This is a genomic window from Asticcacaulis excentricus CB 48 (genome assembly GCF_000175215.2).
GTDB classification, from domain to species: Bacteria; Pseudomonadota; Alphaproteobacteria; order Caulobacterales; family Caulobacteraceae; genus Asticcacaulis; species Asticcacaulis excentricus.
Map to the genome: position 1 here is coordinate 2026208 of NC_014816.1, position 461373 is coordinate 2487580.

The following is a 461373-nucleotide window of genomic DNA, read 5'->3' on the forward strand; positions in this document are numbered from 1 at the left end:
GCCCGTAGCCGTCTGGGCCAAGGCGGGCAGGGCAAAGCCCATCACCGCAACGCCCAGCGCCATCACAGAGACGCCCGCCGACAGGCGCGCGAATTTCGATTGTTTCATAACTGTCTCCCTCATGTCCCGCCGGGGCCCCTCCTTGAGCCGCAGGCGTTTGGCACTATGCCGGGGATGGCAAACCGCGCACCCCGTGCGTCCGGTCAGGTTCGCGTCACCGGCCTGATTGAGCCTCTCATCGCACCTTGTGACCGTTCTATGCGATCAACACTGCGACTACGGCTGGCTTTTGCGTTTCCCTGCCTGAGCACAGGTCTGGATTATGATTGAGGCCACCCGAAAGGATGTGCCCCAACGGCCCAGACTCTGATGATAGCGTTATCATAAATCATATGATTGCCTAATATTATATGACAAGAAAACACGGTAATACAGAAACCATTGTATAAACGTCACAGTTGCAAAACGTAACGTCGTTTTTTATTCCTGATTTCAAAGAATAAATCGCCCTCCAATAACCAGACAATCATAAATGGATTCAATATATTGATTTATTGCGTTTTTATTTTATGATTCGCCTTATTGCTCGGTGAAACAGAAGCGCAACCTATGCGTATTTTCTCATATGAAACACGACGTAGTCCCGTTATCGCCCCTGGAAAAGCGTTGTTTTACCCATTTTATGTCTGAGTTATTTACGCTTTTCTTTCCGCTCCGATAAGGGCCGGCGTTTTCACAATCACATGGCGCAATAGAGCGAGCGGCACACACATTGAGAGGCGACCCAGAAGTCAAACGGTGCAAGGCGTCTGACAACTGTGTCAAACCACGGCAGTTTGTTACTCAAAATGTGACTTGACCCAGGCGACAGAACACGACTTTGGTCTGCACGAACCCAAGACGCGCGGTTTCGGGGGAACAAGAGCCCGCCCAGAGCCTTCCCAATGCCACACGATACGCGCGGATGTTAAAGCCTTCTGACCGAAATACACCTTTCGGATAGATATAAGGCGTTACAAAAGACGACAGCCTTAAGGCGGCGCATCCGAGCCGGCGAAGGCCTGACGTCCCTGTTCCAAGAAGAGTTGGTCCTTTGAAAATACTTCGTCGCCGCCGCACCAAACTGGTCGCCACCCTCGGCCCCGCCTCGTCCAATGCCGACATGCTGGCTCAACTGTTTCAGGCCGGAGCCGACGTCTTCCGCCTCAACTTCTCGCACGGTAGCCACGAAGACCACGGCCGCAATATTGACCTGATCCGTGATCTGGAGGCCAAGACCGGTCGTCCGATCGGCATTCTGGCCGATGTGCAGGGTCCGAAGCTGCGGGTCGGTCGTTTCATGGGCGGCGCTATTGTGTTGACGCCGGGGCAGACCTTCCGCCTCGACCTTAACCCGACCCCCGGCGACCTGATGCGCGCCAATCTGCCGCATCCGGAAATCATCGGGGCGGCGCAGATCGGTTCGCACCTACTGCTCGATGACGGCAAGCTGAAGCTGCGCGTCACCCATGTGCGCGAAGACCATCTGGAAACCGTGGTCGTTACCGGTGGCCGGTTGTCGGATCGCAAGGGCGTCAACGTACCTGACGTGGTTTTGCCGATCCCGGCCCTGACCGAAAAAGACCGCGCCGATATGGAATTCGCCCTGCAACGTGGCGTCGAATACATCGGCCTCAGCTTCGTGCAGCGCCCCGAAGACGTGATCGAGGCCAAGGCCATCATCAATGGCCGCGCCTGGGTGCTCTCCAAGCTCGAAAAGCCGCAGGCGCTTGATAATCTCGAAGAAATTCTCGCCCTCAGCGACGCCGTCATGGTGGCGCGCGGCGACCTCGGCGTAGAACTGCCACCTGAAGAGGTGCCGCTGGCGCAAAAACGCATCATCAAAGCCGCCCGCGCGTTGGGCAAGCCAGTAATCGTCGCCACCCAAATGCTGGAATCCATGATCTCGGCCCCCACCCCCACCCGCGCCGAAGCCTCAGACGTGGCCACGGCCGTCTATGACGGCGCCGACGCGGTCATGCTTTCGGCGGAAACCGCGGCGGGTCAGTATCCGGTCGAAGCCGTGACGATCATGGATCGTATCGTCGGGCGCGTCGAGAAAGACGGCGACTGGCGCGTTCAGACAGATCGCCGACGTCCGGAAACGGAGAAGACCGTGTCGGGGGCCATCGCCGCGGCTGCGCGTCAGGTGGCGCAAACCATCGAAGCCTCGGCCATCGTCGCCCTGACCAATTCGTCGAACACCGCGCTGCGCGTGGCACGTGAGCGTCCGACGGCACCGATTCTAGGCCTGACCCCCAATCTGGAAACGGCGCGTCGCCTCGCCCTCACCTGGGGCGTGCACGCCAAGACCGCACCGGTGACGCACTCCATGTCGGAAACCGTGCAGGTGGCCAGTCAGATCGCCCGCACCGAGGGCATTTCAGAACCCGGTCAGGACATCGTCATCGTCGCCGGTATGCCGTTCGGCAAGTCAGGGTCGACCAACGCCCTGCGCGTCGCCAAGGTGACCCGCTCGGCCATGACCGAACCGGAATTCGAAGGCTGATAGCCGTTGGGACGTTCGAAAGCCAAAGCCCGGCAGGATCACCTGCCGGGCTTTGTTATTTCAGCTTTGTGCGGAACATCATGGGCAGTAACTCGGCCAGAGTGACCGTCTGAACCACTCCCGTCTCATCGCACAAATGGATTCGCGCCGAGCCATCGGAAAACTCCGCCAATTTCTGCCGGCAACCGCCACAGGGCGGGCAGGCATTTTTTTTGGGGGCGAAGATGGCGATTTCCGCCACCTCCTTTGCGCCGCCCATGATCATCTGGGCCAAGGCCGACGTCTCGGCGCACCATCCCTGCGGAAAGGAAAGGTTTTCGACATTGGTACCGCTGAAGATACGCCCGTCCGGCGTGCGAATAGCCGCACCGACGGGAAAACCGGAATAGGGGGAATGGCTGAGGGCCGCTGCGGCTTTCGCCGCATCAAACAGATCGTGAGACAAGTCTGGCTCCGTTTATGGGCGTAGAGCTTGCCGCAATAGGAAGCGCAGTGCCAGACATTTCTTCTCATCCCCACGCTTTAGCGTGGAGATGACACATGACGCAAAGCAGGCTGAGGAGGAGTGTACCATCAAGATTTTGAGCACGTTTCAGGGTTCGGGGGTCGCCGCCCTCCGCCTCGACGCGCTACGTTTGATAGGCACCTCCCCACGCTAACGCAAAGGGAGGAGGAAAGCTAACTACTCAATATACTCCGGGGCGTCGATGCGCTTGCCCAGCAACATAGCGTCGGCCACGATACGCAGCGGCGAAAAGTCGGCGTCGGACTGACTCGCGCGGACCAGCTTCTCGAAGTGCGCATAGAGGCCGGGATATTCAGCCTCCTTTTCTTTCATGATCTCCTTCCCGTCGATGGAAAGGCCCGTGCCGCCCATGCTCAGTTCCAGCTTTTCGCCCTTTTCGGACTCAACGAAGATCGACCAGGTCTGGATGCCGGTTTGCAGGAAGTCGTAATCGGCGCGAATGGCGACGCCGCTTTCAGTCGTCAAGTCCATCTCAACCTGAATGGGGGCCTCGCAATTGACCGGAATGTGCAGGTCAGCTTTTTTGACGATGACCTTTTCCGGCACGATGCGCGTTAGGATAGACAGCGAGTTGATGCCCGGATCGAAGACGCCCATACCGCCGGCTTCGAAGATCCACTTCTGACCCGGATGCCACTGACGCACATTTTCCTTCCACACTACGTGGATGGATTTGATCTTGCGTCCGGCGATCCATTCGCGGGTCGTTTCCACCGCGGGCGCATAGCGCGAATGCCAGCTGGCCAGCACCGTCACGCCCTTGGCGCGCGCCAGATCGGCAATGGCCTCTGCCTCGCCCAGCGTGGCCGCAGGGGGTTTTTCAAGGAAAACGTGCTTGCCCGCCGCGATGACCTGCCTGGCGATCTTATGCCGGATTTGCGGCGGGGTGCAGATGGCCACGGCCTCGATCTCCGGGTGGGCCGCCAGCATGTCTTCCAGCGAATCGTAAGCGGTCACGCCGTCCGGGCGGGCATTAGGCGAACACCCGGCCACCAGCTCCAGCGCGGGATTGGCGCGGATTGACGGTATGTGCTGATCAACGGCGATCTTGCCAAGCCCCACCAGACCTATCTTCAGCGGCTTGACCTTTTTTTTCCCGAACATGGACGCTTCCCTAAATTTACTTGGGCGGTTTCGTTATCATGGCCGAAACGCTTTCGGCAATATTTATATGATAATTTAAACCATTACCCGGACAATTGTTGACAACGCCCATATCACGCCTGCCTGCTCTGTCAAAGGCCCAGCTTTTGTGCAGCGTAAAGGGCGCAGCATTTCATATTTGACAACTGACTTCATATGTGGTGCCTTGCGGCCAAGACTCCCGGCCGCCATGATCCGGGTATAATGGGAAAGAAACGCACATGATCTCCGAAACTGCGCCGGGCCGGGGCCTGAAAAGCCTGTGGCCGTTGATTCTGATTACCAGCCTGTTCTTTTTCTGGGGTGTGGCAAACAACCTCAACGACGTGCTGATTCCCCAGTTCAAAAAGGCGTTTGTGCTGACCGACCTGCAATCGGGTCTGGTGCAATCGGCCTTCTACATGGGCTATTTCCTTCTGGCCCTGCCCGCCGCCTTTGTAATGCGCAAGCTGGGCTACAAGACCGCCGTAGTCGTAGGTCTGCTGCTTTACGCCGCCGGGGCCTTCATTTTCTATCCCGCGGCCGACAATCACCAATATAGCTGGTTCCTTGGCGGGCTTTTCGTCATCGCCTCTGGTCTGGCCTTTCTTGAAACCTCCGCCAATCCACTGATTACCGTTCTAGGTTCGCCGGACAAGGCGGCCTTCCGCCTCAATTTGGCTCAGAGCTTCAACCCGCTGGGCGCTCTGTCCGGTATCTTCATCGGTCAGCATTTCATCCTGTCGGGTATCGAACACGATGAAAACGCGCTCGCCGCCATGACCGATACCGCGCGTCAGGCCTTCTACATTTCCGAAGTCAAGGCGGTTCAAGGACCGTATCTGGTCATTGGCTGCGTCGTGCTATTGTGGGCGCTGCTGGTCTTTCTGTCTAAATTCCCGGCTGCAGCCACGCAAAACGCCCACGAAGACAGTGGCGAAGAGGTTGGCTTTTTCCAGTCGGTCGTCCAGTTGCTCAAGCGCCCGCGCTTCATGTTCGGCGTCATGGCGCAGTTCTTCTATGTCGGTGCACAGGTCGGTATCTGGAGCTATATGATCCGCTATGCGCAGGCCGAAATGGGCCTGACCGACAAGGTGGCAGCGACCTATCTCTACTACACCCTGATCGCCTTTGCCGTCGGCCGCTTTATAGGCACAGGCCTGATGACCAAGGTACGTCCGACGCTCATTCTGGGCCTGTTTGCGCTCGTCAATATCGGCCTGATGCTGTTTGCCGTCGTCAGCGGCGGTGAAAACGGCTTGTGGGCGCTGGTGGCCTCCAGCTTCTTCATGTCGATCATGTTCCCCACAATCTTCGCCACATCGGTCACCGGACTTGGCAACCTGACCAAGACCGGATCGTCACTACTGGTAATGAGCATTGTCGGCGGAGCTGTCCTTACGGCGGTGATGGGCTTCATCTCCGACCACAGCCATATTCGGACGGCCTTTATCGTGACAGCGGCATGCTTCGCGGTGATCGCCCTTTACGCCTTCCGCGCGCCGAAGGACGCCACGGGCCCCGTTCAGATGACCGGTCACTAAGATGTCCTCGGTCATCGACGCCCATTTTCACCTGTGGCAGGTCGGGCGCCACGGCTTTGAATGGCCGACCCCCGACCTGACGGCCATCTATCGCGACTTTGCCTCATCGGATTTGTGCGCAGCGGCGGGAGGGGCGTTGCACGGCGCGGTTGTGGTGCAGTCGCAGCCGTCAGATGCCGATACGCAGTGGCTGCTCCGCCTCGCCGAAACCGATCCGCTAATTATGGGGGTTGTCGGCTGGACCGACCTGTCGGCCCCGGACGCGGCCGCACGGGTAGACGGACTGGCCCTCCAACCCAAACTCAAGGGCCTGCGCCCCATGTTGCAGGGCTTGCCCGATGACAACTGGATCTTGCGCCCGGACGTCGCCCCGGCACTGTCGGCCATGCAGACCGCGGGGCTGGTCTTTGATGCGTTAGTCTTTACGCGCCACCTGCCTGCCATAGAAGCGGTGGCCCAGCGTTATCCGGATTTGCGCATCGTCATCGACCACGCCGCCAAACCCCCGATCGCCACGACCCAGACGCAGCCCGAAGCAACGCGCGAATGGACCCAGACAATGACCGCCATCGCACGTCAACCAAATGTGGTGTGCAAACTGTCGGGCCTGTTTACGGAGATGCACATTGATCAGCCCCTCCACGAGGCGGCTCCCTATGTTGCGCATCTGCTGACCGTCTTTGGCCCGCAGCGCCTGCTTTTCGGCTCTGACTGGCCTGTGGTGCGCCTTAATGGCGACTGGCAAAAGTGGAGACACTGGCTTGAGGACCAATTAAATCCATTGACGTCGTCAGAGCGTCAGGCCATCTTTTTCACTAATGCAAAAAGAATTTATGACCTACAGGGGGTCCAATGATCAGCGAAGATACCCGTCACAGCGACGGTGAAAAAGCTATGAAATACCGGGCACCGGCCCTTGAAAAAGGGCTCGACGTGCTGGAGCTTCTGGCCGCTAACAAACGGCCCATGACCTTGTCACAGATTTCGCACCGGCTTGACCGCTCGGTCTCAGAACTGTTCCGCATGGTGCAGGTTCTGGAAAATCGCGGCTATGTGGCGCAATCGCAAAAAGGCGATGGCCTGGAACTGACCAATAAGCTTTTCTCGCTGGGTATGAGCCGTGGCCCCAGCCAGAACCTGCTGGCCTCGGCCCTACCGCTTATGCAAGCCCTGTCTGAACAGGTGCGTCAGTCCGTGCACCTGGCCATCGCCTCTGACGATCACATGGTGGTCATTGCCCGCATCGAAGCGCCCGGCGATCTCGGCTTTTCGGTGCGCGTCGGCTATCAACGGCAACTGGTGCAATCGACCTCTGGCCTCGTTCTCTATGCGTTTCAGCCGCCGAAGCTGAAGGAGCAAATGAAGCACATGCTGCGCGGCACGGCGACGCCGCAAGAGTGGCAATTGTTCGAAACCGTGGCCGAACGCGCCCTGCATCAGGGCTATGTCCAGGCCAAGAGCGATTTCGTCGATGGCGTGCTCGACGTCTCTTGCCCTGTGATGAACGACACCACAGTCATCGCCGCGATGACCATTCCCTGGTTAAAGACCCACGGCTGCCTGAGCCTCGAAGACACGGTCGCGCGGCTGAAAGGCACGGCGGCGGCACTATCGCGCACGCTGGGCGGATAGGCGTTTCGCCCGATTTGAAAACCGACAGCGCGCTGATTTCATGAGCGAAAAGGAAAATGCGCATGGTCGGCGCAATCGCGTCTCAAGCCTCTTGCATCGGCGCTATCTCGGCTATACATGCTTTTTTATAAGCGATAATCATTTTTAAAAATGAACAGGGATGCACTGTGCTGATCAGCGATCTCCATACCATAGGCCGGACACAGGTCCGGGTCAGCGCGCTGGGTTTCGGCGCGGCGGCAATCGGTAACCTGTATCGCCCGGTCGATGACGCCACAGCTGAAGCGACGCTTAAGGCCGTAACAGACGGCGGCATTGGCTATATCGACACCGCTCCGCGCTACGGGCACGGCCTGTCCGAGCGCCGCCTTGCGGAGCTGAGCGCCGACGCAACCCTGTCCACCAAGGTGGGGCGGGTCCTGACCCCCATCCCCGCCCCGCCGCCCGGCACCGAACGCCACGGCTTTGTCGATGGCGACCCATTCGATGAACACTTCGACTACAGCTATGACGGTGTGATGCGGTCGTTTGAGGACAGTCAGAAGCGGCTGAAGCGCGAACGCATCGACATGCTGCTGGTCCACGATCTGGGGGTGGAAACCCACGGCAGTGACCATGCCCGACATCTCGCCACTTTTCTGAACGACGGTTTGCGCGCCCTGCACGAACTGAAAGCGCAGGGCCTGACTCAGGCCATCGGTCTGGGCGTCAATGAGACAGCCATCTGCGATCTGGTTATCGCCGAAGCCGAAATCGACGTCTTAATGCTTGCCGGGCGCTATACGCTTTTGGAACAGACGCCGCTGGACGGCCTGTTTGAACGCTGCGCGGCGCGTGGCGTCTCAGTGCTGGCAGCCGCCCCGTTTAATTCGGGCCTGCTGGCGGGAGGCGCGCACTTCAACTACGAGGCCCCGCCGACGGACATCATGACCCGCGTGCGCGATATCGAGGCCGTCTGCACCCGCCACAATGTGCCGCTGGCCGCCGCTGCGCTTCAGTTCCCCGGCTTTCATCCGGTCATAGCGAGTACTGTCGTCGGCATGGCCCGTCCGCAGCAGGTGGCCCGCAACATCGACCTGTTCAGCCATCCTATCCCTGCTGAGTTGTGGCACGACCTGAAAGCCGTCGGGCTGCTGCGCGCTGATGCGCCAGCGGGTGATGTTTCGCAAGCGTAAGAGTTCGAGTGTCCATGTCCCTGCCCTCTCCCCTGATTTTATTGCACCCTTCTGACAATGTAGCGGTGTGCCGCGCGGCGATTACGGCAGGCAGTGTGGTGACGGTGGGGGCCGAGGCTTTGCTGATTACCGAACCCATCGAGGTGGGGCATAAAGTCGCCGTACGTGATCTGAACGCCGGGGACAAGATATTCAAATACGGCGCGCCGATCGGCTCGATGACCAAAGACACGCCCAAGGGTGGCCACGTCCACATGCACAATATGAAAAGCGATTACATCTCGTCCCACACCCGTGAAGCCTCCGGAGGCGCACATGCTTAAGGGCTATCTGCGTCCGGATGGCCGAAAGGGCATCCGCAATGTCATCGCTGTGGCCTATTTGGTCGAATGCGCTCACCATGTGGCGCGCCAAATCGTCACGAAGTCCGACAACAGCGAAGTGCATCTGATCGGCTTTCCAGGCTGCTATCCCAACGACTACGCCTTCAAGGTGATGTCGGCGGTGACGACGCATCCCAATGTCGGCGGTGTTCTACTGATCTCTTTGGGCTGCGAGAGCTTCAACCGTGAGCGCCTGAAGGCCGCCATCGAGGCGTCAGGTCGGCCGTGCGAAACCCTGGTCATCCAGCAATCAGGCGGTACGCTTTCGACCATTCAGAAGGGTCTTGAGGCCGTGGCCCGGCTGCAGGCCGTGGCCGCGCAGACCCAGGTGGTTGAGATGGCGGTGTCGGAGCTGGTGATCGGCACCATCTGCGGCGGCTCAGACGGTACGTCAGGCATCACCGCCAATCCGGCGGTCGGGCGCGCCTTCGACTGGCTTGGGGCGCAAGGGGCGGCCTGTGTGTTCGAAGAAACCGGCGAACTGGTCGGCTGCGAAACCATCATGGCCAGTCGCGCCGTCACGCCGGAACTGGGGGCTGAACTCGAAGCCTGCGTGCAGAAGGCCGAGGCCTATTACACCGTCATGGGCTTTGGTTCGTTTGCCCCGGGAAATGCCGAAGGCGGACTGACCACGCAGGAAGAAAAGTCGATGGGGGCGTATTCCAAGTCGGGGTCGGCGCCCATCTGCGGCATCCTAAAGCCCGGTGATCTGCCGCCGACGGGTGGGCTCTACCTGCTTGATGTGGTACCGGATGGAGAGCCTCGTTTCGGCTTCCCAAATATCTCGGATAATGCGGAAATCGTCGAACTGATCGCCTGCGGCGCGCACGTGACCCTGTTCACCACGGGCCGCGGCTCAGTGGTGGGTTCGGCCATTTCGCCCGTGATTAAGGTCTGCGCCAATCCGGACACCTATCGCAAGCTGAGCGAGGATATGGATATCGACGCTGGCAAGATCATGGAAGGTCGCGCCACGCTGGATGAGGTCGGACAAGAGATTATCGACGCCGTGCTGGCCGTTGCCCGTGGCGCACCCACAAAATCCGAAGCCATGGGCCATCAGGAGTTTATCCTGACCTATAAGGCCTTCGACCCGCTGGGCCCAGCCTGCCTGCCGCTGCGCCGGGCGTAACACAACTGTACCTCCCCAGTTTGCTGGGAAGGGGATGATTTCAAGAGACCGCATCATGTCACGACTTTCCGGAAAAACCGCATTGATCACCGCTGCAGGGCAAGGCATTGGCCGCGCCACCGTCGAGGCCTATGTGCGCGAAGGGGCCACCGTCATCGCCGCAGACATCAACGAGGCCAGCCTCAGCGAACTGTCGGCGCTTGACCATGTCATCGCGCGCAAGCTTGACGTCACCGACGCCGAAGCGGTCAAGGCCATCGCCGCTGAGTTCCCGAATATCGACATCCTTTATAACTGCGCCGGCTTCGTCCACGCCGGGACCATTCTCGATTGCGACGAACAGGACTGGGCCTTTTCCAACAGCCTGAACGTCACGGCGCAATACCGCCTGATCCGCGCCGTCCTGCCCAACATGATCGCACGCGGGGGGGGCTCCATCATCAACATGTCGTCGATCGCCTCGTCGGTCAAAGGCATCCCCAACCGCTTCGCCTACTGCGCCACTAAGGCGGCCGTGATCGGCCTGACCAAGTCGGTGGCGGCGGACTTCGTTGCGCAAGGTATCCGCTGCAACGCCATATGTCCCGGCACGGTGGAGACGCCGTCACTGCTGCAACGCCTGCACGACACGGGCGATTTTGAGCAGGCCTATAAGGACTTCACCGCACGCCAGGCCATGGGCCGCTTCGGCAAGCCGGAAGAACTGGCAGCCCTGGCCGTCTATCTGGGTTCGGATGAATCTAAGTTCACAACCGGCCGCGCTCACATCATCGACGGAGGCTGGGTGATGTAACCCCCCTCACGCTTCCACGACGGACCATAGAAGCGTGGATTGCCTGGGTGGATTGCCTGGACGAACAAACGCGGGCTCGAAGCCGTTCTTCGCCCGCATTTGACATTTTAGGGCGTTGCGTTTCTCTTCTAAGAAAAGAGACGTAAAGGAGGAACCCCATGCGCCTCATCTTAGCCACTGCGCTGATCATCCTGCCCTCGTTCGCCCTCGGAGCCCCACCCATGGTCATTATCGACGAAAAGGATACGCTCGTCGAAGAGGCCCCGCCGCACGGCCGCATCGGCATGTCTACCGCCTATCGCATCAGCGACAAGGCCCCGCAGCGCAGTATGGAGTTCCGCAAGCGAAGCCTTCACAAAGGCGCGGCCATCGGTATCCACCCCATCGGCCACGATGAGGTCTATTACGTCGTCTCGGGCACCGGGATTGTGGAATCGGACGGCGTGACCCATACCCTGACCGAGGGTATGACGGCCTATCTCTACGAAGGGGCAAAGGTCGGAATCAAACAGGTGGGCGATGAGCCGCTGACCCTGATCATTTCGTATCCGTTGAAAGCCCGCACAAAATAGGCCTACCCGTGCAGGCTTACGTCCATCCAGATTAGCGCCACTTCGCCGGGCTTGAGGCAGCGCAAGCCGGAATTGGCATGGTGGAAGGGATCCGGCATATGGTTGACCGGCTCGGCGCAGAAAAAGTCCTGACCCGGCGGGACGTAGACGTGCAGCCAGTGACAATCCGGTGAAGCGCGCAAGGTCAGGACGGGCATGCTGTCTTCATAAATATCGGCACGCCCGGCAAAGCCCGTATGGCAGTGGTCGATCAGCCCGGTGTCACTGACAAAATCGCCCTTCGTCCAGTCCTTGCGCCACACGCCTGCGTACCATTCGGTCGGCAGGCAGTCCATATCGGCGATCCACACCCCATCGACGGGCGCCTTGAGCCGCGTCTGAGAGGTGCGGTTGAAATAGGGGTGAAAGCCCAGCCCCGCCGGCATGGCGGTTTGGCTGAGGTTCTTGACACTTAGCCAGACGCGCAGGCCCGCCGGGCGCAGTTCGAACACCTGCCGCGCCTCATAGGTCCACGGCCACTCGTCCGGCTGATGACGATAAGTCATAACCGCACGCGACGCCGACTGCTCCGTCACGCTCCAGCGCGCAAGCCAGCCCTGACCGTGCAGAGTATGCGGATGGTCGCCCAGATTGGGGGCCATCTTCACCTTCTGCGTGCCGATGGAGAAGCTGCCGTTACGGATGCGATTGCAAAACGGCACCAGCGGAAACGACGCCGTTTCCAGCACCCCACGCGGGTCTTCAGGTGTCGGGCGCATATAGTGACGGCCCTTATAGCTCAAAGCGCCGATAGATCCGCCCAGATCCGGATGCAGCACCAGCGTGGTGTCGCGTGCCGTGAGGGTCAGCGTTGAAAGAGCGATCATGTGGCATTTCCATATTTTTGTTTTTCAGACGCAAACGGCGGAGCCTGATCGAAGCTCCGCCGTTCTTTACACTGATACGTTATATTACGACTTCTTCCACAGGCTTTCAATCGCCTCGAGGGTCCGGCCTTTGGTTTCCGGCACGAACTTCCACACGAAGACCGCCGCCAGCACCGAAAAGGCCGCATAGACGTAATAGTTGAGGCCGTGGTTGAAGGTGGCGTTCAGCGCGCTGTCGCCATCAATCACCTTGAACGACCAGGTGACGATGTAGTTCGAAATCCACTGAGCTGCGACGGCGATGGCCATCGCCTTGCCCTTGATGGAGTTAGGGAACATTTCGGCCAGCAGCACCCACACGACCGGGCCCCACGACAGGGCAAAACCGGCAATGTAAAGCATAGCCGCGTACAGCAGCAGCGTGCCTTCCTGCTTTTGCTGGAACAGGATGCCGAGCGCGGCCATCGACACAGCCATAACCAGGGCGCCGAGGATCAGCAGCGGCTTGCGGCCCCAGTGATCGACGGTGAAAGTCGCCACCAGCGTGAACACCACATTGGCGGCACCGACGAGAACGGTCTGGAACAGGGCCTGATCCGTGCCCGAACCGATGTTTTTGAACATCAGCGGGGCGTAATAGAGCACGGCGTTGATACCGACGAACTGCTGAAACACCGATAGCAGCACACCGACCACGACGACACCGACACCAAACGAGAACAGCTTGCCAGAATGTTCGCTGAGCGAGCCGCGGATTTCGTCCATGGTCGCCTGCGCCTCCTGCGGATCGTTCAGCTCGCTGAGCAGCTTGCGCGCCTTGTCTTCCTTCTGCTTCATCACGTACCAGCGCGGCGTATCCGGCATGATGAAAGCGGCAAGGAAGAACAGGGCCGCCGGAATACCGGCCGAAGCCAGCATGTAGCGCCAGCCCGTGGACAGCACCCACTCATCGGTGCCGGATTCCGCGATCTTCAGGTTGACGAAATAGACCAGCAGCATACCGCCGACGATGGCGATTTGCTGGAAGGTAATCAGCAGGCCCCGTTGTTTTGCCGGAGCGATTTCCGCAATGTAGAGCGGCGAAATCAACGATGCCATGCCGATGGCGACTCCGCCGATAAATCGGTAGATCATGAACGGCGTAAGGCCTTCAACGCCCAGACCACCGATCGGGGCTAAACCCAGTTCCGGAAAGCCCGACAGAATCGACGAGGCGAAGAACAGAAACGCGGCAATCAGCATCCCGGCGCGACGGCCGAGCGAGGTGGACAGCGGCCCAGCAATCAGCGAGCCCAGTACGCAGCCCAGAAGCGCAATGCCTATCGCCGTACCGGCCAGAGAATTGCGTGCCACCTCGGTGAGGTCAGTGCGCGGCGTGACGAAGTTATGGACGATGGCTTCTTCCGCGCCGGAAATCACGGCAGTGTCGTAGCCGAAAAGGAGCCCGCCCAGAGCTGCGCCGATGGCGAGCCCCATGACCAGCCCCATATTCACTTTTCCAAGTGATGAGGACATTCAATTTTCCCTTCCCTGTGTGCAATCGGAGGATTGCAGACGTTTGACGCCTTCCGCTCTCTGGTCCCTATGTATCGTTGGTGGTCGGGCGCGGCGGATAGACGCAATGAAACTTAACCGCGCGCAGCGAGTCGTAAAGTCCGCTCTCTCAAAAAGTGAGACAGGGTCTTCGCTCACCGCGTTGCGGGCGTGGTTAATGTGCCTTAAATTTTTAGTCTGGCAAGTAAAAAGCTGATAGCGCTACCATTTGCGGGCCGAATTCTACCGCAAAAATGCTGCGCAATATCTCTCCTCCCTGTCGCGCAGCAACAGGGAGAAGAATATGACTAGTGATTATGCCGCGGCATCTTGTCGGCGATCTTGGTGTATTTCAGCGCCGGTTCCATCACCGCACCCGTGTGCAGCTGCCCCACGGTCTGGCGATAGATTTCCTGCCACATGGTCATGGACTCCGGATAGGCCGGGATGCCGTCGGACTTGCGCTTTTCGATCTCTTCGGCGGAGACAAGCATGTCGCAGGCGCCGGTGTTGATGTCGATGCGGATAGTGTCGCCGGTGCGCAGCCAGGCCAGGCCGCCACCTACCGCGCTTTCGGGTGAGGCATTGAGGATGGAGGGCGAATCCGCCGTCCCCGATTGACGCCCGTCGCCGATGGTAGGCAGCGAGGTGATGCCCTTTTTCAGCAGCGCGTCGGGCGGCTGCATATTGACCACTTCGGCCGACCCCGGCCAGCCGACCGGGCCGGAGCCGCGGATGACCAGAATGCAGTGCTCGTCGATATTCAGCGCCGGGTCATTGATGCGCTCGTGATAGTCTGTCGAGCCATCAAAGACGATGGCGCGGCCTTCGAACACGCCTTCGCGGCCCGGTTCGGACAAGTAGCGCTGACGGAATTCTGGCGAAATGACGCTCGTCTTCATGATGGCGAAGTCGAACAGATTGCCTTTGAGCACCAGGAAGCCCGCCCGCTCCATCAGCGGCTCGGCTACGGTGCGGATCATCTCGCGGTCGCGGGTTTCGCGGCCTTCGACATTTTCGGCAATCGTCTTGCCGGTAATCGTCGCCGCCGTGCCGTCCAGCATACCGGCCTTCAAAAGCTCGACATGGATAGCCGGGACGCCACCCGCACGATGGAATCGCTCACCCAGATACTTGCCCGCCGGTTGCATGTTGAGGATCAGCGGGATGTCATAGGCCGCCATCCAGTCCTCCGGCGTCAGCTCAACCCCGGCGTGGCGCGCCATGGCCACGATATGCGGCTGGGCATTGGTCGATCCGCCCAACGCCGCCACAGCCGCGATGGCGTTGAGGAAGGAGGCCTTGGTTAGGATTTTCGATGGCTTGAGGTCCTCATAGGCCATCTCGACGATGCGGCGGCCCGTCTCATAGGCCATCTGCCCGCGCTCCCGATAAGGCGCCGGAATAGCCGAGCAGCCGGGCAGCGACAGGCCCATGGTTTCGGCCACAGCATTCATGGTCGAGGCCGTGCCCATAGTGTTGCAGTGTCCGGCCGACGGGGCCGAGGCGCAGGCGGCTTCGAGGAATTCATCTTCGGTGATTTCACCGGCGGCAAGCTTGCGCCTTGAGCGCCAGATGACCGTGCCGGAGCCGACCAGATCGCCGTCGTGCCAGCCGTCCAGCATCGGCCCGCCCGACAGCACAATAGCCGGAATATCAACGGCGGTGGCGGCCATAATACCCGCCGGCGTGGTTTTGTCGCAGCCGGTCGTTAGCACGACCGCGTCGAGCGGATAGCCATGCAGGATTTCCACAAGCGTCATGAAGCTGAGGTTGCGATCAACAGCAGCTGTCGGACGACGGCAGTTTTCAAAGATGGGGTGGCAGGGAAACTCCATGCAGATGCCGCCCGCATCGCGGATGCCTTCACGTACGCGCTGGGCCAGATCGACGTGGATGCGGTTACACGGGCTGAGGTCCGACCCCGACTGCGCAATGCCGATAATTGGGCGTCCCGACCGCAGTTCCTGCGGCGTGATACCATAGTTCATGAAGCGCTCTAGATATAGAGCTGCCATGTCGATATGGCCGGGGGCTTCGAACCATTCCTGCGAACGGAAACGGCCATTGGGGGTCGCGGGTTTACGGCTCATGGATTGCCCTCAGAGAAAATTAATTTCGTTTTGCGGCTGACCCGCGACGTCGCTGCGGAAGCTGAATAGACCACCCGCCAGCGGTTGCGATTTCAGATCATCGGCGCTTAAGCCCTTCGCCGCCGTCGTCGCATAGACGGTTTTGAGGTCACGGCCGCCAAAAGCGATTTTGGTGACGTTCGACACCGGCAGATTGACCTTACGGATCAGAGTACCATCCGGCGCATAGACATGCACGCCCCAGCCGAAGAACAGCCCGACCCACACCTGTCCTTCGCTATCGACGATCGGGCCGTCCATATAGCCTTCGCCGTGCTCACCGGTTTTGCCGTCACGATCCAGTTGCGCGAACAAGCGCTTGTTATGAATGTCGCCGTGGTCGTCGAGATCGAAAGCGTAGATGTGCTTTTTCAGCGTGTCGTTGTGATAGAGGGTCTGGCCATCCGGGCTGACCGCCGGGCCATTGGTGATGACGTAGTCGTTGTCCATGACCCTCAGACCCCGCGCATCATAACGGTAGAGGCGACCGGTGGGTTTTTCTTCGTCATCGTCCATCGACCCAAACCACAGGCGGCCTTTGGCATCAACAAAGCCGTCATTGAGACGGTTGGTAGGCAGGCCCGGCTCGACGTGGCTCAGCAGGGTAAAGGTGCCAGCTTTGGGGTCGAAATCGTAAAGGCCCGTCTTACAGCCGACGACAAAACCGCCGCGGTTTTTGGGGGCGAGGAAGCCTGGTTCGGACGGGGCTAGGAAGGACTGATGCGAACCGATGTCGGGATCGTAGCGGTGGACACGCTTTTGTTTAATATCTACAAACCACAGGGCGTGATCGCGCGCCGACCATACCGGGCCTTCGCCCAGCGTGGCCTTGAGGTCGAAAACACAGGTCGGTTGGAACAGTTGAATCATGGGTATCCTCCGACAGAGAGTGAGGCCCCCTCCCCCACCACCATTTGCTATCGCAAACGGGCCCCTCCCCGCCCAAAGGGGCAGGGAGAAATAAACGAATCAAACTACCGAAACCGCCACGGTGAGGCTTATCGCCAGCCGGCGTCAATCCAGTAGCCGTGGCCGGTGCACAGGGCGGCGTCGTCAGAGGCGAGGAACAGGGCCAGAGAGGCCACGTGCTGCGGCTCGATACGGCCATCGAGGCATTGAGCATCAACAATCTGCTTCTCGCCTTCGGGCGTATACCACTTCATCTGGCGCGGCGTTTTGACATTGCCGGGGATGATGGTGGTGACGCGGATATTGTCGCGGCCCAGCTCACGGGCCAGAGCGCGCGTCATGCCTTCGATACCGGCCTTGGCCGTTTCATAGAGAGTGAGGTCGGGCAGGCCGAGGTGCCAGGAGATCGAGCCGAAATTGATGATGGCCCCGCCACCCGCAGCCTTCATGCCCGGCGCAATGGCACGGGTGACCATCAGCATGTGCTTGAGGTTGACACCGATATTCTTGTCGAAAAATTCCGACGTGATTTCCGCCAGCGAATGACGGTCGTCGCGCGCCGCATTGTTGAGCAGGATCGTCACCGGTCCGTCGGCCTGAATGGTGGCCAGCACTTTTTCCAACGCTGGCGTATCGGTTAGATCGCACCGATGAAACACAGGCGCGACGCCCAGCACCCCAGTGTCTATGGTGGCGGAGACTTCATCGACGAGGTCGATGAAGTGCACCCGGGCACCCTGATTGACGAAGGCCTTGACCAGCCCTCCGCCTATACCCGACCCCCCGCCGGTGATGAGAACCTTACGCCCTTTCAGGCTCGGATAGATGGCAGACGACATGTATTCAGAACTTTCTACAAACAAACAGCGAGGGACATCCCTGAACCTCGTTACAGGCGGTATTCAGGATAGGAATGGGTTATGCCGCGTCAGCCTTGGCCGTCTCGACCTTCAGCAGGCCACGCGAGACGAGGTTCTGCATCAGGGCGACGATACCGAAGGTCCAGGCGCGCGCGTCTTTTGAAGTGGTGACACGGTTTTCAAGCGTACCGAGCTTGGGGGAAGTGACGGTGACAACGTCCCCGACCTTGTGCGTGAAGCCACGACCCGGCGTGTCACGATCCTGCGTCGGTGCAAACAAAGTGCCCAGCATCAGAACGAAACCGTCGGGATAGTGGTGCTCGCTCAGCGCCTGACGGATCAACTCCAGCGGATCACGGCTGATTTGATCCATCGAGGAGCGGCCTTCCAGCACATAGCCTTCCGGGCCGTCGATGCGCAGATCAAGCACAGCTGAACGCACATCATCAATCGTAAAGCCTTCGTCGAACAGGCGGATGAACGGACCCAGCGCACACGAAGCGTTGTTATCCTTGGCTTTGCCGAGCAGCAGAGCGGAGCGGCCTTCGAAGCAGCGAAGATTTACGTCGTTACCCAGGGTGGCCCCCAGCGCGCGGCCCTTCGGATCGACAACCATCACCACTTCAGGTTCCGGATTGTTCCACGTCGAGTCGGAACGCACGCCGACCTCTTCGCCCCAGCCCACCGACGACAGGACCGGCGACTTGGTAAAGACTTCGGCATCCGGGCCGATGGCAACTTCGAGATATTGCGACCACAGGCCGTCGGCGATCAACGCCTCTTTCAGCTTCGCCGCGGCTTCAGTGCCCGGCACGACCGAGCGGATGTCGCCGCCGACACGCGCCGCCAGGTCATCGCGGATGGCCTGAGCTCTGTTGTAATCGCCGCGCGCCCGTTCTTCGATAACGCGCTCGACCGCGGACACGGCAAAGGTCACGCCCGCCGCCTTGACCACCTGAAGGTCGATGGGCGACAGCAGCGTAGATTTCCCTTCCCACGCTTTCTGGAAGGCGAAGTCTTCCAGCTTGCCAAGGCTCTTACCACCAGCGGGGACGCCTTTTTCCGGCCAGTTCGCCAGAAGTTGAGCCACGGTAGGGGCCACAGCGCTCATGTCGAACACCTCTCCCCCCTTGACCAGAACCGGGGTCGGGCCTTCGGGCAGAAGGATGCGGCCCACCAGCGTGGCATCACGCCAATCTACCGGAAGCATGGCGGCGGGGAGGGAATCGGTCATGATGACGCACCTTTGCTTTACGAATCGTCCGGACAGCCGGAAAGAAGGGACTCTGCTCAACCTGTAGCGTCCGGCCGCTAACCACCGGACTTTTTTATATTTTTTCCACACGACCTCGCACGTAACCAAGGCTACGCGGTTAAGCTGTTATGATACCGCTACCATTTCCAGCAGAAGTAGGCACTTGTCAAGAGGCGACACCCTTCGGGTCACATTTTTCGATCCTCAGTCAGTCGCATCTTCGCCAGGCGCCGAAGAGGACTGCCGCTCAATAATCGCGAAGTCACGGATTTCATGCACAGGCGCATAGGGCTGACCCGAACGGCGCGTGCGAATCTGCTCCAGCAGCATCTTCAGCCCCAGCGATGCCATGTCAGAAATCGGCTGACGCACGGTGGTCAGTTCCGGCCACACGGACGAGGCCATAGACGTATCGTCAAAGCCCACAATGGTCACGTCCTTCGGCACCTCAAGACCCAGCCGGTGGGCTGAAGCCACGGCACCAGCGGCCATATCGTCATTGGAAGCAAACAGGGCGGTCGGGCGCTCATCGCGCATCAGCAGGCTCTCGGCGGCATCGAAGCCAGAGCGATAGGTAAAATAGCCCTGCCCGATCAGCTTGTCTTCCGGGGTCAGCCCAGCCTTAGTCAGGGCCGCCATATAGCCCTCATGCCGCAACTGGCTGTAGTAGGAGTTGGGGTTGCCCTTGATAAAGCCGATGCGGCGGTGGCCCAGCGCGATCAGGCGCTGCGTCATGGCGAAGGCCGCCTTGAAATCGTCGATGGATACGCTGGCCGCATCCGGCGACGGGCGCGACGTCGCCACGCCGACAAAAGGCAGGCCCATCTCGCGCAGGGCTTTGGCCACGCGGGTGGAATCGGACAGGGGCGGCGGCAGAACCACGCCATCGACGCCCAACGACTTCAGCTTGTCCAGCACATCGGCCACGCCCTCGGGGCCTTCGCAGCTTTCGATTATGAGCTGACAGCCGCTTTGAGAACTTTGGTGCAGGATGCCCAGAAGCAATTCCGACAGAAAGGACATAGACGGGTTGGAATAGATCAGGGCGATACGCGACGAATCCTGAGAGGCTAAGGAGCGCGCCGCCATGTTCGGCGAGTAATTCAAAGCCTCTATGGCTTCTGCTACCTTTTTGCGCGTTTCTTCGCGGACGTTCTTTTCACCGTTGATGACGCGCGACACGGTCATCGGCGAAACGCCGACGTGCCGGGCCACATCATGGATGGTGACGATGTTGCCGCCGCGACGACTAACCTTACGCGCCAATGCTTTACCCCTTGAGTGCCGCGCCACAGGACGCTGAATCGAATACAATCGTACAATTGTCGCACGCCAATGCGACAAAGGTAAAGAGGGACAGGCGCTTCGTTTTTATTAGCAAAATAAATTCTCACTTGAAAAAAAGTAAGCGCTGTCATAAGCCTGATCAACGACCTCGACCGCAAAAAAAAAGCGAGGCGAACAGGGAAGACAGCCAGATGACCGCCACGAATCTGACAGGTAATGGCGACTCGGTCGCAGAGACCGACGCCGGAGCCACGATGATAATTTACAGCAAAAATCCAGTGGAGACCGCCCGATGAAACTGACATCCCTGCGCCTGACCGCCGGTCTGCTGGCCCTGACGCTGCCCCTGACGACCCCACTGACGGCTGAAGCCGCGCCGCGCTTTGCCGCCATCTTTGGCGACCACGCCGTCTTGCAAAGAGAGGCCCCGGTGCGGGTTTGGGGCTTTGCCGACAAGGGCGAAACGGTCACTCTACGTATCGCCGGTCAGACGGCGACCGCGACGGCGGACACTTCGGGCCGCTGGGAGGCGACCCTGGCCCCCCTGCCCGCCGGTGGACCTTACGAACTGAGCCTATCGGGAGGCGCAACGCTGAGAGACGTTCTGGTGGGTGACGTGTTCCTGTGTTCAGGGCAGTCAAACATGGAATTCACCACCAAATACGCTACCAATGCCTATAACGAGATCCTCAACTCGGCCAATGACCGCATCCGCTTCGTCACGGTTGAAAAAGACGCGCAACCCGCCGGCCCGCTGAGCGACCTGCCGAAATCACCGGCGTGGCGCGCGGTCGGACCGGAAACGACCGGCGACAGCTCGGCTGTCTGCTACTACATGTCGAAGACGCTGGCGGCGAAAACCGGTGTGCCCATCGGTATGATCCATTCGTCGTGGGGTGGCACCATGATCCAGTCGTGGCTGAGCCAGTCAACCCTGCGTCAGCTGAAAAGCTACGATACCGGCCTTGAGACGCTGAAACTCTATGCCCGCGACCCGCAGGCGGCGCAAAAGGGCTGGCAAAAGGTGACACAAGCTTGGTGGGACACGCACGAACCGCAGGCCGCCGAAAAGCGCCAGTGGGCGACCACCGCCTATGATGACGGCGACTGGAAGACCATGGACACGACGCGCTTCTGGGAAGAGTCGGGCGACCCGGCCCTTGCGGGCTTTGACGGCGTGGTATGGTATCGCACCGAAGTCACTCTGACCGCAGCGCAGGCCAAATCGGCCGCCACGCTGGTCCTGGGGGCGGTGGACGATGCCGATACCACCTTCATCAACGGTCAGGTCATAGGCTCAAGCGAAGGGTGGAACACGCCGCGGCGCTATGAGATTCCCAAGGGCGTGCTGAAGGCCGGACGCAATGTCATCGCTCTGCGCGCCGTCGATACGGGCGGCGGCGGTGGCCTGTGGGGCGACCCCAAGCCGCGCGGCCTTTTCCTGAGCGATGGCAAAATTATTCAAATTCCGGAAACATGGAAATATAGGATTTCCACACCTATGTCGGGGCTCAGCGACGTGCCGACCACACCGTGGCTGCCCACCTCCGGGCTGGCGACCCTTTATAATGGCATGATCGCGCCGATCGCGCCCTACACGCTCAAGGGTGTCGCCTGGTATCAAGGCGAAGCCAATGCCAGCAATGCCAGGGAGTATAGCCGCTTGCTGCCCGCTTTGTTTGCCGACTGGCGCACCAGCTTCCGCCAACCCAACCTGCCCATCGTCGTCGTGCAACTGGCCAATTTCGGGCCGGTGGTGAACGGCCCGGGCCCGTCGCAATGGGCGGAGCTACGCGAATCCCAGCGCCTCAGCGTCAAGGCCGACGCGAACACCGCTCTGGTCGTCAGCCTCGATGTCGGCGACCGCACCGACATCCACCCGACGCAGAAAAAGGTGGTGGGCGAGCGCGTGGCACTAGGGATGCGCAAGGCCGCCTATGGCGAAGCGGTCTCCCTGTCGCCCGAACCCGTCTCGGCCACGCGCCGCGGCACGGATGTGGTGATCCGGTTCCGCGACACGGGGGGCAAGCTCCTCACCTATTCGTCGGATCAGGCCATTGGCTTTGAAACCTGCGACGGCGCTTGCCGGTTTGTAAGCGCGACGGTCGAAGGCGATGCGGTGGTGCTTAAAGGTGCGGCGACGGCAAAGCAGGTGCGCTATGGCTGGGCCGACTCGCCCTATGTCAATCTCTACAGCGCCAGCGACCTGCCCGTCGCGCCCTTCCAGATCGATATCCAATAATACCAACGGCCGAAGAGGCTGACCGCATCCGGCCGTTGAATACTCGAGGCTGTCTCATATGTGTTTGTGACATGAGACAGTCTCGAATGGAATACCAAGAGTCATTTTCAATGACCCTTGGTATAACCCGCCTTCCCCGCAAAAAGGACTCCCATGCGCCCTACCCGCCGTCAGATGCTTGGTTCCGCCGCGGCCCTCAGCGGTGCCGCCCTCTCCCCCGCTACGCAGGCCGCGACGGCCCCGTTCAAGGCCAGTTGGGAGTCGCTGGGCGACGCCTATCAGACGCCGGACTGGTTTAAGGACGCCAAGCTGGGCCTGTGGTCACACTGGGGGCCGCAGTGCGTGCCGGAGGCGGGCGACTGGTACGGACGGCAGATGTATATGCAGGGCAATCCCTATTACGACCTGCATGTGCAACGCTATGGCCATCCAGCGCATCATGGCTTTATGGAGATCATCAACGACTGGAAGATCACGGATTGGGACCCGGAGGGTCAGATCGCCCTGTATAAGGCCGCCGGGGCCAAATACTTCGTGTCGATGGCCAATCACCACGACAATCTGGATATGTTCGATTCGAAGTTCCACAAATGGAACACGCTGAGCGTTGGCCCGAAGATGGATATTGTCGGCCGCTGGGCGAAGGTGGCGCGCGCCGCCGGTCTGCGCTTTGGCGTCTCCAACCACGCGGCCCACGCCTGGCACTGGTGGCAGACGGCCTATGGCTACGATCCGGAAGGGCCGATGCGCGGCGTGCGCTATGACGCAGCGCGCCTTTCTAAGTCCGATGGCAAGGGCAAATGGTGGGACGGCCTCGATCCGCAGGAGCTTTATACCGGCCCGGTCAAGGACATGGTGCCGCCGGACGGCCTGACGTCGATCAAGGCGATGAACGATTTTCACGATCAGCATTCGGGTCAGTGGCTGGAGACGTCGCCTAACGCCTGGTATGCCAGACAGTGGTTGCTGCGTCAGAACGATCTCGTCGATAGGTACCGGCCTGACTTTGTCTATTTCGACAATTACGGACTGCCGTTGGAACAGGCGGGGCTCGATGCCACGGCCTATTTCTACAACCAGAACCGCAAATGGAACGGCGGCAAGCTGGAGGCCGTCGTCACCGGCAAGAAGCTGGACGCCAGACAGAAACGCGCCATCGTCGATGATGTCGAGCGCGGCTTTTCCGATAGTCTGCGCGCCGAATACTGGCAGACCTGCACCTGCATCGGCAACTGGCACTATGACCGCGGACTTTATGAGCGCAATGGCTATAAAACCGCCAAGGACGTCATCCAGCGCCTCGGCGATATCGTCGCCAAGAACGGCAATATGCTGCTGTCGATCCCACAGCGCGGCAACGGGGCCATTGACGAAAAGGAAGTCAAGATCCTTCAGGACATGGCGGCGTGGATGAGGGTGAATGGTGAGGCCATATTTGGCACCCGCGTCTGGACGATCTACGGCGAAGGCCCGGCCCGCTTTGCCGAAGGAATGCAGAACGAGCACGCGCAGAAGGGCTTTAGCCACGAAGACATCCGCTACACCACTAAGGGCGAGGTGCTCTACGCGCTGGGGCAGGACTGGCCCAACAGCGGTTATATGAACCTGACGGCCATGGCGCAGGGGTCAGCCCAGCGCAAGGGTACGGTCGAGCGCGTCGAACTGCTGGGCCATGGTCAGCCGCTGGCGTTCGGCCTGTCGATCAACGGGCTGAATGTGAAGTTGCCCGACGCGCGCCCGACCTTTACGCCAGTACTGAAAATCATGGGGTCGGGGATCGTATAAAGCCCATTGAGCCGACAAAGGCTCCGGGCCTTCGCTTGCTTCCACTGGCCACTTTCGCTAGGGTGATCGCGTCGGCAACCGACCGTAAGCGTGTAACGTCAAGCAACGCACCTCACCCCCCGTCAGTGGACGGGGCCTGATCATAGGTGCCCTGTGCTGACGTTTTTTCCCGAAAGAGACACTATGCTGTTTCCACGCTTACCGGCGCGCTATGGCGCGTTCGCCCTGCCCTTTATCCTGTCGATCATCATGACCTTTGTGGTGTCGCTGATCTCGACTCTGGCGGCCGTGGGGTTTTCCGGGGGCTTTGTCTGCCACTGGCTGCCCGCCTGGGGCCTTTCGTGGCTGATCGCCTTCCCCACACTACTGATGGTGCTGCCTCTGGTCGGGCGCATCGTAAGGCTGGTGGTCGCCGAGTCATAGCAAGGCTGTCTCGTATCCAAGCGGGTTGCGAAAAAGGAAATCTTTCGCGACCCGATCATAACCGCGCACGGTAAGTGGTTATTTCTTGACCGGTGACAAGGTGCCCTTGGCAAAACCCGCCGTGGCCGCTGGCTCGATCTTCACCTTTGCCGCCTTCGGCTTGCGGATTTCCTTGTTGGATTTTTTCTGTCCTTTAGCCATGGTCGGTGTCCTTATGATTATGGTTATTGAGGATATTGAAAGACGAGCTGGCTGGTCTGTGTATCATAGATGCGCGCCTGCGTCGCCCCGTGCCAGCGGCTGTGGGCCGGCAGGTGGGCCTTGGCGTGGTCGATGGCCAGATTGAGGTCCGATCCCCACGGCACCGAGGTCACTTCGGCATCTTCGGCATTGAGGAAAAAAATTCGATACATCAAGGCTCTCCCGTAAGCGCGTCTCACAAGGGCCAAACCTTGTGGTTCGGATGCGCGTCGAAGGTTGAGGTAACGTTTCAACAGGGTCGAAACGGCACCGGGCGATCCCCCGCCGGAAAAGATCGAGACCTATCGCCGCCAAATAAAGCCGCAATGAGGCGAAATCCGGCTTTTCCACGACAGAGTCCGATTATGTTACCAAGCCTTACATGCGCCGCGCGCAATCGTGACCGCCTGAGGGTAATTCGTCATTGACCCGGCGGGACCAAATCCCTATGTGTGCGGCCGTTTACCCGCAGCCTTGCCCGCCTCTGGCCTTCCTATAGGAGTATTTGACCATGACTGATCTTCTTCCCGGTGTGACGGGGGTTCTGGTTCTGGCCGATGGCACCGTGTTTCAGGGTCTGGGGTGCGGCGCGACCGGCGATGCGTTGGGCGAAGTCTGCTTCAATACGGCCATGACCGGCTATCAGGAAATCCTCACCGATCCGTCCTATATGGATCAGATCGTCGCCTTCACCTTCCCGCACGTTGGCAATGTCGGCGTCAATCCGGAAGATGTTGAGCAACTGGGCGATGATCCGCGCCGGGCCGCCAAGGGCGCGATCTTCCGCGACCTGCCGACGCCGCCCGCCAACTGGCGCTCAACCCTCAACTTCGATGCGTGGATGGCGTCGCGCGGTGTGGTGGGCCTTGCCGGGATCGACACGCGCGCGCTGACAAAGCGCATCCGCGAAAAAGGTATGCCGCACGGCGTAATCGCTCACAACCCCGAAGGTCGGTTCGACATCCCCGCCCTGACGCAAAAGGCCGCCGAGTGGGCGGGCCTTGTCGGGCTGGATCTGGCCAAGGACGCCACCTCGACGCAGGCGGCGCAATGGACCTCCGATCTGTGGAAGTGGTCCGAAGGCCATAAGGACGGTCAGAAGGCGGACTTCAACGTCGTCGTCATCGACTATGGTGTGAAGCAGAACATCCTGCGCGCCCTGATCAGCGTCGGCGCGGCGGTCAAGATCGTCCCGGCCCAGACCCCGGCCGAAGAGATTCTGGCCATGAAGCCCGATGGCGTGCTACTGTCCAACGGTCCGGGCGACCCGGCCGCCACCGGGGCCTATGCTGTGCCGCAGATTCAAAAACTGGTTGCCGCCGGTCTGCCGGTGTTCGGCATCTGCCTCGGCCATCAGATGCTGGCTCTGGCGCTGGGGGCGAAGACGCTGAAGATGGAACAGGGCCACCACGGCGCCAACCACCCGGTGAAGGACCTGACCACCAACAAGGTCGAGATCGTTTCGATGAACCACGGCTTTGCGGTCGATCGCGATAGCCTGCCCACCGGTGTGGTCGAAACCCACGTCTCGCTGTTTGACGGCACCAACTGCGGTATCGCTCTGGATGGCAAGCCGGTCTTCAGCGTCCAGCATCACCCCGAAGCCTCGCCCGGCCCGGTCGATTCACTGTACCTGTTTGAACGTTTTGCGCACTATATGCGCGACGCCAAGGTGGCGGCGTAATCGCTTGGACGTTTTTGAGCGAAAACTGCAAAGACTGTGCATCTCCGAAGATCATCACGAACGGAATGGTCTTGCGATTGAGCTTCTGGATGCAAGTCTTGTGGATGCTGCTAAAGCGTCTCGCCTATTGGCCACATTGTTCAAAACAATTGCCTCCTGTGCCTTTCAGCAGGTGGGCACTCTGGTTTGGTGTGCAAGCCACTTTGATTGTTCTGAATACAAAGCGGAATTGAACCAAATCGTTTTGCATGGTGGGTTCGAGGCGTCTGAAACGGCGCAGCAAATTATTGAAAATCAAAACTTGCATCCCCGTCCTTAAGGCACTAAAGCACCCGCTTAGCCTGAAAACATAACAGAGCCCACAAGGGTTCATTTTCCACCGGACAGACGTCGTACGACGTTTGCCCGAAACTTTGCGCGCGACAAGACCTGAAGCCAGACCGGAAGAAAGACAGACATGCCCAAACGTACAGATATCAAGTCCATCCTGATCATCGGCGCGGGGCCCATTGTCATCGGTCAGGCCTGTGAGTTCGACTATTCCGGCGTGCAGGCCTGTAAGGCCCTGCGTCAGGAAGGCTACCGCATCATTCTGGTCAATTCCAATCCGGCCACCATCATGACCGATCCGGACGTGGCCGATGCGACCTATATCGAGCCGATCACCCCGGAATTTGTCGAAAAGATTATCGCCAAGGAGCGCCCGGACGCCCTTCTGCCCACCATGGGCGGTCAGACGGCGCTGAACACCGCGCTGGCGCTGGAAAACAATGGCGTGCTGGCCAAATACAATGTCGAAATGATCGGTGCCAAGGCCGAGGTCATCGACAAGGCTGAAGACCGTCAGAAGTTCCGCGACGCCATGGACAAGCTGGGCCTTGAGTCAGCCAAATCTGCTGTCGCCCACAGCTGGGAAGAGGCGGTTGAGGCGCTAAAGACTATTGGTGGCCTGCCCGCCGTCATTCGTCCGTCGTTTACGCTGGCCGGGACCGGCGGCGGCATCGCCTACAATCAGGAAGAGTTCCGCGACATCGTCACGCGCGGCCTCGACCTCAGCCCCACCACCGAAGTACTGATCGAAGAGTCGATCGTCGGCTGGAAGGAATACGAGATGGAAGTCGTCCGCGACAAGGCGGACAACTGCATCATCGTCTGCTCCATCGAAAACGTCGATCCGATGGGCGTGCATACGGGCGATTCAATCACGGTTGCCCCGGCGCTCACCCTGACCGACAAGGAATATCAGATCATGCGTTCGGCCTCTCTGGCCGTGCTGCGTGAAATCGGCGTCGAAACCGGCGGCTCGAACGTGCAGTTCGCGCTGAACCCCGCCGATGGCCGCATGATCGTCATTGAAATGAACCCGCGCGTGTCGCGCTCCTCGGCTCTGGCGTCGAAGGCCACCGGCTTCCCCATTGCCAAGATCGCCGCCAAGCTGGCCGTCGGTTACACTCTGGATGAACTGACCAACGACATCACCAAGGTGACGCCCGCCTCGTTCGAGCCGTCGATTGATTACGTCGTCACCAAGATCCCGCGCTTCGCCTTTGAGAAGTATCCGGGCTCTGAGCCGCTGCTCGGCACCTCGATGAAGTCGGTCGGCGAAGTCATGGCCATCGGCCGCACCTTTGCCGAGTCGGTGCAAAAGGCCCTGCGCGGTCTGGAAACCGGCCTGTCGGGCTTTGATGAGGTCGAAATCCCCGGCGTCGCCGGTGCGACCAGCGTCCACGCCATCAAGGAAGCCGTGGTGCGCGAACTGGGACGTCCGACGCCGGACCGTCTGCGCGTCATCGCTCAGGCCTTCCGCCACGGCCTCAGCGTCGAAGAGATCAACACGGCCTGTCACTATGAGCCGTGGTTCCTGCGTCAGATCGAAACCATCGTCGCCGAAGAAGCCAAGATCGGTGCCCTGGGCCTGCCCAAGACCGCGCATGAGCTGCGCAAGCTGAAAGCCATGGGCTTCTCCGACGTGCGTCTGGCCAAGCTGACCGGCACGAAGGAAAAAGACGTGCGCGCCGCCCGTCGCGGCCTCAATGTGCGTCCCGTGTTCAAACGGATCGACACCTGCGCCGCCGAATTCGCCTCTTCGACCGCCTACATGTATTCGACCTACGAATCGGGCGCTCTGGGTCAGGTGCCGGAATGCGAAGCCGCGCCCTCAGACCGCAAGAAGGCCATCATCCTCGGCGGGGGTCCGAACCGCATCGGGCAAGGCATTGAGTTCGACTACTGCTGCTGCCACGCGGCCTTTGCCTATAAGGACATGGGCCTTGAGGCCATCATGGTCAACTGCAACCCGGAGACGGTCTCCACCGACTACGACACCTCCGACCGCCTTTATTTCGAGCCGCTTACAGCCGAAGACGTTTTAGAACTGATCAGCGTCGAACAGTCGAACGGTACACTGGCCGGTGTAGTGGTGCAGTTCGGTGGCCAGACGCCGCTGAAACTGGCGCAGGCGCTAGAAGACGAAGGCATCCCCATCCTCGGCACCTCTCCCGATGCCATTGATCTGGCCGAAGACCGCGAGCGCTTCCAGCAATTGCTGAAAGAGATCAACCTGACGCAGCCGGTCAATGCTATCGCCCGCACGCCGGAAGAAGCGTTCAAGGCGGCGCATGAGGTCGGCTACCCCATCGTCATCCGCCCGTCCTACGTACTGGGTGGCCGCGCCATGGAAATCATCCGCGACGACGAACAACTGACCCGCTATGTGCGCGAAGCTGTGCAGGTGTCGGGCGACTCACCGGTTCTGATCGACCAGTACTTAAGCGCCGCCATCGAAGTCGATGCCGATGCGCTGTCTGATGAAACTGGCGTGTTTGTCGCGGGCATCATGGAGCATATCGAAGAGGCCGGCGTGCACTCCGGCGACTCGGCCTGCGCACTGCCGCCCTTCTCGCTGAAGCCGGAAACGGTCAAGGAGCTTGAGCGTCAGACGATCGAACTGGCGAAGGCACTGAAGGTCAAGGGGCTAATGAACGTGCAGTTCGCTATCCTGAACCCCTATACTGACCCGAAGATTTACGTGCTGGAGGTCAATCCGCGCGCCTCGCGCACCGTGCCGTTCGTCGCCAAGACGCTGGGCAAGCCGCTGGCAGGGATCGCCGCCAAGGTCATGGCCGGTCAGTCCCTGTCGTCCTTCGGCCTGACGCCGCGCGATTACCGACACGTGGCAGTCAAGGAAGCGGTCTTCCCCTTCGCGCGCTTTGCTAATGTCGATACGGTGCTTGGGCCTGAGATGCGTTCGACCGGTGAGGTCATGGGCCTTGACTGGGTACGCGACGGTGAAGAGATGATCGACGCCTTTGCCCGCGCCTTTGCCAAGTCGCAGCTGGGCGGCGGCACCAGACTACCAACGTCGGGCAAGGTGTTTGTCTCGCTGAAGGATCAGGACAAGCCGGTGATCGTTGAAGCCATACGCACCCTGCTCAGCCTCGGCTTCGAGGTGTGCGGCACGGCGGGCACGGCGGACTATCTGTCGGCGCAGGGCGTAAAGATCGACACCATCAAGAAGGTGCTTGAAGGCCGTCCGAATGTGCTGGACGCCATCAAGAATGGCGAGATCGCGCTGGTCTTCAACACCACCGAAGGCAAGCAGGCCCTGCTCGACTCCTTCTCGATCCGCCGCACGACTCTGATGATGAAGATCCCCTACTACACAACGGCGAATGGCGCTGTTGCCGCGGTGCGAGCCATCGCGTCAGGACTCAAAGGCGAGCTAGACGTTCGCTCCATTCAGGAATATGCGTAACGAACAAAGCCCGCCGGAAACGGCGGGCTTTTTTACTTAGACGGTATAAGCTCTTACCCCGCTTCGTCGATCAGGCGGCGCATGGCGTCCAGATAATCGACAAAGGCCGCGCGGCCCGCCTCGGTCAAGGTGATGGTCGTGACCGGCTTCTTGCCGACAAAGGCCTTGTCCACCGTGACATAGTTCGCCTCTTCCAGCTTACGCACCTGCACCGACAGATTGCCGTCCGTGGATTGCGTTTTCGCTTTGAGTGTCGTGAAGTCCGCCGACCCGGCCGTAGAAAGATAGGCCATGATGCCCAGCCTCAGACGGCCATGAATAACGTCGTCGATACGCTCAATATTGAACTCATCCGGCATGTCTCAGCCCTCCGATGAGCGCATCAGGACAAGGCCCGGAATGGTGGCAATAAGGGTCAGGGTGATGGCATAGCCCAGCATCTGGAGCGGCTGACCGCCGACAAAGGCAAGAAATGGCGCGGCGGCAAAGCTCAGCAGGCCCACGCCCGCCATCCACTTTCGGCCCGACAGGACCGAGACGACCCACCAGCCGACGCCATAGAGGATAACGATTGCCGGCGCGATCAACGGCTGCATCTGTTCCATGGCCTTCATACCGACTGCCGCCGCCGTTAAGGTAACGAACAGGGCGAAGATGGCAAAGCCGACGCCCGACCAAACCGAACCGATGGCGCGGTTCATGGCATTGCCCACGCCATAGCGGCGTTTAGACGCGGTGATAGAGGCGATACACAGGACGGCGTAGATGGCCGCTGCCGCCCCCCAGTTCAGGGCCAGAAACCACGGGTTGGGAACGGTCAGAACGCCGTCCATTACCAGATACTGTACAACGGCCGCCGCCGAAAAACAGATGCCGGCCCAAAAGAGCGCACCGCCGTTCATGACCGGGGCGCGCCCGCCATCCAGAGCCAGAGACTTAAGATAGTCGATGTCGCTTTTGAGTGTGTTAGAGTCCATAGGTTTTGCCCCTCCATAAGGCAGCGTTTGATGTCGTCATGGCCCTCTGTCTGAGCGGCCTGAGTTTGTTATGAATGAAGTACTTTATTTTGTAAAGTGCTTTATGCGCACCCGGCATTACATTTTTGTAAGATTTTCGTCCGGGCTTGCCAAAGAGACTAAAGCCGGGGTTAGTTTCAGACAAAACCAACCACGGGAAACCCTCCACATGTCAAACTCGTCCTTGTCGCGTCAGGCCTTGCGCATGGCCGCCTCGCTGCTCATCTTGGGAGCCATGCCCCTCACTTCGCAGGCCCAGATGACCAATATCACCACCGTCGCCAAATCCACTCCGGCCAATCCCGCCAGCCTGACACCAGACGCCGCCGATCCGCGCCAGTATCTGGAAGAGGTCGAGGGCGAGAAGTCGCTTACCTGGGTCAAGGCGCAGAACGAACGCAGCCTGAAAAGCCTGATGGCCGATCCGCGCTTTGCGCAGTACGAAGCCGATGTGCTGAAGATCGTCGAAGCCACCGACCGCATACCATCGCCGGGCTTCGCCAATGGCGGCTTCATCGACAATTTCTGGCAGGACAAGGACCATGTGCGCGGCATCTGGCGCCGCACGGACAAAGCCTCGTATCTGGCGGGAACGCCCAAGTGGGACATTCTGCTGGACTTCGACGCTCTGGCCGAGGCAGAAGGCCAGAACTGGGTCTATAAAGGTGCGTCGTGCCTGCCCCCGCAAAACACCCGCTGCCTGATCAGCCTGTCGAACGGCGGCAAGGACGCCGTGACTGTGCGCGAATACGACCTAACGACCAAGAGCTTTGTCGAGGGCGGCTTCACCCTGCCCGAAGGCAAGCAGATCGTCACATGGAAGGACAAGGACACCCTCTATGTCGCCCGCGAATGGACGCCTGGCGAAGTCACGCCGTCGGGATATGCCTTCGTCACCAAGGTGCTCAAGCGCGGTCAGAACCTCGATCAGGCGGTGGAAATCCATCGCGGTGAAAAGGCCGATATGATGGCCTATCGCACCGTACTGCGCGACATCGACGGCAACTACGTCATGGACTATGCCGAGCGCCGCCCCAGCTTCTTTGAGACAGACACGACCTGGTTCACCGAGGCCGGCGAGGTGAAACTGCCACTGCCGCTGACCTCGGAAATGAACGCCTACTACAAGGGTCAGGCTGTCTTCTCGCTGAAGGACGACTGGACTAGCGCTAGGGGCACTAAATACCCCTCCGGCGCAGTGATCGCCTTTGACTTGAAAGCCGCGCTTAAAGACCCGAAAAACGTCGAGCCCTCGGTCATCTTTGCGCCGAACGATCATCAGAGTGTCTCCGGCATCGGTCAGACGAAGAACCATCTGGTGCTGTCGATCCTGTCCAACGTCACCGGTCAGGTGCAGTCGGTCAGCCTCATCAATGGCCAGTGGGTGCTGAAATCGCTGCCATTGCCGGAGAATTCGTCGCTCAGCCTCGGCTCGACCGATGACGAGTCGGATCAGTTGTTCGCCTGGTCCACGGGCTATCTGCAACCCTCGACGCTTTACATCGCCGACGCCGACAAGACCACGGTGACCAAGCTGAAGGCCAGCCCGGAACGCTTCAATGCCGAGGGGCTGAAGGTCGAACAGCACTGGGCCACCTCGAAAGATGGCACCAAGGTCCCCTACTTCGTGGTGATGAAAAAGGACACCAAGCTGGACGGCAATACGCCAACCCTGCTCTATGCCTATGGCGGCTTTGAAATCTCGCTGACACCGTCCTATTCAGGGGCGATTGGCAAGCTGTGGCTGGAAAAGGGCGGCGCCTATGTGCTGGCCAATATCCGAGGCGGCGGGGAGTTCGGGCCGAAGTGGCACGAGGCGGGCCTCAAGACCAAGCGTCAGGTTATCTATGACGATTTTCAGGCCGTGGCAGAAGACCTGATCAAGAGCAAAATCACCTCGCCGCGTCGTCTGGGTATCATGGGTGGCTCAAACGGCGGGCTGCTGATGGGCGTGCAGCTGACGCAGCGCCCGGACCTGTGGAATGCCGTGGTGGTGCAGGTGCCGTTACTCGATATGCTGCGCTATCACACCCTGCTGGCCGGAGCCTCTTGGCAGGGCGAATATGGCCGTCCGGACGTGCCGGAAGAGGCCGCCTTCCTAAAGGCCATCTCGCCCTATCATAATCTGAAGGCCGGGGTGAAATATCCGGAGCCCTTCTTCGTTACCTCGACCAAGGATGACCGCGTGCATCCGGGCCACGCTCGCAAGATGGCCGCGTTGATGGGGGATATGGGCCTGCCATTCCTTTATTACGAAAACACCGACGGCGGCCACTCCGCTGCGGCCAATCTCAAGGAGACGGCCAAGCGGAACGCGCTGGAATATACCTATCTGGCGCAAAAGCTGATGGACTAAACCCAAACCCCCTCTTCCCGTCGGAAGAGGGGGTTTTTTCTTCCCCTTCATTAATCTTCGATAAGGGGCGATCTGATCGTTTCCTTACGCGCGGGCTGATACCTCCGAAGGACCACTGAAAGAGGATCACCCCCATGCGCAAGATCGCCACCGTCGTCGCCCTGATGGCACTCACCGCCGCCTCTCTGTCGGCCTGTTCCAAGCCTGAAGCCCAGCAGGCCGTCGAAGAAGTGCAGGAAACCACCTCCGAAATCGCCACCGACGCCAAGGACGCCATGTCGTCGGCCGCCGCTGATTTCGCCGTCTCAGACCCGATCAGCTACACCTGCGCACTGGGCACAAAGCTGTCGGTCGTATTTTCCGATGACAAGGCCGATGTGACGGTGCTGTCCGACAACAACCGCAAACTCACCCTGCTTAAAACCTCCTCCGGCGACGGCACCCTCTATCAGACCGAAGGCTACAGCCTGCACACCAAAGGCAATGACGCCAACTGGGGGTCTGCGGACGAAGCCTGTACCAAGGGGTAAATCCCTTTGACGGGGCGGCATTCTGGAAATAGTTTCCATTTATGGCACGATCTCCTGATCCCACCCCGTCCCGCCCGCGCGGTCGCCCGCGCGAAGACCGGCTAAAGCCCGACGCCCCGGCAACCAATCAGACGCTGGAAAAGGCGCTGGGCCTGTTGAAAGTTCTGTCCGCCCACGATGGGATGAGCCTGACCGAACTGTCGCGTGAGGCAGGACTGGCCGCCTCGACGGCGCACCGGCTTCTGGCCACCTTGTCGGCGCACGATCTGGTCAGTTGGGATGAGCCATCGCAGAAATGGTCAATCGGCATTGAGGCCTTGCGCATCGGTATGGCCTTTCAGCGCCGAAACCGCATCCTCACGGCTGGTAGGCCAGAAATGCTGCGCCTGATGGAGGCGACGGGCGAGACGGTCAATCTAGCCATGCTCGACGGTTTCGAAGTGGTGTTCGTGGCGCAGGTCGAATGCGAAGCGCCCATCCGCGCCTTCTTCCGCATCGGCGACCGTCGCTCGGCGCATGCGTCGGGCATCGGCAAAGCCCTGCTGGCGCAGCGTGATGATCGCGCTCTGGAGGCCCTGCTGAAACGCCGTGAGTTGCCGCAATACACGGCCAAGACTCTGATTACCCCCGAAGCCCTGTGTGCCGATCTGAGTGCCATCCGGATGCGCGGCTGGTCGCTGGACGACGAAGAAGCGCATATCGGGATGCGCTGCGTCGCCGCTCCGGTGTTCAACGAATATGGGGAAGCGCGCGCCGGGATCTCATTGTCCGGCCCGGCCTTACGCCTCAACGATGAACGCCTGCCGCAACTGGCACAGCAGGTGCGCGAAACCGCCGCGCGCATAACCGAGCGGATCGGCGGGCACCTGTTGAGCCCCGTTTCCCGATAACGGACGGACACGGGACGCTATGCTCGTTCCACCACACGTTTCGCCGCTTGTCGCCGGGCGTGCAGGATGAACTCCGTATAGCCATTGGGCTGTCTGGCTCCGTCAAAGCACAGGTCGCAGGCGGCCTTGAACGCCTCGCCGACATAGTCCGGCGCCATCGGGCGATAGGCCGCATCACCCGCATTTTGCGCATCGACGACCATGGCCATGTGTTTCAGGCGCTCCAAGACCTGCGCCTCGGACACCCAGCCGTGCCGCAGCCAGTTGGCCACGTGCTGGCTGGAGATGCGCAAGGTGGCGCGGTCTTCCATCAAGCCGACATCATGGATATCCGGCACCTTGGAACAGCCCACGCCCTGATCAACCCAGCGCACCACGTAGCCGAGAATGCCCTGCAAATTATTGTCCAGTTCTTCAGCAATCTCTTCGGGGTTATAGGTTCGCGTCGCCAGTGGCGGCGTCAGGATATCATCAACCAAGGCGCGCGGCCGCACTCGCAACTGCGCCTGAACGGCGGCCACATCGACTCGGTGATAGTGCAGGGCGTGCAGGGTGGCCGCAGTGGGTGACGGCACCCAGGCGGTCGAGGCCCCGGCGTTCAGATGGCCGATCTTTTGGGTCATCATATCCGCCATCATATCCGGCGCCGCCCACATGCCCTTACCGATCTGGGCATGGCCGGGCAGACCGGCGATCAGCCCGCAATCGACATTGGAGTCCTCATAGGCCTTGATCCAGATGGCCCCCTTGATCTCGCCCTTGCGCAGGACCGGACCGGCCTCCATCGAGGTATGGATTTCATCGCCCGTGCGGTCAAGGAAGCCCGTATTGATGAAGAAAACGCGGTCCTTGGCGGCGGCGATACAGGCCCTGAGATTGACGCTGGTACGGCGCTCTTCGTCCATGATGCCGATCTTCAGAGTGCGTTCGGGCAGGCCCACGGCGCGCTCGGTGAAGGCGAAGGTTTCCACCGCAAAACCCACCTCGTCCGGCCCGTGCATCTTCGGCTTGACGATATAGGCTGAGCCCGTGCGGCTATTGCGGCCGGCGTCGTGGTGCGCGATGAGGGCGGTGATCATTAGGTCGATCAAACCCTCCGGCACGGCCTGACCTTTATGGCGCACCATATCGCTGTACATATGCAGGCCGACATTGCGCGCCAGCATGAGACTACGCCCATGCAGGGCGAAGGCCTGACCGTCGGGGGCCTTGTAGGTGCGGTCGGGATTGAGGCGGCGCGTGTGCACCTGACCGCCTTTGTGGAACTGCTCGCTGAGGTCGCCACGCGTCAGGCCCAGCCAGTTGCGATAGAGGCCGACCTTGTCCGCGGCATCGACGGCAGCGACGCTGTCTTCCATGTCCATAATGGCGGACAAGGCCGCTTCGAGCACGACGTCGGCGACGCCGGCCGCATCGGCCACCGGGCTGTGGCGGTCAATACGGATATCGATATGCAGGCCATTGTGGCGCAACAGGATCGACTGTGGCGCGTCGGGCGGGCCGCTGAAACCGACGAACTGTGACGGGTCTTTCAGCGGCGCGCCATTGGCCCGCAACTGTCCGTCCACCACCGCATAGGCCGAGACCTCGGCGTGGCTTAAGTCGTCCAGCGGCACGAATTCATCGAGATAGGCCTTGGCCGCAGCCTGCACCGCGGCACCGCGCGTGGCGTCATAGCCGCCCGGCGCTGGAACCAGCCCCAGCACATCCGTGCCATAGAGGGCGTCGTAAAGGCTGCCCCAACGGGCATTGGCGGCGTTCAGCGCATAGCGGGCATTGGACACCGGCACGACCAGTTGCGGCCCGCTCAGGCACGCAATCTCCTCATCGACATCCGCCGTCGTGACGGTGAACGCCGCCGGTTCGGGCCGCAGATAACCGATCTCGCTCAAAAAGGCCTTATAGGCCACCGGCTCAAAGGCGTGGCTGCGGTGCCAGTTGTCGATTTGTGTCTGCAAGGCGTCGCGCTTCGCCAGAAGGGCGGCATTGCGCGGGCCAAAGTCGCGGATAAGCCCCGCCAGCCCGTCCCAAAACGCCGCCTCGGCCACGCCAGAGCCCGGCAGGGCCTCTTCGCGGACAAAGCGCCACAGGATGTCATCAACCTCGATACCGGAGACGGGGGTGTAGGCCATAACGGTTTCCTTCCTTAAGTGCTGTCAGGATAACCGCTCATGAACCAGCGGGTCAATTTTTCCGGAAATTATTTCCAAAATCTATTTTAATTGTAAATATATGAATTTTAATGAGAAATAATTTCCATTTTCCGTACTATGCGCCGCGCGTATTTACATAAAGCGCAAACAACGACTGCCCCGCCGTCATAAACAGGCGGTTCCGGGCCCGTCCGCCAAACACCAGATTGGCGCAGCGATTGGGCAGGTGGATATGGCCGATCACTGTGCCGTCCGGCGCAAAGACGCGCACACCATTCAGGCCCGGGCCGCCGCCCCAGCCGCACCACAGATTGCCGTCTTCGTCGCAGCGAAAGCCATCCGGCTGACCAGGCGCGCACTCGACAAACACCCGCCCGTTCGTAAGGCCGTCGCCCACCACCTCGAACACCCAGATGCGTTTGGGCTCCGCCGACTGCGCGATGTAGCAAAGCCGCTCATCCGGCGAAAAACAGATGCCGTTGGGCCGGTCGATGGCGTCGGTCACGACACTTAAGCCAGCCTCCGTCCAGCGATAGACGTTCGTCGGCAGTTCCGGTTCAGCGCGATGACCTTCGTAATCGCCCAAAATACCAAACGGGGGATCGGTGAACCACACCGAGCCATCGCTTTTGACCGTGACATCATTGGGCGAGTTGAGGCGCTTGCCCTTATACTGGCTGGCCAACGTTGTGATCGTGCCGTCATATTCGGTGCGGGTGACACTGCGCGTGCCATGCTGACACGAAATCAGCCGCCCCTGCCGGTCGCGCGTGTTGCCATTACCGAAGTCGGATGGCTTGCGGAAGATCGACACCACGCCCGTCTCTTCGTCCCAGCGCAGAATGCGGTCATTGGGGATGTCGCTCCACAGCAGATAGCGCCCGTCGCCGAACCACACCGGCCCTTCGCCCCAACGGGTGCCTTCATAGAGCCGCTCCACCGCCGCCAGCGAAAGACGATATGTATCGAACCGCGGATCGAGGCTTTCAACGGACGGATCTGGATAAATCTCTGACGGCTGCCACATGCGATGTCTCCGGTTTCCCTCTGGCTACACCGGAGGCACCGTGAAAGGCAAATGCGATTATTCATAATACAATTTGCTTGCTCATTGCTCAATTTCAGTCATTACTAACCAAAAAGACGCAACGCCCCGACGGCACAGGCGCGATACTCCGTAAAACGACACAGGCCGGAAAACGGCGGGCGAAACAGGGAAACAACATGCTGAAACGATATGTCGCGGCTGTGGCCGCGCTGATGCTGGCTTCATCGGGCGCAATGGCTGGTGAAACCGTCAATTTCGATGCGGGCTGGACCTTCGCCAAAGGCGATATCGAAGGCGCGGAAAGCGTGGCCGGAGGGACCGCCGACTGGAAGCCCGTCACTTTGCCGCACGACTGGGCCATTGCCGGACCGTTTGATCAGAATGCCGCCTCAACGGGCTCAGGCGGCTGGTTGCCGACCGGTGTGGCCTGGTATCGCAAAAGCTTTGCCGTGACGCCTGATCTGAAGGGCAAGCGCGTCTTCATTGAACTGGGCGGCGTTATGGAACGCGGCGGCGTGTGGATCAACGGCATGCACGTCGGCCATCGCCCCAACGGCTATTCCAGCGTGCGCTATGAGATTACCGACCACCTGAGGGACGGCGATAATGTCATCGCCGTGCGCGCAGACACCTCTGCGCAGCCGGCGTCGCGCTGGTACGCCGGGGGCGGCATCTATCGTCACGTCAAACTCATCGTCACCGGCGACATCCATGTCGATGGCTGGGGCACCTATGTCACAACGCCCAAAATCGACGCCGCGTCGGCTACGGTGAAGGTCGAAAGCGCGATTCGCAATCAATCGAAGACCGACCGCACGGCGCATCTGGAAATTACCCTCACCGGCTCGGATGGTAAACCCGCCGGGACCTTCAAAGGCGCCGTGCAGACCCTTCCCGCCGGACGCGTCACCAAGCTGAATGCCGAAGGGGCGCTTGCACAGCCGAAACTGTGGGATCTCGGTCAGGGGAACCTCTACACCGCCGAGGTCAAGGTAGTGGCCGATACGGGCGAGGTGCTGGAAACCGATCGTTCGACCTTTGGCGTGCGCACAATCGAATTCCGCGCTGATACCGGCTTCTGGCTCAATGGCCGCAATATCAAGCTGAAAGGGACGGCAATCCATGCCGATGGCGGGGCCTTTGGCATGGCCGTGCCGCTGAGCTTCTATGAGCGCCGGTTGCGCGGCCTTCAGGCGCTGGGTGTCAATGCCATCCGCACGGCCCACCACCCGTTCTCACCGGAATTCCTCGACCTGTGTGACCGCCTCGGCATCGTGGTGATGAATGAGGCCTTCGATATGTGGACGGTGGCCAAAAGCCCGAAGGACTACCACCTGTTCTTTACCGACTGGTCGTCACTGGATGCCCGCGATTTCGCCAAACGCGACCGCAACCATCCGTCGGTCATTATCTGGTCCATCGGCAATGAAATTCACGACACGCCCTATCCGGTCGTCGCCAAGTCGATCCTGACGCGCCTGCAAAACATCTTCCATGAAGAAGACCCGTCGCGTCCGGTAACCATGGCCCTGTTCCGCCCCAACACCACCGGCGACTATAAGAACGGGCTCGCCGACCTGCTGGACGTCGTGGGGCAGAACTATCGTGAGAACGAGCTGATTCAGGCACACAAGGACAAACCGACGCGCAAGATCATCGGCACGGAAAACTCCAAAAACCGATCCTCCTGGGTGCCGGTGCGCGACTACGCTCCCTATGCCGGCATGTTCTTGTGGACCGGGGCGGACTATCTGGGTGAAGCCGACCGCGCCGGGTGGCCATTCATCTCCAACCCGTCAGGGCTGGTGGACCGCACGGATGTAGTGAAGCCCATCGGCTGGGAACGCGCCTCGTGGTGGGCGGAAACACCCGTGGTCAGGATCGGGCGCCGCGTCACCGAAGTGATCGACACCTCGGAATTGCCGACCATGGTGGGCGTCGCCATGCCTCAGCCTAAGGGGCCGGGCGTGCTCAATGACTGGACGCCGCAGGAGAACGGCCCGCACAGTGAAAAGGTCGAAATCGTCGCCAATACGCCGATGGTCGAGCTGTTCCTCAACGGGAAATCACTGGGCAAAAAACCAAAGAATGCCGACGACAGCGCCATCAGATACGACGTCCCCTTCGCCCCCGGCACGATCCGCGTGGTGGGCTATGATACCGCCGGTAAGGTCGTGGCACAGGATGAGCTGAAAACCGCCTCCGCACCCGTCGCGGTCCGTTTGACGGCCGAACAGGCCGCGCTAAAACCGGGCTTTGATCATGTGGGCTTTGTCCGGGCCGAGGTGGTGGACAAAAACGGCGTGCGCGTGCCAGATGCGGCCCAGACCCTGAGTGTGACCGTCGAAGGCGCTGGGCAACTGGCGGCGTTCGACAATGGCTCGCCTACCGACTCAACCATCTTCTCGTCCACCACCCGAAAGGCGTGGAACGGCCGGGCGCTGGTTATGGTGCGCGCCACCGGCACAAAGGGCAAAATCCGCGTCACGGTCTCCGGCGAGGGCCTGAAACCCGCCACGGTGACGTTGGATGCGAAAGAGTAGATGCGTATCTCCCCTTCACCTCAGCCCTCTCCCAGACGAGAGCGCGGGCACAGGACATTCTTGATGCGCAAACTCGCTTTGACCACTACCCTCCTCGCCCTGGCCCTGCCTTCACTGGCCTTGCCTTCACTGGCCCTGCCCGCGATGGCCCAAGAGTCCTTCCCGGTAACGGTGAGAGTTGATGCCAGCAGAACCACCGGTCCGCTCAAGCCCGTCTGGCGCTTTTTCGGGGCGGATGAGCCCAACTACGCCACCATGAAGGACGGGCAGAAACTGCTGGACCATCTGGGTGCGCTGAAACCCCAACAGGTCTATTTTCGTGCTCATAACCTGCTGAATACCGGCGATGGTACCCCGGCCTTCAAATGGGGCTCCACCAACGCCTATACCGAGGATAAGGACGGCAAGCCGGTCTATAACTGGATGATCACGGACATGATCATCGACTCCTATCTTCAGCGCGGGGTGCGGCCTTATCTCCAGATCGGTTTTATGCCTGAGGCCCTGTCGTCAGCCCCCGAAGGTACACCCTATCGCCATGCCTGGCGGCCGGGATTTCGCTATGAGCTGATCGAAGGGGGCTGGAACTATCCGCCGAAGGACTATGCCAAGTGGGAGGAGCTGGTCTATCAGTGGACGAAACACAATATCGAACGCTATGGCCGCGACGAAGTCCTGACGTGGTATTTCGAGGTGTGGAACGAACCCAACGGTCCCTCCTACTGGAAGGGCACGCCGGAAGAATTTTACAAGACGCACGACTACGCCATTGCGGGCGTTAAACGCGCCCTGCCCGAAGCCCGCGTCGGCGGTCCGGATGTGGCGGGCTCAGGCGGGGCCTTTATGGACGGGTTTTTAAAACACGTCGTGTCCGGCACCAACTACGCCACAGGTCAGACCGGCACGCCAACCGACTTCCTCGCCTTCCACGCCAAAGGCCAACCGACTTTCATCGGTGATGCTAAGGAAGGGGGCCACGTCCGCATGGGGATGCACAGTCAGCTCAAGGCCGTCGAAAACGGCTTCAAAAAGATCGCGGCGGTTCCGGAACTCAAAAACACGCCCATCGTGATCGGCGAAAGCGATCCCGAAGGCTGCGCCGCCTGCCCGGGCAAGGCCAATGGCTATCGTAACGGCACCATGTATTCCAGCTATACGGCGGCCTCCTTTGCCCGCATCTGGGAGTTATCCGAGCGGCATCAGGTCAATCTGGAAGGCGTCCTGACCTGGGCCTTCACCTTTGAGGATCAGCCATGGTTCGCCGGGTATAGGCAACTGGCCACCAATGGCATCGACCTGCCTGTGCTCAATGTCTTCCGCATGTATGCGAAGCTTGGGCCGGAGCAGCTCAGCGCCACCTCTTCGGCGCAGGTGCCTCTCGACGAAATGATCGCCAGCGTCACGCAGAAAAACGATGTCGGCGTCATGGCGACGCGCGACGCTCAACGCGTCGCGGTGTTGCTGTGGCATTATAATGACGATGACCTGAAAGGGCCGGATGCGCAGATCGCCCTGAGCTTGAACGGCCTTGGCAAGGCAGCTTCTCGTAAGGTCACTCAATACCGCGTCGATGCGAACACGGCCAATGCCTATACGACCTGGCAAAAAATGGGCGCACCCCCGTCACCGGATCAGGATCAATATAAACAGCTCGAAGCCGCGTCCGTCATGCACCCGCAAGCCTTGCCACCTCTGACGGTCGCAAAAGGACAAGCCACCTTGAACCTGTCGCTGATGCGTCAGGGCGTAACCCTACTGATTATTGAATAGACATATGACCATGCTCAATGACCTCAAAGGCAAATCCGTACTCATCACCGGCGCATCGTCTGGCATAGGCGCTGCCGTCGCCATGGGCTTTGCCGAATGCGGCGCAGCGGTGGCCATCCATTACGCCTCGAATGCCGAAGGGGCGCAGGCCGTGGCCGACGCCATCACCGCGGCGGGCGGCACAGCGGTGATTGTGCAGGCCGATCTGACCGACCCGAAAACGGCCAAAGGTATGGTCGAAGATGCCGCGCAGAAACTGGGCAAGCTCGACATCCTCGTCAACAATGCCGGCAGCCTGTGCGGCCGCCGCCCGTTCATGGAAATCGACGACGCGCTCTATGACACGGTAATGAACCTCAATGTGCGCGCGGTAATCAATGCCTCTCAGGCCGCGGTGCCGCTGATCGAACAGCAGGGCGGCGGCGCTATTATCAATGTCGGCTCGATCGCCGGCAATGATGGCGGCGGGCCAGGGTCAGGCCACTATGCCTGCGCCAAGGCCTATGTGCACAATCTGACGCGGCACATGGCACGCGATCTCGCCAAACGCGGCATCCGCGTCAACGCGATCGCGCCCGGCGTTATCGGCACCCCCTTCCACGCGGCAACGCCGGCCGAGCGTATGGAGGCAATGAAGAACGCCACGCAATTGGGGCGCATCGGCACGCCGGAGGATTGTGTGGGGACGGTGCTCTATCTGGCCTCCGATCGCTTAAGCGGCTACGTCACCGGTCAGATCGTGCACATCAATGGCGGGCAGTATATGCCTTAGGCCGTCATACACCATTGCCTCCTTATGCTGGTTTTTCGATCATGGGCGCCTTCTCTGGTAAGGAGCCTGCCCATGACCGACGACTTTCCCCCGCACAGCTTTGAGGACGGCGCGCGCGTCGAACACGCCGAAAAGGGCCTCGGCACGGTTAGCCATGACCCCACCGATGACGACCTGATCGTCCCACCCGGCGAAGCCCGCAAAAGCGGCTCCGACATGGTGCACGTGGTGTGGGACGACGAACGGTTTCCGGTCGGCAAGGTCACAGCCTCGGAACTGCAAAAAGTGCCCGATGCCACCGCCGCCATCTCGACGGGGATGTAATGCCGTCTCTCTGCTGGCAGGGAGGTGTAGATTATGAACCCAAAGACTTAAGCGCCAGAGCTTCGATTTCCGATTGAGACAGGCCCTCAAGCGTTACCGCCGGGCGCTTGGTCAGGTGTCCATTCTGGATATAGATGACATGCCCTGTCAGGCGCGCCACCTCCAGCGGGTCGTGGCTGACATAAAAGACCGGAACACGCTCGGCCACGTCGCGGATCAGCGGCACGATCTCAGCCCGCGCCGCCTGATCTAGGCTAGACAGCGGCTCATCCATCAGCAACAGCTCCGGCCCGGACAGCAGGGCCCGCGCCATGGCCACGCGCTGACGCTCGCCGCCCGACAGCCGTTCGACCTGACGCGGCAGCAGCGCGCCGATGCGTAACAGATCGACAATCCCGGGTTTATCGACGGCTTTCGGACTGCGCTTAAGGGCAAAATCGAGATTGCCCTCGACCGACAGGTGGCTGAACAGCGACGGCTCCTGAAACACATAGCCGACGGCGCGTTTGTGCACCGGCACAAAGCGATCCGCGTCCTGCCACACGGCGTCGCCCACCTTCACGCGCCCACTCAGGCGCTCCAGCCCGGCCATGGCGCGCAGCAGCGTCGTCTTACCCGACCCAGACGGCCCCATCAGCGCTGTAAGCCCTGCCCCGGCCTCAAAGCGCACAGACAGCGACAGATCACCCACCGTTCCGCTGAGATCGACCTGAATCATGGTCTGACCCCCGCCGAGCGCGCGCCGAAGCGCCGGTCGATGACCAGCATGATCATCAGGGCCACGAACGAGAAGGCCAGCAGTCCGCCGGAGATCAGGTGCGCTTCGGCAAAGTTAAGCTGTTCGACCGCCTGAAAGATGCGGATGGAGACGACCTCGGTTTGCCCCGGAATAGCCCCGCCGATCATCAGCACCACCCCGAATTCGCCGATGGTGTGCGCAAAGACCAGAAGCCCCGCCGTCACATAGCCGCGTCGCGCCTGGGGCAAGGCCACCGACCAGAAGGCATCCCAGGGTGAGGCGCGCAAGGTAGCGGCGACCTCCAGCGGACGCGGCCCCATGGCCTCAAACGCATTGCGGATGGGCTGCACCGCAAAGGGCAGCGAATAGACAAGCGACCCGATGACAAGGCCGGTAAAGGTGAACGCCAGTGTCCGGACACCGACGGGCTGTAACACCGCCATCAGTGGACTGTGTGGCCCCAGCGCGATCAGCAGGTAAAAGCCCAGCACCGTCGGCGGTAGGACGATGGGCAATGCCACCACGGCGGCCACCGTGTCGCGGAACCATCCCGTCCCTTTGGCCAGCCACCACGCCAGCGGCGTCGCCAGAAGCAACAGCAACGGCGTGGTCACGGCGGCCAGCAACAAGGTGACGCGGACGGCCTCCCACATGGGTTCAGCGGACCTCGTAGCCGTGCGAACGGATGATCTTCACGGCCTCCGGCGAGCGCAGAAAGGCCATATAGGCTCTCGCGGCGGGGTTGCTCGCGCCGACGCCCACCAGCACGGCCTGCTGATCAATGGGGGTATAGAGGTTGGCCGGCACCCGCCACGTCGATCCCCCCTTCCCCTGCACCTGCGACAGGGCGACAAAGCCCAGTTCCGCCGCCCCCGTGGCGACAAAAGTATAGGTCTGGGCAATATTGCCGCCCTTGACGATCCTGGCTTTCAGACGGTCATAGAGGCCAAGCCGGGTCAGGGTCTCAACCGCCGCCACGCCGTAGGGTGCGGCGGCCGGATCGGCAATAGCCAGCTTTTCAAACGTGCCGTTGCTGAGGACCGCACCCTTCGCGTCCACCCGTTTATCGGCGCTCCACAAGACCAGCTTGCCATAGGCATAGACAAAGCGGGTGCCTTTGACGGTCAAGCCCTCGGCCTCAAGGCGCACAGGGCGTTCGGCATCGGCGCTGAGGAAGACATCGAAGGGCGCGCCGTTCTTTATTTGCGCGTAAAACTGACCCGAAGCCCCGAAGCTTTGGGTGACGGTGTGGCCGGTCTTCTTCTCAAAGGCGCCAGCGATCAGTCTGGCTGTGTCGGTGAAGTTGGCGGCGACCGCGACCCGCACCTCTTCGGCCTGCGCCAGTGCCGGCACGACAAACAGCGCAAGGGCGATCAGCAGAAGACGACGAAGGGTTTGCATGATGTCATGCTGGCATGGGGAGAAAAATTTAGCCACGAAAAATACGAAAAGTCACAAACGGAAAATAGCCCTGCGGGCATAGGCGCTCCCACACGCGCATCGTTCGCGACTTTTCGTGTTTTTTAGGGGCTAACCCCTACGGGTGCTTCAACCCCACACCGAGGCTTTCCAACACATCCCAATAGGTCGGGAAGGTCTTAGACACGCATTTCGGATTGTCGATTACTACGCCCGACATCATCAGCCCGGCCAGCGAAAAGCACATGGCGATGCGGTGGTCATTGTGCGTGTCGATCACGGCCTTCGTCGTCGCCCCGCTCAGCGCCGGATCGGCGTGGACGATCAGGTCGTCCCCCTCTTCGTGAGCCAGACCGGCGCGTAAGGCGTTCAGCCCGTCGCACACAGCGCTCACCCGGTCGCATTCCTTAACGCGCAGATTAGCGATACCAACAAAACGCACAGGCGTCTGGTTAAATGCCGCCAGCACAGCCAGCGTTGGCACAGCGTCCTGTATCTGCGAGCCGTCAATAATCGCCGGCATGTTCGGCCAACTCATGATGATGTCACGCGCCTTGGCGTCGGGCTGGGTCAGGGCCGCTGTGTCCATCTGAAAGTCGATCTTACCGCCCGTTAGCACCTCGGCTGCCCACAGATAGGTGCAGGAGGAGGCGTCCGGTTCGATGGGGTAGTCTGCCGCCACATAGCCGGTTCGTTCCACGCGCCACACGCCGTCCGACGGCTGCGACACCTTCGCGCCAAAGGCCTGCATAACGCCCAGAGTCAAATCGATATAGCCGCGCCCGCCGATGCCGTGATCGCCACGCAGCCTCACTTCAACCGCCGTCTCGCCGCAGGCCGCCAACATCAGAAGCGCCGACACGTACTGGCTCGACAAACCCGCGTCGATGTCTACGACGTCTCCGGAAAAGCCACCGCGCGCCTTTACCGTCACCGGCGGGCACCCGGTTGGGGCCGACACCTTGACCCCCAGCCGCGTCAGGGCCTCAACCAGCGGCTGGATAGGCCGTTTGCGCATGTGTGCGTCGCCGTCGATCACCACAGCTCCGTCGGCCAGCGCCACCGCTGCCGTCAGAAAGCGCGTCGCCGTGCCCGCATTGCCGAGAAACAGCGGCTCGGCGGGGGCCTTCAGCTTGCCCGAAGAGCGCAAGGTCACGGTTGTGGCATCAAGGGTTTCGATCTCTACCCCCATCTGTTTCAGCGCCGTGGCCATATGCACCGTATCGTCGCTGGTCAGCACCCCCGATAGCGTGCTTTCCCCTTTGGCCAGCGCCGCCACCAGAAAGGCGCGGTTCGTGAGGGATTTAGACCCCGGCACCACCACAGCGCCGGTGATCGGCCCGGTGACCGGCACGATTTCAAGCTGAGGGAAGGCGTCGATATTCATGAAGGGGCTCCGTGATACAGGCGCTTCCTAAACACTGAGAGGGCGTTCGTAAAGGGTGCAGCCATCTGCCGCAGTCCGCGCAGTCGCTTGTTTTTATTGCATCTGAAACCGTTTGCTTGTCCCCTGAGATCACCCTTGCGGACAAAACCGTTGTCAGAACGTTTTCAATTGCGTAAGAGCCACTTTATAATCATTCTCACTTGCAAGTCTGACCCGCGTTCCCGATATGAAACTGAGCGATCTGCCTCTGCATAGCGCCGCCATCGTGGTCGATGTCGCCGATCTCGGTGCCGATGACCGCGTCGGCCGTCGGCTGCGCGAACTGGGTTTTGTCGCCGATGAGCCGGTGAAGGTCGTGGCCAAAGGCCCGTTCGGGGCCGAACCCCTGCTGATCCAGATTGGCTTTACCCGTTTCGCGCTGCGCCGCGCCGAAGCCGACCGGGTTCAGGTGCGTACAGCGTAAGGAGCGCGTTCTGAGATGTCCGGACTGTTGATCGCGCTTGTTGGGAACCCCAATTGCGGCAAGACTGCCCTGTTCAACCAGCTCACCGGCGCGCGCCAGAAGGTCGCCAACTTCGCCGGTGTGACGGTCGAACGCAAGGAAGGCAGTTTCACCGCGCCCTCTGGCCGCACGATCAAGGTGCTGGACCTGCCCGGCGCCTACAGCCTCGATGCGCTGGGCCCTGACGAAATCATCACCCGCGACGTCTGTATGGGCAAGGTGGCCGAGGTCGGCGCGCCTGATGTGATCGTATGCGTGGTGGATGCTACCAATCTGCGCCTCAACCTGCGCTTTGTGCTGGAAATCCGCAAGCTGGGCCGCCCCATGGTGCTGGCGCTCAACATGATGGACGCGGCGCACAAACGCGGCATCCAAATTGATCAGAACACGCTTCAGGCCCTGCTGGGCATACCGGTCATCCAGACCGTGGCCATTGCCGGGGGCGGTGCCAAACACCTGATCGAACATATCGACACGCAGTCGATCAAACCTCCAAAGATCGCTACGACAGAGCGCGACGTGCACCTTGAGGTACGCGACATCCTCAACGCCGCCGTCACCATGCCGAGCTTTACGGCCAAGATCGACGACCAACTGGATGGCGTCCTGCTTAATCCGGTGTTTGGCCTGCCCATCCTTGCCCTTTTGATGTTCGTGGTGTTTCAGGCTGTGTTTGCCTGGGCAACGCCGCTGATGGACGGGATTGAGGGCCTGTTCGGCTGGGCCGCTGAAATGGTGCGCGCCCAAATGCCCGAAGGCCTGCTGCAGAGCTTCATCGCCGACGCCATGATCAGTGGGGTGGGCTCGGTGCTGGTCTTCCTGCCGCAGATCCTGATCCTGTTCTTCTTTATTCTGGTGCTCGAAGAGTCGGGCTACCTGCCGCGCGCCGCCTTCCTACTCGATACACTGATGGCACGGGCCGGCCTGACCGGGCGGGCCTTTATCCCGCTGCTGTCGTCGTTTGCCTGCGCCATTCCGGGCGTGATGGCCACGCGCTCGATCCACGATATCCGCGACCGCCTGACCACCATCATGATCGCGCCGCTGATGACCTGCTCGGCGCGACTGCCGGTCTACACTCTGTTGATCGCCGCCTTCATACCTGAGCGTCAGGTGTGGGGTGTCCTAAGCTTTCAGGGCCTTGTGTTGTTCGGGCTATATATCGCCGGTATCCTTTCGGCCCTGATCGTCGCCTGGGTGATGAAATTGCTGCGCACGGACAAGAGCCCCGCCATGCTGCTGATGGAACTCCCCTCCTATCGCCTGCCCAATCCGCGCAATCTGGCGCTGGGCCTGTGGGAGCGCGCCGGCATTTTCATGCGCCGGATCACCGGCGTCATTTTCGCTGCCAATACGCTGTTGTGGGTGCTGGCCACCTTCCCGCGCGCTCCCGCCAATGCCACGCAGCCGGCGATTGACTATTCCTTCGCTGGCATGATCGGCCACGCCATCGAGCCCATCTTCCGCCCCATCGGCTTTACGTGGGAAATCTGTATTGCCCTCATCCCCGGCATGGCCGCCCGCGAAGTGGCCGTTTCGGCGCTGGGGACGGTCTATGCCATTTCCGGCTCCGAAGACGCCGTGGCCAATCAGTTGCAGGCCACCGTCACGGCGCAATGGTCGCTGGCCACCGGCTTCTCGCTGCTGGCCTGGTACATATTCGCGCCGCAGTGCCTTTCGACGCTTGCCGTTATCCGCCGCGAAACCAATTCGTGGAAGTTCGTCGGCCTGACGACGGGCTACCTGTTCGCTCTGGCCTATCTGGCCTCGTTCCTGACCTACAGCGTAACGCGGATGGTGACGGGATGAGCTACGACCTGATCCAGACCCTGATCGTTGCGGCCATTGTGGCCGTGGCGGCCGCCATGATGGCGCGCCGCCTGTTCCCAAAAACCGCTGAGGCCGTGGCCCGCCGTCTGGGGCGAAAGACTGCTAGCAAACCGGTCACCGGGTGCGACTCCGGCTGCGCATCGTGCAATGGCTGCAAGACGCTGAGATTCGATTTACCCCCTAAAAGCTAAACACTCCCGGATTTTGGGCAAAAAAAAGCCGCGCATTGCGGCGCGGCTTAAAGTTTACAGGGAGGAAACGCCCAGGAAGGGCAATCAGCGCAGCGCGCTGAACATCTTCAATTTAGTTTGCGATGCAGCAAAACGCAAGGCCTTATCCAGAAAGCCTCTTCAACAAAAGTTACAAACGCAATGGGGTTTGTGAATGCAACGCAGCACAGATGGTCGATAGCGCATTCTTACAAATGAGCAGACAATCGGCACTGTGGTTTTCCGTCGCAGGGCGCATGCTGACAGCCTTTATACAGGAGCCCTGTCATGACCCATTCTGAAGACCCGTTGCACGCGCGCGGCGATGCGCTAACCCGCAACGGCCCTGAAGGTCCCGGCAATCTGCCTCGCCGTAGCCTGCCGTGGGGCATTGTCGCCGTTGTGATCGTCCTGATCGGCTTTGTCATCGCCTTAACCGCTACCAACCGCGACAGCCCAACCGCAAAGGGTCCGGATGCCGCCTATGACGCCAATCGCTTGGATAAGACGGGTACCGACGAACCTAACCCGCAGACAACCAGATAAAGCGCGCCACAAACAGCCCGGCCAGCACAAGCAGCAGCCAGTCGCCGGGCCGCGCCTGACCGCGTAGCAGCTTGATCACCGCATAGGCCGTGATGCCGAAGGCCAGGCCGTTGGCGATAGAAAAGGTAAGCGGAATCCCAATCAGAATAAGGAAAGCCGGAACAGACACACCGGCGTCGTCCCAGTCGATCTCCTTCAGCGGGGCCATCATCAGCGCGCCGACTATGATCAGGGCCGGTGCCGTGGCCGCTGCTGGGATGAACTGCGCGTACGGCGCAAAGAACAGCGCCACAAGGAAGAGCAAACCCGTCACCACCGCCGTCAGACCCGTGCGACCGCCTTCGGCCACACCCGCCGCGCTTTCGATATAGCTGGTGACGGTCGAGGTGCCCATCACCGCCCCGGCCATCGAGGCAATCGAATCCGTGAACAGGATCTTATTGAGGCGCGGAATGGTGCCGTCCGGCTGCATCAGCCCGGCGCGCTTGGAGACGCCGACCAGCGTGCCGACATTGTCGAACAGATCGACAAACAGAAACACAAAAATGATTTCGAGGATGCCGAAGCCCGTCTTGCCGATATCGAGGGCCGCCGGAATATCCAGTGCAAAGGCCGTAGCGGTCAGCGCCTTGAGGTCATAGGGCGTCGGCTGATAGGTCACCTGCCCCAAGCCCCACGCCGCTGCGGTGGTTGCCAGTATGCCTATCAGCACCGCCCCCTTGATGCGCCAGGCGCTCAGCACCGCGATGATCAGCAGCCCCAGTAGCGCCAGTGCCGGGGCGGGCGTCTTGAGGTCACCCAGGGCCACGGTGGTGGCCGGGTTAGCGACGATAATGCCCGCCTCTTTCAGGCCGATAAAGGCGATAAACAGGCCTATGCCGCCCGCTACGGCGGCAAACAACGGCTTAGGGATGGCGTTGACGATCATCTGCCGCACCCCGCCGAGCGTCAGCAACAGGAAACACACGCCTGACAGGAAGACGCAGCCCAGCGCCGTCTGCCACGCCAGCCCCATCCCCTTGACCACGGTGAAGGTGAAATAGGCGTTGAGCCCCATGCCCGGCGCCATGGCCAGCGGATAATTGGCCACTAGCCCCATGAGGATAGAGGCAAAGGCCGCCGACGCGCAGGTCGCCGCCGCCACCGCCGCCAGCGGCATCCCCGTCTGCGAGAGGATGGCCGGATTGACCAGGACGATATAGGCCATGGTCAGGAAGGTGGTGAAACCGGCCATGACCTCCGTCCGCACCGTGGTGCCCTGCGCGCTCAGGCCAAAATATTTGTCGAGAATGCCCATATCGTCCCCACTCCTTAAGTTCCTCCCCTGATTTCAGCGGAGGTGTGAACACGCAAGCGCCTTACGGCCCTTATTTTGGCGGCAAGGCGCGGATAAACCGGCACACGACTGTGGCTGAATTTTCCGAAGCGAGCGCCATGAAGGTCGCCATCTGGTTGGCGTGTTCGTCGCCGCCCGCCAGATCGGACAGGCTGCGGAAGACAATGAACGGCACGTCATTGGCAAAGGCCACCTGCCCCACGGCCGCGCTTTCCATATCAGCCACGCGGGCATTAAACGCGCGGTGCAGATAGTCGCGGTAATCGGCATTGTCGACAAAGGCCGGCGACGAAACCGCGTCCCCACCCACATGTAATTGCGGCCTGTGATCGAGGCAGCGGCCGTCCGCGGTGCAGTGGGTGAGTTCGGTCTGTTCAAGTTTAGCGGCAACCGCCAGCATGGCCGGATCAGCTTCGAACCATACCTTTGGCGACGGTGCGTGCTTGGCGCTGCCTACCACCACCGAATTGGGGATGATCATGCCATAGGCTTCCATGCCGTCGGGGGCCCAGGTCAGCCAGTCCGGCTTGACAAAGCCTTTCGCGGTCTGGCGTCCCATGATGGTTTCCAGCGACTGCGCCCAGCGCGCCGGCGCCACCACATCGCCGATCTTCAGGGACGGGTCGATGCCCCCGGCTATGCCCGAAAAGACGATGCGTTCGACGTGGAAGCGGTCAATAAGAAGTTGCGTATTCATCGCCGCATTGACCATAGACATGCTCGACATGGTCAGCACCACCGGCTTGTCCTCCAGCGTGCCGGTGACGAATTTCATGCCATTGAGACTGTAGCTTTGGGCGTCTTTCAACCGTCCGATCAGGGCCTGCCACTCCGGCTCAAAAGCCGAGATAACGCCGATGCGCGGGGTTTTATCCAGGTAGGTCGCCGCCTGCGCCGTCATCGTCATCATTACGCTCATCACCATCGCCAGACAGAGGCCCCAGAACCGCATACGTCACCTCTTCGCAAATGCGAAAAGCTAACGCGCGACGACGAGAGGTGCAATCGAAATTACGGCACATCCAGTTTAATGGCATCGTACATCACCTGACCCGGTGCGGCTGTGCCGGGGGCCTGATCGTCATCAGCAGCGGCGCTGTCGGCGGCCTTGATCAGAGCCGGATCAAACACCTGCCCATCAGCATGGCGCAAGGTCAGGTCATTCTCGGCTTTCAGCAGAGACGCATCGAAGGTGAAGGTCACGAGGTTGTAATTCTGATCCTGCACGCCACCGCGATAGCCGGCTGTGCCGGTCTTAGGCAGGCGGATGGCCCCGATCTCCTGACCGTTAAGGGCCACACGGACATCGGTAAGTTTACCCTTTGCCGGTTGCGCCGAGGCGATGCCGATCGTCAACTTCCCCTCCCCGGCTTGCGGCGTTGCATTGAAGCGCAGATGCCAGGCCGGATTTCTCATATACCAGGACCAGTGCGCATAGTTCCAGTCGCGCGCGGCGAGGCTGCGCCCGATGGTGAAATCGACATCGTTGGGAAATTGCTGCGGATAGAGGCTAAACATCTGATAACCGCGCGCTTCGTCGCCATTGCGGAACTCCGCCGCCTGACGATCAAACGTCCCCAACTGCCACAGGGTCTTGCCGTGCGATTCCTTCTCCCAGAAGATCGTGCCTGTGTCCTGCTCACCGGCGCGGATGGTCACGGTGCGACCGCTCAGGTCGCGGGGCTGATCCGCCCCGGTGACGCTCAGCGCATAGGTGCCGGGCGCAATGCCTTCGATGCGAAACTGCCCGTCGGCATACACCTCACCCCAGTAATTATAGCCCTTGCCGCTGTCGGACCAGGCCCCACCAGGGTCAGACAGGACAACCCGGCTCTTGCCCGCCGCCGCCCCGTTCAGGCGCACTTCCCCGCTCAGCGTGCCGCGCGTTCGGGCGTATTCGGGCACACTGACGAAATCATAGGGCCACTGCGCTTTTTCGGCCGCCAATTGCCGGTCGATATCGAACCAAAGGCGGCCCGGCGTTGTCGCCTGATTGGCATAGATTAGGAAGGGGCCATAGACCTTGGACCACGCCTCCCCGGCCTGCACGTCCACCGACTTTGCGCCGAAATGCGAGGATTGCAGCACGCGCAAAAGCACATCGTCATGCACGGTCTGCCCCTGCTTGATCGGGCCTCCATTGTGATATTCCGGCGACGGCTCGATCATCCAGATGCCGCGCGACTTACCCGGTTCGACGGACAAGGTGCCATAGGCCGGGACATCGCCCCAATAGACCGAGTTGAGATACTTGGTCTTCACCGTCCCGTCGGCCAGCCGGAAGGTGGCGTCCATCAACTTCTGCGTCACCTCGGCGCGCGGAATGCGGATTAGCTTGTCGCGCGCGATGCTCCAGGCATTGAACACCTGCGGCGAGGTGCGAAAGACAAAGCGCGTCTGCCACAAACGCGCGGCGGGAAGATCGGCTGGGTGGCGGAAGACGACATAGGCATAGAGTCCTGGCAGGCCGTCCTTCATCACATAGTGGCGCTCGGCCCTGAACGGAAAATGTTCGGTCGGGCCGCTGCTGATCTTCACATCAGCCAGTGTCGCCGTCGCCGTGACCAGCTCGACAGACGTATCGGCGGGTGAAGGGCGGTAATAGCCCTTCTTAGGTGGCGGCGTAGCCGTCGTGCCCAGTGCCTCGGCATTGGCGTCCCAGTAGAGTTTCTGCCCGCTCTGGATCAGATCGGTCGGGGTGCCTCGCAGGTCCCTGAACGACACCACGTCGCCATTGGCGTCGATCACCGCTTCGATCAGACCATTATTGAGCGACAGCCGCCCGTCGGCGCGGATCGCCATCACCTCAGCCGCCGCGGGCAAGGCGCCCAGCAGAAGAAGCACCGGCAGGACGGTTTTGAGAGCCTTCGATTTCACGGTATCTTCCCTGAGCGTGTGTTTATCGATCATCAAACGTCACGAACGCTCAGATTCCGTTGCATCGCCTTGGTGGAAAACAAAAAAAGCGCCCTTTAGAGGGTAATACGGTTCACTTAAGAATCATTCCGTAAAATATATGAGCCAGGATGGTGATTCGTTCATCATTCTGGCTTTACTTTTATGCGCGCTCGCATTGGACATCATGTTGATTTAACGGCTCTTTCCCGCTCGGTCGATGTGGATTGGATCTCGCAGGCCTTAGCGGCGACAGGCAAGGCGAGTGTACGTCGCCGTAAACTTCCTGCGGAGCAAGTGGTGTGGCTGGTGATAGCGCTCGCTCTTTATCGCCATCAGTCGATTGCGGATGTGGCTGCCCATCTTAGCCTTGCTTTGCCCGACGAGGTGAATCCCGATATTGCCAAGAGTGCCCTGACCCAGGCCCGGCAACGCCTGGGTCAGGCCCCTTTGGCACAGCTCTTTGCCATATGTGCCGCCTGCTGGGACGAGCGGCATCAAAACGGTCGAGCCTGGCGCGGACTTACGCGTTACGCCGTGGATGGAAGCACGTTGCGGACGTCCGACAGCGAGGAGAACCGTGCACATTTTGGCGCTCAAAGCTACACGTCGGGCGTTGTTGCCAGTTATCCGCAGTTACGCCTGCTGACGTTGACTGCCCTTGCCACGCACCTGGTGCGCGACGCGGTGTTTGGCGCCTACGATACAAACGAGATGCTCTACGCTAAGTCCCTTGTTGACCAGGTGCCGGACCATTCCCTAACGGTCTTCGACAAGGGGTTCTTTAGTGCTAGTCTTTTGCTGCGGTTGCAGACCCAAGGCACGCAGCGCCATTGGTTGATCCCGGCCAAAGCAAACTGCGTGTGGGAGCGCCTGGATCAAACCCCGGGTGACTATCGGGTGCGTATGAAGGTGTCACCGCAGGCCCGCCAGGCTGAACCGGGATTACCTGCCTCATGGGAGGCCAGGGCGATCGAGACGACCACGCGACATGGCAAAAAGCGCATCCTGCTGACATCCCTGATGGATACCAAGGCCTATCCGGCCAAGGACATCGTCCATCAGTACGAGGAACGCTGGCGTATCGAAACCAGCTATCGCGAACTCAAGCAGGAGCTTCTTGGCAGTGAACTTACCCTGCGGAGCGGAACCCCCGAAACCGTCTGCCAAGAGGTCTGGGGGGCATTGCTGGCCTACAATCTGGTCCGATTGGAAATGGCCGAAATCGCCGTCGAAGCCGAAGTTCCGCCAACTCAGCTCAGCTTTACGGCCACATTGCATTATCTGCGTCAGGAGTGGGGATGGATGGCGATCGAAGCGCCTGGAAAAATCCCAGCACATCTCGTCAGGCTGCGAAACAGACTCGGCGATTTGTTGCTCTCAACAAAACGGGGGCGATCATGCCCCCGTGTCGTCAAAACTCTGCCCAGAAAATACGACCAGAGAACTGTATCCGCCCTTAAGTGAACCGCATTACCCTTTAGAGGGCGCTTTTTCCAGGTTTCTCTCTGTGGCCTACCACAGCAAGCCATAGAGGGCGACGAGCACGATCACCACGCCGATCGCCAGTATGTTGAACGCTGTGGAGGTCTTAAAGCTGACCCCTTCCAGCGTAAGGGTCGAGACCGGCTTCTTGTTCGGCACGATCAGCGACACCAACACGCACAGGGCCAGAGACGCCAGAAAGACATAGCCAACGCGGTCCATGAAAGGCACATCGGGTAGCACGTATTTAGCGATGGTCGAAAGGATGACCGAGGCGGCCACAGCGACAAAGGCCCCGGCGGTCGAACAGCGCTTCCAGAACATGCCCAACGCGAAGATGACCACGATGCCTGGCGTGAAAAAGCCGGTGAACTCCTGAATGAACTGGAAGGCCTGATCGGTCTTGCCCAGCAGCGGCTGCGCCACCGCCATGGCCACGATCACCGACACCACTGAAGCGATACGGCCAATCGTCACCAGCTTCTGATCCGGAATGTCCTTTTTCAGGGGAGCCACCACATCGAGCGTGAAGATGGTCGAGATCGAATTGATCTTCGAGGCCAACGAGGCGATGATCGCTGCCACCAGCGCCGCAAAGACGAGACCCAGAAGGCCGCTGGGCAGAAGCTGCATCATGGCCGGATAGGCGTGGTCGGCCTTTTCGATATTGGGCGCGAGGATAAGGGCGGCTAGGCCCGGAAACACCACGATCACTGGCATCAGCAGCTTGAGATAGGCGGCGAAGGCAATGCCCTTTTGGGCCTCATTAAGCGACTTGGCCGCCAGCGCGCGCTGGATGATATACTGATTGAAGCCCCAGTAGGAGATGTTCATGATCCACAGGCCGCCGACCAGAACGGCGATACCGGGCAGGTCCTTATAGAAGGGAGAGTCCTTCGAGAGGATCATGTCGAAATGCTCAGGGAAGCGCGTGTAGAGGGTGTGCAGACCGCCCATAACACCAGCGTCACCGCCGATTTTCGAGAACGAAATATAGACGATGATCAGACCACCAAGGATAAGTAGGGCCACTTGCACGATGTCGGTCAAGGCCACGGCCTTCAGCCCGCCATTGATCTGATAGGCAAGGGCGAAAATCCCGATGGCCACGATGGCGTAGATGGGCTCAACGCCGGTGACGCCCGAAATCGCCGTCGCCCCCAGCCATAGGATCGAGGTCAGGTTAACAAAAACGTAGAGCACCAGCCAGAAAACGGCCATCAGGTACTTCACACTGGGGCCGAACCTTTGTTCAAGGAAGCCCGGCATGGTCATGACGCCGTTCTTGATAAAAACGGGCAGGAAGTATTTCCCGACGATGATCAGGGTGATGGCCGCCATCCACTCATAGGAGGCGATAGCCAGACCGATGCGGAAACCAGACCCTGACATGCCGATGATCTGTTCGGCCGAGATGTTGGCGGCGATAAGTGACGCGCCGATGGCCCACCACGGCAACTGATTGCCGGCGAGGAAGTAGCCCTTGGAGGTCAAAGCCTCGCTGGACTTGCGACGCGACACTACCTGCGCCAGAATAAAAATGCCGACGATATAGGCCAGCAGGATATAGAGATCGACGTCCGCCAGTATGTTGGTGGCGGGCAGGAAACCTGAAAGCATGAACGCCCCCTGTGTGTTTTTGCGGCATCTGTTGCGCAGCAATTGTCACACAATTAACCGAAATTTAGAATTTGGCAATGTGCAATCGTCAGCAAGACGACTGAGTGCGTTGATGGATCACAACACGGAGACTCCCATGCTGCGCCTTACTTTTGCGGTGGCCCTGTGCGGCCTGAGCCTGAGCGCCCTGCCCGCCCGCTCCGAGCTACCGAAGGCAGACCGGCCAATACGAGTGCTGATCATCAGCGGCGGATGCTGCCATGACTATCCGCAACAGCGTGAGATACTGGAAACCGGGCTCAAGGCGCGGCTGAAGGTTGAGGTCTCACACCTCTATTACGACCCTAAACCCGGCGAACAGGCCACGCGCCCGAAACTGCCGATCTTCACCAACCCGGAGTATGGCGCCGGCTATGATGTGATTGTACACAATGAATGCGCCGCGGACGAAAGCGACCCGTCGGTAGTGGAAGCGGTTCTGGCGCCGCACCGCAAAGGGATACCGGGCGTCAACCTGCACTGCGCCATGCACTCCTACCGCTCCGGGACGTGGCAGACGCCGGTCCGCGCAGGCGACGCCAATGCCCGCTGGTTCGAGTATGTGGGCATCCAGTCATCCGGGCACGGGCCGCAATCCCCCATTACCCTGAGTGTCGTCGATAAGGCCCATCCGATCACCAAAGACCTGAAGGGATGGACGACGACAAAGGACGAGCTTTACAACAACCTCACCCGCTTCGATGTCACACCGTTGATCACCGGTGTTCAGCCCGAAGCCGTGACGCCAGAAGAACGAAGCCTGCATTACACGGTGGCCTGGACGCACCATTATGGACCGCAAAAGGTCCGCGTCTTTTCAACGACGCTGGCCCACAACGAAGCCAATATGCGCGAAGACGCCTATCTCGATCTGGTGGCGCACGGTGTGGCCTGGGCCACCGGGCATCTCGGGCCTGACGGGCAGGTAGATAAAACATACGCGGTGGAGTGAGCCCCACCGCGTATGGCTTTTACGTCTGTCGGCCCGGCCTATTTCGGGCAGACAGCATCGCCTTCGTTGGAAGCCAGCTTGACCGCCGTGTAGGTCAGTTTCAGCGGCTTTTCTGAACGCAGCGCAAACGGCATGCCGATCTGGGCCATGTTCTGACCGATAGCGGCGAAGCAGTTCAGCTTGACCTTCAGCGTATGGAACTGACCGTCGGCTTTCAGGAGGCTTGCGACATCCATTTCCTGGAAGACGAAGCGGTCACGGCCCAGCGCCAGCAGCACTGGACCCGTCGGGGCCGCATCGAGCTTATAGGTGATGGAGATGGCCAGTTCGCCCGTCGATTGACGGCTGAGGTCGATCACGTCACTGGCGAAATAGGCCTCGCCCTTGCCCTGCCCCGTAAAGGTCAGAAGGCGGCCGTTTTCCTGAGCCCCGGCGTCAACCGTGGCCTGAGTGACCACGCCCTTCGGGGACCTGATCGTGCCGTGATCGCCCGCCACCGCGCCATCAGCGTCGGCGAGGTAGAACTTCCACGGCGCGCGCACGCGACCAGCATTGAAGTAGGTATCGACATTAACGACACCGACGTCCTTCAGACCGGAGTCTTCGGACAGCGGCAGCAGGTCGCCCTTTTCGGCATAGGTCAAGCCGTAGCCATAGGCAAACAGCGGGTCATAGCCCGGCGTGTTGAGGTTCAGCGGCTGCTGATTGGCGAATTTCGGCCACGAGAAGCTGAGCTTGCCCTTGAAGTCGTTGCGCGCCTTGCCCGCCTTGTCGCCGATCAGCACATCAGCCACACCGCCGCCTTCGCTGCCCGGCAGGAAGGCCGCCACAAAAGAGTCAGAAGCGTTGATCTCCGGGTTCACCCACATCGGACGGCCCGACAGGAAGACGGTGACGACCGGAATACCCGCGGCCTTCAGCTTTTTGATGAGGGCCAGATCCTTGCGCTCACCCGACTGATAGTCGAGGTTCGGGCGGTCGCCCTGGAATTCGGCATAGGGGTCTTCGCCGATCACCACGATGGCGACGTCGGGCTTCTTGCCCTTGAACGTGCCATCTACCGACAAGGTGGCCTTGCCGCCCGACGCCTTGACCGCGTCGCTGATGCCGCCAAAAATTGACTGACCGTTGGGGAAGTCAGAATTGGCATTGCCCGTGCCTTGCCAGGTGATGGTCCAGCCGCCCGACTGCTTGCCGATATTGTCGGCCCCGTCACCGGCGACCAGCACGTTCGCGCCGCCCTTCACTGGCAGCAGCGAGCCATTGTTTTTCAGCAGGACCAGAGACTCACGCACGGCCTGACGCGCCACGGCGCGGTTCTCGGCCTTGCCCAGATTCTCCCAGCGACCGGCCATTGGGCGATCCTTGGGCGCGCCCAGCGTAAACAGGCCGCCCTTGATCTTGGCGCGCAGGATGCGGCGCACGGCGTCGTTCAGGCGGTCTTCGGAGATTTCGCCGGACTTCACCTGAGCCAGCGTGTTCTCATAAATGCCCTTCCACGAATCCGGGGCCATGAACATGTCGATCCCGGCATTGAAGGCCTGCGGGCACGAAGTGGTGGTGCAGCCCGGCACCTGACCCTGTGCGTTCCAGTCGGAGACGACGAAGCCGTTAAAGCCCATGCGGTGTTTCAGCACGTCGGTCAGCAGGTACTTGCTGCCAGTCAGCTTCTCACCGTTCCACGACGAGAATGAGGCCATAACCGACAGGGCTCCGGCTTCAATCGACGGCGGATAGCCGGCATTGTGGATGTTAGCCAGTTCCTCTTCGCTGATCTGGGCATCGCCCTGATCCTTGCCGTTCAGCGTGCCACCGTCACCCAAAAAGTGCTTGGCCGAAGCCATGATGTGTCCGGGCTTTATGCCCTCATCACCGCCCGTATCACCTTGCAGGCCTTCAACGACCTTACCGGCATAGGCCGCGACATCGGCGGGGTTTTCTGAATAGGATTCATAGGCGCGGCCCCAGCGCTTGTCCCGCGACACGGCGACCGTCGGGGCAAAGGTCCAGTCCACGCCCGCCAGCGACATTTCATAGGCGGTGACGCGGGCAATATCCTTCATCAGCTGCGGGTTGCGCGTGGCCCCCAGACCGACATTGTGCGGGAAAATGATAGCGCCGACGAGGTTCGAATGGCCGTGAACGGCGTCAATCCCGAACAGCAGCGGAATCTTGCTCTTCGACGGATATTCCAGCGAGGCGCGCCAGTAGGCGTCGGCCAGATCGAGCCATTGTTGCGGCGTCGCGCGCTCATTACCGCCGGGGGCCGAGTTGCCACCAGCCAGAATCGAGCCCAGCGGGTATTTTTTGAGGTCTTCCGGCTTGATGGCCGAAATATCGGCCTGCACGGTCTGACCGACCTTTTCCTCCAAAGTCATGTCGGCCATGAGGGCGTCGATCTTCGCTTCGACATCAGCATCGATCAGGCCCGCATCCTTCGTCGTCGGCCATACGGGGTTAACCTCAACGGCGGCGGGCTTCGCCACCTCGGCCGGCGTAGCCGCCAAGGGTGTTGGCTCAGCCTTGCCCTTGCTTTCGATAATGGTGACGCAGCCCGAAGTCGCCAGGGCCGTCAGCAAAAGGCCTGCGGACACGCTGGCTTTCAGCGCGCCCTTCATGGATTTGCGCATGTCTTCTCTTCCTTCTTCCCGCGGCGTTTCGTTTGCCGGTCTTATTTGTATATCGGGCCCGAAAGCGCGCAACTGTCGCTTTGAGCGTCCCACTTAATGACAGCGCTATCAGAGAGCGTCAAGCCGCGAGACAGGGCCAAAGGCACGTCTGACGTCTGTGAAAACGATTTTCCCGCCTCCTATGTCAAAATCAGCCACACCTTTAAATCATTGACGTAGTGCAGGTTTTGCGATGATTTTTCACGCCTGCGCAGAAATTTCGCTACCCTTATCGCCATCATCGTCAAAAACGCGCTTGACAGCGCTGTCAGATTGTCGCAATTTTGCGTGACCCGTTGGTGCTCCTTTTTGAGCGGTCCCTCCGACCGTTCAAATCTGAGTTTAAAATTCTGGCTGAGCGCGGCTTCTTTCCCTTTTTCACGGCCACGCGTCCGCAGAATTTTAAATCGTCATCTGGATTTGGCATTATTCAGATGGCAATGTCCTTACACCCGGCAGCCCGGTTTATCCGGTCTGCCGGTTTTTTTTGCTTGTAATCGCCTCACGATGCGCGCAAAAGTTGAGAAGACGTTGCACCAAGAGTCATTTTTAATGGTCCTTGATTTGTCCGGGGGATGAGGATGAAACGGGCTTTTCTGAAACTTTGTGCCATCGGCTTGATGGCATTGGCCGTGGCGGTGCCCGCAATGGCCCAGACGGCCGAAGACCGTGCCCTAGCCCTGGCCGCCCAGCCGCCACAGGACCTCGATACCTATTACAACCTCAAGGCTGAGATTGGCGACGACCAGACGAGAACTGTCCTTACGGCCCTCACCGCCCTCGCCCACAAAGAAGCTAACCTACATGTGGGAGACGTCATTTCTGGCTGTCGCCTGCCCCAATGGAATGCACCTGTTTCGGCCGGTCTGCTGCTGGCCCTATCGGCTTCGGATCAGACGACGTGGATCCTCTACCGCGATCAGGCTTCAAAACGTCTCAACGCGTGGGATCGCATCTGGAGCTTGCTGCAAAAGCAGGAAAAGACAGAGGCCGATTTCGATTCCGTGGCCGGTCAGATAGCCGCCAGTCAGCATGAGCAGACGGAAAAAGGCCGCACACTTTCTCAACGCGTTGCGCGCGATCAGTTCAACCGCCTGTCCATGCAGATCACGTCGAAAAAACGCCTGTGGGCTGAAGGCGCTGCCGAGCCTGTGCAGCTTTATCTAAGTGCGATAGTGTATGAGCACACCTGTACTGCGGATATCGACAATACGGCGTGGCTGAAGGCGCAATTGGCAGAATCAGGCTGGTTCCGCATATCGGTTTACGGCCCAAATGCGGACAAAAATGCATGGCTTTTGGTTCAACACGCTGACCACGATGTCGCGTTCCAGAAGCAGGTTCTGAGCCTGCTGGAGCCTTTGATCCCACTCAAGGAAACCTTACCCAGCAACTATGCCTACCTCTATGACCGCGTCGCCATCGCCGAAAAGAGGGCTCAGCGCTATGGCACGCAAGGCCGCTGCATAGGTGATAAAAAATGGAAGGCGTTTGAGGTTGAAAATCCAGATCAGCTCGATGCCCGCCGGGCTTCGGTAGGACTTATGCCTCAGGCTGAGTATGAGGCGATTTTCACCTTCTGCACCCTGGCCATGGTCCCTCCTTCTGAGACATAACCCGGCTTACGCCTTACGGACCGATTGCCGTTCGATCAGGGCAAAGGGCAGCAGGCGATCCGGGGCCTGCGGCGCGCATTCTCCCTCTTCGCCTTCCTGACGCGTCAGCAGGATATCGGCGGCGGCGTAAGCCAGTGCTTCAACCGGCTGGCGGATAGTGGTGACATGCGGCCACACCAGCATGGCGCCAGGCACATCGTCGAAGCCGGTAATTGAAACATCCTCCGGGATGCGGATACCGACCTGCTGGGCCGAGGCCATCACACCAAACGCCATATAGTCGTTGGACGAAAACACCGCCGTCGGACGCGTTTTTTCAGCAAACAGCGCACGCCCAGCCTCAACGCCCGATTCGTAGGAGAAGTAGCCCTGTTTGACCCATTCCGGGCGCGGCTCGATCTGGCTTTCGCGCAGAGCCCGCACAAAGCCCTCATAACGCTGATGGCTGCCGCCGTGTTCCGGGTGGCCGCGGATAAAGCCGATATCCTTGTGGCCCATCGCGATCAGGTGGCGCGTCATCTCATAGGCGGCTTGGGTCTCATCCATACGCACGCAGGGCGAACGGCCCGGATTGAGGAAGGGAGACACGCGCACATAGGGGACACCCGCTGCTTCGATGGCGTGCAGAACCACCGCCATATCGCACAGGGGCGGCGTCAGGATGACCCCGTCGAGGCGGATGGTGGCCAGAAGGCTGGAAATCTTTGACACCAGATCTGGCGCGTGGCTGTCCTGCGGCTCGATCAGCAAGTGGTAGCCCTGCTCTCGTGCCCGCGTGATGACGCCGCGCTGCATGTCGGTGATATAAGCCGCGTTCGGGTTGTCGTAGAACAGGCCGATCAGGAAGCTGCGCGCCCCGGCAAGCGAACGGGCCAGAAGGTTCGGACGATAATGAAGAAGCGTGGCGGCTTCCTGAACCTTGTCGCGCGTTTCGGGGCGCACATTGGGCTCGTTATTCATTACGCGCGAGACGGTCTTGATCGACACACCCGCCAGTCGCGCCACATCATTAATGGTCGAGGTGCCGCCGGCCCCCGGCACACCGCGGTCCCTGGGCGTTCTCATGCCCCCATCCCCGCGATGCGACAAATATTCTGAGCGGCCAATCCCCGGATTCCCTTTTTGTGTCGTTTTGGTCTGACCAAAGAAGAACGGCGCAGGCCCCGTTGTCAAGGACGCTGCGCCGCAAAAACTCTATGGTAGCGGTAACTTAACCCGGACCTGGCTTCGTGCCTGTCCTGAGGCCTGACCTCAGCCAGCAAACTTTTGCACGGCTTCGGCGGCCAGTTTGGAAATTTCGCCCCATTGACCTTCTTTCATCGCTTTTTCCGGGGCGACCCATGAGCCACCGACGCACAGGACGTTATCCAGCGCCAAAAAATCGGCGGCGTTGTTCAGACCGATGCCGCCCGTTGGGCAGAACTTGATCTGTGGCAGCGGGCCGCCGATGCCTTTCAGCATGGGCACACCGCCCGCCGGGACGGCCGGGAAGAATTTAAGGCGCTCAAAGCCCCATTCCAGCGCCTTCATCACTTCGGAAGCCGTCGAAACGCCCGGGAGCAGCGGTAGCGAATCCTGTTTGGCCAGAGTCTTTGTCAAGCCCGGCGACACGCCGAACTTGGCCCCGGCCTCGGCGGCCTTTTCGGCGTCCTTTGGCGTCAGCAGCGTGCCCGCGCCGACAATGGCATCCGGGCGCTCCTTGGCGATCAGCTTGATGGCGTCCAGCGCACAATCCGTGCGCAGAGTGATCTCCAGCACCTTGATGCCACCGGCCATAAGGGCGTCGGCCAGAGGCAGGGCCATCTCGATATCCGGAATGACCATCACCGGGAGGACGGGGCCCGTGGTCATGATGGTGTGAACGTCGAGCGGCTTGGTCATGGCGTATCCTTATTGTAATCCGCTCCCCGGCTACGCAGGGAGCTTGTTCAGGCGCACTAAGCGATTATTTCGGCGTCCGTCAAGGCGTTGGCCGCCCCGATAAGGGCCGCGCATTCGTGGGTGATGATGCGCGACGGAATCGCCTCCACATAGGAGACCAGCGGGGCCTTAGCCTCCATACGAGCGCGGAAGCGCGCTTCGTCGATGTATTTGGCCAGCTTGGGCGCGATACCACCGGCGATAAAAAGGCCCGCCGTTGCACCGTGGCACAGGCTGAGGTCGCCCGCCACCGAGGCCAGTATATCCAGGAAGGTTTCGACCGTGTAGCGCGAGCCCTGCGCGTCGGGACCATCGAGGTGGGTGATCTGCGCGGGCGTCAGCTCCAGCGTCGGCTCACCGCGCACATTGGTAACGGCCTTGTAGAGATTGACGAGACCAGGGCCTGACAACACCATTTCAATAGTTACGCGCCCGTGCTTCTTCGACAGGAAGCGGTGGAGTTCGCGCTCGAAATCATTGACCGGAGCCCAAGACGCGTGCCCGCTTTCGGTCGAGAGGCAGTAGGGACCATAGGGCCCGCCCACCAGCACCGAAGCGCCGAAACCGGTGCCCGCGCCCATCACGGCGTGAACGTTGCCCTTGCCTTCGCGCACCGGCCCGATGCGGCGGGTGTCTTCGTCCTGAAGATGCGGCAGGGCATAGGCTAGACCGGCATAGTCATTGATCAGGCGCACCTTGCGCGCCGAGGTGTGGCGCGCAAGCTCGGTTTCCGTCACCAGCCAGTCGAGATTAGTGAACTTGATGGCCCCGTCATTGACCGGCCCGGCTACGGCAATGACCGAAAAATCGAGGTCGGGACGCCCGCTCAGACCACCGAAATAGTCGTCGATGACGGCGTAGAGGTCCTTGTAGCCATCCGTATGGAAGCTCTTGAACTCCGTCAGCTTCGTCTGACCCCCGCCCCGTTCGGCAATGGCAAAGCGCGCATTGGTCCCGCCGATATCACCGACAAGGCCCCTGAACACCTGTGACGAAGCAGAAAAGGTGGTCTGATTATCGAAAAGCGCCGTCATAATACCTTACCAGAAAACGGAGCCGCCTGATACGGCTTCGCCGACCAGACGCCTGAACGGCGCGAACAGCTCACGCCCCAGACCGTCGGCATCCGCCGGTCGGGGTGCGCTTTCCCGCGCCATCAATTGCGCTTCATCACCTATGAAGCTCAGGTTCCCGTTTTCACAGTCCACGCGCACAATGTCCCCTGACCGTAGTTTTGAGATCGGTCCGCCGTCAACGGCTTCTGGGGTCAAATGGATGGCCGAAGACACCTTACCACTGGCCCCCGACATGCGTCCATCCGAGACAAGGGCCACCTTGCGGCCCTGATCCAGCATGGCCGACAGGGAGGGAGTCAGGCTGTGCAGCTCAGGCATACCGTTGGCTTTTGGCCCCTGAAAGCGCACAACGCAAACAAAATCGCCTTCCGGGAGCCTATTTTCCTTGAAGGCCTTTAAAAAATCGTCCTGATCGTCAAAAACCGCGCAGGGCCCCTCGACGACGCGGTGTTCCGGCTTGACCGCAGAAATCTTGGTCACCGCCACGCCGAGATTGCCGCGCAGTTCGCGCAGGCCGCCTTCGGGCGAGAACGGGTTGGTTACCGGTCGCAGGATATCGAGATCGAGCGATTCGGCGGGGGCATCGACCCACACCAGTTGCCCGTCGCGCAAGGTCGGCTCCTGACCATAGGCGGCCAGACCCGGCCCCCAGATCGTGTTGACATCGGCGTGCAGCAGACCGGCCGACAGCAGTTCCTTGATCACAAAACCGATACCGCCAGCCGCGTGGAAGTGGTTTACATCGGCCGAGCCGTTGGGATAAACGCGCGCCAGCAGCGGCACGACGCCCGACAGGTCGTTCATGTCTTCCGGCTTCAGGATAATCCCCGCCGCGCGCGCCATGGCCGGCAGGTGCAGGGCGTGGTTGGTGGAGCCACCCGTGGCCAGAAGCCCGACTACGCCGTTTACGATGGCGCGTTCATCGATCACATCAGCCATATAGGCGGGTGCCTCACCCAGTGCCGAGGCCTTTGCAGCGCGCTCAACCGCCGCACGCGTCAGGGCGTCACGTAATTCTCCGCGCGGCGGTACAAAGGCCGCGCCCGGCACGTGCAGACCCATGATTTCCATCAGCATCTGGTTGGAATTGGCCGTGCCGTAGAAGGTGCAGGTGCCTTCGGAGTGATAGGAGGCCATTTCGGCGGCAAGCAACGCGTCGCGCCCAACCTCCCCCTTGGCATAGGCAGTGCGAATCTTGGCCTTTTCCGGATTGGGCAGGCCCGACGGCATGGGGCCCGACGGCACAAAGATCACCGGCAGGTGGCCGAACGCCAGCGCCCCCATGACCAGGCCCGGCACGATCTTATCGCAGATGCCTAGCATCAGGGCAGAGTCAAACGCGTCATGGCTGAGCGCGATGACCGTGCCCATGGCGATGACATCGCGCGAAAACAGGCTCAGCTCCATGCCCGGCTTGCCTTGCGTGACGCCGTCACACATGGCGGGGACGCCGCCGGCCACCTGAGACGTGGCGCCGACATGACGGGCATAGTCGAGGATCTTTTCCGGATAGCGGTAATAGGGGGCGTGCGCCGACAACATGTCGTTATAGGCGGTTACCACGCCGATATTGGGCACCTTATCGAGCGCCAGAGCCAGCTTGTCCGTCTCGGTCATCGGGGCGGCGACGTGGGCATAATTGGCGCAGGACAGCTTCTTGCGGCGCGGCTCACGCGACTTGTAACGTTCGACGCGGGCCAGATATTCGGCGCGCGTGGCCTTGGAACGCGCGATGATGCGGTCGGTGACGGACTTGAGAACGGGATGAAGCTCGGCGGTCATGTTATCTTTTCGCTGTTGAAGGCCGGCCGTTACGGACACCAGACGATGTCAACGGGCACGGGGCATTGGGCGAGGAAGGCACCGATGGGCGCGGTGTCTGGGTTGGGATTGGCGATGGCGGCCATGAGCGCGTCGCGCTTTTCTTGACCGGTGATATACAGCACGATCCGGCGAGAGCGGTTGAGGGCCTTCACGGTCAATGTGATGCGCGGCAGTTTTGGCTCTGCGCCGCCGCTGGCCGGGGCAACCGGCAGGACCAGCGCCTCCGTGTCATACACGGTCGCATTGATTGCATGGCCGGGGAAAATTGAGGCGTAGTGCTTGTCGGGCCCCATGCCCAGCAGGGTCAGATCGAATTCCGGCGCGTTACCGTCATTAAAGCCGCACAGCAAGGTTTCGGCCTGTTGCGCACAAAGGCCCGCGTCGCTCAGATCACGGATCAGGGTGTCAAAGCGCATCCCTTTGACGATCACCGCAGCAGCAGCCTCGGCCATCATCTTCGTATTGGAGGCCGCGTCATCGACCGGTACAAAGCGCTCATCTACCTGAGACAGGGTCACTTTATCCCACGGCAGGTCAAGTGTCGCGAGCTGCTGATAGACGGGCTTGGGCGTGCCGCCCCCTGCCCCGATCCATAGGGCCTGACCGCGCTCGGAAATAGCGGCAGAGAGAGCCTCGGCAATTGCCGCCAAAACGGCGGCTTCGGCCTCGGCCGCGCTGTCGAAGGTGCGCAATCTGTGAATGCCCAAGGCCTCAGTCATTCCACACCCGATGGTCGCGGTCGAGCAGCATATAGGCGCTCATCGGACCATTGGTCCCGGCGGGGTAAATTTGCGGCTTGGGATAGGCTTCGGCCCACGCCGCCGAAATACCATCGACCCACGCCCAGGCCGCTTCGACCTCATCGCGGCGCACGAAGGCGGCATTGTTGCCGTTCAGTGCATCGAGGATCAGGCGTTCATAGGCGATGCGACGGCGCGGCGGCTTATCACCATTGCCATCAAAGGCATTGGACAGCGACAGGGACAGATCGAGCGGTTGCAGCTGCATGCCATCGGCGCTAAGACCCGGCGCCTTGTTCATTACCGTCAGCTTTATGTCTTCGTCCGGTTGCAGGCGGATAACCAGCCGGTTGGGCTGCGCCGCAGAGCCAAAGATCGAATGCGGCACCGGACGGAACTGGATCACCACCTCGGTGGTACGCGACGGCAGGGTCTTGCCCGTGCGCAGATAGAAGGGCGTCCCAGCCCAGCGCCAGTTGGCGATTTCGGCCTTGATGGCGACATAGGTTTCGGTGTTAGAGGGCGAGCCCTTTTCGGCCTCATAACCCGCCACCTGCTTCCCTTCGGCAAAGCCCGGACCGTACTGACCGCGCGCCGTCACATCGCGCACATTATCCGCCGTGATCGGTTTCAGCGAACGCAGCACCTTGACCTTTTCATCGCGCAGCGCATCGGCGTTGAAGTTGGACGGCGGCTCCATGGCCAGCAGGCAGACCAGTTGCAAAAGGTGGTTCTGCACCATATCGCGCAGCGCCCCATAATCGTCGTAATAGCCCAGACGATCACCCGTGCCGACGGTTTCCGAAACGCTCACCTGCACGTGGTCGATCGACTGAGCGTTCCACAAAGGCTCAAACACCGTATTGGCAAAGCGCAGCGCCAGCAGGTTCTGCACCGTCTCCTTGCCGAGATAGTGGTCAATGCGGAAAGTGCGCGCTTCGTCAAAGGCGTGGGCAACTGAATCGTTGATCACCTTCGAGGAGGCCAGATCACGCCCCAGCGGCTTTTCGATTATGACGCGGTTGGGGCTCTTGCTTAGGCCCGCGCTTTCCAGATGCTCACAGATCGGCTTGAACAGCGACGGCGACACGGAGAGGAAATAGACGACTTCAAGCGCATCAGGCTCACCCAGTTCGGCCTTCAGCTTAGCGCCCCACTGCGGATCGGAGGCATCAAGCGCGATATGGCTGAGGCGCGGCAGGAACTGATCGAGTGTCGTGGCTTCGAGATCGGCCCCGATGCGTTTTTGCACGGCGGAACTGACGCGCTCAAGGAAGGCCGGGCGGTCCACCGCCTCACGCGCCACCGAAATGATGCGCAGGTCCTTATCCAGGAAGCCGTCCTGATCCAGCATGGCCAGGGACGGCCACAACATACGCAGCGCCAGATCACCGGTGCCGCCGACGAGGACGAAGACGGGTTTACGATTCGCAGAAGAAGTCGATAAGCTCACGATAGGGTTCCTGGGTCTTGGCGAGGTGACGTCGGGCCTTTTTAGCAGGCGGCTTATTACGCAAACGTCACAGCGCGTCAAAAAAATTTGACAGCGCTGTCATAACGCGCGTCCGCCTGCGGGTCAAGCTGGTAATTCGCTCTGCATCTGTATATAGAGGCCGGGCCCGCGTCTCAAGGTATTAAATTGGTATTATCGCGATGCGAAGCCTGTATACCCTACCCGGTATTGCGCAGGGCCGAGGCGATGCCGTTGACCGTCAATTGCATGGCCAGCTTAACCAACTTGTGCTTGTTGCCTTCGCGGCGCTTTTTCAAAAGCTTGACTTGCATGCGGTTGAGCGTCTGAAGCAGGGCGTGCGAGCGTTCAATAGAGCCGCGCAACTGCTCATGGGTAGACAGAAGCGTGCCCGCCTTGCGGATGCGTTTGGCCAGCGCAGTCATCTCCTCGTGCTCCTGACGGATAGTGGCGAAGATGCGCTGCGCCTCGACCGGATCGGAGGCCATTCCGGCGTAAAGCGACGCCATCTCCATATCCGACTTGGCCAGTGCCATCTCCATATTGGCCAGGAACACCTCGAAGAAGTCCCATTCGTTGCACATGTCGATCAGAGTTTGGTCATCGACCCCCAGCGCCTTGACCGCCGCGTTGAAACCATAGAACCCCGGCAGGACCATGCGCGACTGCGACCATGAAAAGACCCACGGAATGGCGCGAAGGTCTTCGATCTTGCCCGATTTGGTGCGCGAAGCCGGGCGCGAGCCGATCTTGAGGTCGGAAATCTCCGAGATCGGCGTAACGGAGCGGAAGAAATCGAGGAAGTGAGGATCGTCATAGACCAGGGCACGATAGGCGTCGAATGAGGCCTTGCACAACTGATTCATAAGCGGGCCATACTTCGCTTCGGCCTCGGACTCTTTGATGTGATGCGCGTCGCGCTCCTTGACCGGCAGGGAGGCGAGGAAGACCGCCGCCGAGAAGGAATCGAGTGTCTTGCCGGCCGTTGTTTTGTTGCCGAACTTACGTGCAATCATTTCGCCCTGTTCGGTGACGCGGATCTGACCGCCGACCGTGCCTTCGGGCTGAGCCATGATGGCATTGAAGGACGGGCCGCCGCCACGACCGACCGAACCGCCGCGACCGTGGAACAGACGCAGCGCCACGCCCTTCTGATTGCATACAGCCTTGATGGCAGACGAGGCCTTGTGCAGGCTCCAGCGCGAGGCCGTATATCCGCCATCCTTGTTGGAGTCCGAATAGCCGAGCATGACCTCCTGCACCGCCGGACGCCCCATTAGCGAGCGCATCGCCGGCAGCCCCAGCCAGCGCTTCATGATGTCGGGTGCGGCCTCAAGGTCTTCGATGGTTTCAAACAAAGGCGACACGCGGATCATGGTGTGTGGCGACGGCCCGCCATAGACCAAACCAGCCTGTTTCAGCAGCACCAGCGGCTCAAGGATGTCCGACACCGACTTGGCCATCGACACCACATAGGCTCCGATGGCGTCCGGCCCAAAGGTGCGGATGACTTCGGCCGCCGCGTCAATGATGCGCAGTTCGCGGCGCGTCTCATCGGAGTATTTGGCAAAAGGCCAGCGCAGCAGCCGGTCGTTTGTCAGCTCCGCCACCAACGCCGACACGCGCTCGTTTTCCGACAGCGAGCTGTAGTCAAGTAGTTCCGACGACTGGGCGAACAGTTCGGCAATCACGCGCTCATGCACCGCGGAGTTTTGCCGCATGTCTAGCGACAACAGGTGGAAGCCGCACGAACGGGCAATCTGGATGGTGCTTTTCAGCGTCCGCCCTACCAGCCGCTTGCCGCCATATTCGATTAGCGAATCGCGGATGATCAGCAGATCGCGCACAAAGTTTTCCGATGTCTCATAGGCACCGGCCAACGGCGACGCCAGCGGATGCGGCAGTTTGAGAATGGCCTGCCAGGTCGAAGCCAGCCGCGTCTTGATAAACGTGAGAGCGCGACGATAGGGCTCGTCGACGCGGTGCACATTGGTATCGGACGATTTGCGCGCCAGCTCCAGTAGCGCATCAGTAACCGGCGCCAGTTCTTCAGACAGGGTCAGTTCGATATCGAGCTTGTCCAACTGCTGGAAATAGAAGTCGAGTACCAGCTTCGCCTGATTGTGGAAGGCGTAGTTCATGGTGGTGTCATCGACGTGCGGGTGGCCGTCGCGGTCGCCGCCGATCCACGAGCCGAGTTTCAGCACGTTGGGCAGTTCGCCTTCCAGCTCGATCTCGCGGTTCCAGTCGCCATAAAGCTCTACCAGCGCCGGCAGGATGGCGCGACGCACGGCCCCTAGAGAGTTTTGAATCTCATCGGCGACTGTGATGCGCTCCGGGCGGTTGAGGCGCGTATTGAAGAGCAGCGCCACCGCGCGGAAAAGGTCCTCTTCCAGCGCCTTGCGCTCCGAGGCGCGGGTCGTGCGCTCATAGGCCGACAGGAATTGGGTAATGTCGTATTCGCGCTCCACCACCGAGGCACGGCGCATTTCTGTCGGGTGCGCCGTAAACACAGGCGAGGCCAGAATGCCGTTGAGCGTTTCTTCGATCTCGGCCTGCGAGTGCCCCTTGGCGCGCGCCTGCTGCACGGCATTAGCCAAAGTGATGGCCTCCTGCGTCCCCGGAAATGTCTCGACGCGCTTGAGATTGGCCACGTCCTCGGACAGGACGGTCAGGGTGGACAGGCAGGTCAGGACGCGCGCCGCGTGGGCGGCCTCAGATTCGCTTAAATCATCGACATCGGCGTTGTCGGCACGCAGCGCCTCGATCTTCGACAACACAGTGCCGCGCCCGAAACTGTTGACGGCATCAGTCAGAAACCCCTCCAACATGGCGGTGTTCTGCTTCACGTGATCGATCATAGCGTCGGTCATCGGCGGGCCTCTTTTTAAGTCTATCGGTGCAGCCTGAGGCGTGTGCGGGAACCGGGCGGGTCTGAGCGGGCCGGTTGGCGGCATCGGCTCAAGGCAGGCAAGGCTGAGGACACACAAAACCTACCGCAGACGGCAGACCTCAGGCAGGAATTTCTCCACCCTAGCGCAAAATTTGTGCGCCGCAAGAGGCTTTAGGCGCAGAATTTTGCACCGCGATAATATGACGAATAATTACAAAAGCTTGCCATGCAACCCCGCAACAAGAAAATTAAATGTCTGACAAGATTAAGGAAAAATCCGTTTAGTTTGAAACATATACCGTATCCGAAGATAGCGGTAACAATTATCTGACCATTTCATTCATCGCCTGTGCCGCCTGAAACGACTGACCGATGCGCCAGGCCTTTTCACGCAGCGCCTCGGCGCGCACAGTGTCGAACACCTCAGCCGTCGTATCCGCCCACAGGTCAAGCCAGCGGTCAAAATGCTGATGTTTAAGCGGCAGGGCCAGATGTTTGGGCAAGGGCCGCCCCTTGAAGACCGGCATGTCCGGGCGCGGGCCGTTCATCACCATACTCCAGAAGGCGGTCAGCATATCGAAGTGCGCCGGCCAGTCGTCAACGGCGGCTTCAAACACAGGCCCCAGAAGGGCGTCCCTACGCGCCCGCTCATAGAAGCGTTCGACGAGATTACGCAGGTCAGCGGTGGCAAAAGTCGGCTCGCTCATACTCATCTCTTAACACGTCTTAACCCCACTCCCTCACCAATTGCTAAAGCCTGTGGGTTAGGGTCGGGTCTGGCGCTTAAGCGGTTAACACCCGCAACGCCTTCACGCCATGTGACAAATCACCCGCGTACAGTTTGCGTCAAAGGAAACAAGATGGCCAAAGCTGTTTTCCATCGAAATCAACGTGTTTATGTCGAGCCCGTCGGCACCTGGGCCATGATCGAACAGGTGAAGCCGGTATGGGTCGCGGGCTTTGAGGAACCAATTCGCGTCACCTATGACTGTGGTCTGGGGCGCGATTTCCGCGCCGAGGAGCTGACGGCGGAAACTGAGATCGAAGCGGCACCAGGCGCAGCACCGGGGAATACGCCCTGGCGGCTGATGCGGGCGCGTAACCGCGTGCAGGCCGCCGAAGATTGCGTCCACCATCCCTATCCGGGCACCTATCCCGTAGTCGTCACCGACCCCAATGACTGGGGCGGCTGGCGCGTGCCAGGGGCCGAATACGATCGCGATCCGGCTTTGATCGAAATGCAGGCGCGTCTGATTACCGCGGCCCCGCGGTTTTTCAATCTGGCCCGCGAACTGAGCGACTATGTGAAAAGCAACGACACCCCGGCCTTGCCGGAGCCCCTGCTGCGTATCACACGGCGCTTTGAGCAACTGCGCCGCGTGATTGAAACGCCGCCGCCCGACGCTCAGACACGCCCAATTGAGCCGCAGCCTGAACCGGAAATCAGCGCCACCGCAGCGGAGTAGTCGAGCGCAGTCGGAAAAGTGCGCAACCGTTTTGACTTTGCTGAATTCCGTTTCGGATCAAATGCGCGACTAAAACCAGTTCCAATCCGTTGCCTACCGAAAATTGGGTAGGAGAGGATTGGTTTTTTGCAAGACTATGCAAAGATGGACGGCTAGTCTGTTGCCGACCTGTTTGCTTTGCGAGACGCCGCGCGCATGTACCGTACCGATATCGCCCGCCCCATCCGTTTGACCGATTACCGCGCGCCGGATTTTGCCATACCTGAAACGCAGCTGGAATTTGATCTGCACCCTACGCAGACGCGGGTGCGGGCCACCTATCGCATCGAACGGCGCGGCGTGGCCGAGGCGCCGCTGGTCCTTCTGGGTGAGCGGCTGACCCTCAAAGCGCTGCGTCTGGAAGGCGTTGAGCTGACGCCCGACGCCTATACGCTGTCACCGGAATGTCTGACCGTCCCTGGCGTGCCCGACCGCTTCACGCTGGAGGTCGAGGTCGAGATCAATCCGCAGGAGAACAAGACGCTGGAAGGGCTATACATGTCCTCCGGACGGTACTTCACGCAGTGCGAAGCCGAAGGCTTTCGCAAGGTTGTCTATTTCCCTGATCGCCCGGACGTGCTGTCGAAATATACGGTCCGTCTACGCGCCCCGAAGGCCGGTTTCCCGCGCCTTCTGTCCAATGGCAATCTGATCGACAGCGGCGAAGAGGCAGACGCTCACTTCGCCGTCTGGGAAGACCCCTTCCCCAAGCCGGCCTATCTCTTCGCGCTGGTCGCCGGTGAACTGGACGTGCTCGAAGATCGCTTTGTCACCGTGTCGGGCCGCACGGTGGCGCTAAAGATCTTTGTCGATCCGGGCATGAGTGCGCGCGCCGCCTACGCCATGGACGCGCTGAAGCGCTCGATGAAGTGGGACGAAGAGACCTATGGCCGGGAATACGACCTTGACCTGTTCATGATCGTCGCCGTGCGCGATTTCAATTTCGGGGCGATGGAGAACAAGGGGCTCAACATCTTCAACGCCTCGCTGTTGCTGGCCGATGCACAAACGGCCACCGATCTCGACTATGAGCGCATCGAAAGCGTTGTGGCCCACGAATATTTCCACAACTGGTCCGGCAACCGCGTCACCTGTCGCGACTGGTTCCAACTGTGCCTAAAGGAAGGCCTGACCGTCTTCCGCGATCAGAGCTTCTCAGGCGATCAGCGCGGCCACGCGGTGCAACGCATCAAGGACGTCAAGATGCTAAGGGCGCGGCAGTTTCCGGAAGACGCTGGGCCCCTGGCCCATCCGGTGCGCCCGGCCGCCTATCTGAAGATCGACAACTTCTACACCGCCACAATTTATGAAAAAGGTGCGGAAATCGTCGGCATGTTGAAGACGGTCGTGGGCGCGGACACCTATCGCCGCGCGCTCGACCACTATTTCGACACCAACGACGGCACAGCGGCGACGTTGGAAGACTTTCTGCGAAGCTTCGAGGCTGTCACAGGGAAAGACTTTTCGCCCTGGCTGAAATGGTACACACAAGCGGGCACGCCGACGCTCAGCATCGAAGCGACTTATGACGCTACGGCGCAGCGCCTGACCCTCGATGTGTCGCAGATAACGCCCCCTACCCCGTCACAGGCACACAAGGCCCCGGTGCCGATCCCCGTACGGCTAGGCCTGCTTTCCGAGGCCGGTGCACCGATGCGTTTCTTGCACGCCGGCGAGAGCGTGACCGACGCCCTGTTCCTCTTGAGCGAGGTGCAGGCGCAATGGGTGCTGGAAGCCGTGACGCATACGCCGGTGATCTCGGCCCTGCGCGGCTTCTCCGCCCCGGTCAAGCTGAGGTTGGCCGAGCCTGAAGCGCACCGTTTTGCCCGCTTCCGTGGTGACCCGGACCCGTTTAACCGCTGGGAGGCGGCCCAAAGCCTCGCCAAAGCCCTGATCCTCGATCCGCAAGGCGAGGCGTGCGCCTATGCTGAGGCCCTGCGCGCCACCTTGAGCGATCCGACGCTTGATTCAGCGTTCAAGGCGCTGATCAGTGGCCTGCCGACCGAGATGGACCTGGCCCAGAGCCTGACGCCGGTCGATCCTTCCTTCATTCATGCCCGGCGCAACGCCTTCAAGGCCGAACTGGCGGCAGCGTTGAAATCGGATGCCGAAGCCCTCTATGCGGCTCTGCCCGCCGAACCGACCTTCAGTCCGGACGCCGCTTCGGCGGGCTGCCGCGCACTGCGAAACGTCCTGCTTGACCTGATCGTCGCCGCCGGAGCCCCTTCGGCAACCGCTATTGCCGAGAATCACTTTCGTAACGCCGGCAACATGACCGATCAGATGGCCGGTCTGTCGGCCCTGTCGCAGATCCACGGCGCGGCATATCAGGACGCGTTGGACGACTTTTATGCGCGCTTCAAGAGCGAGCCGCTGGTGCTCGACAAATGGTTCGCAGTGCAGGCCTCCTGCGCCCACCCCGAAACCCTGACGCGCGTACGTTACCTTGTCACGCACTCGGATTTTGATCGTAAAGTGCCCAACCGCTGGCGCTCCGTGGTACAAGCCTTCGCCGTTAATAATCCAGCCATTTTCCACGACATATCCGGTGAAGGCTACGCCTTTATAGCCGATGAGGTTCTTAGAGTGGACCGCTTCAACCCGATGACTGCGGCACGCCTGATCGAAGCCTTTGGCGGCTTCAAGCGCTATGCCGAGCCGCACCGGAGCCTGATGAAGGCGGCGCTGGAGCGGATTGTCGGCACCGAGGGCCTGTCGAAAAACGTTGGCGAACTGGCCGGAAAAGCGCTGGCGGGGTAGCGCCGCCCCGTTCCCTTCACTCAAAGACGAGCGTTCGCTTAACCTGTTGACAAACTTTAAGGTTTAAAACCCACCCCAGAGGTCGCTCAAACGGCCTCCGCTTTGGTATGTGCGTAAGGGAGCCAAAAGTGGCGGGACTTGAGCGCGTGCGGTTCATGGTGGTGGATGACAACACCCACATGATCCACATTGTGAAAACGATTTTGCGCGGGTTCGGTGCCACTCAGGTATTTGAGGCGCGCGATGCCGGTGATGCGTTTCAGCGCCTGCGCAATGACGCCATCGACATCGTCATCGTCGATTTCATGATGGAAGTGCTGGACGGGGTAGAATTCGTCCACATGGTGCGCAATTCGTCGGACAGCCCCAATCGCTACGTCCCAATTATCATGCTCACGGCACATTCAGAACGCTCACGCGTCACCGCGGCCCGCGATGCCGGGGTCAACGAATTTTGCGCCAAGCCGGTGACGGCGCTGGAACTGTACCGCAAGGTCGCCGCCGTAATCGACAAGCCGCGCCCCTTTATCAAGACCGCCAGCTATTTCGGTCCGGATCGCCGCCGCCGTCAGGACGCCAAGTATCAAGGCAAGGAACGCCGCGAGGGCTGGAGCGAGGATCACAAGCCGCCGGCCAAGGACGCTGCCCCCCCTGCTGACGAAAGCGCCGCGGGATAACGGATTTGCAGCAGGGACTTTTTGCCCACAGCGCAGTGAGGCCGCCCCCTTTTTAAGAACCGCAAGACTCTCGACAAAGGGTTAACGCGACGTTTACCCTTTCAGTAGTACCCGAATCAAATCCGGTCGCCGCCTGTCCTCCCCTTCCCGGATATCCTTACGCGCATGAAGCTTTTCTCGCCACAACCCAGCCGAAGCGGAGCCACAGACGGCCTGCGCATCCGGCTGGGTGGGGCTCAAGGTGGCGGCTCGCTCAAATCCAGCCTGCTGACGCAGGTCAGCCCACGTATGCCCCTGTGGATGCGCATCGGCGGGCTCAGCCTAGCGCTGGGCCTGATGCTGTTTGCGGCCATTTCTTCGGCACGTTTGCAAAACGATCTCTCGTCCGGTCAGGCGGCGCGCGATGCCGCCGCCTATGGGCAGGCCCGGCTGAACGCGCTCAGGGCCGACAAAGCCGTGTCCGTCGCCCGCGTCGCAATGGACGGGGCGCTATCGATCTATCAGTCACAGCCGGGGGCGGCCCAAAGTGGGGTACAAAAGGCGCTTGAAGCCTCTGGTGGCGCCGTGGCCTCGCTGGCCCTCGTTGATGCCGAAGGGCGCATCATTGCGCGCGCCGGTCAGGATGAAAACAGCCTGCTGAGCGAGGCGGCGAGGGTCGAAGACAAGGGTTTTGCGGCTCTCGCGCTCGGCTCGCGCCTGACGCGCACGGCGCGCGCCTATCTGGTGCGCACACCCGCTCCCGGCCGCGTGCGCGCCGTCGCGCGCCTCAACAATCCGCTGCGAGACGCCGAAAACACGCGCGACAACCAGATTGTACTGATCAATGCCGCCGGCGACATCCTTAGCGCCTCAGACGAGCGGCTGACGGGACTGAATATCCGCAAAGCCCTGACCGTCACGCCGGAACAGATCCGAGACAATGCCAACAGCGCGCGTATCAGCCAAGGCACGCTGGAAGAAAAGGGCTTTGTCCGCATCGCGGCCGTGCGCGAGGGCGAAAACGGCCTGACTACGCTTTATGTCGAGCCGTCGAACGCCGCGGCGGCACGCAACTGGCTGACGACCGCGACGCTGTTTATCGGGCCTCTGATCATCGGTGCGCTTTTCGGGATGCTGCTGATCGTGCAAAGCCGGCGTAACTCCGAAGCGGCGCGTCAGTATGAGGCCAAGGAGACGAGGTACCGGCTCGCCGTCGAAGCGGCGCGCTGCGGTATCTGGGAATGGGACCTCGAAAGCGATCAGGTCTTCATGTCCGAAGTCACCGGCGTCATGTTCGGCTGGGGCGGCAGCGGCGTGGCGACGACCAACGAAGTCCTGCTGCGTATCGCCCCCGAACACAGAGAAACGGTGCGCAAGGCCTTGCTTAACGCGCGCGGCCATGGCGCGCTTGATGTGTCCTTCCGCGTGCCGGGCGATAACGGGCGCGCGATCTGGATTGATGCACGCGGTCAGGCGACCGGCCCGCGCGGCCCGGCGGGCTTTACGCGCCTATCGGGCGTGGCGCTCGACGTCTCCGAGGAACGCGCGGCTCAGTCGCGCGCTCAGCGCGCCGAAGCGCGTCTGACCGGGGCTATCAACTCGGTGTCGGATGCCTTCGTCCTGTGGGATCGTCGCGGCCGGCTGGTGATGTGGAATGCCGTGTTTGGCCGCACCTTCAGCATCGACCCTCGCTTCCTCAAGGCGGGCACGTCGCGCGAACTGATCGAAAAGGTCATGGCCATCGCCATCCGCCGTCAGGAGCCGGTGATTGACGGCCGCGAAGGCGTGGTGGAAGCCGAACTGAACGACGGGCGCTGGATACAGATTTCCGAGAGCCGGACGCTGGAAGGCGGCACGGTTGTCACCGGGGCGGACATCACCGCCATCAAGGTTCAGGAGGAGATGAGCCGGCGCAACGAGGAACAGCTTCAGGCCATGGTCGATAAGCTTGAACAAAGCCGCCGCATCCAGACCGACCTTGCCAAAAAGTATGAAATGGCCAAGATTCGTGCCGAACAGGCCAATCACGCTAAGTCGGAATTCTTGGCCAATATGAGCCACGAACTGCGCACGCCGTTGAACGCGATTAACGGCTTCTCCGAGATCATGGCAGGCGAAATGTTCGGGCCTTTGGGCCATGCGCGCTATAAGGAATATGCGGGCGATATCCTCAGCTCCGGTCAGCATCTGCTGGCCCTGATCAACGACATTCTCGACATGTCGAAAATCGAGGCGGGCAAGATGACGCTGCGTTTTGAACCCGTCTCCGTCGAAGAGGTTGTGGACGACACGCTGCGTTTGGTACGGCAGCGGGCGGAAAAGGCGGGGCTAAAAATGCGCGTGCACCTGCCGCAACTTCCAGATATTCAGGCCGATTATCGCGCGTTGAAACAGATACTGCTAAACATCCTGACAAACGCCATCAAGTTCACGCCGTCGGGCGGCACCATCACTGTGTCGGCGGTCCCGACGGACAGCTTCATGCACCTCTACGTCGCCGACACCGGCATCGGCATTGCCCCAAAGGACATGGAGCGTCTGGCCCGCCCGTTCGAGCAGATCGAAAACCAGTTCTCGCGCACCAAGGAAGGTACCGGCCTCGGCCTCGCCCTCACCAAGTCGCTGATCGAGATGCACTCGGGCCGTCTGGAAGTCGATTCCACCGTCGGTCAGGGCACCACGGTCAGCGTCATCCTGCCTCTGACCCAGACCAGCCCCGGAGCCAGCGCCGACGACACGCCGGATACCTCGGACACGTCTGGTCAGATCGCCGCCGCCTAAGATGGCCAAGCTCTGGTCCCCCTTCTGCCGGCTGTGACGGACCGGCGCACCCTGTGGGGCATAGGCTGCGGAGTCATCGCCGGCGCCTTATGGGGCCTTGTGTTTCTCACTCCCGAACTGGCGGCGGGCTTTACACCGTTGCAACTTTCGGCCGGACGCTACGTCGCCTATGGCGTGATCGCTGCGGTTCTGATCGCCCCGCGCTGGAAACAGGTCTGCAGGCAAGTGGACGCTAAAGGCTGGTTCGCTCTGATCCGTCTCAGCCTGCTCGGCAATATCCTCTACTATATCTGTCTGGCGCAGGCCGTGCAGTCGGGCGGCGTCGCCATGACCACCCTGATCATCGGTCTCTTGCCGGTCAGTGTGGCGGTATTGGGCCGTCACGACAACGGCTCGGTGCCCTTGCAGCGGCTGGCCCTGCCGCTGGCGCTCGGCATCGCCGGTATCGTCTGCACCGTCTGGGGTAATGTGGGGGGCACTTCGGGTTCTCTATTCAGCGTTGTCTGCGCTTTCGGTGCGCTGATCGCCTGGACGCTCTACGCCGTGGACAACAGCCGCTGGCTGAGCCGCCTCGATACGGTGTCATCGCAGGACTGGAGCCTGCTGACCGGTCTGGTCACCGGGGCATTGGCGCTGAGTCTGGCCGTGCCCGCTTTCCTGCTGTCTCCGGGTACGCATTCAGGCGCTCAGTGGGGAGGCTTCGCCGGGCTGATGGCGGGGGTGGCGCTGCTGTGTTCGGTGATCGGCAATGCCTTCTGGAACCGCGCTGCCCGACTGCTGCCCCTGACGCTGATGGGGCAGATGATCCTGTTCGAGACGCTTTTTGCCCTGCTTTACGGCTTCCTGTGGGAAGGTCGCTGGCCGAACCTGATGGAAGTCACCGCCATCGCCCTTCTGTGCGCCAGCGTGCTGACTTGCGCCGTCGCTCACCGGCGACACGGCTCAGCGTGACACCGAAGCCGCGGCGGCCTTAGCCTTTTCTTCCTTTCGCACATCGGACAGGGCCTTAGATCGCGCGCGGAATGGCGTCTTGATCAGGGATTCAGCCACCCTGGCCCGCTCCTCGGGTGGTAACTGGATCAGTAGCGAAATAACCGCCGTTTCGATCTTGTCCTTGGCAGAGGCCTCAGCGCGGCGCGCCTTGGTGATTTCCGCTTGAATTGCCACCGGGTCAGGCTTCGGTTGCAACATCAGCTCCGCCGCTGATTTGCGATAGGAGCGGCTCTGATCCATATCGCCTTCACCGGCCAGCGCCGCATCAGTCAGAATCTGGCGCGCCTTTTCCTGATTGGCCGGGCTCAAGCCCTCGATCATGTGCAAAAGCGCAGGAGATGAGCGGTCCGGCTTAGGGCGGAAGTGCTTGGACGCAATCACACCTACGCCAATTAGCGAGCCAAGCAAAAACACGTTGAGTGCCAGCGACACGCCCAGCCATGTGCGGGCGGTGGGCCGCTTTTTCGAGGACGCGGGCGGAGCGGTCTCAGGCATTACCAGTTATCCACCTCGGCCAGACTGGCCGAAGCGAGCACCGCTTCGGCGCGCGCTTCGGAAAGGGTCATCAGCCCGATATTGACACCAAAAACAATCCCTGCCGCACAGGCGGCGGCCAGACCGATACCCCCGGCCAGCCAGCGCCGACGACGCGGCCGCGCCGCAAACGGGGCCGGACGAGCCGTGAGCCCCGCCGGCATCATTCGGGCCAGAACCTCCCATTGCAGGGCCACGGAAGGTTCAACCTCATCGGCTGACGACAGCCAGCTATCCAGCGTCCGCGCTTCAGCCAGCACGCGGCGCGCCACTTCCGGGTGCTGCTGCATAAACAACAAGGCGGCGGCGCGCTCGTCTTGCGGCCAGCGCTGGGGTTCGGCCCCATAAGCATCCACAATCGCTTCGAAGCGTTCGGATGTGATCTGAATGTGCATCATAACGCTCCTTTCCTAACTCTTGTTGCCTTGAATTACTTTTAACACCGGCCTACCGCTGGCCGCTGATCCGCCGATCAGGTCGCCGCGCGCCTCGCTCAGCTTCCCCTTGAGTTGCCGCCGTCCGCGCGACAGCAGGCTTTCCAGCGCCTCGACCGAAATCTCCATCAGGGCCGCCGCTTCGATATTGGACAGTTCCTGATAGTAGCAGAGAACGATGGCCACCCGCTGCCGCTCGGGAAGGGTCGCCAGCGCGGCTTCAACCGTCTGGCTCATCTGCTGCTGATCAAGCCTCCGCGCCGGATTGGCTGAAGGGTCGGCCAGTTCGATCTCAGTATGATCCACCGTGTCGCGCCGGCGCCGCAGCCGGTCGTAGCACAGATTGACCGCCACCTTGTGCAGCCAGGTATCAACGCGCGCCCGACCCGGCACCCACAACGGGGCCTGCTTCCAAAGACGCAGCAGGGCCTCCTGCGCCACGTCTTCAGCCTCGGCGGAATCATTGAGCAGGCGCCGCGCGAGCAACAAGACGCGCGGTAGTTTGCGGGCAACAAGGGACTGAGTGGCCGCAGCGTCTCCGCGCGCCACGGCTGCAATATGCGCCTCATCCGGGTCAAAGCCCGTCGTCATGACCTGTCCTGTCCCGCGTTCTTTTGGGCGACGGTGCTCCGCCTCAGGCGTCACATTACTCATAAGCGGGGCCTTTACGCAACAAGGGTTTGGGCAACCGTTTGCGGCCTTATGACCGACCCGTTTGCTAAAGCCTTTTACGCGGTGCGGCGTATAATCCGTCGCTTGTTACGGCCTGCCTTACCTAATCCCTTGGGGTGACCACGGTTTCAAACGCGTTGCGGGCGCGCTTGCGCAGGTCTTTCAGCTTCTTCTCCAGCGTATCGAGACGGCGTGTATGTACGGCCCGAGCCAGCTTGCGCTGAAACGCTTCCGGTTCTTTCGAAGGGTCGTCATTGGCATCCAGCGACACGCGCATTACCTGCGCCAGACTTTGCTGCACACGCCAGGCGGCGCTAAGCGCTTCTATGTCTTCTGCGCTCGCCAGACCAGCGCGTTGCATGGCCTGAAGCGCGGCAATGGTGCCGACGCGCAGCGGCCCACCATTGGCGGCGTGCACCAGCTGCAGATACTGAGCGGCGAATTCGCAATCGACCTGGCCACCTACAGCCAGCTTGAAATCCCAAAAGTTTTTGGCCGGGCGCTCCCTCTCCATGAGGGCGCGCATATTGAGCACGTCCAGCGCCGTGCGCGCTTCAGAGCGCGTGGCGCGCAGAATCGTTTCGAGTTTCAGCCGCACCAAATCGGCAAAGTCCTCAGATGTCGCCCACACGACGCGGGCACGCGTGAGGGCCTGAAACTCCCAGGTGTCCGCTTCCTTGGTATAGTAATTCTCAAATGCCGCCAGCGACACGGCCACCGGCCCCTTAGCTCCGGTGGGACGAAGCTTCATATCGATTTCGTACAGCAAACCTTCAGGGGTGGGGGCCGACAGGGCGGCGATCAGGCGCTGCGTAAAGCGGCCGAAGAAGGTTTCCGCGCCCCAGCCCTTGATCGACGACATTTCCGACGGATCATCGGGCAGATAGACGGTCATCAAATCAAGGTCGGACCGCGCCGTCATCTCCTGCCCGCCCAGCTTGCCTAGCGCCAGAATGGCCACTTGCCCCGACAGCTTTCCGCCGAGCCGCCGCACTTCCTCCAGCGCCAGCGGCGACAGGTGGATAATGCAGGCATCAGCCAGACGGGCATAGGCCGCGCCCGCGGCTTCGGTCGTCAGGCGGCCATTGAGAATTTGCATGCCGATGCGGAACTGCTGCTCGCGGCAAATACGGCGCAGGGCGTTCATGACGTTTTCCAGCGCGTTTTCCGGGCCAGGCGGCACGCGCTCGACCTCCGCCATGATCAGGCGGTCAAGTTCTTCACCCAGCGGGTCGAAGAAACCGGCGTCCAGCATGGCGTCGAAAATGGTTGGATGGCGAGACAAAAGCTGGGCCAGACGCGGGCTGAAGCCCATGATCTCGACAATTGCCTTAAACAGCTTGGGGTTGGCGAGAAACAGAGACTGAATCTGCACCCCGGCGCTGAGGCCCGAAAAGAACACGGCAAAGCGCGTAAAGGCTATGTCGGGCGCTCCCGTCTCGTTCACCGCCTCCAGCAGGCGCGGCACCAGACGCGTAAACAGTTCGCGGCCGCGAGGTGTGCGCGTTGCTGGAATGCGCCCGTGGTGCCAGCCGCGGATGGTGGCCGAAATCTGCTCCGGGTGCTCAAAGCCCAGGCGGGCCAGCGTCTTCAGCGTTTCCGGATCGTCCTCGACGCCGGTGAACACGAGACTGCCAAAGGACGAGGACAGGTCTTCGGAATCGGAGAACAGCTCGCCATAGTGGCCATTGACCAGACGCAGGGTGCGCGACACAGCCAGATCAAAGCGACTGAGGTTGGTAAAGCCGCACATGGCGGCGACGCGCATCCGCTCGTCCTCGGCTTCTGGCAAGGTGTGGGTCTGCTCATCGGCGATCATCTGCACGCGATGTTCCCAGTCGCGTAGGCGCACATAGGCCTGTTTCAGCTCCTTGGCCACCGCGGGGGCCAGATGCCCGGCACGGCGCAGGGCATCGAGCGCATCCAGCGTGCGGCGCGAGCGCAAGGACGGGTCGCGGCCGCCAAGGATCAGTTGCTGCGTCTGAACAAAAAACTCGATTTCGCGGATACCGCCAACGCCCAGCTTGAGATTGGCCCCGGCGGGATCTAGGCGCTCATCGACCTTATAGGTATGGATCTGGCGCTTGATCGACTGGATGTCGGCAATGGCCGGATAGTCGAGGCTGCGCCGCCAGATAAACGGTGACAGGGCCTGCATGAAGGCCTTGGCCTCGATCATGTCTCCGGCGATGGGTCGGGCCTTGATAAAGGCCGCACGCTCCCAGTTCTGCCCCACCGTTTCATAATAGTTCAAGGCGAAGGGCACACTGACCACGGTGGGTGTGGAGGACGGATCCGGACGCAGGCGCAGATCGACGCGGAAGACGTAGCCGTCGCCGGTGCGCTCACTGAGGATGTTTGATACGCGGCGGGCCAGCCGATCGACAAAGACCTGCGCCTCTACGCCTTCTTTCAGGGGCAGGGCGTCCAGCTCGGCGAAGAAGGTGATATCGATATCTGACGAATAGTTCAGTTCGCCCGCCCCGTGCTTGCCCATGGCCAGCACAAACAGGCCCGGCATGGGACCGCGTTCGCCCTTGATGTCATAGTCGATCAGGCGGCCCCGGTCGAGTTCTTCGCGCACAGCTAGGGCGATCCCGGCATGTGTCACGGCGTCGGCAAAGCGCGTCAGGGCGGCGGTGACGTGATCGAGCTTCCACACATCGCCCAGATCGGCCAGGGCCGTCAGCAGGTGGGCATCGGCTTTCAAGTGACGCAGCACGCGCTTGGCGGCATCGACATCAAGGGTTTCGACCGTATCGGCCTGATCGGCCAGCGCCTCGGTGGCCAGCAGGATGGCCTTTAGCCGCGCTTCGGGCGGCGACATCAAAGTCTCGCGCAGGCGCTGCGGTTCACGCCGCATCAGCCCGGCCAGATAGGGCGAGGCCCCCAACACCGGCATCAGGGCCGGACCGGCGCGTTGCAGCAGGTCGGGCCAGCCTTCAGCCTCGGCAACTTCAGCAATCGCCTCATAGGCGTACAGCGCCGCGCCGTCGTTGAGCACCGGCCCGCAGGGATGCAAACGATCCACCAGCGAGGAGAAAAGAATATCCGCCATGCCCCTCTGTTAGGCGAATCGAAGCGCAGACACAAGGGTGGCCTTGGGTTTCGCTCCGTGCAAACGGTTTAGGTTCGCGTGCGCAGCTAGAGAGTGGGGGCGTTAACTGGCCTTTAATCCCATCTCTTTCGGTTCATGAAAACGGGAAGAATATAAAATAAGAAATCAAGGCCAATACAGTCGAGATTTTCAAATTAACGCGTTATAAAGCGTGCCGCGTTATTACCATACAATCTGCCCTTATCGAAAGTACCGCGTCCATGTCCTTTGCCCAGTCTATCCTGATGCCGAAGAAAATCCTCATCGCCGGATGGGTGATGATCATAACGCTTTGGGTCGCCATCGCCGTCGAGCGATTTACGGACGTTGAGACCCTGCCCTTTGTGCGCACGGTCTTCATCTATCTTGTGCTTGATTACATGTGGTCGACCTTCTACCGGCAATGGCGCGGTGGAAAGGCCTGAGGCCTGATCTTAAGGTTTCAAGCCGTCGATAAAGGCTGCAAGGTTAGCGGCGTGTCCACGGCCTTCAAAAACAGGCCACGGCGTGTCCGGCGCGATCCCACGGCCTTCGGGCATCTCGCCCTGCGGGGTGGTATAAAGTTCGCCCGAAAGGGAAAACCCCCACCCTTTGCCTAGCGGCTTTTCGATCTGGTCTGACAGGGCGCCGCGCGTGGTGCGCCCTACAAGCTGTGCCTGAGGCAGTGCCCGCATGGCCAGGGCGAAGATTTCCCCGGCACTGACCGTGATGTCGCTCGTCACCACATAGACCGGGCCAGTAAAGCGCACCCGTGGCGACGGCTGGATCACCACCGAAGTGGTAGTCGTTGTCCGCCCATCCCGCCAGGGGCGTTTCTGATAGGCAAGACGCGGCTGATCGTAAAAGCGTGCAGCAATGGTCCGGCTGACGGAATCGTAGCCACCGCGATTATTGGACACATCGACAACGACAGCTCGCGCCCCCTGAAAAGCCGTCAGAGCTTCGTCCAGAATAGCCTCAAGCGCCTGAGTATCAGACGGATCGGCCTTAACATCAAACGCCCCCATGGTGACTATGTTCAGATAGCCGACGCCATCGCGCACACCCCAGAAGATGCGGTTATTTCCTACATGCTGCCCCTTCCCGCGCAACAGACCGGACAGTATCCCTTCGCGATAGGCGGCCAGCCACATCTTTTGCGCAGCCCCGTCACCCACATCCGTCAGGGTTAGGGCCTCACCCGTAGCCAGATCGCTTTCTACACCGCCGACCACGCCGTGCAGTTCGCTGTGGGGGTCGTTGAGCCTTATGAAGATGCGGCTGAGCGCTCCCCATAGGGCGTCATCTGTGTCGATGACCGGATAGGCCCGCCGAACTTCGGCCACCAGGGCCTCAGGGTCGATGTGCCGCGCCGCGAAACCCGCATAGTGCTGACGCAGAGTTGCAACCGCAAAATCAAACCGTTGGGCGGGCGTCAGCTCTTGATGACACGCCGCGGGTACGCCGGATGCCCCCTCGAACAGGTAGGGGGTCCCGCCAGGTGCCTCAGCAAACACAGCCGCGGCCATGGGAGCTTTGATGGGCGACCACACGGCGAACCCTTCGGCCTGTGCCTCGGCGTCGCGAGCATCGGGCAGGCACAGCCCGCCGGCCTCATGATAGAGGCTGATCCCATCGCGGCGAATCTCGACCAACAGGCCATAGTCGCGCGATCGCCACACGCCGGTCACATCGGCGAAATACCCCGCGGCGTCGCGCGTCGGACGCTCTTGCGCCTCAGCGATGACCGGCACCAAGAACAGACAGAGCAGACCCAAAGCTTTGCGCATATTTCCTATCTCCTACCCCACGGGCGGCAGGATCAGGGCCGTGCGCAGGCCCGGCCCCTGATCGCCATAGATGCCTGGGCCTTCGTCGATACTCAGGCGGCCCTTATGCGCCACGGCCACGGCCTCGACCATAGATAGACCTAACCCCACACCCGGCAGGGAGCGAGAATTCTCCAGACGCACAAAGCGTTGGGTGATGCGCGCGCGGTCGGCCTCGGGGACGCCCTGCCCTGTATCGGTGACGGAAAACTCGATCTCACGCCGTGAATTGTGCCGCAGCCGCAGGGTAATACCGCCGGTCTGGGTGTATTTGATGGCGTTATCGAGTAGGTTGGCCATGGCCTGGGCCAGAAAGTCGCGATTGCCATAGGCTTTCACACCGGGCTCGATCTCGGCGGTGAATTCCAGCCCTTTGTCCTCGGCCAGAATTTCAAACAGCTCCCGCATGTCGTCGGTCAGCGCCGAAGCGTCAAACAGCTTCTGGTCAGGGGCCTGCCCCGCCGCCTGAAGCCGCGAGATGGAAAACACCGTCTGGAAGGTGCGCAGCAATTGATCGGTTTCGGCCAGCGCGCGCTCAATCACCTCCGGGGCTTGCGACGGGTCTTTCTCCACATCGTAAAGCGACACTTCGAGCTTAGAGCGCAGGCGCGACAAAGGCGTTCTCAGATCATGGGCAATGGCGTCGCCGGCGTATTTGAGATTGCCCATGGTCTTTTCCATGCGGTCCAGCGTCTCATTGACGCGTTCGGCCAGAGCGTCAAATTCATCCCCCGAATTGCGCAGCTTGGCCCGCGCCTTAAGGTCGCCCTCCTTGACCAGATCAAAGACCTGCATCAGCCCCTGCACCGAGCGCGACACTTCGTTATTAATGATCATGCCGGCAAACAGCCCCAGAACGATGACCAGCACGCCGCCCCCCCACAGGGCCTTAAAACCCATGTCGAAGCCCTTTTCCGACCAAGAAGTGTCCATGCCGACATAGAGGGATAGGCCCGGCTCCAGCGTCACCACCTGCCCACGATAGGCGTAGGACTTGCGCTTGCCTGCCGGATCAGTCAGGCGATAATTGATCTGAAAAGCGCGCTCATCGCCGCCGACATATCGGGCTTTTTCGCGGATATGGTCAAAGACCTGCGGTGACACTTCGGTCGTAGCGCGGCGGTTTTCGGCAAGGATCTCGCCATCTTCGCGATAGACGATCTTAACGAAAAACCACTCAGTTATGTCTTCTTGGCTCAGCGTTTCAACAACGGCCTCTTCGCCCTTTTCGCGATATACCTCCTCCAGATAGTCGACGCGCGATTTCACCTGCGCGTCGGACACGGCCTTGGTCTCGGCCGACGAGGCAATGTAAATATAGGCAAAGATCAGCACCGCCACAAAGGAATAGACGGTGATGAACATCAGGGTCAGACGGAACGGCGTCTGCCTGAACATGGTGGCTTTCAGCGAAAAGCGCGCGAGGTTGGGAAGAGCGATCACGACCTGTTTTCAGGGCTTGGGTTTTTAGGGCTTTAGCTGATAGCCTTCGCCGCGCACCGTATGCAGCATAGCGCGGTCAAAGCCCTTATCCAGCTTGGCGCGCAGACGCGAAATATGTACGTCGATGACATTGGTCTGCGGGTCGAAATGATAGGCCCAGACCTTTTCAAGCAGCATCGTGCGCGTGACGCTTTGGCCCACATGGCGCATCAGGAATTCCAAAAGCTGAAACTCGCGGGGTTGCAGGTCGATTTCTGAATTGCCGCGCTTCACCACGCGGCTGATCAGGTTCATTTCAAGATCGCCAACGCGCAGGGTGGTTTCCACGGCGCCCGTGTCCTTGCGCCGTAAAAGCGCCTCAAGCCGCGCCACGAGTTCAACCAGCGCATAAGGCTTGACCAGATAATCATCCGCCCCGGCCTTCAGGCCATAGACGCGGTCTTCGAGTTCGCCCAAAGCGCTGAGAAACAGCACCGGCACGTCCATCCCTTCCGAACGCGCGATTTCCAGCATCGACACGCCATCTAGGCCCGGCATCATACGATCCAGCACGACCACGTCGAATTCGCCTTCGCGCAGCGCTTTTAGCCCCGCCTCACCGTCGTGAGTTACGACCGACTCAAAGCCCTGTTCGGACAGACCCTTTTGCATGGTCAGGGCCGCTTCGACATCGTCTTCGACTATCAATACCTTGGTCATGTGCTAAATGCCCCGCGCAACCGTGTGTTTGTCATTAGTAAAGCGCGCCGCCGATCCTGTGAAGGGGCTGCGGTGTTAAAATGCTGTCATGTAACGCCGACGACGCAAGGCCCAATTTCCGACTTTATTGCAGCGCACAAAAGGGGTAAATACCTCTGGCGGCCTATGCACAAATGCGCTTAATATCAGACAAAAGCGCAGATGACAGGGGATACCGAGACCATGACCAAAGCCGACTCACCGTTTGAACAAGGCCTGAAAATGATGGGCACGCAGCAACAACTGGCGGCGCGCAGTCTGGTCAATCTGATTGGCATGATTTCAGCCTCTTCCCACCGCTATGCGCAAGAAACCACGGCCTTTACGCGCGACGCTTTATCGCTGATGCAGCAAGCGGCCCAGACGCGCGATCCGGCCGAACTGCGCGAGCTTCAGAGCCAGTGGGCCAAGACCTGCGTTAAGTACGGTCAGAACCAGACCCGCGCCACTATGAGCTTTGTGGAACAATGCGGCCTTCAGGCGCTGAATGCCTCGGCACCGCAAGGCGACGACCTTCCCCCCAAAGAGTCCGGGGCAGAATCCCAACCAAAATAGGAGTATCTCCATGCTGACTGGCAAAACCGCCCTCGTAACCGGCTCGACGTCGGGTATCGGACTGGCCATCGCGCGAAAGTTGGCCTCAAAGGGCGCAAAGGTGATGCTGAACGGTATGGGGGATGCCGCCGAAATCGAAAAGCTGCGCGCCGAAATGGCGGCCGAATTCGGCGTCGAGGTGGCCTTTAATAGCGCAGACCTGACCAAGGTCGAAGGCATCGAGGCTCTGATCGCGGACACGACGCAAAAGCTGGGGGACCTGGACATTCTGGTCAACAATGCCGGCATTCAGCACGTCTCCCCCATCGAAGACTTCCCAGTCGACAAGTGGAACATGATCATCGCGCTGAACCTGTCGGCGGCATTCCACACCACGCGCCTAAGTTTTAAGGGCATGAAAGATCGCGGCTGGGGCCGGATCATCAACATCGCCTCGGCGCACGCCCTCGTCGCCTCGCCATTCAAGGCGGCCTATGTGGCGGCCAAGCATGGCATTGCCGGCTTGACCAAAACGATTGCCCTCGAAGGGGCTGAACACGGCGTGACCTGCAACGCCATCTGCCCCGGGTACGTACTGACGCCGCTGGTCGAAAAGCAGATCCCGGATACCGCAAAGGCGCGCGGACTTACAGAGGAACAGGTGATCAAGGACGTGCTGCTGGCGGCCCAGCCGTCCAAAAAGTTTGTCGAAACCGATGACATCGCCGAACTTGTCGTCTTCCTGTCTTCGGACGCCGCCAAGGCAATCACCGGCGCGTTGCAATCCATCGACGGTGGCTGGACGGCAGCATAGGTAATAACGGAAAACGCTTCTGAACCGCGCCGATCTGAATAGCCAAAAATCGTAGCTTCCACCTCCCCTTGGCGGGAGGTGGACCTAATTCGGAGCAGATGGCGCTGGGGTAGTTTATCCGTATGTCTGCCCGTAAGCGGTTGCAATGCCGCAAGACCTATCACCCGTGGCGCAGGCTCATGCCGGAAGTAATATCATAAAAACTCATCACCCTCAGTCATTACTACAAGCGAAGGCATTACTCCGCCGGGACCTCGGACTCCAGCGCCTTGGCCAGTTGATCGCGGGCCGCATCCGCAGCCTTTTGGCGCTCCCACATGCCGAAATAGAGACCTTTGAGCTTCATCAGTTCGGCGTGGTTACCGCGTTCGGCCACCAGCCCATCCTTGAGCACCAGAATCTCATCAGCCCCCACGACGGTCGAAAGCCGGTGCGCAATGACCAGGGTCGTACGGTTCTGCGACACCTCATCCAGCGCCGCCTGAATTTCGCGCTCTGTGTGCGTGTCGAGCGCCGAAGTCGCCTCATCGAGAATCAGAATCGGTGGTGATTTCAACAGCGTGCGCGCAATGGCCACGCGCTGCTTTTCACCGCCAGACAGCTTCAGCCCACGTTCGCCCACCTCAGTATCATAGCCCTGCGGCAGCGAGGCAATGAAGGCCGAAATCTGCGCCTGTTCGGCGGCGGCCTCGACCTCTTCGCGTGAGGCACCGTTGCGGCCATAGCCGATATTGTAGGCGATGGTGTCGTTAAACAGCACCGTGTCCTGCGGCACCATACCTATGGCGCGACGCAAGGAGGCCTGATTGATGTGGCGGATGTCCTGCCCGTCGATTTCGATGGAACCACCCTTCACGTCATAAAAGCGGAATAGCAGGCGTGAAATCGTTGATTTCCCCGCGCCGGATGGGCCAACAATGGCCACGGTCTTGCCCGCAGGCACCTCAAACGACACGCCCTTGAGGATCGGGCGGTCAGCGTCGTAAGAAAAGACCACGTCTTTGAAGGCCACAGCCCCCTGCCCCACCTTGAGATCAGGCGCGCCCGGCGTATCAATAACCTCCTGCGGTTCATCCAGCAGCTTGAACATAGCTTCCATGTCGATCAGGCCGGTGGAAATTTCGCGGTACAGCGTACCGATGAAGTTCAGCGGAATGGCTAATTGCATCATAAATGCGTTGACCAACACGAAGTGGCCCAGCGACTTGGTACCGTTCATCACCTCATAGGCCGACATTAGCATCACAATCGTCATACCGATGGTGAAGATCACCGCCTGCCCGATATTGAGCCAGGCCAGAGAGGTATAGGTCTTGATCGCCGCCTTCTCATAGGCCGCAGTGGCGCGGTCATACCGGCTGCGCTCAAGCTGTTCGTTGCCAAAATATTTGACGGTTTCAAAGTTGAGCAGCGAGTCCACCGCCTTCGACATCGAATCGGAATCGGCCTCGTTCATCTCCTTGCGGATAGCGATCCGCATGTTGGAGGCGACGATGGAGAACCACACATAGACGACGACCGTCGCGGCGACCACCGCCACATAGATCAGGTCGAACTGCCACCCTAGCGCTCCGGCAGTCAGGACGAATTCCACCACCGTCGGGATGCCGACCATCATGGTCAGGCGGATTATGGTTTCAATGCCCATCTTCCCGCGCTCGATGACCCGCGACAGGCCTCCGGTGCGGCGTTGCAGATGGAAACGCAGCGACAGATTGTGCAGGTGATTAAAGGCGCGGTTTGACAGGCCGCGCACCGCGTGCTGCCCCACGCCGGCAAACATGGCGTCGCGGATATTGTTGAACACCTGCGACATCATCCTCGCCACGCCGTAGGCCAGCACCATGATGACCGGCGACACCAGCACCAGTGTCAGCAGATCGGTCTTGCCGCCTGCCGCCCCCGGCGTGAAGGCGTTGGTCGCCCATTTGTAGGCAAAGGGCGTCGCAATGGTCAGAAGCTTGCCCACCAGCATGGCCAGAAGCGCCCACAGCACCTGCACCTTAAGGTCAGCCCGGCCCTCCGGCCACAGATACGGTTTGAGGAAGGCGAGCGTATCGGAGGCCTTGCCTTTCGGCTTGGGCATGGGGGCGGGCGCGTTCATCAGGCTAAGGGACTCGGTTTTCGGTGGAGCAAAGGATTGCGCATATATAGGTCCGGACCGGTACAAAATCCAACCAAGGACGGGATTTATTTTACAATCAAAATTGATCGTATATGATCAAGGACAATCAACACATTCTCTCGCCCATAACTACGAGAGGGATAAGAGGACACCCCAAATGCTACGTCGTACCCTGATCGCTGTTGCTTTGCTGTTTTCGACGCCAGCCATGGCGGCAGAAAAACCCATCGATACCCGCCCGGTGCGCGTCATTCTCGTCGGTGACTCGACGATGACGGACAAGTCGGGCTACGGCAAAGGCTTCTGCGCGCAGTTCAAACCCGACGTGGTCTGTGTCAACGCGGCGCGCGGTGGGCGCTCGTCCAAGAGCTATCGCGTCGAAGGCCTGTGGGACAAGATCATCGCGCAACTGAACGACGGCACGGCGTCGAAGACCTATGTGCTGATCCAATTCGGGCATAATGACGGCTCATCCAGACCGGAACGCCACACCGACCTTGAAACCGAGTTCGGCCCCAATATGCGCGGCTATGTACTGGACGTGAAGAAAGCGGGTGCGGTTCCGGTGCTGGTCACCCCCTTGACGCAGCGTCATTTTAAGAATGGCCAGTTGCAAAATGACCTGTTGCGCTGGGCGCAGGTGACGCGCCTGATCGCGCGCACCACCGACACGACCCTCATCGACCTCTATGCCGAAGGTCAGGCAAAGGTGCAGGCAATGGGGGCGGTTGAATCGCTCAGCCTTGCCGGTCAGCCGGTGCCGCAAAACGTGCTGGACGCTGCGCCGTCTGGCACCACCGTCCCGGCTAAATTCACCGACGCCTCCCAGGGTCAGGGTTCAGCACAGGCGTTTGACTACACCCACCTCGGCCCCAAGGGCTCAGACTATTTCGGGCAGATGGTCGTCGATCTTTGGGTTAAAGCCGACCCCAAGGTGACGGCGCTGGTGAAGTAGCGAAAGAGAGCGCCTCCTCTGAAATCGGGGGAGAAATTTAAACCTCACACACGCCGTCATTACACGCCGGCCCGGCCTTGACCTCTGGCGGCAGATCGTCCCAAGCGCGGTTCAGCACTTGCGTGAAACCGGCCACCGGCTGGGCGCCGGACACGGCATAACGGTCATTAATGACGAAAAACGGCACTCCCTGCACGCCTCGCACCGTGATAAATTCCTGTTCCTCCTGCACCGCATCTGAATAACGGTCTGTTTTCAGGAACGCCTCAGTTTCCGCCGCATCAAGACCTATCTCAACGGCCAGCGCCACCAGAGTCGTCTCATCAAAAAGGGATTGGGTTTCGGCAAAATAGGCGCGATAGAGCCGCTCAACCGCCTCGGCCCCCAGCCCCTTGTCCTGCGCGAATTTTACCAGTCGATGGGCCTTTAGAGTATCGCCGTAAAACGTACCATTGAGCTTCATAGATAGCCCGGCAGCCGCCGCCATCTGCTCAACGCGCGCCTGATTCTGCTCGGCCTGAGCCGCGGTCAGCCCGTACTTCTGTTGCAGCATCTGCCCAACGGGCGCGATAGCCGCGTCCGGTCCCAGACGAAAGGCGTGGTGGCGCACCGTCACCTGATCCTTTCCCGCAAAGCCTTCCAGCGCCTGCTCAAAGTGACGCTTGCCGATCCAGCAGAAGGGGCAGATCAGATCGGACCAGATATCAACGGTAATCGGGCTTGGGGACACGGACATAAGACCTCGCTTTCGTCATCGCATATCGGTCTTTCCGCGCCCCCGCGCAAGCAGGGACGAAAAGGTAACTATTGCGCCAGCAGGAAACCCAGCGGAATTTCCACCCGTGCACGCCAATCGGCTTCGTTGTGAGTAGTCCCTTCGAACACCGAACTGCGCCAGTTGCGCCCTTCAACCCAGCCATAGCGCGGCAGAACCGCCTCCATCTTCAGGCTATAGGGCCGGTAGTTGGCATCGAGATCGCGCGTGCCATGGTCCATATAGAGCCGCTGCCGCTTCGGGTCGAAATGCGCCGCGCGGAACCACGCCTCCCACGCTTGCGTCGTGGCCGCCGCCGCCGAATCGCGTGCTTCCGGCGTGGTCGGTGGAGCCATCAGAGGCCAGTGGATCGACACGCAGGCCGCGCGTCCGAACACCTGCGGGTATTCGCCAAGCGCATAGAGCGAGATCAGCCCGCCCATGCTGGAGCCCATAATGCTGGTATGGGCGGCATCGGGCTGCGTGCGATAGGCACGGTCGATAAAGGGTTTCACCTCTTCGACCAGAAACCGCAAGTAGTCGTCGGCCTTGAGCTGACCCTTAGCCGTGTCTGCCACCCTCGCCTGCATATCGGCGGGCAGATGGGCCGCCACCTTCTTCGGGAAGTAGTCGGCATAGCGCGTGGGCGAATTCCAAACCCCAACAACGATCGCCTTCTGGCGCATGCCGCTGAGGGCCTCGTCTATGCCCCACTCCTGGCCGCCATAGGCGGTAGACGTCTCAAACAGGTTTTGCCCGTCGTGCATATAGATGACCGGCAGGCGCGGCCCATTGGAGTCGTAGCCTTCGGGCACCCACACCCAAACATGACGCGCGCTGACAAAACGCGACGGGAAGGCCTCGTATTTGTCGAGCCGGCCATGCGGCACGTCTGAGGTTGCGCTGACGCTGTGCGTCGGGACAGGATCCGCGGCTCCAGCTCCCACTGGTAGAGCGAGAATCAGGGCGGTTAAAACCATGATAGGAGCGCGCATGCTTACAGCGCCTTGAAACGGATGGCCTGACCGCCGCCGGGCGCCAGTTTCAACGTCAGGCGGTCTTTGGAGGTCACCTTGCGCTTTTCGATCTGCATCGAATGGCGGGCGTCGGTGCGGTAATCGGCATCCTCGCCGTCGCGGTAAATTTGCGCCTCGTAGGTCTTACCAGGCGTCAGGAAATCGAGCGCGATGTCGAGGCTACGCGCCTCTTCGTCCGTCACTGCCCCCAGATACCAGTCGCGGCTGTTCTTATCGAGGCGTACCAGCGTGGCATAGTCACCCGGTTCCCCGCTCAGCATCTTTGTGTCGGCCCAGTCTGTCGGCACGTCCTTAATGAACTGAAACGCCGGCATTTCCTTCTCGTAGTTTTCAATCAGATCGGCGGCCATATGTATCGGCGAATAAAGCACGACATAGAGAGCCAGCTGCTTGGCCTTGGTCGAATAGATCGGCTTGCCATTGCCCTGAAGGCTGAGGACGCCCGGAGTAAAGTCCATGGGGCCGGACAACATACGGGTGAAGACCAGATTCGCCTCGTGTTCCGGCGGGTTGGGCGGATTGCCCCAGGCGTTATATTCCATGCCGCGCTGTCCTTCGCGGGACACCCAGTTGGGGTAGGTGCGGCGCAGGCCCGTATCCTTGATCGGCTCATGCGTATTGATGGCGATGTGGTACCTGGCCGCCGTTTCGGTCACCTTCTGGAAGTGGCGCACCATGTCCTGCGAGTCGTTCCAGGTGTAGTAGGGTTTGCCGTCAGAGCCCATCACCTTCGCCCCCCCGCATCGGCGACATAGCCGGTCTTCACCGCATCGACTCCGTTTTGCTGATAGAGGGAAAAGCCTGCATCCATCTGCGGTTCGTAATGCGCCGCATTGCCGCCCGTTTCATGGTGGCCAACAATATGCACGCCCTTCTTTTTGGCATAGGCAGACAACGCGGGAAGGTCGAAATCGGGATAAGCCTCAGTAAAGCTGAACAGGTGGCCGGTGGCGAACCAGTCTTCCCAGCCCGTGTTCCACCCTTCGACCAGCACGCCGCGGAAGCCGTGCTTGGCCGCAAAATCGATATATTTTTTGGTGTATTCGGTCGTTGCCCCGTGCTTCGGCCCGGCCTCCCAGGTTTTGGTGCCGAGGTGCATGTCCCACCAGATACCAACATATTTGAACGGCTTGACCCAACTCACATCGCCCAGTTTGTTCGGCTCATTGAGGTTGAGCAGGATGTGCGAGTGATAAAGGTCCGGCGCATTATCGGTGATGATCACCATGCGCCAAGGCGTCGGAAACGGCGCGTCGCGCACCACATTTGGCCCGATGGACGACGGCGCCAGTCGCGTCTTCAGGCGCTGCCCATCGACGCGACGCATCCAGATGGCCGCATAGTCGATCAGAGCCGCTTCATGGAAGCTCATGTAAAGGCCGGAGTCGGTCTTCAGCGTCATCGGCGTTTGAGCCTCTGACACTTCGGCCAGCGGCGTCTTCTGGATGATATATTCTTCGCGATTCCACTCGCCGGCAACGTTCCAGTAGGCGGTCGCCTGGTCGCTAACGGCAAACTCGGTGAGTTCGTCGGTGATTTTCAGCGTTTTCAGTTGCGGTTGATCGGGGAATTCGTAGCGGAAGCCAAAGCCGTCATCGAACAGGCGGAACACCACCGTCATACGGCGATTGTCGTACTTTGCCTGCACCACATCGACACGCAGCTCGGTGTGGGTATCACGGATGGTCTTCCATTCGCCCCACGGCTGCTCCCACGTCTCGTCAAAGGCCGAGGTAGCGGTCTTTTCCACCGTGAAATTACGGTCCAGCTTGGGCTGATCAGCCAAGATGAAGCCTAGCCGAGACGGAGCGATGATCTCATGGCCCTTGCGGGATACGGCGTAGGACAACCGCCCGTCATTGTCGAGCAAGACCTTGACCGATAGGACCTTACTGGGTGACTCAGCGGTGGCTATGACCGCCAGCCCCGTGGCCTGACTATAGGCCTCATCGAGCGTTTCGGCGGCGGCCACGGCGGGCGGGGCCCAGCCAATCGTTGCGGTCGTAGCGGTAAGCGTCATGGCAAGCCCCATCAAAACTGGCATACCGAGGCTAAATCGCTTTGCGCGAACTGTCATCGTCTGTCTCCCTGTGTTTTGTCGCTGTTGTTGTTTGTTCTTTGGTTAGCACACCGACCTGGTAGCGGCGCGTGCATACGTATTCAGAACGCCTCCGCTCGCGTTGAATACGTATTCAGATTGCCGCTCTGCGCCCCAAGACCTAGTTTCCAGTCAAACGATTTTGCAGGGATAACCAAAGAACGACTCCCCCCTGATACCCCTTCTGCCCGTGGCAACGCGGCGGAACCGCCATTTCAGCCCTGGAATGGTTTCTTCTCAAACCTGACCTTATGACCCCGCTGCGCGTCTCCCGTCGCACGGGGTTATTTTTTTGCTATCCGCCACAGCTTTCGCGGACAATCAGCCGGGTAGGCACGCGCACCGGCTCCACAGGCTCATTGGCGATCATGCGATCCAGTGCATCGACGAGCGCCCGCGCCGCCGCCGTTGTATCCTGTCGCACGGTAGAAAGCGCCGGGGTGGTGCAGGCCGCCGCCCACAGGTCATCAAAGCCGATCACCGACACGTCCTGCGGCACGCGCCTTCCCTGTTTCTGCAGGACCTGCATGGCCCCGATGGCCGGCAGGTCCGCCGTGGCAAACACCGCATCAAAATTTGCCCCGCGAGCTATCAGCCCTGCCACCGCCGCTGCTCCGTCTTCGCGCGAGATAAAGCAGTCGGCCAGCAGGTCATCGTCTATGCTCAGGCCGTTTTCGCGCAGCGCCCGCGCATAGCCGTCATAACGGTCGCGAAACTCCGGATGGCTGGATGAGGCCTCACCAAGGAAGGCAATACGGCGCCGCCCTAGCCTGATCAGGTGCGACACGGCCTCATAGGCGCCCTGCGCGTTATCCGAGCCAACACTGTGCCCGGCCCCCGGCTGCACCAGCCCCCAGACGACCCACGGTTCGCCGATGTCACTTAAACCCTCTGCCTTGCGCACATAGTCGTCGTAGTCTTTATAGCCCAGCAGGATCAGACCATCGGCACGCCGCGCAAAGCCATAGTCATTGCTCCAGCTTGCGCTTTGCTGTTGCAGTGAGGTCAGGACGTCATAGCCCTTCTGTCCGGCATATTTGAGGATCGCTCCCAGCAGCGGCACGAAGAACGGGTTAATAGGATTGTCCTGATCAAGGTCTTCGGAAATCAGTACGGCAATGGTGTTGATCTTCTTTGAGCGCAGTTTGCGCGCATTGACATCGACCGTGTAGTTGAGCTGTTGCGCCGCCTCGAAGACGCGTCGGCGCACCTCTTCGGAGACCGCCGGCGACTGGCTGAGCGCGCGCGAGACTGTGGCCTGCGAAACGCCGGCCAGCGCCGCTATGTCAAAGGATGTTGGCCGTTTAACCCCCACGCGGAGCCTCCCTTTTTTGCGCAGCATAACCCGCTTCGGGAGCGACGGCTATTCCCTAATATAGAGGGTCTTCTCTGCCCCTTCGATCGTACTGCCGTCGGTGCGCGTGGCGCGTAGAGACAGGGTGTGCGCTCCCGGTTTCAAACCCGCCTTATCCAGCTTGAAATCAAATTGCAGCTTCGGCCAGTTAGGGTCATAGCGCAGGGCGTCGGGCGTTTTGAAACCTTCCGGATCAAGCCCGTAATGGCCCTGTGTCACCGGCTTGCCATCGATCAGTATATCGACGCGTGTCACGCCTTGCACATCGGCGGCGATACCAAAATAGTTGGTCTGCGCGTTGGCCTCTAGGAACTGCCCGCGCGGAGGCTGGGCTATATAGAGTTCCGGCAAAAGAGCGCACGGCGCAGGTGGCGACGTCACAGCGTCCTTGCGTAGGCGTCCGGTATAAAACGCCACCACATTGCGCCCCGGCGGCAGCTCGATGCGCTTATAAAGCATCAGGTCGTCAAAGCGCTGACAGAGGTCACGCCGGAAGCTCAACTCCTCCGGCTGATGGTAGAGATAGCTGGGATCGGGCAGGACCAGCACCACACCCTTGCCCGCCTTCGCCTTGATCAGGTCGCGTTGCCCGAGCCCCCAGGTCTGACGCGCCGTGCCAAAGCGCGAAAAGCCGTCATAAGGCTCGCCAAGCGTATAAAAGGTGCGCGACGGTCTGTTGGGAAACTCTAGGCGCACCGCCGGGACGTGACCCGACACGGCGACGGCGACTTCGGGGCCAAACTGCTGCCGCGCCACCGCCTCAGCCTCGATCAGAGTTGGGTGCAGCACGGTCCAGTCTTCGTTGCGCATGAAGTTTATTTGCTTCCACTGCCACGGCAGCTTTTCGGTATGCGCCCAGGCGTATTCATAGACGGTGATGCCGATACCGACGCCCAACGCCAGAACCGGACCCAGCGCCAGCACGCCTTGTCGCAGACGGCGTGCGCCCATCGTTTTGGCCTGATCGACGAAGCTGATCAGCACGCCAGGCAGGCCTACCACCAGCGGCACATAGGCCAGGAACGGCCAGTGCGGCATGATCTGCGCATTGGCGGGCGACTGGACGAAATAGAAGGCGAAGATAAACACGCCGACGATACCCAGCAGCGCCAACGGCTTGCGCCAGTGATCCCAGCACATCGTTTTCGCCGCAAAGATTAGGCCAACAAAAAAGACCGGTGTGACCAGCCCGACCTGCTGATTGAGAAAGGCGGTCATTAGCTTCAGTTCCGGCCGCCACACCGGGCGGTTGGTGACATGAAAAGCGATGGCGGGCCAGTCGTTGAAGACGTTGTACAGCAAAGACGGTAAAAGCCCCAGCGCAGCCACGGCGCCAGTCGCCCAGAACTTGGGCCGCGTCCACAACTGCCGCCCAGCCGTCGTCAGAAGGGCAAACAGCACAATCCCCGCGCCAGGGAACAGGAAGCGAAAGTGGACAAACAGGCCTAGTGCCCCGCACAGGCCCGTCAAAAGCCACCACTTCCACTCATCCGTCTTGAAAGCGCGCAGAAGGCAGCCCAGCATCAGGGCCAGCAGAAGTTGCAACAGCCCTTCCGGATAGAAGATGGTGCCCGACATCGACAGCGGCGGGATCAGCAGCGACAGTATAGCGGCCCACATAGCCTGACGCGCCGGGACGACCGGTTTGGCCATAAACCAGATGGCAAACGGAATGGCAGTGGCGATCAGTAGTGACAGCACCCGCAGCGGCAGGACCTCCATGCCGAAGACGAGCGTAACGGGCCGCGACAGCAGCGGAAAACCGGCAGGAATATCGGGATAGCCTAGTTCCGGGTAGAGGCCGGACACGGCGAAGTGCCCCTCTTCCCAGATGACATTGGCTGTCATCGCGATATAGAGCTTCCACACAAAGAGCACCGCGCCGATGATCAGCCCAACGCGCAACAGCGTGCGATCGTCGCCAAACAGGGGCTTTTGCGGCCCCAAGGCTTCCGGTCCCTGTCCGATCTCATACAACTGGGTCATGCGCGGCCTCCCTTCCCTCTTCTATAGCGGGGTTTAAGGTGGAGGCAATGCGGGAAAGCCACCCCACCCAGGTTCGCTACGCTCGCTGTCCCCTCCTCGCTGGTGAGGATGGGGTGGCTTTGCAGTACAACTGCCCGCCAAAGCATGTTAAGCCGCCATACCGTTACATCTGCATCGAGTTTCCCCATGCTTTCCGTCCTCGATATGTTCAAGATCGGCATTGGCCCGTCCTCCTCGCACACGGTCGGGCCGATGCGCATTACGCGCCGCGCCCTGATCGAGGCGAAGGCGGCGGGGGTGCTTGAGCAGGCGGCGCGGGTGCGGGTGGAGCTTCAGGGCTCACTGGCCCTGACCGGAATTGGTCACGGCTCGGACAAGGCCGCAGTGCTCGGGCTGCTGGGCGCCGAACCGGATCAGGTCGATCCCGACTGGGCCGATGCCACCTATGAAGCGCTGAAAACCGCCTCAGAGATTTCGCTGTTTGGCGGCCAGACAATTGGCTTTGATTATCGCCGCGATATCGACTTTCGCGGCGACATCACGCCGCGCCTGCATCCCAATGGCATGAGCGTGCGCCTGTATGATTCGGCGGGTGCGGAAGTGTTTGAGCGCACTCTCTATTCGACCGGCGGGGGCTTTATCGCCTCGGCGGCGCAACTATCGGCTCCGGCGCAAAACGACCGCATCAGCGTGGGTCAAAAGGCGGCCCTGCCTTTTACGTCGGGGGCAGAATTGCTGCACATATGTGCGCAGCACACTCTCAATATCTATGACGTGGTGCTGGCCAACGAAGATGCCCGTCGCCCACGCGCCGAAACCGATGCCGGGCTAAAACGCATCTGGGAGGTGATGGATTCAGGCATCAACCGCGGCCTGAAAACCAGTGGTATCCTGCCGGGTGGACTGAGCGTGCAGCGCCGGGCCCCACGCCTTTTTGAGACACTAAAAACCGAAGCGCACAATCAAGAATCCGAGCGCCTGTTCGACTGGTTGAACGTGTTTGCCATGGCCATCAACGAGGAGAATGCCGCGGGCGGGCGCGTCGTGACCGCTCCCACCAATGGCGCGGCGGGCATTATCCCGGCCCTGATCCGCTATTATTGCGCCTTTGATGGCTGGAGCGAGGCCGATACGCGCTCGGACGGCAGGATCGGGCGTTTTCTGCTCACCGCCGCGGGTATCGGCATGATCTATAAGCAGCGTGCCTCGCTGTCTGGAGCCGAGATGGGCTGTCAGGGCGAAGTCGGCGTCGCCTGTTCGATGGGCGCGGCGGGCCTCAGCGCCGTCTGGGGCGGCAGCGCGCCGCAGATCGAGCACGCCGCCGAAATCGGCATGGAGCACAATCTGGGCCTGACCTGCGATCCGGTCGGCGGTCTGGTGCAAATCCCATGCATTGAGCGCAACGCCATCGGCGCGGTGAAAGCCGCCAATGCCGCGCGCCTGTCCTTGCGCGACGAAGGGCCGCACAAGGTGACGCTGGATCAGGTGATCGAAACCATGCGCCAGACCGGCCTCGACATGTCGTCGAAGTATAAGGAAACCTCGCAGGGCGGCCTGGCCGTCAATGTGGTGGAGTGTTAAAGCGATATGTCGAGAATCGCGAGCAGATATAGACGGAATATTTATAAAAAACAATAATTTATATAGAAGACGCACAACTCAATCTGGCGAGGCACTTGGACAAAACATCGTTCGATATGAAGCCTTGTAATGCGCTCGCCTTAGCGATTTTACGCCTTCACATTTTTAGGAACGCGCCGAGTTTGCGAGGCGGAGGGGTATCTTCACGGGGTGTACCGCACCGTCATACTCGCTTCCCTCGCTGCCACCGCCCGACGTCGTAGGATGGAGGAAAGTTTAAACTGGCCGACCCTAATTTTTGACGGGCATCCGCTTGAGGCACTCATTCAGACGTTGCGTCAGGGTGTCGCTGTCCACCTTGCCAATCGTGGTCTTGACGGCAGGGGTCGCAACCGCCGCGAAGACAAAGCGTTCAGTGTGACCTTCGGCGATCTTGATGGCGGCATCGGCTTCACTAAGCGACTTTTTGGCAGCCTCCAGCCCTTCGGTCGAAAGGTTGGGTGAGCGTTCAACACGCACAAGCAGACTGTCCATAATCTCGTACTGACGATCGCGCAGCACCTCGGCAATCGCGCGGCACTCGCTGGCTTCGGCGGCACTAAGCGGCTTTATGTCCATCACAGGTACCGGCGATTGAGGGGCAGTCTGCGCCGCAGCGACGCCCATCAGCAGCCCCGTCAGTCCCATCCCTATCGCGGCCGCGTGACGCACAAGGCTCATGAAACTCCCCGCTGAATAAAGGGTGCCGATAGCATCGGCGCGCGGCTCAATTATGGCACAGAGATATAGCCGCTGTCGATCAGCCAGTCCGACAAGCGCGCGGGCCAGTCTTTGATTGCGCGCAGGTTCGAGCGCTCACCCATATTGAAGGCATGACCGCCGGCGGCCAATATGTGCGTTTCCACCGGCACCTGCGGCCACGCCGCATAGAGTTGCGAGAGGCGGTCAAGGACCGCCACCGGCCCGTGATCATCGTGCGCCGTTAGGAAGAAGGCCGGGGGGGGTGCCGTCTCAAAGCGCACCGGCACGCCTAAAGGCCCTGGATAGACCTCGATGATAAAGTCCGGACGTGCACTCAGCCGATCCACCGGATCGGCCGCCGTCGCAACCCCCTCAAAGTCCGCAAAAGCCGTCATGTGGACCAGCTCGCCCCCGGCGGAAAAAGCCATTACACCAATGCGTTTGATGCCGTATTCGGCGGCGTGGGCGCGCACCCAGCGCACGGCGCGCCTCAGGTCTGCGGCGCCGTGAGTGGCGATGTCATAATCAGCTTTCGGATTGTCGCTTTCACGCCCCAGGCGGTACTTCAGGGCAAAAGCCGTCACGCCCTGCGCCTGAAGGAAGCGCGACGGTTTCAGCCCTTCAGAGTTGAAGACGAGGTTTTCGTGACCGCCGCCAGGCAGGACGATTATGGCCGTGCCGCTGTTTCGGGCGGGGTCGGGGCGAAACACGGTCACGGACGGATTATTGACGCCCCGCACCCACCAGTCGCCGGATTTTTCAGGCACATCGCGCAAGGCCTCAAAGCCCGGCGCGCCCTTGTCCCACAGGGGCGTAACGACGCCCGCCTCGGGGGCAATGGTCTGCGCCAGCGCGGGCGACAGGCTCAGCACCGAAACGGCGAATGCCAGACTATTGGCGAGAAAACAGGCGCGCATGATCATCCTCCCTTATGTTTGGAAGGAGCATAAAGCGATGTGCGAAAATGTGTATCCGGTTTTTTACAACGCCGTCGTCGCGGCGGCTTCGACCGTGTAATCCGCTGCCACGCGAAGCTCACGCAACGGGCGCACAATATCGATCGACTGCTGATAAAGCGGATGCTCCTTGTAGGCCCGCAAGGCCGTCACATCGGAAAATTCTCCGTAAACCACGACTTCGATATCGTTGCCGAGTTGATCGACCTTTTCATTAAAGGCGACCTCAAGCTTCTGGGCGTGCGGGATCTGCGTAAGCAGGGACAGGCCCTGACGGATGCGGTCGCGGTCGGCGCTATCCTTGCAACTGAACATGACGATGTGACGCAGCATCGGGGCAATCCGTACAAAATGTAACCGCCGCCCCTCTTAAAGCGTCAGGCGGCTCAGTCAACCGTCATGAGGGAAAATGCCTGGCTTAAGCGTGCTTATGGCCGCGGCGATGCAGGCGCGAATTGAGATAATGCGCTCCGGCGACAAATACCGCACCGATAATGCTGATAAGGGTTTCATGCGCGGCCACCACAGGCACAAAGGCCGCCGCCGCCAGAAGCCCAAGACCGGTAACGGCCAAAGCGGCCACAAGCGGCTTTTTCCAGCCGCCCGTGCGATGCAGCGCCCAGATGCTTAGCGGCGCGGCCAGCAGGATCAGCAGCTGATGCACCAGATGCTCACCCGCCACCTGTCCCAGCACCGGCAGGGCCGCCACCGCAAACGGCAGAAGCAGACAGTGCGCCAGACACAGGCCCGACAGGCCAATGGCAGTGGCATCCATCCACGAGTTTGGCTTAGGGTCGGGCGCGGTGGTCATAGGGGACGGGGGCTTCGCAGCTTGTGAGCGAGATCGGGCTTCAGACATATGTTATACCGTAACTCTTTGCAAGGGGCGAGACAAAAGATAGCCACCCACATATGTTACTTTATAACATTTTAACAAGCCCGTTTCGCGATTATTTTTCCCACTCGAGATGCACGACCTTGTAGCCATTGGCTTTCAGCGCCTTAAGCATCTGCGGGAGTGCCGCTGCGGTGCTATCTTGACCGTCGTGCATTAGAATAATGCCGCCCCCCTTGGCCTTCAGGCGTTCCAGCAGGCGCGCCGTGAGAATATCCGGCGTCTGATCCGCGAGCCAGTCGTCAATGCCCAAATCGACCGACATCACCGTGATTGTCTGGGCCTTCAGCGTCTCCATCAGGGTCGGGCTTTCAGCCAGAAACGGAAAGCGATAGGCCGGGGCGGCGTGTCCAAAGGTCGCGGCGTAGATGTCCTGTGTTGTTTTCAGATCGCTCAGTTGCGCTTCGGGGCTCAGCTGCGTCATGTTGAGGTGCGTCAGGCTGTGCATGGCCGTCGAATGGCCGCCCGCCGCCACCTTACGCGCCAGATCGGGGTGTTTGGCCATATTGTCGCCGACCATAAAAAATGTCGCTTTAACGCACTGTTCGGCCAGCGCCTTGAGCACCGGCGGTGTGGATTCGGCGCGCGGCCCGTCATCAAAGGTCAGCACCACCTCGCCCGGCTGCAAGGCCAAGGCCACGTGCTGCGCCGTTCCGTAGGCGGCCCCTTCGCGCTTTAGAACCAGCGTCCGCGACGTCCCCAGAGCGTCCGGCGCACAGGCCAGCGCCGTCACCGGCACACAAGCGAGGCTCACACAGGCCGCGACAAGAAGCGAACGAATCATGCAACACACTCCCCAAAGATGATCCGGAGGGACAAACCCGCACGGTCTTATTTGCAGCCATATTGCCTGCATAATCGACCGCTGGAAAGCCGTTACCGCTATCAAATTAAAAAGAGGATACGCCAAGGATGAGCCCCCCCCGCGCCCTGATCTTCGCCCTGCTGGCCTGTCTTGGCCTTGGTCTGGCCCTGCCCGCTGCCGCACAGATCCACGCCACGGCCTCGCTAGATACGGGCTGGCGCTTTCTGAAGGCGGATGCCCAAGGCGCCGAAGCCGCCGCCTTTGACGACAGCGCGTGGCGCGTGGCCACCTTGCCCCACACGGCCAATGCCGGTGATGGCGAAGACGGCCCGACGGCGGGTAAAAGCGACTTTTACCGCGGCACGATGTGGTATCGCAAAGCCATCGAACTGAAAGCCCTCCCCGCCACGAAGCGGCTCTATCTGCAATTTGACGGCGCGGCACTTGTCAGCGACGTGTTTGTCAACGGCAGGTATGTCGGGCGGCACGAAGGCGGTTACGCCACATTCCGTTTCGATGTTTCGCCTTACGTCACCGCTGGGCGCAATGTGATTGCCGTGCGTGTGTCAAACGCCGTCTGGCCGCACATCGCGCCGCCAGGCGGGGACTTTACCGTGTATGGCGGGCTCTATCGCGGTGTGTCCCTGATCGAAGCGCGCGAGGCCGGGTTTGACTGGCTCGATCACGGCTCACCCGCCGTCGCGGTCACCACTCCCACCGTGTCCCCCCAAGGCGCGACCCTGAGGATCCGCGTCGGCCTGCGCAACGGCCGCGCTCACGCGACGCGCTTGATCGTGCAAACGCGCATTTTCGACGCGTCGGGCACCCCGGTCTTAAGCGTTTCCAAAGCCGTTAATGTCGCCGCCAACGGCACGGCCATAGCGGACCTGAAAGGCGAACTGCGCGCACCGCGCCTGTGGAACGGGCGAAAAGACCCCTACCTATATTCCGCAGTGACCGAAATCAGCGACGACCGCGCCACGCTCGACCGTAATTCGGTCGCCTTTGGCATACGTTCTGTTCGTTTCGATGCGCAGAAGGGGCTTTTGCTCAATGGTCAGCCCTATGACGTCAATGGCGTCAACCTGCACGCCAGCCGCGCCGGCAAGGGCGGAGCGATTACCCCTTCTGATATCGTGGAAGACTTCAACCTGATCGACGAGATGGGGGCGACGGCGGTGCGGCTGGTGCACTATCCGCACGCCGAAATGGCCTATGAGGAGGCCGACCGGCGCGGACTTCTGGTCCTCACCGAGATTCCCCTGGTCGGCCACCTGCCAATGGTGACCGAAGCCATACGCGCCAATGCGGCGCAGCAGTTGCGCGAACTGATCCGGCAGAACATCAACCATCCCTCAGTGATCGCCTGGGGGCTTGGCAACGAACTGCACGGCGAAACCACGGCCATAGCCGGCCTGTTCCGCGAACTGAATACCGTGGCCAAGGCCGAAGACCCGACGCGGGCAACCATCTACGCCCATTGCTGCGTCGCCGACGACGATGCCCGCGCCCTCGTCACGGATCAGCTCGGCTTCAACCGCTATTTTGGCTGGTATCCGGAACAGAAGGGCACGATGGGCGACTGGGCCGACGCGTATCACAAGCGCTTCCCGACCAAGCCCTTCGCCGTCACCGAGTATGGCGCAGGTGGCAGCGTCGCGCATCAGGACGATACCCCCGGCGCGGTCGTTCCCGCCTCCGGTTGGCATCCGGAACAGTATCAGACGCTGTATCACGAAACCAACTGGGCCATGCTAAAGGCCCGCCCCTTCATCTGGGGCCGTTTCGTGTGGCAGATGTTCGACGCGGCTTCAGACGGGCGCAACGAAGGCGAGCAGTCGGGCATAAACGACAAGGGCCTCGTCACCTATGACCGCAAGACGCGCAAGGACGCCTTCTGGTTCTACAAGGCGCAGTGGTCTAAGGCCCCGGTGGTTTATATCACGTCGCGCCGCTTCAACCAGCGCTCTGAGCCGCGCGCGGATGTGAAGATCTACACCAACCAGCCGCAGATCACCCTGTCGGTTAATGGCGCGAAACTGGCGACACAAAACGCCGTCAATGGGGTCGTGATCTTCAAAAGCGTGCCACTCAACCCCGGCGTCAATACGATACAGGCCGAAAACGGCGCCTATTACGACCGCGTGCGCTGGGCTTATTCAACGTCGTTGGAAACCCTTATCCCCACACCCTGACATTGAATACACTTTGCATTTGCCACAATGGCGATTAAGCAAGCGGTATACCAAAAAAGGATAATCGCATCGTGTCGCCCCGCCCCCGCCTTCAGGATATTGCCCGCATCGCCGGCGTGTCGGTGGCCACCGTGTCGCGCGCTCTGTCCGATTCGCCGTCGGTCAACCGCGTCACTAAGCGGCGCATCTGGTCTATTGCGCGCGAGCACAACTACTTCGGCGATGCCGAAGCGCCGGTGCCGATGTCCGGTGCCAATGCTACCATCGCCATCGTCATCCCGCCGCCGCACGGGCGCGAGGGGCGATTCTCTGACCCCTTCTATCTCGAAATGATCTCCGATGTCGGTGAAGCGGCGCGCGACATGGGCTGCGACCTCCTGCTGTCGCACCTAACCCCAAAAAATCAGCACGATCTGACGTCACTAATGCACAATATTCGTGCCGACGGTGTGATCTTTCTGGGGCAATCCTATCTGCACGAACGCTTCAACCACCTGATGAAGTCGCACCGCAACTTTATCGTCTGGGGAGCGGAGATTGCCGGCCAGACCTATTGCAGCGTGGGTTCGGATAATCTGCACGGCGGGGCGCGCGCCACGGCGCATCTGGCGCGGCTGGGGCGGCGACGCATCGCCTATCTGGGAGATGTCGGCGAAGCCCAGGAAATGAAACAGCGCTATCAGGGCTATCTCAACGCCCTGAACGCCGCCGGGCTCGACTTCGACCCGCAACTGATTGTGCCCTGTCACTTCGAGATGGAGTCGGCGCAGGCCGCCGTCACCCACCTGCTTTATAAGGGCATAGAATTTGACGGCATCTTTGCCGCCTCAGACATCATTGCCCTGGGGGCCATCAAGGGGCTGACACGCGGCGGTCGCAGCGTGCCGCAGGACGTCTCGGTCGTCGGCTACGACAATATTCAGCTCGCCGCCTATGCCCACCCCATGCTGACCACTATTTCACAGGAGCTGGCGCGCGCCGGCCGCCTGATGGTGTCGAAGCTTCTGGGGTCGCTCAATGAAGGTGAAATGCTGTCTGAGCGCCTTTCGACCGAGCTGGTCGTGCGCGAATCCTGCGGCGGGTAAAACCCTCAGATTGACGCAGAGGCAGATGTTAGCGCTATCGTAAAATTTGCAAAATTCTGTAATTTTTTGCATTAATATGCAAAAATAATACCCCTGATACTGAATATGTTTTCGGTGCAATTAGCTCGCAAATGCGAAAAAACGCGGGAAAATCCGTCCTATTGTCGCACAATTGCGCGTAAAACGTTACATCAGAGCCACAAACAGCCTCAAAGCGTACAGGAAATCCGGCGCAATATTTTCACTCAGTTGCAAAAACATTAACTCCGTGTCATAGACCCCGAACACGGCCCAACAGAGGCTGGCTATTGAGAAGATACAGGGACCAGAGTGTTGCCACGCGAACCAGAAGAGTTTGCGATCAATAAGAGACAGTCAGGAAGGCTCTACATCATGAAAACCGGACACGGCACTTTCCGCCGCGCCACCTTGCTCTGCAGCGGAGCGGGCATCGCGCTCGTCACCTCGCTGGCCCTGTCGGCGCCCGTCATGGCGCAGGACACCGCCGCGAAACAGGGTGACGATGGCGTCACCGAGGTGGTCGTCACAGGTATCCGTCGCGGTATCCAAGACGCCATTTCCGCCAAGCGTAACTCGACCTCCATCGTCGAAGCCGTCTCGGCCGAAGATATCGGCAAGCTGCCGGATCAGTCGATCGCCGAATCCATCGCCCGCCTGCCCGGCATCGCGGCGCAGCGCACCAATGGCCGCGCCCAGTCGCTCAGCGTGCGCGGTCTGGGGCCGGACTTCACCGTCACCACGCTCAATGGCCGCGAACAGGTTTCGACCAATGACGGGCGTGGCGTGGAATTCGACCAGTATCCGTCCGAACTGATCTCTCAGGTTCTGGTTTATAAGACGCCGAACGCCTCCATGCCGACGCAAGGCATCGCCGGTACCGCCGATCTGCGCACCGTGCGCCCGCTGTCGTTCGGCAAGCAGGTCGTTGCGCTCAACTATCGCCGCGAACAGAACTCCAATGACGCCTTTATCGGCGGGTCGAGCAATACCGGCAATCGCTACGCGGTCACCTATATCGACCAGTTCTTCAACAAGACTTTGGGTGTGGCCATCGGCTACGCCTCGACCTCTTCGCCGTCGCAACTGCAAAAGTGGGAAGCCTGGGGCTATACGCGTAACTTCTACGGCACCGGCAACACCATCATCGACGGCGCCAAGCCCGAAGTCGCCTCGTCCAACCTTGATCGCGACGGCCTGATGGCCGTGCTGGAATGGAAGCCGAACGACCGTCTGCACATGACCGTCGATGCCTACCATTCGGAATTCAACGAGACGCAACTGCGTTCGCGCATCGAGTTCCCGCTGTTCAATCCGGCCAACAACTCAGGCTCGTCCGCCTGCCCGACGGGCTGCGCCGGGGCCGCCGTGCCGCCGGGCTGGGACGGTCAGACGCGTCTCGTCTCCTACACCGCCTCTAATGGTCTGGTGAACAGCGCCACCTTCTCCGGCATCAAGACGGTGCTTGGCAACTACGTCACGCAGCGTGAAGCCACGCTCGACAATATCGGCTGGAACACCCGCTATCGCCTCAGCGACAACTGGCTACTCGAAGCCGACCTGTCGCACGCCAAGGTCGATCGCACGGACCTGATTCTGGAAACCACCGCCGGTACGGGCCTTGATGGTTCCGGCGCGCTCGACACCGTGACCATCAAGCAGTCGGGTCAGCAAGGGGCCACCATTACCTCGGCGCTCGACTACACCAACTACGGCACCATCTTCCTGACCGACCCGCGCGGCTGGGGCGGCGGTACGCAGGCCGGCTATCTGAAGAATCCGACCATTGTGGACGAACTGGACATCATCCGTCTGGCCGCCACTCGCACCTTCGACAACAATCCGCTGTTCTCGAAAGTGTCATTCGGCATCAACCGGACGGAGCGCTCGAAGTCTAAGGTCGGCAACGAAGGCACGCTCACACTGTCAAAGGCTGCCACGCCGGTCCCGATGTCGATGGCCGTACCGGAACAGTATCGTCGCGGCACCACGGCGCTTGATTTCATCGGCATCAAGGGCATGATCTCCTACGACGCGCTCGGTATGTACAATGGCGGCGTTTATACCTTCCGCCGCAACGTTGCGGCCAATGCCATCAAGAACACCTGGGCGGTCGATGAAACCGTCACCACCATGTACGTCATGGCCGACATCAATACCGAGCTCTTGGGCAAGCCGCTTTTGGGCAATATCGGTGTCCAGCAGCAGCACGCCGAACAGACGGCGACCTCCATCTATACCGGCGGCACTGTTTCACCGGATAATGGCCAGGTCATCACCGGCGGCACCGACTATAATGACGTCCTACCCAGCCTGAACCTGAGCTGGGAAATCTTCGACAACACGCAACTGCGCTTCGCTGCGGCTAAGACGCTGTCGCGTCCGAAGATGGAAGACATGTCGGCGGGCTTCAGCTACGACACCTGCCGCAATCCGTGCGCCACGGTTACGGGCACGGGCGGCACCACGAACTACTACTGGACGGCCAATGGCGGCAACCCGGCGCTTGAACCATGGCGGGCGACTTCTTACGACCTGTCGATCGAAAAATACTTCGGTCGCAAGGGCTATGTCGCGTTGGCCCTGTTCAAGAAGGACCTGACCTCCTACGTCTTCGACGCGCGCACCACCTATGACTTCAGCGACACAACGAAGTTTGCGGTCAATCCGAACCAGCTGGGGGCCGGCCTGCCGGCGCACCCGGCCCAGACCAACCGCGTGGGCATTTATTCGACCAAGCTGAACGGCGACGGCGGTTATATCCGCGGTCTCGAATTCTCGGCCTCCATCCCGGGTGAACTGATCACGCCATGGCTGGACGGGTTCGGGGTGATCTACAGCTTCACCAAGAACGAGTCGGAGATCAAGCCAAACGGCACGACGGCCATCCCCATCCCCGGCCTGTCGGAGAAGGTGGAAAACACCACCGTCTATTATGAAAAGTACGGCTTCTCGGCCCGCGTCTCGCAGCGCAAGCGCGATGACTTCCTGGGCGAAGTGCCCGACTATCAGAACAATGCCGAACTGGTCATGGTGAAAGGCGAATCGATCGTCGATGCGCAGCTCTCCTACACCTTCCAGAGCGGGCCGTTGAAGGATCTCAGCATCCTGCTGCAAGGCAACAACCTTACCAACGAGCCGTTCATGACCTACTACTCGACCCCGGCCGAAGTGCGTAAGTACGAGGACTACGGTTCGAGCTACATCATCGGTATCAACTACAAGTTCTGATCGCTCAGAACATTTCCCCGGTCGGAGCGCAAACGCTCTGACCGGAGAGTGGACACCCGCTTCGGCGGGTGTTTTGTTTTAACTCTTCCGCATTCGCTGCCATTTTCCGGGAACAGGCATGGTCGATACAGTTCAGCGCATCGTTATCGCCGGCGGCGGCACGGCCGGTTGGATGACCGCCGCCGCCCTGTCCCAGATCATGGGGGAACAGCTTAGCCTTACTCTGATCGAGTCTGAAGAGATCGGCTCGGTCGGCGTCGGCGAAGCGACCATTCCGATGATCGCGCACTTCAACGCTCTTCTGCGCCTCGACGAAAACGACTTCCTGCGCGAAACCAAGGGAACGATCAAGCTGGGCATCGCCTTTGAAGGCTGGCGGCACGAAGGCCACAGCTATATGCATGCCTTTGGCACACTGGGGCGTGATCTGGGCTCGGTGCCGTTTCATCACTACTGGCTTCAGGCGCATCTTGAGGGGCAGGACGACGATCTTTGGGCCTATTCACTGAACGAACGCGCCGCCTATGCCAACCGCTTCGCACCGCTGAACCAGATCCCCAATACGCCCCTGCCCGGCATACCCTATGCCTATCATTTCGATGCCTCGCTTTACGCCCTTTATCTACGCCGACTGGCCGAAGCGAAGGGGGCGCGCCGCATCGAAGGGCGCATCCGCGACATTGCCCTGCACGCCGAAACGGGCCACGTGACGCGCCTCAGCCTTGAGGATGGCCAACAGGTCGAGGGCGATTTGTTTATCGACTGTTCCGGCTTCCGCGGTCTGCTGATCGAAGGGGCACTGAAAACCGGCTTCGAAAGCTGGAAACATCTGCTGCCGTGCGACCGGGCCTACGCCGTGCCGTGCGAAAGCGTTTCTCCACTCACCCCTTATACCCGCTCCATCGCCCGCGAGGCCGGCTGGCAATGGCGCATCCCGCTTCAGCATCGCACCGGCAACGGCTACGTCTTCTGCAGCGACCATATCTCAGAGGACGAGGCCGCTACCCGCCTTTTGTCGCGCCTGGATGGCCAGGCGCTGGCTGATCCGCGCCTCATTCGCTTTGAAACCGGACGGCGGCGACTTCAGTGGAACGGCAATGTCATTGCGCTCGGCCTGTCATCGGGCTTTATCGAGCCGCTGGAGTCGACCTCCATCCACCTCATTCAGTCGGGTATAGCGCGCCTGATCACCCTCTTCCCGCATCGCGGTTTCGACCCGGCTGTGGTGGGCGAATATAACCGCCAGAGCGCGCTGGAGTTTGAGCTGATCCGCGACTTTATCGTCCTGCACTACCACGCCAATGAGCGGCACGGCGAAGCCTTCTGGGATCAGGTGCGCCACATGCCTATCCCCGAGGCGCTGGCGCACAAGATGGCGCTGTTCCGCGCCTGCGGCCTCATTCAGCCCAACCCAAACGACCTGTTTCAGCTTCCTGCCTGGCTTCAGGTCATGGTCGGGCAAAATGTCTGCCCCGCTGCCGCGCACCCCTTCGTCGCTGCCGTGCCCAATGCTGCGCGTCAAGACTATCTGGCCAATCTGCGGACCATCATTGGGCGGACGGCAGATGGCCTGCCGACGCATGACGCCTATATCGCCCAGCATTGCTGCGCTGTGTAATTTGCTACCTGCGCCTTAAGGACTGTTACGGACGCACACATTTAATTTTTATTTTCGGAACGCTACCCATAAGGTCATAGTAAATGCGGGGCCTGATGCTCCATTGCCTGCTGAGAGACGCCTTATGATCGAAAAGAAGAACACCATTCTTGTAGTCGATGACGAAGACGAAATCCGCAAGATGCTGAACATCTTCCTCGATGTCGCCGATTTCAAGGTCGTCGAGAGCGAGAACGGTAAGCAGGCCATCCGCCTGTCGGCTTCGGTCAAGCCTGACCTGATCCTGCTCGACCTAGGTCTGCCTGATATCGATGGCAAGGAGGTCATTCAGACCATCCGTCAGTGGTCGAACGTGCCGATCATTGTGCTGACCGCGCGCTCGGAAGACATGGACGCCGCACCGGCTCTCAATCTGGGTGCCGACGACTACGTCACCAAGCCGTTTTCGGCCGAAGTCCTGTTGGCGCGCATCAATGCTAACTTGCGCAAGTCGGTCGTGCGCGAAGTGGGTGAACCCGATGTGGTTAATGGCCCGATCCGCATGGACCTTGTACGCCATGAAGTGTTTATTGACGAAAAGAAGGTTCCTTTCACGCCGAAGGAATACGACCTGCTGCGCTTTTTCCTCGTCAACCGCGGCCGCATGCTGACGCACAAGCAGATCCTCAAGGAGGTCTGGGGTCCGGCTCACGTGGACGACACCCAGTATCTGCGCGTCTATATTGGTCAGGTGCGCGAAAAGCTGGAGACCAAGCCGGGGCTGTCGAAGTCCATCGTCTCGGAATCCGGTATCGGTTACCGCATGGAGATCGTCGCCGAAACCGCGGCCTGATCACCCCCGGATCAGGTCCCCAGGGTCGATTCCCCCGATCGCCCTTCGGCCCCTTCCTGCGAAGAAACGGCGGCCCCCGTCCCCAGGGGCCGCCGTTTGTTATTTGGACATGTTAAGCCGAACGCAGCGGCCTATCCGCGCGTCTTATAACGCTGCCATTTCCCACAGACACCAGCGCCCCGCCATCGCGTCCGCACGCCAGCGCCCTATACTCCCCGGCATGACCTCAAACTCTGCGGTCTGCGCCTTGGGCGTCAGCCATTGCGCCAGCGTCATCGTCATATTGACACCCAACAGCCCCCTTTGGTTCTGGTAAAGACGTATTTCAACGGCGACTATCTAAGGCCTTATCTGGCGCTTACGGACGCAGACTTTAGCTCGTTTTGTATCCTTACGCGTTCAGCGCGATGCTGATCTCAGCAACAAACATCCCTATGGAGGATTTCCAATGCTGAGATGGGTCATCACCTTCTTCATTCTGGCGGTTGTGGCCGCCCTGTTCGGCTTTACTGGCCTAGCCGGTACCTTTGCCGATATCGCCAAGTTCATCGCCGTCGTTTTTGTGGTGCTGTTTATCGCTGGCCTCGTCTACAGCGCGCTGACCGGACGTCGCTCAAGCCCTCCGATGTGAAGCCGTTGAATCCATGACATAAAGCCCCGCCCTCACCGGTGGGGTTTTTTACGCTCGGATTACCAAAAGTGGGAAGCGGTTTCGGGAAACACATGCCACACCACCAAAGAATCAAGACGCAAGGAAGGCTGCCGTCGCCTGCATAGTTTCCCTGGCATAGAGGATGCGGCGGTGGCCCAGTCCAGGCAGGGGATGAAGGGTCACGTGGTCCCCGGCCGCGGCAAAGCTTTCGGCGCTGAGGAACAGCACCTCCTGATCCTCCGGCGCGTGCAGAACCAGTGTCGGCAGCGGATGGGCCTTAAGGATCGCGTCGCCCATAAAGGCTTCGACCGGATGGCCGGTCAGGCGCTTCACATGGTCTTTGAGATACACGGTGGCCTCTGGTGACAGGTCGTGGCGGCGCGCAAAGGTATCGAAAACCCGCGGCATAGAACAGGGGGCGGCGATCAGCACCAGCCGCCCGTAGTGAAGCGGCGGCAGATCGCCGACCAGCTCCGACAAACCGGCAAACGCCACCGCGCCCCCAAACGAATGGGCGACCACGCCGTGCCACGGCCCGGTAACGGCATGCAGTGCGTGCAGAGCCGCCACCCCCAGCGCTACGTGCAGGCGCTCACCGTCGGAGCGCCCATGCCCCGGAAAATCGAGCGCCACCACGTCGAAGCCTTCGCTAACCAGCGCCTCGACAAAGAACGTCATCACCGCCGCCTGGCCGGTCCAGCCGTGCAGCAGCACCACCGTCCCGCGACCGTTTCCGGCAAAGCGATAGGCCTGAAGCTCGCCGCCTTGAAACGGAATGCGCAGCGACTCAGCGGCACTCAGACGCTCCGCCACCCGCACCATCCCCTTTTGCGCAGCCTCGGTCAGCGGTTCCGGCGTGCAGAACAGCTCAAACAGAAGGTCGGCTTGCGCCTTGGGCGATTGCGTCGCGGCATCCGGTTGCACAGTCATCGATCACAGCCTATTCTGTTCAAGATTGAACCATAATTAGTTCATAGTTGAACAAATCGCAAGGACGGAAATGACGCAAGACACCCCGGCCCCGACCGGCCAAATGCCGTGGGAGCTGCCGCGTTTTCGCAACTGGATCGCGGTGGCGCGCGCCCATCAGATCGTCGAACGCACGCTCAATGCCAGGCTGGCCCCGCATGGGGTGCGCATCGCCCACCACGATATTCTGGCCAATATCTATCGTTTTGCCGGTCTAACGCAGAACGAACTGGCGCAGCGGCTGCTGGTTGGGCGCTCCAATCTATCGATGCTGCTGCCAGAGCTGGAAAAGCGCGGCCTCATCGAACGGCGCAGCGATGCGGCGGACAAGCGCGTGCGGCGGCTGTGGCTGACCGAGGCGGGACGCGCTCTGACCGAACAAACATTGGCCGTGCAGGCGGGCGTGGTGAGCGATATGATGACAATCCTCAGCGACGCTGAATGTCAGGCGCTGGGCGACTATATGCGCCGCATCACGGCGGGTATGGCGCAGTGGTCCGAACCGGATCGCACTTAAACCAGCACCGCCGTTTTCAGAAGACGATCCGCCAGGTCGAGCAACTGCCTGCCCTCAAACGGCTTGGCGATACCGGCATCGGCCCCGACACGACCGGTCGCGTTCAGCGCATCGGTTTCACTGAGCTGTCCATCCAGACCTGCCGACATGGCGATCACAGGCACGGCGGGCCAGGTCCGTTTGATATAGCTCATGCCCTTGATGCCGCCCATGCCGGGCATGAAGACGTCACAGACCACAAGATCGACGTGGGCGATATCGACATCGCGGAAGGCCGCCTCCATCGATTCAGCATCCGACACACGAAAGCCGCCAAATTCCAGCGCGCCGCGGATAAAGCTGCGCAAGGTCCGGCTGTCGTCGATCACCAGCACGTGCTTTTTTCGTGTGCGGGTACTCAGATCCTTGAACGCGGTTTGAAATATACGCCTCACGTCACCTTCGCCGAACGGCTTGCGCAGGATGAAGTCAGCGCGCGCCTGACGCGCTTTGCTCAGGGTTTCTTCGATGCTTTCCTGCGATGACCCCGCCGTCATCAAGATAATCGGGGCCGTTCCGCTGCGTTTACGAAAGGCTTCTATATGCGCCAGCCCATTCGTAGTCCCGACAAAGATGTCCATGAACAGCGCCTGCACCGAAAACGAGCTAAGCGCGTCATAACCTTCGCGGAAGGTCGGAAAATGGATGTGGCTCCAGCCGGGTTGCGCCGAAATCAATCGGCCGATCATCTGCGCCTGCACGGCGCTGTCCTCGATAATGAGCGCGGTCGAATGGGTCATGCGGTCCTGAGACGATCCTTTGTCTGGCGGGGAGGCCCTTTGGTACGCCACCGGCTGCGGCGGCAATACTGAACTCTGCGGTTCGCATTGTCTTTTAAAGGGGGCTTGTTAAGCCTTGGTAACCAAAACCGCGAACGTTCATAACCAAACGATCAGCGTTATTTCTCCCCTCCGGTCGAGGCCAGCTGCACCGGCACGTAGAGGCTAAACACCGCACCGGTTTCGGGGTGGTTGCGCACCTCGATACGCCCACCCAGAAGCGTCATAATCAGCTCGGCAATCGACAGGCCCAGACCTGTCCCGGCATTCTGCTGATCCTGCTTTTGCAGGCGCGTATATTTGTTGAAAATGGCGCGCATCTTGTCAGGCGGGATGCCCGGCCCGTGGTCGCGCACGTGCACAAAGGCCTCTTCGCCCGATGCCCCATAGTCGATATCGACCACCGGGGCCTTGCCCGTATGTTTCAGGGCGTTCTCAATAATCAGGCCAACCACGCGCGACAACAGCACCGTATCCGTGTGAAAGGCCTCGGCGCCGCCCAGATCATGCAGGCGAATTTCGCCCTTGTCTTTCAATGGCCCCAGCCGCGTGATAGAATCGCGGATCAGCGGCGTCAGATTGGCCGCTTCCTCGCGCGCCTGGACGGCGCGGCTTTCCAGCTTGGCCATGTCAAGGATGTTGGTGATAAACTTGTCAAGGCGATAGGCTTCGGACAGGGCGGACGTAATCAGCGAGCGCCGCTTCTCTTCCGACAGCTTGGCTTCAAGCAGGGTATAGACCTCCAGCGAGCCGATAATGGTCGCCAGCGGGGTTTTCAGATCGTGGGATACGGCGGATAACATCTGACGGTACAGCGCTTCCTTGAGTTGGGTTTCCTGCGACGGATCAAGCCCCGGAGCCGGTTCTGCCTTGTCCACGCTGACCTCTGTATCCATAACCAACCCCAAATGGGTGTCTGCGGTCAGAGACATATCTTATTCCGGGACACAAGGCCAAACGAAACACCCCATTGGGTCATTTAAAATACCCATCAGGGAGAAGAGATTACTGGGTTTGCGTGAATTGCAAGCGTAGCGCGTGTTGCAGCCGGGTGATTCGTCGCAGCGCGCGATTCAATTCATCGATAAGCCGGCCCTGATCCGGCGTCGCCACCTGACCACCCTCGCCTTCCAGCCGCAGATAGTCGTCAAGCTGCGCCGCCAGATGCACGCGGGCATCCTCCAGTACGGCCATGCCGATTTCACCCAGTTGTCGCGCGGCCTCAAGTCCTTCGGCATAGCGTGTCGCCCAGGCGTTGAGCCGCGAGATCTGCGCTTTCACATCGCTTTTGAGGTGCACCGTTTCCACCCCGCTCAGCAAGTCCTGAAGATCGTGCCTAAGGTGCTGGGCGTCTTCGATATCGAGGGTGAAATCCACCGGCACAGACAGCGTCTTTTCGGCCTCTGACGCGGGGTCAGGGGCCTCATCGGTCTGCGCCATCGCGGGCGGATCAGCCGGGCGGGCGGAACTCAGGGTGGGATCGCGTTCGACTGGGTCGGACATGGTTATCTCCTTGTCCCGAAACCCTAATCCGACGTCCGCAAGGGCGCAGTGCGGAGCCGCCACCCGCCTATAAAGGGACAGTAAAGAGCCCTACGCCAGGGTCATTCCCCGTAGTTTTTGCGCCAACAGTCCCGGCTGGATCGGCTTTGACAGATAGTCATCCATACCCGCTTCGATGCAGCGCTCACGGTCCCCGGCCAGAGCGTGTGCCGTCACGCCGATAATGCGATACCGGAAACCTCTTGCCGGCTCCAGTTCGCGGATACGCCGCGTGGTTTCAAAGCCGTCCATTTCGTGCATCTGCACGTCCATCAGAATGGCGTGGTAGGGGGTGTCATTATCCTTCAGCAGGGCCAGTGCCTCAATGCCGGACTCCGCCGCCTCCGCCTCATAGCCCATCTCTTCCAGCATCAAGGTGGCCACTAAAACGTTCGGCGCATAGTCTTCGACGATAAGTACCCGTGGCCGCTCACCCGGCCCCGGAGACGGCACAGGCGGGCGATCATCATCGGCCAGCGCCATTACCGCCACCGGCAGGCTGAGGCGCACGCTAAACAGCGACCCGCGCCCCTCTTCGCTCTCCACTGCAATCTCACCGCCCATCACCTCAACCAACGCCCGCGCAATTGACAAGCCAAGACCCGATCCGCCAAAGCGCCGGGTGATCGAGGCGTCGGCCTGAGTGAACTTGTCAAAGATCTGGCTGCGCTTGGCTTCGGGAATACCGATACCGGTGTCGCGTACCGCTAAACATAAATCGACCCGGTCACCGCGCGCTTGGGCCTCACCGATCAGTTCGATCTCGCCGCGCGCTGTAAATTTGAGCGCGTTGGAAATCAGGTTCATGACGATCTGCTGCAAGCGCGTGCGGTCGCCGCGCACCGTCACGCCTTGCGTATGGTCGGTGAGGGCAAAATCCAGCCCCTTGCGCTCAATATCCTGCGCAAACATCATCTTAAGGTCTTCCATCACATCTGCCGGACGGAAGGCGGTGGACTCCAGATCGATCTTATTATCTTCAATTCTGGAAATATCGAGAAGATCATTGATCAGCCGCAACAGAAGCTGCGCGTTGGTGCGCAGCGTCTCTACAATGCGGTACTGATCGTCATTGAGCGGTGATTTGATGAGAATATCCGAAAGGCCCGTCACCACGTTGAGCGGCGTTCGAATCTCATGGCTCATCGTGGCCAGAAAGTCAGTCTTGGCCTGCGACGCCGCCTCGGCACGCTCCTTGGCCGCCTGAAGCTCCTGCCGCTGGCGTTCGTTCTCGCGCAGCAGGCGTTCTTTGGTAAAAGCCGCCTGCATAACGGCAGGCAAAAGATCGAGATAGGCCTGATTGATATCCTTCACCGCATAGTCAGCCGCCCCCAGCTCCATAGCCTCCAGCGCGATGGCTTCGTCACCGCCGGCGGTGAGGATAATGACCGGCGTCGTGACCTCGCGCGCCTTCAGGGCCTTCAGCGTCTCAAGGCCATTCATACCCGGTAGGTTGTAATCGAGTAGGATCAGGTCAAACTCCCGCTGCGCGATCACCTCAAGCCCCACCTCGGCTGTGACGGCCAAATCGACCTCAAGGCTATGGCGGCGAAAACGTTTTTGCAGCAGGCGACCCAACGCCTCATCGTCCTCAATATACAGGATGCGGGTCAGGGCGGGGGAAGACATCGGCATCTTATTTCACCACGGTGTTGGGAACCTTCACCACCGCAAGCATCAGTCCCAGCTTGCGGATGGCGTCGGAGAAATTGTCGTATTCGACCGGCTTGGTGATATAGACATTGCAGCCCATCTCATAGCAGCGATCGATCTCGCGAGGATTGTCGGTCGTGGTCAGTACGATCACAGGTATGGCGCGCGTGGACGGATCGCCCTTGAGGCGGCGTAGAATCTCGTAGCCGTCGATATGCGGGATGTTAAGGTCAAGCAGCACCAGGGTCCGTTCATGGCGTTCGGCGGTCTGGGCCGCGCTGAGGTGCTCGCCGAAGAAGTAGTCGATGGCTGCAGCACCGTCTTCGAAATGGCGCACAGGATTGCCAATCCCGGCGCGCTCCAGATTCTTGCGGATCAGACGCGCGTGACCGGCATCGTCTTCGATCATGACCAGGGTGAACTGATCGTCAAAGGCAGGGACCATCATGGGTTCAGGCTTCCATCGCAATATCGGTTGCAGGGCGTGCCGCTTGGCTCAGGCGCGGGCGTTTGGGCAGGCGCACATGAAAGCGCGTCCCTTCATCAATTTTCGAGTCGAACCAGATGTCACCGGACAGGCGCCGCAGCGTCGCCTTGACATAGGCCATGCCGAGCCCCAGCCCGCCGACCTCGGTCGTATTGCGGGCTCGGCGGAAGATCTCAAATACCTTCGGCTTGTCGATATCGGCGATGCCACGGCCATTATCCGAAACGGTGAAGATAAAATCGTGCAGCGTCTCACGCACAGATACGTCTATCTTTCCGGTAACATCCGGCCTCAGATATTTAACGGCATTATCGAGCAGATTGCCGAAAATCTGTTCCAGCGCCACGGGGTCGCTCATAATCTCCGGTAAGGGGTCACAGCTTATCCCGATCCCCTTCTGCGTAATGTCATACCCCAGCGCGCCGACACATTTATCGAATATAGTCTGAGTGTTAACGGGCTCGATCGAATAGACACGCTTACCGATGCGCGACAGGTCAAGGATGGCGCGCGTCAGGCTGTCCATGCGCTCGACACCTTTAGCGATAAAACTCAGCGACTCCGGCACGTCCTCATTCAGGGCCAGATCAAGCGTCTTTTGATGCTCTGGTGCAAAGTCCTTCTGATAGGGGGTGATGGCATTGGTCACCTCCTTCATGGATATTTCGAGTTCCTTGGAAAAGCCCTTCAGATTGACCAGAGGCGCACGCAGGTCGTGCGAGGTGATGTAGGTGAAGGTTTCCAGATCGGCGTAGAGCTGACGCAACTCCTCTTCGCGCTGCTTCTGTTCGGTAATATCTGCGTGGGTGCCGATCATGCTCTTGATGCCGCTGAAATCGGCCCCCGTGCCGACGCCGCGAGACAAAATCCAGCGATAGCTGCCGTCCTTGTGCCGCATGCGGAAGATGCTGCGATAAGTGGCATCCGTGCCCTCCATATAGCGGCGCAGATCGGCGTCAGCCGCGTCGCGGTCGTCCGGGTGGATCATGTCGCGCAACACCTCCCAACGGTTTTCCACCTCGTCCGGCGCATAGCCTAGCATCGCCTTGTAGGCGGCCGAACAATAGACATCACCGCTGACAAAATTCACCTCAAACAGGCCGTCGTTGATGCCTTCGGTGACCTCGCGATAGCGCTGCATGACGGCCTCCTGCTCGGCCAGACGATTGCGGAAGTCGGCCTCCAGATTGAGGATCGTCACCGTCCCCAGCAGCATGACCCCGATCAGCAGGATGCTCCCGATGACCAGCGTAAAGAGAAAATCAGAACGCGCCTTTACCACCTCCGCCGCCTGAAGCCGCACCTCGACCAGACGCCGCACATTGGTGGTCTCCAGCGCGCGGCGCACGTGCGCCATGTCGCGCACCTGTCGTTCAAACGCCTCGCGCGTCAGCGCCGCCCCTCGTCCCAGCCGGCGGTTTTCGACCTGATCGTCGAAGGTCTTGCGCAATGCGCGAATATTGTCGAGCCACAAATAGATGTCGCGCGCCGCCTGCGGATCATGACGCAACACCAAGGTGCGATAGGCCGACAGATCACGCTCAAGCATATCGCGCGCCGTACGGTAGCTGGTGAGCGTCGCCTCCTCGCCGGACACCAGATAGGCGTGGACCCCTGTTTGCATGTCGAGCAGATCGACCAGGACGACCCGGCTTTGACGAATGGCCTCGTATTCAAACAAGGAGTGTCGGTTCTGGTCCTGGATGCGGTTGTAATGGGCATAGACAATGAACGAAAAGGCCACCGTCGCGACCGACAGCAGGACAAACAGCACCAGATAGTACCGTCGCTGCCGCAGCAGCTTTTGCCACATCATGCCCTTTGCCCCATCCCGCCCAATTTAATTCAGAAACGCAAACGCAGGCCCTGAAGCCCTGCGGCATCAGAACCTGCGAAACTCGGAAATGTCCAGCCTAAGAGCCGGCCTAATTCTTGGCGTCCTTGGCGGCGTCGGAGACGGCTTCGCCCCCGGCCTGAACGTCCTTGCCGGCACCCTCAATGGTGTTACAGGCCGACAGGGCCGGAACGGCTGCCAGCGCAACGCCGGCAATTACGATCATCTTGGCGATCTTGTTGGTCATGTGCTTAGTCCTTTTCAAATGCCCCATCTTGTGCAGAGCTTGCCGCCACACCGGTAATGGGTCCATGCCGTCGACAGAGGCATGAATAAATAAATCATAAGAAAAATCAGAGGGCCGTCTTACGACGACTTGATTTTCCACTCTTTAGGCCGTCGCGAAACGCACGCCACACCGACACGGCCCCTGCGGCAGTGCGCGTCACCACGCCCTGCACCTCGCGCTCACCTGGCAGGTTCGAGGTCTCGCTGATCAGATGCTCAAGCGTCCCCTGCACGGCGCGCCGGGCGCGGCCGATGGCCACCAGCAGGACAAGGCCCACGGCGATGACCAGTGCGGCAACAATGCCGCCCGCGACCGGCGGGGTAACCCCTAGCGCCTGCAAACCGTGAAAGGCCAGGAGCAGCAAGACCGAAAGCCCGAGGGCCAGCGCCACCAGCGTAAACACCATCAGTCCGACCAACACGCCCAGCGCGCTTAGAAAGGCCAGGGCCTGCGACCGCACCTGGCGAAAGCGCTGACGCACAAAAAACAGTTCCGCCACACGTAACAGCACAGACATTGGCAACCCTTTCACAACCGATACAAAAAAGGGCGAAGCCGCTGTGGACCTCGCCCTTGAAATCTGCAGACGAAACGCGGATCAGCGCTTGAGCATCATGCCGATCAGAACACCAGCGCCGAGCGCCAGAAGGCCCGTACGTACCGGGTTTTCGTGCACCTCCTTGTTGAGGCGGCCACTGGCCTTGTTCAGATGACCTTGCGCATCGTCGAAGATATGACGCAGCTTCGCGCCGGCTTCGTTGGCGCGCGAAGACAGGTCATCGGCCACGTGGCGCGCGGTCTTTTCAACGCCATCTACGGTGCGATCGGCTTCCGAACGGACGTCGTGTTCTGCCAGAACCTTGGTAACTCCGGCGGCGGCTTTGGTGGCGGGGGACAGCATAAATCTCTCCTTTGAGGGCGTGCGGTATGGGGGAGGAATGGGGGTCACATCCACACGGACCGCGGGGCGGGGGGGGATGTCTGACACGGATGGCCGTCTGAGACAGCATTCAAACGAGGATGGGGGGGGGTATCTCGTTTTCGTCCGTGTCGTGGTCCGTGTGGATGTGATGACCAAACCCTATCGGCGCGGCTTTAAGGATGCGATGCCTATGGCTGAAAGCAAAAATAAGGGGCGGATAAAGGCGCCTTTCCTGATTTTTTACTTACGCGCAACCCCTTGCAAACCCGGCGAAAACTGACGCGGCTCGGGCGCAGGGTGAGGACAAGGTTGTGGCGCTTAAATGGTTCCGCGACCTTCCCTACCCCGCTTCATCAAGGAGATTAGACATGGGCGATATCAAAGGCTCGATTAAGGAAACCGCCGGCGGCGTCGAAGAGGAACTGGGCGAAGCCCTGAAAAACGACAAGATGGCCGAAGACGGTCGCAAGTTGCGCAACGAAGGCCGCATCGAGCAGGGCAAGATGCCCAAGGTGAACCCGGTCGGCTCCGAAAAGCCTTAAGCCATTCTGACGTCAGACCGCTAGCAACGCAAAACCGCCCTGATCTGCAAAGATCAGGGCGGTTTTTCTTTTATCCCTCCTTGCGCAAATGCAAGGAGCTGTAAGACAGCTCTTACAAGCGCATCACTTTCGCTGTGCTGGCCAGAGGCTCGGTGGTTTTGAGCGGGTTTCTGAGCGGGTGGACGAAGGGGCGGGCATCGATTTCGAACACGTCGCCTGTTTGCGTCTTCACACCGTCGGCAAAGCTCGCTGTGGCCGTGCCAAAGCAGTGCACGTGCACATCGCCCGGCACGCGGAACAGCTCGTACTTGAAGTGGTGGTGTTCCAGATTCTCAAACGTGTGGGACATATTGTCCTCACCGGAGATGAACGGCTTTTCCCAGATCACTTCGTTGCCGCGCACGATCTTCGACGTGCCTTCCACGTGGCTCGGCAGGTCGCCGGTCAGAATCTCGACACCCAGAGACGCCGGGCGCAGCTTGGAGTGGGCCAGCCACAGATAGTTCTGCTTCTCGGTCACGTGGTCGGAGAACTCATTGGCCAGCGCAAAGCCAATGCGATAGGGCTGTGCATCCTCACCGATGACGTAGATACCGGCCATTTCCGGCTCCTCACCGCCGTCTTCGGCAAAGCCCGGCGACACCAGCTCCGCGCCCGGCCCGACCAGTGCGTAACCATTGCCCTTATAGAACCATTCCGGCTGAGCTCCGGCGGTGCCCGATGCCGGCTTGCCACCCTTCACGCCCATCAGGAACATGCGCATCGAGTCGGTCAGATTTTCTTCGCCACCTGCGTCTTTGGCCTTGGCGTGCATCTTGTCGCGGCCCTCAGCGGAGCCCAGGTGCGTCAGACCCGTCCCGGTCAGGTGCAGGTGCGCCGGGTCCGGATGGTCAATCGGGGCCAGCACGCGCCCTTCGGACAGGGCCAGCGCGATATCGACCGCCTCGCCGAGGCCCTGCTGCGCCACCTGATCAGCAATAGAGCGTTTGGCCGCAATAGCGGCCTTGGCCAGCTCATAGGTCGTGGTCACGCCCACAATAACCTTAGCCGAACCGTCATCCTCGGCAGCGGCCACGCCGCGCGTCCCGTGGGCATCGACAAACTGGATCAGGCGAAGGGTCATGGATCACTCCCAACAAATATTGCTCTTAAAACTCAGACAATTGATTGTGACTTAGGCCCGCCTTTGCGGTTTGTCAAATCGTGTTTATGATCATACGAAGATTCTCGTACACTCGTCTCTGCGCGAGCAGGGAAACGGAGGATTAGAGCGCAATCCGAAAAAGTGCCATAAAAGCGTCTTGGCACTTTTCGCAAAAATTGCGCTACCCAACAGAAACTTAGAGCATTCGGCGGCTCAACTGAACCGATGAATGCTCTAGACAGGGACCTGCATGACCGATACCCGACCTGCCGCGACGTTTGACCGCTCTGCGGCTACCGAAAGTTCCGCTTACGGCGTGCATTTCCAAGGCCGCCTGCACGGGGCGCTGGCCCACCGGCTGGGGGTGGACATCCTCAAGGGCGTCTATAAGCCTGGCGAGGTCCTGCCCAATGAGATCGACTCGTCCTCCACCCTAGACATCTCGCGCTCGGCCTATCGTGAGGCCATCCGCATTCTGGCGGCCAAGGGCATGGTCGAAAGCCGCCCCAAGGCCGGGACGCGCGTCACGGCGCGTCGTCGCTGGAACGTGCTCGATCCGGAAGTGCTGGGCTGGATGTTCGAGACCGAGCCGTCGGAGGACTTCATTAAGGGCCTGTTTGAGCTGCGTCTGATCACCGAACCGGCGGCGGCCGAGCTGGCGGCGCTGCGCCGCACGGACGAGCACCTGCGCCTGATGGACAGGGCACTCGACCTGATGGAGGCCGAGACCCTGGCCACCGAAGCCGGGCGCAAGGCCGATCTCGACTTCCACGACGCGCTGATGCACGCCACGCATAACGAAGCCCTCGCCTCACTCAGTCATTCGATCGGGGCGGCGGTCGCCTGGTCCACGCGCTTCAAACAGCGCCATCAGGCCCTGACCCGCGACCCCATCCCCGACCACCGCCGCGTGTTTGACGCCATCAAACGTCAGGACTCAGGGGCGGCCAGATGGTGCATGGAATCGCTCATCCGCATGGCCCTCGACGACACCCAGCGCTCCATGCAGACCCAGTACCTCGAACCGAGGGGGTAAGGGATTTAGCCACGAAAAGCGCCAGGCAACACAAAATCGCAGGCGGATGACGCGGCGCGAAACGCCCCAAAATCAACCTGCCACAAGGGTTAATTGCCCTTTGGCCAAGGCAGGTCCAACACCGCCTTTGGTCCGTTTCGTGTTTTTCGTAGCCAGTTCTGTCTATTCAGCCTTAGCCTTGACCAAGGGTGAGGTCGCTTCCAGCAGGCCATTTTCGCGCGCCACCAGAGTGGGGATCAGGATCTGACCCGTTACATTGGTCGCCGTGCGCACCATATCAATAATGCGGTCGATGGCCGCCAGTAGCGCAATCCCTTCAAGCGGCAGGCCCGCCGTAGAAAGCGTCAGGGTCAGCATGACCGTCGCCACGCCCGGTACGCCGGCGGTGGCCAGCGACCCCAGCATGGCTGTCAGGGCGATAATCACATAGTGGCTCTGGGTCAGCTCGATATGAAAGTAGTTGGCCACAAAGATCGAAGCGATGGCCGGATAGATGGCCCCACAGCCGTCCATCTTCATATTGGCCCCCAGCGGCACGGCAAAGCCCGCATAGGCCGGATTAAGCTTCAGCTTTTCGATGGCGGCATTGAGCGACACCGGCAGGGTGCCCAGCGACGAGCAGGTAAAAAAGGCCGTTTGCTGCGCTTCAAACACCCCCTTGTAAAACGACACGACGCGCAGGCCATGCAGCTTAAGCAGGATGGGATAGACGACAAACACGTGGATCACGCAGGCCAGATAGATGGCCCCGATGAAGCTCAGAAGCGGCGTCAGGCTCTCAAGTCCATAAGACCCGACCACAGAGGCAATCAGGCCAAACACGCCAAACGGCGTTAGTTGTATCACCCAGCGCGTCAGCTTGAACATCAGTTGGCTGCCCTGAGAGACGAGGGTTTTGAGCTCGCTCGCGCGGTCGCCTAGGGCACTGAGGCCCGCGCCTACAAACAGGGCAACAAAGACCACGCTCAGGACCTGACCTTCGGCAAAGGCTTTGAAAATATTGGTTGGCACAATGCCGATCAGCACGTCCTGCACCGGTGGAATGACCTTGGGCTTGACGTCGGCCAGCGGCAGGCCGCTCAGGCCGCGGCCCGGCTCGATCAGATGGCCGATGGCAAAGCCCAGCGATACGGCCAGACCCGCGGTGATGATGAACCATACGATCGTTACCACCCCCAGTCGCACGGCCTTACCGCCGCCGCCCTCGCCCAGTGCCCCCTCTCCTAGTCGCGAAATAGAGGCCGCGATCGTGAAGAAAACCAGCGGCACAACCAGCATCTTGATCAGGTTAACAAACAGGTCGCCGATAGGCTCAACCCATGGCACGGCCTGCTGACCGAAGGCCACCCCCACCCCGGTCCCCAGCGCAAAAGCCACCAGAACGCGCAACCAGAAGGGAATTTTGGACATGTCGAGCCTCATAAATAGACGCACGAAGATAGGCCGAAACGGGGACGGTGCAAGCGAGGAAAAGTAACGGCTGAAATTAGGTGGCGTTTCCCCTCACCAACCCTCTCCCTCAAGGAAGGGGGGTTACAGCAACGGGGTGACCAGAAGCGCGGTGAACAGCAAAAGACCCAGCGACAGCCAGCGGTAATTTTTGTACCACGGCACGCCTTTCAGCGCGGCGCTTTCGCGATCCCAGACGGCGCGGGTGAAGACGAGCGCGCTCACCGAATCGTTCGGAGCCGGGCGCAACAGGCTGCCGGTAATCAAGGCGCCGGCGCTGACCATGAAGATGACAAACGCCGCCACCAGAAAATGCAGTGGCAAGATACCGACGATCTCTATACTTACAAACAGCCCCAGGCTGAGCGTCGTGCCGACTATCAGTGCACAGGCCGCGCCATAGGCATTGGCGCGCTTCCAGAACAGCCCCATCAGGAACAGGGTCGCCACCGGCGGCACGAAATAGGCAAGCATGGCCTGAAGATAGTTCCACAGCGTGTCCTGAATGGCCCCCAACATGGGCAGCCACAAAATCGACAGGGCCATAACGCTGAGGATGGCCAGCCGCCCGGCCAGCAGCAACCGCGCCTCCGAGGTGTGTGGACGAAGCGCTTTAAGGAAGTCGAGCGTCACCAGTGTCGCCGCCGCATTGTAGTTGGAGGCCAGAGACGACAGGATGGTGACCAGAAACACCCCGGCGACGAGCCCCACCACACCCGCCGGCAACAGGCTGAAGGCCAGGGCGAAAAAGGTCTGATCCGGGGCTTCCAGCGCGGGGAACAGCAGCGGTGCGCACAGACCAGGCACGACCAGCAGCCCCAAAGTCGTCAGCTTCAACCCACCGGCAAACAGGCTGCCCCAGCGGCCATGATCGAGCGATTTGGCCGCCAGCACCTTCTGCACCATGTACTGATTGGTGCACCAGAAATAAAAGCCGATGAGCGGCAGACCGGTGACCAGGCCCGTCCAAGGCAGCACATCATCCGTAGCCGGACGAACCAGATGCAGCCGTAAGGCGTCGGCGTGGGCGACCACTGCCTGCCAGCCGCCGACAGCCTTCAGCGCGAGGACGCTGATGACCGCACAGACGCCGATCAGGAAGAGCGCCTGCACCGTGTCAGTGATCAGCACGGCGCGCAAGCCGCCGGCGACGAGGAACAGTCCCGCGCAGAGCGAAAGGAGCGCGCCCACCTCAAACAGGCTCAACGCCGGAAAGAGCAGCCGGAACAACAGGCTGCCCGCAAACAGCAGTCCTGCCGTATCGACGAACGTCATCAAGGCGATAGACAGCCCCGACACATAGGTGCGTGCAAAGCGGCCATAGCGTTTTTCAAGGAACTCCGGGACCGTGAAGACGCCGGAGGACAGATAGGTCGGCAGCACGACGGCACAGAACAGGGTAAGGACCAGCACCGCCACCCAGTCGTAATTATAGACGCTGATCCCATGCGCGTAAGCCGAGCCGGGCACCCCGATCAGGGCCGAAGACGACAGGGTAGCGGCGTAGAGCGTGAAGCCCACTACTGGCCAACGCGCCTGACCCGCCGCCAGAAACTGCTGCTTCAGCGTAGTGATCTTCAGCCGCGACAGAAGCGCCAGCGCCACCAGCCCCAGCACATAGGCCGCCGCCACGCCAATATCGATGCTGTTGAGGTGAAACTGAGTCACGGCCCGCCCTTTTTTAGAAAGTTTAGTCCATGCTGAGACAAAGAGGTATCCACTTCCGTGCCGGACGCAAAAAAATGCAATCCGGCTTTGCGTCATCCAACAGGCGCAGGGACATCGGATCGGGTGTAAGTTAGGCACTTAAAAAAGCCGGTCAGCAGGGCTGACCGGTGGAAGAGGCGGATGGGCTGTGCGTACGACCTCAGCCCCGTGCGGGCAGAAACCTCGGATTTCGCAGCAAAGCCGCGGAGATCAGTGAGACCAGCACCCCGACCGGGAAGATTTCGGCGAAGGTCATGGGCAGGCGATAGAGCGGGTCGGCATATTGCGTGGCAAAGGCCGCCATATCCTTTGTCAGGCGGGCCAGTTCAGCGGCGCTGGCCCCGGCGGCGCGTTTTTGAGCGATCACCTCGCGGCCATAATCAGCGGCAAAGTCAATGCCCGACACCGCCAGAGCCGCTTCCCACGACAGCACGTAGATCACCCCGGCAACCAGACTAATGGCTAGTCCCATGCCAAAGGCCGGCCAGAAGCGGATGACCCCGCCGCCTTCGACATCCCGGCGGCGCTTGATGGCGACAAACACCGCCGAAAGGGCAATCAGCATGGTCGTATAGCCAATGGCCATGCCCCAGGGCATCGGCGGATGGCCTTTCAGACCGACGGTCATCAGAAACAGGGGCACGCCGACGATCAGACCGGCTATGCCGCCAAAGACAAAAATGGTGCGCAACATGCAACAGCTCTCCTGTGAATGGATCCACTGATCTGAGGCGGTTCAGCGGCTTTGCACAATCGCCCAAAAGGATGATTTCGGGTGATCTGTCCGTTTGTTTTACTCAATCAGCCCGAGTTCGCGCGCTTTGCGTACCGCGTCGGTCCGCCGCGTCGCCTGTAGCTTGTCATAAAGGCGCGCCACGTGGGTTTTGACGGTGTGGGGTGATACGGAGAGCTTGCGGGCGATCTCCTTGTTCGATTGTCCGGCCGCCAGTTCGTGGAGCACCGTCAGCTCGCGCGCGCTGATGCCCAGCGCCGTCTGGGCCTGCGGGTTGCCGTTGAAGGGTTGGGTCGGGAGTGCCCGGAACAGCCGGTTGCCCACAAACACGCCCAGCGCCAAAAAGCCAGCCGCCACCAAACCGATATAGAGCGTCTGGGGTGCCCGGCGCACAAGCGACTGATAGTCGAGCCATTGCAGGCCGACCGCCCCCAGCGCCAGCAGGGCTCCATAGAGCATCACACGTTTCCACATAGCCGTGTTCTATCACGATTTCAACGAGGAGCGAAGTCTGGGGTGAGCGAGTCGCGAGGAACAAGGCGACAAGGGTGGACCCTCCCGGTAGTCGCCCCGCCATTGCCTCCGCATCGGCGGTCCGATCACCGCCTTCGGCGGCTCGTGCGGTCCCGTTGCTGGCGCTACGTTCCAAAAAGCCGCAGAGGTATGAAATAGCTGAATACGTATTCACGTCCGGGGCGGGTTTCGCCAGGGGCGGCGGCACTGTACCAATAGGGAAAGAGTGTAAAAACGCACCGCCGCAGAGGTCCTCTTCTGCCGCCAACGGTGCGTGTTCAGGGAGTGACCTTATGTCCAAGCGCCTCATCGCATCGGTAAGCCTGTGCGCCCTTCTGGCCGCCGCTGCCGCCGCTGCCGCCGCTGCACAAGACAGCGAAAAGCCGAGCAATACCGCCCACACACCCAATCAGGTCGTCTCAACCGACGCCACGGATGGTCCCGCTGAGGCCTCGCCTTGGGCGGCGGCGACCAAGCAGGGCATCGGTGCGTCCTATGAGGCCTACAAGAACCTGCAGTATAGCGACAAGGCCACCACCGGCACGGTGTCGAAGGTGTGGTTTTCGCTGGCCAACGGCGTGGTGTCGGAAACCATGTATGGCCTGATCCACGAAGCGCAGATCCGCGACCTGTCACTGGTCATTGCGGGCGACGGCTGGGTGGCATCGGAAGCCGCCGACACGGTGTCACACATCGACTATCTGCATAAGGACAAGGCAGGGCGCCCGCTGTCGCCCGCCTATCGCCTGACCAATACGGACAAGCTGGGCCGCTTTGTGGTCATCAAGGACGTTTTCACCGACCCGGACCATCAAACCCTGATGCTGCGCGTCACGGTCAAGGCGCTGAAAGGCACTGTGACGCCCTATGTCGTGCTGGATCCCTCGGTCAACAACACCTCTGGTGATGATCAGGGCGATGCCTCAAAGACCGCCCTGCGTGCCTTTGACGGCCACCACGCCCTGTCTCTGCGCGCTTCGGTGCCCTATGAGGCTGCCAGCATCGGCTTTACGGGCAAGGATGCACTGATTGGTCTTTTAAAAGACGGCAAGCTGGGCGCGTTGAACGCCACTATCAATGAAAAAGGCAATATCCGTGCCGTCGCGGCCTTCAATCCGGTGAGCACCTCGTCGACCTTTGAGCTGGCGCTCGGCTTTGGCAAGGATGTCGCCGCCGCGGATAAGGAAGCCGCCGCGACACTAAAGGCCGGCTACGCCACGGTGCTGGCGCGCTACAACGGTCAGGGCAAGGCAGTCGGCTGGGAAGACTATCTCGCCTCGCTGAGCGAATTGCCCCGCCTGACGGCCCAATCGACCGACAATGGAAAGCTGCTCTACGCCTCGGCCCTGATGCTCAAGGTGCAGGAAGATCGCACCTATGCCGGGGCGCTGATTGCCTCCCTGTCGAACCCATGGGGCGAAACCGTCTTCGCTAAGCAGTCGGCGACCGGCTATAAGGCCGTTTGGCCGCGCGACTTCTATCAGGTGGCGATGGCGATGGCGGCACTGGGGGACAAACAAACGCCGCTGGCCGCCTATCATTACCTGCCGAAGGTGCAGGTTGGACCCAACACACCGGGAAATAAGGGCGACGGCGGCTGGTTCCTGCAAAAGGCGCACGTCGATGGCACGCCGGAATGGGTGGGCGTGCAGCTCGATCAGACGGCCATGCCGATCATGCTCGGCTGGAACCTCAATCACCGCGGCCTGATGAGCGACGCCGATCTGAAGGCTTCGTGGACGTCGATGCTCAAGCCCGCCGCCACCTTCCTCAAGGATGGCGGTACAACGCATATCGGCTGGAACAACGCCAAAATCACCCCTCCCTATACGCAGCAGGAGCGCTGGGAAGAACAGGAGGGCTATTCGCCCTCCACCACCGCCGCCATTGTGGCCGGGTTGATCGCCGCTTCTGACATCGCTGCGCGCTCTGGCGACACCGATATGGCCGAAAAACTGAAGGCCAGCGCCGCGGATATTTCTGCGATGATCGAGGCCCGCATGGTGACCACCACCGGCGCCATCAAGGGCGGCAAGGACACCTACTATATGCGTCTGTCGCGCTCGGACGACGCCAATAATCCGGGCGTGCAGGACGAACGCAATGGCCGCAAGGGGATGCGGGGCGACCTCATTCTCGATGGGGGCTTCCTGGAGCTGGTGCGCTATGGCGTGCGCCGCGCCGATGACGCCAACATCGTCCGCTCACTGACTTTCCTTGATGATGAGACACTGCCGGAGAACCTGCGCGTCAAGTACAGCTTCCGTTTCAAGGGCGTCGAAGGCGCCTTCCCCGGCTTCCGTCGTTATGGCAATGACGGCTATGGCGAAGACGAGACGACAGGTGCCAATTATGGCGTGCTGGGCGGCTCGACCCCGGGGCAGCGCGGCCGCGTGTGGCCCTTCTTCACCGGCGAACGCGGCCACTACGAACTGGCCCGCGCGGCGCTGAAAAACGGCGGTGTGACGAATACGGACAAAACGCGCATTCGTGCCACATACGTGCGCGGTATGGAGCTGTTTGCCAATGAAGGCCTGATGCTGCCAGAACAGGTATGGGACGGCGTCGGCGTCAAGCCGGCGGGTTATGAGACGGGCGAAGGCACTAACTCGGCCACGCCTCTGGCCTGGACCCACGCGGAATATGTGAAACTGCTGCGCTCTCTGGCCGATGGTCAGGTGTGGGACCGCAACCCGCTGACAGCAGAGACGTTTGCAAAGTAATGAAGTCCGAAAGTTGAACCGCTCTTTCTCCTCCCTACGCCCCCGGCGTGGGGAGGTGGCATTTGGGGGGGCGGCGAATGGTGACGCGGGGGCAACGGACTGCACGCGCTCCTCTGGCCTTGGTTATCAAGCCAGCGAGCCGCGACAGATAGCGCTCTTGATCTGCCTGGGCTCGCCCCCTAAGACCTGCGCATGGAAATCACCTTATTTCAGGCCATTGGAGGTGCGAACGGCGTCTCAGCCCTGTGCCGCCGCTTCTATCATCTGATGGACACCCTGCCCGAAGCCGCGCGCTGCCGGGCCATCCACCCTGCCGACCTGTCAGGCAGCGAGGCAAAATTCTACGACTACCTGACCGGCTATCTGGGCGGGCCGCCAGTCTACGTCGAAAAGCACGGTCATCCGCGTCTGCGCTCGCGCCACTTCGGTGCAGAGATCGGCCCGCTTGAGCGCGACGAATGGCTATTGTGTTTCAACCGCGCCCTGGACGAGACCATCGCTAATCCGCGCTTACGCGACCTTATCCGCGAACCCGTCGAACGGCTGGCCTTCCACATGCAGAACAAGGCATAGAAAAACCCGGCTCCTCACGTCAACGGCCGAAAATGCTGAGGGCATCCGGCCGTCGATAACTCGGGGCTGTCTTGTATGTATCAGCGACTTGAGACACTTATGAAAAAGAATACCCAGAGTCATTTGAAATGACTCTGGGTATGCGCCAGTTTACGTGTTCAGGTCGCTGTCTGGACGTTACTTGAGGCTTAGCGGCAATGGCACATTGCGGCCACTGCGGTTGACCAGCAGCAGGATCGAGGGCCGGTTGGCGGCCTTCATATCCACGACGATCTTGTCGAAGTCGGCACGGTTGGCCACGGGCAGGTTGTTGGCGCGCACAATGACGTCGCCGGCCTTCAGGCCCTTTTTGGCCGCATCCGAAGTCGGCTCAATCGCCGTAACTACCAGACCACTCACATCGGCTTCGATACCATAGGTCTTGCGCGAGGCCGGGTCGAGCGGCTTGACGCTCAGGCCCAGCACCGGGGCGCCGGTTTCCGGCGTCGTGGCCCCGCCATTGAGCACCTTGTTCAGTTCGTCTTCGCCAGGGCGAAGGGCCGCGACAATGGTCAGCTTGACCATCTTGCCATTACGGAACACCTCGATTTCGACCTTTTCGCCGGGGCGCACGTCGGCCACGTTGCGGGTCAGGTCGGTATTGAGCTTGACCGTCTTGCCATTGACCTTCTTGACGATGTCGCCGACTTGGACGCCACCCTTGGCCGCCGGGCCGTCCTTGGTGACGTCGGCGATATAGGCACCGTCCTTATCCGGCAGGCTCAGGCTTTCGACATATTCATCCGTGACGGGAAGTATCTGCACGCCGATATAGCCGCGCTCGACTTTACCGCCCGCCATCAGCTTGCGCGCAATAGCCGAAGCCGTGTCGGCCGGAATGGCAAAGCCGACGCCGGCATTGCCGCCCGACGGCGTGATGATGGCCGAGTTAACGCCAATGACGCGCCCGTTGAGGTCAAAGGTCGGGCCGCCGGAATTGCCGCGGTTAATGGCGGCGTCAATTTGCATGTAATCGACATAGCCCTGCGCGCCGTCCGGACGCCCAAAGGCCGAGACAATGCCCGCCGTCGCCGTACCCGACAGACCAAACGGGTTGCCCACAGCGATCACCCAGTCACCGACGCGCGGACGCTGATCGGTTTCAAACTGCACAAAGGGGAAGTTCTTGCCTTCGACCTTGAGCACGGCCAGATCGGTGGCCGGGTCGCGGCCGATCACCTTGGCGGTCAGCTTCTGTTCGTTGGTCAGGACGACGGTGATTTCGTCAGCCCCTTCGATGACGTGGTTGTTGGTGACCACATAGCCGTCGGCTGTGATGAAAAAGCCCGAACCGGCCCCGCGCACTTCGCGCTCATTGCCCTCCCCTTCGCCTTCGTCCTGCGAAGGTGGCTCGAAGCCAGGGATGATCAGGCCGTTGGGCACTTTCACCTTGCCCTTGGTCTCGATCGAGACAACAGCGGGCGATACCCGCTCGATGATGTCGGCAAACGACATGGGCGCGCCCGCAGGCGGCTTCACCGGGGTTACGGCCGCTGTCTTGATCAGGGTCGATCCGTCATAGCCGCCCAGTCCGGACACCGCCGCACCCGCCACCGCTGCGCCGAGCATGAGGCCACCGGCCACGCCCGCCACCAGGCCCTTGTTCTTCTTTATCGAGTTAAGCACGTTCCCCATGGGTCTTCGTCCTGATTATACGCTGTTACGGTCAACATAGGCATTTTGAAGCCGCAAGCCAGTGTTTTCACGCGGGCTTACCATCTTTTAATCCGTCTCAGAGCCGTTACGGCCCTCAGATTTTTGTTTGTCGCGTACGAGAGCCAAAACGGAGTTCGGCGAGGCCAAAACCGTTTCACACTTTTCGGAATGCCCTTGAATGCAACCAAAGCGGTGCGGCAAAATCGTGGCTTAGATCCCGCCTTATTTGTGACTATCAGCGTCACGGTTCAAAAGCGCGTCCAGTCGTGCCTGTTCTTCGGCACTTAGGCCGGGGGCATCTGGCTCAGCTTCGTTTGCGCTTTTGCGGCTGCCTGTGGCGAGAAAGATCGCTCCGCCGACCAGCAGCACTGCCACCGGCAGGCCCCAAAGCAGGCCGGTCGCCAGTGAAAAACGCGGTCGGAACAGCACATAGTCGCCATAGCGAGCGCGCAATATGTCACGGATATCGCTGTCGCTTTTACCCTCTGAGATATGAGCGCGGATGTCGCGGCGCATATCAGCGGCGATATCGGCCCCGGAATCGGCAATCGACTCATTCTGACAGACGACGCAACGCACTTCGCGATAAAGCGCGCGGGCGCGCTCATCCTGTTTCTTGTCCGACAGGGTTTCACCAGGTAGAACGGCCCCGGCCACCTGCGAAAACGCGAACAAGGTGATGAAGAGGGCCCGAATGGAACTTCCCAGGACCGGTTTATAGTGAGAACGCCTCATCCCTTTTTGCCCCGATTGGCTAGCCCCAGCCGCAGGCGACGGTCACACAGCGACAAAACCCCGCCTATGGCCATCAGCAGCGGCCCGAAGAAGATCAGCCTCGCCCAAGGATTATAAAGCGCGCGCACCTGCCAGCCATCGGGGGACGGTTCGCCCAGCACAAAATAGAGATCGTTCAGCGGCTGGAAACACAGGGCGACCTCGGTCGTCACGGTTGATGAAGCCGGATAGAATCGGCGCTCCGGCAGGGCTTGACATACGGACTTGCCACCGCGACGGACATTGAGGACACCGCGTTCTGCCTCATAGTTCGGCCCGACCACGCTCTTGATATCGCTCAGGCGCACCTCATAGGCTCCCACGCGCAACGCCCCACCAACGCGCAAATGATCAACGGCGCTGAGTTTCGCCTGGGTTTCGACCACCGCCCCCATCACGAATAGGCCGAGCCCCACATGCGCGAGCACCATGCCATGCGTCGCCAGCGGCAGGGCGCTAAAGCGACGCAGGCTCTCAGAAAACGGCACCTTCAGAAGGTGCGTTCGCTCCTGCAAAACCCGCCACGAGCCGAGGATGACCCAGCCCCCCAAAAGGAAGCCAGTACCGATGGAGAGGACCTTTTTCGCCTCGCCGTTGCCCATCAGTACCGCGCCCAGTACGGCCAGAAACAGCGAGATCCCGCCCGCCAGGGCCAGCCTCTGACCCACAGCCTTGAGGTCCCCGCGCTTCCACGCCATCAGGCTGGCCAAGGGCAGGATGAGCATTGCCACCGACATGGCCGGCACAAAGCTAAGATTATAGTAGGGCGTGCCAACCGAAATCGTCTTGCCTGTCAGGGCTTCCATCAGCAGCGGGTAAAGCGTCCCCAGACAGACGGTGGAAAGCGCCACGAAGACCAGCAGGTTATTGAGCACGAGGGTCGATTCGCGGCTGACCGGCGAAAAGACCCCTCCGGAACTCAGCGTCGCGGCGCGGAACACATAGAGGGCAAACCCGGCCCCGGCGGTAATGAAGAGGATGGCCAGCAGCAGGATGCCGCGCTGCGGATCGACGGCGAAGGCGTGCACGCTGGTCAGAACGCCGGAGCGCACCAGAAATGCCCCCAGCATGGAGAAGGTAAAGGCCAAAAGCGCCAGAAACACAGTCCAGGATTTCAGCGCGTCGCGCTTTTCCAGCACAATGGCCGAATGCAGCAAGGCGGTCGCCGCCAGCCAGGGCATGAAGGAGGCGTTTTCCACCGGGTCCCAGAACCACCAGCCACCCCAGCCGAGCTCATAATAGGCCCAGAACGAGCCCAGCGCGATGCCGAGCGTCAGAAACACCCAAGCCACAAGTGTCCAGGGCCGAACCCACCGCGCCCATTCGCGCCCGATACGCCCTTCGATCAGCGCGGCCACAGCAAAGGCGAACACTACCGAAAACCCGACATAGCCGAGATAAAGCAGCGGCGGGTGAAACGCCAGGGCCGGGTCCTGAAGCATCGGGTTGAGCGATTGCCCCTCATAGGGAGCGGGGTCAAGACGGGCCAGCGGATTCGAAGAAAACAGCGTGAAACCGCAGAACAGCGCCCCCAGAAGCCCCTGCACCCCCAGCACCTTATGTCGCAGGCCGGACGGCAAACCTTGCCCGAATAAGGTGACCAGCGCGCCGTAGCTGATCAGCACCATGCACCACAATAGCATCGAGCCTTCATGGCTGCCCCAGGCACCTGAGATCTTATAAAGCAGCGGTTTTAGCGTGTGCGAATGCTTGGCGACGTTGGAGACTGAAAAATCAGATGTGACAAAGGCGTGGAGCAGGGCCGCAAAGGCGAGCACGCATGCTACGGCAGCGGCCAGCGACAGGCCTTCGCTCCAGCGCGCCATGCCGCGCAGGGGACGCCACGCCGCACCCGCCACACTCAGCGCCTGAGCCAGCGACAGGAGGAAGGCCAGCCCGAGACTGAAGGTGCCCAGTTCCGCGATCATTTCGCCTCACCGAAGGGTTTGGAATCGGGTTTGTCGGCGCTTTCCGGCCGCCACTCGCCTTGCTCTTTGATCGCCTTGACGACTTCCCGGGGTAAATAATTCTCGTCATGTTTTGCGAGCACGGTTTTGGCCTCGAAAACGTCGGCGCTGACACGCTGCCCTTCGCAGACCACGCCCTGCCCTTCGCGGAATAGGTCAGGCAGGTCGCCCTTGAAGCGCACGGTCATTTCGGCCTTCTGGTCGCGCACCACGAACGTCACTTCGCCGCCGGCGCCCTTGACAATGCTGCCCGCCTTAACGAGGCCGCCAAGGCGCATCGTTCGGTGAAGCTCGGCCTTCGCCTCGTAGGCCTGCGCCGGGGTGTAGAAATAGACGACCTGATCCCTCATGGCGAACAAGGCAAGCGCCACACCGGCTATCAGGATCGGCGCGGCGATGAGAAAGATCATCAGACGCCGACGCGCCTTCATGGATTTGGGAAGGAGGCTCATGATAATCTCCGGCTAGCCCCTTTTACGGGGAGAGCGGCGCGGTAAGAGGCTGGTGATGGGCCACTCCAAAACCCTACCCTGCGAGCGCAGTCCCCCTTCCTGTCCGCCGGGAGGTATAGGTGTGACGTGTTCCTCATTGCGCCCCCACCGGCTGGTCGGCCCTTTGCACGATATCGCGTGCAATGGCGGGACGATCCGAATACAGACGATCCAAGGTCGCAAGTACCTGCTTTTCGCCTTCGACATTTTTCAGCACCCGATAGGAACGCAGTAAACGCGCCCAGCCGTCGGGATCTTCGGGATTTTTAGCGAGCCGCGCCTCAAGGCCCGCCACCATACCAGCGATCTGCGTCTGAACCGTCGCCGCTGTCTGCGCCGAGCGATCAAGCGCGGCCAGTTCAGCCGCCACGGTCTTCTGACGTCCATCATCGGCAGCCAGCTTCGACTGCACCACGCCATAGAGCCGCCGCGCCTCTTCATAGCGGCCATCACTGCTGAGGATACGCGCCGAGTAATAGAGCGCCGTGAGTTCGTCACCGTCGCGAGTCAGGGCCTCGGCAAAGGCGGCGCGCGCCTCCCCATTGCTTTGCCCCTTGTTGAGAAGCGTCAGCGCCTCGCCCAGATTGGACCAGCCAACCGCGGCTTCGGGAGCCAGTTGCGTCACGCGTTTGAAAGCCTGCGCCGCCTCGTAATAATCACCCGCCACGACCTGGGTCTGCCCCAGTTGCAGCCAGAAGGCCGGCTTGTCGCCATACTTGCCCGCCAACTGTTGAAGCGCGACCGCTGCGGGCTTCGCCTCCAGCGTTTCCGGGGCGGAGTTGAGCGTCTCAACCCACCCTTTGACGCGCGCCGCATAGGGCTGATCCGGCAAGTCGGGCTTGCCTAAGAAAACCGATAGGCCAATCGCCGCCACGGCGATTGCGACGGCCCCAATAAAACCGATGCGCGGATCGACGGCTGCCACTTCACCTGTCTCTTCGACGCGCAAAAGCGCGCGGGCCGCTTCGGTTTTTTCTTCCTGGGCCAAGGTCGCGTCGACGTAGCCTGACGCGACGCGACGATCCAGATCGGCGACAAAGGCTTCGTAGCGGCCCCGCGCCTGATCCAATGCACTTTCCGGCCTGCGGCGCAGCCATGCGACCACCAGCCCCAGAAGGGTGGCGCACAACAGTGCAGCGGCAAGCGAGAACAGCAGCATACTCGTCAGGGGCGGCGGGTTGACCGGAACGGACGCACCGGGAGTGTGTCATAAGCCCGTTTTCGTGCGCTTAGGCAACCGTTTTTGGTGCCCGGAACACGTCGGCAGCCGCGACACGACGTCGCGCAAGGTTGGCCTTGTTTTCTCCCAAAAGCCCCTCCATCAGGGCAATCACGCGCTCAAAGCAGTCCATCACCGCCTGCGCGTCAAACGGATCATCGCCCACCGCGACGCCGAGCACGACGGTGAAATATGCGTCCATCTGAATTTCGGCCGCTTCAACGGTTTTATTGAGCAGGCTGAGATAACCGCCCTGTGCGGCGGCCGGACGAACCTGATTTATAAAGGCTACGGTTTGCAGCGCGGCTTCGGCCTGAGCCGGTTTCGGCCCGCTATAGTCGGGCACCTCACGCGTTGCCCGGCCAAAAATGCGCTCGGTCTTCAGCGGCAGGGCCTGCGCGATTACCTTTTCCACGCCTTTCAGACGCTCTTCCACCAACCCATTTATGGTCTGGTTGATCGCCATGACGCGCTTGCCCCATGGCCCGTCTCGCGTCAGTTCGATCGATTTTTGCAAACTGCTTATGAGACTCAGGCACTGAGCAACCCACCCCCCGGCCTCGCCCAGCAACGACGGGTCACGCCGCCGCATAAGCCCCGAAAACACCTTCACCCGCTCCTCGGCGGCGAGAAGCACCCGCTCCCCAAAGCTCGCCAGTTCGGACTCGCTCAGGAAGCGGTCATTTGCGCCATCGGAGACAACAGCGACAAATTTGAGCACAAGCGTCGCGTCATCCATATTGGCCAGAAGGGCTTCAAGGAAACGCACCCCGCCTTCCCCGTCCGCCGTCTTTCCCGATGCATCCTTAAACATCAGCCGAATGGCCGCCGCCTTATCTGCGTCAATACGCCCCATCCACTCCGGCAACCGCGCCAGTGCTTCGCGCAACAGACGGTGCAGGTCGAGATAGGCCGCAAACTCCTCAAGCTCGTCTTGGTCCTCACCCGCCGGCAACACCGTCTCAGGTCGCTCACGCAGAATAACCGCCGCGGCATTGATCAGATGAAAAAAGGGAACGGGTACGGGCTCGCCGTTTCGGTGGCTGTGCAGACTGCGTCGCGCATCCGCCACTAAGGCGGGCTCTTCGCGCTCCAACGCTCTCCACAGACGATCAAGGAGCCACTGCGGAAAGATAACGCCTTCCATACCGTCTTCACGCGCCAAAAACAGAGGCACGAATGGGCGAAAGACCTGTTCTTTGAGGAGATGCGAGTCAAGCTGACTTGCCACGAGGTCGCGCACTGCGCTCAAAACGGCATCATTAGTCAGGCTCAGACTGGTATTCAATTGACGGAGAATGTGTACAGGCAAGGTTTTCACCAGCCCGCTGACCGCGCTCAGCCGTTTCTCCGATAACCCGCTCATATTTGACTGCCATATTGAAAGCCAGCGAAGTATGAAAGGCGCGTGGTTAATATTTTCTGACCCAAAACGATGTTATTCAGCCTATAAAATTTGCTGGAAGGATAACAACGCATTTCAGGCCACCCATCCCTGACCGGTCGAAGCTTAAGCGTCCACCATAGGCGCGCACGAGTTCATCAACAATCGACAGGCCCAACCCCGAACCGGGCGCCGATTCGTCGAGCCGTGCCCCGCGTTTGAGGACTTCCTCATAGCGTTCGGGCGGCATCCCCGGCCCGTCGTCCTCGATCAGCAAAGTCATACCGCTCGCCTCGTCTTCCAGCGTCGCCGTGACGCGTACGCGTCGCTGACACCAGATGCAGGCATTTTCCATCAGATTGCCGGCGATTTCCTGAAAATCCTGCTTTTCGCCCCGAAAGGCCAAATCTTCGGGCGCGCGCCAGTCGATGGTCACGCCCTTGTCGCGGAACACCTGCTCCAACATGACCGCCAGTTCATCCAGCACCGGCTCAACCGGCGTGCGTTCGCCCATGTTTTGAGCGCGCGCGGCGGCCCGTGCACGGCGCAGATGGTGATCGACTTGCGCGCGCATCAGGGCGGTCTGCTTACGGATGGTGTCAGCCAGAGGCGCCGTATCATCACCTGCCGAGGTGAGCAGCACCGACAGCGGCGTCTTGAGTGCGTGGGCCAGATTGCCGACGTGGGTGCGCTGACGCTCGACCACGTCCTGCCCGTATTCTAGCAAACCGTTGACCTCGTCGGTGACCGGTTTGATTTCAGCCGGATAGGTGTTGAGGAGCCGCGTCTGCTTACCTTTGCGGATATCGTGCAGTTCGTCGGTCAGGGCGAACAAAGGCCTAAGCCCGATGCGCACCTGAAGATAGATAGCGATCAGCGAGCCCAGCGCCAGCACGATAAGCGCCCCGCCGGTGATCATGGCGAACTGCCCTACATTGCGATCGACCTCCGAGCGGTCTTCAGCGGCCATAAACACAAGATTGCGCCCCTGAATACGCAGATAAACCGTGGCCTGCCGTAACGGCTGATCCCGCGGGCCCGTGGCATTATAATACTGAAGCTGCCCCGTCGTCTTGTCGAGCGTCCTGGGCATTTGCAGCACGCGCTCGGCCAGCGAGCCCGACTTATAGACGGCCATCACGCGGTCTTGTGTATCCAGCTCAACGATCTGCCAGTAGAGGCCGGAATAGATGTCGTCGGTACGGATGATATAGAGTTCAGGGATGCGGATGCGCCCGTCTTTGTCGAATTCGGTGTGCGTATAAAGGTTGCGCACAATGTCCGAAATACCCGCCTGAAAGCGCGTCACTGAGGTGTAATTGAAGAAGGCGGTAAGGCCTGCCGAAATCAGGATCAGCGAAAAGATGAACCAGATGGCGGCCAGCCGGATCAGCCGCCCGGCCAGAGACCCGCGCCCGGAAATCAGTACGCGGATGAAGCGTTTCAGATGGGTCAGGACGGCTGTCAAATCGCTTCCTAATTATGCCTGCCCCGTGAAGTGGGGTCTAGCGCCACGAGCGTAACGCTTTGCCAGCGATCGGCCCTCACAAACGGCCTCAGCTAGGGGAGACAATCTAAATCTGGCTGACTTCATCGTGCAGCGGCTTGAGGCGATATCCGAGCCCGCGCACGGTCTCGATGCGCTCAGTACCTATCTTCTTGCGCAGACGGCCCATAAACACTTCGATGGTGTTGGAATCGCGGTCAAAGTCCTGATCATAGAGGTGTTCAACCAGCTCAGTACGCGAAATGACGCGGCTCTGGTGCAGCATCATATAATGCAGCAGACGATATTCCAGAGAGGTCAGGCGCAGGGGCTCACCGTTCACCGAAGCGCGCGCGGCGCGCGGATCAAGGCGCACCCCGCCACAGACGAGAAGCGGTTGCGCATGACCGGCGGCGCGGCGGACCAATGCGCGCAAACGCGCCAGCAATTCCTCGGTATGAAAGGGCTTCGTCAGATAATCGTCGGCTCCAGCGTCAAAACCGGACACCTTGTCAGACCATGCACCCCGCGCCGTGAGGATCAAAACCGGCGTTGCTTTGCCATCGCGACGCCATCTTTCAAGCACCGACACGCCATCAATCTTAGGCAGGCCCAAGTCAAGGATCACGCAGTCGTATGGCTCGGTATCGCCCAGAAAGTGGGCTTCTTCACCGTCGGGGGCATGATCGACCACATAGCCGGCATCCTGAAGTGAGGCCTTGAGCTGACGCGACAGGTCGGGATCATCTTCAGCAAGCAGAATGCGCATTACATCTTACTCATAGAGCGGTTGGCGAGATCGACGCGATAGGTCACGATGTTCGGACCGATCTGCACCTTAATGACAAAGGTCGAAGGGCCGGTCTGATTGCCGGAAACGTAGCGTCCGCCGGTGCGCTGCTCGACCAGCGTAATCGCGTCGTCGATGGAATAGCGCTGCTGCACAGTCAGTCGCTCGGGTTCATCGAAGCGTGGTCGCGCTTCGGGTCTCAGCGTCGTCTGGCGGACCTCTTCATGCGCCTGCGGCCAGCCAAAAGGGGCACGTTCGCGCGCTTCGGCGGCGAGTGGCAAGCCGATGAGCAGCAAGGCGGAAAGGGTCAGGATCGGTTTCATAGTCACTTTGTACAATTCCCGACCTGAACCTTATCTGAACAGGGCGCTAAGGAAAGCTTAAAATCGTCATTCCTCCGCTCCCACACAGCGCGGGTGGTGGCGATACTCTACTTTTTCTTCATCGCTGGATGGGTGGGCGTGTACGGGGATTGCTTTCGCCAGTCTTCGGTATAGGCGACAAAGTCGGGATCGACCTCGTCGGGCAAGGCGAGCACCAGACGCGCGAACAGGTCGCCACGCGCCCCGGTCTTGGCGTCATAACCCCCACGGCCTTTCAGACGCAGAATACCGCCAGAATTAGAGCCCTTGGCAATCGTTACATTGACCGGGCCGTCTGGCGTCGGGGCCTGCACCTTGCCGCCCAGTACAGCGTCGGGTATCGATACGTAGAGATCCATGTGCAGGTCATTGCCCTCAACACGGAACACACTGTGCGGCTTTAGGGACAATTCCACCAGCGCATCGCCATGAGGTCCGCGCCCATTGGGCGACGCAGCGCCCTGCCCTTTCAGACGCAGTGTCTGACCGTCCTTAGCCCCCTTCGGTATCGTCACGTCCAGTGTGCGGCCATCGGTGAGTTGCACGCGGCGTGTATTTCCAGCGATGGTATCCATCAGGTCGATATCGAGCTTTATCCGCAGATCGCTGCCCTTCTGAGCCTGCGAGCCGAACCCGCCACCCGGACCAAAGCCGGCACGCCGTCCGGCGCCTGAGCCAAAGATATCGAAAATGTCGTCGAGATCCACGCCGTCAAAAGACCCGCGCGCCCCGCCGCCATAGCCCTGCGACGCCCCGCCACCGAACCCTCCACCGCCAAAGCCGCCGCGATAGGTTTCACGTCCGTCGGCATCCATCTGACCCGCATCGAATTTCTTGCGCTTTTCCGGGTCTTTCAGCAGGTCAAAGGCGGCCGACACGCGCTTGAAGCGATCCTCTGCAGCCTTGTTATTGGGGTTGCGGTCCGGGTGCAGTTCCTTGGCCAGCTTGCGAAAAGCCTTCTGGATATCTTCCGCGCTGGCGCTACGCGCCACACCAAGCTCTGAATAGGGATCACCTGCCACGAAATGGAACCTCCGCCTGTCTCCACCCCTTCGTACCTCCCTGACTTGCTCGGGAGGGGAACCGTATGAATCGCGTTAGCGCGAGATACGGTGGGATGGCTCGACAGCTCAACTCAAATAATCGCTTAGCCGTTGGCGAAGGATGCGTCACAAGTCAAGTCGATAAAGACATCTCCAGCGCCAGGCCAGCACGGGATGTAGGGTCTTTGCGCACGATTTCAACCTGTCGAAAGCCGTCACAACCGATTCTGAAGCCCGCGGCCAGGTGGAGGCGTCACAGGTGAACGTGCCGTGCTCTGTCACCTCCCTTTTGATGCGTAGGTTTCCCTCGTAGATGCGCAAGCGATAGGCCTCAGCTCACATCGATCCCTCGTCGAGGCGCCCACCCGAATTGCGGTCAAGACCGTACCTCGAGGTCGTCAGGGCACGGTTTTAGCGTCGGATTCAATCCCCAACGTCGTGTTCGAAGCCGCCGACGCGGGCGCGCCTGCCAGGCCATGCGGGCGTGACAATCTCTCCTCGGCTGGCGAGGAAGGGACGAGATATAAAAATCAGAGCAGGATGAGCGTTTATAAAATCCTGACAATGAAATGGCATTCGGGGTATGCCTAATTTACAGGCAACCTGTGAAAAGCTGTCACAATACTATGCTAGCCTTTGTATTGTTCGAAGAGCGATGCGACGGCGTTCAGCATCACCTGTTTTTTTAAGCCTACTTTACCCATTTTCAAAACCGGGCCGCGGGCAACTGCGGCCCTCTTAATTTCTATTACGCTGCGGATGGCAATCTGGATGCAGGCCGCGGCTTAAAACCTCACCACGCAAAGCACCTGAAACACGGGCCAAAGACGCGCCAATTACGGGGCAAATACGGGCACAGGCCTGCAGCTCAGGCGCTACCTTGGGGATGCCGGTCGGATGGCCACGGACAACACTGAACCCATCGGGCCCATAACAGGCACCGGGGCACACAAACAGGCGAGCCATGTTGCGCATGAGACAGAGGTGTTGCGGGCCCTGCGGCAAAGCTGGCCAGACCCAAAGCGTGAAACCGGGTAGAGGCTGGTCGCCAGTGTGTCGATAGGCGCGATAGGGCTCTCATTGCAGGCGTTGAACCGCGAAAATGGCGCACGTCCGATTGCGGATCTGCTGCCGGTGACCTTCGCCGCACCCGAGGCAGAAATCTAAACCCTATTCACCCTTATTCGACATATCTTCAAGAAGGTCGAACGCGGCAAAGTCGAGCGCGTCTTCAGGCTCTTCGAGCGCGGTTTCGGAAATCGTCTGTCCCCGAACAGACACGCCGCGACGGTGGACCTCTTCGCGGTCGCCACAAACGAGATAGTGCCAGGCGGGCAGGTCTTTGCGCTCATGGAGTCGGCGATAGGCACATGAGGCAGGCATCCATTCCAGAGCTTCGATATTGTGCGGCGTCAGCTTGATGCAGTCGGGAACGTATTTATGTCGCTCAGCGTAATTGGAGCAGGCGCAGGTGCCCGTATCAAAAAGGCGGCAATGGACGCGTGTGGGGATGATTTCACCCGTATCCTCATCCTCGAGCCTTATCAGACAGCACAGACCACAGCCGTCGCATAGCGACTCCCATTCGGGAACGGTCATTTGGTAAAGGGTCTTGGTCTGCCAGAACGGTTGGGTCATTACGTACTTACACTGGGGGTTTACCACTGGGGGTTTACCTCCTCTGCCGACCCCCTTGTGCCCCATTCAGGGGAAAAGGACGCCCCTCTCCATCAAGGAAAAGGGCTGGGCGAGGAAGAGCTTTGTGCGCATTATCCTATATCTACCCGCTTTGCAAAGAACACCGAAACGGCTACATCCGCCAAATGAATGCACGCGCCCCCCTGCTCGCCCTGAAAGACGTTCGCCTGATGGACGGCCTAAATCCGCTATTTGACGGTGTCGATCTCGCGCTGGAGCCGCGCGTGCGGGCGTGTCTGGTTGGGCGCAATGGTGCGGGCAAATCGACCCTGATGCGCCTGATGGCCGGACTGATTGAGGCCGATTCGGGTGAGCGCGTCGTTATGCAGGGTATGCGCTACGCTTATGTACTGCAGGAGCCGCACCCTGTCGGAGATACCGTGCTCGACTGGGTCACCTCGGACGGTGCAGAACACTACACCGCAGAGGCCGAACTTTACACCTTCGGTCTCGACCCGGCGACCAAATGCGCCTCGCTATCGGGCGGAGAAAAACGCCGGGCCGCTCTGGCCAAGGCGTTTGCCGAAGACCCGGACCTGATTTTCCTCGATGAGCCGACCAACCACCTCGATATCTTCGCCATTGAAGCCCTCGAAGATCAGTTGCGTCAGTTCAAAGGCGCGGCCCTGATCGTCAGCCACGACCGCACCTTTCTGGAGCGGGTGACCCAGCGGTGCTACTGGCTGCACGACCGGCGCATTATGCGGCTTGACTCGGGATATGCTTCATTCGAGCCATGGTCAGAAAAGATCATGGAAGAGCAGGCGGAATCACTGCGCCGTCTGGAAAAGGCGATTGAGCGCGAAACCTACACATTTTATCGCTCGATCACCGCGCGGCGCACCCGAAACGAAGGCCGCGCGGCGAGGCTTCAAGCGATGCGCGCTGAAAAGATGGAACGTACCAAAGCCTTGCCACGTCAACTCGAGATGAGCATCGATTCCGGCGGAACGTCGGGCAAGCTTGTGGCCGAACTGAAAAACATCTCCAAGGGATTTGGCGACAAGGAACTGCTGAAGGGCTTCTCTACGCGCATTTTGCGCGGTGACCGGCTGGCCATTGTCGGGCCAAATGGGGCCGGCAAATCAACCCTCGTCAAGCTGCTGATCGGGCAGATTACCCCGGATGAGGGCGAGATCCGTCTTGGAACGGCCCTGGAAGTCGCCTATCTCGATCAGGGGCGCGATACGCTGAAAGGCGACGAAACGCTATGGGACGCGCTGGCAAATTCGGGCTCGGATCAAATCATGGTGCAAGGTCAGCCTCGCCACGTCGCAGCGTATGCCAAGGACTTTCTGTTCCGCGAAAACCAGTTGCGTCAGCCGGTAAAATCGCTGTCGGGCGGTGAGCGCAATCGCCTGCAACTGGCTCGCGCCCTCGCCTCAGCGACCAACCTTCTGGTGCTCGATGAACCGACAAACGACCTCGATATGGACACGCTGGACCTGCTTGAAGAGATGCTGGCCGACTATGACGGCACGCTGATACTGGTCAGCCACGACCGCGACTTTATCGACCGTCTGGCCACCTCGACGCTGGCCTTGAATGGCAAGGGCAAGGCGGTGGAAACGCCCGGCGGCTGGCAGGACTTCCTCAGGCAAAATCCGGACTTTTTCGAACAGCTGAGCCACAAGGCGCCGGCGACAAAGACGGTGGCCAAATCCGCTACAACCGCTGCATCTGCGACTCGGATGCCGGCCAAAAAGCTCAGCTATAAGGATCAGAAGCGCCTCGAAGACCTCGACAAGCTGATGCCGCAATGGCAGGCCGAAATCAAAAAGCTGGAGGCGGCGCTGAACGATCCCAACCTTTATGCCAAAGACCCCAAACGCTTCGAGGCCACCATGAAGGCGCTGGAAAAGGCGCGGGTCGATCTCGAAAACGGCGAAATGGAATGGCTTGAGCTCGAGGAAAAGAAAGAGGCGCTGGGATCGTGAATGCAACGTGCGTTTCGGTCTGAGATCGAGAGCCGGGCGAAAGTCCATTTCAGGAATGATACCCGATCAAATATCAGCCCTGTGCCCGGTTAAATCCGGCGTTGGCCAACCGTCTCAGTCAAGGGCATACGGTCCTTAGATTCACACCGCCAGGGTAAAAGATACCGCAAACCTCGTAATATCCGCGTTCCATTAGGGCAATGTTAAGCGGCAAAGCTTAGGTTAAGGCCGTTGCAACCCTACCGGAACCCGCGCGCCTGATGACCCGCACCCGTCGAATCCGTCTGTCTGCCCCGTCTCAGGCTCTTGTGGGCGTGGCCCTTTTGAGCCTGAGCGTCCAGGTGCCTGCCCTGGCCCAGACCCAGACCCAGACTCAGGCCCAGGCTCAGTCGCGGCCCTACCTCGACTGGCCCGGCAAGCGCGCGCCTCAAGCCGTGGCGTCACCCGCGGTTCCTGAAACCGCACCCGCCACGCCGCTGGAACGCGCCCTGCCCAATGTCGCCACTGGTCAGTCGGGCTTTGACATCCCGCCGTCACCCTATGGGCAGGTTGGCAACCCCTATCGCCACGAACTGAACTGGCGCGGTAAGACAGCCCCGGTCAATGCGAAGGCCGAAGCGTCTCAGACGGCCCCGAAAACCGCGCCGAAAACCGCACCGAAAACCGAGCTAGCGTCCAACTGGACGCCAGTACCGCAATCGCGCTTTGACGCCCCGCACCGCGCGGCGGCCGCACCGGTCACACCGCCGGCTCAGCCCTTTCCCCAAGAGGTCGAGGCCGCCCCGCTACCCTTACCCAAGAGGCCCGTAGCGAATCCGGTGCCTCTGCCGCAGCCCAAGCCTCCTGTCGTCAGCGCCGAAACCATCGCGCGTGAAACCGCGCCAGTAGCCAAGGCGCAACCGGTTCCGACCCCGCCCCTTCAGACCCAGGCGGCCGCCCCGGCGCCGGCCCCCATAGAGCCGCAGGTTCAGCCGCAGCTGCGCCCCGACGGCGCTTACCGTCTGCCCGCCAACAGCAAATATGCCGGTCGCGTGTCTCCGGAGCTGGAGGGCCGCCCGACGGCCGCCGCACAGGCCACTACGCCCGTAGCGCAAAAACCGGGCGCTCTGAAAGCGCAGGCCCAAACCGCTCCGCAACCCACTGCTGCGGCCGAAACGGCCAAAACAGCCAAGACTCCTGCGGCTAAAGCTTCCGCGCCAAAGCCTGCGGCAAAAGCCGCAGACACCAAAACCGCGCAAGCCAAGCCGGCGGACGTCAAAACCGCTACCGCACCGGCGGCAACGGCCCCTCTGGCTCAGGCCGCCGAGCAGGAATCGGCCGAGCCTTACACACCTTTTGTACCGGGCAGCCGCGCCACCACGGCGTCGCAGGCCCCGCGCTTCTATTCGCTTCACCGCGCCTATGGCTATGAGCCTGATCCGGCCCCGCACACCGGTGGTGATCTGGCCATAGACCCCAATGCCGTCCAGACCCCCGCCCAGGAGACGGCGTCCGAAGGGACCAGCAGCGCGCAAAAAACCAATACGCCTCCCGCCAAAGACAAGACGCTTTAAGGCTCGCCCATGTCCTCGCCCCTGAAAAACCTGATTGATCTGGCCAAGGAACCCTCTTCGGAGAAGCGCCGCGAACTGCTGCGTCAGGTCACCACCGTCTTCATGGCCCACCCGGACCAGATCGAAGGGCCTGAGATGGCGCTCTATGACGAGGTGATGAGCCAGTTATCGTCGGAAATGGAAACCGTTGTGCGCGCCGAAATCGCGCGCAAGCTGGCCGATGCCAAGGTCGCCCCGCTGGGACTGCTGCGCCGTCTGGCCTCCGACGATATCGAAGTGGCCGAGGCTATTCTCGTCCGCTCAAAAGCCCTGACCGAGAGCGACCTGATCCACGTCGTTTCGACCAAGGGCCAAGACCACCTGCGCGCCGTCTCACGCCGTGAAGAGGTGCCGGAATCGGTGTCGGGCGTCATCGTCGATCGCGGTGACGACACCACGGTCAACACGCTTCTGCGCAACGACGGGGCCCGCCTGTCGCGTGCCACCAACGAAGTGGTTGTTCAGCGCGCCCAGACCAGCCCCGCCCTGCACGAGGCCATCGTCAACCGCAAGGACTTCCCTATCGACCTGATGAACGACATGTATTTTGTCGTCGAAGCCCGCCTGCGCGAACGCATCATGCAGGAAAACGCCCGGGTTGATCCGGCAGTGCTGGAACAGGCCCTTTCGAAGTCGCGTAATACGGTGGCCATTGCCCACGGCTCCTTCCCGCCCGACTATGAAAAGATCATGGCTGAGGTGGACACACTCTATAATAATCAGAAACTCACCCCGGCCCTGCTGGCCCGGTATATGCGCGATCCAAACCCGACCTGGTTCCTCTGCGCCCTGGCCATTATGGCCGATATCGACTTCCTGACGGCGAGGCACGTGGTGGACAAGCGCGAACTGGACGCGCTGGCCATCGCCTGTAAGGCGGCGGATCTCGAAAAGTCACTGTTCCTGACCTATGCCATGATCATGCTGGCCGCACAGGACAATGCCATGGGCAAGGCCGCGGAATACGGCAAGCTCTATGAGCAACTCCCGCGCGACACAGCGCTTCGGACCATCCGCTTCTGGCGCATGCGCCGCGCCGAAGGCCACGCGGCTTAATGAACAATTATACCTCCCCAATGTCTCGGGGAGGGAGACAGCACGAAGCGGCGCTCCCATGCTGTGATGGGGGGAAACCGCCTGACTGTTTGATACTGCGCCTTACGCCTGCGCCCGCACGCGGTTGAGGTTTTCCATCGCGGCTTCGGCCAGCGACTTAAGACCGTGTTCGCTGAAAATCTCGTACGCGGCCTCAAGCGCATAGGCGGCTTCGGCGCGGTCCAGCATGAAGCCGGTAATGTCGCCGCGGGCCACGTAGAGACGTCCCAAATTGGTCTGAAGTATGGCCCAGCCGACCGGGTCTTCGCCCGGCTTGACCTGACGCAGTTGCGCCTTGAACGCCGCTTCAGCGTCGTCGAGCGACAGGAGATCGCCCTTCAGCTCGGCCCGGCGCGCCAGACAAGCGGCGCGGTTATTGACGATCTGCGCACGGACAGACAGGGGTTTGGCCAACGCCTTCGACAGAGCCAGATCAAACGCTGCCACCGCCTGTTCAGCCAGCCGATCTTCCTGAGTGAGTTCCGACAGAGCCTGTAGAGCCAGAGCCCGAAAGTGCGTCTGCGCCACCCAGTCAAGGGGCGTGTGTTCATAGGTAACCACCTCTTCCTGAGGCGTCAGAAGCGCGATGCCTTCGCTGATCATCTGCGGCTGCCCGTCGATCTGCCCTGCCCACACGTGGGCCAGCGCCAGACGCTGCGTCACCCGCACAAAGGTCACCGGCTCATAATCGGCATCAAGCCGTGCCAGCAGCGCCGTCAGGTCATTGATCACCGCCGTCATCAGCCGGCTGTCGTGACGATCCAGCCCGACCAGCATCAGCAGATCCGCGCGTTCCAGCCGCGCATCGGCGGCACTGATCTTGTCCTTTGCGGCCTTGGTCTGGCGCACCAGCGCATCGAAACGCTCGATGGCGCGGTCGATATGGGCCATGGCCACAAGCGCCGGTTCAAGGTCTTCGCCTATGCCTTGCCGCACGGCCAGACGCGCCGCCAGACGCCCTTCGGTCAGGGTGAAAGCCGCCAACAAGGGCGCATCGCCGCCAATGGCGCCGCGCCCGGTGGCCACCAGCGTTTCGGCCGAAGCCAGCAGTTCGGCGGTTTCAAACAAATCATAGCCCAAAAGGCAGATTTCTGCCTGCGCCAGCGCGGCACTTGCGGCCTCGCTAAGGGTCTTCGCGGCCTTGCCTGCCGCTTCCGCCGCCGTAGTGGCCTTGCTGAGCGCCAGTGTGTCGCCGGTTCGCCGCGCGTATTCGCGCCACACCAGTGCCGATTCAAGATAGGGCTCAAAGCGGCTGCGCGTCGAAACGCGCCCGCCTTCGACATCCAGGCCGCGCCCCTGCGTGATCAGCAGTTCGAGCGTCATCAGCTCATAAAGGCTCACATCGGGCTCATAACGCCCGCTCTGCCCCATTATGCGCCTCAGTTCACGGCCAAATTCAAACATGAAAAATACCCTGCGGCACAGGTCACGAAAATCGTCCCAGAACGGAACGTCCGGCCCTTGCCTCTGGGCTGTCTTGCAACTGTGTTGCCGCGGTCTTGCGCCCCATCACTGCGGCGGCGCAAGCCCCGTCACATAGCGCTCAAACGCCTGGCCCATCGCCCTCAGGTGGTCCGGTAAGGCATGGCGCGGGCGAAACAGCGCCACGGTGCGGTGGTGGGTAAAGCCGTGCAGTGTCGTGGTCACCACCCCTTGCGCCGTATGGCTGTTAGGCACAACGGTGGCCCCAATGCCCGCCGCCACCATGCGCAGCGCCCGCTCGTCATTCGCCGTGCGATAGGCCAGAGGCGGACGCACATTGCGGTCGGTGAAATAGCGGCTGGTTTCCGATAAAACCTCACAGCGCGAGCGCACGATCATCGGCTGATCCGCCAGGTCTTCGCCTCGCACCTGTGCCGCCCCGGCCAATGCATGATCGGCCGGCAGGGCCAGCACATAGGGCTCATTATATAAAGGCACCGAACTGTCGTCTTCGACGCGGCGGATCGACAGGGCATAATCTATCCCCCGCTCGTCAAAGCGGTTGAGTATTTCCTGCTCGGTGCCTTCAAACAGGTCGAAACGTCCGCCCGTCTCATCGGACAGGCTTGCGTCACGAAAGCCCTTCAGCAGCCCCGCTACCCAGACGCCGGACAGAGTTTGCAACACGCCAATGCGCAGCACGCGCGCCTGCTCGGTTTGCGCCAGCTCGGCCAGCGCCACATTGCATTCGTGCAAAATAGTCTTGGCGCGCGGCAAAAAGCGCGTCCCCGCCGTGGTCAGAAACACCCGCTTATTGTTGCGGATAAACAAGGTGACGCCGAGCTGTTCCTCAAGGCGCTTGATCCCCGATGAGAGCGAGGGCTGAGTGATCAGGCAGGCTTCAGCCGCGCGGGTAAAGGAACCCGTTTCGACTACGGCCAGAAAATAGCGAAGAAGATAGGGTTCCATTTGATCTCCCTCCTCCAATGGAGCGCAGCGTACGGGGCAGGTGTCGCGCCAGCGCAGCGCGATGAGACGGAAGGGGCAGAGGCTGAAAACGCCCCCCTCCACTGCTTCGCGGTCTCCCTCTGCCGCGGCTCAGGGGCGCACATGAATAGACATCATCTATTCATTACATTTTTATTATCAATTTTTCCAATGATCAAGAGCGGTGTAGGTTTCCCTTAAAGGAAACGTCCCATGCGCCTCACCAGCCAGATCGACACGAACAGCGCCGATTTCACCGCTAATCGCACCCATATGCAGGGGCTGGTCGATGATCTGCGCGCCCTGACCGCGCGCATTGCCGAGGGTGGCTCACAAAGCGCACGGCAAAAGCATGTGTCCCGCGGGAAATTACTGCCGCGTCAGCGTGTCGATGCCCTACTCGACCCCGGCTCGCCATTTCTGGAGCTGTCGGCGCTGGCCGCGCACGGCGTCTACGAGGACGAGGTGCCCGCCGCCGGGATCATCACCGGTATAGGCCGGATTGAGAACACCGAATGCGTGGTGGTGTGTAATGACGCCACGGTAAAGGGCGGCACCTATTATCCGCTGACGGTCAAAAAGCACCTGCGGGCGCAGGAGGTGGCGCAGATGAACCACCTGCCTTGTGTCTATCTGGTGGACTCCGGTGGGGCCAACCTGCCCAATCAGGACGAGGTCTTTCCCGACAAAGACGATTTCGGCCGCATCTTCTTCAATCAGGCGCAGATGTCGGCCAAAGGCATACCTCAGATCGCCGTGGTGATGGGCTCTTGCACCGCCGGCGGAGCCTATGTGCCGGCGATGTCGGATGAAAGCATTATTGTGCGCCGTCAGGGGACCATTTTTCTGGGTGGCCCGCCGCTGGTCAAGGCGGCAACCGGCGAAGTCGTCTCAGCCGAAGACTTGGGCGGTGGCGATGTCCATGCGCGTGTGTCCGGCGTGGTCGATCATCTGGCCACTAATGACGCCGAAGCCCTTCAGATGGCGCGACGCATTGTGCGCAATCTCAATCGTACAAAACCGACATCGCAGAAGGTGCGTGAGAGCGTTGAGCCGCTCTATGAAGCGCACGAGCTTTACGGCCTGATCCCTGTCGATAAGCGCATCCCGATTGATGTGCGCGAAATCATAGCGCGCATAGTCGATGGGTCGGAATTTGATGAGTTCAAGGCGCTCTACGGTGAAACGCTCGTGTGCGGGTTTGCCCATCTTTATGGCCATCCAGTCGGCATTGTCGCCAACAATGGTGTGCTGTTTTCCGAAAGCGCTCAAAAGGGCGCGCACTTTGTAGAACTGTGCTGTCAGCGCAATATTCCACTTGTTTTCCTGCAAAATATTACCGGCTTCATGGTGGGTCGCAAGTACGAAAACGAAGGCATTGCGCGGCACGGCGCCAAGATGGTGACGGCGGTGGCCTGCGCCAATGTGCCCAAGCTGACGCTCGTTTTCGGCGGCTCCTACGGGGCCGGCAATTACGGCATGTGCGGTCGCGCCTTCGACCCGCGCTTCCTGTGGATGTGGCCGAATGCGCGTATCTCAGTCATGGGCGGCGAACAGGCGGCCAATGTGCTGGCCACCGTGCGCCGCGATGGCATCGAGGCGAAGGGCGGCTCCTGGAGCGCGGATGACGAGGCCGCATTTAAGGCCCCTCTCCTGGAAACTTACGAGGCGCAGGGGCATCCCTATTACGCCTCAGCGCGCCTATGGGACGACGGCGTGATCGACCCGGCGGATACGCGCCGCGTACTGGGTCTGGGCCTTTCGGCGGCGCTCAATGCGCCCATAGAGCCGACGCGGTTCGGCGTGTTCAGGATGTAAGCCATGTCCACACTGAAACTCGACATCGCCGCCAATGGCATAGCGCGCCTGACCCTCAACCGGCCCGACAGGCATAACGCTTTTGATGAGGCGATGATTGGCGACCTGACCAGGACCTTTACGACGCTGGGGGCAAATCCCGCCGTGCGCCTCGTGGTGCTCAATGGCGCGGGCGAAAGCTTCTGCGCCGGGGGAGACCTCCACTGGATGCAGCGCGCTGCGCAGAAGACCGAGGTCGAAAACGAGGCGGATGCTTTTGCGCTAGCACGCATGCTACATACCCTCAACGCCTGTCCGAAACCGGTGATTGGCCTGATCCACGGCGCGTGTTTTGGCGGCGGTGTCGGCTTGGCGGCGGCCTGCGATATGGTGGTTGCGGCCCCCGATGCGCGCTTTGGCCTAACTGAGGTACGACTGGGCCTGATTCCGGCGGCCATTTCGCCGTTTGTGGTGGCGAAGATCGGCGCGTCGGCGGCGCGACGCTACTTTCTCACCGGAGAGCGTTTCAGCGCCGAAGAAGCCCGCCGTATCGGTCTGGTGCATGAGGTCAAGGCCGGGCTCGATGCCGCCGCCGCACCGTTGATTGACGGCCTGTTGGCCAGCGGGCCAGAGGCCCTGGCTGATGCCAAGGCCCTGATCTCAGACGTGTCCGGCCGCGCCGTCGATGAGGATCTGCTGCGCCTGACGGCCCGCCGCATCGCTGCTCGCCGCGCCTCCGATGAAGGCCGCGAAGGCATCGCTGCCTTTCTGGAAAAGCGCATGCCGGGATGGGTAAGATGATGTTCCGCAAACTGCTCATCGCCAATCGCGGCGAAATCGCCTGCCGCATCATCCGCACGTGTCAACGCCTCGGCATCAAGACCGTCGCCGTCTATTCCGAAGCCGATGCCAAGGCCCTGTTTGTGCGTCAAGCCGACGAGGCGCACCTGATCGGCCCGGCTCCTGCCGCGCAAAGCTATCTGCGCGGCGACGTGATCATTGAAGTCGCCAGACGCACGGGCGCCGAGGCCATCCATCCGGGCTATGGCTTCCTATCGGAAAACGCTGAGTTTGCGGAAGCCTGCGCCGCCGCCGGGATCGTCTTTGTCGGCCCGACGCCAGAAGCTATTCGGGCCATGGCATTGAAAGGCGCGGCCAAGGCGCTCATGGAGGGCGCTGGCGTGCCCGTCACTCCCGGCTATCATGCAGAGGCGCAGGACGAGACGATCCTGCTCACGGCCGCGCGTGAGATCGGCTTCCCCGTCCTGATCAAGGCCGTGGCCGGCGGCGGCGGCAAGGGTATGCGTCGCGTCGACAATGAATCTGATTTTCCAGAACTCTTGAAATCTTGTCAAGGCGAAGGGCAAAGCGCGTTTGGCGATCCGCGCGTCCTGATCGAAAAATACATTGAAGTGCCGCGTCATATCGAGATTCAGTTGTTTGCCGACAGCCACGGCAACGCCCTTCACCTTTATGAACGCGACTGTTCGCTGCAACGGCGCCATCAGAAGGTGATCGAAGAGGCCCCGGCGCCCGGTCTGCCCGAAGCTATGCGTCAGGCTATGGGTAAAGCGGCGGTCACAGCCGCCAAGGCCATTGGCTATCGCGGTGCGGGCACGATTGAGTTTATCGTCGATGTCTCCAAAGGCATCGCGCAAGCGGCCTTTTACTTCATGGAGATGAACACCCGACTTCAGGTCGAACACCCGGTGACAGAGGCCATTACGGGTCTTGACCTCGTCGAATGGCAGTTGCGCGTCGCCGCCGGCGAAGCCCTGCCCCTGACACAGGCTCAGGTGCCGCTCAACGGCCACGCCATCGAAGCGCGTCTCTATGCCGAAGACCCCGAACACGACTTTATGCCGTCCACCGGCACGCTGAACCGTCTCGTCTTTCCGTCCGGGGTTCGCGCCGATTCCGCCGTGGCTCAAGGCGATACGGTCAGCGTCTTTTATGACCCGATGATCAGCAAGCTAATCGTGCATGGCAAGGATCGTGCGGCAGCGCTTGACGCGCTTCGTACCGCCCTGATCCACACCCGCGCCGAGGGGCTGAAGACCAATCTGGCTTTCCTGCGGCGCATCGCCTCCGATCCGGATTTCCGCGCCGGGCAAATCGATACGGGCTTTATCGGCCGCCATGTCGAGCGCCTGACCGCGCCGTGGCCAGATTTGGGGCCGCAGTACGATTTGCTCACCGCTGCGCCCCCAACGCCGTGGCACGATGCGACCGGATTCCGGCTCAACCTCCCCCCCGCGTCGCCGGTCGATGTGCGCCACCTCACGGACGCTCTGGACGAGGCACATGAGGCTTCTGAGGTCCTCGCGCCCATGCCGGGACTGGTTGTCGCGGTACACATCAAAGAGGGCGAAACGGTTGAGAAAAACCAGCCGCTGATCGTGCTGGAGGCCATGAAGATTCAACTGACGCTTAAGGCCCCGCGCGCCGGTGTGGTGACAGGCTTAAGCACCACCACAGGCGAACAGGTCATCGAAAAAGCCGTGTTGCTGAACGTGACATAACCCCCTCACCCGGCGCTTGGCGCCATCCTCTCTCAAGGAGAGGAACTAAAAATGACCTCTCTGCCCCTTCTCCCTTGGGAGAGGACCGGGGCAAGGGGGCAGAGCCACAGGAAACGACCATGACCGATTTTCCGCATCTGCAATTCGCCCACGGCGACGACATCGACGCCCTGCGCGACACGGTAGCGAAGTTCGCCGCCGCCGAAATCGCGCCGCACGCCGCCGAAATTGACCGCACGGATCAGTTTCCTATGCCCCTGTGGCGCAAGATGGGGGATTTGGGCATTCTGGGCCTGACCGCGCCCGACATGTATGGCGGGGCGGAAATGGGCTATCTGGCGCACACCATCGCCATGGAAGAGATCAGCCGCGCCTCAGCCTCGGTCGGCCTGTCCTATGGTGCGCATTCCAACCTCTGCGTCAATCAGATCGTTCGCAACGGCAATGAGGCGCAAAAGGCGCGATACCTGCCGCGCCTGATCAATGGCGAGCACGTCGGCGCTTTAGCCATGTCGGAACCGGGAGCCGGTTCAGACGTCATGTCGATGAAGCTGCGCGCCGAAAAGCGCGGCGAGCATTATGTGCTCAACGGGTCCAAAATGTGGATCACGAACGGGCCGGACGCCGATGTACTGGTCGTTTATGCGCGCACGGCAGAAGGCTCAAAGGGCGTCACCGCCTTCCTGATCGAGAAAGATTTTGCGGGCTTTTCGGTGGCGCAAAAGCTCGACAAGCTAGGGATGCGCGGTTCGCATACAGGCGAACTCGTCTTCGCCGACTGCGAGGTACCCGAAGAGAATGTTTTGAGCACCGAAGGCCGGGGCGCGGCGGTGCTGATGTCGGGTCTCGACTATGAGCGCGTGGTTCTTTCCGGTGGACCTTTGGGCATCATGCGCGCCTGCCTCAACGCGGTTATACCCTATGTGCATGAGCGTCAGCAGTTCGGCGCGCCGATTGGCACGTTTCAGCTGATGCAGGGCAAGATTGCCGATATGTACGCCACCTGGGGGGCCTGCCGCGCCTATGTCTATGCCGTGGCGGCCGCCTGCGACCGCGGCGAGACGACGCGCAAGGACGCTGCCGCCTGCATCCTCTATGCGGCGGAAAAGGCGACTTGGATGGCCGGTGAAGCTATCCAGTGTCTGGGCGGCAATGGCTATGTCAATGAGTACCCGACCGGGCGGCTGTGGCGCGACGCCAAGCTGTACGAAATCGGTGCGGGCACAAGCGAAATCCGGCGTATGCTGATCGGACGCGAACTGTTCGAGGAAACGAAGTGACCCGCCCCAGCCACGTCACCCTCTACGAAGTCGGGCCTCGCGATGGCCTCCAGGCCGAGGCGCAGATCGTCCCGGCCACAACCAAGATCGCCCTGATCGACCGCCTGTCACAAACGGGTCTGCGCTTTATCGAAGCCACCAGTTTTGTCTCACCGAAATGGGTGCCGCAGATGGCCGATGCCGCTGAGGTCATGGCCGGGATCACCCGCGCGCGCCACCTGACCTATCCGGTGCTGACGCCCAATCTCAAAGGCTATGAGGCGGCGCGGGCAGCAGGGGCGCAAAGCGTCGCTGTTTTTGCCGCGGCATCCGAAACTTTCAGCCAGAAAAACATCAATGCCAGCATAGCTGAAAGCCTTGAGCGCTTTGCCCCGGTCGCCGCGCGCGCGCGCGAAGACGGCGTCCGCTTACGCGGTTATGTGTCGTGTGCCATCGCCTGCCCCTACGAAGGCCCGATTGCCCCCGAAGCCGTCGCCGAGGTGACGCAAAGCCTGATCGACATGGGCTGCTACGAGGTGTCACTGGGCGACACCATCGGGCGCGGTACTCCGGGCGATACGCAGCGCCTTCTGGAGGTCGTGTTAAAGCGCGTGGAAGCTACGAAGCTGGCGGTGCATTTTCACGACACCTGGGGGCAAGCTCTGGCCAATATTCTCGTGTCCCTCGACTATGGCATAGCCACGATTGATGCCTCGGTCGGAGGGCTGGGTGGTTGCCCCTACGCACCCGGGGCCAGCGGTAATGTGGCAACAGAAGATGTGCTCTACATGCTCAACGGGCTTAGCATAGAGACAGGCGTCGATCTCGAAAAGGTCATCGACACAGCGTGGTTTATCTCCGACGCGCTGGGCCGCCCGCCGAAGTCCAGGACCGCGGTGGCGCGCGGCCGCTGATCAGTTTCCGGCCACCTTCATGTGGCGACCAAAGACCTGCGTCCAGTAGAAATAATAGGGAACGTGCGCCTGACCCACCGGCTGGTCCTGCGTGTCGTGGACATAGCCGACCCCCATCTCCTCATAGCCGCAATTGAGGATATTGGCGCGGTGGCCTGGGCTGGTCATCCATTCCTCAAACACCCGATCAGCCGTCTTCTGACCGGCCGCGACATTCTCACCCAAAAGCGTATAGACATAGCCGGTGGCATGCACCCGGTCCTTTAACTTTATACCGTCGTCCGTGTAGTGATAGACGTAGTTTTTCTCGGACATGGAAACGCTTTGACGCTGAGCCGCCTGCATGAGCTGATCGCTGAGACGCAAGGGGCCGCAGCCGTTTTCGGCGCGCACATGATTGACCCGTTCGAGCAGGATGGCCGCCTGATCCTGCATCTCTTCACTGATGTCGTAATGCGGTGCGTCTGGCACCAGCGCGGCACTGAGGTCAGGAGCCTTAACCACCGTATTGACGCGGCGATAGGTCATGCCGGTGGTCCCGGCCTGTGGCGACGGCGAACTCAGCAAGGCGTCAACCGCCGCTTCAGCGGTGGCATCCAGCCGCTGAATCTTCTCGTCCGCCACACCTGCGCCCGCAAACAGCGCCGACGCCACAACGGATAAAACCACTGCCCGCATAGCCATCCCCGACTTAGCTTCAGGCGGACATCTTGTGGCCTCAAATGTAAACTTTCCGGTAAGAAACGGGCTTAAGCGGGGTTAGTCATAAAGCTCGCGCGACAGGGGCGCAAACAGGGCTTCGACGCTTCGGGCGCTGACGCAACCGATGGATTGCGGCAGCCAGTGCGGTGAGTGGTCCTTGTCCTCTAAGACCGCGCGCACGCCCTCAAGGAAGTCGTGGCTCTGGCAGAGGCGCGAGGCGATGCGGAACTCCATCTCCATCACCTGCTCAAAGGTCTCCAGACGGCGGCCTTCGCGCAGATGGCGCAGCGTCACACTCATCGAAAACGGCGAGCGAGTGGCCAGCACCTCGCCCTGATGCTGCGCCCAGTCGGAGTCCTCCAGCTTCAGCGCAATGGCGATATCGGCGAGCGTCGCCTTGCCGAAGATGCGGTTGATGACTTCCAGGTGCTCTGTGTAGGACGGTTCACCCACGGGCCGGTCATAGCGGTGCAGGATGTTGTCGATATCCCCTCCGGCCAGAAGCTCCGCCTTCAAAGCGGGCAGGTCAGCGGCCGCCACATGGTGGGTGCTGATCTGCGCCGCGCGCACATCAGTCCCTTTGAGCCGCTCACCCGTCAGGGCCAGCCAGGTGCCGGTTTCCCCCACCATGCGGGGCAGGAACCAGCCACCACCGACATCCGGGAACAGCCCAATGCCGGTTTCGGGCATGGCAAACAGGGTGTTTTCGGTCGAGACGCGATGCGAGCCGTGCACGCTGATGCCGACGCCACCGCCCATGGTCACACCGTCAATCAGGGCGACAAAGGGCTTGGGGAAACGTTTGATCAGCGTATTGAGACGGTATTCGGTGCGGAAGAATTCGCGCGCCGCTTCGCCGTCTGCGCGGCCTGAGCGTGCCGCTGCACGGACATCGCCACCGGCGCAAAAGGCACGCCCGCTATGGTCCAGAACGACGTAGCGAACACGGTCATCGGCAGCCCACTGGCTAAGCGTGTGCGCCATGTCGCGGCACATGGCGGTGGTCAGGGCATTGAGAGCCTGCGGCCGGTTAAGCGTCAGCCGTCCGACCCCGTTTTCCACCTGAGCCAGAACGGGTTTTTCCTCAACACCGAGCGCGTCCATAGGCCTTCCTTTCGCGTTTTCCTGTGCATTTTGCTGCACCTCATTGGGTGCAGCATTTTTTGTCAGATAACCACGGAATCAGCGGATTGGGAACTGTATAAAACCGCCTCCCCCGATTTTAGGGGAAGCGCTTTTGACGTTACGCCCTCACCATTTTCGCTTTGGCCAGCGTGTCAGCTACGTCGCCGGTAAGGCGCTTTTCACCCTGGGCACGGGCAAAGATATCGGCCAGACGCGGGCCGATGGCTTCGATCTGCGCGTCGATGCCGGCGCGATCAACGCCACCATTATATTCCGCCGACACGGCAATAATGCCGCCGGCATTGATCACGTAGTCCGGCGCGTAGAGAATGCCGCGACGGGCCAGAACCGCGCCGACTTCCGGCACCGACAACTGGTTGTTGGCGGCCCCGGCAACTACGGCGGCGGTCATGCGTTCGGCTACGTCAGGGGTGATGATAGACCCCAGCGCGCAAGGCGCAATCACATCGGCGTCGCTCAGCAGGATGTCTGCGACATTGCCCATTTCCGCGCCGAAGCGGTCGACCATTTCAACCACGCGCGTGGTGTGAATGTCCGCCACGATCAGCTTTGCACCGCGCGCGTGCAGTTCCTGACACAGGTAGCCGCCGACATGGCCTAGCCCTTGAACCGCGATACGCACGCCTTCCAAGCTGTCGCGCCCCAGACGCGCCTGTACCGCCGCTTCTATGCCAATAGCCACGCCGCGCGCCGTAAACGGCGACGGGTCACCACCCACCGAACCCTCTGTGGCCAGGCCGGACACATACTTCGTCTGACGCGCAACGACCATCATGTCTGACACGCCGACACCGACGTCTTCGGCAGTGATATACTGCCCACCCAGCGCTTCGACCGCGCGACCGAAAGCCGTGAAAATCTGCTCGCGGTTTTCCGGTGCGACAGGGCCCATGATAACCGCCTTGCCGCCGCCAAACGGCAACTCAGCCATAGCGTTCTTATAGCTCATGCCGCGCGATAGGCGCAGTGCGTCGGTGCGCGCCGCCGCCGCATCGTCATAGGTCCAAAGACGGCAACCACCCGCTGCCGGCCCCCGCGCCGTCGAATGGACCGCGATGATGGCGCGCAGGCCGGTTTCGGGATCGTTGACATCGACGACCTTTTCATGCGCGTCATATGAAGGCGTATCAAACATGGGCGGGTTCCTTTTGTGAGAGAGGCGTAGAGACGGTTTTAACCGCGTCGATTTGCGTCAGAAGCGCGGCCTTGCGTGTCTGTGCCGCTTCGACCGAGGCGGCCTTAACGTGGCCAAAACCGCGGATGTCTTCGGGAAGGCGGGCCAGTGCCACAACCAGCTCCAGCGTATGCGGGGAGAGCTTCGCCACGAGTTCCGGGATCAGGCGCAAATAGTCATCGCGCAGACGCCGTTCCATGCGCCGTTCCTCTGTATGACCGAACGGATCGAACAGGCTGCCGCGCAAGCCTTTCAGCCCTTTCAGGACGCCAAAGGCGCTGAAGACCCAGCCGCCGAATTTCATCTTGCGCGGTTCCCCGGTAACTGGGTCCTTGCGCGCCAGCAGTGGCGGAGCGAGATATACAGCTATTTTTCCGGTATTATCGAATTGACTCTCGAGCCGCTGACGGAAGGCCGGATCGCTGTAGAGGCGTGCCACCTCGTATTCGTCCTTATAGGCCATCAGCTTATACGCGTTGCGCGCTACGGCCTCCAAAAAGGCGGGCGATCCTGCCTTGCGTGCCTGTTCGACCGCGGCGGCATATTGCGCCGCGTATGCCGCGTCCTGGTAGGCGCTCAGATCGGCGATCCGCCGCGTGATAAAAGCTTCGACATCGAACGGCGCCTCAGCTTTCGGTGGCGCAATGCGGCCCAGATAAAGCGCACGCCCCAGCGCAAAGGCCTTATGGTTATTCGCTTTTTCAGCCCCATTAAGGTCGATGGCGCGTTCAATCGCCTGACGGCTCAGCGGCACGGCCCCGGCCTGCCAGGCGGCTCCCAGGAGGATCATATGTCCATAGACGGCATCGCCCAGCAGCCGCCGCGCCACACCCCCGGCATCCAGCGGCTCACAGCGTTTAGACGCCTTGCGTAAGCGTCCCATCAGGCCGCCCTTATCAAACACGATATCGCGGTTCAGCGTGAAGGCTGCCGTCGAGGTCAGGGCCGAATTGACAAAGCTCAGGGTACGTTCCGGGCTAACCAGAGGCAGGGCCGTCTTTCCGGTGGCCTGCACCATATCGGCGGCCAGAAGCACATCGGCTTCCCCGGCGCTGATGCGCGGCGCGGGCAACCGCTGGCCTTGCGCCACGATGCGCACATGGGCATCGACGCCGCCGCCGCGTTGCGCGAGGCCTGTCTGATCCGCTACCGACACTTCGAAGCCATCGATATGCGCCGCCATCCCCAGCATGGCGGACAGCGAGGTGACGCCCAAACCGCCGATTCCCGCCAGCAGGATATTGACCGGGCGCGCCGTAGGAGGGGGCGGCGTCAGTTCAGGCAGGTCGGCGATTAACGAAGTGATATCCGGCGCAGCGGCTTTTTTAAGCGCTGCCCCTTCGACCGCGACAAACGACGGGCAGAAGCCTTTGACGCAGGACGTGTCGATATTACACGCCGACTGGTCGATTTCGCGCTTACGCCCCAGTTCGGTTTCCAGTGGGTTGATGGCGACGCAGTTCGACTTAGCCTGACAATCGCCGCAACCTTCGCACACGGCCGGATTAATGAAGATACGGGCGGCGGGCTTTGGAGCCGTGCCGCGTTTGCGGCGGCGGCGCAGTTCGGTGGCACAGGCCTGATCATAGATCAGCACCGATACCCCCTTATGGGTGCGCAGGTCCATCTGCACGGCTTCCAGATCATCGCGGTGGGCATAGGTTGTCCCAGACGGCATTTCGCCTTCCCAGCGCTCTGGATCATTAGAGACCAACGCAATGCGCTCCACGCCCTCGGCGCGCACCTGTTGGGCCACCTTGACGGGGGTAAGTTGCCCATCGACCGACTGCCCGCCCGTCATGGCCACCACGTCGTTATAAAGGATCTTGTAGGTGATATTGACCCCGGCGGCGATGGCCTGGCGGATGGCCAAAAGTCCCGAATGGAAGTAGGTGCCGTCGCCCAGATTGGTGAAGACGTGACCTTCGTCGGTGAAGGGCGCCTGCCCCATCCAGGTTACGCCTTCGCCGCCCATATGGGTGCAGATTTCTGTACGGCGCGGCATGAAGGTCGCCATATAATGACAGCCGATCCCAGCCAGACCGCGCGATCCTTCGGGCACGACGGTCGATCCATTGTGCGGGCATCCGGCGCAAAAGAACGGCGCGCGGATATGGTCGGGCTTGAGCGCGTCCTTCGTCGTCAAGCGGGCGCGGAAGCCTTCGGCGCGCTCGTGGCGTTGAGCGTTACGCGCCGCTTCCGGCAGCAGGTCGTAGAGCGCCAGGGCCACCTGTAGCGTATCCAGTTCCAGAACATCGGAGATCAGCGGCTCACCACTCAGACCGCGCTTGCCGAGGATCAGGGGGCGACGGCCATCGGGTAGGGCATAAAGCGCCGAGCGCAGCTGCGGCTCAATCACTTCGCGCCGTTCCTCGACCACCAGCAGCTTTTCTAGGCCTGCCGCAAAGGCGCGCGCCCCTTGCGCATCCAGCGGCCAGACCATGCCGACCTTCCATACGCTAAGGCCGATGTCGCGCGCTTCGGCCTCATTGATACCGAGAAGCTCGAGCGCCTCCATCACCTGCGTAAAGGCCTTGCCCGCCGTGGCGATACCGATGCGCGGGCGCTCATGGGGCCAGACCACCGTGTCGAAGCCATTCAGCCGCGCAAAGGCCGAAGCGGCAGGCAGGCGATAGTGGCGGTGACGCGCTTCTTTTTCGGCGGGGGTGTCCTTGGCCCTTATGTGCAGACCATCGGCCGGCAGGTCGATCACCGGGTTGCGCGTATCGAAACGGTCGCTGAGATCAACGGCCGCCGAAGCATCCATCAGATCAGAAATCGTCTTCAGCGCCACCCAACCGCCATAGAAGCGCGACAGGGCGAGGCCCTTGACGCCGTATTCCAAAACCTCGGCGATGGTGGCTGGGCTAAGCACCGGAATTTCGGCGTCGATAAAGGCCAGTTCCGACTGGTTGGGCAGGGTCGAGGACTTGCAGGCGTGGTCATCGCCGACCACGGCCAAAACGCCGCCCAAGGGCGTCGTTCCGGCCATATTGGCGTGTTTGAGCACGTCGCCTGAGCGGTCCACGCCCGGCCCCTTGCCGTACCAGATGCCAAACACACCGTCATAGCGCGCGCCTTCAAACAATGGCACGTGCTGCGTGCCCCATACGGCGGTGGCCCCCAGGTCTTCGTTGATGGCCGGCTGCACGACGATGTTCAGCGGATCAAGCAGCGATTTGGCCTGCTGCAATTGCTGATCGTAATTGCCGAGCGGCGAGCCGCGATAGCCGGAAATAAACCCCGCTGTGCTGAGCCCGGCGCGCCGGTCTCTGCGCGCGATCATCAGCGGGAGCCGCACCAGCGCCTGAACCCCGCTCATAAAAGCGCGGCCCTCTTCGAGGACGTACTTGTCGCTTAGACTGACCTCAGCCGTTACCTTTGGCATCCTCGCTCCTGCTAACAAATTCTCGTTTGACGGAATTTTTTTGCAGGATGGCACGAAATCAGGAGAATGAATTTTCGAATTTCGTGTTATTAAAGGCATAGACAAAATGACATTCCGTTGCGGCGCTTTGCCGCAGAATGGGATGCCTTCTACAGATGGAATGCCCATGTCACGCAGTTCTGAAGGCCGTGGCCTTGACGATACCGACCGCAAAATCCTTCGATTGCTGCGCAGCAATTGTCGGCTGACAACGCAGGAAATCGCCGATCAGGTAGGCCTGTCCCCCACCCCTTGCTGGTCGCGCATCAAACGGATGGAGGAAAACGGCGTCATCACAGGCTATGTCGCCCTGCTGGATCCGGAACAGGTAGGTAAGCCCGATACGGTCATCGTCGAAATCAATATCGAATCGCACGACGATGAACGTATCGAAGCCTTTTCACGCTATGTGCTGAACCTACCCGAAGTGACCGACGCCTATCTTACGACAGGTGAGTACGATTATGTGCTTATCGCGGCGGTCGATGGGACGGAGGGCTATGAGCAGTTTTTGCGAAAGAAGCTGCTGAAATTTCCCGGCATCCGCCACACGCGCTCGACCTTCTGCCTTCGCCGCCTGAAACGCGAACCGTCACCGGCGGTCGGATAAGCCCGCAAACATAGGGCGTGATCTGCACCGTCTGGGCGTTACAGAGCGCCAGAAAATCCGGGGCCTAGACCGGTGTAAAACGGGTGCGATGGCTTAAAGAGCGCACACAGTGGTGCCCTCACAGCTCCTAAAAACCCGTCTTCAAAGATGCCGCACAAGCCTATATGGAGCGTTTTCAAAGGTCGTATTTACGAAGAAGGGGCTCTCCAACCCTCTGCGCAACTGTTTTCAGAAGCCAAAACGGCGCTCGACGTACCGCTTCGAGGTGACGGAAATAATAGGCCGTATATTCCATTTCCGCGCTGGCCCCTCGGTTTCGCTTAAACTGGGTCGCGCCGGAGGAGAGGTTGAACTGCAGTCCGCGTTCTAATGCAAAGCGGGTCGCACTGTGAAAACTCAGTCTGTAAAGCCCAAGGCTCTGAGGCAAGGCGGTATTATAGCCCAAGATCGGAGCTGTCGCGTAACGCCCGAAGTTATAAACCCCGCAAAAACCCTGGATAACGGCTGCCTTATCGCGCAGCACCCGGTAGTGGATCAGCCCAATCTTGTGGGTGAGCCGGAAAAAAGCTTCTGAAAAGGAAGGGTTTAGGGCGGAGTATTTTTCCAGATAGAGCATTTGATAGAGGTAAGCGAGCCGTCTTGCGTCCTCTGGAGTCATCTCCACAAGGCCTTCATGGAGAAAATCACCTTTCTGCCACAGAGCTTCGTCGCGCCTTAAGTCTCTGCGCTGCGAAAATGCCTCTTGAAGATCGTCTATCAAAAACACTTGACGGCTGGGCAGCAGTTGCCACCCTGCCGCCTCAAGTGCACGCAAAAGCGGGCCTTCGTGACGCCCGTTCAAAGACCTCATGGCAAGAAAATGGTTCGGAAATGTCGCAACGAGGCGATCGGTCTGATTTTGCACAATCGCCGCGTCAAGCCCGATCGGCAGGGTTGTCGATAACATCCAATTGTTCACATGGACGATCCGGTCCGCCGCACTCAGTGAAAGGGCCGCGCCCACGCCCCGGACGATGCCGCGCAACACTGGCGCCAGGCGCTGGTCGGGAAAATGGTCAAGCTCCTCAAGCGTATAGTCGACATAAGCCACACTTGGTGAACAGACAAAGGTTCTGCCCGCAGCGCCGTCATTTATCGTCATGGGCACGTGATGCTGCCCCCAATCGAAGAGGGTGACGGAGGTCTCTAGATTGCGAATAAGGGGGGCCACCCCCGATACATTAAAGCCGGCAACATAGTCTCGTGCCAATTGATTGAGGGCATCTATATCTAGCACGCCCTCAAAACCCCGGCCCGTACGCGGTAGATGATAGACTTGTCACGCGAAGACAGTTCACGCGAAAGGGTTTCATCGATCATAACCCGGTCAGACTGCGGCGGCATGACGTTCAGGAACAGGCGTTCGCAAAAACGCGCATCGGGTAGGGCTACGTGCACTATCCCCTTCCAGCTGTCCCCGTAGACGGACAGATCGCAGTAAGACCCGAAATCAGATAGGGAGAAGCCATCAAAGCGGCCGACATTTAGATTTGGCAAGTCTGCAAGTCCGCCTGTTACGAGCCGAATTCGCTCAAGTCGGCCGCGGACCTTTTCGTAGGTGTCTTCTCGCAGGTGAACGGGTAATGGGCCGCGGGCGCTGTGGCGTCCTTTAAGGGCAAGTGTAGCGATATCACTTTCCCGAAATAGAAAGCTTTGGGAGGCCTTGCGAAAATCGGCGTCAATGCGGGCACTGACCTCACGCGCATCAGGAAGAAAGGCGGCGGCGGGTTCGCGCATTGCCAAGCGCCAGACGAGATCTCGGCCGATTGCCTCGAGCTTTGACCAGGCGGCCGATGATTGAAAATGCTGGTCAAAGAGACGCGACTGGTCCTCAATCGATGGCGCCCGCATCAGGGCCGAAACGGCGCCGATGCGACAGCTAAGAAAGCGCGCATTCCATCGTAAAAGTCGCTCCCAAAGGCCGTAGTGCCAGACCCCGCCCGAAATAGCCCGTTTTTGACCGTCAAAGAAGTGCCTCGCCTGTGGCGTCAAATTTAAAGACAGACGCCTATAGGTATCCAGTCGACCAGAGCACGGCGCCATACCCAGAAAAGCAAGACAAGCGCCCCGATCCAGGCTGCGCATGGCCGCTATCTTGAGCTCGAGAAGATGGTTTTGAGCGGCGTTCAGGTCGAGGGCGACAATCTCCCTGGCGTCTTCAGCGAGGAGATCCAGAACCCGCGTGCCGGTTCCGGTCAGGCAGAGTATGCGCTGACAGCCGCGCAGCGCCATAAGCTCGGTCTCGCCGTCTTCATTGGTGGAAGTGAAGTTGAGCGTTGCGATGTCTTCCCCCTCCGTTAAGCTCACGAAACGAGACGAATGGGCACGTCGAAACGGCCTTTGTTTGCGTAAGCCTTCACACAAGGGCTAATGGCGCTATACCACTTTAGCAAGAGGTAAAAAATGAGGGCTGAAGCGATAGTGGCGGTGGGCCAGGCCTATCTGAGAGCCCGCTGGCGTGCGCTCACATTGCGTAACCGAAAATCCCTAAAGGCTTATCATGAGCGTGAGCTTCATCGATTGACCCGGCAAGCCAGTCGCGAGCTCAGCTTCTACACTCCTTATTCTGGTGCCGATTTCAGCACCTTTCCTGTCATTGACAAGAAGGTCCTACTTGAGAACTTTTCAAGGTTAAACCGAGGGGGGTTAAGCCTTGAAAGCGTGCGCGAGGCACTGGCGCACGGTGAGGAGAGACTGGCGGGGCGCATTATTGGCATGAGCACCGGGACATCAGGTAACCGGGGCTACTACGTAATCACTGAACGCGAGCGCTTTACATGGCTAGGCACCATTCTCGCCAAGGCCTTGCCTTATGCCTTATGGCGAAGCCACCGCGTCGCTCTGGCACTTCCGGCCTTATCTGACCTCTACCGCGCAGCGAGTATCGGAAGCCGTATTCAGCTGCGCTTCTTCGACCTTGCGCTTGGGCCCGAAAGCTGGATGGACGCACTGACGGCCTTCGCGCCGGACACCCTCGTCGCGCCACCTAAGGTTTTACGCTTCTTGGCTGAGCAAGGAAGGCTTAAAGCTCCTCGCCTGTTTTCCAGCGCTGAAGTCCTTGACGATATTGACAAGCGGATCATCGAAGACGCGACAGGTTTTCGGGTGCGCCAGATCTATATGGCAACAGAAGGGCTTTTTGCCGTGAGCTGTCCTTTCGGCACACTTCATCTGGCTGAGGATGTGGTCCATTTTGAGTTCGAGCGATCCATCACCGACAGCGCACTCGTTAGTCCCATTGTCACCGACTTTACACGCCGCGAACAGGGGATGATTCGGTATCGTATGAATGATCTGTTTGAACTCGATCACGGTAGATGCCCCTGCCAGAGTGCGTTTCAGGCGGTTTTGCGCATAGACGGACGATGCGACGATGCGTTTCTTCTGGCAGACCGCTCGGGCGGACGCCAACTCGTTTCACCTGACGTTTTGCGCAATGCGATTGTCCGTTCAGACCCGACCATAGACGATTTTCGCCTGATCCAGACTGGACCGGAGGATGTTGTCTTGCAGCTGTCAGACGCTATAGCGGCAACGGCGGCAAGAAAGGCCGTCTTAGAAGTTGAGACGATGTTAAAAAGGCGCGGACTGACGGCGAACATCACGGTCAGGCACGGCATTGTGGCTGATTACACGCGTAAACTCAGGCGCGTTCGCAGAGACTGGCGCGCTTGAAATTATGCCTGCCCAAACAACCGGAACGTTCTGATGCCCTGTGGCAGGGGCTTTGCGTTCAGGCCGTGTGAGATCAGTGTTCCGAACATGTCAACAGGACCTTGATGGTAGTCTGCCCCCCCGAAACGGGAGAGTTGATGGCTTTGAAGAGACAGCATTGCAAGGTCTTGAGATAACACTTTGCGATGAAAGGCGATGATCCCCAGGCGTTTGAGGAAGGCCGGCAACACGCCCCGACGGGTGGAAAACGCCGCGAATGGCCGGGTGGTCTTGGCATCGACGGGACTGAAGACCACGCTAATTGAGGCCTGAAGACCCTGATTATCTTCAAATCCGATCTGAACCTGTGTGGGCGGCCGGTATCGCCCCCAAGACAGGCTTCGCCTGCCCTCGGTTACCCGCTGAAGGAGGGTCATTGCCTGGTGAGGCTCGGTGTACCGCGCGACGGCTTCAGAAGGTTCGACGTGCAGTTCGACGTCAACCGGGCAGGCCCGGGTGGCTCTGCGAACGAGCCCCGGATGGAGAAAGTAGGCGTGAACAGGATCGAGTAGGTTTTCAATCGCATCGTCCACCGCACCTGTTGAAGGCGGCAAATGCCACCAGAAGGTGTCAAATGTCGGATCGCCGATGACGTCAGGCAGGCCGTGGAAGGGCGCCTCTTCGTCCATCAGACACGTCCAGACGATACCGGCGTGTTCTTGAACCGAAAAGGATCTGGCCGAAGCGTTTGCCGTCAGATTTGAACCGGCAACATAGCGACAGCGCCCGCCGGCGTCGAAACGCCAGCCATGGTAAGGACACTCGATCTGCGACTCCACGACCCGCCCGGCCGATAAGGGGGCATTTCGATGGGGACAGCGATCCTCCAGAACCGCGACACCGCCCCCCGTTTCAAAGACGACGAGAGGCCGCCCCATCAAAACAACGGCGAAAGGCGCCTTCTTGATTTCGCACCGATAAGCAATCGGATGCCAGGATCGCGCAAGCGCCAATGGCCATGAGGTTTGGCTCACTTTTGCACCTGTCGGGCGACGACAAAGCTGTAAAACCAAGCGCCGTCTTGACGGAAAAGCACGTCCTCAAGCGCTTCATCGAGCGTGAATCCGAATTCCCCGGGCAGACCCGCCCCTGTCTTATTGAAAAACTTGCGCTCGCAGACAACAGCCCCACATCGCAGCGTCCTGGCGAGTTCCCGCCAAACCGCGCGCTGCTCGTTTTCATCACAATAAGAGGCGTAATCAGACAGGGAGGCCCCGTCGAGGGATGCCGTTGGCGCAGATGTAAGGAAGCTCCTGAGGTCTGTCGTTTGCAAAGTCAGACGTTCGATACGCTGCGCTATCAGTGCGTGACCTTTCTGCGTCAGATAGGGAGGTAGGATGTCTGGATGATAGGCACCGTTAAAAACCAACCAGGCAAAGGGAAGCTCAGGAATGTGAAGATTTTTTGCCAAATGCTCGAATCGGGCACGGGCGTAGCCGGTCATGTCGAAATCGTCGGGGACATATGAAATCCCGGGCTCGCGCAATATGTGACGCCAGAGCCCCCGAAGCGCGATAACCCGGAGTAGCAAACGCCACTGCCAGTTATCCCACCTTGTCTCCCACAACAGCGCCTGCGTTGTCAGATCGTGCGTATGCAAAAGCTCATCGGCGAGTGCGCGCCGTCGCGATCCGGCCCATTGTCGAAAGCGACGAAGAAAGCTTTCCCATCTACCACAATAAAGAAGGCCGCCCGCAGCCTGGTTCCGGTTCGCACGCCAGAAGCGTTCGGTATCTGAAGAAACGTGTCTTAGGGCTTCGTCTAAAAGCGCACTCCTGTGTTCATCCTGGCGAAGGCCCGTCAAACGGCAGAAGGCGTCATAATCGAAGTGTTTGTAAGCGACGGCGTAAATCTCCGCCAAGGCGGTCTGAGCGGGATTTTGATCAATCGATATAACTTCGCTCGGGTCTGCCAGCAGAAGTTCGAACGCCCTGGAACCGCTAGCGGTCAGGGTCAGAATTTTCTTCCCCTCAGGCTTTAGAGCGCCGATCTCGCTTTGCGCATCTTCGTTCGACGCTGAATACCAGATGGTTGATTGATCAAGTGCGCTGGCCGTCATGTTCGGAAAATCCGGCTCTCAGAGGCCCGTTCGGGGCAGTGGCAGGGCGTCAGACGCAGTTCGCGGTTGCGGGTATGAAGGCGGTGAAGGGCCGTGAGGGTATTGCGAGCTTTGAGGGTCTCTCCAAGCCAGTTTGTCGCAATGGCCGGCGGCGGTCTGTTCTCGCGGATAGCCTGCAATGACCAGGCCGCATCGGCCACAAGAAAGTGAAAACCGTAGTTTGAGTCCTTCAATGCCAGACCCCAGTGTCCCGGGCAGTGCCCAGGCAGCTCAATCGCGATTAACGATCCATCACCGAGGAGATCCTTTCCAGTGTCAAAGGGTTCATAATCGGGCGGCAGAGCCACGTCTTTAGCCTCTTCGAAGAAACGTGCGCGACTGTCGAAATCGGAGGGAAGCAAAGACGGGAGCAGACCGCGTCGGGTGGCGGCCAGTCGGCCATGACGGCGAAGGTCAGTCAGCCCTGCGCGCGCGCAATGAAGGGCGGCTTTTGGAAAAGCGTGCAAACCGGCTATGTGATCGCCGTGGAAATGGGAAACAATGACGTGCTTTACATCCTCTGGCTTGTAGCCGAGGGCCCGGCATTGACTGGCGGCATCGGCGCCTTCGGGCAGGTCAACCGGGGTTGCATAGCGGTAAAGCCGCTCCGGAAAAGCCTTCGTTGCGCGCAGAAACGCGGGATCATATCCGGTATCGAACAGAATAGGACCTTCGTCAGGATGAATGAGCAGCATCGCCAGGGCATGAAAGTCGACTGGCTTTAATGTGCCCTTAATCAGCGTCATAGCCTGAGGATGGCGACAACTGCCTGTCAAAAGAGGAACGGTTTTAATCCACCGCATAGGAGCGCTCCTCTAATGCCCAGTCGACAGCTTCAAATACTCCGTAGTTAGGTGCCCAGTGCAGAACATGGGCGGCACGCGAAAGGTCGAAGGTCTGGGAATAACCTAGCACCATCGCCGAATATCGGGTCAGCTTTGGTTCGACCTCTACGTCCCTAAGCTTTGCCACCCGCTCCATCAGGCCTGCGACCCGCAGGGCTAAGATGGACGGCACAGGCAATAGCCGCACTTTCTTATTCATCTTTTGAAAAACGTAACGGACAAAGCTTTTTAACGGAACGGGATGCCCCCCTGAGATATTAAAGACCTGTCCGCTCGCCTGACCGGCGCAGGCTTCGGCGGCAAGCAGGGCGGAGGTAACGTCTCGGGCATCCGTCGGTTCAATAAGGGCGTTGCCCCATCCAGGCAGCGGCAGAAAGCCACTTTTGGCAGCTTGAAGGAGCCTCGGTAGCAAGACGCCATCGTAAGGACTGATGATTGCGCGCGGCCGCAGCGCAACGGTTTGGAAGTCGAGGGCCGCTGAGGCGAGCACAGCCCGTTCCGCGGCGAGCTTCGTTTGCGCATAGGCATTGACAGGTTTCAAGGGCACCGCGCTGTCCTCTTTCAATCCGATCTGGTGCTTCGCGCTTGTATAGATTGAGGGGCTGGAGGTGAATATGAAGCGGCGGCACTGCGCCTGACGCGCCGCCGCCAGAAGACGCTTTGTGGCCGTTATATTGGCCGCAACGAAATCGTTATGGTTGCCCCAGGGCGACGACAATGCGGCCAGGTGGAAGACCGTATCGGCCCCTGCGACAAGCCCCGAAAGATCATCTTCTGCAAGATCGGCGCGGACAAAGCGCGCACCTTTGCGTTCAAGTAAAGCCCCTGTCTCTTTATTGCGCCCGGTGGCAATGACGCTGCGGCCTTGCGCAAGCAGGACTGAGGTGAGGACCTGTCCAAGTCCACCCGTAGCCCCTGTCACCACTGCAACATTGGCTACCATCGGATCACAGCACCGCCCAGGGAGACACCGGCAGAACTGCCGATAATCAGCGAAATCTCCCCCGGCTTCAGGCGACCTTGGCGCCGGGCATGGTCGAGGGTGAAAGGTAGGCTCGTGGCTATCAAATTCCCAACATCGGCAAAGACATCAATGGTACGCTCGCGTGGTAGACCGGTCGATTTAATGAGATGATCAAGGGCGGCGCGGCTCGCCTGGTGAGGAATAACGCAGTCCACGTCTTTGATCGAAACGCCTGAGCCTTCAAAAAGGGTTTGCAGAAACGGCCGAAAAAGACGAGCTGTCGTCGTAAAAAGCGCAGGTCCTTTCATCTTGAAGCGGGCTTTTGATCTGAAGGCGTCAATATCTTCGTCGAGCCGCACGCGGGTACCGCCCGCTTCCAACTGACAAAAATCAGCGGCATCGGAATAGGTGTTGAAGCCGTATGCCAAACGCTGATGGTCACCGCCGGCTTCAAGCGCTATGGCGGCCGCGCCATCGCCGAACAGGACCGACGCCTCCGGATCTGAATAATCGAGGGCAGCGCTCGCGATATCGGCACTAACGATTAAGACCCTGCGCCAATCTCCAAGCGCAAAGCCGGCAAGCGCTCTATCGAAAGCGATCAGGAACGATAGGCAGGTGGCATTAACATCGAAAGCGGCGATACCGCTCGCCCCGAGTCCGAGCGCGCGTTGTACGAGTACGGCCGTACCCGGTATGGGCTGCTCCATAACACCGCACGCCGATATGATCACGTCTAAGGATTCGGGCGCCCAACCGGCGTCATTCAAGGCGACGCGCGCGGCTTGCGCCGCCATCCAGCTTGAGGTTTCCTCCGCCGAAGCGCGATGCCTTTGGTTTACGCCAAAGCGCCTGGCGACCTGTCCGTCTTGAAGACCAACCAACGCGTCATATTGCGCCGCCGACAGCGTTTCCTTTGGAAGATAAGCTCCCGTGCCGGCAATCGCAAATCGACGTTCCACGACCCCGTTAGCCCCCCGAGCGTGACGTTAAATACGGTATTACTGTCCGGAATTTGGCGAACAGGACTGCAGTTTGGACAATGTTCAGATAAAAGTAAACAGAGTTTGCCGAGCTGATGGCGCTCATTCACAGAAGCGAAGAGCGGCGCTTCAACGCGACGCTCAATCCCTCAAAATGTAGTCTGAGGGTTTCGGCATCATACGACAAAACCGGTCGGAGGTTGGTCCCTCATTTGCGATGATCATAGACCTCGCAGTATGTCAGACCCGAGGACGGCGAAGGGGTCAGGGACTTTCTAAACGGTGCGAAAATGACCTATGTCACGCGGCCTATTCGCCCCGCGACACCTGATCCAGAGTTTTCGCAGGCGTGATGGCCTGTGGATCGATCAGGCAGTGAAGGATGGCCGGTTTGCCCGACGCACGCGCCCGTTCAAAGGCCGGGGCAAAATCCGCCGTAGTGTGTACGGTTTCGCCATGTCCGCCAAAGGCCTTGGCGTATGCGGCAAAGTCAGGGTTCTTCAGCTCCGTCCCGATCGGGCGGTGCGGATATTCACGCTCCTGATGCATCCGGATCGTGCCCCACATGCCATTATCGATGACGATAATGATCAACGGAATGCCGTATTGCACCGCTGTGGCGAACTCATTGCCGTTCATCAGGAAACAGCCGTCGCCGGCAAAGGTCACTACCGGCGCATCGGGGCACTGCCGCTTGGCCATGATGCCCGCCGGAACCGAATAGCCAACGCTGCCCGAGGTCGGCGCCACCTGCGTGAAGGGCCGCTCATGCCGCCAGTAGCGATGCACCCAGATGGCGTAATTGCCTGCCCCGTTGGTGATGATGGTCTCTGGTGGCAGGTGTTCACGCAGCCACACCATAACCTCGCCATATTGAAAATCGCCAGGGATAGGCGAAGGCGTAGTGGTCCATTTCAGCCAGTCCTGATGCGCCGCCGCACCTCTTATGATCTGAACCGGCGGGGCTTCGCTGATCCCCGACAGCGTCTTCGCAAACTGATCCGGCGTGCTGACGATCCCCAGAGCGGGTTGATAGACCCGCCCGATTTCCTCGGCCTCCGGAAAAACATGCACCAGGGTTTGCTGGCCGATCAGCGTGTAGCCATTCGATGGCACCTCGGCCATGCGTGCGCCCAAAAGGATCAGAAGATCGGCGTCCTTCACCCGCTGCGACAGGGCCGGATTCTGCCCGAAGCCCAGATCACCCGCATAGCAGGGGTGATGCGCCGCAAACAGCGACGTTCGGCGAAACTCGGTCGCCACGGGGATGTCGTAGCGCGCGGCAAATTCGGCCACCGCGATGCAGCCTTCAGCGGTCCAGCGCGATCCGCCTAGGATCATCATCGGGCGCTCGGCCGCCTCTACCGCTTGCACAAACGCCGCCATATCCGCGCGTGTCGGCGCGGCCGCAACGGCTGCAACCGGCGGCGCATCGGCGACCTCGACCACCTCGGTCAGAATGTCTTCGGGCAGAGAAACCACCACCGGACCGGGGCGACCCTGCATGGCCACGCGAAAGGCGCGGGCGACGATCTCCGGGATGCGTTTGGGGTCGGAAATTTCAACCACCCATTTGGCGATGCCGCCAAAGGCCGCCACGTAATCCAGTTCCTGAAACGCGCCGCGCCCCAAAAAGGCGCGTTCGACCTGCCCCACAAAGAGGATCATCGGTGTTGAGTCATGCTGCGCAATATGAACGCCATGCGCGGCGTTGGTCGCTCCCGGCCCGCGCGTCACAAAGCAGATGCCAGGCCTCCCCGTCAGCTTGCCATAGGCTTCTGCCATCATCGCCGCCCCGCCTTCATGACGGCAGATCAACACGTCGATATCGGCGTCATACATCGCATCCAGTGCCGCCAGATAAGACTCCCCCGGCACGCAGGTCAGACGCTCCACGCCATTGCGCTTCAGTTGATCGACCAAGATCTGTCCGCCGGTTCTCATACTTTGTCCTCAAGTTTCGGCGAAGCCGTTTGCGCCGTCATCCGTACCCCGTCAATCACGATGGGCGAAGCGACGCCCGGCACGCCGTCGATTTCAATACGCATCCCGCGATGAACGATCTGAGGGTCGTTAAAGACGTCTTCGATGCGGTTTATCGGACCCGCCGGGACGCCCGCGCCTTCCAGCGCTGTCAGCAACCCGCTACGAGTTAGACTGCGCATAAACGGGTCCAGTTCGGCCACCAGTTGATGCCGCGCCGCCACCCGTCCGGCATTGGTCGCATAGGCGGGGTTTTGCGCAACATAATCCGCCTCCAGCACCTCACACAGACGCAGAAACTGGTGGTCATTGCCCACTGCCACGATGACGTGACCGTCCTTCACCGCAAAGACCTGATAGGGCGCGATATTGGGGTGGGCATTGCCGAGCCGCGTCGGGGACACGCCCGATGCCAGATAGTTCATACCCTGATTGGCCAGCATGGAAGTGGCCACATCAAACAGTGCCATGTCGATATGACACCCCCTCCCCGTTGCGTCGCGCTGCCGCAAGGCCGCCAGAACAGCGGTTGACGTATAAACGCCAGTGAAAAGGTCAACGACGGCCACGCCCACTTTTTGCGGCTCGCCGTCGGGGTCGCCGGTAATATCCATCAGCCCCGACATGCCCTGCAGAATGTAGTCGTAGCCGGCACGCTGTGCATAAGGCCCGTCCTGCCCGAAGCCGGTGATCGACACATAGACCAGGCGCGGATTGACGGCTTGGAGGCTTTCGTAATCAAGGCCGTATTGTCGCAAGCCCCCGACCTTGAAATTCTCGATCAGCACGTCGCAGTCTCGCGCCAGATCAAGGATAGCGGCCTGCCCCTCAGGCTTGGCCATGTCGATGGCCAGCGAGGCTTTGCCGCGATTGCAGGCGTGAAAATAGGCCGCAGCCTCGCCGATAAAGGGCGGGCCCCAGCCGCGCGTATCATCCCCGGTGCCGGGGCGTTCGACCTTGACCACAGTAGCGCCCAGATCGGCCAGCACCTGACCGGCCCAGGGCCCGGCCAGAATACGCGCCAGTTCGAGGACTTTCAGCCCGGCAAGGGGTTTGGCGGCCAGACTCACGCGGCACACTTCGGTGCGTGGGTTTTGAGAGCGCGGGCCACTATCAAAGCATCTCGCTTGAGGTTTGTGTGGATGGGGCGGTGGGAGGTCTTCATCGGATCAAAAAAACGCCTGCAAACCTGTCTGCGCCCGTCCAAGGATCAGGGCGTGCACATCGTGGGTGCCCTCATAGGTATTCACCGTCTCAAGGTTCTGCGCATGACGCATGACGTGGTACTCTTCGTGTATTCCGTTACCACCGTGCATATCGCGCGCCATCCGTGCGATATCGAGCGCCTTGCCACAGTTATTGCGTTTAATCAGGCTGATCATTTCCGGTTGCACCTGCCCGGCATCGAACAATTGCCCGACTCGCAAGGAGGCCTGAAGGCCGAGCGTGATCTCGGTCTGCATGTCGGCCAGCTTCTTCTGGAACAGTTGGGTCTGCGCCAGAGGCCGCCCGAACTGCTGCCGGTCGAGGCCATACTGCCGTGCGCGATGCCAGCAGTCTTCGGCCGCCCCCATCACGCCCCAGCTGATGCCGTAGCGCGCACGGTTAAGGCAGCCGAAAGGCCCTTTCAACCCCTCGACATTCGGCAGAAGGGCGTCTTCACCCACCAGGACATTATCCATCACGATCTCGCCGGTGATGGAGGCACGTAAGGACAGCTTGCCGTGGATTTTGGGGGCGCTGAGCCCGCTCATCCCCTTATCCAGCACGAAGCCACGGATAATGCCATCGAGCTTTGCCCACACAACGAACACATCGGCAATCGGCGAATTGGAGATCCACATCTTGGTGCCGTTGAGGACATAACCGTCTGCGGCCCTGCGCGCGGTAGTGCGCATCGAGGCCGGATCGGAACCGGCATCGGGCTCAGTCAGACCGAAGCAGCCGATCCATTCGCCAGAAGCGAGCTTCGGCAGATATTTTTGACGTTGTGCCTCTGAGCCATAGGCGTAGATGGGATACATGACCAGAGAGGATTGAACGCTCATCATAGAGCGATAGCCAGAGTCTACGCGCTCCACTTCCCGCGCGATCAGACCATAGGCGACGTAGGAGGCACCCGCCCCGCCATACGGCTCCGGCAAGGTGGCGCCAAGCAGACCGCGCTCACCCATTTCGCGGAAAATGGCCGGGTCGGTCTGCTCGTCGGCATAGGCTCTCAGCACACGTGGCAAAAGCTGCGATTGCGCATAGTCGTGCGCTGCGTCGCGGATCAGGCGTTCCTCGTCGGACAGTTGCGCATCGAGAAGGAATGGATCGGACCAGTCAAACTTAGACATCGAACGTCACCCCCTGGGCCAGAGGCAAGCTGCGGCCATAGTTAATAGTGTTGGTGGCGCGCCGCATATAGGCCTTCCAGGAATCCGAGCCCGATTCGCGCCCGCCACCGGTTTCTTTTTCACCGCCGAAGGCACCGCCGATTTCAGCGCCGGACGGCCCGATATTGACATTGGCGATGCCGCAATCCGAGCCGGCGGCGGAGACAAACAGCTCGGCTTCGCGGATGTCATTGGTGAAGATCGAAGACGACAGTCCCGCGCCGACGGCGTTTTGCATGGCGATCGCGTCTTCTATATTTCCATACTTCATGATGTAAAGAATTGGCGCGAAGGTTTCACGCAACACCGGCCCCGCATGAGCGTCCATTTCGACAATGGCGGGACGGACATAGTAGCTGTCCTTGCCGTTCACATCGACCCGCGCCCCGCCGGTGACCTTTCCGCCGACGCTGCGCGCCTCGTCGAGAGCCCTCTCAAACAGAGCAAAGGCATGCGCGTCGATCAGCGGCCCAATCAGCGTGCCCTCTTCCAACGGATGCCCGACCTTCACCGAAGCATAGGCCTGCTTCAGCCGGGGCACGAAGGTGTCGTAAAGGCTTTCGTGCACGAACAGGCGACGCAGGGTGGTGCAGCGCTGCCCCGCCGTGCCCATGGCCGCAAAGGCCACGCCGCGAAGAGCCAGATCGAGGTCCGCCGACGGCGCGATAATGGCGGCATTATTGCCCCCCAGCTCCAGCAGGGCGCGCGCAAAGCGAGCGGCCAGCTTTGGGCCGACGGCGCGGCCCATGGCCGTTGAGCCGGTTGCCGAGACCAGCGGCACCTTCTCGTGCTCGACCAGCGCTTCACCGACCTCTTTACCGCCGATGATAAGCGCCGACAGGCCTTCGGGCATGGCATGACCCGCGGCCTTATAGGCGGCGACGGCGCGGTCAAACAGGGCATGGGTGGCCAGCGCCGTCAGAGGCGTCTTTTCCGACGGCTTCCACACAATGGCGTCGCCGCACACCAACGCCAGACAGGCGTTCCACGCCCAGACGGCAACCGGGAAGTTGAAGGCAGAAATGATACCGACCACGCCAAGCGGGTGCCAGGTCTCCATCATACGGTGTTCGGCGCGCTCGGTGGCGATAGTCAGGCCGTACAGTTGCCGCGACAGGCCGACTGCGAAGTCGCAGATATCGATCATTTCCTGCACTTCGCCGAGGCCTTCGGACGTGACCTTACCGGCCTCAATCGACACCAGCTTGCCCAGCGCGTCCTTGTGCGCACGTAGCTCTTCGCCGAACAGGCGCACCAGTTCGCCGCGCTTGGGCGCCGGGATCAGGCGCCATTTGAGAAACGCTTCGTGCGCGGTGTCGATGTGTGCTTTCGCCTGATCAACCGGGGTTTCGACCACTTCCCCGATCAGCTCGCCGGTATTGGGCGAATGGACCTTTAGTGTCCCGCCTGTGTGGCCTCCGGTCACGCCCAGAGATTCAAGCAAAATACGTGTATCCGCGCTCATCTGTCTTCCCTTTTCATCCGCCCATAACTCCGGGGCGGATGTTCAAAACCTGTGTTCCACGGCGTGTAGCACCGCCGCACCCGCCTCGTAATAAACCTCTTTGGCCGTCCGGTGCTTCGCCTCTTGAGGCGTTGTCACCGGCAGCGGCAAATCGTCTTCAGATAACTTCCCCAGCACGTGCTCGGCCAGAATCCGCCCCATAACTGTGCCCGGCGCGATACCACGGCCATTATAGCCCGACACGCCGACCACCCCATCTGCGAAGCGATGGAAGCGCGGCAGGTTGTCCTCGGTCATGCCGATATAGCCGTACCATTCGTGTTCGAAACCGATGCCTCTGAGCGCCGGAAACAACCGCGTCATAGCGCGTTGCCCCCAGCCGCTATGCACGCCCTGAGCCGGCCCGCGCAAAGCCCCGACGCTGCCGAAGACGAGCCTTCCGGCGGCATCCATTCTAAAGGAGGATAGAACCTCGGCCGTGTCCCAGGCCCCGTGCCCTTCCGGCAAAATGTGGCGCAAAATATTTTCTGGCAAGGGCGTCGTGGCGCAGTTGAAATAGGGCAGATATACCTGCTCCTTACGGATGATCTCCCACGGCCCCTTGGTGTAGGCATCGGTCGCCATGATCACTCTGGGCGCGGTCACCGAGCCGCCGGTCGTCGTCACTCGCCACTGATCATTGGCCGCCGCGATCTGTTCCACAGGGCTTTCACAGCGGATGTCGACGCCAGCCGCCACCGCCGCCGTGGCGAGACCACGCACATAGGCAAGGGGTTGAATCACTCCGGCGCGTCGATCGAGGAGCGCCATCGGATAGGCGTCCGTGCCGACCATCCGCCGCGTTTCGGCCGCATCCAGCAACTGCACATCGGCTCCGCGTCCCTGCCACTGCTGTGCCCGGTCACGCAGTTCGCGCACCCCCGCCTCACCCACGGCGCAATGCAGCGTCCCTTCGCGGCGCAATTCGCAAGGAATGGCGTGTTTATCGACGCGCGCGAATACCTCCGCCGGGCCATTACCGAGCACCTGCAACAGTCGCTCGCCATGCACCGGCCCCAGCACCTTGGGCAGTTCATCGGGCATCACCCACATGCCGGCATTGACCAGCCCGACATTGCGCCCGGCCCCGCCAAAGCCAATCTCACGTGCCTCGATCACTACCACTTTCGCACCGGCTTCGGCGAGGGTCAGAGCCGCTGACAGGCCGGTATAGCCCGCCCCCACCACGGCAACATCGGCACGCAGATCACCGCTCAGCGCCACGGTCGCCGGCGCGGCGGGGGCCGTGGCAGCCCATAATCCGTGGGTAAGGGGCTCAAGCGCAGGGGCCAAAGTTCATTCTCTTGCGTAATGGATAAACCGGTTGTACCGTGCCTTAGGGGCCTCAACAAGGGTCATTTTGACAAGAACTCATTCCGAAATAGAATATGCTTTCACCTCGCCGCTTTCTCCCCTCTCTATCGCTTCTGGCCGCGTTCGAAGCCACGGCGCGGCTAGGTTCGGTCACCGCTGCTGCTCGCGAATTGAACCTGACCCAAAGCGCTGTAAGCCGTCAGATCGCTGCGCTGGAGGCGCAGTTGGAGGTCGAACTGTTCCACCGTGAACGCCAGACGGTACGCCTGACTGCGGGCGGTGAGGCCTATGCGCGTGAAGTGCGCGAAGCGTTGAAAATCATCTCATCGGCGTCCTTATCCCTCCGGGCCAATCCTCACGGCGGGACGCTCAAACTGGCCATCCTGCCAACCTTCGGCACGCGCTGGCTGGCCCCGCGCCTACCTGATTTTTTGCGCAACAATTCGGGCATCCAGGTCAATCTGATCACACGCATCGGTGTCTTCGATTTCCGTAGCGAAGGGCTCGATGCCGCCATCCATTTCGGCCGCCCCGGCTGGCCCGGCGCGGAAAGTGCGCTTTTGCGCCCGGAAGTGGTGATCCCGGCCTGCGCCCCGGAGCTTAAGGCGCAATATGGCTTTGCCGAACCCGCCGATCTGCGTCAGGCGCCTTTACTGCACCTGACCTCGCGCCCCGACGCTTGGGAAAACTGGCTTGAGGCACACAGCGCTCCCTCCGACCACGTCCACGGTATGTTGTTCGATCAGTTCGCAACCCTAGCTCAGGTGGCGCGCTCTGGTCTTGGTGTCGCGCTATTGCCCCAGTTTCTGGCCGAAGAAGAGTTTGCCTCCGGCTCGCTGGTGCCGGCGCTGGAGGCCCCGTTAAGCACCGGCGAAGCCTACCACCTCGTCTGGCCCGCTGAGCGCAGCAATCACCCGCCGCTCAAGGCCTTCCGTGACTGGCTGCTAAAAGAGACGGCGACTTACAGATAAGGAAACCCCATGCGCCTGATTAACGCCGACGAACTCAGAACAGCCCTACCCTATGAGCGGTTGGTGCGTGCGCTACCCGAGCGGTTGTTAGCGGGGGCAATGACACCGCAACGTCCGGTCTTCGATCTGGGGCACGCCGCTTCTTTGTTACTGATGCCGGCGTGGTCATCAAACCTCGGTGGGGTAAAGATCGTGCATGTGACCCCTGAAAACGCGATGCGGCGCCTACCCTGCGTGGCGGCTTCTTATCTCATCTTTGATGGTGAAACCCACCGACACCTCGCGTTGATTGACGGCGAAGAACTGACTGCCCGGCGCACAGCCGCCGTTGCCGCCGTTGCCATGAACCGGCTGGCAAAACCTGACGCGGCCCGCTTACTCCTGATCGGGTCGGGTCGGATTGCCTCAGAGATACCTTTCGCCTTCCGCGCGGTCCGTAACCTCAAAAGCGTGTCGGTCTTCAGCCCCACGCGAGACAATGCCGAAACGCTTGTCCTGCGCCTGATTGATGCCGGGTTCGACGCAATAGTGTGTGAAGATATTGCACAACAGATCCGATACAGTGACCTCATTGCCTGCGCGACCCTAAGTCAGACGCCGTGGATTGAGGGGCGTTACCTTAGCGACCAGCATATCTCTTTGATTGGCGGGTTTACGCCTGACATGCGCGAAGCCGATAAAGACACGCTGCGCCGCGCCAGGGTTTACATTGATACAGAAGCGGCCCTTGGGACCGCAGGTGATCTTGAAGGGCTGAGTGGGGATCAGGTCGCAGGACAGTTGCGCGATCTTTGCGACCCTATGTTTAAGGTCGATGAAGGACTGAGTGTTTTCAAGAGCGTGGGTGAGGCGGCTCAGGACCTTGCTACAGCGCAGGTGCTGTTTGATAGCCTCAACGGGTAAACAACAGACCCGAGTGAAGAAAGGGCTTTTCAGCGCTCAATTGCCCGCATAGTCTTAAGAAAACTTGGGAGATCGCCATGGGCATTCTGGCCAGCCTCTTTAAATCCAGAAGCTCAGAGATACATGATCTGCCTGACCGGCGCCTCATGACGCAAGCCTACCTGCCGGCATTTGCAGCCCTCAAGGGCGATCTTCTTTTCATTGGATGCCGAGGATATAACCGGGGCTATTACCGCCAGCTGGAGCAACAGGGCGCGCGCGCCTGGACGACGGACATTGATCCGCGCTCAGCACGCTTTGGACACCGTCAACGCCATCGCACCGGCGATATCTGTGAAGCGCAAATGTTGTTTCCTGATCTCGTGTTTGACGGCGTGATCTGTAATGGCGTTCTGGGCTATGGCGTGAATGCGCGCGATCAGCAGGTCAGGGCGATTGACGCGCTTGCCGCCATTCTGAAGCCTGGAGGTCACCTTTTAATCGGGTGGAATACCGATAAGATTGAGGACCCTATTGAGGCCGGGCTATTAGAGAAGGATTTTTTACCGGCACCCTTTGCTGGTCACGGCCCGCGGGTCACGTTTAAAGAGGTCACGCACGTTTATGACCACCTGGTCCGCCGAGGGTGAGCGAGCCTTTAAGCGCCAGGCTGAGCAGGCGTTGAAAAGTCTTTGAGGAATGAGACGGCCCTCTGCGCGGCACCTGACGCGGAAAAGATGGCTCGGTTGTCGGATTTCAAAACAGATAGCCACTGGCCTATATAGCGGACATGGTCGGGTCTGGGCGTGGTTGAAAGACCGAAATCGGCGCATAAAAAAGCGGCCCCGAGCTCGGCCACAAGTTCTTCCATAGCATAGGCGTGGTCTCCAAACTGGCGCCCAAACTGCCGGGCGAGACGCGTCTGATGACCGCTCCAGTGGGTGAGCTCGTGCAAGAGGGTGGCGTACCAGGCCTGCGACACGGTCTGGGTGTCAGTCCCAAAGAAGCGGTCCTGATCTGGCATCGCAATAAAATCGGCGGCAGGGGAGAAGAAGGCGTCTTCGCCGCCGATATGTACCCGCGCGCCGGTGGCCTCGATAAAACGGTCAAGATCTTCCCGGCGCGCAAGACTTTGCGGCGTCTGGTGCTTATCCGGTGTCAAAAGGCCGTCAACCTGAGCTTCGTTGAAAACAAAGGCCGAGCGCGCAACAAAAGCACTCCGGCTGCGCAAAACCTCTCGCTCATCACCTTCAGAGCCCTCGTCTCGTGCAAGCATTTTAAAGAAAACAATCTGTGTGGCTTTCTCCCCTTTACGCACCTGAGCCCTTTGCTTTTGCCATTGGCGATAGGTTCCCCAGCGACCTTTAGTGAAGCCCCGGCGGTCGGCCGCGACCCACAAGGCAATGAGATTGATGCCACGGTAGGAAAGCCCGCTCTCCACGTTTTGAGGCGCAAGCACCGACGACCCGCTGCGATGCCAGGGCAGATGGAAGTCTTCGTTACCCGCACCAGCCTCAATAGCCAGAACAATCTGACGCGTAATCTGTGAATGAATATCGGAGGCGTCTGACAGCGATGATGACATGGGTCGATCTCGGTTCAGGCCGGCAAGGGCCTTCGTTTTCTAACAAAGCAAAGCTTTTACGGAGGTTTACAGATACGCAGCCTACGCGGAGAATAGAGCCCCAGGGTGGCAATGACAGAAATACCACTTAACCGCGCATTTGTAAATGCCGCAACCCCCTGGAGGCCGCCCTGCGCAGGTGCCCACAGCTTTACCCTTACACTGCCACGGAGGAGAGACCGGCGGCATGCCGTCTGGCCATACGAAAGTGCGTCTTGGCGATCATTGCGTGCACCTAGCCGCACCTGTAGACACGGCGCTTCAATGGCCACAATGGAGTTGCTCGTTTACCTAGGGCCTTCAGCGCACCCCTAGGAAACCCAACGCCTTCCTCGTGAATTAGCGCCTACCGACAACTTTTAGGCTAAACAAACCTTTCTTTTGATAACTTAAAGACTATCAAATTTATTGTTTTTAATAGCTTTTGGATTATCGAAGATGTATGATTTGATAATCTTTGCATTATAGCAGTATGGACCAAACATGCATCCTGACATGCGCATCCTTGGCCGGAGTGCACTCGACCGCCGCTTACAAGCGGTGGACGTTGACGCTTTCAAGGTGCCCGGTAGCTGGGCGCGCGCCATCCGTGAAGTGTTGGGCATGACCACGCGCCAGATGGCGCAGCGCCTCGGTGTGTCGCAGCCGCGCGTCGTCGCGATGGAAAAGGCCGAAGAAAACAAATCCATCACGCTTGAATCGTTAGAGCGCGCGGCAAGAGCGCTTGACTGTGAGCTGGTCTATGCCTTCGTGCCCCGCCAGCCTCTGGAGCAGATGGTGCAGGAACACGCACTGAACGCGGCAGCGCGGAAGCTCAAGCCCACCAGCCACACCATGGCGCTTGAAGCGCAGTCGCTTCCGAGCCGGATGCATCAAGAGCAAATTCAGCGCCTTGCCGCAGAAATGATCGCCAAAGGCGACAACACGATTTGGGAGGTTGAATGAGTGACCCGCTGTTCGAGCAGGATGATGCGGCAACGCCACTCACGCGCGAAGAGCGGGACGATTTAATTCCATCCTACATCACCCAGCGTTCCGAACTGAACGAGGCGGAACAAGCAAACATCTTCGACGCGGAGCAATGGGCCTTCAAACGTATTCGCAACGTGCTCGATGAGATGTTCCTCAAATCACTCCACAAGCGCATGCTGGGTAAGGTCTGGCGCTGGGCCGGGAAAATCCGGCAGACCGAGCGCAACATCGGCGTCGAACCGTACCGCATCGAAATGGAGCTGGCGCAGCTCGTCGGCGATGTCCGGTACTGGGTCGAATACAACACCTTCCCGCCGGATGAAATCGCCGCGCGCTTTCATCATCGTTTGGTGTTCATCCACCCGTTTCCCAACGGCAACGGTCGTCACGCGCGCCTCGCCACCGATCTTCTGTTGCATGCGCTTGGCCGTGAGCGCTTCACCTGGGGGCGTGTCAATCTCGTCAACGCGAGCGACACGCGTCGGCTCTACATCGCCGCCTTGCGTGCAGCGGACAACCACGACATGGAGCCGTTGCTGCAGTTTGTCAGGTCCTAGACCAGCAAGATATTTGAACCACGCAATCGCCTGATTTGGCATGCTGGGAGCGCACACCCTCACGCCGCTAACCGCGAAGGCTGTCCATGGCCGCTGGTTCATCGTTTCCGATATGTCTATCGCTGTTGCTAAGGGCTGAACTACCTGCCGATGCCGTTATCGCTCGCATGCTACGCTGCGGCACAGCTAGGGTGTCATCATTTGCAGGGCGATAGTCAGACGGCTGTATGAAGTGAGAGGCCCGATCAACGCGCAAAAACCGTCGGAGAACCTGGAAATCCGTGTCGGTCGAATCTCTAAATTTTTCTACACAGAACCTACACAGGCCAAAATCGTGAAAAATAATCTTTATTTTTCAGAAACTTAAAAGAATCCAAATATATGGAGCGGGTGAAGGGAATCGAACCCTCGTATTCAGCTTGGGAAGCTGCTGCTCTACCATTGAGCTACACCCGCGTCTGAGGCGGCAAGGCCAGCGCCAAAAATCCTTTCCCAAAAAGTGTGCAGAACTTTTTGGAAGCCGTAAGGCCTTTCGACGTCCCGCTCTAATGCCTCAGCGTGCCCGTCTCTGTCAACACGAACCCTACCCCGTCGCCATTTGCTCCACAGGGCGGCCATGCGACTCAATGTGCGCAGGGGATAAATAGCCAGCACTCTGAAATCTGTGGATCACATTTGTGGAAAGGCGTACTTTTCCACAACGAAACACTAAATATAGATTGCTGTGGACATCCCCCAACAGGCGAAACACTAGATATTGCGGTTTTTAACTTTTTGTTTACGATTAGCGGTATGGAGGCCGGTTTTATCGTAATCGGCGAATCCATATCTAGTACTGAGGCTTGACGGGCGCGCCCGTCATTTAGGGGACGGAGGCTTGACCATGAGCTGGACAGACGAACGGGTCGAAACGCTGAAAAAGCTATGGCAGGAAGGCCACTCCGCCAGTCAGATCGCCAAGACCCTTGGCGGCGTAACGCGCAATGCCGTTATCGGTAAAGTACACCGTCTCGGCCTGTCGGGTCGTGCGGCGCCCTCGCAACCGGCCCGTCCGCTTTATAAGCCCGCCAAGCCGCCGCGTCCCGCCGCCCAGGCACAGCCCGCGCCGCAACCCGCCCCGCGCCGTGTGTCGGTCGAACCTGCCACGCGCCCCGCGGTACAGGTGCCTGCCGTGCCGGTGATTGAAGGTCCGGGTACCGCTACGGTCCTGACACTCGGCTCCAAGATGTGCAAGTGGCCGATCGGTGATCCGTCATCTGACGAATTCACCTTCTGCGGCCGCCGCGCCGCCGACGGCATTCCCTACTGCGTCGAACATTCGCGCGTCGCCTACCAGCCGCAGCAAAAGAAGAAGAAGGACACCGGCACCGAACTGTCGCGGTCGCTACGCCGCTACCTCTAAGGGGCGACCTTTAAATTTTACGCGGCCCGCTTCCCCCGGAGGCGGGCCTTTTTCGTTTCTGTGCCTATCGCCCTTCCCCCACTCTCCGCTTGCTGTTAGCCTTAGACCATGACGACGATTTATGATGTGTCCCGCATGGCCGGCGTTTCGGCAAAGACTGTGTCGCGGGTGCTCAATGAGCCCGACCGGGTCAGGCCTGAAACGCGCGCTCAGGTGCAGGCGGCCATGAAGGCGCTTGAGTACACCCCCAATGCCTCAGCGCGGCAGTTGCGCCTAGGCGGGGCCAGCTCGCTTGGACTGCTGCTCGAAGACCCGGTTTCGGGCTATCTCAGCCGCTTTCACCACGCGCTTTTGACCGCCTGTATGGAGGCTGGGAAGCACATCAGCGTCGAATTGTTCGACATGCAGCCCGGCTGGGCCGAACGGCTGGATCGCTTCCTCGACGAAGGGCGGGTGCGCGACCTCATCCTGTTGCCGCCGCTTTGTGATTTTGCACCGCTAAAGGCGCATCTGCGCCAACGAGAAGCGCGCGCCGTGCTGATCGCCCCATCGGTCTTCGATCCGCATTTTCCCTCGGTAGTTATGGACGACCGCGCTGCCGCGCGTGAGGTGATTGAGCATCTGTTTGCTCTGGGTCATCGACGCATCGGCCACATTAGCGGCCACCCGGACCATTCGGCAGCCATCCTGCGCCGTCAGGGCCTCTTTGAAGCCTACGACGCCGCGGGCCTGTCGCGCCCGGAGCCGGAGCTAATGGTCGCTGGAGATTTTCAGTTCCGCAAAGGGGTCGAAGCCGCCGAAGCGCTGTTGTCCCTGCCCCAGCCGCCGACAGCGATCTTCGCCGCCAATGACGAAACGGCGGCGGCGGTTAGCGTGGCGGCCCACAAACGCGGTTTGAGCATCCCCGGCGACTTGTCGGTCATAGGCTTTGACGACGCCCCGATCGCCGCCGCCGTGTGGCCCGCACTGACCACCATCGCTCAGCCCTATCTCGACATGTCGCGCCGCGTCGTGCAGGCGCTCGATAACTGGGATGCCAATTTTAGCAGCGGCACAGCGGCGACTTACATGACGGCTCACAGCCTGATCGTGCGCGACTCCGCCGGCGAGGCCCCGAGATAACAGGACTTCATTACGCAAGGTTAACTGGACTCAGGTGGCTATTTCTCGTTTGATGTAATTGTAAGACAATTCGAGAAATCACGAACCAATGGCTTTCAGCTGCGAAAACCCTCTAGGACTGGAAGGGATCGCCTTTGTGGAATTCGCCACCCCTAAGGCGGAGGAGCAGGCCGGTACCTTCGAGCGCCTCGGGTTTGTCGAAACCGCGCGGCACGGCTGGCAAAACGTCGGGCTGTATGTTCAGGGCGCCATCCGATTTGTGCTCAATGCCGAACCGTCTGGCTACGCCGCCGCCTTTGCGGCGCAACACGGGCCGCGCGTATGCGGCATGGGCCTGCGCGTTCGCGATGCTCAACGCGCCAGACGACTGGTCCTGCAAAATGGGGGCGAAGCGGTCGAAGGCCTCACAACTCCGTTCGCCGAAGACGTCCCGGCTCTGAAGGGCGTAGGTGGCACTCTGATCTACCTGATCGACGACACGCACCTGAGCGCGCACGTGTTCGACGGCTGGCGCGCCTTACACAGGCCGCCCGTGGTGCAGGTCCACGGCGCCGGCCTGATCGGCGTCGACCACCTGAATTACGCCCTGCGCAAGGGACAGATGCAGACCTGGGCCGATTTTTACGTGCGGGTGCTGGGCTTTGAATCGCAGCGCTATCTCGACCTCGACGCCCACGCCACGGGCATGGAGACACAGGCCCTGATCTGCCCGCAGGGCCCCATCCGGATCCCGCTGAACGAGAGCCGCTCGGCCTACAGCGCCACCGAGGCCTTTCTGGAGGCACACGGTGGCGAAGGGGTGCAGCACATTGCGCTGGAAACCTTCGATATTCACGCGACGGTCGAAGCCCTCTGCGCCCGCGGCGTGCGTTTTCAGGCCGTGCCCGAGCCCTATTACGACCTGATCGCCGCGCGGGTCCCGCACCATGAAGAGGATGTCGCGCGGCTGCGCCAGAACGGCGTACTGATCGACGGCAATGCCCGCCGCGAAGGTATTTTGCTACAGGCGTTCTGCGAAACGGGCGTCGGTCAGCTCTTTTTTGAGATCATCCAGCGCAAAGGCCACACGGGCTTTGGCGGCGGAAATGTGCAGGCCCTGATGGAGGCCGCGGGGCTGGATCAGATACGCAAGGGGTTGCTACGGGTTTAGGCGGCGGTTGATCCGATAGCGGCAAATATGAGCATCTTTGGCCCGCACAATCCGATGATTTCTGACGAACACCGCCGCGAGGACAAAGTGTCAAATCGCCTCCACGGCGGACACTTGGGGCGGGATCAAGATATCCAGATAACAAACATTGTCGACCGTCCTAAAGCCCGATTTAGGATGCGCAAAACGTCTACAACTCTATCTGTATCCAGACTGAGCGACTTGTTTTGGGCCATCAGGTGTCGCCGCTTACCGGCCCCAGTGTCTCTCACCCTTGCGATATCTGATCAACTCGACGATCTGCGGTGAACGGCGCCATATGGCCTGATATTCCGCCCGCAGGGTGAGTGATTGAGGCATTGGGGAAGCGCCGTAGGGCAGAGCCCAAGGAAGGTAAAGGGAAGACTGCTCTACCGCCCGGTCAAGGCAGATGATGGCTTTATCCGGCTGACCTGTATGCCCGTATTCAACCCCCAGAACAAAAAGCCTGTCGCCAACGCTTTTGCCAAATCCATCGGAGGCCAGTTTTGGGTTGTCGAGGAAGGCGCGCTCGCCATCAAGTATCTTGTGAAACTCCGAGGGCCTACCTTCGAGGGCATCTGCCGCATAATCCATGCGCCGCAAGAAACCGGCGACGGCTTCGGGTGGTTTGTTGTGCCAAAGGTCGTGCCGCACATGGCGCGTCAATTGACGCAGAGGCCGTGCATCTTCCTGAGCTAGCAACATGAGGTAATATTCACGCAGGACGAAGACATTGCCACGGTCGTGATCGATAAGACGAGCATAGATCTTTGCCGCGTCCGTCTTTCGACCCGCACAGTGCATCAGTCGTGGAACGGCCAGTTGCCGCCAAACATCGTCAGGTGCCAACGCCGCCGACAGACGCGCGAATTTAAGGCCTTCACCGCAACGGTTCATCAAACCGAGATAATAGGTGTACCAAAGGTTGCCATCGCGTGAATTGGGATCGATAGCCACGGACCGTATCAGCAGCCGTTCGCTATCGTCCCATCTCTGGCGCTCCATCATATCGCGGCCCGCAGCGGCCAGCACCTCAGGATTGTCCGGATCAGAGGTGACTGCGCGGGTCACAAAGCTCAAGGCTCGTTGCTGGCGTTCGGCAAACTCTGACCGATTTTCACCAGGACGCGGATAGAGCGGTAAGGCATCCACTTCATACTTTAGCATCAGCGCGCCGGCTGATTGCGGCTCTATCGCCAGCGCACGCGTTGCGTGGGAATCCACTTCGGCCATCAATTGATCAAAGCGCGGCCAGTTACGGTTGTGCCGGGCGTCGTGCGCCTGAGAGAGAGCGCGCTTCCCCTCATTTATCTGCGTCGCCACTTCGACCGGAGGCGGGTCTCCAGTTGACCTTGGGCCCACCACGCGCTGCCCAAGAACGACTGCCATATACCTCGCAGTGGCCGCAACCGCACGCTCAGGTGCGGTGGGTTCGCTCATCAAGGCCTGATCGAAACGGGCGCTCCAGATCTGGGTGTGTGAACGCGTTTCGCTAAGCGTAAGTTCGATGTTCGGCGAGGCTTGCGTGCCGCTAACATAACCCGACAGTATGTAGTCGGCGCCTTCTGATCCTTTGGTCTTCGCGACCAGTTTCAGGCCGCGCATTTGCGACAAGGTATGGGTAAGCTGAGACCTTAGTCTTTCGGGCGGCAGCGCGGCGGGTCCATCCGCGCGAATATCAGCAATGGCAAGACTAAAGCCTTTCTGAACAAGCGGTCTCTGCGTCGTGCTCCACCAGAGCATGATGGCAAGAACCAACGCCGCAGCGGCCCCTGCACCGAGTAGCCATAGCTTATTTATGGATGAGCGATGTCCCGCGGGCGTGGGGGGGGCAGCCGTTATCGTCTCTTCCGGCGCCGTCTCAGGTTCCAGGATCTCGAGGCGATATCCCACTTTTCGCACAGTCCGAATATGGAAATCGCCACTATCGCGGCCCAGTTGGCGAAGACGGGATAGGACGCGGTTAATGGCATCTTCGCTCACGGCTCTGCCGTCCCAGCAGGCCTTTACCAAATCGTCGCGTGAAACGACCTGCCCATGATGCAAGCCAAGTAAAGCCAAGACGCGCATGACCTGCGGCTCAATGACCCAAACCTTCGTCTCGCGGGTGACCTCACAAGCGGCCGGTTTCACCCGCAGCCGGCCAATGTTCAGATCGGTCAGTTGGGCGAGCGGGCGGGACATAAGGGAGGAGGATGGCTTTCACGGAGAAGGCGGCAAGCCTAACAGGCTTTTGCACTCGAGAAAATCAGGTTTTCATCAGGTTCAGGTCCTGTTTCGGTTCATCCTTTCGACGCATACCTGTCATGAACACAACAGGAGCCTCCTCATGTCGTCTGCCTCTATAACGCTTCCGAAAGTGCCGGCGTCAAATGACCGCCGGTTTTTTCTCGGCATGGCTGTTCTGCTGGCGCTCACGGTTTTCATAGGGTTTGGCCTGAACGCAGCGCGTTACAATTTCAACACCAGCATCTTTCCGGCTCATGTGCACTTACACGCGGCAATTTTTGTAAGCTGGATTGTGCTTTACCTGCTGCAGAATGCGCTTGTCGCGGCAGATAAAGTGCCCCTTCACCGTAAGCTCGGAGTTATCGGCGCCGGTTTAGCGGTCTTAATGACAGGCTATGGGATTTTCACGACAATCGCCTGCCTTCAGCGTGGTGCTGTACCGCCATTCTTTCCACCCAGCGTGTTCCTGCTCATTGATGGTTTGGGGGTGCTTGTCTTTTTGGGTCTTGTTACCGCGGCAATCCTATTGCGCAGTTCCCCGGACTGGCATAAGCGCCTGATGCTAGGCGCTACCATACTCGTTATATCGCCGGCCTTTGGACGGGCCCTGCCCATGCCACTGCTCGGGCCCCTGGCCTCCTGGGCAGTGTTCGGCTGCATGGTCTTGTATGTTGCCTTTGGCATGATCCATGACATCCAACAAAGAAGGCGGGTTCATCCAGCCTATCTGGTTTTGATCCTTGTGTTTACGGCGCTCCAACTCGCCATTGGCTTACTTGCCTTCTCACCGCCGGTCCTTGAGGTTACCCAGAGTCTCATGGCGGCTTGATTTGAATGCATTTGGGTCCTGAAACCAGGGTATAAATTGGAAAATTCCAGTTTTAAATGGCGTCGATTTCCGGCGAGCCTGTCAATTTCAAAGGCATGATCGCACCCTTTCAGCGTATCGTGAGTTTGTAGGTGCCCTTGTTTAAAAGAGGTGCGATATTGCCGTCTATTTTTCCAATGCGGGTGAGGCCTGATGAGTACTCATAGGCCGCATAGAAAAACGCCAGATTTCCCCACGGTGCAAAATAACAAAGGTCACCCGGAGCCTCTTGCGCAAAGGGCACATTGCCCGTTGTTGGCAGCCTCTGCGGCAATCTTATGATCTTTTCGTTGTGTGCATAATCTTCGATCGTGAGGCTGAGCGGCAATAATTTCATCAGTGCCCGAGACGTCGGATTATCTATCAGGGTTACGGAGATCATTTGCCCATTAAAGGCGAATACGATTTTGTCAGGCCGCCGCCTATCGGTCGCCAGGGATGACGAAGCAAATGAAGTCGCCCCGGCCAGCGCGGTTAAAAGGGTGCGTCGTTTGATGTCTTCTTTTCTCTTCATCAGTTATCTCAGTCTTCTGAAGGTAATGCGAGGTATTCGGCGTCCGTTACCTTTTCCATCCACGTGACGGGCGTGCCATCGCACGCCTCCTGAATAGCGACGTGGCTCATGGCTGTGGTCGCTGTTGCCCCGTGCCAGTGCCTTTTCCCGCAGGGACAGGATACGACGTCTCCGGCATAGATTTCGACACGAGGGCCACCTTCGCATTGCGTCCAGCCAGCCCCTGTAAGGATCACCAGATTCTGCCCCATGGGATGGGTGTGCCAGGCCGTCCGGGCGCCGGGTTCAAAGGTAACAAGGGCCGCAGAGACATTTGAACCCGACTGAGCCGGGAACAAAGGATCAATGCGCACCTGCCCGGTAAAGTAGTCCGCCGGGCCCGGCTGTGACGGCTGTGAACCGGCTCTGCGTATGACCTGGACAGCGCCGGATGATTTGCTATGTTCTGAGGTCATGAAAAGGGTCCGTATCAGGCGCGCACAGGCGCGCGTTGAACACGCAAAAGGAAGACAACCGGCGAGAGGAGAAGGAAGGCGGCGGCAACCGTAAAGGTCCAGCCATATCCGAGATGGTCATAAATCACCCCCCCGACGGATGCCCCCAGGGTGATGGCAAGTTGAATGACGGCAACCATCAGACCTCCAGCGGGTTCGGCGTCTTTGGGAAAGGCCTGGCTCAGCCACGACCACCACGCGACCGGCAGGATAGTGCTGATTAGCCCCCAGATAATGAGCATTAGGGCTGCCCAGAGCGGCGCCATGCCGAAACACACCAGACCCAGAGCGAGAACCGCCATAGCGGTCGGTGCGACCACAAGCGTAGACCGCACTTTTCCGGTGAGACGTGATGCAAACAAGGCATTGCCCGCCAGCCCAGCCAGCCCCATCAGCAATAGGATGGTCGATAGAGCGGGAACACTGGCCCGCGTCACGGTCTCGAGAAACGGACGCACGTAGGTGAACAGGGTGAATTGCCCCATGAAGAGAAAGGCGACAGCGATCATGCCGTTTTTGGCCTGCGGCAGGGAAAGAATGCCAATCGCGGATTTCGACTTTTTGGCGTTTTGTTCGGGCAAACGCGGCAAACGCAACCCCTGCCAGATGATGGTAACGGCGGCACAGGGCACGACCAAAAAGAACGCGCCACGCCAGCCGACATACTGCCCCAGAAAGCTCCCAAGTGGCGCGGCAATGGTTGTTGCGAGCGCATTGCCCCCATTCAGGAGTGACAAGGCTTTCGGGACGTCCTTTTGTGGCACCAGTCGCATAACCGTCGCTGCCGACATCGACCAGAAGCCGCCAATCACTATGCCAAGACACGCACGACCGGCCATCAAAACTGTATAGTTGGGAGCCAGTGTAACGAGAAGGCCTGCCACCGCCATCAGAAGCGTCAAGGCCAGCAAGACAGACTTGCGGTCCACGCCGCGCGTCAGCGTTGAAATAGAGAGGCTGGTGATGACCGCAAACAGGCCGGAAATCGCAATGGCCTGCCCTGCCGCCCCTTCAGTCAGATGTAGGTCGCGGGCTAATGGACTAAGCAGGCTGACAGGCATGAACTCGGACGCAATCAACGTGCCGACACACAGAGTCATCGCCCAAACGCCACTCCAGTGCGCCTTGTCGGAGGGGTTATCACGCGTCTCGGCATCGGATGGCGTCAGATCAAACATGCTTCCTCCTCAGAGCGGCAAGGAATGCACCGCCTAAGAAGAATAGCCATCAGAGCCCTGGTCCATAACCCATAGGTCATTTCATGAGGCGATGAACACGGCTCACCGCGCACGACTACAGTCCGAGAGGCTTCACCTCACGGATAAGGTCAATCAGCAAACGCAAACCATTGGGAAGATGGCGGCGTCCGGAATAGTAGATGTGGAAACCCTCGCCAGTGGGAGACCAATCGTGAAGAACGGTCTTGAGACGTCCGTCTTCGATGAATGGCCTTACGCAAGGTTCAGGAAGATAGGCGAGTGCAGTTCCGCCAAGGGCCAGCGCAATGGCAAACTGAGTGTCATCTATCGTTACCGCCCCCGGAACGTCGAGGGAGATCGCCTCACCGGCCTGCTCGAACTCCCAGCGGTAAAGGGTATCATCACCCAGTCTTACCCGAAGGCACCGGTGGGCTTTCAGATCCTGCGGATGTTGCGGCACACCGTACGTGTTTAGGTACTCGGGTGATCCAACAATGCGCCAGCCTATGTCTGCCGACAGACGCCGGGCGATCATGTCTTCCGGGACAGTGCCCCCGTAGCGGATGCCCGCGTCGAAGCCCTCACCAATAACGTCGAGCATGTGATTGGAAACCGAGACATCGACCTCGACATCTGGGTAGAGATCGACAAAAACAGGCAAGACGGGCGCCAGTAGCAGGGACGCGGCATGTTCAAGGACATTCAGCCGGATACGCCCGGCAGGGGCTGCCCGGAAGCGATTGAGGGAATCAACGGCACCGCTGATCTCCGCGAAGGGACCGTTGAGAGCATTATATAGCTCTTCGCCGGCTGCGGTCAGGGTAACACTGCGGTTTGTGCGGTTGAGCAGTCTCACGCCGAGCCTGGCCTCAAGCCCTTTCAACGCATGGCTGAGCGCCGAGGCGCTGACGCCCTGCTCAAGACCGGCTCGCCGGAAGTTGCGGTGCCGGGCGATCGCCAGAAAGTGACTAAAGTCGGCAAGGTCAGAGCGGTTTACAGGCATGACGAGACTATGTCGGCTCTCTTATCTCTGCGCAACGGTATTGAACCAAGCTCACCGACCCGGATCAGTTCATAGACTGTTCCCACTCGCCTCGGGTATCGAGATTGGCACTGGCGGCCAATATCTCCAGTCGAGCCATCTCCTCAGGTGTGAGTTGAAGCTTTGAGGCTTTGGCGGCGTCCTCTACGTGCGAAGCTCTGGTGACGCCGATGATAGGAAGGGTGTGTTTAGCGATAGCCCAGGCGATGGCGACCTGTGCCACTGACGCAGCGTGCCCCTGCCCTATTTGATGCAGAGCCGAAATCAGAGGTTCCAACTGCGGTAGGATGGGATTGTACCTGTCGCCGCGGCCACTGCCGGCAGGCATCGGGGTCGCTGCCGTGTATCGCCCCGTCAGGGCCCCCTGTTCCAGCACCATGTAGGCGAAGAACGCAATGTCATTATTCTGGCAATAATCCAAAATCCCTGCCTTCTCCGAAGAACGGTAGAGAAGACTGTAATGGTTTTGTACCGCCGACAGGCGGACACCATGTTTCGCCAGCGTTTCATTAACCCGCTGAATGTCTTGCAGATTATGATTAGAGACACCGAGATGTTTCACCTTGCCTCTTTTCAAAAGCGGCACGAAATACTCGGTCCAGGTGTTCACCGCCGTCGGGTTATGGATCCAGTAATAGTCCACATAATCCGTCCCAAGTCGCGCAAGGCTTTGATCCAGCATGTCGGCGACGGGATTGTCGCCGCCCCCCGCCAACTGGGGTGTAAACTTAGTAGACAGGAGGTACTGGTGGCGAGGGTACGCACGCAGGCACTCCCCTAGCAGGGTTTCTGAGGAACCCATGCCGTAAACGGCCGCCGTGTCCCAAAGCGTCAGGCCCGCGGCCATGGCAGCGTTAAACACCACGCGGAGGCCTTGCGGATCGAGGTGGTTTCCGAAAACCTGATCCCCGCCCGCGAATCCAGCCCCCCAGGACCATGTGCCGAGCGCAATTTTAGGGGTGGTCATATCCGATACTCCTGAAACAGACAAAAGGGAGGTGCGATGATCAAGCGCCGGCATCTTGCGCATCAAATACAGATTTCGCCGCCTCGGCCGCCTGAATGGCGTAACCCCAGCCCCCATAGAAGGCGGTATGCGCCAGCATCTCACCCACTTCGGTGCGCGTCACGCCCTGCGTCAGGGCGCGGGTCAGATAGACCGGGAAAAACGCCGACTGCCCCAATGCCGCCAATAGGGCCACGGTCGCCAGTGCGCGATCTCTGGGTTCCAGAGCCGGACGGTGCCACAGATTGGCGTACAAAAGGTCATTGGTGAAATGCTGCAAAGCCTCTGAGGCGGGTGCTATATGGGCCGCAATATAGGCCGCGCGCAAGGCGTCATCTGGCACAGCGACCTCGGTCGGCAGGCGTGCCTCTTCCACCGTTGGCAGGTCTTCAACGGCAACGCCGCGTTCATCAAAAATGCCCTTCAGCACCCCCGCCGCGGCAAAAGCATTTGGCCAGCCGGCGTAAAAGGCCGTGTGCGTGACCAACTCGGAAAACTCCGCCGACGTCACACCGCTATCAAGGGCTTTGTTGAAGTAATAGGGATAGGCGTTCTGAGCGTTACGCGCCATTAGCGTTACGACCGTTGCGATGGCCCGATCGCGTGCGGACAGGCCGGGTCGGTGCCAGAGTTCATCGACGATCCTATCCTGTGTAAAGGGGACCAGGACGGGGGCGGCGCCGCGAAGCATGTTGAAAAGGGGGGCCGTATCTTCGGGATTTGGATTGGTCATGAGATAATCTGCCATCTAACGGGGCTATTCAGAGTGCGTCAGTGTGCGCTGGTGAGAAGTTGGCGGGTAATTTCCGCGACACGCGCGCCGAGATAGGCGGCGGTTTCAAGATCGCTTTTGATCGGCGACAGTTCAGGAGACTCGTCATTCGACTGGGCCATAGCTCCCAGCCATCCACCAACGCGGTTTCTCTCCTCCGGCCCCTTGCCCGGAAACAGATCGAGACCGACCCAGATCATGCCGTGCTGCGCCGCAAACAGCGCCATCGTGATCAGAGAGTTGAGCTTGTCTCCGTGCATGGCTCCAGAATTGGTGAAGCCTGCGGCCACCTTGTTGCGCCACTTTTGCGGCAACCACGCCGTCCGCGTGGACTGCTCCATAACCGCCTTGAAGCGGGCACTTACCGAGCCATTGTAGGTAGGCGAGCCGAAAATGATGGCGTCTGACGCCTCCAGGGCCTCCCAGTCGATGTCCCCGTCGGCAATGGCAAAGAGCCTGGCCTTTACGCCTTTGACACTCTCGACCCCGGCAGCCGCGGCCTCGGCCTGTTTGGCTGTATGTCCAAAACCGCTATCAAATAAAATCGCGACCTGCATTGGCTTGATCCTGTTGCGACCTCTCCCCATCACCGATGAGGGGAGGTTGTCTTTTGTTGTCCTCAGGCCTGATTAACCTGTTCAAAGCGATACAGGGCATGTTACTGTAGAATATTGGTATTCGTTTCGGACAATTAATCACATCAATGTATCCATTTTGGATACAACGGAATGAGACATGAGAGACAATCTGGATGGGGTAGCGGTCTTCGTAGAGGTCGTGGACGCCGGCGGCTTCGCGCGGGCTGCCGAAAGGCTGGCACTAACGCGCTCAGCCGTGGGCAAGACAATTGCCCGCCTAGAGTCGCGCCTTGGAGTGCGGTTGTTCCAGCGAACCACTCGCACCCAAAACCTCACTGACGAGGGACATATCTTCTACGAGCGCTGTGTGCGGGCTATCACCGAGCTGAAGACAGCGGAGCAGATGCTGGAGTCCGGGCGACGCGAGGTGAGCGGGCGATTGAAAATTTCGCTGCCCGCCCTGTTCGGCCGCCATTGTGTCCAACAAGTCCTGCTCGACTTTGCGGCAAAACACCCGTCTCTTGAGCTTGATCTGAGCTTCAGTGATAAAGTGGTCGATATCATTGGGGACGGATACGACCTGGCAGTTCGCAACGGCAAGCTCGGTGATTCAGCGGGTCTGATGGCGCGCAAACTCTTAAGCCAGCCGAAGGTCGTCTGCGCCTCCCCGGCCTATCTTAAAGCTTTTGGTCGCCCGACGGACATCCCATCACTAACCGGTCACGAAGCTTTGCTTTACATCAGAAACGGCCAGATATTTCCGTGGTTATTAAACGACGGTATGGGCTCAACAGTTCAGGCTGAGGTGAAAGGGCGCCTGCGTTTTGACAGTCAGGAAAGTATCACTGATGCGGCTGTTCTTGGGTTTGGGATCGCTTGGCTACCCTACTGGCTCGTCAAAACCCAGATCGCGCGCGGGGACCTCATTTCGCTGCTGGAGCCCTTCGCGTCCACCCCGATAGACACTTATGCGGTATGGCCCAAAGCCACGCATCTGCCCCTGCGGCTGAGAGCGGTCATCGATACTCTGGCTGCCGAACTGCCACAGACAGTAGGACCGTATCCGAGCGCCGGCATCGCTTCCTGAAACGGCGTCCACCTCCCGGTTGGGTTGCGGACGCCGGTGATAGTTCAGGCGAGGTTCTGGCGGAAGAAGGCTTCCATCTTATCAAAGGGTATAATCGCCGTCTGATCGTAAAGGTCGACGTGGGTGGCGCCCTTAATGATCATAAGTTCCTTGGGCTCTGAGGCTGCCGCATAGGCCGTCTCTGCGAAGTAGCGGGAGTGCGCCTTTTCACCATGAATAAACAGGATGGGACGAGGCGATATCTCCTTGATGTAGCTCAGGATGGGCATATTCATGAATGACAGCGGATTGGTGATCGTCCATGACCCATTGGAGTTTACTGAACGAGGGTGGAAACCACGCGGTGTCTTGTAATAATCGTGATAGTCCACGAGGAACTGTGGCTCCCCACCCTTCAGTTCGTTCATCGGCGGACCATAGACCGGCGCACCTTTTTCGGCATCGACCCAGCGCTGATTGCTCAGAGCCTTGAGATTGCTCGTTCGCTGTTCAAGGGTGACGCTGTCATTATACCCCTTCGACATGACGCGGGTCATATCGTACATGGTGCTGGCGACGACCGCCTTGACCCGCTTATCGACGGCTACGGCATTGAGGGCCATGCCCCCCCACCCGCAAATACCGATTACCCCGATGCGGTTGCGGTCAACGGCAGGCACAAGCCCCAAATAGTCAATCGCGGCACTGACATCCTCGCTGTTGATATCCGGCGAGGCGACGTTGCGAGGTTCGCCGCCGCTTTCGCCCGTATAGCTACCGTCAAAAGCCAGGGTTATGAAGCCGCGTTCAGCCATGGTCTGGGCGTAAAGGCCAGATGACTGCTCCTTGACCGCGCCAAACGGCCCGCAGACGGCCAGTGCTGCGGTTTTGCCCTTTAAATCCGAAGGTGTGTAGAGATCACCAGCAAGCGTAATGCCATAGCGGTTTTTAAATCTGACCTTCTGATGGGCGACTTTAGCGCTCTTTGGGAACACCTTATCCCAGCTATCCGATGAGGTTTGGGCCTGAGTTTGGGATGATCCTGCGGATACCGCCACCCCGGCGGCCAACGCCGCACCTGTGGCCTTTAAAATCGAACGCCTTTGAACGGCCAGATTACTGGGGATCTGCCGATCCGCCGTGTGTTTATTAGACATATCTTCCTCCTGACAAGACCTGCGTCCACCGTCATATTCCGAGCGGTAAGCGCCATGGATCTGATCCGCGGGCGTCAGTTGACGGCTACCGGCGGCTCCGATGAGGAAAATAGGCCTGAGTTTAGTGACGGATAAGACGGGTAGGATTTAACGAAGCGTTGAGCGATATTCATCGCACCAGATTGGCAGATTGCCTTTCGAATGGGCCAGATCTAGTCTGTTCCCTTCAAAATAAACCGCAATTTGCGGCACCTACGGCCGCCTAGAATTCACGAGTGTATACCCGTCTTTAGGATCACCTCACTGCGCCTATGATCTTGGTCTGCCGAATTTGCGATCATGCGTTCTTGCGCGATATCCATTTTTAATATTCTACGTCCAAGCCCCCGGCTATCTAGACGTCTGGCGCGTTCTAAATGCCCGTCGCGATCTCCCGGCTTGGCTTCAAGAGTCGAAGACTGGCCACAGTAGCTAATCCAGCGAGATACGAACCACCGGGAATCCAAAACAAGGATTATGGGACAGGAAATGCCTTGGTGCATATGTCCTTTTTTATTATCGAGATCAAACCTTCGAGTGGTTCGCCAACGGCTGGACGTTTGCGCGCGGAACCGAAATTGAGTGACGGTCAATGCCCCACCCCTGAACGCCCAATGTAGATGCAGTTCGGATGGTTAACGACGCAACCGAACGTTTTCTCGCGCATCTAACGCCGCTCCCGGAAGCCGAAGTTAAGATTTGATTGGAGCGCAGCCTCTGCACAAGAGGCCGCGCTCGCTTTCAGCCCTTCACGCAAACGACCTGCTTCAGGGTATGGACGATTTCGACGTGGTCGGCCTGGGCCTGCATGACCGCGTCGATGTCCTTGTAGGCCGCAGGCGTTTCGTCGATCACGTCGGCGTCCTTACGGCATTCCACTCCCGCTGTGGCACGGGCATGGTCCTCCAATGTGAACCGCCGCTTGGCTTCCGCGCGGGACATGGCCCGCCCGGCACCGTGCGAACACGAACACAGGGATTGGGCCATCGCCTCACCAGCTATGCCACGCACGATAAAGGATCGCGCCCCCATCGAGCCCGGTATAATGCCAAGTGTTTCCGGCGTAATACGCACGGCGCCCTTACGGGTCACCAATACGTCCGACCCGAAGTGTCGCTCGTGTGCCACATAGTTGTGATGACAGTTCACGGCTTCACAGTCGCAGGTGAAACGCTTGGGCACAGAGACCGAAAGCGCCTCCAGAGCTGCCGTCATCATCAGTTCGCGGTTGGTCCGGGCAAAGCGCTGGGCCCAGGAGACGGCACCCATGTAGTCGCCAAACAGTTCCGAGCCCTCCGCCAGATAAGCAAGATCCTCGTCAGGCAGGTTGATGAACCAGCGCTTCATCTCGTGCTTGGCGCGCTCAATGAAGTACGATCCGATTCGGTTGCCGATGCCTCGTGAGCCGGAGTGCAGCATGATCCAGACAGCCTCGTTTTCATCAATACAGACCTCCACAAAGTGGTTGCCTGTACCCAAGGTTCCGAGGTGGTTCTGTGCCCGATGCGCGGCTTGAGACATCTTCGGGTGCTTCTCGACGATCATTTTAAGCTCGTCTGAAAGCTTTGAGAATTCCGCATTGGCCGAAGCTGGCGCTTCACCCCACGCGCCCCGATCGTTCACACCGCCGTTGTCGGTGCGCCCGTGCGGAATGCGCGCCTCAATCGCTGAACGCAGACCCGACAGGTTGTCGGGCAAATCAGACGCTTTAAGTGTGGTTCGAACCGCCATCATGCCGCAGCCCAGATCAACCCCGACCGCTGCCGGAATGATCGCGCCCTTGGTGGGAATGACCGAGCCGATGGTCGCGCCCATGCCCCAGTGAACGTCAGGCATAATGGCCACGTGTTTGTGGATGAATGGCATGGCGGCGATGTTATCGAGCTGCGTGCGCGCCTGATCTTCAACGGCCACGCCGTCAATCCACGCCTTAATGAGGCCTCCACGGGCCCCTTGGAATACTCGCATAGGGATAACCCCCTCTCCGGGGGCCTTGCCCCCTATTTTTTTGGATCGATGAGACCGGCGATTTCGTAGGGTCTCTCGCCGGTCAGTTCGTAAAGTTTAAGCCAGGCCCGTACCGCCGCAGCGACCGGGCCAGGGACCGGGAGGCCGGCAAACCAGCGGGAAACCGACGATCGATCGACATTGAGCGCCTCAGATAGACGCGACTGCCAGCCGCGCTCCCCAAAGAGCAGAATTGCCGCGATCCTCAGTTCCTCCGCTGTCATGGACTTAAGCTCCTTTCACGAGCTGTTCTTGCTCGCGAATATAGCTCAACACATTTTCGGAGAACCCGTCGATGTGTGTCCACGTGCCGCCATATCCGACACCGTTGCGGTAGGAAGCCACATTGATCATGTAGGCCTGCTTTGCCACGGGTTGTGGAACGCGGTCGGCGCTTTGTTCGTCGGTGATGACGATCAGCCGGTCGTGCTTAATGCCGTTGATTGTCGTCACCGCCTTACCCAGTTCCGTCCCAGCGTAAGACTGCGATCGAAGGATCGCATCGACGCCGGCCATACCGCGCCGGGGCGGAACTTCGACCACGCTATTCGAGAAGGTGAAGACCCGCACCTCGCCCGGAATGATGGCCGCCAGCGTTGCCGCCGCATCCATCCGGGTGAGGTCCGACTTCGCCGACAGACGGCCACCCATCGAACCTGAAACGTCCACCAGCACGATCGTCCGGCCCGCAAACACAGGTTGCTCAAGGATCGTCTCACTCAGCGCCTGATCGAGCCAGGGCTCGAACCGGGGGGCCGCCCGCGCCGCCGCTACATAGCGGAACGGCAGAACGCGCTCAGCGCCCTTTCGCGCAAGAATGGCCGCCTTGACGAGCTCCTCATCAACGCCCGCCTGATCCATGTTGCGAAGGTTACGCAACAGGGCGAGATACCCGAGCTTTCGTTCGGTTAGAAGGCGCGTGAAGGTCTCAGCCTTATCCGCACCACCTGACAGTGCCACCTCCCACGTATCGGGAGACGACAAAGTCCCGGCAGCCAGATGCTTCCAAAGGTCAGCCTGAATCTCGTCCTTCGGCTTGGCGTGTATAAGGAACAAAACGTCTCTCAGACGCACCGGCCCCGCACGGTCGTACTTCGCCAGTGCATAGGCGTCGAACTTCGTGAAGGCGCGGGAAAGCCCGAGCTTCATTTGTTTCGACAGCGGCTTTTTGCCGTCCCGCCAGTAGATAGCGACCAGTTCTGACAACTCGTCGGCCCGTTGAATCACCCGCTCAATCGCAGGAGCTACCAACGGACCGCCCGTCTTGATCAATGCGCAGAGCAGAATCAACGGCGCGTGACGCAGCTTCATCTGTTCGCGGGCCTCAATGGCCATAGCGGCAACGATTTGCGGTTCGACCTCAAGCGCCAGCGTATAGATACGCTCGGCTATGCTTTCTCCGTCTTCGTAGAACTCGCCTTCCCACAACAGGCAAGACAACACCGACCGGCGCAGCCTCTGCTCTGCCGATAAAATCGCGGCGGGAGCCCCTTCATGCGTGATGCGGGGGCGCTTTTGGAAAATGTTCAGTCTCATGACCGCACCTTCTCTGCATCGTTTAACGTTGGGCGCAGAGCATGGATCATCAGACCGGATGTCTGACGGGCGCTGCGCGGGATGGCACTGGGGTTGGGGCGACAGGTTCGCTGCGATATAAAGACGCGTAACCACGGTAGAACGCCCGCGGCTGCTATCGATGGGCATTCAGGGGAACAGGCGAGAACGTCAGCCCCTCAGCCGGAAAACCGGCGTCGGGATTGGGGAGTTGAACCCCGGCCTTGCGGCCTTCACCAGATCGAAGAAGACGTTGCTCTACGCCACCTGAATTTATCGTCCGGATGGTTCCCTTATCGGGCCTGTCTGGACGATGACGCGGTTACTAATGCAACTTGTTGCGCTATGCAACAAGAAAATTCAATTTTTGAATCCAGCCTTCCGGGAATGGTCGGTTCCGGTTGGGAGGCGCTTCCGCCGGACCTTGCCTCGTCCGGGCTGTTCCGGCTTGCCAGTTTGCACTGACATCCGGGGCCGCCTTGTCCCTGTGGTGGCTAGCGAAGAAGCCGGAGCCTGCGCCACGGAAAGCTGAACTCGATTTGCCGGGGAAAGACTGCGACCGCACCATTTCAAGGCGATGTAGACGATCGCTGCGCCACCGGCGGCAAGGGAAATAGCGATGACGCATCAGCGGCAGAAACAAGGTCTGCCGCAGCGTGACAGGCTGCGATGAACGCGTCATCTACACCACTTGCATAGACTTACAGGGAACAGACGAAAGCGAAAGTCTATTGCTCTACCCACTGAGCTACGAAGCATGCTTCGGCCGGACTCGAACCGACGACCCACAGATTACCGAAGGAACCGCTTTCTACACCACCATAAGATCGTTACCTAAGCAACGATGCGCGTTCTTATCGCCGCGCGTTGCACGGCGCAACAAAAAAGGCAGCGCTTGAGGTGGGAGACCGATTGATGTGACATAAGCGCCACGCAGTGCACTTTCTTTGACACTTGTTACAGCGATGAGGTGGCTATTTTCAGTCTGTCAAAGTTGCCGATCGCGGTCCTGATCCTACCGCTGCTCGGTCTGAGTTCACTGGCCCGCAACAATGCCCGGTCAGTGCTCATCCATCGCGGTGTGATTATCATCGCCGCAGCCATCCTTTCGGGATGATTTTTGCGTGAAAAATCAACAAATCATCCCGTTCGGGATTATTTCAATTTCTAAAGCCGGATTCAGAGAAAAACATCCCGATCGGGTCGTTAAGCAAAAAGAAAAGGGAGCCACTACTTGACGCTCATGGAGAGATTTGTCCGCACAATTTGCGGAGAATAATCCTTGCTTGTGCGGAGAATATCCCACACAATCTCCGCAAGGAGCGCGGAGAAATGGACTATATTCACAAACAGGATAGCTGGCCAGCCTTTCGCTGGAACCCTGAGATGCTCGCGGGTCAACTCGCGTCCGTGCGCCATAACCAGGGCAGGCTCGTAGGCCGCATGGAAGGACTGCGCTTCAATCTGCGCGAAGAAGCGGTTCTCACGACGCTCACCGAGGACGTCCTGAAGTCGAGCGAAATTGAGGGTGAACGTCTCGACAAAGAACAGGTTCGATCTTCGATTGCCAGACGTCTCGGAATGGATATAGGCGCTTTAGCTCCGGTTGACCGTAACGTCGAAGGCGTCGTTGAAATGATGCTGGATGCCACACAGCATTATGCCACCCCGCTGACCGCCGAACGACTATTCGCGTGGCATGCGGCCCTGTTTCCGACGGGTCGAAGCGGCATGACGAAGATCGTTGTCGGGGCATGGCGTGACGGCACATCGGGCCCGATGCAGGTCGTTTCTGGCCCGATTGGACGTGAGCGAATCCACTTCGAAGCCCCGGATGCACAAAGGCTGGATGAGGAGATGAAGGCCTTCCTGAAATGGTTCGAAGGGGGCGCGGACCTCGATCCGGTTCTTCGCGCCGCTATTGCCCATTTGTGGTTCATCACTATCCACCCGTTTGAAGACGGAAATGGACGGATCGCCCGCGCCGTAGCGGATATGGCCTTAGCCCGGTCCGAAAGGAGCGCACAGCGGTTCTACAGCATGTCAGCACAAATCCAAGCCGAACGCGGCGCCTACTACGACCGGCTGGAAAGTACGCAAAAGGGCGACCTTGATATAAGCGACTGGATCGGGTGGTTTCTGGCTTGCCTCGATCGCGCGTTCGCGGGGGCCGAAGCCACGCTGGCGTCGGTTGTTACGAAAGCCCGGTTCTGGGAGACGCATCAGGTGAACGCGCTCAATGGCCGCCAACGCCTGATGCTGACCCGCCTCCTCGATGGATTCGAAGGCAAGCTGACATCCTCAAAGTGGGCGCTGATCGCCAAGTGCTCTCAGGACACGGCAAGCCGCGACATCGAAGACCTGATCAAACGCCACATCCTCGTCAGGGATGCATCAGGTGGCCGTAGCACAAGCTATTCTCTGGTATCAGAGTGAGGGCGTGGGCAACGGGTGTTGTCGAATAGGGTCTATCGCGTCCAAAGGAGATCAGGTTGGTCAAGCGAAATGACACCTGTCTGGCTTACTGGCTTCGGCTTTGGCCCAAACATTGGTTTCACGATGCAGGCCTCGTCCTCACCTTAGATGGCGACGTCTCCGCAAAGAAAACGCAAAAGATCGTCCCTCAATATCAGCCTACGCCCGCCGATCTTGATAGACTTGAGCGATCCGTCAGCCATGCGCTCGTACAGGAATGACCGCCCAAGGCCGCTAGCCTTGACGGCCTCGTCAATGCGGTAGGCGAGCTTCTGCGTGTTTTGAGTAATTGTCGCCGTCATCTCGCGCCCCCCCTTCGGGCTGCCTTTGGCGCGCTGCAATTTCTAGCCAGTGCCTCCATTTCGATTGTCAGTTCATCGTCAGGGTAAAGATGGTGTCGGGGTTTCATGGGCCTGCGCGTCTGCTGGTGTTCAGGAGGATTGGCTTGGACAGCCGGCAGGTTTTGGCTGCCAGGCATCAGGGCGCGTCTCCTCCAAAGAGTAAGCGCCATGATGCCATCACTGAAGTGCAGGCCTCATAGCTCCATTGCCGTCGGCAGATGCGGTCTTGCCGCATCCTTCACACGGACGGACGATTGTCCGGCGCGACTGGGGTGGAGATTTAACCCGGCGTCACGCCAAAAAGGGCACTCAGGACGCCACTACGCCCACCCTTCGTCTACCGGAGTTCCTTTGCCTGAAGACGAATGTTTATTGGATTTATGTGCGCAGCTGGATTGGATTTGGGCGTTACAGCACCGTTCCCGGCATATGGTTTCAAATGACACAAATTGCAGTTGAAAAATTATTCTTTGCTGAACCTGCGGCGACCACAACTTTGGGTATTTTTTGAATGAATTAGGGCCGGGCGTCTCGAGCTAAATCCGAGGCTTTTCGGCATTTTCAAGGCCCGTTTAATCGGTGGGGCAGGAATGGCCCCTCCACGGAAGACATTATATAATATACCAAAATCAGCAGGTCGGAAGATTTGTTGCAATAAATAAACTTAAATACACTTTTGAAATAAATAAATACTGAAACAATTTGCAATGAATAATACGTGTGATTTTATAGACACTTATCTTAAAATGCAATCACGTATAATTAGTTCCAAAGTTGACGATCCAATGAATTTTATGCGTCATTAATATTAAGGCTACGAATTCCGGTCGTAAGCCGAAAAACATGCATAAAAATTGGAGAACTATTTTGCGAAAGAATGACATAAAGGCGGTTTTGCTTTTGTCCACGACGGTTAGCGGACTGTCGGGCATGAGCATCGCGTCCACAGCAATGGCGCAAACAGCAGGCGAAGAGGCTGCCGTGGAGGTTGTCGTCACTGGCTCGCGCATCAAAAAGCCGAACCTGCAATCCTCCAGTCCGATCACCACGATCAGTGCGGCCGACATCAAGGCGTCGGGTGCGACCCGCGTCGAAGATATGGTCAATACCCTGCCTTCCGTCTTCGCGGCCGACGGCGCGATGCAGTCGAACGGCGCGTCGGGTACCGCAACGGTGAACCTTCGCGGTCTGGGGACGTCACGCACACTGGTGCTGCTGAACGGCAGCCGTATGGCGCCTGGAAGCCCCGTCCAGCCCGCCGCCGACCTGAACCAGATTCCCGCGGCCCTGATCGAGCGCGTTGATATTCTGACCGGCGGCGCGTCTGCCGTTTACGGGTCCGACGCCATGGCCGGCGTCGTGAACTTCGTGATGAAGAAGAAGTTTGAAGGGGTGCGCCTCGACCTCAATACGAGCTTCTATCAGCACCATAATGACAGCGATTACGCCTCGGTCGTGTCCAATCGTGGCTTCGCTTTGCCGGAAAGCAATGTGGTGGACGGCAAGGCGACCGACGTTACCCTGGTGGCCGGCGTCAATAGCGAGAGCGGCAAGGGCAATGCCACGGTTTATGCCTCCTACCGCACGGTTCAGGCCCTGTTGCAGTCAGAACGCGACTATTCGGCCTGTACGCTGTCGTCCTTTTCGACCTGCGGCGGGTCCTCAACCAGCTATCCTGGCCGTTTCTTCACTTCGGACTATGCCAAGAGCTACACGATCGACACGTCGGCCAGCCGTCTGGCAAGCTATAGTGCCGCGACCGGGGCCTATAATTACGGCCCGCTGAACTACTACCAGCGCCCCGATGAAAAATATTCGCTGGGGGGCTTCATCACCTACGACTTCTCCGACACCCTGCATTTCAAGTCCGAAGTCATGCTGACGGACGACACTTCGACGGGCCAGATTGCCCCGTCGGGTATCTTCCTGTCGGAGATGAGCATCAACTGTAATAACCCGCTGATGACCACCGAGCAGAAGACGGCCTTTTATTGCAGCAGCTCGATGATCGCCAATGGCGACACAACGACGGTGGCTATCGGTCGCCGCAATGTCGAAGCGGGCGGGCGTCAGTATGAAATGAACCACACCTCTTACCGTCTGCGCGGTGAACTGACCGGCCAGATCAATGAGGTCTGGGATTTCAGCCTGAACATGCAATACGGCTCGACCAACTATAAGCAGGTCACCAAAAACGAAGTCAGCCTGGAACGCGCACAAAAGGCGCTCCTCGTTGTCACCGACCCGTCAACCGGCAATGCCGTCTGTCAGTCCTATCTCGATGGCACAGACAAGAACTGCGTTCCCTACAACATCTGGTCGATCGGCGGCGTGTCCTCGGCGGCACTGAAATACATCTCGGCGCAGGGCGTGCAGTGGGGCGGAACGGGCGAACAGATAGTCTCGCTGAATACCTCTGGCGATCTGGGAGCCTATGGAGTGAAGCTGCCCTGGGCGGGGGAAGGGCTTAAAACGTCTTTAGGTCTGGAATACCGTCGTCAGTGGCTCGATTTTGATGCCGACGATAATCTTCGCAACGGCCTTCTGGCCGGCTCAGGCGGCAAGACCACGCCTGTATCGGGTTCCTATGATGTTAAGGAAGTGTTCACGGAACTGCTCGTTCCGGTCGCTCAGGACAAGACCCTGATCAAGGATCTGTCGCTGGAACTGGGCTACCGCATTTCGGACTACTCGTCTTTTGGTAAGAACGATAGCTACAAGGCGATGGTCTCTTACGCCCCGGTGGAAGGGCTCCGCTTCCGCGGTGGCTATAACCGAGCGGTGCGCGCGCCGAGCGTTACGGAACTCTACAGCGCCAACTCCGTCGGTCTGTTTGATGGGAATGATGGGTGCGGCGTTGATGATCCCTCGACCGAAACGCCGACCTACACGGCGGCGCAATGCGCGCTCACCGGCGTGACGGCGGCTCAGTATAACAACGTTCTATCGAGCACGGCGGGCCAGTATAACCGACTGGGCGGCGGGAATGTTGATCTCAAGCCGGAAACAGGTGACACCTACACCTTCGGCTTTGTCTATACCCCCGACTTCCTGAAGGGGTTCAATCTGACGGTTGATTATTTCAACATCAAGATCGAAGACAAGATCAGCAGCATCGGTGCCCAATATATCCTCGATCAGTGCGCCACGACGGGCAACAGCTTCTATTGCTCCAAGGTTCACCGTGCCTCAGGTACGGGCTCTCTGTGGCTCAGTGAAGAGGGCTATATCGAAGACACGCTCTACAATACGGGCTCCTACAAGACGTCCGGCTTTGATATCGAAGCCAATTATAGCCGTAAGCTGCCGCTAGGCCGCCTGCAACTCAGCTATATGGGCACGGTGCTGGAGGAACTGATCACCCAGGCCACCGACACGTCGGACCCCTATGATTGCGCCGGTTACTTCGACAGCTCGTGTGGCTGGTCAAATCCGAAATACCGCCATCGTGCCAAGGCGACGTGGCAGTCGCCGTGGGACTGGGACGCTACGGTGACCTGGCGTTATTTCGGCAAGGTTGACAACTTCTACGGCCCGGATACGAGCGGAACCTACGCCTCAAGCATCGATGCCTATAACTACATCGACCTCTATGCCAGCTATGCGCTGAAGTCGAATACGACGCTGCGCATTGGAGTTAACAACGTCTTCGACAAAGACCCGCCCATCCTGCCCAATTCGGACGGGACGAACGGCAACACCTACCCGCAGGTCTATGACGCATTAGGCCGCTACGTCTTTGCGGGTATTTCCCTGTCCTTCTAAGGGAAATTTCTCTCCGGTAACTTGGCTCCGCAGAGCAATCTGCGGAGTCTTTTTTCGAGAGCGTCATACGATCCGGCACGCCCACAGCATCAGAGTGAAATGCAAGAAATTTAACGCTTTTTATTGATGTAATACTTGTACACAAAAAATAAAATAACAGATAAACAGGAATAAAAATAAAAAACTGTTATGTCTGAATAGATTTCATCAAACTTTTCAGTAAACGTCATTGCAAATAAAAATAGGGTTACAACAAAATACTTTTTTTAATATGCGTAGCAAAAAATTCATATTGCCATCTAATTACTACCGAAAATTTCGATTGTTAAGAGCATGCCTTCATTATTCATATTCCTGTTGAATACGGGCCTGCTTGAGTGTTACCTTGGCGCGCCATAGGTGCTGTATGAGGCGATCGGACGCATAAACCTTGCTCCGATCAGAGCGGGGGCGCAAAAATCAGGTCCACTCGGCCAGCATTGTTGGAAACCTCCGAACGCGTTACAGTTATTTCCGGATAGCCAGTAACCCGCTGTGCAAAAGTGCGACCGCTTGTCTTTCTCCTAGGACGCAGATCCCAGGTCTTCTCGTTCGTCGTTTCCAGCGCCAGGCAGGAACGGACAAGACCCTCGATAGCGTCAGCATGAGCCTTAGCCGCCGAAAAGGTCGTGAAGTTGCGGGAACATGACAGTTCTGCGTCATCTTCAAAGGCTTCAATTGTGCACTCATCAAAACCTGGAACGCTGAAATTGCTATTATACCACAACCCGCTTTTATCATGGGCGCCGCGGAGAGCTTTGAAGCCGGTAGCGCTGTGTTGCGACGCCGTTTTAACCGCGTCGCAGATGGTCTGTGCATTGGCCGGTCCAGCAACACACGCAGCCAGGAAACAAAAGATGCCAATCTTCATTCCGGCCTCCATAGCCCAGCATTTCTAAGATGATTGGGACATGACACACATGCTTGTCCAGCCACTTTGCGCACGCGTGCGCAAAGTGGGCCTATTGGGACATGAGCGTGCCGCCGCAAATCCATGCCCACGATCAGCATCGCCAACTGGTCCGAGTGAAAAAGTTGCGCCAACGCCTTAAGGCCCCGGTTCAGGCGGCACCTCACTAAACACCTTACGCCACAAGATGCAGACTAAATGAAGTTTATCACCAGAAGCTCATCTCCGAGGCAAGGTCGCCCCGATATCGGGGAAAAAGTCGCCGTTGCAACAGATTTGATTAGCCCGACCGGAGCGCTGCTGGAGCCACGCATTCGTAACCTGCCTGCGCCACCTGTACCGGCGCCCTATCCGGGAAGCGCTTTGATGCGTGCGACGGCAGTCACTGGAGTGTCTCCAACAAGTCTCGGCGGGCGTCCTGGTCAATGTGATGAATGAGCGTCGTCTATGGGATGACGGAGTAGATCTGGTTGTGAACGAGGCTGAACGCGGCGCTAGCCGTGGTCGGGATCGGGTTCAGGTCGTGGACACGACAAGGTTTGGATCTGGGATGATTCGCATTTCTTTAAAAAAACTAATTATTATATATCTAGGGTATATAGAATGCAGAACTTTTAAAGTTTGAACTCGCCTATTATTGATTTTCTTTAAAAAAGCCGATATAGATATATCATGGGTATAGAAAATACTGGAAAATTAAAGAACCTTTTGGATGTCTGGCCTCCCCAGACAGTCGCCACATCAGCGTGGCTGCATGAGCAAAAAGTCTCTGCTCAATTGGCTCAGCGTTATGTGCGCAGCCATTGGATAGAGCCTTTGGGTACGGGCGCGTTCAAACGCCCCAATGAAAAGGTTGAATGGTTCGGCGCGGTACGCAGCCTGCAAACCCAGCTTGATTTGACCGTTCATATTGGCGCATTGACCGCGCTATCGGCGCAGGGGTTCTCCCACTACCTCCGGATAGGGCAAGAGCCTGTTTATTTATTCTCCCCCCCCGACACGAGATTGCCCAGCTGGTTTACGGGCTATGATTGGAAAGTCCCAATCCACCATGTGAAGTCTAGCCTGCTGCCCGAAAATGTCGGCCTCACGCGCCATGCCTATGGCAGTCTTGATGTCACCATATCCGCGCCTGAACGAGCGATTTTGGAATGTCTCCATCTAAGCCCCAAGCGTTTTGATTTGATCGAGAGCTACGAACTCTTGCAGGGACTTCTGAACCTGCGTCCCAAACTCATGCAGGAATTGCTCGAAGTCTGTAACTCGATAAAGGTCAAACGCCTGTTTTTGTACATGGCGGCCAAAGCCTCGCTGCCCGTCATAAAACATCTAAATCTTGACACTATCGACCTTGGCAAAGGTGACCGTAGCCTTGCCAAAGATGGATTGTATGTCAGCAAATACGCCCTGAATCTGCCGAAGGAATTGGTGAACCATGACTGAGGTGTACGAGGATCAGGTTCGTCTTTTGCTACGCGTTCTACCCCTCGTCGCAGAGGAAGCATCATTCGCACTTAAGGGCGGCACAGCCATCAATCTGTTCGAGCGCGACCTGCCACGATTGTCGGTTGATATTGACCTGACCTATCTGCCGTTTGAAGAGCGCGATGTTGCACTTCCAAATATTGAGGCGGCGCTTACGAGACTCAAAACGCGCATTGAGGGCATGGATGGTCGCATCAAGGTTACGCCAGTGCCGCAAAAAGAAGGCAATAACGCCAAGCTGCATATCCAGCATGTACGCGCTCAGATAAAAATCGAGGTCAACACGACGCTTCGCGGTCATGTTTTTCCGCCGCGCCTCATGATTTGTAGCGATGGCGTTCAGGAACAATTTGAGACTTTTGTCGAAATGCCTGTAGTTTCAAAGGCAGAACTCTATGGCGGAAAACTGTGCGCGGCATTTGACCGTCAACACCCGCGTGACCTGTTCGATGTTTATTATCTACTCAACGATGAAGGTCTGACACGCGAGATTATGCTGGGCTTGATAGTCGCGGTCTTAAGCGGAAAGCGCCCAATCAACGAGGTACTATTTCCGACATTCCAAAATCAGCGCGAAGCGTTTGAAAACCAATTCGTGGGAATGTCGTTTGCGCCGTTTTCCTATGAGGATTATGAAGCGACTCGCCTGCGTATGGTCGCTGCAATAAAGGCGGCGCTCACCGAGCGCGATAAAGCATTCTTGCTGAGTTTCAAACGGGGCAAACCTGACTGGGACTTGATTGAGCTGCCCGCACTTCGCGACATGGCGTCCGTGCAGTGGAAACTGTCAAACATCATCCATCTGCGCGATACGAACCCTGAAAAACATAGGGCATTGCTGACGGCACTTTCCGAATGCCTTGCGGCTATTTAAACCTTCTAAGTTAATTCGATTTTTGAGCAATGCTCGACAACAAGAACATGTAGGTATTGATGGTCACCGGACCTAACGCATCTGCCAGAGGCGATTTCCTGACTGTTGAACCGACAAATAAAGGCTGTTGCCGTCGGAAATTTTGCACGCTTTTTCCTGCGGTTGCGCCAACGCCTTAAGGCCCCGTTTCAGGCGGCATATCCGCAAAACATTGGATCTAAACGCAAAAAACCCGCCTTGCGGCGGGTTTTGAAGCTGATTGGTGCCCAAGAGAGGACTCGAACCTCCACGACCGTTAAGCCACTGGTACCTGAAACCAGCGCGTCTACCAATTCCGCCACCTGGGCACTTAAAATCAGGCTGCGTCCCGTTCTTACGACCGGAGGCCGGTGGAATACAGAGAAGGCCCGGGCAGGTCAATGGCCTTTTTGAAAGTTTTTTACATTTCCACAGATGACTGGGCGGAAAATGGCAGAAGCCAAGCCCGTCAGGGATTGCGACGCACAAGCCCATGCGCTAATTGAGGTTTATAAAGGGGTGCCGACCCAGAGGCATCTGCGCATCCGAGGTTTCCATCATGTCTCAACTGTCCTCCAGACTGGTCACCGTTTTCGGCGGGTCGGGCTTTGTCGGCAAGCAGGTCGTTCGCGCGCTGGCGCAAAAGGGATGGCGCGTGCGCGTCGCCGTGCGCAAGCCGACCTACGCCTACGATCTCAAGCCGCTGGGGACTGTGGGACAGATTCAGGTCGTGCGCTGCGACGTGCGCAAAGAGTCGGACGTGCAGGCCGCGCTAAGCGGTGCGTCGGCGGTCGTCAATCTGGTCGGCATTCTGTATCAGACGCCGGGCGCCTCGTTTGACGCTGTGCACCGCGCGGCCTCGAAAGCTATCGCCGAAGGGGCCGCCAAGCGGGGCGTCAGCGATTTCGTGCAGATGTCGGCGCTGGGGGCCGATCCTAAATCCTCCTCTAAATACGCCTCGACCAAGGGCAAGGCTGAAGAAGCCGTGCGCGCCGCCATCCCTTCGGCCGTCATCGTTCGTCCGTCGGTGATCTTCGGGCCGCAGGACGGCTTCTTCACGGGTCTAGCCGAGCAGATCAAGACCTTCCCGGTCATGCCCTCCATCGGTGGCGGCAAGACGAAGTTCCAGCCGGTCTATGTCGGTGACGTGGCGCGCGCCATTGCCGATACGCTGGGCAATCCGGCCTTTGCGGGTCAGACCTTTGAGCTGGGCGGGCCGGAAACCTTTACGTTCAACGACCTCATCAAATATGTCAGCGAAGAGATTCAGTCGCCGCGCGCCCTCGTCTGGATGCCGTTTGCGGCGGCCAGCCTGATCGGTCTGGTTGGGGATGTCAGTTCTTTGTTGATTAAGCCGCTGCTGACGTCTGATCAGGTGCTGCTGCTGCAAAAGGACAATGTGGCGTCGGGCAAGCTGCCGGGCCTGCGTGAACTGGGGATCGTGCCGACGGCCGTGGAGTCGGTGGTGCCGTCCTATCTGTGGCGGTTCCGCAAGAACGGTCAGTTCGCCGAATACGCGGGCTGATGCGGTTGGACATTCTGATAAAAACCCTCCGGGCCTGAACGGACCCGGAGGTTTTTTATGGCCGTGACTGAGCGGGTGCGACGCTGTCCAGCCACTCCAGCGCCTTGGATGTGCGGTCGAAGGTCTGGATCTGCCCGTGCGTATAAGCCTCGTCAAACACGCGGGCGCGCACCTCAAACAGCACTTCGTTGGTAATGACGGCCACCTTGTTGCAGATGTCCATCCCGGCCGTTTCGCCGTGCCACCATGCCAAGAGCCGTTCAACCTCACCATAGTCATAAAGACCCGTCGCACGGCGGTAATCGAAGATACGGCGGTAGGTCCAGGCGGAACGATTGGCCTGATACCCCTCAATGATCAGGTCCGTGAGACGCGCACTGTCAATTTCACCAAGGACCCGAAAGGTCATTAGCTTGCGGTCGGGGTCGATGTCGATTTCCAGCACGGTAAGCGCCCTCGCCTGTTTCTAGCCGCTACCCGCGCGGGTATGGATAGTGGCATTTGGCACAGAGTGGACGCAAAAGAATAAGAGTCTGTAAAACGAAATTTGGGCCTCAGTGGCCTAGCGACAGCAGGACCAACCCGACCCCGCCGACCACAATGCGCCAGAGGGCAAAGATGCCGTAACCATTCTTCGCCACGAAGTTCAACACCGCCTTGACGACAATCAGCGCCGTCACAAAGGCCGCGATAAAGCCTACGGCCACCAGCCCCATGTCGTTGAAATTCATCTGGTTATGGGTCTTATAAACGTCATAGGTGAACGCCCCCAGCATGGTCGGCATGGCGAGGAAGAAAGAGAATTCCGCGGCCGCCTTCTTTTCAACGCGGCATAGCATCGCCCCGATCAGGGTCGAGCCTGAGCGTGACATTCCGGGGATCATGGCCAGGCACTGAAACACACCTATGATCAGCGACGTCTTGAAATCGATCCGGAAGGCATCGCTCTTGTCCGGTGTCGGGGCGTACTTATCGACCAGCCACAGGACGATGCCACCGACAATCAGACTGATGCAAATCAGGCGCGGGCTTTCGAACAGTACGCTCTTGATATAGTCGTGGGCCAGCACACCAATTACCAGCGCCGGAAAGAAGGCCACCAGAATAGAGATGGCAAAACCGCGCGATTCCGCCGAGGTCGGAAGGGTGATCAGCACGTTCCACAGCTTGTTGAAATAGAGGCTGAGCAGTGCCAGCACGGCGCCCAGCTGGATCAGCACGGCGAACGTGTTGCTTGGGGACTCAAAGCCCAGAAAATGCGACAGAAGAAGCAGGTGGCCGGTCGAGGAAACGGGAATGTACTCAGTCAGCCCTTCGACGAAGCCCAGAAGCAAGGCAATCAAATAATCCATAATATCACTCCGAAATAACACTTTAAAAAAAACGCAGCACCTAACGTCAGGCGTTTGCAGCCAAAGGATGTTCACCGACATAGCGCAGCCGGACATTGGGCGCGCTACCCGTTTCGGCCTGTTCGATTGCGTGCGCGAGCCAGCCGGCAGAGCGCCCAAGCCCCATCAGGGTAAACGGCGCATCCTTTGGCAAATCGAGATGGCGCCCGATCAGGGCAAGCGCCAGAGTAAAGCCCAAGGGCCGCCCGGTCAGCTCCTCACCGACGGAGCGGATGGTTTTGAGGTCTTCGCCGATGTGCGGGGCGGCCGCCATGAGGGCTTCAGCACGCATGGCATCGCAAGATGACTGATTGGCTTCAAAGCCCGGCAATTCAACGCCCTGACGCAGTAAGGTCTCGGCGACCACGCGCGGATTGCCCTGCCGACGCACCTGCGTGACATAGGCTTCGGCGCGCGACACCCGCCCGCCCATGGCCGGGCCCGACAGGGCGGCAAAGCCCGCCATCACCGGCGACGACAGGGGGCCTTGCGTTACGGCGGCGGCGCGGGCAGACAAGGTGGCCGCATCGAGCCCATTGTCGGCGCACAGAACCAGTGCCCGGCGGATCAGATCGACGTCGCGCGGATCATTGACCTTCCAGGCGCGAGCCAGACGCTGATGGAAGTAAAGGCGCGGCCCACCATTGGTCACCGCGTCGAACAATTCATTCAAGATACCTGCCGCCTCAAGGCGCAGGTGGCGTTCGCTGTTTTGTTCCGAGAGGGCGTCTTCGTCGAGACGCCGCGACAGCATCCCCCAGACGCGCGCTCGCGGTCCGCCGGTGAAATTAACATCCGGGCGTGGTTTTAACGGGCCAAAGGGGTTGGCCGCTTCGTCCTTCCACAACAGGGCAGCGACGGTTTCGAAATTCTCGGTCTCACTGAGCGCGAGACTGTCACGCGTACGGTAAAAAGGGCGGTTGTCGATGGCGATAAAGATATCGGAATCGATGATCGCCTCACCGCGTAAGGCAGATTTGCCACTGAGCGCGGGCAGGATGGGCGGCGCATCTTCGGCCGGGCGCGGCCCGCGCTGCGTCAGACGCTCGATATCGTCGAGAGCATAGAGGGAGCGGCGCGGATTGTCTGGGTCGGTACGCGCGGCAATACGCTGACGGCTGACATAGGCGTAGAGGGTCTGCGGTTTGACATCCAGTCGCTGCAAGGCTTCGGCGCGGCTGATCCACTGGCGCGACATGGGCAAAACCCTCAAAATGGGGCTGATAATCAAGATTGATTGTCAGGAACTTTAAACACAGCTTGGTTTAAAATCCAGCCATGTTTAACAGGGGCTTAAAGTTTTTGTAGCGTGGTAGATTCAGGCGTATACAGATGCCGTTTCCCCGACTTTTAAGGCTTCCGCCATGGCTCTGCCCTTCACGCGCCTTATTAACCCGTTCAGTTTCCAGGGCCTGACGCCTCAGGAGATGATCCTGCGCGTATCGGCCTTGTCGGTGTTTGTGGCTCTGACCCTGATCGGGCTGAAGACACTGGCGCTTATGGCGTCGGGCTCGGTGGCTGTACTCGCCTCGCTGACCGATTCCGGGTTGGACCTGCTGGCCTCGCTGATTACCTTCTTCGCGGTACGCTTTGCCCGCACTCCACCGGACAAGGAGCATCCATTTGGTCATGGCAAGGCCGAGGCCTTTTCGGCCCTGTTTCAGGCGGCACTGGTCTTTTCGTCGGCGGCTCTGATCCTGCGCGACGCCTGGGACCACCTGCGCGCCCCGGAGCCCGTCAGCGGCGGGCTTTTGTCGGTGGCGGTGATGATCGTTTCGCTGCTCCTGACCGGGCTTTTGATCATGGCGCAGAACGCCGCTTTGAAGGCCTCGCAGTCCGTGGCGGTATCGGCCGATCGCGCCCACTATCTGACGGACATTGCGGGGAACAGCATTGCACTGGTCGGCGTCGGTGCCGGCGCGCTCGGGGTGCCGCACATCGATGCCATTGCCGGGGGGGCCATTGCACTATGGCTGCTATGGGGCGCTTTGCACGTGCTGAAAGATGCCGCCGACAGCCTGATGGATCGGGCCCTGTCGGACGCAGACCAGGCGCGCATTCATGAACTGGCGTCTGACGACCCCGAAGTGCTCAACGTCCACCGTCTGCGCACCCGCATTTCTGGCCCGCATGTGCTTATTCAGATGCACATGGCGCTCCGGCCCGACCTGACACTTGTCAGAGCCCATGAAATAATCGTAAGCGCTGAAAAACGCATATTGTCGGCCTTTCCCAATGCCGACATCCTGATCCATCCAGACCCGGACGGCGCGTCGGAGCCGCATGGCGGCATCTTTGCCGAAGCGCACGACCGGGTGCATCAGATTTGACATGAACACACCCCTGCGCACACTTTATCATTTCGCCTTCGACCCTCATTCGCGGCTGGTTAGGCTGGCGCTTGGCGAAAAGAAGCTGGCTTTTGAGGAGGCCCCGGTGAAATACTGGGAGCCGACGGATGAGTTTTTGCGGCTGAATGTGTCAGGCCTGCTGCCTGTGCTGGTCGAAAGCTACGACCACGGGCGCAATATCACGCTTTGTGAGAACCGCGCGATCCTGGAACATCTCGATGAAAGCGCCGCGGAAGTGCGCCTGTGGCCTACCGACCCGCAGGAGCGCGGTGAGGCAAGGCGTCTGGTCGGCTGGTTTGAGCGTAAGTTTGATTACGAGGTCAACGCCCTTTTGCTGCATGAAAAGATGGAAAAGCGGCTGATGGGAATGGGAGCCCCCAACCTCTCGGCCCTGCGCGCCGGGCGCGACGCACTTCGCGACCACCTGTTGTACTTCGAAAGCCTGCTTGAGGCGCGCAACTGGCTGTCCGGGCGGCATATGTCCTATGCCGATTTCGCCTTAGCCTCCCACCTCAGCGTGATCGATTACGTCGATGAGATGAACTGGGACCGCTATAAGCACCTTAAGACCTGGTACATGGTGGTCAAGTCGCGCCCAGCCTTCCGGCCGCTGCTGGCCGACACCCTGCCGGGCGTGGCGCCGTCGGCGCACTACCGGGAACTGGACTTTTGATGGACATGCGACCCGACAGCCCCGCCGCGCACAAGGTGACGGGGTTTAAGGCAGACATCACGACGCGGGCTATGGCGCTTGGATTTTCCAGCGTCGGCTTTACCAACCTGCCGCAGGAATGGGACGCCGCGCAGCGCCTGAAGGCCTTCATCGGCGCGGGCTACCACGGTGAGATGAAGTGGATGGAAGAGACGCTGGAGCGGCGTCTGCATCCGCAAAACATGTGGAACGGCGCTAAAAGCGCGATCGTATTAGGCTTCAATTACGGCCCTGACAGCGACCCGCTTCTCGGGCTTTCCGAGCGCGACCTCGCCAACATCAGCGTCTATGCGCGCGGCGACGACTATCACGACGTCATCAAGAAAAAACTCAAGCAACTGGCCACCGACATCGTGGCCGCCTATGGCTGCGAACTGAAGGTTTTTGTTGATACCGCGCCCCTGATGGAAAAGCCACTCGCCCAACTGGCGGGGCTTGGCTGGCAGGGCAAGCACACCAACCTCGTCTCGCGCGAATTTGGCTCGTGGCTGTTTCTGGGCAGCATACTGACCGATATGGAATTGCCGCAGAGCCTAATCGAGCGCGACCATTGCGGCTCATGCCGGGCGTGTCTCGATGCGTGCCCCACCGACGCCTTTGTCGGGCCGTACCAGCTGGACGCCCGCGAATGTCTGTCCTACCTGACCATCGAATTCCGCGGCCATTGGCCCGACCGCTTCCGTACGGCTATGGGCAACCGCGTCTACGGCTGCGACGACTGCCTGGCCGCTTGTCCGTGGAACAAGTTCGCGGTGGCGGCGTCCGAGGCTAAATTAAAGGCGCGCGAGGGCTTCAATGCCCTGTCTCTGGTTGAACTCGCGCAACTGGACGACGCGGCGTTCCGCGCCTTGTTCAGCAAGTCGCCCATTAAGCGCATCGGTCTGGCCACCTTCTTGCGCAATGTGCACTACGCAATGGGCAATAGTTTTGACGATCTGGTAGACCCGGACAAGATCGCCGCTTTAACACGCAACCTCAGCCACGACAGCCCGGTGGTGCGCGGCTCGGCTGTCTGGGCCCTGTCACGCGGTCTGAGCGCCGAAGATTTCGGGGCTCTGCGGTCGCAACACCTGCCGCAGGAGGACGATCCGGACGTATGGAGCGAATGGAGCCGCCATGTCGCCTAGGTTTTCCTTAATCGTCCTGTCTTATCAGAGCGGCGCTTATCTTGAGCGTTGCATTGAGGCGCTGCTTGCTCAGACTACGGATGATTTTGAAATCCTGCTGGTCGACAATGCCTCCAGCGATGGCGCGCCTGAGGTTGTGGTATCGAAGTTTCCGCAAGTGCGCCTTATAAAGAACGGCGGCAATCTCGGTTTTGCGGCGGGCAACAATGCCGCCGTCCACCACGCTCGCGGGGAGTGGCTTGGTTTTATCAATCCGGACGTCTTTGTGCATGCCCACTGGCTTGGCGAAATGACGCAAGCGATCTTCGATTATCCCCACACGCACATTTTTACCTCGCTGCAACTGGACCCGCAGGATCAGAGTGTTCTGGACGGGGCGGGCGACGGCATGAGCTTCTTCGGCTTCCCCTTCCGCATGGGCTATCGCGCCGCGCGCCCGGCGCATATTCCGGTGAGCGAGGTGTTTTCGCCATGCGGCGCGGCCTTTGTGATCAAACGTTCGCTGTTTGAGGGACTGGGGGGCTTCTATGAGCGCTTTTTCATGTATTGCGAAGACGCTGATCTCGGTTATCGCGCGCGGTTGCGGCGTGAGCGCACACTGCTGATCCCACAGGCGCGCGTCGATCATGTCGGCTCGGCCACGCTCGGGGCACGTTCGGACTTTGCCCTGTACCACGGCTATCGCAACCGTCTGTGGCTGTTCGTCAAGAACACGCCTTCGCCCATCCTTTGGCTGATGCTGGTGCCGCACCTCTTGTTTAGCTTGTCAGGGGCGCTGAAGGATGTATTGAAGGGACGCGGCCCGGTCGTCGGTCGCGCCCTGAGGGAAGCCGTTTTGGGCTTGGGCGCGGTGATGCGGGACCGCCACCAATTACAAAGTACCCGCCTTTTGCGTTCAACGGATTTATTATCTCAATTTAGCTGGGACCTGCGCCTGATACTGCGGCGCGGCCTGGACCTACGGAGCCCGAAATGAGCCTTTCCGAAGCCTTTACCGCCCTCAAAACCCAGGCCGCCATCGATGCCAAAACCCCTATCGTGGCGCATTTTGAATACGAAGCCGACCGTCTGGGCACGCAGTCTCTGTCGGTGGCCGGGCTCTATGTCGATGTGTCGAAGCAGTCGTGGTCTGATGCTGGCTTTCAGGCGGCTCTGAAGCTGTTTGAAGCCGCCGACCTGCCCGCCGCGCGTGAGCGTATGTGGACCGGACAGGCGATTAACGTCTCCGAAAACCGCGCCGTGCTGCACGTGGCGCTGCGCGATTCCGACGGCGAAAATGCGCGCCTGCGCGGCGCTGAGATCACCGCTGATGTGAAGACGGCGCGCGACGCCATGAAAGCCTATGCGGACGGCATCCGTAGTGGTCAGATCGTCGGCGCGACGGGCAAGCCTTTCAAGACCATCCTGCACATTGGCATCGGTGGTTCGGACCTTGGCCCGCGTCTGGTGTGGCAGGCCCTGACACCGCTGAAGCCGCAAATCGACATCCGCTTTGTTGCGAATGTCGACGGCTCAGAGCTGGCGCTCAACACGGCCGATCTCGATCCGGCTGAAACCCTGGTCATCGCCGTATCGAAGACCTTCACCACTCAGGAGACTCTGGCCAACTTCCTCGCCGCGCGTGAGTGGCTGATTGCCGGTCTGGGCGAAGAGGCCGCGTCAAAGCACCTCGCTGCCGTGTCGGCGGCACCGGCCAAGACGTCGGCCTATGGCATCCCCGAAGACCGTGTGTTCGGTTTTAAAGACTGGGTCGGCGGTCGCTATTCCTTATGGTCTGCCGTGTCGCTGTCGGTGATCATCGCCGCCGGTTATGACGTGTACGAACGTTTGCTGGCCGGTGCCTATGAGATGGATCAGCACTTCCTTACCGCGCCCTTTGAAAAGAACGCACCGCTGCTCTTGGCCGCTGCTCAGGTATTCAACCGCATAGGGCTTGATCGTCCATCGCGCGCCGTTATTCCGTATGCGCATCGCCTGCGCCGTCTCGCTGCCTTCCTGCAACAGCTTGAGATGGAATCGAACGGCAAGCGAACAGATGGCTACGGCCAGCTTTTGCCTACCAAGACCTGCCCGGTTGTCTTCGGTGACGAAGGCACCAATGCCCAGCACGCCTTCTTCCAGATGCTGCACCAGTCAGAAGACATCGTGCCGCTGGAGCTGATTGCCGTAAAGTCGAACCCCGAAGCGCCGCTCGACATGCAGCAGAAACTGCTGTCGAACGTCATCGCGCAGGGTGAAGCCTTTATGGTGGGCAAGAGCCTCCAGACCGCCGAGGCCGAGTGCCACGCTGCCGGTTTCGACGCCGAAAAGACCGCCATCATCGCCCCGCAAAAGGTCTGCCCCGGCAACAAGCCCTCGACCCTCGTCCTGCTCGAAGCCCTGACGCCGGAAACGCTTGGGGCACTGCTGGCGCTTTATGAGCACAAGACCTTCGCCGAAGGGATCGTCATGGGCCTCAACAGTTTCGATCAGTGGGGCGTGGAACTGGGCAAGACGCTCGCCAATGCCGTGCTGGAAGACATCACGGGCACGTCCATAAAGGCGCACGACCCGTCCACTACGGCAGCCATTTCGAAGGTGAAGTAAGTCGCAGGGGCTCAGCCCCTGCATACGTTGTTGGAAGTCAAGGAAAGCTGCCTCTGCAAAGGGGCGGCTTTTTTATTTCCTCCATTCCATGACGAGAAACCACGGCAGGCGTTTGAACTTGGCGATCCAGTCGGGTGGCCCTTCATGCGGCAGAGGCTCGTCGAAATGGATCAGTTTCAGTCCCTCGACCAGAAACGCTTTCATATAATCTGACAACGGACGGTGCCAGTTCTGAATCCGAATGCCCGCCCATTCCTCCCATGCCACGCGCTCGTCCATATAGTGATCAAGGGCATAGAATTTCATTTTCCCGAACAGATCGGTTTGCCAGCGTAGCCCCGCACCTGCCGTATTCATCGGCGTCAGATTGGCCACCAACAACACGCCACCGGGTTTCAATACTCGCACCATTTCCGCAATCGCCGCGCGGTAATCGGGAATATCGATCAGCGACAGATAGCTGACCACCACATCAAAAGTTTCCGATTCGAACGGCATGACCTCCGCTGCGGCCTTTACATAGGTGCCAGTCGGATCGCGAGCCAGCGCCTGCGCAATCAGAGACGGCGTGGGGTCAAGTCCGGTTACCGAAAATCCCAGACCCTGCGCGACGCGACAAAAGCGCCCTTCGCCGCAACCGACATCCAGCAAGTGACCCGTCAGGCCATCCAGCCGCGCCAGCATCGCCTGTCGAGGACGAAGCGTCGCCCCTTGTCGCCTTCATCACCCTGCGAAGCGATCCATGCCTGCGCGGACTCTTCCCACCCATCCATCTCACTCTCCAGATCCTTGACCGTCACGATAGCAAAAAGCCACCCCTGTCGGAGTGGCTCTTTTTAGTTAACCTGCCGTGAGACCAATCAGGCTACATTCGCAGCCCGCTTCGCCTGAATGGCCAGTATTTCGTTCGGCATGACCTGAACGAAGGCCTTCAGCGCATTGTCCCAGTCGTCGAGGATGGTCTCGGCGCGCGGGGACTGCGTCTTTTCAAAGTGCTCAGCAATCAGAGCCTTGAGGTCGGCCTGATCGCTTTCGGGCACTTCGCGCAGGGTAATGCCTTCCGGGTTGATGTACTTGGCGAACGCCCCTTCGGTGTCCCAGACATAGGCGACACCGCCGGTCATGCCCGCGCCGAAATTGGCACCGGTCGAACCGAGGATGACCACCTTGCCGCCCGTCATATACTCACAGGCGTGGGCCCCGGCCCCTTCGACCACGGTTACCGCGCCGGAGTTGCGCACAGCGAAGCGTTCACCGACGCGGCCCGCCACGAACAGCTTGCCCGAGGTGGCCCCATAGAGGTTCGTATTACCGGCCAGCATCTGGTTCGGCTGCCACTGTTTTGGACGCACAACGATGGTCGCACCCGACAGCCCCTTGCCCACATAGTCATTGGACTCACCGACGAGGTCGATAAACAGCCCCTTGACGGCAAAGGCCCCCAGAGATTGACCCGCCGAGCCGCGCAGTTGCAGCGTCAGGTGGCCGTCGGCGAGCGTGTCGCCGAAGTTCTTGACCAGCAGGTGCGAAGTGCGCGTACCCACCGCGCGCATGGTGTTGCGCACATCATAGGTCAGCGACATCTTCTCACCGCGTTCGACCAGCGGCACGGCGTCCTTTACAATCTGGGCGTCCAGGGTGTCGGCCACCGCATTGATCTCATGCGGCAAGGTGACCGGCGCCGTCGGGTCTTTTTCGACGCGCACCAGCAACGGGTTGAGGTCGAGGTCATCAAGGTGTGCCCCGCCACGCGATACCTGACGCAAAAGATCGGTGCGGCCGACAGCTTCATCGAGCGAGCGCAGGCCCAGCGAGGCCAGGATTTCGCGCACTTCTTCGGCAATGAAGCTGAACAGGTTGATGACCTTTTCCGGCGTGCCGGTGAACTTAGCGCGCAGTCGCTCATCCTGCACGCAGACACCGACCGGGCAGGTGTTGGACTGACACTGACGCACCATCAGGCAGCCAATGGCCACCAGAGACGCCGTGCCAATGCCGAACTCTTCAGCCCCCAGCATGGCAGCGACCACGATGTCGCGACCCGTGCGCATCCCCCCATCGGAGCGCAGACGCACCTGACCGCGCAGATTGTTCATGGTCAGGACCTGATGCGCTTCGCTGAGGCCCAGCTCGAACGGCAGGCCGGCAAACTTGATCGAGGTAAGCGGCGACGCGCCCGTGCCACCGACCTGACCCGACACGAGGATAGCATCCGCTTTGGCTTTGGCGACCCCGGCGGCGACCGTACCGATGCCAGACTGCGACACCAGCTTCACTGTGACGCGGCAGTTCGGATTGATCTGCTTGATGTCATAGATGAGCTGCGCCAGGTCTTCGATCGAATAGATGTCGTGGTGGGGCGGCGGCGAGATCAGGCCCACGCCCGGCGTCGAATGGCGCATACGGGCGATGAATTCCGTGACCTTGAAGCCCGGAAGCTGACCGCCCTCACCGGGCTTGGCCCCTTGAGCGACCTTGATTTCGACCTCGCGGCACTGGTTGAGATATTCCGCGGTGACGCCGAAACGGCCAGAGGCGATTTGTTTGATGGCCGAGTTGGGGTTGTCGCCGTTCGGGCGGCGGACATAGCGTTCAGGGTCTTCGCCACCTTCGCCGGAGACCGAACGCGCGCCAATGCGGTTCATGGCGATGTTCAGCGTCTCGTGCGCTTCGGGGCTGAGCGCGCCCAGCGACATGCCGGGCGTCACAAAGCGCTTGCGGATTTCGTTGACCGATTCCACTTCCTCGATGTCGATGGGCTTCGACTTCGGCGCCCAGTCGAGCAGGTCGCGCGGGGCGGTCGGGGCGTCCTTCGACATCTTCGACACCAGACCCGAATAGGTCTTAAAGACCTTGTAGTCGCCGCGCGTCGTCGCGTCCTGAAGCAGGTGGATCAGCTTCGGCTGATAGTAGTGGGTCTCACCCGCGGCGCGCATCTTGTAGAAGCCGCCAATGGGGATCAGGGCGCGCTTCGAGGCCCAGGCTTCGGCGTGCAGCGCCTTCAGCTTGGTTTCGATACCGGCCAGACCGATACCGGAGATGCGCGAAGTCACGCCGGGGAAGAACTCACCGACCAGCGCCCGCGACAGGCCCAGCGCTTCGAATTCATAACCGCCACGATAGGAGGAGATGATCGAGATACCCTTCTTAGCGAGGATCTTCATCAGACCCGCCTCGATGGACTTCTTGTAGTTCATGAAGCACTTGTACGAGGTCTGGGCGCCGTAACGACCCTTGTCCAGACGCTCCTGCATCAGCTCCAGCGCCAGATAGGGGTTGATGGCGGTCGCGCCCACGCCGACCAGAACGGCGAAGGCGTGGCTGTCCATCGCTTCCGCCGAGCGCACGATGATCGAGACGAAGGAGCGCAGACCTTCCTGGACCAGACGGGCATGGACGCCCGCGGCGGCGAGGATCATCGGCACCCCCATGCGCTCAGGACCCGACTTCTGATCGGTCAGGACGATCATGGCGGCCCCGTTTTTCACGGCAGTCACGGCGTCATCGCGCAAGCTGTCGAGCACGGCGCGCAGGCCAGCCCCGGGAGCGGCACCTTCGGCGGGCAGCGGGAAGGAACAATCGAGCTCTGCCACCTGCCCCACATTGCTGGTGGCCAAGAGACGCTCATACATGCCCGTCGTCATGAACGGCGAGTCCATGACCAGCACATTGGCCTGCGTCGCGTCTTCGGCAAGGATGTTACCGAGGTTCTTGAAGCGCGTCTTGAGCGACATGCCTGCTTCTTCGCGCAGCGGGTCGATCGGCGGGTTGGTCACCTGTGCGAAGTTCTGACGGAAGTAGTGCGACAGGGGCCGCCACTTTTCCGACAGAACAGCCAGAGGCGTATCGTCGCCCATGGAGCCGATGGCTTCCTTGCCGTCCTTCACCATCGCATCGAGCACGGTGTCGAGGTCTTCGAGGGTGTGCCCGGCAGCGATCTGACGGCGGTCCAGTTCCTCACCGAAATAGGCGCGAGGTTCCGGCCCCGGCTCGATGATCGAATCGACATCGACCATATTCTCCAGCCACTTGGTATAGCTGTGCTTGGAGGCCAGCGCGTCAAGGATTTCGTCTTCGCTGAACAGCTTACCCGCTTCGAGGTCCACGGCGATCATGCGGCCGGGCGCGATGGTCATGCGGTGCGCCACGCGGTCTTCAGCCACGCCCGTCATGCCCGCTTCCGAACCAACGATCAAAAGGCCGTCCTTAGTCTGGGTAACGCGTAAAGGACGCAGACCATTGCGGTCCTTACCGGCAATAACCCAGCGGCCATCGGTGGCGCAAACGGCGGCGGGGCCGTCCCACGGCTCCATGACAGCGTTGCAGTAGGCATAGAGCGCGCGGTGTGATTCCGGCATGGTCACGGCCTGCTTGGACCAGGCTTCGGGGATCAGCAGGGCTTTGGCCATCGGGGCCGACCGCCCGGCACGCACCAGAAGCTCAAACACATTGTCGAGCGCCGCGGAGTCCGATCCGCGCGGCTGGATGACCGGCTTCACATCGCGATCATTGTCGCCAAAGGTCGCCGCCGCCATGCGGATTTCGTGCGACTTCATCCAGTTGACATTGCCGCGCAGGGTGTTGATTTCACCGTTGTGCGCCAGCATGCGGAAAGGCTGGGCCAGACGCCACTCGGGGAAGGTGTTGGTCGAAAAGCGCTGGTGGAAGACCGCCACAGACGACACGAAACGCGGGTCTTTCAGGTCGAGATAGAAATCATCGACCAGCTCGGCGCGGAACATGCCCTTATAGATCAGGGTCTTCGACGAGAAAGAACACAGATAGCAGTCAAGATTGGCCTCTTCGACACGCTTTTCGATGCGGCGGCGGCACAGGAACATGGCGCGTTCCAGCGCCTCTTCCTCAAGGCCGTCGGGCGCGGCCAGCATGATCTGCTCGATCTCCGGGCGCGTGGAATTGGCGCGCGTGCCCAGTTGCGACACATCGACTGGGGCCTGACGCCAGCCATAGAGATAGAAGCCTGAGCGCAGGATTTCGGATTCGACGATGGTCCGCGCCGCTTCCTGGGCGCCGAGGTCGTTGCGCGGCAGGAAGACCTGCCCCACCAGCACCGGGCCGGGGCGCGGCTCATGGCCGATATTGCGCACCTGCTCGCGGAAAAAGTCCTGCGGGACATTGATCATGATACCCGCGCCGTCACCTGATTTGCCGTCGGCATCGACTGCGCCGCGGTGGAACAGGGCCTTCAGCGCCTTGACCGCCAGTTCGACCACGTCGCGGCGCGGTTTGCCGTCGATTGCGCACACAACGCCCACGCCACAGGCATCAAATTCCGTGCGCGGATCATAGGCGTCGGCCTCGATCAGGGCGTTACGGTTGCGGTGATAGAGTTCGTAAGACGAGGAGCCGGAAGAGATCATTGAGCGGCCTCCAAAGAAGCGGAAACGTTTGACTGAATATAGTGGTGGATGTCGGCGGCGGCGTCCTGTCCTTCGCGGACGGCCCACACGACCAGCGACGCCCCGCGCACGATGTCACCAGCGGCAAAGACGCCCGGCACAAAGGTCTGGAACTCACCGGCCTGCACCTTGATCGTGCCCCACTTAGTGACTTCGAGGCCCGGCTGGTTGAACAGAACCGGGATGTTTTCCGGCTCAAAGCCCAGGGCCTCAATGATGATGTCGGCGGGCAGGTCATTTTCGGCGCCGGGGATGTCCTCGATGCCCTGACGGCCTTGCGCGTCCGGCGTCGTCAGACGCATACGCTGGATGCGCAGGCCCGACACGTGCGCGGCATCGCCCAGCACAGCCTTGGGAGCCGACAGCCATTCGAACTTGACGCCCTCTTCCTCGGCATTGGCCACTTCGCGGTCCGAGCCCGGCATATTGGCGCGGTCGCGACGATAGACGCAGGTCACAGCCTTCGCCCCCTGACGGGTGGCTGTGCGCACACAGTCCATGGCCGTGTCGCCGCCGCCGATGACCACGACGGTCTTTCCTTCGGCGTTCAGCGTGCCGTTGTCATAGGCTTCGACGGCATCGCCAAAGCCCTTGCGATTGGAAGCTGTCAGGTAGTCGAGCGCCGCGACCACGCCCTTGGAGCCGCAACCCGGCACGCTCAGGCGGCGCACCTTATAGACGCCGGTGGCGATCAGGAGGGCGTCATGCTTGTCGCGCAGCTCCTCGAACGACACGTCATTACCGATATCGCAGTTGAGGACGAATTCGACGCCGGAATCAGCGAGGCGCTGGGTGCGGCGCAGAACGACGTCCTTTTCCAGCTTGAACGACGGAATACCATAGGTCAAAAGCCCACCCGGACGGTCGTAACGGTCATAGATCGTGACCTTGTAGCCCAGCGTGCGCAGACGGTCGGCCGCTGCGATCCCCGCCGGTCCCGCCCCGATGATGCCAACGCTTTGTGAACGCTCCACTGCAGGCACGATGGGCTCTATCCAGCCCTCTTCAAAGGCCATGTCGTTTACATAGCGCTCGACCGCACCGATGGTGACGTTTTCCCAGCCTGACTGCTCCAGCACACAGGAGCCTTCGCACAGACGGTCCTGCGGGCAGATGCGGCCGCAGATTTCCGGAAGAGTCGAGGTCGCTGAGGACAGGCGGAAGGCCTCCTCAAAGCGCCCTTCGGCGGTCATGCGCAGCCAGTCAGGGATGTTGTTCTGTAGCGGGCAGCCAGACTGACAGAAGGGCACACCGCACTGCGCGCAGCGCGACGCCTGGGCATTGGCCTGCTCCGGTTTGAAATCGGCATAGATCTCATTGAAATTTGTGATGCGGGTCTTCGCTTCGGCCTTCGATGGCGTCTTCTTGTATTCAACGACGAAGCGGTTCGTCTCGTAGGTCATAGGCCCAACCTCACAACTCGGTGCAAAAACCTTCCGTCTCAGGAAGGAATGTTTAGCTTGTTACAGCGTGCTAAAACGCCCTAAAGCGCAAAAGCCCGCTGAGTTAAAGCGGAAAATGATGTTTTCCGACGTTTCCCGCCAAAATCGCGACCAAAAAGCAAGGTCGTGGGATTTTTGCCGGGGTAGTTACAAATCAGACTATTTCGCATGCCCTTTTTCCGGTTTTATCATCCCGTTTCCGGGGCGTAAACCGAAGGTCCTGACATGCGAACCCCCCAGTGTCTGCCGGGGCAATCCCGGCAAATCCTGAGGGGCGTTTCCGTTCCGGTTTTGTAAGTCCTTGCCGCTCGGTATGGGCGGGGCTGTCCTTGACCGGTTCCGGTTCAGCCCCTTGTCCCTTTGGCGGGCGTCCGGGCTATCCGTGCTGGGTCTCTCCGTGCTGTGTCGCGTCAAGACCCTCGATTTCCTGCTCCTCATCCACACGCAGGCCTGTGGTGAATTTGCAGATCATCAGAATGAGGAAGGTCACCACCGCGCTCCAGCCGATCACGACCAAGAGGCCCAGTACCTGTTTGAGTACGGTGGCGTCTTTTGCCAGTGCATTGATGCTTTGATTGGCGAAGACCGCCGTCAGCACCGCGCCCACCAGACCGCCGACACCGTGCACACCGAAGGCGTCGAGACTATCGTCGTATTTGAAGGCTTTTTTGAGGGCCGTCGCGCCAAAGAAGCAGGCGATGCCGCCTATGAAACCGATGGCCAGCGCGCCTTTAGGATCGACAAAGCCCGCCGCAGGCGTAATGGCGACAAGGCCCGCCACAATACCCGAAATCATACCGAGCAGCGTCGGTTGCTTGCGCTCAAACCATTCAACAATGGTCCAGCCGACGGCACCCGTCATGGCGGCGACAATAGTGTTAAGCACGGCCACGCTCGCAAGCGCATCCGCCGTCCAGGCCGAGCCGCCGTTAAAGCCCAGCCAGCCGACCAGCAGCAAGGATGCACCGATCATGGTGAAAGCCAGATTGTGCGGCGGCATGTAGTCGCGAGGGAACCCGCGACGCGGCCCCAGAACTAACGCGCAGACAAGGCCCGCAATACCTGAGTTGACGTGCACCACTGCCCCGCCGGCAAAATCAAGCACGCCCATCCCGCCGAGGAAGCCGCCGCCCCACACCCAGTGACACACCGGCGCATAGACGAGCAGTGTCCAAAGGGCCGTAAACAGCAGGAAGGCCGAAAACTTCAGACGCTCGGCAAAGGCCCCGGCGATGAGGGCCGGAGTGATGATTGCAAACGTCATCTGATAGGCGATCCACAAAAACTCCGGCAGTTGCGGCGCCAGACCGAACGCGGTGTTCATGGTCACGCCATTCAGTAGGAACGCATCGAAGGAGCCGATAAAGCGGTTCAGCCCTTCATTGCCATTGAGGCCGAACGACAGAGAATAACCGGCCACGATCCAAAGAACCGACACGACGACGGCTGCCGCCACTGACTGCGCCATGGTCGCCAGTACGTTCTTCTTGCGAACCATGCCGCCGTAGAACAGGGCCAGACCCGGCAGGGTCATCAACAGCACCAGCGCGGTGGAAACGATGATCCACGACGTGTGACCGCTATCAAGCGCCAACACCGCCTGATGCTTGAGAAGCGCCGGTGCTGCCGTCGCTGCTGCTGCCACTGATCCCGTCGTCATACCGCCTGAACCCCGATCGCACTCTGAAAAGGTTTGGAAAACTCGCATCTGCACACATCGCCCAGCCCTCAGGCTTGACGTTGCGCGTCACAGTTTTTCCGACATTTTTGCTCTTTGCGCGAAATTTTACCGAAAAGCGAGCAAATTTTGCGTTGGCCGGCAAAAAAATTCACAAACTAGGTTTCGCGATGTTGCAGGGGCGCAATTGCATGATGTCATAGCCATAGCCTCCTTGCGAGCGAGCAAGTCAAACCTCACGCCTCTGCGCAAAAAAGCGACGCCACATTGTGCGCATCACACTCTTTTTTGATCCACACAGGTGTTTCCAACGGATTTAAAATCGCCCTCCCGTAACGCCAAGGTCGCATATCAGGACTGACTGCGGCTGCATTTGGAAGAAACGACGACCGCCTTGGTCGATAGCGTTGAGGCTCGCCCGGGAAACGGTCGCGTATGGCTTTATGATAAGTTTAGGATCGGATCGGAGATGAAATACCGCTGTCTGGGAGAAGACACACCCGAGTTACGAAGGCGCCTTCAAGACGCGATGCGTTTGAAGGCGCTGACCTAGGAATGGCAATCTCAGATGTCGCGGCTGTCTCGGGCTTTGCGCAGAGACAAAATCTCTCTTCTAAGACGCTCATCAAACATGTCTATCACCCAAGTTTGGTAACAGCTGCCCCTGGCGACGTTATTACCATTTTCGCGAAAATGGTAATAACGTCGTGAAAGGCATATGCAGACAGCGCGGGCTATTGAGACGGCTCTATGCCCTAAACGCTTTTACCGCCGCGACAATTTCGGCTTGCGTTTCTGCTGTAAGGTAAGGGCTGAACGGCAGGCTGATCACCGTCTTTGCCTTGGCTTCGGATACGCCCAGATCGCCCGTGCCGGACGTGAACATATTGTAGCCCGGCTGTTGATGCAGGGGGATGGGGTAATAGACCGCCGTCGGAATTCCTTTTTCGCGCAGGAAGACTTGCAAGCCATCGCGGTTTTCATGCTCGATCGTATACTGGGCCCAGGTGGAGACGTAGCCGTCCTTCACATAAGGCACGCTGCTCACAAAACCGTCCAGCGCCTCATTGTAGCGTCCGGCCACCGTCTGACGCAGCGCGATCTCTTCGGCAAAAATGGCCAGCTTTTCGATCAGCACCGCCGCTTGAATCGTATCGAGGCGCGAATTCATGCCAATGCGGACGTTGAGGTATTTGGCCTCATGCACATAGTTCATGGTGGCCGCGTCGGTTGGTGTGGCGCCACCGTGGACACGGAACGAGATCAGACGCTCCAGCAGGGCATCATCATTGAGCACCACCGCCCCGCCATCGCCATAACAACCGAGCGGTTTGGCCGGATAGAAACTGGTCGAGGTGGCGTGCGCCCATTCAAGCGGTTGCTTGCCGTCAATCGTACAGCCAAAGCCCTGGGCCGAATCGGCAATCAGGAACAGGCCGTACGCTTGCGTGATTTTTGAGATCGCCGGATAATCAGCGGCCTGCCCGAACAGATCGACCGCGATGACTGCGGCGGGTTTCAGACGCCCTTCAGCCTTGACGGCGGCAATGGCAGCCTCAAGCTTGACCGGGTCCATATTGTAAGTTTTGGGGTCGATATCGACAAAGACCGGCTCGGCGCCGGTCATGGGCACCACTTCGGCGGTGGCGACGAAGGTGAAAGCTGGGACAAACACCGCGTCGCCTTTACCCACGCCCAGCCCCAGCAGGACCAGTTCGATGGCGTCCGTTCCGTTGGCGCAGGACAAGGCGTGCTTGGATCTCGCGAACTGAGCCAGATTAGCCTCAAAGGTCCTTACCTCCGGCCCCATAATGTAGGCACCGTGCGCCAGCACCTTTTTGATCCCATCTTCGATAGACGCGCCAATGCGTTCGCGCTGCGCACCTAGATCAATAAAGGGAATAGCCATGAGACACCTTCGGTAAGCCACATAAGTAGAGGCAGAGACTTATCACCCCTTGCGCCCGGCGCACCTCAAAAGGCATTACCTATCGTTTCATCTGCGGTCTATCGTCACGGTATCGCAGGCGGAATATTCGGATACCGTATACTCAGCCACTTGTCGGACATTTACGCGGGCGATGTGCCGTGCTAAGGCGGCGGCAGAAGTGATCCGCGGCCTTCGGATTTCGCTTGAGCCCATCGCGGCTTTTGCGCATAAGAGCCGCGTGTGAGCGCTAACATATTTTCACGGATACCCGTTCGGCATTGGTACGAGCGCGTGTCCGGGTCTATTTCCGTCGCACGGGCAAACGCCTAATTCATTCAGGGAGAGCTACCTTGACCACTTTCGGCAATCTGATCAACGGCGAATGGGTCGTTACCGGCACCACCTTCAACAACATCAACCCGTCGGACACCAACGACATCATCGGCGTCTATTCGACCGCCGGTGAGCCGGAAGTGAAGGCCGCCATCGCCGCCGCGCGGGCTGCCTTTGAAACCTGGCAGTACTCGACGCCGCAGCAGCGTTTCGACATCCTCGACGCCGCCGGGTCGGAAATCCTCGCCCGCAAGGCCGAGCTGGGCGCGCTGTTGTCGCGCGAAGAAGGCAAGACATTGCCGGAAGGTATCGGCGAAGTGACCCGCGCTGGTCACATCTTCAAGTATTTTGCCGGCGAAGCCCTCCGCGCCCACGGCGAAGTGCTCGATTCTGTGCGTCCGGGCATCAAGGTCGAAATCACCCGTGAGCCGGTCGGCGTCATTGGCCTGATCTGCCCTTGGAACTTCCCTATCGCCATCCCGGCGTGGAAAATGGCCCCGGCCATCGCTTTCGGGAACACCGTGGTGTGCAAGCCGGCTGAACTGACGCCGGGCTGCGCCTGGGCACTGGCCGACATCCTGACGCGCGCCGGCCTGCCCAAGGGCGTGCTGAACGTCGTCTTCGCGCGCGGTTCGGTCGCCGGCCCCCTGATGATCGACGGCTGCGACGCGATCACCTTCACGGGCTCCGTCCCGACCGGCACGCGCGTACGCGACGCCGCTGTGGCTAAGGGCAAGCGCATCCAGTGCGAAATGGGAGGCAAGAACCCGGTCATCGTGCTCGACGACGCGGATCTGAACATCGCCGTCAACTCAGTGCTGAACTCGTCCTTCTTCTCGTCCGGTCACCGCTGCACGGCCTCGTCGCGCATCATCGTGACGGAAGGTATCGCCGATAAGTTCGTCCAGGCTCTGGCCGATGCGGCCAAGGCCATCAAGGTCGGCGACAGCCGCGCCGACGGCGTTCAGATGGGCCCGATCGCCTCTCAGGAACAGCTCAAGATCGCGCAGGACGCCGTGGCCACCGCCAAGGCCGAAGGCGGCGTGGTCGTCGCTGGTGGCGAAGACCTGACGTTCGGGACGCCCGGCTACTATTACGCCCCGACCCTGATCGACAAGACGACCCCGGACATGTCGATCAACAAGGAAGAGGTCTTTGGGCCCGTCGCCTCGGTTATCCGCGTCAAGGATCTGGACGAAGCCATCAAGGTCGCCAACGACACCGAAATGGGTCTGTCGGCCGGTATCTGCACCTCGTCGCTGAAGGCCGCTGAAACCTTCAAGCGCAAGGCTCAGGCCGGTATGGTCATGGTCAACCTGCCGACCGCTGGCGTCGATTACCACGTGCCGTTCGGGGGCCGCAAAGCCTCCTCCTACGGCTCGCGCGAACAAGGCGCCTACGCCAAGGAATTCTACACCATCGTCAAGACGGCCTATACCTTCGCAGGTTAAGGTCGCTGGATAAAAAGGCGTGGGGGCAGCCTCCCCCACGCCCCGAAACGAAAAAGCGCCCTCGGAAACGAGGGCGCTTTTTTTGTACCGGAGAGGGCGAATGTTTAGCGGCTGGCCAGAGCCGTGCCGCGCACCAGCGCCACGAGTTCCGGGCTGGCCTGACGATACTGGATAGAGTCGATCTGATCATCGACGCCGCGCGCGTGGCCTTCGACCCACACCACCTTGCCGTTGGCCAGAGCGGCCTTGACCTTGAACTGCGTATCGAAATGCGAGCTTCCACCTTCGCAGCGATCAAGGTCCACCACTGCCTTGCGCACCGGGCCGGAGACGCTTTCGGCATCGGCCTTCACCGAGTCGGCGATCGCCTTGCCCACCATGCGCTCCTGCTGCGCGTCGCATTCGGCAAAGGCCGGCACGGCGAGGGTCAGAAAGGCCGCAGCGGCGGCGGCACCATAGACAGATTTCATCATGACGAATTCACTCCATTTTTTCTTGTTCTTGGGCGAATGCCTTGTTCAAGGGCGCAACCGTAACCCGTGGGACTGCCACTAAAGAATGCGCTAATTCAGGGGTTTGGCAACAGGAAATATTCCGGACCCTGATCAAAATCACGGATTTTTTACTGCCGACTTTTAATCAGCTTACGGATTAAATGACCGCATAATATTGTGAAACAAAAGAATTTTGGTCTTCAGGAGCAAAAAAGAAGCCCGACCAGGGGGCCGGGCTTACACTCAAAAATATTTCAAAAATCAGCCAATCGCCGAGGGATCATCGCGCTCCAGCGGGTCAGGTAAGGCCTGTCCGTCCGGCACAAAGTCCATAGCCACTGAATTGAGGCAATAACGCAGGCCCGTCGGGCGCGGACCGTCCTCGAACACGTGCCCCAGATGCGAATCGCAACGGCCGCAGCGGATTTCCGTGCGCACCATGCCGTGCGAGACGTCGCGCAGATAGCGGATATGTCCCTCACCCACCCCCTGATAGAAGCTGGGCCAGCCCGATCCCGAATGGAACTTGGCGCGCGAGGAAAACAGCGGCAGGGCGCACAGGGCGCAGGTGTAGAGCCCCTCTTCCTCATACTCATCGAACTTGCCACAGAAGGGCGGTTCGGTGCCGTGATCGAGAAGGATGCGCCGCGCTTCGGGATCGAGCTTTTCAGCCAGCAGGCGCAGCTTTTCGGGCGTAGGTGGGGTCAGATCGAACCCCAGTTCAGAACGAGCCATGCGGATATCCTTTTACAGTCTGCGCCCAATATAGGCACATCCGCCCGCCCTTCACAGGGGCTTAGACGGCGTATCCATGACTGAGCAGCCGCGCCCGGCATCCCTCGCGAACTGTCGCCCAATCGGCGCGAAGCAGCCCCAGCCCGATCACATCGTGCGGCCCATCGGATTTGATAACGTGGCGGCGAAAATGCGCCTCTGTCTGAAAGCCAAAGGACTGGTGCAACTTCCACACGGCGCCATTGCTTTCCAGCACCTCGCACCACAGCTTTTCGAGATTGAGGACGTTAAACGCATGCTCGATCATCTGATATTCGACCCACGCCCCCAAGCCTTTGCCGCGCGCCGTGGTTTCGGCCAGATAGAAGGCCCAGGCGGCCTTTTTGGACACCAGGTCGATATCGACAAAATTGGCCAGCCCGACCGGCTGCCCGTCCCATTCGATGATGAAATAGCGCCGCGTCTCATTGCCGCTTAGGGCTTCAAACCAGGCCTCATGCCGCTCACAGGCGATCGGGGTGTCGGTGTACATGTACCGGCGTACTTCTTCACGATTGCGCCAGTCAAACAGGCGCTCGCGGTCTTCACGAGCCAGGGGTCGCAGGGTAGCCAGAGAAGGTGACGCCAACATGAGGACTGCATCTTTCACAGACGGAACCCTGTGAGGATAACGCTGTGCGGTTAATATCCGGTTCGTGGGGCTTCAGAAGCGCTTTAGCCGCCCTAAACCCATTCTGCACAAAGCATCGCTTTCCTTTGAAGCGGTCGGGGACTAAAAGCCACTGCAAAGAGGCACCAGACCCTCACCTTTTGAACCGCCGCGGACTCTCCTTATGCTCGCACTGCCGCTCTCCTGGCCGCTCGAAGGCCGGCGCGTCGTCCTGATCGGGACGGGCGACTGGCTTGCGCGCAAGCTGACCCTACTGCGGCGTACCCCGGCGGTCTTAGGCGTCTATACGCCGGACGATGAGGCGACCTATGAGGGCGTGGTGCCCGAGCGCCGCTGGCCCACGGTCGAAGATCTCAGCGACGCCACCTTTGTCATCGTGGCGTTTGAGGATCGCGCGCTGGCCGAACAGGGGGCGGCACTGGTGCGCGCGGCACATAAACCGCTCAATGTCGTCGATAATCCGGATCTCGGCGACTTCCACGTCCCAGCCATTATCGATCGTGGTCCCCTGTCAATCGGGGTGGCCACCGGCGGCACCGCTCCCGTCCTGGCGCGGGAGACCCGCCGCCGCATCGAGGCGGCGGTGCCGCCGTCGGAGGCGCAACTGGCGGAATTTGCCGTGCGTCTCAGCCCGCACCTGCGCGCCCTGCTGCCCCAGGTCGATGACCGTCGCCGCTTCTGGGAAACCGTGCTGGACTCCGACGCCGCGCGTCTGGCGCGCGAAGGCCGCATTGATCAGGCGGTCGAAATCGCCCTTGCGGCCGCACGTAACCCGCAACCGCGTCAGGGCGTTGTGCATCTGGTAGGGGCTGGGCCGGGCGATCCGGAGCTTTTGACGCTGAAGGCGCTGCGCCTCCTTAGCGAGGCCGATGTCATCGTTTATGACCGGCTGGTCGGCGATGGCATTATGGACCTGGCGCGACGCGACGCCGAGCGCTTCTATGTGGGCAAGGCGCGCTCCAACCATTCGGTGCCGCAGGATCAGATCCACAGCCTGCTGGTCGAACAGGCGCGTCTGGGCAAGCGCGTCGTGCGGCTCAAAGGGGGCGATCCGTTCGTCTTCGGGCGCGGTGGCGAAGAAGTCGAAGCGCTGAAAGCGGCGGGTATTGAAGTCCACATCACGCCGGGCATTACGGCGGCGCTGGGCTGCGCGGCTTCAACGGCTGTGCCCCTGACGCACCGCGATCATGCGCAGAGCGTCAGCTTTATCACCGGGCACGCTAAGGACGGAGATTTCGAGCACAATCCACTGGCGCTCGACTGGGACCGGCTGGCGGCGCATCACCACACGCTGGTCGTCTATATGGGCATCCACACCGCCCAGACGATTTCTGAAAAGCTGACCCAGCATGGGCGCGCGCCCGATACGCCGGTTCTGGTGGTCGAAAACGGCACCCGGCCCAACGAGGTTCGCAGACTGACCTGTCTGTCTGATTTACCGGAAACCCTGCGCGCCGACCCGCCCAAGGGCCCGGCCCTGCTCATTATCGGCGAAGTCGCCGCTCTTTATCAGCCGACGGCCGCGCACCCCGCCGTCGCCGAACCTGCGAGGATTGCATGAAACTCCTGACCGCCAATCGCCTGACCGATGGTCTGGTGCTGTGGTACGCCGGAGGCCCGGACCTGTCGGGCTGGACCGAAGACGCGGCGCTGGCCACCCGCCTTGAGGACGAGGTGGCGGCCGCGCTGCTGGAAGAATGGAAGGCGCGCGAAACCGATGTGGTCGCGCCCTACCTTGTGCCACTCATTGATGAGAATACCCTGGTCAAGCGCGAATATGTGCGTGAGCACGTACGCGCAAATGGCCCTACCGCGGGTCAGACCGCCTTCGACACCGCCCGTCAGCACCAGCGCGGAGAGGTTTTCTAATATGTATCAGTATGACCAGTTCGACCACGCCATGGTCGCCGCCCGCAACGCCGAATTCAAGGATCAGGTCGAACGCCGCCTGAAGGGCGAGCTCAGCGAGGATCAGTTCAAGCCGCTGCGTCTCATGAACGGCCTCTACCTGCAACTGCACGCCTACATGCTGCGCATCGCCGTGCCCTACGGCGTGCTGTCATCGCGTCAGATGCGCACCTTCGCCCACATTGCGCGCACCTATGACCGCGATTTCGGCCACTTCACCACGCGTCAGAACATTCAGTTCAACTGGATCAAGCTGGCCGACACGCCGCAGATTCTCGAAGACCTGGCCGCCGTTGAAATGCATGCCATCCAGACCTCGGGCAACTGCATCCGCAACACCACCACCGATCAGTTCGCCGGGGCGGCAAAGGATGAGATCGACGATCCGCGTCCGTGGGCCGAACTGATCCGTCAGTGGTCTACCTTCCACCCGGAATTCACCTTCCTGCCGCGCAAGTTCAAGATCGCCATTACCGGCGCGACGCGTGACCGCGCGGCCATTCGCGTGCATGACATCGGGCTGCAACTGACCGACAAGGGATTTGATGTCTATGTGGGTGGCGGCATGGGTCGTACGCCGCATCTGGGGCACTTGATCAAGTCAGGTCTGCCCGGCGAAAAGCTGCTCAGCTATCTTGAGGCGGCGTTGCGTGTGTATAACCGGTATGGCCGCCGCGATAATATCTACAAGGCGCGTATCAAGATCCTCGTCTCGGCGCTTGGGCCGCAGGAATATGCCCGTCAGGTTGAAGACGAATGGGCCACGCTCGATCAGGCGCAGATCGACGCCCCGCACGCTGAAATCGCGCGCATCAAGAGCTTCTTCCCGCAACCGACCTATACCGATAAGGCGTATGACGCCGCAGCACTTGAACGTGCCAAGGCAGCCGATGCCGGATTTGCCCGTTGGGTGCGCAACAATACACTGGCCCACCGCCGCGACGATCACGTGTCAGTGACGATCTCACTGAAACCCACCGGCCTGCCGCCGGGCGATGCCTCTTCGGCGCAGATGGACGTCATGGCCGATGCCGCCGATCGCTTCGGCTACGGCGAATTGCGCGTCAGCCATGAGCAGAACGTTATCCTGCCGCACGTCGCTAAAGCCGATCTTTATGACCTTTATCGCCTGCTGGATCAGAACGGACTGTCTTCTGCCAATGTGGGCAAGATCACTGACATGATCGCCTGCCCCGGCCTCGACTACTGCTCGCTGGCCAACGCGCGTTCCATTCCGCTGGCGCAGGATATTTCGCAGCGCTTTGCCGACGCCGAACTGACGGACAAGATCGGCGATCTTCAGATCAAGATTTCCGGCTGCATCAACGCCTGTGGTCACCACCATGTCGGCCATATCGGCATTCTGGGCGTCGATAAGCAGGGGGAGGAATTCTATCAAATCCTCTTGGGTGGCCGCGCCGATGAGAGTGCGGCGCTGGGTGTCATTACAGGCAAGGGCTTAAGCGCCGAGGCCGTACCCGCCGCGCTGGAACGCCTGATCAAACTCTATCTCGACCTGCGCACGGATGAGACCGAGCGCTTTATCGACACCGTAGGCCGCCTTGGCCGCGACGCCTTTGCCGGAGCCCTGCATGAGCCTGCTTAATTCTTCCCACGCGCCGCAACTGGTCAGTGATCAGGGCGAAGTGCGCGCCAATGGCTGGACCCTGGTGGCCGACGACGAGGCCATCGGTGTCGATCAGGCGGTATTGAGCTTTGTGCGCGCCGTCAATGAACTGGATGGGCTGAACGGCCGCTACGGCGTGCGCATCGCGCCAGGTGACGATGTGCGTTTACTGGCGCCGTTCCTGTCCAAGATCGCGCTGATCGAAGTGGCTTTTCCCGGCTACCGCGACGGGCGCGGCTATTCGACCGCGCGCATCCTGCGTCAGGACTTAGGCTTTGACGGCGAGATCCGCGCCGTCGGGGACGTGCTGCGCGATCAGCTGTTCTGGATGATGCGCTGCGGTTTCGACACCTTCCTGTTGAAGGACGCCGACCCGGCGGGCGCGATCACGTACGCACGCACTTTGTACAAAAATGCCTATCAGTCCGCCGCCGACGGTCTGAAACCCGTATGGGCCCTGCGCCATCCCGCGTAAGGTCCGGAGTCCGTTATGACTGTCCTGATCAATAATCTGGTGGCCGATACACCTGAACACGAGCGCGCGCGGCAACTGTCGGCCAAGTACGAAGGCTGGAACGCCGAGTCGATCCTGCGCGATGCTATCGGGCAGGAATTCGCCGGCAAGATCGCCCTCACCTCGTCCTTCGGGGCCGATGCGGTGGCACTTTTGCATCTGGTGGCGAAGATCGACCGCACCACCCCGGTGATCTTCCTAGACACCGACCGCCATTTCTTTCAGACGCTGCAATATCGCGATGAGCTGGTGGACTTGCTGGGGCTGACCAACCTCACCAATCTGCGCCCGGCGCTGGAAGACATCCGCGCGCTCGATCCCAAAAACACCCTGTTCCAGTCAGACCCCGACGCCTGCTGCGACTTCCGCAAGACGAAGCCTTTGGCGGCGGTCACGAAGGACTACGCGGCGTGGATTTCGGGCCGCAAGCGCCATCAGGCGGCGACGCGCGCCAATCTGTCGGTCGTCGAATTTGACGGTCGTAACTTCAAGATCAATCCGCTGGCCAACTGGACGGCTCAGGACGTGGCTGACTACATCCGCGTCCATAACCTGCCCGAACACCCGCTGGTGGCGCAAGGCTATCCGTCGATTGGCTGCTTCACCTGCACCAAGCCCGTGGAAGACGGTCAGGACGCCCGCTCCGGCCGCTGGGCCGGTCAGGACAAGACCGAATGCGGCATCCACCTCAGCGTCTATGAGGACGGCGAAGGGATATAAGGCTCACTGAAACCTTGCCTGGCTAAGGCCGGCCACTTTTTTGCGGTCTGGACGGTGAAAAATCCCTCGGGACTTCCCTTTGGGATTTTTCTACTGACTTGCTTACTAGGGCGCGACGAAGAAGGTCTTTGAGCAGTATTCGCAGGTGATATGCACCTGACCGTCCGGCTCCAGCATGTCGGACTGTTCATCCGCCGAGAAGGAGCGCACAAGTTCCTCGACGCGGTTTTGCGAACACCGGCACAGCTTGGCGATCGGTTTGGGCGGTGACAGACGCACACCGTCTTCGTGGAACAGGCGATAGAGAAGGCGCTCCGCCTCCAGCTCGAAATCGGTGAGTTCCTCTTCGCCCAACGTCGCAAACAGGGCGCGCACGTGCTCAAACGCCTCGCGCGTATCGCCGCGGCTGTCGTCACCAGCCAGTGCCTGAATCATCGCACCGGCGGCGCGCCATCGCTCACCGTTGGGCGTCGTTTCGCGTGACACAGCCAGCTTGATCTGCGTCGGAATCTGTTCGGACTGCGCAAAATAGTGCTCGGCGCACAAGGAGAGGGAATCGCCCTCAATCGGCGTCACGCCCTGATAGCGGTCACCCATGCCGTCGGGCTCCAGCGTCATGATGAAGGTGCCCTGCCCCAAAAGTTGCTGCGCGCCCAGGGACTGAAACTTGCCGGCATTTTCGGCCTCAAGCGCTTTCAGCTCCTCCGGATCAAACCGGCAAAACCCACGCAGTGAGCCGCGTGTGTCGTAGTCGGCCACGACATAGCGCACCACGCCCTGTCCCTGGGCCTGCATGATCAGTCGCCCCTCGAACTTCAGCGCCGAACCGACCATAACCGCCAGTACACAGGCCTCACCTAAAAGCGTCGCAATGGCGTCCGGATAGGCGTGGGCGTCAAGAATCGCGTTCAGCGTTTCGTCAAGGCGCACCAGACGCCCATGCACGGGAAGCGTGTCCAGCACAAATCGAGCGGCATAGTCCTGCGACGGCAAAGGATAGGAGGTCATCGAAAATCACACAAAAAGGGACATAGGCGGCGGAGATAGTTTCAACCTTGACCGGTTTCAAGGCATTACTGCGGCAATACTGACACCTTAGCCGATCCGCCCGGTCAAAAAAAGCCGAAGACGCAGGAAATACTGACAAAGGCGGTTGTCTTGCGGGGGCTTTTGGCCTAATCCCGCGCATAAATTTTGGTGGCTTTAGCGACCCGTCTTTACCCTTACACTATCGCGCATCTGATCCGAAAACCGGTGCCCACGTTTTCGGGATGCGCTCAAACGGACATGATCATGCACATGGCTCCCGCAAGCGTAAACCTCGCGACACTCGTTCTCGATTTCGATTCGACCTTCACCAGGGTCGAAGCGCTCGATGTGCTGGCTGAGCAGCTGTTTTCGAGCGATCCCGCGCGCCTGACGGACCTCAAGTCGATCAAGGATCTGACGGACCTGGCTATGTCGGGGGAGATTGGCTTTGGTGAGGCGCTGCAACGCCGTATCGCGATCCTGAAGCCGTCACGCGCCGATATTGAGGCGCTGGCCGAGGCGCTGAAAGCACAGGTGTCGGCCTCCATCGCACGCAATCGCAAGGTGTTTGAGGAAAACCCCGGCAAGATCCGCATCATCTCCGGCGGCTTCCACGAATTTATCGACCCTGTCGTGGCTGACTACGGCATCAAGCCGGAGCACGTGCTGGCCAATCGCTTAATCTTCGGTGATGACGGTGTGGCCACTGGCGTCGATCTGGACAACCCGCTGTCGAAGGACGGCGGCAAGATCGTGGCGCTCAGAAGCTGGGCCGACCTCAACGGGGCCATTGTGATGGTCGGCGACGGCTGGACCGATTACGAGGTCTATCAGGGCGGCGCAGCCGATCGCTTCTATGCCTTCACCGAAAACGTCAGCCGCGAAAAGGTCGTGGCCGCCACGACCGCCAGCGAAGCGACGCAGGTCGTCGCTTCGTTTGACGAGGTACTGCATAACGAAGGCTATGAAGGCCGTTACTCCTTCCCGCGTTCGCGCATGAAGATGCTGCTGCTGGAAAACGTCCACCCGGTCGCTATCCAGCACTTCCGCGACGAAGGCTATGACGTCTCGACGCTGAAAGGGGCGCTTGATGAAGACGTCCTGATCGACGCGATCCAGGGCGTACACGTTCTGGGCATCCGTTCTAAAACGACGGTGACACGCAAGGTGCTCGACGCCGCCGACAAGCTGATGGCCATCGGGGCCTTTTGTATCGGTACCAATCAGATCGACCTCAAGGCGGCGTCGGAAAAAGGCGTGGCGGTGTTCAACGCCCCCTATTCCAACACCCGTTCGGTGGTGGAAATGGTCATGGGTCTGACGGTTATCCTGACACGGAACATCTACGACAAATCGATCCAGATGCACACCGGTAAGTGGGACAAGTCCGCCACCGGTGCGCACGAAGTCCGCAATAAGACGCTGGGCATTATCGGCTATGGCGCCATTGGCTCGCAGCTCTCGGTCTTGGCCGAAGCCTTTGGAATGCGCGTCATTTATTATGATGTTGCCGAAAAGCTGACCATGGGCAACGCCAAACGCTACCGGACCATGGATGCGGTTCTGGCTGAAGCCGATGTCTTGTCGCTGCACGTCGATGGGCGCGCTGAAAACAAGAACATCTTTGGCAAGGCGCAGTTTGCGAAGATGAAAGACGGCGCGCTGTTCATCAACCTGTCGCGCGGGCACATTGTCGATATCGAGGCCCTGGCCGAAGCCGTCCGTACAAAGAAGATCTACGGCGCCGCCGTCGATGTCTTCCCCGAAGAACCGCGCACCAATGATGATCCGTTTGAAAGCCCGCTTATGGGCCTGCCCAACGTCATCCTGACGCCGCACATCGGCGGGTCGACCGAAGAGGCGCAGGAAGCCATAGGTGAGTTCGCCTCAGAGCGTCTTTTGAACTTCATCAGCCGTGGCGACACCACCTTCTCGGTCAACATGCCCAACGTGCAACTGTCCGAGGTCGAAGGGCGTCACCGCTTCTTGCACATCCATCAGAACGTCCCGGGCGTCATGGCGGCGATCAACAACATCATCGCCAAGTACAATCTGAACATTCTGGCGCAGCATCTTAAAACCAATGAGCAGCTGGGCTATGTGATCGTCGATGTGGACCGCGGGTATTCGCGCGAGGCTCTCGATGAGCTGAAAGCGGTTACCGGCACGCTCAAATTCCGCTCTCTCGTCTAAGGCTGTCGACCCCACACCTCTTCAACCCTGTCTTTTTCAGGGATCTCGTGAGGAAGATCTTTAAAATGGGTCACGTCCAGACAGACGGGTTACCATAAGCTCACGGCGGTAGCCCTCACCCGGCCGTTGTCAGACCTTTTTCTGGAGAGAAGACGACGGGGCGGCGAAGCCTATGGCAACTCTATGGCCTTCTGGCGCTGAAACCGCAGATAAGGCGCTGAATGCGCGTCTTGATAACAATAGGCGCTTTCTGGATGCGCTCCCCAATCCGGTGCCCACGGGCAAGAAACCAAGGGCGTGGTTTGAAGCCAATTCTGAGGCTCTGGGTAATGATCCTCAGGCCTATGGCGGGTATCAGGGCCTGTTTATGAGAGACGCGCGCGATCTCGCCAAACAAGATGAATTTTGCACCGTCATTGCACCGGCCTCAGCTCGGGCGTAAGGTCTCTTCAGGTCTGTAGCGGCTACATCCGGGATGTCTCAAACCCTGACTTTCCGGATGGGCGGCTTAGTGAGGTAGATGAGGCGTCACCATGCTGCGGGACTTTCCCGTCCTATTCGAAACGCTGAAAACGCTGATGCTCAACGCGGCGCCAAATATGGCGGTTGAGACTGCGTCAGACGGCTGTCTTACCGTTAAGACGCGTTGGATCGAAGCGCGAACGGGAGAGCCCGCCTGGTTTGGCTGGATCGCCATCAAAAAATCCTATGTCGCCTACCATCTCCTGCCGCTCTATAGCCTGCCGGAATTGAACGCGCTTGTGCCGGCAAGCCTTGAGAAAAAACGCCAGGGCAAAACCTGCTTTGCCTTCAAGAAAGCAGATGAAGCCCTGCTTGAAGATCTTCGCGCCTTAACCCTGGACCTGGCAGAAAAAGAGGCCGACCTTCGAGCGGCTATCGGCCAGGTCTCGCCCATCCTTCGGAGCTGAAAATGATGCCATTGAAATGCAGCCTCAGAGGGGCAAAAGGGTTTAGCCTTACCCTGCCAGTATGGCTCCTGGTTGCGTCCGCTCAGGCGTTAGGCGCCCAATCTGCGCCTTTGGCCCCGGTGGAGACAAAGTCGGAGGCAACGTCTGCCACTGAAACACGTCGCGAACCTCCGCGTGTCTTACCGGCACGCATTGAAACGCCTAACAACACGCCGGGTCGCGTCACGGTATCACCCGTCGGTGCGTTTTCTGAGCTCGTTATTTCGGGGCAGTCGCCCAATGGGGTGGCAAGTGTTGAGGGACAAACCCTGATTTTTACCCCGAAGGCCGACTATGCAGGCACGACCTATTTTACTTACCGCGCCATAGGTCCAGGAGGTGCGAGCCTGACAGGCACCGTCACAGTAAAGGTCGCTGAGGTCGAGGGCCTGGTCGAGATCAGGCAGTTAGAGACGCGGTTATCACCCAATAAGCAGGTGGCGCTCACCTTACAAAACGATGGCAATCTCGTTCTTAAGAGGGGCGCGGACGTCTTATGGACGTCTCAGACGTGGAACACGCCTGCAAACGTACTGCGCCTTGCCCCCAACGGGGATCTGGAACTACGCTACAAAGGAAAGACGTTCTGGAAAGCCGCCACGGCAGGGCGCGCAGGCACGGATATAAAGGTCACCGATAAAGGGGCCTTCGTTGTGGTGAATAAATCAGGCAAGGTCGTCTGGAGCTCCGCGCGGCCCTGAAGGGGTGAGAGGGCATACAAAAACAAAGGGCCGTGCGATGCGCGGCCCTTTTGCTTGAACTCTAATCCAGAAAAAAGACGTCTTCCTCCGGCGGCGGAATATCCAGCCCGGCAAGACGACGCCATGCCTTCCATACGGGTTCTGGCACGCGCGGCGGGCGGGCCCCGTTCGGATCGACTTTTTGCGCGAAGCTGAAACGCAGTCCCATCTTGTGTGGCTGGGTCCATACCGGCGAACCGAACTTGACCATCTGGCCGCTCACATCGAGCAACCACAGGTCCCCGGCCTTATGCGGCATGTCCTTTACCAGAACCTGCGCACCTGAGGCGCTCTGGTTGACGATTTCGCAAGCCACCTCGGCACCGCCGGGCACCAAGAGAAGCGCGCCCTTTGCTTTGCAGTCAAAACGCGGCTCGGCGCGGCGGTTCTGGAACTGCTGAAACGGTTGAATGACCTCGACCCCCGCCTGCGGCGAGGTCACGGAAGCTAATGGAGGACGATCGTGTGATCCGGGCATAGAATTCGGGGCGTTCCGCGCAGTGGTGGTGTTGAGATAGTAAACGGACATTTGCAAAAAGTTCTTTAAATGTGTGCAACAAGGCACGTTCATGCATACGCACGAACCGGGCCACGAGAGTACGAAACGCGACTTAATTATCGAGAACGCTGAAATGTGGCCCATGTGGCCGGGGCATTAAGCGCCAAACGGCAATGCACCTGAATTGACGCGAACGATAAGACGTAGCGGTGAAGACTTCCTTTACAGGGGTTGACTTTTCCACCGCCGCATCGCATATGGCGGCTTGCTGCGGTGCAATGCCGCACCTGACTGGCCGCGTGAGGTCGGGCGACCCTTTGTCCCGACAAGCCAGTTTTAACGGATGACAGATGTGCGAACCCGTTCGCGCTTGATAATCTTTAAAAATTAAACCCGAGAGCTAAGACACGCGCTGGCCTCATCCGAAACCGCCCGCTACGCCGCATACGCGCGTTCGGGCCAGAGGATGGTGTGCGCCGGTCTTTTGCCGGATGTGCGCGCATCCGTATTGAAAGCGCATCGTCTTGACGACCTTCAAAGATCTGGGCCTCTCGGCCAGCCTTCTCTCCACCCTCGAAAAAGAGGGCTATCACACCCCTACCCCCATCCAGGCGCAAGCCATCCCTATCCTGCTGAACAAGCATGACCTTCTGGGTATCGCCCAGACCGGTACGGGCAAGACGGCGGCCTTCGCCCTGCCCATCCTGCACCACATCCTCAGCAACCGCATTATACCGGCTCCGCGTTCGTGCCGGGTGCTGGTCCTGTCGCCGACGCGCGAACTGGCGACCCAGATTGCCGACAGCTTCAAGGCCTATTCCAAGGGTCTGGGGCTTCAGATCGCCACCATTTTCGGCGGCGTGAAGTACGGCCCGCAATATAAGGCTCTGCAAGGCGGCATCGACATCCTGGTTGCCACACCGGGTCGCCTGATCGACCATATCGAACAAAAGACTATCGACCTTAAGGCCGTGGAACATCTCGTCCTCGACGAAGCCGATCAAATGCTCGACATGGGCTTCATCAAGCCGATCCGTCAGGTTGCCTCGCGCCTGCCGGCTCAGCGTCAGAACCTGTTCTTCTCGGCCACCATGCCGAAGGAAATCGCCGGTCTGGCCAACGAACTGCTGACCAATCCGAAAAAGGTCGAGATCACGCCGGAAGCCACTACGGCCGAGCGCGTGACCCAGCAGGTCATCTTCATCGAGCAGCAGCGCAAGCGCGCGCTTCTGTCGGAGCTTTATGCCGATGAGAAGCTGGCCCGCACCCTGATCTTTACGCGCACCAAGCGCGGGGCTGACCGCGTCGCCGCCTATTTGCAGGCCGGGGGCGTAGAAGCCGCCGCCATCCACGGCGACAAGAACCAGTCGCAGCGCGAACGCGCGCTTCAGGCCTTTAAGGCGGGTCGCGTGCGCGCGCTGGTGGCCACCGACATTGCCGCGCGCGGCATCGACGTTGATAATGTCACTCACGTCATCAATTACGAACTGCCCTTCGTTGCCGAAGCCTATGTGCACCGTATTGGCCGTACCGCCCGCGCGGGCAAGGAAGGCCATTCGATCACGCTGGTCGCCGATGATGAGCGCAAGCTCCTGAAAGACATCGAGCGCATCACGCGTCAGCGCATCCCGTCGTGGGATCGCCGCAAGGATCAGGCGCTGAAACTGCTCGACGAAGCCATCCTCGCCTCGGGTCAGACCGAAAAGCCGAAGACGCCGGACCGCGTTGTCGAAAAGACCGCCCGTCACCTCGACCCGGACGCCGAGCGTGTGCACAAGCGTTCGCGTAATCGTCCTAATCGCGATGAGCGTCGGGGCAATGGCCGCGATGGCGATAATTCGCGCGGTGAACGCACCTTTGGCAAGAAGGACGCCTTCGGTAACCGCGCCGAGCGTCAGGCCCGCTTTGAGCGTCCGGAACGCACCGAGCGTTACGACCCGATGGCCTCTGATCGCGCGCCGACCAAGGCGTCTCGCGAATTCCCGGCAGCTGAGCGCGCGTTTGGCGACAAGCCGCGCTTTGACGGGCCGCGCGGCGAAAAGCCCCGCTTCGATAAGCCGAAGGGCGAGCGTCCCTTCAAAAAGCGTGATGACGCCCGTGGCGAAGGCCGCAGCGATACGCGCACCTTCGACGAGCGTCCGGCGCGCCCGGCGGCGGAACGTGCCGGTGAACGCCCTACGGGTGAACGTCGGGTCGATGAGCGCAAGAAAAAGCCGTTCGGCAAGTCGGCCAGCGGCAAGCTCGGTGGTCGCAAGACCAACACCAAGCCGCGTGCTCATCACAATGAGCCGGTCAACCGTTCGGAAGGCGCGCAACTGAAGCGCCGTTCGCGTAACGGTTAAACTCAGCCGGGAGACGGATAAGCCCGTCTCAACCGTACTGAATTTTCCGCATTGTGAAGACGACACATTTCCGCTTTAACTGATCTAAATGGTGCCCCCTGAAACCTTTTCAGGGGGCATTATCTTATGGAGTGGCGATATGCGGACTAAGGGTTTCGCGCCTGACCGGCGCACGACGATCGGCCTGATGGCCGCCTTGATGGGTACGACCTTTCTGACGGCTTGCGAGCCGAAGGTTGAACCGGCTTCGGACGATTCCGCGCCTCTGGCTCTGGTACGCAGCGCCAAAGATGTCCACTCCTATGCCGACCCCAATGTGGCGCGCGTGCGTCACGTCGATCTCGACCTCACCGCCGATTTTCGCGCCAAGGTGCTGAAAGGCACCGCCGCCCTGACGCTTCAGACCGCACCGACAGCCAGGCAGGTTGTGCTTGACGTCAAGGCGCTCGATATCGAAGGCGTCACCGATGCTTCTGGCGAACCGTTGAAATACGCGCTCGGCACGGCCCACCCTATTTTTGGCGCGCCGCTGACCATCGAACTGCCCCAAGGCGCACAGAAGGTGGTTGTAAAGTACAAAACCACCGCCAATACGCAGGCCCTTCAGTGGTTAGACCCGTCGCAAACCGAGGGCAAAAAGCACCCCTTCCTGTTGTCGCAGGGCCAGTCGATCCTGACCCGCACCTGGATTCCGACGCAGGATTCCCCGATGGTTCGGCAAACCTATAGCGCCATCATCCGGGTACCCGCTCCGCTCAAAGCGGTCATGAGCGCCGAGATGCTGACGCCGGATGGTGAGGCGTCACCCGGCAACGGGGATTTACGCGCCTACCGCTTCAAGATGGATCAGGCGATCCCACCCTATCTGATCGCACTGGCCATCGGCGACATCAGCTTCCGTCCGACCGGCGACCGCACAGGCGTCTATGCGGAAAGGGCAACGATAACCCGCGCGGCGGTAGAGCTCGAAGACCTCGAAAAGTTTGTGGCCGCCGCCGAAAAGCTTTATGGCCCTTATCGCTGGGGCCGCTATGACGTTCTGATCCTGCCACCCTCCTTCCCCTTCGGTGGCATGGAAAATCCGCGCCTGACCTTTGCTACGCCGACCATTCTGGCCGGGGACAAGTCGCTGGTGTCGCTGGTCGCCCACGAACTGGCGCATTCGTGGTCGGGCAACCTGGTGACGAATGCGACCTGGAACGATTTCTGGCTCAACGAAGGTTTCACCACCTATTTCGAGAACCGCATTATGGAGGAGATGTACGGCAAGGACCGTGCGCTTATGCTGCAAAGCCTTGGCTACAGCAGCCTTCAGGAGACCCTGGCCGGCGCCAAGGAACCGGGCCTGACGCAGTTGCATACCGACCTAAAGGGCCGCGACCCGGACGATGGCTTCTCGGACATTCCTTATGAGAAAGGCGCGGCCTTCCTGCGCCTCCTGGAACAGACCTACGGCCGAAAGAAGTTTGACGCGTGGCTTAAAGGCTATTTCACGCGCTATGCGTTCAAGAGCATGACCACAGCAGGCTTTGTCGAAGACCTGCGCGAAACGCTTCTCAAAGGTGATCCGGGTGCGGAGGATCGCCTGAAGCTGGATGAGTGGCTTTATAAGCCCGGCCTGCCGTCTAACGCCATCAAGCCGCAATCCGAAGCCTTTGCGAAGGTTGAGGCGCAAGTCGAGGCCTTCACCAAAGGCACCCCGGCCAAGTCTCTGGTCACCGAGGGCTGGGTGACGCAGGAATGGCAGCATTTCATCGAGTCCCTGCCGGAAACCCTCTCTCTGGAGCAGATGAAGGATCTCGATACGGCCTTTGCCTTTACCAGCTCGCGCAATTCAGAAATCCTGTTTGCCTGGCTGAAACTGGCCATTGCGCACCGTTATGAACCGGCCCTGCCGGCGCTGGAAACCTTCCTCACCTCGCAAGGCCGCCGTCGCTTCGTCAGCCCGCTCTACACGGCCCTGATGGCGCAAAAGGGCTGGGGCGTTGACATGGCCAAGCGCGTCTATGCGAAGGCGCGCCCGCTCTATCACTCAGTGACGCGCGCCACGGTGGATGAAACCGTAAAGTAGAGCGATCCTTAAGGTTCTTGGATTAAAGTGTACGGAAAGTTTTATATTTTCCGTACACAAATCATGTCTGACACCGCCTCCCGCACCCTCCTTATCGTCGATGATCATGAGATCAATCGCCGTCTGGCATCGCTGTTTTTGCAGCCGCTCGGCTGGCGCGCCGTCATGGCCGTGGATGGGGCTCAGGCACTCGACCTCGCTAGCGTTGAACGTTTCGAGGTCATCCTGATGGACATGGTTATGCCCGGTCTGGACGGACTTCAGACCACGGCATTGCTGCGGCAATCGGACGGGCCAAATAAAGATACGCCTGTGATTGCCGTGACAGGAATGGATGATCATCGCGCACAGTGGCGCAGCTTAGGCGTCACACAGGTGGTGCTGAAACCCTTTGATCCGGATCAACTGATTGCGGCGGTGGCCGAAGCCACCCGCCCACAATCAAGCGGCTATCGCATCAGCGCTTGACGTCGAAGCCGTCATCACTGAGGAAGGCCTCCAGTTCCGCCACGGTGGCCAGCGCAAAATCGCCTGGCATGGCGTGTTTCAGGCAGCCCCCGGCAATGCCGTAATTCAGCGCCTCCTGATCCGACTTACCACTCAGGATACCGTGTAGGACGCCAGCGGCGAAGGCATCCCCACCGCCGATGCGATCGATAATACGCGCAATATCGTACGTCTCAGTCTCCAGCGTCTCGCTGCGGGTGTACATCAGCCCGGCCAGGCGGTTGTGATCGACGTTGATCTGTTCGCGGCGTGTGCAGATCAGGCGCTTTAAGTCCAAAAAGGCGCTGAAGGCGTGATCGGCGGCAGCGCGGCTGCGCTGATGGCTGCCCGCCTCACCGGCAAAGGTGGTCTTAAACACCAGTTCGATGTCGCGGTAGCCGCCGAAAATCAGATCGGCCTGCGCCATCAGTTGCGGGATCAGGCTGGGCGCATCGCCGCCCCAGGCTTCCCACAGCTTGGGGCGATAATTGCAGTCAAACGAGACCTTGATACCGAGCGTGCGCGCCACCTGCATGGCCTTGAGCGCGCCCTGAAAGGCGTTGAGCCCCAGCGCCGCAGTGACGCCGGAGACATGCAGCCACTCAGAGCCGTCGAGCAACTGCGCCCAGTCGAAGGCCGAAAAGTCTGCCGTGGCAAAGGCCGAACCGGCGCGGTCATAGAGGATGTCCGACGGACGATGGATGCCGCCGGTCGTCAGGAAATAGAGCCCCATGCGGCCCGAAGCCGTGCTCACCCGGCTGGCATCGACGCCGAAATAACGCAACTGCCCCACAGCTGCCTGCCCCAGATCATTGTCCGGCACCACGCTGATCATGCGCGTGGCGTGACCCAGCCGCGCCAGACCGACCGCCACATTGGCCTCCGCCCCGCCCACATAGGGGGTCAGTTCCGGCAGGGTGTAGAGCGGATCACGGCCGGCGGTGGACAGGCGGATCAGCAGTTCCCCGAAACAGGTAAAGGCTTTAGTCATGGCAGCATTCCGTTGGCTTTTTGTTTGTAGGGAAGGGTTTAGAGCGCAACCCGATCCATGTGAAGCGCTTTTTGGGATTGGCCTCACGGAAAAGGCACGGGGTTGCGCCTTCACAAAAAAAGAGGCGCCGGTGACCCGACGCCTCTCAGTCAGAAGGCTGTTGAACGCTTACGCTTACGAACTCTCAATCACCTTAATACTTGTAGCGGACGCCCAGATAGTATTGACGACCCGACTTCGAGTAGTCGTAAAGGAGATCCTGTGCGGTGTTGCCCTGCACGGTGTTATAGGCGATGAAGCGGTCATCGGCTTCGTTGGTCAGGTTGATGCCTTCGAGGATAAAGGTCAGGTTCTTGTTGATCTGATAGGTGACCTGAGCGTCGATATTGAAGGTTTCGTTCTTACCCCAGAAGTCGGCCGACGAGCCCGGATTGAGCTGCGACAAGTAGCCGTCGCGATAGGCGAAGGCGATACGACCCGACAGCTTGTCGTCTTCGTAGTAGGCTGTGACGTTCCACGCCTTGGGCGACAGGCCCAGCAGGTTGGCGCGCGTCGTCGTGGTGGCAGTTGCTGATGTGTAGTAGTCAATCTGCGACTCGACATTGGTGTAGTTGATGATACCGCCCGTGTGGCGCAGGAAGCCCGGCAGGAAGTGGAAGGGCTTCTGCAGCGAGATTTCGTAGCCTTTCAGCTCACCGCCCGGCGTGTTGACAGGGGTGGTGATCGTGTAAACGGCGTCTGCCGCTTCGTTGAAGTCAGCCGGATCATAACCGTAGTCTGACAGCTTGCCCGAGGTCTGGCGTTGCTGGATGTAGGACTTGATGTCCTTCTTGAACAGGGCGACCGTAAACAGCGTGTCCTTATCGACGTACCACTCGGCCGAGAAGTCGAGCGTATTGGCACGTACCGGGTCGAGCGCCGGGTTGCCCGTGGTGATGGTCTTGGCCGTTGTACTCACCGAACCGCCGCCCGGAATGATCGACAGAAGCGTCGGACGCGCCATGGTTTTGGCTGCGGCAAAGCGCAGATAGACGCTCGGCACCGGCTGGATCATGAGGTTGAACGAGGGCAGATCGTCCTTGTACGACCGTTCAACGGTGGTCACCGTGAAGCCTGACGCCGTGCCGACGACACCCGTTGCCACCAGATTGGTTTCAACCTGACGCGTACCGATGTTACCGCGATATGGCAGCCCCGCGATCTCACCACTGAAGTCAGCTTGCAGGAACCAGCCATTATCGGTTTCGCTGGCCACGCGGTTATTGGTGCGCGACGACGAATTGGTCGAGTTGGTGGTAAAGGTGCCCCAACTATTGGTGCAGTTACAGTCGTAGTTGAAGGTTGAGCGGATCAGATCAAGATTCGGGATCAGATAGGTGTTACCCGCGACCGAAACCGTCTGGCTGTATTTGGCGATGTTGCTGTTGATCTCCGTCACGATCGCGCCGGCGGCGTTTTCGTCACGCGTAAGCGGGCTGGACGTATAACGCCCGAACTCAATTGAGTTGAAGTTATACTTCTTAGTCGAAACGCCCGCCTTGATCGTCACAGTATCGGTGAGATCAAACTTGGCATCCAGTCGAGTGGTGGTGAATTTGTTGGTCACCTGCTGTGGGCGCAGACGGATCAGCGAGGCATCGCCGCTTGCTGTGCTGGACGAATAGGTCCAGTAGCAGGCCTGATCCGGCGTACAACCATTATTCGAGCCATAGTTGAACTTCGGCGCCGTCATATCCGTGAAGTCGTAGGAATATCCATCAACATTATAGGATTCGAGCGTGAAGGTGGTTTGCTCCGGCGTATCCTGCACCGACTTCGAAGAGCCAATCATCAGCTTGGTCGAGAAGCGTTCGCCCCAGTTCTGATCCCAGGTCAGGTTACCCTGGGTGAAGGTCGTGGTCAGTTCGTCGAAGCGATGTTCCGATCGAATATCGACGTCGTTGAACGAGGCTTTAGTGATCGTACCCTTATCGTCTATCGTGTAGTTATAGATGTCCGTGCGGGGCAGGCCCTGATTATTGCGGCTGAAGGAAATGGCTTCGATTTCCCACTCGTCGCGGTTGGCGCCGAACTTGGCGTACATACCGTCCAGCGAAATCAGCGTACCTTCGAACGGGCGCATCTGGAACGCACCGGTGACACCCAGACGCTTTTGCTGGGTTTCAAAGTGGTTGTAGCGCGGAATACGCGGGTGCAGAGCGCGGCTGATCTTTTGCGCTTCGCCGGTGAGCGCCGGGTTCTGCGTGCTGGTCTCCGTGGTGTTACAGTTCCGATTGGTGACGTTCGCTGTACAGGGAGCAATGGCGGTGAAGGTATTACCGCCATCGGTCGAGAAGCTTTCAAAGCGTCCGACGTTCGACGCCGAATATGCGTTTTCCCAGCGGGTGGTGTTAGCGCCTTCTTCGACGACGGTACGCTCGCCATAGGCCACCGACAACAGGGCCCCGAGCTTGCCATCGGCCCAGCGATTGGAGATCATGAAGGTGCCGCGCGGCTCGGTCTTACCGGACTTATCATTATAGCCAAACTGCAAAGACGAGGCCATGGTGAAGCCCTTATAGTCGAACGGACGCGCCGTTTGCAGATCGACCGTGGCACCCAGAGACCCCTCGTCGACCTCGGCCGACATGGACTTGCGCACCGTTAGCGAGTTGAAGAGGTCGGCGGCGAAGACGTTGAAGTCAAACCCACGGCCGCGGTTAGTGCCGCCCGACGAATCCTTGGAACCCGTAGTGGCCAGCGCCTCAAGGCCGTTGATGCGCGTGCGCGAAAATTCTGAGTTCAGGCCGCGAACCGTGATCTGCTTGCCTTCACCGCCATCGCGGTCAATCGACACGCCGGGAATGCGTTGCAGGGATTCGGCGAGGTTCAGGTCAGGAAACTGACCGATGTCTTCGGCCTTGATCACGTCGACCATGTCGGTCGAACGCTTTTTCTCGTTGATCGCCGTCTGAAGGCTGTTGCGGAAACCCGTCACGACGACGGTTTCGACTTCATCCGTCGCCGCTGGCGCGGCTTCCTGAGCCATGGCACCCGTGGCGGCCAGCGCCAGAACGGATACGCCATAGCGGGCGATTGCGGACGCAGTACGGCTGTGGTTGGACTTGGTTTTCATAGTGTAACTCCCCGTTCAACCCGGTGCACGCTCTTACGGCGCGATACGCGGGCTATGGAGCCCGTTTTCGGGCATTATTGAAATTCGACATGATACCGGTGTCAAGCACACATGGTAACCGGTGTCAGTGGTTTCAGCTAGACATAAGCGCGTACAAAAGACAAGCGCCTTCGTTCAGGTTGATTAAAAGGGTGACAAATCTGCCATAGGTTCACTCCCTCTGATGGAGCGCTCTGACGGCGCTTTTGTGCCCATAGTCGGCGCGGCCCTTTAACAAAGGCTGAATGAAAAAGGTGGCGGCCTCTTCGGGCCACCACCGTTGTAAATTGATCACGCCTTTTTATCCCTGGGATCGAAAAGGCTGACCGCATCAGACCGTAGGAGACAAAGAGTTTCCCTATCAATCAGCGACATGGGAAATCTTTGGGCGGAACGCCAACCGTCAGTTTCAATGACCCCTGGTGTCAGCCGAGTTCAGGGCGCGTCTCGGTCAGGGTGACGGTCTTCAGGCGAATCTGCGTCGTCGCGTGGTGCGCACCTGAGTAGGTCACGACCGACGACTGCTCGGGCAGGATGTCGTGGATGCCGGTCGTCGCGCCCGATGAGATCAACTGGCCTTTTGTAAGCGGTCGGCCACGCGCCGCCAGATGTCCGGCCAGCCAGCCGATGGCCTTCAGCGGACCGCCGGGCATGGTGAACAGGCCGCCTTCGCCCACCACCTGTCCGTCGATCTCGGTGGTGGCCGCATACCCCTTGACCACGTCTTCGCTTAAACTCTCGACCGTGCTTGAGGCATCAAAGGCCGCCAGTTGCGCCCCCAGAATGAGGCCGAAATTATTGCCGAAATCAGACGCGACGACGGTTGGCCCAAGCTTGTTGATCGTCGGCAAGGGGGAGCCGGCCATCTCGACACCGGCAAACAGTGCGTCGATCAGACACAGGGCCTCGGCCTCGGTATAGTCGGTCTTGCCCGGTTCAGCATCAACGCCGATGCGGAAGACAAACTCCGCCTCGACCGCCGCGAAGCCATTTTCAAAAACCGGGATCTCGACCTCACCTTCGGAGGGCTTGAACAGGGTCTCAAAGATGGGGCCGGCCAGACGCTCGGTGCCGTGTTCGGCCTGACGCTCCGGCGCCAGGCGGCCGATCTTCCAGCCGATGACCGGGCGGTCCCACAGCCTGATCGCCTCTTCCTGAATGGCGTAGGAGTCCGTAAGCACCGCCGGGATCTGCCCTGGATAGTCGCTGAGGGCGCGCGCGGCGCGACGGGCGGAGACGAAGTTCTGGGCAATCTCTTTCAGGCTCATAGGCTATCCTTTGTGCGCATCCCTTCGGACAGGGCCCACATGAGGGCCCCCACACCCTTGGGATCATTGGGGGTGATTTTTTCGGAGAGGTAGTAGGCGTAGGAGCCGTCGCGATAGGGCACATTGCCAAGCCCGGCTACGCCGCACACACCATTGAGCGCCGACGGCGTCACAAAGCGCGCGCAGACCGCTTTTAGCGACTCGACGCCCGTGCGGCCCATGGTTTCGGAGACGATGCTAAGACGCGCCGCCTTCATCAGGCCGTAGGCAACCATCAATGAGGCTGAGGCTTCTTCGTAATTGCCGTCACGCTGGCCCTGATCAACGACCTGATACCACAGGCCGTTATCTGAACGGAATTTGAGCAGGGCCTCAAGCGTGCGGCGAGTGATATCGGCAATATCGGCGCGTAACGACGGGCTAAACCCTTCCGACGCCTCATAGACATCGACCAGCGCCCCGATCCACCAGCCCATGGCCCGGCCCCAGACATTTTGAGACAGACCGGTCTGTTTGTCCGCCCAGCGCTCGGTCCGGCTTTCGTCCCACCCATGCGCGTAGAGGCCATTGTCTCTTTGCAGGGTGTGATCGACAAAGCGGAACTGGGCCACAGTATCGGCAAACAGGGCTTCGTCCTGCGTAATGCGGGCGTATTCGGTCTGGAATGGCTGGGCCATAAACAGGCCGTCCAGCCACACCTGATGCGGATAAATCTGCTTGTGCCAGTAGTTGCCGGACTGCGTACGCGGATGGTCTTTGAGCTGCGCAAACTGCACGTCCATGGCGGTGCGAAAACGGCCTTCGCCGGTTATGGCGTAGAGCGGAAAGAGGATCTTCCCGCCATTGACGTTGTCGATATTGTATTCCTGCGGATGGAAGGTTGGCATAGAGCCGTCGGGCAGAACGCGGGTTTGCATCTCACCCAGAATATAGTCCAGAAACACAGGGTCTTTCGTCACCTGATAGAGGTCAAGCGCCCCTTTCCACACGACGCCGTCTTCGTAGTTCCAGTGTGGGCGATAGGGTTCCCAGGTGCGGAAATAACCGCTGATAAAGGCGGGCACGGCGTCACCAAAGCGCGCCAGAGCGGTCGTCGTTTGCGGCAACAGATCGAATGCGCGCTGCGTTAATGCCGCGGCGACATCGACAGGGATATTGTGTTTCAGGTCGAGCATGTGACGTTTTCCAGTGTGAGGGTTTCGCCGCTCTGGCCGTCTATGTCCAGAGCGTTTGTGCGAAAATGTCTGACATTGGCAATCAGGCCGCCCAGACGCGCGACCGGCGCAATCGAAGCAGCCATGTCCGGTTCACCGGGCTTAGCCTGCGGGTCAAAGCGCAGACGGATATGATCGAGCGTCAGGCCGTCCACGGGCTGCTCCGGCAGGCCCAGAACGTAGAGGCCCGCGTGACGCACACCGATGGCGTCGATGTGGCTCAGCCTGATATCGCCTATTGAGGGCGTGCCCTCGTCGACCGGGCGCGGGTTGCGGTCGGCCACTTCATCGGTCTTGCCGTCCGGATCGCACCAGTAGAAGCTGTTGATCACGAAGGCCGAGCCAACGCCTTCCATGCGGATATGGCGGCAATTCAGGCCTCGGATTACCGCCTCACGCCCACGGCCGCGCCGTGTTTTTAAGCGGATACCGCGATCGGTGTTTATAAACAGACACGTCTGTACCGATATATCGTAAACACCGCAAGCCATCTCCGAGCCGATGACCACGGCCCCGTGACCGTCCTTCATGCGGCAATTGGAAATGCGGACCCGCCGGGTCGGGCGCACGCTGCGGCGCGCCATGCTGATCTTGCCCGATTTCAGCGCGATGCAGTCGTCGCCCACGGCAAAATCGACACCGCTGATGACGATGTCGGTGCTGCTTTCCGGATTGAGACCGTCCGTGTTGGGGCTGTCAGCCGGTGCCTCGATGCGCAGGTCGACAAAGGTCAGACCGCGCGAGAACAGCGGGTGGACCGTCCACGACGGGCTGTTTTTCAGGGTCATACCCTGCAGTATGACCTGTTCGCATTCGACCATAAAGATCAGGCGGGGACGCCATCCGATAAACCGCGCCTTGGGCCTTTCCCACCAGGTGTCAAATCCCGCCTGGGCGTCCATCACACCACGTCCATAAATCTGCACATTTTGCGCAAATAACAGGTTGAAGAGGCCGGCGTGGCAGGCATCGGCCTCCCCTTCCCAGCTTCCAAGGCAGGTGTGCTTCACGCCCTCAGCATCGGGCAGTACGCCCGGTAATACCGGCCATTTCGTAATATCGCGGTGACCCAAAATGTGCGCGCCTTCGCACAGTTCGACGGCCATATCGCTTTTGAGGAACAGCGGCGCGCTCAGGTAGCGCCCGGCCTCCAGTCGCACAAGACCACCCGGCGGGCAGGCCATGAGTGCGGCCTGAAGCGCCGCCGTATCGTCGCTGACGCCATCCCCCTTGGCTCCGAAGGCACGCGGATCGACTAAGGCCTTGCAGGCGGCAGTCCTCACCACCAACGCGTCGGCCCCGACGCGAACCTCGTATTGTGTGTCCGGATGCAAATCATAAAGCGAAAAGACGTTCCGGTCTGTCCGCAGCACCAGCGCCCCATCTACCCACACGTCTCGCGGGGTATCCGCGGCCCAGATCGAGCCATCATCGACCTCAAAGCTCAGGGCCGTCGGCAGGACAGCCAGACAGCGCAAATCCGTCATCGCACGACGCGGTGCAAGATGGCGTTGATGTCGTCATAGAGACGGTCGCCGGCCTCGCGTTCGCTTAAGCGGCCATAGCCTAAGGCCTCCAATATGTCCTGAAAGCCGTCTCGCACGCGCGGATGTTCGAACCATGGGCTTTCAACGACATTAATCTGCGCCGTTGCGAGCTGCGCCTCGCTCTGTTGCTGGATGGGCGTGATAAGCCCTTCTTTGTCGAGCAGGGTGCGCGCCGCTCTGGAGACCGGCACACCGCGTTTCAACCCCATGGCGCGGATACCGTCGGGGTCATTGAGCAGGAACTCGATGAGCAGAGCCGCTTCGTCCGGGAACGCCGTTTTGGCGTTGACCGCGAGCATCATGGCCGGACGATACATCATCCCCGCATCCTTGGCGCCCGGCCTCAGAAGATAGGGGGCCAGTGCGAGTGTCTGTTTTCCGGAAAGCGTGTCGCTATATTTATCGATTGAACTGTTCCACTGGAAGGTACCGGCGAACTGGCCGTTAATCCACGGCCGCATCTCCTGTTGCGCGACATTGCCATATGAGGCGCGCACCTGCGCGCTAGGCCAGACGTGCTCGCGCGTCATGCGCGCGTAAAGGCCCGCAAAGTCGTACATGTCGGCCCGTGTACAGTTGAGCGATTTTGTCTCGGCATTGATCAGCGGCTTACCCGTGCCCTGCACGACATAGGTGCGGGCGAGTGCGATGAACTCTAAAAACAGGCCATCGAGCGGATAATAGCCATTGCCCAGTTTTTCGCGGAACTGCGGTCCGCGTGCGAACAGTTCCTCCCAGGTCTTAGGCAGGCTCAGTCCCGCCTTCTGATAGGTGGTCTGGTTGAGATAAAACAGGCGCGCGGCATTGGACACGGCAACGGCGTTCAGCACCCCCTTATTGGTGCCCATACCGAGCGTGCGCGCATCAAACTGGCTGAGATCGAGCTTGTCCGTTAGCTTTTTCAGGTCATAGAAGCCCGTTCCGTCACGCGAAAACAAGGTCTGCCAGTACCAGTTAATCTGCATGACGTCAGGCGCCGTGCCCCCGGCGATCTGCGTTGTCAGACGCTCCAGGTGGCCGGCGAAGCCCGTATATTCGCCACGCACACGAATGCCGTGCTTTTCCTCAAACAGGCGCAGTGCCTCAAGCGTCGCCTTATGGGCCGAAGATCCGCCCCACCAACTCATGCGCAACTCTCGCCCGGTTGAAGGGGCCGGGCGCGGCTTCGAGCAGGCACTGAGCGCGGCGGCTGAAGCGCCTATGAGGACGAACCGGCGGTGAAGTCTATAAGCGTCCATCGCCCTACCCCTTCACTGCGCCAGAGGTGACGCCTTCAACGAAGTATTTCTGCGCCAGGAAGAAGAGGATCAGAGAGGGCGCGAGCGCGATGGTGGACATGGCCAGGATCTCGTTCCACGAGGTGGCTTCGGTGACATCGATCGACATTTTGAGCGCCAGCGCCACCGGGTATTTTTCGACCGATGACAGGTAGATCAACGGCTGAAGGAAGTCGTTCATCGACCACATGAACTGAAACAGCGCGACCGAAATAATGGCGGGCAGAATGACAGGACAGACGATCAGGGTCAGAACCTGAAACGAGTTGCAGCCATCCATCACCGCCGCCTCTTCCATATCGAGCGGCAGGGAGCGCATAAACTGGATGATCATGAAGACGAAGAAGCCTTCGGTCGCAAAAGCCTGCGGCGCATAAAGGGGCAGATAGGTATCGAGCCAGCCGAATTCGCGGAACATCAGATATTGCGGGATCAAAAGGACCGATTTGGGCAGCAGGACCGTGGCCATCAGAAGGGCGAACAGCCACTTGCGACCGGGGATGGCAAAGCGCGCGAAACCATAGGCGACGATGACCGAAGAAATGACCGTTACGATCACCTTCGGCACCACGATCTTCATCGTATTGAGAAGGTAGGTGGCAAACGTATATTCGGTTGAGGTCTTCCAGCCGCTTACAAAACCGTCCGTAGTCGGATTTTTGGGAATAAAGCCCACGGAAGAGAAGATTTCAGCGTTGTTTTTAAACGCCCCGCCGATCATCCACAACAGCGGATAGATCATCAGGAAGCCCACCAGAATCAGCAGGCCGTAACGTACGAAGGCGTTGATCACCGGCAGATGTTTACGCCAGCCGTGATCAGCTGGATTGAGCGAAGACGCCATCTCAGTGTCCTCCCTTATCATCGCGGTCCTGCGCATAGAACACCCAGTGCTTTTGCGACCAGAAGGCCACCGCGGTGAAGACGGCGATGATGATAAACAGCACCCAGGACAGGGCCGAGGAATAGCCCAGATTGAAGTACTTGAACGCCTCTTCGTAGATCATCAGCGGCAAGAGATAGCTCGATTTGAGCGGCCCGCCAGCGGTGATGATGTAGGGGCCGTTGAACTCCTGAAAGGCTTGCACGATCTGCATGATGAAGTTGAAAAACAGCACCGGTGTCAGCAGCGGCAGGGTGATCATGAAAAACTGTTTGAGGCGCGACGCGCCATCAAGATCAGCGGCCTCGTAGAGGTCTTCGGGGATGGCTTTCAGGCCGGCCAGAAACACAACCATCGCCGAGCCGAACTGCCAAAGGCGCAACAACACAATCGAGAACATCGCTGTGGAGGGCTCTCCGAGCCAGTTAACGCCACCAATGCCGATACCGGCCAGCGCCTGATTGAGCAGGCCATCACCCGCAAAGACAAAGCGCCACACCACCGCAATGGCGACACTGCCGCCAAGAATTGAGGGCAGATAAAAGGCTGTGCGGAACAGACCGATGCCTTTCAGCTTGAAATTCAGCACCACGGCGATGAAGAGGGCAAAGGCCAGTTTAAGTGGCACGGTGATGAAAACGTAGGCAAAGGTCACGCCCAGCGACTGGCGGAAGGTCGAGTCCGCAGCCATCTCCGTATAATTGGACAGGCCGACGAAATTGGCTGCCCCCAGCTGATCCTGAAGGCGCGCATCGGTCAGGCTGAGCACGAAGGAGGCCACAAACGGGAACGCTGTGAACAGCAAAAAGCCGATCACAAAGGGGGTGACGTAGAGGCTGCCAATCCACTTATTGCTATACATGGACGGACTCGTCTGTCTTATCAGCGAAATCCGGCGACACACCTATGGCCTGACCGTCCTCAGCGAACAGATGGGCACGGTTGAGGTCGATTTTCAGACGCACTTCCTGATGATTATAAAGCGCCGCCTCACCGTCGAGCTTCATAATGAGCGGCTCGCCCTCGCCGTCTTTCAGCGTCACATAGGCAAAGGTTTCGCCGCCGAGACGCTCGATCAGGATGACATAGCCACTGAGGTGCGTCTCTTCATCTGTGGAGGCCAGATGCAGGTTTTCCGGGCGCACGCCGAACGTCACATTGGCCCCTGCCGCGACCTGTGCACCGACGCGCGGCACAGACAGAGCGGTCTGAGGCAGGTCGAGCCCGATGGCGTCGGGCAACACTTCGCGCACGCGCGCCTTGATCGTGTTCATGCGCGGCGACCCGATAAAGCCCGCGACGAAGAGGTTGGCCGGTTTGCGATAGAGATCAAGCGGCGAGCCTACCTGTTCGATGCGCCCGGCATTCAGCACGACAATCTTGTCGGCCAGTGTCATAGCCTCGACCTGATCGTGGGTCACGTAGACAGAGGTCGCGTTAAGCTTGGTGTGCAGGCGCGCGATTTCGACGCGCATCTGTCCGCGCAGCGCCGCATCGAGATTAGAGAGCGGCTCGTCGAACAGGAAGACATCGGGCTCACGCACGATGGCGCGACCGATGGCGACGCGCTGACGCTGCCCGCCAGACAGGGCCTTGGGGCGGCGCTTCAAAAGATGCGTCAGTTGCAGCGTTTCGGCCGCCGCATTGACCTTATGCTCGATTTCGGCCTTGGGCAGGCCCTGAATCTTGAGGGCAAAGGCGATATTGTCGTACACCGTCATGTGCGGATAGAGGGCGTAGGACTGAAACACCATAGCCACGCCGCGCTTTGACGGGTGAGCGTAGGTGACATCGCGGCCTGCAATATCGATCTGGCCTGAGGTCGGGGTTTCAAGGCCCGCAATCAGGCGCAGCAGGGTCGATTTCCCGCAGCCCGACGGCCCGACAAAGACCACCAGCTCGCCCTTTTTGACCTCTAGCGAGACGCCCTTGATGACCTCATGGCCATTAAAGGTCTTGCGCACATCCGTAAGTCTGACACTGTCAACCGACACGTTTCCCCACTTTTGATCTGATTATTCTTGATTGGCTTCATGTGTAGGGGAAACCGGTGTCATTTTCAACGGTGATTATGCACACGGGGCAAAGATTCCGGCTATGATAAGGGGCTGTCTCAGGATAGGTAGCGCACAGCGACGTGCAAACGGTTTTCGGACCCTTGCGCCGCTTCGCGGCTTGCTGTCCCCCGCTTAGCCCGCTATTGAAGCATCCACGCGCATATTCACGCAAAAACACGCAGGAAGACTTTTATGAAAATCGCTCTGATCAACGAAAACAGCCAGGCCGCCAAGAACGGCATCATTTTCGACGCCCTGAAGACGGTCGCTGAGCCGCTGGGCCACACGGTTTTCAACTATGGCATGTACAGCGCCGACGGCCAGGCGTCGCTGACCTACGTGATGAACGGCCTTCTGGCTGGCATTCTCCTGAACTCGAAGGCGGCCGATTTCGTCGTCACCGGCTGTGGCACCGGCATGGGCGCCATGCTGGCCTGCAACTCTATGCCGGGCGTCTTCTGCGGTCTCGTTATCGACCCGACTGACGCCTTCCTGTTCGGTCAGATCAATGACGGCAACGCCATTTCCATGCCCTATGCCAAGGGCTTTGGCTGGGCGGCTGAACTGAACCTCCAAGACGTCTATCGTAAGCTGTTCGACGGTGAGCGCGGCCTCGGCTATCCGAAGGAACGCGCGCAGATCATGGCCAAGAATCGCGGCATCCTGAAGGACCTCAAAGCCGCCTCGTGCAAGGATATGCTGACGGTTTTAAAGACGGTTGATCAGGATCTGCTGAAGGCCGCCGTTGCCGGTGAAAAGTTCTCGGAATATTTCTTTGCGAATGCGCAGGACGAAGAGATCAAGGCTTACATCAAAGGCATTGTGGGCTAAGCTATTGAGACGCCTCTTTGATGAAGAGGCGATAGGTTTCCTGGCCTCGTCTAAGCGTTGTGCTGGCCTTATCCCGGTCAACGCTTAGACGTTCAGGTCTGACAGGCGGCCGAAAAGCCGTCTGCAAATGCGCAGCTTTAAGCCAGCCGTACCGTTTTGAAGGCCTTCTGAGCCTCAGACGGGACTTAACGCAGATTCCGGACGCGTTGTTTTGAATTGAGCGCATTGCGCATTCATTCGGTCAAAACGCCGATCCGGTCGGTTGGCCCCGCCCCTAAAATCGATACTGGCTTCCTGCCGTTTTGGGTCGCTCTTGCAGCGGCGCTGCAGAAGCTTGGGGGCGCCATTTCCAGGTCTTTGGGTAAGCGCTTTTTAGTGGTCGTCGAGGACGCAAACATAACTATAGATTGCGCCCCAAGACCTATAGTCCATGGGGCTTCAACAGCCTGGGCGCGACCTATGCCGAACGCACTTGCGCCATATGCATCAGCTTGAGGTCCCCCTCCAAATCCGCGGCGGTAAGGGTAGACTGTGGCTTAACGCGTACATAGGCCGTCTCCCCGGGCAAGAGGTCGAAGTAGTTGTCGCTAAGGCGCGCGTCGTGCGTTGCAAGATAAAGATAGAGATCTTTTACAAGGACGGGTGACGTCAGTCCGACGGCAAGTTCTCCGCCTCCCAAAGCCTTAACTTTGAGCGCGATCTGTGGCTCAGGCAGGGTGAGATTTTTGACCGGCTGGAAGTAAAGCACATTCTCAGAAAGAACGTCTTTTCCTCGTTTCAACTTTACAGATAAGAGGGCACCGTCCGGGGCAAGCCCACCCAACAACGCGCTTACTGCGGCGCTGAACACCACGCCGCTTTGGTTTGCCTTAAGGCGGATCTCCTGCGTATGCGAGGTCGCAACCTTCCCCGAAAAGTCCATAACCCGAACAGATAAGGTGGCGTTCGTATCCGTCAGCCGGTCGCTCACAACGGAGATATCCACCTTATCACCGTTGAGGACAGGCGACACGAGCACGGGGGCGAAGGCCCGTCGGGCATAGTACTGCTGAGCCTTCCAGCGACCAAAGTAGTCGATGCTGGACCAGGAGGCGACCGGCCAGCAGTCGTTGATTTGCCAAAAGAGCGATCCCATACAATAGGGCATACGCACGCGATGGGTCTCCATGGCCACCTTGATGCCTTCGGCTTGCAGAACTTGGCCGACATAAAGGAACTGCTGGAAATCCTTAGGGATCTTGTAGTCGCGTTCCATATAGTTTCGGATGGTCCCGTTACCTATGGATGAGCGCTGATGGGCCTTCATGACCTCGGAGAAAATGTCGTGATCTTCGGGGACTGTGTAGGCTTGTACCGTCCGGAATTCCGGGAAGGACTGGAAGCCATACTCACTCATGAAGCGTCCAACAGCCGTCCGATATTCCGAGAACGGCTTTTGCCCCCACCAAACGTCCCAGTAATGGATGTCTCCCGCCTGCTTTTGCGCCTTCACATCGGAATGGACGACACCTGTCTTGCCGTCCCAGGACGCAATGGGTGACGAAGGCCAGTAAAAGCATTTGGGATCATGTGTGGCTACGGCTTGTGCCAGAACCTCATGGAATATGGCATCATAGGCCCGAGTAAGCGCTTTTTGCTGGTCAGGGGTGTAATTAGGCTTCCATCCCCAGCCGCCATTGGGCACATCGTGTTGCCAGGCCACATCGATCTCATTGTTTCCACACCACAACGCAATACACGCGTGATTGCGCAGGCGTTTCACATTGTGGACGGCCTCTTTGCGGACATTCTCTAAGAAGGCTTCGTCGCCGGGATACATGGCGCAGGCGAACATAAAGTCTTGCCAGACAAGGATGCCTTTTTGATCGCACAGTTCATAGAAGTAAGGGTCCTCGTAAACGCCGCCACCCCAGACCCGAAGCATGTTCATGTGTGTGTCGAGAGCGGAGGTAACGACCTTGTCGTAGACCGCCTTTGTGACGCGGGGCAAAAAGCTGTCGTTAGGGATATAGTTGGCGCCCTTCATAAATACGGGCACGCCGTTCAGTTCGACGTAAAAGCTGGTTCCCTGCGCATCAGGCTCTTGTACAATCCGCACTGTGCGCAGACCCGTTTTGACGACCCGCTCATCTTTCACGCCCGATGGCGTCACAACGCGTCCGCTCAGGGTATAAAGAAAGGCTTCGCCAAGACCATTCGTCCACCAGCGTTTCGGATTTTTGATCTCGAAGCTTGCCTCAAGGCGGTTTACGCCTGCGCGCAACTCGACTTCAGTACGCACCTGAATGGCTTTGTGCGTTGGGCTCGAAATTTCAATGAGGGCGGGGCCTGGCCGGTCGGCCTCTACTTCAAAGACGCCGCGAAGTTTTGCGACCTTATCGGTCAGACTGTCCTGGATGATGTGCAAGTCCGTAATCTGCACGCCACTCCAGGCACGAAGCTTCACCGGCCGCCAGATTCCAGATGTGACAAAACGCGGCCCCCAGTCCCAACCGTAGTGATAGCCGGCCTTGCGGGTGAACATACCGACACGCTTGTCGCCCATCCCGCCGTTCTCACTTTGATCATTTGGCGAGGGCAGCAAATAACCATGGTCTTCTAAGGCGGCCAGGCCTTTGCGGATCGGGGAGTGGAAATAGATCCGAAGCGCGTTGTCCCCTACCCGAACATGTTCTTTGACATCGATCGTCCATTCCAGAAACATGTTATCGGCGCTTAGAACCAGCACGTTGTTCACATAGACATCGGCATAGGTGTCAAGGCCGTCGAAATGCAGCTCGACATGGTTATGCGACAAAGTCTGCGCGTCGATGTTGATGGTCGTGCGGTACTCCCAGTCGAGCTTATCGATCCATTGCTGATTGCGTTCGTTGGTCCGATAGAAGGGGTCGTCAATCCGCTTGTTATCTAAAAGGTCTGTGTGGACGGTCCCTGGCACGGTGGCCGATAGCCATTTGGTTGCACCCGCCTGCCGAAATTGCCAGCCTTCAGAGACCACTTGTGAGTGAACATCTGTCGCCGCTTTTGCCTGCGCACGCGATTGAGGCGCGTGGGCGCTCAGCGCCAGGGCAACGCCCGCGCCGGAGACTTTGAGGAATTCACGTTTGTTGGCCTTAAATGCAGTCACAATCGACCTCCCTGTTGATCAATGAGCATCGGTCGAGGAAACCCTCTTCATCCTCCAGAGAGTGTATTGAACGAAACGCCTGTCCGGGCGTCGTGATCGCGTCAAGCTCTCGCGCTCATATTAATTATATTTGAAATAGATATTGCGGAGAATGCGTCCCGACACAAGTCGAATCTGGTTCAAACCCGGCCGCTTTACGCCTTCCCTTTAGCGCAATCGTTTGAATTCCTTGAGGATGCCGTTCATTTGACCGCACCTCTGAAAGACTTAGGCACTGTCGCATTGACCTGTGTTTGGGTTCAAAAACACCCCCCGGGACGCACCTGTGGCTTACCAACGGCGTGACCGCCCCCGGCCAGCCCCTTAAGCGTGACCTTCCCTCAGATTTCACAGAGAAACCCAGACTCCTAAGCGGAACATCAGAGGGCATCTTCAACACGGCAATGACGCCGCCCTATTCGATCAGCCTCAGTTTGTTGATCGTGGCGAAGATGTCTTGCATTGTCTTCGTCAGATCAGAAGCCTGGCTCAGGTCGTAATAATAGCTCGACTGACTGGCGCAGGCCTCCAACAGACTGCTATCGCCATCCTCTACGCGCACCACGAACAGTGTAATGCCCTGGGCTTTCGCTGCCGTACAGGCCAGGGCCGTGCGGGCATTGATCGCACTATTCGATGTGCTCCAGCGATTTTGCGTATTAGCGCCATCGGTGACGATGATCATGTACTTCTTTACATCGGTATCGCCAAACGCTGTGGCCTTGGTGTAGGGCTCAGCCGGAGAGAGCATCTCCATGCCAAACTGTACGCCGAGCGTGATATTGGTATTGCCACCAGGGGATAGACTGCTGAGATAGGTGTTTACGCTCGTAAAGTCACTCGTCAGGTCGAGCACCTTTGCCAGCGCAGTGGTGGAGCAACTGGCGGCGATATAGTTGCTGTCGACCACGTCCGTCGCATAGGGCGCGACCGACACGTCAAAGGATTGATTGCGGTCAGTCAGACATCCGCCCCAACTGCTGGTCGCGAGGCTTGAAAAGTAGCTCGAACTGAAGGCCGTGTAGCCGCTTGGACTATAGGCAACCGATGTTCCGGTGGAGGTGGTTAGTCCGCTTGAAACCGTGGACATAACAAGCGTGGATGCATTTACCGTGGTCGTTAGATTGTAGGTGTAGAGGGTGTATTTGCTTCCACTCTTGGCGTAACCCATCAGGCTTGCCGCATAATAGGTCACACCGCCACTGGTATAGACGCGGTAGAAGGCTTTACTGGTGGCTGTCGCGCAGATCGTGCTGCCGACTTGGTCGCAAAGAGCCTCATAGGCTCTCCACACCGTGCGACAGGCGTAATAGTTTACCGAAGTGCGTAGGTAACACTGGGTATAATCAACAAAGCTGTAGCTTGTTGAGGCCGGCAGGCGCACTTGGGTGTTAAAGGCGACCACGCCGACCTTAACGTCCTCATTGCCGTCACCGTACGTCGAAATCAGTGAGCTCAAAACGGATGACACACTCGTTTTAAGGTAAGTCATCTTATTGTTCGACGCCATTGACCCGGTCGTATCAAGGACAAACAGAAGCTCAAAAGGATCGGACTCAGATTGGGCAGACGAGGCGACACGTATTGTCTGCTCGCCAAGCCCCAGTAGCTGCAGGAAGTAGGGACGCTGCGTGATTTCGCTTGTATAGTGCACAACCTTGGCATTATCGCTCGTCTCGATGGCAAAGGTGTGAGAGGCCGTCTGAAGCTCCGGGTGGTCGCTCAAATTCATTTCAAACGCCATTGCGGCGGCAGTCTTCGCCGCCGCTTCAGATACCTCGATTTTCTGCGTTGCCTTCAGAACCGCCGCATCCGTCGCATCTTGAAGCCGGGAACTTGTGTCAAAATAGCGCATCATATCGACAGCACCGCCGGCGGCCCCGACAAGAATTACAGCGCACAGACCGAATATGATTAGAGTGTTTCCCTGCCTGTCTCCAATGAATTTAGTCAGGCTCTGGCTGATCCACATCATAATTAGATCTACTCCCAAATTTTGCGCATATTCCTTTGCTTCAAAAATCGGGCCAACTTAAGCACTTAAAACTGCACGTTTGAAATAGTAGTTAATTTTTATTTACCATTATTACATAATAGACAACGCCACATTCGACGATTACTTGCCCCCGCGCCAAAAACGCACTGAGGGACAATTGCGCCTTTACACTGCATAGTCTTTATTTGAACTACAAACATTTAGCGCCAGGCGGCATTAAGACAACCAATAGCCGCGAGCCTCGCACTCGGCTTTTGCCCGGTTACCCCTAGTGGGACACGACCCTCACAGATCCAAATCATATGGCGAAGCATCGGGCGGCGTCGGCTTTTCGTTATGAGCAGAGACCGACGCCACCAGTTCATAAAGATCGCTGCGGAGAGCTGTCAGGACGCGTGTGATGGTGGACAGTTTGGGGTCGCGATTTCCGTTTTCGAGATGTGACAAGGTGGCAATGCCTAAACCAGACAAGCGCGACAACTCTTCCAACTTAAGTTTTTTGGACAGGCGCAGCGCCCTTAAGGCGTGACCCAGTTGCACCGGCAAGGGATGGATGTCCGTTGATGGCGTCATGCCTTGATTCCTTTAATCATGAGCGATAACTCGGACCGTCCATACCACGAAGTCAAGACAATTTATCGCCAACGATAAATACGCAGAAATTTCATAGGCTATCTGGTAGACTTATCGTTGACGATAAATAGTACGCAGTGAAGCCATTTGAAGTGAGCCGCGCCCAGTTGGCTGAACAAGACAAAATCAGTCCGGATACGTTGAACAAATGACTTTCCGGCGAGCGTGAGCTGATACCCCGCTATCTGATACCTGGCGGCGAGGTTATGGGACGCGTCTTGGATAAAAATCTGTGACCGCCACTTCACCGCTTGTCGCACCGGAAGCCCTAAACGCCTACGCGCGAATTGGGGAGCGGCGGCTCGAAACGCACTCGGTGGCGCTACGCCCCGCTTTTCAAATCGACTGCGCAGTCCTTACGGCAGTGCTCGACATTCACTGAACCAATGATGAAGATTCGCGTTAATTCAGCGCCCCCAAAATTCAAAAAATTAATCACAAATACAGATACTTAATATGACCTTCCGGTTAACAATTGCATGATTTTTCAATGAAATATCTTGCATTTCTCGCGCCTTTCCACTAGCCTCCCCGTGAGGTACGGCATGAAGAAACTTCAGGAAGTCAAAAAACATCTACGACCAGGCCAGGTGTACCGGCGCGAAGACGTGGCGAAATGGTCCATGTCTGTGGACAGACACCTCAAGCAATTGGTGGAGGCAGGTGAGCTGACCAAGCTTTCGGCCGGCGTGTATTATTACCCTCGAAAGACAGCTTTTGGTGCGGCTCCTGCAGAGGATAAAAACCTCGTTGAAGCATTCCTGAAAGATGATCGTTTCCTGCTGACATCGCCGAATGCCTACAATGCCTTAGGCGTTGGGACGACGCAGCTTTATAACGAGACCGTCGTCTATAACCATAAGCGTCATGGGCAATTCAAACTGGGCGGGCGCATGTTCGATTTCCGGGTAAAGCCGCATTTTCCCAAGGAGGTCACCAAGGAGTTTCTACTGGTGGACTTGGTGAACAATGTCGGAAGACTTGCCGAAAATCGAACACAGGTACTTGAGCGCGTGAAAGACCAGGCCACACGCACAGATCAATCTGCATTGCAAAAAGCGGTTCATGACTACGGGGCGGTGCGTACCAAAAAGTTCTTTGCAAGCCTTTTCGAAAGCGAAAGCAGAGCCTATGCCACTTGATTATCTGCACAACCACAAGGACTTTGCCGATCTGCTGCGCATCGTCGCTGACGACAAGCAAATCGCACCGGTGTTGGTGGAAAAAGACTATTGGATTATGCATTGCCTTTACGGCTTGCAGCAGATGCCTATGACGTTTGAGCTCAAAGGAGGCACATCGCTTTCCAAAGGCTTTGGCATCATAAACCGTTTTTCGGAAGACATCGATATTCGCATTGACCCACCGGCAGGTATGTTGGTCAGCAGCGGGCGAAATCAGGAAAAGCCGTCGCAGATCGAAAGCCGCAAGCGCTTTTACGATTGGCTTGCCGGAACCATAAAGATAGACGGCATTGTACACATTGAGCGCGATGCCGCATTTGATGATGCCAAATACCGAAGCGGGGGCATCCGGCTGAAATATGCGGAACGGACTGGCGACGACTCAGATTTGAAGGAAGGTGTGTTGCTGGAAGTTGGCTTTGATGATGTAACGCCTAACCTGCCGATAGACATTACATCCTGGGCCTATCAATATGCCGTCGGGAAGGTCTCTATAATTGATAATCGGGCGCGGGGTGTATTGTGTTACCACCCCGGCTACACGTTAGTCGAAAAGTTACAGACCATTTCGACCAAATTCCGTAAGCAACAGGAGACAGGTGAGTTTCCTGCGAACTTTATGCGGCATTATTATGATGTGTATTGCCTGTTGGCTGAACCGAAGGTGCAAGCCTTTATTGGCACGGCTGACTATATGACCCATAAGTTGCGCCGCTTTCGCTCGGAAAATCCAAACATTACAGAAAACCCGGCGTTCTTGTTGGATGATCCCGTAACCTTTGAGGCCTATGAAAAAGCATACGAGGGGACCAGGTCACTCTATTATAAAGCCCGGCCAAGCTTTTCCGACATCTTGGAACGCATCAAGATGCGGGCCGGTGATTTGTAAGGTTTTTCGTGTTGAAAGCACTTAACAGGCTTCGAAATATGCTCCGGCCCCGCAGCTTTTGCAGTCTTCGACTTCCAAATTTCCAGCCGCGTTGTCCCAATTATCCGCGTAAGCGGTCTCTGTCACCTTGACCTGCCTCGTACTGATCTCCCGGCGCGGCTGTACGCGTGGTGCCTTGGCATCAAAGATTTGTACAGCTGTGACCAGTGCTTCTGCGGCTTGAAGGACGCATGCCCTGAACTTTTCACGCAGTGTCTCAAGTTTGCGGGGCGTCAACACATTGCGTGTCTCAACCACGTCTCTTTCGCCAGTTCTAAGGCCCGCCCCTTTCCGATCCTTGCCCTTGATGGTGAAGAGATGCCTCCCGGTGACAGCAGGCATCTCTTCACCGATCCTGATCTTGGCCGCCTCAACGGCTTGCGCTAGGTCCGCGCCCCAGATCACGTCTTCGCTGAACCTGGTCTTAGCTTCAGTTAGGGCAAGGCCTGGTTCTTCGTGTCATTGCCGTAGCGCAATAGGGCCCGATCAACGACCTTTCCGAAACAAACCCACCACGACTGGAACCGGTCAAACGCCGCGGCGTCAGCCATAGCAATCACCTTGTCTACGTCACCTTGGTCCTGCGTCACCGCCTTTAAAGCATTCAGCGCTTCGCAGTTTTGTGCACTCTCACCAGCGGAGGGACACCTCGTATCCAGTCAATGTTCATTAAGCACGACTTCGCCCCCGCCTCCTCCCTCACTCAGAACCCCAAGCCGTTGTGGTTCACTTGGCGCCCGTGATCAGTTGGCAATCGGGCCTTCGCTCCCGAAAAAAGCGCATATGCCGGGACCAGACGCAAAAACCCCTCCTGCTCTTGCAGGAGGGGCTTCACATAGTTGGTCGTGACCGGCTTAACGCGCCAGCCAGCCACCATCGACAGGGATGATGGCGCCATTGACATAGTCTGACGCCGGCGCGGCGAGGAAGACCGCCGCACCACCAAGATCAGACGGCTCACCCCAACGGCCTGCCGGGATACGGTCGAGGATGGATTTGTTCCGATCGGCATCAGCGCGCAGCTGAGCCGTGTTGTCAGTCGCCATATAGCCTGGCGCGATGGCGTTCACGGTAATGCCCTTGCCGGCCCATTCGTTGGCCAGGAGGCGGGTAATACCCGCGATACCGGACTTGGACGCGGTGTAAGACGGCACGCGGATGCCCCCCTGAAAGGAGAGCATAGAGGCAATATTGATGATCTTACCATAGCCCTGAGCGATGAAGTGACGGCCCACCGCCTGCGCCATAAAGAAGGCGCCCTTGATGTTGACGTTCATCACGTCGTCCCAGTCTTTCTCCGAGAAGTCCACTGCGTCGGCACGACGGATCAAACCCGCATTGTTTACGAGGATGTGCAGGCCGCCCAGCTCGTCAATTGCGGTTTTCACAACGCGCTCAATGGGCTCAATAGTGCCGAGATTCGCGTCGATATTGACGAACTTGCGGCCCAGCGCCTTGACCTTCTCACCGGTTTCATCGGCGGGCACGATGCCCACGGCGGCGATGTCCGCACCCGCTTCGGCGAGAGCAAGGGCAATGCCCTGCCCCAGTCCGGTATTGGCCCCGGTGACGAGGGCAACCTTGCCGGTCAGATCAAATGGATGGCTCATGAAATATCTCCCTTTTCAATCTTTTCCCCTACTCTGTCAGAGCGGAGACGCGCGAGGTGCCGCCTCGCCAAACCAAGAAGCCAAAAAATCCGGACGGGCCGCCGCCAGAGGTTCTTTGACCGTTCTAAAACCACATCCGCATCGAGACGTGAGATTAAGCCAGCTGGCAGATGTCCAGCACCTTCATGTCGGTATAGTCGAGGTTTTCGCCGCCCATGGCCCAGATGAAGGCGTAGTTTGACGTGCCGGCGCCCATATGGATCGACCACGGCGGCGAGACGACGGCTTCGTTGTTCTGGATAACGATATGACGCGCCGCGTCAGGCTGCCCCATGAAGTGGAAGACGCGGTCGTTTTCACCGAGGTTAAAGTAGAAATAGACTTCCGAGCGACGGTCATGCAGGTGCGGCGGCATGGTATTCCACACCGAGCCAGGGGCCAGAATGGTCAGGCCCAAAAGCAACTGGCACGACTTGGCGGTGGTCGGCACGATATACTGATAGATGACGCGCTGGTTTGATTGTTCCAGCGAGCCGCGTTCCAGAGGGACCGCCTGATCTATCGAAATCTTTACCGTCTCATAGCGCGCATGGGCGGGCGTCGAGGTCAGATAATAGAGGGCAGGATTGGCGGCCTCATTTGACGAGAAGACCACATCCTTCGTACCCATTGGGATATAGAGCCCATCCTTTTGACCCAGGTCATACGCTACGCCATCCACCGTCACCACGCCTGCGCCACCGCCGACATTGATCACACCCAGCTCACGGCGTTCAAGAAACGGGTGACCGGCGGCCGAAGCGGGCTCGGTCTGATCTGGCAGACGCACGCTCTGCGAGACCGGGGCCACGCCGCCTACCACGAAGCGTTCGAAATGGGTGTAGTTGAGGACGACCGAGTCCGGGGCAAACAGGCCCTGCATCAGGTATTTGTCACGCAGATCATCCGTATCCGCATAGGCCATCATGTCCGGATGGGTGGCGTGATAGATCTTAGCGTACAAAGACGTCTGGCACATGACGCAGCTCCGGTTTTCATGAACAGCTCCGGCCAGCTGGCACGGCGCCTTCCATCCCTTCGCGGCGAAATCCCGGTTTACGGGATGCTTCGCCACATAATGAGACTTCCTATAGCGACAAATGAAAAGGAAGGAAACCGGTTTCCTTCCTTTTCTGTCAACGATTTTACTGAAGGTTGACGAAGGCCCCGCCATCGACCAGAAGCGATGCCCCTGTCACATATCCGGCCAGTTCTTCGCAGGCAAGGAAGATGACAGGTCCTGCCAGATCTTCGGGCTGACCCAGACGGCCGAGAGGGATGCGGCCTTCCATGTAGCTGCGCTTTCCTTCGTCAGCCAGATCATCCTTGTTTATGTCGGTTAAGATGGTGCCGGGCAGGACTGCGTTGCAGCGGATGCCGTGTTTACCGAGCGCGATGGCGGTCGATTGCATCAGCGACAGCACACCGGCCTTAGTCGGCGTGTAGTGGGTCTGGAATTCGCCACCGACCAGCGCCGAGATAGAGGAGACCGCGACGATGGAGCCGGCAAAGCCATTGGCCTTTTTACCTTGCCTGACCATCTGGTTGGCGGCGGCCTGACACATATAGTAGGCACCGTTCAGGTTCACCTTGATCGTGCGATCCACCACATCGACCGGCATGTCGAGGAAGCCGTGGAAGGGGCAGATGCCGGCATTGTTAACGAAGGTATCGATCCGGCCATAGGCCTCAACCGCGGCGGCCACAAAGGCGGTCGCCGAAGCCGGGTCAGCGACATCGCCACGTAGCGCGAAGGCTTCGCCCCCGAAGCCGCGGATTTCTTTCACTGCCGATTCGGCGGCGGCTTCATCACCCGCGTAGTTGATACCAACCCTGGCCCCCTGACGTGCCGCCCCAATGGCGATAGCGCGTCCAATGCCTTTTGAGCCGCCGGTGACCAGCAGTACCTTGTCCTTGAGCAACATCTTCTGTCTCTTCTCTCTGACCGGAAGCGCGAAACGCCCCCCGTTTCCTTCCATCTATTGGTGTATTGCCTGCTGCGACAGGCGAATAAATTTGGGCCCCAGCCGGTACCCCCCGCCGCTGCCGTCGCGTGGGGCTACGCTGAGATAGCCCTGCTCGACGAGGGTCGACGCCAGACGATAGGCGGTGGAGCGCGCAAGACCTGCCGTCTCGGCAATTTCACTTAAACTGCCACGGCCCGAAGCCACTGCCTCAACGATCATCAGCCCACGGACCAGGGTCTGGCTACCGCCAGGTTTGTCGCGCTTAGTCTCGGTTGTCGTCGTATTTGCGTTCATGCCCGGTTTCGACGTTTCTGCGTTCACGCCTGACGTTTTTTGCTTGATAAGCCTTGGCCTAATTTCATATATTGGAATAAATAGATTGGCAATCGCATTTATGCTCATTATTGAGCATTTTCACCACGAACCGATCATCTCCGGTCCTCCCGGAACCGCATTCGACACGCAGGGTTAAAAAGGCTTCTATTATGGGTTACCCCAAGATCAAGCAGGTGCGCGCATACGTCATTAAAGGTGGCGAGGGCGGCGGCGGCGCCGATTACCACGATCAGGGCGAAGGCCACTGGATCGACAATCACATTGCGACCTCAATGGGGCGCTATCCGGAATATCGCCAGAGCCGCAAGAGCTTTGGCATCAATGTGCTGGGCACGCTGGTCGTTGAGATCGAAGCCGATGACGGCACGGTCGGCTTTGCGGTGACGACGGGTGGTGAGCCCGCCTGTTATATGGTTGAAAAGCACTTCGCCCGCTTTCTCGAAGGCCGCAACCCGTTTGAGTATGAGCGCATCTGGGATCAGATGTACTTCGGCTCGCAGTATTATGGCCGTAAGGGGATTGTCGTAAATGCCATTTCCGGCGTCGATCTGGCCTTGTGGGACCTGATGGGCAAGCTGCGTCAGGAGCCGGTCTATCACATGCTGGGCGGCGCGGTGCGCGACGAATTGCAATTCTATGCGACGGGCGCGCGCCCGGACCTCGCCAAGGAGATGGGCTTTATCGGTGGCAAGCTGCCGCTCTATCACGGCCCCATCGAAGGCGACGAAGGCCTCAAAAAGAATGTCGAGCTGATCGCCGATATGCGTTCGCGCGTGGGCGAAGACTTCTGGCTGATGTACGACTGCTGGATGGCGCTCGACGTCAACTATGCGACGAAGCTTGCGCATAAGTGCCATGAGTACGGCCTGAAGTGGATCGAAGAGGCCATCAATCCGGACGACTACTGGGGCTATCAGCAACTGAAGAAGAACGTACCGGCCGGGATGCTCGTCACCACGGGTGAGCACGAATCAACCCGCTGGGGCTTTAAAATGCTTCTGGAAATGGGCTGCTGCGACATCATCCAGCCGGATGTGGGCTGGTGCGGTGGCGTAACCGAGCTTCTGAAAATCTCGGCCCTGGCTGACGCGCATGGTGCACTGGTCGTGCCGCACGGCTCGTCCGTCTATAGCTACCACTTCGTCATTACGCGCCATAACTCGCCGTTTGCCGAGTTCCTGATGATGGCACCGAAGGCCGATCACGTGGCGCCCATGTTCCATCCGCAACTGCTCAATGAGCCGATCCCGGAGAAGGGCCGCCTGAAGGTCACCGCGCTCGATAAGCCGGGCTTTGGGGTCAATCTCAACCCCGAAGTGAAGCTCTATCGCCCCTACGAACACTAATGAAACTCACCCCTGAAGGCTTTGCCTTCAGGGGTGGTCCATATCGTCAGATCAAAGCAAGAGACGCCTCGCCGCTTTGATCTGGCTTTATTTTTGAGGAAAGCTTTATGAAACTCGTTCGCTTTGGCCCCAAGGGTCAGGAAAAGCCTGGCGTGATCGACGCTGACGGCAAGCTGCGCGATCTGTCGTCGGTCGTCGCTGACATCACCCCCGAAGAGGTGCGCCTGTCGAAGCTGGCCGGCCTCAAGGCCACCGACGTCTCGGCCCTGCCGGTTGTCGAAGGCGATGTGCGCTACGGCGTGCCGGTCAACAAGATCGGTAAGATCATCGCGGTAGGCCTCAACTATGCTGACCACGCGGCCGAATCGAACCTGCCCGTGCCGTCGGAACCCATCTTCTTCACCAAGGCCGTGACCTCGCTCACCGGCCCCAATGACGACGTGATGAAGCCGCGCGACGCCACCAAGATGGACTGGGAAGTGGAACTCGGCCTCATCATCGGCAAGACCTGCCGCTATGTCGAAGAAGCCGATGCGCTGAGCCACGTTGCCGGTTACGTGCTGGTCAACGACATCTCCGAGCGCGCTTTCCAGAAGGAGCGCGGTACGCAGTGGGTCAAGGGTAAGGGCTGCGACACCTTCTGCCCGACCGGCCCGTGGCTGGTGACGCCGGAAGAGATCGGCGACGTGCACAATCTCGACATGTTCCTGAACGTCAATGGCCAGCGCATGCAGACCGGCAACACGAAGACCCTGATCTTCAATGTCGCCCACTGCATCAGCTACATCTCGCGCTTCATCACCCTGCAACCGGGCGATCTGGTCATCACCGGCACGCCTCCGGGCGTCGGTGAAGGCAAGAAGCCAAACGCCATCTACCTCAATGCGGGCGACACCATGCACCTTGGCATCACCGGCCTTGGCGAACAGCGCCAGACCGTTGTGCCGTTCTCGCTCGAACATCAGGAGATCATCGGCTAATGGCTTATGCTGGACGTTTTGAAAACCGCTGCGCCGTCATCACCGGTGCTGCCGGGGGCCTCGGCAAGGCCGCCGCTCAACGCATCATCTCTGAGGGCGGCAAGGTCGTCCTTTGGGACCTGAACGCGGAACTTCTGGAAACGACCGCAACGGAAATCGGCGCGGCTGGGTTTGTGGCGCTCGATGTCTCAAAGCTCGAAGAAGTCTCTGCGGCGGCTAAAAAGTCGGCGGAGATCTTAGGCAAGATCGACATTCTGGTCGCTTCGGCGGGCATCACGGGCGCGACCGTGCCAGTGTGGGAGTTCCCGGTCGAATCGTGGCTGAAGGTCATGGACATCAATCTCAATGGCCTATTCTACTGCAACCGTGAGATCATCCCCTTCATGCTCGAAAACGGCTATGGCCGCATCGTCAATGTCGCATCGGTCGCGGGCAAGGAAGGCAATCCCAACGCCTCGGCCTATTCGGCCTCCAAGGCGGGCGTGATCGGCTTTACCAAGTCTCTGGGCAAAGAACTGGCGACCAAAGGCGTCATTGTCAACGCGCTCACTCCGGCGACCTTTGAGTCACCCATTCTGGCGCAACTCCCGCAAAGCCAGGTCGATTACATGCGCTCAAAGATTCCGATGGGGCGTTTGGGCATTGTCGATGAATCGGCGGCCATGGTCTGCTTCATGGCCTCGGAAGAGTGCTCCTTCACGACCGCTTCGGTGTTTGACACATCGGGTGGTCGCACGACCTACTAAACGCTCTCACGGCGGCGCCTGACGGGGCCGCCGTTCTCTTATAACAAAGCACGCAAATCGCTATGGTGAGTCGAAAAGACTTAGCCGGCGAGACACGCAGCAAAGCGTACTTTCGTACATGAGCCGCGTATCGCAGACGGATGAGGCTTTGCAGACCTCCAGAGCGACGGGCTCGGAGGAAACATGACAAAACTGCCCTTTATCGACGCCCACATCCATCTGTGGGACCTCGACCATCTGCGCTACGGCTGGCTGAGCGCGCCGTTCGACGATACCGGCGTCAATGGCTCGACCGAGGCCATCGCCTCGACCTACCTCCCCGCGCATTATCAGGCTGACGCCACGGGGTTCGACGTGCGCGGTACCGTGCATATCGACGCCGGCGCGCATCCGGACGACGCCCTCGCCGAGACAAAATGGCTGCAAAAGCTGCATGAACAGACCCGTCTGCCTACTGCGATCGTCGCCTTTGCCGGCCTGAACGATCCGAAGGTCGAAGCCTTGCTGGAAGCCCATGCGCAGCATTCCGCCGTACGCGGCATCCGCCATATCCTCAACTGGCACCCCAACCCCTATTTCAGCTATACACCCGCTAACCTGCTGGAGGATCCGCAATGGCAGGCGGGTTATGCGCTCCTGGCCAAATATGGCCTGTCCTTTGACCTGCAAATCTATGAAAATCAGATGGCGGCCGCGGCCGCTCTGGCGGCCAAACATCCGGATGTTCCTGTGATGCTCAATCATGCTGGCATGCCGGTCAATGACGGTAACGGCCATCTGAGCCGCTGGGAAGCGGGCCTGAAGACGCTCGCCGCCCAACCGAATGTCTCAGTGAAAATTTCCGGCATGGGCTTTGCCAACCGTCACTGGACAACGCAAACCATCCGCCCGCTCGTGCTGACCGTCATCGACATCTTCGGCACGGATCGCGTGATGTTTGCCTCTGACGTACCCACCGACAAGCTCTTCTCGGACTACAAGACTATCATGGACGCTTTCGACGCGGTGACCTGTGACTTCTCCGACACTGAGAGACGGGCCATGTTCGCGGGCAATGCGAACCGGCTTTATCGCCTGGAGCTCGAAGTCTGAGACTACTCGGTCTCCTTACCGTCCCAGTTACGCGTATCTGGGAACTTCTTACGAAAGGCGCGCCATTCCGCCGCCTCCTGCTCGAAGATATGCAGGTCGTGGCGCACATCGTTTTTGAGGACGTGGTTTTTTAGCACACCGACATGGCGATAGCCGTTGAAGGCTTGTGCCCGCACCACGCGATCGTTCCAGTTTACGATGTGATTGACCAGCTTATGCAGACCCAACGTACAGAAGGCGTGGTTCAGCGTGCCGATAAAGTTATAGGCCGACAAGGTGGGCGACACGGCTTCGTCGCCCACATAGACGCCCACCTCGCCTATACCATTCACCCGATCCGTCACCGTGATCGACGTATAGCCGACGTCGCGGCCTTCGATGCAGATGATGCGATGATGATAATCGTCACGGCTCGCACAACGTTCAATCCAGCCCCGCTGGCGCTCGATATCGTAGGGCACATCGGTAAGCATAAACTGGGTGATGCGCGCAGATGTGCGCCAATCCAGCAGCATCTTGGCGTCATCCGGCTGCACCGGTCTGTAGCTTAAAAACTCATACACGGGTCATCGCCTCCACTATTCGTTCCGCACCGCACCCATCGACCAGAGAATGGGCTCTGGCCGCCTCGGTCACACGGCCGAGTACATCAGACAGAAGGGTCTTTACCTTGTCATTAAAGCCGTCGGGCCAGCCTTCACGCGCGTCCAACACCGGATAGGGCGAGGCGCTGAGCGAGGCCGCCTGATTATCGACCACCACCATGACCAGCGCGGGCAGGCCCATGGCGGCGATCTCACCGACACTACCTCCGGCTGCCGTAACCACCAGAGACGCCCCGCTTAAGACCTCGGCCACATTGTCGGGCGACAGGTAAAGTTTCAAAGCCGCATGGGCCGCACACAGGCGACGCAAGGCATCAACATCGCCATTGGCAGGCCCTACGATCAGGCGGATATCATAGCGCGGCGCGACCTCAAGCAGGGCCTCCGCGCACAGGGCTGTAAAGCCTCTGGGATCTGATCCGCCAAACAGAACGCAGATGTGAGCGCGACGCGGCGCCGGGTAGGAGCGACGAAACTCGTGGCGGATGGGCGCATAATCCGGCCCCAGACACAGATGCGCATCCGGCGTGATTTCGGCATACATCTGCGGCGATGCCGAAGCGGCGGCATTGATCACCAGATGAACGTTCAGCGGCCGCACCTGCGCCAGATCATCAAACGCGGCCAGCCGATAATCCGCACACAGATCGGTATAAAATACAGCCTCCGCTGCGTAGGAATCGACCAGCAACAGCTCGCCCGTCGGCACACTGGCGCGTATGGCCGCGGCATCTTGCGGGCTACCGATCGCTGTCTCCAGTCGCCGGCAGCCGGCGCCGATCTGCGCCAGACGTGAACGAATGGCCTCGGAGGAGTCATTGAGCAGAAAGGTCACGGCCATACCGCGATGACGCGCCGCTTCAGCCACGGCGAAACAGCGCATAAAGTGGCCCAGACCGATCTGCGCTGAGGCTTCGGTGCGCACCCACAACTGCATCAGGGCACCCTAACGATGTCGATGAGATCAGGTGAAGGCGTCGTCCATACGGCGCTTGACCACGACCAGCCGACGCCAAACCCACACAAAAGAAGACGCAGCGGTGTCGTGTCTGACAAGCGCGGTTCGCCAGTCGAAAGCCGGTCGCACATGGCCAGTGGGATGGAGGCTGAGGACGTATTTCCATAGTCGCGCACCGCATAGACCATCTGATCTTCACGTGCCTTTATCTTGTGCCCCAATGTCTTCAACATGAGCGCATTGGCCTGATGCAGGACGACGTGATCCATCGCGTCAATCACTTCACCTGCGGCAATGAGGGCACGGGCAACACTCGGTGCCACCTGCTTCAAAGAGAAGGCCATAACCTGCGTCCCGTCCATAAACAGGCGCGGCGGACCGCTCTCTGCCAATCCGCCGGTGCGGGACATAAGATAGGGCGCACCGGATCCGTCCGAGCCAAGATCAAAGGCGATCCCGGCCTCGCCGGCTTCCAGCGCCGTCACGGACACAGCATCGCCGAAAAGGGGTTTAAGCGCGCGATTGTCTTCATCGATCATGCGTGTCGTCATATCGCCGGTGACTAGAAGCGCGCGGCTAATGCCTGCTGTCTGCATCAGTGACGAGACGACCGACAATCCATAAACGTAGCCTGAACAGCCGAGGGCGATATCGAGACAGAGCGCTCCGTTACCTACACCCAGACGATTTTGCAGCACACAGGCCGTCGAGGGTAGCGGATAGTCCGGCGTCTGGGTCACCACGATCAGCAAGCCGACACTGTCCGCTGACCAGCCGAGCCCGTCTAGGAGCCGACGCGACGCCACCTCGCCCAACTGGGAAACCGTGTGGGCGTCTGAGACGGGGCGTCGTTCAATCCCCGTAGCCGCGATGATCTTGGTTATTGCGTCTTCGCCAAAATGCGCACCCAGGTCGCGGTTTTCGCTCACCGCTTCAGGCAGGGATGTAACGATCCCCCTAAGCACTGGACCTGGTATGCTGAATGCGACCATCAGTTTGTCAGGCCCCCATCGACCGTCAGGGTCTGACCCGTGATAAAACCCGCCTCATCGGACAACAAAAAGCGCACCAGCGGCGTGATGTCGGTAAGATCGCACAAACGCCCAAGGGGCGTGCGACGTACGATCTGCTCCAGTTGGCGGTCATCGAGCCCCGCAGACAGAGCCGTCTTCATATAGCCCGGCGCGATGGAATTGACGGTGATGCCCAGCCGCCCGACTTCACGTGAAAGGGCACGGCCAAAGCCATCCATGCCCGCTTTCGACGCCGCGTAGGCGCTCAAGCCCGTATAGCCGCGCAGGCCCGTGATCGAAGAAATATTGATGATGCGACCGGGCTTACGGGTACGTTGCATCCGACGCAAGGCGGCACGCGTAAGCGCCATGGCCCCGGTCAGATTGACCTGCAAGACCCGCTCAATATCGGCCAGCGGCAAGGTCGACAAGATGCCCTCAACCGATATACCGGCATTGTTGACGACGCCCCAGGGAGCGCTGTCGAAATGCGCTACAGCGGCGGCGCTAAAGGCTTCTATGGCCGCGTTATCGCCCATATCGCAGGTCTGCCAGAAAAAGCGTGGCCCGTGCTGATCCTGAAGGATGCGCACCTCGTCGCTATGGGTGGTGGAACAGCCCGCAACGTCGTAGCCTGCCAACAGAAGATCGGAGGCGATGGCGTGACCCAGACCGCGACTTACCCCGCTAATTATCACCCAGCGCGTCATGCCTCAGCCCTCGATTTCTTACCTGTCTCTGCGCGGGCAATGGCCTCAACGAAGCGAAGCCCTACCGGGCGACTGGCGCGCGGCAGACCCTGAATATACACCTTCACTTCGGTCTCATCCGCGCCCGGCGCAAGGGCGATTTCAGCGCTCAAAACGTGCCCTGTAATGGGGCTTGGTCGCGCCCAGACACGTGCATCAGCCACGGCAGGACACAGGCTCAGATAGGCCTCGACCTCCTCCGGAAAGACTTTGACGCCACCAATGTTAACGAGACTATCCAGTCTACCGCGAAAGCGCACGCGACCGTTTTCAACACTCACTACGTCGCGCGTATCGTGACCGTCAACAAGCAGCGTTCCGGCTTCGGACAGAGACAGGCGATCGCCCAATGCGCTCTGCGGAAATCCAGCCTGCCCGTCACTGACGGTGAGGATCACACCCAACTCTGTGGTGGCGTAGATATGGCGGATATGGGCCCCCGGAAACCGGGCGCGCAGGGCATCAAGCAGACCCTGATCCACGGCTTCACCGCCGAGTGTCACCCCGCGCAAGGACAGGCCCGAGGGGGCGCTCATCAAAAAGGCGCGCCAGAAGGTCGGCGTGCCGCTGATGTGCGAAGCCTGGTGGCGGTCGGCCAGTTGGGCCATAACGGCAATGTCCGCCCCTTCCGGCGGCGCGATCAGGGTGTGACCGCCGATCAGGGCGGAAAGGATCACCTGCATTCCGGCAAAGCTGAACGGATGATAAGTCAGAAGCCAGCACGCTTTCGAACCGCCCTGAGTGATGGCAGCGGTCAGCTTTGCCATCTCGTGGCCAGCCCATTTGGGCGCACCCGTGGTGCCCGAGGTTTGCAACCAGACGCGAGCGGAAAGCTCCACCTCAGGCTCCGCCAATAACGGCCCGTCTACACGCTGAACGAACAGGTCTGTCTTTTGTTTTTGCGCAGCGATCAGGGCGGTGATAAGTCCGGCAACCGAGCGGTCACTTGTGCCGTAAACCTTATCTGATGTCTGAAAAACCTCGGCGCGGGCATGCAGATCATCGGCGGACATAACCTGCCCGTCTTCGATGAGCCGAAACGAGATGCCGAGGGAAAAATCCATCTAGGCCGCCTTTGTAAACAGGGCCGCCAGTTCGCCGGCCGTGTGGAACAGCACAAAGCCCTCGCGGAAGGGCTGAAGCCCTGTTTTCTCTTCGAGCGCCACCACGAGCGTCGCCAGATCCAGACTGTCGATATCGAGCGGCCCGTTGAGCAGCGGCGTATCGGCCTCAATGGGCGACACGGCTGCGCCTTTCTCGGACAAAATCTGGATTAGCTCCTCGCGGACAAGATCAAAGCTCATTTAGAAACTCCGTAATCAGACCGGTGATGCGCCCTGGCACCTCCATGTGCGGCAGATGCCCTACACCATCGAGCGTATGAAGCCTTGCGGGCAAACGCTCAGGCGGTGGCAGAGGAATGACCCGGTCAGACTGCCCCCAGATCACCTGATGCGGCACACTTACACGACTCCAGTCGTACCACCCCATAGACGGGTGGGCCGCCTCAATGCGTCGCAGAAAGCGTAGCAGTAGATCCCGGCGGGCGGGTGGGGCAGCGGCCTGCAATGAGGCGGCTAAAGCATCGACAGACGTTTGGTTCTGCGCGCCCAGAAGTTGCGCGGCGGCGGCACGGGCGCTGGCTTCACTGCCTTCGATCAGAAAGCGCTCCAGCGCGTCGCGGTCAAATGCGCCGCCCATGCCCGCAGGTGCAATCAGGGTCAAACTCCTGACCTGCTGGGCATAGGCTTCGGCCATACCGAGGCTGATGCGTGCGCCCATCGAATGACCGACCAGATGTGCGCAGCCGATACCGAGGACATCCAGCGCTTGCGACAGCCACGAGGCCATAAACTCCAGACTGCAATCGCCCGCCGCATCGGCACTTCGACCATGCGCCGGCAGGTCGATGGCCACCACGCGGTAGCGAGCCGCCAGCGGGATCAGGCAAAAGGACCAGGTCAGCAAATCAGCGGCGAAGCCGTGCACGAATACGATAGCGGGCGCCGCCTTATCCCCCAGATCGAGATAACTCATCCTCCCGCAAGCATGGGCATCGCTGTGGCTTATGGTCAGCCGACGGCTGCCGGGACGCGGCACAGAGGGGGCAGACAGAACTGTCACGCCAGAAACCCTCCGTCCACGGTCAATATGGACCCGGTAATCCAACGCGACGTGTCGGCCAGCAGAAAGGCAATGGCCGCAGCCACGTCATCGGGCCTGCCCAGCCCCAGCGGATGCAGATCTATGACCCGCTGAAAATTCTCTTCGGAGAGAAGGGCGCGAAACTGATCCGACATAGGGGTGTCGATCATCGCCGGGGCGACCGCATTGACGCGTACGCCATCACGAACCAGTTCAACGCCGAGGCCTTTTACGGCTGAAATAATGCCGCCTTTTGACGCTGCATAGACGACATTGCCAGGCGCGGTTTTCAACGCGGCAGAAGACGACACATAAACGAGTGAAGCGCCAGACACGTGGCAGGCTTTCAGCCGAAAGGCCTGAGCCAGCATCAGGGAGGCGGCCAGATTTTGTGTGAGCACTTCCTGAATAAAGTCGGGCTTCACCGCCTGAATAGGCCGCGTTGCCTGCACGCCTGCGCAATGAGCCAGCCCGTTGAGCGGTCCTGTCTCGGCGCAGACCGTCTTCATCCAGGGCACGATCTTCTCAATATCGGCCAGGTCAAACAGATGACCTTGATGGCCCTCTCCGGACAAGGCATCCAGCGTTGCCTGAAGGCGCTCAGGATTACGCCCCGTGACGATAAGGCGCGCCCCCAGACGCGACAGATAGATGGCTGAGGCCTGCCCGATGCCGGACGTCGCACCTGTCACCATAATGGTGCGCCCGCTCAGGCTTAAAGGGTTAAAACCCGTATCCGCGGGTTTTGTGACGCAAGGGGTCAGGACGTCGCTCATGGCGTCTCTCCGGATGCGGACCAGTCGCCCATGCGTTTTGCCCAAGCCTTCTGAAAATGGGCGATCCGCCCTTCCATCTGTCCCAGAAGCGGCGCCCGATTATCGGGCACATCGCGCATCCCCGCCTGCGTGATGCCGCAGATTTGGGCATCCTCATCGCGCACCTGTGCCGAAAAGGTTTTGAGTTCGCCAACCACCAGATCGCGCGTTTGTCCACCCCGATTGGTTGCCAGCCAGGAGGCCGAGTTGATACGTAAACGCTCTGGCGCAATGGGATCGAAGGTCTGAAACGTCAAAAACGCGCCGCCGGAAAACGTGATGACGATATTTGGGAAGATGAGGAAATTGCCATATTCGGGATAACGGTCTGACGGCGTAATCTTTAGATTCTTATGAACATTACGCCACCATTTCAGTGAGCGCTCCTTCAGCTTGCCGGTATAACGGCTATGGTCAGGCACACTTGAAATTTCCAGCTGCAGCGACAGGATCAGGCCAAAACTCTCCGCATGGACAAGAGGCACATGATAGCCTTCAGCGGCATTGTCCATGCCGAGCTTCCAGTTGGCTTCCCACTCATAGCTGACGCGTTCAAAGCGATCCGTGCACACCGCAGACAGGTGTTCTAATTCGTCGTGATAGTCGCCTAGAAAGGTTTGAAGGTCGGGACCTTCGGATGTCATCCGTACAAAGACAAAATGACCCACCACTTCAAGTGCGTAGGCTTGCAGAGCCAGCTCTGCCTGATCCGCTTCAGTCAGGTTGAAGCATGGCTTGTTCAGGGGCACGCCCACAGGCTTTCCCTCACCATTATAGGTCCAGCCGTGATAGGGACACTGCAGGGGTCGATTGCCAGCGCTCTCGGTCTGAATCCGCGCGAACCGGTGAGAACAGACATTGCGAAAGGCCCGCAAATCGCCGTTGAAGTTCTGAACGACGATGGAGTGCGGCCCTATCTGCGCCGTTATGAAGTCCTGATGATTTTTGAGGTCTTCAACAAAACCGACACATAACCAGGACGGGCGAAAGACGTGGGCGATTTCCGCCGTCAGAACCTCTTCGCGGACATAGGCGTCTGCAGGTATCTGTCCCAGAAGGTCTCTATACATAGTCGTCGATCCCTGGAGCGGGGATCGGCCCGAGCGTCAGCTTCATAGCACTCCATGACCAGCCAACGCCAAAGCCCATAATGACCATCTGGCGCCGCTCCGAGAAGACGTCGTGCAGCGCGTCGGCAATGGTCAGGGGAATGGAGGCGGAAGAGGTATTGCCAAAGCGCTCCATGGCTACCGGCACCTTTTCCACGGGTAGGCCCGCCTTTTTGCGCAGGTGGTTGAGCATGAAAGCATTGGCCTGATGGAAGACGACGTAATCGACGCTGTCGGCGGTTTCACCGGACGCCTCAAGGATGCGCCCGACCAGAGCCGGTACGGCTTTCAGCGTAAAATTGAACACCTCCGTACCATTCAGATGTAGCCGGGCCGCCTTGAAGAGGTGCTCGGCATAGTCCGCCGGATGGGGTTCGACCGGAGGCACAAGCGGCAGCTTCAGCCCGCCCGCCTCAACCAGAATATGCGCCGCGCCAGACCCATCTGTACCGAATTCCCCGAACATCGGCTGCGCAGCCTCATCGACCTCCAGCGCCGTGGCAGAACCCGCGTCGCCAAACAGGGGCACCGTGGCGCGATCGCCGGGCATCAGCTTAGAGGTCGAAACATCCCCGGCCAGCACGAGCGCCCTCGCCGGACGCCCTTCGATCTTTAGCGTCTGCAGCAGCGACGCGGCTGTCCACAGACCGTAGGGATAGCCGGAACAGCCAAGATTAATGTCAAAAGCCAGACACGACCCCAGTCCGAGACGCGTTTGCAGCGCGCAGGCCGTTGAGGGGATCACGTAGTCGGCGCTTTGGGTCACGAAGATCAGGACATCGATCGTGTCCCTGTTCCAGCCGAGCTGAGCCAGTAGCCCCTCCGCGGCCCTTTGACACAGGTCTGAGGTCAGGACACCGGCGGGCGCGATCCTTCGGGTGATGACCCCGATCGAGCCGGTGAGGCGCGCGCGCTCGGCGTCATCGGGGATAAGCCCTTCTATACCCAGACTTTGGGCGGGCACGCAGGCGCGAAGACCGCGGATCGACACCCCTTTAATTACGCCACCGGTCATGCGGTTTCGACCCCAGTCTCACTAAGCTCTACGACGTCGTTAACCTTAGTTAGCAAGTTTTAAGCAAATATTGACGAAACCACGGTTCTATCGGCCAGAACCTGTAATGAAGGGGAGATGTGCACGTGGATAAAGCCGCCTTTTTTGCCGCAATTGCGGAGATTCTTGAAGTCGATGGAAGCGGACTGACCGGCGAAGAAAATGTCCGCGATATCGGCAACTGGGACAGCCTTTCTGTCATCTCCTTTGTGGCTATGGTCGATTCCGATCTGGGGCGAATCGTTGATGGCGAAAAGCTAAAAAGCGCGGTCACGCTAAATGACCTCGCTGCGGTTGCCGGATTGTAGTCGATTATGTCCGCGGCTGCCGCGACGACGACGCCCTTTATTGAGCGCCTGCGCACGCGCATTCCATCCGTGTCGCAGTTTTTAAGACGTGCCCGCACTGACCGCCGCAATGTCGCCTACGACCTTTTGCCGTTACTCGATTATCGCGGGCGCCAAACGCTCGGTCGTCTGGTGTGCCACTTTAAACCCCGCACACCAGATCTTGCGCCCTCTCCGCTCGCACGGTCCTTATGTGCAGATCTGTGCGAAGAGGGTTTCACAGCTATCCAGCCGCCTATTGACGCACAGGTTTTAGGCGACCTGACCGCCTATTTCCGCAGTCTGCCCTGTCACGACCCTTACCGCCCGCACCTCGGACGCTTTGCCTGGGATCAGGTGCCGTCGGACGATATCAATATCGGCTATTATACCCCCGACGAGGTTATTCGCGCGCCCCATGCGCTGGCTCTGGCCAATCACCCCGACGTACTGGCAGCCGTTGAGCTCTATCTGGGGGCAAGGCCCATTTTGGACAACATCGGGGCAGCCTGGGGGTTTGCCGGCCGCGCCACGGCCAAGGGTGTGCAGCGCTTCCATCGCGATTACGACTGCGTCGGCAATGTGAAACTCTTTTACTATCTGACAGACATTGATGAGGACGCAGGCCCGCACGTCTTTGTGCGCGGCTCGCACCGCTCTTCCATACTCGAAACCGGCAAGGCCCAGACTGACGCCGATATCGAAGCCGCTTTCGGGACCGGAAAGCTAGTCACCCTCACGGCCCCGGCCGGCTCGTGGTTTCTCGAAGACGTCTATGGGTTTCATAAGGGGCTCTTGCCCGTGTCGCGCCCCAGGCTCCTTTTGGCCTTTCAGTATAATCTCTATCCAACCCCGCATTCGCCGAAGGCACCGGTGATGGACAATCCGGGTGGTTTCGACCCCTACATCAATCAGGTTTTTCTGCGATGAGACGGGTCTGTATTATTCCGGCGCGCGGGGGGTCGAAGCGCATCCCGCGCAAGAATATCAAGCCCTTCTTCGGCCAGCCGATGATCGGCTATTCGATCCGCGCGGCAATTCAGTCCGGCCTGTTTGCGCACATCATTGTCTCGACCGATGATGAGGAAATCGCCGAGGTGGCGCGCGCCTGCGGGGCGCAAACACCATTTGTACGCCCGCCAGAGCTGGCCAACGACCATGCCGGGACCGGCGCAGTGATCGCCCACGCGCTCGACTGGCTGATCGCCCAGGGGGAACGCCCTGACGCCCTTTGCTGCCTCTATGCCACCGCGCCGTTTCTGACGGCCAGGCGTCTGATCGAGGGCTGGGAGGCGCTTCAGGGCAAACGCCACGCTTTTTCGGTGACCAGCTACGCCTTCCCTATCCAGCGCGCCCTCTATGTCACGCCTGAGGGCGGGGTGGCCATGTTCCAGCCGGAACATCGCATGACACGCTCTCAGGACCTCATGCCCGCCTATCATGACGCGGCGCAGTTCTACTGGAGCTGGACAGAGGCGGCATTGAATGGCGAGGACGTCTTTTCGATCCATTCCGCCCCGGTCATCCTGCCGCGCACCGAAGTCGTCGATATCGACACGCCCGAAGACTGGGAAGTTGCCGAACAGATGTTCGCGGCGCTCCGAGCGCGGCAGAAGTAGTAATCATCGAAACGAACGGCACGATTTCAGAGACTTGGCAGCGCAATTGCCGCTTAAGTGCGGGAATTTTATTGACGCCCTCAAAGTCAGGCTATAGCTGAGCCATGGCCGAGCGTATCTATCTTTATGACTCCACCCTGCGCGACGGATCGCAGGCACAGGGGATTGACTTCACCGTTGCCGACAAGCTGGCGATTGCCGAGGCGCTGGACGCCTTTGGCATCGACTATATCGAAGGCGGCTGGCCGGGCGCAAACCCAACAGACGATGCTTTTTTTGCGCGCGTGCCAAAGACGCGGTTTGCGAAAGTGTCGGCCTTCGGAATGACGCGGCGTGCCGGGCGCTCAGCCTCAAATGATCCCGGCCTTCAGGATATTCTTGGCGCTGGTACACCGGCCGTCTGTCTGGTCGGCAAGAGCTGGGACTGGCAGGTCGAGACCGCCTTGAAGGTTTCGACGAGCGAGAACCTGAAGATGATATCAGACTCGCTCTCGCACGTGATCAACCAGGGTCGTGAAGCGCATTTTGATGCCGAACACTTCTTCGACGGCTATAAAGCCAACCCGACCTATGCGCTTGAAGCCCTGAGCGCGGCCTATGAAGCCGGAGCCTCCTGGATCATCCTTTGCGATACGAACGGGGGCTCAATGCCTTCAGAGGTCTATCGTATCGTTTCCGACGTTCGATCGAAACTTCCCGATGCGCGTCTTGGGATCCATTGCCATAACGACACCGAACAGGCCGTCGCCAATTCCCTGGCTGCGGTTGAGGCGGGCGTGCGCCAGATCCAGGGCACGATCAATGGCATTGGCGAGCGCTGCGGCAATGCCAACCTGATCGCTCTGATCCCAACACTGATGCTGAAGATGGGCTACGAGACGGGCGTCTCGATGGAACAGCTGAAAGAGATCGGCTCATTATCAAGGCTCATCGACGATCGCCTCAATCGTGTGCCCAACCGCCATGCGGCCTATGTCGGAAAGAGTGCCTTTGCCCATAAAGGCGGGTTACACGTTTCGGCAATGGCGCGCGACAGTCGCTCTTATGAACATATCGACCCGGCACTTGTGGGAAACACGCGGCTTATTCTCGTCTCTGATAAAGCTGGTCGTGCAAATGTGCTCAATCGGCTCGAGCAGATGGGTATTGAGGTTTCGGCCGATGATGAGCGCATCAACGAACTCGTCAAGATCGTCAAAGACCGTGAGGCTATGGGATATGCCTATGAGGACGCCAGCGCTTCGTTTGAGCTTCTGGCTCGAGGCCTTCTCGGGCAATTGCCGCGTTTCTATGAGCTTCTGAGTTATCGCGCGCTCAACGAATGCCGCGTTTTGCCAAACAGCACTCAGGACACAATGGCAGAAGCCACGGTCAAGCTTTCAATTGGCGCAGAGACGGTTATGACCGTCGCTGAGGGCAACGGGCCTGTCAATGCGCTCGACCAGGCTTTGCGCAAGGCCCTGACACCGCATTATCCGGCGCTTCAGGACATGCACCTTAGTGACTATAAGGTTCGCATTCTCACGCCGTCTGATGCGACCGCCGCCCTGACACGCGTGGTCATTGAAAGCCGTGACAAGAACGGGCATGCCTGGCACACGCTGGGCGTCAGCGCCAACCTTATCGATGCTTCAAACGACGCGCTGTTTGACGCTTTGACCTGGTACTTGATGAAACAGGGCCTCCCATCGGCTTAAGCCAAAACGTGAGGCACTGCGGGGCTCAGTTCGTTAATTGCCGGGCGGGCATAAACCGCCGGGAGACGACTTGAGCTATCGATAAAGGTAGCGTCTCTTTGTCTTTTTGCGCTGACGCTTTGTCCGCCCGGTTATGAGAGCGACACCCTGCGACATCCACTTGATGAGAAAAAGCACGATAACATTCCGATACATGTGACTTAACCACGCGCACAAGGCTGCATGAAGCGTGCCATTTGGTGAGCGTGCGCGCCAAGGTCAAGAGGTAGCGCGCTCTACGATAAGAAATCAGTGCGTTTTCATATGCTTTCGCGGCCTGCACACGGGTATCGAACAAAGCGTGTGCCGCTGACCAAAAAAAGAACGAATTCCCAAGACGGGACGAGGACCGATCCGCTGATTGTCGCCATGTCCATCTGCGTCAGTCGACAGACAGTGTCGTCGTCATTGTTTTGATATGCCCATCGATACGGCTCAATACCCGTTTCGGGATCAATGTGCGCTCGGGCAGCGTCCACCAACTGGCGTTGACGCGCTCAAGTGTCTCTGAGACCGCGAGCAGTACGCCGGATTCCGGAAGACGCGCGCGATTGGCAAACCTCTTCCAGCGGGCGGCGGTAATGGCTTTAAACGACTTTTCTCCGCCCAGCGAGAGCGCAAGGCTATCGGCGGGACTGTATGGCACGGTAGACAGTAGGTCATAGACCGGTGCGAGCTCTGGTGCCGCACCCTCTCCTGGATAAATCAACGACCAGTTTTTAAGGTGCATATCGCCATTCCCGGTGATAACCGCCAAGGCCAGTCGGCGGACGAATTCAAGAGCCGCCGCGGGCGAAACGGCCGTCGCAATCGCTGCGGCGATGTCGTGATAGGCCGCTCCCTCATATTTTCGAGACGGATGCACACCAAACACCTGCGCCATGTCTTCAATGTGCACACGCCTGGTTCCCGCACCTCGATCGAAGCGCTTGGTCAGAAGCACTTTACCATCGGCAAAGGTTTGAAAGTCTTTCGGTATCCCCTCGAAATCCGACCTTTCGACCAGTTCACGTTCTGGCACGTCCATGCCAATCGCCTCGGCCAGAGCCAAATTCGCATATTCGTTTTCCGAAACGCCAGGGAAGGCAGTGGAGGGAAATTTTGCAATATATTGTCCCTCCCCCGCGACCAGCGGCAGTGTCAGGCCACGGCTTTTTCCGGCATTTTTCATAACCGAAAGCTTCATATGGACACCGGCGAGGGAGAAGCGCGCCTTAGTGAGAGCGCCTTCCTCATGAGGCGCCCTTATCTCCGAGCCGTCAGTCGCAAGCACGCGCACCGCACCCGGCAAATCTGCGCCGAGAGCCGCCAACAAATCAAAATCGTTTCCAGGACGAACATCGCCGGCGTGATGCTTTTCCAACGCCGCTCTTAGTTTATCCTCTGGCAAGAGGTTGGCGAAGAAGGCGGGCAGGACGCCGACCATAGGCTGCGGATCCTTGCGCAGCCCGCCGGTGGCCGACCGAAACGATAGACTTAAAACAGGTACGCCGCCTGTAAGTCGATACGCGGGATCAAAACTGAACGCGTTGAAATCGCCCGGTGTCCGGACGATTGTACCGACTTTCAGCGTGTTCAGAAACACATCCAGCGACTTAAAGGCGCTTGGCGCGAGATAACTTTGCGTCATTCCTCTTCATCCGTCAGAACCGAAAAGGCTGGAAAATCATCGTCTTCATGCGGACGCAGCAACGCGTTGACAGCCGGGACCGCACTCTGGGGCACCAGCATCATTTCGAGGCCCAGCGCCCGGGCGATGTTAATCAGCGTTGTCGCCCTTGCGGCCGCACTCCCTGCCTCGACCTCTCTATATCGCGGACGCGTAATGCCGGACAATCGGGCCACCTGCTCTTGGGTCAGGCCGGAAGCCTGACGCGCCTGACGGAGCAAGGCGCCGATCTCTTTGAGCGATTCTTTTTGCAAAATTTGATACCCGAACAGATCATTTTACGAAATTTGACCCTCAAACATATCATGGATTTGACCATTCGCAACGCCATATGATCCTTTAACATATCATAAGTCTGAAAAAGGATCTGCAAACAGATCTTTTCGTGGAGCGAGAGTGACGTATGCGTTCGCTCCGATTCCGAGGATTTATCCCGGGCTAACAGGGTGTGGAACACGGCTAAACAGGTGTCTCGAGAACATCGATCCGACTGGATGGGCACATTTCGCCACGATGCGTTTCTCGAATGAAATTATTGAGCTAAACCATCGCCCCAAAGGCATGAGAGACCTCGCGTAACTTAGATATTGCGAGGACCGATGCCTGATTCCCACGCCCCCCATGAGCCCTTTCACAAAGATGAAGGCAGCCTTCAGGACCTGATTGGCGTTTTATCGCGCCGAAAAGCCCTTTTGATGTTTGGAACGGCTGCGTTTGGCGCCACTGCTGTCTCGGCTTGCGGCGGCGGTGGCGGTGGTGGATCAACGACCGCCAGCGTCACGACCTCGTCATCCTCTTCAAGCTCCAGCTCGTCTTCGTCAAGCAGCGCGTCGAGCTCAAGTACAGCCTCTTCGTCAACCGGGACCTGCACGACCTTGCCGACGGAGACGCAAGGCCCCTATCCTGGAGATGGTTCAAACACCGTTTCAGGTAGCGTCGTGAACGCGCTGGCGCTTTCCGGGATCAACCGATCCGATATCCGCACATCTGTGGGATCGGCGTCGGGTACCGCGCCAGGGCTGCCGCTTAAACTGACCATAACGCTGGTGAATTCCGCCAGTGGCTGCGCGGCCTTGTCAGGCTACGTCATCTATCTTTGGCACTGCACGCGAGACGGCCTCTATTCTCTTTATTCGTCTGGCGTCACAGGCGAAAACTATCTTCGCGGCATTCAGGTCACCGACACCAACGGCCAGGTCACCTTTACCACCATCTTCCCCGGCTGTTACTCAGGCCGCATGCCTCACATGCATGTGGAGGTCTATCCAAGTCTGGCGTCAGCAACCTCCTACGCCAACAAGATCAAGACCAGCCAGTTTGCGCTCGACCGAAGCGTCTGTTCGACCGTCTATAGCAATGTCTCAGGCTATAGCGCCTCAGTTAGCAATCTGGCCGCGATCTCGTTTTCGAGCGACAATGTGTTTTCGGACAATACATCGGCAGAGCTGGCCGCTCAGACAATCGCCCTCACAGGTGACACCACAAACGGGTACACCGGGACCGTGACCTTCGGGATCACCGTCTAGGCGAATAGGCTCGCGAGCTTCCTCTACCCTATTCCCCCTCGACGGCTGTGTTGCCATTTCAGCAGAAAGGCCCCGCACGTTTGTGCGGGGCCTTTCCGTTTTGCGGGGTGTGGAAAGCTTAGCGGGCTTTACGCCCCCAGAGCTGGGCATATTTAAAGCCCGTCAGGTCTTCAACAATGGCCTGACTTTCGGGGCTCTCAGGCGTGGTTTCGCCGGCGCGCAGCCGCTCAACCTCATGCACGAGAACGCCGTGCGTTTTGACGTTCAGCGCAAACCGCCAGGAAATGATCATACCCAGCACCATGACGATGATCGGGCCACCGATGAGCACCATGACAATGGTATGGATGGCTTCGGGTGTCTGCTGGATCAGTTCAGCCTGATCCTTTGGCTGAGGCACATACCCCCCCTGATTGATGATCCAGCCAGTGACCACGATGGCGCCTGATTGTGCCACCTTGCGCACCAGCGTCATGACCCCGGCAAATATACCTTCACGACGCTGACCGGTGACCGCTTCGTCGATGTCGGGCAGGTAGTTATAGACTGACCACGGCAAGAAATTCAGAGTCCCGCGTCCCAGACCCGCCAGGATGATCGGCACGAAAAGCCAGAAGATCAGACCGAGATCTGACTGACTGAAAGCGGCAATTAGATCGCCATTGATGCCGTTCAGGCCAGAGGCAAAGCCGGATGGGGCGGTAAAGTAGAACGCCAGGAACAGGATGAGTGCCGCGACGACGAAACTGATGGCGATGCGATAAGCCAGGGTCGGACCGGTCTTAATAACGATCTGAATGGCGATGATCACAGAGACGAGCTGAGCGATGTACATCAGCGTCATCATCCCCGATATCAGGGTCGTCGTCTCGTTTTTGGTGAAGACCGTGCCCGCCGCCAGAACGGTGGCAACGAAAATCGGGAAGGCCGTGTTGAAGATGTCCTGCGACAGGTAGCCACCCAGATAGATGCTGAGATGCTGACGAAAAGCGCGAAGCTTCAAGGTGGAGAATAGATCCCGGAACATATTGACCGGGATCATGACAACAGCCTTGGCATCCAGCGGCGCCGGCTGAATCCGCTTTTCTTCCTCGGTGTAGGGGCGCTCCCACGAGAATATCACCACCAAAACGACCACCAGCGAGAAAAGGACGCCGAAAATAGCCGCCATGATGAAGAAGGTGTGAGGCGAATCCTTCCCACCGAGCAGGTTAATCAGAATAGCGGGAAGCGCAGAGGCCGCGATCGCCGAAGCCTGAGCGATGATCATGCGCGCGCCGGCAAACTTGGCTTTCTCTTTGTAGTCCTTGGTCATCTCTGCCGCGAGGGTTTCCCACGGTATCAAGAACATGGTGTAGAGAAGCTCGAAGAAGATGAAAACCGCCAGATAGTACCAGAAGGTCTGCCCCGTTACGAACAACAAGGCGAAAGAGGGAAGCAGCGGTATGGTAATCAGAAGAAAAATCTTGCGCCGGCCGATTTTTCTGCCGACCCAGGTGTAGCGCAGATTGTCCGAGATATAGCCGATCAACGGACAGGTAATGGCTTCCAGCAGGCGGGGCAGGCCGAGGATCAGGCCGGCCTCCACCGCCGTCAGGCTGCAGAAGGTGGTAAAAAAGTAAAAGAGCCAGCCGGTGATGACGGCCTGAGCGCCGGCACCGAGCAGATCGCCCGATCCCCAGCCCCAATAGTTCAGCCAGTTGGGTTTACGTGCACTTGCCGCTTCGGCCATTTTGTTCCACTCCCACCGTCTTCGGATTAACTCGAAGCCTAAACTGTGAAGACGTCTTACAGACGCGTCCGAAGACGCCTTTGCTTTGTTATTGAATGCAATTCAGGTCCGGCGCCTTCGTCCGGACCTCTATTGCGAGACGGGTTAGATAAACCGGTAAAGGAACTCACCCATGGTCAGGAGCGCCATGGCCTGACCGAACGGCATGGAGGTGAGCGGGATATCTTTATACTCCTGGATGGAGTTGAACACGGGCGTTCCAAACGAGACCTGTGTCAGTTCACCCGCACTGTTGATATGCGCGCGCACAGCCTTGGCGGCCTTGATGCCGATGGCCTCATAATCGCGTGAGATGTAGCCCTTACGCACGGCCTTCAGGATGCCATAGGCGAAGCCCGCGGACGCCGCCGCTTCTTCGTAAGAGGTTTCATCGTCGAGGATGGTGCGCCACAGGCCCGAGGGGGCTTGCACCTTGGCGAGGGCTTTGACCTGCGCTTCCAGCGTCTCGATCAGGAACATGCGGAAGGCATCATCCTTTGGCAGGTTGAGAAGCTCGATAAACTCCGGGATCACAATCGTGACCCAGGAATTGCCGCGGCCCCAAAGCGCATTGGCGAAGTTATGGCGACCCTCAAAGGTCCAGCCGTGGAACCACAGGCCCGTCTTACGATCGGTCAGGTATTTGATATGAATGAGGAACTGACGCTTGGCTTCCTCGACATAGTGCGGGCGATTGAGCAACAGACCAATCTTGGCCAGCGGAACAACCGACATCATCAGCGTATCGTCCCAGAGCTGCTGGTTATTGACGCTGTTATAGACGATATGCTGGAAGCCACCTTCCTCCGTACGCGGAAGATCATTATAAACCCACTCCGCCCACACATCGAGGTAGGGCAGATAGCGACGGTCGCCGGTGCGCTCAAACAGGTAGGCCAGCGTCAAAAAGGGCGCGACCGTATTGATGTTGCGCGACGGCGAGCCTTCTTTAAACCGGTCTTCGAACCAGTTGATCATGATGTCCCAGGCTTTTTTGTCGCCGGTCATCTCCCAGACCTTATACATACCGTATAGGCCGATGCCTTGCGTCCACTCAAACCCGTGCCACGCCTTGGTGTCGATGACGCGGCCATCGGTCAGACGCAGGAGAAACTCGCCCGACGTGTCCTCAATATGGATCAGATTATCGATCAGGAGATCGATAGCCCGACGATAATCGTCGCGGTCCGCATCCAGCGCCGCGGACTGATGTTGCAGCAACGGGTGGATGTTGAACGGGTCGGTCGGGGTGAGGACCTGATTGTTCGTATTGACGGGCTTTTTGAAAATCTGAGCGGTCATGGGAGAGAAACTCTTGGGGAGGGTACTTTAGCGTTGCAGTTTGTTGGGTGCGGGCATGATGTCGAGGGGAACACTCGTGCGCGCGGTACGCAGATTAACCAGTTGAACGGGCTCCAGCGCGTTTTCCGGCTTTCCATCCGTAGTGACGGCCAGGGCGATGGTATTGTCACCATTGGGGTTTAAGATACCCGGAGGGATGACGAAGGTACGCTGCGGCCCAATATGGGCGATAAACTGTCCCATATTCCAGCCGTTGACGAAGATCAGGACCCGGTTCTCACGGTCTGAACGCGGCGTTGACGTATCGCCGAAGGTAAGGCCCAGTTGTACGTCGTGCCCCTTTGGGAGGTCGAGCTTAAACTGAGTGCGAAGCCAATAGGTGCCCGCCGCCGGAGGGGCCGCCGTTTGGCTTGCGGCTTCCCAGCCCTCTTGCTTTCCAGGCAGGTACCAGCCTTCGCGTTCACCATAGAGACCGCCATTGTTCATAGGGCCACGCACGAGGTCGGCGATCTGTTCGCCGCCCTTGTTGCCCTGAATACGCCACTCAATGGGAACGGCAAAACGGCGTCCCGCGCGCGTCGTGAGCGAGGCGGCGATGAGACCGCGCGCTTCGCGGTGCGCGTCGTCGGCCATGAGGTCCCAGTTGTGCGAATTGTTGCGCACCATAACCGAAATCACGTGTTCGCCAGGCGTCAGCTTGTCGAGCTTGAACTTCACGCTATCAGTAGTTTCGGGGAACTGGCGACCCGTATCGTGTTCGTGCTGGCCGATATATTTGCCATCGACCCACACCTGGATCATGCCGGCCCCGCCAGCGCCATAGAACAATTCCAGCTGGTCCGCCGTCTGATCCGTGATCTTGACGCGCCCGCGATACCAGACATCGCCGTGGTGGAAGCCGTAATCACTCATGCTGAGCGTCGGCTGCCCCCGTTCGGTGGTCGTCCAGGTCTGGGCCGCCGTCGGGCGGTTATCGGCCTTGACCCACTGGCTGTCGTCAAAGTCTGGCTTGGCTTCGGGGCTGTCCATGCGACGCGTCCAGGGCACCTGAGCGAGGTCTGGCAAGGTGACCTGTTCCGGACGCGGCAACGGCTGGCTACTGAACAGGCTGCCGTCATTTTGCGCGGTGACCGCGACCGGCTCGCCATTGAAGGTGACGCTTTCAACCCCCTTTGGGCCCCAGATCGTCAGGGCCGATTCCGTCATGGTGTCGCCCTTAAGCTCGAGCTTGCCGCCAGAGAGTTTGGCTTCGCGCACCAGAGCCGCCGTCATCTGCAGCACCGGGCCCTGCGCCGTTTCCTGACGCCAGAAGTTGAAGCTCGTCGGCTCATCGGCAATAAGAAGCAAGAGGGGGGCGCGGCCACCGTCGGTGATGCGCAAACGGATCAGGCCATCATGGGTGTAGCTGATCTTCAGATCGCCGGTTTTAGCGTCGAACTTTGTCGTCGCCTGACCCGACAAAACCTCAACCTTCGGTGCTTTCGAGAAGCGCAGCACCGTTTCGCCCGCCTCTGCGACACGGCCCTGTAACAGCGCGATGTCCTGTTCACCATTCTGGAAATGCGTCTGGATTTCTGAATTGGAATAGACGAGGTGCTGTCGCTCCATTTTATAGGACGCCAAAAGCATCTTGGCGTCCTGACCATTGACGCGCACCGGAATAGTGTAGGTGCCGTCTTTGGTTGTGACCTCGAACGTCGCGCTGTCATCGCTCAGCGCATCGGACGGGTTATGGACCGCAAACAGGATATGGGTTTTCAGGGTCGGATTGATGTTGTGATAGACCTTGATCTTGTCGTTCGACGTCTTGAGGACCGGTCCTTTGTCCATTTCGGCCAGGACCTGTTCGGCCGCCTGAACGAACATGCCCTGCTGCTTCAGCGCATAGGCTTTTTCACGTAAACCCCGGTCTTCAGAAATGGCCGCGCCATAGTCATAAGAGGTATAGACAACCGGCCCGGCCAGCCAGCCCCACGAGGTGCCACCAAACGTCATATAGACGTTGTGAATAGTGATGCGGTTGATCAGGTTTGTGCCGTAGAAGACGCGCTGATACCCTTTACCCTGGCGCTTAGCCGTACAGTCATAGGTGCCGTTCGAGCCCCAGTAGTCGAACCAGCCGCCGCCCAGCTCGGCCGCAAAACCGGGCGTTTTGGGCGAAGACAGCGAGCCTATGCGCGGCGGTGTCGTACCATAAATGCCCCAGTCGGGCGCCTTGTTGGGGCCTGACGGGTCAGCATGGACGTTGCAGGTGCCGCCCGGATACCCATCAAAGGCATAGATGTCCGTCGGCCCTGGATTGGCCCAGGGCGCGGTCGAATCCTTCGGCGTCCAGTCGGGCAAACGCCCGGCCGCATTATGGAAGAAGGGCACGCTGATGCCGTCGGCGCGCGCCTTTTTGGCCAGATGCTCCATCTGGCGCACGTGCTTAGGCTCGACCTTGCCCAGCTCGTTTTCGAGCTGATAGGCGATGACATTGCCGGTGCCGTTGGTGATCTGATGCCGTGCGATGATGGCGTTGATCTGCGTCATCCACTCGTCGGTGGCGGCCAGGAACAGAGGGTCATCGGTGCGGGCTTCGGCGCGCTGACGCAAAAGCCAGCCCGGGAAGCCCCCGCCGGTCAGTTCGGCATTCACATAGGGGCCCGTGCGGGCAATGATATACATGCCCTCTTCTTCGGCGATTTCGATGGCGCGTTCGACATTGCGAATGCCGGTAAAATCATAGACGCCCGGTGCCGGCGAGTGGTAGCCCCAGTTGAAATAGAAAGCGACACCGTTGAAGCCCGCGGCCTTCATCTTTTGCAGCACGTCGCGCCACAGGGACGGATTAGGCAGCCGGAAAGGGTGCACTTCGCCAGACCACACCATAATGCGCTTGCCATCGACCATCAGGGAGTGTTCGTCCCAGGTGACCTTTTTAGGCGGGTTTTTGGGTCTGGTGGCTTCGGCCAGAGCCTTCGGGTCTTCGGACAGGACGGTGAAGTGACGCACCACGCCCGACACGCCACCGATTTCCTTTTTCGGCGTCCAGGTTTTGAAGTTATCGTGGCTGTCGGAATACCAGTAGCGCTTGGTGATATAGTCGTCGAAATAGATACGCCAGCCGCCATCAGGCAACTTCACAAGCGCCTGGCCTTCGCGCCAGTCGCCCCATCCGGCCCAGTCACCCTTTTTCTCAATCTTCCACGGGCCATAGAGCGATTTGGCTGTGGCCAGTTCGATAAATTTGGTCGTCTCGTTCTTGACGAAGGCGGTGTAACCCTTGTCGGTCGCCACCACAAATGTGTCGATATAGTTGCCTTGCAGGCCCTGCATGGGCTTTGGTGTCGACCACTGTGAGAAGTCGGCATTAGGTTCGAGAACATAGGCCCCGAAAGGCCCCTTCGTACCGCCCTTGGACAGAGAGACGACAACCTTTAAGGTGCCGTCCTTGTCGCGGAACCACTCGGGCGCCCACGTATTGGTGACATCCGGCAGGTCGATTTTGACCTCCCGCACCAGTTCCCAGCTTTTCAGGTCTTTCGAGCGGGTGATCCCGAAATCAGACCCGTCCCAGTTGGTGGTATAGACCACATAGTAATAGCCATCCGAATGGCGGATGATCGACGGGTCGCGCAGCAAACCCTTTTGCGGCGTATAGACCTCGGAGCCCAGCGTTTTGAAGGTCACACCGTCGGCGGAGGTAAAAAGGCTAAGCGTGTTTTGCGATGTCGCCATAAAGGCGGACATCAGGAAGACGTTCTGCGCTTTGGCGGCGTCACCGACTTGCGCCTGTTTTTGCGCATCGGAGCCCTGCGGGATCCCCAGCTCCTGAGCCGTCGCGCCTAAGGCCAGCAGGGCACCGGCGGCGGCGATCAGACCGATTTGCGAAACACGCGAAAGAGCTGCCATGCGGAAAAGCTTCCGGCGCAGCGGTTTCTGGTTGGGCATCGGGGGTCCTCTTTTGGGGTTCCTCTGAGACAGCGCTGTGGCCGGGATCTTCAGATCGGCGGGTCTTGGACGCCCGCACAGCGACGGCCAGCGGCGGCTGGTGCGTTAAGATGACATTGACGACGGGTCATATCAATGAAAAAATATCACAAACGAGCACATAAGGGCCAATTATGAGCAGAAAAAACGCCATTACGATCAATACCAATCAACAAAATGAGACTCGCCGGCGGATATACGCCTCTGCCCTTATTCTTTGCCTGTTCCTCACGGCTTCCTCGGTTATGGCGCAATCCACACCCTCGCACACAAGCGCGTCTGCCCTGCCCCAGCGCTTCCTTCTTGATACGAGCCTTAAGGCTGAGCCGGACTTCGTTCGGCTAACCCCTGAAATGTCCTACGACGCGGCGCGGGGTTACGGGTTTACGAATACACCTCAAGGCAATGAGGTCGCTTTGGCTGTAAAAGCCAGCCCCGGTGATTATCGCGTGCGCGTGACTTTAGGCGCGAAAAAAGCAGAGAGCCGCACCTCAATCTGGGCTGAAGATCGCCGGCTTTTAGCGGGCCCTGTCACGCTGAAAAAGGGGGAGACAAAGACGGTCGAATTTATCGTCAATGTCCGAGACGCCTCGGTCATCACCTCAGAGCAGGATGCGAAGGGCAAGGCTCCGCGCGTTGGGCTTCGCGGTGATGAAGATATCGGGCGCACCTGGGATGATAAGCTGACCATCGCCTTTTCAGGCCCCTCTGCTGCGGTCAGAACGGTTGAGATAAGCCCAATTGCGGCGCGCCGGATACTGATAGCGGGCGACTCCACCGTTACTGATCAGGCAGGCACCGACTATGCCTCCTGGGGTCAGATGCTGCCGCGCTTTATGGCCAACGACGTTTCTGTGGCCAATCACGCGCGTTCCGGCGAGACGATGAAGTCATTTGTCACGAGCTTGCGCTGGGATAAGCTTTTAAGCGATCTGCGCGCGGGCGACGTGGTCTTAATGCAGTTTGGCCATAATGATCAGAAAAAGCAGTGGCCACGCACCTATGTTGATGCCGAACACTCATACCCCGCCTGGCTGAAAGCCTTTGCGGCGGATGTGCAGGCGCGCGGGGCTAAGGTGGTTCTGATTTCGCCGGTGTCGCGCCGTTCGTTTGAAAACGGCAAGATCACCAATACGCTGGCTGGCTATGATGACGCCGTGCGTAAGGTGGCAGCGGAGCTGAACGTGCCTTTTATCGATCTGACGGCGAAGACGAAGACGCTCTACGAAGCGCTTGGGCCTGAGATCAGCCCGCTGGCCTTCGGTAACAGTGGTCAGGACAAGACCCACCATAATGCTTACGGTGCCTATCAGATCGCCAACTACGTGGCGCAGGTGATCACCGATCCGCAAAGCGGTCTGAACCTTAAGACCGCGCCCGATTTCAGCGCCTTCGACCCGGCCCACCCGGCCGATCCGAAACACTATGACCTCACCCCCGCCGACTGGCCTATCATGCGCGAAGCCCCGGCAAAGATTTCAGGGAATTAAGGACTAATATCATGACCCAGATCCACGCGTTCAAAATGCAGCTTAAGCCGGGCTTTGAGGCTGAATACCAAAAGCGTCACGACGAGATCTGGCCAGAGCTCGCAGATCTTCTCCATGAGGCCGGGGTTTCGGACTACTCGATTTTCCTCGACCCGGAAACTCTCACCCTTTTTGGTGTCCTTCGCCGTACGGACACCCACACCATGGCCGATTTACCTTCCCACCCGGTAATGAAGAAATGGTGGGCTTATATGGCTGACATCATGGATTCGAACCCCGATAATTCACCGGTGGCCAAAGACCTTAAACCGGTTTTCTATATGGCGTGAGATAGGACTGTTCGTAGAACCAGGACCCTCCCTTGTACATCTACCGACGGCGGTAGATGTACAAGGATATACCCCGCGCTTTAAACGCAAAAGACTGCGATTTTTAAGCGCCCTGTTCACAATACCATAGCGCCTGGCAGCGCGGCCGCCGATCGCATCGGCTAACTGGCGCTCGGTCAAAATCCGATCCGTATATCCGCGTAATCTGAGTGCGGCCTGTAAGCTGGGCATAGAATTCTCAATACTTCCAAAAAATGAAAGTTTCAGGAATTTCCTCACGGACGTCAAACTTGACCAGATTGTGAGCGTTTTACGGACTCAGACACTCTTAAGAGGATTGCGGTCATCGGCGGTGACTGGGGCGATGCGCACCTAAATACGCGCGAGTTCCCTGAGACGGTTTCCACAAACCCTTCAACGTCCCCCAGAGTGTCTCCTAGAGAAATCGGAGCTGGAATAAACGGCGCAGAGGCTGACCTCTGAGGGTAGCGGTGCGCCTTTTGTCCAAGCGGAATATTCACGTCGTTAGACCTCCCACCACGTTGCTGGAATCGGCATCCCGGTCGACGGGAATACGCCTCAATCGACCTTCATCCTCATTTCTGGCTAAGGCCTCGCCAGCCACCCACCGCCACTTGATACGTAAAGGTCGCGTTTGCGCACATCGAGGCCGAGATCCAAGATATTATTCAGGTGTTCCAAGTTATTGCCGATCAAATCGTCGAACCCCTTCATACCTCCAGAGCTGAGGTCGTCTGCTAGGCGTTCAAGCGTTTGAAGCATCGGGCGAATTTCACCTTCTAAGAAACGACGGTAACGCCCCCCCTCCAATCCAAACACACCAAAAAGCAGCTGGATATCTTCTGCTACCAGTTCCTCAAACGTGGTCGCGTTGCCAATTTTGTACGCGAACGCCCTTGTGAAGCGCTCATTCAACCGAATGGGCAAAATGTCGTAGAAAGGAGCCAAAGCGGGCGCGCGCCCTTCAGGAAATAAGATCGCGTGGTTTTTCGCGTGATTGTCCGTATTGCCGAGGACAAGGTTTAGCAGGGTCGCCTTCAAAATCTTGATCCGCGCGTCAGCCGGATTATCGAGACGATTGCATAGCCCCGAAATGGTCTCAGCACTAAACTTTCGGCCCTCTCGACCATTGCGCTCGTATTTGAGCCCCCGCGGCAGGCCAAGCGCTTGCGCAAAATCCTCCTGGTGGATTCGATACACCTTGTTATTCATCAGCCGCCTGTCGAATCTCGGAATAATCAGACCTTGCGTCTGCGCAATTATGACCCTCTGCGGGAGGTAAAGCGGTAACCCCAAACTCCAGGTGAAGCCGCTAGCCGCCCATTCATGCTTCACATCGCCTTGATCCTCACGTGCCGGCACCTTCAAAATGTGTGTGGATGGTACTTTGCGCCCGAAACGCGGCAGAGCCCATCGACCGTCAGGTAGGATCGTCAGGGCCATTTTCCCTTGCATGCCCGCCAAGGGTGAAGGATCTTTTGTTTGATCCGGGAGCCGCTGGTGGTTGACGAGCGATAACATGATTGCCTCTACGGCATTCTCGCTCAAGGGCTCGTAATCGATGTTCAGGTCGCCGGGCACCTTTACGGGTTCAGCCCCCTCTGGAAGACACGAAATCGCCCCGGGACAATCGGCGCCCAGATGAAAAAGTATGCCCACAATATCATCTCGGCTAAGCCCCTCCTGCTCGAGAAGTCTTCGTGTCTGATCGTTTTCCGGTAACAAGTTGTCGAAAAAGGCGCGGGTAATTGCGTCGCCGAAAGCGTTCTTTTGCAAGGGCAGCGAAAGCGAGATCGGCATTGCGGCATAGCGCAGATAGGCTTCGGCGTATTGAAAGGTGACCCCGTTATTGTCAAAAGACTGCAATCGGCCCACCGGGTGCGAGACGCCATCCAGCCAGACATCTAGCCTCATCGCATCGCTGCCATCAGCTCTATGCCAACGTTTTGGCAAACCTTCAGGACCCGGCCGAACTCCAACGTTGGTTTCCCGCTTTCGAGCTCGGAGATGAACCGGCGCCCAACCCCGGTAATATCAGCGAATTGCTGCTGGGTGAGCCCCATGGATTTTCGTCTATCCCGCACGACCTGGCCAAGATCCGTAACGGCTGTGAGCGTTCGCACCGGCTTGCCGGGTTCCCCGGACGCTGGCGCAAGACGCTGGAAATCTCCCACGGCTTTGTGCATGTAGGCTTGGTGCTCGCTATCTGGCAGACGAACCTCGGTACTCTCAGGAGACGACATTTCGCGGATCGCTTCTCTCAGCGCAGGTCGCTCAGGTCTGTCGGGGTCTGCCGCACGTGCGTACGCCGGTTTCTCCGTAATCGTATCGGGATAACCAGGCATCTCAGCCACCTGCGCCCGGACTCCCCCCAATTGCGCCAGTATATCGGCAAAAAGAGGTTGATCCGACTTCAATAGCTCGAGTTGATGCATCATCGCCTCGATCGTAATCTGGAGCGAGCGAGGCCCCTCGGCGACCTTCTGTTGCTCATCGAGAAGGCGAAGAAAACCGACTGCGGGCGGACTACTGGACATTTCGTTGCTCCTGCACGGTTGCATAATATCACGAACTCTATCGATCGTCCACGAAAGATCCCGTTCGGTAGCAATTGCACAGGTCGTACGTTTTGTTTTCATTTTGCAACCGTACAGGAGCAAAAACAAGGAGGGAGACCCCGGTGCACCTACATCCCATCGCTCAAAGCGACCACTCTTGAAAAGGCTTCCTCCGAAGTGTGGTTGACGAAATCAAAAGGGATGAAGCGGCCGTTGACGTTTGGAAGCACGCTTGGTCAAACGCGTATCAGCATAGCCGGATAACCCGAACTTTTGGACCTGCGAAGCGCTGAGAACATTCCAGACACCTTCAGACGTCAGAGGTGAAAGAATGTCCCGATGCTCGTAGGCCCTTCCAACTGAACACTGAGGGCAATTAAGTCTGCAAGTCTGAAAGACAGCCCAGATTTAATGCACGCATTCGATCAACCAATGACTAAGTTCGCAAGTATAAGGACGTGCCGTAGGTTCTGACAGAAAAGGCCCGCATGGTCTTCGTCAGCAAGATACTTTTCACGCTCGCTTAAGGCAGACAGTCAAACGGCCGGCCTCCTTGAGGCAATGGCGGTCCATGTAAATAAGAAAACCGCCGTTTTTGTTTTCGATTGTGCAAGGGCGTTTGAACCGGTAGCAATAGGCCGTGAGTCAGTGCGGACTTCGGGGGTGAAAAGTAATGAAGCGGTCGGGGCGTATTGATGGCTGGAAATCAATTGCGGCCCATTTTGGTCGTGATCGAACAACCGTCATGCGGTGGGCGCAGCAAAGGGGCTTGCCCGTTAAGCGCCTGCCCGGCGGCAAGACGGGGACCGTTTACGCCCTTGCCGAGGAGCTTGATGCCTGGGCCGAGAGCCAGGGTAAGCTTGAGGATGAACCTCAAGCGATATCCCCCGCGCTAGAGGAGGGTCTTTCTGCTATCCCACCTAAGATCTTTACGAGGAAAAAGGCCCTTATCGGCGCATTCGTCCTTATACTGATTATTGCCTCGCTTTCGTTTATCGTTCTGCGCTTTTCCTCGGACAAACCGTCAAATGCCGTACGCTTGCCGTCTAATCCGGTTTTAGCGCAAACCTATATGGAAGCGCGCGATTCCTGGGCGACACGTACACCCCAGTCGTTAGAGCGCGCTGAAACGCTCTTACTTGAGGTGACAAATAAGGAGCCGCAATTTGCCCCGGCCTGGGCGTCTCTGGCTGACGTCTACCTTTTGAGACGCGAATTCGGCGGCCTTGATGACAAGACCGCCTTTACGCGTGCCGAGGCGGCCGCCGTGAAGGCAAAACAACTCGACCCCTCGCTTGCGGCCGCACACCGCGCCATCGGCTTTGTTCAATACTGGTGGCACGATGACCCAAGATCTGCTGGCACCTCATTTCGGCGCGCCCTAAAGCTGTCACCGCAAGATCCTCAGACCCATTTCTGGTTTGGGACCCTTCTGTCTGATAACGGCCAGCACGTCGAAGCTCTGCGGGAGCTCAAAAAAGCGCGTCTGCTTGAACCAGGCTCACGCGCCATTCAAACGGAAATGGCCTGGGCCCAATGGGCGGCCGGCAATGATGCCCTGGCCCGGGGCGAGTTCGGCAAGCTTTTAGAGGCGAATGCCAGTTTTGCACTGATCTACGACTGTACGAGCGAGGTCAAACTCGCCGACGGCGACTATCTTGGATATGTGAGCGATCTCACAGAGTTTGCGCGATTGACAGGCGACGCCCCGTTGATGGCGCACGCGAAAAAGCTTCAGGAGGCCTCAAAAATCGGCATCGAAGCGGTGCAGGCCGAACTGATGTCAAAGGCGTTGGTTGAGATCCGGGCGGGAACCCGTCGCAAACATGTCTGGCCCACCTTTCTGGCCTCGATCGCTCAAAACAGAGAGCAGACGCTGGTCCATTTAAGAAACGCCTCGCGCCGTCAGGAATCCTGGGGCGATGCCGCCCGCGTTTCACAGATCGCAAGGCTCTGGCAGGGTGATTCTGAAATCACCGGACTTCTCGCCAGATTGACGGCTCGACCCGACGCCTAAAACGGCGCAGTGCGACACATACACACCGCATCTCTCGTCTATTTGCAACAGTTTGCGACATCGCCAAATGAGGGCGACTGCGCCTTAATCCTCATGTCAGCGCCCTTGATCCAAGCATGGTCAGGGCAGAGTTCATCAGGAGGAGAAGGGGGTGGCGCGTTCGTGGTCCCGTCGACGTATTTTGAGTGTGGCGACCATTGCCCTGTGTGCACCCCATAGCTCATCGGCGGCCCCACCGGTCGCCTTACTGCCTCAGGTCAAAACCTTTCTTCTGTCAAAGCAAAGCGGCATTTCGCTGATTGCAACAGCTGATGGCGTCCAGATCATGCTTCTGGTCATCAACGGCGTTCCTATTGAAACGCACGCAAGACAGAACGGTCTTTACAGGCCCAAAGCCCAAGCGTCAGCGCGATCTTTAAAGTCCATCACACCGGTTGATTTCTCGCGTTTGATCACTGCGGCCGGTGGCCTCGACAAGGCCATAAACGGGACCGCAAGAGCAGGCGAGTTTTACGCTCTTTATAATTCACTCACCTCTGTAGCCCTGCCGCCAGATCCCTGCCCGGCGGACTTCGCCCAGAAATCAGACAGCGAAAAAGCCCTTCTGCGTCGTCAGATTCGCCAGGGCGAAGCGTCAAGATTTCGACCCTGTTTTCTCGGTGATGAGCCCCTCTCGCGGGTGGCCGTTACGGACGATCCCTTTTTCGCCGCCTGGTCGTTTTCACGCGACGGCCTTGGCCATTACCTAGGCCTGACGCTTCCGGGCGTGCGGGCCATCTGGACACTGGAGATATAACCCATGACACCCAAAGCCTATCTGAAGCTGCCGCTTTTTTTGTTTGCTCTTTCTGGTTTGAGTGCTTGCGCCAGTCTGCCGGAAACGCGCCTGGCTGAAGCGTCCTCACTGTCATCATCGGATGCCGCAAAAGCGCTAGTGGCGGGTAATATTGAAGAGGCCCGTAAGGGCTTTGGAGACGCTGCCGCCAAGGCTCCCTCTGATCCCGCTCGCCAGACCCTTCTTGGGCTCTCTTACCAGTATGCGGCAAATGGAGATCCTGAAAAGCTTGATCTGGCTCTGGCCGGTTATGACCTCGCTTTACGCAGTGGCCAGGACGCGTTCTGGGCCGCCGCACTTGCCGGGAAAGCCGCATTTGAGCGCGGAAAATTTCAGCAGGCTCAAGGTTACTTTGCTAAGGCCGTGCTTCAAAGACCTGACGATGCGCGCGCGCTTATCGGCCTTTCTATGAGCGCCTATATGGGGGCAGATCCTGAGGTCGCCGCCATAAGCGCTGAGCGCGCGCTCGCAAAAACGTCGGACCCGGCCCTGATGCGAACCGCTTTGCGTATGGCCGCTCTATCAAACAGTGCCGCCGGAAGGACGCAGGCTGCCCGAGTGCATTTGGAGCGGCTGTCTGCGATGTCTGGGGAAGACGCGAAGCTTGTGCTGACCCGCATGAGCGAGCTTGAGCGCACGGGCCTTCAGGACATACCTCAAGCCGGTGGAGGCGAAACGCCAACGCTTCCCCCTGAAACGCCTGATCAGGTGTCCGTTGATGTGGCGATTATCCTGTCGCAGAACGCTCAACGCGATTCTGTGGGGGTTAACCTCCTGGATGGCCTTCAGCTCCAGTATGGCCGGCAGGACCAGCAGAACCATTCCGGTGGTGATACCGGGGTGACCCGGACGATCACGGATACGATTACACTGCCGCAGCTCACCTACAATCTCAATCTTTTCAACAGATTTGGACAGTACTACCAGGTCGTTGCCCGTCCTATGCTGACGGCATACCGGGGTGAGCCATCCGACTTTTTCGTGGGCCGCTCGACCAAGGTTGCGGTTAAGGGCGTCAACTTCTCACAACTTGAAAACATCGATATCGGCACGCAGGTCAAGGTCACGCCAGTTGAGATAACAAGTGACCGGACGCGCCTTCGCATTGAGGTCACGCGCTCCTTTTTGTCTGGGGAGCCGGCCGGTAACTTCAACGAGGCGCTCAACACCTGGCGTCAGACGGTCTCGACTACAGTCGAAGTTCGCTTTGGTACAACCTTGATCCTATCGGGCTTATCTGAGAGCGTCCGCGACAGTTCGGTGACGAAAACGCCCCTGATCGGAGACGCGCCGTTAATTGGCTCCGGCTTCAATCGCAGGGTAACCAATCAGCGTCGAGATGCTGTCCTTGTCCTCGTCACGCCATCGCCGGCACGTGTGATGGAAAGCCAGGGCTGGAGCCGTCAGGCGGATGTTGAGCGTCTAATTGCGCTTTGGAACCACACACTCAGCCCAGGCTCAGACCTTGGAACCATCACAAATACGCTCAGCCGTTCGAGGCTTTACGGCCATGCACGAAAGTCTGATGCGCCCTTAACCTGGCCGAACCTGCCGCATGACCAGGGCGAAATCCTCAAAGAGCTGATCATGCCCTAGGCGTCAGCGCCGTTGGGCGCGCGCCATAAGCTGACCGCGCCTACTTGGCTCAGATCCCTTTTGGCACTGGGCTCGGGTAATCCAATACCATGTCAGTCCCCCCTCGCAGACTCTGATGGAGCTATTATGCGAAAGATCCTGTTCACGTGTGCGGCCCCTGTCTTGGCCCTCGCATTTTTGTCGACCAAGGCCGTCGCGCAATGCCCGGACGTGCGCTCTAACCGCCCCGGCGCGCCTCTTCTGCCGGCCGTTACAAAGGTGGAGATCTTTAACCCTACCGTTCCGGGCAAGCCTCACCCCGCAGTACCGGGCAGCGAGCAGGACCGGGCTCAGACGACGGGGGGTGTGCGAGGGAAATCGAGCCTGACCCTGATTGTCACCCTCTCATCTGAGGTCGCCAGTGGTTGCGAACTCCCCTTTTCCCTCTACGACGCCACCGGGTCTTTGATTAACCGGTTTCAGCCGGATACAGAAAAGACCTTTCCCCGCATAAATGGGACCAGCAGCTCCTATCTCACGGTTACCGCCAACGGATCCAATAAGGTTGAACTTACCCTGCCCGTCGGCATTCGGCTTGGCGGTTCGCGCATTCAGCGTCATCGCCTGGGACTGAGCACGCCCTATAGCGGACAAACGCCTGAGACGCCGGTTTTGTTCGAGTTTAAAAATAATCCGGTCCGCATCGGGTCGATTTATCGGATAGGGGATACGAGCCGTCCGGCAAGCCCGGGGGATCGTATTGAGGTGGCGGTGACAACGGCAGAGCCTATGGATCCGGCCTCAGAAGACTATGAGTTTGTAACGTCGGATCAGAGGCGTCTGCGAAATCGCCTTTTCGTCCGATATACATTCTCGCCGACAAACCTGGCCCGGCTAGACGGAAATATGGGCGACAATCCCCAACCCTTTGCGCCCAACTTTGCAGATGGCAGCAGTCGTCTTCCGATCCGCATAAGTGCACCATCGCCCACGCCTTCACCGGTGACACCCATCTTACCCCAAAAGCCCCTCGCAGTTGTGAAGTTACCCACCCGCCCCACGCTGAGCCCAAAGCCCCAAGCACAAGGTAATGCCGATGCGCCTCAAAGCGTCGTCATGAGCGCACAACTCTATACGGAAAGCACAGGTGAAGGCGGAGAGATCCTCTCCTTAGACATCCCCCTCAACTAACGAAAAGCGTCATCGAGAAACCCCATGGCAAGCCTTCGAGAATTTCCCATGTCGCTGAGACATATGGGAAATTCTCGCAGCTTCACCGGCCGGAGGGGCTCAGCCGCTTCGGCCGGAGATATAGGATGAGGGCAAAAAACCAAAAGGGGCGGTACCGAGAGGCCGGTAACGCTGACAAGAGCGACTGATTTACGAGGCTCAGACGACTTCTGACGCTTTGCGATCTTCCGCAGTGACGGGAGCGATACGCACCTCGATACCGGCGTGCTCGAGCCACTCGCGCGCCGAATCCGTTAGTCCCTCGTCGGTAATGACCACATCAATGGCGGTCAATGGGCAAACAGAGAGAGAGGCCGGGGCATCAATCTTTGACGAATCGGCCAGCACGATCACCTGATCGGCACGCTCCATCAGACGGCGTTCGGACTGAACAAGCAGAGTGTCCGATTGCATCAGACCATTACGCGTTAAGGCCTGACAGCCGATAAACATTTTCGCGGCCGAGAAGTTCTGCAGCATACCATCCTCATAGGGATTGAGAATGATGCGCTGCTCGCGAAACAGCTCACCACCAGGCAGGGTGACCTTCACCTTTGAGCGATCAAGCAGGCATTGCAGGATAGGGATCGAGGTGGTGAGCACGTGATAGGGCTCGTTGGCCATCATATTGGCCATGGTGTAGGTCGTTGAGCCGCCATCGATAATCATCGAAATGCCGGGCTTCAGATAGTCCAGCGCGGCGCGGGCAATAGCGCGTTTGACCGGCGCATTGACGATGGTCGAGGCCAGAAAACTCGATTGCCCGGTAAGGCTATCGGTCTGAAAATCCGGCGTCTTTGCTTCAGCCTTCGCTGTGAAGTGCTTGCCCTCGATGCGCATGGCGCCGCCACGCACCCGCAAAAGGTGTCCCAGGTCATGTAACTCATTGAGATCGCGGCGGATGGTCGCCGGGGATACCCCAAGACGCGCCGTCAGCTCATCGACCGAGGTCACCCGGTCCGGATTCAGTTCGTCGATGATCAGCTTCCAGCGATCCTGAAGGTGCATTTGATCCGCCCTGGGTCTTTAAATGATGATCTTTATACGCCAGGCGTGAGACCCACCCTCTGCGCATTATGATCGAATCTGATTGATTCTTATAGGGCGCATTCCACATACTGGGAAGCACCTTTTTGGGTGGGACGTTTAATCGTTTTCCATCGCCTTCAGCCAGGCTGCGCGATAGGCGCGTATCTCCTCGACGCATTTCGGGTCCACGAGCTTGTAAGCGGGTGCGGGCGCGACATGATCGGTGAAAAACGCCATGGCTCCGGCGCCCCGGGTCACACCTGAGGAGGTTTCGCATACCAGAACCGGCGCATCTCGCATGGCGGCGAGGAGCGTACAAAAGGCCGCATTGTGCGCAGCCGGTCCTTCGATCAGAAGAGGGCGATCGGCGGGTGCGATCATGTCGAGCGAGGTGACGGCGATTAAGGCCACATAGAGAAGCCCCAGAGCCGCGCGCGTCTGCGGCGTATCCGTCTGAAGCCCAATGATTTCGCCCCGGCGTCCCGGGAAAGGCCCGCCCGCATCAACGAAGCTCGGTAACGCCATAGCCCCTGATTGGATAACCTCTATAACGTTATCGAGGGTGACGGGGACATCGACATGGCCATTGGTAATCAGTTCAAGCGCTCGCCCGCCCATAAAGCGCGCGCAAGGCACGGCACGGCCATAGACGTCGATATTGACGAGACAGTCGCGATCCGGGCGCAGGCTCTCAGATACCGCCGCCGGTGCAATACCCGGTGCCATAGCCACATACCACGTCCCTGTCGTCAGTATGACGGGCAATGCGGCCGTTTCATTGTGCTGATGTCTGGCAATAACAAGTGCGAGGGCGGCATTGGAATCATGCAGCCCCACATGTACCTGGCAGTCGGGGCTAAGCCCCACAGCCTCGGCAATCTCCGGACGCAAGGGGCCGGCCTTTTCCCAGGCACTTCGCAAAGGCGCAAAGCGTTCAGCCCAGCCTTCAGAAACGGCCAGGCTCGAAAACGTACCCTTTCCGGGATTCCAAAGATCTGTGTGACAGCCCAAAGACGTCACTTCTGAACACAGAACCCCTGAGAGCCGCCACGTCCAGTACTGGGCGTAAGAGAGGATATAGCGTACCCGCTCGAAAAACTTGGGGTCACGTCGCGCGTGCCAGAAAATCTGCGCCCCAAGATTGAGCCCGTTAGGCAAAAGCGGGGACAAGGTCTCTTCAAACGCCGGACGCACCCGCTGGTACGCCCGTTCATAAGGCAGAGGGATGGAGGCTTCGTAGTCCTGTATGGGCTGCAGAAGCTGCTCGTCGGCGCTCAGGAAGGCGCAGCCTGCGCCGTGGGCAACCGGCATAATCCGATCGATACGGTAGTGCTGAGACAGGCGCTTTAATTCGCTTAAACACCACGCGAAAAGCGTGTCCACATCAAAGGCCGCATAAAGGCGGGTGTGCAGATGAGGCGTTTTAAGGGTCGTGCGGCCTAAGATCTGACCGTTCGCATCGATGACGCTCAGTTTGGCGTTGGTCTTGCCCACATCGAAGACCACGCAAACGCCCGCCCCCGTCGTAAGCGGGGCTTTCGTCGCTTCGCCAGTATCCGCGATCGCACAATCCTCCGAAGACGGAACATCCTCCGAAACAGGCGCTACCGACAGATCTCTCAGGCTGTTACGCACCATCCACTCCCTAAACCAGCTGCTCTTGCTGAGCGAACGCGCCTCCGTTTCCGACGCCGTCGTTCATTGCCGATTGTTATTGATCGAAAATTAGCAACGAAGATTGTTTTTCGACGCTATTTCCGTTAGGCTCCCACACTATAAGAAAAGCGTAACAACGCCCACAAAAAACAGGGAGAGCCGCCACACTCGCGCGCTCTCATATATGGCGTGGCGCGTGCGCCACATCCAGACCGTTCGCGTCAACGGTCTGTTGAATTGACTCTGTCCGGTTTTTAACTCTATCTGGAGGCCCATGTGCTCAAGGATTGGACACCCCGAATGGGCTATGTCGCTGTCAAGAAAACCCAATCGGCCCTGCCGCAGGACATAATTGATCGCGAAAACGCGCGGCTGATGGCGGCGCATATGGCGGACTATGAGGCGCTGGGCGTCAGGCTCGCGCGCGTGGGCATCGACATAGAGCACGTGGTCGATCGTCTTATGACGCTGGAGGTCGGGATACCGAGCTGGGGCATGGTCTCTGGCGGTACGCGCTTTGCGCGGTTTCCTATGCCGGGCGAACCGACCAACATTTTAGAAAAGATCGAAGACTGTGCGGCGGTCCACCAGGTATCGGGCTTAACGCCTCGCATCTCCCTGCATTTTCCGTGGGACAAGGCCACCGACATCAATGAAGTGCGCGACTTTGCCCATGCCTACGGGATGGGCTTTGATGCGGTCAATTCGAACACCTTTCAGGACCAGCCCGGCCAAAGACTGTCCTATAAGTACGGGTCTTTGACCCATTCTGATGCGGCCACGCGTGCTCAGGCCATTGAACACAATCTGGAATGTATTGAGATCGGCGACCGACTGGGGGCGAAGGCTCTGACCGTGTGGATTGGAGACGGCTCTAACTTTGCCGGCCAGAACGAGTTTGCTGATACGCTTGAGCGCTATCTTGAGAGCATGAAATCGATCTATGCCGCCCTTCCCCATGACTGGCGCCTGTTTATCGAACATAAGCTCTACGAGCCCGCCTTTTATGCGACCGTTATTCAGGACTGGGGCACATCCATTCTCTGTGCGCAGACGCTCGGTCCCAAGGCGCAGTGTCTGGTGGATCTGGGCCACCATGCACCGACCGTCAATATCGAGCTGATCGTGGCGAGACTGGCACAATTTGGCAAGCTCGGCGGCTTCCACTTCAATGACTCAAAATATGGCGACGATGACCTCGATGCCGGCTCACTCAACCCTTTCCAGTTGTTCCTGATTTTCAACGAACTGGTCTACGCTGAGACGCGGGCGAAAGGGCAGTTTAATCCCGCCTACATGATGGATCAGTCGCACAATGTGACAGACCCCATCGAGAGCCTTTTGAACTCTGCCCGCGCGATCGCTGGCGCTTACGTCAAGGCGCTGATCGTCGACAGGAAGGCCCTGAAAGAGCATCAGGCCAATAATGATGTGATGATGGCGCATCACTGTCTGCGCATGGCCTACGAAACCGATGTGCGCCCGGCCCTTGCTATGGCGCGCTTGCGCAAAGGCGGGGCCATTGACCCCATGCTGGCCTTCCGTGCGACCGGCTACCGCGCTGAAAAAGCCAAGGTTCGCAAAGCCCGGTCCGCCCAGGGCGGCGGAATTATTTAATCCGCCCGTTTAAGTCGACATTAAAGATCCCGGGTTTTCACATGCGCCTCACACGTCGCCAGTGGCTGGCCTCCGGCCTGGCCGCTTCCGCCCTTCCCTCGTCACTGTTTGCCGCCGAGCCAGGTGAACTGATCTACGCCAATCCAATGACGTCGCCTTCCGACGTGGCGAAATTCAAGATGGAAGGCGACGCAAAGGTCGATTTCCCAAATCAGCGCATGCAGTTGAGCGCGCTTCGCGATGCGTCTGAGGGCCAGGCATCTAACTTTGTCTACTGGTGTCCGGAAGTCTTTCCTGACCACATAGAGATTAGCTGGAACTTCTGGCCATTGAAGGAGCCTGGTCTGTGCATTCTCTTTTTCGCGGCACAAGGCCAGGGCGGTGAGCACGTCCTTTCACCGACGCTGAAGCCGAGGGCTGGCATTTATGATCAGTACACAAAGAGCGACGTAGAGGCGCTTCAGATCTCTTATTTCAGACGGCGATGGGAGGAGGAGCGCGCTTTCCACCTGGCGAACCTGCGCTATGCGCCAGGCTTTGAACTTCTGGCCCAGGGCGCTGACCCCCTGCCTGATGTTGAAGATGCCAAACCGCCTTACCGAATCCGAATACTCAAATCCGGGCGTCAGGTCGTCTTTACGATCAATGACCTCCCCGTTTTAAACTGGACCGGGGCCAATGAGCGGAAATGGCCTACGAAAGGCAGCGTTGGATTTCGCCAGATGGCACCGCTAGTGGCTGAATATTCCGACCTCGAAGTCAGACGCCTCAAGCCATAAACGTCGCCGTCGTTTCACTGGATCACGCCTTCCCTCAAACTCGGAAGATGACACTACCCTGATCAGTGATTAGCCGTCTGTCTATGAGTGAGGGCTCGCCCAATCATGAGCATCACTACCCGAATTCTTGAGTATACCGAATTCTTGAGTATAGACGTAAGGTCCAGTTACGAATGAGAGCGCCCGATCGCAACCGTTCGGGCAAAAAGCGGCCCATTACACACGTCTCGGACTTGGCGGCCTCCATCCCCATAGCCTTCCGCCTCGCGAGCCCCGTTCTCGCGCCCTTAGCTGCAGGAGGAATGGAAGTGGATTTGAATATTTCGTATTGAGATGCCGCTCGATCAGCAAGTGAGCGTTCACCATACGCTTGAACACAAATCTTATCTCGGCACATCTGTGCCCGTTGACTTACCAAGCCACGGTGGCCTGGATTAGTGCCGCCAGACGCGCCTTGCCCCCTGCCGACGTCAGGAGGGGGCAAGGCTATACGTTTTATTGACGTCGGATATTGGCACCCACTGAGTCCGGAACGTTCGGAGTGGGTGTTGCGTCAGGGATCAACACTTTCTGTTTGGCCGGCAGAACAAAGGTAACTTCCTTTTCAAACAGTGTGTCCTGCCCCGACAGGGTCAGGGCCTGGGGATAGACATTTACGGTAAAGCTCTTGCCGACACAGACCTCACGCTCTGTGGCCGTCAGGGTGACGACGACCGTGGCCTGCCCCGCGGGAGGCGTAACGCTACCCGATACCTGTTCAAAACAGGTCTCAGGGGCGATGCCGGACGCGGTTACCTTCCAGGCGAAGGGCTGATTGGCTGCGGTGGCATTGTGCGGCGTTAGTCGCACATTGACTGCGGATGACAAACGACCGACATTTTGCGGATAGAGCGGACCCGCCAGAGCCTTAACGCCATACTCCGGGCTTGAGACGAGTTCAAGGGTGAGGTCGCCACCGGGATCCGGATTGATCGTATAGCTCTTGCGGCCCACAAAGTTTTTCAGAAAATCAGGCGCAAGGTTAAATCCATAGATTTGAAACTCCCGATCGTTGGCAACAGGTTCCAGAGCGGTATTGTTCCGCAGAGGCAGTCCGCCATTTGCCGATACATTCAAACGCGTGGGGACTGAGCCCGCAACAAAATGTTCGCCGGGCATAATGGCCCAGTAGCCTTGCCTGAATTCCAGTCGACGTTCGTCAAAGCAGGTTTCAATGGCACCGGACCTTACGGCTGGCAGGGTCATAGTTAAAGTGGGCGGGCTGCTGCTTCGGGTATAGGTAAGCCCATGCTTGATCGCGCAGCCCAGTAAATTCGTTGACCTTTGACTACCGCCTCCGCCAGTCACACCGGGTGAACTCATCACATATGTTGTTGTGCCACCTCCACTACAGTTAGAGGTAGAGGGATTACAGCCCGAGCCACCTCCGACCGTAATAGGAGGTGTTGATCCGAAGGTACCGGCGGGAGCTGTCGCGTTGGAAGACGAGCTGGAACGGGCATATTCCTCCTCCCAACTGGTGGAAATAATTGACCGGGGCTTTAGCGTTATTGGAATCTGTTCGTTGTCGAGATGTAAGATGCCGTTATTGGGCCCGCTCAACTGATTAAACCTCAGCGTGACAACGACCGACCCGATAGCGCCGCAGCCGCGGCCATTATTGGTTGCACCGTTGTAGCCTTGATAGATATGGGCCTCAGCCCCCGGCATGGCGGTTATTTTGGCCTCTTTGATCATATCAAAAAAATGGCCGAAGAATTCGATGTCCACGTAGCCCTGGCCGATAATCACAAGACGGCCCTGAGAGGGCCGCCACTGGGCATCTCCCCGATCCTGAGTTTGCTGGCACTTTCCGGCTGAATAGGGGGGCGTGTTACCGTAATAGGCGCTTTCTACGCCCGCTTCGGCGGGATTTGAAGACAGTGCGCCAAGGCCTAGAAGTACGGCCGCACCAACGGGTAGGAGTTTCATGTTAGATCCCTTTTAAGCTATTGACGAAATAGGAAAACGTTGTGGTTTTGGGGTGAAAGACGGCCTCAGGGCGAAAGCCCTTGTTTAAGAATTTCGCCCTGATCGTTTGGATGGCCGGGCCATGAGAACTCGGCGTCGGTTGCCCGTGTGTGGCGGGTTAAGGAAATGCGCAGCGAAAAGTATCGTTGCGCCCCTCATGCAGGCGCCCGGCCGGCCTCAGAACCATTCTGCTTGTGAAGTTTTTCATCCTAAAGCCTCCTCGGACGCGGCTTGAGGTATGCGCAACCCTCTCCCGCCAACCGACTGAAAGGATGAAGCTTTCTTTCGAATTGACCATGTCGCAAACTGTTGCAAAGGGCGGTAACTTGCCGTTTGGCCAAGTCGTATGCGGTCGCAGCTTGTTTTGGCTTACGGGAGAGTCTGTGCGATTACGCACATGTGCGCCCATTTCCCTATCCTGCGGGCACAGGGGCAAGAGACGTATGGTCTGCCCCGGAAAGCGCCGTATCTCTTTTCCCGCCTCAGCCACTTTAAGCCGGCAATAGGTCTTAGCGCTTCCCTGAGCCACAGCGGCGAGACGATATCAGTCAGACAGGGCAATGGGCTGTGAGGACTTTATTTTTGAAAGGGCACTCGAAATTCTCGAGGCGTTTTTTCGGTCGCTTCGCCGGGCGGCGTCATGCCCGGGACGGGTCTGAGCACACGATCCAAATCATAGCCCGCAATGGGGTCAGGTGCGCTGAAGAGGGTCTTTAGACAAACTCAGGCATTGCGGCCAGCCTATTGGGGTAAATACAAGCGGCTGTTGATCAGATCACGCTCTCCCGGACCCAACGGGCATAATCCGTACTCGCCTTGTCCACACGACACATAAGGATTTCGGGGACCTCGTAGCTGTGATGCTGTTTAATGAAGGCCTCAACAGCGTCTAGCTTTGCTTCTGTCGTTTTGATGTCCACATGCGTTTCATCGTCCCGTTGAAGGACGCCCTGCCAGACATAGTGCGAGCAGACAGGCCGTAGCTGAACGCAGGCACCAAGACCCTGTTCAAGGAGGCCCCGGGCCAGGTGCTCAGCTTCTTCCCGGGCGGCACAGGTCGTCGATACGATGTAAAGAGTGTCCACTTCCATCTCTCCTCATTGGCGGTCTTATCAAAGCCCATAGTCGCGAGCTCTACCTTTTTCGTCGATCGAACCGCCCGCAAAACCACGCTTACGCAAAAAGCGCTTCAATATCGGCGTCTGTGAGCCTTTCAACCATGTCCGCGTCTTCATCAAAAAGCGCGTGTGACAAGGCCTGTTTCCTGGCCTTCATTTCGTCCATCTTATCTTCAATCGTTCCCTCCGCGCACAGACGATACACGAAGACCGGCTTGTCCTGGCCGATACGGTAGGCGCGATCAATGGCCTGAGCCTCCACCGCCGGGTTCCACCACGGATCATAGAGGATCACCGTATCGGCACTGGTGAGGTTAAGTCCCGTACCCCCCGCTTTAAGGCTGATGAGAAAGATCGGATTGTCGCCAGATTGAAACGCATCGACTTCTTTTTTGCGATTTTGCGTTTTGCCCGTCAGTATGCCGTAGCCCAGGCCCGCCTTATCGAGGCGGGCGGCAATCAGATCGAGCATGCTCGTGAACTGAGAGAAGATGATGAGGCGACGCCCCTCCTCAGCAAGTGCCGTTACCATCTCCATCAGCCGATCAAGTTTGGCAGACGGCGCATCCTCTGTACCATCGATCTTGAGTAAGGAGGGGTCACAGCAGACCTGGCGCAGTTTCAATAAGGCGTCGAGCACAATGATGTGGCTTTTCGCGAGGCCTCTCTCAGCGATGGCTTTGCGAACCTGCGTGTGAAGGCTCAGACGGATGGTGTCATAAAGATCGCGCTGCTTGCCTGTCAGCGTGATCCGTTCAATGATATCCGATTTCGGAGGCAGCTCTTTTGCCACATCGGCTTTTGTGCGCCTCAGAAGGAAAGGCCTGACGCGCCGGACAAGAAGCCTCTTTATTTCCTCATTTCTGGTTTTTTCGATGGGTGTTCGAAACTCACGCGCAAAGCGGGTCGCGTCACCTAAGAACCCCGGATTCACAAAATCCATCAACGACCACAATTCACCCAGATGGTTTTCCATCGGCGTGCCACTCAGGCAAAAGCGATGCGGGGCCTCAAGAGATCGGATGTGCCTTGTGGTCGCGGCATTAGCATTCTTGATGGCCTGAGCCTCATCCAGAATGATTGCAAACCACGCGTTTGATTTCAGCCACTCATGGTCTCTCACCACAAGCGGATAGGTCGTTATGACCACATCACTTTCAGGGACCTGTTCGAGCAGGTCCTGACGCGATTTGCCATGCAGGACGGTAAGCTTCAAGCCGGGGGCGAACCTCGCCGCCTCGGCCGTCCAGTTACCCACCAGGCTTGTCGGCATAATGATGAGTGCGGGTTTTTCGAGGCGCCCGTCCGCCTTTTCTTTTGCCAGAAACGCCAGGACCTGCACGGTTTTTCCAAGCCCCATATCGTCAGCGAGGATTCCGCCAAGTCCCGTTTCCCGAAGGGCATTCAGCCACGCGACGCCCGTTTCTTGGTAGGGTCTGAGCGTCGCATTGAACGTATCTGGCAAGGTCACTGGCCTGAGAGTGGACGGCTCGACCAGGGCGCGATAGGAGGCCCGAAGCGCATCTTTGTCGCGCTGTGAAAGCGCACTGTCTGATCCGAAATCGAGAAATATCCGTGCGGCTTTCGCAATTCTGAGCCTGCCGTTCTTTGCCAGCTCAAACGCGCCCAGTCGCAGTTCATGCAGCGACAATATCAAAGGCAAAAGTCTGCCGACTGCCACACTGAAATAGCGGCCGGCGGCGTTTTTGAAATAGATCGGCTCGTCGCCTTCAGACAGGGCTTTTAAGTCTTCGATCTGAAACGTCGGGTTTTTGATAAGATCAGCCAGAAGCGGGGCGAGATCCACCCTTTCGCCATCCACATCGATGCCCGCGTGAAGCTCAAGCCAGTCAATGCCTGAGCTTTCATTCAGGTCAAATGAGAGTTCCCCGCGCGACGTCGCGAGCTGATAGGGGAAATCCTCATCAAAATGGATTTCGATCCCCAGGGCCTTTAGGCGCGGCAGATCGTTTTCAAGGAACCAAAGCCACGCGTCAGGTGTCTCGAAGCTGTAGTGTCCATCGAAGGTGCTACTTAGCTCAGGATAAAGGATGGGAGCGAGTTCTGCACCCGTCGCCTCAAGCGCATCTATGACGTCTTTCTCGACTTCTTTAAATCGTGTCGCTCGAATGAAGCGGGCATCTTTGACGACCTCAAGCGTGCCGGCCGGATCAAACTTAAGGCTGCGCCATAATCGAGAAATCTCACCGTAGCGAAACGAGACTTCAAGCACGGGGATCCTGTCGGCCCCTGGCAAAGGACTCCACCCTCTCGGTTTTACCTTTGCTGTGGTGAAACTGAAGCGGGCGTTTGGTGGGGCATGGCTCTCCAGGGGCGGCAACAAAGCTTTAGGTGCCAGCGCTAAGGCTTGAGGAAAGGCCTTCTGCAAAGCTTGGGAAACTAACGGCGCGTGTTCGGGTCTTAAGGCTGGCGCTCTCAGAAACGCCCTTGCCTGGGCGGGGTTTAGGGGTAGCTCAATGCGACCAACAAGTGCGTTTTCAACATCCACATAGACGGGTGGTTCGGTGTCGAAAGCGGTTGCCTGGTCCACCAGGAGTCTGGGATGCAGATGTTTATCAGAGGCACTGAGCTCCCAGTCGATCCGCCCATTGCGAGGAGCACCCATAGCAAACACCGGACCTAATTCTTCCCAGTAGAGACGTCCGGTCTCCACCAGACGCTGCAACATTGAGAAGTCCGCAACTTTCAAATTCAAAGGCGAGTACGCATAGGTATGGCTATGTGTGGCCTGATTAAGCGCCTCATAGAGTTTCACATCAGAATCGAGGATGTAGGCGGGCCGGCGCCAGTTTGCGGCGCGATCAAAATTAGCCCGCTCAAGCCGGGCAGAAAAGACGCCAGACTTATTCAGGCGCGCTGACTTTATAGACACACGCAATTCCGGTGTCCGTACGCCGCCGCCACTGGACGAGAGAATGTAAACGACGCGCTGATTGATGGTGTCAGGATAGGTATCGGGGGCTTCAAGCCGGGCCAGGTCTTCAATCCACTGCCTCGCAGAAAGCGGAAGCTCCGGTGCCTCAGCTCCGTTTGTCTCATCGGAAGGGACACCCTCAGATCCCTCCCCCTCGCTAGATGCAAAGTACGCGATCACAGCCGCGACGGCGTGCTTGCAGTTATACTGAACCGGACATGTGCATTCGGCGGTGAACTGCGGGGGTGAGACCCGAAACCCCCGCATACTGACCTCGACACGATAGTCGGTTTTGCCAGAGCCCCGCACGCGTGCCTCCAGCCAGTCCCCCATCAATTGCGTCGATAGCACGCGCCCCTCAAGTCGATAGGTCAGGCCGCGTTTATAGGTCTCCTGACCGACAGAACGGGCCATCAGGTTAGACGCGACCATCTTCAGGGACATTTAGAATCTCCGCGGGGGTTAGCCCAGGCATCTTAGAGGAATGGGGGGTATTGCAGAACCCGCAAATGCAGTCGCAACAGAGGCGGAGCTTTACGACCCACTCGAGAAACTGACGCCAATCCTGTCGAGACGCTCCCGAGGACGATACGGCAACAGCTTGCCGGTAGCCCCTCCGAAACTGACATAAGGCTATTCAACAACGTGACGCAGGGCCGGTGCGCAGGTCCAGTATGGCCGCGCGAGGCCCACTCCCTCACTCTCGGCTAAATACACCTCTGCGCAAGTATGTCGGCCGAGAGCCAGGGTTCAAATACGGGGAAGGCCTTCCCCGCATTCTGGCTGCAGATGTTACACCGGAACGCTCGGGCAGTCAGGGCGCACTGGCAGAAAATCTTGGCTAAAGTTTCAAGTAGTCATACATGGCCTATAAAAATCTATATCCGATCATATTTGGACGATTAATATGGGATCGCCGAAGGCAAAGTTAGCTCTTGAACGGCTAGGACAGGATATCCGCAACGCGCGCCTGCGGCGTCGCATCACCGTTGCAGATCTCGCTTTGCGTTCGGGGACCTCGCCAAGTTCCATCGCGCGTCTTGAACAGGGCGATCCGAGCGTTGCCATCGGAACGCATGCTGATGTTCTGGTTGTACTTGGCCTTCTGGGGCGGCTCTCTGACCTGATCGATATCCGCAAGGACGATCTGGGACTGGCACTGACAGTCGTGCAAGGACCGCGCCGGGGCCGCTCCTTCGCCACAAGGCTGAAAATCAGGAGGCTCAGACTGAGGAAAACCAGGATCGGCGGGATATCGCACACCCTGACGGGATCTCCTTCTGATGTCAAATTTTGTCGCTCAGGTTGCGCTTGGCGAAGGCCGGACATCGGTGGGCCAGTTGCGTTTCCCCCATATCGCGCCCCGCCAATTCTCGACCTTCGCCTATGACGCCGAATGGAATGATAAACCACACGCCTTCGCTATACAGCCTGATTTTCCTCTTGAGTCCGGTCCGTTTCACACATCCGGCCAACCCGGCAACATGCGCGACGCTTTGGTAGGCGCGTTCGCGGACGGCGCCCGAGGGAATAGGCGCCCTACGGCCATTGCTGATTGCCGTGCAGCAGGCGTATGACCTCTACGATCTTATACCGCTTTTTCACACGATACACTGCGATAAACGCTGTGCCCTGGATGACAAGCTCGCGAGTGGTCTTCATACGACCGGTGCGGCCCATTTCTGGAAAGTTCGCATGGGCACTTACCTGGTCGGTAATCAGCTCGTCTTGATCGACTGCAGCGGAAGGGTTCCGCTCCGCGATGTAGTCGATGTTCCGGTCGAGGTCATCGAGAGCATCCTGTAACCAGACTACGATCAAGCCTTAGCCCCCGCACGTGCCAAGAGCTCTATTCGTCTGGCGGCCCTCATTGCTTCCACGTCTTCGTGGCTTACCCAGACCGCATTCGAGGAATCGGCAGCTTTGAGCCCTTTAGCGACTTCCTGCCGGAACCATCTGTCATGCGAGGCGGCTTCGTGGGCTTCTTTAAGTGCGACGGAGCGGTCGGGGCGCGTGTTGCCCCCCTTCTTGTAGCCCGCAGTTTCCACCCCAAATGCCTCGATGCCTAACTTTCTAAGATAGTCAATCAGGGTATCAATCTTCTTGAACACCCTGGGTTCGGATTTGCGTTGAACTGAGAGTATATAGAATTTTCCAGCCTTGACGCGCACGACCACCTCCCAGCCGCCTTCACAGCCCACAACCCGTGCCTCTTTTACTGCGCCGTTTTCGACGAGCTGGATAAGGTGGTTGTGGTCAATGCTGCCGTCGATGACGAGAGAAGCCATATCATTCTCCAAATTTACTGTTCAAAGTGTAGTCAATTAATTATAGTTTGCAACGAAAATGGCGAGCTTTGCGACCGCCCACGCCTCCGAAAATCGACAGTGGTTAGCACCCTAAGCTGGGCTGCCCGCAATAACCTGTCGTTCGAGAGTTAAAACCGGCGGCAATTTATTAACAGGCCTCTGTTACAAATCGACCTGCGTGCAAGGTTGTGACCATTGCCGTCGGGCGCAGAAGCCTCGTCAGAGGCGCACTGAACGGGTCACACCCGCTTGCGAAGACACCTCTAGAAGAGTTCGGTGTAATGGTTCGAACTACCTTGCCTTCAGCCCATTGGTTGTCGCGCATTGCTTTAGTATGCGCCTTTTCGCTGCTCGCCGCCTGCGGCGGCGGCGGAGGTGGAGGCAGCACCGGTGGATCGGGGACAACAACGCCGGCGCCACCTGCCAGACCGACACAAGCCGAAGCCAGCCGGTTTCTTGCACAGGCCACTTTCGGCGCAAATGATGCGGACATTTCTGCAGTCACCTCAAGCGGCTATAGCGACTGGATCAATGCGCAAATGGCGTTGCCTCTAGGGCCTACGCACCTCTCTCAGATGGATACGCGGCTTACCGCCCTTCAGGCGACAAACCCGAACGCCAGTTTAAACGCGAACCACTTTTACGAGACCTTTTATAATCAGGCAGTGACCGCGCCTGATCAGCTGAGACAACGGGTAAAGTTCGCCCTGTCTGAGATTTTTGTGACGTCACTGTCGGCCAGCAATATCAATGTCCGCACCAATGCGTCCTTCTACGACATGCTGGGAAAAAACGCCTTTGGTAACTTCCGCACCCTTTTACAGGATGTGACCTACCATCCGGCGATGGGCCAGTATCTCACCTATCTTGCCAACCAAAAAGAGAATGCCTCGACTGGACGCAATCCGGATGAGAACTATGCGCGTGAGGTGATGCAGCTTTTTACCATTGACATTTATGAGCTCAATGCGGATGGCACCCTCAAAACCGACCTTTTCGGAAAGACCACGCCCACCTACTCAACGGCCGATATACAAGGCCTGGCTAAGGTGTTTACGGGGCTTTCCTGGTATCATCCGACACCTACCAACTCGACATTTTTCGGAGGCAGCCGGGACGCCTCTTCCTATACCCGGGCGATGATTGGTTACCCCAATTATCACTCTGTGTCTGAGAAGACCTTCCTCGGCACGACAATCCCGGCGTCAGCGACGCCGAATGTCGATGGCGACCTGACGATCGCCATCGACACCCTGTTCAACCACCCAAACGTCGGCCCCTTTATATCGAAACAGCTCATCCAGCGACTGGTCACCTCTAACCCATCGCCCGACTACATTCGACGCGTCGCCGCGGTGTTCAACAACAATGGATCTGGTGTTCGCGGGGATATGGGTGCGGTGATCCGTGCGATTTTGCTCGACACCGAAGCGCGCACAGCCTCGAGTGATCCGGACTACGGAAAGCTTCGCGAGCCTGTGATCCGTCTCACCCATTTCCTGAGATCTTTTGAGGTAACGTCTACGAGCGGCAACTGGTCGATTGGATCGACCTCTGCTCAGACCTCCCTCAACCAGTCGCCGTTGACCTCACCTTCGGTATTCAATTTCTTTCGTCCCGGCTACATCCCGCCAAACACAAGCATAGGCGGCCGGAACAAGGTGGCGCCTGAAATGCAGATTTCGGATGAAGTCTCGACCGCGGCCTACGTCAACCTCATGATGAGCGCCATCAATACCGGGTTTAGCAGCGGGGACGTAAAGTCAGCCTATACCAAAGAACTGGCTGTTGCGAGCGATGCCACCGCTTTGACTGAGCGCATGAATCTCCTGCTGTTTGCAGGCCTCATGTCCGATACGCTCAAGACCAAAATTGTCACAGCGGTCAACACCGTCACCATACCCGCTTCCGGGACGACGGCGCAGGTAGATGCCGCCAAACTCAATCGCGTTAAACTGGCCGTCCTATTGAGCATGGCCTCGCCAGAATACGTAGCCCAACGCTAACAGCGGCTCGAAGGATTTTCCTATGACTTCACACATTGACCGCCGCGCGTTTCTACGACTGGGCATGGGCCTTGGCGGGCTCGCGACCGCCACCTCCTTTGGCTTGCAACTGGCGGCCGCCGGGTCCGCGGCAGGCCAAAGCGCGACGGACTATAAAGCCCTCGTCTGCATATTCCTCTTCGGTGGGAATGACGCCAACAACATGGTTTTGCCCACGGACGCTGACTCGTGGGGCCGCTATTTTTCGGCTCGCAATCAAGGCGCCGGTCCTATCGCCCTTATGCCGGTGGGCACGGCCCCAACACCTGTGGGCCAGGTAAACAGCGTAACAGGACGCACCTCCGCCCTTGGAAAGCCGGAACACTGGGGAGGCGTCCTCGCAATTGCGCCCAAAACCGCACAAGCCATTCCGCAGAATACGAGTGCTACGACACGCACCTTTGGCCTTCATCCGTTAATGAGCGAAACGAAATCGCTTTTTGACCAGGGACGTCTGGCGGTTCTGGCCAACGTCGGAACATTGATCCAGCCGACAACAAAGGTGCAATTCAACGCCAAAAGCGTTCCCCTGCCTGTCAGCCTTTTTTCGCACAACGACCAGCAGTCAACCTGGCAGGCTGGCGCCACCGAGGGCGCCCGCACCGGTTGGGGTGGGCGAATGGGCGACCTGCTTATGAGCGTGAACGGACAGAACACAATCTTCACCGCTATAACGGCCGGCGGCACCGCTGTGTTTTTGTCGGGCCAGAATGTGCTTCAGTACCCCCTCTCAACCAACGCCTCACCCGCGGTTACGGTATCAGGTACGCTGGGCTCCTCACTCTTTGGCTCATCTCAGGCGCCCGCCGCACTCAAGGATATCATCCGGGACTCAGTCACGTCATCCACTCTGGCAAATGATTACGGCGCGGTTGTAAACCGCAGTGTTGGTGCCTCAAGTGTGCTCAATGAGGTCTTCGGGCGCGCGGTCGTCACAGCCGTGCCCTCACCCCCCGCCTACACCAATCCGTCGACAGGCCAGACCGAGACCAATAGCCTCGCCTTGCAACTTCGCACCGTGGCACGGATGATCGCCGCAGCGCCTGCCTTTGGATTGAAGCGCCAGGTGTTTATGGTGTCGCTGGGCGGATGGGACAGCCACGATAACCAAAATCGCGACCAGGCGAACAACCTCTCGAAAGTGTCTCAAGCCCTCTCTTATTTCGACAGCGCGCTTGCCAACATCGGCGGCGTGGATATGCGCTCCAATGTAACCGCATTTACCGCATCGGACTTTTCACGCACGTACAGCACGAATGGCGATGGCACGGATCACGCCTGGGCGGGACCGCAACTCATAATGGGCGGCGCCGTAAAAGGCGGGGACATGTACGGTCTTTACCCCACCGTCGGCATGGACATAAATGGATTTTCGAACCCCTACATGACGGGAGCGGCCTTTATCCCCACGACCTCGGTGGACCAGTATGCCGCAACGCTTGGAGGATGGTTCGGCGTCTCATCTTCCGATCTGAATACAATCTTTCCCAACCTGAAGAACTTTAACGAGCCAAATCTGGGCTTTGTTTAAGAGTCAAAAGACAACAGACCGCAATCGGCACCCCGACGAAGCCCACTTATCAAAAACTTATGTTTTTAGGTCGCTTACCTGATCGCTCGTTTATGCGGCACCGCACCATAACAATGGTACCTCAAACTACGCCGGGGCCATCAACGCCACGCACACCGGCTTGAGGGGGTCAATAGCCCCGGCGCCCACCCCGTCGGGGCTAACCTTTCAGATGACGCGGGATTCGGTCTCTTCGCGCACCGGACTAACCAACGCTCTGAGGCTCTTCGCGCCACCTCCAACCCCTACAAATCTATCTGCCGGCAAAAAACGGCCGACGGGTGTACCGAGAGCACTAATTCACAATTGCGCGCGGAACTTCAGGGCAAGGTACGCCGCCTCAAGTTCGGAAAGGGTGAGCGTCTGCCAGTTCGGCGGCACTTCGCCCTCAAAGAGATTTTCGAGCTCAATAGCGATCCCCACATAGGCAAGAGAGTCAACGCCAAGGTCACCGAAAGTCGAGGACGGTGTGAACGGATGGTGTGGTAGCTTTGAGCGGAACAGGTCACCTACATTTTCATAGCTGACAGCTGATAATCCCAAGAGCTCTTCAACCGTACGCACAAGCCGTTCAAGAAAACCGCTGCGAGACGGATTTGAGGGCTGGCGCCCAAGCCTCAGGACCGTCCCGTAGTCGACCTTGCCATTAGGAAGGGTAGGCACAGTCTCAAAATGACGGGCACAGAAGAGCGTGGCGGGCAATGAAAAGCGCTTAGCCACCGCCTCAAGATCCACTCCCTCCCTCTCCTCTTCGCCTACTGCATGAAAGGCGATGACCACAAGTTCATCATCGCCCGCGACGGCTAAGACATCGGGGTACTGGGACTTCAGCCAGCTCTGGACCTCATCGAGATTGAGCCGGCTCCCGAACGGTTTCACAAACCGCGAAGATCGACCGACAATGGAAATGAGCCCATGTTCATCCTTCACGGCGACATCCCCCGTCAGGAGACGCCTCGGCGTTTCATCTGTCGCAAGTTCAAATGGCGTTTGCGCATACCCCATCATGATATTGGGGCCTTCATAGACAAGCTCGCCCGGATGACCCGCTTCGTCGATGTCGCGGCCGTTGGCGTCAATGAGGCTAAAACGGCCGCCGGGAACGGCGATGCCTATGGAGCCTGGGTTGGCTTCGGCAAGCTCCGGCGGCAGGTAGCTCATCCGAGGGGCGGCTTCTGTCTGTCCGTACATCACATAGAATGCCCGACCTGACCGAGCAAACAGACCCGCGAATTCCTTTACAAGCGAGGCTTCAAGTCGGCCGCCGGCCTGGGTGGCATATCTGAGCGACGGATACTGAGCCGGATCAAAACCCATACGTTTAAGGGTCTCAAAGGTGTAGGGCACACCGGCAAAGCTTGTCGCCTCAGTGGCCTTAAACTGCGCCCAGAACGTCTCTTCGTTCGCTGAAGCGTCACTGAGGACAAGTGCTGCGCCCACAGCGAGGTGTGAGTGAATAATCGACAGGCCGTAAGAATAGAACGGCCGAAGGTGTTGGAAGGCACGTTCAGTCTGATCGAGGTTCAGGTATTGCGCAATGGCGCGTGCATTGGCCTCAAGGCTTGAGCTTGAGTGCTTCACAAACTTTGGGGAACCCGTCGATCCCGAGGTAGACAGGAGAAGCAACAGGTCAGGGTGAAGCTCTAGTTGTCGGTCATGGGTAAGCGCACGTGTCTGGTTTGGGCCAAGAAGGAGGTTTGGCTCGTAAAGGCTAATCAGGTCGCGTGTTTTAGGATCGCTCAGACACTCTACAAGATGCACGACGCATCCTGACTGCAGACAGGCCAGATAGTCGACGAAGAAGGCCAACTCATTGGAGGCTTCGAGGAAAACAAGTGGCCTCAGCCCTTTGAGGCTTGTTTGAAGATCCGTTGATCTTTGCTCAACGGCGCGTGCGAGTTCGGCATAGTCGGTCACCGTGCCGCCGCGCGCCTCAACCAGCGCCGGTGCGTGCCCAAACCTGGACAGATCTTCGAAAAAGAGCGGCAGACGCTTCTGTGCAGGGGCTGTAATCACCAGGATCTACCCTCCAATAATCAGTCGGCTGCGTTCGCGCAGGCATAACTTTAAGACGAGGTAGGTAAGGATAGACAAGGCCAGCATAGAGACAAAGGCTGCGACAATGAGCGGAACTTCCAGGACAGGATAGAGGCTGCCATTTCCATCAACGAGTTTGGCAAACACTGAGCGGATGAGTGCGGCGAAGTAGCCATGTATGAAAAAGATGAAGAAGCTCAGTCGGGCAAACAGATCAAGCCAGATGTCTTTACGCCGGAAAAACTGCTGGAAGACGCCGAATAGGAGGACAATGATGGGCAGATAAAACAGCATCGTCCCTGTCCGGTCTGGCGTTATCCCGCTCAGTTTAAGTCCAATGAAGGCGAGGCCATAAGCGATCAGATAGGCGCAAAAAATCGGCAGCAACGTAGAGCCCGAACGCTCAAGAGTGAATTTGTTAGCCGAAAGGAGCATGCCCAGAAGGTAGGCCGGAATAAAGAAGATGAACGCCTGGAAGGGCTGGTCGTTCAGGGGCGGCCGACCTACCCACACCGCAAGACCGCAAGCGAGGATAAAGGCCGGCAGAACGAGCTTTAAGCGGGAAAGCCCCGAAAAGAGGGGGGCGGCGAGATAGAATATCCCGATCATAGGGATGAACCAAAGGGGGCCTAGCCCCGCACCGGTAAAGACGAGCAGAACGCACTTCTCTAACACGCCCATCTGGGCGAAAGCCGCCATATCAATCCAGGGGTGGTCGCCTTTCAGACCGAGGACGTAGAGAAGGTTGGCCGGTAGGGAAAGTACGAGGTAGGGCACACCGACATAGATGGCCTTGCTCTTAAGGTAGGGAAGGTATCGAAAGCCCGGGAGTGCCGTCTGAAAAACGTAACCCGATATGGCCATAAAAAGGAGCGTCGCACCGCCGACGAAATAGTCGATAAACTCGCCGATCAGGCCAAGAGATGGCAGTGTTGAAACCGCATGGGTGGCGACAATCAGAAGGATGGCGAGCCCACGAAGATTGTTTATGAACTGCAAAAAGGGCTCCTGCAACGCCTTGCGGGGGAAACGGTAAGAGAGCCTGGAGTCAGGGCATATCGTTTAAGTACACTTCAGCAATATGTGCGCCACAAGATTGAAGATTCAATGAAGTCAGACGTTTTCCACATTTGAATGTTTCAGATTACCCGCAGTTTGGGCGCTACCACATTCCGATAGGACAAGTCTGAACTCTTTTGAACACGAGAGGTTCAGCGATCAGGATCAGGACCAAGGCGTTCCTGGTCTGCGCAGGCTAAGCGCTATTTACATCCTGGAGCAGGATTTGGGATTGTGCTCGCAGACACTTGGCGAGAGAACAAATGCGAATGCCTCAATCGGCACGATAACCCCTGCGGACTAGAGCGCTGCGGAAATGCGTGCCGGAGTTTTCGGACAAAAAGGCGCGTCAGAACAGAAATTGAGCGCCACGACGCGCCTCAACTGAGCCAACGAAAGCTTTAGGAATGCCCGCTTAATCCAGAAAGCGTGTTATGGGCGAGCACCTGCTGCTGCGGACCCGGAGAATGCACGAGTTGTTTAAGCTCTATCACACCGCCAAGCATAAGGCACAAAACGAGCCAGCTCCCAATGGACAATGCCACTGTGATCAAAACCTTTGTTCGCATGGATAAGGATGTCCGGGCCAATTTCATGTGCATAGTTAACACTCAAAATAGGGCAATTTTTAGGATGCCGCTTCAACTCGAGACGTTCATAGCCTGCACACGATCATGGCCCCCACATCAGTAAGCGTTGTCGTCCCCTAAAACGACGCGAACCGTGCCCAGCATGATTTTTACGTCCTTAACGAACGACCAGTTTTCAATATATTCAATGTCAGACTGGACCCGGTTTTCGATATCACAGGCATCGCGGATTTCGCCCCGGAAGCCTCGCACCTGGGCAAGTCCGGTGAGCCCGGGCTTCGCAAGAAAGCGAAGCTCATAATTGTCGACCTGTTCGGAAAAAATCTTGTCGTGGCTGAGCGCGTGAGGCCTAGGGCCGACAAATGACATGTCGCCCTTAAGGATGTTAAAAAACTGCGGCAGTTCATCAAGACTGGTCCGGCGCAGAATGCCGCCTACTCGCGTTACACGCAGATCCGTCGCTTTGGCCTGGCTCACTACGTCGCCATCCTCCATGACGCTCATGGAGCGAAACTTATAGATATGGAATTGACGGCCGTTCAGGCCACTGCGCCGCTGCTTAAAGATCACCGGTCCTTTGCTATCGAGCTTAACGGCGAAGGCAATAAGGACGAGGGCCGGGAGAAGAAAGAGAATCGCAAACCCCGCGACAGCAATGTCGAATAGCCGCTTAGTTGGGCTGACCGCGACACGGGAAGCTATTCTCGGTCTTTGTCGGGACATGGGTGCTGCCCTCTGTCCGCTCAGCGCTTCAACGGTTTGCATAATTCATCCCTATAATGGGGAACGAGCTGAAGAGAAATGAAAAGCCAATGCAGAGTCAAGCTACCGCATCGCAGCAATATCACAAGTAATAAATTGGTATGCAACTCATACACCATACCTTACCGAGGCGATACCCCCATTCGGCCCGGGTAACAATGAAATTCGCCCGAGAGGTTAGTTTCTGACAGCACGTCCGGTCAACTCGGTGTGACCACGAACAGCTCTCAGCGGTGAACAACCGACGATAGGGAGAACAGTTCAGCTTATTTTGAAATAAAAACAGTTGCTTGATAAACGTCTGCAGCACGACGAGGCAATGACCCCTCACTTGCGCCCACAGATTCCGGGATCAGTTTTGGAGGTCAGAGATCTCAGAGAGGCACACCTGTAGCGTGAAGAATCACAGGGAACCCGATACCGCCGACTGTCTCACTACGATCCACTCAATCGGATTTTGCACCGCATCAACACATTGTCTTGAATTGATACAGACGCGAAAGCGTGCGCGTTTCGTTAACTCATAAACTGTGGGGACAGTATGGGCATGTCAGTTCAAGATCATGGCGCGAGCGAGCGCGGGAAATCACACTTTGTATTTGAAGGTCAGCGCGATGACCGTCCGCCTGCGGCAGATCGCCTTTTCGTCATAATCGGGCTCGCCTTATTCTCTTGGCTCGCCATAGGGGCTTTCCTATACGCGGTAGCCCCACTTATCATCCATCAGTGATGAATCGACCTAAGCTGAGCGCCGAAGCTTAGCGGGGATTTTCGTGTCGCCCAGGCGGCGTTGCGGCTTGACGTCGCCACGCATGAAACCACGCGCCGTCTCAATAAATGAGGGCGCTGTAGCGAAGGCGACCCCGACAAGATCCGCCAGCCAGTCCGACACGCTGGCACTTCTCCCCGTGAACAGCTGGGCGACCTCGATGAGCGCCCCTACGGCGAGTACGCCAAGGGCGATGTCGAGGCGACGCACCTTCGGAAGTGCGACTTGCAGCATCAGAGTCAATGCGAAAAACGCGATTGCGTGCGCTTCTTTGTCATTCAGACCGAAGGCTTCTTCTGCCCCCTGAAACGGCCCCAGCACCAGCACCCCTATAGAGAGGGAGAGCAGACCCAAACAGAGCCTGGAGAAAAATAAAGCCTTCTGCGCACGGGTCATTGCGATCTCCTTTTGAGATCAATTAGCAAATCAAGGCTAACGAAGGGTTCAATTTCATTGTTAACACAAAGTAAAAATACTTATATTAACCGAAATTATTAATTATGAACGCAATATTCACAATTATTTACAATAAACCGTACGTTAACATCAAATTTTTATTTTTCATTATTCATATGGATACACGTTTGGTTAAGCACATTGCTCTATTATCAGGCCATATCTAGACGTGGAGAATCCCGTGGCCAGCCTTAAAGCGAAAAAGACGACTGAATTCGAGGCCCAACCCGAGGCCATAGCTGTACATCTGCGCGCTGCCGACATGATGACGGATTCGCCTGTGATGTCCCCTGCCCTCAGACTGCAAGACCAGCTGCGCGCGGCATTAGGCGAGGACGAGCAACCGGTTGAGCGTTATCCTCTGGTCTGGAGCGCTGCGGGCGTCTTTGCCTTCTGCTCAGCCTTCTGGGCGCTGGTCGTCTATTTAGCTCTGTGAAGCTCATTTAAGCTCAGCACGATTTCCGCTTCGTAAACATATGAGCCTGCGCAGCTATGCTACGCAGGCTCATTTTAGTTAACCCGAATATATCGGGCGAAGTCCGTTGAAGATCGAGCGCGCGACCTTCGATATCCCTGTTATTCAAGACATTTTCAGTTCGCCGAAACGGAAATCCCGTACAGCGTTTTTATTTTTTTGGCACGCAAACTGCAAACGCTCCACAACATAGAAATTCGCATTTAGAGAGCGTACGAAATGTTGGGTTCTTCGACCCCAAATCGCGCAAGATATACGCTTATCGATCTTTACCGAGGGCTCGCCATATTCGGGCTGTTGATGGTTCACATGGTCGAGCGCTTCGGTGTGTGGTCCACCCTACCCGATAGCGGGCAACTGGGTCAGTTGGTCCATCTGGCTTTCGCAGGCAAAGCCTACGCTACGCTCGCCCTTTGTTTTGGCATCAATTTTTCGCTTCTGGTTGCAAGCGCAAAACGCAAAGGCGTGTCGCCACTGGAAGATCAAATCTGGCGCTATAGTCTTCTCTTCGCTTTTGGTGTGGCGAATACCCTTCTGTTTGGAGGCGATGTCTTACAGGTCATTGCCGTTCTGGCAGGCATACTCATCCTTTTGAACCGGATAAAGGATGACACAACATTACTCTGGGTCGGCCTGCTTTGTCTGGCCCAACCTCTCATCATCCTCGGTGGCATCATCGGCATCTTTGCGCCCGATTTTACGCGAGCGTATCTTATAAATGATGCCAGCGTGCTTCAGCCTCTGAAGCTCGCCACTCAGGAAGTTTACAGACACGGCTCATTTTGGGACGTTATCGCGACGAATCTGGGCACCGGCAATGTCCTTAAGTGGAGCTACCAGATAACGAGTGGCCGTGTGTTCAAATCACTCGGTCTGTTCATACTTGGTGTTTATCTCGGCCGCACCGGCTTCCTTCAGAGCCCTGTTCAGTATCTGAAGGATCGGAAGAAAGCGGTCATTTTCATGTTGGCTCTCCTGCCCATTACCACTGTGACCAAGTCCGTCTTCAGTGGAATGACGTCAGACGAGCTTCCGGCCTACGTTATAATGATCAAGCAGCTGTCATCCAGCTACTTCAGCCTCTTCGCGCTTGGCGCCGCGCTTGTGGTGATCACCTGGGCGTATCAGCGCCTCCCCGGCAAATGGTTCCATCCACTGGAAAAGGCGGGGCAGATGACGCTAACGCTTTACATCATGCAGTCCGTCGTCTTCGTCCCGGTGTTTTATGGGTTTGGACTGGGTGGTTTCGCCTACCTAACGAACCTGCAGGTCGTGGTCATTGGGCTCGTTTTCTTCGTTGCCCAGCTCATCTTTGCGAACCTTTGGCTTAAACGGTTCGATTACGGACCGCTTGAGTGGCTTTGGCGCAAGGCCATTCAGCACAGGCGGAAGCTGGCAGACTTCAGAGGCGTCACTCCGAGCGAGCGTTTGATAAAATAGCCTGAGGCTAGTCGCGCTTTGATTTTACAAAGGCGCGGCTGGTCTCTTTGAGCTTCACCGCGGTGAGAATCCCGGTTGCATAGGCCCCTGTATCGACGCCTATTCTCCAGCTCTGGTTCGACACCTGTTGACGGGCCGAGTGGCCATGCACCACGACCTTATCGCAGGCCTTCGGCGAGCGCAGGAACTCGTCACGGATCCAAAGGAAGGTCTCTGCCCCCTGCTGATCAACGGGAACGCCCGGCTTCACACCGCCATGGACAAACATGTAATCGCCGGCCGTGTAGTGAAGCGCGGCCCGGCGCAACAGGGCCAGATGCGCGGAAGGCATAGCGTGGGACAGCTGCTTTCTAGCCTCAATCCAAAGCTCGGGCTCAGAACGAGGGGATGGAGGTGTCACCCCATAAGAGGCAAGTGTCGCATCTCCACCGAACGTCACCCAGTCTGAACCATAGTCGCTGTCCAACAGGAAGCGCTTAAGCATTTCTTCGTGGTTGCCCAGAAGAACTTGCGTATCACACCATCCGCAACCTTCAAGCTCCAGGATCGTATCCAACACCCCTGCAGAATCATCGCCGCGATCGACATAATCCCCAAGCAAGACGATCCTGGGTTTTTCGTCTTCCAGCTCCGCATCAAGACGGATGATTTCAATCAAGCGCTTTAAGAGGTCATTGCGTCCGTGAACATCGCCGATCGCATAGGTTAGCCGATCGATGCGAGACACAGCCGCTTTTGTCCGGGCGGGTTTACCGAAAACGCGCTTAACCGCAGACCACATTGACGAGATTGCCCTCCTTCGGGCGACAAACAAACAGAGATGCCAGGCGAACTCCCGCTCAACCGAGCATCGTTCCTTTATAAATCAGCAATCCATTATGAATTTCATAATTTGAGGGTAATTTCCATATGTTTGTGCAACGCAACAAAACGTGAGGCGCGTTTACCACATATGGGTATAGCCGGACGAATTATCTACAGGTATAGGGCCTATTCGGGGTGAGAGCTTTTCGCCAGACAGGTGAATCTACGCCCAACTTATAACGCAGCAGTTTAATGAATCACCGTTATGTGGCATTAGATTTGCTTGAGTCTCTGCTCCCATGCTGGCGTCACGCCATGTTGCGCCGCAAATGCAAACCATGTACCCTTAGCGTTATCCGAGAGACGACGTTAAACCGGAATTTCAATCTGAGAGAGCTAATTCATGTCTGGAAAGATGAAGTTTTCAACCTTTATGGCTCTTTTGGCCTCGATGGCCTTCACCCTTCTGCCGCTGAGTTCACTTGCACAAAGTTCCAACCCATCTCAGGTTTACGAGTACAAACTCGGATCCGGCGACAAGGTTCGGGTCATCGTATTTGGCGAAGAGGATCTGAGCGGCGAGTTCTCTGTGTCGGGCGAAGGCAAGGTCGCGTTGCCGCTGATCGGCGAAATCCCCGCCATGGGGGACACGGCCACACAGCTTCAGGACAAGATCACCGAGGCGCTTTCCAACGGCTATCTTAAAAAGCCGCGCGTCAGCGTGGAAATCCTGAGCTTTCGTCCGTTCTACATTCTGGGCGAGGTAACGAAACCCGGCGAATACCCCTACGTGAATGGGATGACGATTGACCGGGCGGTGGCGACGGCCTCTGGCTACACCTACCGGGCTAATCACAAGAAGGCTTACATCAAGCGCGCTAACTCTGATCGAGAAGAAGAAGTGCAGCTTAACCAGGGCGTAGTCATCCAGCCGGGTGACACCATCCGCATTGCAGAACGCTATTTTTAATCGGCCTCTGGCCTCGTCTAAACCTAACTACTGGCAAGAGCCAGACCGGACACATGATGAAAACGATACTCTATATGAGCGCGGCTTTGGCCGCGCTTGCTGCAGGCAGCGCCCAGGCACAGCAAGCGACCAACAACTTCCAGCGTGATCGCAACACCGCGGTCACCGATCGCTATCAACCGGGCTACGAACCGCTTGGTGTTAAGGCGGGGGTCTGGAAGCTTAATCCCACCGTTACCGTATCACTGGGTGGGAACGACAACATCTATTATGTGCCCTCCAACAAAGAGGGTTCGGCCATCATCACAGTTTCTCCCAACATCGTCGGGCGCACCACCTGGTCGCGTCACGAACTGGGCTTTAACGCAGGTGTCGATTCAAACGTCTACCTGTCTCAGTCAGACGAGAACAACACCGGCTATAATGTTGGGGCAAACGGTCGCCTAGATATCACTTCACGCGCGATGCTGTCGGGCAATATTCGCCATCTGACGACCTACGAACCGCGTTCCGCCTATCAATCGGATGTCGAAGCTGCCGAGCCTGTGCGCATCGACAGTGACGCGGCCGAACTTCAGCTTACCCTTATCGGGAACCGACTGCGTTTCATCGGTACAGTCTCCACCCGCAATGACGACTTCAAAGACGTCGCGCGTCGTGCGGGCCTGCCCGGGAGCCCGATCATCTCGCAGCGCTACCGTGACTTGACGACCAGTGGCGCGACTGCCCGCTTTGATTACGCCGTCAGCCCCGCGATCTCTGTGTTCCTGACCGCCGTGGCAAACAATCGCCGCTATGACACGGCGACGATTAACGACTCAGACGGAACTGTGATCGCCCTTGGCACCAGCTTTGATATCAGCTCGCTCGCTCGCGGCGAACTGCAGCTCGGTACGGTTACGCAAGAGTACAAAGATCCGACGATTGGTAAGCAGGACTCAGGCTACGTGAACGCCCGTGTTCAGTATTTCCCGACGCCACTTACGACGCTCACCGGCACGCTGAACCGCGATTTCGTCGACTACCCCGGCAGCGGGGGCACGACCCGCACGGCCCTCAACACGACGGTGGGCTTGAGCGTAGACCATGAGCTTCTTCGCAACCTGATCGTTTCGGCTGGCGTGCGTGGACAAAAATATGAATTCGACGGAATTGACCGCAACGACACGGGCAAAACCGTGATGCTGGGTGCTCGCTATCTCATGAACCGTCGCATCAGCATTGAAACCAAATACTCATACGTGACCTATGAGTCAGAAGGTACCCAGGCATTCCGCGACTACAACGCGAACGTCATTATGACGTCGCTAATCTTTGCATACTAAATTCATTTAAATTTTTCCGGAAAGTATAACATGGCGCGGCAGACGGCAGAAAACGATACATCAGAAAACATTCAACTCGAAGCCATCCTCAGTGAACTGCGTAAGCATCTCCCCTGGATGATTGGGGCGTTTGTGGTGATCTTCGCTGCAGTCTTTGCCGCGACCTATTTCCGCACACCTAAATATACGGCGTCGACGTCCGTTCTTATAGCGGATGACGGTCAGTCCAAACTGACGGGCACGCAGGAGAACGCGGGTCCGGCGGACTCACCGACGATCGACTCCGAAGTGGAACTTCTGAAGTCGAACGCCGTGGCTAACCGTGTTGTGACGAGCCTCCAGCTTCAGAATGATGCTGAGTTTTCTGCCGGCATTAACGAGGTTATTCAAGGCAAGATCGACGCCGCCGGCGGCCAGCCCAAGGTTGGGGATGAGCTTAAGATCGAGGCTATTGCCGACCGCGTCATGGGCGGCCTGGATGTCAAGCGCCAGGGTCTGACACGCGTTATCAAGATCAACTATACCAGCACGTCGAAGACGAAAGCCGCGAAGCTCGCGAACGCTTGGGCCAAGGCCTACATCGAAGAGAAGATTGCAACGCGTGAAGCGGCGAACCAACAGGCTAATGGCTGGCTGAGTGAGCGGATCGAAAGCCTTCGCGCTCAGGTCGAACAGACCGATCGCGCCGTTCAGGAGTATAAGATCCGCAACAACCTCCTGAGCGCGACGGGCTCAACCCTGACCGAGCAGGAAATATCCGACCTTAACCGTCAACTGGCGTCCGTCCAGGTTGACCGGGCTGAAGCTTCTGCACGCCTCAATACCGCGCGCCGTCAAATGCAAAGCGGATCAACCGGGGACGATGTTGGTGAAGCGCTTAAGTCACCGGTGGTGTCGAGCCTGCGTACCCAAGCCGCCCAGCTGTCATCACGACTGGCTGAGCTTGATGCGCACTACGGCCCCCAGCACCCGGAAGTCATTAAGGCGAAGAACCAGCTTGCAGACGTGAATGGGCAGATCCAGGCAGAAATCCGTCGCGTGATCTCAAACCTCGAGGCTCAGGACCAGATCCAGGCTCAGCGCGCTGGCTCCATCGCCGGCTCCGTGCGACGCGCTCAAGGTCAGCTGGCGAGCAACTCTCAGGCGATGGTCAAGCTCAACGAACTTGAACTGCAGGCCCAGTCCGTTCGTCAGCTTTACGAATCCTACCTTGATCGCTTCAAGCAAACGGCGACGCAGTCGGGTCTCAAGGCTGTCAATGCTCAGCTCGTTGCTCCTGCCGCCATCCCAACCGATCCGTCTTCGCCGAAGCTAGCTCTGTCCCTAGCCCTGGGGTTTGTTGCCGGCGTATTTGGCGCGGGTGGTACCGCACTTGTCCGCCGTGGTATGGAGCAAGGCCTCACGACGTCTAAGGACGTCGAAGGCAAGCTCGGCGTTAAGTTCCTCGCGAGCATCGCCGATCTCCAGACGACCTTGAAGGATAAGAGCGGCAAACCCCTTCCGCACCGCTACATTATCGACAAGCCGCTTTCGGTGTTTGCCGAGGGCTTCCGGAACCTGCGGGCGGCTATTCTTTATGCGCCGAATGTTTCCCCGAAGATTATCGCCGTCACCTCAGCTCTTCCCGGGGAAGGTAAGACGACGACTTCGGTTTGTTTAGGCGCCGCCTTCGCGACCGCAGGCAATTCCGTGATTGTCGTTGACTGCGACCTTCGCAAGCGCTCGATCAATGGGATTTTCAACCAGTCGCCTGAAAAGGGTCTTGTGGAACTTCTCAATGGCGAGGCTACGCTCGATGAAGTTACCAAGACAGATGACCATACCAAGATCACCTACCTTCCGCTGTCCGTGAACAAGGTTCCGAATGAGGATATCTACGGGACGCCGGAATTCGACAATCTGCTCGAACTCCTTCGTAAGCGTTATGACTATGTGATCCTCGATACGGCCCCTGTTCTGCCGGTCGCCGACACCCGCATCCTCGCCCGTAAGGCCGACTTTGTGATGCTCCTCGTTCGCTGGCGTAAAACACCGGCTCGTGCCGTGGAAGCGGCCGTCGATATTCTGGACTCGGCTCGTGTAACCATCCATGGTGCGACGCTTACTCAGGTCAATATCAACGCTCAAGCGAAATATGGCTACGGGGATGCCGGCTATTACTACAAGGAATACAAGAGCTATTATCTTCAGAACTAGGCGGAAATTTCGGGATCGGACATGTCTGATTTTACCGGGATGTTAAAAAAGCCCATTTAAGTTCCAGGCGGGCCACATGGCCCGCCATTTTTTTTGACCACCGATTTAGAGGCTCTGAATGAGTGATAGCAGACGCATGGCGACGAATATCATCGCCAGCTGGGGCGCAAACCTGGTCAAGGTGATGGTCCAGCTCGTCATGCTGCCCGTTATGGCGCGGGTACTCGGCCCCGCGGAAATGGGGCTCTATGCTCTGGCACTGCCAATCCTCGCCCTTGTTATGCCCTTAGCCGATGCGGGTCTTGCCAATAGCCTGGCACGGGAAAAGCCCGATAATCACCGCGTATGGTCCACCTCATTCTGGATGCTGATGTTTATCAGCTTGCTGCTTGCCGTAAGCGTCTACGGAGGCTCTTTCGGTGTGGCCCACACCTCCAACCAGCCACGCTTGCCTCAGATCGTTCTGGCGCTATGCGCGATATTTCCGCTGATGGGTCTCGGCGTTTTGCCAATGGCCCGCATGATTCAGAAAGGTCGTCTTGTGGCCCCGGCGATCATAGACATGGCCAGCAATCTCCTAGGCGCTGGTATCGGTATCGCAGGCGCCCTTTCAGGCTATGGTGTGTGGTCTATGGTCGCTCAGTACGTGTCTGTTTTCGCGATCCGCGCCTTCCTTCTAAACGCATGCGAACTCTACTGGCCTCGTATGGTTCTGGATTTCAGTGGCCTGAAGAGCCACCTCGGCCTCGGTGGATCGATTACACTCTCAAAAATTGCTGAATCCGCTGGCCGCGTTGCCGAGAACTCCCAGGTTTCCAGAATCTTGGGCGCGTCAGCACTAGGCGCCTATGGCTTTGCCAATCAGGTCGCCCGCTTCCTGTCTGAGGCTGTGGGAAACTCGTTGTGGGCCAATCTGTACTATCAGAGCCTACATTGTGAGCACGACCGCTTAGGTCCGCAGCTGATACGCATGAACCGCCTTCTCTGCCACATCCTGATCCCGGCTTCATTTTTGGGCGCCGCCCTCTCCCCGACGTTTCTGCCTTTCGTACTGGGCGACAAATGGGTAGACGCCGGCTGGCCCTTAGCGATCTTTTGCCTTACCTATCCTTTCACGATTATGTCCAACCTTGTGGGGGCGGTTCTCTATGCAAGAGGACACGCCATAATCCCGATGAGTGTCGCTGTGCTCACGGCCTGTGCACGATTTGGCGCCATTTTTCTTTTTTTGCCTTATGGACTGATGTCAGCATGCATCGGCGTCGGCGCAATCAGCATATTGCAGGCGATTGGTTCTTTCCTTGCCTCCCGCGAGGTCATAGGTATTAGGATTAGCGAGGTCTTGGTAACTTCGTTCTGGCCGGTCACAGCAGCTCTGCTGGGCTTCTGGGGAGCCTTCACAATCCTGCTTTATAGGCACGATATTGAAGGTGGCATATATGCTGCCGCATGCTTTGGCGGGATATACGTACTGGCCCAGATCATGTTCGACCGCTCACGCTTCCTCACGGATGCCAGCGGCATTGTTGAGCTCGTCCGTCGCAAGAAAACGAAATCCGAACCGACCGTATAAGCCTCGTTGAAGCGCTTTAATCAGATCGAAGATAGGCCAGATGTTTGTACCTTTGATAGTCCTGGTGATTTTAGGCGTCCTTTTCTTCCTATCTGGCCGAGGACTTTTGAATTTCGCCTTCTTCCTGATGAGCTTCGGCACGCTCGCAGCCGTACCACCAGAGTTCATCGGTGGCACGACGGTTCTCGCCTCATCTGCAGCTTTTATGCTCGTCGCGGCTCGGCAATTTATGGTGAAGGATCAACCGCAAACGATCATCGCCGGTCTAATTGACTACCGAGCACTGGCCCCTCTGACAATTTTCACAATTATTGCTGTCGTAGGTGCCTTCACTCTGCCGCGGGCGTTCGGCGAAAATGTCATGGTCTTCCCAATGCGCGGGGCCGAGGAAGGCTCATTTGCGGTGCCACTCGCCCCCTCTTCTTCAAACTTCAATCAAAGCATAAATTTGATCGCGAACCTGATGGTGGCAGGAGCCATTTTTGGCATGTCCCGCATCAGTGGTTTCACATCGAAAATCAAGGACGCCCTGATTTGGGGAGGCGTCGGTGTCGTGCTTACTGGCTTTGCGGACCTGATTGGCTCGAACATCGGATTGACGCCAGTTTTGGAAATCTTCCGGACTGCGTCTTACAAGATGATGGACGACGCTGAGATCAACGGGGTCCGGCGCGTCATTGGCATGATGTCAGAGGCCTCCTCATTCGGCGCGTTGGCAGTGACCATCGGCGGGGCGCTGCTATTTTCAAGATACGCATATAGTCGAACCAAACGCTTCTTAGTCGTTTATCCACTCGCTACCATGTGTCTGCTGTTTGTTGTGATATCGACCTCGTCATCAGCCTACGGTGCACTCGGGGTGCTCGGCCTTATGCACATTGTCGACCTCGCGTGGCGAGCCATTTTCACATCACCCGATCAACGCGGGGAAGTGATACTAGAGATTATCGGGGCAGTGATCTTTGCCGTTTTAGTTTTGGCCGTCGTCCTTGGCTGGGAAGCTGGCCGTGACCAAGCCAAGGCATTCTTGGATGAAATCATTTTGAACAAACAACTGTCCGGCTCGGCTCGCGAGCGGAACTCCTGGACGGCCCAAGGCCTCGAAGCATTCAAGGCCACTTATGGAATTGGCGTGGGCGTCGGCAGCGTCCGAACCTCGAACTTTTTTGTCAACATCCTCGCAAGTACAGGCATTGTGGGCGCGATAATCTTCGCCGGAACGATTGGTCGTACATTTGCGGCGAGAATTCCATCACGCTACCGGGCGGCATTTGAGCTGTCGCATGGCATGAAACTGACGATCGTCGGTACCTTCGTGAGCCTCTTTTTCGCAGGCACAACCCCCGATTATGGCTTCAACATCGCAACGGCCATAGGCATTTGCATCGGCCTTGCCACTCGGACTGTCGCAAGCCAGTTCAATTTTGAGAGCAAAGCGACCCCCGAAATTCAAGAGACTGAACCTGTAAAAATCAGAAGGAAAGTTGAGCGTTTGTAGGATGCGTATTCTCCATCTTTCTAATCACTGCATCTTTGGAAATGGCAATGTTCACGCGGCCGTAGACCTAGCCTGTGAGCAAGCCAAACAAGGACACGAGGTTTTTTTTGCGAGCTCAGGCGGAGACTTCGAGGACCTCCTGGAGGAGAATGGCGTCCGTCACGTAAAAATAGTCCACCCCAATAAGCACGCGCCTTGGCTTGCCCTGCCGGCCGCTATCGCAATCTTTCGACTCTGCCGACGTAAGAATATTCAGATTGTACACGCACACATGATGACGGGCGCAGTCTTGGGTTGGGCCGCAACCAGGTTTTTGGGGATTCCGCTAATCACGACCGTGCATAACGCCTTTGACCAACACGCCGTGCTCATGGGCTTAGGGGACAGGGTGATCGCCGTAAGTGCCGCAGTTGCAGAGACGATGAAACGTCGCGGGGTCTCTGAGAAGAAGTTACGGACGGTTTTGAACGGCACACTGGGCTCTCCGCGCACTAGCGGGCCCATTATGGAGGTATCCCCTCTCTATCATCCATCTATCACGACCGTCTGTGGCCTTCATGATCGGAAGGGTGTGCGATATCTCCTCACGGCATTTGAAGCCGTGCACGCACAGTACCCAGAAGCTCATCTTTACGTGCTAGGGGAAGGCCCACAGGAAAACGAATACAAATCAATAGCCACTGCATCCCCTTCCGGCGCGAACATTCATTTCCTTGGCCAGGTGCGCGACCCCCGCCCCTATCTTAAACAGACAGATATCTTTGTCCTCGCCTCTCTCCAAGATCCTTGTCCGCTAGTAATCCCTGAGGCACGCGAAATGGGCTGCGCAATCGTCGCTACTAACGTTGACGGTATACCGGAAATGCTCTCCATTGGCGCAGCAGGAAATCTAGTGCCCCCGCGGGACGATGAAGCGATTAGAGATAAAATTATCCTATTGTTATCAGAACAGGAGAAACTAATCGAATCAAAGGAAACATCTCTCCGGCTTGTTCAGCATTTTCAAATTTCCAGAGTTTTCTCAGAAACAATCAAAATATACAATGAATTTGAATCAAATTGAGTGGAAAATGAATAATAAATTTATATCTTTACAAATACTGAGGGGCCTGTCTGCTCTTTATGTGGTTTTTTACCATGTTTACATCATATACATGCAGCCTGAGTACGGAAGCAAAACATTGTATCAGGACATTGCAAAACACGGTTTTCTTGGAGTTTGTTTTTTCTTTGTATTAAGCGGATTTATCATCTGCTCTGCTCATCTGAAAGATATTGGAATAAAGGAAAAATTAATCCCATATGTCAAAAAGCGATTTATAAGAGTATATCCCATCTACTGGTTTTATCTAACAGCATTTATAGTCGCGGCTTCACTTGGCTTCGGATATCCTGATTTCTCGTGGAACCCGATAAATATCACCTCGTCGTATTTACTCCTTCCGCTCGCTCCAGACTTAACCCTGCCACTCAAGGTGGCATGGACACTCTTGCACGAAGTTATGTTCTATGCAGCGTTTGCCACAGCAATCTACTTTGGAAGAAAGGTAATTTGGCTCGCATCTATATGGGTTTTGTGCATAATATTTAATTTTTTATTCAATATAATTCCCGAAAGCACGTTTTTTTCGGTCTGGAATTTATATTTTATTGGAGGAATTTTTTCGTATTTTTTGTTTTCAAAAATTGAAAGCAAAACTTCTATTACCTTGTTTGTCGTTTCTATTATTATGTTGATATTTTACACTTTTTTATCTGAAGATATAAGTAGAATACGATACCTATCAGATGAGAAAAATGCACACCTGCATGTTTTATTGATAATTGCTTTTTCGCTCTTTGTGTCATCAATTTCAAAGATGGAGACGTTTATTAATTTCAACCGGCTCAAATTATTGTCTATTTTTGGGGACGCATCTTACTCAATTTATCTTGTGCATTCGGCCGCAATTTCACTAATACTGATTTTAATCAAAAAGTTTAAGTTGACGAATATTTTTTCTGATCAGTTAATGTTCATTATTATATTTTTGACTGCATCGCTTGTTGGCGTGCTGTGTCACTATGCCGTTGAGAGACCTTTTTTGAGTTTCTTTAACAATCGTAGTAAAGGGGGCAAAGCTGCGCATCTTAAGTAGATGATAACAAGACCACCAAGGATCGTTGCAAATTTAATCAGCGCCTCGTGCATTAGGGACAGCTATGACAAGACTCGCAAAAAATAAAACATATTCGGTGCCTGAGGCGGCATTTGAATCGACGTTCAGCAAGAAGACACAAATCTATGTCGCTGCGACTTTCGTGCTTTCTGCGATGTCTTTAGAGCTCCAACTTGGCGGTGCCCCTTCTAGCCTAGGGAATGTTTTCGTCGGGGCCTTCGCGATTCTGTTAATCGCATACAAATTTTACATAGGCCGATCAAAGTCCTCTTCGAAAAATGACAAATTAATGATATTTGATTTTGCCTATTTGACTTATTGTACTTACACGTTAATAACTTTTTACTGGAGCGTATCCCCGTTCATAACCATTATAGCGTCGTTATCTCCTATTTTGCTATGGCTTTGCACGTACGAAATCAGGGGAATATCAACTGAAAAATTTGTAAATGCTACGTTACTTCTCTGTTTTATTGTGGCAATATTGTCTCTTGCCTCCATTTTGGTAGACCGCTCGTTCGCCTTCCAACCCCGCTCCAGCACAGGAGGGAATGAGTTGCGTGGAATATTTAAGCATCAGCTTAGATTGGGCGCATTTATGGCGAGCGGCATTTGCGTATTTGTAATTGCTTTGCTTAATAAGCACTCGATTAATGTTTTTAGAAACAAATTTTTCTTAACATTTGCAGTAATAGTGATAGCTATTTGCTTAATCATGGCAAACGCCCGCCTTTACACAGTTTGCGCCGCACTCTCCCTACTAATCACTTTTTTGTTGTATGGTTGGGGTGAGGGCCGATTTGTACGATTGTATATAATCGTGGGCATCCTTTTATTAGTCGTCCCATTTTTCGGAACATTTCTTACCTACATCGACCAATCGGGATTCGATACATCACTATCCGGCCGCGATCTTGTGTGGAACCGGACCTCCTCTGCTATAGTAGATGAGAGTAGGCTGCTCGGTTATGGGTATGGGACTTTCGATACCCCCTATTTCGATTATCTTTTCAGGGGGAACTACCGTCCGGCTCACGCTCACAATTCATTCTTGCAGGCCCTGTTTGAGACAGGTATCATCGGGCTTTCCCTCGTTTGTATCTTGATAGTTTTGCAGATAAAGGGCGCGTGGAGCCGGCTCCGGTCAAACGGAAAATACTCTTACGCACTTTTCTTTATTGTTTACAATGTTCTAAGTAGTCTTTTCGGATTAAACTACGCCGGTGCGATCTCCTTAAATTTTGCATTGATGCTAGCGTTCCTCTCTCTTGAGTGTCGAAAGAGGTAATGCACGGTAAGCCTACGGTAATTACCCACGCACCTGGCAGAATGGCTATGCGAGGGTGAAGTTTCCGTCGACGAGTTTACGGATGGCGGCATAGGGGGTTTGGTAACTGCACACGTGGTTGGCAGAATTGGGCTTGCGCGGTGTGTCGAGTTCTGAATCCATGGGGGCATGATTCGACCTCCGCTCCGCCCTCTTTCAGATAAAGAAAAAGACGCGCTTATCGCGGAACAGGCCGAACTTCTGCGCCAGCAAGGGGCGATGATCGAGGATTTGGTCAGGCGCCTGAAAGACCTTGAACAACGTGGCGGGAAGCCGCGCAAGACGTCGAAAAATTCACATCAACCGCCATCGAGCGTAAGCGTAAACACGCTCCCATGTTGCGGATCTGAGGGTTTTGTGGATCAGGCGTCAGCTTGATCTGGCTTAAAATTCCATGGCATCAACTCGTCGAGACGAGAGACGGTCCAGCCGTCTGCGATGCGCTGAAGGGTCTGTGTCAGCCAGGCCTGCGGATTGACCCCGTTCATCCTGGCTGTCTGGATAAGCGACGCGATGATAGCCCATGTCCGGCCACCGCCGTCGGAGCCCGCAAACAGGCTGTTCTTCCTCGTAATAGTCTGAGGCCTGATGGCGCGTTCGACGATGTTGGAATCCAGCTCGATACGCCCGTCATAAAGGAACCGCTCCAGCACCTTGCGACGACGCAGCGCATAGTCGATCGCCTTTGCCAGGGATGATTTCTGAGAGATCTGTGACGAGGTCTTTTCCCAGAGCTGGAAGAGCGCCTCGACTATGGCCTTGCCATGCTTCAGGCGGTAGGCAGCCCGCGCTTCAGGCGACTGCCCACGCACCTTGTCTTCGTGGTGCCAGAGTGTCGACATGATCTCAACCGTCTGGGTGGCTACGGGCGAGCTGTTGTTGGCATGCAGGTCGTAAAACTTTCTGCGGACATGCGCCCAGCACCCGGCGAGCTGGATGCCCGCATTGGCATCCGGGGCCTTTTCAAGCTGATTGTAGGCCGCGTACCCATCCACCTGGAGCACGCCGTTGAAGCCGGCGAGATGGCGCTTTGGGCGGTCGCCTGAGCGCCCATCCTCGAACTGGTAGACGACAATCGGCGGATCCCCGCCGCCGAAGGGGCGGTCGTCTTTCACATAGGCCCAGAGATAGTTGTGTAACACCTTCCCGTTTCCGGGAGACAAGGTCGGCAGAACCGTCTCATCGGCGAACAAACGCTCCCCCTTGAGGAGTTGCGCCATCATATAGGCATGCAAGGTGGTCAACTCGAAGCCCACCGCGCCCATCCAGCTGGCCATCACCTGCCGGCTTACCTCGATGTTTTGCCGGGCGAAGATCGCTTCCTGACGATAGAGGGGCAGGCCATCGGCATATTTGGAGACCGCGATATGGGCGAGCAGCGCCTCGGTTGGCAGGCCCGCCTCAACGATATGGTTAGGTGCCTTAGCCTGAAGGACGCCATCGATGGACTTGTCCTTGTAGGCGTAACGGGGGCGCACGGTCACGATGACCCGGTACGTCACAGGTACCACGTCGAGGCGCTCGCTCCGGTCTTCACCGATACGTACCTTTTGCTTACCCGCGTGCTCTTCGGGCTCATCGGGTTCAATGACGACCTCGATGCGCTCAAGGTGCGCCGGCAGGCTCTTGCGGGGTCGGGACGGCGACGACGAGGACTTCGGTCGTCCTTTGCGGATCTCAGCCTCAAGGGCGCCTACGCCCGTCGCGACCTCTTCAAACAGAAGCACGAGTTGTTCGTCATCCTCAGCAGGCGGCGCCTGTAAGGTCTCAGATTTGCGCGAGAAGCGACCACGATTGAAGATCTTGAGGATATCATTGAGCCGATCCAGGCGCTCATTCAACGCGACTTCCCGGCTTTTCAGGGCGCTGACCTCGGCTTCAAGCGCTTCCACCCGAGCGGCCTTTTGGGCCATTTCCAGAGCAAACGCCATCAGCGCGGCTGGATCTTTCGGGAGGATAATCGAGGGGTCCGACATGAACGTTTTATACCATGCAAACCCCTTATCTGCATGGGTTTTTTCAGATTTTCGGACTAAATTTCCTTATCCCGCAAGACGGGGACGCGCCACTTTTTCGGGTCGAACCCGCTTCCAGTCGAGCCCGTCGATTAAGGCCAGTGTCTGCGCCTGGTTTAAGCGGATGCGCGCCTGCCCAACCTTCGGCCAGCAGAAGCCTCCCGTCTCAAGACGCTTCGATACCAGACAAACCCCGGTGCCATCAAACCACACCATCCGAAGCCGGTCGGCCCGCTTAGACCGGAACACATAGACCGTCCCGTTGAACGGATCGTGACCCGCATCACGGACCAGACCCAGAAGACCATCCATGCCTTTTCGGAAGTCGATAGGCTGGGCTGACAGCAACACCTTAACGCCGGCCGGGATCATGCCGCACGAACCGCGCGTATCACCCGAACCAGCGCCTGTTCCTCAACCGGCCCTGTGCATCGCACGACCACGCCGCTGACCTCAATCTCGATCGACCCCTTCTCTTCAGCTCGCCGCGCCGACACATCGCCAACCGTCTCAACCAGCCCATGGTCACGGCAGTATCGCCGCCAGCCAAACAACTGCGACGGTGAGATGCCGATCTCCCGGGCCAGCGCCGACGCGTTCACCCCCGGCACCATCGAACGCGCCGCCATCTCCGCTTTGAAGTCCTCAGGCCAGTCCCGGCGCACCCGCCCGATCCCGCCCCCTGTCACAAGCTCGACAAACTGACTATTTCTAGTCGTACGCATAGGCGTAGCCATAGAAGTTCATACTCCGCGTCTCAAAACACGGCATTTTCGAACTTTTCAGGCCGCCAGAAAACACGGGGCGTGCCTTACGCTTACGCCGATAGCGCTCAACCCCGCTGATAACCTCATACCGACCCATGCCGAATGTTCCGTCACAAATGAATAACTTCTGACGGAAGTTTCGCTCACTCAGCCCCTTCAGCAAAACGCGGTGCCCGGACGCTTACGATCATCTCTGCGGAGGTGCCTGCCGATATTTGGTGAGCGTACGGCGAACGGATTTTTTGAGCTTGCAGGGTCTTATCGTTTTTTCTCGTCGGCCATTACACGCTCGATCATTCCGGGATCGCACTGCTCGCCTACGAGGAACGCGCGGATCCCTCCGTCCCAGGTCCGTATATCGGCGAGGAGATCCTGGAGACATTCCACACCGTCTTGGGTCAGGGCTCTGGTCCCGTACTCGCTGCCGTCACTGACGTGGATCATTTCACCGTCGATTATATTATCGGAGTTAGCGGTGACCTCTTCGATCAGTTCCAAGTTCTCGCCGATCAATGCGGCGACCTCTTTGAGCGTGTAAACATGCCTTGACCGAGCCATCAGGCGACGCTTCCTTCTGCCGGCGCGGCCGGCGCCATGACCCAAGGCAGCAGTTCATGCAGCCGCTCTTCCGGATAGTTTCGGATCACCGTCAGAATGCGGGTGAAGTAGGTCTCGGGATTGTGGCCGTGCATTTTGGCGGTCTCGACCAACGTCAGCACATTGGCGATGCGCTCGCCCCCCTTGTCGGAGCCGGCGAAGAGCCAGTTCTTTTTTCCGATTCCAATCGGGCGGATGGCTCTCTCAGCTATATTGTTATCGATCTCGACACGCCCATCGTCGATGTAGACACTCAACGCCTCCCATCGCGATAAGGCATAGCGCATGGCCTCCGCCAGCTTCTGCTTCTGCGGGACGGTCGGCAGCATCGCCTCGATCCAGGCCTTGAGACTATCCAGCAACGGCCGGGCATGCTGCTGGCGTAAGGCGCGCCGTTCGTCGGCTGTCATGCCATGGATGCGCGCCTCGATGTCGTAAAGCGCGCCGATACGGCTCAGGGCTTCCTCGGCCACAGGCGAGGCTTTGAGCTTGATGACGTCATGGAACTTGCGCCGCACGTGCGCCATACACGCTGCCTCGGTAATCTTGTTGCCATAGAGCTTTTTATAGCCGCCATAGCCGTCGGCATGCATCACGCCGCTGAAGTCGGCCAGATGCGCCTCAGGGTGGATACCCTTGCGATCGGCACTGTAATAGTAGGCAACAGCCTTTGGCCGGTCGTCCTTGTAGCCGCTGCCGTCGAAGACATAGACCCAAAGCCTCCCGGTTGCTGTCGTTCCTCGCCCAGGATCAAGAACATCCACTGGGGTGTCGTCAGTGTGGATCCGGTCGGTTCCGACGACATAGGCTTTTACCAACGTCACCAACGGCGCGATCAGAAGCGATACTCGCCCCACCCAGTCGGCCATGACGGATCGGGATATATCAATGCCCATCCGCTCATACATTTCTGACAGGCGGTAGAGCGGGATATGGTCATCGAACTTCGCAACCATGATGTGGGCCAGCAAGCTCGGCCCGGGCTTGCCCTTGGTAATCGGCAGCTTCGGCATCTCGCCCGCCACCGTGGTGTCGCAGTCCTTGCAGATCAGGCGCTTTTCGATGTGACGCACGACCTTCACCGAGGCCGGAACATGCTCCATGACCTCGACGACCTTATCTGCCGCCTTAAGGAATGACGTGCTGCCGCAGGTCGGACAGTCGCACGGCGCCTCATAGACCTTGTCTTCACGCGGAAGATTGTCGGGCAACGGTTTGCGCTTCGGGTGCGCCTTTTCATCTTCCGCCTCCGGCAACGCGTCCTTGCCCGAACGCGCCTCAGCCTCGGCACGCGTCGCCTCGATCTCCTCGAGCATCAGCTCGTATTGCTCGATTTTACGCTCGACCTTTTCGGACGATGCCCCGTGATCGCGATGACGCAGCAGCTCTAATTGTCCGCGAAGCAGGGTGATGATGGCATCCCGCTTGGCGACTTCGGCTTCGAGAGCAATGCGATTTTTGTCCAGTTGCAGGGCCTGCTCAGCCACGAGCGCGCGCAGGGCGGCAAGCTCATCAGAGGCGTTGGCAGACATGATTTCCATGCCCGTAACACTAGCCGATTTACGAGCTAAACGCTAATGATTTCCAGCCAAACCCCCTTATAAAATAAGCGTTTCAGCCGCTTCGCAAAAGGCGCTGACGTCCATGCTGGGCGACGCCAGTCTATGGCCTCAACGAGCATCGCCAACTGACCCGCCGTCAGATGCGCAACCCCGTCCTTCGCCGTCGGCCAGGGAAAATATCCGCGCTCCAGGACCTTGTAATAAAGGCAAAAGCCCTGGGTATCCCACCACAGCAATTTAATCCGGTCGGCCCGCTTTCCCCGGAAGCCAAAGATCGCGCCCGATCCCGGATCCTGTTTGATCACCTCACGCGCCAAGGTCGCCAACCCATCGATCCCGCGGCGCATATCCGTCACTCCACACGCCAGGTAGACCTTCACATTCCCCGACGGCCCGATCATGACGCTTCCACACACGCGATCAATGACGACAAAAGCCCTCGATCCAGATCCGCCGGCACCTTCAGGCTGCGACCGCCGCGCACCAAGATCTCAACGATCACCGCAAATCCAGAACCAGGACCTTCAGCCCCAGGTCACGACGCGCCAACAGACACCGGCACAAAGATCGGCCCCTCTGCCGCCTGCAGCTGGCGACGCCACTGATAGATCTGCTGGGGACGCACATCGTGGCGACGTGCAACGTGCGAGACTATCGCTCCAGGCACTGACGCCTCTCGCAAAATCAACGCTTTCTCTTCGCGAGACCGGCGCCGATAGCGCTCAACCCCGCTGATAACCTCATACCGACCCATGCCGAATGTTCCGTCACAAATGAATAACTTCTGACGGAAGTTTCGCTCACTCAGCCCCTTCAGCAAAACGCGGTGCCCGGACGCTTACGATATTTGAACGCGCGCACCGCAAGGCAGCTCAACCGATATGGCGCCGCCAGGGCGCACCGTTTCAAACGACTGGGTTGGTGTGATGATGGCTTCGACAAAGCCTGGGATCGGCGCGGCGTCCGAAGTCACCCGCATGTCTTTACGCCAGCCGTAGATCTGGCTGGTGGCCACATCGTAACGGCGGGCAACCTCTGAAACGATCGCGCCCGGCTGAAAGGCCTCAAACACGATCTCACGCCTCAGGGCATCAGGCCAACTACGGCGCCGTTCCGCGCCGCTCAAAACCACTGTTCTTGTCATAAGACCCGCTCGCTGCGCTCGTAAGTACGCTCATAGGAGCGCTCATATGAGCACAAGCTGCGGTCTCAGGCGCGCAGATTTTCCGCGGTACACGCCGTATGCTTACCGAAAACTGGCTGTCCAACCGCATCTTCACTTCCTATGACGATATCGTCGACCATTGCTGTGCAGCGTGGAACAAGCTTGCCGAACAACCTTGGCGCATCATGTCCCTCGGTTTGCGCGATTGGACACATGGGTACTAATCTATGCAGGCTGGTATCAGGCGCGCAGATTTTCCGCGGTACACGCCGTATGCTTACCCGTATGCTTACCATCAATCCAACTGATCCCAGGATGCCGGAGCTGGATGCCGCGCTCGAAAAGCTACAAAAGGCATGGGCCAAAAAGCCCCCCGCAAAACGCTCGCTAAGGATAGTCAAGGGTTAAATCCGCGGTCCACACCGTAGGCTTACTGCTTACCCATCACAGGAACCGCGCGCCTCAGCGGCGAAGCCTCCTATGCCGCCATCCGTAAACTTGTCGACGGAAACTTCACCCTTACATAGCCATTATGCCGGGTAGGTGGGTAATTACAATCTTCATGGTAACGTGGTTCGCGATGAACCTTCGATATCGCCGTAAATTCTTGAGAATGAGTGCGCTAGCATCTCATAATATCTCGCGCCCTCAAATTGGAAATTATTCAGATTGTCATTCGCAGCGCTCTGATATCTCGTTATGCTCATCTTAAGTGACAAAAAATCCATACCAATATCATTTAGTATCCCTTGAATTTTTGGGTCAAGGTCTGTGTCCCACGAGAAGGGGACAGCGCCAGCGGTTAGCGCAAGGAGCAACACGTGCAGTCTATTTGAATGAACTTCCTTACATTTACTATAAACATCAATCGCATGAGAAATATCTTCGTGCACGTCACAAAAAATAAATTCCCGGCCCGTTCTTTCAAATATAGTGTTAGCCAATGTTTTCATAAATTCCGAATCTCTCCGCACCTGCGACACGAAGTATAGAATCCCATCTGTATTCAAATTTATTATTTCAATGCAGAATTCTAATAATTTTTCCCTATCCATTCCGTTTTTATCCACTCTAAAAGAAAAGCACAATGCTTTTCTATTTTGGTCTCCGACGATTTCACGACCGTCAAATATAGAGAAGGCCAAATCAGGAATTAAACTGGTAACGCGGATACCCAGTTTTTTTGCGTATTCTAGTGACATGCTGTCTCTAACGGCGCACGTATTTAGAACCCTTGAGCGCAATGCCAACGACTTCCCATGCCTATCGCCGATACGCTCGAGTGAAATGCCCACTTGGTGTACCTTTACGCCTATCGCACGCCAAAAAACCAAAATGATAATCGCGAATAAAGCTTTAAAGTACTGGGAGCGAGAGCGCTCGCCATTTAGTCCGCCAGGAACTAAGAAAAAATGCACCTCTTTGCCCAATAACCGGCTGTGAACCATTGATGCGAAGAAAGAAAAGTTATTTAGAAACTGTTTACTTTCTTTAGGGCGCAACAGTCTGGAATTCACCATCTCCCTAAATCCGTCAGGAGTAGTTGCATAATTGAGGCACAAATTGGAATGCGCCTCAGCCAAGCGAAGCAACTCACCAATTATTAAGGCGTCTCCGGCGTTCTCAAACTGAGTCTTAACATTAAAATACGTACATCTATTCATCTTTGTTCCTTATTTTTTTGTTCTGAAATATTGCAATAACTTCGCTACTGGATGGAATGAGAAAACTTCTTAAAGTTTGACCATGTTGGCATTTAAAGTAAGATAAGAAGGATAAAGAAAGAACTGTATTGCTAACTATGAAACCCCAAGCCACACCATTGGGCCCATAGAAATAATGTGCTACCAATGAAATGCAAATACTTAACACTAAGTTTGGAAGGAATATCTTACATACTGTGATTGGTGATGATATGGCAGATACTGTTGGGTATACGATAGTCCAAAGCGTACCAATTAAAGTCCCAATAAGAATTATCTGGAAAAGATATACATGACTCGCATACTGATGCCCAAGTGCTATTGGTACGATAAATTTCGCAAGTGGCAGGGCCAAAGCCGTTAAAAACATAAACAGGGAAAATGAAAACTTTGTGTAATATGAAGCCGACGCTACAGATGCTTTGACGTCGCTTGTCCTCACATTTTGAGAAAAAAGCACAACGGATACCGCCAATCCGACTTCCGTAAGAACCTCGGTCAAACGCCTCGATGCATAGAAAGCCCCGGAAACCTCACCGCCGTCATAGTAGTCAATGACGAAAAAACTTGCCTGCTTTGTTAACAGCATCATGACAACGCCAATCATAAACAGAAAGCCACGACCTATAAGTATCTTATAATATTCGGTTGCCCCGGCAATACTAAAGTTAAGCTTAAACCTTCCCAGCTTGAATAGTAACGCGGCACCAGTCATGTTTGAAAACGCAAGTATAAATACGCAAATCTCTAGGTTTAAATTGTATAAAAAATAAGCAAGGACAGTCAGAAAAATCAAAGTTACCCTTGGGTATAGCTCGGACTGGTTAAACTTCGCTATCTGCCCCTTTCCGATCAACACGCCCTGTCCCATCCGTATGAATAATAGAGAAACGGCATTTACGGCGACACCTGCGAGCAATAATAAATCTTTATTATTTTCCCAAGCAACAACACAAGCTATAGAGGATAGCGCGCAAATAAATGAAAGTACAGAAAAAATATTAACCGTAGCAGTGGCATATAGCTCACTATTTTTTTCATCGCGACCGATGTAATATGCTACGGAATTTCTAATTCCGACATCAAATACTGTGGCAATCATGAGAGTTGTAGTGAATATGAAACCGTAATCACTCATCTCTGCCGGAGTCAAGCCGCGAGCAATAAGTGCAAAAACAACAAAATTTATTCCTTTTGACCCAAATCGTGTGAGTATTGTAATGAAAGTGTTAAAAAGCTGCTTCCGCCCCATTGGTCAAAGTACTCCACGAACGTCTGCAATCATTACCTGCCGCATCCCGTTCACGACTCCGTTGAATATAACCTTCGACCCATCTCTAGACCAAACGGGGTGTGGGTCTATCCGTCTAGGGCCATCTAATCTTTTCGTGTTAACCCAGCACAGAGGATCGTCACGACCATCAGATGTGGATAACAACCGCAGCGGGACGCGCCCTTCTTTATCAATGAACGGTTCCGAAACGTAGGCATCCGTTAGTAAAAAATCGCCTGAAGGGTGCAAGCTCGGGTGTCCACCGCCTATCGCTCCAGAACACAATTCAACTAAATCACGTCCATCATAACGAAACTTAACGAATCGCATTCTTTCCCCCTTTGACCTGAGGTTCATGGTGATGTGTTCACCGTCAGGAGCCCAAGAAGGATGATGCCCCCCATGTTTCCACAAAGCATCGGGCATTGCTAGACTGACATTACCACCCTCAATATCAAACGTCATCAGCTGAGGCGGCCATCCAGCCCGCCCTGGGACATTCTTTGAAAAAATTACCACAAAGCCACGTGTGCCTTGTTGGTTTATCTTAGTGTTAAATGCGTAGTAATCGCCACCATCTAATCGCGACTCTACTGGGAGAGCATCTACCAATTGCTTCAGAGACAAAAACAAACTCGTCTCCCCAGTTCTGAGGCAAGTCCTCCAAATACCATCGTTTTCGTTTACTGAAACCGGCTGCCTTTTTGGTGCAAATATGTTTTCTGGCACGCCGTATCCTGGGATGCCCGCATTTATGAAGTCAAGGTTAGGGCTGAAACTAAATCTTCTTTTCGGATCAAGCCCATAAATGGTTCCGTTTAAGATTTTCCTTTCTCCGGTTTTCAGATTGAGACGTATCCCTACGGGAACCCCTTGCTGGACATCATTAAAAAATAATGTATCGTCGTCAGCACCCCACTGTACATTGGCGCCGAGTTGTGAGCCCCATCCCGACGTTTTTGCAACAATTTTACGTCGACCTTCCGATAAATCTATGACGGCAATCTGCGCAACATCTCCAGGACTCGGTATGCGCCAAATAAATGGAACTTTTGTTGTTGCTAGAAATCGTCCCGATGGACTTAATGCATCGACATCAAAAAAAGTCGTCATATAGTGACCGTCGTCAGGGGTCACCACCCTTACCGGAACTCTTGAATTTCCATTCGGGAATTCTCGAAAATCATACAACTTCTCTGCTTCAACTTGCTTACTATGTTGGATTCCAAACTTTCTAAAGACGCTACCTAACACGATCCGTGCATTTTCAGGGTAGCCCTTCAGTTGCCTTTTCATCTGTCGAGCATTTGATATTAAATCGCCGTTAGACAATTCACGTCTCCTTATTTTCCGGATAGCCTTACGACCATAGTTGCAATGTTCTGGTACAATTGTCTGGAAATTAAGATTTGAGCTAAAATTATTATAGATTGCTTCGCAGAGTATGAACCGCGTATAAAAGAGGAAAAAAACAACTTTACTGCCAACCCTTTATTTGAATATGACGCAACCCTTGAACACTGCCAACCTCGATAGCCCCAGTAAGATTTTTCGGATATTTGAGTGTGACGCATGTTTTCTATCCAATCCAGAAGCGGCTGGTATTTTGTTTGTTTAGAGACACGGCTGGGATCGTATACGTCATTTAAGACTATTAATGGCTCTTCAATGAAAACCGGGACTGCGCCAGCATTAACGCATCGTATAGCGAAATCAGTGTCCTGGGAAGACGGAAGCATCTCGTTGAACCGAACAGATCTAGCAACATTTGTGTTTAACATGAGGGTTGATGTCTGCATCCAACCTGATGTACACATCAAATATTCATCAACTCTCTCACCAGATTTTGGCCCTCTTGGTGGTTTAATCCATTTCTTCTCCACCCCTCGGTCAACTAGCAATTGCGAAAATATAAGCGCATTTTTATATTCTGATATTTTATTATATTGACGCTCTAATTTATGTGGAAGGAAAACATCGTCCGAGTCAAGGAAGCAAACAAATTTTCCGGCCGCAGAATCGATCCCTGTATTACGGGCTTTGCTCGCACCGGCGTTTGCTTGGTAAATGTATCTAAATCTAGGATCTCCCATAGATTCGACGACCGCCCTTGTTTCACTTGCATCCGCAGACCCATCGTCAACCACAATGCACTCGAACGAAGAGTAAGTCTGGTTCTTCACAGATAAAAGAGTGTCCTTTATCCGAGAGGACCTGTTATAAGTAGGTATGATAATGGATATATCTATCAATGAACTCTCCAATTACTTGAGTAATTAAAATCCGTTTGAAATAACGTTCTTAATATTATCTACAAGTGTTTCTCTAGAATTGCTTGAAAATTCATCAGATAGACACTTCAGGTCACTCCTTTTTAAAATCTCAATTACATCCCTCGAGTTATGCGCGACATAAATTCCCGGAAGTCTCGACATTTGGTTAGCTGTTGCAATTTGATGATCGTTTCTGTGTTCATTTAAGCTTGCCAATCGAGGCATAATAACCAACGGCTTTTTAGCTTTCATTACACTTAAAATAGTTCCGATACCGGCATGGGCCACCAATACGCGTGCAGAAAGGAGTCTTTTGTCGAATTCCTGTGGCGTTAGAAGCCTTGCATACTCGATATTTTTTGGCTCGCGGCCCTTCGCCCCAATTTGGGCGAACACTGTTTCAGACAAATCGGCAGCAGCCTCATCAACTGAAAGCACCAAGCGATCAAAGGGCAGTTGTGTCCCCGTCGTGACGAAAATCATAGGACGGCTCCCCAGTATTTTGCCTTAGAAACTAGCGCGATGTGCTCCCACTGGGTCAGTGTAATGTTACTGAAATAGGAAGCAATTTTTCCGCTGAGGGACAACTGTTCCGCATTAGCTATGCTGTCAATCCAAATTGTCTTTGCTCCGAAGATCCTGCCCCAGAAGATCACCAAAAGACCTGGCGCTGCCCCCGTAGAGATAACCACAGACGGTTTATGTGAAATAACGATTTTGAGGGCTTGTACGCCTACTCGAAGAAGTGCCAGCATATCGTTTTGGTTCGCATCCCCAATTTTCAAAGTGTTTTTCAGACCAAGCGAACTGGCGAGAGCAGGGTCGGTACACACATAAGATACATCCATACCTGTAAATGCGTCTGCAATACGCACAAGTTGGTGCAAATGCCCTCCACCTGACGCTACCGCTAAAACTAAACCTCTATTCGACATAGGAAATACACCGAGGAAAATGGAATGATTTTTAAACAAGTTAGCAGCTTTTTGCGGCAGCGCACAATAGCATTGAGTGAAAGGCATATCCGCGCGGCTAGGTTGGTTGATAGAGCGTGAAATGCTCTCAAAAATTAAGACTGCTATCAAATGCGATTAGGGGCGAAACGAAGCGCTCATAGTTGGCAACAACGATTTCGCTGAACCCTTTGGCGCGGCCTGTAGCCGGTGTCAAAATGCCCATCAATCACCCCCTGGATTCCAGCAAAATATTGTCGGCCTCCAATCGATGAAAACCAACTTCAGAGGTGCGTCGCTCCATCTCGTAGTTGGACGCCAGAAGCATTTAAAAACCTTTCAATTTCGCGCTTCAACTGTACAATAAATCTCGGCCGATCAAAACTAGTCGCGAACTCCCGTAGAGCCCGAGGTTCAAAATTGTATTTTTGCTGTTCAAGTCTAAGAATAGCTTCCGTAACTGCTTCAACGGTCTGTTCTTGAAATAGCAACCCTGTCACTCCGTCAATCACGGTTTCAAGGGCACCGCCTTTTGCATAGGCAACGACAGGGCGTCCGCTCGCGAGCGCCTCCAACGGAATTATCCCAAAATCCTCAACGCCAGGATAGACCAGGGCTTTGCATCTTTGAAAATACATCGCCATTGTCTCATCATCACATTGCCCCACAAACTTAACCGTCGGGCCTGCGATTTTCTTAAGAGCATCAGTTGCCCCCCCACCTAAGACCACAAGCGGCTTACTCATAGCGGTGAAGGTCTTTACAGCAAGATCCACGCGCTTATATGGCGTGATTTGCCCGGCGCAGAGATAATAGTCGTCAACGTGTTCCGAAATCGAGAACCGCTCCAGATCGACAGGAGGATTTATGACGACCGCATCACGACGGTAATAGCGTTTTATGCGCTGAGCCACGTATTCCGAATTCGCGATGAAATGATCCACTCGCGCCGATGTGGTTACATCCCAAGCCCTCAACCAGGGCGAAAAAATCGCCATTACGGCGCGAGAAATGAGACCAGCACTTTTATAATACTGCGGATAGAGGTCCCAGATATAACGCATTGGGGAATGGCAATAACAGATATGCCGGGCGTTAGGGCCAGGAATAATGCCCTTCGCCGGGCCCGCTTCGGACGAGATGATCAGGTCATACTCACTCAGATCAAAGGATTCCAAAGCCATGGGCATAAGAGGGAGCATACGCTTGTAATGCTTCACCCCACCAATTTTCTGCAGGAAGGAGGTCGTGATCTTATGCCCCCTCACTATAGGAGAGAGTTTTTTATGGTCAGCGACGAGGGTGTAGACATCGGCTTGCGGATATATCTCACACAGAGCATCGAGCACCTTTTCCCCACCACGGGTGCCCACCAGCCAATAATGAACGAGCGCAACCTTCATAACGTACTTCTTATTCAAAATTCACCGGCGAAATAAAGCCCTCGCCCAGAACGATCAGCGCCTACCCCCGGAAGCGGGCACCCCAAACGCCGACACAATTATATCCATTCGTTCATATATTGCTAATTGCCTGGCGACCAGAAATATCCGATCGACCGATCATCTTTTTTCGTGCGCCGCAACATAATTTGAGACCGGGCAAGAATCGAAACTCGCATTATAAATCAACAACTTATATCCATTCCACCGCAAGATGAATACGAAGTCCCGAAATTCGGTATGGACGCGAGTTAGGCTAATCGCCATAATTCAGAGCTGTTTTTGACCGATTTTATAAGATGTTATCCTTTTTATTCAAAATTGGCCTCCAGTTTGCAGGCGCAAATTCATCTGTGCCACTCAGGACTCATTAATCATATGCTCCCCCATAGCTTTAAAGATAAGAAGGTTTGCATTGTCGGTCTGGGCTATGTCGGCCTTACGCTCGCCGTTGCCATGGCCGATGCTGGCTTCCGGGTCCACGGCGTTGAAGTCGACCAGCACATTCTCGCCTGCCTTGCCGACGAGAAAGCGCATTTCTCCGAGATCGGACTGAATGAGCGGCTTTCCGCTCAGATTCAACGCGGCACGATGACCTTTTCAGGTCAAATTGAGAGGGATACGGAAACGACCGTCTATATCGTGACCGTGGGCACCCCGGTTAAGGCGGATAAAAAGACCAACTATGCGTCTTTTACCGCTGTGATGAACGGTATCTCGACCGTCCTTAAGCCCAACGACATGGTCATTCTTCGTTCGACGGTACGTGTTGGGGTGACCAAGGAACTCGCCAAACCGATCCTCGATAAGGTCGGCGTCACTTATGATCTGGCCTTCTGTCCTGAACGCACTCTTGAAGGCAAGGCATTGCTTGAACTGCGTACGCTTCCCCAGGTCGTTGGCGGTGTCGATGAGCAGTCCACATTCCGCGCCTCGCAAATTTTCGCGTTCCTGACCCCTTCGATTATGAAAGTCTCGAATGCCGAGACGGCGGAAATGGTCAAGCTGATCAACAATACGCAGCGCGATATGATGTTTGCGTTTGCCAACGAAGTTGCAGAAATGTGCGACACGCTGGGCATTTCGGCTCAAGAGGTGATCTCGAGCGGCAATCTGGGGTATCCTCGCGCGAACCTCCCCTATCCAGGCCCCGTCGGGGGCCCTTGCCTGGAAAAAGACCCCTACATCCTCGCCGAAGGGCTGGAGAACCATGGCTTCCGACCCGGCCTGGCTTTGGCAGGGCGTCTTTGGAACGAGGGCATCCCCGAGCGCAGTGTTGCGCGCATGAAGGCAGACCTCACGGAACGCGGCAACCCGAATCCGTTGAAAATCGCCATACTCGGCTCAGCCTTTAAAGGCCGCCCCGAAACTGACGATCTGCGAGGGTCGCCGGTCATTGCAATCATCGAAGAACTGCGCAAGGCCTTCCCAGGTTCTGAGCTTGTGGCCTGGGACCCGATTGTCTCGGCCCCAAACCTCGCGTCCCTTGGCCTAACACCGTTGGAATCTGTAGAAGACGCATTTGAAGGGGCCGGACTCGTTGTGATGCAAAACAACCACGTCGCCCTTGAAAGGTTGAAGCTTCCCAAGCTGGGGGCGCTGATGGCGGCCCCCGGATTAATCTATGACTTCTGGCACCAACACACCCTTTTGCGCCGCACTGAATTGCCAGAAGGCATCCGCTACAGTGCGCTCGGGGCATTCAACTATAATGGAGAGGGTCACTGATGACTCGGGTCGTTGTGACCGGCGCGGCCGGGTTCTTAGGGTTTCATCTGACGCGGTATCTGGCCGAGATAAAAGGCTATGAGGTGATCGCCGTTGACAACTTTGTCCGTGGCGAAAACGACCCGCATCTTGCGGCGCTTTCTGAAAAGCCGAACGTGACGTTCATCGAGCTTGATCTCTCAGACCCGGCGAAGGTGGCCACCCTTCCGGTTGACGTTGACTATGTTTATCACCTAGCGGCCCTCAACGGGACACAGAACTTCTATGAACGCCCTATGGACGTGATTAAGTCCTGCACCCTGCCAAACATATATCTCGCCGAGCATTACGGTCGTAACGCCAAACTGAAGCGCTTTATTTATGCCGGTACCAGCGAAAGCTATGCCTCGACGGTGACGAAGTTCAACTGGCCCGTCCCCACCGCCGAAGATGTGCCTTTAGGCTTAAGTGACGTTACCAATCCGCGCTGGTCTTATGCCGCTTCAAAAATGCACGGTGAAGTCGTCACCGCGCAGGCGGGACGAAGCTTCTCCATGCCTTACAGCATCGTTCGCTACCACAATGCCTATGGCCCCCGGATGGGGGATCGCCATGTGGTTCCGGACTTCTATGTTCGTGCCAAGGAAGGCCGCTTTGAGCTTTTCGGCTATGAGGATACGCGCGCCTTCCTCTACGTCGATGACGCTGTGCGGGGTACGACCCTGATTGGTGAAAACGAGCGCACGGTCAACGAGATCGTAAACCTCGGCGGTGGCCGTGAAATCACGATGCTGGACCTTGCCAAAGAAATGATGGCTGTTCGTGGAATGGAGGGAGAAATTGTCCTCCACCCGTCACCGGCAGGCAGCGTCAAGCGCCGGTTACCCGAACTTGCAAAAATCCGTGAACTGACGGGCTTCCAGGAAACGGTCTCCTTGTCAGAAGGCCTCGAACTGACCGCAAAGTTCTATCTCGATGGCACGCTCGTTGAATACCAGAACCGTGGCCAATAGTTACTCGCCAACCGTCCGAGCCGGAGTGGGTTCATGCGCGGCCTTGTAATCAATGGGAAGTTTCTCTCTCAAAAGACGACCGGGGTCCAGAGGGTCGCGCATGCCCTCACCTCGGAGCTTCTTTCCCGCGATTTAGGGATAAAGATCAGAGTGGCCGCTCCAAAGGCTGCCCAAAATCCATGGGCCACGGGCGCCGGTGCGTCTGTTCTGAAGGGCGTTCCATGGGAACAGCTTGAGCTCCCAGTTATCGCCGGCAAGGATCTGCTTGTCAGCCTATGCAACGTGGCCCCTGTTGCGAGGAATGGTGACGTGGTGATGATCCACGATGCCCAGGCGTTTATCTCTCCGAAGTCCTATTCATCCGCCTTTCGAACCTACTACCAAACACTTTTGCCAATCATCGGCGCGAGGGCGTCTCGCGTTCTGACAGTCTCGAATTATTCCGCGGATTGTCTGACCCAAAATGGTATCGCCCCGCGCGAAAAAATTGACGTTATCCATAATGGCGTAGACCATATCCTCACCATTGCGCGTAATGACGAAGTCCTAGAGCGCCTCAATCTGAAAGGCCGTCCATTTCTGGCGGCTTTGGGCAGCGTTCAGCATCATAAGAACATAAAGACGCTGGTGGCTGCCGCGGCACGCTTCGCAAATAAAGAGGCTCGTCTGGTCCTAATTGGCGCAGCCACGCGCGCAGACTATGAGGCCGCGGGCATTGAGGTTGGCGAGAGTGTTTGCCTTGCCGGTCGATTGTCAGATGAAGACATGCGAAGCGTGGTTGAACATGCGCAGGCGTTTCTGTTTCCATCCTTAACGGAAGGTTTCGGTTTGCCGCCCCTTGAAGCGATGTTGCTGGGAACGCCGGCTATTGTTGCGCCGTGCGGGGCGATGCCTGAACTTTGTATAGGCGACGCCTTGTTCTGCGAGGCTGAAAATGTAGGTGAGTGGGCCGATACCATCAACAATCTTCTTGCCGACAGCGCCCTCAGAGCGCAGTATTCAAAGCTTGGGATTGAGCGGGCCAAAAAATACACCTGGGCCAGCGCCGGTGATAAACTGGCCGAAGTTTTGCTCCGCTCTTTGTGAGTGGTGCAGGTGTTTCATATCTGCACAGTTGGTCAAATATTAAGGCTTGCGACCTAAGTGTGTTTTAAAACCGGAGTTTTCCGGTAGATTTATGGTTTAGCTACCCCAACCCCTTTAGTTGGGCGTCTAAAAGATCCGAGCGAAGAAGTCAGAGGATTAAATGAAAGTCGCCTTTGTCCACGAGTGGTTCACACATTTCGCTGGCTCGGAAAAAGTGCTGGAAGCGATGCACAAGGAGTATCCCGAGGCGGATATTTTTGCGCTGATCGATGTGATCCCTGAGAAAGAGCGCCCTGCCTTTTTAAAGCGCGAAGTGAAAACGACGTTCCTGCAAAAGATCCCTGGCATCCGCAAATTTTATCGCTTTCTTCTTCCGATCTTTCCCTTTGCGATCGAACAACTCGACATGTCGGGTTATGACGTGGTGATTTCAAACAGTCACGCGGTTGCCAAGGGCGTCATCACTGGCCCAAACCAACTGCATATCTGCATGTGTTACACCCCCATGCGCTACGCTTGGGACCTGCAAGACCAGTATTTAAGCAATTCAAAGCTTGGCGGTCCAATGGCGTGGCTTGCCCGCTGGTACCTGCATAAGATCCGCATCTGGGATAGCCGTACCGCCAATGGCGTGGATCACTTCCTGTCGGTGTCTTCCTACATCAGCCGGCGGATCCAGAAGGTGTACCGCCGTGACTCCACGGTCATGCACTGTAACGTTGAGACCGATGACTTCCAGATCGGCGCGCCGGCACAGGACTTCTATCTCGCGGCCTCACGCATCGTGCCTTACAAGAAGATGCATCTGATCGTCGAAGCGTTCAACGCGATGCCAGATAAGAAGCTCGTCGTGATTGGCGCTGGCCCGGGCCTTGCTAAGCTGCAGGAAATCGCTGGTCCGAATGTTCAGGTCATGGGCTATCAGCCTTACAACGTCCTGCTCGAAAAAATGCAAACGGCCAAGGCGTTCGTTTTTGCCGCCGAGGAGGACTTTGGGATTGTACCGGTAGAGGCCCAAGCGTGTGGAACGCCTGTGATCGCCTTCTCCGTCGGTGGCGCCGCTGAAACCGTAATCGACGGCGTAACTGGCGTACATTTCCACAAGCAGACCGTGCCGGAACTGTGTGAGGCAGTTGCGCGTTTCGAAGAGATCAGCGGGACATTTGACCGCAAGATCATTCGCGCTCATGCGGAACGCTTCTCCACGCAGCGCTTCCGCCGGGATTTCCGTGCTTTTGTTGAAGAGAAATGGCGCAAGCATCGTGAGGCGATCGCGATCAAACCGATTCCGGTGCCCCGGATGGAAGACACGCCTAAAACGCTGCGCGCTTAATTGGATAGATTGACCTCATGACGCGTCATTGCATCTGTTACGTGGTGGACGACAACTATTTGTTTCCCACCCTCGTCAGCGCGTCCCAGGCTCGGGAAAACGCGCCCTCGTCCCTCGCGGATATCGTAATCCTGTGTCTTTCTGATGCCTCTGATCGCGTGAGGAAGGTTATGCCGGTGGCGGTAGCTCTCGGTATAGAGTTAATCGAGGTACCTACTGCGTCGATTGAAAATCTTCACCCAATGTATGGGCGTCTTTTCATCGATAAGCTTCTACCGAAAGCCTATGAGCGCGTGCTCTACATCGATGGTGACACGCAGATTGCGGCTTCGTTAGAACCTCTTCTTAACGTCGACATTCCGGAAGGAAAGTTTCTGGCCGTCCGGGACCCGGCGGCGATGTTTGCCAAGCTTTCTGACAAATGGGCCAGTCGGATCCAGGGAGAGCGCGTTGAAGCCGGGCTCGGTGACAATCCAATTGAAGACTATCTGAACACGGGTGTTCTTGTCTTTAATATGAAGGACTGGGCTGAACTGGCGGGCGAAACGCTCAAACTTATTCGCGCGCGATCCACACCGTTTAAGTTCGGCGATCAGGACCCTATGAATCTCGCGATTGGCGACCGGTGCCTTTACATCTCCAACCGCTGGAACTTCCCGGGCTTTCTCATAGGGTCAGGGCAAGAAGAGCGGGTAAAACCCGTTATCTACCACTTTATGTCTAACCCCAGACCCTGGGTTCACGCAGGCGCTCCCTGGGGGCCAAAGTGGCACACGCCTTATAAGGCCTTCCTTGCGCGCTTCCCCGTACTGGAAAGCGTTGCGCCAAAGACCACCCCGGTGAAAGCCCTTCGCCATCATCTGCAGCAAGCGCTTAAGGGCGTCACAGAATATGGACCCGTGTCGCGTCTTTCGGAAGCCGCGCCTTTACAGGACGTGTAAATGGAAATGGCCCTCACCAAGGTGGGGGCCATTTGAATTCTGTCTTATAGTTTTAGCGCTTTTTGAGGATCGGCCGGGGCCTTTAGGCAATCGCCGATGGCTTTTATATTCCCGATGAAGCGACCCCGTCTGTCTGCCCAGGGTTCGGGTTTAAATTGTTTGATCGCGTTTGCGATGACATTTCGAGAGATACGCACCAGTCCGACGTCTGTTGGGATGCTACCCTTTTGCATCATGTAGACTATGTTGGCGACTTGAGAGTATCCGAGCTTCTGGCCAGGTGTCCGCCCCGACTTAGATCCCATATGAACGCCACGCAGCCGGTTTGTTTTTAGGATGCCACCGTAAGGCGCCATGCGTCTTGAGAAGTCGACATCTTCCCACCACCCGTAAAGCGGCAGGGTTTCGTCAAACCATACCCCCCACTCCCTCGCGGGCTGCATACGCACGACCATGTTACAGCCGTAGGCATTAAAGACGTTCTCAACACGCTCAACCGGTAGCTCGCCCTGCTGATCGACCTGTTGGCAAGCGTCCTCGTAGCTAATCCCTGGACCATTAATCCCGTCAGCCAAAACGTCACCCGTCACCATGACCACGCCGGGACGGTTTTTCAGCAAAGCTTCTACTTCCTGAAGGAAAAATCTGTCCGCAACGAAGTCGTCGTCAAAGAAGACAATGGCATCCGCATCGGTGACCGCCTTCATGATGGCGTTACGCTGCGCCGGAAGGCCTTTGTTACCTTTTACGACCTCAATGGGGATCGCAAAGCCGGTATTTTTGGAGGGGTCATAGTCGGCCTCGGATGCCGGGCACACATAGATTGCATCGGGCTGACGCAACTGTTGCGACAGCTTTTCGATGACTTTCGGCATGAGATCACCCCGCCCAGCGGTGGCGAAACCGACGACAATTTTCATTAACCAACTAGGGGCCTTGGCCCCTATCCTCAGGCGTTCTTCAATTTATAAACGCGAATATAGTCGATGGTGAAGAACGACGGGTTAATGGTCTCATCAATTGGCCAGCCCGAGCCGAGCGCGAGATTACATAATACCACGAGCGGATGTTTATGCGTCACAGGCGTAGGCGTTCGCCACGTCTCCTGACCATCAAAGTAAAAGACCACCCAGTCAGGATCAACGCTCACCCCGTAATCGTGGAACTCATCAGCGAGCGTAGACCCTTCGACCTTGTGAATATGGCCTTCAGACGTTTTCTTAACGAGATCGTTCTTGGGCCACACAGTGACCGTTGAATGAATGTCCGTGGGGAATTTTCCGTAATATTCCACAACGTCGATCTCAATGCTCGGATCCGTCATCCCCGGATACCAGCTATCGAGCCAGAATGCTGGCCAAACGCCCGGCCCTGGCGGCATCCGGCAGCGGCACTCAAAATACCCGTACTGCTGGGCAAATCCCACACCCTCATGGTTCAGGCTGGATATAAGGCCCGAACGCCACTTTCCATCGTCGCCTTTTTTGGCGACGATCGTGAGGTTGCCGTTATCGACCATGAAGGGAAAACCCGGACGCGGATCGGTAAACTGCGCGTCGCCAAAGTCGCCATGCCAGGGTGTGTGGGCGTACCAGCGCTTGTTAAACGCGTCCATGTCGAAGTTTGGATCGTCGAACTCTTCCGCAAATGTCAACTCGTAGAGGGAGAGGTCAATTTTCTGCTTTACCGGCACAGCCGACTGCACATTCCCACATCCGGCTGCCGAAAACGCACCCGCGGCAGCGGCACCAAGGAGAAAACGTCGGGACATGGATGGGGGCACATCGACGCGTGAGTGAGGTGTCGAATCTTGAGCCATTTTATGAATCCGAAAAATGAGACCGTTGGCAATGAACAAACGCGTACGTGAGACAGACGGCAATAACTAAGGTTAATTGAAGTGTAACCCCATATTATGGCAGCGCAACAACAATCACCCGTCTAACTGCCTCAAAGCCCGAAGAGCGGTTTGACGGCCTAACTGTCAAATTCAAACCGAAACACGCGTTTCTCCTGCGTCTTGCACAAATATACGGAAAGTGTCCCCTACACCCCGTTTTGGGGTGTGCCAAATCCGGACGCGATTCTCTATTTGGGCGATCTTTATGGAAAACCCGCTTTGTTCGTTTACCTTAACACATTGTCAAAGTGGAATTATTCGCCTCAGGTGAGGGATGCACCTCGGCATTAAAGGCGGTTTTGGAGTTTCAGACACTACCAGTTCAAGCAGGCAGTGTGTCGAAGAGGTATTCGCCTTTTGGCACGTATCTTGATGTGACAGGTGTGAGGCTGTTGCGAATGTTGCAAAGTTGCATCCCGATGGCACTGTCGGGCATTAGGTATGGATACCTTTTGTTAACGGTGTTAGAAGGCAGAACTTTAGACATTTTATCTCATATTACCGCGGCCTCTGGCGACGACTAAAAATTTTCAGAAGGGTCCAACCCATGGCGGACATCAAAAGCATCCAAGCGTCGACGCAATTCGGTGTTGAATTGCGAGAACGCCCCCGCCAGATTTCCAAGCCGCAGAAAAGAATGGCAAAGTCTCAGACCCGCGCGCAAAGCCCCATTATCCGGTTACTGGATATTACTATTAGTCTGGCCGCCCTTATTTTTCTGGCGCCGGTGATGGTGATTGCTGCCCTGGCCGTTTTCTTTGATGACCGCGGACCGGTACTCTTTCGTCAAAAGCGTATTGGGCTTCATGGCCGCGAGTTTTATTGCCTGAAGTTTCGCAGCATGCGGACTAACTCCGCTGAAATGCTTGAAACCATTCTGCGCACTAACCCGAAGCTTCGGGCGGAGTGGGAGAGCACCCAAAAGTTCAAGAGCGACCCCCGCATCACGTCTATCGGCCATTTTCTGCGCAAGTCGAGCATTGATGAGCTGCCGCAGTTGTTTAACGTGCTCAAAGGCGAGATGAGCCTTGTTGGTCCCCGTCCGATCGTAGCCGCAGAGATTTGTAAGTATGGCCGCTCGTTCGGGGCCTATTGCTCGGTGCTTCCCGGGATCACCGGCCTTTGGCAGGTGACCGGCCGTAGCGACGTCGGCTACACCCGCCGCGTGGCCCTTGATCGCACCTTTGCGCGGAAGACATCCGTAGGCCTCTACCTCTGGATTCTCGTTATGACGGTGCCGGCAGTTCTGGCTCAAAAAGGGTCTTACTGATCGCCACGCTCTGAAGACCTCACGGATCCACCCACAAAAAGGGCCGATCACTAAATTGTGATCGGCCCTTTTTGCGTCTACCGGCTCTCCACGTCTGTTTTGCGGCGCAACAATCAGGAGTCGTGAGGCAAACGCGTTCTGACGTCCTCAAACGAGGTCCGAGCCCACCTTGCCAGCCAATTGGAACTGACTCATTTGTCATTTTCAGCTTGTCGCGACATCGCATTCCAAATACAAAAAATCACGCATTTTTGCTGCATGTGCTAACAAAATTCTCCCAACGGGCGATTTTTTCGTCCGCGCGCGGTCGGGGCGGCCTATTTTTTGACGTATGCGTCAATTAATCCTGCAAACATGGTAAACGCAGGCTGGAATTCGAACACAATCTATGAGCATCATGAGTCAACCGCGTACTTATGACGAAAGAAAGTGTCATGCAGGGTCAAGTTGTAAAACCAGTCTGGAACGGCTCAAACTCTCGGGAGGCCTCTGCGCGCACCCGCAACGGATCGATCAGAAGTGATCGGTCAACGCTTGAGGCCAGTGATTTACCTTCGAAATATGTGCTGCGCTGGGCCGTTATTGGCTTTTGCACGGTTTTTTGGGCGGGCGTGATCGCAGCTGTCGTGGCCCTCGTTTAAGGCGCGATCTCCCAAAACGCGAAAGTTGTGGACGCCTGGAATTTCGTATGGATTTTCCAAAAGCCTAGGTTCTGCCGCGATTCGATTGTCATTGTCCTTCGAAACCAAGGTATGCTAGAGGGCCATTGACCCGATTTTGTCCTTGAGGATCGTTTGAGGCTGCTTCCCTTCCCGCGCGATATATCGTTCAGATCGAATGAGCAGGATCCTGCCATCGATGTTCTGACATACGCTATCGGGGACATCCACGGTCGCTTCGACCTGTTCAAGAAGCTCGTTCAAACCATTAAGGCCGATGCCGCCCGATTTGACGGCAAATGCCGTGTCGTTTTGCTAGGCGACTATATTGACCGCGGCCCGGAGTCAAAAAAGTGCTTAGACGGTGTCATCGCTATGCACCGCCAGCCGTGGTGCAATACCATTGCGCTCAAGGGAAACCATGAGCAGGTGATGATCGATTTCCTTGAGGACCCGCTCGCGGGTTCGGCCTGGCTGAAGTTCGGCGGCTTGGAAACACTGCGGTCTTACGGCATTTCTCCCGAAAGCGCCGAGCCGGACGAAGCGGAACTTGAGGCGCTGCATTGGAAGCTCAATCTTGCCGTACCCGCTATTCAGCGCAAACTTCTGCGATCACTGAAGCTTTCTTACGAGGCGGGTGACTATTTCTTTGTTCATGCGGGCGTCGATCCCAGACGGGATCGTGAGACGCAGACTGAAGAGACGCTTCTTTGGATACGCGATGCCTTTCTGAAGGTAGAGCGCGCTTGCAGCAAGTCGGTCGTTCATGGCCACACCCCTTCTGACACCTACACCGACACAAGATGGCGCATCGGCGTTGATACAGGGGCCTATGCCACGGGCGTCTTAACCGCTGTGCGGTTAAATGGAACCCAGCGCCACTTTATTCAGGTGCGTTAAGCGCACTTTCCCCACGCCGCTACTCCTTCGCTCATTGCCATTTCGCACCTGCACATTTATGCTGCGACGCGAAACAAACGTGATCCCGGAAGGCTTCAATGAAGCGGGCGACACTCCTCCTGTTACCGCTGGCTCTCGCCGGCCTTCTGGCTTTGAGATTTGCCACTGAGCTGTCGTGGGTATTCGCCGCTTCGCTGTTGTTTTGGCACTATTTCGCGTTCGGTGTTCTCGTCACCGGCGGTCTCAGCTTCATATGCCTTAAACGATGGCGCGCACCGCTCATTGTCATTTCTGGCGCTGTCATCGCGTCATATTTCAGCCCCTTGATCAGCGACATGCTCAAGAACCCGTCTCATAAGGACAGGGCTGTTTATAAGGTAATCAGCTACAACTGGCTTTTTTCCAGCAGCGACCGCAGTGCCTTTTATGCCTGGCTCGCCGTAGAAGACCCAGACATTTTGTCGATCCAGGAGTTCAATAAAAAGGACTTAGGCCCACTCCTCGCCTCACAGCCTCGCGCCTATTTCGTCTCTGAAACCAGAGATGACGTGGTCATTCTGTCCCGTTTCCCGCTGAGCGAAGACAAACTGGATAAGGTCGGGTCGAGGCGTCTAGTTTCAGCAACGGCCAACCTCCCTTCAGGGGCTGTCCGGGTTTTCGGTGCGCATGCGCCGACGCTAAGGGACATTGACCTTCTCACCCAGCGCAACAGCTATCTCGCCAGACTCCCCGAACTTATTGCGCGGTCGGACAAGCCACAGCTTGTGATGGGTGATTTCAACGCAACGCCCTGGGAGCCTCTTGTTGCGCGATTAAAATCAAAGGCTGGTCTTCACGAAGCGCCGCGTCTTGTGCCTCTATCAACCCGAATGGCGGTCAGACGACAGCTCGATGTAGGCTCGCCAATAGACCACATAATGGCCTCACATACCGTTCATCTCAGGCACTGCCGAACGGGGCCCGTCATGGCATCCGATCACCGGCCCTTGATTTGTGAGTTTAGTATCTGACATAAGTGCCCTTGAGCTTCGCATTTGGACCCCACCTCCTCAAAGTGTAGTCACCAAGTTTTTTTTGATCATTCAATTCTAAGTGTATTCGAAAGGTTCACCATGAAGATTGCTATTGCTGGGATGGGGTATGTTGGCCTGTCCAATTCCATGCTTCTGGCGCGTCACAATGAGGTCGTGGCCTTTGACGTGGTTCCTGAAAAAGTCGAAATGCTCAATGCGCGCCAGTCGCCTATCGTAGACGCTGAGATCGAGCACTTCCTCGCCAAAGAGCCTATTAACTTCCGCGCGACACTCAATGCCGAAGAGGCGTTTTCAGGCGCCGATTACATTATTGTGGCGACGCCTACCAATTACGATACCGAAACCAACCGCTTTGATACGCGTTCTATTGAGAGCGTCATTCGGACGGTTCTGCCACTAAACTCGACCGCGACCATCGTGATCAAATCCACCATCCCCGTCGGCTATACGGCGCGGGTAAGGGAGATGCTTGGGACGAACCAGGTGATTTTCTCGCCTGAATTCCTCCGGGAAGGTAAGGCCCTTTACGACAACCTCTATCCGTCCCGCATTGTTGTCGGTGAGCGATCGGAGCGCGCGAAGGTCTTTGCCGACCTTCTGGTGAAAGGGGCCGAGAAAAAAGATATTGAGGTATTGTTCACCGACAGCAATGAGGCTGAGGCGATTAAGCTCTTTGCAAATACCTATCTGGCGCTTCGGGTCGCCTATTTTAATGAGCTCGATTCCTATGCGGAGGCGTTAGGGCTTGATACGCGCCAGATTATTGAGGGCGTGAGCCTCGATCCCCGAATTGGCAAGGGATATAACAACCCGTCCTTCGGATACGGAGGCTATTGCCTGCCGAAGGATACAAAGCAGCTTCTGGCCAACTATTCCGAAGTGCCGCAAAACCTGATCAAGGCCATTGTGGACGCGAACACGACCCGCAAGGATTTCGTGGCTTCACGGATTCTCGCGAACGCGCCGAAGACGGTCGGGATCTACCGGCTGACCATGAAGACAAATTCTGACAATTTCCGGGATTCTTCGGTGCAGGGGATCATGAAACGGCTCAAAGCCAAGGGCGTCGAAGTCATCATTTATGAACCCGCGCTTGAGGCCGAGGACTTCTTCAGCTCAAAGGTGATCCGGGACCTCGAGGATTTCAAGACTCGCTCAGATGTCATCGTCGCAAACCGGATATCAGACGATATTCGCGACGTGGTCGACAAGGTTTATACGCGCGATCTCTTCGGCGCTGACTAAAAGATAAAAGGGGATGCGAACGCATCCCCTTTTATTTCATCGTAACCCCTAAGAGCTTCAGCGCCTCGTAGGTTAGCGGGCCTGCGGGTAGCCCATTATCGCGCTGAAATCGCTGGAAGGCATCTTGCGTGTCTTCGGTAATCGCACCGCTAAAGGTGCGCGGATTATAGCCGTTTGTCGCAAGGGCGAGCTGAATCTGAGATATCAGATAGGCATTTATGTCTCGCTGACAAACAACCCGGCGCCACACACCTTCGCCCTGAACCGCGCGGACGCGAACTTCCTCTTTATAAACTGCAGGCACGGTAACCGTCTCTGTTCGTCCCGGGGTGACCACGACCGTCTTCGTTTCACGGCGTGTAACCGCTGGAATGACCTCAATGGTTTCCGTAGACGGCGTCTTCAGAACCGTCTTCTTCACGGTCTTGGTGACCGCAGGGACGACCTCGGCGCGGCGCTGTTCCGGCTTTATTAGAACCCGCTCTTCGACCGTCCCATAGACGGGAGGCGTCTGAACATACTCATAGACGTCAGGTGACGGCATATAGACGTTGCATTCTTTGTTAGCGCGTGCCGCCTCTGCCGTCTCACATCCGGGAATAGGGCGCCCTTTTTGATCCTTCACGGGCTGAATTGCCCGTCCATTCTTGGTCTTGCGTACGCTCCACTCAGTCTGCGACGGCGTGACAACAATCTGGCGCTTACGCGTCTCATAGACAGCCGGCTCAACGATCTCTCGGGTGGTCGCGGGTGTCACAATGACGGTTTCTGAAATCTCCTCGTAAACCGCAGGCTTACCGCGCTTAACCTGGCGCTCAGGGGTTACTACGACATCCGTCTCCACAACTTTGGTCACAGGTGGGATGGTCCGCGTCTCAACCCTTTGCGGGGAGACAAGAACTTTTTCAACGTAGCTTTCATTTGTCGGTTTGAAGAAGGCCTTCGCGTGGCAGGCACCGGGCCCATCTGCGACGCGCAATTCGACAGGCACGTCTGACGACGACTGCGCGCCCGCCGCCCCTGACACGCTTAGGAGGGTAACAACGGCAGCCAGACGCAACCGGTCCTGGCTACTCCCCTTTTGCCTCTTCGTCCCCATAACCCATTCCAAAACAAACAAACCGAATAAACGAAAATCAGTGACACTGCCGCACTGCAAAACCTACGCCAGCTGGCACGAGACCAAAGTCTTCATCCGACTAGAGGCAACTGACAGGATCAGCGAACCTGAAAGCGCCGCTTTAGGGCCAAAGCCGATAATAAAAGCAAACCAATAACGATCAGTGTCTCTAAACCTCCCAGAACCTTGACCAAAACGACAGAGCCCGGATCCAACGCCGTCTCAAGCCATAGGAACCATCCTCTTGTCGTATCCGCAAAGATCCCCAAAGGAATCGCGCGGTCAAAAGCGACGGAGAAGGCCGGCGGCAACTCCCCAAGTATGAGATTGGCTGTCAGTGGGCTCGACACCGACTGAGCGAGCACGCTGATGCTGGCAAACACGAGAGCAAAGAAGATAACCGAGGAGGCCGCCAGGGAGAGCGGTCGCCCGATTGAGGTCCCGAAGTTTGAGACCGCCCCATAGACGATGGCGGCGAGTTTCGCGGCAATCGGCTCTGAGGGCATTTGCATCTTTGCCCGCAGCTCAAAACGGTTGAAGCGCTGTTCGCGAACCACGTCTTTTTGCGTGGCCATCGCCAGCCGCAGTGTGCGAAGCCCGCCGGCGAGCGTCCCAAACCTGGCATCGCTGCCAAGCTCTGCCGCCGGTGTCGGCCGATCACCCCGCGAGCGCCTTTGCGTAACCTGATGGTCATCGGCCACGGCTTCACGAGCCTTATCCAGCGACCGCTCTAGAAGCGTCTCGGCCGAGGTTTCCGGAGGTATGGGTTCAGCGAGCAATACCCGGCCCCGGAAATCTGCCCCATCAAACATTGAGAAGGCGCAGAAATCTTTTGTTTTAAAGTCGGCGGTGCCTTCAAATCGGCTCCCTTCGAAGGACCCGTGATGATCACGCGCGTTGGAGGGCCAGATCACGTTGGAGAAGTCCGCATAGTCTGCAAACTGGCAGGTCCTGAAACTGACCTTTTTGCGGAAGATCGCACCCGGATTGTTCCCCGCCCCGCCGAACGATGCGCGCTTAACAAAGCGCGCACCACGAAAGGCTGCGCCTCGGGAGAATTCCGAATGGGTAAAGATCACCTCTCCGGTGAACGTCGCAGTGATGAATCGCGCACTGCCCTGAAAGACCGCTTCTGAATAATCCGTCGGTCCATGGAAGACCGCATCCCGGAAAGAACAGTCATCGATAAAAATGGTGCTTTCAAAAGAGGCTGCGCCTTCAAAGTGACTGGCACCAAATGAGACGCTCTCACCAAAGCGTGCCTCACGGAAATCAACCCCGGCGCCAAAGTACGCGCCACGGAACGTGACCGGCCCGCCAAAGGTCGCTGCCCTAAAGGAGACCCCCTCCCCAAAATCGCAGCCATCGAACTTCACCTGTCCGTCAATGAAGGCGTTCTCAAAGCGTGTGTAGGGGGCAAAGCGAAGTCCTGAAAGGTCAAGGCCGCTAATGAAGGCGTAATCGGACATCAAAGACACGCGCTGGCTCGCGCCCGAAGACAGACGCAACAGCGAAATGATTTCCTGATAGAACTCAGAATTCCTGACACCTGACAAGACCAGTGAATGCTGAGGGCTTGCGCGCGTTAAGTCTCCGTTTTTTGAGAGCTTGAGCGCGAGATAGGCCGGATTGCTCTTTCGGTCATCCGCGAATTCCGGGTGCCGCGAAAGGATGAGGCGAGCATCGATGTATTTGCGCCACCACGTCTCATGCTGGCGCAGTTTATCCCAATCGCTTTTCGATACTTCGGAAGGGTCAAGAAACGCCAGGTGCCAAAATGTCCCCTCCCGATTGATCAGCGCGCCAACACTGATGAGCTCCTGATCAGAGGCCAGTCTTCCGTCGCTCCAGGAGATCTCCGGGCTAATTTCAACCGTGTCTTTGGGCACCCAACGCCAGTACTCCTGAAGCGTCGATGCGCGCCACGCCGATGGCCCCTCGCCCAGCACTTCTTTGGTTCCCGGAAACTCCGGAGGCGATCGCCAGCGCTTTACGAGATACTGATCTGTGACGTCATCAATCTCTGACCAGGCCGCCGCGGCAAGGCCTGCCCATGAAAAATCAAATTCCGCCCAGAGCTTGGTCCAGAGCGAAGAGAGGCCCAGTTCATTGGATTGGCTTCGGACATCCCGGCCCAGCTCTTTTGTATTGTCGTCCAGCGGCAAGACACTTCCCCATATTTAGTCAGCCACAAACCTAACACAATCACGCATTTGCGAAAGCCTTTGTTCTCCGGCCAAGCGAAAGACGGTCCTTCTCGCTCCTGAACTGTGTCCTTGCAGGCGAGCGCCCAGAGAAAAAGCCATGCCCGAGAGACGCTCGGGCATGGCTTTTTGAAAATGACGTCGAAACAAGCCTATTCGGCCGCTTCGATATTTCTGATTTCCTGCAGCTTCTTTGCGGCTTCGGCTGCAAGTTTCACATCCTGCGCCCGGGATATAGGGGCCACCACAATGCCTGAAGGGGTTGAAACGACCATAATGTTATCGAGGCCAATGATAGCCACCGGTGGGCCTTCGGCACGGACCAGACAATTGTTGGCGTCAATCAGGATGGCGCTACCTTGCGCGTGGTTACCACCGCCGTCTTTGGCCCCCAGGCGCCACAATTCGCTGAAGCCGCCAACATCTGCCCATCCGATATCGCAAGGCGCGGTCGCTGCGCGCTGCGTGCGCTCCATGACCGCATAGTCCACCGAGATCGACGGACAATTCGCAAATGCGTCGGCATTGAGGAGATGCGTAACACCCTCAACCTCAGCCGTTTCAAAGGCGGCCTTTGTGGCCGTCAAAACGCCAGGCTCGTGAACGCCAAGCTCCTCAATCATAACCTTTGGTGCAAAGAGGAAGATGCCGGCGTTCCAGTCGTAGCCACCATCGGCGAGATAGCTCTGAGCAGTTTCAAAATTGGGCTTTTCGAGGAAGCGCTTAATGCCATAGACGCCGTCAGCCAGCTCTTCACCACGCTGGATATACCCAAAGCCGGTTTCCGGGGCCGTAGGGGTAATCCCAAAGGTCACGATCCGGTCTTTGGCTACAGGGGCCGCCTTGGAGATAGCGTCTCGGAACGCCTCTGGCTTTGTGATCATATGATCCGCCGGGACCATTAAAACCAGGGCCTGCGGATCAATCTGCTCACCAATTAGCGCGGCGACGGCGGCGACAGCTGCGGTGTTACGGGCGAAGGGTTCGAGCACCACCGCCTGCGGGCTAAAGTCGATCGCACCTAATTGCGCAACCGCGAGCGCCTCATGGCTCTTACCGCAGATAACGACGGGCTTCAAAAACTCGGCGCCAGACAAACGCAAGGCCGTTTCCTGAATCATGGTGTGCTGCGTTGCCAGAGCATGAAACTGCTTGGGTTGCTCGGGCGTTGACAGCGGCCAAAGGCGGGTCCCCGATCCCCCTGACATGATTACCGGCAAAATCTTCATCTGGAAAAATCCTAAAAATGAGCGTTTGAATAATGCGCTGCAAAAACGGGACCATTATGCGCCTGTTAGGCGAACTTCAGCAAGGGGCGCGACGATAGGCCACCTATTCTCGTCTACTTTTGACATATTTCCGGGCCTGTAAGTTTTCTATTGGACAGGTCTATATTTTTCATATTCTATTTTTTGGATTAACATTCATTTTACAATTATAGATGGAAATGCCTCTTAGAGGTTCGTATGGCACACCCCTCGGCTTTCTTACGGGTTCACACAGAAATCGGAAGACGATTGACGCAGGGCGTCTATCCACCCGGACATCGCCTGGAGGCCGAACCGCTGGCTGACGAGATGGGAACAAGCCCCAGTCCCGTTCGGCAATCCCTTTACTGGCGCTGTGGCGAAGGTCTTCTCACGCATCACGTGCTAGGCGGGTTCACCGTGCCGGTTCTAACCGAGTTTGGACTTCGTCATCTTTTTTCGTGGCAATCAGAGCTTTGGCGCATGGGCTATGCCTGTTTCAAACCGGCACCAGCGGGGGCGCCACTTTTGCTCGAGATTGAGCGTCTGAGCTCGCAGCCCGTCTCATGCCTCGACCATATTTTGGGAACCATTGTCTTTAGTCACCCGAACCGGGAAGTGCACCGCGCATGGCGGCTGACGACGCAAAGATTAGCCCCATCGCAATTCAAACGCCACGAAGGCCCCGATCCGCTCATGGCCTGGTGCACGGCGTTTTCTACCGCGCTCTCGTCCCTCAATATCGGTGATTTAGAGGCGTGCGCTTCTGAGTATTTTCAAACGTCTTTGGATATCGTTCCGCAAATCGCACAGGCCTGTCAGCCCACGAATGGATAAGGCCAGCACAGATTTCTCGTCTATCATTTAGTTATCAATTCCAAACAGCCGCGCACAGGCGAACTCTTGGTCTTGCCATGAATGGTCATGGCTAAATGAAAGGAGAGTTCGAAATGCATACCCCCATTATTTCGGAAACGGTCCAACCGAAGACCGCTGGCCTCATCGTTCTGGGCAAGGCTTCAGCTGAGACCCGCGGTCTCAGCCAGGGTGTCGAGCCCGATATCGGCCAGACCTACTTCGAAGAGTCTCGCATCAACCAGGACTGACGACGGGAAGGCGCGCACACTGCGCGCCTTCTTGCCTTTTCAGGGGCTTTTGAGATGTACGAATTAAACGACGGGGTGGGACTGGCCCTGGTAGATCAGCATCCCATCTTCCTTGATCTCAAAACTGACCGCTACCTTAGCCTCTCGCCTGACGGCGCAGCTGTGCTTTTGGGCGCCGCACCCGCGACCAAGGAGAGCCCCCTCTTCTTAGGACTTGAATCCATCGGCTTGGTTAAAAACGGCCCCTCAGGGCTGAAGCCTTGCCAGATCGCCGTTGCCACAGGAAGTGCCCCGCCCAGGAAAGTGCAGTTTGAGTCACTGAGCCTGCTATTGTTGCGCCTGATCCGCGCAAGGCTCGACCAGCGCGCCTTACTCAAACGAGTGACGGATTTGAAGAAGGCCGGCACGATCGCGCAGACCAAAAACCGCGATTGTGCCCTGAGCCTGCTTGGATCGGTTGAAACGGAGGCGAAGGCATGCCGTACACTCCTGTCATCAACAGACAAGTGCTTACCCGATGCGTTTGCAATAGCCACGCATCTGAGACGCCGAGGTGTTGACGCAAAGCTCGTCTTTGGTGTCCGCCTGCCTTTTGCGGCCCATGCCTGGGTTCAGGTCGACGATATTGTCGTGGGTGACCGGCCAGACCGGATTTTGGCGTTCACCCCCATCCTGGTCGTCTGATGCGGTACGTAGCGTCTTTCTTTGTGCGAGGCCACGTAAGCACGCCGGCATTACGACATCCAGAGCCAAAGGGCTTCGCATACGCAAAGGTATCTGGCGGACTAAGTGTGTGGTCGGACGCCCCCATCCGACATCGGGCTCCGCTCATCACGGTTGGCGCCGTGTTTGATCGCGCTTCGTTTAAAGGACTCGATTGCGACCTCAGCGGATTGAGACAAGATGGACTGAATACGCTTAAGGCGGAGACGTTCGGTCCCTATCTGGCGCTTGAGGTGGCCGACAATGGCACACTGCGGGTTTACCGGGACCCTTCGGGCGGCGCGCCCTGCTACTATCTTCAAACGGAAGACGGTTTCTGGTTGGCCTCAGACGCCGATCTTCTGTTCACCCATAGTGGTGTGCATCCCAGCGTCTCATTGCCAGGGCTAATCGAGCATTTACGAAGACCGGAGTTTCAGAATGAGGGCACCTGTCTCAACGTGAAACAGGTGCGCCCGGGCGAGCAGGTGGATCTGTCATTATCGGGGGAGGTAAGAGCCTGCCTATTCCCACCAGCCTCTTCTCTCCGGCCTCCAGAGCTGCACCGCGCCTATGACGACATAAAGGCCGAACTTAGAGCTCTCATCCTCAGATCAATCAAAGCCTATGCCAGTGACTTCCCGCACGTTGTGGTGAGTTTCTCAGGCGGCCTCGATTCCTCTGTGGTTGCCGCGGGATTGGCGCAGACCTCGACAAAGGTTTTGCTACACACCTTCAAAGGCCCGGATGCCAAGGGTGATGAAACGGCGTTTGCCGCCGAATGTGCCGCCTATCTTGGACTTAGCCTTGAAATAGATACGCTCAGCATTGATGACGTCGATCTTTCGGCGACGATCTCTCCCCATCTGCCACGTCCCTCAACCTCGTTTTTCCTCCCGTCCCTCCTCAGAGGCTTTTCGACGTCTTCCCAGACCCGAACCGGAGGGGCTATCTTTAGTGGCAATGGCGGAGACAGTGTCTTTTGTTTCATGCATTCTGCCACCCCACTCGCAGACCTGATGTGCAGGCCCTCAGGTTTAACGCCATTCATGCAAACCTGGGCAGACGTGCAAAAGCTGACGCGTGCGAGCGCAACAGAGGTGCTCAGGCGGGCTTTGAAGACCGCGATGGCACGGGGCTACATCTGGCCAGAAAGCAATCTTTTGCTCAGCCGTGACACCTCTTCCTCGCGCCTTACCCCTGACTCCGTTCTTTCTTCCCTTGAAGGGATCCTACCTGGGCGGTTACGGCATCTGGCGTTAATCAGACGAGCTCACAACACGTTTGAACCCTTTGCGCCGTGGCGCACACCCCCGGTTGTCCACCCGCTGATGGCGAAACCTATACAGGCCTTTTGCCTGTCGCTCCCAAGCTGGATGTGGGTGTCAGGCGGTAAGGATCGGTCACTCGTTCGCGATGCTTTTGAGGGTCTGTTACCCGACAGTGTGCGCCTACGGAAATCGAAGGGAAGCCCCGCAGGCTTTCTACATGCTCTATACAGAGCCAAAGGGCGCCAGATGATTGAGCGGATCCGTCATGGATATCTCAGGCGCGAAGGAATAATCGACATCTCAACGGGTCCGGACGCTCTCTTTTCGGAAGGGTTTCGCAATCCCAGGGTCATGCACCGCTTTTTTGAGCTCGCGGCCACGGAGGTGTGGATTGACCACTGGCGAAACTGGCGCCGTCCGCGGACCTAAAGGCTTAGGGACATAAGCCCTTTGTTTGGGATTGAAGCGTATCGGTCACGAACGGGACGACCGCATTCATCACCGCCAATCGCTCAGCTGGCAAACGGGGCGCATGGAGTGCGTCAGGAAAGTACTTAAGCACGACGGCGCTGCCGTATTGCTTGCGAAGCGCGTAATCCTCCCACGTTTCCAGAAGGGAGGAACTTCCAAACGCAAAGAGGAGCACCGGTGTTTTGACCTTCGCGGCTTTAGATACAATAAAAGTTTCAGACCCGGATGTGCCTCCCGGGGTTTGAGCGTTAAGCTCAAGGGCAAGGTTCTGGTAGTCAGCGCCAAGATTTTGCGAGGCGAGCCAGGACATGTAACCACCGGCCAACGCATCAGAGAGTACGACGGCTTTAAACCTGAGCACACTCTCTGCCAGAGCATAGCGCACAGAAAATCCTGTGCGGCTCCATCCGAGTATGGCGAGCCGTTCCTTATCAACGAGACCCTCCTGACGGAGTTGTTCGATAATCGCTTCATAGAGAGCCACCGCATTTGCGCCCTCCTGGTCAAGGGCGCCAGGCACGGGATCAGGCACTTGCACGACCGCGATACCGCCTTGTGCCACGGCCTGAGCGCTATAGCCCGATGTGGCGAGGCCTTCAGGCTGAAACGTCTTCGGATCAAAACCGTGAGTCTGCATCATCAGAGGAAATCCGTGGCAAGGGCGCGCACCTTTGGGGAGATAAAGGCCGTAATGGTAGCTACGCTCACCCACCACGATCTGGCGAACCTCGACCTTGACGAGCCTGCCGAAATCGAAGCCCGGGTTGAAATCGTAGATCGGTTGAGAGGTGCCAGTCTCATTATCGAACCTGAAAAGCCGCGGCGGGTCATTCACGCCCTCAACAATTCTGAAGGACGGCTGATCCGCTTGCGGGGTTTCGGCAGTACCCCAGGCCCCGTCCGTTTCGAGATAGGTTTGCCGCCGTGCGTCTGCGTCTTCAACGATGAGGGCGTGGGCATTCCGTGCACGGACAATACGCCCACTTACTCCCTGAATGGGCTCGGCGGTGCCTTGAGCACGACTTAATCGTACTGCCCCTTTTTTGCGATCGCGGCTGAGCCCCGTCACAAACAGGGCATCATCAGATTCCGACCACACTGGCGTATCGGAGGCAACGCTGGATAAGGGTGCCCGGATGAGGCGTTTTTGATCATCTGACCAGTAAAGCCGCAGTACGGCCGATCGCCTGGGATTTGGCGTCGTATCCTCGGCGGGTTCGCGTTTCACAAGAGCCACGATCTGGCCGTTTCTGGAGAGGCTTAAACTTGGTGTGAGATAATCCCCCTCGAGGATCACAACCGTACGCGCCCGCGTTGCGACCGTCTCGATGTTCAGATATCGGTCCCCGACTCGCCCCGTATTGGCCGCCGCCCCGGAGCCTCGGTTGGCCAGAAGCTGGTCCGCGGTTTCTGTCTCTACCGATAAGCCTGTTCGTCTGGCCCGCTCATCTTCAAACAAGGGCCTTTGGGGGGCCTCAGAGATCCATGCGATGTGCGTCGTGTCAAAGGCTGAAACCGCATTCAATATAGGGTGCTTTTCACTTACGACTTTTTCGACATGCCCAATGGGAAGGGTGACCCGATAGACACCATATCCTGAGCGTTGGTCGTTGGCGACAAACTGCAACTGGCGCCCTGAGAGCCACTGAAGTCCGAGAATCCCCGTGACATTCGCCGGCGCGACGGCACGCCACACTTTGTGCGGCCTACAGGTCGTCAGACAGGTTCGGGCGTCAAACACCAGAAGCTCGTAGATGAGACGGTCTTTGCCGAGATCCGCCCGTTGCGTGATGACGGCCATATACCGGTCATCTGTCGATCGCTTCAGGGCGTAGGGAGCAAATGCCTGAGGCTCCCGCGGCAAGGTCAATCCAATCAGGTCTTCGACCAAAAAGGACCGGGTCTTTTCAGACCCGGCCAGTCCCGGAGTGGCAACCAAAAGCCCGGTGAGCAGGATCAGGGCGGGTAGAAGACGCACGCTTAGAAACTCCGGCTGAGGGTTAAACTGACATAACGGCCGATGGCGGAATGGTTGGTCGTATCAAAAGGAGTTTCAGTGCCATACGAGGTGAATATCAGCGGGGGTTCCTGGTTAAACAGGTTTTGCACGGATAAAGACAGATGGGTCTGTTCACCGAGCTGTAACCGCCCTGAGACATCCACCGTCGTGTAAGCGGGCACGTCTACCCAAGGCTGACGCCGGTCATCGGTTAGCCCCTGCATGTAATTGACATAGGTCTGGACGGAGGCCCCGCCGTGTCGCCACCCGAGCCCCGCGCGGACCCGTAGTTGCGCCGGATCAAAGACGGTTCCCGACAGGGCGTAGTAGGCCTGGGTTGGGCTGAGCTGCTGTCTGCTTTTGAGGTGGCTGGCGGAAACGCTAAGGACGTACTCGCTTCCCGCCGCACTGGTAAACCTGTGATCTACCGCCAGGTCATACCCGTTCAGGCGAAGCGCACTCGCGTTTTGCCACCGGTTATCGACAAGGGCGATGACCCGGGTCAGATCACGGCTCGGACTCCCAGACACCTGCAAACCGACGGCCGCGCCCGCGATTGCCGCGTTAATCTGCGCCTGCGAGGGATTGAAGGTGACGAGGGTGGTGTAGACCGGGTTAGTCAGAACCCCTGTGTAGGAGGTCAGAAGAACGGAGATGCGATCCGTGTAGTCGATATCAAAGTAGCTCAGTGAGACCGTCAGGCCGTCCACCGCCTTCGGGGTATATTCCAGCGTAAACGTCTTTGTCGTAGCCCTTTCGGGTTTGAGGGTGGTGTTACCGCCACTCATCGAGAGATAGGTCGCCCCGGTCGGGAAGGTCGTACCATAGCCACTGACATTCCGAAGGATGGTCTGCTGAACATTATAGCGCTGCAGAAAATCGGGGGCCTTAAACGATTTGCCCCACGAGCCCTTGAAGGTGAGCGTGTCATTCGGCGCATAGACTAAACCCACCTTTGGCACGCTGACATCCTCAAGATCCGAAAACGCCTCATGGCGCGTGGCAAGCGTCAGGATCAGCCGATCGACGAACGAGACAGAATTGTCTTTCGAGACAAGTGGCAGGCTCAGTTCGGCAAACTGGTAGTCGTTGGTGCGGGTCACGTCGAACCGGCCGACGCTGTTGCCAGAGAGTGTGCGGGTATAGGCCATGCGGTTTTCGCGTGTGCCCGCGCCGATGGCGAGCCTCACCGGCCCACCCGGGAGACGAAACAGCGGTCCCTCCGCGAAAACCTCTGAGGCGCGCATCGCGTTACAATAACAAAGCGCACTGACGGCCCCGACGCCATTCGAATAGAGCAGGCCATAGAGTTGAGAATCGTCTTTTCCGGACTGAACCTGGCCGGTGACTTGCCAGCCATGGCCAAGGCGATAGTCCAGGGCCGCAAAGAGCGAATGGGCTGTTGTCTCTGGCATCGCGATGTTGCCATTGCGCTGATAGCCTTCGCCCTTCACGGGGGAGGCAATACTTGTTGAGTTACGACGGCTGACGAGACCATCAAAGCGAAGGTCAAGGTCGGGCGTAAGCGCGTACTGACCCGCGATGATGACATTGCGCTTGGAGATCTGAGGGTAGAGCGTGTTCACCCCATCCATCGCATATGTGTAAGCTCTCTGACTGGCGACGATGGGATCGATTTCGGTCGCATCAATACCAATCATCACACCGCCGCGTTCACCGTCGAGCCCTGTCACCAGGCTAAGCTGTTGCTGGCCCAGTCCGCCTTGCGTCGCACCACCGACACGCGCGTCGAGCCGCAACCCGGAAAAGCGGCGTTTCAGAACGACATTGACCACCCCGCCCACGGCGTCGGATCCGTAAAGGGCTGACGCCCCATCGGCGATCACCTCGAAGCGATCGATGGCCGCCAGGGGAATGGTAGAGAGATCGGCGCCGGCGGTGGCGGAATCATCGGCAAGCCTGTGTCCATTGAGAAGCGTCAGGGTCGCATCCGCTCCAATACCGCGCAGGTTTGCCTTCGACCCGGAATTGGTGTTGGCGTTGAGATAACTGCCCTGGCTTACACCAACCCCGGGATTTTGCCCGCCGCCGTGCGCCTGGGGCAGGCTCATGAGGGCATCGCCCACATTGGAGAAGCCCCCCATTTGTATCTCTTCTTCGGTTTGCCGGATCACGGGGGCCGAGGGCCTCGCCCCGCGTATGCGAGAACCGATCACCACGACATCCTGCGGTGCGGCCTCCACGGCTTTCGCCTGCCCCTCCTTCGACTGGCGGGCCTTCAGATAAATGGCGGTATCGGTGATTTCGGCGACGTCTAGCTTCGTGCCTTCTGTCAGCTTCAATAGGGCATCGGAGAGTGTGTAGTCGCCAACGAGTGCCGGTGAACGGGCATCTTTAGCGGCGTCAAACGGAAACAGGATCTGACGCCCGCTCTGCTCGGCGAGTGCCTTCAGGGCCTGTTGTGTAGATTGCGCCGGGATCGAATAGGTTCGCACGGGTGCCGATTGCGCGTTCGCGGCCCCAATCCAGGCAAAGCTAACGAGTGCTGTAAATCCCAGCAGAAAACAGGTGGTACGCGCCGGCGACCGGCAGGTCAGTGAGTGCATTGTCATCCCCTTTCACGGTCAGTTCATGACCATCAAAGGCGAGACGCGCGCCCACATCGTTTCCCTAGTAACAAATTTAATAATTTAGTCCGGGGGCGGAGGATCGGGTCAAAAGCCCATAGACTCGATCGTCGTCACCGACTGATGACATAGCCTTCCTCGTCGCCCACCACGTTTAATCCAAAGCTCTGTCGTAACCCTTCGAGAAAGGGCTTTGGATCCTTGAGGCTGAACCTTCCGGCAAGTCTTAAGTCGCCAATCTCCGGATCCGCGATGCGAATGGGCTTTTCGAGGTAGCGATTATACTCGGCAACCACCTCACTTAAGATCTGGCCGTCGAGATCGACGTAACCCTGGCGCCAGCCCGTTCGAAACTCGGTTTGCGACACGCTAAGGGTACGAGGTGCTGCCAGGTCAGATCCCAAAAGGACGCTTTGCTGCGGATGCAATCGAACGACGGCTCTTTCGGAGCCTTTGGGGGGTATTTCGGCCTCGCCTTTTAACACCAGAAGATCGAGGGTCTGGCCGTTTAGTCTGGCCAGATATTCGCCGGCTGACAGCACCACAATACGCCCCTGGCACATGAGACGACAGACAATGGCTCCTGGGGCCTGGCGAATAAAGACCTCGCCTTCTTGAAGGGTCAGCTGAACAGCCCGGGCTGAAGCCTGCCACTTAATGCGCGTTTTGGTGTTGAGTTCGACATTCAGGTTTTGAGCGAGGGCGAGCATCCTGACCTCGCCCTGCTTTGTGTCTGATCGGCCTCGAGAGCGGAAGTAGAGGAGATAGCCCATGAGCGAAAACAGGATGAGCGCGCCCAAAAGGCCTAGGACAAAATACAGGTTGCGCCGCGTCCATAGGGGATAGAGGGCCAGACGATCGACGCCCTTTACCTGGTCTGCCCTCAGGCTCTCGTTGGCCGCAACAATCTTGGCGAAGGCCACGGCATTTTTTGGGTGACTGCCACGCCAGGCCTCAAAGGCGGGAAGCTCGGCCTCATCAGCTTGCAATCGGGCATACCAGGTCGCTGCCTCTTCAAGGGGCTTATCGACACCATCTTCCCGAATTCCGTTCAAAACACTTAACCCCTTTTACCTGACTTCAAACGCCCTGCCGGACGCCAGATGTCTCAGCGGGGCGGCGCGTCGTCCTGATCGGGCACCCCCTTGGCGAGGGCATCGTCTTCTATAGCCTTGGCCAGAAGATAAGAACCGCGGGCTATATGGTAGTCTACGCCTTTTACGGAGATTCCCAGCCGGCTGGCGATCTCTTTAATGGGCACACCTTCGAGGCGCCTCAAGCTTAAAACATAGCGGGTTGTCGCAGGCAGCTTTTTAAGGGCGTCTAAAGCGCGAGCGAGTTGCTGACGAACAGAGACCGTTTCAAAACCGTCCGGAGCGCCGGAGGCAAATTCAAGTGTCTCATTATCTGGCAGGCCCTGAAACGATATGACTTTCTGATGGCGAAGTTCAGAGCGCGCCAGATTGAGGATAATGCGTATGACGAATGCGCGAGGCTGTTCGATAGTGTCCCAGGCCTCATAAGCCAGTACACGCGCATAGGCGTCCTGAACGAGGTCGTTTGCCGCCTCCCGATGTTTCGTGAGACTGTAGGCGATGCCAAAATAGGCTCTAGCATGGGGCAGGATCGACTGGGAAAACCAAAGGTCGATGGGGCGAACGCCCGGCGGTAAATGCCCCTCCCCCCCAAAGAAGTCGGAGACGGGGCGCTCTAAAATCCGCGACACGCGCAAAAGCTCAGAGGCCGAAGGCTTGAGTTTTCCGCTCTCAATCCGCTTCAAACGATCTGAGGTTATACCGATACCCAGTGCCATATCGCTCAGGGTCACTCGCTTTTGCTCGCGAAACAGTCGGATGTTTCGGCCAATGCTGAGCGTACGCTCTAAGGAACTAAGGTGCGGCCCGGTGTTCATGCGCTAACCCCCGAGGCTTCAATTGGCGGTTCGCCCCCGCCTTGAAGAAGCCTCCTCGATCCTGGAGATCGGGGAGTTCGAAACCGGTGTTACACGGCCCTGTAGCCTTTAGCCGGGGCCTGTTGCATGCGCTACAGGCTCCCCGACCACATAGGTCAAGGAGGTGTGTCGGAATGGCCGACATCAACCAGTAACACGGGGTTTCGACGCCCCAGAGCCGCGCGTACGACTCCAACCATGAGTCTATCAAAGCTATTTGAGAAACGCCAGCCCTCTCCGATAAATTGTAAAATATTTATGGTATATTTTTACGCGCATCGGTTGTCTTACCCGATTTCTCCTGATCCCATCCGGGCCTAGCGCGTAATGATCTTCAGCTTCTCCGGATCGGTCTCAATGACCTTTTTGCGCCGTGGGCGCGCTTTTTGTCTCTGAGGTGGGGGATCGGGCGTTTTATCCCTCTCTGCACTCACGGCGGGATCTGTCGATGCAGGCGGCGGCGCGTCATTCGTGCCTGATGCATTCGATGTCTTTTTCGCCCACTTTTTCCATGCTGGCTGCCGCGGCCCTTTAGGCGCCCCCGACAGCACAACCTCACCTTGCGCTTGCGCCTCCATGGCCTGGGGCACTAAAGGTGGCTCAGCCGGCAACGTTGAGCTCACGGGCAGTTTCAGGAACAGATCGGTGCATGCGGCTCTCTGCAGCTGGCCTTGGGTAAAGCGGCCTCTGGGAAGGGACTGAAGGTAGGCGCTTGCGGATCGTAAGCGCTGCAAAAACACGGGGTTCTTATAGTAGTAGGCTTTCTGTGCTTTTATGGGGGCGATCCCATCGAGGATTAATATCGCCTCATCAGGCCCCATGAGCTGAAGCTCCTGAGGCAGGCGCAGGGCACGCTTTTGAATATTGGTCCATTGCGAGCTCGCGACCGTGCCATTTCGCACCATTCGTGAGCGGGCCGTCTCTTCGACCTGAAAATAACCCAGGCGTTCGCTCAAACGCTTCGCGTCAAGGGGATCCCTTGGGGCAAAATGGATATGGAGCGCATGATTGGTGCGCAGCGTCCTCGCGTCATGCTCACCATAAAGCGAATCGAGCTGGCTCTGGCTTTGTATCACCGTCAAAAGCCTAAGGCCGTAGCTTGCGATATAGGCACTGGCCTTCGCCAGGACTTCGACCTTACCCAGTGCCGCGAACTCATCGAGTATGAGGAGACAGGGCACGCACAGCGTGGGATCATCCGCAGGCTGACGATCAACATTCTGCTGGATGAGCCTTGAGACAAAGAGGTTGAGAATAAGAGCACCGGGCAACAGCTCCGCCGGTCCGATCCCCAGATATATGGTCATCCGCTTCTTGCGCAGGTCCTGCAGGTTAAAGTCGCTTGTCGATGTGGACGAGGCCACCTTCGGATCAGAAAAGACCGTGAGTGGCCCGTTGAAGGTGGCGAGGATCGATGTCAGTGTGTTTTCGCTTGTGAGGCAAAACCTCGCGAGCGCATCGATACAGATCTGAGTGAAAGGCCCTGGCTTAAGCTCAGTGCTTTTTCGGGCGAGATAGGTTTTAGGCGCCTCCCCACGACCGCCGGCTTCGGCAAAGACATTCGCCATATTCACGCGCTCGGGTGCCTGTTCCATGAGGAGGAGCACCACGCCTAGGAACAGGTTTCTCGCCTGTTCGTTCCAGAAGCCGTCCTTGTCCTTCGCGTGCGGATAAAGCACGTGGGCAATGGCCAGAATATCATTTACCCGATGCTCAGGGTCGCGCCTGATGGTATCGAGCGGGTTCCAGCGGTGCGTCTGAGCGCCAGCCGCAAACGGATGAAACAGAAAGACCTCCTGTCCCATCGCCTTTCGTACGGCAGATGTCAGCTGAAAGTGCTCGAACTTAATATCAACGACGAGAATGGAACCTTCGAAGTCGAGGAGATTAGGCACAACGACGCCGACCCCTTTCCCCGTTCGGGTAGGAGCGGCAATCATCACAAACTCCTCCCCCGGATACCGCAAGAGGGTGGCGGCGCACCTGCCTACAATTATCCCCTTCCTTGAAAACAGACCTCTCCGTCTCATTTCCGTGAGCGTCGCGAACCGCGCGGCCCCATGAATGTTCTGGCCATATTTACCGGTGAGGGCATGTGCTAGGGCGAATAAGACAATAACAACGGGTACGAGGCCTAAACCCAATGCCCTGATCAGGCCTGGCTTCATAGGCTCTATGTCGTCAGCAACGCGCCAAAGGCTGATCCAGAGAAGCGGCGTGAATTCGCTCGGAAAATGGCCCTGCATGGCCATGTAAATGGTCCCTGCAAGCGATAGGCTCAAAGCAATAAGGCCTAACCCCACAGTAGCAAACGCCAAACCGATTAGGGTCCACCTAATGGTCCTCGTCATTGCGTCACGCTTTGTGGCACGCGTCGCCAGATCTCCTTGATGAAGCGTCTTCGCTGATCTCCATTGCCTCTTGTCACGCTTAAATGGACGACGAGGTCGATATTGAGCCGGGCGAGCTCGCAGAGCTCTGCCGTGGTAAAGCCAATGGCGTCCTTGTTTTCGCGGCACATCAGTGCGAAGCGATCCATCGCCTGGGCGCAGGAGCCCGCGTGGAAAGAGGTAATCGATCCTCTGTGCCCGGTGGACAAAAGCTTGAGATAGTCAAACGCCTCAGGCCCGCGAAGCTCGGCCAGTAAAACGCGATCCGGGCGCATTCTGAGACAAGCGGTAATAAGGTCACCGGCACCGATCGATGCGCTCCCCTGATTACCCCGCGAATAGAGCAGATGGACACGGTTTAGATGGTGGGGCAGAAAAAGCTCGCGGGCATCTTCAATGGTGATCAACCGCTCATGAGACGGAATGAGCTGGCAGAGGCTCTTCATCAGGGTCGTCTTTCCCGAGCCCGTTTCGCCCACGATCGCGATGTTCTCACCTTGCCTTACGCACCGCGTGAGTTCATCACGCAGGCTTTCCCGAAACGCGTTTTCGGGCACGTCTTCTCGCGTCTTTGGGCTTTCGATCTTTTCAAACGCGCCTTCCCCTTCCCACGCCTTGAGCGTCTTGTCCGAGTGATAGGGACGTCTAATAGACAAGGATATGAGCCCCTCTTCGACACAAGGGGGAATAAGGATCTGGATCCGCTCGCCGCCCGGAAGCACGGCCGAAAGAATGGGCGTCTGAGCCGAAAGGGACTGGGCGGCAAAGGTTGCGATGGCCAGGCAAATGGTCATCAGGCGTTGGTGGCTGAGTGCGCCCATTTCATAGCGCTGCCATCCGTTTGTCGTCAGACAGAAGAGTTCTCCGGGCCGGTTAATGACGAGCTCCTGCAAGTCTGCTTGATCAAGGTAGGGCATGAGCGGGCGAAGCATCTCCCGGATCATCGTTCCGGCCTGCGGCGGCGATAGCCTTTCACTTCCTTGTGGAGGGGTAGACATCTCTAAAACTCACATCCCGGTTCACATAGATGAGCGCCCGATCACCCTGCTGGCGATAGAAGGTGGGAGGGATATTGAGGTTTGCCTCAAGAACTTTTGCCGACATAGACGAACCGGTCTGTCCAACCTGCGCCCAGACGATCTCATCCTGTTGATTTTGCTTTGTCGCACCCGAGACGGCGTCTTGTACAAACGACAATAAAAACGCTGATCCGATCCGCCGCCACCAGTGGTTTTTCACCTCACCTTCGAGACCTGCCCCACCCAGGGTATCGGTTGCCTCCGCATCCAGACGGACGACGACGCCTGAAGGTGTGCGGATACGACGCCAGCGCACCAGGAGACGCGTATCTGCCTGTGTCTTGAGAGACTGATACTCACCCACCACCTCACTGCCGGCCTCCAGAAGGAGCGTCTTTCCCGTGTCTGAGAAGACAGGGCGCGTAAGAACGCACACCGCAGGCCCCGGCAGGCTACTCACAAGGCGCACACTGAGCGCACATTCTATCAGTCGACCTTCGGAGAGTAGAAAGTCGCGTTCCTTCTGCCTTTGGGCATTCAACGGCTCCTCTTCCCCCTCGTCCTTCAGAGATATGAAAGGGGTTGCAGGCTTCTCAGCCTCATCATTCGACGGTTTCCTTTGCGCCCCTTCCGGCACAGACAAAAACAAAGGGTCCCCACCCTTTTCCTCTGGTTCACGATCGGCATTATTGACCGTCATCGGTGGCTTTTGGGGTTTTGATCTTGGGAGCGGTTCAGAGACAGGACCTGGCACACTCGCCGGAGGGTCAAATGAGGTTGCGCTCTCTTGCGGCGATGGCGATGGCTTATAGGCCTTCGTAACAATGGTGCCGTCTGCACAGATCATGACGACACCGTCTTTGGTCGAGATGCCCACACCATCTCGAGACTTAGCCAGAACAGGCTGGGAGCGATCCGGGCAAGGCTCTGACAGGTCCTGACCGGTGAGCGGTTTAGGCCGATCGAAGACCTGCCTTTTCACGTCCGTGGCCGGGGCCGCAGGCTTTGGCTTTGGGGACGCGGGCGTTGCGCGAGCGTTGATAAGCCAAAGCGCCGCGCCTGCGCCCAGTACCAGAGCACCCGTCGTAACGAACAAGAGCTGCCTTGGAAGGAATACGCGTGGTTTTGGGCTCTCCTGCGCAATCCGGGGCGGGTTATCTTCAAGATGCGGCACATCCAGATCGTCATCCGTCATCACCCACCCCCTCTTCGACGAGCCCCGGCCTGGCGCTTAATGTGCATTTTGAATTCAAAGGGGACTGACCAAGGCCGGCATTGACCACCTTCACGACGCCACCCCCCAGCCTGATCACAAACCCTGGCGCCACCTCGTGAAGCACAACCACGCCGTCTCGTATCTGCATGCCAAGACGTTGCTCCTGGCCGTCGGCATTGACCCTGAAGATGATCGGTAGCTCTGCCCTGGCGGAGAACCGGATAAAGGTGAAACAGCCATCATCGAACATATCGACAGGGGTTATGCCTTTACCCGCCTTGTTTGGCTCAAAGAGGTAACGCCTGTTTACGACCACAGGTGCCTCGGGCTGAGCGGTGGGCAGGGACGGCGCAGAAGAGGTGGCCATCGGGGCCTTGGCCGTTACGGGGTCATTGTACTCAAATGTCACCCTGTGGTGGGGCCGCGCTAAGACGCGCCCAATGATGCGCCCGCGCTTGTTTCGCACGACCCTGTCTTCGACCACCTCGAAGACAAAGCTGTAGTCATGACGGTCTGACCTCAGCTCGAGATTGTTGGAACGCGCGCCGGGCCTCGGTCTGACCCAGATGATCGATGTGCCTTTGTCGGCCCTTATGCACCAGGTATGTTTTAAGGCTTCGCAGTCCGCAGACACACCCGTTGCCGCCACTTCAATATGTTCGTCGGCTCCGAGAAGTATGCGCGTGACAACGCCCACCTTGACGCGAACCCGAACAATGCCACTGTCCACAAAGGGCACGTGTATGACCGCAGCATCGGCGGGCGTGACCGGTAGTACGGGCGCGGCGCAAACAGGTAGTGCCAGCGTCAGAGCCAAGGCAGGTAAGGAGAGGAGCGCCGCCCTCATGGCAACACCTCCAGCGTCGGACGCGCCTGTTCTTCGGTGGCAATTTCCGGGTCCACCCTGTAGGCTGTGACCTTGAAGCCCAAGGGGTTTCGAATAAGGTCCTTCTCCTGACCAAACGCACCGGGCTCATATTTATAGGAAAGAGTTGCCAGAAAGATCTGGCGAACCTCACCGGCGTTTTGGGTGAGACTGCGCGTTGTCCTGGCAAATCGAACAACCGCCTTGTGGCTGACCTGATCGGGGTTCAGCGTGATGCTGAGAATGTCGATCCGCTCTTCAGTGTGAGCCCCCAAAACCTGGTCGCGGCTGTCAGAGCCTTCAAACAAAGCCGCATATTGCCGGGCGACATCGCGCGCGGACAGCGACAAGGTCGTGTCGTAGTCGGATTGAAGCAGCGGATAGTAATACCCTTCACGCGCCAGCACATAGCGTTGAACCCAATGCTTATCGAGAAGCTCGCCATAACCCTGAACCGAGCGATCATCGGCCGCCGTCACGAACTGGACGAGGCCACTGGCCTTGTCGACCTCAAACACATAGGGCACAGCACGGCGAAGGGGGGCCAAGACGGCTAAGCCGGTCACAGCGACACCGGCAATCACCACCGCCACAGAGGCCACGAACCAGGCGCGCCGCTCAGACTTCAGACGCAAGGCATCTATGTCGTCCTCCCAGCCCCGGGCCTTCTGGAAATAGTCCAGTGGTGTCTTTGTTAGGGGGAGCTTTGTCGTGTTCATGGCCGCGCCCGCGCATTCGGATTGAAGACGAACGTCGCCGCGGCTGACGGCGCATCCTTGGACAATCGCGCAAGGGTGCGCTCGCGCATCTTTTGCTGCGCCAGAGCCTGACTGTCGGTTGTCAGAGCGCGCGCCGTGTCGAGGATGATTTTCTCATTGGCTATGTGAGACTGCTCGACCTGGAGGCGGGCCTGCAGCTCATAGATGGCTTTGGGATCCTGCGTTTGGTTGATCTCGTCTTTGAGGTCATCGATCTGTTGTGTGCGCAGACGAAGCCGATCAAGCGTCTGGGTCTGAAAGGCGATGTCCTGATAAAGAAGGTTTTGCCGGACCTCACACGAGGAGACCAGTCTGTCTTCCATTCGGGTGCAGTCCAGAGCCTCGTTTCTGTCCTTATAAGACCACGCCGCTGCCGAGAGCGTGTCGGCTCGAAATTCGCTTAAGACTGTGTAGGATTCGACGAGATCACTGGGCAGGACGTCGCGCACGCGCGGGTTATCCATAATGGCGCCCAGTCCCCGGCTCCCGGTCAGAGCCTCGAGCTCCGCTTTGGTTTTTTCGTAGCTGGCCTTCAGATGCAAAATCTGTTCGGTCATCTGCGTATACTGCTTTTGCCAGGCGCTGACCTGCTTTACGGCCTGGGCCAGGTTTGAGGCATCAATCACCGGTGTGACCGCAAGCGCCTGACTAAGGGCCGCCACGGAAAAGAGCACACCACTTGTTACCCCTATAGAGAGCCACTTATTCATTTTGATCTCCTCTTGCGCCAGCCATAGGGCGCCGTTTGCCAGGTGGGATACTGATACTGGTACTGGTGCTGGGGGGCGCCATTGACGCTGTCACTGCCAGGCTGAGATCCGGGCGAGGTTGGCGAAGGGGTTGGGGACGCAGACGCCGGACCTTTGCCCAGACTCAATCCATCGCCGGTGTTGGTATTGCCGCCCCTCGGATTGAGCGCGCCCAGGGCCATCGCAGGTAAGATCTCGCCGCCGCCCAGGGCTATGCCACCGGCAAGGCCCATGGCGATTGCCGACAGGTTGAGCATCAGGATGGCGAGACTCGCGCAAAGGATCAGAAGGGCTATGGCATCGCGCAAAATCTGTCCGCCTTGCGAATAGGTCGACAGAACCGACTGCGCGAACTGCTCGGCAAGCGTTGCCACGAGCGTAAAAGCCCCGACAATCAGGACGTTCAGCAGGATAAAGTTCAAGACCTGGCCAAACCAGCTTTCGGCATAGCGCTGGGTGGGGGGAAAGGCCGCACACAGGATAAAGGCCGGGCCTATGGCAAACAGGAGCGCCAGTGCGATCTTGGACAGAAGATAATAGCCAAGCCCGATGCCGACGATGATGACCTCGGCCGCAACGACAATACCCATGGTCAATAGGAGCAGAAGGTCCGGGACCATCTGCTCACTGAGCTCCTGTCCCATCACACGCGAAAGCTCATCAAACGGGACCATAAAGGTATCTATGGCCGCGCCAACGGTACTCGTTCCGCTCAAAGCGCCGATAAGGCCGCTTTCAACCCCTCTTAGCCCCTCAACGGCGAGTGATTGATATTGGCCCGCCATGAGCGCCAGGGTCGCCACGATCCCGAAACGCATAAACTTGCCCAAAGGCGCTGTGAGCGGATCGCGCAACTGCCCACGCGCGGCGCCATAGCCTAAGACAATGATGTAGAGGCTAAATCCCACGAAGGCGACAGGGGTCAGGGCTGCAGCAAGAGCCGCACTTTTCTGCGTCACAAACCCATCTAAAAGCGTATCCGCCGCCTGCTCGATTTCTGTGGCAAAAGACATGGCTAGCCCTCCACCTGACGCTTTTTCGTCCTGAGCGCTTCGTAAAACGCAGGCAGCCAGGCCGCAGGGTCGTCACCGACCTCACCCCGAATGGCGTCAAGCCATTCGACTGAACGGGTCGTACCGGCGAGTATGTCCAAAATCTCACCAAGACCGCTGAGATCATAAGACACCACTCTTGAGGTTTGCCCCTGACGTATCAGGCATTTCCGGCTCGTCTCTCCAAAGGATCTCAGGATCTGAAACTCTGTCGGCGTGAGTTTAAATCCGTCGACATAATCCTCGGCATCCGCCCTAGGATTGGGCAGGAAAATCTGAGTGACGCTTTGCTCCACCATGGTCTTCCCTATCGGATGAGCCAGTACGTCTGAGGGGGACTGGGTCACGAAAACACCGAGCCCGCCTTGCTTGCGGATCGTCTTTTGTTTGTTGAGGGCAAAGTCCGCAAAGTAAGGATCGCGCAGCGGTTTCCAGAATTCCTCCATGACGTAGATGAAAGGACGCCCATCGATCATCTCTTCGGTGCGGTGCAGGAGATAAGCCATCACAGGGGTGCGGATTTCCGGGTCATCGAGGATGTCTGTGTAATCAAACCCGCTGAGTTGCACGCTTGCCGGATCATGGAGATCGGCCGCGTTGTCAAAGACCCATCCGAGCCGTTCGCCTCTGAGCCATTTTCGAAGTCGCTCGTGCAGACTGTCTGCGCCGGCCCGCGGGAGGTTTTGCGCGACAAGAGACAAAGACCTCAGCGAGGTGTCTACGCCCGCATTCATGACCGCGCTGACGGCATGGGCCAGAAGCGCCTCTTCTGATGACGTCAGGCGCGCTGCCCCATCCCCTCCTGAAACGAGCGTCATCAGAAGGCCTTGGCAGAAGCGTAAGTTGGTCTGCGTCGGCGGAAGCTGAAAGGGATTGAAACCGGTCGGTCGCCCTGAAATCAGCTGAAAGTAACGCCCGCCTGACGCTCTGATGAACAGCTCTGCACCTCGATCTTTGTCAAAGATGACGGCCCTAAGACCTTCGTACTTCGTTGACTGCGCCAGAAGGAAGGACTGAAGAGCGGTCTTACCGACGCCGGTGGCCCCGCAGATGAAGGTATTGCCGGGATAGGGCTCGCCTTGCGCCTTCTGGTCAGGGGGAGAGTCATGAAAGTTGAAATAGTAGGGATGCCCCGATGGCGTGTCGAAAACCGCCAGGGCCTGACCCCAGGGATTTCCCGACGCCTTGCCTTCGGTGAAGTTATGAAAACCTGCCAGATCGGCAAAGTTCCGGCTGGTTATCAAGGCACTGCGCGGTCTTAGGCGCCAATTACCCGGCAACTGTGAAAACCACGCGCACTCAGGCACAAGATCAACGGGCGACAATCTGAGACCGGCCGCATCCTGCAGTCTCGCCCGGGCATCGGCGAGATGACGCGCGACACGCTTCGGGCTCTCACCAAAAACGGCTAAAGAATAGTGATACTCGCCAAGCTCAAGTTTTCCCGACTGCAGATCATTCATCGCCTGATCCATCTGACCCACCTCCTCAAAGGCGGCATCATCCGTCGCAATTAATCGGCCCTTCTGACGCAGCAGCGCACTTAACGCATCGCGCCGGTTGAGGATGGAAAAAGACTGGGTCTCGACATAATCGTAGTCGACATAAAGGAGCGGATTTAGGAGCCCGGGCTCGGACGTTCTGGGGAAATCCTGAATATCGAGCATGCCTGCAAAACGGTGTTCAAGCGGATGCCAGATCTCAACGTCAGAACTATATCGCGCGAAGTGAAGTCTTGAGGACGGCAGCCAGGCGGAGATATCTGCGTGGGGTAGACCAATGGGCTCGTACACACCATTTAAGAGCCTGCCAAACAGGGTGAGAAGCTCAGATTGAGGGGCTCGATCCGAACCTTTAAGCGACAAGCGTCTCGGCATATAGGGCTGAAGGCTCGCTTCAACCTGGTCATTCAGCGCGCTCATGACACTCAAAGCGTCATTGCGTTGCTCCGATGAGGGCAATGAGGGAAGCCGAAGCCCGGACAGGCGGGAGGGGCAATAGACGATAGATAGATAAAGGGCGTTGGCGCGTTGCTGGCGCTCATTGAGCCGATGCGTATATTTGTCGTGGAGTGTCTGACAGAAGGGAGAGGCAAATTGCGCGTCAAGGATCAGGCTGCAGGGATGCCTCAGTCGATGCACCCAGAGACTATAATGCCCGCCCCCCAGTGACCGCAGAAACTGAACAAGGGCTTCTTTTCTCTGCGAAACAATAGCGGGCTCGGCCGTCTCTACGCAAACCCCGTCGAGTTGCCACGTGCTGAGATAGGCCTTCTGCGATCGCATCCAGACAACCTCAGGCGTCAGGAGACTGGTGAGTGGTATATAGTCGGCGCTCGAAATGCCGCGCCTGCGCGTCCGCTCAAGCTTGAAAGCGAGATCAGTCATAACCTTGTCTCTGGTATGAGAGAGGACCAAAAGAAGCGGTCCCCCAATGGCGACGAAAGGGCGCGTGTGCGCGCCGCACGCGAAGACGCAGCATCCACTGCAGCACCCTCTGATCGTCTTTTCGGGTCACTTGCCTCATGTAGAGGTGGCCGATCACCCAACAGACGCATAGCGCAATAGCCAAGGGGGCGAAGCGAAACGCAAATGCCCACATCGCCGGAATCAGAAGGATTGCTGCGAAGACGAGGAAGACGCTTAAAGGGACGCCGAGAAACATAGGCGGGCGCGTACATCCTCTGAAGAAAGGGTCGCGAAACCCCTCCATCTAGTTGATCAGCCAGCCCGCAATGGCGGAGGCCCCTCCAACAAGAACGGCCCCTAAGACAATGTTGCTGACTTCAGTCCACCTGGCTTGCTGAAAGCCCATCTTGTACCCCGCCCAGGCGATCATGATGGTGAACAAAACCACGCCCACGCCGAGAATGGCGGTACGGACATTGTCGAGTACGCTGGTTAGCTTCTCGATCTGGGCGAAAGCGGGCACTGGCAGAACGCTGAGACCTCCCACAACCGTCAGAGAGAACGTCGTCAGAGAGGGCAACGGGATAGAACGGGGAATACGCATAATCAACCTCCGGATATAAATTGCTACAATTCTATCTTTGATCGATTTTTTAACAGCACACAACATGCGAGCGTAAGTCTATTATGCTATTTTTAGTGGAGTCACATTCTTGGCACACGCGAACAAATCATAAACCCATGGTGGCGTAATGTAATTTTCCCCCATAAGGTGTGTTTTGACGGTCCGGAACGGCAAAAGGACGCTCTCGTCCTTGCGTTTCGCCTTGCAGGCGGATCACGTTTACGTGCTTCGCCATTGCGGCGAAGGGTCGTGGTCGATCCTTACATGAAGACCGGACCCTATTGGGAAGCGGCAGCCTTAAGGAAGGCCCCGTGAACAACTGAAACAATTAGAAACATTCTGTTTTAAAAAGGAAAAACTCGCCGCCCTATGACTCATACGCCTTGTATTTAATGTACGAATGCCAGCCGTTCGATGCATTTGAAATAAGTTATATGAGTATTGATCCCTCAGAGAATTTCCGCAATGCAGCAAAAAATGCCGACTTGTTCAAAATGTGAGACTTAAAAACGGACTTTTCCTTATATAAGACGCCCCTTTTGACCTGAAATCACGCCTTAACGGCTTCCTTTCCGAAGAGACGGAAACGAGTACTGGAATTTTTAAGAGTTCACGCTTATTTTCAAAACAGAGTTAAGTCGGCGTAACCATGAGGTGTTGCCATGAGGACCATTACACACGAGACCTTTGCTAGCCCCACCGATCTGACGCGTGCGGATCGTTCACGCGACAATCATGCGGCTAAGACCCCCTCTTCGTCGCGAACAGAGACACTCGTTCTACGGTGGGCCGCCATTGGTTTCTGCGCGGCGTTTTGGGCCGGGCTCGCCATGCTGGTTTTCTGATCTCCCCCCTCTCAGGGCCAAAAGAAAAGGCCTCCGCAGATCGTCTGCGGAGGCCTTTTCTTATTTAAAACCCCAGTCAGTAGCGATTAGGCACAGGCTTGAACCGCCCTCAGACCGACATCGCAGCCGCATCCGATGCGATAACATTCGAGTTTGCACCCGACGTTGCCCTTGCTCCATGCCAGGTGCACGAAAAAGCCCCCATGAGAACTCATGGGAGCAAGTCCGGAGATTTACGCAGACTAGAAATTTATGTCGAAGCCGAAGGGGCCTCCGATCTTGATTTACTGCGTATCTTTGTATATACGTCCTACGGACGTATATACAAAGATACGCATATAGATGGCGCGGTTTATCGCTTCACGTTTTCCGGTTAAATTAACCCACGCTGCCGCCCAACTTGGCGAAATGCTGCGCGAGGCGAAGCTGCCTGTCATATCTGCATTTGGCTTCCATCGGTTCGTTTGGAAGTTATATGCCGGACCCACAGATCAGAAGCTCTACCTGCGAAGCGATCTACCCTCATCCTCGGACACGTCTCGCCTGCGCCAGAGTCTTAAGAAGGCGGGCCTCATTGGCACCGATCCGGACTACGGCAAAAGCGTCATCCGCGTCATGACTGTCCCGGATTTGCCCGCCGACGAAATTGTCTGCCTGGCCGACCCCACCTGCTACGTGTCACATCTTTCCGCCATGCAGAGATGGGGTCTGACCGACCGCCATCCAGAAAGGCTGATCCTGTCGCGTCCTGATCGCCCTACAGCAATAATGGCGCTTCAGGCGCAAATGGACATCGCCCTCAAGGCTGGTGAAGAAGCGCCTTTTCCCTTGAGGATCGTGGCACATCCGGCAGAGGTTCGCCAACGCCCTGTCATGGCGCTTGAAACGAAGACTGTCGGCTTCAGCGTGCAGATCCGCGGTAGCCATGTGCGGGTATCGACAATCGGACAAACCTTCCTCGACATGGTTCAAAAACCCGATCTATGCGGAGGCATGGCCCACATTATTGACATCTGGGAGGAGCATGCACGGTCTTATCTCCAGGAGATCGTATCCGCGGTAGACACCGCCCACATCGCCATTGCCAAGAGCCGGGCAGGTTATATTCTGCAAGAACGCTTGGGACTCACTAATCCTACCATTGAGTCCTGGAAGGCCCTTGGTCAACGCGGGGGATCGCGTAAGCTCGATCCCGACAAGGACTTTGCGCCCGAGTTTTCGGAAACCTGGATGCTGTCTCTGAATGTCTGAGCACCCCATGCAAATCGATATCGCAGCTTGGGTTGAAAGATCCAGGGCGGACCCTGTGACCTACCGCCAGCGTCAAGGGGTTGAAATCACTCTGAACTCAATCGCCTATCGGCAGCCTTCCGATTGGCGATATCGAGCCCCTTGAGGTGTTGGCGGTTCTGAAGAAGATCGAAAAGCAGGGAAACCACGAGACAGCCAAACGCACACGCGTATTACCGCCTCGTAAAGCCTCCTAATCGCTATATCTGCATAATTTTAATGTGTTTCGAATATTTCGAATATTGCGAGTTATCCCCCAGAGCGTTATATGGTGTATAATGAAGAATAAGAATGTGGGCTCGAGAATGACCGCCATACACGCAGAACATTTCACCGACAGAATGCCGACCGATATTGATCGGGAACGGGCGAACCAACTTCGTCAAATCCTCGCCGAGTTGATCTCGGAGGATACGCCCGTGTCGATGAAGCTGGCGCTGGAAAAAGGACAGATTGCGGAAGTCACGTTGTCACCACTGCTGGCACAAACCTTTCTTGACATTTCACGCCTCATATCGAGCGGCAAGGGCTTTAATATCACGCCGGTGGACGCTGAACTCACCACTCAACAATCAGCCGACATGCTAAACGTCTCCCGTCCCTATTTCGTAAAGCTTCTTGAGAGCGGCAAAATAAGGTTCTCAAAAATCGGCCGACACAGGCGGATAAAAGCCGAGGATTTGTTCGCCTACAAGGACGCTAGGGATTCCGAACGGGCAAAGCTGCTCTCTGATATGGCTCGTGAAGATTCAGAGAACGGCTATTTATGAGTGATAGGGCGGACCCCTTCTCAATTGTCATAGATGCAAACGTGTTGGCCGGCGCGCTTACGCGCAACATTGTCTTGAGTTTCGCAGAAGCTGGGTTTTTTCGGCCTTACTGGTCAACACGCATTCTTGACGAATGCGAAAAGTACATTGCGGAAAAGACCGAGAGTGGCGAAAATGCAAAACGCCAACGCGGAAGAATTGAGGCGGCCTTTCCAGAAAGTCTGGTCAATGGCCTCGCTGAGATTGAAAACGGTCTTGCCCTTCCTGATCCCGATGACCGTCATGTATTAGCTGCGGCGATCAAAGCCAAAGCTGAAGTTATAGTGACGGAGAATATGAAGGATTTTCCGGCCGACCAACTTGTACAACACGATATCGAGGTGATTGCCCTCGACGATTTTGTGGCCGACATTTTAGACCTTGCCGGCCCAGAAGCGGTGGGCACTCTACGGGTTATGCGGGAACGCTTCAATAACCCCGAAATCACGGCCGATGGCTTGATCCTAAAACTTGAGACATTGAACATGGCAAATACAGCCAACTTCCTTTCCAGTTTTCGAGACCTGCTCTGAGCTGAATTCTGCGACGCGGGCATTGAAATACCGCACGCCCCCAGATTTGCGTTTGAACACTGCGCTCCCTACCACCTTAGGGCTTTCCATGGACGCTACCCTCTTCGATCGCTACGCACGAGGCCTTTGCTTCCCCCACCGATCTGACGCGTGCTGATAAGTCACGCGACAGTCATGCGGTTAAGCCCCCCTCCTCGTCGCGTCCGGAGGCACTCGTTCTACGATGGGCCGCCATTTGTTTCTGCACGGCGTTTTGGGCCGGGCTCGCCATGCTTGTCTTCTGATTTTGCCCCTCTCACGGTCAAAGAAAAAGGCCCCCGCAGATGATCTGCGGAGGCCTTTTTCTTTTCTACAGTGACAACAATCAGTAGCGATAATGCTCGGGCTTGAACGGCCCTTCGACCGACACGCCAATATAGTCAGCCTGTTCTGCATTCAGCGTGGTCAGCTTGGCGCCAAGCTTTTCGAGGTGCAAAAGGGCGACCTTCTCATCGAGCTTCTTGGGCAGGGTATAGACTTGCTTGTCGTACGCCTTGTTGTTCGTCCAAAGCTCGATCTGGGCAAGGGTTTGATTGGTAAAAGACGCGGACATCACGAATGACGGGTGACCGGTCGCGTTGCCGAGGTTCACAAGGCGGCCCTCGGACAAGACGATAATCTTCTTGCCATCGGGGAATTCGACATGGTGGACCTGCGGCTTGATTTCGTCCCACTTGTAATTGCGCAACGACGCGACCTGGATCTCAGAGTCGAAGTGGCCGATGTTGCAGACGATGGCGTTGTGCTTCATCTCGCGCATGTGCTCGAGGCGCAAGACGTCCTTGTTACCGGTGGCGGTCACAAAGATATCACCGAGCTTCGCGACTTCCTCGACGGTTCGAACCTCATACCCTTCCATAGCCGCCTGAAGGGCGCAGATCGGGTCGATTTCCGTCACGATAACGCGGGCACCACCATTTCTGAGGCTTGCGGCTGAGCCCTTACCGACATCTCCGTAGCCCAGAACCACGGCGACCTTACCGGCAAGCATAACATCGGTGGCGCGTCTGATCGCATCCACAAGCGACTCGCGACAACCGTACAGATTGTCGAATTTGGACTTCGTGACGCTGTCGTTCACATTGATGGCCGGGAAAGGCAGTTCACCTTTTTGTGCCATGGCATAAAGACGATGAACGCCCGTCGTTGTCTCTTCAGAAACGCCAATGATCGCATCGCGGATCGCCGAGTAGAAGCCAGGCTTTTCCGACAGATAGCGCTTCATGACCTTATAAAGCGCCTCTTCCTCTTCATTCTGGGGATTATTGAGGATGGAGGGGTCCTTCTCAGCCTTGGGCCCAAGCACCGTCAGAAGCGTCGCATCGCCGCCATCGTCAAGGATAAGGTTTGGATAGCCGCCATCGTGCCATTCAAAAATTTTGTGGGCGTAATCCCAATACTCTTCCAGGGTTTCGCCTTTAATGGCGAAGACAGGCGTACCACGCTCGGCGATCGCTGCCGCGGCATGGTCTTGCGTCGAGAAGATGTTACAGGACGCCCAGCGCACTTCAGCGCCCAGGGCCTGCAGTGTTTCGATCAAAACCCCGGTCTGGATCGTCATGTGCAAGGAGCCCGCGATCCGCGCGCCCTTCAGGGGCTGCTTCGGACCATATTCTCCGCGCGTAGCCATAAGGCCTGGCATTTCGCCTTCGGCGATTTCGAGTTCCTTACGACCCCACGCGGCAAGGGACAGGTCTTTCACGATATAGTCTTGAGCGGCCATGATGGGTGCATCCATAGTTTCATTTGTGGCGCTCTTATAGACCACCACCGAAATGGATGCAATCAACATATAAAGATGTCTTTATATGCCATCCTCACGCGGTGTCTGATCCGCGTCTTAACGTCAAACGAGGCTGGCGAGCAGCGCTTGCACCTTTTCCACCACCCACATCGTGAAATCGACAATGTAGCGCGCGCCAAAATAAACCCACGCGGCTGAGGCCGCGGCCACGGGCATAGACAATAAAAGGCTCAGTCCGTCGCGCTGGAGTAAACCAAGCCCTGTCAGAACAACCGCGATACCGGGGATGATATTAGCGCCTGGCATTGGCAGCAAAAGGATCAACGCCATCAATAGGGTCTGCGCCCCAAAAAAGCTCAGCCACAAACCCCGGCTCAGAAACAAGATCCTTGGCCGGACCAGAAACTCGACCCTCTTTAAGATGCTGACACAGGCCTTGAGTGCGCTCTGTAGCGTCGACTGTTTGAACGTCCAGGCTCGAACAAAGCCGGGCATCCAAAGCGATTTTTGGCCAAACAACATCTGCAATGCCGGAGCAATCAGAAGTAGACCAAAAACGGTCGAGATACCAGGAACGTTCGGGATGCATATGGGCAAGGCCAGAATGATCAAAAGAAGGCCAAGCCCACGACCATCGAGCCGGGATAAAAGATCACCGACTGACACCTTCTCAGAGCCTGAAAAGCCCTTGGCGAGGTCATCAACAAGCTGGGAGGCGGGGGTATTCAAGGTCTTTGCCAGACTCCGGACGTTTGAGGAAAAGCGATGTTACACTAAAGATACGCTGCGACAACATCATCGCATTTGACCGATATCACCACATCCTTTAACGACGGTTTCAGAGGAGACCTTTGATGCCTGACACCGCTCAAGCCTTTAATCCTGTCCGTCACGACTGGACGAAAACTGAGATCGCGGCGCTCTTTGAGCTGCCCTTTATGGAACTCGTCTACAAGGCCGCAAGCGTCCATCGTCAATCGTTTGATCCCTCTGAAATCCAGCTGTCTCAACTCCTCTCGATCAAGACGGGGGGATGCGCGGAAAACTGTGGCTATTGCTCTCAATCGGCGCATCACAATACGGGCCTTAAAGCCTCGAAGCTTATGCCGGTTGATGAGGTGTTGAGCGCAGCCAAAGCGGCCAGAGAGGGCGGGGCCCAGCGCTTTTGTATGGGTGCCGCTTGGCGCGACCTTAAAGATCGTGATGTGCCCGCGCTCGCGGCAATGATATCTGAGGTGAAGGCACTGGGTCTGGAAACGTGCGCGACGCTCGGCATGATCACAGCCGATCAGGCCACGGCGCTGAAATCGGCTGGCCTTGATTACTATAACCATAACCTCGACACCTCACCTGAGTATTATGATCAGGTGGTCACCACACGCACCTATGACGAGCGGTTAGAAACCCTTAAGGCGGTGCGCGACGTCGGCATGAAGACCTGTTGCGGCGGCATTTTAGGTATGGGCGAGTCTCGCGAAGACCGGGTGTCCTTCCTTCAGCAACTGGCCAACCTCCCCTCACACCCCGATAGCTTACCGATCAATAATCTCGTCCCCGTCGCCAACACGCCGCTTGGCGAACGCTCCAAAGGCAAGGGAGAGGTCTCGCCTATCGAATTTGTACGCACCGTCGCTGTCGCCCGAATTGTCTGCCCGAAATCTATGGTTCGCCTTAGCGCCGGGCGCAACGAGATGAGCGAAGAGCTACAAGCCCTGTGCTTTTTAGCCGGTGCCAACTCTATCTTCGTCGGAAATCAGCTCCTGACCACGCCGAACCCTGAGCCCGGGTCTGACGCCCACCTTATGCAGACCCTCGGTCTGAGGCCGATGAGCTAAGACGTACAGCGGCGTCTCTGCCTCCTCCCAGACGGGGGATGACAACAAGGAGGATAGCGGCTTTGGTCAATTGAGGCTTAGCTGTCCTCATGAACAACGTCCCCCTCCCCGCACACCATGATCTCGTACTAGACTGGCGCATGCTCGAAACGGCGCTGATGTGGATAGCCACGGACGGGCACAGAGATGACGTCCGACATCATATTTCCACTTTAATGGAACTATCTCAGGTTTATACGCCAGAGCAAATCACCGGCGAGCTTATTCTGCGTATAGGTCTTCTCACCGAAGAGATGGATGCGCGCGCGACCCATGCGGGCGCCGCCTAGCTCACTACGGACCTCACACGTCGCCCGCACGCGCTTTCAGAGCCTTGTGAAACTTCGGCGTTGTGTCGCTTGCCTGTTTTTCGCGCATCTCCTGAACGCGCCGATCCGCGTCACGGATCAGCTCTGGAATAAGCTCTGCCTCAGGGAGGTTCTTCCAGTATTTTTTGGGCATTTCTGAGCGCATGGCGTTAATCTTAAGGCGCGCCGGATTGAAGATGTTAGCGTAGTAGGTCCGCCAGAGGTCATCGGTTTCATCTTTCAAGTCAGAGGCTTGGGCGGCGTCATCGCTGAACTTAAGGGTCTGCCCATCCCAGGCCGCAGATCCTTTAGGTGAAGCGATGATCCAGTCCATATCGCCAAATCGACGTCTGAAAAAAGGCGCGGTCTGGGCGATGATAAAATGCTCTGGCTCAAACCAGGCCACAAATGAGCGTCGATTCCCAACGCCTTCCACTTCCTTAAATCGCAAGAACGCCTTCATCTTGTGCATGTCACGACGCACCGATTTGACGAGCAGATGCAAACGGCGCACGTCCTGATCGGCCGGGTCCTTGAGAAGCTGTCGATGCGATTGCAGACGCCACAAAAGGCGGTAACAAAGATCAAAGCGGCCAGGATCCGAATGACACAGCGCCAGTTGAGTTAATTCTATAAAATCAGAATTAACGACAGCTGTCTCTCTTTTCGCTTGGATTGGGGGCGGACCTGATGCGCTCTCATTTTTCCTTTTGTCGTCGCTTAAGGCCGCTTCACCCACTTGTGGCAAGTCGAAAAGGTCCGGGCCCTCAGAGGTATCGCGCCAATCCATTTGACGGGGATGAATGCCCGATTTGAGCGCTTCGCGGGCGGCATCACGCCATTCCTCGTAGTCGCCTCTGGCTTTTAGCTCTACCTTCATAGCAGGACAAGTTGCTCGGGCGGGGGAGCAAACAGCTCACGCAAATTGGCCCGGTCAATCAGTCTGACCGGCGTCCAGTCATCGGTAATTAGGAAGGGTTTTACCTTCTTCACTGAGATTTTCAGACGCCCCAGGTCTTCAATCTTCAGGCGGCGGTAGCGCCTCGCCGTCAATAGGGATTGGACGGATTTGACGCCAAGGCCAGGCACTCGCAGTAATGCTTCTTTATCCGCTCGGTTGACATCCACTGGAAATCGCTCACGATTTTCCAGTGCCCAGGCGAGCTTTGGATCAAGGTCAAGGTCAAGCATACCGTCTTTGCGACTACCCGTAATTTCCCCAATCTCAAACCCGTAGAAACGGTAGAGCCAGTCAGCCTGGTAGAGCCTGTGCTCGCGGATAAGAGGTGGTTTAATCAATGGCAGAGCGCTTGACGCATCGGGGATAGGCGAGAACGCCGAATAGTAGACTCGCCTTAGTTTGAAGCGCCCATAAAGAGACGCGCTTGAACCCAAAATGGTCGCGTCATTAGCCCCATCCGCGCCGATGATCATCTGTGTCGATTGCCCCGCCGGCACGAAGCGCTTGCGCCTCTTTTTAAAGGTGGGCTCGGAAAACTCGTCGATCTTTTGCTTAAGCTCGCCCATCGACCGGCGGATGTTTTTTGGATGCTTCTGAGGGGCAAACGCCTCAACCCCGGCATCCGTCGGTAATTCTATGTTTATAGAAAGACGATCGGCATAGAGGCCCGCTTCTTCAATCAGGGCCGCCGAGGTTTCGGGTATGGTCTTTAGATGGATGTAGCCCCGGAAATCATGTTTTAGTCTGAGATCCTTTGCGATCTTGACCATCTGTTCCATGGTGTAATCCGATGACCGGATGATCCCCGAAGATAGAAAGAGACCTTCGATATAGTTGCGGCGGTAGAATTCAAGCGTCAACCAAACAACCTCTTCGGCACTAAAGCGTGCCCGCTCCACGTTCGACGAGGAACGGTTAATGCAGTACGCGCAGTCATAAATGCAGAAGTTGGTCATCAGGATCTTGAGAAGCGATATGCAACGCCCATCAGGCGCATAGGCATGGCAAATGCCCGAGCTTTCCGTCGACCCCAATCCGCCTGATTTTGAATCTCTTCGAGACGTACCAGACGATGCACAAGACGCATCATATTTGGCGGCATCGGAAAGAATCGCCAACCGTTCACGCAAACTCTTTTTCATGCGTTCATGATATGTTCGCGACCTGTTTTGTCAAGATTCGACCTTCACTCTCCGTGGAACAAGACTTGGCCAAAAGTTTGCAAAGCATGTATGTCGCGCACACATAGGTTGCACGCCACGGGCTGATGTGCAAAAAACGTCAGCGTCGTGAGGTATATGACGACCGAGGCGCTTTGGGGGTTGGGGCATGAATTCCAAGACATATTTACTGGCTACAGCCATGCTCGTGGTGAGCACGGGCCTTACCGCATGTGGCGGCGGTGGCGGCGGAGGCGGAGGCGGCGAGGTTTATACGCCTCTGCCACAGCCACCACCACCTCCTCCCCCTCCTGCACCACCACCGCCGCCACCACCGCCACCACCGCCACCGCCACCTGCAGGGATCGGTAGCAATGACTGCGTCACGAGGCCGAGCGCGATTGCGTGTGCTACGTCGCCCCTTACACTCGCTGGAGCGACGGCATTTACCGTCACAGGTCTGGCTTCTGCATTTAATGCAGATGATCTGAACACGAATGCTACGGTGACCCTGTCCGCGGGCAGTTCAGGTACGGCTGGGGACGAAACCTACCGCGTGGTCTATAAACTCAATGGGCAAACCTACGACTTCGAGGTTGGCGGCACTGGCGAGTCCTTTACGACGTTTGGATTTCCCACCAGACGGCCCGCATGCACGAATCCGGTCAATTGCCCCGCCAGCGTGAACCTGATCTACGCGGCGACCGCTGAGTCGGGCGATTTGGACTATGTGCTTCCTTACATGCTGTCAAACCTGTCGACGCAGATTTATGGCGTCGCCGGCCGCGAGACAGGGTCCTTTACCCCGTCTATGCAGACAGGCACTGCGCTCTATGCAGGTTCCGCGTTCGGGTCTGTCGCCACTCCCACGTCCAGCGGAATTGCACAGGGGCGTTTACGCATGGACGTAAACTTCGCCAGCGGCGCCATTGAGGGGGCTATTGTTGATTTTTCCGCCGCAGTGTCGACTCCTATCGTCCTTGACTTCCTGTTTACAGGCTCTCTGAACAACACCAGCGGCCGATTTACAGGCTCAGCACTCGCCCGCCAGCCTGGGAGTGGCCTAGTAGGGAACGTATACGGAAGTTTTTATGGGATTTCAGGCCAAAAACCGGACGAGGTTGGCCTGAGTTATTATCTGACTTCTCCCACTTATCAGGTAACGCTTACGGGCATCGCGGTAGGAGGCGCGACCACTTCCGCTGCAGCTCTGCCGCCGCCGCCGCCAACCGCGACACCTCCAGTGTCACCGCCACCGCCACCGCCACCGTCACCTCCGCCACCCCCGGTTCCGGCGACGCCACCAGGATCGTCTCCTGGGTCCAGCGCGACATGCGCCAAAGCGAAGTGCTTGACGGGAAGAACCTATTTCAATGGACCTTCAACTCTAATCCAGGTCCGAAATGCAAATCCCGGCGTTGCCACACCCATTGCGGGAACGCGAATCGATACGGTTACGGCAAACACGTATGTCATGATTGATCCAAAAGGCACTGCGTCAGAATCGGACGACATCTACAGCTTGCAATATATGAATGGTGGGAACGTCTACGAGCGAAACTTCAGCCTTCTCCAGCCCGTTTCCAACGTGCTTGGTTCTTTGAAAGTTGCCGCTTTTGCAGACGGGTCAACTGACAGTTTCTTCCTGGTCGATCTCGACTCTGTCTTGGCGCAGGCGGCTGACTATGTTCAGATTGCAGCATTTAGTCGCGAGATCGGGAGTACCGGCGCTGAGCTGGCATTTATCACCTTTGGGCGCCAGACCGACGCCAAGGATATGCCAACGTCCGGGACCGCAAGCTATGCGGGGCAAACTCGGGGCATCTATGTTACAAGTAGCGGGGACGTGTTTGACACGGCCAGTTCTATCGACATGACAGCCAATTTTGGCACCGGAAAGATCACCGGCCTCGCATCCAATTTCAAGCTCATGAACTCGAGCGGGAATTTGGCGACGCGAACAGAAAAACTCGATTTCCTTTATTCTGCAGACATTAACAGTGGTACCGCCACCTTCTCTGGAACGGCGATCAGTGCATTCCCAATGAGTGCGGGCGGGCTTGGGATCACGGGTCAAGTTGAAGGCGCATTCTTCGGTCCGAAAGATGCCCCTCCGGCTGCCGCCGGCCTGACCTATAAGCTAGGCGTCCCCGTGACGGGGGCGTTTATGTCAGGAGGCGCGGTAATGGAACACAAACCTTGAGACAAGGGGTTTTGGGCGTTGCCTTCATTGTTGCGAGTTTGGCGGTTGCTGACCCGGTATTTGGGCAGACCACCGACGTGTTTACGCAAAACCAAACGCTCAGCGCCAAGGCATTTGGCGATGAGTTGATCCGGCGCCTAAAATCGGGTGATTATGAAGGGGCGCTGGAATGGCTAGAGGGGCACCCTGACGTTCTCTCCCGGGATGAAGGTCAAAAGCTCCAGATTCAGTTACTTATGTTTTTGGGCAGAGATCGTCAGGCCCAAGCGTTAAGCGAAACCTACCTTTCGGGCCATCCTAACGACGCGACGGCAAGATTTCAGCTCGCAGAGCTCCATTTTCGCGCGCGGCAGGACCAAGCGGCTGCCTTCGCTTACAGACTTGCTCTCGCGGGAAACCTCGATGAGGCAAGACGCACGGCTGCATACGGGCGCTTAGAGCAAATCGAAGGACGTAAGCGTTGGCGTTATTGGGTTGGGGGCTCAGTAGCTCCAGACTCCAATCTAAACTCAGCAACAAATTCAACCCGAGTCGATTTATTCGGCCTCCCCTTCGAGTTGAGTGACGATGCCCGTCGGCGTAGCGGAGTTTCAGTGAACGCGTTCGGCGGCATCGATCGGATCGTTGAGTTCACGCCATCGCTGGGACTACGCTTAAGCACTGTCGCGAGTGTAACCGACCTGCCGGGTAACGATACCGATCTTGGGTACCTATCCCTTCGAATGGGGCCACAATGGCGCCTGGATCAAACCACGGTAGTGTCCGTACAAGTTAAACGAAGCCGGCAATGGTATGGGGGTGAGGTCTGGGAAGACACAGAGGGTATAGGCCTTGAGAGCGATAGCTACAGCGCAAACAGGCGCTGGACCGGGGCTATAAACCTCGATCGCGTCAGCGCTCGCCTAAACCCCGCCCGAGGCGGCCATTTGTGGAGCTTTGAAGCGGCAAGAACTCAATTCCTGGGGAATTCGTCTCTCTGGCGTCTAGGCACGTCCGTTATCCGGCGAGAGGCCAAATCTGCGCCGGAGGCATACCTTCAAGGTCAGTTAAGCATCGGGCGTCTGTTTCAGGGGCCAAAGGCAACGTTTATCTACACAGAAGCCTCTGTTGGTCATCGCCGTTATGACGCAGAGGCTGTAGCGTTCCGGACCCGGCGCATTGATCGCGAGGCATCAATTGAAGTACGGCTATCAAAGCGGGACTGGTTCTTGTGGGGAGGTCATCCCTTTGTGTCGGTGTCGGCTTCACAGAATAGGTCAAGTATCAATCTTTACGAATACGACCGTACTCGCGTTGAATTCGGCTTCACACGAGAATTTTGAATTGACGAACAGGAACGCTTGATTTTCAGTCAGTAGAAACCCGTGCTCGGATGCATCGGTGATATCAGGTGAAATACCGACCTGACCTAACCGACACTCGGTTTCCTGCGACCGCGAAGAGACCCGAATGTCTTGGTACGATTGCCTCACCAGCGCGAAAAGGCTCCTGAGGCTGCGCAATGCTCCCGGTTGGAAGTGTCTGTCCAACCTAACTGACCAATCCGACGGCTAGACCGGCCACTAAAGCTCCGAAGAATCCACATACCATAACTACGACAGTTGCCGTTGATTTGAACTCGCGCATCCTGTGTCTCCCTTTGTCACCCCACCATTCAGGAAACTGCACAAGAGAGATATGTTATAAAAAAAATCAGCGTAAGGAAAAAACAAACGCCCTGTCAGCGGCCTCCATTTAGACATCTAGCGAGGTACTTTCCGTACTCACTTTTACCGAGGTTCTTAGCGAGGCCTTCAAGCTCGGTGTCGGAGATGTAGCCTCTGCGCCAGGCGATTTCTTCCGGACAACAGATCTTCATGCCCTGACGCTTTTCCAGAACGCGCACAAACTCCGCCGCGTCCAGAAGGCTGTCGGGCGTGCCGGTGTCGAGCCACGCATAACCGCGGCCAATCGGCTGGACACTCAGTTGCCCCCGTTCCAGATAAACCCGGTTCACATCGGTGATCTCGTATTCACCGCGGGCTGAGGGCGCCAGGTTGGCGGCGATGTCGACCACCTGATCGTCGTAGAAATAAAGGCCCGTGATCGCCCAGTTCGACTTCGGCTGAAGAGGCTTCTCTTCCACCGACAACGCCTTGAATTTGTCATCGAACTCCACAACGCCATAGCGCTCCGGATCAGACACCTGGTAAGCAAACACCGAGGCGCCGGAAGTCAGTTTTGATGACCCTTCCAGCGTCTCGCTTAGGTTGGAGCCGTAATAGATATTGTCACCTAGGATCAGGCACGACGGCGCACGGCCCACGAAGTCCGCACCGATCATATAGGCCTGCGCCAGACCATCCGGGCTCGGCTGTTCCGCATATGACAGCTCAATCCCCCACTTTTGACCATCGCCCAGCAGTTTCTTAAAGAGCGGCAGGTCGTGCGGGGTGGAGATGATCAGGATTTCCCGAATACCCGCCATCATTAGCGTCGACAGCGGATAATAGATCATCGGCTTGTCGTAGACCGGCATCATCTGCTTGGAGACGCCGATCGTCATCGGGTGCAGACGCGTACCACTGCCGCCAGCCAGAATAATTCCCTTCATACTTTTACTCCTTCACGGGGGCCGCCACGCCCGTCAGGCGCGTCAGGCAGTCGTCGAGAGACACACGCCATGGATCCAGGCGCAGATCATAAACCTCAGCCAGCTTCTCGCCGCTGAGACGCGAGTTCGCCGGACGTTTCGCCGGCGTCGGATAAGCCTCGGTCGGGATCGGTGTGACCTTCACAGCCTTCCCGCCGCGCAAGGCAGAGCCTTCAAAGATCACCTCGGCAAACCCTGCCCAGGTCGTCTCGCCCTGCCCCGTCAGATGGAATATCCCCCGCAGCTTGGGATCGGGATCTTTGGACACCCTCTGGGCAATGTGCAGCAAGGCGCGCGCAATCTCCGGCGCATAGGTCGGACAGCCTTTCTGGTCGGCCACAACATTCAGCTCGTCACGCGTCTCACCAAGGCGCAGCATGGTTTTGACGAAGTTGTTGCCATAGGGAGAATAGACCCAGGCCGTTCTCAGAATGACGTGATTGGCCGTGGCTGCCGCTATCTGGGTTTCGCCAGAAAGCTTCGTCATGCCATAAACGCTCACAGGGCCCGGCGCATCACTCTCCGTATAGATGCCGTCCTTGTCACCTGCGAACACATAATCCGTAGACAGATGAAGCAGCGGAATGTCGAGCTCAGCTGCAATTTTCGCCAGTGCGCCGGGGCCATCTCCATTGATCGCCTGCGCAAGCTCGGTCTCACTCTCGGCCTTGTCCACAGCCGTATAGGCGGCCGACGAGATAATGACGTCAGGCCTTGCCGCCTTAATCGGCTCAGCCAGGGTCTCAGGCTTTGATAAATCGATTTCCGGCAGGCCAACACGAATGACCTCCAGGCCCAGAGCCTCGCCTAAGCTCTGCAGCGACGTGTCAACCTGACCTTCCTTGCCTGTAACGACAATGCGCATGATCAGACCTTCTCGCCGAGAACGCCCAGACGCTCGCCTGTGTAGACACCACCGCGCAGCGGGCGCCACCACTGTTCATTATCGAGATACCAGCGCACCGTCTTCTCAATGCCGGTGTCGAAGTTTTCGCGTGCCTTCCATCCAAGCTCGGTCTCAAGCTTAGTCGCATCAATAGCATAGCGGTGATCATGGCCCGGACGATCCGTCACGAAGGTGATCAGGCGATCGTGCGGTGCGCCTTGCGGGTGCATCTCATCCATCAGCGCACAGATGCGGTGGACCACGTCGATGTTTTTGCGCTCATTGCGTCCGCCGACATTATAGGTCTCACCCAGACGCCCCTTGGAGGCGATCAGGTGCAGCGCGCGGGCATGGTCTTCCACATAGAGCCAGTCACGGATGTTGGAGCCATCCCCATAAACCGTCAGCGCCTTACCCTCGAGCGCGTTTAAAATGTTGAGCGGGATCAGCTTCTCAGGGAAGTGGAAGGGGCCGTAATTGTTCGAACAGTTAGACACAATCACCGGCAGCCCGTAGGTGCGATGCCAGGCCTTGGCCAGATGATCAGACGCTGCCTTTGACGCCGAATAGGGCGAGGAAGGGTCATAGGGCGTGACTTCTTCAAAGAGTCCGGTTTCGCCCAGCGATCCATAGACCTCATCGGTTGAGACATGCAGAAAGCGGAAGTTTGCCTTGTCATCACCAGACAGGCCGTTCCAGTAGTGACGGGCCGCCTCAAGCATGGTGAAGGTGCCGATCACATTGGTCTGCACAAACTCGCCCGCTCCGGTGATCGAACGGTCAACGTGGCTCTCAGCCGCCAGATGCATGATATGGTCAGGCTTAAAGCCGTTGATGGCTGCTACGACCGCTTCGCGAGCGCAGATATCGGCCTGAACGAAGCTGTAGTTATTTGCCCCTGCAATCGGCTCAAGCGAAGCCAGGTTGCCCGCGTAGGTGAGCTTGTCGAGGTTCAAAACCTCTGCGCCGACTTCAGAGACCAGATAGCGCACAAGCGCTGAACCAATAAAGCCGGCCCCGCCGGTCACAAGAATACGCATGTCAAAATCCTTAAAACAAAATAGGCCCGCGCTTAGCGCAGGCTTGATAGCTTAGGCTGAACCTTATCCTTATCCGACAAGACCGCTGCCGCCAGATCGATCGGCCACTCAATGCCGATCTCAGGGTCATCAAACGCTAAACCCGCGTCATGAGTCGGGCTGTAGGGGCTCGTCACCTTATAGAAAACTTCCGTATCCGGTTCGAGCGTACAAAAACCGTGGGCAAAACCCTCAGGGATCCACAACTGAAGCGCATTGTCAGGCGTAAGGGTCTCCCCCACCCACTGACCAAAGGTCGAAGACTCCGGACGAATATCAACCGCCACATCAAAAATCGCCCCCCGAAGGCAGCGTACGAGCTTGCCCTGGCCACATGGCAACTTCTGATAATGCAGCCCCCGGATCGTGCCCACCTGCCCCGACAAAGACTGATTGTCCTGCACAAACGTCACATCCGCTACACTCTCACGGAACCAGGCGGCCTTGAACGCCTCCATAAAGTAGCCCCGGTTGTCACCAAATTTTTTAGGTGTGAGAAGCGCAAGACCCTCAATGTTATACGTCTTTATCTGCATAGCACCGACCCAGAAAAACTAGACCATGGGATACCTAGTTTTCTATGGAGGCACAACGTCAAATCGTAGAAAGCCAGGACGGCATTGCCCTGACTCTCTACGAAGATGCATTCTTAAAAACTACGCAAATCCACGCGAACGCATGAGGGCGGCCGGATCCGCATCGCGACCGCGGAACTGACGATACGCCTCAGCCGGATCTATCGTATTGCCGACGCTAAGGATGTATTTCATCATGCGGCCAGCGACAGTCTGGTCGTAAAAACCTTTGGGCGCTTCAGCAAAGGCTTCCGAGCAATCCGCAGCCACGACGTCTGCCCACAGATAGCTATAGTAACCAGCTGAATAGCCGTCCGATGAGAACACGTGCGCAAACTGCGGCGTGCGGTGGCGCATGACGATCTCTTTGGGCATGCCAAGTTTTGCCAGTTCGTCCCGCTCGAATGCGTCTGGATCGATGTCAGCGTCTCCCGCCAGATGCAGCTTCATATCGATCAGGGCTGAGGAAAGATACTCAACCGTAGCAAAGCCCTGATTGAAGTTCTCCGCCTTCTTGATCTTCTCCAGCAGTTCAGCCGGCATAGGGGCCTTGGTCTTGTAGTGAAGTGCGAACCTTGAAAGCACTTCGGGAGTAGACAGCCAACGCTCATTCACCTGAGAGGGGAATTCAACATAGTCGCGTGCCACTGATGTTCCCGACAACGACGCATAAGTGACATTAGACGACAGACCATGGATGGCATGGCCGAACTCATGGAAAAGTGTCGTCGCATCATCCCAGGAAACGAGTATCGGCTCGCCCGGAGCAGCCTCCAGGAAATTTGAATTGTTAGACACGATCGGCATGACAAACTTACCGGCTTCGCGCGACTGGCTGCGATAGGCATTCATCCAGGCGCCGGAACGCTTTCCCTTGCGCGCATAGGGGTCGAAGTAGAACAAGCCCATGACCTTGCCTTCGCGCGAGACCTCATAGGTCGTCACATCCTCGTGGAAAACGGGCAGGCCTTCCACCTTTTTGAAACCAAAGCCATAGCTCTGCCCCGCCGCCCAGAACATGCCTTCTACGAGCTTATCAAGCTGCAGGTAGGGCTTGATTTCATTTTCGTCGAGATCATAGCGCGCCTTACGCACCTTCTCTGCGTAAAAGCGATAGTCCCACGGGGCGATCGTTATCCCTGCCTTTTCGGAGTCGGCGACTTTTTGCATGTCGGCGACTTCTTCATGAACGCGCTTGACCGCAGCCGGCCACACAGACTCCATGAGCGTCATGGCATTCTCTGGGGTCTTTGCCATCGCATTCTCTACACGCCAATGGGCATGCGTGGGATAGCCGCGGAGCTTTGCCCGCTCAACACGAAGCTTCAGGATTTTTTTGATGAGCGCGTTATTGTCCCACTGATCCGCATTGTCACCTCGGTTGACAAACAGACGCCAAACCTTTTCGCGGGTGGCCCTGTTCGTGCAAAAAGTCGTGACCGGCTCCATCGCGGATCGGGTGTTGGGGATAGCGTAAAGACCATCCTTGCCCGCAGCCCTAGCCGCCGCAGCCGCTGAAGCCAAAAAACCGTCTGAAAGACCCGGAAGGTCATCTTTGCTGAGGAAGAGGACCTGTTCTTCGTCATGCAAAAGATTATCAGAGAACTGATTGAAAAGGGTTGAGAGCTCTTTATTGATCTCCGCAACGCGTGTTTTCGCCTGGGGCGACAAGGCGGCGCCTGAACGCACAAAGCCGTTATAGGTCACCCAGAGCAGGCGGTCTTGCTCAGGAGTCAGCTTCAACGAAGCGCGTTTGTCATAGACTGACTTAATGCGTTGGAAGAGCGCTTCATTCTGGTTGATTTCATCGCCAAAGGCCGCGAGCTTCGGAGACAAGCGCTTGGCAATGGCTTGGAGATCAGGTGTCGAAAGACCGCCGCTCCACACACCATAGAGCGTAGAGACCCGCTCCATCGCAGCACCCGAGGTCTCTAGCGCCACAATGGTATTTTCAAACGTCGGAGCCGACTTACTGTTTGTAATGGCCGAAATTTCCTCGCGCTGCGCCTTCATCGCTAGGTCAAACGCGTTTTCGAAATCTTCAATTTTGACCTTGTCAAACGGGGGTACACCACCATACGGGCCTGTCCAGGCCTGGGTCAGAAAGTTGCCCCCTGCATTCGCAAGAGCTACTCCCGGCAACAAGCCTGCTGACGTCATCAGTCCGATAACCATGCGGCGATCCATTTGCATAAATTGCTCCTCGTAAGATTCTACGGAGTGTCTTCACGTTTAACACCGTAAAATCCGTTCCACGTGCAATCATCTAAGCATGCGCCCTTGCTGGCGACAAGGGCACGGGGCTATAGACAAGCACTGACTTCTAACGTGACCACGTGGTCACACGAGCCTAAAGGGTTTTATGATGGCGATTGGGGTTTTCGATTCTGGCGTTGGCGGATTGAGTATTCACCGGGCGCTGGTTGATCGGATGCCTGGTGCGGATTTCATTTATCTAGGTGATCAGAAGCACGCGCCCTACGGCGAGAGATCAGGTGAGGAAATTGTTGAGCTCACCCGACAGGGCTGCGAGACCCTTTTTAATGCCGGCGCTTCGATAGTGGTGCTTGGATGCAATACGGCCTCAGCCGTCGCCCTTCGCCGGCTTCAATCAACATGGCTTGCCGATTACCGGAAGTCGATAGGCCGTCCGGTTAATGTATTAGGCATCATTGTTCCAACCATTGAGGCCGCTACCGGCCTGCCCTGGGAGCACGAAGCCGAACGTCGTGGAGCGAAAATTGAGAATGTCGACGTCTTAGGCATATTTTGCACGACGGCGACTGCCCGCTCGAGAGTCTATGAAATTGAAATCGATAAGCGCCGTCAGGACCTCGCCGTCTTTACTGAACCGTGCATAGGTTTGGCAGCTATGATTGAGGCTGGAGAAAGCGAAGAGAAGTTGACAGCCGTTGTCGAGAGCCGCGTTCAGGCTCTTAAGACGCGCATTGGACGATACCCTGACCGAGCCATCTTGGGCTGCACGCACTACGAAATCATCGGAGAGCTGTTTAAAGCCGCGCTTCCTGAGGGGACCCCGCTCATTCACCAGCCGTCATCGGTTGCAAACGCGCTAGAGAGCTACATTGCCCGTCATCCTGAATACGCCATCGGGACATCGGCCAACCATGCTTTCCTGACAACCGGCGTACCCGGCCTTCAGTCTGAAATAGTTGCTGCCTTTTGGGGCGCTCCCATCTCGTTCGAAGCCATCTAAGTTAACACGTACTCAGGAATTTTACCCTTTCGCACCTGCGTCCGAATTTAAGCATTTACGACGGTAAGACCGCAATGCAATCGTTAACTGAAAGACTACTACTCCGCCAGGCATCCTTTGCGTTACTATCGACGCCTATCTGCTCCGCATTGAACCCGTGCGCTTGTCAGGCCTCCCCAAACCCGGAGCCATTCCCGCGTGAGTGACCAAACCGAACCTTCAATAGGTGGCCGCGTTTCCTGCGGTGTCTCCGTTTTCAATCGCCAGCCTTTTCTTCTACGCCGCAACAGTTTTAACAGAGGCGGATGACTACTGAGCCCCGAGAGGTGTGACGCGTTAACGTCTACCTCAGCAGACGCTTCCTTTTAAATGAACTCATAGCCCTAACACAGCGCCCTTACCCTCACCGTAAAGGCTTTTTTGTCGACTATTGGCGGTTATCGCGGCATAAGACGCCCATGGCTAGCATGCACCGCCGCATAGACTTAAGTGACGACTTAAGTATCGCTCTATCAAGGGGCTCGAATTCAATCCGAGCCGTCCCAGGCGACCTGCTGCTGAATATGAGCGGGTTATACAGTTTTAAGTCATCAGGTCCCATAATTGAAATCGAAGCGACTGAGGTTGCTAGCCTGCGGCGTTGCGCAATTTATGCCTCAGTTGACACTCGATACATTAGCTTGCCGGCAGGGCGCTACGCCTTCCATTATAGGGATGTATATTCTCAGGCTGACTCGAGTACCCGCCTGCAAATCAGACATGTCAATATGTTTGAAAAACTTAAACTGTATTCCAACAAAGCTTGGGGGTTGGCGTTTAACCCTCGTAGATTGATAAAGGCTCTTCGCACTGTAATCAAACAGCGCAATCAGGCAGTAGGAATAAAGACTTTCCGAGCGACATCATCACCACCGCCCTCAGTTGCTCTGAAACGAGAGCCTGTGGCCCCGTTCGAAACCGCGGAAAGTACGATGGTTTCGATCATTATACCTACCAAGATTCGGCATGACCTGCTTAAAGATTGCCTCGCCTCGCTAAGGCACATAAAACGAGTCTCGCACGAAACTATCATTGTAGATAACGGCGCCACTCACCCAGACATGATCGCATTGCTTGAAGAAGCTGCGAACATTCCGAATACGAAAATAGTTCGCCATGATATTCCCTTCAACTTTTCAAAGCTTTGCAATCTGGGAGCTGAGCGAGCCAGGGCACCAAATCTTTTGTTCCTGAACGACGACATCGAGGCATTAGACGGGACCTGGCTAGCCGAAATGTGTAGTTTCCTAGCGAGGCCTGACGTGGGCGTCGTAGGCGCACGGCTTCTGTACCCATCTCGCGATTTACAGCACGCAGGCATAGCAACGAATCTATTGCCAGGACCGGGCCATCCCTGGCGTCATTCAGGTGAAAAAATCTGGGCCACACATCCAGTTCTTAGCATGGCAGGAGAAGTGGATGCTGTAACCGGCGCTTGCTTACTGATAAAAAAAGAAGTTTTTGAAAGAGTTTCCGGCTTCGACGAACTCAACTTCCCAATTACGCAGAATGACGTGGACCTGTGTCTTAAGGTTCGCCGTTTGGGCCTGCGTGTCGTTTATACTCCAACCGCGACCTTGCTACACAAAGAAAGTCAATCTCGGCCACACGACGATAGGCGTGATCAACAAGTTCGCCAAGAAACCGAACGTAGAGCACTATTTGAGCGGCACTCAGATTTCTGCCGGTTCTCAGTTTTTTATCCAACCCACCTTAGACGTGACACGGAAAACGCGGATTTAGCTTCATAAACAGGGGACATGATCCCATTTACAAAGAAGTTATTACTTACACTAACACCAAATCGAACGAAGATCCGCATAAGCGCATTGCATTAAGTATATCGCATTCCAGCGCGCTCAAAGTATACGGCATATTTTTCTCTAAAAGCACGGTAGTCATCAAAATCGATGAGATGATATGGAATATCTTCAACCGGACCAGGCCGGAGCATCGTCCCATTGTACTGCGACTCTGAGAAATGAATAAGTACCGCTCTGAAGTCCATCTCACCATCAATGGCCTCGCGCCAATGTAGATGCGTGCGCCCCCGAAAAATAGCCAAATCGCCAGGCTTGAGATCAATACGCACTATATTTTCACTTGGAATATTTTCCTTATCTTTGACCGTCACCCGTTGCTGATACGGATTGAGAAATTTGGCCCGATCCAAGAACAGCGGGTTTTCCGCACCATCCGGTCCAAACTTGTAACATACCGTCGACGATATTTGCGTAAGTATATTGTCGTAATGCGGAAGGAGATCAGAGTTACGCACGTATTTCATTGCGAACGCCGCGCAGCGCAATAATTCAGATGACAACAAAAGTTCGTAGTACTCATGCGCAGCCATGTGAAACTGATCTATAAAGTCTCCACACTCGCCGTCATTGTGCATTCGGTAAAACTGTCGGGGATCGTCGAGCGCTTCCCTATGATTGAATGTCACATGCTTGTCGATGAGCGCAACTGCCTCAGGTGTGAGCGCATTTTCGATCTTTAAATATTCGTTTTCTAACCAAAAGGCTTTTAGTTGTTCAATCTCCTGAATTGACTTGGAGTTGAAAATTTTGACACCGTTGATATACTTGTTGTCAAGGACATTTAGACGATAATCGATCGGGTTCGCGGACAACTCAGCTGGCGCAAGCTGGTCAAAATGGAGAGATCCCCAATCGAGGATGGGCCACTGTGGAAAGTGCGTGAAAAGTTCGCTACGCGCCGACTCACTAATATGCTGGGCATCATGAGTGACAAAACGGTAGTGTGAATTCAGCAGCCATAGTCCCGTTGAGCCACTCTCGTGCACAACCTCAACTATATTAACATGCTTCATACCGAGTATAATGCGTGACGGCGTCCACCCGGGAGACAAAGGAAGCGTCCCACCGTCATGAGAACGCATCCGAATAAGGTCGCCGTTGTAATAAAAATAGTAAGAATCGTTTTGCGAAAAAAACTTAGAGACTTGCAGCATTAAACACCTGATAAATTCAGTTTTGATGCAGTGATTTTTCAATCACTTCTTCATCGCAGACAATACCGGGATTATCCTGGGCGACTATGTGAAACGGCATGCTTGCGGGCGCGGAAGAGACCTGGCCGGGTGAAAAAAAGTGTTTAGAAAAGACCCGCATGACATGCTTAACGCCCATATCCGTTACTTGGCGCAAGTCGTCGGCATAATACCTGCCCTGTGCCGCAGGAGAGGTAATGATCTCATAAGAGGGAAAATAAGTCACATTTGGGAAGTTTCGCTCTGCCGAGTCTGCGGCAACGCGCAACGCAGCCTTGCTATAGGTAGTTGACACCCAAACGTGCCGAGGTTCATAGGTCGCAATAAGAGGTACCGGAGAAACCGTCAATATTACCTCTGCACGCGGGTTCACTCCCCGAAGCTTTTCCAAAAACATAGCCAAATCAGCTTCGCATTCTGCAGCGGTGAAGTTGACGAACTCATACTTCACAGGATCGAATGTCCCACCACTCACACCTGGCGCAACCGGGTAAATGGCGCCGTCTTTCTTTGACCGCCAGCCTTCCGTCAGCCCTAGTGTAAAAATCAAAAAGTCGGCTTCTGTAAAAATATTTCGAACATATGCAAGGTGGGAAGCGCGATCAGCTTCAAGCTCACTCTCAGATCCAAATCCTTCAGGTTGAATCTGCGGTCGAAAGGCGTCGACGAGACAACCTTTATGCTCCCAACGATCATCCTCGGGTGAAAATAGACCGAAGGCACGATCAAACATCTGGTTTAGTTGGCGGACTGTGTAAACATTGCCGTATCGCCCAGAAAAAGTGCCATAATTGCGTATGGCTTTTTCAGTTTCAGGCATGTCGTCAGGACCAGCTTCGGGCACATAATAGTTTAACCCGCTGGTTCGGATAAAACGACCCAGATGCTGCGCAAAACAACTTCCAATTGTCACAACCTTGTCGGTCGGGGAAATTATCCGGCCACTCACGCAGGGGTCAATTTGCGACGGTGCTGGACGCGACATAGAGCGAGACCAAAACGCGTAGTCCTCAAGCTTACTATAAGGGTTCATGCCGCAGCCTCCAGTTGACGCGTCAACAAGGCATCGAACGCCGGGTTAAAGCGGCCGGTATGTATATTATCTTTCTCTATAGGCTGTGCGTCGTAATCAGCATAACTGATTTCAAGATACGTTCTCAGATCCGAGGCATGGCGCTCACGCGATTTCCAGCGAAAACAACCCGGCACCCCTAAATTGTCTGCAATGGCGGGATAGACAGGCCAAACAGCATCAAAGATCAGAGGATCGGCCAAGAAATCCTCGATAGGTTCGTAAACATCAGCGGACTTAGCGCCCATCTTCATGGCCAATTGGCGCGAGATATGAACGATCGGAGACAACTTAGCGTGGAGGTTAGAGTGCATGAACACACCTTGGCGTTTGACCGCAAGGAAAAACGTGGAAAAATCTAGGGCGCAGGCGTCGAAATCATTTTTCATACGAGCCGCGCTGTTATCCCATTCATCCAAATAACCGAGAGCGGCCAATGTATCCTTTTCAAAAAGCCGAATGGCTTTGTTAACCGGCACTCCTTCTTTCCAACTCCACAAAGCAAGGGTCGAATTATAGACGCACCCCATACTCGTAATGACATGAGAACCAGACGAAGGAATGACAATGTCCGGGTGGAAAGCGGGAAAGTACAATTGTGGCCAACGCAAAACCTGCAGTCTTGGATTAAGCGCCGAGAGATGATCTTCGGAAGCATAGTCAGGCAGGGCGGTGACCCAAATATCGACCGTACGTATCTCTTCATCAAACGCATCATCAGGCGAGACACCTGGTGTCGGCAAATGACCCACATCGTCGTGTGGCAACATGATTTTGAGGCTGTCAATGATGCCCCCCGTCTGACAGGCACCCGAAACACGGATCTTTCGCGACATCGCGCTATCCTTTGAACAAACTGGACTGAGATGGCAGTTAAAATATGCGACCAGCCCCCTCTGGCCTGAAACCCACGACATCAGTTTATTATCCAACTGCTGGGGTATAATCAAGTTCAGGGATCGGCGTTGACACCGGAACGTACTCGTTGCGTAAAACCAGGCCATACAAACGCTTCATAGGCCCTCAGGTGTTCCACGACGGGTACACTCATTAAATTCTTCGACATTTCAAACTGGACATATTTCGAGTTGCGAAAATACCCTGGCTTTGACAATCTTGAAAAATGGCCGAAATGAGCGAGAGCAGATTAATGCGAGACGGTGGGGAAATAGATGGCGAAAAACTCTTGGACTACCTCAAAGATGCGACAGGAGCGACATTTTTAAGATCGTTACGCCGGCCGCTACCGCGTGAAATGCCCGATCTAGAATGGAGCAAAACGCACTTTTTGCAGAGTTTGCCGACAAAAGGACGTTATCTCGACCTAGGCTGCGGCAACAACTCTCCTTGGTACACAAAGCAGTTTTTACCGGAGTGGCACTATATAGGCTTAGATGTTGAAGACTATAATCAGCAAAATAAAACAATTGCTGACGAATATATTGTGACAACAGGTTCCGAATTTTGCGACGCTATTGGCCGATATGCGGACACCATAGATGCAGTCATGTCTTCTCACAATTTGGAACACTGCGATAATCGCGACTTAACTGTGCGCTACATGGCACAAGCACTTAAAACCGGAGGAAGGCTTTTCATGTCTTTCCCCTGCGCAGACAGCGTAAATTTCCCTGGGCGGGGCGGCTGCCTGAATTATCATGATGATTACACTCACCAGGGGTCTCCTCCCGATTTCGGCCGAACCATTTCTATCCTCACCGAAGAAGGCGTGAAAATTTTATACGCAACAACCCGTTATCAACCACCAATCGGATGGCTAATGGGTCTGCAAGACGAACCGGAATCTTCTGGTTCCCGAGAAGTTAAGCTCGGAACCTGGTGGTATTGGGGGTTTGAAACATTGATTTGGGGTGAAAAACTTTAAATCAATCAAACGCTCACCTGGAATAGTAAAGGCGGATTAGGGTTAAATCTTTCTCCAGAAGAAATGCCGCGGCATTGCGTTTGATTAAATCACCCGAACAACAAAAAGCCCAACGAATAACTTAGCTGAAAGCTAAAGCCTTTAGCATCTCAATATCCACCACATTTTCATCGGATGCCTTGTGTACATTGAGATCTATATTGTACTCTTTCAGTATATTTTGCCATATTTCCAACCCTTCGTGTAAATACGACTTGGCTTGAATTACATGAACTTTTGTTCCCTTAGGCATGTAAATCATATTAGTCATGGCTGAGCCGAAATACATCCCCACGTACTTGACATTGGCGAGCACTCTTATCAGCTCAATAATTGAGATGTCTTCTGGATTGACAATCAAAAAGCCCTGATCGGCGAAAAAAGCTTCAGCTTCATCCTTATTGCCGATATCTCGGTAGGATGACGATCGCGTAATAAACACCTTTTCTGGCCCGGTGCTTTCACCGCTTCCTAGAGCTGCTAAACGAGCTTTGCTTGAGACCGACGATGGAAAGCGATGGAAGTTTGGGCTGGTGATGTGATTTTCGATGAGAGTCAAACCACGAAGTTTTAGAATTCCATCTCCGAATGTGTACGCATTCAGAGACGATTCGCCAAACACAGCCCGATCAAGAATCTGATAGTTCGTATTGAACTTAAAATTTTCCGTATCCAAATGACTATCCGTAGGATAGTCAAGGAATCCCGTCGCCTTACCAAATAGATTCATTTGTTGCATAAAATCATTTATGCTAAAGAGCTCATCCTGGAAATGGCCGTAGCTTAAAAACCACTTCTCAATCGCAACAAAATTTTCACCAATATTTGTGGCTGATGAAATATTGCTTTCCTCTATCAGAAACAAAGCCTGATCAATGAGCTGAAGAAAATTTACCAGATGCGTACAATAGTAACGACTATTGAACTCTATTTTCCCTTGATCATCAAAAAAGAGTGCGTGGTGCTTGCGGTTGTGATCACCTATATAATAAAGCGTGTCATTGCTGACACTGTATCGATAAGCATCAATGTTCTGAATGTTCCGTGGCCGGAATATCGAAAGCTCTGGCAGAGCGGTTTCTGCTCCGTGGTACCCTCCTTGAATAAGCCCCTCAATGAGCCGATCCTTGTCGCTCTGCGGAAGACGACTAAGGGAGTTAATTTTATCTGCCAATCCGGAATCCACGAGACCGCCTATTCATAAGAGTTATCAAGAGCGAGCCAACGCGTCACATGACCTCGTTAGCGAGGAGAATATCACGCGTAAGTTTTCACCGCATAGTCAACAGAGAAGAGGACGTCATCTGACGCCGTGCCCGCTGGCTCTAACATTTCTATCGCAATCCAGTGATCATAATTAATCGCTTTCAATGCCTTCGCCGCATCGGCATGGTCGATGGAGGGATTGCGCAGACTTGCCAATTTGGGCTCGGCGATATGAAAGTGGGCCAGTCTATCACCAGCCGTTTGAATGGCGTCGGAGATACTCCCCCCTCCAAGCGAGATACATCCGGTGTCAAAATGGACGCAAAGACCCTCATGCCCGACCTCGTCGACCATCTGAATAACCGCATCAGATGTATCTACGAAGTTACCGCCGTAAAACTCGGGGACCGGCTCAATACCGAGAGAAAATCCTTCGTCTGCAACAAGTCGCGCCAGCTTGCCAAAGCGTTCGCGTCCCAATTCCCAGGCGGCCTGCACCTCCAGATTTCCACGATCTCGGTTTCTGGGAGAGCCAAATACGCCGACATTAGCTCCGAGGCGGGTTCCGATGCGCGCGACCTTTTTCAAATGGGTCGCCATAATGTCAAACGCGGCTTCATCGCCGAGAAGCTGCGCGTCATTGATCCCGAAAAGCAATGCCTGAAGCGATGGCACCACTAAATCGGCCTCTGCTAGCGTCGCGCGGTACCGATCGACAACATCGTTCGTCAGTTCTTCCCATGGAGCTATACGGGTGGGCGCCACCTCGATACCCGAGATTCCACGTGACCGCAAAGTACGAAGATAGTCTTGAGAGACATCAGCCTTCAAAGCAAGATTGGAAAGCGCCAACTTCATTTTGCCCCTCGCTTTTCCCCTTCGATATAAAGACCCAGTTCTTCAAGAACCTGAGACTTAGTCAAATGGTACCTCCCTTGCCCCTCGAGGACATCTGCATACTGAGTCTGCATATCATAATTAGGAGCAGGTTCTTTAGCCTCACCAATCGCAGCTTCTGGGAAAAACTGGGCGGCTATCTCATTTGTCAAGATTGGCTCGACCGCGATGTTTACTAACGGCTGACGTGAAGCAACAATCTGATCAATATCTTCAGCGAACCTCCTCATCGGGTACCACTGAAGACGTCCTGATGGATTAATCTGATCAACCAAATTGTCCGTCAGAAGATCAAAAATCAAATTCTTTCGCAGCCCCGTCCCGAACAGTCCAGGCAACCGAATGATCGAGTGGCTGCTAAATCGCGTCGCGACAAATTTTTCAAGCACTCTGCGATTTAGCCCATAGGCGTGCAACCCCTCCTCTGCAGGAATATCGGCTTCACTTACACCAACAGGATTTCCGTAAACGTCGACAGTCGAAACCAAAACAAAGTGGTCAGTCTCGATCTGGTCGATTGCCTCAATAAGCGTATTTATGCCGGCTAAATCGCCAGAAGGATCTTTGTTAGCCTGCCATTTGACAGCTTTTGCGCCAGCGCAAATGACACTTGAAAAATGGCGCCCCTTGATATCGGCTATATTACTAGAATTGTAGGTCTCGTCGTAATCACGGGTTCGCAAGAGCGTCCCCCCGACAAATCCTGTATAACCAATGAGTGCGGTTGACATGCTAACCCCTAGAATTTATCGGCGAGTTCTCTTTGCAAAATATCGCCTTTTATAGGACCGATAGACGGCGTTCCAGCATTCGACTGTTCTGTTTCAATCGAGGCTAGAATACGTTCCACCGCAAAGAATACCGTGTCGATTTTCCCCGATAAAACCGAAAACAACCTCCGATCTCTATAAACATAGCAACTACGATCGTCGAAATTTCCGACTGGTTTGGTCTTAATGGCTAACTGCACACCAGCGAAGCGGAAATAGTCTCTGAATTTCGGGAAATTCTCTGAAATTTGGGCTTCCATGGCCTGACGTTTGGCTAGAGACACTGCTCCAGTCACATCATCCCGGGTACGTACGGCCTCTTCAGGCGTCGAAAATTGCCCCAACGGAGTGTGAACGACGCTTGAGAGAGTGAAAATTGAAGGATCTTCGGTCGGGTATACAGAGCTTAGCGGTCCATCGACAAATGTGACAGCAGGCATGTCATGGCTGGTCTCATAATAGAGAAGGATGGTAGGTTCATAAATCAGCTTAATCGGCGGCTTCGTATAATGCCCCCATGTAGCATCTATTGCGTAGTCATACCGCACGCCGTTTATGACCACCCCATCCTCGCTGTTCGAGACCGCTTCGACCGCGGTATTCAGATGTAAGTTCCCCTTAAGTCTTTGAGAAAAATAGTTGCGCGCGTTATCCAGAAGGATCACCCGCTCGTCAGTTTTAATGACGCCATCTATATTGGTGAGATATGGAGACCCTTCAGGCATCTCTACGAACGGAATACCGGACGACACCATAATTAGCTTGTAGGTGTCGAAATCCATTAAGCTTGTCTCGCGCGGGACAGCATACAGATTTTGCTTAATCGGAGCGCTTAAATTAGGATAACGCTCAGTGAACCGAATAAAACCGTCTCGAGATTGAATTCTTGTGCCGTGATGCCTTGCATAGTGAAAGCCTTGATGCAGGCGAAATTGATTGTTGCCCGAAGCATAGTGCAACGGCCGATCGGCCTTCTCAAAAACCGTGACATCCATCTGCAAGGACTGCAACGCTAGACCAATATGGCAGCCGTACCACCCGCCGCCAATAATAGCGATTTTATAAGCCATTTCGGCGCCTCGTATCCAATCGACGTAAATTCAAACAAGTCATGTCGTCGATACCTCAAACATTCCAACCGTCAAGGGAAAAGGGGGCATGCGTCGTTCAGTCCACGCATCCATTCAATTCGACCTGCGGCAGATAACACCTCGTCAGGAAACCTTTAAACTAAGGGTAGCTTGTATATATCCTCACGTCCGCATCATATATTCAACATCTTCGGGCACCAACAATATAAATTGAATTGATACAATATAAACAATTAATACCAAAAATGAACATAGCACGCTTCATATGCGAATAATAATATTAAAGCCCCCGCAAAATTTAATATGGATTTTTATAAGAAAGGCAGGCCCGAAATTATATTATTTCAAACTGACATGAGCTTATGTGCTAATATTAATAACTAGCTAATACTTGCTTTAACCAACAAAGACGTAGTCATTCTTACGTCCGGATGATCATTTTTCTCCACCACATCAAATTTAAGATAAATGTTGCGATATCCAAAGCGTATTGGCAGGTCGATATCCAAATCATTTAGCTGACCTGGTAGGATCGCTTCCCTCGATAGAAAGACTTCTCCCTCAAATATATCGACATGGTTCATTAGCCGCCCTTCCGGCACGTAAAGCCCAAGGTGGAATTTTGAAGTATGGCTCGTTGCCGACAAATGGAGAGACACTTCCTTACCGCACCATCCATCGAGATACACGCCCCCTTCTCCTGGTTTTGCCTCTGCGGCCTCCAGCCTAATCGCTGGCCGGGACTCGTCTACAGGGTCCAGAAAGTCGTAGTAGTCGTGCAAAAGGCTAATGTACTGCCCTTCATCGTATGTCTTGGGGATCACACGCACGAGAGCGGCCGCTTCTATTGCCTCTATGATCTCTTGCGGATGCGCATTGGCGTTGACAAGTTGCCCCACGCCAATACCACCGATGCGGTTACCTAGTGCGCCCAGATCAACGGCCACTGGCGTTAAGCCGTGAAGAAATGCTTCTGAAAGTGTATAAGAGTAAGTTTCAGGCCATGGGCTCAAGAAAAGGGCAACGGTCGCACCTGACGCCCTAATTTTATCTCCAAGCTCTACCCCCTTGTAAGGGCCAATGTTTTCGAAGTTGTCAAAGCGCTCCAACAACTCGTTGCGGTCGCTATAGCCAATCAATTTATATGATACGGCAAGGCTTCTGTCTTGGCTCCACCGTAGGAGCTCAACAAGCTTCTCAGAACCCTTGTGAGGCCCGATAGCGCCAATTACGGCAACAACAATCTCGTCCGATCGCAATGCTGCGGGTTCAGACTTCACTGAAGGAGCTTTCGGCCCTAGATGGGATAATGTACGATAGGGTAAATCTTCAAATAACTGGGCATAATAAATTTTCGCCGATTCATTCGGAATTATAACGGCACGTGCGCCAGACAAAAAATTCACCCAGTACTTGCGCCACGCATCCACGTCAGCACTTATTTTTTGGTAGCTAGAGTCTATCGCGGAATGGATTCCTCCTCGCGCAATACACCTATTGCATCCTGTAACCGGAGGAATTTCACAGAATTGACCACCGTCGTTAAGCAGGGTGACACGAGGGCAGATGTAGAAATAATCGTGAAGTGTAACAAAGTACGGTATGCCAGCGCCTATTAAGAATTCCGGTACACTCGCACTCATGTCTAAAACGTGGTGAACATGTACAAAAATTGGATTTATCGCATATATATCAGCGAGAAGCGCTTCAACGCCATTTACGGAGTTATACAGAGTACCATGATCAGCACCCCATTCATTCATTTCGAATAGATAAAAATCTTTCTTTGTTCTTTTGGCAATGAGTACCGTCACGCCTTCAGACGCCAGCTTCGCGGCCGTATAGTTGAGATTTTCATCCACCCCGCCACCGATAGCCAAACTGAGCAGAACGGCAACCCTCTTTTGTCTCCACTGGCTGGTTAACAGCCGATTACGGGCTAACAGAAGAGGGTCGGAACTAAGAAATTGGTGAACATTGTAGTCATAGTCGGGATATTCACTTGCAATAACTTTTAGGTTATTCGCAATGAATCCTTCGGCAGACTCTTTGAATGAGACAGAGCCGCAATGATAAACAAAGACATCACAGGCGACGACATGCTTCCATCCCTTGGTAGCAGACCGCAAAGAAAATTCGTTTTCTTCACCATAGCCTTTACCAAATTTTTCCGCATCGAATAAGCCAACCTGTCTCAAGCAAGCTCGCGAGATGTACATACAGAAACCATGAGCCGTTGGCAGTTGAACGCTGACGCCAGAGTTCTCACGGCCCAGAAGCTCATTAACTTGGGACAAGGTGAGGCCATAAGGAATTTCCTCGCGGCCGCCGATGTACGGAACGGAACAGATAGTGGCGTTGTTCGACATCGCAGAAACCGAGCCTACGCGCGGTTCGCGATAGGCAGCACCACGCATCCTATCTAACCAACCGTCCGACACAACTGTATCTGCGTTAAGCAGTACGACGTCCGAATCCTGGTGAAGCTGCATACCCCGATTGACGGTGGACACAAATCCCAAATTTTCAGGATTCTCTAGGTACTGATATCCATTTTGCGCTGAGTGTTCCCGAAGAAGAAGCGTAAGCTCCTGTTCGGGGCTACAATCATTAATCACAGATAGAATTACAGGAGTCGCGTTATTAGCAGCCAGTACGGAATTTATACAATTAATAGTCTCTTCAATACCACGATATACGGGAATAATTACATTAACAGCTGATGTAATTGGATAGTTCAAATTTGGAAGGCATATCTGCCAGATATTCGGCAGACTCGGCAAATTCTGTCCTAAGCGCCTACACCTCGCTTGCCGGAGGTTATGCTCTTTCAAACATTGCTGAATACTTTCTGATAAGCGCGAGCTTTTGAAGCCATCCACATCTGAGTGAAGTATACTCTCAGGTGTGAGGTTCACCAAATACTCACCAAACGGATAGAATTGAGTGCCGGAAACCCGGAGCCCTAAGATGTGAGCGCTACGGTCCCATTCCGCCACAGGGTTATCAAACCCAAAGGCGAAATTAGAATATCCCTCAGGCGCAAACACGCTTTCGCCTTCAGCAATGAGGTGGTAAATCGCCTTACCATCTAAGTCGACACTTAGCTTGATCTTGGTTGCCGGGCGCGTGGCGTCATAGATCCAGCCGAATAACGACCGACCAATATCGTTCAACTCGCAAACGTATTTTGAGCGGTGAATCAACGTTTGGGTTTCGCGCCCCCTAGACGAATTTACCTCAATTTCGGCGCGGTGTTCAGCTGTGTCGAAAAACCATTCGGGCAGTTTGACGTAACATTTCCCCCCTAGAACGTCATCAAGCTGATAGAAGCGGTCTCTGTCTTTGTTTAGGAAAACGGTGACTGCACAATTTTTGGGCAAGCCGTAGACTAGCACACCCTCATCAACCAATTTCAACTTCATTTCACACCTGCGGCCTCCATCTCACGATCAGGAAGCCGGCCCCTTAGAACAGTTATTCAAACTAGCGATAGTGACATCGTCGGTGCCCTGCAAGCGGAACCTTTCGCGAAGCACTCTTCCTCACTGGCGCGGAGAGCTATGCTTTTTCCAAAGGAATGGTGGCGATTATTCGCTTGATAAATATTCATCGCTCGCCAACCCGTGATCTGAGAGGCGAAGCACCAGTTGCGCCAAGAAAACTTTAGCTCTATGCACACCGCGCTCGAAGAAAAAGGTCGCTACACCATGTCAGAAAAATTCTGATCAATATCAAATAAATCTTCGACTTCTATGATATCCATCGGCGGCTTATTAGGGAAGTTCAACTGCATGCCTGGCTTCCAGGCTGTATATGCCTCAGACACAAGCCTCATAAAATCTTGATTCCAAGCGCTCGGCGAGTTTCGAAGCTTAGAGGCCAGATCACGCCTGACCAGATTCATATGCCGCATTGAGATGGTGTCTATGTCGAAGTGAATATGTGGCCCCTCGCGTGATAATAAGCGCCTCGTTGGATCAACCGGTACAGGATATGGTACATCGAATTCGATATCCGTTCCGCTTTCCACTTTAGTCAAAAACGAACAACATGTTGTGTCCGGCTGCCTTGACCTGTAAATTGGTCGCTTTACATGTAAAAAGGTGGCAACAGAGCTTGAATTGTAACCTTCGACTTCGATTATATCACGGGCGGATTTGAATTCTTCTGGGACATAATATTCGTCGCAATCCATAGTCAAAAAATGGCTTACACCATTTTTGCGGCAGCGATCCAGCCCCAGGTTCCTCTTTCTTAACTCATTGTGAACCGGCAATATTGTTACGTCCGGTCGGTAAAATATTATGCTATCATAGAGGCCCGAACATTCAGCCTCGTTCAGAGCATCGCAGAGCCCTTCACTACACATTTCACCGTAATTCGAAGAAAACTGCACGACGATATTAATATACTCGACGCACTTTCTCATCACTTTCAGAGACTGAACTAAGTGCTCTTCACCATTGAACACATTATAGGAAGCGCCAACTATCATTTCGATCTCGCATTAACGATATATTTCAAAAAAGAAACGATTTTCATCAATTGAAATACTTATCGGAGGCGGGTTTGTGCACGACTTGAGTACAGTATCCATCAAATTTAGACACTCTTTGCTCATTCACAATTTTCAACAGACTATAAATCGAACTACAAATTCTCAACTCGTGATCTGTCAGAACAATATTATCTATTTCCGCAGACATTCCTAAAATTTCATCGACAAATAAATTTAGCCTGAATCTATCTATTACTTTGCCGTCAATTGAATTCATGAAGTCGACAGCACCGGAATATCCCTCGATCAATTCCTCACATATCTCAGCACTATTGAGCTTCCGACACTCCGGTCGGCCGGAAAAATTATTCTTCGCTGAAGCCTCGAAATTTTCAGCAGTCAACCAGCCGGGACCTCCATGTATATCATAAACATAAGGAGGCGTTCGTGAGGCAAGTGCGTACTGCACGCTCTTTCCAATGGTAATCACAGCATCCGTCTGAAGCAAGTCGTCAACACTGACGAGTTTCTGCTCATGCCCATAACCAATAATACGGACGTCACAGCCTAAGTTAATTGATAAGTGCCTGAGCGCGTGATCTAATTCGCCGGGCATATGGTTCGATATAACTGTCAGCTTTTGAAGTTTGTTCCCATGCGAGCGAACCCTAAAGAATGTGTGCGGGCAGGCATTCGAAAACACGCGTTGGCGCGTAGTTTGAAATTCATGCGCGAAGCGCGCACGTGTTTCTTCAGAGTTGAAGACGATAAGGTCCGCGAGTTTTTCCTCCAACGGATGAAGTGGACCTTCGAGTGCGGCATAGGGCGATAAATGCGATGAGACGATGAAAGGGCGCGATTGGGCGTGTGAAAGCTCGCCCCATTTAATTGACGCCAAAAGACCGTGTTGCGCCCAAACCAAATCATAGGATTGGACATCAATCATCCCATCAAGATTGATTATGTTGATTCCTTTGAGCGTCGCAAGATAGCCGAGCGGAGATCCAATCGCAGGAGCGGCAATGTCCACGGAGTACCCTCGTTCCAGAAACTCCATGGCCAGTTCAAATATGACGACCTCTGAACCAGCGAAGGAAAAAAACTGCCCCGTTAGCAAAAGCACTGACCGTTTCTTCATCGAGCCCACCAGATCACCGTAGATTCGTCCCAAAAAAAGGCGTGCTCCGTAGAGACCGCCTAATTTTTATTGCTAATGTCCTCGCCCTGGCTTCGTCACGACGTGATTGGCTTCATGTGATTAAAGTCCCAGGCCGACACGTCGCCGAAGTACTCCATTTTCCCGCCGTCAAGCACGAGGAGCTTATTGCAAACGTCCGCCACCAATCCGAAATTGTGGGTGGCCAATATCATTACTCTAGATTTTTCGAGTATTTCATTCATTTTGCCCTTCGCCTTTTCGAAGAAGCCCGCATCGCCAGCACCAATCCATTCATCGAGTAAGAGGATGTCCGGATTGAAGTTTGTCGCGACGGCAAAAACAAGGCGGGATTGCATCCCTGCCGAATAGGTCTTCACAGGTAAATCAACAAACGGGCCCAACTCTGAAAACTCAACGATGCTTTCCATGTTCGCGAGAATTTCTTTAGTCGAGTGCCCCCGTCTGCGAGCCATATGTATGATATTCTCGCGACCGGTTAGCGTGGCATCGAGGCCGAGCCCGATATCTACCATCGACGAGACACGCCCCTTAACTGAAACCAAGCCTGAATCCGGCTCGTAAATTCCGGCGAGAACCTTCAGGAGAGTTGTCTTTCCAGCTCCATTGTGGCCGATAATGCCAAGGCGGTCGCCTTCGGACAGACTAAACCCAACATTATCTAACGCACGAACGTGAATAACATCGTGCCCATTCTTCAACATCTTCCCGCCAACGGCGACATTCAGGAACGCCGTCCTGAGCGACTGTGCTTTGACGGAATAAATGCAATATTCCAGCGTAACGCCTCGAAGTTCGACAACTTGTGACACTTTCAGCCCTCTAAATCCAAAACGCAATGCGGCGCCGAAAAGCGCTGAAAGCGAAAAACCAAACGACGATCCCTAAGACCGTGACACCCGCAGCCATTGGGACGTATTTCAAAGGCATGTACGTGCCGAGCAACGGAGACCGGATCATCTCAATGAGGGGATAGAACGGGTTGAAGTTAATAATGAACTGTTTTTGTTCAGGCAATTGGTCGGGACGGAACATGATTGGCGATAAGAACATTACCAGCTGCGAAAGATACGGAAGCAGGAACCGCAGGTCCTTAAATCGTGCTGCAGCAAGCGAGACCACCGCTCCCCAAGTTGCCATGTTCAGCAAAACTACCGGGAAGCCGATCAAAATGCTCCAATGAGGAATCTTAAAAACACCCAGAATGGACACAACAACAAAAAAAACAACCACTCCGTGCAGGGTGATGAAGAAATTTTTAGTCACAGATTCGAAAGTATAATATGTAAAAGGTCCGGCATGATTGCTAATTATGCCTCCATTTGCCACATATACATCCGGCGCCTCAGAAAACAGGTGTGAAACCATATTAAAGCCAATTATACCGGCCATAACAAACGGAAAAAATGTTCGGAGATCTTGCCCGAATAATGCGCCAAATACTATGGAAAAAGAAAGCGCAGTAACAACCATAGACCCGGTATTCCACAGAGAACCGAGCAAAGTACGCTTATATTTTGCGGTAATTTCATGATAGGCTTGATAAATCCAAACATGAGATAACGAAATCCCACGCGTCAAGTCGCTAATCGCTTTGGAAAAATTGCTTTCGGCTGCCATTTCAACACCAGTTAATTCGGGCGGAACCTATATTTCAAGCCCTGTCGGAGCGCAACCCCTTAGCTAAGGTGCAGGGACGGCGCAACAGCGGCGTGCATGTTCAAGCCCCTAGACGCCCTCCAAGCTGGCCGTCTCGGTGTGTCGATTGGTGTTGCTGGACAACCTGAAGATAGGTACAACTCAGTGACATACAACGCCCACACAGAGAGGTAACATTGTCTCAGCAACTGGCAGAATATTTGAAGGCTCATGGCGTCGAACAGTTTTGGGGAAATGGTATCAATTTGCCACAACATACTGTGTTGGAGGCGCCCTGCAGTTTGAAATGGATGCACATCGACCATTCTTTGGAAATGGGCGCCTTTAGTTACGCGGTGAGCGGGTATTTTTTTGCCGCGCGTATCGGTCGCTACGTGTCAATGGGAGAAAGCATACAGCTTGGTCGCCATAACCATCCATCAGACTGGTCCAGCACAAGCCCATTTTTTTACCTGAATACAAAGTTATTTGATGTTGGAGATAGCTTTGAAGGGGCCGACAGCTATCACTCACATAAGATCCGTGAAAACCTTCCATATAACGTGCCTTTGCAAACCACGCACATCGATCACGATGCCTGGATTGGTCATGGTGCTTATATTCGCCCTGGTGTACGAGTGGGCGTGGGAGCGATCGTCGCAGCGTACGCGGTGGTCGTGAAAGATGTGCCCCCATTTGCTGTGGTTGCAGGCAACCCCGCCGTAGTCAAAAAGTACCGCGTTCCGGAGGAACTCATTCCAGGACTACTCGCTACAGAGTGGTGGAATTACGCACCATGGGTGCTAAGGGATCTCTCTATCGAAGCGCCGCAGAAATTGATCGACGAAATGATGGTAAGAAAGCAAGATTTGCCAAAATTCAATCCGACCGTGATCACTTCTGCCGAATTTCCCAGATGAGCATTCCGCACAAAATTGAGTATATTTGAATTTCGGCCATTATATATATTGAGCATCAATCGCCATTTGTCTCACAAGACATTTGGCGATCTTTGGAATATGTCTCCATGAGTAACAATCCCGCGTTTCATCAAATAGAGAATTTTATACCGTCGCCCTATCCTGGCGAAATGATTGCCTCCGACCTATATAACCCGTCCTACCGGATGGCGTATAGAGCGGTTAATGTAAACACCGTACCTACGACACCTGCGAGCGCCACCATAATCGGTTCAGGCAGCAAACGGTTTGCTCAGGCGTATGATGCAAACATTGCCACCCCGGGCCATATGGGTTCAGGTCTAATAAAGTTGCACGACTACTCATATATCGGGCCCTGCGCGCTACCTTATGACAAATATCATCAATGGGCACTGGTTGGAGAACCAATCTTCTGGGGCCCCGATTTTGCAAAATGGTACTGCGAGACCCATTGCGCCACCGGCACGTTCAATGCCGAAAAACACTACCGATTTGCGTCAGAGTTTATAAGTCAAAACCGGGTGCGGTCAGTGGCCGGAGAGCACGTGATCCTTTCAGCGCCAGGCCAGGATATATATGGGCACTGGCTGATCGACTTCATTCCGAAGCTATACACACTCACTCAATCCGAAACTAAACTCGACTCAATTTATCTGGAACATATTCCCAAATGGGCGCATATATTCCTGCAGGCTTTCGAATTGGCGCCAAACAAGCTAAAATCCCATCCTGCGAAAGTCTTTAGTGTAGAAAGCGCCATTATTCCATCCAGCTCGAAATCCGGCTATCGGCTCGGCGCGCAAAATATTAAAAACGCCTGGCAACACCTTAACTCACAAATTTTGCCGCAACCTGTCCCCGCGGGACTTTCGGGGGAAAAAATATACTTAAGCAGAGCGCAATTTTCAGGTAGCACCCGACGCTCCATCGTGAACGCAACGGAAGTTGCTCAGCATTTTGCTGATCGAGGTTACAAGGTCGTCGCCCCTGAGCGGCTGTCGGTAGCACAACAATTCCAACTTATGCGTGAAGCTCGCGTTGTTGTGGGTGAGGACGGAAGCGCACTTCACAATATCATTTTCTCAAATAGCGGCGCCAAGCTGGGCGTTTTGAGCCTTCCAGAGCGTACCAACCTCTGGCATGCCGGCATCTGTCATATCCTGGGCCACACGGTAGCATTCATGGACTTGCCTGAGAACGAGACAGAAGACCTCTCCATCCCTGCTCTAGCGTCCTTCCTGGACGAATTAGAAGGTTAGCACTGCATCAAACCCGTAGGTGATTGGCGTCCAAATGCCTCAGAATTTTAGTGAAAATCATGCAAAGCAATTCGTAGTTCTTGTTGGCGGCAGGGGGACAAGACTCGGCAACCTCACGGCCACCACCCCAAAGCCGTTGATGCAAATCACCGACAATGAAGTTTTCTTAGATTTTCTGTTGCGTAATGTCGCCCGGCAAGGCTTCGATGAGATTTTGCTGCTTGCGGGCCATCTCGGTGACGCAGTCTACAACCGATATCACGGAGCCGTTTTTGGCACCGCAAAAGTGGCGGTTTTGATCGAGCCGCACCCCATGGGTACTGGCGGCGCTCTGAACTTTGCGAGAGATCATCTCCATGACTCGTTCCTGGTGGCCAACGGGGACACACTTTTTGATATCAATTTTCGGGCGCTTGACCAATTGCGTCAGGCCAGTTCAGATTTTGCCGCCGTCATCGCTTTGCGATGCGTGCCCGACGTGCGCAGGTTTGGATCGGTTACGTTAGACGGCCAAACTGTCGTCGGATTCAATGAGAAATGCGATCTTCCGGAAGCAGTTGAAGGGGTAATCAATGGCGGAATATACGCACTCGATAGGACGGTATTAGATTTCCTTCCCGAGGGTCCTTCTTCGATCGAAAATGACCTTTTCCCCTTGCTCGCAAAAGCAGGGAAACTTGGAGGCATTGCGTCTCATGGCTATTTTCTGGACATTGGCCTCCCGGAAACGCTCGCGATCGCCAAACAGGATCTACCCTATCAACGTCGTCCAGCGATGTTCTTGGATCGAGACGGGGTAATCAACATCGACAGCGGATACGTTGGCCGCATAGAAGATTTTATATGGGTAGATGGAGCCAAAGAAACCATCCGAAGAGCCAATGACTCCGGTTTTGCAGTTATTGTGGTGACAAATCAAGCTGGTGTCGCGCGAGGGTTTTATAGCGAGGGCGATGTCGAAGCTTTGCATCGATACATACAATTGCAACTTTTCAATTTTGGAGCTTTTATAGATGCGTTTTATTACTGCCCGTATCATGCTGACGCCGTGACCGATCATTACCGGCACGCCAATCATCCTGACCGAAAGCCGAACCCCGGCATGATTCAACGGGCTATCGGCGAGCATAAACTATCGCCAGACCAATCGATCTTGATTGGCGATCAAGCGACTGATATCCAAGCGGCAGGAGCCGTAGGGATTAGAGGTTACTTGTTTCAAGGGGGAAACTTAGAGGAATTTATCGCGTCTATTTGGCCAGACAAATAACTGTCTATTATAGAAAAATATAAAAATTGGCGACACAGCATGAAAACGAAACAATCTAAAAACTCAAACGTTATCACCAAGGCGAGGATTCAATCTCGCTCAATTGACGCCATGGAAATTGAACTTAAGTCTCAAATATACAATTTAAAAGTTGATATCTCAGAACTTATTAAAAGAAATTCTCTATTAGTAAAACAAATAGATTCAGATCTACGAAAAAATGCGGAATTGAAGTCTCTGATTTCAGAACTCGAGACATCTAATCAATTTTACAAAAAGAGATATGAAGATATCTCATCAGAATTCAATCCTCTTCAGGAGATGGGGGAGTCTCTTAAATTACGCATTTATGAACTAGAAGAGCGTTACTCACGCTTAACGGATACACTGATCCAAGAGCGGCAGGAATGCACAACTGAACTCTTAACGGATATCAAGTGGACGGTTATACTTACGCTCAAAGTGGGTCCGAAAAAGGCATTAAGCGCCCTTCTAGGCGTAATCGCATTGAGGGCATCGGGGCAGTTTGACGAAAGATATTACAAGTCTCAGCTAAATTTTAGCACAAGAAACAGTAATCTTTTATGGCATTATGTTGTAAACGGGGCCGAGAACCAATTAAATCCCAATTCAGCTTTCAATACTCATGTTTATCTGCATAATTATCCCGATGTATTACGTGCCGGAATAAATCCTTTCGTTCACTACATCCAAAGTGGGCGTTTTGAAGGGCGCTCGAGCGCACCTCTTCTAGATGACGCGTTTATTAGCATTCAACCTTTGCATGCCGAAACGAGAGACGCCGCACAAGCCGTCACTCAGCCCAGCGAATCCACTGAGGTGCAAACCGACGCGTCGAATGAAGAACCTCAGTTAGAAACTCTACCTCAGACCGCGCTGTCGGAGCCCCTATCGAACGAGGCCTCGAAGGGAACGCTTATCAATGACATTCATTGGTCCGTACGGACGGCTATAAAATACGGTATCAAGCGAGCTGTCGATGGATACCGCTCGGTCCAAGTCATACGCCGTCAAGGCAATTTCAATCAGGCGTTTTATGCGGAACAGGTAGGCTTGAGGCTTAGGCCCAAGCATCATGTTTGGCATTACGTGATTGAAGGATCACGTTGCGGCTTTGATCCCTCACCCAACTTTAGCGCCGAGAAGTACCTCACCTTTTATGACGATGTGAAAGCATCCGGAAGAGAACCGTATGCGCACTATCTAAAGTTCGGCATCCGCGAAAACCGGACGATTGTCCCTTCGCAATCACCGTTCGCCGAGAACCACTCAATTCCGCAAGAGAAGGGCGTGCCCTGTGGGTTGGAGGACCGCCCGACATTTGAATGGCTGTACCAGAAATACGGGCCGTCGACGGCGCAGGGGTTAGGCCCTTATGACATCAGACCTGATGATGATGTCCTAATCGCCGCCGAAGTCGGAACGCATTTCCTCACACAATTCGAACTTTTGGGCGAACAGCCAAATTTTGTCGATGCCGCGGCTAACCTTGGCGAACAGATACCCAATGCCAAAGTTGTCGCGAGCGACGAGGAAACAGTCGACGTTTCTATTGTTATCCCGGTATACGGACAACTCCCGTATACTCTAAACTGCATACACTCCCTACTCAGCCATACCAGTAAATATTCGTTCGAAATAATCGTTGGTGATGATGCAAGTCTCGACTCGACACAGGATGTACTACCGACGATACCACATATCCGTTACGTGCGACAGGAAGTGAATTCTGGGTTCATCCAGAACTCTAACAGCGCCGCATCATATGCCCGAGGTGACTGGATCGTACTTCTTAACAACGATGTTCGGGTCGTTGATGGTTGGCTCGATGAACTCATCGACTCGTTTGAAGCCTTTCCGCGGGCAGGCTTAATTGGATCAAAACTTTTGTATCCCGACGGAAGCTTGCAGGAAGCCGGTGGAATAATCTGGCAAGATGGCTCGGCCTGGAACTACGGCCGGAACGATGACCCCAATCGACCTCGATACAATCATGCCCGCCAAATCGACTACGCTTCTGGCTGTGCAATCGCCCTACCAAGTCGACTATGGAGGGAACTCAACGGCTTCGACACGCATTTTATCCCTGCATATTGTGAAGACTCAGACCTTGCTTTCCGCGTACGATCCGCCGGATATGAAACCTGGTATCAACCCTTGGCCAAGGTCATTCACTATGAGGGCAAAACCTCCGGTACAGACGTTACGACGAGTGTAAAAGCGTTTCAGGTGACAAACAGTCGGAAGCTATTCGAGCGCTGGAGCGAAGAACTCTCTGCACACCGCGAGAACGGCGTCGAACCAGAATTCGAGCGTGAACGCAACATTCAAAAGCGCGTTCTTGTTGTTGATGCGACGAACCCAACCCCTTGGGCTGATGCAGGCTCGGTCACAACAACCCTTACAATCCAAATTTTTCAACAACTTGGATACAAAGTATACTTTGTGCCCCAGGATAATTTTCTGTATGAAAGACGCTCTGTCCAGGCCCTCCAACGCCTGGGCGTAGAATGTGCGTACGCACCTTATGAGGTCAATTTCACTTCATATATGGCGAAATACGGACACCTGTTCGATATAGTTCAGGTATTTAGATTTTCTGTTGCCGAAAAGTGTTTGAATGATATTCGCACTTTTGCTCCGCAAGCAAAAGTTATCTTTAACAATATGGACCTTCACTTCCTTCGACTTCAACGACAGGCAGAGCTTATTGGCGATCCAACAGGATTAGCGGCTGCTGATGCCGTAAAGACAAGGGAACTTGAGGTGATTAACGCCGTTGACTTCACGGTCGTGCCCTCAACGCTAGAAGCGAGAATACTTAATGAGTTACTGCCCGATACGCCCGTAGAAGTTTTTCCATATATGACTGAGTTCGTTGGAACGGACGTGCCCTACGCCAACCGAAAAGACATTATGTTTTTAGGCGGGTTTGGGCACACACCCAATCAAGATGCCGTTGAATACTTCATGGAAGCCATTTGGCCTCATTTGAAACGGAAGCTGCCAGAGGCTCGCTACATCATTGCCGGCGCAAACCCACCAGACAAGATCCGCGAGTATGCCGATGACCGAGTATTGGTCACAGGCATGATTGACGATCTTGGACCCTGGTTTGACCGTTGCAGGGTCTTTGCTGCCTCAATCCGGTTTGGAGCTGGCGTAAAAGGTAAAGTTTCAACAGCGATGGCTCATGGCTTACCGGTAGTGGCAACGACATGTGCCGCTGAGGGTATGAGTCTTGTTGACCATGAACATTTCATTTTGGCGGATGACCCGATAGAATTTGCAAACGCGATCGTCGAGCTCTACTGCGATGAAGACAAGTGGACGAACATGTCGAAACAAGGGCAAATGTTCGTTAAGGAGAACAACTCTAAGGGCATGGGAGTTAAGCTAGCCCATTCGATAATTGAAAGAATGCAAAGCAGATAACTCTATGATTAAGGCCAGCCCTTAAAGGACTGGCCTTAATCTATTTGAAGACTAATCTATTTGAAGACATTGTCATCCCGGCGCGACCCAAGAGTTCACGCCCTCGACTATCAATCGGCACACGACAGGTGTAGCGTTCGTTTCTTCCTCGATTATCTTCATCAAGGCGGGTCTACGATCGGGATCGACTAAAAACAGTGCAAACCCTCCCCCGCCGGCGCCAGACAGTTTTCCCGCCATCGCTCCGTTTTTTAGTACGGTATCGAAAAGCTTTTCCACCTCCGGAGTGGACACTGTCTTTGACGTCCTTTTCTTAGCCTCCCAACCACTACGCAAAATCTCGGCCATCTGGCCAATTCGGCCAAATAAAAGAGCCTCTTTCATCTGATTGGCTTCAAGTTTTAGCTGGTGCATTGCCTCAAGGGACACACCTCCACCAGTTACAGACTGGGATTGAGCGTCGATAATTTTCGCCGACTCACGCGAAGCTCCGGTAAATGTCAACAAAATTGAAGCCTCGAGCTCGTTATGTATATGAGGGCGAATACGCAACGGGTTTACAACTACACGCTCATCAGCTCCAAATTCCATATAGTTGAAGCCACCGAAGGTTGCCGCATACTGATCTTGCCGACCCCCGTTCAGTTTCAAGTCTATTCTTTCAATATCAAAGGCTAACCTGGCAATTTCATATTCGCCAAGGGGTATAGACAGTAACTCACAGAACGCGGCAACCATCGATACCACGAGGGCTGACGATGAACCCAGCCCTGACCCCATAGGTGCGTCTACATGCGTTGACAGGTGAACAGCGATCGGGACACCACCGTTAAATTGATCTATAATCCGATTATAAACGCCTCTGTGTAATTTGAGTAAGGACGTCTCAGGAACGCGCCCGGTGGTTTCGAAACTTTCGCTGAGATCAAGGTCCATCGCCTGAAAACGCACTTTATGGTCTTGTGCGAATCTAACACTTGCGTAGGCAAACTTATCGATTGTTACATTGATGATAGCTCCACCGTATTTGTCACAGTAAGGAGAAACGTCGGTACCGCCACCTGCTAGGCCCAAACGGAGTGGGGCTCGAGTTCGCACTACTTGCTGCAAAAAAACCTCCTATAACTCGCAATCCAACCCACTCGCGGATGCCCGTAGCCACATTCCGCCTGAGGCCTCATCTAAGACTTGGATTTAGCCGACCCCCCCTTTTGCGACAAGCACTATCGGAGGTTTCGATTGATCCGACGTACACGTACACCGTGGACATTTGAACAGGACGCTTAGTTTAGCCCGCTGAACCCCGCCCTTGTAAACACACTAGATAAAATCGAGAGCCTAACGGAGCCATATTGAAGTATTTTCTCCTTCAGAAAGTTCACACATTTGCCCTCAGAGCAAAGTACGCATTGAGTAAATATTTTTGGAAGAGATGCGAGTTAAATTCTCCTGCCAAAAATGCACCCGTTATTGTCACCGGATTTCTAAACGAAAATCTAGGTATAGGCAGAGCCGCAAAGTTAACATGCGCTGCATTAAGTAAAGCGGGATACGATGTTATAAGAGACGATCTTAGAAATTACTACGCCCGAATTGTTTCTAGTAAACCGAGAAGATTAGGCGTTACTGAAGCCATTTGGATCGTCCAAGCCAATCCTCCAGAATCAATTATCGCGCTATTGACACACTCAAACAAAGAGTGGGCGAGTCACTATCGTGTAGCTTACTGGGTATGGGAATCTGACATTGCACCTCGAGCTTGGGTTAACGTGGCGCATTGGTTTCACGAGATTTGGGTACCAAGTGAGTTCGTATATAACGCCTTCAAGCGTGCCTTCGAAGAATGGAATGGTGGTGATTTTGTATCCAAGCTTAGGGTAATCCCCCATCCCGTAGAAATTGCCGACCCGGTTGAAAGGCCAGACAGCGCCGTCAGCGTTCTTACGACTTTCGATCCTCGTAGTGATTTTGAGCGTAAGAACACAAGTAAAGTTTTAGAAGCATGGCTCGCAGCCTTCCCAAAACCGGGATCGGCGCGGCTAACTGTGAAGTCGCATTTCCAATCAGAACAATATCCCGAGTACTCAAAACTTCAAATGCTGGCAAAAAGCCGGCAGGATATTTGTTTCTTGGCGCGCAACCTATCCGATTTCGAAAACGCCGAATTGCTTCGATCAAGTGATGTATTAGTCTCGTTACATCGGGCTGAGGGCTTCGGGTTGCCCATGGCAGAAGCAATGGCAAATGGGATTCCTGTGATCGCGACAGGCTGGTCAGGCAATCTCAGCTTTATGAACAAGGATAACAGCCGACTTGTTAGCTACACCTTGGTACCAGCAAATAAACGTCACAATGGACCATCCGCGTCATGGGCTGACCCCGACGTAAATTCTGCAGCGAAAGCATTAGTTGAGTTATGCACCGATTATAATCTTCGAAGGGAATTGGGGCTACGTGGTCGCGCTTCAATCACCAAACTTAATTCCGAATGGACTAAGAAACGGCTCTTCTCACACGATTAAGCAACGCCCGCCCTCAGTATTTCATGCAGATGAATCACCCCAACTGGTTTTTCCTTTTCAACCGCAAACAGACCAGTAATGCTCCGCGCGTTCATTTCGGCCAACAACTGAGACGCCAAAGTATCGGGCGTGGTTACACGTGGTGCCCGGGTCATGATTTCTGACACGGGACGGTCATTGAAACCTTCGCTGAAAGCCCGGCGCAGGTCGCCGTCTGTAACAATGCCAATCAAACGGCCCCCGGCATCCACAATGCCAGTCATTCCGTAACGTTTTGACGATATTTCCACAATCGCCTCTGATAGCAACGACCGATCGCTTACGAGCGGCATGGCATCGCCACTATGCATTAGATCCCCCACCTTAAGTAGGCGAGAGCCAAGTTTTCCGCCAGGGTGGAACTGGCGGAAGTCCTGTGCCGTAAACTTTCTCAGCGACAGAAGGGCGACAGTGATGCAGTCCCCCATCGCAAGCTGCATGGTCGTAGACGTCGTAGGCGCAAGCCCATTTGGGCAGGCCTCAGCCATCTTCGGCAAGACAAGTGCAATATCCGCAGCTGAGCCTAAGGCACTTTTTGGGCCAGAGGTTATCGCAATCAATGGTACGGAAAAACGCCGTGTATAAGCGATGATATCGGCCAGTTCAGGCGCTTCCCCCGACCAAGATAACGCTAGGACGACGTCATCGCCCCCGACCATACCGAGGTCACCATGACTGGCTTCAGCCGGGTGAACAAAGTGCGACAGCGCGCCGGTCGAAGCTAGTGAGGCGGCTATCTTGCGCCCAATATGACCAGACTTCCCCATGCCAGTAACGATGATCCGTCCGCCTTTGCTTTGGGCATCGAGGATCGTCGAGATCGCCCCTTCAAAGCGTTTCCCAAGCTCTCCGTCCAGCGCGTCTCGCATAGCTTGGAGGCCTGCAGTCTCAATCTCCACTGTCTGCTGAGCCGCTTGAAGTGCAGAGGCCGCATTCAGGGCTGTTTCCAGTACCATATCTATCTCCCGCCGAGCCGGCGACGCGCTTCTTCAAGGTCGGCCTGGGTATCAACCCCCAAGGGCACCTCAGCGACTTCCACCGCGTCTATGCGCATGCCGTGCTCCAAGGCGCGAAGCTGCTCGAGTTTCTCGCGTTGCTCAAGCGGAGAAGGGGCAATCTGAACAAAGCGCTCCAAGGCCGCGCGCTTCCACCCATAGAGACCAATATGGTGATATAGCGGCCCCTCACCCCACGGCGCTGTAGCGCGCGTAAAGTAGAGGGCCCTAAAACGACCGGGTGCCAAAGGCGTACCGATCATTTTGACCACCGAGGACGCATTCCGCTCGTCGTCAGAATGAATTTGGGCTACCGGCGTCGATATGTCGACCTCTGCATCTTTCAATGGCTCGAATACAGCGCGGATGGTCTCGGGCGCGACGGTGGGCAGATCACCTTGAACATTGAGAAGCAAATCAAAGTCTTTTGCTGGGTCAATGCGCGAGATCGCCTCATAGATGCGGTCTGAGCCAGAGGGATGATCTGGCTTAGTCATGACCGCATTGCCGCCGACGGCCCTGATGGCTTCAGCGATTTCAGCTGTGTCCGTTGCCACCCAGACTGGAGCCAGATCAGCTTCCATAGCACGGCGCCACACAGCAACGATCATGGGCTCGCCATTTAGGTCCGCCAGAGGTTTGTTCGGCAGTCGCGTAGAGGCCATGCGCGCCGGGATAAGGATAACCGGCTTCATCGCTTATTTCACCGCGTCGCGCGCAGTAATCGCCTTGGCAACCTGATCAATGGCCATGAGATCACGCATGAGACCTTCAAAAGATGCCAACGGCACCATGTTGGGACCATCTGACGGGGCGTTGTCGGGATCTGGGTGTGTTTCGATAAAGAGACCCGCGACGCCGACGGCGACCGCCGCACGCGCAAGAACCGGGACAAACTCACGTTGGCCGCCGGAAGAACCGCCCAGCCCACCAGGTTGTTGCACCGAATGAGTCGCATCGAAAATCACCGGGGCGCCAGTCGAAGCCATGATAGGCAGACCGCGGAAATCAGAGACAAGAGTGTTGTATCCAAAGCTCGTCCCTCGATCACAGAGAAGAACATTGGGATTGCCTCCGAGAACAATCTTATCAAGGACATTCTTCATGTCCCAGGGTGCCAGGAACTGACCTTTCTTGACGTTGATAGCGCGCCCCGTCGCGGCAGCGGCAAGCAAAAGGTCGGTCTGGCGGCACAAGAATGCCGGAATCTGTAAGACATCAACGGCTTCCGCCACCGGGGCGCATTGCTGAGATTCATGCACATCGGTCAGTACTGCGAGACCCAAACTCTCCCGGATCTCCGCAAAAATGGGAAGAGCGTCTTTGAGCCCAATGCCACGGGCTGCCTTCGCTGAGGTCCGGTTAGCCTTGTCAAAGGAGGTCTTAAAGATGACCCCGAAGCCCAATCGCTCTGAGATCTCCTTCAGAGCTGACGCCACTTCAAGTGCATGCTCACGACTTTCAAGCTGACAGGGGCCCGCTATCACCGAGATAGGCAGGTGATTGCCAAACCTGGCGGACTTGAGCTCGACGACGGGATTGGCTCGCAATTCGGACATATCTGCACTCCAGAAACACATGGGGTCTAGTGCATAACGCACAGCACTTCAACCCGCCGCTTTGAAGCAGAGAAATGGGGCCATTCAAAGCCGTTTACAACCCAGCAACGCGCGTCAGATCACGTAGCTCGGCTCTATTGGCAGGTATCCATTATCGAACAGCCATTTGAATATGCGTTCTGCCTCCGCCTCCGGCGTTTCACCGCTCGCTGCCACGACAATTTCCGGATGTTCCGGCGCCTCATAGGGACTATCAATCCCCGTAAAGTTGGGGATTTCGCCCGCTCTCGCCTTCTTATAAAGCCCCTTAACGTCGCGCGCTTCGGCAACAGCCAGTGGTGTCGCCACATGGATTTCGACGAATTCACCAGCCCCTAAGAGCTCGCGCGCCATTTGACGCTCCGCCCGGAAGGGCGAAATGAACGAGACAAGCGTGATAAGTCCCGCCTCCGTCATCAGTTTAGATACTTCTGCCACGCGACGGATGTTTTCGACGCGATCGGCGTCGGAGAAGCCAAGATCCTTATTCAGCCCATGGCGGACATTGTCACCGTCAAGCAAGGTCGTGTGATAACCGAGGCTGAGAAGCTTCTTTTCCACCAGGTTAGCGATCGTAGATTTTCCAGCACCCGAAAGCCCGGTAAACCAGAGGACGGCAGGCTTTTGCCGCTTGATCCCGGCCCTCGCCTCCTTTGAGACCTCAAGAGCCTGCCAATGAACATTACTGGCACGACGAAGCGAATGATCGATCAAACCCGCGCCCAGCGTCAGATTACTGATTCGATCAATCAGTATGAAGGCACCCGTAGCCCGATTGTCCTCATACGGATCAAAAGCAATTGGCGACTGGGTGGCAATGTTTACGGTTGCGACTTCGTTCAGCTTTAACGTTTTGGCCGCGAGCTTCTCAAACGAGTTCACATCCGTCTTGTGCTTGATATCGGTGATAGTCGCCGACACCGTCTTTGCACCGATTTTAAGAAGATAAGGTCTGCCAGGTAACAGCTCGTCTTCGTTCATCCAGATGAGCGTGGCCTGGAACTGATCACCCACTTCAGGCCGCGCCGACGGGGACGTCAGCACGTCACCGCGAGAGATATCAATCTCGTCCTCAAGGGTCACAGTTACGGCTTCATCAGCGCCAGCTACAGCCAGTTCACCGTCATAGGTGACAATGGCCTTAACCTTAGAGGTCTTGCCAGAAGCGGCGACGAGGATGTCATCACCCGGACGCAACACCCCTGAGGCTATGGTGCCTGTGAAACCACGGAAGTTGAGATCGGGGCGGTTTACCCACTGCACTGGCAAACGGAACGGTTTTTCCCAGAGATTGCGCTCAATCTCGACCGTTTCGAGATGATCAACGAGCGTTGGCCCGTCATACCAGGGCATATTGGGACTACGCTCAAGTACGTTGTCGCCAAACCGCGCGGACAAAGGTATGGCCTTCAGGCTCTCAAACCCAAAGCCCGCTGCGAAATCCTTATACTCGCTGACAATCCGGTCAAAGACCTCCTGGGAGTAGTCCATCAGGTCGATCTTATTGACCGCCAGCACCACATGCTTAATGCCAAGCAATGAAACGATAAAGGAGTGCCGGCGGGTCTGCGTGAGGATGCCTTTACGGGCGTCGATGAGGATTACCGCAAGATCGGCGTTGGAGGCCCCGGTAGCCATATTACGCGTGTACTGTTCATGCCCGGGCGTATCGGCGACAATGAACTTGCGCTTTTCTGTAGTGAAAAAGCGGTAGGCGACATCAATCGTAATGCCCTGCTCGCGCTCAGCCTGAAGCCCGTCAACCAGTAGGGCCAGGTCGATTTCCTCACCGACGGTTCCAAAGCGCTTTGAGTCCTTCTCAAGCCCAGCAAGCTGGTCTTCGAAAATGAGCTTTGTGTCGTAGAGAAGACGGCCAATGAGTGTGGACTTCCCATCGTCCACGCTGCCGCAAGTAAGAAATCTGAGAAGAGTTTTCTTCTCATGTGTCGCCAGATACTCGGTGAAGACTGAGGTATCGATCTTTCCCAGAACGGTCATTAGAAATACCCTTCGCGCTTCTTTTTTTCCATCGAACCCGCCTCATCGTGGTCGATTAGGCGCCCGGACCGTTCAGATGTGCGTGCCACGAGCATTTCCGCAACGATCTCTTCAAGCGTCGACGCCTCAGACTCGATGGCCGCTGTCAGCGGATAGCATCCCAAGGTACGGAAACGGACGTTGCGGATCTCGGGAACCTCGCCATCTGCCAGTGGCAGACGCTCGTCATCGACCATGATCCACTGCCCCCCGCGCTGAACGACGGGACGCGGCGCTGAGAAATAGAGGGGAACGATCGGGATCTCTTCAACGAGGATGTATTGCCAGATATCGAGTTCGGTCCAGTTCGACAGCGGAAAGACTCGGATCGACTCCCCTGGACGAATGCGGGCATTGTACAAATTCCAAAGTTCAGGTCTCTGGTTTTTGGGGTCCCAACCGTGGTTCTGCGTTCTAAAGGAAAAAATGCGTTCCTTCGCCCGTGACTTTTCCTCGTCTCGACGTGCCCCGCCGAATGCCGCATCAAAGCCATGGTGGGTAAGCGCCTGTTTGAGCGCATCGGTCTTCATGATGCCGGTGTAGACGGAACTGCCGTAATCAAAGGGATTGACGTTATCGCGTACGCCGTCAGCGTTTGTGTGTTTGATCAACTGCAAACCAAGACGCGACGCCGTTTCATCGCGAAATGAAATCATCTCGCGAAACTTCCACGTCGTGTCGATGTGCATCAGGGGGAAGGGGGGCTTGGACGGATAGAATGCCTTTAATGCCAGATGTAGCATTACTGACGAGTCTTTGCCGATCGAATAGAGCATGACCGGGTTTTTGAACTCGGCAGCGACCTCACGCATAATGTGGATCGCTTCAGCTTCCAGCCGCCTAAGGTGCGTCAAACGTTCAGGAGTAATCGACATGCTTCGCCACAGAGCCTCATCGCGGGGTATCCCGCTGTCCAACTGTCCGGCTTTTACGAAGGTTGAGGGTGTCTAACAAACGTAAAAGCCTAGCGGCTCGATTCAGCGAAGCTAATCTTTCTTCAGTGAGATGTCCCCATATGCCACGAAGTAGGGGTTGGCAAAATCAGAGGCCTCGGCGCGCCCACGCTTACCATAGAAAAGGGGCTGCCCATCAAGCGTAGTCACAATCCCGCCGGCCGCCCGTAGAACGGCGTCGCCCGCGGCCGTGTCCCACTCCATGGTTCGCCCCATGCGAGGATAGATATCCGCAGCGCCTTGCGCCACTCTACAGAACTTCAGAGAGGATCCCGCCGCTACAAAGCTCTCCACTTCGTAACGCGACAACCAGTCCTCGGTTTCGGCACTGCCATGCGAACGGCTACCTATGGCTACGACCTTTGGCGGGGCTGAACGCACGTTTAGGGATACAGGGCATCCAACTTTGCCGTTTTCCACCCGGGCAGCGTGTGCGCCGCGTCCCTGAACGCCCCAAAAGATCTCCCCAAGTGCCGGCGCATAGACGACACCGACGACTGGCTCGCCTTGTTTGATCAATGCGATATTGACCGTGAACTCGCCATTTTTTGAGACGAACTCCTTAG

General features: G+C 57.6%; 389 protein-coding genes, 2 tRNA genes and 1 pseudogene (2 of these 392 only partly in view). 157 read left to right on the forward strand and 235 right to left on the reverse strand.

The genetic code is table 11. The features are described 5' to 3' along the window. Positions 1-108: the beginning of a TonB-dependent receptor gene (locus tag ASTEX_RS09415; protein ID WP_013479388.1), read on the reverse strand. It extends 2841 nt beyond the left edge of the window; only the first 108 of its 2949 coding nucleotides appear in the window; the start codon lies at positions 106-108; its stop codon lies off the left edge, out of view. Positions 109-1099: 991 nt separating this feature from the next. Here ASTEX_RS09415 and pyk point away from each other — a divergent pair. After that, positions 1100-2548: a pyruvate kinase gene (gene pyk, locus ASTEX_RS09420; protein WP_218918619.1), complete on the forward strand. Its 1449-nt coding sequence runs from the start codon at positions 1100-1102 to the stop codon at positions 2546-2548. Positions 2549-2603: 55 nt separating this feature from the next. Here pyk and cdd read toward each other — a convergent pair whose 3' ends face one another. Next, on the reverse strand, positions 2604-2993 hold the full coding sequence (gene cdd / locus ASTEX_RS09425) for a cytidine deaminase (RefSeq protein ID WP_013479390.1): 390 nt from the start codon (positions 2991-2993) through the stop codon (positions 2604-2606). 237 nt (positions 2994-3230) lie between these two features. After that, positions 3231-4178, reverse strand: a complete 948-nt coding sequence (locus ASTEX_RS09430) for a Gfo/Idh/MocA family protein (protein ID WP_013479391.1) — start codon at positions 4176-4178, stop codon at positions 3231-3233. A 260-nt stretch (positions 4179-4438) separates the two neighbouring features. Here ASTEX_RS09430 and fucP point away from each other — a divergent pair, with 260 nt between their 5' ends. The 8 genes from fucP to ASTEX_RS09470 all read left to right on the forward strand — a co-directional run bounded on the left by fucP (position 4439) and on the right by ASTEX_RS09470 (position 11427). Continuing rightward, entirely contained in the window at positions 4439-5740 is a 1302-nt protein-coding gene (gene fucP, locus ASTEX_RS09435; protein ID WP_013479392.1) for an L-fucose:H+ symporter permease, read from the forward strand. A gap of 1 nt (position 5741) precedes the next feature. Next, a complete protein-coding gene (locus tag ASTEX_RS09440) occupies positions 5742-6596 on the forward strand; it encodes an amidohydrolase family protein (RefSeq protein WP_013479393.1) in 855 nt (284 codons plus the stop codon). Next, a complete protein-coding gene (locus ASTEX_RS09445) occupies positions 6593-7372 on the forward strand; it encodes an IclR family transcriptional regulator (RefSeq protein ID WP_013479394.1) in 780 nt (259 codons plus the stop codon). Before ASTEX_RS09440 ends, ASTEX_RS09445 begins: the two co-directional genes overlap by 4 nt. 167 nt (positions 7373-7539) lie before the next feature. Continuing rightward, complete coding sequence (locus tag ASTEX_RS09450) at positions 7540-8547, forward strand: aldo/keto reductase (protein WP_013479395.1); 1008 nt, start codon at positions 7540-7542, stop codon at positions 8545-8547. Positions 8548-8561: 14 nt separating this feature from the next. Then, a complete protein-coding gene (locus ASTEX_RS09455) occupies positions 8562-8870 on the forward strand; it encodes a UxaA family hydrolase (protein WP_013479396.1) in 309 nt (102 codons plus the stop codon). Next, positions 8863-10062, forward strand: coding sequence for a UxaA family hydrolase (locus ASTEX_RS09460; RefSeq protein ID WP_013479397.1), 1200 nt, complete (start codon positions 8863-8865; stop codon positions 10060-10062). Before ASTEX_RS09455 ends, ASTEX_RS09460 begins: the two co-directional genes overlap by 8 nt. A 55-nt stretch (positions 10063-10117) precedes the next feature. After that, complete coding sequence (locus ASTEX_RS09465; protein ID WP_013479398.1) at positions 10118-10855, forward strand: SDR family oxidoreductase; 738 nt, start codon at positions 10118-10120, stop codon at positions 10853-10855. A 158-nt stretch (positions 10856-11013) separates the two neighbouring features. Further along, complete coding sequence (locus ASTEX_RS09470; protein ID WP_013479399.1) at positions 11014-11427, forward strand: cupin domain-containing protein; 414 nt, start codon at positions 11014-11016, stop codon at positions 11425-11427. A 2-nt stretch (positions 11428-11429) separates the two neighbouring features. On the opposite strand, the gene ASTEX_RS09475 is transcribed toward ASTEX_RS09470, so the two are convergent. From ASTEX_RS09475 to ASTEX_RS09505, 7 genes are all read right to left on the reverse strand, one after another. Beyond that, entirely contained in the window at positions 11430-12293 is an 864-nt protein-coding gene (locus tag ASTEX_RS09475; protein ID WP_013479400.1) for an aldose 1-epimerase, read from the reverse strand. Positions 12294-12377: 84 nt separating this feature from the next. Beyond that, complete coding sequence (locus tag ASTEX_RS09480) at positions 12378-13808, reverse strand: sugar porter family MFS transporter (protein ID WP_041658614.1); 1431 nt, start codon at positions 13806-13808, stop codon at positions 12378-12380. Positions 13809-14134: 326 nt separating this feature from the next. Beyond that, complete coding sequence (locus ASTEX_RS09485) at positions 14135-15919, reverse strand: IlvD/Edd family dehydratase (RefSeq protein ID WP_013479402.1); 1785 nt, start codon at positions 15917-15919, stop codon at positions 14135-14137. 9 nt (positions 15920-15928) lie between these two features. After that, positions 15929-16828 carry an SMP-30/gluconolactonase/LRE family protein gene (locus ASTEX_RS09490; RefSeq protein WP_013479403.1) on the reverse strand — a complete coding sequence of 300 codons (900 nt, stop codon included), beginning with the start codon at positions 16826-16828 and terminating at the stop codon, positions 15929-15931. 128 nt (positions 16829-16956) lie between these two features. Next, a complete protein-coding gene (gene xylB / locus ASTEX_RS09495; protein WP_013479404.1) occupies positions 16957-17706 on the reverse strand; it encodes a D-xylose 1-dehydrogenase in 750 nt (249 codons plus the stop codon). Positions 17707-17785: 79 nt separating this feature from the next. Then, entirely contained in the window at positions 17786-18961 is a 1176-nt protein-coding gene (locus ASTEX_RS09500) for a fumarylacetoacetate hydrolase family protein (RefSeq protein WP_013479405.1), read from the reverse strand. 225 nt (positions 18962-19186) lie between these two features. Further along, positions 19187-20248: a LacI family DNA-binding transcriptional regulator gene (locus ASTEX_RS09505; RefSeq protein WP_013479406.1), complete on the reverse strand. Its 1062-nt coding sequence runs from the start codon at positions 20246-20248 to the stop codon at positions 19187-19189. 313 nt (positions 20249-20561) lie between these two features. Here ASTEX_RS09505 and ASTEX_RS09510 point away from each other — a divergent pair, with 313 nt between their 5' ends. The 3 genes from ASTEX_RS09510 to ASTEX_RS09520 all read left to right on the forward strand — a co-directional run bounded on the left by ASTEX_RS09510 (position 20562) and on the right by ASTEX_RS09520 (position 24719). Continuing rightward, entirely contained in the window at positions 20562-22511 is a 1950-nt protein-coding gene (locus tag ASTEX_RS09510) for a sialate O-acetylesterase (protein ID WP_013479408.1), read from the forward strand. A gap of 153 nt (positions 22512-22664) precedes the next feature. Continuing rightward, entirely contained in the window at positions 22665-24296 is a 1632-nt protein-coding gene (locus tag ASTEX_RS09515) for an alpha-L-fucosidase (protein ID WP_013479409.1), read from the forward strand. A 183-nt stretch (positions 24297-24479) separates the two neighbouring features. Further along, a complete protein-coding gene (locus ASTEX_RS09520; protein WP_013479410.1) occupies positions 24480-24719 on the forward strand; it encodes a DUF2798 domain-containing protein in 240 nt (79 codons plus the stop codon). A 78-nt stretch (positions 24720-24797) separates the two neighbouring features. On the opposite strand, the gene ASTEX_RS20830 is transcribed toward ASTEX_RS09520, so the two are convergent. Together ASTEX_RS20830 and ASTEX_RS09525 are read right to left on the reverse strand one after the other, a co-directional pair. Next, positions 24798-24920: a hypothetical protein gene (locus ASTEX_RS20830; RefSeq protein ID WP_013479411.1), complete on the reverse strand. Its 123-nt coding sequence runs from the start codon at positions 24918-24920 to the stop codon at positions 24798-24800. Positions 24921-24943: 23 nt separating this feature from the next. Continuing rightward, positions 24944-25132 carry a hypothetical protein gene (locus tag ASTEX_RS09525; protein ID WP_013479412.1) on the reverse strand — a complete coding sequence of 63 codons (189 nt, stop codon included), beginning with the start codon at positions 25130-25132 and terminating at the stop codon, positions 24944-24946. Between the two features lie 338 nt (positions 25133-25470). Between ASTEX_RS09525 and carA the strand changes: the two genes are divergently transcribed. The 3 genes from carA to carB all read left to right on the forward strand — a co-directional run bounded on the left by carA (position 25471) and on the right by carB (position 30397). Next, a complete protein-coding gene (carA, locus tag ASTEX_RS09530) occupies positions 25471-26643 on the forward strand; it encodes a glutamine-hydrolyzing carbamoyl-phosphate synthase small subunit (protein WP_013479413.1) in 1173 nt (390 codons plus the stop codon). Positions 26644-26647: 4 nt separating this feature from the next. Then, positions 26648-26962, forward strand: a complete 315-nt coding sequence (locus tag ASTEX_RS20280; protein WP_144004641.1) for a hypothetical protein — start codon at positions 26648-26650, stop codon at positions 26960-26962. Positions 26963-27100: 138 nt separating this feature from the next. Further along, positions 27101-30397, forward strand: a complete 3297-nt coding sequence (carB, locus tag ASTEX_RS09535) for a carbamoyl-phosphate synthase large subunit (protein ID WP_013479414.1) — start codon at positions 27101-27103, stop codon at positions 30395-30397. Positions 30398-30450: 53 nt separating this feature from the next. On the opposite strand, the gene ASTEX_RS09540 is transcribed toward carB, so the two are convergent. Both ASTEX_RS09540 and ASTEX_RS09545 read right to left on the reverse strand, forming a co-directional pair. Continuing rightward, entirely contained in the window at positions 30451-30756 is a 306-nt protein-coding gene (locus ASTEX_RS09540; protein WP_013479415.1) for a winged helix-turn-helix domain-containing protein, read from the reverse strand. A 3-nt stretch (positions 30757-30759) separates the two neighbouring features. Beyond that, the gene (locus ASTEX_RS09545; RefSeq protein ID WP_013479416.1) at positions 30760-31374 is read right to left on the reverse strand and encodes a hypothetical protein; all 615 of its coding nucleotides are present in this window, start codon (positions 31372-31374) and stop codon (positions 30760-30762) included. 208 nt (positions 31375-31582) lie between these two features. Between ASTEX_RS09545 and ASTEX_RS09550 the strand changes: the two genes are divergently transcribed. From ASTEX_RS09550 to ASTEX_RS09560, 3 genes are all read left to right on the forward strand, one after another. After that, a complete protein-coding gene (locus tag ASTEX_RS09550) occupies positions 31583-33769 on the forward strand; it encodes a prolyl oligopeptidase family serine peptidase (RefSeq protein ID WP_041658615.1) in 2187 nt (728 codons plus the stop codon). A 134-nt stretch (positions 33770-33903) separates the two neighbouring features. Then, positions 33904-34299 carry an MliC family protein gene (locus ASTEX_RS09555; RefSeq protein ID WP_013479418.1) on the forward strand — a complete coding sequence of 132 codons (396 nt, stop codon included), beginning with the start codon at positions 33904-33906 and terminating at the stop codon, positions 34297-34299. Between the two features lie 41 nt (positions 34300-34340). After that, the gene (locus ASTEX_RS09560) at positions 34341-35189 is read left to right on the forward strand and encodes an IclR family transcriptional regulator (RefSeq protein WP_013479419.1); all 849 of its coding nucleotides are present in this window, start codon (positions 34341-34343) and stop codon (positions 35187-35189) included. A gap of 17 nt (positions 35190-35206) precedes the next feature. Here ASTEX_RS09560 and ASTEX_RS09565 read toward each other — a convergent pair whose 3' ends face one another. Continuing rightward, positions 35207-37321, reverse strand: a complete 2115-nt coding sequence (locus ASTEX_RS09565; RefSeq protein WP_013479420.1) for a malate synthase G — start codon at positions 37319-37321, stop codon at positions 35207-35209. 136 nt (positions 37322-37457) lie between these two features. After that, positions 37458-38369, reverse strand: a complete 912-nt coding sequence (locus tag ASTEX_RS09570) for an SMP-30/gluconolactonase/LRE family protein (protein WP_013479421.1) — start codon at positions 38367-38369, stop codon at positions 37458-37460. Between the two features lie 197 nt (positions 38370-38566). Here ASTEX_RS09570 and ASTEX_RS09575 point away from each other — a divergent pair, with 197 nt between their 5' ends. The 4 genes from ASTEX_RS09575 (at position 38567) to ASTEX_RS09590 (ending at position 43799) form a co-directional block, all read left to right on the forward strand. Further along, positions 38567-40933: a glycoside hydrolase family 2 TIM barrel-domain containing protein gene (locus ASTEX_RS09575; RefSeq protein WP_013479422.1), complete on the forward strand. Its 2367-nt coding sequence runs from the start codon at positions 38567-38569 to the stop codon at positions 40931-40933. A 63-nt stretch (positions 40934-40996) separates the two neighbouring features. Then, a complete protein-coding gene (locus ASTEX_RS09580) occupies positions 40997-42703 on the forward strand; it encodes a GH39 family glycosyl hydrolase (protein WP_013479423.1) in 1707 nt (568 codons plus the stop codon). A 4-nt stretch (positions 42704-42707) separates the two neighbouring features. Beyond that, positions 42708-43475 carry an SDR family NAD(P)-dependent oxidoreductase gene (locus tag ASTEX_RS09585; protein ID WP_013479424.1) on the forward strand — a complete coding sequence of 256 codons (768 nt, stop codon included), beginning with the start codon at positions 42708-42710 and terminating at the stop codon, positions 43473-43475. A gap of 72 nt (positions 43476-43547) precedes the next feature. Then, positions 43548-43799: a hypothetical protein gene (locus tag ASTEX_RS09590; RefSeq protein WP_013479425.1), complete on the forward strand. Its 252-nt coding sequence runs from the start codon at positions 43548-43550 to the stop codon at positions 43797-43799. Positions 43800-43830: 31 nt separating this feature from the next. On the opposite strand, the gene ASTEX_RS09595 is transcribed toward ASTEX_RS09590, so the two are convergent. The 4 genes from ASTEX_RS09595 to aroA all read right to left on the reverse strand — a co-directional run bounded on the left by ASTEX_RS09595 (position 43831) and on the right by aroA (position 47344). After that, positions 43831-44517, reverse strand: coding sequence for an ATP-binding cassette domain-containing protein (locus ASTEX_RS09595; RefSeq protein WP_013479426.1), 687 nt, complete (start codon positions 44515-44517; stop codon positions 43831-43833). Continuing rightward, the gene (gene modB / locus ASTEX_RS09600; RefSeq protein WP_013479427.1) at positions 44514-45191 is read right to left on the reverse strand and encodes a molybdate ABC transporter permease subunit; all 678 of its coding nucleotides are present in this window, start codon (positions 45189-45191) and stop codon (positions 44514-44516) included. Before modB ends, ASTEX_RS09595 begins: the two co-directional genes overlap by 4 nt. Positions 45192-45195: 4 nt before the next feature. Then, entirely contained in the window at positions 45196-45939 is a 744-nt protein-coding gene (gene modA, locus ASTEX_RS09605; protein WP_013479428.1) for a molybdate ABC transporter substrate-binding protein, read from the reverse strand. A 136-nt stretch (positions 45940-46075) separates the two neighbouring features. Then, entirely contained in the window at positions 46076-47344 is a 1269-nt protein-coding gene (gene aroA, locus ASTEX_RS09610; protein ID WP_013479429.1) for a 3-phosphoshikimate 1-carboxyvinyltransferase, read from the reverse strand. A 226-nt stretch (positions 47345-47570) separates the two neighbouring features. Between aroA and ASTEX_RS09615 the strand changes: the two genes are divergently transcribed. The 4 genes from ASTEX_RS09615 (at position 47571) to ASTEX_RS09630 (ending at position 50431) form a co-directional block, all read left to right on the forward strand. After that, complete coding sequence (locus ASTEX_RS09615) at positions 47571-47807, forward strand: FeoA family protein (RefSeq protein WP_013479430.1); 237 nt, start codon at positions 47571-47573, stop codon at positions 47805-47807. A gap of 15 nt (positions 47808-47822) precedes the next feature. Next, positions 47823-49655: a ferrous iron transporter B gene (gene feoB, locus ASTEX_RS09620; RefSeq protein ID WP_013479431.1), complete on the forward strand. Its 1833-nt coding sequence runs from the start codon at positions 47823-47825 to the stop codon at positions 49653-49655. Next, positions 49652-49867 carry a hypothetical protein gene (locus ASTEX_RS09625; protein ID WP_013479432.1) on the forward strand — a complete coding sequence of 72 codons (216 nt, stop codon included), beginning with the start codon at positions 49652-49654 and terminating at the stop codon, positions 49865-49867. Before feoB ends, ASTEX_RS09625 begins: the two co-directional genes overlap by 4 nt. Before the next feature lie 306 nt (positions 49868-50173). Beyond that, positions 50174-50431 (forward strand): hypothetical protein, encoded by a 258-nt coding sequence (locus tag ASTEX_RS09630; protein ID WP_013479433.1) that lies wholly within the window; start codon positions 50174-50176, stop codon positions 50429-50431. Here ASTEX_RS09630 and ASTEX_RS09635 read toward each other — a convergent pair. From ASTEX_RS09635 to ASTEX_RS09645, 3 genes are all read right to left on the reverse strand, one after another. Then, on the reverse strand, positions 50409-51728 hold the full coding sequence (locus ASTEX_RS09635) for an NCS2 family permease (RefSeq protein WP_013479434.1): 1320 nt from the start codon (positions 51726-51728) through the stop codon (positions 50409-50411). The genes ASTEX_RS09630 and ASTEX_RS09635 overlap by 23 nt on opposite strands. Positions 51729-51798: 70 nt before the next feature. Continuing rightward, the gene (locus ASTEX_RS09640; RefSeq protein WP_013479435.1) at positions 51799-52719 is read right to left on the reverse strand and encodes a 5'-methylthioadenosine/S-adenosylhomocysteine nucleosidase; all 921 of its coding nucleotides are present in this window, start codon (positions 52717-52719) and stop codon (positions 51799-51801) included. 59 nt (positions 52720-52778) lie between these two features. Then, positions 52779-54644, reverse strand: coding sequence for a polysaccharide lyase family protein (locus tag ASTEX_RS09645; protein ID WP_168148088.1), 1866 nt, complete (start codon positions 54642-54644; stop codon positions 52779-52781). Positions 54645-54827: 183 nt separating this feature from the next. Here ASTEX_RS09645 and ASTEX_RS09650 point away from each other — a divergent pair, with 183 nt between their 5' ends. Beyond that, the gene (locus ASTEX_RS09650; protein ID WP_013479437.1) at positions 54828-56129 is read left to right on the forward strand and encodes an IS4 family transposase; all 1302 of its coding nucleotides are present in this window, start codon (positions 54828-54830) and stop codon (positions 56127-56129) included. A 48-nt stretch (positions 56130-56177) separates the two neighbouring features. Here the strand turns inward: ASTEX_RS09650 and ASTEX_RS09655 are convergent, their stop codons facing one another. Beyond that, complete coding sequence (locus tag ASTEX_RS09655) at positions 56178-57767, reverse strand: sodium/sugar symporter (protein WP_013479438.1); 1590 nt, start codon at positions 57765-57767, stop codon at positions 56178-56180. A gap of 136 nt (positions 57768-57903) precedes the next feature. Here ASTEX_RS09655 and ASTEX_RS09660 point away from each other — a divergent pair, with 136 nt between their 5' ends. Then, entirely contained in the window at positions 57904-58758 is an 855-nt protein-coding gene (locus ASTEX_RS09660; RefSeq protein ID WP_013479439.1) for a ThuA domain-containing protein, read from the forward strand. 38 nt (positions 58759-58796) lie between these two features. Here the strand turns inward: ASTEX_RS09660 and ASTEX_RS09665 are convergent, their stop codons facing one another. After that, positions 58797-61388, reverse strand: coding sequence for a glycoside hydrolase family 3 protein (locus tag ASTEX_RS09665; RefSeq protein WP_013479440.1), 2592 nt, complete (start codon positions 61386-61388; stop codon positions 58797-58799). Positions 61389-62008: 620 nt separating this feature from the next. Between ASTEX_RS09665 and ASTEX_RS19325 the strand changes: the two genes are divergently transcribed. Continuing rightward, positions 62009-63043 (forward strand): DUF6624 domain-containing protein, encoded by a 1035-nt coding sequence (locus ASTEX_RS19325; RefSeq protein ID WP_013479441.1) that lies wholly within the window; start codon positions 62009-62011, stop codon positions 63041-63043. 6 nt (positions 63044-63049) lie between these two features. Here ASTEX_RS19325 and ASTEX_RS09675 read toward each other — a convergent pair whose 3' ends face one another. From ASTEX_RS09675 to ASTEX_RS09710, 8 genes are all read right to left on the reverse strand, one after another. Beyond that, positions 63050-64108, reverse strand: coding sequence for a LacI family DNA-binding transcriptional regulator (locus ASTEX_RS09675; protein WP_013479442.1), 1059 nt, complete (start codon positions 64106-64108; stop codon positions 63050-63052). A 186-nt stretch (positions 64109-64294) separates the two neighbouring features. Beyond that, a complete protein-coding gene (gene eda / locus ASTEX_RS09680) occupies positions 64295-64924 on the reverse strand; it encodes a bifunctional 4-hydroxy-2-oxoglutarate aldolase/2-dehydro-3-deoxy-phosphogluconate aldolase (protein ID WP_013479443.1) in 630 nt (209 codons plus the stop codon). A gap of 56 nt (positions 64925-64980) precedes the next feature. Continuing rightward, entirely contained in the window at positions 64981-65997 is a 1017-nt protein-coding gene (locus ASTEX_RS09685; RefSeq protein WP_013479444.1) for a glucokinase, read from the reverse strand. 6 nt (positions 65998-66003) lie between these two features. After that, positions 66004-67821, reverse strand: coding sequence for a phosphogluconate dehydratase (gene edd / locus ASTEX_RS09690; RefSeq protein ID WP_013479445.1), 1818 nt, complete (start codon positions 67819-67821; stop codon positions 66004-66006). Positions 67822-67850: 29 nt separating this feature from the next. Continuing rightward, positions 67851-68582, reverse strand: coding sequence for a 6-phosphogluconolactonase (gene pgl / locus ASTEX_RS09695; protein ID WP_013479446.1), 732 nt, complete (start codon positions 68580-68582; stop codon positions 67851-67853). After that, a complete protein-coding gene (zwf, locus tag ASTEX_RS09700) occupies positions 68575-70056 on the reverse strand; it encodes a glucose-6-phosphate dehydrogenase (RefSeq protein ID WP_013479447.1) in 1482 nt (493 codons plus the stop codon). Before zwf ends, pgl begins: the two co-directional genes overlap by 8 nt. Before the next feature lie 218 nt (positions 70057-70274). Beyond that, a complete protein-coding gene (ppc, locus tag ASTEX_RS09705) occupies positions 70275-72947 on the reverse strand; it encodes a phosphoenolpyruvate carboxylase (RefSeq protein ID WP_013479448.1) in 2673 nt (890 codons plus the stop codon). Positions 72948-73290: 343 nt separating this feature from the next. Further along, entirely contained in the window at positions 73291-73674 is a 384-nt protein-coding gene (locus ASTEX_RS09710; RefSeq protein WP_013479449.1) for a group III truncated hemoglobin, read from the reverse strand. Positions 73675-73827: 153 nt separating this feature from the next. Here ASTEX_RS09710 and ASTEX_RS09715 point away from each other — a divergent pair, with 153 nt between their 5' ends. The 5 genes from ASTEX_RS09715 (at position 73828) to ASTEX_RS09735 (ending at position 81620) form a co-directional block, all read left to right on the forward strand. After that, the gene (locus ASTEX_RS09715) at positions 73828-74433 is read left to right on the forward strand and encodes a hypothetical protein (RefSeq protein ID WP_013479450.1); all 606 of its coding nucleotides are present in this window, start codon (positions 73828-73830) and stop codon (positions 74431-74433) included. A gap of 195 nt (positions 74434-74628) precedes the next feature. Continuing rightward, positions 74629-77232: an aminopeptidase N gene (gene pepN, locus ASTEX_RS09720; protein WP_013479451.1), complete on the forward strand. Its 2604-nt coding sequence runs from the start codon at positions 74629-74631 to the stop codon at positions 77230-77232. 128 nt (positions 77233-77360) lie between these two features. Then, complete coding sequence (locus ASTEX_RS09725) at positions 77361-77909, forward strand: response regulator (RefSeq protein WP_013479452.1); 549 nt, start codon at positions 77361-77363, stop codon at positions 77907-77909. 165 nt (positions 77910-78074) lie between these two features. Next, a complete protein-coding gene (locus tag ASTEX_RS09730; protein WP_013479453.1) occupies positions 78075-80669 on the forward strand; it encodes a PAS domain-containing sensor histidine kinase in 2595 nt (864 codons plus the stop codon). 33 nt (positions 80670-80702) lie between these two features. Beyond that, positions 80703-81620, forward strand: a complete 918-nt coding sequence (locus ASTEX_RS09735; protein ID WP_013479454.1) for a DMT family transporter — start codon at positions 80703-80705, stop codon at positions 81618-81620. On the opposite strand, the gene ASTEX_RS09740 is transcribed toward ASTEX_RS09735, so the two are convergent. From ASTEX_RS09740 to ASTEX_RS09755, 4 genes are all read right to left on the reverse strand, one after another. Next, on the reverse strand, positions 81612-82157 hold the full coding sequence (locus ASTEX_RS09740; protein ID WP_013479455.1) for a periplasmic heavy metal sensor: 546 nt from the start codon (positions 82155-82157) through the stop codon (positions 81612-81614). The genes ASTEX_RS09735 and ASTEX_RS09740 overlap by 9 nt on opposite strands. Continuing rightward, positions 82157-82594 (reverse strand): hypothetical protein, encoded by a 438-nt coding sequence (locus tag ASTEX_RS09745; protein WP_168148092.1) that lies wholly within the window; start codon positions 82592-82594, stop codon positions 82157-82159. Before ASTEX_RS09745 ends, ASTEX_RS09740 begins: the two co-directional genes overlap by 1 nt. Positions 82595-82606: 12 nt before the next feature. Beyond that, positions 82607-83284 (reverse strand): RNA polymerase sigma factor, encoded by a 678-nt coding sequence (locus ASTEX_RS09750; RefSeq protein WP_083805577.1) that lies wholly within the window; start codon positions 83282-83284, stop codon positions 82607-82609. Between the two features lie 121 nt (positions 83285-83405). Next, entirely contained in the window at positions 83406-86360 is a 2955-nt protein-coding gene (locus ASTEX_RS09755; protein ID WP_013479458.1) for a bifunctional [glutamine synthetase] adenylyltransferase/[glutamine synthetase]-adenylyl-L-tyrosine phosphorylase, read from the reverse strand. Positions 86361-86620: 260 nt separating this feature from the next. On the opposite strand from ASTEX_RS09755, the gene ASTEX_RS09760 reads away from it, so the two are divergent. Beyond that, complete coding sequence (locus ASTEX_RS09760) at positions 86621-86824, forward strand: hypothetical protein (protein WP_013479459.1); 204 nt, start codon at positions 86621-86623, stop codon at positions 86822-86824. Positions 86825-86833: 9 nt separating this feature from the next. On the opposite strand, the gene ASTEX_RS09765 is transcribed toward ASTEX_RS09760, so the two are convergent. From ASTEX_RS09765 to ASTEX_RS09775, 3 genes are read right to left on the reverse strand one after another with little or no spacing between them, the layout of a single operon-like run. Further along, entirely contained in the window at positions 86834-88168 is a 1335-nt protein-coding gene (locus ASTEX_RS09765; protein WP_013479460.1) for a S41 family peptidase, read from the reverse strand. A 12-nt stretch (positions 88169-88180) separates the two neighbouring features. Next, entirely contained in the window at positions 88181-89650 is a 1470-nt protein-coding gene (locus ASTEX_RS09770; RefSeq protein ID WP_013479461.1) for a sensor histidine kinase, read from the reverse strand. A 24-nt stretch (positions 89651-89674) separates the two neighbouring features. Further along, positions 89675-90349: a response regulator transcription factor gene (locus tag ASTEX_RS09775; protein ID WP_013479462.1), complete on the reverse strand. Its 675-nt coding sequence runs from the start codon at positions 90347-90349 to the stop codon at positions 89675-89677. Positions 90350-90571: 222 nt separating this feature from the next. Between ASTEX_RS09775 and ASTEX_RS09780 the strand changes: the two genes are divergently transcribed. Further along, positions 90572-90943 (forward strand): phasin, encoded by a 372-nt coding sequence (locus ASTEX_RS09780; protein ID WP_013479463.1) that lies wholly within the window; start codon positions 90572-90574, stop codon positions 90941-90943. A gap of 10 nt (positions 90944-90953) precedes the next feature. Next, positions 90954-91736, forward strand: coding sequence for a 3-hydroxybutyrate dehydrogenase (locus tag ASTEX_RS09785; RefSeq protein ID WP_013479464.1), 783 nt, complete (start codon positions 90954-90956; stop codon positions 91734-91736). A gap of 238 nt (positions 91737-91974) precedes the next feature. Here the strand turns inward: ASTEX_RS09785 and ASTEX_RS09790 are convergent, their stop codons facing one another. Next, positions 91975-93840 carry an ABCB family ABC transporter ATP-binding protein/permease gene (locus ASTEX_RS09790; RefSeq protein ID WP_013479465.1) on the reverse strand — a complete coding sequence of 622 codons (1866 nt, stop codon included), beginning with the start codon at positions 93838-93840 and terminating at the stop codon, positions 91975-91977. A 178-nt stretch (positions 93841-94018) separates the two neighbouring features. Here ASTEX_RS09790 and ASTEX_RS09795 point away from each other — a divergent pair, with 178 nt between their 5' ends. Then, on the forward strand, positions 94019-94816 hold the full coding sequence (locus ASTEX_RS09795; protein ID WP_013479466.1) for a rhamnogalacturonan acetylesterase: 798 nt from the start codon (positions 94019-94021) through the stop codon (positions 94814-94816). Positions 94817-94853: 37 nt separating this feature from the next. Here ASTEX_RS09795 and ASTEX_RS09800 read toward each other — a convergent pair whose 3' ends face one another. From ASTEX_RS09800 to ASTEX_RS09820, 6 genes are all read right to left on the reverse strand, one after another. Next, positions 94854-95552 carry a DsbA family oxidoreductase gene (locus ASTEX_RS09800; protein WP_013479467.1) on the reverse strand — a complete coding sequence of 233 codons (699 nt, stop codon included), beginning with the start codon at positions 95550-95552 and terminating at the stop codon, positions 94854-94856. A gap of 68 nt (positions 95553-95620) precedes the next feature. Continuing rightward, on the reverse strand, positions 95621-96565 hold the full coding sequence (locus tag ASTEX_RS09805) for an alpha/beta hydrolase (RefSeq protein WP_013479468.1): 945 nt from the start codon (positions 96563-96565) through the stop codon (positions 95621-95623). 2 nt (positions 96566-96567) lie between these two features. Next, a complete protein-coding gene (locus ASTEX_RS20700) occupies positions 96568-97332 on the reverse strand; it encodes a glycoside hydrolase family 97 C-terminal domain-containing protein (protein ID WP_245532542.1) in 765 nt (254 codons plus the stop codon). After that, positions 97332-98627: a glycoside hydrolase family 97 N-terminal domain-containing protein gene (locus ASTEX_RS20705; protein WP_218918602.1), complete on the reverse strand. Its 1296-nt coding sequence runs from the start codon at positions 98625-98627 to the stop codon at positions 97332-97334. The genes ASTEX_RS20700 and ASTEX_RS20705 overlap by 1 nt, the downstream gene beginning before the upstream one ends. A gap of 373 nt (positions 98628-99000) precedes the next feature. Then, positions 99001-100020: a LacI family DNA-binding transcriptional regulator gene (locus ASTEX_RS09815; protein WP_013479469.1), complete on the reverse strand. Its 1020-nt coding sequence runs from the start codon at positions 100018-100020 to the stop codon at positions 99001-99003. A gap of 48 nt (positions 100021-100068) precedes the next feature. Continuing rightward, entirely contained in the window at positions 100069-102045 is a 1977-nt protein-coding gene (locus tag ASTEX_RS09820; RefSeq protein WP_013479470.1) for an ArnT family glycosyltransferase, read from the reverse strand. Between the two features lie 186 nt (positions 102046-102231). Here ASTEX_RS09820 and ASTEX_RS09825 point away from each other — a divergent pair, with 186 nt between their 5' ends. After that, positions 102232-103626 (forward strand): L-serine ammonia-lyase, encoded by a 1395-nt coding sequence (locus ASTEX_RS09825; RefSeq protein WP_013479471.1) that lies wholly within the window; start codon positions 102232-102234, stop codon positions 103624-103626. Positions 103627-103917: 291 nt separating this feature from the next. On the opposite strand, the gene ASTEX_RS09830 is transcribed toward ASTEX_RS09825, so the two are convergent. From ASTEX_RS09830 to ASTEX_RS09850, 5 genes are all read right to left on the reverse strand, one after another. Further along, positions 103918-104346 carry a hypothetical protein gene (locus ASTEX_RS09830; RefSeq protein ID WP_013479472.1) on the reverse strand — a complete coding sequence of 143 codons (429 nt, stop codon included), beginning with the start codon at positions 104344-104346 and terminating at the stop codon, positions 103918-103920. Positions 104347-104396: 50 nt separating this feature from the next. Further along, complete coding sequence (locus tag ASTEX_RS09835; protein ID WP_013479473.1) at positions 104397-105284, reverse strand: alpha/beta hydrolase; 888 nt, start codon at positions 105282-105284, stop codon at positions 104397-104399. A gap of 63 nt (positions 105285-105347) precedes the next feature. Further along, complete coding sequence (locus ASTEX_RS09840; protein ID WP_013479474.1) at positions 105348-105656, reverse strand: Dabb family protein; 309 nt, start codon at positions 105654-105656, stop codon at positions 105348-105350. 85 nt (positions 105657-105741) lie between these two features. Further along, entirely contained in the window at positions 105742-106134 is a 393-nt protein-coding gene (locus ASTEX_RS09845; RefSeq protein ID WP_013479475.1) for a MerC domain-containing protein, read from the reverse strand. 139 nt (positions 106135-106273) lie between these two features. Then, complete coding sequence (locus tag ASTEX_RS09850) at positions 106274-107002, reverse strand: polysaccharide deacetylase family protein (RefSeq protein WP_013479476.1); 729 nt, start codon at positions 107000-107002, stop codon at positions 106274-106276. A 128-nt stretch (positions 107003-107130) separates the two neighbouring features. Between ASTEX_RS09850 and ASTEX_RS09855 the strand changes: the two genes are divergently transcribed. The 5 genes from ASTEX_RS09855 (at position 107131) to ASTEX_RS09875 (ending at position 116002) form a co-directional block, all read left to right on the forward strand. Then, entirely contained in the window at positions 107131-109218 is a 2088-nt protein-coding gene (locus ASTEX_RS09855) for a glycoside hydrolase family 2 protein (protein ID WP_013479477.1), read from the forward strand. A 71-nt stretch (positions 109219-109289) separates the two neighbouring features. Beyond that, the gene (locus tag ASTEX_RS09860) at positions 109290-110303 is read left to right on the forward strand and encodes a LacI family DNA-binding transcriptional regulator (RefSeq protein WP_013479478.1); all 1014 of its coding nucleotides are present in this window, start codon (positions 109290-109292) and stop codon (positions 110301-110303) included. A 393-nt stretch (positions 110304-110696) separates the two neighbouring features. Continuing rightward, positions 110697-113552 carry a TonB-dependent receptor gene (locus tag ASTEX_RS09865; RefSeq protein WP_013479479.1) on the forward strand — a complete coding sequence of 952 codons (2856 nt, stop codon included), beginning with the start codon at positions 110697-110699 and terminating at the stop codon, positions 113550-113552. A gap of 118 nt (positions 113553-113670) precedes the next feature. After that, on the forward strand, positions 113671-115170 hold the full coding sequence (locus tag ASTEX_RS09870) for a tryptophan halogenase family protein (RefSeq protein WP_013479480.1): 1500 nt from the start codon (positions 113671-113673) through the stop codon (positions 115168-115170). A gap of 124 nt (positions 115171-115294) precedes the next feature. Beyond that, entirely contained in the window at positions 115295-116002 is a 708-nt protein-coding gene (locus ASTEX_RS09875; RefSeq protein ID WP_013479481.1) for a response regulator, read from the forward strand. Positions 116003-116146: 144 nt separating this feature from the next. Here ASTEX_RS09875 and ASTEX_RS20510 read toward each other — a convergent pair whose 3' ends face one another. Continuing rightward, on the reverse strand, positions 116147-116284 hold the full coding sequence (locus ASTEX_RS20510; RefSeq protein ID WP_168148094.1) for a hypothetical protein: 138 nt from the start codon (positions 116282-116284) through the stop codon (positions 116147-116149). A gap of 166 nt (positions 116285-116450) precedes the next feature. Between ASTEX_RS20510 and ASTEX_RS09880 the strand changes: the two genes are divergently transcribed. Further along, positions 116451-116633 (forward strand): DUF1328 domain-containing protein, encoded by a 183-nt coding sequence (locus ASTEX_RS09880; RefSeq protein WP_013479482.1) that lies wholly within the window; start codon positions 116451-116453, stop codon positions 116631-116633. Between the two features lie 111 nt (positions 116634-116744). Here the strand turns inward: ASTEX_RS09880 and ASTEX_RS09885 are convergent, their stop codons facing one another. Then, on the reverse strand, positions 116745-117584 hold the full coding sequence (locus ASTEX_RS09885) for an alpha/beta hydrolase (protein ID WP_013479483.1): 840 nt from the start codon (positions 117582-117584) through the stop codon (positions 116745-116747). A 70-nt stretch (positions 117585-117654) separates the two neighbouring features. On the opposite strand from ASTEX_RS09885, the gene ASTEX_RS09890 reads away from it, so the two are divergent. Continuing rightward, the gene (locus ASTEX_RS09890; RefSeq protein WP_013479484.1) at positions 117655-118140 is read left to right on the forward strand and encodes a MarR family winged helix-turn-helix transcriptional regulator; all 486 of its coding nucleotides are present in this window, start codon (positions 117655-117657) and stop codon (positions 118138-118140) included. On the opposite strand, the gene ASTEX_RS09895 is transcribed toward ASTEX_RS09890, so the two are convergent. The 9 genes from ASTEX_RS09895 to ASTEX_RS09935 all read right to left on the reverse strand — a co-directional run bounded on the left by ASTEX_RS09895 (position 118137) and on the right by ASTEX_RS09935 (position 125664). Next, on the reverse strand, positions 118137-118919 hold the full coding sequence (locus tag ASTEX_RS09895) for a response regulator (protein WP_013479485.1): 783 nt from the start codon (positions 118917-118919) through the stop codon (positions 118137-118139). The two genes, ASTEX_RS09890 and ASTEX_RS09895, sit on opposite strands and share 4 nt — an antisense overlap. A gap of 158 nt (positions 118920-119077) precedes the next feature. Next, on the reverse strand, positions 119078-119890 hold the full coding sequence (locus ASTEX_RS09900) for a sensor histidine kinase (RefSeq protein ID WP_013479486.1): 813 nt from the start codon (positions 119888-119890) through the stop codon (positions 119078-119080). A gap of 73 nt (positions 119891-119963) precedes the next feature. Beyond that, positions 119964-120461 (reverse strand): hypothetical protein, encoded by a 498-nt coding sequence (locus ASTEX_RS09905; RefSeq protein WP_013479487.1) that lies wholly within the window; start codon positions 120459-120461, stop codon positions 119964-119966. Positions 120462-120551: 90 nt separating this feature from the next. Next, the gene (locus tag ASTEX_RS09910; RefSeq protein WP_245532493.1) at positions 120552-122129 is read right to left on the reverse strand and encodes a response regulator; all 1578 of its coding nucleotides are present in this window, start codon (positions 122127-122129) and stop codon (positions 120552-120554) included. A gap of 7 nt (positions 122130-122136) precedes the next feature. Beyond that, entirely contained in the window at positions 122137-122601 is a 465-nt protein-coding gene (locus ASTEX_RS09915; RefSeq protein ID WP_013479489.1) for a response regulator, read from the reverse strand. A 4-nt stretch (positions 122602-122605) separates the two neighbouring features. Then, positions 122606-124456, reverse strand: a complete 1851-nt coding sequence (locus tag ASTEX_RS09920) for a sensor histidine kinase (RefSeq protein ID WP_049781652.1) — start codon at positions 124454-124456, stop codon at positions 122606-122608. A 109-nt stretch (positions 124457-124565) separates the two neighbouring features. Next, positions 124566-124721 (reverse strand): entericidin A/B family lipoprotein, encoded by a 156-nt coding sequence (locus ASTEX_RS09925; RefSeq protein ID WP_013479491.1) that lies wholly within the window; start codon positions 124719-124721, stop codon positions 124566-124568. Between the two features lie 106 nt (positions 124722-124827). Then, the gene (locus ASTEX_RS09930) at positions 124828-125280 is read right to left on the reverse strand and encodes a hypothetical protein (RefSeq protein WP_013479492.1); all 453 of its coding nucleotides are present in this window, start codon (positions 125278-125280) and stop codon (positions 124828-124830) included. A gap of 81 nt (positions 125281-125361) precedes the next feature. Beyond that, the gene (locus ASTEX_RS09935; protein WP_013479493.1) at positions 125362-125664 is read right to left on the reverse strand and encodes a hypothetical protein; all 303 of its coding nucleotides are present in this window, start codon (positions 125662-125664) and stop codon (positions 125362-125364) included. Positions 125665-126053: 389 nt separating this feature from the next. Here ASTEX_RS09935 and ASTEX_RS20515 point away from each other — a divergent pair, with 389 nt between their 5' ends. Continuing rightward, entirely contained in the window at positions 126054-126227 is a 174-nt protein-coding gene (locus tag ASTEX_RS20515; protein WP_013479495.1) for a hypothetical protein, read from the forward strand. Between the two features lie 112 nt (positions 126228-126339). On the opposite strand, the gene araD1 is transcribed toward ASTEX_RS20515, so the two are convergent. Continuing rightward, entirely contained in the window at positions 126340-127350 is a 1011-nt protein-coding gene (gene araD1 / locus ASTEX_RS09945) for an AraD1 family protein (protein WP_013477923.1), read from the reverse strand. A 271-nt stretch (positions 127351-127621) separates the two neighbouring features. Between araD1 and ASTEX_RS09950 the strand changes: the two genes are divergently transcribed. Then, positions 127622-128407 carry a FadR/GntR family transcriptional regulator gene (locus tag ASTEX_RS09950; RefSeq protein WP_013477924.1) on the forward strand — a complete coding sequence of 262 codons (786 nt, stop codon included), beginning with the start codon at positions 127622-127624 and terminating at the stop codon, positions 128405-128407. 162 nt (positions 128408-128569) lie between these two features. On the opposite strand, the gene ASTEX_RS09955 is transcribed toward ASTEX_RS09950, so the two are convergent. The 4 genes from ASTEX_RS09955 to ASTEX_RS09970 all read right to left on the reverse strand — a co-directional run bounded on the left by ASTEX_RS09955 (position 128570) and on the right by ASTEX_RS09970 (position 132770). Next, positions 128570-129817, reverse strand: coding sequence for a dicarboxylate/amino acid:cation symporter (locus ASTEX_RS09955; protein WP_013479496.1), 1248 nt, complete (start codon positions 129815-129817; stop codon positions 128570-128572). Positions 129818-129940: 123 nt separating this feature from the next. Further along, a complete protein-coding gene (locus tag ASTEX_RS09960; protein WP_013479497.1) occupies positions 129941-131524 on the reverse strand; it encodes a sodium:solute symporter family transporter in 1584 nt (527 codons plus the stop codon). 199 nt (positions 131525-131723) lie between these two features. Continuing rightward, complete coding sequence (locus ASTEX_RS09965) at positions 131724-132257, reverse strand: DUF4199 domain-containing protein (protein ID WP_013479498.1); 534 nt, start codon at positions 132255-132257, stop codon at positions 131724-131726. Positions 132258-132356: 99 nt separating this feature from the next. Further along, positions 132357-132770 carry a helix-turn-helix transcriptional regulator gene (locus ASTEX_RS09970; RefSeq protein WP_041658620.1) on the reverse strand — a complete coding sequence of 138 codons (414 nt, stop codon included), beginning with the start codon at positions 132768-132770 and terminating at the stop codon, positions 132357-132359. Between the two features lie 332 nt (positions 132771-133102). On the opposite strand from ASTEX_RS09970, the gene ASTEX_RS09975 reads away from it, so the two are divergent. Together ASTEX_RS09975 and ASTEX_RS09980 are read left to right on the forward strand one after the other, a co-directional pair. Next, complete coding sequence (locus ASTEX_RS09975; RefSeq protein WP_013479500.1) at positions 133103-135532, forward strand: glucan 1,4-alpha-glucosidase; 2430 nt, start codon at positions 133103-133105, stop codon at positions 135530-135532. 192 nt (positions 135533-135724) lie between these two features. Next, on the forward strand, positions 135725-136105 hold the full coding sequence (locus ASTEX_RS09980) for a group II truncated hemoglobin (RefSeq protein ID WP_013479501.1): 381 nt from the start codon (positions 135725-135727) through the stop codon (positions 136103-136105). Between the two features lie 177 nt (positions 136106-136282). Here the strand turns inward: ASTEX_RS09980 and ASTEX_RS09985 are convergent, their stop codons facing one another. The 11 genes from ASTEX_RS09985 to ASTEX_RS10035 form a co-directional block, all read right to left on the reverse strand. Next, positions 136283-137779 (reverse strand): Do family serine endopeptidase, encoded by a 1497-nt coding sequence (locus ASTEX_RS09985; RefSeq protein WP_013479502.1) that lies wholly within the window; start codon positions 137777-137779, stop codon positions 136283-136285. A 243-nt stretch (positions 137780-138022) separates the two neighbouring features. Beyond that, a complete protein-coding gene (locus ASTEX_RS09990) occupies positions 138023-138535 on the reverse strand; it encodes a cytochrome c-type biogenesis protein (protein WP_013479503.1) in 513 nt (170 codons plus the stop codon). Continuing rightward, positions 138532-140502 carry a heme lyase CcmF/NrfE family subunit gene (locus ASTEX_RS09995; protein WP_013479504.1) on the reverse strand — a complete coding sequence of 657 codons (1971 nt, stop codon included), beginning with the start codon at positions 140500-140502 and terminating at the stop codon, positions 138532-138534. Before ASTEX_RS09995 ends, ASTEX_RS09990 begins: the two co-directional genes overlap by 4 nt. Further along, complete coding sequence (gene ccmE, locus ASTEX_RS10000; RefSeq protein WP_013479505.1) at positions 140499-140993, reverse strand: cytochrome c maturation protein CcmE; 495 nt, start codon at positions 140991-140993, stop codon at positions 140499-140501. The genes ASTEX_RS09995 and ccmE overlap by 4 nt, the downstream gene beginning before the upstream one ends. 133 nt (positions 140994-141126) lie before the next feature. Then, positions 141127-142191, reverse strand: a complete 1065-nt coding sequence (locus tag ASTEX_RS19330) for a tetratricopeptide repeat protein (RefSeq protein WP_013479506.1) — start codon at positions 142189-142191, stop codon at positions 141127-141129. Between the two features lie 70 nt (positions 142192-142261). Next, entirely contained in the window at positions 142262-143617 is a 1356-nt protein-coding gene (locus ASTEX_RS10010) for a hypothetical protein (RefSeq protein WP_013479507.1), read from the reverse strand. A gap of 76 nt (positions 143618-143693) precedes the next feature. Then, positions 143694-145103: an ATP-binding protein gene (locus ASTEX_RS10015; RefSeq protein ID WP_013479508.1), complete on the reverse strand. Its 1410-nt coding sequence runs from the start codon at positions 145101-145103 to the stop codon at positions 143694-143696. A 106-nt stretch (positions 145104-145209) separates the two neighbouring features. Then, positions 145210-145890 carry a response regulator transcription factor gene (locus tag ASTEX_RS10020; RefSeq protein ID WP_013479509.1) on the reverse strand — a complete coding sequence of 227 codons (681 nt, stop codon included), beginning with the start codon at positions 145888-145890 and terminating at the stop codon, positions 145210-145212. After that, complete coding sequence (locus tag ASTEX_RS10025) at positions 145890-146234, reverse strand: hypothetical protein (RefSeq protein WP_013479510.1); 345 nt, start codon at positions 146232-146234, stop codon at positions 145890-145892. The genes ASTEX_RS10020 and ASTEX_RS10025 overlap by 1 nt, the downstream gene beginning before the upstream one ends. A gap of 107 nt (positions 146235-146341) precedes the next feature. Next, on the reverse strand, positions 146342-147295 hold the full coding sequence (locus tag ASTEX_RS10030; protein ID WP_013479511.1) for a DnaJ C-terminal domain-containing protein: 954 nt from the start codon (positions 147293-147295) through the stop codon (positions 146342-146344). A 1191-nt stretch (positions 147296-148486) separates the two neighbouring features. Next, positions 148487-148954, reverse strand: coding sequence for a YcgN family cysteine cluster protein (locus ASTEX_RS10035; protein ID WP_041658621.1), 468 nt, complete (start codon positions 148952-148954; stop codon positions 148487-148489). 185 nt (positions 148955-149139) lie between these two features. Here ASTEX_RS10035 and ASTEX_RS10040 point away from each other — a divergent pair, with 185 nt between their 5' ends. The 3 genes from ASTEX_RS10040 to ASTEX_RS10050 all read left to right on the forward strand — a co-directional run bounded on the left by ASTEX_RS10040 (position 149140) and on the right by ASTEX_RS10050 (position 153599). Further along, positions 149140-150951 (forward strand): ABC-F family ATP-binding cassette domain-containing protein, encoded by a 1812-nt coding sequence (locus ASTEX_RS10040; protein WP_041658622.1) that lies wholly within the window; start codon positions 149140-149142, stop codon positions 150949-150951. A 260-nt stretch (positions 150952-151211) separates the two neighbouring features. Next, the gene (locus tag ASTEX_RS10045; protein ID WP_013479514.1) at positions 151212-152504 is read left to right on the forward strand and encodes a hypothetical protein; all 1293 of its coding nucleotides are present in this window, start codon (positions 151212-151214) and stop codon (positions 152502-152504) included. 9 nt (positions 152505-152513) lie between these two features. Beyond that, on the forward strand, positions 152514-153599 hold the full coding sequence (locus tag ASTEX_RS10050; RefSeq protein ID WP_013479515.1) for a DUF2336 domain-containing protein: 1086 nt from the start codon (positions 152514-152516) through the stop codon (positions 153597-153599). 102 nt (positions 153600-153701) lie between these two features. Here ASTEX_RS10050 and ASTEX_RS10055 read toward each other — a convergent pair whose 3' ends face one another. Next, the gene (locus tag ASTEX_RS10055) at positions 153702-155042 is read right to left on the reverse strand and encodes a hypothetical protein (protein WP_144004643.1); all 1341 of its coding nucleotides are present in this window, start codon (positions 155040-155042) and stop codon (positions 153702-153704) included. A gap of 105 nt (positions 155043-155147) precedes the next feature. Next, positions 155148-156029, reverse strand: coding sequence for a LysR family transcriptional regulator (locus ASTEX_RS10060; protein ID WP_013479517.1), 882 nt, complete (start codon positions 156027-156029; stop codon positions 155148-155150). A 231-nt stretch (positions 156030-156260) separates the two neighbouring features. Between ASTEX_RS10060 and ASTEX_RS10065 the strand changes: the two genes are divergently transcribed. The 5 genes from ASTEX_RS10065 to ASTEX_RS10085 all read left to right on the forward strand — a co-directional run bounded on the left by ASTEX_RS10065 (position 156261) and on the right by ASTEX_RS10085 (position 162539). Continuing rightward, positions 156261-157865 (forward strand): carboxyl transferase domain-containing protein, encoded by a 1605-nt coding sequence (locus tag ASTEX_RS10065; RefSeq protein ID WP_013479518.1) that lies wholly within the window; start codon positions 156261-156263, stop codon positions 157863-157865. A 3-nt stretch (positions 157866-157868) separates the two neighbouring features. Continuing rightward, on the forward strand, positions 157869-158645 hold the full coding sequence (locus ASTEX_RS10070) for an enoyl-CoA hydratase-related protein (protein ID WP_013479519.1): 777 nt from the start codon (positions 157869-157871) through the stop codon (positions 158643-158645). Continuing rightward, positions 158645-160366, forward strand: a complete 1722-nt coding sequence (locus ASTEX_RS10075) for an acetyl/propionyl/methylcrotonyl-CoA carboxylase subunit alpha (RefSeq protein WP_041659188.1) — start codon at positions 158645-158647, stop codon at positions 160364-160366. The genes ASTEX_RS10070 and ASTEX_RS10075 overlap by 1 nt, the downstream gene beginning before the upstream one ends. Before the next feature lie 119 nt (positions 160367-160485). Beyond that, on the forward strand, positions 160486-161646 hold the full coding sequence (locus ASTEX_RS10080) for an isovaleryl-CoA dehydrogenase (RefSeq protein ID WP_013479521.1): 1161 nt from the start codon (positions 160486-160488) through the stop codon (positions 161644-161646). Further along, positions 161643-162539, forward strand: a complete 897-nt coding sequence (locus ASTEX_RS10085) for a hydroxymethylglutaryl-CoA lyase (protein WP_013479522.1) — start codon at positions 161643-161645, stop codon at positions 162537-162539. The genes ASTEX_RS10080 and ASTEX_RS10085 overlap by 4 nt, the downstream gene beginning before the upstream one ends. Here ASTEX_RS10085 and ASTEX_RS19335 read toward each other — a convergent pair whose 3' ends face one another. The 4 genes from ASTEX_RS19335 to ASTEX_RS10105 all read right to left on the reverse strand — a co-directional run bounded on the left by ASTEX_RS19335 (position 162540) and on the right by ASTEX_RS10105 (position 168949). Then, positions 162540-163217: a CAP domain-containing protein gene (locus tag ASTEX_RS19335; protein ID WP_013479523.1), complete on the reverse strand. Its 678-nt coding sequence runs from the start codon at positions 163215-163217 to the stop codon at positions 162540-162542. 81 nt (positions 163218-163298) lie between these two features. Next, positions 163299-164345 (reverse strand): enoyl-CoA hydratase/isomerase family protein, encoded by a 1047-nt coding sequence (locus ASTEX_RS10095; RefSeq protein WP_013479524.1) that lies wholly within the window; start codon positions 164343-164345, stop codon positions 163299-163301. A 139-nt stretch (positions 164346-164484) separates the two neighbouring features. Beyond that, positions 164485-165522 (reverse strand): Leu/Phe/Val dehydrogenase, encoded by a 1038-nt coding sequence (locus ASTEX_RS10100; RefSeq protein ID WP_013479525.1) that lies wholly within the window; start codon positions 165520-165522, stop codon positions 164485-164487. After that, positions 165515-168949 (reverse strand): indolepyruvate ferredoxin oxidoreductase family protein, encoded by a 3435-nt coding sequence (locus ASTEX_RS10105; protein WP_013479526.1) that lies wholly within the window; start codon positions 168947-168949, stop codon positions 165515-165517. Before ASTEX_RS10105 ends, ASTEX_RS10100 begins: the two co-directional genes overlap by 8 nt. A gap of 166 nt (positions 168950-169115) precedes the next feature. Between ASTEX_RS10105 and ASTEX_RS10110 the strand changes: the two genes are divergently transcribed. Beyond that, entirely contained in the window at positions 169116-169598 is a 483-nt protein-coding gene (locus ASTEX_RS10110; RefSeq protein ID WP_013479527.1) for an Lrp/AsnC family transcriptional regulator, read from the forward strand. Positions 169599-169773: 175 nt separating this feature from the next. On the opposite strand, the gene ASTEX_RS10115 is transcribed toward ASTEX_RS10110, so the two are convergent. Beyond that, a complete protein-coding gene (locus tag ASTEX_RS10115; RefSeq protein WP_013479528.1) occupies positions 169774-170874 on the reverse strand; it encodes a hypothetical protein in 1101 nt (366 codons plus the stop codon). After that, positions 170868-171944 (reverse strand): DUF3419 family protein, encoded by a 1077-nt coding sequence (locus ASTEX_RS10120; RefSeq protein WP_013479529.1) that lies wholly within the window; start codon positions 171942-171944, stop codon positions 170868-170870. The genes ASTEX_RS10115 and ASTEX_RS10120 overlap by 7 nt, the downstream gene beginning before the upstream one ends. Before the next feature lie 96 nt (positions 171945-172040). Between ASTEX_RS10120 and ASTEX_RS10125 the strand changes: the two genes are divergently transcribed. After that, on the forward strand, positions 172041-173312 hold the full coding sequence (locus ASTEX_RS10125; protein ID WP_013479530.1) for a F390 synthetase-related protein: 1272 nt from the start codon (positions 172041-172043) through the stop codon (positions 173310-173312). Positions 173313-173314: 2 nt separating this feature from the next. Here the strand turns inward: ASTEX_RS10125 and ASTEX_RS10130 are convergent, their stop codons facing one another. The 10 genes from ASTEX_RS10130 to ASTEX_RS10175 form a co-directional block, all read right to left on the reverse strand. Further along, the gene (locus ASTEX_RS10130; protein WP_013479531.1) at positions 173315-174325 is read right to left on the reverse strand and encodes an aromatic ring-hydroxylating oxygenase subunit alpha; all 1011 of its coding nucleotides are present in this window, start codon (positions 174323-174325) and stop codon (positions 173315-173317) included. Then, complete coding sequence (locus tag ASTEX_RS10135) at positions 174322-175410, reverse strand: DUF3419 family protein (protein WP_013479532.1); 1089 nt, start codon at positions 175408-175410, stop codon at positions 174322-174324. Before ASTEX_RS10135 ends, ASTEX_RS10130 begins: the two co-directional genes overlap by 4 nt. Further along, positions 175407-176252 carry an MBL fold metallo-hydrolase gene (locus ASTEX_RS10140; RefSeq protein ID WP_013479533.1) on the reverse strand — a complete coding sequence of 282 codons (846 nt, stop codon included), beginning with the start codon at positions 176250-176252 and terminating at the stop codon, positions 175407-175409. Before ASTEX_RS10140 ends, ASTEX_RS10135 begins: the two co-directional genes overlap by 4 nt. After that, positions 176239-177237 (reverse strand): NAD-dependent epimerase/dehydratase family protein, encoded by a 999-nt coding sequence (locus tag ASTEX_RS10145; RefSeq protein WP_013479534.1) that lies wholly within the window; start codon positions 177235-177237, stop codon positions 176239-176241. Before ASTEX_RS10145 ends, ASTEX_RS10140 begins: the two co-directional genes overlap by 14 nt. Beyond that, complete coding sequence (locus tag ASTEX_RS10150) at positions 177231-178220, reverse strand: 3-oxoacyl-ACP synthase III family protein (protein ID WP_013479535.1); 990 nt, start codon at positions 178218-178220, stop codon at positions 177231-177233. The genes ASTEX_RS10145 and ASTEX_RS10150 overlap by 7 nt, the downstream gene beginning before the upstream one ends. Positions 178221-178550: 330 nt before the next feature. After that, positions 178551-180185, reverse strand: coding sequence for a thiamine pyrophosphate-binding protein (locus ASTEX_RS10155; RefSeq protein WP_013479536.1), 1635 nt, complete (start codon positions 180183-180185; stop codon positions 178551-178553). Beyond that, a complete protein-coding gene (locus ASTEX_RS10160) occupies positions 180182-181294 on the reverse strand; it encodes a CaiB/BaiF CoA transferase family protein (protein WP_144004644.1) in 1113 nt (370 codons plus the stop codon). Before ASTEX_RS10160 ends, ASTEX_RS10155 begins: the two co-directional genes overlap by 4 nt. A gap of 99 nt (positions 181295-181393) precedes the next feature. Beyond that, the gene (locus ASTEX_RS10165; RefSeq protein ID WP_013479538.1) at positions 181394-182563 is read right to left on the reverse strand and encodes an acyl-CoA dehydrogenase; all 1170 of its coding nucleotides are present in this window, start codon (positions 182561-182563) and stop codon (positions 181394-181396) included. Further along, positions 182556-184067 (reverse strand): L-piperidine-6-carboxylate dehydrogenase, encoded by a 1512-nt coding sequence (gene amaB / locus ASTEX_RS10170; protein ID WP_013479539.1) that lies wholly within the window; start codon positions 184065-184067, stop codon positions 182556-182558. The genes ASTEX_RS10165 and amaB overlap by 8 nt, the downstream gene beginning before the upstream one ends. A gap of 42 nt (positions 184068-184109) precedes the next feature. Further along, complete coding sequence (locus ASTEX_RS10175) at positions 184110-185399, reverse strand: NAD(P)/FAD-dependent oxidoreductase (protein WP_013479540.1); 1290 nt, start codon at positions 185397-185399, stop codon at positions 184110-184112. A gap of 95 nt (positions 185400-185494) precedes the next feature. Between ASTEX_RS10175 and ASTEX_RS10180 the strand changes: the two genes are divergently transcribed. The 3 genes from ASTEX_RS10180 to ASTEX_RS10190 all read left to right on the forward strand — a co-directional run bounded on the left by ASTEX_RS10180 (position 185495) and on the right by ASTEX_RS10190 (position 187923). Then, positions 185495-186391, forward strand: coding sequence for a LysR family transcriptional regulator (locus tag ASTEX_RS10180; protein WP_013479541.1), 897 nt, complete (start codon positions 185495-185497; stop codon positions 186389-186391). Between the two features lie 9 nt (positions 186392-186400). Then, positions 186401-187294, forward strand: coding sequence for an ornithine cyclodeaminase/mu-crystallin (locus ASTEX_RS10185; RefSeq protein WP_013479542.1), 894 nt, complete (start codon positions 186401-186403; stop codon positions 187292-187294). A 77-nt stretch (positions 187295-187371) separates the two neighbouring features. Beyond that, positions 187372-187923: a class I SAM-dependent methyltransferase gene (locus tag ASTEX_RS10190; RefSeq protein WP_013479543.1), complete on the forward strand. Its 552-nt coding sequence runs from the start codon at positions 187372-187374 to the stop codon at positions 187921-187923. Between the two features lie 8 nt (positions 187924-187931). Here the strand turns inward: ASTEX_RS10190 and ASTEX_RS10195 are convergent, their stop codons facing one another. After that, entirely contained in the window at positions 187932-188858 is a 927-nt protein-coding gene (locus ASTEX_RS10195; protein WP_013479544.1) for an ArdC family protein, read from the reverse strand. A 522-nt stretch (positions 188859-189380) separates the two neighbouring features. Here ASTEX_RS10195 and ASTEX_RS10200 point away from each other — a divergent pair. Together ASTEX_RS10200 and ASTEX_RS10205 are read left to right on the forward strand one after the other, a co-directional pair. Next, the gene (locus ASTEX_RS10200) at positions 189381-189842 is read left to right on the forward strand and encodes a mobile mystery protein A (RefSeq protein ID WP_013479545.1); all 462 of its coding nucleotides are present in this window, start codon (positions 189381-189383) and stop codon (positions 189840-189842) included. Further along, a complete protein-coding gene (locus ASTEX_RS10205) occupies positions 189839-190426 on the forward strand; it encodes a mobile mystery protein B (RefSeq protein ID WP_013479546.1) in 588 nt (195 codons plus the stop codon). Before ASTEX_RS10200 ends, ASTEX_RS10205 begins: the two co-directional genes overlap by 4 nt. Positions 190427-190808: 382 nt before the next feature. On the opposite strand, the gene ASTEX_RS10210 is transcribed toward ASTEX_RS10205, so the two are convergent. Continuing rightward, positions 190809-190882: transfer RNA gene (locus tag ASTEX_RS10210), tRNA-Gly, on the reverse strand. A 427-nt stretch (positions 190883-191309) separates the two neighbouring features. Between ASTEX_RS10210 and gcrA the strand changes: the two genes are divergently transcribed. The 3 genes from gcrA (at position 191310) to hppD (ending at position 194100) form a co-directional block, all read left to right on the forward strand. Then, positions 191310-191828: a cell cycle sigma 70 cofactor GcrA gene (gene gcrA, locus ASTEX_RS10215; protein ID WP_013479547.1), complete on the forward strand. Its 519-nt coding sequence runs from the start codon at positions 191310-191312 to the stop codon at positions 191826-191828. 108 nt (positions 191829-191936) lie between these two features. After that, positions 191937-192950 carry a LacI family DNA-binding transcriptional regulator gene (locus tag ASTEX_RS10220; protein ID WP_013479548.1) on the forward strand — a complete coding sequence of 338 codons (1014 nt, stop codon included), beginning with the start codon at positions 191937-191939 and terminating at the stop codon, positions 192948-192950. A gap of 88 nt (positions 192951-193038) precedes the next feature. After that, positions 193039-194100 (forward strand): 4-hydroxyphenylpyruvate dioxygenase, encoded by a 1062-nt coding sequence (gene hppD / locus ASTEX_RS10225; RefSeq protein ID WP_013479549.1) that lies wholly within the window; start codon positions 193039-193041, stop codon positions 194098-194100. A 249-nt stretch (positions 194101-194349) separates the two neighbouring features. Here the strand turns inward: hppD and ASTEX_RS10230 are convergent, their stop codons facing one another. Next, on the reverse strand, positions 194350-196254 hold the full coding sequence (locus tag ASTEX_RS10230) for a winged helix-turn-helix domain-containing protein (protein WP_168148096.1): 1905 nt from the start codon (positions 196252-196254) through the stop codon (positions 194350-194352). Positions 196255-196450: 196 nt separating this feature from the next. Here ASTEX_RS10230 and ASTEX_RS10235 point away from each other — a divergent pair, with 196 nt between their 5' ends. After that, complete coding sequence (locus ASTEX_RS10235; protein WP_013479551.1) at positions 196451-197179, forward strand: hypothetical protein; 729 nt, start codon at positions 196451-196453, stop codon at positions 197177-197179. 109 nt (positions 197180-197288) lie between these two features. Here the strand turns inward: ASTEX_RS10235 and ASTEX_RS10240 are convergent, their stop codons facing one another. The 7 genes from ASTEX_RS10240 to ASTEX_RS10270 form a co-directional block, all read right to left on the reverse strand. Then, entirely contained in the window at positions 197289-197732 is a 444-nt protein-coding gene (locus ASTEX_RS10240) for a cyclophilin-like fold protein (protein WP_013479552.1), read from the reverse strand. 8 nt (positions 197733-197740) lie between these two features. Then, on the reverse strand, positions 197741-198187 hold the full coding sequence (locus ASTEX_RS10245; protein ID WP_013479553.1) for a (R)-mandelonitrile lyase: 447 nt from the start codon (positions 198185-198187) through the stop codon (positions 197741-197743). Between the two features lie 14 nt (positions 198188-198201). After that, positions 198202-199404 carry an MFS transporter gene (locus tag ASTEX_RS10250; RefSeq protein ID WP_013479554.1) on the reverse strand — a complete coding sequence of 401 codons (1203 nt, stop codon included), beginning with the start codon at positions 199402-199404 and terminating at the stop codon, positions 198202-198204. 115 nt (positions 199405-199519) lie between these two features. Next, the gene (locus ASTEX_RS10255; RefSeq protein WP_013479555.1) at positions 199520-200428 is read right to left on the reverse strand and encodes a LysR family transcriptional regulator; all 909 of its coding nucleotides are present in this window, start codon (positions 200426-200428) and stop codon (positions 199520-199522) included. 64 nt (positions 200429-200492) lie between these two features. After that, the gene (locus tag ASTEX_RS10260) at positions 200493-201434 is read right to left on the reverse strand and encodes an aldo/keto reductase (protein ID WP_013479556.1); all 942 of its coding nucleotides are present in this window, start codon (positions 201432-201434) and stop codon (positions 200493-200495) included. Positions 201435-201474: 40 nt separating this feature from the next. Beyond that, complete coding sequence (locus tag ASTEX_RS10265; RefSeq protein ID WP_013479557.1) at positions 201475-202206, reverse strand: carboxymuconolactone decarboxylase family protein; 732 nt, start codon at positions 202204-202206, stop codon at positions 201475-201477. A gap of 38 nt (positions 202207-202244) precedes the next feature. Continuing rightward, positions 202245-202802, reverse strand: a complete 558-nt coding sequence (locus ASTEX_RS10270) for a flavodoxin family protein (protein WP_013479558.1) — start codon at positions 202800-202802, stop codon at positions 202245-202247. Positions 202803-202980: 178 nt separating this feature from the next. On the opposite strand from ASTEX_RS10270, the gene ASTEX_RS10275 reads away from it, so the two are divergent. After that, on the forward strand, positions 202981-203910 hold the full coding sequence (locus ASTEX_RS10275; RefSeq protein WP_013479559.1) for a LysR family transcriptional regulator: 930 nt from the start codon (positions 202981-202983) through the stop codon (positions 203908-203910). Between the two features lie 44 nt (positions 203911-203954). On the opposite strand, the gene ASTEX_RS10280 is transcribed toward ASTEX_RS10275, so the two are convergent. From ASTEX_RS10280 to ASTEX_RS10295, 4 genes are all read right to left on the reverse strand, one after another. Further along, a complete protein-coding gene (locus ASTEX_RS10280) occupies positions 203955-205046 on the reverse strand; it encodes an alpha/beta hydrolase (RefSeq protein ID WP_013479560.1) in 1092 nt (363 codons plus the stop codon). A 780-nt stretch (positions 205047-205826) separates the two neighbouring features. Continuing rightward, positions 205827-207053, reverse strand: coding sequence for an RtcB family protein (locus ASTEX_RS10285; protein WP_013479561.1), 1227 nt, complete (start codon positions 207051-207053; stop codon positions 205827-205829). A 32-nt stretch (positions 207054-207085) separates the two neighbouring features. Then, positions 207086-207316 (reverse strand): hypothetical protein, encoded by a 231-nt coding sequence (locus ASTEX_RS10290; protein ID WP_013479562.1) that lies wholly within the window; start codon positions 207314-207316, stop codon positions 207086-207088. Positions 207317-207320: 4 nt separating this feature from the next. Then, positions 207321-208628, reverse strand: a complete 1308-nt coding sequence (locus tag ASTEX_RS10295; RefSeq protein WP_013479563.1) for a TROVE domain-containing protein — start codon at positions 208626-208628, stop codon at positions 207321-207323. A gap of 1350 nt (positions 208629-209978) precedes the next feature. Between ASTEX_RS10295 and ASTEX_RS10300 the strand changes: the two genes are divergently transcribed. Further along, a complete protein-coding gene (locus ASTEX_RS10300) occupies positions 209979-211082 on the forward strand; it encodes a Fic family protein (RefSeq protein WP_013479564.1) in 1104 nt (367 codons plus the stop codon). 143 nt (positions 211083-211225) lie between these two features. On the opposite strand, the gene ASTEX_RS10305 is transcribed toward ASTEX_RS10300, so the two are convergent. Continuing rightward, positions 211226-211423 (reverse strand): helix-turn-helix domain-containing protein, encoded by a 198-nt coding sequence (locus ASTEX_RS10305; RefSeq protein WP_013479565.1) that lies wholly within the window; start codon positions 211421-211423, stop codon positions 211226-211228. Positions 211424-211688: 265 nt separating this feature from the next. On the opposite strand from ASTEX_RS10305, the gene ASTEX_RS20285 reads away from it, so the two are divergent. Together ASTEX_RS20285 and ASTEX_RS10310 are read left to right on the forward strand one after the other, a co-directional pair. Continuing rightward, positions 211689-211973, forward strand: a complete 285-nt coding sequence (locus ASTEX_RS20285) for a hypothetical protein (RefSeq protein WP_144004645.1) — start codon at positions 211689-211691, stop codon at positions 211971-211973. A 419-nt stretch (positions 211974-212392) separates the two neighbouring features. Beyond that, entirely contained in the window at positions 212393-215227 is a 2835-nt protein-coding gene (locus tag ASTEX_RS10310; RefSeq protein ID WP_168148098.1) for a TonB-dependent receptor domain-containing protein, read from the forward strand. Between the two features lie 439 nt (positions 215228-215666). On the opposite strand, the gene ASTEX_RS10315 is transcribed toward ASTEX_RS10310, so the two are convergent. Beyond that, entirely contained in the window at positions 215667-216137 is a 471-nt protein-coding gene (locus tag ASTEX_RS10315) for a hypothetical protein (protein WP_013479567.1), read from the reverse strand. A gap of 711 nt (positions 216138-216848) precedes the next feature. On the opposite strand from ASTEX_RS10315, the gene ASTEX_RS10320 reads away from it, so the two are divergent. Together ASTEX_RS10320 and ASTEX_RS10325 are read left to right on the forward strand one after the other, a co-directional pair. Then, positions 216849-217619 carry a type IV toxin-antitoxin system AbiEi family antitoxin gene (locus ASTEX_RS10320; protein ID WP_013479568.1) on the forward strand — a complete coding sequence of 257 codons (771 nt, stop codon included), beginning with the start codon at positions 216849-216851 and terminating at the stop codon, positions 217617-217619. After that, positions 217612-218535, forward strand: coding sequence for a nucleotidyl transferase AbiEii/AbiGii toxin family protein (locus ASTEX_RS10325; protein WP_013479569.1), 924 nt, complete (start codon positions 217612-217614; stop codon positions 218533-218535). Before ASTEX_RS10320 ends, ASTEX_RS10325 begins: the two co-directional genes overlap by 8 nt. A gap of 260 nt (positions 218536-218795) precedes the next feature. On the opposite strand, the gene ASTEX_RS10330 is transcribed toward ASTEX_RS10325, so the two are convergent. Further along, a tRNA-Leu gene (locus ASTEX_RS10330) sits at positions 218796-218882 on the reverse strand. A gap of 230 nt (positions 218883-219112) precedes the next feature. On the opposite strand from ASTEX_RS10330, the gene ASTEX_RS10335 reads away from it, so the two are divergent. Next, on the forward strand, positions 219113-220078 hold the full coding sequence (locus ASTEX_RS10335) for a complex I NDUFA9 subunit family protein (protein WP_013479571.1): 966 nt from the start codon (positions 219113-219115) through the stop codon (positions 220076-220078). A gap of 55 nt (positions 220079-220133) precedes the next feature. Here ASTEX_RS10335 and ASTEX_RS10340 read toward each other — a convergent pair whose 3' ends face one another. The 3 genes from ASTEX_RS10340 to ASTEX_RS10350 all read right to left on the reverse strand — a co-directional run bounded on the left by ASTEX_RS10340 (position 220134) and on the right by ASTEX_RS10350 (position 222667). Continuing rightward, positions 220134-220523, reverse strand: a complete 390-nt coding sequence (locus ASTEX_RS10340; protein ID WP_013479572.1) for a hypothetical protein — start codon at positions 220521-220523, stop codon at positions 220134-220136. Positions 220524-220632: 109 nt separating this feature from the next. Next, a complete protein-coding gene (locus ASTEX_RS10345; RefSeq protein ID WP_013479573.1) occupies positions 220633-221430 on the reverse strand; it encodes an undecaprenyl-diphosphate phosphatase in 798 nt (265 codons plus the stop codon). A gap of 46 nt (positions 221431-221476) precedes the next feature. Beyond that, positions 221477-222667, reverse strand: a complete 1191-nt coding sequence (locus ASTEX_RS10350) for a citrate/2-methylcitrate synthase (RefSeq protein WP_013479574.1) — start codon at positions 222665-222667, stop codon at positions 221477-221479. Between the two features lie 166 nt (positions 222668-222833). On the opposite strand from ASTEX_RS10350, the gene ASTEX_RS10355 reads away from it, so the two are divergent. The 5 genes from ASTEX_RS10355 to pgi are packed head-to-tail and all read left to right on the forward strand — an operon-like array spanning position 222834 to position 228245. Continuing rightward, positions 222834-223799: a cation diffusion facilitator family transporter gene (locus tag ASTEX_RS10355; RefSeq protein WP_013479575.1), complete on the forward strand. Its 966-nt coding sequence runs from the start codon at positions 222834-222836 to the stop codon at positions 223797-223799. 1 nt (position 223800) lies between these two features. Next, positions 223801-224493 carry an FtsZ-binding protein FzlA gene (gene fzlA, locus ASTEX_RS10360; protein ID WP_041658625.1) on the forward strand — a complete coding sequence of 231 codons (693 nt, stop codon included), beginning with the start codon at positions 223801-223803 and terminating at the stop codon, positions 224491-224493. After that, entirely contained in the window at positions 224493-225659 is a 1167-nt protein-coding gene (queG, locus tag ASTEX_RS10365) for a tRNA epoxyqueuosine(34) reductase QueG (RefSeq protein WP_013479577.1), read from the forward strand. The genes fzlA and queG overlap by 1 nt, the downstream gene beginning before the upstream one ends. Continuing rightward, positions 225649-226635, forward strand: coding sequence for a glycosyltransferase family 2 protein (locus ASTEX_RS10370; protein ID WP_013479578.1), 987 nt, complete (start codon positions 225649-225651; stop codon positions 226633-226635). The genes queG and ASTEX_RS10370 overlap by 11 nt, the downstream gene beginning before the upstream one ends. Continuing rightward, on the forward strand, positions 226632-228245 hold the full coding sequence (gene pgi, locus ASTEX_RS10375; RefSeq protein WP_013479579.1) for a glucose-6-phosphate isomerase: 1614 nt from the start codon (positions 226632-226634) through the stop codon (positions 228243-228245). The genes ASTEX_RS10370 and pgi overlap by 4 nt, the downstream gene beginning before the upstream one ends. 72 nt (positions 228246-228317) lie before the next feature. Here pgi and ASTEX_RS10380 read toward each other — a convergent pair whose 3' ends face one another. The 5 genes from ASTEX_RS10380 to ASTEX_RS10400 form a co-directional block, all read right to left on the reverse strand. After that, on the reverse strand, positions 228318-228929 hold the full coding sequence (locus ASTEX_RS10380; RefSeq protein WP_245532494.1) for a class I SAM-dependent methyltransferase: 612 nt from the start codon (positions 228927-228929) through the stop codon (positions 228318-228320). 176 nt (positions 228930-229105) lie between these two features. Continuing rightward, positions 229106-233626 carry a glutamate synthase large subunit gene (gene gltB / locus ASTEX_RS10385; RefSeq protein ID WP_013479580.1) on the reverse strand — a complete coding sequence of 1507 codons (4521 nt, stop codon included), beginning with the start codon at positions 233624-233626 and terminating at the stop codon, positions 229106-229108. Next, on the reverse strand, positions 233623-235068 hold the full coding sequence (locus ASTEX_RS10390; protein ID WP_013479581.1) for an NAD(P)-dependent oxidoreductase: 1446 nt from the start codon (positions 235066-235068) through the stop codon (positions 233623-233625). The genes gltB and ASTEX_RS10390 overlap by 4 nt, the downstream gene beginning before the upstream one ends. A gap of 415 nt (positions 235069-235483) precedes the next feature. Further along, positions 235484-236767, reverse strand: a complete 1284-nt coding sequence (locus tag ASTEX_RS10395) for an ammonium transporter (RefSeq protein ID WP_013479582.1) — start codon at positions 236765-236767, stop codon at positions 235484-235486. Between the two features lie 766 nt (positions 236768-237533). Further along, the gene (locus tag ASTEX_RS10400) at positions 237534-238694 is read right to left on the reverse strand and encodes a DegT/DnrJ/EryC1/StrS family aminotransferase (RefSeq protein WP_013479583.1); all 1161 of its coding nucleotides are present in this window, start codon (positions 238692-238694) and stop codon (positions 237534-237536) included. Between the two features lie 371 nt (positions 238695-239065). Between ASTEX_RS10400 and ASTEX_RS10405 the strand changes: the two genes are divergently transcribed. Continuing rightward, positions 239066-240499, forward strand: coding sequence for an aldehyde dehydrogenase family protein (locus ASTEX_RS10405; RefSeq protein WP_013479584.1), 1434 nt, complete (start codon positions 239066-239068; stop codon positions 240497-240499). Between the two features lie 104 nt (positions 240500-240603). Here the strand turns inward: ASTEX_RS10405 and ASTEX_RS10410 are convergent, their stop codons facing one another. From ASTEX_RS10410 to pseH, 3 genes are all read right to left on the reverse strand, one after another. Then, a complete protein-coding gene (locus ASTEX_RS10410) occupies positions 240604-240972 on the reverse strand; it encodes a hypothetical protein (RefSeq protein WP_013479585.1) in 369 nt (122 codons plus the stop codon). Between the two features lie 282 nt (positions 240973-241254). Further along, positions 241255-241728 carry a peptide-methionine (R)-S-oxide reductase MsrB gene (gene msrB, locus ASTEX_RS10415; RefSeq protein WP_013479586.1) on the reverse strand — a complete coding sequence of 158 codons (474 nt, stop codon included), beginning with the start codon at positions 241726-241728 and terminating at the stop codon, positions 241255-241257. Between the two features lie 61 nt (positions 241729-241789). After that, a complete protein-coding gene (gene pseH, locus ASTEX_RS10420) occupies positions 241790-242359 on the reverse strand; it encodes a UDP-4-amino-4,6-dideoxy-N-acetyl-beta-L-altrosamine N-acetyltransferase (RefSeq protein WP_013479587.1) in 570 nt (189 codons plus the stop codon). A gap of 202 nt (positions 242360-242561) precedes the next feature. Here pseH and cysG point away from each other — a divergent pair, with 202 nt between their 5' ends. Genes cysG through ASTEX_RS10445 form a run of 5 tightly spaced genes read left to right on the forward strand, consistent with a single transcriptional unit; the run spans position 242562 to position 247167 of the window. Continuing rightward, complete coding sequence (gene cysG / locus ASTEX_RS10425) at positions 242562-243959, forward strand: siroheme synthase CysG (RefSeq protein ID WP_013479588.1); 1398 nt, start codon at positions 242562-242564, stop codon at positions 243957-243959. Next, positions 243956-244267 carry a DUF2849 domain-containing protein gene (locus ASTEX_RS10430; protein ID WP_013479589.1) on the forward strand — a complete coding sequence of 104 codons (312 nt, stop codon included), beginning with the start codon at positions 243956-243958 and terminating at the stop codon, positions 244265-244267. Before cysG ends, ASTEX_RS10430 begins: the two co-directional genes overlap by 4 nt. A gap of 1 nt (position 244268) precedes the next feature. Next, positions 244269-245912, forward strand: a complete 1644-nt coding sequence (locus tag ASTEX_RS10435) for a nitrite/sulfite reductase (RefSeq protein WP_013479590.1) — start codon at positions 244269-244271, stop codon at positions 245910-245912. Then, the gene (locus ASTEX_RS10440) at positions 245899-246408 is read left to right on the forward strand and encodes a DUF934 domain-containing protein (protein WP_013479591.1); all 510 of its coding nucleotides are present in this window, start codon (positions 245899-245901) and stop codon (positions 246406-246408) included. The genes ASTEX_RS10435 and ASTEX_RS10440 overlap by 14 nt, the downstream gene beginning before the upstream one ends. A gap of 15 nt (positions 246409-246423) precedes the next feature. Further along, the gene (locus tag ASTEX_RS10445; RefSeq protein WP_013479592.1) at positions 246424-247167 is read left to right on the forward strand and encodes a phosphoadenylyl-sulfate reductase; all 744 of its coding nucleotides are present in this window, start codon (positions 246424-246426) and stop codon (positions 247165-247167) included. A gap of 105 nt (positions 247168-247272) precedes the next feature. Here the strand turns inward: ASTEX_RS10445 and ASTEX_RS10450 are convergent, their stop codons facing one another. Next, positions 247273-248175: an Hsp33 family molecular chaperone HslO gene (locus ASTEX_RS10450; RefSeq protein ID WP_013479593.1), complete on the reverse strand. Its 903-nt coding sequence runs from the start codon at positions 248173-248175 to the stop codon at positions 247273-247275. Between the two features lie 285 nt (positions 248176-248460). Here ASTEX_RS10450 and serA point away from each other — a divergent pair, with 285 nt between their 5' ends. The 4 genes from serA (at position 248461) to ASTEX_RS10470 (ending at position 252058) form a co-directional block, all read left to right on the forward strand. Then, positions 248461-250389, forward strand: coding sequence for a phosphoglycerate dehydrogenase (gene serA, locus ASTEX_RS21090; protein ID WP_013479594.1), 1929 nt, complete (start codon positions 248461-248463; stop codon positions 250387-250389). A gap of 172 nt (positions 250390-250561) precedes the next feature. Then, complete coding sequence (locus tag ASTEX_RS10460; RefSeq protein ID WP_013479595.1) at positions 250562-250831, forward strand: hypothetical protein; 270 nt, start codon at positions 250562-250564, stop codon at positions 250829-250831. A gap of 91 nt (positions 250832-250922) precedes the next feature. Then, positions 250923-251318, forward strand: coding sequence for a hypothetical protein (locus tag ASTEX_RS10465; protein WP_013479596.1), 396 nt, complete (start codon positions 250923-250925; stop codon positions 251316-251318). A 2-nt stretch (positions 251319-251320) separates the two neighbouring features. Next, positions 251321-252058, forward strand: a complete 738-nt coding sequence (locus tag ASTEX_RS10470; RefSeq protein ID WP_041658626.1) for an Ig-like domain-containing protein — start codon at positions 251321-251323, stop codon at positions 252056-252058. Between the two features lie 61 nt (positions 252059-252119). On the opposite strand, the gene ASTEX_RS10475 is transcribed toward ASTEX_RS10470, so the two are convergent. Next, positions 252120-252539: a PilZ domain-containing protein gene (locus ASTEX_RS10475; protein ID WP_144004646.1), complete on the reverse strand. Its 420-nt coding sequence runs from the start codon at positions 252537-252539 to the stop codon at positions 252120-252122. Between the two features lie 581 nt (positions 252540-253120). Here ASTEX_RS10475 and ASTEX_RS21005 point away from each other — a divergent pair. The 3 genes from ASTEX_RS21005 to ASTEX_RS10490 all read left to right on the forward strand — a co-directional run bounded on the left by ASTEX_RS21005 (position 253121) and on the right by ASTEX_RS10490 (position 257477). After that, a complete protein-coding gene (locus ASTEX_RS21005; RefSeq protein ID WP_013479599.1) occupies positions 253121-254938 on the forward strand; it encodes a DEAD/DEAH box helicase in 1818 nt (605 codons plus the stop codon). Positions 254939-255077: 139 nt separating this feature from the next. Next, positions 255078-257009 carry a M1 family metallopeptidase gene (locus ASTEX_RS10485; protein WP_013479600.1) on the forward strand — a complete coding sequence of 644 codons (1932 nt, stop codon included), beginning with the start codon at positions 255078-255080 and terminating at the stop codon, positions 257007-257009. A 63-nt stretch (positions 257010-257072) separates the two neighbouring features. Continuing rightward, positions 257073-257477 carry a response regulator gene (locus ASTEX_RS10490; protein WP_013479601.1) on the forward strand — a complete coding sequence of 135 codons (405 nt, stop codon included), beginning with the start codon at positions 257073-257075 and terminating at the stop codon, positions 257475-257477. Here the strand turns inward: ASTEX_RS10490 and ASTEX_RS10495 are convergent. The 9 genes from ASTEX_RS10495 to ASTEX_RS10535 form a co-directional block, all read right to left on the reverse strand. After that, the gene (locus tag ASTEX_RS10495; protein WP_013479602.1) at positions 257467-258486 is read right to left on the reverse strand and encodes a sugar kinase; all 1020 of its coding nucleotides are present in this window, start codon (positions 258484-258486) and stop codon (positions 257467-257469) included. The two genes, ASTEX_RS10490 and ASTEX_RS10495, sit on opposite strands and share 11 nt — an antisense overlap. Before the next feature lie 193 nt (positions 258487-258679). Beyond that, a complete protein-coding gene (locus ASTEX_RS10500) occupies positions 258680-261601 on the reverse strand; it encodes a TonB-dependent receptor (RefSeq protein WP_013479603.1) in 2922 nt (973 codons plus the stop codon). 464 nt (positions 261602-262065) lie between these two features. Next, positions 262066-262908 (reverse strand): 2-keto-4-pentenoate hydratase, encoded by an 843-nt coding sequence (locus tag ASTEX_RS10505; RefSeq protein WP_013479604.1) that lies wholly within the window; start codon positions 262906-262908, stop codon positions 262066-262068. After that, positions 262905-264083 (reverse strand): glycoside hydrolase family 88/105 protein, encoded by a 1179-nt coding sequence (locus tag ASTEX_RS10510; RefSeq protein WP_013479605.1) that lies wholly within the window; start codon positions 264081-264083, stop codon positions 262905-262907. The genes ASTEX_RS10505 and ASTEX_RS10510 overlap by 4 nt, the downstream gene beginning before the upstream one ends. Beyond that, complete coding sequence (locus ASTEX_RS10515; RefSeq protein WP_013479606.1) at positions 264071-265609, reverse strand: glycoside hydrolase family 28 protein; 1539 nt, start codon at positions 265607-265609, stop codon at positions 264071-264073. The genes ASTEX_RS10510 and ASTEX_RS10515 overlap by 13 nt, the downstream gene beginning before the upstream one ends. Then, positions 265606-266907, reverse strand: a complete 1302-nt coding sequence (locus ASTEX_RS10520; protein WP_013479607.1) for an ABC transporter substrate-binding protein — start codon at positions 266905-266907, stop codon at positions 265606-265608. Before ASTEX_RS10520 ends, ASTEX_RS10515 begins: the two co-directional genes overlap by 4 nt. Positions 266908-266911: 4 nt before the next feature. Continuing rightward, positions 266912-267790 (reverse strand): carbohydrate ABC transporter permease, encoded by an 879-nt coding sequence (locus ASTEX_RS10525; RefSeq protein ID WP_013479608.1) that lies wholly within the window; start codon positions 267788-267790, stop codon positions 266912-266914. Between the two features lies 1 nt (position 267791). After that, on the reverse strand, positions 267792-268691 hold the full coding sequence (locus tag ASTEX_RS10530) for a carbohydrate ABC transporter permease (protein ID WP_013479609.1): 900 nt from the start codon (positions 268689-268691) through the stop codon (positions 267792-267794). Beyond that, a complete protein-coding gene (locus ASTEX_RS10535; RefSeq protein ID WP_013479610.1) occupies positions 268684-269823 on the reverse strand; it encodes an ABC transporter ATP-binding protein in 1140 nt (379 codons plus the stop codon). The genes ASTEX_RS10530 and ASTEX_RS10535 overlap by 8 nt, the downstream gene beginning before the upstream one ends. Positions 269824-270078: 255 nt before the next feature. On the opposite strand from ASTEX_RS10535, the gene ASTEX_RS10540 reads away from it, so the two are divergent. Next, positions 270079-270717 carry an RpiB/LacA/LacB family sugar-phosphate isomerase gene (locus tag ASTEX_RS10540; protein ID WP_013479611.1) on the forward strand — a complete coding sequence of 213 codons (639 nt, stop codon included), beginning with the start codon at positions 270079-270081 and terminating at the stop codon, positions 270715-270717. Positions 270718-271174: 457 nt separating this feature from the next. Here ASTEX_RS10540 and ASTEX_RS10545 read toward each other — a convergent pair whose 3' ends face one another. The 3 genes from ASTEX_RS10545 to ASTEX_RS10555 form a co-directional block, all read right to left on the reverse strand. After that, positions 271175-273844: a beta-mannosidase gene (locus tag ASTEX_RS10545; RefSeq protein ID WP_013479612.1), complete on the reverse strand. Its 2670-nt coding sequence runs from the start codon at positions 273842-273844 to the stop codon at positions 271175-271177. 454 nt (positions 273845-274298) lie between these two features. Continuing rightward, a complete protein-coding gene (locus ASTEX_RS10550; protein ID WP_013479613.1) occupies positions 274299-275858 on the reverse strand; it encodes a vWA domain-containing protein in 1560 nt (519 codons plus the stop codon). A 306-nt stretch (positions 275859-276164) separates the two neighbouring features. Next, positions 276165-276452, reverse strand: a complete 288-nt coding sequence (locus tag ASTEX_RS10555; protein WP_013479614.1) for a helix-turn-helix domain-containing protein — start codon at positions 276450-276452, stop codon at positions 276165-276167. Positions 276453-277057: 605 nt separating this feature from the next. Between ASTEX_RS10555 and ASTEX_RS10565 the strand changes: the two genes are divergently transcribed. Then, positions 277058-277654 (forward strand): DUF6088 family protein, encoded by a 597-nt coding sequence (locus tag ASTEX_RS10565; RefSeq protein WP_013479615.1) that lies wholly within the window; start codon positions 277058-277060, stop codon positions 277652-277654. Beyond that, positions 277644-278585, forward strand: coding sequence for a nucleotidyl transferase AbiEii/AbiGii toxin family protein (locus ASTEX_RS10570; protein ID WP_013479616.1), 942 nt, complete (start codon positions 277644-277646; stop codon positions 278583-278585). Before ASTEX_RS10565 ends, ASTEX_RS10570 begins: the two co-directional genes overlap by 11 nt. Before the next feature lie 21 nt (positions 278586-278606). Here ASTEX_RS10570 and ASTEX_RS10575 read toward each other — a convergent pair whose 3' ends face one another. From ASTEX_RS10575 to ASTEX_RS10595, 5 genes are all read right to left on the reverse strand, one after another. After that, on the reverse strand, positions 278607-278966 hold the full coding sequence (locus tag ASTEX_RS10575) for a hypothetical protein (protein ID WP_144004647.1): 360 nt from the start codon (positions 278964-278966) through the stop codon (positions 278607-278609). A 512-nt stretch (positions 278967-279478) separates the two neighbouring features. Continuing rightward, the gene (gene kduD, locus ASTEX_RS10580; protein WP_013479618.1) at positions 279479-280234 is read right to left on the reverse strand and encodes a 2-dehydro-3-deoxy-D-gluconate 5-dehydrogenase KduD; all 756 of its coding nucleotides are present in this window, start codon (positions 280232-280234) and stop codon (positions 279479-279481) included. Between the two features lie 154 nt (positions 280235-280388). Further along, on the reverse strand, positions 280389-281237 hold the full coding sequence (kduI, locus tag ASTEX_RS10585; protein ID WP_218918625.1) for a 5-dehydro-4-deoxy-D-glucuronate isomerase: 849 nt from the start codon (positions 281235-281237) through the stop codon (positions 280389-280391). A gap of 181 nt (positions 281238-281418) precedes the next feature. Beyond that, positions 281419-282198 (reverse strand): L-rhamnose 1-dehydrogenase Lra1, encoded by a 780-nt coding sequence (lra1, locus tag ASTEX_RS10590; RefSeq protein WP_013479620.1) that lies wholly within the window; start codon positions 282196-282198, stop codon positions 281419-281421. Positions 282199-282252: 54 nt separating this feature from the next. Beyond that, positions 282253-282534, reverse strand: a complete 282-nt coding sequence (locus tag ASTEX_RS10595; RefSeq protein ID WP_168148102.1) for a helix-turn-helix domain-containing protein — start codon at positions 282532-282534, stop codon at positions 282253-282255. Between the two features lie 191 nt (positions 282535-282725). Between ASTEX_RS10595 and rhmD the strand changes: the two genes are divergently transcribed. From rhmD to ASTEX_RS10615, 4 genes are all read left to right on the forward strand, one after another. Further along, a complete protein-coding gene (gene rhmD, locus ASTEX_RS10600) occupies positions 282726-283922 on the forward strand; it encodes an L-rhamnonate dehydratase (protein WP_013479622.1) in 1197 nt (398 codons plus the stop codon). A gap of 107 nt (positions 283923-284029) precedes the next feature. Further along, positions 284030-284902: a 2,4-didehydro-3-deoxy-L-rhamnonate hydrolase gene (locus ASTEX_RS10605; RefSeq protein WP_013479623.1), complete on the forward strand. Its 873-nt coding sequence runs from the start codon at positions 284030-284032 to the stop codon at positions 284900-284902. After that, positions 284902-285648 carry an SDR family NAD(P)-dependent oxidoreductase gene (locus ASTEX_RS10610; RefSeq protein WP_013479624.1) on the forward strand — a complete coding sequence of 249 codons (747 nt, stop codon included), beginning with the start codon at positions 284902-284904 and terminating at the stop codon, positions 285646-285648. Before ASTEX_RS10605 ends, ASTEX_RS10610 begins: the two co-directional genes overlap by 1 nt. A 183-nt stretch (positions 285649-285831) precedes the next feature. Beyond that, positions 285832-286740 (forward strand): amidohydrolase family protein, encoded by a 909-nt coding sequence (locus ASTEX_RS10615; protein WP_013479625.1) that lies wholly within the window; start codon positions 285832-285834, stop codon positions 286738-286740. Between the two features lie 2 nt (positions 286741-286742). Here the strand turns inward: ASTEX_RS10615 and ASTEX_RS10620 are convergent, their stop codons facing one another. Genes ASTEX_RS10620 through ASTEX_RS10665 form a run of 10 tightly spaced genes read right to left on the reverse strand, consistent with a single transcriptional unit; the run spans position 286743 to position 295149 of the window. Then, positions 286743-287303 (reverse strand): GNAT family N-acetyltransferase, encoded by a 561-nt coding sequence (locus ASTEX_RS10620; RefSeq protein WP_013479626.1) that lies wholly within the window; start codon positions 287301-287303, stop codon positions 286743-286745. Next, complete coding sequence (pseG, locus tag ASTEX_RS10625; RefSeq protein ID WP_013479627.1) at positions 287296-288282, reverse strand: UDP-2,4-diacetamido-2,4,6-trideoxy-beta-L-altropyranose hydrolase; 987 nt, start codon at positions 288280-288282, stop codon at positions 287296-287298. The genes ASTEX_RS10620 and pseG overlap by 8 nt, the downstream gene beginning before the upstream one ends. Then, entirely contained in the window at positions 288282-289295 is a 1014-nt protein-coding gene (locus ASTEX_RS10630; protein ID WP_013479628.1) for a ketoacyl-ACP synthase III, read from the reverse strand. The genes pseG and ASTEX_RS10630 overlap by 1 nt, the downstream gene beginning before the upstream one ends. Further along, entirely contained in the window at positions 289295-290026 is a 732-nt protein-coding gene (locus ASTEX_RS10635; RefSeq protein ID WP_013479629.1) for an SDR family NAD(P)-dependent oxidoreductase, read from the reverse strand. The genes ASTEX_RS10630 and ASTEX_RS10635 overlap by 1 nt, the downstream gene beginning before the upstream one ends. Next, a complete protein-coding gene (locus ASTEX_RS10640) occupies positions 290023-291129 on the reverse strand; it encodes an AMP-binding protein (protein ID WP_013479630.1) in 1107 nt (368 codons plus the stop codon). The genes ASTEX_RS10635 and ASTEX_RS10640 overlap by 4 nt, the downstream gene beginning before the upstream one ends. Then, positions 291130-291369: an acyl carrier protein gene (locus ASTEX_RS10645; RefSeq protein WP_013479631.1), complete on the reverse strand. Its 240-nt coding sequence runs from the start codon at positions 291367-291369 to the stop codon at positions 291130-291132. It abuts the gene before it with no gap. Beyond that, positions 291359-292189 (reverse strand): alpha/beta fold hydrolase, encoded by an 831-nt coding sequence (locus ASTEX_RS10650; protein ID WP_144004648.1) that lies wholly within the window; start codon positions 292187-292189, stop codon positions 291359-291361. The genes ASTEX_RS10645 and ASTEX_RS10650 overlap by 11 nt, the downstream gene beginning before the upstream one ends. Then, the gene (locus ASTEX_RS10655; RefSeq protein ID WP_013479632.1) at positions 292186-292986 is read right to left on the reverse strand and encodes an SDR family NAD(P)-dependent oxidoreductase; all 801 of its coding nucleotides are present in this window, start codon (positions 292984-292986) and stop codon (positions 292186-292188) included. The genes ASTEX_RS10650 and ASTEX_RS10655 overlap by 4 nt, the downstream gene beginning before the upstream one ends. Beyond that, positions 292983-294095, reverse strand: a complete 1113-nt coding sequence (locus ASTEX_RS10660) for an aromatic ring-hydroxylating oxygenase subunit alpha (protein WP_013479633.1) — start codon at positions 294093-294095, stop codon at positions 292983-292985. The genes ASTEX_RS10655 and ASTEX_RS10660 overlap by 4 nt, the downstream gene beginning before the upstream one ends. Next, the gene (locus ASTEX_RS10665) at positions 294088-295149 is read right to left on the reverse strand and encodes a 3-oxoacyl-ACP synthase III family protein (RefSeq protein ID WP_013479634.1); all 1062 of its coding nucleotides are present in this window, start codon (positions 295147-295149) and stop codon (positions 294088-294090) included. Before ASTEX_RS10665 ends, ASTEX_RS10660 begins: the two co-directional genes overlap by 8 nt. 125 nt (positions 295150-295274) lie before the next feature. Between ASTEX_RS10665 and ASTEX_RS10670 the strand changes: the two genes are divergently transcribed. From ASTEX_RS10670 to cimA, 4 genes are all read left to right on the forward strand, one after another. Beyond that, complete coding sequence (locus ASTEX_RS10670; RefSeq protein ID WP_013479635.1) at positions 295275-295496, forward strand: phosphopantetheine-binding protein; 222 nt, start codon at positions 295275-295277, stop codon at positions 295494-295496. A 6-nt stretch (positions 295497-295502) separates the two neighbouring features. Then, positions 295503-296444 (forward strand): phytanoyl-CoA dioxygenase family protein, encoded by a 942-nt coding sequence (locus ASTEX_RS10675; RefSeq protein ID WP_013479636.1) that lies wholly within the window; start codon positions 295503-295505, stop codon positions 296442-296444. Next, positions 296441-297133: a pseudaminic acid cytidylyltransferase gene (gene pseF / locus ASTEX_RS10680; RefSeq protein ID WP_013479637.1), complete on the forward strand. Its 693-nt coding sequence runs from the start codon at positions 296441-296443 to the stop codon at positions 297131-297133. The genes ASTEX_RS10675 and pseF overlap by 4 nt, the downstream gene beginning before the upstream one ends. A gap of 104 nt (positions 297134-297237) precedes the next feature. Continuing rightward, a complete protein-coding gene (gene cimA, locus ASTEX_RS10685; protein WP_013479638.1) occupies positions 297238-298830 on the forward strand; it encodes a citramalate synthase in 1593 nt (530 codons plus the stop codon). 421 nt (positions 298831-299251) lie between these two features. Here the strand turns inward: cimA and ASTEX_RS10690 are convergent, their stop codons facing one another. Together ASTEX_RS10690 and ASTEX_RS10695 are read right to left on the reverse strand one after the other, a co-directional pair. After that, positions 299252-300499: a type II toxin-antitoxin system HipA family toxin gene (locus ASTEX_RS10690; protein ID WP_013479639.1), complete on the reverse strand. Its 1248-nt coding sequence runs from the start codon at positions 300497-300499 to the stop codon at positions 299252-299254. Then, a complete protein-coding gene (locus tag ASTEX_RS10695; protein WP_013479640.1) occupies positions 300496-300792 on the reverse strand; it encodes a helix-turn-helix domain-containing protein in 297 nt (98 codons plus the stop codon). The genes ASTEX_RS10690 and ASTEX_RS10695 overlap by 4 nt, the downstream gene beginning before the upstream one ends. Before the next feature lie 684 nt (positions 300793-301476). On the opposite strand from ASTEX_RS10695, the gene ASTEX_RS20840 reads away from it, so the two are divergent. Beyond that, positions 301477-302064, forward strand: a complete 588-nt coding sequence (locus ASTEX_RS20840) for a dioxygenase family protein (protein ID WP_245532495.1) — start codon at positions 301477-301479, stop codon at positions 302062-302064. Between the two features lie 118 nt (positions 302065-302182). Here the strand turns inward: ASTEX_RS20840 and ASTEX_RS10705 are convergent, their stop codons facing one another. The 3 genes from ASTEX_RS10705 to ASTEX_RS10715 all read right to left on the reverse strand — a co-directional run bounded on the left by ASTEX_RS10705 (position 302183) and on the right by ASTEX_RS10715 (position 309070). Beyond that, the gene (locus ASTEX_RS10705) at positions 302183-303796 is read right to left on the reverse strand and encodes an MFS transporter (RefSeq protein WP_013479642.1); all 1614 of its coding nucleotides are present in this window, start codon (positions 303794-303796) and stop codon (positions 302183-302185) included. Between the two features lie 144 nt (positions 303797-303940). After that, positions 303941-305137 carry a beta-galactosidase BglB gene (bglB, locus tag ASTEX_RS10710; RefSeq protein WP_013479643.1) on the reverse strand — a complete coding sequence of 399 codons (1197 nt, stop codon included), beginning with the start codon at positions 305135-305137 and terminating at the stop codon, positions 303941-303943. Between the two features lie 27 nt (positions 305138-305164). Next, on the reverse strand, positions 305165-309070 hold the full coding sequence (locus tag ASTEX_RS10715) for a beta-galactosidase (RefSeq protein ID WP_013479644.1): 3906 nt from the start codon (positions 309068-309070) through the stop codon (positions 305165-305167). A gap of 173 nt (positions 309071-309243) precedes the next feature. Here ASTEX_RS10715 and ASTEX_RS10720 point away from each other — a divergent pair, with 173 nt between their 5' ends. Next, positions 309244-310599, forward strand: a complete 1356-nt coding sequence (locus ASTEX_RS10720; RefSeq protein ID WP_013479645.1) for a rhamnogalacturonan acetylesterase — start codon at positions 309244-309246, stop codon at positions 310597-310599. A gap of 11 nt (positions 310600-310610) precedes the next feature. Further along, positions 310611-310928: an L-rhamnose mutarotase gene (gene rhaM / locus ASTEX_RS10725; protein WP_013479646.1), complete on the forward strand. Its 318-nt coding sequence runs from the start codon at positions 310611-310613 to the stop codon at positions 310926-310928. 606 nt (positions 310929-311534) lie between these two features. Here the strand turns inward: rhaM and ASTEX_RS10730 are convergent. Next, positions 311535-312863: a HipA domain-containing protein gene (locus tag ASTEX_RS10730; protein WP_013479647.1), complete on the reverse strand. Its 1329-nt coding sequence runs from the start codon at positions 312861-312863 to the stop codon at positions 311535-311537. Then, positions 312860-313486, reverse strand: coding sequence for a helix-turn-helix transcriptional regulator (locus tag ASTEX_RS19905; protein WP_013479648.1), 627 nt, complete (start codon positions 313484-313486; stop codon positions 312860-312862). The genes ASTEX_RS10730 and ASTEX_RS19905 overlap by 4 nt, the downstream gene beginning before the upstream one ends. 694 nt (positions 313487-314180) lie before the next feature. Between ASTEX_RS19905 and ASTEX_RS10740 the strand changes: the two genes are divergently transcribed. The 4 genes from ASTEX_RS10740 to ASTEX_RS10755 all read left to right on the forward strand — a co-directional run bounded on the left by ASTEX_RS10740 (position 314181) and on the right by ASTEX_RS10755 (position 319125). Next, entirely contained in the window at positions 314181-315524 is a 1344-nt protein-coding gene (locus ASTEX_RS10740) for a hypothetical protein (protein ID WP_013479649.1), read from the forward strand. A gap of 187 nt (positions 315525-315711) precedes the next feature. Further along, a complete protein-coding gene (locus ASTEX_RS10745) occupies positions 315712-316320 on the forward strand; it encodes a hypothetical protein (protein ID WP_144004651.1) in 609 nt (202 codons plus the stop codon). Positions 316321-316323: 3 nt separating this feature from the next. Further along, positions 316324-317955 (forward strand): secretion protein, encoded by a 1632-nt coding sequence (locus ASTEX_RS10750; protein ID WP_013479651.1) that lies wholly within the window; start codon positions 316324-316326, stop codon positions 317953-317955. Positions 317956-318213: 258 nt separating this feature from the next. Beyond that, the gene (locus ASTEX_RS10755; protein WP_168148104.1) at positions 318214-319125 is read left to right on the forward strand and encodes a hypothetical protein; all 912 of its coding nucleotides are present in this window, start codon (positions 318214-318216) and stop codon (positions 319123-319125) included. Between the two features lie 198 nt (positions 319126-319323). Here ASTEX_RS10755 and ASTEX_RS10760 read toward each other — a convergent pair whose 3' ends face one another. Both ASTEX_RS10760 and ASTEX_RS10765 read right to left on the reverse strand, forming a co-directional pair. Next, entirely contained in the window at positions 319324-320172 is an 849-nt protein-coding gene (locus tag ASTEX_RS10760) for a DeoR/GlpR family DNA-binding transcription regulator (protein WP_013479653.1), read from the reverse strand. A 138-nt stretch (positions 320173-320310) separates the two neighbouring features. Beyond that, complete coding sequence (locus ASTEX_RS10765) at positions 320311-321831, reverse strand: FGGY-family carbohydrate kinase (RefSeq protein ID WP_013479654.1); 1521 nt, start codon at positions 321829-321831, stop codon at positions 320311-320313. A 318-nt stretch (positions 321832-322149) separates the two neighbouring features. Between ASTEX_RS10765 and rhaI the strand changes: the two genes are divergently transcribed. Then, positions 322150-323466 carry an L-rhamnose catabolism isomerase gene (gene rhaI, locus ASTEX_RS10770; protein ID WP_041658631.1) on the forward strand — a complete coding sequence of 439 codons (1317 nt, stop codon included), beginning with the start codon at positions 322150-322152 and terminating at the stop codon, positions 323464-323466. Between the two features lie 41 nt (positions 323467-323507). Beyond that, entirely contained in the window at positions 323508-324245 is a 738-nt protein-coding gene (locus ASTEX_RS10775; protein ID WP_013479656.1) for a YesU family protein, read from the forward strand. Between the two features lie 495 nt (positions 324246-324740). On the opposite strand, the gene ASTEX_RS20290 is transcribed toward ASTEX_RS10775, so the two are convergent. The 3 genes from ASTEX_RS20290 to ASTEX_RS10790 form a co-directional block, all read right to left on the reverse strand. Continuing rightward, positions 324741-326216, reverse strand: a complete 1476-nt coding sequence (locus ASTEX_RS20290; RefSeq protein WP_013479657.1) for a hypothetical protein — start codon at positions 326214-326216, stop codon at positions 324741-324743. Between the two features lie 809 nt (positions 326217-327025). Beyond that, positions 327026-327346: a divalent-cation tolerance protein CutA gene (gene cutA / locus ASTEX_RS10785; protein ID WP_013479658.1), complete on the reverse strand. Its 321-nt coding sequence runs from the start codon at positions 327344-327346 to the stop codon at positions 327026-327028. Between the two features lie 82 nt (positions 327347-327428). Then, complete coding sequence (locus tag ASTEX_RS10790) at positions 327429-330752, reverse strand: DEAD/DEAH box helicase (RefSeq protein WP_013479659.1); 3324 nt, start codon at positions 330750-330752, stop codon at positions 327429-327431. A gap of 463 nt (positions 330753-331215) precedes the next feature. Between ASTEX_RS10790 and ASTEX_RS21095 the strand changes: the two genes are divergently transcribed. Then, a complete protein-coding gene (locus tag ASTEX_RS21095) occupies positions 331216-331698 on the forward strand; it encodes a helix-turn-helix domain-containing protein (RefSeq protein WP_013479660.1) in 483 nt (160 codons plus the stop codon). A 149-nt stretch (positions 331699-331847) separates the two neighbouring features. On the opposite strand, the gene ASTEX_RS10800 is transcribed toward ASTEX_RS21095, so the two are convergent. Together ASTEX_RS10800 and ASTEX_RS10805 are read right to left on the reverse strand one after the other, a co-directional pair. Beyond that, positions 331848-332129, reverse strand: a complete 282-nt coding sequence (locus tag ASTEX_RS10800; protein WP_013479661.1) for a type II toxin-antitoxin system RelE/ParE family toxin — start codon at positions 332127-332129, stop codon at positions 331848-331850. Continuing rightward, entirely contained in the window at positions 332126-332596 is a 471-nt protein-coding gene (locus ASTEX_RS10805) for a hypothetical protein (protein ID WP_013479662.1), read from the reverse strand. The genes ASTEX_RS10800 and ASTEX_RS10805 overlap by 4 nt, the downstream gene beginning before the upstream one ends. Positions 332597-332898: 302 nt before the next feature. Between ASTEX_RS10805 and ASTEX_RS10810 the strand changes: the two genes are divergently transcribed. Further along, complete coding sequence (locus tag ASTEX_RS10810; RefSeq protein ID WP_144004652.1) at positions 332899-334623, forward strand: DUF1800 domain-containing protein; 1725 nt, start codon at positions 332899-332901, stop codon at positions 334621-334623. A 64-nt stretch (positions 334624-334687) separates the two neighbouring features. Next, positions 334688-336193, forward strand: a complete 1506-nt coding sequence (locus ASTEX_RS10815; RefSeq protein WP_245532496.1) for a DUF1501 domain-containing protein — start codon at positions 334688-334690, stop codon at positions 336191-336193. A 339-nt stretch (positions 336194-336532) separates the two neighbouring features. Here ASTEX_RS10815 and ASTEX_RS10820 read toward each other — a convergent pair whose 3' ends face one another. The 4 genes from ASTEX_RS10820 to ASTEX_RS10835 all read right to left on the reverse strand — a co-directional run bounded on the left by ASTEX_RS10820 (position 336533) and on the right by ASTEX_RS10835 (position 341845). Next, the gene (locus ASTEX_RS10820) at positions 336533-338248 is read right to left on the reverse strand and encodes a non-ribosomal peptide synthetase (protein ID WP_013479665.1); all 1716 of its coding nucleotides are present in this window, start codon (positions 338246-338248) and stop codon (positions 336533-336535) included. 6 nt (positions 338249-338254) lie between these two features. After that, positions 338255-339268, reverse strand: a complete 1014-nt coding sequence (locus tag ASTEX_RS10825; protein WP_013479666.1) for an acyltransferase family protein — start codon at positions 339266-339268, stop codon at positions 338255-338257. 746 nt (positions 339269-340014) lie between these two features. Beyond that, complete coding sequence (locus ASTEX_RS10830) at positions 340015-340683, reverse strand: exopolysaccharide biosynthesis polyprenyl glycosylphosphotransferase (protein ID WP_245532497.1); 669 nt, start codon at positions 340681-340683, stop codon at positions 340015-340017. A 736-nt stretch (positions 340684-341419) separates the two neighbouring features. Next, positions 341420-341845, reverse strand: a complete 426-nt coding sequence (locus ASTEX_RS10835) for a VanZ family protein (RefSeq protein WP_013479668.1) — start codon at positions 341843-341845, stop codon at positions 341420-341422. 241 nt (positions 341846-342086) lie between these two features. On the opposite strand from ASTEX_RS10835, the gene ASTEX_RS10840 reads away from it, so the two are divergent. After that, positions 342087-342341, forward strand: coding sequence for a hypothetical protein (locus ASTEX_RS10840; protein ID WP_013479669.1), 255 nt, complete (start codon positions 342087-342089; stop codon positions 342339-342341). A gap of 258 nt (positions 342342-342599) precedes the next feature. Continuing rightward, positions 342600-343820: a DUF418 domain-containing protein gene (locus tag ASTEX_RS10845; RefSeq protein WP_013479670.1), complete on the forward strand. Its 1221-nt coding sequence runs from the start codon at positions 342600-342602 to the stop codon at positions 343818-343820. Between the two features lie 7 nt (positions 343821-343827). On the opposite strand, the gene ASTEX_RS10850 is transcribed toward ASTEX_RS10845, so the two are convergent. Then, on the reverse strand, positions 343828-344547 hold the full coding sequence (locus tag ASTEX_RS10850; protein WP_245532498.1) for a metallophosphoesterase: 720 nt from the start codon (positions 344545-344547) through the stop codon (positions 343828-343830). Between the two features lie 480 nt (positions 344548-345027). Between ASTEX_RS10850 and ASTEX_RS10855 the strand changes: the two genes are divergently transcribed. From ASTEX_RS10855 to ASTEX_RS10890, 8 genes are all read left to right on the forward strand, one after another. After that, the gene (locus ASTEX_RS10855; RefSeq protein ID WP_013479672.1) at positions 345028-345594 is read left to right on the forward strand and encodes a polysaccharide biosynthesis/export family protein; all 567 of its coding nucleotides are present in this window, start codon (positions 345028-345030) and stop codon (positions 345592-345594) included. Positions 345595-345647: 53 nt separating this feature from the next. Then, a complete protein-coding gene (locus ASTEX_RS10860; RefSeq protein ID WP_041658636.1) occupies positions 345648-346919 on the forward strand; it encodes an outer membrane beta-barrel protein in 1272 nt (423 codons plus the stop codon). Between the two features lie 30 nt (positions 346920-346949). Further along, entirely contained in the window at positions 346950-349115 is a 2166-nt protein-coding gene (locus ASTEX_RS10865; protein ID WP_013479674.1) for a GumC family protein, read from the forward strand. A gap of 136 nt (positions 349116-349251) precedes the next feature. Continuing rightward, positions 349252-350688 carry an oligosaccharide flippase family protein gene (locus ASTEX_RS10870; RefSeq protein WP_245532499.1) on the forward strand — a complete coding sequence of 479 codons (1437 nt, stop codon included), beginning with the start codon at positions 349252-349254 and terminating at the stop codon, positions 350686-350688. Positions 350689-350728: 40 nt separating this feature from the next. Next, positions 350729-352186 carry a hypothetical protein gene (locus tag ASTEX_RS10875; protein WP_065757476.1) on the forward strand — a complete coding sequence of 486 codons (1458 nt, stop codon included), beginning with the start codon at positions 350729-350731 and terminating at the stop codon, positions 352184-352186. A 1-nt stretch (position 352187) separates the two neighbouring features. Then, positions 352188-353249, forward strand: a complete 1062-nt coding sequence (locus ASTEX_RS10880) for a glycosyltransferase family 4 protein (protein ID WP_013479677.1) — start codon at positions 352188-352190, stop codon at positions 353247-353249. Positions 353250-353256: 7 nt separating this feature from the next. Beyond that, complete coding sequence (locus tag ASTEX_RS10885; RefSeq protein WP_013479678.1) at positions 353257-354324, forward strand: acyltransferase family protein; 1068 nt, start codon at positions 353257-353259, stop codon at positions 354322-354324. 64 nt (positions 354325-354388) lie between these two features. Continuing rightward, positions 354389-355633 carry an O-antigen ligase family protein gene (locus ASTEX_RS10890; protein ID WP_013479679.1) on the forward strand — a complete coding sequence of 415 codons (1245 nt, stop codon included), beginning with the start codon at positions 354389-354391 and terminating at the stop codon, positions 355631-355633. Between the two features lie 401 nt (positions 355634-356034). On the opposite strand, the gene tnpC (ASTEX_RS10895) is transcribed toward ASTEX_RS10890, so the two are convergent. From tnpC (ASTEX_RS10895) to tnpA, 8 genes are all read right to left on the reverse strand, one after another. Further along, the gene (gene tnpC / locus ASTEX_RS10895; protein WP_013479680.1) at positions 356035-357648 is read right to left on the reverse strand and encodes an IS66 family transposase; all 1614 of its coding nucleotides are present in this window, start codon (positions 357646-357648) and stop codon (positions 356035-356037) included. A gap of 66 nt (positions 357649-357714) precedes the next feature. Further along, a complete protein-coding gene (tnpB, locus tag ASTEX_RS10900; protein ID WP_013479681.1) occupies positions 357715-358059 on the reverse strand; it encodes an IS66 family insertion sequence element accessory protein TnpB in 345 nt (114 codons plus the stop codon). Further along, positions 358056-358412 carry a transposase gene (locus tag ASTEX_RS10905; protein WP_245532500.1) on the reverse strand — a complete coding sequence of 119 codons (357 nt, stop codon included), beginning with the start codon at positions 358410-358412 and terminating at the stop codon, positions 358056-358058. Before ASTEX_RS10905 ends, tnpB (ASTEX_RS10900) begins: the two co-directional genes overlap by 4 nt. Positions 358413-358712: 300 nt before the next feature. After that, positions 358713-359012: a hypothetical protein gene (locus tag ASTEX_RS10910; RefSeq protein ID WP_013479684.1), complete on the reverse strand. Its 300-nt coding sequence runs from the start codon at positions 359010-359012 to the stop codon at positions 358713-358715. Further along, entirely contained in the window at positions 359012-360592 is a 1581-nt protein-coding gene (tnpC, locus tag ASTEX_RS10915; protein WP_013479685.1) for an IS66 family transposase, read from the reverse strand. The genes ASTEX_RS10910 and tnpC (ASTEX_RS10915) overlap by 1 nt, the downstream gene beginning before the upstream one ends. A gap of 26 nt (positions 360593-360618) precedes the next feature. Then, entirely contained in the window at positions 360619-361014 is a 396-nt protein-coding gene (gene tnpB, locus ASTEX_RS10920) for an IS66 family insertion sequence element accessory protein TnpB (RefSeq protein WP_013479686.1), read from the reverse strand. Between the two features lie 134 nt (positions 361015-361148). Further along, positions 361149-361367 carry a transposase gene (locus ASTEX_RS21100; RefSeq protein ID WP_425359000.1) on the reverse strand — a complete coding sequence of 73 codons (219 nt, stop codon included), beginning with the start codon at positions 361365-361367 and terminating at the stop codon, positions 361149-361151. Between the two features lie 84 nt (positions 361368-361451). Continuing rightward, positions 361452-361757, reverse strand: coding sequence for an IS66-like element accessory protein TnpA (gene tnpA / locus ASTEX_RS10925; RefSeq protein WP_013479687.1), 306 nt, complete (start codon positions 361755-361757; stop codon positions 361452-361454). A 110-nt stretch (positions 361758-361867) separates the two neighbouring features. On the opposite strand from tnpA, the pseudogene ASTEX_RS20295 reads away from it, so the two are divergent. Next, positions 361868-362002 (forward strand): annotated as a pseudogene (locus ASTEX_RS20295) (IS630 family transposase); the annotation flags it as partial. Positions 362003-362338: 336 nt separating this feature from the next. Here the strand turns inward: ASTEX_RS20295 and ASTEX_RS10930 are convergent. The 7 genes from ASTEX_RS10930 to ASTEX_RS10950 form a co-directional block, all read right to left on the reverse strand. Further along, positions 362339-363442 carry a polysaccharide pyruvyl transferase family protein gene (locus ASTEX_RS10930; RefSeq protein ID WP_013479688.1) on the reverse strand — a complete coding sequence of 368 codons (1104 nt, stop codon included), beginning with the start codon at positions 363440-363442 and terminating at the stop codon, positions 362339-362341. Further along, on the reverse strand, positions 363435-364733 hold the full coding sequence (locus ASTEX_RS10935) for a lipopolysaccharide biosynthesis protein (RefSeq protein WP_013479689.1): 1299 nt from the start codon (positions 364731-364733) through the stop codon (positions 363435-363437). The genes ASTEX_RS10930 and ASTEX_RS10935 overlap by 8 nt, the downstream gene beginning before the upstream one ends. A 3-nt stretch (positions 364734-364736) precedes the next feature. Next, entirely contained in the window at positions 364737-366086 is a 1350-nt protein-coding gene (locus tag ASTEX_RS20300) for a TolB family protein (protein WP_013479690.1), read from the reverse strand. Between the two features lie 11 nt (positions 366087-366097). Further along, complete coding sequence (locus ASTEX_RS21105) at positions 366098-367018, reverse strand: glycosyltransferase family 2 protein (protein WP_083805587.1); 921 nt, start codon at positions 367016-367018, stop codon at positions 366098-366100. A gap of 12 nt (positions 367019-367030) precedes the next feature. After that, a complete protein-coding gene (locus tag ASTEX_RS10940) occupies positions 367031-367510 on the reverse strand; it encodes a glycosyltransferase (protein WP_013479692.1) in 480 nt (159 codons plus the stop codon). Then, positions 367507-368049, reverse strand: coding sequence for a glycosyltransferase family protein (locus ASTEX_RS10945; protein WP_083805588.1), 543 nt, complete (start codon positions 368047-368049; stop codon positions 367507-367509). The genes ASTEX_RS10940 and ASTEX_RS10945 overlap by 4 nt, the downstream gene beginning before the upstream one ends. 215 nt (positions 368050-368264) lie before the next feature. Further along, a complete protein-coding gene (locus tag ASTEX_RS10950) occupies positions 368265-369383 on the reverse strand; it encodes a glycosyltransferase (RefSeq protein WP_013479696.1) in 1119 nt (372 codons plus the stop codon). A gap of 321 nt (positions 369384-369704) precedes the next feature. On the opposite strand from ASTEX_RS10950, the gene ASTEX_RS10955 reads away from it, so the two are divergent. The 5 genes from ASTEX_RS10955 (at position 369705) to ASTEX_RS10975 (ending at position 375502) form a co-directional block, all read left to right on the forward strand. Continuing rightward, entirely contained in the window at positions 369705-371150 is a 1446-nt protein-coding gene (locus ASTEX_RS10955; RefSeq protein WP_144004653.1) for a nucleotide sugar dehydrogenase, read from the forward strand. Further along, the gene (locus tag ASTEX_RS10960) at positions 371150-372142 is read left to right on the forward strand and encodes an NAD-dependent epimerase/dehydratase family protein (RefSeq protein WP_013479698.1); all 993 of its coding nucleotides are present in this window, start codon (positions 371150-371152) and stop codon (positions 372140-372142) included. Before ASTEX_RS10955 ends, ASTEX_RS10960 begins: the two co-directional genes overlap by 1 nt. A 33-nt stretch (positions 372143-372175) precedes the next feature. Beyond that, positions 372176-373228, forward strand: coding sequence for a glycosyltransferase family 4 protein (locus tag ASTEX_RS10965; RefSeq protein ID WP_013479699.1), 1053 nt, complete (start codon positions 372176-372178; stop codon positions 373226-373228). 160 nt (positions 373229-373388) lie between these two features. Then, positions 373389-374561, forward strand: a complete 1173-nt coding sequence (locus ASTEX_RS10970) for a glycosyltransferase (RefSeq protein ID WP_013479700.1) — start codon at positions 373389-373391, stop codon at positions 374559-374561. A gap of 17 nt (positions 374562-374578) precedes the next feature. Next, positions 374579-375502, forward strand: a complete 924-nt coding sequence (locus tag ASTEX_RS10975; RefSeq protein WP_013479701.1) for a glycosyltransferase family 8 protein — start codon at positions 374579-374581, stop codon at positions 375500-375502. Between the two features lie 44 nt (positions 375503-375546). Here ASTEX_RS10975 and ASTEX_RS10980 read toward each other — a convergent pair whose 3' ends face one another. Together ASTEX_RS10980 and ASTEX_RS10985 are read right to left on the reverse strand one after the other, a co-directional pair. Continuing rightward, entirely contained in the window at positions 375547-376377 is an 831-nt protein-coding gene (locus ASTEX_RS10980) for a glycosyltransferase family 2 protein (RefSeq protein ID WP_245532501.1), read from the reverse strand. Between the two features lie 74 nt (positions 376378-376451). Beyond that, positions 376452-377321, reverse strand: a complete 870-nt coding sequence (locus tag ASTEX_RS10985; RefSeq protein WP_013479703.1) for a glycoside hydrolase family 16 protein — start codon at positions 377319-377321, stop codon at positions 376452-376454. 628 nt (positions 377322-377949) lie between these two features. Between ASTEX_RS10985 and ASTEX_RS10990 the strand changes: the two genes are divergently transcribed. The 4 genes from ASTEX_RS10990 to ASTEX_RS11005 all read left to right on the forward strand — a co-directional run bounded on the left by ASTEX_RS10990 (position 377950) and on the right by ASTEX_RS11005 (position 382510). Continuing rightward, complete coding sequence (locus tag ASTEX_RS10990) at positions 377950-378672, forward strand: sugar transferase (protein ID WP_013479704.1); 723 nt, start codon at positions 377950-377952, stop codon at positions 378670-378672. Positions 378673-379466: 794 nt separating this feature from the next. Next, entirely contained in the window at positions 379467-380231 is a 765-nt protein-coding gene (locus tag ASTEX_RS10995; RefSeq protein WP_013479705.1) for a metallophosphoesterase family protein, read from the forward strand. Between the two features lie 98 nt (positions 380232-380329). After that, on the forward strand, positions 380330-381241 hold the full coding sequence (locus ASTEX_RS11000) for an endonuclease/exonuclease/phosphatase family protein (protein WP_013479706.1): 912 nt from the start codon (positions 380330-380332) through the stop codon (positions 381239-381241). Positions 381242-381265: 24 nt separating this feature from the next. Further along, the gene (locus ASTEX_RS11005; protein ID WP_245532502.1) at positions 381266-382510 is read left to right on the forward strand and encodes a nucleotide sugar dehydrogenase; all 1245 of its coding nucleotides are present in this window, start codon (positions 381266-381268) and stop codon (positions 382508-382510) included. Between the two features lie 31 nt (positions 382511-382541). On the opposite strand, the gene ASTEX_RS11010 is transcribed toward ASTEX_RS11005, so the two are convergent. The 3 genes from ASTEX_RS11010 to ASTEX_RS11020 form a co-directional block, all read right to left on the reverse strand. Next, on the reverse strand, positions 382542-383609 hold the full coding sequence (locus ASTEX_RS11010) for a peptidoglycan-binding domain-containing protein (RefSeq protein WP_013479708.1): 1068 nt from the start codon (positions 383607-383609) through the stop codon (positions 382542-382544). 119 nt (positions 383610-383728) lie between these two features. Continuing rightward, positions 383729-385795 (reverse strand): pentapeptide repeat-containing protein, encoded by a 2067-nt coding sequence (locus ASTEX_RS11015; RefSeq protein ID WP_013479709.1) that lies wholly within the window; start codon positions 385793-385795, stop codon positions 383729-383731. Between the two features lie 191 nt (positions 385796-385986). Continuing rightward, the gene (locus ASTEX_RS11020) at positions 385987-387063 is read right to left on the reverse strand and encodes a mannose-1-phosphate guanylyltransferase/mannose-6-phosphate isomerase (protein ID WP_013479710.1); all 1077 of its coding nucleotides are present in this window, start codon (positions 387061-387063) and stop codon (positions 385987-385989) included. A gap of 237 nt (positions 387064-387300) precedes the next feature. Between ASTEX_RS11020 and ASTEX_RS19935 the strand changes: the two genes are divergently transcribed. The 4 genes from ASTEX_RS19935 to ASTEX_RS11030 all read left to right on the forward strand — a co-directional run bounded on the left by ASTEX_RS19935 (position 387301) and on the right by ASTEX_RS11030 (position 390589). Further along, positions 387301-387918, forward strand: coding sequence for a GntR family transcriptional regulator (locus tag ASTEX_RS19935; protein WP_013479711.1), 618 nt, complete (start codon positions 387301-387303; stop codon positions 387916-387918). 113 nt (positions 387919-388031) lie between these two features. Next, on the forward strand, positions 388032-388187 hold the full coding sequence (locus tag ASTEX_RS20305; RefSeq protein ID WP_013479712.1) for a lasso peptide astexin 1: 156 nt from the start codon (positions 388032-388034) through the stop codon (positions 388185-388187). Between the two features lie 54 nt (positions 388188-388241). After that, positions 388242-388871 (forward strand): lasso peptide biosynthesis B2 protein, encoded by a 630-nt coding sequence (locus ASTEX_RS19340; RefSeq protein ID WP_013479713.1) that lies wholly within the window; start codon positions 388242-388244, stop codon positions 388869-388871. Next, on the forward strand, positions 388871-390589 hold the full coding sequence (locus tag ASTEX_RS11030; RefSeq protein ID WP_013479714.1) for a lasso peptide isopeptide bond-forming cyclase: 1719 nt from the start codon (positions 388871-388873) through the stop codon (positions 390587-390589). Before ASTEX_RS19340 ends, ASTEX_RS11030 begins: the two co-directional genes overlap by 1 nt. 4 nt (positions 390590-390593) lie before the next feature. Here ASTEX_RS11030 and ASTEX_RS11035 read toward each other — a convergent pair whose 3' ends face one another. The 14 genes from ASTEX_RS11035 to ASTEX_RS11100 form a co-directional block, all read right to left on the reverse strand. After that, positions 390594-392609, reverse strand: a complete 2016-nt coding sequence (locus ASTEX_RS11035) for an alpha/beta hydrolase family protein (RefSeq protein WP_013479715.1) — start codon at positions 392607-392609, stop codon at positions 390594-390596. Positions 392610-392611: 2 nt separating this feature from the next. Then, positions 392612-395197 carry a TonB-dependent receptor gene (locus ASTEX_RS11040; RefSeq protein WP_013479716.1) on the reverse strand — a complete coding sequence of 862 codons (2586 nt, stop codon included), beginning with the start codon at positions 395195-395197 and terminating at the stop codon, positions 392612-392614. Positions 395198-395331: 134 nt separating this feature from the next. Continuing rightward, positions 395332-396273: a FecR family protein gene (locus ASTEX_RS11045; protein WP_013479717.1), complete on the reverse strand. Its 942-nt coding sequence runs from the start codon at positions 396271-396273 to the stop codon at positions 395332-395334. A gap of 53 nt (positions 396274-396326) precedes the next feature. After that, positions 396327-397130 carry a sigma-70 family RNA polymerase sigma factor gene (locus ASTEX_RS19345; protein WP_013479718.1) on the reverse strand — a complete coding sequence of 268 codons (804 nt, stop codon included), beginning with the start codon at positions 397128-397130 and terminating at the stop codon, positions 396327-396329. Positions 397131-397486: 356 nt separating this feature from the next. After that, positions 397487-399421, reverse strand: coding sequence for a type IV secretory system conjugative DNA transfer family protein (locus tag ASTEX_RS11055; protein ID WP_013479719.1), 1935 nt, complete (start codon positions 399419-399421; stop codon positions 397487-397489). Between the two features lie 95 nt (positions 399422-399516). Continuing rightward, entirely contained in the window at positions 399517-400491 is a 975-nt protein-coding gene (gene virB11, locus ASTEX_RS11060; protein ID WP_168148106.1) for a P-type DNA transfer ATPase VirB11, read from the reverse strand. 40 nt (positions 400492-400531) lie between these two features. Next, a complete protein-coding gene (locus ASTEX_RS19350; RefSeq protein ID WP_013479721.1) occupies positions 400532-401773 on the reverse strand; it encodes a TraB/TrbI/VirB10 family type IV secretion system protein in 1242 nt (413 codons plus the stop codon). After that, a complete protein-coding gene (locus ASTEX_RS11070) occupies positions 401763-402641 on the reverse strand; it encodes a TrbG/VirB9 family P-type conjugative transfer protein (RefSeq protein WP_013479722.1) in 879 nt (292 codons plus the stop codon). The genes ASTEX_RS19350 and ASTEX_RS11070 overlap by 11 nt, the downstream gene beginning before the upstream one ends. Continuing rightward, complete coding sequence (locus ASTEX_RS11075) at positions 402638-403378, reverse strand: VirB8 family type IV secretion system protein (protein ID WP_013479723.1); 741 nt, start codon at positions 403376-403378, stop codon at positions 402638-402640. The genes ASTEX_RS11070 and ASTEX_RS11075 overlap by 4 nt, the downstream gene beginning before the upstream one ends. Continuing rightward, positions 403375-404127, reverse strand: coding sequence for a TrbJ/VirB5 family protein (locus tag ASTEX_RS11080; protein WP_013479724.1), 753 nt, complete (start codon positions 404125-404127; stop codon positions 403375-403377). Before ASTEX_RS11080 ends, ASTEX_RS11075 begins: the two co-directional genes overlap by 4 nt. Further along, entirely contained in the window at positions 404124-405179 is a 1056-nt protein-coding gene (locus tag ASTEX_RS11085; protein ID WP_013479725.1) for a TrbL/VirB6 family protein, read from the reverse strand. The genes ASTEX_RS11080 and ASTEX_RS11085 overlap by 4 nt, the downstream gene beginning before the upstream one ends. Positions 405180-405181: 2 nt before the next feature. Then, positions 405182-407605 (reverse strand): VirB4 family type IV secretion/conjugal transfer ATPase, encoded by a 2424-nt coding sequence (locus ASTEX_RS11090; RefSeq protein WP_013479726.1) that lies wholly within the window; start codon positions 407603-407605, stop codon positions 405182-405184. Further along, a complete protein-coding gene (locus tag ASTEX_RS21110) occupies positions 407598-407930 on the reverse strand; it encodes a VirB3 family type IV secretion system protein (protein WP_013479727.1) in 333 nt (110 codons plus the stop codon). The genes ASTEX_RS11090 and ASTEX_RS21110 overlap by 8 nt, the downstream gene beginning before the upstream one ends. Beyond that, positions 407931-408230: a TrbC/VirB2 family protein gene (locus ASTEX_RS11100; protein WP_013479728.1), complete on the reverse strand. Its 300-nt coding sequence runs from the start codon at positions 408228-408230 to the stop codon at positions 407931-407933. Positions 408231-409438: 1208 nt separating this feature from the next. On the opposite strand from ASTEX_RS11100, the gene ASTEX_RS11105 reads away from it, so the two are divergent. The 4 genes from ASTEX_RS11105 (at position 409439) to ASTEX_RS11115 (ending at position 411728) form a co-directional block, all read left to right on the forward strand. After that, on the forward strand, positions 409439-410347 hold the full coding sequence (locus tag ASTEX_RS11105; protein WP_013479730.1) for a type IV toxin-antitoxin system AbiEi family antitoxin domain-containing protein: 909 nt from the start codon (positions 409439-409441) through the stop codon (positions 410345-410347). Positions 410348-410454: 107 nt separating this feature from the next. Then, complete coding sequence (locus ASTEX_RS21115) at positions 410455-410583, forward strand: phage integrase central domain-containing protein (RefSeq protein WP_425359001.1); 129 nt, start codon at positions 410455-410457, stop codon at positions 410581-410583. Positions 410584-410691: 108 nt separating this feature from the next. After that, positions 410692-411156 (forward strand): helix-turn-helix domain-containing protein, encoded by a 465-nt coding sequence (locus ASTEX_RS11110; RefSeq protein WP_041658641.1) that lies wholly within the window; start codon positions 410692-410694, stop codon positions 411154-411156. Next, positions 411153-411728 (forward strand): PIN domain-containing protein, encoded by a 576-nt coding sequence (locus tag ASTEX_RS11115; protein WP_013479732.1) that lies wholly within the window; start codon positions 411153-411155, stop codon positions 411726-411728. Before ASTEX_RS11110 ends, ASTEX_RS11115 begins: the two co-directional genes overlap by 4 nt. 364 nt (positions 411729-412092) lie before the next feature. Here the strand turns inward: ASTEX_RS11115 and ahcY are convergent, their stop codons facing one another. Next, a complete protein-coding gene (ahcY, locus tag ASTEX_RS11120; RefSeq protein WP_041659242.1) occupies positions 412093-413490 on the reverse strand; it encodes an adenosylhomocysteinase in 1398 nt (465 codons plus the stop codon). 123 nt (positions 413491-413613) lie between these two features. After that, complete coding sequence (locus ASTEX_RS11125; protein WP_013479734.1) at positions 413614-414240, reverse strand: exopolysaccharide biosynthesis protein; 627 nt, start codon at positions 414238-414240, stop codon at positions 413614-413616. 125 nt (positions 414241-414365) lie between these two features. On the opposite strand from ASTEX_RS11125, the gene bioB reads away from it, so the two are divergent. Then, positions 414366-415346: a biotin synthase BioB gene (bioB, locus tag ASTEX_RS11130; protein ID WP_013479735.1), complete on the forward strand. Its 981-nt coding sequence runs from the start codon at positions 414366-414368 to the stop codon at positions 415344-415346. A gap of 89 nt (positions 415347-415435) precedes the next feature. Then, entirely contained in the window at positions 415436-415675 is a 240-nt protein-coding gene (locus tag ASTEX_RS11135) for a hypothetical protein (protein ID WP_013479736.1), read from the forward strand. A 13-nt stretch (positions 415676-415688) separates the two neighbouring features. On the opposite strand, the gene ASTEX_RS11140 is transcribed toward ASTEX_RS11135, so the two are convergent. Both ASTEX_RS11140 and ASTEX_RS11145 read right to left on the reverse strand, forming a co-directional pair. Beyond that, the gene (locus ASTEX_RS11140) at positions 415689-416573 is read right to left on the reverse strand and encodes a TIGR03915 family putative DNA repair protein (RefSeq protein ID WP_013479737.1); all 885 of its coding nucleotides are present in this window, start codon (positions 416571-416573) and stop codon (positions 415689-415691) included. After that, positions 416570-417796 (reverse strand): putative DNA modification/repair radical SAM protein, encoded by a 1227-nt coding sequence (locus tag ASTEX_RS11145; protein WP_013479738.1) that lies wholly within the window; start codon positions 417794-417796, stop codon positions 416570-416572. The genes ASTEX_RS11140 and ASTEX_RS11145 overlap by 4 nt, the downstream gene beginning before the upstream one ends. 523 nt (positions 417797-418319) lie before the next feature. Between ASTEX_RS11145 and ASTEX_RS20655 the strand changes: the two genes are divergently transcribed. After that, positions 418320-420017, forward strand: a complete 1698-nt coding sequence (locus tag ASTEX_RS20655) for a HupA family protein (RefSeq protein WP_174266567.1) — start codon at positions 418320-418322, stop codon at positions 420015-420017. Beyond that, a complete protein-coding gene (locus ASTEX_RS11155; protein WP_041658642.1) occupies positions 420014-421339 on the forward strand; it encodes a surface lipoprotein assembly modifier in 1326 nt (441 codons plus the stop codon). The genes ASTEX_RS20655 and ASTEX_RS11155 overlap by 4 nt, the downstream gene beginning before the upstream one ends. A 398-nt stretch (positions 421340-421737) precedes the next feature. On the opposite strand, the gene rfbA is transcribed toward ASTEX_RS11155, so the two are convergent. The 5 genes from rfbA to ASTEX_RS11180 all read right to left on the reverse strand — a co-directional run bounded on the left by rfbA (position 421738) and on the right by ASTEX_RS11180 (position 427376). Next, positions 421738-422610 (reverse strand): glucose-1-phosphate thymidylyltransferase RfbA, encoded by an 873-nt coding sequence (rfbA, locus tag ASTEX_RS11160; RefSeq protein ID WP_013479741.1) that lies wholly within the window; start codon positions 422608-422610, stop codon positions 421738-421740. A 4-nt stretch (positions 422611-422614) separates the two neighbouring features. Continuing rightward, positions 422615-423514, reverse strand: a complete 900-nt coding sequence (gene rfbD, locus ASTEX_RS11165) for a dTDP-4-dehydrorhamnose reductase (RefSeq protein ID WP_013479742.1) — start codon at positions 423512-423514, stop codon at positions 422615-422617. A 2-nt stretch (positions 423515-423516) separates the two neighbouring features. After that, complete coding sequence (gene rfbB, locus ASTEX_RS11170; protein ID WP_013479743.1) at positions 423517-424575, reverse strand: dTDP-glucose 4,6-dehydratase; 1059 nt, start codon at positions 424573-424575, stop codon at positions 423517-423519. 32 nt (positions 424576-424607) lie between these two features. Further along, positions 424608-425150, reverse strand: a complete 543-nt coding sequence (gene rfbC / locus ASTEX_RS11175) for a dTDP-4-dehydrorhamnose 3,5-epimerase (protein ID WP_013479744.1) — start codon at positions 425148-425150, stop codon at positions 424608-424610. A 120-nt stretch (positions 425151-425270) separates the two neighbouring features. After that, positions 425271-427376 carry a M3 family metallopeptidase gene (locus ASTEX_RS11180; protein WP_168148136.1) on the reverse strand — a complete coding sequence of 702 codons (2106 nt, stop codon included), beginning with the start codon at positions 427374-427376 and terminating at the stop codon, positions 425271-425273. A gap of 178 nt (positions 427377-427554) precedes the next feature. On the opposite strand from ASTEX_RS11180, the gene ASTEX_RS11185 reads away from it, so the two are divergent. Together ASTEX_RS11185 and ASTEX_RS19950 are read left to right on the forward strand one after the other, a co-directional pair. Then, positions 427555-428406 (forward strand): glutamate racemase, encoded by an 852-nt coding sequence (locus tag ASTEX_RS11185; RefSeq protein WP_041658644.1) that lies wholly within the window; start codon positions 427555-427557, stop codon positions 428404-428406. Positions 428407-429173: 767 nt separating this feature from the next. Beyond that, on the forward strand, positions 429174-430196 hold the full coding sequence (locus ASTEX_RS19950) for a glycosyltransferase family 2 protein (RefSeq protein WP_168148109.1): 1023 nt from the start codon (positions 429174-429176) through the stop codon (positions 430194-430196). Positions 430197-430279: 83 nt separating this feature from the next. On the opposite strand, the gene ASTEX_RS11190 is transcribed toward ASTEX_RS19950, so the two are convergent. From ASTEX_RS11190 to ASTEX_RS11200, 3 genes are read right to left on the reverse strand one after another with little or no spacing between them, the layout of a single operon-like run. Then, entirely contained in the window at positions 430280-431422 is a 1143-nt protein-coding gene (locus ASTEX_RS11190) for a hypothetical protein (protein WP_013479748.1), read from the reverse strand. A 16-nt stretch (positions 431423-431438) separates the two neighbouring features. Then, a complete protein-coding gene (locus tag ASTEX_RS11195; RefSeq protein ID WP_013479749.1) occupies positions 431439-432494 on the reverse strand; it encodes a GSCFA domain-containing protein in 1056 nt (351 codons plus the stop codon). Next, positions 432491-433369, reverse strand: coding sequence for a WcbI family polysaccharide biosynthesis putative acetyltransferase (locus ASTEX_RS11200; protein ID WP_013479750.1), 879 nt, complete (start codon positions 433367-433369; stop codon positions 432491-432493). The genes ASTEX_RS11195 and ASTEX_RS11200 overlap by 4 nt, the downstream gene beginning before the upstream one ends. 296 nt (positions 433370-433665) lie before the next feature. Here ASTEX_RS11200 and ASTEX_RS19955 point away from each other — a divergent pair, with 296 nt between their 5' ends. After that, entirely contained in the window at positions 433666-434418 is a 753-nt protein-coding gene (locus ASTEX_RS19955; RefSeq protein WP_168148111.1) for a class I SAM-dependent methyltransferase, read from the forward strand. 121 nt (positions 434419-434539) lie between these two features. Here ASTEX_RS19955 and ASTEX_RS11205 read toward each other — a convergent pair whose 3' ends face one another. The 9 genes from ASTEX_RS11205 to ASTEX_RS11240 all read right to left on the reverse strand — a co-directional run bounded on the left by ASTEX_RS11205 (position 434540) and on the right by ASTEX_RS11240 (position 445719). Beyond that, positions 434540-435631, reverse strand: a complete 1092-nt coding sequence (locus ASTEX_RS11205; RefSeq protein WP_144004657.1) for a glycosyltransferase 61 family protein — start codon at positions 435629-435631, stop codon at positions 434540-434542. Between the two features lie 83 nt (positions 435632-435714). Continuing rightward, positions 435715-436521: a sugar phosphate isomerase/epimerase family protein gene (locus ASTEX_RS11210; RefSeq protein ID WP_013479753.1), complete on the reverse strand. Its 807-nt coding sequence runs from the start codon at positions 436519-436521 to the stop codon at positions 435715-435717. Then, positions 436518-437291, reverse strand: a complete 774-nt coding sequence (locus ASTEX_RS11215; RefSeq protein WP_013479754.1) for a Rossmann-fold NAD(P)-binding domain-containing protein — start codon at positions 437289-437291, stop codon at positions 436518-436520. The genes ASTEX_RS11210 and ASTEX_RS11215 overlap by 4 nt, the downstream gene beginning before the upstream one ends. Before the next feature lie 8 nt (positions 437292-437299). Further along, entirely contained in the window at positions 437300-438400 is a 1101-nt protein-coding gene (locus ASTEX_RS11220; RefSeq protein WP_013479755.1) for an FAD-dependent oxidoreductase, read from the reverse strand. Positions 438401-438801: 401 nt separating this feature from the next. Then, positions 438802-441846, reverse strand: a complete 3045-nt coding sequence (locus ASTEX_RS11225; protein WP_013479756.1) for a glycosyltransferase — start codon at positions 441844-441846, stop codon at positions 438802-438804. A 278-nt stretch (positions 441847-442124) separates the two neighbouring features. Next, positions 442125-442919 (reverse strand): hypothetical protein, encoded by a 795-nt coding sequence (locus ASTEX_RS20310; RefSeq protein WP_013479757.1) that lies wholly within the window; start codon positions 442917-442919, stop codon positions 442125-442127. A 46-nt stretch (positions 442920-442965) separates the two neighbouring features. Further along, positions 442966-444093: a glycosyltransferase family protein gene (locus ASTEX_RS11230; RefSeq protein ID WP_168148113.1), complete on the reverse strand. Its 1128-nt coding sequence runs from the start codon at positions 444091-444093 to the stop codon at positions 442966-442968. 62 nt (positions 444094-444155) lie between these two features. Beyond that, positions 444156-444911, reverse strand: coding sequence for an ABC transporter ATP-binding protein (locus tag ASTEX_RS11235; protein WP_013479759.1), 756 nt, complete (start codon positions 444909-444911; stop codon positions 444156-444158). A gap of 10 nt (positions 444912-444921) precedes the next feature. Next, a complete protein-coding gene (locus tag ASTEX_RS11240; protein WP_041658646.1) occupies positions 444922-445719 on the reverse strand; it encodes an ABC transporter permease in 798 nt (265 codons plus the stop codon). 215 nt (positions 445720-445934) lie between these two features. Here ASTEX_RS11240 and ASTEX_RS11245 point away from each other — a divergent pair, with 215 nt between their 5' ends. The 4 genes from ASTEX_RS11245 (at position 445935) to ASTEX_RS19960 (ending at position 452663) form a co-directional block, all read left to right on the forward strand. Beyond that, positions 445935-446657 (forward strand): LbetaH domain-containing protein, encoded by a 723-nt coding sequence (locus ASTEX_RS11245; RefSeq protein WP_013479760.1) that lies wholly within the window; start codon positions 445935-445937, stop codon positions 446655-446657. A gap of 107 nt (positions 446658-446764) precedes the next feature. Next, complete coding sequence (locus ASTEX_RS11250) at positions 446765-447937, forward strand: glycosyltransferase family 61 protein (RefSeq protein WP_013479761.1); 1173 nt, start codon at positions 446765-446767, stop codon at positions 447935-447937. Positions 447938-447971: 34 nt separating this feature from the next. Beyond that, entirely contained in the window at positions 447972-449207 is a 1236-nt protein-coding gene (locus ASTEX_RS11255) for an HAD-IIIA family hydrolase (protein ID WP_013479762.1), read from the forward strand. Between the two features lie 39 nt (positions 449208-449246). Beyond that, positions 449247-452663 (forward strand): glycosyltransferase, encoded by a 3417-nt coding sequence (locus ASTEX_RS19960; protein WP_013479763.1) that lies wholly within the window; start codon positions 449247-449249, stop codon positions 452661-452663. A 72-nt stretch (positions 452664-452735) separates the two neighbouring features. Here ASTEX_RS19960 and ASTEX_RS11265 read toward each other — a convergent pair whose 3' ends face one another. Further along, positions 452736-453614 carry a GHMP family kinase ATP-binding protein gene (locus ASTEX_RS11265; RefSeq protein ID WP_144004659.1) on the reverse strand — a complete coding sequence of 293 codons (879 nt, stop codon included), beginning with the start codon at positions 453612-453614 and terminating at the stop codon, positions 452736-452738. 401 nt (positions 453615-454015) lie between these two features. On the opposite strand from ASTEX_RS11265, the gene ASTEX_RS19965 reads away from it, so the two are divergent. Next, complete coding sequence (locus tag ASTEX_RS19965) at positions 454016-455185, forward strand: glycosyltransferase family 4 protein (protein ID WP_013479765.1); 1170 nt, start codon at positions 454016-454018, stop codon at positions 455183-455185. Here the strand turns inward: ASTEX_RS19965 and ASTEX_RS11270 are convergent. From ASTEX_RS11270 to cysQ, 6 genes are all read right to left on the reverse strand, one after another. After that, positions 455182-456180, reverse strand: a complete 999-nt coding sequence (locus ASTEX_RS11270) for a KpsF/GutQ family sugar-phosphate isomerase (RefSeq protein WP_013479766.1) — start codon at positions 456178-456180, stop codon at positions 455182-455184. The genes ASTEX_RS19965 and ASTEX_RS11270 overlap by 4 nt on opposite strands. Positions 456181-456182: 2 nt before the next feature. Continuing rightward, entirely contained in the window at positions 456183-456914 is a 732-nt protein-coding gene (locus ASTEX_RS11275; protein WP_013479767.1) for a 3-deoxy-manno-octulosonate cytidylyltransferase, read from the reverse strand. 3 nt (positions 456915-456917) lie between these two features. After that, positions 456918-457778, reverse strand: a complete 861-nt coding sequence (gene kdsA / locus ASTEX_RS11280; protein ID WP_013479768.1) for a 3-deoxy-8-phosphooctulonate synthase — start codon at positions 457776-457778, stop codon at positions 456918-456920. 114 nt (positions 457779-457892) lie between these two features. Beyond that, positions 457893-459815 (reverse strand): sulfate adenylyltransferase subunit CysN, encoded by a 1923-nt coding sequence (gene cysN, locus ASTEX_RS11285; protein ID WP_013479769.1) that lies wholly within the window; start codon positions 459813-459815, stop codon positions 457893-457895. Beyond that, positions 459815-460729, reverse strand: a complete 915-nt coding sequence (cysD, locus tag ASTEX_RS11290) for a sulfate adenylyltransferase subunit CysD (protein WP_013479770.1) — start codon at positions 460727-460729, stop codon at positions 459815-459817. Before cysD ends, cysN begins: the two co-directional genes overlap by 1 nt. Positions 460730-460840: 111 nt before the next feature. Next, positions 460841-461373 carry the 3' portion of a 3'(2'),5'-bisphosphate nucleotidase CysQ gene (gene cysQ / locus ASTEX_RS11295; protein ID WP_013479771.1) on the reverse strand. The gene runs 268 nt beyond the window's last position, so 533 of the gene's 801 nt are visible here — the last part of the coding sequence; its start codon lies off the right edge, out of view; the stop codon is at positions 460841-460843.

Bases quoted from the DNA above. Each gene is read 5' to 3' on its own strand.
- ASTEX_RS09430 (WP_013479391.1), bottom strand. From the start codon at position 4,178: ATGTTCGGGAAAAAAAAGGTCAAGCCGCTGAAGATAGGTCTGGTGGGG.
- fucP (WP_013479392.1), top strand. From the start codon at position 4,439: ATGATCTCCGAAACTGCGCCGGGCCGGGGCCTGAAAAGCCTGTGGCCG.
- ASTEX_RS09440 (WP_013479393.1), top strand. From the start codon at position 5,742: ATGTCCTCGGTCATCGACGCCCATTTTCACCTGTGGCAGGTCGGGCGC.
- ASTEX_RS09445 (WP_013479394.1), top strand. From the start codon at position 6,593: ATGATCAGCGAAGATACCCGTCACAGCGACGGTGAAAAAGCTATGAAA.
- ASTEX_RS09455 (WP_013479396.1), top strand. From the start codon at position 8,562: ATGTCCCTGCCCTCTCCCCTGATTTTATTGCACCCTTCTGACAATGTA.
- ASTEX_RS09460 (WP_013479397.1), top strand. From the start codon at position 8,863: ATGCTTAAGGGCTATCTGCGTCCGGATGGCCGAAAGGGCATCCGCAAT.
- ASTEX_RS09465 (WP_013479398.1), top strand. From the start codon at position 10,118: ATGTCACGACTTTCCGGAAAAACCGCATTGATCACCGCTGCAGGGCAA.
- ASTEX_RS09470 (WP_013479399.1), top strand. From the start codon at position 11,014: ATGCGCCTCATCTTAGCCACTGCGCTGATCATCCTGCCCTCGTTCGCC.
- ASTEX_RS09475 (WP_013479400.1), bottom strand. From the start codon at position 12,293: ATGATCGCTCTTTCAACGCTGACCCTCACGGCACGCGACACCACGCTG.
- ASTEX_RS09480 (WP_041658614.1), bottom strand. From the start codon at position 13,808: ATGTCCTCATCACTTGGAAAAGTGAATATGGGGCTGGTCATGGGGCTC.
- ASTEX_RS09485 (WP_013479402.1), bottom strand. From the start codon at position 15,919: ATGAGCCGTAAACCCGCGACCCCCAATGGCCGTTTCCGTTCGCAGGAA.
- ASTEX_RS09490 (WP_013479403.1), bottom strand. From the start codon at position 16,828: ATGATTCAACTGTTCCAACCGACCTGTGTTTTCGACCTCAAGGCCACG.
- xylB (WP_013479404.1), bottom strand. From the start codon at position 17,706: ATGTCGTCTGCCATCTATCCGAGCCTGAAAGGGCGTAAGGTTCTCATC.
- ASTEX_RS09500 (WP_013479405.1), bottom strand. From the start codon at position 18,961: ATGACCGATTCCCTCCCCGCCGCCATGCTTCCGGTAGATTGGCGTGAT.
- ASTEX_RS09510 (WP_013479408.1), top strand. From the start codon at position 20,562: ATGAAACTGACATCCCTGCGCCTGACCGCCGGTCTGCTGGCCCTGACG.
- ASTEX_RS09515 (WP_013479409.1), top strand. From the start codon at position 22,665: ATGCGCCCTACCCGCCGTCAGATGCTTGGTTCCGCCGCGGCCCTCAGC.
- ASTEX_RS09520 (WP_013479410.1), top strand. From the start codon at position 24,480: ATGCTGTTTCCACGCTTACCGGCGCGCTATGGCGCGTTCGCCCTGCCC.
- ASTEX_RS20830 (WP_013479411.1), bottom strand. From the start codon at position 24,920: ATGGCTAAAGGACAGAAAAAATCCAACAAGGAAATCCGCAAGCCGAAG.
- ASTEX_RS09525 (WP_013479412.1), bottom strand. From the start codon at position 25,132: ATGTATCGAATTTTTTTCCTCAATGCCGAAGATGCCGAAGTGACCTCG.
- carA (WP_013479413.1), top strand. From the start codon at position 25,471: ATGACTGATCTTCTTCCCGGTGTGACGGGGGTTCTGGTTCTGGCCGAT.
- carB (WP_013479414.1), top strand. From the start codon at position 27,101: ATGCCCAAACGTACAGATATCAAGTCCATCCTGATCATCGGCGCGGGG.
- ASTEX_RS09540 (WP_013479415.1), bottom strand. From the start codon at position 30,756: ATGCCGGATGAGTTCAATATTGAGCGTATCGACGACGTTATTCATGGC.
- ASTEX_RS09545 (WP_013479416.1), bottom strand. From the start codon at position 31,374: ATGGACTCTAACACACTCAAAAGCGACATCGACTATCTTAAGTCTCTG.
- ASTEX_RS09550 (WP_041658615.1), top strand. From the start codon at position 31,583: ATGTCAAACTCGTCCTTGTCGCGTCAGGCCTTGCGCATGGCCGCCTCG.
- ASTEX_RS09555 (WP_013479418.1), top strand. From the start codon at position 33,904: ATGCGCAAGATCGCCACCGTCGTCGCCCTGATGGCACTCACCGCCGCC.
- ASTEX_RS09560 (WP_013479419.1), top strand. From the start codon at position 34,341: ATGGCACGATCTCCTGATCCCACCCCGTCCCGCCCGCGCGGTCGCCCG.
- ASTEX_RS09565 (WP_013479420.1), bottom strand. From the start codon at position 37,321: ATGGCCTACACCCCCGTCTCCGGTATCGAGGTTGATGACATCCTGTGG.
- ASTEX_RS09570 (WP_013479421.1), bottom strand. From the start codon at position 38,369: ATGTGGCAGCCGTCAGAGATTTATCCAGATCCGTCCGTTGAAAGCCTC.
- ASTEX_RS09575 (WP_013479422.1), top strand. From the start codon at position 38,567: ATGCTGAAACGATATGTCGCGGCTGTGGCCGCGCTGATGCTGGCTTCA.
- ASTEX_RS09580 (WP_013479423.1), top strand. From the start codon at position 40,997: ATGCGCAAACTCGCTTTGACCACTACCCTCCTCGCCCTGGCCCTGCCT.
- ASTEX_RS09585 (WP_013479424.1), top strand. From the start codon at position 42,708: ATGACCATGCTCAATGACCTCAAAGGCAAATCCGTACTCATCACCGGC.
- ASTEX_RS09590 (WP_013479425.1), top strand. From the start codon at position 43,548: ATGACCGACGACTTTCCCCCGCACAGCTTTGAGGACGGCGCGCGCGTC.
- ASTEX_RS09595 (WP_013479426.1), bottom strand. From the start codon at position 44,517: ATGATTCAGGTCGATCTCAGCGGAACGGTGGGTGATCTGTCGCTGTCT.
- modB (WP_013479427.1), bottom strand. From the start codon at position 45,191: ATGTGGGAGGCCGTCCGCGTCACCTTGTTGCTGGCCGCCGTGACCACG.
- modA (WP_013479428.1), bottom strand. From the start codon at position 45,939: ATGCAAACCCTTCGTCGTCTTCTGCTGATCGCCCTTGCGCTGTTTGTC.
- aroA (WP_013479429.1), bottom strand. From the start codon at position 47,344: ATGAATATCGACGCCTTCCCTCAGCTTGAAATCGTGCCGGTCACCGGG.
- ASTEX_RS09615 (WP_013479430.1), top strand. From the start codon at position 47,571: ATGAAACTGAGCGATCTGCCTCTGCATAGCGCCGCCATCGTGGTCGAT.
- feoB (WP_013479431.1), top strand. From the start codon at position 47,823: ATGTCCGGACTGTTGATCGCGCTTGTTGGGAACCCCAATTGCGGCAAG.
- ASTEX_RS09625 (WP_013479432.1), top strand. From the start codon at position 49,652: ATGAGCTACGACCTGATCCAGACCCTGATCGTTGCGGCCATTGTGGCC.
- ASTEX_RS09630 (WP_013479433.1), top strand. From the start codon at position 50,174: ATGACCCATTCTGAAGACCCGTTGCACGCGCGCGGCGATGCGCTAACC.
- ASTEX_RS09635 (WP_013479434.1), bottom strand. From the start codon at position 51,728: ATGGGCATTCTCGACAAATATTTTGGCCTGAGCGCGCAGGGCACCACG.
- ASTEX_RS09640 (WP_013479435.1), bottom strand. From the start codon at position 52,719: ATGCGGTTCTGGGGCCTCTGTCTGGCGATGGTGATGAGCGTAATGATG.
- ASTEX_RS09650 (WP_013479437.1), top strand. From the start codon at position 54,828: ATGCGCGCTCGCATTGGACATCATGTTGATTTAACGGCTCTTTCCCGC.
- ASTEX_RS09655 (WP_013479438.1), bottom strand. From the start codon at position 57,767: ATGCTTTCAGGTTTCCTGCCCGCCACCAACATACTGGCGGACGTCGAT.
- ASTEX_RS09660 (WP_013479439.1), top strand. From the start codon at position 57,904: ATGCTGCGCCTTACTTTTGCGGTGGCCCTGTGCGGCCTGAGCCTGAGC.
- ASTEX_RS09665 (WP_013479440.1), bottom strand. From the start codon at position 61,388: ATGCGCAAATCCATGAAGGGCGCGCTGAAAGCCAGCGTGTCCGCAGGC.
- ASTEX_RS19325 (WP_013479441.1), top strand. From the start codon at position 62,009: ATGAAACGGGCTTTTCTGAAACTTTGTGCCATCGGCTTGATGGCATTG.
- ASTEX_RS09675 (WP_013479442.1), bottom strand. From the start codon at position 64,108: ATGAGAACGCCCAGGGACCGCGGTGTGCCGGGGGCCGGCGGCACCTCG.
- eda (WP_013479443.1), bottom strand. From the start codon at position 64,924: ATGACCAAGCCGCTCGACGTTCACACCATCATGACCACGGGCCCCGTC.
- ASTEX_RS09685 (WP_013479444.1), bottom strand. From the start codon at position 65,997: ATGACGGCGCTTTTCGATAATCAGACCACCTTTTCTGCTTCGTCACAG.
- edd (WP_013479445.1), bottom strand. From the start codon at position 67,821: ATGACCGCCGAGCTTCATCCCGTTCTCAAGTCCGTCACCGACCGCATC.
- pgl (WP_013479446.1), bottom strand. From the start codon at position 68,582: ATGACTGAGGCCTTGGGCATTCACAGATTGCGCACCTTCGACAGCGCG.
- ppc (WP_013479448.1), bottom strand. From the start codon at position 72,947: ATGACCGACGCTATGATCGATCACGTGAAGCAGAACACCGCCATGTTG.
- ASTEX_RS09710 (WP_013479449.1), bottom strand. From the start codon at position 73,674: ATGAGCGAGCCGACTTTTGCCACCGCTGACCTGCGTAATCTCGTCGAA.
- ASTEX_RS09715 (WP_013479450.1), top strand. From the start codon at position 73,828: ATGGCCAAAGCTGTTTTCCATCGAAATCAACGTGTTTATGTCGAGCCC.
- pepN (WP_013479451.1), top strand. From the start codon at position 74,629: ATGTACCGTACCGATATCGCCCGCCCCATCCGTTTGACCGATTACCGC.
- ASTEX_RS09730 (WP_013479453.1), top strand. From the start codon at position 78,075: ATGAAGCTTTTCTCGCCACAACCCAGCCGAAGCGGAGCCACAGACGGC.
- ASTEX_RS09740 (WP_013479455.1), bottom strand. From the start codon at position 82,157: ATGCCTGAGACCGCTCCGCCCGCGTCCTCGAAAAAGCGGCCCACCGCC.
- ASTEX_RS09745 (WP_168148092.1), bottom strand. From the start codon at position 82,594: ATGATGCACATTCAGATCACATCCGAACGCTTCGAAGCGATTGTGGAT.
- ASTEX_RS09750 (WP_083805577.1), bottom strand. From the start codon at position 83,284: ATGAGTAATGTGACGCCTGAGGCGGAGCACCGTCGCCCAAAAGAACGC.
- ASTEX_RS09755 (WP_013479458.1), bottom strand. From the start codon at position 86,360: ATGGCGGATATTCTTTTCTCCTCGCTGGTGGATCGTTTGCATCCCTGC.
- ASTEX_RS09760 (WP_013479459.1), top strand. From the start codon at position 86,621: ATGTCCTTTGCCCAGTCTATCCTGATGCCGAAGAAAATCCTCATCGCC.
- ASTEX_RS09765 (WP_013479460.1), bottom strand. From the start codon at position 88,168: ATGCGCAAAGCTTTGGGTCTGCTCTGTCTGTTCTTGGTGCCGGTCATC.
- ASTEX_RS09775 (WP_013479462.1), bottom strand. From the start codon at position 90,349: ATGACCAAGGTATTGATAGTCGAAGACGATGTCGAAGCGGCCCTGACC.
- ASTEX_RS09780 (WP_013479463.1), top strand. From the start codon at position 90,572: ATGACCAAAGCCGACTCACCGTTTGAACAAGGCCTGAAAATGATGGGC.
- ASTEX_RS09785 (WP_013479464.1), top strand. From the start codon at position 90,954: ATGCTGACTGGCAAAACCGCCCTCGTAACCGGCTCGACGTCGGGTATC.
- ASTEX_RS09790 (WP_013479465.1), bottom strand. From the start codon at position 93,840: ATGAACGCGCCCGCCCCCATGCCCAAGCCGAAAGGCAAGGCCTCCGAT.
- ASTEX_RS09795 (WP_013479466.1), top strand. From the start codon at position 94,019: ATGCTACGTCGTACCCTGATCGCTGTTGCTTTGCTGTTTTCGACGCCA.
- ASTEX_RS09800 (WP_013479467.1), bottom strand. From the start codon at position 95,552: ATGTCCGTGTCCCCAAGCCCGATTACCGTTGATATCTGGTCCGATCTG.
- ASTEX_RS09805 (WP_013479468.1), bottom strand. From the start codon at position 96,565: ATGCGCGCTCCTATCATGGTTTTAACCGCCCTGATTCTCGCTCTACCA.
- ASTEX_RS20700 (WP_245532542.1), bottom strand. From the start codon at position 97,332: ATGGGCTCTGACGGCAAACCCTACTACACCTGGAACGACTCGCAGGAC.
- ASTEX_RS20705 (WP_218918602.1), bottom strand. From the start codon at position 98,627: ATGACGCTTACCGCTACGACCGCAACGATTGGCTGGGCCCCGCCCGCC.
- ASTEX_RS09820 (WP_013479470.1), bottom strand. From the start codon at position 102,045: ATGACCCAGTTGTATGAGATCGGACAGGGACCGGAAGCCTTGGGGCCG.
- ASTEX_RS09825 (WP_013479471.1), top strand. From the start codon at position 102,232: ATGCTTTCCGTCCTCGATATGTTCAAGATCGGCATTGGCCCGTCCTCC.
- ASTEX_RS09830 (WP_013479472.1), bottom strand. From the start codon at position 104,346: ATGAGCCTTGTGCGTCACGCGGCCGCGATAGGGATGGGACTGACGGGG.
- ASTEX_RS09835 (WP_013479473.1), bottom strand. From the start codon at position 105,284: ATGCGCGCCTGTTTTCTCGCCAATAGTCTGGCATTCGCCGTTTCGGTG.
- ASTEX_RS09840 (WP_013479474.1), bottom strand. From the start codon at position 105,656: ATGCTGCGTCACATCGTCATGTTCAGTTGCAAGGATAGCGCCGACCGC.
- ASTEX_RS09845 (WP_013479475.1), bottom strand. From the start codon at position 106,134: ATGACCACCGCGCCCGACCCTAAGCCAAACTCGTGGATGGATGCCACT.
- ASTEX_RS09850 (WP_013479476.1), bottom strand. From the start codon at position 107,002: ATGATTCGTTCGCTTCTTGTCGCGGCCTGTGTGAGCCTCGCTTGTGTG.
- ASTEX_RS09855 (WP_013479477.1), top strand. From the start codon at position 107,131: ATGAGCCCCCCCCGCGCCCTGATCTTCGCCCTGCTGGCCTGTCTTGGC.
- ASTEX_RS09865 (WP_013479479.1), top strand. From the start codon at position 110,697: ATGAAAACCGGACACGGCACTTTCCGCCGCGCCACCTTGCTCTGCAGC.
- ASTEX_RS09870 (WP_013479480.1), top strand. From the start codon at position 113,671: ATGGTCGATACAGTTCAGCGCATCGTTATCGCCGGCGGCGGCACGGCC.
- ASTEX_RS09875 (WP_013479481.1), top strand. From the start codon at position 115,295: ATGATCGAAAAGAAGAACACCATTCTTGTAGTCGATGACGAAGACGAA.
- ASTEX_RS20510 (WP_168148094.1), bottom strand. From the start codon at position 116,284: ATGACGATGACGCTGGCGCAATGGCTGACGCCCAAGGCGCAGACCGCA.
- ASTEX_RS09880 (WP_013479482.1), top strand. From the start codon at position 116,451: ATGCTGAGATGGGTCATCACCTTCTTCATTCTGGCGGTTGTGGCCGCC.
- ASTEX_RS09885 (WP_013479483.1), bottom strand. From the start codon at position 117,584: ATGACTGTGCAACCGGATGCCGCGACGCAATCGCCCAAGGCGCAAGCC.
- ASTEX_RS09890 (WP_013479484.1), top strand. From the start codon at position 117,655: ATGACGCAAGACACCCCGGCCCCGACCGGCCAAATGCCGTGGGAGCTG.
- ASTEX_RS09895 (WP_013479485.1), bottom strand. From the start codon at position 118,919: ATGACCCATTCGACCGCGCTCATTATCGAGGACAGCGCCGTGCAGGCG.
- ASTEX_RS09900 (WP_013479486.1), bottom strand. From the start codon at position 119,890: ATGTCTCTGACCGCAGACACCCATTTGGGGTTGGTTATGGATACAGAG.
- ASTEX_RS09905 (WP_013479487.1), bottom strand. From the start codon at position 120,461: ATGTCCGACCCAGTCGAACGCGATCCCACCCTGAGTTCCGCCCGCCCG.
- ASTEX_RS09910 (WP_245532493.1), bottom strand. From the start codon at position 122,129: ATGTCTTCCCCCGCCCTGACCCGCATCCTGTATATTGAGGACGATGAG.
- ASTEX_RS09915 (WP_013479489.1), bottom strand. From the start codon at position 122,601: ATGATGGTCCCTGCCTTTGACGATCAGTTCACCCTGGTCATGATCGAA.
- ASTEX_RS09920 (WP_049781652.1), bottom strand. From the start codon at position 124,456: ATGATGTGGCAAAAGCTGCTGCGGCAGCGACGGTACTATCTGGTGCTG.
- ASTEX_RS09925 (WP_013479491.1), bottom strand. From the start codon at position 124,721: ATGACCAACAAGATCGCCAAGATGATCGTAATTGCCGGCGTTGCGCTG.
- ASTEX_RS09930 (WP_013479492.1), bottom strand. From the start codon at position 125,280: ATGTCTGTGCTGTTACGTGTGGCGGAACTGTTTTTTGTGCGTCAGCGC.
- ASTEX_RS09935 (WP_013479493.1), bottom strand. From the start codon at position 125,664: ATGCTGTCCCCCGCCACCAAAGCCGCCGCCGGAGTTACCAAGGTTCTG.
- ASTEX_RS20515 (WP_013479495.1), top strand. From the start codon at position 126,054: ATGGGCGATATCAAAGGCTCGATTAAGGAAACCGCCGGCGGCGTCGAA.
- araD1 (WP_013477923.1), bottom strand. From the start codon at position 127,350: ATGACCCTTCGCCTGATCCAGTTTGTCGATGCCCACGGGACGCGCGGC.
- ASTEX_RS09950 (WP_013477924.1), top strand. From the start codon at position 127,622: ATGACCGATACCCGACCTGCCGCGACGTTTGACCGCTCTGCGGCTACC.
- ASTEX_RS09955 (WP_013479496.1), bottom strand. From the start codon at position 129,817: ATGTCCAAAATTCCCTTCTGGTTGCGCGTTCTGGTGGCTTTTGCGCTG.
- ASTEX_RS09965 (WP_013479498.1), bottom strand. From the start codon at position 132,257: ATGTTGCGCACCATTTTTGTCTTTGGCGGCATAGCCGGTCTGATCGTC.
- ASTEX_RS09970 (WP_041658620.1), bottom strand. From the start codon at position 132,770: ATGTGGAAACGTGTGATGCTCTATGGAGCCCTGCTGGCGCTGGGGGCG.
- ASTEX_RS09975 (WP_013479500.1), top strand. From the start codon at position 133,103: ATGTCCAAGCGCCTCATCGCATCGGTAAGCCTGTGCGCCCTTCTGGCC.
- ASTEX_RS09980 (WP_013479501.1), top strand. From the start codon at position 135,725: ATGGAAATCACCTTATTTCAGGCCATTGGAGGTGCGAACGGCGTCTCA.
- ASTEX_RS09985 (WP_013479502.1), bottom strand. From the start codon at position 137,779: ATGGGGAACGTGCTTAACTCGATAAAGAAGAACAAGGGCCTGGTGGCG.
- ASTEX_RS09990 (WP_013479503.1), bottom strand. From the start codon at position 138,535: ATGAGGCGTTCTCACTATAAACCGGTCCTGGGAAGTTCCATTCGGGCC.
- ASTEX_RS09995 (WP_013479504.1), bottom strand. From the start codon at position 140,502: ATGATCGCGGAACTGGGCACCTTCAGTCTCGGGCTGGCCTTCCTCCTG.
- ccmE (WP_013479505.1), bottom strand. From the start codon at position 140,993: ATGAGCCTCCTTCCCAAATCCATGAAGGCGCGTCGGCGTCTGATGATC.
- ASTEX_RS19330 (WP_013479506.1), bottom strand. From the start codon at position 142,191: ATGCTGCTGTTCTCGCTTGCCGCTGCACTGTTGTGCGCCACCCTTCTG.
- ASTEX_RS10010 (WP_013479507.1), bottom strand. From the start codon at position 143,617: ATGAGCGGGTTATCGGAGAAACGGCTGAGCGCGGTCAGCGGGCTGGTG.
- ASTEX_RS10020 (WP_013479509.1), bottom strand. From the start codon at position 145,890: ATGCGCATTCTGCTTGCTGAAGATGATCCCGACCTGTCGCGTCAGCTC.
- ASTEX_RS10025 (WP_013479510.1), bottom strand. From the start codon at position 146,234: ATGAAACCGATCCTGACCCTTTCCGCCTTGCTGCTCATCGGCTTGCCA.
- ASTEX_RS10035 (WP_041658621.1), bottom strand. From the start codon at position 148,954: ATGACCCAACCGTTCTGGCAGACCAAGACCCTTTACCAAATGACCGTT.
- ASTEX_RS10040 (WP_041658622.1), top strand. From the start codon at position 149,140: ATGAATGCACGCGCCCCCCTGCTCGCCCTGAAAGACGTTCGCCTGATG.
- ASTEX_RS10045 (WP_013479514.1), top strand. From the start codon at position 151,212: ATGACCCGCACCCGTCGAATCCGTCTGTCTGCCCCGTCTCAGGCTCTT.
- ASTEX_RS10050 (WP_013479515.1), top strand. From the start codon at position 152,514: ATGTCCTCGCCCCTGAAAAACCTGATTGATCTGGCCAAGGAACCCTCT.
- ASTEX_RS10055 (WP_144004643.1), bottom strand. From the start codon at position 155,042: ATGTTTGAATTTGGCCGTGAACTGAGGCGCATAATGGGGCAGAGCGGG.
- ASTEX_RS10060 (WP_013479517.1), bottom strand. From the start codon at position 156,029: ATGGAACCCTATCTTCTTCGCTATTTTCTGGCCGTAGTCGAAACGGGT.
- ASTEX_RS10065 (WP_013479518.1), top strand. From the start codon at position 156,261: ATGCGCCTCACCAGCCAGATCGACACGAACAGCGCCGATTTCACCGCT.
- ASTEX_RS10070 (WP_013479519.1), top strand. From the start codon at position 157,869: ATGTCCACACTGAAACTCGACATCGCCGCCAATGGCATAGCGCGCCTG.
- ASTEX_RS10075 (WP_041659188.1), top strand. From the start codon at position 158,645: ATGTTCCGCAAACTGCTCATCGCCAATCGCGGCGAAATCGCCTGCCGC.
- ASTEX_RS10080 (WP_013479521.1), top strand. From the start codon at position 160,486: ATGACCGATTTTCCGCATCTGCAATTCGCCCACGGCGACGACATCGAC.
- ASTEX_RS19335 (WP_013479523.1), bottom strand. From the start codon at position 163,217: ATGCGGGCAGTGGTTTTATCCGTTGTGGCGTCGGCGCTGTTTGCGGGC.
- ASTEX_RS10095 (WP_013479524.1), bottom strand. From the start codon at position 164,345: ATGGACGCGCTCGGTGTTGAGGAAAAACCCGTTCTGGCTCAGGTGGAA.
- ASTEX_RS10100 (WP_013479525.1), bottom strand. From the start codon at position 165,522: ATGTTTGATACGCCTTCATATGACGCGCATGAAAAGGTCGTCGATGTC.
- ASTEX_RS10105 (WP_013479526.1), bottom strand. From the start codon at position 168,949: ATGCCAAAGGTAACGGCTGAGGTCAGTCTAAGCGACAAGTACGTCCTC.
- ASTEX_RS10110 (WP_013479527.1), top strand. From the start codon at position 169,116: ATGTCACGCAGTTCTGAAGGCCGTGGCCTTGACGATACCGACCGCAAA.
- ASTEX_RS10125 (WP_013479530.1), top strand. From the start codon at position 172,041: ATGAGGGCTGAAGCGATAGTGGCGGTGGGCCAGGCCTATCTGAGAGCC.
- ASTEX_RS10135 (WP_013479532.1), bottom strand. From the start codon at position 175,410: ATGACGGCCAGCGCACTTGATCAATCAACCATCTGGTATTCAGCGTCG.
- ASTEX_RS10140 (WP_013479533.1), bottom strand. From the start codon at position 176,252: ATGCGGTGGATTAAAACCGTTCCTCTTTTGACAGGCAGTTGTCGCCAT.
- ASTEX_RS10145 (WP_013479534.1), bottom strand. From the start codon at position 177,237: ATGGTAGCCAATGTTGCAGTGGTGACAGGGGCTACGGGTGGACTTGGA.
- ASTEX_RS10155 (WP_013479536.1), bottom strand. From the start codon at position 180,185: ATGAGAACCGGCGGACAGATCTTGGTCGATCAACTGAAGCGCAATGGC.
- ASTEX_RS10165 (WP_013479538.1), bottom strand. From the start codon at position 182,563: ATGTCTAAGTTTGACTGGTCCGATCCATTCCTTCTCGATGCGCAACTG.
- amaB (WP_013479539.1), bottom strand. From the start codon at position 184,067: ATGAGCGCGGATACACGTATTTTGCTTGAATCTCTGGGCGTGACCGGA.
- ASTEX_RS10180 (WP_013479541.1), top strand. From the start codon at position 185,495: ATGCTTTCACCTCGCCGCTTTCTCCCCTCTCTATCGCTTCTGGCCGCG.
- ASTEX_RS10185 (WP_013479542.1), top strand. From the start codon at position 186,401: ATGCGCCTGATTAACGCCGACGAACTCAGAACAGCCCTACCCTATGAG.
- ASTEX_RS10190 (WP_013479543.1), top strand. From the start codon at position 187,372: ATGGGCATTCTGGCCAGCCTCTTTAAATCCAGAAGCTCAGAGATACAT.
- ASTEX_RS10195 (WP_013479544.1), bottom strand. From the start codon at position 188,858: ATGTCATCATCGCTGTCAGACGCCTCCGATATTCATTCACAGATTACG.
- ASTEX_RS10200 (WP_013479545.1), top strand. From the start codon at position 189,381: ATGCATCCTGACATGCGCATCCTTGGCCGGAGTGCACTCGACCGCCGC.
- ASTEX_RS10205 (WP_013479546.1), top strand. From the start codon at position 189,839: ATGAGTGACCCGCTGTTCGAGCAGGATGATGCGGCAACGCCACTCACG.
- gcrA (WP_013479547.1), top strand. From the start codon at position 191,310: ATGAGCTGGACAGACGAACGGGTCGAAACGCTGAAAAAGCTATGGCAG.
- ASTEX_RS10220 (WP_013479548.1), top strand. From the start codon at position 191,937: ATGACGACGATTTATGATGTGTCCCGCATGGCCGGCGTTTCGGCAAAG.
- hppD (WP_013479549.1), top strand. From the start codon at position 193,039: ATGGCTTTCAGCTGCGAAAACCCTCTAGGACTGGAAGGGATCGCCTTT.
- ASTEX_RS10235 (WP_013479551.1), top strand. From the start codon at position 196,451: ATGTCGTCTGCCTCTATAACGCTTCCGAAAGTGCCGGCGTCAAATGAC.
- ASTEX_RS10240 (WP_013479552.1), bottom strand. From the start codon at position 197,732: ATGAAGAGAAAAGAAGACATCAAACGACGCACCCTTTTAACCGCGCTG.
- ASTEX_RS10245 (WP_013479553.1), bottom strand. From the start codon at position 198,187: ATGACCTCAGAACATAGCAAATCATCCGGCGCTGTCCAGGTCATACGC.
- ASTEX_RS10250 (WP_013479554.1), bottom strand. From the start codon at position 199,404: ATGTTTGATCTGACGCCATCCGATGCCGAGACGCGTGATAACCCCTCC.
- ASTEX_RS10255 (WP_013479555.1), bottom strand. From the start codon at position 200,428: ATGCCTGTAAACCGCTCTGACCTTGCCGACTTTAGTCACTTTCTGGCG.
- ASTEX_RS10260 (WP_013479556.1), bottom strand. From the start codon at position 201,434: ATGACCACCCCTAAAATTGCGCTCGGCACATGGTCCTGGGGGGCTGGA.
- ASTEX_RS10265 (WP_013479557.1), bottom strand. From the start codon at position 202,206: ATGACCAATCCAAATCCCGAAGATACGGCCCCCCTTTTCAACATGCTT.
- ASTEX_RS10270 (WP_013479558.1), bottom strand. From the start codon at position 202,802: ATGCAGGTCGCGATTTTATTTGATAGCGGTTTTGGACATACAGCCAAA.
- ASTEX_RS10275 (WP_013479559.1), top strand. From the start codon at position 202,981: ATGAGAGACAATCTGGATGGGGTAGCGGTCTTCGTAGAGGTCGTGGAC.
- ASTEX_RS10280 (WP_013479560.1), bottom strand. From the start codon at position 205,046: ATGTCTAATAAACACACGGCGGATCGGCAGATCCCCAGTAATCTGGCC.
- ASTEX_RS10285 (WP_013479561.1), bottom strand. From the start codon at position 207,053: ATGCGAGTATTCCAAGGGGCCCGTGGAGGCCTCATTAAGGCGTGGATT.
- ASTEX_RS10290 (WP_013479562.1), bottom strand. From the start codon at position 207,316: ATGACAGCGGAGGAACTGAGGATCGCGGCAATTCTGCTCTTTGGGGAG.
- ASTEX_RS10295 (WP_013479563.1), bottom strand. From the start codon at position 208,628: ATGAGACTGAACATTTTCCAAAAGCGCCCCCGCATCACGCATGAAGGG.
- ASTEX_RS10300 (WP_013479564.1), top strand. From the start codon at position 209,979: ATGGACTATATTCACAAACAGGATAGCTGGCCAGCCTTTCGCTGGAAC.
- ASTEX_RS10305 (WP_013479565.1), bottom strand. From the start codon at position 211,423: ATGACGGCGACAATTACTCAAAACACGCAGAAGCTCGCCTACCGCATT.
- ASTEX_RS10310 (WP_168148098.1), top strand. From the start codon at position 212,393: ATGAGCATCGCGTCCACAGCAATGGCGCAAACAGCAGGCGAAGAGGCT.
- ASTEX_RS10315 (WP_013479567.1), bottom strand. From the start codon at position 216,137: ATGAAGATTGGCATCTTTTGTTTCCTGGCTGCGTGTGTTGCTGGACCG.
- ASTEX_RS10320 (WP_013479568.1), top strand. From the start codon at position 216,849: ATGGGTATAGAAAATACTGGAAAATTAAAGAACCTTTTGGATGTCTGG.
- ASTEX_RS10325 (WP_013479569.1), top strand. From the start codon at position 217,612: ATGACTGAGGTGTACGAGGATCAGGTTCGTCTTTTGCTACGCGTTCTA.
- ASTEX_RS10335 (WP_013479571.1), top strand. From the start codon at position 219,113: ATGTCTCAACTGTCCTCCAGACTGGTCACCGTTTTCGGCGGGTCGGGC.
- ASTEX_RS10345 (WP_013479573.1), bottom strand. From the start codon at position 221,430: ATGGATTATTTGATTGCCTTGCTTCTGGGCTTCGTCGAAGGGCTGACT.
- ASTEX_RS10350 (WP_013479574.1), bottom strand. From the start codon at position 222,667: ATGTCGCGCCAGTGGATCAGCCGCGCCGAAGCCTTGCAGCGACTGGAT.
- ASTEX_RS10355 (WP_013479575.1), top strand. From the start codon at position 222,834: ATGGCTCTGCCCTTCACGCGCCTTATTAACCCGTTCAGTTTCCAGGGC.
- fzlA (WP_041658625.1), top strand. From the start codon at position 223,801: ATGAACACACCCCTGCGCACACTTTATCATTTCGCCTTCGACCCTCAT.
- queG (WP_013479577.1), top strand. From the start codon at position 224,493: ATGGACATGCGACCCGACAGCCCCGCCGCGCACAAGGTGACGGGGTTT.
- ASTEX_RS10370 (WP_013479578.1), top strand. From the start codon at position 225,649: ATGTCGCCTAGGTTTTCCTTAATCGTCCTGTCTTATCAGAGCGGCGCT.
- pgi (WP_013479579.1), top strand. From the start codon at position 226,632: ATGAGCCTTTCCGAAGCCTTTACCGCCCTCAAAACCCAGGCCGCCATC.
- ASTEX_RS10380 (WP_245532494.1), bottom strand. From the start codon at position 228,929: ATGCTGGCGCGGCTGGATGGCCTGACGGGTCACTTGCTGGATGTCGGT.
- gltB (WP_013479580.1), bottom strand. From the start codon at position 233,626: ATGATCTCTTCCGGCTCCTCGTCTTACGAACTCTATCACCGCAACCGT.
- ASTEX_RS10390 (WP_013479581.1), bottom strand. From the start codon at position 235,068: ATGACCTACGAGACGAACCGCTTCGTCGTTGAATACAAGAAGACGCCA.
- ASTEX_RS10395 (WP_013479582.1), bottom strand. From the start codon at position 236,767: ATGACGACGGGATCAGTGGCAGCAGCAGCGACGGCAGCACCGGCGCTT.
- ASTEX_RS10400 (WP_013479583.1), bottom strand. From the start codon at position 238,694: ATGGCTATTCCCTTTATTGATCTAGGTGCGCAGCGCGAACGCATTGGC.
- ASTEX_RS10410 (WP_013479585.1), bottom strand. From the start codon at position 240,972: ATGATGAAATCTGTCTATGGTGCCGCCGCCGCTGCGGCCTTTCTGACC.
- msrB (WP_013479586.1), bottom strand. From the start codon at position 241,728: ATGGCTCGTTCTGAACTGGGGTTCGATCTGACCCCACCTACGCCCGAA.
- pseH (WP_013479587.1), bottom strand. From the start codon at position 242,359: ATGTTGGCGTCACCTTCTCTGGCTACCCTGCGACCCCTGGCTCGTGAA.
- cysG (WP_013479588.1), top strand. From the start codon at position 242,562: ATGCTCGCACTGCCGCTCTCCTGGCCGCTCGAAGGCCGGCGCGTCGTC.
- ASTEX_RS10430 (WP_013479589.1), top strand. From the start codon at position 243,956: ATGAAACTCCTGACCGCCAATCGCCTGACCGATGGTCTGGTGCTGTGG.
- ASTEX_RS10435 (WP_013479590.1), top strand. From the start codon at position 244,269: ATGTATCAGTATGACCAGTTCGACCACGCCATGGTCGCCGCCCGCAAC.
- ASTEX_RS10440 (WP_013479591.1), top strand. From the start codon at position 245,899: ATGAGCCTGCTTAATTCTTCCCACGCGCCGCAACTGGTCAGTGATCAG.
- ASTEX_RS10445 (WP_013479592.1), top strand. From the start codon at position 246,424: ATGACTGTCCTGATCAATAATCTGGTGGCCGATACACCTGAACACGAG.
- ASTEX_RS10450 (WP_013479593.1), bottom strand. From the start codon at position 248,175: ATGACCTCCTATCCTTTGCCGTCGCAGGACTATGCCGCTCGATTTGTG.
- serA (WP_013479594.1), top strand. From the start codon at position 248,461: ATGCACATGGCTCCCGCAAGCGTAAACCTCGCGACACTCGTTCTCGAT.
- ASTEX_RS10460 (WP_013479595.1), top strand. From the start codon at position 250,562: ATGGCAACTCTATGGCCTTCTGGCGCTGAAACCGCAGATAAGGCGCTG.
- ASTEX_RS10465 (WP_013479596.1), top strand. From the start codon at position 250,923: ATGCTGCGGGACTTTCCCGTCCTATTCGAAACGCTGAAAACGCTGATG.
- ASTEX_RS10470 (WP_041658626.1), top strand. From the start codon at position 251,321: ATGATGCCATTGAAATGCAGCCTCAGAGGGGCAAAAGGGTTTAGCCTT.
- ASTEX_RS10485 (WP_013479600.1), top strand. From the start codon at position 255,078: ATGCGGACTAAGGGTTTCGCGCCTGACCGGCGCACGACGATCGGCCTG.
- ASTEX_RS10490 (WP_013479601.1), top strand. From the start codon at position 257,073: ATGTCTGACACCGCCTCCCGCACCCTCCTTATCGTCGATGATCATGAG.
- ASTEX_RS10495 (WP_013479602.1), bottom strand. From the start codon at position 258,486: ATGACTAAAGCCTTTACCTGTTTCGGGGAACTGCTGATCCGCCTGTCC.
- ASTEX_RS10500 (WP_013479603.1), bottom strand. From the start codon at position 261,601: ATGAAAACCAAGTCCAACCACAGCCGTACTGCGTCCGCAATCGCCCGC.
- ASTEX_RS10505 (WP_013479604.1), bottom strand. From the start codon at position 262,908: ATGAGCCTGAAAGAGATTGCCCAGAACTTCGTCTCCGCCCGTCGCGCC.
- ASTEX_RS10510 (WP_013479605.1), bottom strand. From the start codon at position 264,083: ATGCTCGACCTGAAACACAATATCCCTGTCGATGTCGCCGCGGCATTA.
- ASTEX_RS10515 (WP_013479606.1), bottom strand. From the start codon at position 265,609: ATGACGGATTTGCGCTGTCTGGCTGTCCTGCCGACGGCCCTGAGCTTT.
- ASTEX_RS10520 (WP_013479607.1), bottom strand. From the start codon at position 266,907: ATGGACGCTTATAGACTTCACCGCCGGTTCGTCCTCATAGGCGCTTCA.
- ASTEX_RS10525 (WP_013479608.1), bottom strand. From the start codon at position 267,790: ATGGCGTCTTCGCTCAATCCAGCTGATCACGGCTGGCGTAAACATCTG.
- ASTEX_RS10530 (WP_013479609.1), bottom strand. From the start codon at position 268,691: ATGTATAGCAATAAGTGGATTGGCAGCCTCTACGTCACCCCCTTTGTG.
- ASTEX_RS10540 (WP_013479611.1), top strand. From the start codon at position 270,079: ATGAAAATCGCTCTGATCAACGAAAACAGCCAGGCCGCCAAGAACGGC.
- ASTEX_RS10550 (WP_013479613.1), bottom strand. From the start codon at position 275,858: ATGATGTGGATCAGCCAGAGCCTGACTAAATTCATTGGAGACAGGCAG.
- ASTEX_RS10555 (WP_013479614.1), bottom strand. From the start codon at position 276,452: ATGACGCCATCAACGGACATCCATCCCTTGCCGGTGCAACTGGGTCAC.
- ASTEX_RS10565 (WP_013479615.1), top strand. From the start codon at position 277,058: ATGAAGAAACTTCAGGAAGTCAAAAAACATCTACGACCAGGCCAGGTG.
- ASTEX_RS10570 (WP_013479616.1), top strand. From the start codon at position 277,644: ATGCCACTTGATTATCTGCACAACCACAAGGACTTTGCCGATCTGCTG.
- ASTEX_RS10575 (WP_144004647.1), bottom strand. From the start codon at position 278,966: ATGCCTGCTGTCACCGGGAGGCATCTCTTCACCATCAAGGGCAAGGAT.
- kduD (WP_013479618.1), bottom strand. From the start codon at position 280,234: ATGAGCCATCCATTTGATCTGACCGGCAAGGTTGCCCTCGTCACCGGG.
- lra1 (WP_013479620.1), bottom strand. From the start codon at position 282,198: ATGTTGCTCAAGGACAAGGTACTGCTGGTCACCGGCGGCTCAAAAGGC.
- ASTEX_RS10595 (WP_168148102.1), bottom strand. From the start codon at position 282,534: ATGAACGCAAATACGACGACAACCGAGACTAAGCGCGACAAACCTGGC.
- rhmD (WP_013479622.1), top strand. From the start codon at position 282,726: ATGGGTTACCCCAAGATCAAGCAGGTGCGCGCATACGTCATTAAAGGT.
- ASTEX_RS10605 (WP_013479623.1), top strand. From the start codon at position 284,030: ATGAAACTCGTTCGCTTTGGCCCCAAGGGTCAGGAAAAGCCTGGCGTG.
- ASTEX_RS10610 (WP_013479624.1), top strand. From the start codon at position 284,902: ATGGCTTATGCTGGACGTTTTGAAAACCGCTGCGCCGTCATCACCGGT.
- ASTEX_RS10615 (WP_013479625.1), top strand. From the start codon at position 285,832: ATGACAAAACTGCCCTTTATCGACGCCCACATCCATCTGTGGGACCTC.
- pseG (WP_013479627.1), bottom strand. From the start codon at position 288,282: ATGCAGTTGTGGGTGCGCACCGAAGCCTCAGCGCAGATCGGTCTGGGC.
- ASTEX_RS10630 (WP_013479628.1), bottom strand. From the start codon at position 289,295: ATGGTCGCATTCAGCATACCAGGTCCAGTGCTTAGGGGGATCGTTACA.
- ASTEX_RS10635 (WP_013479629.1), bottom strand. From the start codon at position 290,026: ATGACGCGCTGGGTGATAATTAGCGGGGTAAGTCGCGGTCTGGGTCAC.
- ASTEX_RS10640 (WP_013479630.1), bottom strand. From the start codon at position 291,129: ATGGATTTTTCCCTCGGCATCTCGTTTCGGCTCATCGAAGACGGGCAG.
- ASTEX_RS10645 (WP_013479631.1), bottom strand. From the start codon at position 291,369: ATGAGCTTTGATCTTGTCCGCGAGGAGCTAATCCAGATTTTGTCCGAG.
- ASTEX_RS10655 (WP_013479632.1), bottom strand. From the start codon at position 292,986: ATGAGCGACGTCCTGACCCCTTGCGTCACAAAACCCGCGGATACGGGT.
- ASTEX_RS10660 (WP_013479633.1), bottom strand. From the start codon at position 294,095: ATGTATAGAGACCTTCTGGGACAGATACCTGCAGACGCCTATGTCCGC.
- ASTEX_RS10665 (WP_013479634.1), bottom strand. From the start codon at position 295,149: ATGACCGGTGGCGTAATTAAAGGGGTGTCGATCCGCGGTCTTCGCGCC.
- ASTEX_RS10675 (WP_013479636.1), top strand. From the start codon at position 295,503: ATGTCCGCGGCTGCCGCGACGACGACGCCCTTTATTGAGCGCCTGCGC.
- pseF (WP_013479637.1), top strand. From the start codon at position 296,441: ATGAGACGGGTCTGTATTATTCCGGCGCGCGGGGGGTCGAAGCGCATC.
- cimA (WP_013479638.1), top strand. From the start codon at position 297,238: ATGGCCGAGCGTATCTATCTTTATGACTCCACCCTGCGCGACGGATCG.
- ASTEX_RS10690 (WP_013479639.1), bottom strand. From the start codon at position 300,499: ATGACGCAAAGTTATCTCGCGCCAAGCGCCTTTAAGTCGCTGGATGTG.
- ASTEX_RS10705 (WP_013479642.1), bottom strand. From the start codon at position 303,796: ATGGCCGAAGCGGCAAGTGCACGTAAACCCAACTGGCTGAACTATTGG.
- bglB (WP_013479643.1), bottom strand. From the start codon at position 305,137: ATGACCGCTCAGATTTTCAAAAAGCCCGTCAATACGAACAATCAGGTC.
- ASTEX_RS10715 (WP_013479644.1), bottom strand. From the start codon at position 309,070: ATGCCCAACCAGAAACCGCTGCGCCGGAAGCTTTTCCGCATGGCAGCT.
- ASTEX_RS10720 (WP_013479645.1), top strand. From the start codon at position 309,244: ATGAGCAGAAAAAACGCCATTACGATCAATACCAATCAACAAAATGAG.
- rhaM (WP_013479646.1), top strand. From the start codon at position 310,611: ATGACCCAGATCCACGCGTTCAAAATGCAGCTTAAGCCGGGCTTTGAG.
- ASTEX_RS10730 (WP_013479647.1), bottom strand. From the start codon at position 312,863: ATGAGGCTAGATGTCTGGCTGGATGGCGTCTCGCACCCGGTGGGCCGA.
- ASTEX_RS19905 (WP_013479648.1), bottom strand. From the start codon at position 313,486: ATGTCCAGTAGTCCGCCCGCAGTCGGTTTTCTTCGCCTTCTCGATGAG.
- ASTEX_RS10740 (WP_013479649.1), top strand. From the start codon at position 314,181: ATGAAGCGGTCGGGGCGTATTGATGGCTGGAAATCAATTGCGGCCCAT.
- ASTEX_RS10750 (WP_013479651.1), top strand. From the start codon at position 316,324: ATGACACCCAAAGCCTATCTGAAGCTGCCGCTTTTTTTGTTTGCTCTT.
- ASTEX_RS10760 (WP_013479653.1), bottom strand. From the start codon at position 320,172: ATGCACCTTCAGGATCGCTGGAAGCTGATCATCGACGAACTGAATCCG.
- ASTEX_RS10765 (WP_013479654.1), bottom strand. From the start codon at position 321,831: ATGGTGCGTAACAGCCTGAGAGATCTGTCGGTAGCGCCTGTTTCGGAG.
- rhaI (WP_041658631.1), top strand. From the start codon at position 322,150: ATGGGCTATGTCGCTGTCAAGAAAACCCAATCGGCCCTGCCGCAGGAC.
- ASTEX_RS10775 (WP_013479656.1), top strand. From the start codon at position 323,508: ATGCGCCTCACACGTCGCCAGTGGCTGGCCTCCGGCCTGGCCGCTTCC.
- ASTEX_RS20290 (WP_013479657.1), bottom strand. From the start codon at position 326,216: ATGAAACTCCTACCCGTTGGTGCGGCCGTACTTCTAGGCCTTGGCGCA.
- cutA (WP_013479658.1), bottom strand. From the start codon at position 327,346: ATGGAAGTGGACACTCTTTACATCGTATCGACGACCTGTGCCGCCCGG.
- ASTEX_RS10790 (WP_013479659.1), bottom strand. From the start codon at position 330,752: ATGTCCCTGAAGATGGTCGCGTCTAACCTGATGGCCCGTTCTGTCGGT.
- ASTEX_RS21095 (WP_013479660.1), top strand. From the start codon at position 331,216: ATGGGATCGCCGAAGGCAAAGTTAGCTCTTGAACGGCTAGGACAGGAT.
- ASTEX_RS10805 (WP_013479662.1), bottom strand. From the start codon at position 332,596: ATGGCTTCTCTCGTCATCGACGGCAGCATTGACCACAACCACCTTATC.
- ASTEX_RS10810 (WP_144004652.1), top strand. From the start codon at position 332,899: ATGGTTCGAACTACCTTGCCTTCAGCCCATTGGTTGTCGCGCATTGCT.
- ASTEX_RS10815 (WP_245532496.1), top strand. From the start codon at position 334,688: ATGGGCCTTGGCGGGCTCGCGACCGCCACCTCCTTTGGCTTGCAACTG.
- ASTEX_RS10830 (WP_245532497.1), bottom strand. From the start codon at position 340,683: ATGCAAACCGTTGAAGCGCTGAGCGGACAGAGGGCAGCACCCATGTCC.
- ASTEX_RS10835 (WP_013479668.1), bottom strand. From the start codon at position 341,845: ATGACCCGTGCGCAGAAGGCTTTATTTTTCTCCAGGCTCTGTTTGGGT.
- ASTEX_RS10845 (WP_013479670.1), top strand. From the start codon at position 342,600: ATGTTGGGTTCTTCGACCCCAAATCGCGCAAGATATACGCTTATCGAT.
- ASTEX_RS10855 (WP_013479672.1), top strand. From the start codon at position 345,028: ATGTCTGGAAAGATGAAGTTTTCAACCTTTATGGCTCTTTTGGCCTCG.
- ASTEX_RS10860 (WP_041658636.1), top strand. From the start codon at position 345,648: ATGATGAAAACGATACTCTATATGAGCGCGGCTTTGGCCGCGCTTGCT.
- ASTEX_RS10865 (WP_013479674.1), top strand. From the start codon at position 346,950: ATGGCGCGGCAGACGGCAGAAAACGATACATCAGAAAACATTCAACTC.
- ASTEX_RS10870 (WP_245532499.1), top strand. From the start codon at position 349,252: ATGGCGACGAATATCATCGCCAGCTGGGGCGCAAACCTGGTCAAGGTG.
- ASTEX_RS10875 (WP_065757476.1), top strand. From the start codon at position 350,729: ATGTTTGTACCTTTGATAGTCCTGGTGATTTTAGGCGTCCTTTTCTTC.
- ASTEX_RS10880 (WP_013479677.1), top strand. From the start codon at position 352,188: ATGCGTATTCTCCATCTTTCTAATCACTGCATCTTTGGAAATGGCAAT.
- ASTEX_RS10885 (WP_013479678.1), top strand. From the start codon at position 353,257: ATGAATAATAAATTTATATCTTTACAAATACTGAGGGGCCTGTCTGCT.
- ASTEX_RS10890 (WP_013479679.1), top strand. From the start codon at position 354,389: ATGACAAGACTCGCAAAAAATAAAACATATTCGGTGCCTGAGGCGGCA.
- tnpC (WP_013479680.1), bottom strand. From the start codon at position 357,648: ATGTCGGACCCCTCGATTATCCTCCCGAAAGATCCAGCCGCGCTGATG.
- tnpB (WP_013479681.1), bottom strand. From the start codon at position 358,059: ATGATCCCGGCCGGCGTTAAGGTGTTGCTGTCAGCCCAGCCTATCGAC.
- ASTEX_RS10905 (WP_245532500.1), bottom strand. From the start codon at position 358,412: ATGCGTACGACTAGAAATAGTCAGTTTGTCGAGCTTGTGACAGGGGGC.
- ASTEX_RS10910 (WP_013479684.1), bottom strand. From the start codon at position 359,012: ATGGCTCGGTCAAGGCATGTTTACACGCTCAAAGAGGTCGCCGCATTG.
- tnpC (WP_013479685.1), bottom strand. From the start codon at position 360,592: ATGGAAATCATGTCTGCCAACGCCTCTGATGAGCTTGCCGCCCTGCGC.
- tnpB (WP_013479686.1), bottom strand. From the start codon at position 361,014: ATGATCGGGCCGTCGGGGAATGTGAAGGTCTACCTGGCGTGTGGAGTG.
- ASTEX_RS21100 (WP_425359000.1), bottom strand. From the start codon at position 361,367: ATGGGTCGGTATGAGGTTATCAGCGGGGTTGAGCGCTATCGGCGCCGG.
- tnpA (WP_013479687.1), bottom strand. From the start codon at position 361,757: ATGACAAGAACAGTGGTTTTGAGCGGCGCGGAACGGCGCCGTAGTTGG.
- ASTEX_RS10930 (WP_013479688.1), bottom strand. From the start codon at position 363,442: ATGAATAGATGTACGTATTTTAATGTTAAGACTCAGTTTGAGAACGCC.
- ASTEX_RS10935 (WP_013479689.1), bottom strand. From the start codon at position 364,733: ATGGGGCGGAAGCAGCTTTTTAACACTTTCATTACAATACTCACACGA.
- ASTEX_RS10940 (WP_013479692.1), bottom strand. From the start codon at position 367,510: ATGATTTTCGTCACGACGGGGACACAACTGCCCTTTGATCGCTTGGTG.
- ASTEX_RS10945 (WP_083805588.1), bottom strand. From the start codon at position 368,049: ATGCCTTTCACTCAATGCTATTGTGCGCTGCCGCAAAAAGCTGCTAAC.
- ASTEX_RS10950 (WP_013479696.1), bottom strand. From the start codon at position 369,383: ATGAAGGTTGCGCTCGTTCATTATTGGCTGGTGGGCACCCGTGGTGGG.
- ASTEX_RS10960 (WP_013479698.1), top strand. From the start codon at position 371,150: ATGACTCGGGTCGTTGTGACCGGCGCGGCCGGGTTCTTAGGGTTTCAT.
- ASTEX_RS10965 (WP_013479699.1), top strand. From the start codon at position 372,176: ATGCGCGGCCTTGTAATCAATGGGAAGTTTCTCTCTCAAAAGACGACC.
- ASTEX_RS10970 (WP_013479700.1), top strand. From the start codon at position 373,389: ATGAAAGTCGCCTTTGTCCACGAGTGGTTCACACATTTCGCTGGCTCG.
- ASTEX_RS10975 (WP_013479701.1), top strand. From the start codon at position 374,579: ATGACGCGTCATTGCATCTGTTACGTGGTGGACGACAACTATTTGTTT.
- ASTEX_RS10980 (WP_245532501.1), bottom strand. From the start codon at position 376,377: ATGCCGAAAGTCATCGAAAAGCTGTCGCAACAGTTGCGTCAGCCCGAT.
- ASTEX_RS10985 (WP_013479703.1), bottom strand. From the start codon at position 377,321: ATGGCTCAAGATTCGACACCTCACTCACGCGTCGATGTGCCCCCATCC.
- ASTEX_RS10990 (WP_013479704.1), top strand. From the start codon at position 377,950: ATGGCGGACATCAAAAGCATCCAAGCGTCGACGCAATTCGGTGTTGAA.
- ASTEX_RS11000 (WP_013479706.1), top strand. From the start codon at position 380,330: ATGAAGCGGGCGACACTCCTCCTGTTACCGCTGGCTCTCGCCGGCCTT.
- ASTEX_RS11010 (WP_013479708.1), bottom strand. From the start codon at position 383,609: ATGGGGACGAAGAGGCAAAAGGGGAGTAGCCAGGACCGGTTGCGTCTG.
- ASTEX_RS11020 (WP_013479710.1), bottom strand. From the start codon at position 387,063: ATGAAGATTTTGCCGGTAATCATGTCAGGGGGATCGGGGACCCGCCTT.
- ASTEX_RS19935 (WP_013479711.1), top strand. From the start codon at position 387,301: ATGGCACACCCCTCGGCTTTCTTACGGGTTCACACAGAAATCGGAAGA.
- ASTEX_RS20305 (WP_013479712.1), top strand. From the start codon at position 388,032: ATGCATACCCCCATTATTTCGGAAACGGTCCAACCGAAGACCGCTGGC.
- ASTEX_RS19340 (WP_013479713.1), top strand. From the start codon at position 388,242: ATGTACGAATTAAACGACGGGGTGGGACTGGCCCTGGTAGATCAGCAT.
- ASTEX_RS11030 (WP_013479714.1), top strand. From the start codon at position 388,871: ATGCGGTACGTAGCGTCTTTCTTTGTGCGAGGCCACGTAAGCACGCCG.
- ASTEX_RS11040 (WP_013479716.1), bottom strand. From the start codon at position 395,197: ATGCACTCACTGACCTGCCGGTCGCCGGCGCGTACCACCTGTTTTCTG.
- ASTEX_RS19345 (WP_013479718.1), bottom strand. From the start codon at position 397,130: ATGAACACCGGGCCGCACCTTAGTTCCTTAGAGCGTACGCTCAGCATT.
- ASTEX_RS11055 (WP_013479719.1), bottom strand. From the start codon at position 399,421: ATGGCCATGCAGGGCCATTTTCCGAGCGAATTCACGCCGCTTCTCTGG.
- virB11 (WP_168148106.1), bottom strand. From the start codon at position 400,491: ATGCTTCGCCCGCTCATGCCCTACCTTGATCAAGCAGACTTGCAGGAG.
- ASTEX_RS19350 (WP_013479721.1), bottom strand. From the start codon at position 401,773: ATGACGGATGACGATCTGGATGTGCCGCATCTTGAAGATAACCCGCCC.
- ASTEX_RS11070 (WP_013479722.1), bottom strand. From the start codon at position 402,641: ATGAGGGCGGCGCTCCTCTCCTTACCTGCCTTGGCTCTGACGCTGGCA.
- ASTEX_RS11075 (WP_013479723.1), bottom strand. From the start codon at position 403,378: ATGAACACGACAAAGCTCCCCCTAACAAAGACACCACTGGACTATTTC.
- ASTEX_RS11080 (WP_013479724.1), bottom strand. From the start codon at position 404,127: ATGAATAAGTGGCTCTCTATAGGGGTAACAAGTGGTGTGCTCTTTTCC.
- ASTEX_RS11085 (WP_013479725.1), bottom strand. From the start codon at position 405,179: ATGTCTTTTGCCACAGAAATCGAGCAGGCGGCGGATACGCTTTTAGAT.
- ASTEX_RS11090 (WP_013479726.1), bottom strand. From the start codon at position 407,605: ATGACTGATCTCGCTTTCAAGCTTGAGCGGACGCGCAGGCGCGGCATT.
- ASTEX_RS21110 (WP_013479727.1), bottom strand. From the start codon at position 407,930: ATGGAGGGGTTTCGCGACCCTTTCTTCAGAGGATGTACGCGCCCGCCT.
- ASTEX_RS11100 (WP_013479728.1), bottom strand. From the start codon at position 408,230: ATGCGTATTCCCCGTTCTATCCCGTTGCCCTCTCTGACGACGTTCTCT.
- ASTEX_RS11105 (WP_013479730.1), top strand. From the start codon at position 409,439: ATGGCGCGGTTTATCGCTTCACGTTTTCCGGTTAAATTAACCCACGCT.
- ASTEX_RS11110 (WP_041658641.1), top strand. From the start codon at position 410,692: ATGACCGCCATACACGCAGAACATTTCACCGACAGAATGCCGACCGAT.
- ASTEX_RS11115 (WP_013479732.1), top strand. From the start codon at position 411,153: ATGAGTGATAGGGCGGACCCCTTCTCAATTGTCATAGATGCAAACGTG.
- ahcY (WP_041659242.1), bottom strand. From the start codon at position 413,490: ATGGCCGCTCAAGACTATATCGTGAAAGACCTGTCCCTTGCCGCGTGG.
- bioB (WP_013479735.1), top strand. From the start codon at position 414,366: ATGCCTGACACCGCTCAAGCCTTTAATCCTGTCCGTCACGACTGGACG.
- ASTEX_RS11135 (WP_013479736.1), top strand. From the start codon at position 415,436: ATGAACAACGTCCCCCTCCCCGCACACCATGATCTCGTACTAGACTGG.
- ASTEX_RS11140 (WP_013479737.1), bottom strand. From the start codon at position 416,573: ATGAAGGTAGAGCTAAAAGCCAGAGGCGACTACGAGGAATGGCGTGAT.
- ASTEX_RS11145 (WP_013479738.1), bottom strand. From the start codon at position 417,796: ATGAAAAAGAGTTTGCGTGAACGGTTGGCGATTCTTTCCGATGCCGCC.
- rfbA (WP_013479741.1), bottom strand. From the start codon at position 422,610: ATGAAGGGAATTATTCTGGCTGGCGGCAGTGGTACGCGTCTGCACCCG.
- rfbD (WP_013479742.1), bottom strand. From the start codon at position 423,514: ATGCGCATTGTCGTTACAGGCAAGGAAGGTCAGGTTGACACGTCGCTG.
- rfbB (WP_013479743.1), bottom strand. From the start codon at position 424,575: ATGCGTATTCTTGTGACCGGCGGGGCCGGCTTTATTGGTTCAGCGCTT.
- rfbC (WP_013479744.1), bottom strand. From the start codon at position 425,150: ATGCAGATAAAGACGTATAACATTGAGGGTCTTGCGCTTCTCACACCT.
- ASTEX_RS11180 (WP_168148136.1), bottom strand. From the start codon at position 427,376: ATGGATCGCCGCATGGTTATCGGACTGATGACGTCAGCAGGCTTGTTG.
- ASTEX_RS11185 (WP_041658644.1), top strand. From the start codon at position 427,555: ATGGCGATTGGGGTTTTCGATTCTGGCGTTGGCGGATTGAGTATTCAC.
- ASTEX_RS19950 (WP_168148109.1), top strand. From the start codon at position 429,174: ATGTTTGAAAAACTTAAACTGTATTCCAACAAAGCTTGGGGGTTGGCG.
- ASTEX_RS11190 (WP_013479748.1), bottom strand. From the start codon at position 431,422: ATGCTGCAAGTCTCTAAGTTTTTTTCGCAAAACGATTCTTACTATTTT.
- ASTEX_RS11195 (WP_013479749.1), bottom strand. From the start codon at position 432,494: ATGAACCCTTATAGTAAGCTTGAGGACTACGCGTTTTGGTCTCGCTCT.
- ASTEX_RS11200 (WP_013479750.1), bottom strand. From the start codon at position 433,369: ATGTCGCGAAAGATCCGTGTTTCGGGTGCCTGTCAGACGGGGGGCATC.
- ASTEX_RS19955 (WP_168148111.1), top strand. From the start codon at position 433,666: ATGAGCGAGAGCAGATTAATGCGAGACGGTGGGGAAATAGATGGCGAA.
- ASTEX_RS11210 (WP_013479753.1), bottom strand. From the start codon at position 436,521: ATGAAGTTGGCGCTTTCCAATCTTGCTTTGAAGGCTGATGTCTCTCAA.
- ASTEX_RS11215 (WP_013479754.1), bottom strand. From the start codon at position 437,291: ATGTCAACCGCACTCATTGGTTATACAGGATTTGTCGGGGGGACGCTC.
- ASTEX_RS11220 (WP_013479755.1), bottom strand. From the start codon at position 438,400: ATGGCTTATAAAATCGCTATTATTGGCGGCGGGTGGTACGGCTGCCAT.
- ASTEX_RS11225 (WP_013479756.1), bottom strand. From the start codon at position 441,846: ATGAAGTTGAAATTGGTTGATGAGGGTGTGCTAGTCTACGGCTTGCCC.
- ASTEX_RS20310 (WP_013479757.1), bottom strand. From the start codon at position 442,919: ATGATAGTTGGCGCTTCCTATAATGTGTTCAATGGTGAAGAGCACTTA.
- ASTEX_RS11240 (WP_041658646.1), bottom strand. From the start codon at position 445,719: ATGGCAGCCGAAAGCAATTTTTCCAAAGCGATTAGCGACTTGACGCGT.
- ASTEX_RS11250 (WP_013479761.1), top strand. From the start codon at position 446,765: ATGAGTAACAATCCCGCGTTTCATCAAATAGAGAATTTTATACCGTCG.
- ASTEX_RS11255 (WP_013479762.1), top strand. From the start codon at position 447,972: ATGCCTCAGAATTTTAGTGAAAATCATGCAAAGCAATTCGTAGTTCTT.
- ASTEX_RS19960 (WP_013479763.1), top strand. From the start codon at position 449,247: ATGAAAACGAAACAATCTAAAAACTCAAACGTTATCACCAAGGCGAGG.
- ASTEX_RS11270 (WP_013479766.1), bottom strand. From the start codon at position 456,180: ATGGTACTGGAAACAGCCCTGAATGCGGCCTCTGCACTTCAAGCGGCT.
- ASTEX_RS11275 (WP_013479767.1), bottom strand. From the start codon at position 456,914: ATGAAGCCGGTTATCCTTATCCCGGCGCGCATGGCCTCTACGCGACTG.
- kdsA (WP_013479768.1), bottom strand. From the start codon at position 457,778: ATGTCCGAATTGCGAGCCAATCCCGTCGTCGAGCTCAAGTCCGCCAGG.
- cysN (WP_013479769.1), bottom strand. From the start codon at position 459,815: ATGACCGTTCTGGGAAAGATCGATACCTCAGTCTTCACCGAGTATCTG.
- cysD (WP_013479770.1), bottom strand. From the start codon at position 460,729: ATGTCGATTACTCCTGAACGTTTGACGCACCTTAGGCGGCTGGAAGCT.